This window comes from Terrimonas rubra (assembly GCF_042686025.1).
Classification (GTDB): domain Bacteria; phylum Bacteroidota; class Bacteroidia; order Chitinophagales; family Chitinophagaceae; genus Terrimonas; species Terrimonas rubra.
This window is the reverse complement of sequence record NZ_JBHUOZ010000001.1, coordinates 968,426-1,429,798: the sequence shown is the minus strand read 5'-3', so window position 1 is coordinate 1,429,798 and position 461,373 is coordinate 968,426. Positions and strand designations below refer to the sequence as shown.

376 protein-coding genes and 2 tRNA genes (2 of these 378 only partly in view) are annotated in these 461,373 nt (G+C 42.3%); 172 read left to right on the top strand and 206 right to left on the bottom strand.

Annotated features, from left to right (window positions below):
• A protein-coding gene (locus ACFS6H_RS06055) for a TetR/AcrR family transcriptional regulator (protein ID WP_386096290.1) crosses the window boundary here: on the bottom strand, nucleotides 1-493 show its 5' portion. Its footprint begins 125 nt before the window's first position; 493 of the gene's 618 nt are visible here — the first part of the coding sequence; it begins with the start codon at nucleotides 491-493; its stop codon lies off the left edge, out of view.
• A 47-nt stretch (nucleotides 494-540) separates the two neighbouring features.
• Nucleotides 541-1,143, bottom strand: coding sequence for a TetR/AcrR family transcriptional regulator (locus ACFS6H_RS06050; RefSeq protein ID WP_386096288.1), 603 nt, complete (start codon nucleotides 1,141-1,143; stop codon nucleotides 541-543).
• Nucleotides 1,144-1,490: 347 nt separating this feature from the next.
• On the opposite strand from ACFS6H_RS06050, the gene ACFS6H_RS06045 reads away from it, so the two are divergent.
• Nucleotides 1,491-2,066, top strand: coding sequence for a Crp/Fnr family transcriptional regulator (locus tag ACFS6H_RS06045; protein ID WP_386096286.1), 576 nt, complete (start codon nucleotides 1,491-1,493; stop codon nucleotides 2,064-2,066).
• 123 nt (nucleotides 2,067-2,189) lie between these two features.
• On the opposite strand, the gene ACFS6H_RS06040 is transcribed toward ACFS6H_RS06045, so the two are convergent.
• The 6 genes from ACFS6H_RS06040 to dnaA all read right to left on the bottom strand — a co-directional run bounded on the left by ACFS6H_RS06040 (nucleotide 2,190) and on the right by dnaA (nucleotide 9,918).
• Nucleotides 2,190-5,000, bottom strand: a complete 2,811-nt coding sequence (locus tag ACFS6H_RS06040; RefSeq protein WP_386096284.1) for a TonB-dependent receptor domain-containing protein — start codon at nucleotides 4,998-5,000, stop codon at nucleotides 2,190-2,192.
• A 36-nt stretch (nucleotides 5,001-5,036) separates the two neighbouring features.
• On the bottom strand, nucleotides 5,037-6,443 hold the full coding sequence (locus tag ACFS6H_RS06035; RefSeq protein ID WP_386096282.1) for a hypothetical protein: 1,407 nt from the start codon (nucleotides 6,441-6,443) through the stop codon (nucleotides 5,037-5,039).
• 29 nt (nucleotides 6,444-6,472) lie between these two features.
• Nucleotides 6,473-7,189, bottom strand: a complete 717-nt coding sequence (locus ACFS6H_RS06030; protein WP_386096280.1) for a hypothetical protein — start codon at nucleotides 7,187-7,189, stop codon at nucleotides 6,473-6,475.
• Nucleotides 7,182-7,736: an RNA polymerase sigma factor gene (locus ACFS6H_RS06025; RefSeq protein WP_386096278.1), complete on the bottom strand. Its 555-nt coding sequence runs from the start codon at nucleotides 7,734-7,736 to the stop codon at nucleotides 7,182-7,184. Before ACFS6H_RS06025 ends, ACFS6H_RS06030 begins: the two co-directional genes overlap by 8 nt.
• Before the next feature lie 530 nt (nucleotides 7,737-8,266).
• Nucleotides 8,267-8,355, bottom strand: a tRNA-Ser gene (locus tag ACFS6H_RS06020).
• A 129-nt stretch (nucleotides 8,356-8,484) separates the two neighbouring features.
• On the bottom strand, nucleotides 8,485-9,918 hold the full coding sequence (gene dnaA / locus ACFS6H_RS06015) for a chromosomal replication initiator protein DnaA (protein WP_386096276.1): 1,434 nt from the start codon (nucleotides 9,916-9,918) through the stop codon (nucleotides 8,485-8,487).
• Nucleotides 9,919-10,456: 538 nt separating this feature from the next.
• Between dnaA and ACFS6H_RS06010 the strand changes: the two genes are divergently transcribed.
• The 4 genes from ACFS6H_RS06010 to ACFS6H_RS05995 all read left to right on the top strand — a co-directional run bounded on the left by ACFS6H_RS06010 (nucleotide 10,457) and on the right by ACFS6H_RS05995 (nucleotide 14,460).
• Entirely contained in the window at nucleotides 10,457-11,080 is a 624-nt protein-coding gene (locus ACFS6H_RS06010) for a porin family protein (protein WP_386096274.1), read from the top strand.
• A gap of 164 nt (nucleotides 11,081-11,244) precedes the next feature.
• On the top strand, nucleotides 11,245-13,746 hold the full coding sequence (locus ACFS6H_RS06005) for a DUF5686 family protein (RefSeq protein WP_386096272.1): 2,502 nt from the start codon (nucleotides 11,245-11,247) through the stop codon (nucleotides 13,744-13,746).
• A gap of 56 nt (nucleotides 13,747-13,802) precedes the next feature.
• Complete coding sequence (locus tag ACFS6H_RS06000) at nucleotides 13,803-14,381, top strand: MarC family protein (RefSeq protein WP_386096270.1); 579 nt, start codon at nucleotides 13,803-13,805, stop codon at nucleotides 14,379-14,381.
• Between the two features lie 7 nt (nucleotides 14,382-14,388).
• Nucleotides 14,389-14,460 (top strand) — tRNA-Arg (locus tag ACFS6H_RS05995).
• A gap of 166 nt (nucleotides 14,461-14,626) precedes the next feature.
• Here ACFS6H_RS05995 and ACFS6H_RS05990 read toward each other — a convergent pair.
• Complete coding sequence (locus ACFS6H_RS05990) at nucleotides 14,627-15,349, bottom strand: LytR/AlgR family response regulator transcription factor (protein ID WP_386096268.1); 723 nt, start codon at nucleotides 15,347-15,349, stop codon at nucleotides 14,627-14,629.
• Complete coding sequence (locus ACFS6H_RS05985; RefSeq protein ID WP_386096266.1) at nucleotides 15,346-16,317, bottom strand: sensor histidine kinase; 972 nt, start codon at nucleotides 16,315-16,317, stop codon at nucleotides 15,346-15,348. Before ACFS6H_RS05985 ends, ACFS6H_RS05990 begins: the two co-directional genes overlap by 4 nt.
• Before the next feature lie 204 nt (nucleotides 16,318-16,521).
• Between ACFS6H_RS05985 and ACFS6H_RS05980 the strand changes: the two genes are divergently transcribed.
• From ACFS6H_RS05980 to ACFS6H_RS05940, 9 genes are all read left to right on the top strand, one after another.
• Nucleotides 16,522-17,397, top strand: a complete 876-nt coding sequence (locus ACFS6H_RS05980; protein WP_386096264.1) for a DUF5694 domain-containing protein — start codon at nucleotides 16,522-16,524, stop codon at nucleotides 17,395-17,397.
• A gap of 371 nt (nucleotides 17,398-17,768) precedes the next feature.
• Complete coding sequence (locus ACFS6H_RS05975; RefSeq protein WP_386096262.1) at nucleotides 17,769-18,317, top strand: helix-turn-helix domain-containing protein; 549 nt, start codon at nucleotides 17,769-17,771, stop codon at nucleotides 18,315-18,317.
• A 98-nt stretch (nucleotides 18,318-18,415) separates the two neighbouring features.
• Entirely contained in the window at nucleotides 18,416-19,612 is a 1,197-nt protein-coding gene (locus tag ACFS6H_RS05970) for a retropepsin-like aspartic protease (RefSeq protein WP_386096260.1), read from the top strand.
• Between the two features lie 273 nt (nucleotides 19,613-19,885).
• Nucleotides 19,886-20,332, top strand: coding sequence for a DUF1572 family protein (locus ACFS6H_RS05965; RefSeq protein ID WP_386096258.1), 447 nt, complete (start codon nucleotides 19,886-19,888; stop codon nucleotides 20,330-20,332).
• A 438-nt stretch (nucleotides 20,333-20,770) separates the two neighbouring features.
• Nucleotides 20,771-21,448 (top strand): hypothetical protein, encoded by a 678-nt coding sequence (locus tag ACFS6H_RS05960; RefSeq protein WP_386096256.1) that lies wholly within the window; start codon nucleotides 20,771-20,773, stop codon nucleotides 21,446-21,448.
• 982 nt (nucleotides 21,449-22,430) lie between these two features.
• Nucleotides 22,431-23,012 carry an RNA polymerase sigma-70 factor gene (locus tag ACFS6H_RS05955; protein ID WP_386096254.1) on the top strand — a complete coding sequence of 194 codons (582 nt, stop codon included), beginning with the start codon at nucleotides 22,431-22,433 and terminating at the stop codon, nucleotides 23,010-23,012.
• A 12-nt stretch (nucleotides 23,013-23,024) separates the two neighbouring features.
• Nucleotides 23,025-24,134, top strand: a complete 1,110-nt coding sequence (locus tag ACFS6H_RS05950; RefSeq protein WP_386096252.1) for a FecR family protein — start codon at nucleotides 23,025-23,027, stop codon at nucleotides 24,132-24,134.
• A 302-nt stretch (nucleotides 24,135-24,436) separates the two neighbouring features.
• Nucleotides 24,437-27,574: a SusC/RagA family TonB-linked outer membrane protein gene (locus ACFS6H_RS05945; RefSeq protein WP_386096250.1), complete on the top strand. Its 3,138-nt coding sequence runs from the start codon at nucleotides 24,437-24,439 to the stop codon at nucleotides 27,572-27,574.
• A gap of 49 nt (nucleotides 27,575-27,623) precedes the next feature.
• Nucleotides 27,624-29,138, top strand: coding sequence for a RagB/SusD family nutrient uptake outer membrane protein (locus ACFS6H_RS05940; RefSeq protein WP_386096248.1), 1,515 nt, complete (start codon nucleotides 27,624-27,626; stop codon nucleotides 29,136-29,138).
• Between the two features lie 269 nt (nucleotides 29,139-29,407).
• Here ACFS6H_RS05940 and ACFS6H_RS05935 read toward each other — a convergent pair whose 3' ends face one another.
• Complete coding sequence (locus ACFS6H_RS05935) at nucleotides 29,408-29,971, bottom strand: winged helix-turn-helix domain-containing protein (RefSeq protein WP_386097227.1); 564 nt, start codon at nucleotides 29,969-29,971, stop codon at nucleotides 29,408-29,410.
• A gap of 169 nt (nucleotides 29,972-30,140) precedes the next feature.
• Between ACFS6H_RS05935 and ACFS6H_RS05930 the strand changes: the two genes are divergently transcribed.
• Complete coding sequence (locus ACFS6H_RS05930) at nucleotides 30,141-30,938, top strand: hypothetical protein (RefSeq protein WP_386096246.1); 798 nt, start codon at nucleotides 30,141-30,143, stop codon at nucleotides 30,936-30,938.
• Nucleotides 30,939-31,078: 140 nt separating this feature from the next.
• A complete protein-coding gene (locus ACFS6H_RS05925; protein ID WP_386096244.1) occupies nucleotides 31,079-32,485 on the top strand; it encodes a serine hydrolase domain-containing protein in 1,407 nt (468 codons plus the stop codon).
• 101 nt (nucleotides 32,486-32,586) lie between these two features.
• On the opposite strand, the gene ACFS6H_RS05920 is transcribed toward ACFS6H_RS05925, so the two are convergent.
• Entirely contained in the window at nucleotides 32,587-33,129 is a 543-nt protein-coding gene (locus ACFS6H_RS05920; protein ID WP_386096242.1) for a winged helix-turn-helix domain-containing protein, read from the bottom strand.
• A gap of 108 nt (nucleotides 33,130-33,237) precedes the next feature.
• Here ACFS6H_RS05920 and ACFS6H_RS05915 point away from each other — a divergent pair, with 108 nt between their 5' ends.
• A complete protein-coding gene (locus tag ACFS6H_RS05915; RefSeq protein ID WP_386096240.1) occupies nucleotides 33,238-34,752 on the top strand; it encodes a serine hydrolase in 1,515 nt (504 codons plus the stop codon).
• Nucleotides 34,753-34,859: 107 nt separating this feature from the next.
• On the opposite strand, the gene ACFS6H_RS05910 is transcribed toward ACFS6H_RS05915, so the two are convergent.
• Nucleotides 34,860-35,882: a peptidyl-alpha-hydroxyglycine alpha-amidating lyase family protein gene (locus ACFS6H_RS05910; RefSeq protein ID WP_386096238.1), complete on the bottom strand. Its 1,023-nt coding sequence runs from the start codon at nucleotides 35,880-35,882 to the stop codon at nucleotides 34,860-34,862.
• A 270-nt stretch (nucleotides 35,883-36,152) separates the two neighbouring features.
• Between ACFS6H_RS05910 and ACFS6H_RS05905 the strand changes: the two genes are divergently transcribed.
• From ACFS6H_RS05905 to ACFS6H_RS05870, 8 genes are all read left to right on the top strand, one after another.
• Complete coding sequence (locus ACFS6H_RS05905) at nucleotides 36,153-36,527, top strand: hypothetical protein (RefSeq protein ID WP_386096236.1); 375 nt, start codon at nucleotides 36,153-36,155, stop codon at nucleotides 36,525-36,527.
• Nucleotides 36,528-36,595: 68 nt separating this feature from the next.
• Nucleotides 36,596-36,745: a hypothetical protein gene (locus ACFS6H_RS05900; protein ID WP_386096234.1), complete on the top strand. Its 150-nt coding sequence runs from the start codon at nucleotides 36,596-36,598 to the stop codon at nucleotides 36,743-36,745.
• Between the two features lie 127 nt (nucleotides 36,746-36,872).
• On the top strand, nucleotides 36,873-37,673 hold the full coding sequence (locus tag ACFS6H_RS05895) for an MbnP family protein (RefSeq protein WP_386096232.1): 801 nt from the start codon (nucleotides 36,873-36,875) through the stop codon (nucleotides 37,671-37,673).
• Between the two features lie 5 nt (nucleotides 37,674-37,678).
• The gene (locus tag ACFS6H_RS05890; RefSeq protein ID WP_386096230.1) at nucleotides 37,679-38,701 is read left to right on the top strand and encodes a cytochrome-c peroxidase; all 1,023 of its coding nucleotides are present in this window, start codon (nucleotides 37,679-37,681) and stop codon (nucleotides 38,699-38,701) included.
• A 40-nt stretch (nucleotides 38,702-38,741) separates the two neighbouring features.
• A complete protein-coding gene (locus ACFS6H_RS05885; protein ID WP_386096228.1) occupies nucleotides 38,742-39,362 on the top strand; it encodes a DUF2911 domain-containing protein in 621 nt (206 codons plus the stop codon).
• 3 nt (nucleotides 39,363-39,365) lie between these two features.
• Complete coding sequence (locus ACFS6H_RS05880) at nucleotides 39,366-40,286, top strand: transporter (RefSeq protein ID WP_386096226.1); 921 nt, start codon at nucleotides 39,366-39,368, stop codon at nucleotides 40,284-40,286.
• Nucleotides 40,287-40,441: 155 nt separating this feature from the next.
• Nucleotides 40,442-41,707 (top strand): PepSY-associated TM helix domain-containing protein, encoded by a 1,266-nt coding sequence (locus ACFS6H_RS05875; protein WP_386096224.1) that lies wholly within the window; start codon nucleotides 40,442-40,444, stop codon nucleotides 41,705-41,707.
• Between the two features lie 177 nt (nucleotides 41,708-41,884).
• Complete coding sequence (locus tag ACFS6H_RS05870) at nucleotides 41,885-43,456, top strand: S10 family peptidase (protein WP_386096222.1); 1,572 nt, start codon at nucleotides 41,885-41,887, stop codon at nucleotides 43,454-43,456.
• Between the two features lie 65 nt (nucleotides 43,457-43,521).
• Here ACFS6H_RS05870 and ACFS6H_RS05865 read toward each other — a convergent pair whose 3' ends face one another.
• A complete protein-coding gene (locus ACFS6H_RS05865) occupies nucleotides 43,522-44,625 on the bottom strand; it encodes a pyridoxal phosphate-dependent aminotransferase (RefSeq protein ID WP_386096220.1) in 1,104 nt (367 codons plus the stop codon).
• A gap of 238 nt (nucleotides 44,626-44,863) precedes the next feature.
• On the opposite strand from ACFS6H_RS05865, the gene ACFS6H_RS05860 reads away from it, so the two are divergent.
• Nucleotides 44,864-45,682 carry a hypothetical protein gene (locus ACFS6H_RS05860; RefSeq protein WP_386096218.1) on the top strand — a complete coding sequence of 273 codons (819 nt, stop codon included), beginning with the start codon at nucleotides 44,864-44,866 and terminating at the stop codon, nucleotides 45,680-45,682.
• On the opposite strand, the gene ACFS6H_RS05855 is transcribed toward ACFS6H_RS05860, so the two are convergent.
• Nucleotides 45,683-47,002, bottom strand: a complete 1,320-nt coding sequence (locus tag ACFS6H_RS05855; RefSeq protein ID WP_386096216.1) for an amidohydrolase — start codon at nucleotides 47,000-47,002, stop codon at nucleotides 45,683-45,685.
• A gap of 202 nt (nucleotides 47,003-47,204) precedes the next feature.
• Here ACFS6H_RS05855 and ACFS6H_RS05850 point away from each other — a divergent pair, with 202 nt between their 5' ends.
• The 3 genes from ACFS6H_RS05850 to htpG all read left to right on the top strand — a co-directional run bounded on the left by ACFS6H_RS05850 (nucleotide 47,205) and on the right by htpG (nucleotide 50,607).
• Entirely contained in the window at nucleotides 47,205-47,849 is a 645-nt protein-coding gene (locus ACFS6H_RS05850) for a DUF1003 domain-containing protein (protein WP_386096214.1), read from the top strand.
• 98 nt (nucleotides 47,850-47,947) lie between these two features.
• Complete coding sequence (locus tag ACFS6H_RS05845; RefSeq protein WP_386096212.1) at nucleotides 47,948-48,436, top strand: hypothetical protein; 489 nt, start codon at nucleotides 47,948-47,950, stop codon at nucleotides 48,434-48,436.
• Nucleotides 48,437-48,717: 281 nt separating this feature from the next.
• Nucleotides 48,718-50,607 (top strand): molecular chaperone HtpG, encoded by a 1,890-nt coding sequence (gene htpG / locus ACFS6H_RS05840; protein ID WP_386096210.1) that lies wholly within the window; start codon nucleotides 48,718-48,720, stop codon nucleotides 50,605-50,607.
• A gap of 289 nt (nucleotides 50,608-50,896) precedes the next feature.
• On the opposite strand, the gene ACFS6H_RS05835 is transcribed toward htpG, so the two are convergent.
• Complete coding sequence (locus ACFS6H_RS05835) at nucleotides 50,897-52,297, bottom strand: hypothetical protein (protein ID WP_386096208.1); 1,401 nt, start codon at nucleotides 52,295-52,297, stop codon at nucleotides 50,897-50,899.
• Nucleotides 52,298-52,646: 349 nt separating this feature from the next.
• Between ACFS6H_RS05835 and ACFS6H_RS05830 the strand changes: the two genes are divergently transcribed.
• Nucleotides 52,647-54,578, top strand: a complete 1,932-nt coding sequence (locus ACFS6H_RS05830) for a heparinase II/III domain-containing protein (protein ID WP_386096206.1) — start codon at nucleotides 52,647-52,649, stop codon at nucleotides 54,576-54,578.
• Nucleotides 54,579-54,676: 98 nt separating this feature from the next.
• Here ACFS6H_RS05830 and ACFS6H_RS05825 read toward each other — a convergent pair whose 3' ends face one another.
• The 8 genes from ACFS6H_RS05825 to ACFS6H_RS05790 all read right to left on the bottom strand — a co-directional run bounded on the left by ACFS6H_RS05825 (nucleotide 54,677) and on the right by ACFS6H_RS05790 (nucleotide 66,456).
• Nucleotides 54,677-56,269 (bottom strand): MFS transporter, encoded by a 1,593-nt coding sequence (locus tag ACFS6H_RS05825; RefSeq protein WP_386096204.1) that lies wholly within the window; start codon nucleotides 56,267-56,269, stop codon nucleotides 54,677-54,679.
• Between the two features lie 6 nt (nucleotides 56,270-56,275).
• On the bottom strand, nucleotides 56,276-56,944 hold the full coding sequence (locus ACFS6H_RS05820) for a bifunctional 4-hydroxy-2-oxoglutarate aldolase/2-dehydro-3-deoxy-phosphogluconate aldolase (protein ID WP_386096202.1): 669 nt from the start codon (nucleotides 56,942-56,944) through the stop codon (nucleotides 56,276-56,278).
• On the bottom strand, nucleotides 56,941-57,933 hold the full coding sequence (locus ACFS6H_RS05815) for a PfkB family carbohydrate kinase (protein ID WP_386096200.1): 993 nt from the start codon (nucleotides 57,931-57,933) through the stop codon (nucleotides 56,941-56,943). The genes ACFS6H_RS05820 and ACFS6H_RS05815 overlap by 4 nt, the downstream gene beginning before the upstream one ends.
• A 48-nt stretch (nucleotides 57,934-57,981) precedes the next feature.
• Entirely contained in the window at nucleotides 57,982-59,430 is a 1,449-nt protein-coding gene (uxaC, locus tag ACFS6H_RS05810) for a glucuronate isomerase (RefSeq protein WP_386096198.1), read from the bottom strand.
• Nucleotides 59,431-59,699: 269 nt separating this feature from the next.
• Nucleotides 59,700-61,343, bottom strand: a complete 1,644-nt coding sequence (locus ACFS6H_RS05805) for a UxaA family hydrolase (protein ID WP_386096196.1) — start codon at nucleotides 61,341-61,343, stop codon at nucleotides 59,700-59,702.
• 18 nt (nucleotides 61,344-61,361) lie between these two features.
• The gene (locus ACFS6H_RS05800; RefSeq protein ID WP_386096194.1) at nucleotides 61,362-62,870 is read right to left on the bottom strand and encodes a tagaturonate reductase; all 1,509 of its coding nucleotides are present in this window, start codon (nucleotides 62,868-62,870) and stop codon (nucleotides 61,362-61,364) included.
• Between the two features lie 11 nt (nucleotides 62,871-62,881).
• Nucleotides 62,882-64,804: a DUF4350 domain-containing protein gene (locus ACFS6H_RS05795; RefSeq protein ID WP_386096192.1), complete on the bottom strand. Its 1,923-nt coding sequence runs from the start codon at nucleotides 64,802-64,804 to the stop codon at nucleotides 62,882-62,884.
• 38 nt (nucleotides 64,805-64,842) lie between these two features.
• Nucleotides 64,843-66,456 carry a glycoside hydrolase family 28 protein gene (locus ACFS6H_RS05790; RefSeq protein WP_386097225.1) on the bottom strand — a complete coding sequence of 538 codons (1,614 nt, stop codon included), beginning with the start codon at nucleotides 66,454-66,456 and terminating at the stop codon, nucleotides 64,843-64,845.
• Between the two features lie 303 nt (nucleotides 66,457-66,759).
• Between ACFS6H_RS05790 and ACFS6H_RS05785 the strand changes: the two genes are divergently transcribed.
• Nucleotides 66,760-66,936 (top strand): hypothetical protein, encoded by a 177-nt coding sequence (locus tag ACFS6H_RS05785; RefSeq protein ID WP_386096190.1) that lies wholly within the window; start codon nucleotides 66,760-66,762, stop codon nucleotides 66,934-66,936.
• Between the two features lie 83 nt (nucleotides 66,937-67,019).
• Here the strand turns inward: ACFS6H_RS05785 and ACFS6H_RS05780 are convergent, their stop codons facing one another.
• Nucleotides 67,020-67,316 carry a YciI family protein gene (locus ACFS6H_RS05780; RefSeq protein ID WP_386096188.1) on the bottom strand — a complete coding sequence of 99 codons (297 nt, stop codon included), beginning with the start codon at nucleotides 67,314-67,316 and terminating at the stop codon, nucleotides 67,020-67,022.
• 170 nt (nucleotides 67,317-67,486) lie between these two features.
• Here ACFS6H_RS05780 and ACFS6H_RS05775 point away from each other — a divergent pair, with 170 nt between their 5' ends.
• Nucleotides 67,487-68,368: an AraC family transcriptional regulator gene (locus tag ACFS6H_RS05775; RefSeq protein ID WP_386096186.1), complete on the top strand. Its 882-nt coding sequence runs from the start codon at nucleotides 67,487-67,489 to the stop codon at nucleotides 68,366-68,368.
• A 5-nt stretch (nucleotides 68,369-68,373) separates the two neighbouring features.
• On the top strand, nucleotides 68,374-68,850 hold the full coding sequence (locus ACFS6H_RS05770) for a DUF983 domain-containing protein (RefSeq protein ID WP_386096184.1): 477 nt from the start codon (nucleotides 68,374-68,376) through the stop codon (nucleotides 68,848-68,850).
• Nucleotides 68,851-68,914: 64 nt separating this feature from the next.
• Here ACFS6H_RS05770 and ACFS6H_RS05765 read toward each other — a convergent pair whose 3' ends face one another.
• The 3 genes from ACFS6H_RS05765 to ACFS6H_RS05755 form a co-directional block, all read right to left on the bottom strand.
• Nucleotides 68,915-69,538, bottom strand: coding sequence for a hypothetical protein (locus ACFS6H_RS05765; protein WP_386096182.1), 624 nt, complete (start codon nucleotides 69,536-69,538; stop codon nucleotides 68,915-68,917).
• The gene (locus ACFS6H_RS05760; protein ID WP_386096180.1) at nucleotides 69,528-70,028 is read right to left on the bottom strand and encodes an RNA polymerase sigma factor; all 501 of its coding nucleotides are present in this window, start codon (nucleotides 70,026-70,028) and stop codon (nucleotides 69,528-69,530) included. The genes ACFS6H_RS05765 and ACFS6H_RS05760 overlap by 11 nt, the downstream gene beginning before the upstream one ends.
• A gap of 168 nt (nucleotides 70,029-70,196) precedes the next feature.
• Nucleotides 70,197-71,048, bottom strand: a complete 852-nt coding sequence (locus ACFS6H_RS05755; protein ID WP_386096178.1) for a TraB/GumN family protein — start codon at nucleotides 71,046-71,048, stop codon at nucleotides 70,197-70,199.
• A gap of 176 nt (nucleotides 71,049-71,224) precedes the next feature.
• On the opposite strand from ACFS6H_RS05755, the gene ACFS6H_RS05750 reads away from it, so the two are divergent.
• The 3 genes from ACFS6H_RS05750 to ACFS6H_RS05740 all read left to right on the top strand — a co-directional run bounded on the left by ACFS6H_RS05750 (nucleotide 71,225) and on the right by ACFS6H_RS05740 (nucleotide 74,344).
• Entirely contained in the window at nucleotides 71,225-71,953 is a 729-nt protein-coding gene (locus ACFS6H_RS05750) for a DUF481 domain-containing protein (RefSeq protein WP_386096176.1), read from the top strand.
• Nucleotides 71,954-72,100: 147 nt separating this feature from the next.
• A complete protein-coding gene (locus ACFS6H_RS05745) occupies nucleotides 72,101-72,919 on the top strand; it encodes an alpha/beta hydrolase (protein WP_386096174.1) in 819 nt (272 codons plus the stop codon).
• A gap of 573 nt (nucleotides 72,920-73,492) precedes the next feature.
• Nucleotides 73,493-74,344, top strand: coding sequence for a UDP-2,3-diacylglucosamine diphosphatase (locus ACFS6H_RS05740; protein ID WP_386096172.1), 852 nt, complete (start codon nucleotides 73,493-73,495; stop codon nucleotides 74,342-74,344).
• 4 nt (nucleotides 74,345-74,348) lie between these two features.
• Here the strand turns inward: ACFS6H_RS05740 and ACFS6H_RS05735 are convergent, their stop codons facing one another.
• Both ACFS6H_RS05735 and ACFS6H_RS05730 read right to left on the bottom strand, forming a co-directional pair.
• Entirely contained in the window at nucleotides 74,349-74,645 is a 297-nt protein-coding gene (locus ACFS6H_RS05735; protein ID WP_386096170.1) for an RNA polymerase alpha subunit C-terminal domain-containing protein, read from the bottom strand.
• Between the two features lie 152 nt (nucleotides 74,646-74,797).
• The gene (locus tag ACFS6H_RS05730; RefSeq protein ID WP_386096168.1) at nucleotides 74,798-76,378 is read right to left on the bottom strand and encodes a calcineurin-like phosphoesterase C-terminal domain-containing protein; all 1,581 of its coding nucleotides are present in this window, start codon (nucleotides 76,376-76,378) and stop codon (nucleotides 74,798-74,800) included.
• 287 nt (nucleotides 76,379-76,665) lie between these two features.
• Between ACFS6H_RS05730 and ACFS6H_RS05725 the strand changes: the two genes are divergently transcribed.
• Nucleotides 76,666-77,727: a glycosyltransferase family protein gene (locus ACFS6H_RS05725; protein WP_386096166.1), complete on the top strand. Its 1,062-nt coding sequence runs from the start codon at nucleotides 76,666-76,668 to the stop codon at nucleotides 77,725-77,727.
• Nucleotides 77,728-78,019: 292 nt separating this feature from the next.
• On the opposite strand, the gene ACFS6H_RS05720 is transcribed toward ACFS6H_RS05725, so the two are convergent.
• A complete protein-coding gene (locus ACFS6H_RS05720; RefSeq protein ID WP_386096164.1) occupies nucleotides 78,020-79,837 on the bottom strand; it encodes an ABC transporter ATP-binding protein in 1,818 nt (605 codons plus the stop codon).
• 380 nt (nucleotides 79,838-80,217) lie between these two features.
• Here ACFS6H_RS05720 and rbfA point away from each other — a divergent pair, with 380 nt between their 5' ends.
• Entirely contained in the window at nucleotides 80,218-80,589 is a 372-nt protein-coding gene (gene rbfA / locus ACFS6H_RS05715) for a 30S ribosome-binding factor RbfA (RefSeq protein ID WP_386096162.1), read from the top strand.
• Nucleotides 80,590-80,660: 71 nt separating this feature from the next.
• Entirely contained in the window at nucleotides 80,661-81,884 is a 1,224-nt protein-coding gene (locus ACFS6H_RS05710; protein ID WP_386096160.1) for an FtsX-like permease family protein, read from the top strand.
• 214 nt (nucleotides 81,885-82,098) lie between these two features.
• On the opposite strand, the gene ACFS6H_RS05705 is transcribed toward ACFS6H_RS05710, so the two are convergent.
• Nucleotides 82,099-82,500, bottom strand: a complete 402-nt coding sequence (locus tag ACFS6H_RS05705) for a hypothetical protein (RefSeq protein WP_386096158.1) — start codon at nucleotides 82,498-82,500, stop codon at nucleotides 82,099-82,101.
• A 174-nt stretch (nucleotides 82,501-82,674) separates the two neighbouring features.
• Here ACFS6H_RS05705 and serC point away from each other — a divergent pair, with 174 nt between their 5' ends.
• The 5 genes from serC to ACFS6H_RS05680 all read left to right on the top strand — a co-directional run bounded on the left by serC (nucleotide 82,675) and on the right by ACFS6H_RS05680 (nucleotide 88,744).
• A complete protein-coding gene (gene serC, locus ACFS6H_RS05700) occupies nucleotides 82,675-83,754 on the top strand; it encodes a 3-phosphoserine/phosphohydroxythreonine transaminase (protein ID WP_386096156.1) in 1,080 nt (359 codons plus the stop codon).
• An 8-nt stretch (nucleotides 83,755-83,762) separates the two neighbouring features.
• A complete protein-coding gene (locus tag ACFS6H_RS05695) occupies nucleotides 83,763-84,983 on the top strand; it encodes a DUF1015 domain-containing protein (RefSeq protein WP_386096154.1) in 1,221 nt (406 codons plus the stop codon).
• 164 nt (nucleotides 84,984-85,147) lie between these two features.
• Nucleotides 85,148-85,465: a helix-turn-helix domain-containing protein gene (locus tag ACFS6H_RS05690; RefSeq protein ID WP_386096152.1), complete on the top strand. Its 318-nt coding sequence runs from the start codon at nucleotides 85,148-85,150 to the stop codon at nucleotides 85,463-85,465.
• Nucleotides 85,466-85,598: 133 nt separating this feature from the next.
• Complete coding sequence (locus tag ACFS6H_RS05685; protein ID WP_386096150.1) at nucleotides 85,599-86,615, top strand: tetratricopeptide repeat protein; 1,017 nt, start codon at nucleotides 85,599-85,601, stop codon at nucleotides 86,613-86,615.
• Between the two features lie 344 nt (nucleotides 86,616-86,959).
• Nucleotides 86,960-88,744 (top strand): AMP-dependent synthetase/ligase, encoded by a 1,785-nt coding sequence (locus ACFS6H_RS05680; protein ID WP_386096148.1) that lies wholly within the window; start codon nucleotides 86,960-86,962, stop codon nucleotides 88,742-88,744.
• A gap of 178 nt (nucleotides 88,745-88,922) precedes the next feature.
• Here the strand turns inward: ACFS6H_RS05680 and ACFS6H_RS05675 are convergent, their stop codons facing one another.
• Entirely contained in the window at nucleotides 88,923-94,739 is a 5,817-nt protein-coding gene (locus ACFS6H_RS05675; RefSeq protein WP_386096146.1) for an autotransporter-associated beta strand repeat-containing protein, read from the bottom strand.
• A gap of 651 nt (nucleotides 94,740-95,390) precedes the next feature.
• On the opposite strand from ACFS6H_RS05675, the gene ACFS6H_RS05670 reads away from it, so the two are divergent.
• The 7 genes from ACFS6H_RS05670 (at nucleotide 95,391) to ACFS6H_RS05640 (ending at nucleotide 107,532) form a co-directional block, all read left to right on the top strand.
• Nucleotides 95,391-96,344, top strand: coding sequence for an ATP-grasp domain-containing protein (locus ACFS6H_RS05670; protein WP_386096144.1), 954 nt, complete (start codon nucleotides 95,391-95,393; stop codon nucleotides 96,342-96,344).
• Nucleotides 96,345-96,474: 130 nt separating this feature from the next.
• Entirely contained in the window at nucleotides 96,475-97,584 is a 1,110-nt protein-coding gene (locus tag ACFS6H_RS05665; protein WP_386096142.1) for a carboxylate-amine ligase, read from the top strand.
• A 277-nt stretch (nucleotides 97,585-97,861) separates the two neighbouring features.
• Entirely contained in the window at nucleotides 97,862-100,828 is a 2,967-nt protein-coding gene (locus ACFS6H_RS05660) for a ligand-binding sensor domain-containing protein (RefSeq protein ID WP_386096140.1), read from the top strand.
• 29 nt (nucleotides 100,829-100,857) lie between these two features.
• Nucleotides 100,858-101,622, top strand: coding sequence for a hypothetical protein (locus tag ACFS6H_RS05655; protein ID WP_386096138.1), 765 nt, complete (start codon nucleotides 100,858-100,860; stop codon nucleotides 101,620-101,622).
• A gap of 20 nt (nucleotides 101,623-101,642) precedes the next feature.
• Nucleotides 101,643-102,278, top strand: coding sequence for a response regulator transcription factor (locus ACFS6H_RS05650; RefSeq protein WP_386096136.1), 636 nt, complete (start codon nucleotides 101,643-101,645; stop codon nucleotides 102,276-102,278).
• 240 nt (nucleotides 102,279-102,518) lie between these two features.
• Entirely contained in the window at nucleotides 102,519-104,951 is a 2,433-nt protein-coding gene (locus tag ACFS6H_RS05645) for a TonB-dependent receptor domain-containing protein (RefSeq protein ID WP_386096134.1), read from the top strand.
• Between the two features lie 115 nt (nucleotides 104,952-105,066).
• Nucleotides 105,067-107,532, top strand: coding sequence for a TonB-dependent receptor domain-containing protein (locus ACFS6H_RS05640; protein WP_386096132.1), 2,466 nt, complete (start codon nucleotides 105,067-105,069; stop codon nucleotides 107,530-107,532).
• Nucleotides 107,533-107,756: 224 nt separating this feature from the next.
• Here ACFS6H_RS05640 and ACFS6H_RS05635 read toward each other — a convergent pair whose 3' ends face one another.
• Nucleotides 107,757-108,341 carry a transposase gene (locus ACFS6H_RS05635; RefSeq protein WP_386096130.1) on the bottom strand — a complete coding sequence of 195 codons (585 nt, stop codon included), beginning with the start codon at nucleotides 108,339-108,341 and terminating at the stop codon, nucleotides 107,757-107,759.
• Nucleotides 108,342-108,437: 96 nt separating this feature from the next.
• On the opposite strand from ACFS6H_RS05635, the gene ACFS6H_RS05630 reads away from it, so the two are divergent.
• The 4 genes from ACFS6H_RS05630 to ACFS6H_RS05615 all read left to right on the top strand — a co-directional run bounded on the left by ACFS6H_RS05630 (nucleotide 108,438) and on the right by ACFS6H_RS05615 (nucleotide 111,427).
• Entirely contained in the window at nucleotides 108,438-108,839 is a 402-nt protein-coding gene (locus ACFS6H_RS05630) for a hypothetical protein (RefSeq protein ID WP_386096128.1), read from the top strand.
• Nucleotides 108,840-108,941: 102 nt separating this feature from the next.
• Complete coding sequence (locus tag ACFS6H_RS05625; protein ID WP_386096126.1) at nucleotides 108,942-109,397, top strand: SRPBCC family protein; 456 nt, start codon at nucleotides 108,942-108,944, stop codon at nucleotides 109,395-109,397.
• A 48-nt stretch (nucleotides 109,398-109,445) separates the two neighbouring features.
• Nucleotides 109,446-110,948: a TPM domain-containing protein gene (locus tag ACFS6H_RS05620; RefSeq protein WP_386096124.1), complete on the top strand. Its 1,503-nt coding sequence runs from the start codon at nucleotides 109,446-109,448 to the stop codon at nucleotides 110,946-110,948.
• A 53-nt stretch (nucleotides 110,949-111,001) separates the two neighbouring features.
• A complete protein-coding gene (locus tag ACFS6H_RS05615) occupies nucleotides 111,002-111,427 on the top strand; it encodes a hypothetical protein (RefSeq protein ID WP_386096122.1) in 426 nt (141 codons plus the stop codon).
• Between the two features lie 246 nt (nucleotides 111,428-111,673).
• On the opposite strand, the gene ACFS6H_RS05610 is transcribed toward ACFS6H_RS05615, so the two are convergent.
• Nucleotides 111,674-112,918: a hypothetical protein gene (locus ACFS6H_RS05610; protein WP_386096120.1), complete on the bottom strand. Its 1,245-nt coding sequence runs from the start codon at nucleotides 112,916-112,918 to the stop codon at nucleotides 111,674-111,676.
• Between the two features lie 382 nt (nucleotides 112,919-113,300).
• Here ACFS6H_RS05610 and ACFS6H_RS05605 point away from each other — a divergent pair, with 382 nt between their 5' ends.
• The 5 genes from ACFS6H_RS05605 (at nucleotide 113,301) to ACFS6H_RS05585 (ending at nucleotide 119,004) form a co-directional block, all read left to right on the top strand.
• Complete coding sequence (locus tag ACFS6H_RS05605; protein WP_386096118.1) at nucleotides 113,301-114,203, top strand: hypothetical protein; 903 nt, start codon at nucleotides 113,301-113,303, stop codon at nucleotides 114,201-114,203.
• Between the two features lie 77 nt (nucleotides 114,204-114,280).
• Entirely contained in the window at nucleotides 114,281-115,606 is a 1,326-nt protein-coding gene (gene dctA, locus ACFS6H_RS05600; RefSeq protein ID WP_386096116.1) for a C4-dicarboxylate transporter DctA, read from the top strand.
• The gene (locus tag ACFS6H_RS05595) at nucleotides 115,584-116,945 is read left to right on the top strand and encodes a hypothetical protein (protein ID WP_386096114.1); all 1,362 of its coding nucleotides are present in this window, start codon (nucleotides 115,584-115,586) and stop codon (nucleotides 116,943-116,945) included. Before dctA ends, ACFS6H_RS05595 begins: the two co-directional genes overlap by 23 nt.
• 17 nt (nucleotides 116,946-116,962) lie before the next feature.
• The gene (locus ACFS6H_RS05590; protein WP_386096112.1) at nucleotides 116,963-118,225 is read left to right on the top strand and encodes a hypothetical protein; all 1,263 of its coding nucleotides are present in this window, start codon (nucleotides 116,963-116,965) and stop codon (nucleotides 118,223-118,225) included.
• 11 nt (nucleotides 118,226-118,236) lie between these two features.
• Entirely contained in the window at nucleotides 118,237-119,004 is a 768-nt protein-coding gene (locus ACFS6H_RS05585) for a lamin tail domain-containing protein (RefSeq protein WP_386096110.1), read from the top strand.
• A 96-nt stretch (nucleotides 119,005-119,100) separates the two neighbouring features.
• Here ACFS6H_RS05585 and ACFS6H_RS05580 read toward each other — a convergent pair whose 3' ends face one another.
• The 5 genes from ACFS6H_RS05580 to ACFS6H_RS05560 form a co-directional block, all read right to left on the bottom strand.
• Nucleotides 119,101-119,535 carry a nuclear transport factor 2 family protein gene (locus ACFS6H_RS05580; protein ID WP_386096108.1) on the bottom strand — a complete coding sequence of 145 codons (435 nt, stop codon included), beginning with the start codon at nucleotides 119,533-119,535 and terminating at the stop codon, nucleotides 119,101-119,103.
• 4 nt (nucleotides 119,536-119,539) lie between these two features.
• Complete coding sequence (locus ACFS6H_RS05575; RefSeq protein WP_386096106.1) at nucleotides 119,540-121,180, bottom strand: glycoside hydrolase family 43 protein; 1,641 nt, start codon at nucleotides 121,178-121,180, stop codon at nucleotides 119,540-119,542.
• A 324-nt stretch (nucleotides 121,181-121,504) separates the two neighbouring features.
• A complete protein-coding gene (locus ACFS6H_RS05570; protein WP_386096104.1) occupies nucleotides 121,505-122,716 on the bottom strand; it encodes an endo-1,4-beta-xylanase in 1,212 nt (403 codons plus the stop codon).
• A gap of 173 nt (nucleotides 122,717-122,889) precedes the next feature.
• Nucleotides 122,890-123,972, bottom strand: coding sequence for a glycoside hydrolase family 43 protein (locus ACFS6H_RS05565; protein WP_386096102.1), 1,083 nt, complete (start codon nucleotides 123,970-123,972; stop codon nucleotides 122,890-122,892).
• 224 nt (nucleotides 123,973-124,196) lie between these two features.
• Nucleotides 124,197-125,867 (bottom strand): sodium/sugar symporter, encoded by a 1,671-nt coding sequence (locus tag ACFS6H_RS05560; protein WP_386096100.1) that lies wholly within the window; start codon nucleotides 125,865-125,867, stop codon nucleotides 124,197-124,199.
• A gap of 540 nt (nucleotides 125,868-126,407) precedes the next feature.
• Between ACFS6H_RS05560 and ACFS6H_RS05555 the strand changes: the two genes are divergently transcribed.
• The 6 genes from ACFS6H_RS05555 to ACFS6H_RS05530 all read left to right on the top strand — a co-directional run bounded on the left by ACFS6H_RS05555 (nucleotide 126,408) and on the right by ACFS6H_RS05530 (nucleotide 134,113).
• The gene (locus ACFS6H_RS05555; RefSeq protein ID WP_386096098.1) at nucleotides 126,408-127,445 is read left to right on the top strand and encodes a LacI family DNA-binding transcriptional regulator; all 1,038 of its coding nucleotides are present in this window, start codon (nucleotides 126,408-126,410) and stop codon (nucleotides 127,443-127,445) included.
• A 22-nt stretch (nucleotides 127,446-127,467) separates the two neighbouring features.
• Nucleotides 127,468-128,217 carry an SDR family NAD(P)-dependent oxidoreductase gene (locus ACFS6H_RS05550; RefSeq protein ID WP_386096096.1) on the top strand — a complete coding sequence of 250 codons (750 nt, stop codon included), beginning with the start codon at nucleotides 127,468-127,470 and terminating at the stop codon, nucleotides 128,215-128,217.
• A 22-nt stretch (nucleotides 128,218-128,239) separates the two neighbouring features.
• Nucleotides 128,240-129,412, top strand: a complete 1,173-nt coding sequence (gene uxuA / locus ACFS6H_RS05545) for a mannonate dehydratase (RefSeq protein ID WP_449343072.1) — start codon at nucleotides 128,240-128,242, stop codon at nucleotides 129,410-129,412.
• 100 nt (nucleotides 129,413-129,512) lie between these two features.
• Nucleotides 129,513-130,982 carry a xylulokinase gene (locus tag ACFS6H_RS05540; protein ID WP_386096094.1) on the top strand — a complete coding sequence of 490 codons (1,470 nt, stop codon included), beginning with the start codon at nucleotides 129,513-129,515 and terminating at the stop codon, nucleotides 130,980-130,982.
• A gap of 59 nt (nucleotides 130,983-131,041) precedes the next feature.
• Nucleotides 131,042-132,370, top strand: a complete 1,329-nt coding sequence (gene xylA, locus ACFS6H_RS05535) for a xylose isomerase (RefSeq protein WP_386096092.1) — start codon at nucleotides 131,042-131,044, stop codon at nucleotides 132,368-132,370.
• Between the two features lie 75 nt (nucleotides 132,371-132,445).
• The gene (locus ACFS6H_RS05530; RefSeq protein ID WP_386096090.1) at nucleotides 132,446-134,113 is read left to right on the top strand and encodes a glycoside hydrolase family 43 protein; all 1,668 of its coding nucleotides are present in this window, start codon (nucleotides 132,446-132,448) and stop codon (nucleotides 134,111-134,113) included.
• Between the two features lie 441 nt (nucleotides 134,114-134,554).
• On the opposite strand, the gene ACFS6H_RS05525 is transcribed toward ACFS6H_RS05530, so the two are convergent.
• The 19 genes from ACFS6H_RS05525 to ACFS6H_RS05435 form a co-directional block, all read right to left on the bottom strand.
• The gene (locus ACFS6H_RS05525) at nucleotides 134,555-135,217 is read right to left on the bottom strand and encodes an SGNH/GDSL hydrolase family protein (RefSeq protein WP_386096088.1); all 663 of its coding nucleotides are present in this window, start codon (nucleotides 135,215-135,217) and stop codon (nucleotides 134,555-134,557) included.
• 24 nt (nucleotides 135,218-135,241) lie between these two features.
• On the bottom strand, nucleotides 135,242-136,030 hold the full coding sequence (locus tag ACFS6H_RS05520; protein ID WP_386096086.1) for an SDR family oxidoreductase: 789 nt from the start codon (nucleotides 136,028-136,030) through the stop codon (nucleotides 135,242-135,244).
• Between the two features lie 9 nt (nucleotides 136,031-136,039).
• Complete coding sequence (locus ACFS6H_RS05515; protein ID WP_386096084.1) at nucleotides 136,040-136,897, bottom strand: amidohydrolase family protein; 858 nt, start codon at nucleotides 136,895-136,897, stop codon at nucleotides 136,040-136,042.
• 25 nt (nucleotides 136,898-136,922) lie between these two features.
• The gene (locus ACFS6H_RS05510) at nucleotides 136,923-137,777 is read right to left on the bottom strand and encodes a fumarylacetoacetate hydrolase family protein (RefSeq protein WP_386096082.1); all 855 of its coding nucleotides are present in this window, start codon (nucleotides 137,775-137,777) and stop codon (nucleotides 136,923-136,925) included.
• A gap of 115 nt (nucleotides 137,778-137,892) precedes the next feature.
• The gene (locus ACFS6H_RS05505) at nucleotides 137,893-138,666 is read right to left on the bottom strand and encodes an SDR family NAD(P)-dependent oxidoreductase (RefSeq protein WP_386096080.1); all 774 of its coding nucleotides are present in this window, start codon (nucleotides 138,664-138,666) and stop codon (nucleotides 137,893-137,895) included.
• 22 nt (nucleotides 138,667-138,688) lie between these two features.
• Nucleotides 138,689-139,021: an L-rhamnose mutarotase gene (locus tag ACFS6H_RS05500; protein WP_386096078.1), complete on the bottom strand. Its 333-nt coding sequence runs from the start codon at nucleotides 139,019-139,021 to the stop codon at nucleotides 138,689-138,691.
• A gap of 24 nt (nucleotides 139,022-139,045) precedes the next feature.
• The gene (gene fucP / locus ACFS6H_RS05495) at nucleotides 139,046-140,305 is read right to left on the bottom strand and encodes an L-fucose:H+ symporter permease (RefSeq protein ID WP_386096076.1); all 1,260 of its coding nucleotides are present in this window, start codon (nucleotides 140,303-140,305) and stop codon (nucleotides 139,046-139,048) included.
• Nucleotides 140,306-140,431: 126 nt separating this feature from the next.
• Complete coding sequence (locus ACFS6H_RS05490) at nucleotides 140,432-141,388, bottom strand: alpha/beta hydrolase fold domain-containing protein (RefSeq protein ID WP_386096074.1); 957 nt, start codon at nucleotides 141,386-141,388, stop codon at nucleotides 140,432-140,434.
• Between the two features lie 128 nt (nucleotides 141,389-141,516).
• Nucleotides 141,517-143,148 (bottom strand): glycoside hydrolase family 28 protein, encoded by a 1,632-nt coding sequence (locus tag ACFS6H_RS05485; protein WP_386096072.1) that lies wholly within the window; start codon nucleotides 143,146-143,148, stop codon nucleotides 141,517-141,519.
• Between the two features lie 57 nt (nucleotides 143,149-143,205).
• Nucleotides 143,206-144,195 carry a pectinesterase family protein gene (locus ACFS6H_RS05480; RefSeq protein WP_386096070.1) on the bottom strand — a complete coding sequence of 330 codons (990 nt, stop codon included), beginning with the start codon at nucleotides 144,193-144,195 and terminating at the stop codon, nucleotides 143,206-143,208.
• A 5-nt stretch (nucleotides 144,196-144,200) separates the two neighbouring features.
• The gene (locus ACFS6H_RS05475) at nucleotides 144,201-144,950 is read right to left on the bottom strand and encodes a rhamnogalacturonan acetylesterase (RefSeq protein ID WP_386096068.1); all 750 of its coding nucleotides are present in this window, start codon (nucleotides 144,948-144,950) and stop codon (nucleotides 144,201-144,203) included.
• A 740-nt stretch (nucleotides 144,951-145,690) separates the two neighbouring features.
• On the bottom strand, nucleotides 145,691-150,355 hold the full coding sequence (locus ACFS6H_RS05470) for a choice-of-anchor J domain-containing protein (protein ID WP_386096066.1): 4,665 nt from the start codon (nucleotides 150,353-150,355) through the stop codon (nucleotides 145,691-145,693).
• A 266-nt stretch (nucleotides 150,356-150,621) separates the two neighbouring features.
• The gene (locus ACFS6H_RS05465; RefSeq protein ID WP_386096064.1) at nucleotides 150,622-152,457 is read right to left on the bottom strand and encodes a hypothetical protein; all 1,836 of its coding nucleotides are present in this window, start codon (nucleotides 152,455-152,457) and stop codon (nucleotides 150,622-150,624) included.
• A gap of 27 nt (nucleotides 152,458-152,484) precedes the next feature.
• Complete coding sequence (locus ACFS6H_RS05460) at nucleotides 152,485-152,916, bottom strand: GPW/gp25 family protein (protein ID WP_386096062.1); 432 nt, start codon at nucleotides 152,914-152,916, stop codon at nucleotides 152,485-152,487.
• A 50-nt stretch (nucleotides 152,917-152,966) separates the two neighbouring features.
• Entirely contained in the window at nucleotides 152,967-154,070 is a 1,104-nt protein-coding gene (locus ACFS6H_RS05455) for a PKD domain-containing protein (protein ID WP_386096060.1), read from the bottom strand.
• A gap of 15 nt (nucleotides 154,071-154,085) precedes the next feature.
• A complete protein-coding gene (gene tssO / locus ACFS6H_RS05450; protein ID WP_386096058.1) occupies nucleotides 154,086-154,616 on the bottom strand; it encodes a type VI secretion system TssO in 531 nt (176 codons plus the stop codon).
• 157 nt (nucleotides 154,617-154,773) lie between these two features.
• Entirely contained in the window at nucleotides 154,774-155,922 is a 1,149-nt protein-coding gene (tssK, locus tag ACFS6H_RS05445; RefSeq protein ID WP_386096056.1) for a type VI secretion system baseplate subunit TssK, read from the bottom strand.
• A 39-nt stretch (nucleotides 155,923-155,961) separates the two neighbouring features.
• Nucleotides 155,962-156,819, bottom strand: coding sequence for a TssN family type VI secretion system protein (locus ACFS6H_RS05440; protein ID WP_386096054.1), 858 nt, complete (start codon nucleotides 156,817-156,819; stop codon nucleotides 155,962-155,964).
• Nucleotides 156,820-156,835: 16 nt separating this feature from the next.
• Nucleotides 156,836-157,762 carry a hypothetical protein gene (locus ACFS6H_RS05435; protein ID WP_386096052.1) on the bottom strand — a complete coding sequence of 309 codons (927 nt, stop codon included), beginning with the start codon at nucleotides 157,760-157,762 and terminating at the stop codon, nucleotides 156,836-156,838.
• A 217-nt stretch (nucleotides 157,763-157,979) separates the two neighbouring features.
• Between ACFS6H_RS05435 and tssD (ACFS6H_RS05430) the strand changes: the two genes are divergently transcribed.
• From tssD (ACFS6H_RS05430) to ACFS6H_RS05365, 14 genes are all read left to right on the top strand, one after another.
• Nucleotides 157,980-158,375 (top strand): type VI secretion system tube protein TssD, encoded by a 396-nt coding sequence (gene tssD / locus ACFS6H_RS05430; protein ID WP_386096050.1) that lies wholly within the window; start codon nucleotides 157,980-157,982, stop codon nucleotides 158,373-158,375.
• Nucleotides 158,376-158,818: 443 nt separating this feature from the next.
• Nucleotides 158,819-160,672 carry a type VI secretion system Vgr family protein gene (locus ACFS6H_RS05425; protein ID WP_386096048.1) on the top strand — a complete coding sequence of 618 codons (1,854 nt, stop codon included), beginning with the start codon at nucleotides 158,819-158,821 and terminating at the stop codon, nucleotides 160,670-160,672.
• Between the two features lie 6 nt (nucleotides 160,673-160,678).
• On the top strand, nucleotides 160,679-161,272 hold the full coding sequence (locus tag ACFS6H_RS05420; RefSeq protein WP_386096046.1) for a DUF4123 domain-containing protein: 594 nt from the start codon (nucleotides 160,679-160,681) through the stop codon (nucleotides 161,270-161,272).
• A gap of 37 nt (nucleotides 161,273-161,309) precedes the next feature.
• Nucleotides 161,310-161,939 carry a PAAR domain-containing protein gene (locus tag ACFS6H_RS05415; protein ID WP_386096044.1) on the top strand — a complete coding sequence of 210 codons (630 nt, stop codon included), beginning with the start codon at nucleotides 161,310-161,312 and terminating at the stop codon, nucleotides 161,937-161,939.
• Nucleotides 161,940-161,952: 13 nt separating this feature from the next.
• Nucleotides 161,953-163,887, top strand: coding sequence for a hypothetical protein (locus tag ACFS6H_RS05410; RefSeq protein WP_386096042.1), 1,935 nt, complete (start codon nucleotides 161,953-161,955; stop codon nucleotides 163,885-163,887).
• Nucleotides 163,888-163,912: 25 nt separating this feature from the next.
• Entirely contained in the window at nucleotides 163,913-164,566 is a 654-nt protein-coding gene (locus ACFS6H_RS05405; protein WP_386096040.1) for a hypothetical protein, read from the top strand.
• A 23-nt stretch (nucleotides 164,567-164,589) separates the two neighbouring features.
• The gene (locus ACFS6H_RS05400) at nucleotides 164,590-167,082 is read left to right on the top strand and encodes an ATP-dependent Clp protease ATP-binding subunit (RefSeq protein ID WP_386096038.1); all 2,493 of its coding nucleotides are present in this window, start codon (nucleotides 164,590-164,592) and stop codon (nucleotides 167,080-167,082) included.
• 164 nt (nucleotides 167,083-167,246) lie between these two features.
• Complete coding sequence (locus tag ACFS6H_RS05395; protein WP_386096036.1) at nucleotides 167,247-167,699, top strand: hypothetical protein; 453 nt, start codon at nucleotides 167,247-167,249, stop codon at nucleotides 167,697-167,699.
• Nucleotides 167,700-167,719: 20 nt separating this feature from the next.
• A complete protein-coding gene (tssD, locus tag ACFS6H_RS05390; RefSeq protein ID WP_386096034.1) occupies nucleotides 167,720-168,277 on the top strand; it encodes a type VI secretion system tube protein TssD in 558 nt (185 codons plus the stop codon).
• A 55-nt stretch (nucleotides 168,278-168,332) separates the two neighbouring features.
• A complete protein-coding gene (locus ACFS6H_RS05385) occupies nucleotides 168,333-169,712 on the top strand; it encodes a DUF5458 family protein (RefSeq protein WP_386096032.1) in 1,380 nt (459 codons plus the stop codon).
• Nucleotides 169,713-169,917: 205 nt separating this feature from the next.
• Nucleotides 169,918-170,874 carry a transketolase family protein gene (locus ACFS6H_RS05380; RefSeq protein WP_386096030.1) on the top strand — a complete coding sequence of 319 codons (957 nt, stop codon included), beginning with the start codon at nucleotides 169,918-169,920 and terminating at the stop codon, nucleotides 170,872-170,874.
• Between the two features lie 129 nt (nucleotides 170,875-171,003).
• A complete protein-coding gene (locus ACFS6H_RS05375) occupies nucleotides 171,004-171,558 on the top strand; it encodes an RNA polymerase sigma factor (RefSeq protein WP_386096028.1) in 555 nt (184 codons plus the stop codon).
• A 106-nt stretch (nucleotides 171,559-171,664) separates the two neighbouring features.
• Nucleotides 171,665-172,357, top strand: a complete 693-nt coding sequence (locus ACFS6H_RS05370; protein WP_386096026.1) for a hypothetical protein — start codon at nucleotides 171,665-171,667, stop codon at nucleotides 172,355-172,357.
• A gap of 5 nt (nucleotides 172,358-172,362) precedes the next feature.
• Entirely contained in the window at nucleotides 172,363-172,773 is a 411-nt protein-coding gene (locus ACFS6H_RS05365; protein WP_386096024.1) for a hypothetical protein, read from the top strand.
• Nucleotides 172,774-172,877: 104 nt separating this feature from the next.
• On the opposite strand, the gene ACFS6H_RS05360 is transcribed toward ACFS6H_RS05365, so the two are convergent.
• From ACFS6H_RS05360 to ACFS6H_RS05325, 8 genes are all read right to left on the bottom strand, one after another.
• Complete coding sequence (locus ACFS6H_RS05360) at nucleotides 172,878-173,621, bottom strand: MBL fold metallo-hydrolase (protein ID WP_386096022.1); 744 nt, start codon at nucleotides 173,619-173,621, stop codon at nucleotides 172,878-172,880.
• 197 nt (nucleotides 173,622-173,818) lie between these two features.
• Entirely contained in the window at nucleotides 173,819-174,193 is a 375-nt protein-coding gene (locus tag ACFS6H_RS05355) for a hypothetical protein (protein WP_386096020.1), read from the bottom strand.
• A 385-nt stretch (nucleotides 174,194-174,578) separates the two neighbouring features.
• The gene (gene tsf / locus ACFS6H_RS05350) at nucleotides 174,579-175,418 is read right to left on the bottom strand and encodes a translation elongation factor Ts (protein ID WP_386096018.1); all 840 of its coding nucleotides are present in this window, start codon (nucleotides 175,416-175,418) and stop codon (nucleotides 174,579-174,581) included.
• Nucleotides 175,419-175,605: 187 nt separating this feature from the next.
• Nucleotides 175,606-176,508 (bottom strand): 30S ribosomal protein S2, encoded by a 903-nt coding sequence (rpsB, locus tag ACFS6H_RS05345; RefSeq protein WP_386096016.1) that lies wholly within the window; start codon nucleotides 176,506-176,508, stop codon nucleotides 175,606-175,608.
• Between the two features lie 75 nt (nucleotides 176,509-176,583).
• Nucleotides 176,584-176,973, bottom strand: a complete 390-nt coding sequence (gene rpsI, locus ACFS6H_RS05340) for a 30S ribosomal protein S9 (RefSeq protein ID WP_386096014.1) — start codon at nucleotides 176,971-176,973, stop codon at nucleotides 176,584-176,586.
• Nucleotides 176,974-177,016: 43 nt separating this feature from the next.
• Complete coding sequence (gene rplM, locus ACFS6H_RS05335; protein WP_386096012.1) at nucleotides 177,017-177,460, bottom strand: 50S ribosomal protein L13; 444 nt, start codon at nucleotides 177,458-177,460, stop codon at nucleotides 177,017-177,019.
• A 282-nt stretch (nucleotides 177,461-177,742) separates the two neighbouring features.
• Nucleotides 177,743-178,378 carry a response regulator gene (locus ACFS6H_RS05330; RefSeq protein ID WP_386096010.1) on the bottom strand — a complete coding sequence of 212 codons (636 nt, stop codon included), beginning with the start codon at nucleotides 178,376-178,378 and terminating at the stop codon, nucleotides 177,743-177,745.
• A complete protein-coding gene (locus ACFS6H_RS05325; RefSeq protein WP_386096008.1) occupies nucleotides 178,378-180,300 on the bottom strand; it encodes a tetratricopeptide repeat-containing sensor histidine kinase in 1,923 nt (640 codons plus the stop codon). Before ACFS6H_RS05325 ends, ACFS6H_RS05330 begins: the two co-directional genes overlap by 1 nt.
• A gap of 556 nt (nucleotides 180,301-180,856) precedes the next feature.
• Here ACFS6H_RS05325 and ACFS6H_RS05320 point away from each other — a divergent pair.
• The 5 genes from ACFS6H_RS05320 to ACFS6H_RS05300 all read left to right on the top strand — a co-directional run bounded on the left by ACFS6H_RS05320 (nucleotide 180,857) and on the right by ACFS6H_RS05300 (nucleotide 185,615).
• The gene (locus ACFS6H_RS05320) at nucleotides 180,857-181,270 is read left to right on the top strand and encodes a hypothetical protein (protein WP_386096006.1); all 414 of its coding nucleotides are present in this window, start codon (nucleotides 180,857-180,859) and stop codon (nucleotides 181,268-181,270) included.
• A gap of 53 nt (nucleotides 181,271-181,323) precedes the next feature.
• Nucleotides 181,324-181,734 carry a hypothetical protein gene (locus ACFS6H_RS05315; protein WP_386096004.1) on the top strand — a complete coding sequence of 137 codons (411 nt, stop codon included), beginning with the start codon at nucleotides 181,324-181,326 and terminating at the stop codon, nucleotides 181,732-181,734.
• A gap of 283 nt (nucleotides 181,735-182,017) precedes the next feature.
• A complete protein-coding gene (locus ACFS6H_RS05310) occupies nucleotides 182,018-182,617 on the top strand; it encodes a DUF3109 family protein (RefSeq protein ID WP_386096002.1) in 600 nt (199 codons plus the stop codon).
• A gap of 24 nt (nucleotides 182,618-182,641) precedes the next feature.
• Nucleotides 182,642-184,024, top strand: coding sequence for a LutB/LldF family L-lactate oxidation iron-sulfur protein (locus tag ACFS6H_RS05305; protein WP_386096000.1), 1,383 nt, complete (start codon nucleotides 182,642-182,644; stop codon nucleotides 184,022-184,024).
• A 277-nt stretch (nucleotides 184,025-184,301) separates the two neighbouring features.
• On the top strand, nucleotides 184,302-185,615 hold the full coding sequence (locus ACFS6H_RS05300; protein WP_386095998.1) for a polysaccharide deacetylase family protein: 1,314 nt from the start codon (nucleotides 184,302-184,304) through the stop codon (nucleotides 185,613-185,615).
• On the opposite strand, the gene ACFS6H_RS05295 is transcribed toward ACFS6H_RS05300, so the two are convergent.
• The 9 genes from ACFS6H_RS05295 to ACFS6H_RS05255 form a co-directional block, all read right to left on the bottom strand.
• Entirely contained in the window at nucleotides 185,612-186,094 is a 483-nt protein-coding gene (locus tag ACFS6H_RS05295) for a YcxB family protein (protein WP_386095996.1), read from the bottom strand. The two genes, ACFS6H_RS05300 and ACFS6H_RS05295, sit on opposite strands and share 4 nt — an antisense overlap.
• 21 nt (nucleotides 186,095-186,115) lie before the next feature.
• Nucleotides 186,116-186,793 carry a MerR family transcriptional regulator gene (locus ACFS6H_RS05290; protein ID WP_386095994.1) on the bottom strand — a complete coding sequence of 226 codons (678 nt, stop codon included), beginning with the start codon at nucleotides 186,791-186,793 and terminating at the stop codon, nucleotides 186,116-186,118.
• 164 nt (nucleotides 186,794-186,957) lie between these two features.
• Complete coding sequence (locus ACFS6H_RS05285; RefSeq protein WP_386095992.1) at nucleotides 186,958-188,922, bottom strand: M1 family metallopeptidase; 1,965 nt, start codon at nucleotides 188,920-188,922, stop codon at nucleotides 186,958-186,960.
• Nucleotides 188,923-189,104: 182 nt separating this feature from the next.
• Nucleotides 189,105-190,610: a RagB/SusD family nutrient uptake outer membrane protein gene (locus ACFS6H_RS05280; protein ID WP_386095990.1), complete on the bottom strand. Its 1,506-nt coding sequence runs from the start codon at nucleotides 190,608-190,610 to the stop codon at nucleotides 189,105-189,107.
• 42 nt (nucleotides 190,611-190,652) lie between these two features.
• On the bottom strand, nucleotides 190,653-193,796 hold the full coding sequence (locus ACFS6H_RS05275; protein WP_386095988.1) for a SusC/RagA family TonB-linked outer membrane protein: 3,144 nt from the start codon (nucleotides 193,794-193,796) through the stop codon (nucleotides 190,653-190,655).
• A 213-nt stretch (nucleotides 193,797-194,009) separates the two neighbouring features.
• Nucleotides 194,010-195,473, bottom strand: coding sequence for a RagB/SusD family nutrient uptake outer membrane protein (locus ACFS6H_RS05270; RefSeq protein WP_386095986.1), 1,464 nt, complete (start codon nucleotides 195,471-195,473; stop codon nucleotides 194,010-194,012).
• A gap of 20 nt (nucleotides 195,474-195,493) precedes the next feature.
• Nucleotides 195,494-198,634: a SusC/RagA family TonB-linked outer membrane protein gene (locus ACFS6H_RS05265; RefSeq protein ID WP_386095984.1), complete on the bottom strand. Its 3,141-nt coding sequence runs from the start codon at nucleotides 198,632-198,634 to the stop codon at nucleotides 195,494-195,496.
• 284 nt (nucleotides 198,635-198,918) lie between these two features.
• Entirely contained in the window at nucleotides 198,919-200,385 is a 1,467-nt protein-coding gene (locus ACFS6H_RS05260) for a RagB/SusD family nutrient uptake outer membrane protein (RefSeq protein WP_386095982.1), read from the bottom strand.
• A 24-nt stretch (nucleotides 200,386-200,409) separates the two neighbouring features.
• Nucleotides 200,410-203,409, bottom strand: a complete 3,000-nt coding sequence (locus tag ACFS6H_RS05255) for a SusC/RagA family TonB-linked outer membrane protein (RefSeq protein ID WP_386095979.1) — start codon at nucleotides 203,407-203,409, stop codon at nucleotides 200,410-200,412.
• A 272-nt stretch (nucleotides 203,410-203,681) separates the two neighbouring features.
• Here ACFS6H_RS05255 and ACFS6H_RS05250 point away from each other — a divergent pair, with 272 nt between their 5' ends.
• Nucleotides 203,682-204,197, top strand: coding sequence for a ferritin (locus ACFS6H_RS05250; RefSeq protein WP_386095977.1), 516 nt, complete (start codon nucleotides 203,682-203,684; stop codon nucleotides 204,195-204,197).
• Between the two features lie 253 nt (nucleotides 204,198-204,450).
• On the opposite strand, the gene ACFS6H_RS05245 is transcribed toward ACFS6H_RS05250, so the two are convergent.
• A complete protein-coding gene (locus ACFS6H_RS05245) occupies nucleotides 204,451-204,978 on the bottom strand; it encodes a MarR family winged helix-turn-helix transcriptional regulator (protein ID WP_386095975.1) in 528 nt (175 codons plus the stop codon).
• A gap of 287 nt (nucleotides 204,979-205,265) precedes the next feature.
• Between ACFS6H_RS05245 and dut the strand changes: the two genes are divergently transcribed.
• From dut to ACFS6H_RS05210, 7 genes are all read left to right on the top strand, one after another.
• Nucleotides 205,266-205,709, top strand: a complete 444-nt coding sequence (gene dut / locus ACFS6H_RS05240) for a dUTP diphosphatase (RefSeq protein WP_386095972.1) — start codon at nucleotides 205,266-205,268, stop codon at nucleotides 205,707-205,709.
• A 6-nt stretch (nucleotides 205,710-205,715) separates the two neighbouring features.
• Nucleotides 205,716-206,543 (top strand): DUF4292 domain-containing protein, encoded by an 828-nt coding sequence (locus tag ACFS6H_RS05235; RefSeq protein WP_386095970.1) that lies wholly within the window; start codon nucleotides 205,716-205,718, stop codon nucleotides 206,541-206,543.
• 79 nt (nucleotides 206,544-206,622) lie between these two features.
• Nucleotides 206,623-208,029 carry a peptidoglycan DD-metalloendopeptidase family protein gene (locus ACFS6H_RS05230; RefSeq protein ID WP_386095968.1) on the top strand — a complete coding sequence of 469 codons (1,407 nt, stop codon included), beginning with the start codon at nucleotides 206,623-206,625 and terminating at the stop codon, nucleotides 208,027-208,029.
• Nucleotides 208,030-208,136: 107 nt separating this feature from the next.
• Nucleotides 208,137-209,519 (top strand): APC family permease, encoded by a 1,383-nt coding sequence (locus ACFS6H_RS05225; RefSeq protein ID WP_386095966.1) that lies wholly within the window; start codon nucleotides 208,137-208,139, stop codon nucleotides 209,517-209,519.
• A gap of 72 nt (nucleotides 209,520-209,591) precedes the next feature.
• Nucleotides 209,592-210,755, top strand: a complete 1,164-nt coding sequence (locus ACFS6H_RS05220) for a trans-sulfuration enzyme family protein (RefSeq protein WP_386095964.1) — start codon at nucleotides 209,592-209,594, stop codon at nucleotides 210,753-210,755.
• A 60-nt stretch (nucleotides 210,756-210,815) separates the two neighbouring features.
• Complete coding sequence (locus ACFS6H_RS05215; RefSeq protein WP_386095962.1) at nucleotides 210,816-212,267, top strand: TolC family protein; 1,452 nt, start codon at nucleotides 210,816-210,818, stop codon at nucleotides 212,265-212,267.
• A 112-nt stretch (nucleotides 212,268-212,379) separates the two neighbouring features.
• The gene (locus tag ACFS6H_RS05210) at nucleotides 212,380-213,738 is read left to right on the top strand and encodes an efflux RND transporter periplasmic adaptor subunit (protein ID WP_386095960.1); all 1,359 of its coding nucleotides are present in this window, start codon (nucleotides 212,380-212,382) and stop codon (nucleotides 213,736-213,738) included.
• A 115-nt stretch (nucleotides 213,739-213,853) separates the two neighbouring features.
• Here the strand turns inward: ACFS6H_RS05210 and ACFS6H_RS05205 are convergent, their stop codons facing one another.
• Nucleotides 213,854-214,552 (bottom strand): DUF4290 domain-containing protein, encoded by a 699-nt coding sequence (locus tag ACFS6H_RS05205; RefSeq protein ID WP_386095958.1) that lies wholly within the window; start codon nucleotides 214,550-214,552, stop codon nucleotides 213,854-213,856.
• A gap of 192 nt (nucleotides 214,553-214,744) precedes the next feature.
• The gene (locus tag ACFS6H_RS05200) at nucleotides 214,745-215,929 is read right to left on the bottom strand and encodes a choice-of-anchor E domain-containing protein (protein ID WP_386095956.1); all 1,185 of its coding nucleotides are present in this window, start codon (nucleotides 215,927-215,929) and stop codon (nucleotides 214,745-214,747) included.
• Between the two features lie 248 nt (nucleotides 215,930-216,177).
• Here ACFS6H_RS05200 and ACFS6H_RS05195 point away from each other — a divergent pair, with 248 nt between their 5' ends.
• From ACFS6H_RS05195 to porG, 9 genes are all read left to right on the top strand, one after another.
• Nucleotides 216,178-217,284, top strand: coding sequence for a glycosyltransferase family 4 protein (locus ACFS6H_RS05195; RefSeq protein ID WP_386095954.1), 1,107 nt, complete (start codon nucleotides 216,178-216,180; stop codon nucleotides 217,282-217,284).
• 46 nt (nucleotides 217,285-217,330) lie between these two features.
• On the top strand, nucleotides 217,331-217,681 hold the full coding sequence (gene gldC, locus ACFS6H_RS05190; RefSeq protein WP_386095952.1) for a gliding motility protein GldC: 351 nt from the start codon (nucleotides 217,331-217,333) through the stop codon (nucleotides 217,679-217,681).
• A 58-nt stretch (nucleotides 217,682-217,739) separates the two neighbouring features.
• Complete coding sequence (locus tag ACFS6H_RS05185; RefSeq protein ID WP_386095950.1) at nucleotides 217,740-218,192, top strand: GatB/YqeY domain-containing protein; 453 nt, start codon at nucleotides 217,740-217,742, stop codon at nucleotides 218,190-218,192.
• 64 nt (nucleotides 218,193-218,256) lie between these two features.
• Complete coding sequence (locus ACFS6H_RS05180; RefSeq protein ID WP_386095948.1) at nucleotides 218,257-218,811, top strand: CvpA family protein; 555 nt, start codon at nucleotides 218,257-218,259, stop codon at nucleotides 218,809-218,811.
• Nucleotides 218,812-219,307: 496 nt separating this feature from the next.
• Complete coding sequence (locus ACFS6H_RS05175) at nucleotides 219,308-220,087, top strand: alpha/beta fold hydrolase (RefSeq protein ID WP_386095946.1); 780 nt, start codon at nucleotides 219,308-219,310, stop codon at nucleotides 220,085-220,087.
• Nucleotides 220,088-220,120: 33 nt separating this feature from the next.
• Nucleotides 220,121-220,786 carry a CBS domain-containing protein gene (locus ACFS6H_RS05170; protein ID WP_386095944.1) on the top strand — a complete coding sequence of 222 codons (666 nt, stop codon included), beginning with the start codon at nucleotides 220,121-220,123 and terminating at the stop codon, nucleotides 220,784-220,786.
• A gap of 63 nt (nucleotides 220,787-220,849) precedes the next feature.
• A complete protein-coding gene (locus tag ACFS6H_RS05165; RefSeq protein ID WP_386095942.1) occupies nucleotides 220,850-222,298 on the top strand; it encodes a POTRA domain-containing protein in 1,449 nt (482 codons plus the stop codon).
• Nucleotides 222,299-222,304: 6 nt separating this feature from the next.
• Nucleotides 222,305-223,183 carry an NAD kinase gene (locus ACFS6H_RS05160; RefSeq protein WP_386095940.1) on the top strand — a complete coding sequence of 293 codons (879 nt, stop codon included), beginning with the start codon at nucleotides 222,305-222,307 and terminating at the stop codon, nucleotides 223,181-223,183.
• Between the two features lie 104 nt (nucleotides 223,184-223,287).
• On the top strand, nucleotides 223,288-224,139 hold the full coding sequence (gene porG, locus ACFS6H_RS05155) for a type IX secretion system protein PorG (protein ID WP_386095938.1): 852 nt from the start codon (nucleotides 223,288-223,290) through the stop codon (nucleotides 224,137-224,139).
• A 203-nt stretch (nucleotides 224,140-224,342) separates the two neighbouring features.
• On the opposite strand, the gene ACFS6H_RS05150 is transcribed toward porG, so the two are convergent.
• Together ACFS6H_RS05150 and lpxA are read right to left on the bottom strand one after the other, a co-directional pair.
• Nucleotides 224,343-224,966 carry an ABC transporter ATP-binding protein gene (locus ACFS6H_RS05150; protein WP_386095936.1) on the bottom strand — a complete coding sequence of 208 codons (624 nt, stop codon included), beginning with the start codon at nucleotides 224,964-224,966 and terminating at the stop codon, nucleotides 224,343-224,345.
• Nucleotides 224,947-225,753, bottom strand: coding sequence for an acyl-ACP--UDP-N-acetylglucosamine O-acyltransferase (gene lpxA / locus ACFS6H_RS05145; RefSeq protein ID WP_386095934.1), 807 nt, complete (start codon nucleotides 225,751-225,753; stop codon nucleotides 224,947-224,949). Before lpxA ends, ACFS6H_RS05150 begins: the two co-directional genes overlap by 20 nt.
• 156 nt (nucleotides 225,754-225,909) lie before the next feature.
• Here lpxA and ACFS6H_RS05140 point away from each other — a divergent pair, with 156 nt between their 5' ends.
• Nucleotides 225,910-226,857 carry a helix-turn-helix domain-containing protein gene (locus ACFS6H_RS05140; RefSeq protein ID WP_386095932.1) on the top strand — a complete coding sequence of 316 codons (948 nt, stop codon included), beginning with the start codon at nucleotides 225,910-225,912 and terminating at the stop codon, nucleotides 226,855-226,857.
• Nucleotides 226,858-227,162: 305 nt separating this feature from the next.
• Entirely contained in the window at nucleotides 227,163-227,921 is a 759-nt protein-coding gene (locus ACFS6H_RS05135) for a hypothetical protein (protein ID WP_386095930.1), read from the top strand.
• A 79-nt stretch (nucleotides 227,922-228,000) separates the two neighbouring features.
• On the opposite strand, the gene ACFS6H_RS05130 is transcribed toward ACFS6H_RS05135, so the two are convergent.
• Nucleotides 228,001-229,254, bottom strand: a complete 1,254-nt coding sequence (locus ACFS6H_RS05130; protein ID WP_386095928.1) for a hypothetical protein — start codon at nucleotides 229,252-229,254, stop codon at nucleotides 228,001-228,003.
• A gap of 245 nt (nucleotides 229,255-229,499) precedes the next feature.
• Here ACFS6H_RS05130 and gatB point away from each other — a divergent pair, with 245 nt between their 5' ends.
• Both gatB and ACFS6H_RS05120 read left to right on the top strand, forming a co-directional pair.
• A complete protein-coding gene (gatB, locus tag ACFS6H_RS05125; protein WP_386095926.1) occupies nucleotides 229,500-230,945 on the top strand; it encodes an Asp-tRNA(Asn)/Glu-tRNA(Gln) amidotransferase subunit GatB in 1,446 nt (481 codons plus the stop codon).
• A gap of 31 nt (nucleotides 230,946-230,976) precedes the next feature.
• Entirely contained in the window at nucleotides 230,977-232,155 is a 1,179-nt protein-coding gene (locus ACFS6H_RS05120; protein ID WP_386095924.1) for a redoxin domain-containing protein, read from the top strand.
• A gap of 171 nt (nucleotides 232,156-232,326) precedes the next feature.
• On the opposite strand, the gene ACFS6H_RS05115 is transcribed toward ACFS6H_RS05120, so the two are convergent.
• The 25 genes from ACFS6H_RS05115 to kdsB all read right to left on the bottom strand — a co-directional run bounded on the left by ACFS6H_RS05115 (nucleotide 232,327) and on the right by kdsB (nucleotide 269,069).
• Nucleotides 232,327-232,842, bottom strand: coding sequence for a hypothetical protein (locus tag ACFS6H_RS05115; protein ID WP_386095922.1), 516 nt, complete (start codon nucleotides 232,840-232,842; stop codon nucleotides 232,327-232,329).
• A 9-nt stretch (nucleotides 232,843-232,851) separates the two neighbouring features.
• On the bottom strand, nucleotides 232,852-234,042 hold the full coding sequence (hflX, locus tag ACFS6H_RS05110; RefSeq protein ID WP_386095920.1) for a GTPase HflX: 1,191 nt from the start codon (nucleotides 234,040-234,042) through the stop codon (nucleotides 232,852-232,854).
• Nucleotides 234,043-234,114: 72 nt separating this feature from the next.
• Nucleotides 234,115-236,355: a beta-glucosidase BglX gene (bglX, locus tag ACFS6H_RS05105; RefSeq protein ID WP_386095918.1), complete on the bottom strand. Its 2,241-nt coding sequence runs from the start codon at nucleotides 236,353-236,355 to the stop codon at nucleotides 234,115-234,117.
• Nucleotides 236,356-236,375: 20 nt separating this feature from the next.
• Entirely contained in the window at nucleotides 236,376-237,860 is a 1,485-nt protein-coding gene (locus ACFS6H_RS05100) for a glycoside hydrolase family 30 protein (protein WP_386095916.1), read from the bottom strand.
• 282 nt (nucleotides 237,861-238,142) lie between these two features.
• Nucleotides 238,143-238,763, bottom strand: coding sequence for an HAD family hydrolase (locus ACFS6H_RS05095; RefSeq protein ID WP_386095914.1), 621 nt, complete (start codon nucleotides 238,761-238,763; stop codon nucleotides 238,143-238,145).
• A 22-nt stretch (nucleotides 238,764-238,785) separates the two neighbouring features.
• Nucleotides 238,786-241,071, bottom strand: a complete 2,286-nt coding sequence (gene bglX, locus ACFS6H_RS05090) for a beta-glucosidase BglX (RefSeq protein ID WP_386095912.1) — start codon at nucleotides 241,069-241,071, stop codon at nucleotides 238,786-238,788.
• 217 nt (nucleotides 241,072-241,288) lie between these two features.
• The gene (locus tag ACFS6H_RS05085) at nucleotides 241,289-241,954 is read right to left on the bottom strand and encodes a GDSL-type esterase/lipase family protein (protein ID WP_386095910.1); all 666 of its coding nucleotides are present in this window, start codon (nucleotides 241,952-241,954) and stop codon (nucleotides 241,289-241,291) included.
• Between the two features lie 53 nt (nucleotides 241,955-242,007).
• Nucleotides 242,008-243,786, bottom strand: a complete 1,779-nt coding sequence (locus ACFS6H_RS05080; RefSeq protein ID WP_386095908.1) for a discoidin domain-containing protein — start codon at nucleotides 243,784-243,786, stop codon at nucleotides 242,008-242,010.
• A gap of 10 nt (nucleotides 243,787-243,796) precedes the next feature.
• On the bottom strand, nucleotides 243,797-244,240 hold the full coding sequence (locus tag ACFS6H_RS05075) for a hypothetical protein (protein WP_386095906.1): 444 nt from the start codon (nucleotides 244,238-244,240) through the stop codon (nucleotides 243,797-243,799).
• Between the two features lie 100 nt (nucleotides 244,241-244,340).
• On the bottom strand, nucleotides 244,341-245,165 hold the full coding sequence (locus ACFS6H_RS05070; protein WP_386095904.1) for a carboxylesterase family protein: 825 nt from the start codon (nucleotides 245,163-245,165) through the stop codon (nucleotides 244,341-244,343).
• A gap of 153 nt (nucleotides 245,166-245,318) precedes the next feature.
• Complete coding sequence (locus ACFS6H_RS05065; RefSeq protein WP_386095902.1) at nucleotides 245,319-246,683, bottom strand: glucoamylase family protein; 1,365 nt, start codon at nucleotides 246,681-246,683, stop codon at nucleotides 245,319-245,321.
• A gap of 40 nt (nucleotides 246,684-246,723) precedes the next feature.
• On the bottom strand, nucleotides 246,724-248,385 hold the full coding sequence (locus ACFS6H_RS05060; protein ID WP_386095900.1) for a glucoamylase family protein: 1,662 nt from the start codon (nucleotides 248,383-248,385) through the stop codon (nucleotides 246,724-246,726).
• A gap of 118 nt (nucleotides 248,386-248,503) precedes the next feature.
• Complete coding sequence (locus ACFS6H_RS05055; protein WP_386095898.1) at nucleotides 248,504-249,931, bottom strand: RagB/SusD family nutrient uptake outer membrane protein; 1,428 nt, start codon at nucleotides 249,929-249,931, stop codon at nucleotides 248,504-248,506.
• A gap of 18 nt (nucleotides 249,932-249,949) precedes the next feature.
• Entirely contained in the window at nucleotides 249,950-253,378 is a 3,429-nt protein-coding gene (locus ACFS6H_RS05050; protein WP_386095896.1) for a TonB-dependent receptor, read from the bottom strand.
• A 145-nt stretch (nucleotides 253,379-253,523) separates the two neighbouring features.
• Nucleotides 253,524-254,666 (bottom strand): FecR family protein, encoded by a 1,143-nt coding sequence (locus ACFS6H_RS05045; RefSeq protein WP_386095894.1) that lies wholly within the window; start codon nucleotides 254,664-254,666, stop codon nucleotides 253,524-253,526.
• A 69-nt stretch (nucleotides 254,667-254,735) separates the two neighbouring features.
• Nucleotides 254,736-255,317: an RNA polymerase sigma-70 factor gene (locus ACFS6H_RS05040; RefSeq protein ID WP_386095892.1), complete on the bottom strand. Its 582-nt coding sequence runs from the start codon at nucleotides 255,315-255,317 to the stop codon at nucleotides 254,736-254,738.
• 125 nt (nucleotides 255,318-255,442) lie between these two features.
• A complete protein-coding gene (locus ACFS6H_RS05035; RefSeq protein WP_386095890.1) occupies nucleotides 255,443-257,098 on the bottom strand; it encodes a glucoamylase family protein in 1,656 nt (551 codons plus the stop codon).
• Nucleotides 257,099-257,209: 111 nt separating this feature from the next.
• Nucleotides 257,210-258,685, bottom strand: coding sequence for a glycoside hydrolase family 30 protein (locus ACFS6H_RS05030; RefSeq protein WP_386095888.1), 1,476 nt, complete (start codon nucleotides 258,683-258,685; stop codon nucleotides 257,210-257,212).
• Between the two features lie 21 nt (nucleotides 258,686-258,706).
• On the bottom strand, nucleotides 258,707-260,158 hold the full coding sequence (locus ACFS6H_RS05025) for a glycoside hydrolase family 30 protein (protein WP_386095886.1): 1,452 nt from the start codon (nucleotides 260,156-260,158) through the stop codon (nucleotides 258,707-258,709).
• Nucleotides 260,159-260,368: 210 nt separating this feature from the next.
• Complete coding sequence (locus ACFS6H_RS05020; RefSeq protein ID WP_386095883.1) at nucleotides 260,369-261,229, bottom strand: LamG domain-containing protein; 861 nt, start codon at nucleotides 261,227-261,229, stop codon at nucleotides 260,369-260,371.
• Between the two features lie 53 nt (nucleotides 261,230-261,282).
• The gene (locus tag ACFS6H_RS05015) at nucleotides 261,283-262,818 is read right to left on the bottom strand and encodes a RagB/SusD family nutrient uptake outer membrane protein (RefSeq protein ID WP_386095881.1); all 1,536 of its coding nucleotides are present in this window, start codon (nucleotides 262,816-262,818) and stop codon (nucleotides 261,283-261,285) included.
• Between the two features lie 19 nt (nucleotides 262,819-262,837).
• Entirely contained in the window at nucleotides 262,838-266,197 is a 3,360-nt protein-coding gene (locus tag ACFS6H_RS05010; protein WP_386095879.1) for a TonB-dependent receptor, read from the bottom strand.
• Nucleotides 266,198-266,327: 130 nt separating this feature from the next.
• Complete coding sequence (locus ACFS6H_RS05005; protein ID WP_386095877.1) at nucleotides 266,328-267,410, bottom strand: FecR family protein; 1,083 nt, start codon at nucleotides 267,408-267,410, stop codon at nucleotides 266,328-266,330.
• Between the two features lie 87 nt (nucleotides 267,411-267,497).
• Nucleotides 267,498-268,076, bottom strand: a complete 579-nt coding sequence (locus ACFS6H_RS05000) for an RNA polymerase sigma-70 factor (protein ID WP_386095875.1) — start codon at nucleotides 268,074-268,076, stop codon at nucleotides 267,498-267,500.
• Between the two features lie 249 nt (nucleotides 268,077-268,325).
• On the bottom strand, nucleotides 268,326-269,069 hold the full coding sequence (gene kdsB, locus ACFS6H_RS04995) for a 3-deoxy-manno-octulosonate cytidylyltransferase (protein ID WP_386095873.1): 744 nt from the start codon (nucleotides 269,067-269,069) through the stop codon (nucleotides 268,326-268,328).
• Nucleotides 269,070-269,558: 489 nt separating this feature from the next.
• Here kdsB and ACFS6H_RS04990 point away from each other — a divergent pair, with 489 nt between their 5' ends.
• A complete protein-coding gene (locus ACFS6H_RS04990) occupies nucleotides 269,559-270,140 on the top strand; it encodes an HNH endonuclease (RefSeq protein WP_386095871.1) in 582 nt (193 codons plus the stop codon).
• Here ACFS6H_RS04990 and ACFS6H_RS04985 read toward each other — a convergent pair.
• The 7 genes from ACFS6H_RS04985 to ACFS6H_RS04955 form a co-directional block, all read right to left on the bottom strand.
• A complete protein-coding gene (locus ACFS6H_RS04985; RefSeq protein WP_386095868.1) occupies nucleotides 270,137-270,505 on the bottom strand; it encodes a 3-hydroxyacyl-ACP dehydratase in 369 nt (122 codons plus the stop codon). The two genes, ACFS6H_RS04990 and ACFS6H_RS04985, sit on opposite strands and share 4 nt — an antisense overlap.
• The gene (locus tag ACFS6H_RS04980) at nucleotides 270,495-271,121 is read right to left on the bottom strand and encodes a hypothetical protein (protein ID WP_386095866.1); all 627 of its coding nucleotides are present in this window, start codon (nucleotides 271,119-271,121) and stop codon (nucleotides 270,495-270,497) included. The genes ACFS6H_RS04985 and ACFS6H_RS04980 overlap by 11 nt, the downstream gene beginning before the upstream one ends.
• Nucleotides 271,099-271,734, bottom strand: a complete 636-nt coding sequence (locus tag ACFS6H_RS04975; protein ID WP_386095864.1) for a LolA family protein — start codon at nucleotides 271,732-271,734, stop codon at nucleotides 271,099-271,101. Before ACFS6H_RS04975 ends, ACFS6H_RS04980 begins: the two co-directional genes overlap by 23 nt.
• Nucleotides 271,727-272,506 (bottom strand): polysaccharide deacetylase family protein, encoded by a 780-nt coding sequence (locus ACFS6H_RS04970; protein WP_386095862.1) that lies wholly within the window; start codon nucleotides 272,504-272,506, stop codon nucleotides 271,727-271,729. Before ACFS6H_RS04970 ends, ACFS6H_RS04975 begins: the two co-directional genes overlap by 8 nt.
• Complete coding sequence (locus tag ACFS6H_RS04965) at nucleotides 272,500-273,540, bottom strand: beta-ketoacyl synthase chain length factor (protein WP_386095860.1); 1,041 nt, start codon at nucleotides 273,538-273,540, stop codon at nucleotides 272,500-272,502. The genes ACFS6H_RS04970 and ACFS6H_RS04965 overlap by 7 nt, the downstream gene beginning before the upstream one ends.
• A gap of 22 nt (nucleotides 273,541-273,562) precedes the next feature.
• Nucleotides 273,563-274,225 carry a peptide deformylase gene (gene def / locus ACFS6H_RS04960; RefSeq protein WP_386095858.1) on the bottom strand — a complete coding sequence of 221 codons (663 nt, stop codon included), beginning with the start codon at nucleotides 274,223-274,225 and terminating at the stop codon, nucleotides 273,563-273,565.
• A gap of 109 nt (nucleotides 274,226-274,334) precedes the next feature.
• Entirely contained in the window at nucleotides 274,335-275,819 is a 1,485-nt protein-coding gene (locus ACFS6H_RS04955; RefSeq protein ID WP_386095856.1) for an aldehyde dehydrogenase (NADP(+)), read from the bottom strand.
• A 240-nt stretch (nucleotides 275,820-276,059) separates the two neighbouring features.
• Between ACFS6H_RS04955 and ACFS6H_RS04950 the strand changes: the two genes are divergently transcribed.
• Nucleotides 276,060-276,755, top strand: a complete 696-nt coding sequence (locus tag ACFS6H_RS04950) for a DUF4397 domain-containing protein (RefSeq protein WP_386095854.1) — start codon at nucleotides 276,060-276,062, stop codon at nucleotides 276,753-276,755.
• 66 nt (nucleotides 276,756-276,821) lie between these two features.
• Here the strand turns inward: ACFS6H_RS04950 and rodA are convergent, their stop codons facing one another.
• Nucleotides 276,822-278,162 (bottom strand): rod shape-determining protein RodA, encoded by a 1,341-nt coding sequence (gene rodA, locus ACFS6H_RS04945; protein ID WP_386095852.1) that lies wholly within the window; start codon nucleotides 278,160-278,162, stop codon nucleotides 276,822-276,824.
• A complete protein-coding gene (gene mrdA, locus ACFS6H_RS04940; protein ID WP_386095850.1) occupies nucleotides 278,159-280,264 on the bottom strand; it encodes a penicillin-binding protein 2 in 2,106 nt (701 codons plus the stop codon). The genes rodA and mrdA overlap by 4 nt, the downstream gene beginning before the upstream one ends.
• 445 nt (nucleotides 280,265-280,709) lie before the next feature.
• On the opposite strand from mrdA, the gene ACFS6H_RS04935 reads away from it, so the two are divergent.
• From ACFS6H_RS04935 to galE, 5 genes are all read left to right on the top strand, one after another.
• Nucleotides 280,710-281,834 carry a mandelate racemase/muconate lactonizing enzyme family protein gene (locus ACFS6H_RS04935; RefSeq protein WP_386095848.1) on the top strand — a complete coding sequence of 375 codons (1,125 nt, stop codon included), beginning with the start codon at nucleotides 280,710-280,712 and terminating at the stop codon, nucleotides 281,832-281,834.
• Between the two features lie 190 nt (nucleotides 281,835-282,024).
• A complete protein-coding gene (locus ACFS6H_RS04930; protein ID WP_386095846.1) occupies nucleotides 282,025-282,612 on the top strand; it encodes a transposase in 588 nt (195 codons plus the stop codon).
• Nucleotides 282,613-282,908: 296 nt separating this feature from the next.
• Nucleotides 282,909-283,556, top strand: coding sequence for a DUF47 domain-containing protein (locus ACFS6H_RS04925; protein WP_386095844.1), 648 nt, complete (start codon nucleotides 282,909-282,911; stop codon nucleotides 283,554-283,556).
• An 8-nt stretch (nucleotides 283,557-283,564) separates the two neighbouring features.
• Nucleotides 283,565-284,770 (top strand): inorganic phosphate transporter, encoded by a 1,206-nt coding sequence (locus ACFS6H_RS04920; RefSeq protein ID WP_386095842.1) that lies wholly within the window; start codon nucleotides 283,565-283,567, stop codon nucleotides 284,768-284,770.
• A gap of 357 nt (nucleotides 284,771-285,127) precedes the next feature.
• Complete coding sequence (gene galE / locus ACFS6H_RS04915; RefSeq protein ID WP_386095840.1) at nucleotides 285,128-286,186, top strand: UDP-glucose 4-epimerase GalE; 1,059 nt, start codon at nucleotides 285,128-285,130, stop codon at nucleotides 286,184-286,186.
• A gap of 62 nt (nucleotides 286,187-286,248) precedes the next feature.
• Here the strand turns inward: galE and ACFS6H_RS04910 are convergent, their stop codons facing one another.
• A complete protein-coding gene (locus ACFS6H_RS04910) occupies nucleotides 286,249-287,100 on the bottom strand; it encodes a hypothetical protein (RefSeq protein WP_386095838.1) in 852 nt (283 codons plus the stop codon).
• A gap of 172 nt (nucleotides 287,101-287,272) precedes the next feature.
• On the opposite strand from ACFS6H_RS04910, the gene ACFS6H_RS04905 reads away from it, so the two are divergent.
• Nucleotides 287,273-289,234: an ATP-binding protein gene (locus ACFS6H_RS04905; protein WP_386095836.1), complete on the top strand. Its 1,962-nt coding sequence runs from the start codon at nucleotides 287,273-287,275 to the stop codon at nucleotides 289,232-289,234.
• A gap of 60 nt (nucleotides 289,235-289,294) precedes the next feature.
• Here the strand turns inward: ACFS6H_RS04905 and ACFS6H_RS04900 are convergent, their stop codons facing one another.
• The 20 genes from ACFS6H_RS04900 to ACFS6H_RS04805 all read right to left on the bottom strand — a co-directional run bounded on the left by ACFS6H_RS04900 (nucleotide 289,295) and on the right by ACFS6H_RS04805 (nucleotide 319,158).
• Nucleotides 289,295-290,131, bottom strand: a complete 837-nt coding sequence (locus tag ACFS6H_RS04900; RefSeq protein WP_386095834.1) for a mechanosensitive ion channel family protein — start codon at nucleotides 290,129-290,131, stop codon at nucleotides 289,295-289,297.
• Nucleotides 290,132-290,399: 268 nt separating this feature from the next.
• A complete protein-coding gene (locus ACFS6H_RS04895) occupies nucleotides 290,400-290,924 on the bottom strand; it encodes a hypothetical protein (protein WP_386095832.1) in 525 nt (174 codons plus the stop codon).
• Nucleotides 290,925-295,259, bottom strand: coding sequence for a DUF6443 domain-containing protein (locus ACFS6H_RS04890; protein WP_386095830.1), 4,335 nt, complete (start codon nucleotides 295,257-295,259; stop codon nucleotides 290,925-290,927). It lies immediately after the preceding gene.
• 101 nt (nucleotides 295,260-295,360) lie between these two features.
• Nucleotides 295,361-298,924 (bottom strand): DUF5977 domain-containing protein, encoded by a 3,564-nt coding sequence (locus ACFS6H_RS04885; protein WP_386095828.1) that lies wholly within the window; start codon nucleotides 298,922-298,924, stop codon nucleotides 295,361-295,363.
• A 68-nt stretch (nucleotides 298,925-298,992) separates the two neighbouring features.
• On the bottom strand, nucleotides 298,993-300,393 hold the full coding sequence (locus tag ACFS6H_RS04880; protein ID WP_386095826.1) for a hypothetical protein: 1,401 nt from the start codon (nucleotides 300,391-300,393) through the stop codon (nucleotides 298,993-298,995).
• Nucleotides 300,394-300,880: 487 nt separating this feature from the next.
• Entirely contained in the window at nucleotides 300,881-302,191 is a 1,311-nt protein-coding gene (gene murA / locus ACFS6H_RS04875; protein ID WP_386095824.1) for a UDP-N-acetylglucosamine 1-carboxyvinyltransferase, read from the bottom strand.
• 408 nt (nucleotides 302,192-302,599) lie between these two features.
• Nucleotides 302,600-303,154, bottom strand: a complete 555-nt coding sequence (locus ACFS6H_RS04870; RefSeq protein ID WP_386095822.1) for a DUF420 domain-containing protein — start codon at nucleotides 303,152-303,154, stop codon at nucleotides 302,600-302,602.
• Nucleotides 303,126-303,959, bottom strand: a complete 834-nt coding sequence (locus ACFS6H_RS04865; RefSeq protein ID WP_386095820.1) for an SCO family protein — start codon at nucleotides 303,957-303,959, stop codon at nucleotides 303,126-303,128. The genes ACFS6H_RS04870 and ACFS6H_RS04865 overlap by 29 nt, the downstream gene beginning before the upstream one ends.
• A 97-nt stretch (nucleotides 303,960-304,056) precedes the next feature.
• Nucleotides 304,057-304,539, bottom strand: coding sequence for a cytochrome C oxidase subunit IV family protein (locus tag ACFS6H_RS04860; RefSeq protein ID WP_386095818.1), 483 nt, complete (start codon nucleotides 304,537-304,539; stop codon nucleotides 304,057-304,059).
• A 27-nt stretch (nucleotides 304,540-304,566) separates the two neighbouring features.
• Complete coding sequence (locus ACFS6H_RS04855; protein ID WP_386095816.1) at nucleotides 304,567-305,439, bottom strand: cytochrome c oxidase subunit 3; 873 nt, start codon at nucleotides 305,437-305,439, stop codon at nucleotides 304,567-304,569.
• Between the two features lie 128 nt (nucleotides 305,440-305,567).
• On the bottom strand, nucleotides 305,568-306,164 hold the full coding sequence (locus ACFS6H_RS04850) for a cytochrome c oxidase subunit 3 (RefSeq protein WP_386095814.1): 597 nt from the start codon (nucleotides 306,162-306,164) through the stop codon (nucleotides 305,568-305,570).
• Nucleotides 306,165-306,221: 57 nt separating this feature from the next.
• Nucleotides 306,222-307,106, bottom strand: coding sequence for a heme o synthase (gene cyoE / locus ACFS6H_RS04845; protein ID WP_386095812.1), 885 nt, complete (start codon nucleotides 307,104-307,106; stop codon nucleotides 306,222-306,224).
• A gap of 106 nt (nucleotides 307,107-307,212) precedes the next feature.
• On the bottom strand, nucleotides 307,213-309,024 hold the full coding sequence (locus tag ACFS6H_RS04840) for a cytochrome c oxidase subunit I (protein WP_386095810.1): 1,812 nt from the start codon (nucleotides 309,022-309,024) through the stop codon (nucleotides 307,213-307,215).
• Between the two features lie 42 nt (nucleotides 309,025-309,066).
• Nucleotides 309,067-310,152: a cytochrome c oxidase subunit II gene (locus ACFS6H_RS04835; RefSeq protein WP_386095808.1), complete on the bottom strand. Its 1,086-nt coding sequence runs from the start codon at nucleotides 310,150-310,152 to the stop codon at nucleotides 309,067-309,069.
• Nucleotides 310,153-310,325: 173 nt separating this feature from the next.
• On the bottom strand, nucleotides 310,326-311,573 hold the full coding sequence (locus ACFS6H_RS04830; RefSeq protein ID WP_386095806.1) for a quinol:cytochrome C oxidoreductase: 1,248 nt from the start codon (nucleotides 311,571-311,573) through the stop codon (nucleotides 310,326-310,328).
• Nucleotides 311,574-311,621: 48 nt separating this feature from the next.
• Nucleotides 311,622-312,257, bottom strand: a complete 636-nt coding sequence (locus tag ACFS6H_RS04825) for a c-type cytochrome (protein WP_386095804.1) — start codon at nucleotides 312,255-312,257, stop codon at nucleotides 311,622-311,624.
• Between the two features lie 53 nt (nucleotides 312,258-312,310).
• Nucleotides 312,311-312,898, bottom strand: coding sequence for a DUF3341 domain-containing protein (locus ACFS6H_RS04820; RefSeq protein WP_386095802.1), 588 nt, complete (start codon nucleotides 312,896-312,898; stop codon nucleotides 312,311-312,313).
• A 76-nt stretch (nucleotides 312,899-312,974) separates the two neighbouring features.
• Nucleotides 312,975-314,423: an NrfD/PsrC family molybdoenzyme membrane anchor subunit gene (nrfD, locus tag ACFS6H_RS04815; protein ID WP_386095800.1), complete on the bottom strand. Its 1,449-nt coding sequence runs from the start codon at nucleotides 314,421-314,423 to the stop codon at nucleotides 312,975-312,977.
• 281 nt (nucleotides 314,424-314,704) lie between these two features.
• A complete protein-coding gene (locus ACFS6H_RS04810; RefSeq protein WP_386095798.1) occupies nucleotides 314,705-317,947 on the bottom strand; it encodes a TAT-variant-translocated molybdopterin oxidoreductase in 3,243 nt (1,080 codons plus the stop codon).
• A 77-nt stretch (nucleotides 317,948-318,024) separates the two neighbouring features.
• Nucleotides 318,025-319,158, bottom strand: a complete 1,134-nt coding sequence (locus ACFS6H_RS04805) for a cytochrome C (protein ID WP_386095796.1) — start codon at nucleotides 319,156-319,158, stop codon at nucleotides 318,025-318,027.
• A gap of 562 nt (nucleotides 319,159-319,720) precedes the next feature.
• On the opposite strand from ACFS6H_RS04805, the gene ACFS6H_RS04800 reads away from it, so the two are divergent.
• Entirely contained in the window at nucleotides 319,721-320,578 is an 858-nt protein-coding gene (locus ACFS6H_RS04800; RefSeq protein ID WP_386095793.1) for a phosphoribosylglycinamide formyltransferase, read from the top strand.
• Nucleotides 320,579-320,684: 106 nt separating this feature from the next.
• Complete coding sequence (locus tag ACFS6H_RS04795; RefSeq protein WP_386095790.1) at nucleotides 320,685-321,833, top strand: hypothetical protein; 1,149 nt, start codon at nucleotides 320,685-320,687, stop codon at nucleotides 321,831-321,833.
• 147 nt (nucleotides 321,834-321,980) lie between these two features.
• Here ACFS6H_RS04795 and ACFS6H_RS04790 read toward each other — a convergent pair whose 3' ends face one another.
• The 3 genes from ACFS6H_RS04790 to ACFS6H_RS04780 form a co-directional block, all read right to left on the bottom strand.
• Nucleotides 321,981-322,835: a hypothetical protein gene (locus ACFS6H_RS04790; RefSeq protein WP_386095787.1), complete on the bottom strand. Its 855-nt coding sequence runs from the start codon at nucleotides 322,833-322,835 to the stop codon at nucleotides 321,981-321,983.
• A 119-nt stretch (nucleotides 322,836-322,954) separates the two neighbouring features.
• Complete coding sequence (locus tag ACFS6H_RS04785) at nucleotides 322,955-324,466, bottom strand: phytoene desaturase family protein (RefSeq protein ID WP_386095784.1); 1,512 nt, start codon at nucleotides 324,464-324,466, stop codon at nucleotides 322,955-322,957.
• Nucleotides 324,456-328,322 carry a 1-acyl-sn-glycerol-3-phosphate acyltransferase gene (locus tag ACFS6H_RS04780; RefSeq protein WP_386095781.1) on the bottom strand — a complete coding sequence of 1,289 codons (3,867 nt, stop codon included), beginning with the start codon at nucleotides 328,320-328,322 and terminating at the stop codon, nucleotides 324,456-324,458. Before ACFS6H_RS04780 ends, ACFS6H_RS04785 begins: the two co-directional genes overlap by 11 nt.
• Before the next feature lie 221 nt (nucleotides 328,323-328,543).
• Between ACFS6H_RS04780 and ACFS6H_RS04775 the strand changes: the two genes are divergently transcribed.
• Nucleotides 328,544-329,152: a transposase gene (locus ACFS6H_RS04775; RefSeq protein ID WP_386095778.1), complete on the top strand. Its 609-nt coding sequence runs from the start codon at nucleotides 328,544-328,546 to the stop codon at nucleotides 329,150-329,152.
• 39 nt (nucleotides 329,153-329,191) lie between these two features.
• On the opposite strand, the gene ACFS6H_RS04770 is transcribed toward ACFS6H_RS04775, so the two are convergent.
• Nucleotides 329,192-330,379 carry a DUF2062 domain-containing protein gene (locus ACFS6H_RS04770; protein ID WP_386095775.1) on the bottom strand — a complete coding sequence of 396 codons (1,188 nt, stop codon included), beginning with the start codon at nucleotides 330,377-330,379 and terminating at the stop codon, nucleotides 329,192-329,194.
• Nucleotides 330,380-330,664: 285 nt separating this feature from the next.
• Here ACFS6H_RS04770 and ACFS6H_RS04765 point away from each other — a divergent pair, with 285 nt between their 5' ends.
• Genes ACFS6H_RS04765 through ACFS6H_RS04755 form a run of 3 tightly spaced genes read left to right on the top strand, consistent with a single transcriptional unit; the run spans nucleotide 330,665 to nucleotide 332,716 of the window.
• Nucleotides 330,665-331,441, top strand: a complete 777-nt coding sequence (locus tag ACFS6H_RS04765) for an SDR family oxidoreductase (protein ID WP_386095772.1) — start codon at nucleotides 330,665-330,667, stop codon at nucleotides 331,439-331,441.
• Nucleotides 331,442-331,465: 24 nt separating this feature from the next.
• Nucleotides 331,466-331,810 carry a hypothetical protein gene (locus ACFS6H_RS04760; protein WP_386095769.1) on the top strand — a complete coding sequence of 115 codons (345 nt, stop codon included), beginning with the start codon at nucleotides 331,466-331,468 and terminating at the stop codon, nucleotides 331,808-331,810.
• A 3-nt stretch (nucleotides 331,811-331,813) separates the two neighbouring features.
• Nucleotides 331,814-332,716 carry a helix-turn-helix domain-containing protein gene (locus tag ACFS6H_RS04755; protein ID WP_386095766.1) on the top strand — a complete coding sequence of 301 codons (903 nt, stop codon included), beginning with the start codon at nucleotides 331,814-331,816 and terminating at the stop codon, nucleotides 332,714-332,716.
• 5 nt (nucleotides 332,717-332,721) lie between these two features.
• On the opposite strand, the gene ACFS6H_RS04750 is transcribed toward ACFS6H_RS04755, so the two are convergent.
• Nucleotides 332,722-333,285 (bottom strand): hypothetical protein, encoded by a 564-nt coding sequence (locus ACFS6H_RS04750; RefSeq protein WP_386095763.1) that lies wholly within the window; start codon nucleotides 333,283-333,285, stop codon nucleotides 332,722-332,724.
• 284 nt (nucleotides 333,286-333,569) lie between these two features.
• On the opposite strand from ACFS6H_RS04750, the gene ACFS6H_RS04745 reads away from it, so the two are divergent.
• The 9 genes from ACFS6H_RS04745 to ACFS6H_RS04705 all read left to right on the top strand — a co-directional run bounded on the left by ACFS6H_RS04745 (nucleotide 333,570) and on the right by ACFS6H_RS04705 (nucleotide 341,688).
• Nucleotides 333,570-334,466, top strand: a complete 897-nt coding sequence (locus ACFS6H_RS04745; RefSeq protein WP_386095760.1) for a caspase family protein — start codon at nucleotides 333,570-333,572, stop codon at nucleotides 334,464-334,466.
• A 6-nt stretch (nucleotides 334,467-334,472) separates the two neighbouring features.
• The gene (locus ACFS6H_RS04740) at nucleotides 334,473-335,792 is read left to right on the top strand and encodes a DUF4831 family protein (RefSeq protein WP_386095758.1); all 1,320 of its coding nucleotides are present in this window, start codon (nucleotides 334,473-334,475) and stop codon (nucleotides 335,790-335,792) included.
• Nucleotides 335,793-335,964: 172 nt separating this feature from the next.
• On the top strand, nucleotides 335,965-336,699 hold the full coding sequence (locus tag ACFS6H_RS04735) for a hypothetical protein (RefSeq protein WP_386095755.1): 735 nt from the start codon (nucleotides 335,965-335,967) through the stop codon (nucleotides 336,697-336,699).
• Between the two features lie 316 nt (nucleotides 336,700-337,015).
• Nucleotides 337,016-338,317 carry a hypothetical protein gene (locus tag ACFS6H_RS04730; RefSeq protein WP_386095752.1) on the top strand — a complete coding sequence of 434 codons (1,302 nt, stop codon included), beginning with the start codon at nucleotides 337,016-337,018 and terminating at the stop codon, nucleotides 338,315-338,317.
• A 220-nt stretch (nucleotides 338,318-338,537) separates the two neighbouring features.
• Nucleotides 338,538-339,146, top strand: coding sequence for an HNH endonuclease (locus ACFS6H_RS04725; RefSeq protein ID WP_386095749.1), 609 nt, complete (start codon nucleotides 338,538-338,540; stop codon nucleotides 339,144-339,146).
• A gap of 23 nt (nucleotides 339,147-339,169) precedes the next feature.
• Nucleotides 339,170-339,775 carry a hypothetical protein gene (locus tag ACFS6H_RS04720; protein ID WP_386095746.1) on the top strand — a complete coding sequence of 202 codons (606 nt, stop codon included), beginning with the start codon at nucleotides 339,170-339,172 and terminating at the stop codon, nucleotides 339,773-339,775.
• Between the two features lie 189 nt (nucleotides 339,776-339,964).
• Nucleotides 339,965-340,648 (top strand): hypothetical protein, encoded by a 684-nt coding sequence (locus ACFS6H_RS04715; protein ID WP_386095743.1) that lies wholly within the window; start codon nucleotides 339,965-339,967, stop codon nucleotides 340,646-340,648.
• A 36-nt stretch (nucleotides 340,649-340,684) separates the two neighbouring features.
• Entirely contained in the window at nucleotides 340,685-340,945 is a 261-nt protein-coding gene (locus ACFS6H_RS04710; RefSeq protein WP_386095740.1) for a hypothetical protein, read from the top strand.
• An 89-nt stretch (nucleotides 340,946-341,034) separates the two neighbouring features.
• On the top strand, nucleotides 341,035-341,688 hold the full coding sequence (locus ACFS6H_RS04705; RefSeq protein WP_386095737.1) for a hypothetical protein: 654 nt from the start codon (nucleotides 341,035-341,037) through the stop codon (nucleotides 341,686-341,688).
• 92 nt (nucleotides 341,689-341,780) lie between these two features.
• Here ACFS6H_RS04705 and ACFS6H_RS04700 read toward each other — a convergent pair whose 3' ends face one another.
• The 5 genes from ACFS6H_RS04700 to ACFS6H_RS04680 all read right to left on the bottom strand — a co-directional run bounded on the left by ACFS6H_RS04700 (nucleotide 341,781) and on the right by ACFS6H_RS04680 (nucleotide 345,909).
• Nucleotides 341,781-342,536 (bottom strand): SDR family oxidoreductase, encoded by a 756-nt coding sequence (locus ACFS6H_RS04700; RefSeq protein WP_386095734.1) that lies wholly within the window; start codon nucleotides 342,534-342,536, stop codon nucleotides 341,781-341,783.
• Between the two features lie 73 nt (nucleotides 342,537-342,609).
• Complete coding sequence (locus tag ACFS6H_RS04695; RefSeq protein WP_386095731.1) at nucleotides 342,610-342,990, bottom strand: helix-turn-helix domain-containing protein; 381 nt, start codon at nucleotides 342,988-342,990, stop codon at nucleotides 342,610-342,612.
• 553 nt (nucleotides 342,991-343,543) lie between these two features.
• Nucleotides 343,544-344,413, bottom strand: coding sequence for a DMT family transporter (locus tag ACFS6H_RS04690; RefSeq protein ID WP_386095728.1), 870 nt, complete (start codon nucleotides 344,411-344,413; stop codon nucleotides 343,544-343,546).
• Between the two features lie 243 nt (nucleotides 344,414-344,656).
• The gene (locus ACFS6H_RS04685) at nucleotides 344,657-344,995 is read right to left on the bottom strand and encodes a hypothetical protein (RefSeq protein WP_386095725.1); all 339 of its coding nucleotides are present in this window, start codon (nucleotides 344,993-344,995) and stop codon (nucleotides 344,657-344,659) included.
• A gap of 377 nt (nucleotides 344,996-345,372) precedes the next feature.
• Nucleotides 345,373-345,909 (bottom strand): hypothetical protein, encoded by a 537-nt coding sequence (locus ACFS6H_RS04680; RefSeq protein ID WP_386095722.1) that lies wholly within the window; start codon nucleotides 345,907-345,909, stop codon nucleotides 345,373-345,375.
• Nucleotides 345,910-346,149: 240 nt separating this feature from the next.
• Here ACFS6H_RS04680 and ACFS6H_RS04675 point away from each other — a divergent pair, with 240 nt between their 5' ends.
• From ACFS6H_RS04675 to ACFS6H_RS04665, 3 genes are read left to right on the top strand one after another with little or no spacing between them, the layout of a single operon-like run.
• Nucleotides 346,150-346,659, top strand: a complete 510-nt coding sequence (locus tag ACFS6H_RS04675) for a hypothetical protein (protein WP_386095719.1) — start codon at nucleotides 346,150-346,152, stop codon at nucleotides 346,657-346,659.
• Between the two features lie 25 nt (nucleotides 346,660-346,684).
• On the top strand, nucleotides 346,685-347,596 hold the full coding sequence (locus ACFS6H_RS04670; protein WP_386095717.1) for a hypothetical protein: 912 nt from the start codon (nucleotides 346,685-346,687) through the stop codon (nucleotides 347,594-347,596).
• Nucleotides 347,597-347,600: 4 nt separating this feature from the next.
• Nucleotides 347,601-348,749 carry a beta-ketoacyl-ACP synthase III gene (locus ACFS6H_RS04665; protein ID WP_386095714.1) on the top strand — a complete coding sequence of 383 codons (1,149 nt, stop codon included), beginning with the start codon at nucleotides 347,601-347,603 and terminating at the stop codon, nucleotides 348,747-348,749.
• A gap of 136 nt (nucleotides 348,750-348,885) precedes the next feature.
• Here the strand turns inward: ACFS6H_RS04665 and ACFS6H_RS04660 are convergent, their stop codons facing one another.
• Nucleotides 348,886-350,118, bottom strand: coding sequence for a redoxin domain-containing protein (locus tag ACFS6H_RS04660; protein ID WP_386095711.1), 1,233 nt, complete (start codon nucleotides 350,116-350,118; stop codon nucleotides 348,886-348,888).
• Between the two features lie 119 nt (nucleotides 350,119-350,237).
• On the opposite strand from ACFS6H_RS04660, the gene ACFS6H_RS04655 reads away from it, so the two are divergent.
• Nucleotides 350,238-351,728 carry a sensor histidine kinase gene (locus ACFS6H_RS04655; RefSeq protein WP_386095708.1) on the top strand — a complete coding sequence of 497 codons (1,491 nt, stop codon included), beginning with the start codon at nucleotides 350,238-350,240 and terminating at the stop codon, nucleotides 351,726-351,728.
• Nucleotides 351,725-352,414 (top strand): response regulator transcription factor, encoded by a 690-nt coding sequence (locus tag ACFS6H_RS04650; protein ID WP_386095705.1) that lies wholly within the window; start codon nucleotides 351,725-351,727, stop codon nucleotides 352,412-352,414. The genes ACFS6H_RS04655 and ACFS6H_RS04650 overlap by 4 nt, the downstream gene beginning before the upstream one ends.
• A gap of 222 nt (nucleotides 352,415-352,636) precedes the next feature.
• On the opposite strand, the gene ACFS6H_RS04645 is transcribed toward ACFS6H_RS04650, so the two are convergent.
• The 3 genes from ACFS6H_RS04645 to ACFS6H_RS04635 all read right to left on the bottom strand — a co-directional run bounded on the left by ACFS6H_RS04645 (nucleotide 352,637) and on the right by ACFS6H_RS04635 (nucleotide 356,914).
• Nucleotides 352,637-353,260 carry a LysE family translocator gene (locus ACFS6H_RS04645; protein WP_386095703.1) on the bottom strand — a complete coding sequence of 208 codons (624 nt, stop codon included), beginning with the start codon at nucleotides 353,258-353,260 and terminating at the stop codon, nucleotides 352,637-352,639.
• Nucleotides 353,261-353,298: 38 nt separating this feature from the next.
• A complete protein-coding gene (locus ACFS6H_RS04640) occupies nucleotides 353,299-354,831 on the bottom strand; it encodes a GH3 family domain-containing protein (RefSeq protein ID WP_386095701.1) in 1,533 nt (510 codons plus the stop codon).
• A 139-nt stretch (nucleotides 354,832-354,970) separates the two neighbouring features.
• On the bottom strand, nucleotides 354,971-356,914 hold the full coding sequence (locus ACFS6H_RS04635; protein WP_386095699.1) for a glycosyltransferase family 2 protein: 1,944 nt from the start codon (nucleotides 356,912-356,914) through the stop codon (nucleotides 354,971-354,973).
• Nucleotides 356,915-356,997: 83 nt separating this feature from the next.
• Here ACFS6H_RS04635 and ACFS6H_RS04630 point away from each other — a divergent pair, with 83 nt between their 5' ends.
• The 6 genes from ACFS6H_RS04630 (at nucleotide 356,998) to ACFS6H_RS04605 (ending at nucleotide 362,132) form a co-directional block, all read left to right on the top strand.
• A complete protein-coding gene (locus ACFS6H_RS04630; RefSeq protein WP_386095697.1) occupies nucleotides 356,998-357,783 on the top strand; it encodes an inositol monophosphatase family protein in 786 nt (261 codons plus the stop codon).
• A 71-nt stretch (nucleotides 357,784-357,854) separates the two neighbouring features.
• The gene (rpiB, locus tag ACFS6H_RS04625) at nucleotides 357,855-358,310 is read left to right on the top strand and encodes a ribose 5-phosphate isomerase B (protein ID WP_386095695.1); all 456 of its coding nucleotides are present in this window, start codon (nucleotides 357,855-357,857) and stop codon (nucleotides 358,308-358,310) included.
• Between the two features lie 85 nt (nucleotides 358,311-358,395).
• Nucleotides 358,396-359,934, top strand: coding sequence for a M28 family peptidase (locus ACFS6H_RS04620; RefSeq protein WP_386095693.1), 1,539 nt, complete (start codon nucleotides 358,396-358,398; stop codon nucleotides 359,932-359,934).
• A 176-nt stretch (nucleotides 359,935-360,110) separates the two neighbouring features.
• Nucleotides 360,111-360,836: a ribonuclease III gene (gene rnc, locus ACFS6H_RS04615; RefSeq protein ID WP_386095691.1), complete on the top strand. Its 726-nt coding sequence runs from the start codon at nucleotides 360,111-360,113 to the stop codon at nucleotides 360,834-360,836.
• A gap of 81 nt (nucleotides 360,837-360,917) precedes the next feature.
• Nucleotides 360,918-361,472 (top strand): LIC11966 family surface protein, encoded by a 555-nt coding sequence (locus ACFS6H_RS04610; protein WP_386095689.1) that lies wholly within the window; start codon nucleotides 360,918-360,920, stop codon nucleotides 361,470-361,472.
• 114 nt (nucleotides 361,473-361,586) lie between these two features.
• A complete protein-coding gene (locus tag ACFS6H_RS04605; protein ID WP_386095687.1) occupies nucleotides 361,587-362,132 on the top strand; it encodes an LIC11966 family surface protein in 546 nt (181 codons plus the stop codon).
• Between the two features lie 65 nt (nucleotides 362,133-362,197).
• Here ACFS6H_RS04605 and ACFS6H_RS04600 read toward each other — a convergent pair whose 3' ends face one another.
• The 12 genes from ACFS6H_RS04600 to ACFS6H_RS04545 all read right to left on the bottom strand — a co-directional run bounded on the left by ACFS6H_RS04600 (nucleotide 362,198) and on the right by ACFS6H_RS04545 (nucleotide 374,901).
• Nucleotides 362,198-363,172: a deoxyhypusine synthase family protein gene (locus ACFS6H_RS04600; protein WP_386095685.1), complete on the bottom strand. Its 975-nt coding sequence runs from the start codon at nucleotides 363,170-363,172 to the stop codon at nucleotides 362,198-362,200.
• 349 nt (nucleotides 363,173-363,521) lie between these two features.
• Nucleotides 363,522-364,265, bottom strand: coding sequence for a murein L,D-transpeptidase catalytic domain family protein (locus ACFS6H_RS04595; protein WP_386095683.1), 744 nt, complete (start codon nucleotides 364,263-364,265; stop codon nucleotides 363,522-363,524).
• A 459-nt stretch (nucleotides 364,266-364,724) separates the two neighbouring features.
• Nucleotides 364,725-365,309: a nitroreductase family protein gene (locus ACFS6H_RS04590; RefSeq protein WP_386095682.1), complete on the bottom strand. Its 585-nt coding sequence runs from the start codon at nucleotides 365,307-365,309 to the stop codon at nucleotides 364,725-364,727.
• A gap of 216 nt (nucleotides 365,310-365,525) precedes the next feature.
• Nucleotides 365,526-367,370, bottom strand: a complete 1,845-nt coding sequence (locus ACFS6H_RS04585; protein WP_386095680.1) for a T9SS type A sorting domain-containing protein — start codon at nucleotides 367,368-367,370, stop codon at nucleotides 365,526-365,528.
• A 574-nt stretch (nucleotides 367,371-367,944) separates the two neighbouring features.
• The gene (locus tag ACFS6H_RS04580; RefSeq protein WP_386095678.1) at nucleotides 367,945-368,280 is read right to left on the bottom strand and encodes a DUF6686 family protein; all 336 of its coding nucleotides are present in this window, start codon (nucleotides 368,278-368,280) and stop codon (nucleotides 367,945-367,947) included.
• Between the two features lie 182 nt (nucleotides 368,281-368,462).
• On the bottom strand, nucleotides 368,463-370,193 hold the full coding sequence (locus ACFS6H_RS04575; RefSeq protein ID WP_386095676.1) for a BatD family protein: 1,731 nt from the start codon (nucleotides 370,191-370,193) through the stop codon (nucleotides 368,463-368,465).
• Nucleotides 370,194-370,269: 76 nt separating this feature from the next.
• Nucleotides 370,270-370,980: an SDR family oxidoreductase gene (locus tag ACFS6H_RS04570; protein ID WP_386095674.1), complete on the bottom strand. Its 711-nt coding sequence runs from the start codon at nucleotides 370,978-370,980 to the stop codon at nucleotides 370,270-370,272.
• 32 nt (nucleotides 370,981-371,012) lie between these two features.
• Entirely contained in the window at nucleotides 371,013-371,771 is a 759-nt protein-coding gene (gene recO, locus ACFS6H_RS04565; protein ID WP_386095672.1) for a DNA repair protein RecO, read from the bottom strand.
• A gap of 149 nt (nucleotides 371,772-371,920) precedes the next feature.
• Nucleotides 371,921-372,364 (bottom strand): NUDIX hydrolase, encoded by a 444-nt coding sequence (locus tag ACFS6H_RS04560; protein ID WP_386095670.1) that lies wholly within the window; start codon nucleotides 372,362-372,364, stop codon nucleotides 371,921-371,923.
• Nucleotides 372,364-372,630: a 4a-hydroxytetrahydrobiopterin dehydratase gene (locus tag ACFS6H_RS04555; RefSeq protein WP_386095668.1), complete on the bottom strand. Its 267-nt coding sequence runs from the start codon at nucleotides 372,628-372,630 to the stop codon at nucleotides 372,364-372,366. Before ACFS6H_RS04555 ends, ACFS6H_RS04560 begins: the two co-directional genes overlap by 1 nt.
• A 29-nt stretch (nucleotides 372,631-372,659) precedes the next feature.
• Nucleotides 372,660-373,109, bottom strand: a complete 450-nt coding sequence (locus ACFS6H_RS04550) for an IPExxxVDY family protein (protein WP_386095666.1) — start codon at nucleotides 373,107-373,109, stop codon at nucleotides 372,660-372,662.
• Nucleotides 373,110-373,254: 145 nt separating this feature from the next.
• Nucleotides 373,255-374,901, bottom strand: a complete 1,647-nt coding sequence (locus ACFS6H_RS04545) for a M28 family peptidase (RefSeq protein ID WP_386095664.1) — start codon at nucleotides 374,899-374,901, stop codon at nucleotides 373,255-373,257.
• A 185-nt stretch (nucleotides 374,902-375,086) separates the two neighbouring features.
• On the opposite strand from ACFS6H_RS04545, the gene feoB reads away from it, so the two are divergent.
• Nucleotides 375,087-377,201: a ferrous iron transport protein B gene (gene feoB / locus ACFS6H_RS04540; protein WP_386095662.1), complete on the top strand. Its 2,115-nt coding sequence runs from the start codon at nucleotides 375,087-375,089 to the stop codon at nucleotides 377,199-377,201.
• Between the two features lie 141 nt (nucleotides 377,202-377,342).
• On the opposite strand, the gene ACFS6H_RS04535 is transcribed toward feoB, so the two are convergent.
• Together ACFS6H_RS04535 and ACFS6H_RS04530 are read right to left on the bottom strand one after the other, a co-directional pair.
• On the bottom strand, nucleotides 377,343-377,549 hold the full coding sequence (locus ACFS6H_RS04535) for a helix-turn-helix domain-containing protein (protein WP_386095660.1): 207 nt from the start codon (nucleotides 377,547-377,549) through the stop codon (nucleotides 377,343-377,345).
• Between the two features lie 2 nt (nucleotides 377,550-377,551).
• Nucleotides 377,552-378,250 (bottom strand): DUF2975 domain-containing protein, encoded by a 699-nt coding sequence (locus ACFS6H_RS04530; RefSeq protein ID WP_386095658.1) that lies wholly within the window; start codon nucleotides 378,248-378,250, stop codon nucleotides 377,552-377,554.
• Nucleotides 378,251-378,428: 178 nt separating this feature from the next.
• Between ACFS6H_RS04530 and ACFS6H_RS04525 the strand changes: the two genes are divergently transcribed.
• The 4 genes from ACFS6H_RS04525 to ACFS6H_RS04510 all read left to right on the top strand — a co-directional run bounded on the left by ACFS6H_RS04525 (nucleotide 378,429) and on the right by ACFS6H_RS04510 (nucleotide 383,767).
• On the top strand, nucleotides 378,429-378,974 hold the full coding sequence (locus ACFS6H_RS04525; protein ID WP_386095656.1) for a thioredoxin family protein: 546 nt from the start codon (nucleotides 378,429-378,431) through the stop codon (nucleotides 378,972-378,974).
• A 206-nt stretch (nucleotides 378,975-379,180) separates the two neighbouring features.
• Nucleotides 379,181-381,436 carry a glycosyl hydrolase family 95 catalytic domain-containing protein gene (locus ACFS6H_RS04520; protein WP_386095654.1) on the top strand — a complete coding sequence of 752 codons (2,256 nt, stop codon included), beginning with the start codon at nucleotides 379,181-379,183 and terminating at the stop codon, nucleotides 381,434-381,436.
• On the top strand, nucleotides 381,433-382,197 hold the full coding sequence (locus ACFS6H_RS04515) for a TIGR02757 family protein (protein ID WP_386095653.1): 765 nt from the start codon (nucleotides 381,433-381,435) through the stop codon (nucleotides 382,195-382,197). Before ACFS6H_RS04520 ends, ACFS6H_RS04515 begins: the two co-directional genes overlap by 4 nt.
• A gap of 130 nt (nucleotides 382,198-382,327) precedes the next feature.
• Nucleotides 382,328-383,767: an alpha-L-fucosidase gene (locus tag ACFS6H_RS04510; protein WP_386095651.1), complete on the top strand. Its 1,440-nt coding sequence runs from the start codon at nucleotides 382,328-382,330 to the stop codon at nucleotides 383,765-383,767.
• Between the two features lie 74 nt (nucleotides 383,768-383,841).
• Here ACFS6H_RS04510 and ACFS6H_RS04505 read toward each other — a convergent pair whose 3' ends face one another.
• The 6 genes from ACFS6H_RS04505 to ACFS6H_RS04480 form a co-directional block, all read right to left on the bottom strand.
• The gene (locus tag ACFS6H_RS04505) at nucleotides 383,842-384,951 is read right to left on the bottom strand and encodes a calcium:proton antiporter (RefSeq protein WP_386095649.1); all 1,110 of its coding nucleotides are present in this window, start codon (nucleotides 384,949-384,951) and stop codon (nucleotides 383,842-383,844) included.
• A gap of 58 nt (nucleotides 384,952-385,009) precedes the next feature.
• Nucleotides 385,010-385,483 carry a regulatory protein RecX gene (locus tag ACFS6H_RS04500; RefSeq protein ID WP_386095647.1) on the bottom strand — a complete coding sequence of 158 codons (474 nt, stop codon included), beginning with the start codon at nucleotides 385,481-385,483 and terminating at the stop codon, nucleotides 385,010-385,012.
• Between the two features lie 63 nt (nucleotides 385,484-385,546).
• On the bottom strand, nucleotides 385,547-386,647 hold the full coding sequence (locus tag ACFS6H_RS04495) for a trypsin-like peptidase domain-containing protein (protein WP_386095645.1): 1,101 nt from the start codon (nucleotides 386,645-386,647) through the stop codon (nucleotides 385,547-385,549).
• A gap of 40 nt (nucleotides 386,648-386,687) precedes the next feature.
• Nucleotides 386,688-388,016, bottom strand: a complete 1,329-nt coding sequence (locus ACFS6H_RS04490; RefSeq protein WP_386095643.1) for a hypothetical protein — start codon at nucleotides 388,014-388,016, stop codon at nucleotides 386,688-386,690.
• A 92-nt stretch (nucleotides 388,017-388,108) separates the two neighbouring features.
• Entirely contained in the window at nucleotides 388,109-388,588 is a 480-nt protein-coding gene (locus ACFS6H_RS04485; protein ID WP_386095641.1) for a YcxB family protein, read from the bottom strand.
• A gap of 90 nt (nucleotides 388,589-388,678) precedes the next feature.
• Entirely contained in the window at nucleotides 388,679-389,344 is a 666-nt protein-coding gene (locus tag ACFS6H_RS04480; RefSeq protein ID WP_386095639.1) for a collagen-like triple helix repeat-containing protein, read from the bottom strand.
• Between the two features lie 195 nt (nucleotides 389,345-389,539).
• On the opposite strand from ACFS6H_RS04480, the gene ACFS6H_RS04475 reads away from it, so the two are divergent.
• Nucleotides 389,540-390,298 carry a hypothetical protein gene (locus tag ACFS6H_RS04475; RefSeq protein ID WP_386095637.1) on the top strand — a complete coding sequence of 253 codons (759 nt, stop codon included), beginning with the start codon at nucleotides 389,540-389,542 and terminating at the stop codon, nucleotides 390,296-390,298.
• A gap of 58 nt (nucleotides 390,299-390,356) precedes the next feature.
• Nucleotides 390,357-391,229 carry a hypothetical protein gene (locus ACFS6H_RS04470; protein ID WP_386095635.1) on the top strand — a complete coding sequence of 291 codons (873 nt, stop codon included), beginning with the start codon at nucleotides 390,357-390,359 and terminating at the stop codon, nucleotides 391,227-391,229.
• Nucleotides 391,230-391,270: 41 nt separating this feature from the next.
• Here ACFS6H_RS04470 and ACFS6H_RS04465 read toward each other — a convergent pair whose 3' ends face one another.
• Nucleotides 391,271-393,439: a S46 family peptidase gene (locus ACFS6H_RS04465; RefSeq protein ID WP_386095633.1), complete on the bottom strand. Its 2,169-nt coding sequence runs from the start codon at nucleotides 393,437-393,439 to the stop codon at nucleotides 391,271-391,273.
• Nucleotides 393,440-394,266: 827 nt separating this feature from the next.
• Here ACFS6H_RS04465 and nadA point away from each other — a divergent pair.
• On the top strand, nucleotides 394,267-395,280 hold the full coding sequence (gene nadA, locus ACFS6H_RS04460; RefSeq protein WP_386095631.1) for a quinolinate synthase NadA: 1,014 nt from the start codon (nucleotides 394,267-394,269) through the stop codon (nucleotides 395,278-395,280).
• Here nadA and ACFS6H_RS04455 read toward each other — a convergent pair whose 3' ends face one another.
• From ACFS6H_RS04455 to ybeY, 5 genes are all read right to left on the bottom strand, one after another.
• Nucleotides 395,281-395,961 (bottom strand): hypothetical protein, encoded by a 681-nt coding sequence (locus ACFS6H_RS04455; protein ID WP_386095629.1) that lies wholly within the window; start codon nucleotides 395,959-395,961, stop codon nucleotides 395,281-395,283. It lies immediately after the preceding gene.
• Nucleotides 395,962-395,995: 34 nt separating this feature from the next.
• Nucleotides 395,996-397,129: a methionine aminotransferase gene (locus tag ACFS6H_RS04450; RefSeq protein ID WP_386095627.1), complete on the bottom strand. Its 1,134-nt coding sequence runs from the start codon at nucleotides 397,127-397,129 to the stop codon at nucleotides 395,996-395,998.
• A gap of 29 nt (nucleotides 397,130-397,158) precedes the next feature.
• Nucleotides 397,159-399,018, bottom strand: a complete 1,860-nt coding sequence (mnmG, locus tag ACFS6H_RS04445; RefSeq protein WP_386095626.1) for a tRNA uridine-5-carboxymethylaminomethyl(34) synthesis enzyme MnmG — start codon at nucleotides 399,016-399,018, stop codon at nucleotides 397,159-397,161.
• Nucleotides 399,019-399,093: 75 nt separating this feature from the next.
• Nucleotides 399,094-399,711: a hypothetical protein gene (locus ACFS6H_RS04440; RefSeq protein WP_386095624.1), complete on the bottom strand. Its 618-nt coding sequence runs from the start codon at nucleotides 399,709-399,711 to the stop codon at nucleotides 399,094-399,096.
• A gap of 427 nt (nucleotides 399,712-400,138) precedes the next feature.
• Complete coding sequence (gene ybeY / locus ACFS6H_RS04435) at nucleotides 400,139-400,564, bottom strand: rRNA maturation RNase YbeY (RefSeq protein ID WP_386095622.1); 426 nt, start codon at nucleotides 400,562-400,564, stop codon at nucleotides 400,139-400,141.
• A gap of 79 nt (nucleotides 400,565-400,643) precedes the next feature.
• On the opposite strand from ybeY, the gene ACFS6H_RS04430 reads away from it, so the two are divergent.
• From ACFS6H_RS04430 to dnaN, 4 genes are all read left to right on the top strand, one after another.
• A complete protein-coding gene (locus tag ACFS6H_RS04430) occupies nucleotides 400,644-400,886 on the top strand; it encodes a FeoA family protein (RefSeq protein ID WP_386095620.1) in 243 nt (80 codons plus the stop codon).
• A 40-nt stretch (nucleotides 400,887-400,926) separates the two neighbouring features.
• Complete coding sequence (nadD, locus tag ACFS6H_RS04425; RefSeq protein WP_386095619.1) at nucleotides 400,927-401,499, top strand: nicotinate (nicotinamide) nucleotide adenylyltransferase; 573 nt, start codon at nucleotides 400,927-400,929, stop codon at nucleotides 401,497-401,499.
• A gap of 173 nt (nucleotides 401,500-401,672) precedes the next feature.
• Nucleotides 401,673-403,118, top strand: coding sequence for an asparagine--tRNA ligase (asnS, locus tag ACFS6H_RS04420; RefSeq protein WP_386095618.1), 1,446 nt, complete (start codon nucleotides 401,673-401,675; stop codon nucleotides 403,116-403,118).
• Nucleotides 403,119-403,258: 140 nt separating this feature from the next.
• Nucleotides 403,259-404,371: a DNA polymerase III subunit beta gene (gene dnaN / locus ACFS6H_RS04415; RefSeq protein ID WP_386095616.1), complete on the top strand. Its 1,113-nt coding sequence runs from the start codon at nucleotides 403,259-403,261 to the stop codon at nucleotides 404,369-404,371.
• A gap of 125 nt (nucleotides 404,372-404,496) precedes the next feature.
• Here the strand turns inward: dnaN and ACFS6H_RS04410 are convergent, their stop codons facing one another.
• Both ACFS6H_RS04410 and ACFS6H_RS04405 read right to left on the bottom strand, forming a co-directional pair.
• Nucleotides 404,497-404,730: a hypothetical protein gene (locus ACFS6H_RS04410; protein WP_386095614.1), complete on the bottom strand. Its 234-nt coding sequence runs from the start codon at nucleotides 404,728-404,730 to the stop codon at nucleotides 404,497-404,499.
• Between the two features lie 231 nt (nucleotides 404,731-404,961).
• Entirely contained in the window at nucleotides 404,962-407,310 is a 2,349-nt protein-coding gene (locus ACFS6H_RS04405) for an ATP-dependent helicase (RefSeq protein WP_386095612.1), read from the bottom strand.
• A 258-nt stretch (nucleotides 407,311-407,568) separates the two neighbouring features.
• Between ACFS6H_RS04405 and ACFS6H_RS04400 the strand changes: the two genes are divergently transcribed.
• A complete protein-coding gene (locus tag ACFS6H_RS04400; RefSeq protein WP_386095610.1) occupies nucleotides 407,569-408,267 on the top strand; it encodes a hypothetical protein in 699 nt (232 codons plus the stop codon).
• Between the two features lie 33 nt (nucleotides 408,268-408,300).
• Here ACFS6H_RS04400 and ACFS6H_RS04395 read toward each other — a convergent pair whose 3' ends face one another.
• Both ACFS6H_RS04395 and ACFS6H_RS04390 read right to left on the bottom strand, forming a co-directional pair.
• On the bottom strand, nucleotides 408,301-408,957 hold the full coding sequence (locus ACFS6H_RS04395) for a hypothetical protein (RefSeq protein ID WP_386095608.1): 657 nt from the start codon (nucleotides 408,955-408,957) through the stop codon (nucleotides 408,301-408,303).
• Nucleotides 408,958-408,971: 14 nt separating this feature from the next.
• Entirely contained in the window at nucleotides 408,972-409,811 is an 840-nt protein-coding gene (locus tag ACFS6H_RS04390; RefSeq protein WP_386095606.1) for a hypothetical protein, read from the bottom strand.
• A gap of 166 nt (nucleotides 409,812-409,977) precedes the next feature.
• Between ACFS6H_RS04390 and ACFS6H_RS04385 the strand changes: the two genes are divergently transcribed.
• The 6 genes from ACFS6H_RS04385 to ACFS6H_RS04360 all read left to right on the top strand — a co-directional run bounded on the left by ACFS6H_RS04385 (nucleotide 409,978) and on the right by ACFS6H_RS04360 (nucleotide 415,672).
• Nucleotides 409,978-410,718 (top strand): DUF2927 domain-containing protein, encoded by a 741-nt coding sequence (locus ACFS6H_RS04385; RefSeq protein WP_386095604.1) that lies wholly within the window; start codon nucleotides 409,978-409,980, stop codon nucleotides 410,716-410,718.
• Between the two features lie 347 nt (nucleotides 410,719-411,065).
• Nucleotides 411,066-411,584: a GNAT family N-acetyltransferase gene (locus tag ACFS6H_RS04380; RefSeq protein WP_386095602.1), complete on the top strand. Its 519-nt coding sequence runs from the start codon at nucleotides 411,066-411,068 to the stop codon at nucleotides 411,582-411,584.
• 45 nt (nucleotides 411,585-411,629) lie between these two features.
• On the top strand, nucleotides 411,630-412,247 hold the full coding sequence (locus ACFS6H_RS04375; protein WP_386095600.1) for a hypothetical protein: 618 nt from the start codon (nucleotides 411,630-411,632) through the stop codon (nucleotides 412,245-412,247).
• Between the two features lie 89 nt (nucleotides 412,248-412,336).
• Entirely contained in the window at nucleotides 412,337-412,894 is a 558-nt protein-coding gene (locus ACFS6H_RS04370; protein WP_386095598.1) for an NADPH-dependent FMN reductase, read from the top strand.
• A 121-nt stretch (nucleotides 412,895-413,015) separates the two neighbouring features.
• Nucleotides 413,016-413,420 carry a contact-dependent growth inhibition system immunity protein gene (locus ACFS6H_RS04365; RefSeq protein WP_386095596.1) on the top strand — a complete coding sequence of 135 codons (405 nt, stop codon included), beginning with the start codon at nucleotides 413,016-413,018 and terminating at the stop codon, nucleotides 413,418-413,420.
• A gap of 206 nt (nucleotides 413,421-413,626) precedes the next feature.
• Nucleotides 413,627-415,672 carry a family 10 glycosylhydrolase gene (locus tag ACFS6H_RS04360; RefSeq protein ID WP_386095594.1) on the top strand — a complete coding sequence of 682 codons (2,046 nt, stop codon included), beginning with the start codon at nucleotides 413,627-413,629 and terminating at the stop codon, nucleotides 415,670-415,672.
• Nucleotides 415,673-415,745: 73 nt separating this feature from the next.
• Here the strand turns inward: ACFS6H_RS04360 and namA are convergent, their stop codons facing one another.
• The 3 genes from namA to ACFS6H_RS04345 form a co-directional block, all read right to left on the bottom strand.
• Entirely contained in the window at nucleotides 415,746-416,810 is a 1,065-nt protein-coding gene (gene namA / locus ACFS6H_RS04355) for an NADPH dehydrogenase NamA (protein WP_386095592.1), read from the bottom strand.
• Nucleotides 416,811-416,917: 107 nt separating this feature from the next.
• Nucleotides 416,918-417,430 (bottom strand): hypothetical protein, encoded by a 513-nt coding sequence (locus ACFS6H_RS04350; RefSeq protein WP_386095590.1) that lies wholly within the window; start codon nucleotides 417,428-417,430, stop codon nucleotides 416,918-416,920.
• A 92-nt stretch (nucleotides 417,431-417,522) separates the two neighbouring features.
• The gene (locus ACFS6H_RS04345) at nucleotides 417,523-419,067 is read right to left on the bottom strand and encodes a helicase HerA-like domain-containing protein (protein WP_386095588.1); all 1,545 of its coding nucleotides are present in this window, start codon (nucleotides 419,065-419,067) and stop codon (nucleotides 417,523-417,525) included.
• Nucleotides 419,068-419,321: 254 nt separating this feature from the next.
• Between ACFS6H_RS04345 and ACFS6H_RS04340 the strand changes: the two genes are divergently transcribed.
• Nucleotides 419,322-419,732, top strand: coding sequence for a hypothetical protein (locus ACFS6H_RS04340; RefSeq protein ID WP_386095586.1), 411 nt, complete (start codon nucleotides 419,322-419,324; stop codon nucleotides 419,730-419,732).
• Nucleotides 419,733-419,783: 51 nt separating this feature from the next.
• Here the strand turns inward: ACFS6H_RS04340 and ACFS6H_RS04335 are convergent, their stop codons facing one another.
• Entirely contained in the window at nucleotides 419,784-420,155 is a 372-nt protein-coding gene (locus tag ACFS6H_RS04335) for a co-chaperone GroES (RefSeq protein ID WP_386095584.1), read from the bottom strand.
• A gap of 260 nt (nucleotides 420,156-420,415) precedes the next feature.
• Here ACFS6H_RS04335 and ACFS6H_RS04330 point away from each other — a divergent pair, with 260 nt between their 5' ends.
• From ACFS6H_RS04330 to ACFS6H_RS04315, 4 genes are all read left to right on the top strand, one after another.
• Nucleotides 420,416-421,114 (top strand): response regulator transcription factor, encoded by a 699-nt coding sequence (locus ACFS6H_RS04330; RefSeq protein WP_386095582.1) that lies wholly within the window; start codon nucleotides 420,416-420,418, stop codon nucleotides 421,112-421,114.
• A 237-nt stretch (nucleotides 421,115-421,351) separates the two neighbouring features.
• Nucleotides 421,352-423,520, top strand: a complete 2,169-nt coding sequence (locus ACFS6H_RS04325; protein ID WP_386095580.1) for a T9SS type A sorting domain-containing protein — start codon at nucleotides 421,352-421,354, stop codon at nucleotides 423,518-423,520.
• Between the two features lie 172 nt (nucleotides 423,521-423,692).
• A complete protein-coding gene (locus ACFS6H_RS04320; protein WP_386095578.1) occupies nucleotides 423,693-425,180 on the top strand; it encodes a T9SS type A sorting domain-containing protein in 1,488 nt (495 codons plus the stop codon).
• A 532-nt stretch (nucleotides 425,181-425,712) separates the two neighbouring features.
• Nucleotides 425,713-427,011, top strand: coding sequence for a T9SS type A sorting domain-containing protein (locus ACFS6H_RS04315; RefSeq protein WP_386095576.1), 1,299 nt, complete (start codon nucleotides 425,713-425,715; stop codon nucleotides 427,009-427,011).
• A gap of 82 nt (nucleotides 427,012-427,093) precedes the next feature.
• Here the strand turns inward: ACFS6H_RS04315 and ACFS6H_RS04310 are convergent, their stop codons facing one another.
• On the bottom strand, nucleotides 427,094-428,680 hold the full coding sequence (locus tag ACFS6H_RS04310; protein ID WP_386095574.1) for a BspA family leucine-rich repeat surface protein: 1,587 nt from the start codon (nucleotides 428,678-428,680) through the stop codon (nucleotides 427,094-427,096).
• 787 nt (nucleotides 428,681-429,467) lie between these two features.
• A complete protein-coding gene (locus ACFS6H_RS04305) occupies nucleotides 429,468-429,779 on the bottom strand; it encodes a HopJ type III effector protein (RefSeq protein ID WP_386095572.1) in 312 nt (103 codons plus the stop codon).
• A 274-nt stretch (nucleotides 429,780-430,053) separates the two neighbouring features.
• On the opposite strand from ACFS6H_RS04305, the gene ACFS6H_RS04300 reads away from it, so the two are divergent.
• Nucleotides 430,054-431,184, top strand: a complete 1,131-nt coding sequence (locus ACFS6H_RS04300; protein ID WP_386095570.1) for an RtcB family protein — start codon at nucleotides 430,054-430,056, stop codon at nucleotides 431,182-431,184.
• A gap of 584 nt (nucleotides 431,185-431,768) precedes the next feature.
• Here ACFS6H_RS04300 and ACFS6H_RS04295 read toward each other — a convergent pair.
• Complete coding sequence (locus ACFS6H_RS04295; protein WP_386095568.1) at nucleotides 431,769-433,805, bottom strand: heavy metal translocating P-type ATPase; 2,037 nt, start codon at nucleotides 433,803-433,805, stop codon at nucleotides 431,769-431,771.
• Nucleotides 433,806-434,069: 264 nt separating this feature from the next.
• Between ACFS6H_RS04295 and ACFS6H_RS04290 the strand changes: the two genes are divergently transcribed.
• The 3 genes from ACFS6H_RS04290 (at nucleotide 434,070) to ACFS6H_RS04280 (ending at nucleotide 435,815) form a co-directional block, all read left to right on the top strand.
• Entirely contained in the window at nucleotides 434,070-434,561 is a 492-nt protein-coding gene (locus tag ACFS6H_RS04290; RefSeq protein ID WP_386095566.1) for an RNA polymerase sigma factor, read from the top strand.
• A gap of 78 nt (nucleotides 434,562-434,639) precedes the next feature.
• Nucleotides 434,640-435,164 carry a hypothetical protein gene (locus ACFS6H_RS04285; protein WP_386095564.1) on the top strand — a complete coding sequence of 175 codons (525 nt, stop codon included), beginning with the start codon at nucleotides 434,640-434,642 and terminating at the stop codon, nucleotides 435,162-435,164.
• Nucleotides 435,165-435,296: 132 nt separating this feature from the next.
• On the top strand, nucleotides 435,297-435,815 hold the full coding sequence (locus ACFS6H_RS04280; RefSeq protein WP_386095562.1) for a hypothetical protein: 519 nt from the start codon (nucleotides 435,297-435,299) through the stop codon (nucleotides 435,813-435,815).
• Nucleotides 435,816-435,905: 90 nt separating this feature from the next.
• Here ACFS6H_RS04280 and ACFS6H_RS04275 read toward each other — a convergent pair whose 3' ends face one another.
• Complete coding sequence (locus ACFS6H_RS04275; RefSeq protein ID WP_386095560.1) at nucleotides 435,906-438,080, bottom strand: T9SS type A sorting domain-containing protein; 2,175 nt, start codon at nucleotides 438,078-438,080, stop codon at nucleotides 435,906-435,908.
• 248 nt (nucleotides 438,081-438,328) lie between these two features.
• Nucleotides 438,329-438,535, bottom strand: coding sequence for a hypothetical protein (locus tag ACFS6H_RS04270; RefSeq protein ID WP_386095558.1), 207 nt, complete (start codon nucleotides 438,533-438,535; stop codon nucleotides 438,329-438,331).
• A gap of 762 nt (nucleotides 438,536-439,297) precedes the next feature.
• On the opposite strand from ACFS6H_RS04270, the gene ACFS6H_RS04265 reads away from it, so the two are divergent.
• Together ACFS6H_RS04265 and ACFS6H_RS04260 are read left to right on the top strand one after the other, a co-directional pair.
• Nucleotides 439,298-439,762, top strand: a complete 465-nt coding sequence (locus ACFS6H_RS04265) for an META domain-containing protein (protein WP_386095557.1) — start codon at nucleotides 439,298-439,300, stop codon at nucleotides 439,760-439,762.
• A gap of 303 nt (nucleotides 439,763-440,065) precedes the next feature.
• On the top strand, nucleotides 440,066-440,665 hold the full coding sequence (locus tag ACFS6H_RS04260) for a DNA alkylation repair protein (protein WP_386095555.1): 600 nt from the start codon (nucleotides 440,066-440,068) through the stop codon (nucleotides 440,663-440,665).
• Between the two features lie 697 nt (nucleotides 440,666-441,362).
• On the opposite strand, the gene ACFS6H_RS04255 is transcribed toward ACFS6H_RS04260, so the two are convergent.
• The 14 genes from ACFS6H_RS04255 to ACFS6H_RS04190 form a co-directional block, all read right to left on the bottom strand.
• On the bottom strand, nucleotides 441,363-442,772 hold the full coding sequence (locus tag ACFS6H_RS04255) for an MATE family efflux transporter (protein ID WP_386095553.1): 1,410 nt from the start codon (nucleotides 442,770-442,772) through the stop codon (nucleotides 441,363-441,365).
• 19 nt (nucleotides 442,773-442,791) lie between these two features.
• On the bottom strand, nucleotides 442,792-444,969 hold the full coding sequence (locus ACFS6H_RS04250; protein ID WP_386095551.1) for an outer membrane beta-barrel protein: 2,178 nt from the start codon (nucleotides 444,967-444,969) through the stop codon (nucleotides 442,792-442,794).
• Nucleotides 444,966-446,414: a DUF3526 domain-containing protein gene (locus tag ACFS6H_RS04245; protein WP_386095549.1), complete on the bottom strand. Its 1,449-nt coding sequence runs from the start codon at nucleotides 446,412-446,414 to the stop codon at nucleotides 444,966-444,968. Before ACFS6H_RS04245 ends, ACFS6H_RS04250 begins: the two co-directional genes overlap by 4 nt.
• 9 nt (nucleotides 446,415-446,423) lie before the next feature.
• Nucleotides 446,424-447,839, bottom strand: a complete 1,416-nt coding sequence (locus ACFS6H_RS04240) for a DUF3526 domain-containing protein (protein ID WP_386095547.1) — start codon at nucleotides 447,837-447,839, stop codon at nucleotides 446,424-446,426.
• Between the two features lie 33 nt (nucleotides 447,840-447,872).
• Nucleotides 447,873-449,051, bottom strand: coding sequence for a DUF4374 domain-containing protein (locus ACFS6H_RS04235; RefSeq protein WP_386095545.1), 1,179 nt, complete (start codon nucleotides 449,049-449,051; stop codon nucleotides 447,873-447,875).
• A gap of 2 nt (nucleotides 449,052-449,053) precedes the next feature.
• Nucleotides 449,054-451,204 carry a TonB-dependent receptor gene (locus ACFS6H_RS04230; protein WP_386095543.1) on the bottom strand — a complete coding sequence of 717 codons (2,151 nt, stop codon included), beginning with the start codon at nucleotides 451,202-451,204 and terminating at the stop codon, nucleotides 449,054-449,056.
• Nucleotides 451,205-451,217: 13 nt separating this feature from the next.
• Nucleotides 451,218-451,934 (bottom strand): ABC transporter ATP-binding protein, encoded by a 717-nt coding sequence (locus ACFS6H_RS04225; RefSeq protein WP_386095541.1) that lies wholly within the window; start codon nucleotides 451,932-451,934, stop codon nucleotides 451,218-451,220.
• The gene (locus tag ACFS6H_RS04220) at nucleotides 451,931-452,824 is read right to left on the bottom strand and encodes a hypothetical protein (RefSeq protein ID WP_386095539.1); all 894 of its coding nucleotides are present in this window, start codon (nucleotides 452,822-452,824) and stop codon (nucleotides 451,931-451,933) included. Before ACFS6H_RS04220 ends, ACFS6H_RS04225 begins: the two co-directional genes overlap by 4 nt.
• The gene (locus tag ACFS6H_RS04215) at nucleotides 452,821-453,312 is read right to left on the bottom strand and encodes a hypothetical protein (protein ID WP_386095537.1); all 492 of its coding nucleotides are present in this window, start codon (nucleotides 453,310-453,312) and stop codon (nucleotides 452,821-452,823) included. Before ACFS6H_RS04215 ends, ACFS6H_RS04220 begins: the two co-directional genes overlap by 4 nt.
• Nucleotides 453,313-454,246: 934 nt before the next feature.
• Entirely contained in the window at nucleotides 454,247-455,413 is a 1,167-nt protein-coding gene (locus ACFS6H_RS04210; protein ID WP_386095535.1) for a chromate transporter, read from the bottom strand.
• Between the two features lie 11 nt (nucleotides 455,414-455,424).
• On the bottom strand, nucleotides 455,425-455,823 hold the full coding sequence (locus ACFS6H_RS04205; protein WP_386095533.1) for a hypothetical protein: 399 nt from the start codon (nucleotides 455,821-455,823) through the stop codon (nucleotides 455,425-455,427).
• 162 nt (nucleotides 455,824-455,985) lie between these two features.
• Nucleotides 455,986-456,849, bottom strand: a complete 864-nt coding sequence (locus tag ACFS6H_RS04200) for a chromate resistance protein ChrB domain-containing protein (protein ID WP_386095531.1) — start codon at nucleotides 456,847-456,849, stop codon at nucleotides 455,986-455,988.
• A 207-nt stretch (nucleotides 456,850-457,056) separates the two neighbouring features.
• The gene (locus ACFS6H_RS04195; protein WP_386095529.1) at nucleotides 457,057-457,995 is read right to left on the bottom strand and encodes an NADP-dependent oxidoreductase; all 939 of its coding nucleotides are present in this window, start codon (nucleotides 457,993-457,995) and stop codon (nucleotides 457,057-457,059) included.
• A gap of 78 nt (nucleotides 457,996-458,073) precedes the next feature.
• Nucleotides 458,074-458,877 (bottom strand): enoyl-CoA hydratase/isomerase family protein, encoded by an 804-nt coding sequence (locus ACFS6H_RS04190; protein ID WP_386095527.1) that lies wholly within the window; start codon nucleotides 458,875-458,877, stop codon nucleotides 458,074-458,076.
• A 114-nt stretch (nucleotides 458,878-458,991) separates the two neighbouring features.
• Here ACFS6H_RS04190 and ACFS6H_RS04185 point away from each other — a divergent pair, with 114 nt between their 5' ends.
• Nucleotides 458,992-459,405 (top strand): winged helix-turn-helix transcriptional regulator, encoded by a 414-nt coding sequence (locus ACFS6H_RS04185; RefSeq protein WP_386095525.1) that lies wholly within the window; start codon nucleotides 458,992-458,994, stop codon nucleotides 459,403-459,405.
• Between the two features lie 134 nt (nucleotides 459,406-459,539).
• Here the strand turns inward: ACFS6H_RS04185 and ACFS6H_RS04180 are convergent, their stop codons facing one another.
• Both ACFS6H_RS04180 and ACFS6H_RS04175 read right to left on the bottom strand, forming a co-directional pair.
• Nucleotides 459,540-460,169, bottom strand: a complete 630-nt coding sequence (locus ACFS6H_RS04180) for a histidine phosphatase family protein (RefSeq protein WP_386095523.1) — start codon at nucleotides 460,167-460,169, stop codon at nucleotides 459,540-459,542.
• Nucleotides 460,150-460,551, bottom strand: a complete 402-nt coding sequence (locus ACFS6H_RS04175) for a winged helix-turn-helix transcriptional regulator (RefSeq protein ID WP_386095521.1) — start codon at nucleotides 460,549-460,551, stop codon at nucleotides 460,150-460,152. The genes ACFS6H_RS04180 and ACFS6H_RS04175 overlap by 20 nt, the downstream gene beginning before the upstream one ends.
• 94 nt (nucleotides 460,552-460,645) lie before the next feature.
• On the opposite strand from ACFS6H_RS04175, the gene ACFS6H_RS04170 reads away from it, so the two are divergent.
• Nucleotides 460,646-461,373 carry the 5' portion of a serine hydrolase domain-containing protein gene (locus ACFS6H_RS04170; RefSeq protein ID WP_386095519.1) on the top strand. 520 nt of this gene lie beyond the right edge of the window, so 728 of the gene's 1,248 nt are visible here — the first part of the coding sequence; it begins with the start codon at nucleotides 460,646-460,648; its stop codon lies off the right edge, out of view.

Genomic DNA, 461,373 nt, shown 5'->3' with positions numbered 1-461,373 from the left:
GCAACAGCGACGCCGGCATTTTATTAATATATTCCAGCTGGTACACGGTATGTGCCGCAAACAGGTCGCTGTTGATCGTATCGTTGTATACATTTTCGCGTATGCCTCTTTCAATATTATAGGAAAGCAGGGTAGGTAAAAACAGGTTGCGGAAAACTTTATATTCACGATACGTGCTGTAATAAAAACGTCTCAGCTCGCTGATCACCGTGGGATTAAAATGTTTATTTAAAGCAATAATGGTTTTACAAATGTTTTTGTACTCGGTAACCGCATTATCGCCTTTATCGGTAATATCCAGTAAACGCTTTTCCGTATGGTTGATGATATGTTTATACACGGCATCCACAAAAGCCGTTTTATCGGTGTAGGACTTATAAATTGTTTTTTTGGAGATGCCGCTGCGTTGTGCTATTTCGTCTAAAGTAATACTATGCGGACCTTTCTGCATGAACAATATCATCGCATTCATCAGGATGTTATTATTTTCCATATAAACATTTATGTTTAACATTTTTGTCAATTTTGGTACAAAAAAAATTACTTTCTGAACAATGTCTTTAAAATTGCCTCCTTACGTTCGGCTATTAACTTGCTATATGATTTTTTACTTACTGCCAGGCCTTTCTCCAGCAGGGGACGCATGGTCAGCGGATAAGATACCAGGGAGATGATATTCAGTAAAAACTGGTAAGGATCCATTTGCGGAATGGTTCCCTTGTCCATCTCTACCTGCATTTCAGCAAAAAAACTTTCCACCAGCTTACTGTCCGGCCGGCCCTTCGCATGTATATTATCCACCATCTCGCTGTTATGGATCTGGGAAGCCAGGTAAGCATCCAGGTAAGGGTACTTTTTGGCATGCTCCATCCATATATCAATGATCTCGCCTACTTTTTCTTTGAAACTGATATTCGGATCGATCTTTTCCGATAACTTCAGCTTAAATTCCTGCTGCCCCTCTATAATTACTTTCTCCAGCAAAATATCCCTGGAACGGAAATAATAATGCAAGAGGGTACGGTTAACCCCGGCGGCATCGGCAATTTCCTGGGTGGTGGCATGAAACTTTCCCTCAGCAAAGAAGATCCGCTTGGCGGTCTCTTTGATCAGCTCTTCCGTTCCTTTATCTTTTGCACTCATACCGGGTTAACATTAATGTTTGACAAAATTGTTAAACAAAAGTAGTATTAATTCCCACATTGTCAAATTAATTTTCCGGCGTTTGGATTTTTTTAACAGGAATTCGAACACTAACAATCGTTTAGCAAAATAAAAAGCCCTGTCCGACGGGGTTTTATAGGTTGTTACCGGCTGCTGTACAAATGGCATCGCCTGTTGCCACGCTCGCTTGTACGTCCCGTTCATTGACCGGCTTTTTCCAGTTTTTCGGCCTTGTAAACAGGCCAGTAGCCATCCATCATAATCTAAGCGGGTAGCCAGCGCCCCGCTTACCGTTTCAATATATTTGTATACTAATACCCAACCCGATGGCAAAGGAGCTGATAGCGTTTTTATCAAAAATCAATGCATTTACACCGGAAGAGATTACCGAGCTGGCCAGCCAGATCATTGTAAAGGAGGTAAAAAAAGATACCATACTGGTACACCAGGGAAAGGTTTGCCGTCTTTGTTACTTTGTATTAAAAGGATGCCTGAGACAATATACACTGGAAGACGGTATAGAGAAAACCATCGCTTTTTATACCGAGGACCAGGCCATTAATTTTTTTACCAGCAAAACCAGCCAGACACCTTCCCGCAGTTCCCTGGTTACTTTAGAAGATGCGCTCATCCTGGCAGGCAACCCGGAAGAAGAGCGGGCCATGTATGCAAAATACCCCAAACTGGAACGTATAGCTCAGGCCATGGTGGAGCAGGATTTTGGTAAAACCCAGGATGCTTTTGCGGGCTTTATCACTTCTTCACCCGAACAACGTTACCTGAACCTGCTGAACGAAAGACCTGATCTCATACAAAGAGTGCCGCAGCGTTTACTCGCCAGTTATCTGGGTATGACCCCCGAATCGCTGAGCCGGATCCGGAAACGGATCATTACCAAATAATTTGTTCATGAGTAGCAGGTTTGCTTTTGTACTATAGTTATATATGGCCAGAGGTGAAAGAATACGATTACCAAACTACCAGTTTCGAATAGCCGGAGCACCACTATTCCTTCTGTTCACCTATTAATACCCAAATATTCCGCTGCCCCCTACTTTCTTTTTAGCTGCACCTATCTGGCGAATATTATAGGTAAAGGTTGCCATAAAATATCGTCCCAGTACATTTGTTTGCGTTGCAGAAATAATATTGCGGTTAGTAACTAAACCAATGCTGTTGTTTTGATTTAATAGATCCCATACACTTAGTTTTAATACGCCTTTCTCATCCTTTAACATGGTAAAATTTACAGCCATACTTAAACGGGTAACATTTTTAGGAATCCCGGCCGGCACATTGCCATTGTTTTCGTACTGCAACACCGATTCCCAAATTACATGTTTAGGCATCCGGATAATTAACTCAGTTGAAACTGATTTTTGATTGGTCTTTAGTGTTGAAAAATTACTGCTGGTAAATGTAGATTGGTAATTGGTCAAAGACATATCGTTATTCCATTCAACCTTGTCGTTAAAATTCAAGTTAACGCCTGCCCAATGTTCCAGGTTAAAATTATTTTGCCAACTTGTTTCGCCGTTATACGAAAGTTTATTTTTATTTAAACCATACCAGCCGCCTGCATTCCAGCCAAAGGTAAATTTAGCATTGTACTTATATTGCTTGTTAATATTGTAGTTAACCGTTGCATTTTTACTACCATTTGCATTTACCGGTGTACTGGTTTGAATACCGGATTTATCTACCACAATATCCTGCACAACATCGTTCCGGGTAAGTGTTGCGGTAGCATATAAGCTGATGTTTAAATTTTTCTTGCTGTTGTTATGGTAATAGTTAATCCTGAAATTGTCTCTTTCCGCTGGCTTTAAATCAGGATTACCATTGGTTAAGTAATACGGATTGGTATTGTTTAATGCAGGAATTAAATTGGTGTAGGCCGGTAAGGAAACATCCTTATTATAGTTAAAATTAAACTCCTTAAACACAATACCTAAAGCCGGTAAAAAGTTAAACTGACTTTTTGTAATAGCATTGTTCAACGATAATAACCGGTTATCATATTGTTGCCACAATGCTGTAACACCAGGCGTAATGGTCAATTTTTTATACATGTATTGTAACCCTACGTAGTTACTGGAGCGATGAAACTCCCGGTTAAATGTATTACTTAATAAAGGATTTAATTGATCGTATTTTTTATCACCATCCGCATCAAAAGTGTTTACTTTATTGTTCAGCTTATTGTAATCGTATCTTGCTGATGCAGTTACAGCAAAGCTATTATTTAACGGCAACCGATAAACCAGGGCACCGTAAATATTGGTACGGGGAACACGTTCTGCACGTAATTGTTGTAAGGTACTGTCAAATAAGATAGGATACAAAATATTGGTAAGCGAGTTGGTGGTAAAATCGGCCCGGGTGTTCGATATATCCAAACCATGCGTAGCTGTAAAGCGGGCTCCCTTTTTTCGTTTTGATAACCTGGTAACGGTAAAGTAATGACTGTAATTGTATGTATTATTTACGTTATCCTGTCCAATATTACCATTACTTAAATTGCCCAACTTATTATTGCTGCTACTGATATTTGTATTTCTTATTTCATCTTGTAAGCCTAAAGTATAGGTAGCATTTGCAATAATAGTTGTAACAGAATCAGGCTTTAGTTTAGTGCCCAGTCCAAAGTTATGGGCGTTGGAAATAATATCTGCCGTAGTTAAATTATCCTGCACAATAATGGTGTCTTCATTAAATTGTTTGGTATTTACTTTACGCCATTGATCCACTCTTATATTGCCAAAAAAATATTGCCCAAAAATGGATTGTTTGTTGTTAGGATAATGATTAATGTTTATACCTGCGCCTTTACTGTTGGAAATACCTCCTCCCCTATGCGCACCTCCAAAATTCACCCCGTTTACCACAATATTGCTTCCGCCTGAACTATACCGGGATGTAGTGGTACTGGTACTGTTCAGGTTACCCATACTCCGGCTAAGCCCTCCTGCCTGCATTAGTTCGCCGTAGGTAAACCCTGTTTTATTCAGGTTATTGGCATACCCTAACAAACTTATTTGTAATGTATCCCTGAACATGTTTACAATACCTCCTCCTTCAAAACGGTCATCCGTGCCGCCACCCGCATAAAGCTTTCCAAACAATCCTTTTTTAACCCCTTTTTTCAAGGTAATATTTACTACTTTACCAACATTGGACAGGTTGTTATCGGCATTCCTTTCCAGTTCTTCTTTATCATCCGTTACCTGTACTTTATCAATGATGTTTGCCGGTAAATTTCTGCTTGCCATTTTAGGGTCGGTTCCAAAGAAGTTTTTTCCATCTACCATTATCCTGTTCACCGGCTTCCCATTTACCATTATGTTGCCTTCTTTATCAACAAATACACCCGGCAGTTTTTTTAAAAGATCTTCTACTAAAGCATTGGGTAATGTTTTAAAGGAATTTGCATTAAATTCAATGGTATCATTCTTAATAGTAACCGGTGGACGTTCTGACATAATGATCACTTCATCTAACTCCCGTGTTGTAGGTATCATCCATATATTTTCAATGGTAATATCCTGTTGACCGGCGCTTAATGTAAATTCTTTTCTAAATGCTTCGTACCCGGAATAAGTAATTACACAACGCAATGTTTCGTTCAATGGTAAACCTGGTACTTTAAATTTACCTTCCTCATCGCTTAACCTGTATGTTACTATGCTGGTGTCTTTTGCTTTAAATACTGAAATAGTCGCCAGCGGAATATTTTTGTTCAGGCTACTATCTTTTATTATACCGGTAATGCTTCCTTTTTGGGCATATGTAGCCGAGGCAATGCATAGCAATGCCAGTAAGAATAATCTTCTCATTTATGGGTTTGTTATTGTAAGTGTTGAAAGCCGATTTTATCTAAAATCTGTCGTGCAGTGCGGGCAAGTTATCCTTATATTCAGGTTACCGGAACCAGTTGTTTTTTTATAAATTTTCTCATTATTAACACGCTCTTCTATAATGTCTGCCATTCCAATGAGGCTGGAGTAAGTTCCGCTGGTTTCCAGTTTATAGTTATTCATGTTTTGCAGCGGTATGTTGATTGTCGCAAATTTGTTGGTAATATCTATATTTTTTATCGTTGATGCCAGGTTGAATATTTTAACCTCCGTATTTGCGGCTTTGAGTGTTAGGTCATTCTTCAAATTTGTAATACGCAGGGTACCAAACGATTGCTCCAATTCCGTTAGTCCGGCTGTTATAATATCAAAATTACTTGAATTACCACGACCCGTAATTTTATCTACTGATTTAATATTTATATTGGCAAAGTCGGCTTTAAGCCCAAGTGTTCCGGCGTCTCTGATAGTAAGAGAGCCACTTTTAACTTCCAGGTCGCCACTTTTAATATTACTGGCCGAAATATTAGAAAACTCACTTTTTATTTTCACTGTTTCTACATCTGGTAATTCCAATGAAGAGCTTATTAAATCAAAGTCGAAGTTGTTTTTATTTCCGTTCACGATGATATTACCATATTTACTTTTAATGACAATACTTTTATTTGCCGGCAACTCTAATTCAATATCATTAACCTGTAATCTATTAATAAACTCATCGTCATCTTCAGTTGTTGTAGCCGCATCTACAATTTGCATCACGGTACGTTTACTACTATCCACTTTCATAATAGTACGACTACTTCCGGCTGATGCGACTATATCCATATTCGAATTTTTAGTATCAGAAGTTACCGTACTGGTAGTAGTTGTAGTTGTAGTTTGTGTATTACTATAACCAGAAGATGTAATGCTGGATGCCCTGGCAGTAGTACTATAGTGCTCGCCTTTATTGTTTATGATTGCTTCGTTCCCGATAATCATATTTTTCCAGGGAAAGTTTTTATCCCTAAACTGTGCCGTACTTCCAATTTGTAATTGCAGTACATTTTTATTTTTAACCTGTACAATATTCGCCTGTTTAATATACACATCATCAGCCAGTATTGGTTTGCTTTCGTCATAGTACACCGTAGTAGCAATTCTTACTTTATTATCTTTTGAGGGCTTAATGGTAAGCCTTCTCATAAAGTTTACTATTTGTATAGTATCAACTCCATTGGCCGATGCTTCGCCAACAACATTTTTTGCTTTCAAATTGGTTTTTACAACATCATTAATTTTAATCACCGTATCAAGTATTTCCTTACCATTTACAGTAGATGACTGAATAGTGATTTCCATTTTCCGTTTGTTCTGTGCGGTAACCGTACCTGCTGCTATCAAAAGCAAGAAGACTGTTATAATATTTTTGTATATCATGATTGCATTTTTTATTTAAAAACATGTACTTACATTTTTAAGTACTGTTGTTTATTTTTTTGCTGTGGAGGTATATTGTTATTTACTTTATTAATTTCAACTTGCAAGCTCTTTAATAAGTTTAGCTTTTGTTGATTGATAAATATTAGTTGTTGTAATAATTGCTCTTCCATTCCAAAGTTTACTATATCGGCTTTCAATTGTTTTTCTGCTATTTCCAATTGGCGGTACTGGTTTTTAAATCCGCCAAACATATCTTTACTTTCTGCGTATATTGGTGTTTGGTTAATATTCCTTAGTTGTGCATTCAATAGTTTATTAAAATTCTTGTCAATACTTTGAACAACCGTTTGCACTTCTCTGTCAATTGGATTGCCGGTGTTTTGTTTTGATCTATTTGCCTTTTTTAACGTTTGTTCCGCAGTGGTCCTTGCCAATGAAAGGTCCGTTGTTGTATCCGGCATAAGCACAGCCTGTTCATTTGTTAAAAGATCAGGCGATTGTATTGTAGCCTTACCTGCCATAGCCATTTCACCAGGCCCTGGCTCTTTTTGCTCCTGCATAACATACAACAATCCTGCTATCAATAAAACACAGGCTGCAGTTGCTGCATACAGGATTTTTCTTATGCTGATAACCGGTGCTTTTTTCAATGGTTTATTCAGCTTTTGCCAAACTTCAGGTGATGGGCTTTCAAAATCCATTTCATCCTTATGGTCTTCCAAAAAGTTTTTTAAATTATCCATTGGCCACTTTTAAAAAGTTCATAATATTTTCTTTCAGGAGTGATCTGGCCCTGTGGTACTGACTTTTACTGGTACCTTCACTTACCCCCATGGCGTCTGCTATATTTTTATGGGTAAGCCCCTCCATGGTATACAAGACAAATACCTGTCTGCAGCCATCCGGTAATTCTTTTATGGCTTCATGTATTTGTGCCAGGCTAATATTTTTATAAAAATCGTCCTCCACATTCTCCTCTATATCTATTATTTCGCTATTCCACTCCTCAATCTTTATTTTTTTACTGGTTTGCCTGATACATTCATTCACCACAATTCTTCGCATCCACCCGGCCACAGCTTCCGGCTGTTTTAACTGTGGCAAATGCTTAAAAATGGTGATGAAGGCATCGTGCAAAATATCTTCCGCCAATGCCCTTTCCCCGGCCATACGCATACAAATGCTAAACATCCCTTTGCTAAAGTGATGGTACAATTGTCCACGCGCTGCCGGATCCCCACTTTGGGCCTGGTTAATAATTGTTACTGATATTTCTGTTTGTGGCTTCAACTATGCTGTTCCTATATAAGAGTGTATGATGCAAAGATGGTTGGAAAATATTTACTTTTTTTTTGTTGAAGGCGGGCCACACGCTATGATATGATGAATTTGGTAAAGTGTCAAATACCAAATTAATGCGCCTGGCCCTTCATTATCAGGCCGTAAGCTTAAATAAATAGCTATAAAAGATGAAGAATTATGCTGTAAAACGCTTACTATGATAATGATACTGCAAGCCGGTACAACATAAAAAGGCAAAGCAGTGTTGTTAAATGATTTGCTGTTTTCAATATTATTTTAACTGATGGCTGTACAAAAGACGCAAGGCTGCCCGATGTCGAGGGTTTAGTGTGTAATGCAATGGAACACCGGAGCGATAGCGGAGCCCGTAACAGCGGGGACTGCTGCCGACCGGAGTTACTGCTGCTGACAGCCCCGGAGAAATAGTATACTTAGTATAGTGCATTTAGGTAAGACCGATGAAAAACTACCGGAGTGCCTGAAATACAAAAAGCCCCGATCTGCATCGGGGCTTTTCGCGGTGAGGGCGGGATTCGAACCCGCGGTACAGTTTAACCCGTACGGCAGTTTAGCAAACTACTGATTTCAGCCACTCATCCACCTCACCGACTGGCTGCCCTTTTTTGAAGGGGTGGCAAAAATAAAGATATCGCGGGATATAACCCAAAAAACAAATCCCAAAATCAGAAATAATTTCCGGATTTCGGGATTTGCCGTATAGGGAACCAAAGCCGCCTTACATAGAGGCCAATTGCACTTTTTGCTGCAATTCCAGTACGTTTTCACGGAAAACGCTGTCGGTATCCATTAAGTCTTTTACTGTCTGGCAGGAATGTATAACCGTGGTATGGTCGCGGCCACCAAAATGTTCCCCGATGGTTTTAAGGGAGTTCTTGGTAAAGGCCTTGGCCAGGTACATGGTTATCTGCCGGGCCTGTACAATTTCACGTTTGCGGGTTTTTTGCAAAAGTTTGTCGTAGGCCACGTCGAAATAGTCGCACACCATTTTTTGAATGGTATCGATGGTTATTTCCTTGCTTGCTGATTTGATAAAATTTCTTAACACTTTTTTTGCCAGGTCTAGGTCTATTTCCCTTCTATTTAGCGAAGATTGTGCCAATAGTGAAATAAGTGCCCCTTCCAGCTCACGTACATTACTGTTGATATTATAGGCAATATACTTTACCACTTCCTTTGGCATGTCCAAACCGTCAGCCTTCATCTTACGTTCCAGTATCTCGATACGGGTTTCGTAATCAGGTATCTGCAGGTCGGTACTAAGCCCCCAGCGGAAACGGCTTAACAAACGTTCCTGTACACCCTCCATATCCTTGGGCGATTTATCGGAGGTAAGTATCAGTTGTTTGCCGGACTGGTGTAAGTGATTAAAAATAGCAAAGAAAGCATCCTGCGAACGCTCGGCTTTGCTGAAGAACTGTACATCATCAATGATCAGTACATCTATTAACTGGTAAAAATGTATAAAGTCGTTGATAGCATTATTACGGCTATGGTCCATAAACTGGTTAATGAACTTCTCCGAGCTCACATATAATACCACTTTATTAGGGTTCAGTTTTTTAACCTCGTTACCAATAGCCTGTACCAGGTGGGTTTTACCTAAACCTACGCCGCCATATACCACTAAAGGATTAAAGGAGTTGGCGCCGGGTTTTTCGGCAACGGTTTTACCGGCACGGCGGGCCACACGGTTACTGTCGCCTTCCACAAATGAGTCGAAGGTGTAAGTTGTGTTAAGCTGCGGGTCGATCTGCATTTTTTTCAGACCCGGAATAACAAAAGGATTTTTTACGGGATTATTGATCACCAAAGGAAAATCCATTTCATTGTTAGAATAGGTTTTGTAACCGTTCCCGGTTACATCCATTGTAAGCGGTTTGTTGCGACTGTTACCACTATCCACCATTATCCGATACTCCAGTCTTGCGTCTTTTCCTAACTCTCTCTTTAAGGTCTTAGCTAAAAGGTTTACATAATGCTCTTCAAGATACTCGAAAAAGAATTGGCTTGGAACCTGAATGATAAGAACATTGTCCTTAACAGAAATAGCTTGAATAGGCTCGAACCAGGTTTTGTAATGCTGCCATTCTACAATATCTTTTATGATCTTTAAACAATTAGCCCAAATTTTTTCAGCGTTCATATCCATCTGTCAGGGGGCAGTTTATTAGTCGAAATGATAAAGTTGGTTAATTAGTCTATCCACATTTTTTCTCACACATTGTCAATAAAAAAATTTGGACGGGAAGCGAATATCTACATTTCTCTGATAATAAAAAACTTTATTCCTTTGTTTTTTTTCTAAAAAAATAGTCTGTCATTTTCCCGCTTTTTTTGATGAAAAATTTGGAAGTTGACATAAAAACACCATAGCGATAATACCCTGATTGCTGAGTGTTATATTACAATTGTTTAGACGAAAAACAAGGCTGCCGGGTTGCTTTTATCATCCTCGTTCAATTACTTTACCAGGGCCGCTGACTTTAATACTCACCAGGGCCCGTCCGGCAATAACCGGCAAGCGCTCCTGTAATGTTCCACGCTCTTTCGATAGGTATCTGTGTAGCTGTATACCAGCTATAATATTGTCCTTAGAAATTTGTTTACAGGTATATATACTATTAAACAAAAAATAATGTATTTTGTAGGGAATTGCTACATTTGTTGACAACTAAAACTAACTACTAATGATGAGAAAATACGCTGCCACCCTGGTAGTTCTTTTTCTATGTGCCATTACTACGTTTGCACAAACAACGAAAAAGAAAGTTACGCTTGGTGTTAAATCGGGCATTAACTTAAGCACATTCAGAACCCCCGTTCATTATAGTAACTATGATCCCAATTGGGAAAAGCTTGGCTTTGTATTTGGCGGCTCACTGGAAGCTACCCTTAATAAGTCTTTTGATTTTGAGGTGGATGCTTTGTATTCGGCCATGGGTTCAAAATTATTAGGCGCTATGGGCGACGAAACGCATCGTTTTAATTACTTCTCTGTTCCTTTATTATTTAAATATAAGTTTGCCAAAAACTGGCGGGTAATGGCCGGTCTGCAGGGCGATATTTTATTCAATGCCAAACGTATTGAAGAGCAACAGGACAGAACAAGCGTGGTAACCGACAGGATAGGTCATTTTGATTTTGCCTATACCGGCGGTATAGAAGCCTTATTAGGCACCATGTTCACCGCCCAGCTGAGGTATATTCATGGCCAGCATGATGTATCCTTATGGAAAGATGAAACAACCGGTAAAAACCAGGCTGTTCAGTTTACCCTGGGGTATAAATTTAACTGTAAGTCTAAGAAGTAATGACCAGTAACAGATAACAGACGGGCCGGTATACAAATGTATACCGGCTTTTTTGTACCGTTTATTGACCCTTTTTGCCAACCAAACGACGGATTGCTTGTTTTAACATTTGTTGCCGCAGGAAAAATAGCAACGTATCATAAACTAAATTAGTTTTGTGGCGAATGACAGGCACTAAAAAAAACATCCGCATCCTGTTAGCAGTAACCCTGCTACTGTGGGTACAAGGATTGTATGCACAAAAATACTTATCAGGCACCGTTAGGGATGTACAAAGCGACGAAAGGATCCCCTTTGCCTCCATCACCTTTAAAGGCACTGCCTACGGTGGTTTAACCGACTCGGCAGGCGGCTTTAGTTTTGCTTACCCCGAATGGCCTTCCGATACTGTCATCGTTTCCTGCGTGGGCTACCAACCCTATACTTTTTATTTACCGGCCGACAGCACCCGTATTACCGTAGAAATACAAATGGAAAGAGGTACTTTTAATGAAGGAGTACAGGTGAAAGTGCGTATCAACCGGGGCTTATGGGTATGGCGCAAGATTGTACAACATAAGGATAAGAACAACCGGTATAAGTTTGATAACTTTTCTTACGAGCTGTATAATAAACTGGAGCTGGATATCAAGAACCTTAACTTCAGGCGTTTTACCAAATTAAAGCCACTGAAAAGTTTAGATGATATTATCAGCAGTCATATGGTCGACTCCTCGGGACAGGACCAGAAATACCTGCCTGCTTACCTCACCGAAGCCGTATCTGATTATTATTATCAAAAGAAACCACAAAAAAGAAGGGAAGTTATTAAGGGCGTTAATACCAATGGGGTGAAGAATGAAAGCATCCTGAAATTCCTGGGCGGCATGGACCAGAATATTAACGTGTACAATAATTTCATTCCCGTATTTGATAAACAATTTGTAAGCCCGGCCAGTGATAACGGCGATATGTACTATAACTATAACGTAATTGACACGCAGATGATCGGTGGTCAGCGTTATTTTCACCTTACGTTTGTACCCCGCCGTAAGGGCAGTTCTACTTTCGAAGGCGATTGCTGGGTACATGTGGGCAGTTATGCCATTCAGCGCATGAACCTTCGTTTGGGTAAGGATGCCAATATCAACTTCGTGGAAAGCCTTAGCCTGATACAGGAGTTCTCCCTGATCAATGACAGCACCTGGTTTTTAACCAAGGATAAATTTGTAGCCGATGTATCGCCTGCCGGGAAAAAAGTGCCCGGGGTAATTGGCCGTAAAACCACCACCTACCGTAATATTATTGTAAACGACAGCACCGTTACAGCGGAGCTGGTGAAGAATAAAAAACTGGAGGAAGTGGTAGTGGTGGACGAAGCCAATAATAAGGACAGCAGCTATTGGTCCTCTTCCCGCTCCAGGCACGAAGAATTATCCCGTATTGAAAAAGGTATTATCAATATGCTGGATACGCTGAATAACAGCCCTTCCTTTCAGCGCCTGACCAAGCAATTAAAATTCCTGGCCACCGGTTATTTTGATGTGGGTAATGTGGAGCTGGGCTCCGCCTTTAACTGGTTTACCGCTAATGGCTGGGAAGGCTTCCGTATGCGCTTTGATGTGGCCAGTAATAAATATTTCGATAAACGTTTCTGGTACCATGGTTACCTGGCTTATGGTTTTGGCGATAAGAAGTTTAAAGGCAAGGGGGAGTTATTTTATTTACCCAAGAAGGATCCTCGCCAGTACTTCCTCTTATCCTATACCAACGATCTTGACTTTGGCCAGAATTATTATGGCGAAGTAACCCAGGATAATATTTTTGCCCTGGCGATCCGCAAGCGTAATGTTACCCGTAAATACTTAAGAGTAGAGGAAAAGAAATTCGAGTTCTTTAATGAGACCCGCAGCGGCTTCTCTACCCTGCTAACCTTAAACCATAAGAACTATTACCCTTTATTAAACCTGCCGCCCAAGGACTCTTTTGACCTGCCCCGCAGCCAGGCCATGACCACGGCGGAGGTATCCCTGCGTTTACGGTTTGCTTACCTGGAAAAGTTTTTGGAATCTACATTCTTCCGTACCAGCCTGGGCAGTCCCTATCCTATTATCGAGGCCAATATTACCAAGGGCTTTAAAAATGTACTGAGCAGCGGTTATAATTATACCAAGATATCGGCCAGTGTTTCGGATTATATCAATGTGCCGCCCCTGGGTAATATCAGTTTCAACGTATTTGGTGGTAAAACCTTTGGCAAACTACCTTATGTATTCCTGGATATGGCTCCCGGTAATGACCTGTTTTATTATAACCGGCACGCCTATAATATGATGAACCGTTTCGAGTTTTTACATGACCAGTATGCCGGTGTAAATTTTGAACACAATATCGGCAGCGGTATTTTCAGGATCATGCCCAAACTTAAATTCCGCCAGTTCTGGACAGCCAAAGCTTTATGGGGCAGCCTTTCCGATGCAAACCGGCAAATGAACTTCAAGGAGGGTAATTTATTCCAGAGCCTGGATGGAAAGACTTACCTGGAATTGGGTACCGGTATTGATAATATCCTGCGTTTTATACGTATTGACTGTGTATGGCGGGTATTACCTACGTCGGAATTGCGTTCTGCCGGTTATGTTACCAAACGTTTTGGCGTGTTCGGCAGTTTCCGTTTAGCCTTTTAACGGTATGCGGGTTTTATACTCGCTTTAATTCCTATACATTTGTAAAAAATTGATTTATGCAACTCAATTTCAGCGAGCTGCTAACCATTACATTCACCCTTTTCGCGGTAATAGATATTATCGGGTCTACCCCCATCCTCATTTCTTTAAAACAAAAAATGGGCGGGCTGCGGGAATTAAGGGCCACCCTTATTTCAGGTGGTTTAATGATCCTTTTTTTATACCTGGGCAAGGCCTTCCTGGATATCCTGGGCCTTTCGGTAGAAGCTTTTGCCGTGGGCGGCTCTATCGTGATCTTTATCCTGGGCCTGGAGCTGGTATTGGGTATCGAATTTTTTAAAGGCGACGGTGATGTGAAAACGGCTACGGTAGTCCCCATTGCCTTTCCTTTAATTGCCGGTTCGGGTACGCTGACCACCATCATGTCATTAAAGGCCAATTACCACGATACCACTATCCTGGTAGCCATTTTAATTAACCTCGTTATTATATATATCGTGTTAAAATCACTGACCCCGATAGCAAAATTATTAGGTTCCGGAGGTTTAGCGGCTGTAAGAAAATTTTTTGGCGTAATATTGCTCGCCATTGCGGTAAAAATATTTGCCGCCAATGCACCCGGCTTGATTAATTAGCCGTTTTGGCCTCGTAGTACAATGGATAGTATAAGAGTTTCCGAAGCTCCAGATACAGGTTCGATTCCTGTCGAGGCTACCCAACCGGAAAGGTGCGAAATTTTTGCACTTTTCCGGTTTTTTATTTCCCCCCAACCCGCTCCCAGCGTGTATATCAGCCGAACAGCCTCATTCAAACGGGTGGTTCGATATTAGTGTATTATATTTCTTTTTCGTGCTTAACATTGCTTTTCAATGCATTCCTCCTACTTCCGCGACAACTTCGACAAGCCAGATTGATATTTATCTCCTACAGGAATGATATTCTTTTCAATGCCGATTTTATTACCTTCAATAAAACTCACTTTGTCGGCATTGACAATATAGGAACGATGAATGCGTACAAATCGCTCGGGCAACTGCTCTGCAAAGCTCGACAAGCTTTGCAGTGTCATCACTTTTTCATTGGGTAAATGAATACTGATATAGTCGCGCATCGCCTCTAGGTACAATACATCATCGTAAAAAATCTTCCTCAGGCGTGACCCCGTTTTTACAAAAAAATATCCGGGCTCTTGCAAATCGTTGATCTGTGCCGGTTGGTTTTTCATATGGGCGGCAATTCGCTTGCGGCATTTATTGATGGCGCCCAAAAAGCGCTCAAAACTGAATGGCTTCAGCAGATAGTCAACCACATCATATTCGTATCCTTTAAGTGCGTATTGCGGAAACGCAGTGGTTAATATGATTTCACATTTTCCCCGCAATAAATTTGCCACCTGAAACCCATCCAGTTCAGGCATCTGTATGTCGAGAAACACTATGTCCACCGGCTGTCGCTCCAGCAAGGCAATCAGCTCCACCGGATTTCGGGAAGCCATGACCAGGTTTAGCCCAGGTGTGCGGCCGATATAGTCTCGCAACAATTCGATTGGCAACGGCTCGTCGTCTGCAATGGCGCAGTTTAATATGTGTGCTGTAGTATTCAAAGTACGATTGTCAAAGTAACGGAAAATTGCTGGTCGGATTCGCTTATCTGGCACGTGTGCTTGTTTTCATACAGTAGCGCCAGCCGTCTTTTTATATTCTGAAGACCGATACCGCCATGCATCACCGGTTTATTTGCCTTTTTATTTTTTATATGGAAAACCAATGTGTTGTCATTGGTACTTGCCTTTATTGTCAGCGGCGTACCCGGATCAGAAAAATCACCGTGCTTGAACGCATTCTCGGCCAGACTGATCAGCAAATGCGGGCAGATCAGCAGCGTATCGTCTATGTTTTCCACGTCCATGTTGATCGCCACTGCATCGTCGAACCGCAACCGCTGTAATTCGATATAGTCTTTGAGGTGATCGATCTCCGTTTCCAACACTACTTCAGTTTTTTCTTCATACAATGCATAACGCAGCAACGAGGAAAGCTTTTCCGTAGCGAAAAGTGCATTATCATCCTTTTTATAGATAAGTGTGTAAATGCTGTTCAATGTGTTGAATAAAAAATGCGGATTGATCTGTGATTTCAGAAAAGCCAGTTCTGATTCTTTCGCCGCAATAGCAAGTGAGGCCTGCCTGCGCTCTGAGACCCTGGTATAATGCACAAAAAAATACACCAGCCCGAAGCAGGAAAACAGTACAGCAAAATACAAGTTGTCCTGAAAATAATATTTAATAGAAACTGAGTTGAAGTAATTACCAAAGCCAAACAATTGCTGAGAAATTATTTCCTGTAACAGATAGCGAAAGAAAATAATGAAGGGCAAACAGAGTATGCACAATAACAGAGCGCGAACGACCTTGCCGGGAAGAAATTTTCCAAACCAGATACAGATTGATAATGGGTACAGGAAAAAAGAAAAAAAACTGGTTACCGTGAGTACAATTATTTTAAATGAAAAACTGTCTTCCGTAAAAAACGGTCGGTTGCCAAAATAATCAATGGCAGCATCCCAGAACATGTAAAAGATAAAATAGTAAAATAGCAGATGCCAGAAACGAAGACGCATTTCCAAAAATATAAAACCATGGCTGATAAATTTACTGTCAATCTGCAAAACACTCCTTTCAATCTGCAAACGGCGGTTCACAACTTTATGAAGAGCCATTTTGAGCGTTTGCAGATCGGGTCCATCGCGGAAATAAATGACCCATAGTTTTGACTCATGAAAAAATTTAAATACCTCCTACTCCACGCCATTACCTTGTTTGGCTGCATAACCCTTACAGCACAGAAACCCGTCGATCCGGACAATATTCTCGTCGGCAACAGAAAGCAGCCTACCGTTTTTCTGGTCGGCTCTTTTCATTTCGCCTATTATAATTTAGACGCTCATAAGACAGACAAAGACAAGCAGGTGGATATCAAAAGCAAAAAGAAGCAAAAAGAGTTGGCCGTATTGCTGGACTACATCGCAAGGTTTAAGCCTACCAAAATTGCGGTGGAAGGCGGTCGCAACAGCGGTTACCTGATGAATCGGTACCGGCAATACCGCGCCGGCACAAGAGAGCTCCGTGCGGAGGAAACAGAACAGATCGGTTTTCGGTTGATGGAGCGGTTCAACCTCGATACTATTTACGGTACAGATGATATTCCGTTTGTGTCCAGTCTCTCAAACTCAAAAGATTCAATGTTGTATCGCCCGTTGATCGATAGTATTTATCAGGATTGGGATTTCCGGAGTGATGATTCGCTTTCGCGGTTATATAAAAAATTCTACGAATATAAAGACGAACTCGCCGTGAAAATGCCGCTGCTCGACTATTTTAAATACATCAACTCCGAAAAAGTATTAAACCGCGGATACGGTGCTTATCTGGTTGGAGATTTTACGCTGGGCAATACCCGCGGGGCCGACGCATTGGCCATGCATTGGTACAATCGCAACCTGCGCATTTACCGGCATATTCAACAAATCACCACATCACCTGACGACCGCATACTGGTCTTGTATGGTGCAGGACATATCCAGTTGTTGAATCAGTTGTTTGAATGCTCACCGGAGTATAATTATATCAAGTTTAATGAGCTGAATAAGTAGGCAAAAGCGTTAAGTTGTAGGTAAACAGTCCGGAATGGTAAAATTCATTGTTGGCTATACTGGTTTAATAAAAAAATTTCGGCGTTTCTTGAACAGATAATTCGCGTATTAAACCTCCTAAACCATATTAAAAGCCATTAAAGCCTCTGCCTTGCTAATAATTATCCTTCACCAAAAACTAGCATTACAACAAAATCAAAAACATTGACACTCCCCGATAACATTAGGGTGCACTGAAGTGACTGGAAATAATAAAGTTACCATCATATTCAGTCCTAATAACAATAAAAACAGTATTAGAAAATGACTTTAGCCTGTCCAGTGAAAAAATCTCCGGTTTTATTACCTTAGTATAATTTAAGGAAGGAAATATGATGTCGAAATTAACAGCACAGCGGGAAAAGCTTCACCTAACACAGGAAGAATTAGCTGAGAAATCGGGTATTTCCGTACGAACCATACAGCGGATCGAAGCCGGACAGGCACCGAAAGGATTTACACTCAAGGCCCTTGCAAAAGTTTTGGAAGTGCACGAGTCCTACTTTGAAGTAGCCGAAATTCCAGAAAAAGAAAATCAGACAACGCTAATGTGGCACAAGATCCTCAACCTTTCGTCATTGCCCTTTATTTTTTTGCCACCACTGAACATACTCATTCCCCTTGCTCTCTTTTTTTGGAAAAGGCAAATGAACCCTGTCAATAGAAAACTACTGTCCATCCAAATCGTTTGGACATTAATTGGCATTGTACTGATCATTTTTGTTTTGATACTTACCGACTGGTTTGCGGTAGAAAGCAATGTAAAAAAGCTCATTCCTATTCTTTGGATATGCCTGAATGGCTTTATTATCATTAGAAATGCACTCGTTTTAAGCAAAGAGCATCCAAACCGTATCTTACCTAATATCAATGTGTTATAACTTTTGCTGCAATTTGGCGGGTAACTGTCGGGGCATTGGCGGGCCTAATTTTAGTACGCTAACAAACCAGTTGTATTTCTTTGCTAAAAATGTACACTATGAAAAGAACAGGTATCAAACGGCAGTTTTTAACAATCTCGCTGATGCTTATTTCAGGAATAAACATCGGCTATGCACAACAGAAACTAAAAACAATTACCGCTACCTCAGAGAAAGTTCACATCAGAGATGGCAATCACGTGAAAATGGATTGGCGTTTGGAACCAGGGGCTAATCCTGATATTTATTATGTGAATCAACCCTCGCAAAAGAGTGTTATAATATTTAAAACAGACCAAGATGAGTTAAGCATTCAAACCAAGCCGGGAAAAAAATATGATTTTGTGGTATTGCTCAACGGCAAAGATAGTTGCCGCATACAGATTGCGTCCATTTTACCCCCTGATGTTGCTCACTTCAAGACCAAAGCATCCTACCCGATTCGTGTGCCATTCCAAATAATTAGTTCCAAGATTTTTTTTGATGGTAAAGTGAATGATAAAAGCGTACAAATACAGTTTGACCTGGGAGCAGGAACAAGCGTAGTCAATAAGAAATCTTCCGGGAAAATTGGCTTAGCGTTTTCTTCGCACAAAATGGTCAGCAATACGCAAGGACTCAATAAAGAGAGAACGAGCCTGGGTAATAAAATGAATATTTCCGGTTTGCAGTGGAGTGACATTCCCCTTACCGAGGTTGGGAATATGGATGATTTTGAAGACATCATCATTGGAAACAGCTTTTTCAGGGATAAAATCATCGGGATTAATTACGACAAGAGGGAGTTTACCGTGTATGAAAATCTTCCCAAAGAAGTCAAAGGATACACAAAAATGCCCGTTTATTATGTACAACACCGACCTTTTTTCAACGTAGACATCGTGCATCAAAGCAAAAAATACAATGCCTGGTTTCTTTTTGATACCGGAAGAGATGGCTCTATGCTGATCGGGAATGACTTTACGGGAATGGAAAATAATTGGGAAGAATTACAGCCGCTCACTACCGTCAACGGACGAAAAATTGTTCGCCTGGACGCTTTGATCGCCGGGGTGGAATTTAAAGATATTGTAACCAATGCTTCCGATCCAGCAATATCAAATGCGAAGGCCAGTTTGTTTGGAAATCAGATTCTGAAACATTTCAATGTGATTTTGGACAATAAAACAGGACTATTGTACTTAAAACCAAACTCGCTTAGCAACGAACCTTATTTCAACTATGACAGCTATCTGAAACAAATATCAAGTAAGTAAAGCAATAGGGAGTATCTCAGTGCCTTCAACATAATTTTTAGGGTAAAAAATTTCCCAGGGAATACAGTGCATTTTACTCCGGTTGAATTATCCCGTTCTTTGGAAAAGGGGCTTATTTTAATAAAAATCTTTCAGTTATATTATACAGACCAATTCGGAATAAAGTTTAGGTTCTAAGCATAAAATTTAAACCTCCACCTGGCCGGCTCAACCTTATAAAGAATGTCTTTGCAAGAAATAATGAACAATCGCTATCTTGTGTTTTAAATGAATATGCTTACAGATACCCTGCGTTCCCTCTTCAGTCGCGATTTGAATAAGCTCAAAGAAGAACTGGAACTTTACAAGGATGAAGCCAATATCTGGCGTATTGATGGTAACATACTAAACGCTGCAGGCAACCTGTGCCTTCACCTGGTTGGAAACCTCAATACCTATATTGGCGGGGTGTTGGGCCAATCCGGTTACATTCGTAACCGGCCGGAAGAATTTTCATTGAAAGACATACCAAGAAGTGAGCTCATCAGTAAAATAGAAAAAACGATTGAAGTTTTAAATGCTACTCTACCGCTTATCACGGAAGAGCAAATGCAAGAAGAATACCCCCAGCATATAGATGGCAATAAATTAACTACCGGTTATTTTCTTGTTCACCTTGCCACGCACCTGGGCTATCATCTCGGGCAGGTTAATTACCACCGACGTTTGCTAGACCGATAAGGGACTAAACGAAAGAAGGGTTTATATAAATAAGTTTCCGATCTCAGATGATCTATCATTTATTTTTGGCTTTACCTGCATTGATATCGCTTCCAGATTTTCCTGCTTTTGTCAGCGCTTCCCATTCGCTTAACATGTAGGTATTTTTAAATGCCTCATAAAAAAAACTGTCTTTTGTCAGTTCATAAAATTTTCTTGCCCATTCTCTCAAGTCTAACACTTCATTAAAGCACCTGTCAAACCATTTTACAGACTACTTTATCCATTCATACCAATTACGAAAGCCGCAAAAAAAGCTATTCAAAACTGTTCGCCTATGATTATAACTATCGTTAAAAATTATGCTATACTACAAAAAACCTTTTTTTAATTACGGTTATCCGGTTGCAGGTAAGAAAAAAAATTTTTACATTAGACGCTAAACAAACCATCATTGTCATGCTAACCGAAAAAAAGAAACTTCCAAAATGGTACAAACCCACCCTGATCTGCCTGGTAGTAATTATTGTTTTCATCATAGTGCTGCCGGAACCGGATAAACCAGCGTTACCTGAGTATAATATTTTTGAAACCAATAAAGGAGATAGCCATTCTTCTTACAGAATAAATGTGGGAGATAGTTTGCCCAACCAGGAACAGGCTGTCGGGATATTAGATAAAATAGCAGAAGACGATCCGGCTTTAAAAGTAGACGTATTCATCTACCGGAAAGGATTTCAAAAGAACAGTGGTGCTGATGCCAGGGTCTCGAAATCGGAATCTGAAAAAACCTATACCATACTATCAACTGACAATTCTACTTTACAAAAAGCCGCCGGATATACTTTTGATTCTATTCCTGGTAAAAAAGAGTTGTTTGCGGGATTGTCCAATATGGGGTCGAAAATTCTATTTTACGAACTGGAAAACGGTAAATTTATTAAAGTATTTATTTCTTCACCTGGTTCATACTTCGTAGATGAAATAATAAAAGACCCTGCCAGCGGCGGAGACATAGATAGATTTATTTTCAAAGACGGGGCAGAAAGTTTTATATACGATGTCGATAAAACTAACAAGATCATCAAAATAACCAACCAGGATGGAGACGCAGTTGATGTCCACAAGTTGTTATAATAACGCACCAGGGAATATTGATTGTCAGAACATTCCCCAAAGTGGGAGTTCACCAGATTATTACATTTCAGTAAGTACAACCGACTTTTAAAACTTTGCTTCACTGTAGCCCCAGAAACAAACCAGGTATTCCTATACCTGGTTTTTTTATATAGCTGTCAGCACAATGCAGCTTGCGATTTTTTATACCAGTATAACGGTAAATAAAATACCATGTGATCAGTATTTGTAACAGTACAACAGATGATAAAAGAAAAGGATAGTATATAAATAGTGTAAGTATATTTCCGTGCGCCCGCATCATCGGCAAATCGATAACATTAAATATAATGATCACCAGTAGCGATGCCTTATTCTCTTTAAAAAACCACCAGCAAAATATTCCATATATAAGCTCATTAATAAAATGGAGGATAGGATGATCCCAAATCCCAAAACTGGTTTGGCAGAGAAGGGTGACAACAGAATATCTCTTTCATGAAAGATCATATCAATGATAATATGCGACAAAAAGCCAATACCAAAAGCCACATAGTAATTTTAATTATTGAACAAATATTGCGACAAACTGCACAACTATGTATTCAAGTCTTATGTACCTTGGTCCTTGGTTTTATACAAAAGCTTAATGATTAATAACAACCTGTGTTTTTACCATCCTTGTATAACAGGTATAAACGATCTGTTCCTACAACAATAAATTATATAGCGAAGCAACTGAATGAACGTATCAGCACGGAACAGAGCAAAAGTCAATAATTAACGTTCTCTTAGAAACCGGTAAGAAAAATCAGCGATACAACTGCTTAATGATAATTGAACCAGAGAACCTATGCCTCAATAAAACCTCCATAACCTTAACAGCCCAGGATTACATTATGATGACTCATATTTTTTTTAAACCCTTTAGGTGATTTTTTGATTTCAGGACTCCTAATTATTAGGGTCCTATTTATTTTAATGCTTTAAGTGATATACTTAATTGAGTATAGAGAATAGTTTAGAAATTCAAAGCTTGCTGGAAAGAATAGCCGTTTTAGACGATAAACTTGCCTTCGAGCAATTGTTTAGTCTATATAATAATAAGCTAAAACGCTTTGTTATGCCCATTATAAAAAGCAAAGAAGCTGCAGAAGACATTGCGTCTGATGTATTTGTGAAAATCTGGCAAAACAGAAGCCTTCTTATTAATATAGATAATATAAACAACTATTTATATGTAAGCGCCAAAAACATCGCAATAAGACATTTAGCTAAATTAAGAAACTGCGAAACAGCTACCCGGTTAGAGGATATTGAAAATGAAAAACTGGCAATGGATATTAATCCTGAAGAAATAGTATTAAACAATGAGCTTATAAATAAACTGGAAGAAGCGGTAAACCAGCTACCTGCCAGGTGTCAGCAAATATACAGGTTAGCGAAACAGGATGGATTGAAGTATAAAGAAATAGCTACTATTCTAAATATTTCGGTAAAAACAATTGATGCACAAATGGCCATTGCTGTATGTAAAATAACGGAATCAATAAAGCTTGCCTTTAAAGAAAAAGAAGAACGCTAAAGAATTTGAATAATGGAAATCACTGATAAAATACCTCACCGGCTTTGGCATCTTGTTGCAAGAAAAATGACCAACGACATAACGACGGAGGAATTAAAAGAGTTAGAGGATATTTTGTTAAAAAATGCCGGCTTAGCATCGGCCATAGATATTCATTACTCATTTTTCAACACCCCATATAAAGATACAATAAGCCAAAAAGATTTAGAAAATCTCAGAAGGAAAATGGAAAAAGAATTTCCGAAAGAATTCCTGGCCGAACACCTGGAAGATAAGTTTACAATCATCCCGGGGAGAAGAAAAAAAATCATATGGGCTATTTCCTGCTGTTTTATGCTGGTTGTAATAATATCGCTGGCTTCCATTAATAGTAAAACTACAGATAAGCAAGTTGCCAACTACAGGGTAGAGAGCAATATGAAGATTGCTACTGCCCCTAAAATAACTGAAACCGTTTTACCAGATGGCAGCAAAGTAATTTTAAATGAGAAAAGTAATATAGTACTGGATAAAGAATTTGGTAAGGCCAATCGCAATATCTATTTAGATGGTGAGGCCTTTTTCGATGTAACGCATAACCCTCAATTGCCCATGATTGTACATGTAGGCCAAATAAAAGTAAAAGTAATAGGCGCTGTATTTAACCTGCGATCATATAAAGCTGAAAAAAAAGTAGAGGCTTCTTTAATAAAAGGTGCCATTGAAATTACCAGTGTAAATGACAAAAAATTAAAATTACAGGTTGAGCCGAACGAAAAAGTAATTATCCATACAGGTAGTATCAGTATGTTAAATCAAGCTCAAAAAGACAGGCCAGTCAGCAATGTATTTGCCATTAAAATAATGCAATTAAAGCAGGAATCGCAAAGCGGGTTAATACCTGAAATTTCATGGGTAGAGAATAAACTTGTATTTGATGAAGAAAGTTTTGAAGATTTAGCAGATAGGTTAGAACAATGGTATCAGGTACAGATAGAAATAAATGATGAAAATATAAAAAATAAAAAGTTTACAGGTGTTTTTGATAACGAATCAATATCTGAAGCCCTTTATGCTTTGCAAATTTCATTCCCTTTTGATTTTAAAATAAAAAACAATTTTATCACCATTTCAAAAAAATAAAAATATGTTATCATGAAATAATCACCAGTTAAACTAACCCGGAAAAGCTTCCAAGGTGCAGGCTCCGACAAATCACCAAAAATTTAATTAATAACTAACTGTACAGAATGAAAAAAGTCAAAACTCGTTTTGTGTCGGGAATAATTTTCCCGGCCAAAAAGCTGCAATTAATCATGAAACTAAGTATTTTTTTCTTAACAGTATGCTGCCTCAATGTTACTGCGAAAGGTTTTTCGCAAAAAAAAATCAGTGTTGCTGTTACAAAAGCTGAATTACCAAAAATTTTCGCTGCCATTCAAAATATGAGCGACTATAAGTTTTTGTACCAGGGCGAAGATGATTTGAAAAAAATAAAGAAAAGCATCCACGTTACTGACGCTACAGTAGAAAATGTAATGGGTACTTTGTTGCAAAATACAGGCTATGAATACAAATTATTGGAAAATAACCTTATAGTACTTTATCGTACTGAAGTTGCAGATATTATCATTCAGGGAAAAATCACCAACGAAAAAGGTGAATCGCTATCGGGGGCTACTGTTACCGTTAAAGGAACCAAAACCACAACCACTGCTGATAGCGAAGGGAACTTCAGTATCAAATTGCAGGAAAATGAAGCCCGCATAATTATTTCGTATATCGGTTACGAAAATTATGAATCCCATGTATCCGGTAACACAACATTAAACATAGTCTTAAAGGAAAGTATTAAAGAAGGTGATGATGTAGTAGTAGTGGGCTATGGTACACAAAAAAAGGCAAAGCTTACGGGCGCAATAGCTTCTGTGTCCGGAGAAACTATTACCCAACGGCCTGCACCCACATTGCAGAATTTATTGCAGGGGCGTATTGTAGGTTTAGATATAGTACAACCCACCGGCGAACCAGGCAGGGATGCCGGTAGTTTCAGGATAAGGGGTATAGGCTCCTATGGCGCATCTACAAGCCCTTTGGTTTTGGTAGATGGTGTAATAGGATCACTTAGTAATTTATCACCCCAGGATATAGAAGATGTTACTGTATTAAAAGACGCAGCTTCCGCAGCAATATACGGCGCCCGGAGTGCCAACGGGGTAATTCTTGTTACCACCAAGAAAGGCAGGACAGGAAAAAATACTATTGAATATACGGCAAGTTTGAGTTCAAGCGAAGCCACCAGGCGCCCAGAGCTTATTACCGATGCTCCTACCTATATGCAAATGTATAATACGGCAAATGCCAGACTGGGCAGAGCGCCCCAATATACCCAGGCGCAAATTGACCTTTATAAAAATAATCCCAATTCTGACCAGTACCCCAGTTTTGATTGGATAGGTTATGCCCTGGGAAAAGCTTCCATGCAAAATCATGGTCTTCGTTTTTCCGGAGGGGTGGCAAAAACAACGTATAATATTTCTCTCAACTACCTGAACCAGGATGGTATTATGAAAAATTATTCCCACAAGCGTTATAACGCCCTGCTCGATTTTGCAACACAAGCTCATGAACGGGTAAGAGTAGGTGTCAATATTAATTTCTCCTACCAGGATATAAAAGCTCCCTGGCAAACGAATGATGGCCTGTTGCTACTGGCTTATGCTGCAGCGCCAACATTTAAACCCTTTTTGCCTGATGGAAGAATTGCACACAGCGATTTTTCTACAAATAATTCGGGTAACAGAACAATTGAGGAAGTGTACAATACCGGAGGCCAGTTTACTAAAAATTATAACGTAAATGCACAAGGTTTTGTAGAAGTAGATATTATCAAAGGTTTAAAATGGTACACTAAAGCGGCGGTTACTTTTTTTAACCAGGATTATAAAAACCGGCAGTACCGGATCAGTTCTTATGCCTACCAGCCGGAAACAAACGGTACAAATACAATAACCGGCAACGGTAACTCCGATTTTGTAGGTCTTCAGCAAAGTTCGGCAAGAAACATCACTAAAACCTTATATAGCACGCTTAGCTACACAAAAACCTTCAATACAGTTCACAACATTAGTGCACTTGCGGGTTACGAGCAACAGGATAACGTGAGCAATAATTTAGGCGGACAACGCTTTAACTTCCCCAACAATACCATTATGGAATTAAATGGTAGTACCTCAGTTAATCAAAACACCAGTGGTTCTTCATCCGCATGGGCTCTTCAATCCTTATTTGGAAGAGTAGGTTATGATTATAAGGGAAAATATATTTTGGAAGGCAATATACGTTATGATGGTACTTCACGTGTAGATCCCAGGTTTCGCTGGGGTACATTTGGCGGCGGGGCAGCGGCCTGGAGAGTTTCAGAAGAAGGCTTTATAAAAAATAATTTAAGCTGGATCAGTAATCTTAAACTAAGAGCATCCTATGGTGTGTTAGGTAACCAGGAAATAGGCAATTATCCGTTCCAGGATGTGCTTGCATTGACTACTTATCCATTTACTACTATCAGCCCCGGCGCTGTATTAACTGCTTTAAGAGTAAAAGATCTGAAATGGGAAAAAACAGCCATTACGGATTATGGTGTAGATATAGATTTGTTTAAAGGCTTATTTGGAGCCACAATTGACTGGTACAAGAAGAATACCACTGATATATTGGCACAACGTACCGATTTGCCGGCAAGTGTTGGACTGAGTGCCCCTATAGTAAACGCCGGAGCCGTTCAAAATACAGGTATTGAGATAGAACTCAGGCACCAAAATAATATTGGCGAGTTAACTTATGGCGCTAATATTATGTACCACGCATACAAAAATAAAATAACCAAAGTGTTGGCTCAAACAGTCGGCACTTTTGAAGTAGGCCAGCCTATGAACAATTTCTTTATGTATGAATGGGTGGGGATTTTTCAAAATCAGGAAGAAATAAACAAATGGGCCAAACAACCAGGTTCGGGTACATTAAGGCCCGGCGATTTAAAAATCAGAGACCTCGATGGCAATGGCACAGTTGGTCCCGAAGACAGGATCCGTTATAACGGTAACCCTAAATTCAACTATTCATTTGGCCTTAATGCAGGCTGGAAAGGTCTGACTGTTTCTGCTTTCTTCCAGGGTGTGGAAGGACAAAATGTACGGGTGGCCGATTGGGGCTATGAACCATTTGCACAAGGCTCTGCCCCGCCCAAAAAATTTCTGGATGCATGGTCTCCTGCAAACCCCAGCAATACAGTACCTGCATTATATATCTGGAATAGTTATGCCGGTGTAAACGGGTATAACTCCACTTACTTCCTGCAGGATGCGTCTTATTTGCGGTTAAAAAATCTATACCTGTCTTACTCGGTTCCGCAGGGTATTGTAAGGAAAATTAAATCACAGGGCATCACAGTATTTGCATCGGCTGATAATCTTGCTACCTGGACTAAGTATGAAGGAAATGACCCGGAAAGAGCAGGTTCCGGCAGATTTGCCCAGTTCCCGCAGCTTAAAACTATTTCCGGAGGAATTAATATCAAATTTTAACATTAGCTGGTAATATATAATTGGATCAAAACAATAAATAATGTACAAAATGAAAAACACAAAATATATACTCATTCCTATGCTGGCTATCATGCTTACAGGTTTGATGCCTTCGTGCAAAAAAGGGTTTTTGGATAAAAACCCTACAGATGCCATTTCAAGCCAAACATTCTGGCAAAGTGATGTGGATGTACAAATGGGATTGACAGGTGTTTACAGGAGGTTACAATCAGGTTTTTTTAGTAACCGAAAACTATGGCTTGAAACTTATTCAGATAATGCATATGACCGGCACAGCTTTTTTTATGGTTTTCAAACGCTTACACTGGGGTCGGTAAATCCTACAAACGTAACAACTACATTTTACACTACTCCCTATACGGGTATTTCCTCCTGCAATTTTTTCCTGGATAATGTAGATAAAGCGCCCATTTCAGATGCCAGCAAAAACACATATAAAGCAGAAGTCCGGTTTTTAAGAGCCCTTTTTTATTTTGACCTGGTGCAATCTTATGGTGGTGTAGTTATTTACAAAACATCACCGCAAACGGTTGAAGCATCTAAAATTAAACAAAGTACTAAGGCAGAGGTATTGGCATTTATACACGATGATCTTGACTTTGCCATTGCCAACCTGGCTGATGTTCCTTATAACGGCCATGCTGTAAAAGGTAGTGCGCAGGCATTGAAAGTAAAAGCGTATCTCTTTGATCAAAAATGGCCGGAAGCAGCTATAGTGGCTAATCAAATTATTAACGGGGGTAAATTCAGCCTTTACCAGGGTGGCTACGATAAGTTATTTTTTACCGCTACGCAACAGAACAACCCGGAAATAATGTTTTCTACCAAATTTCTTGCACCCGATAATCCACAGATAGGTGAAGGCGCTTTAGTAGAAGTATCCTGGTATGGATCCATAGCGCCTTACAAAAACCTGGTAGATGATTACGAAATGACTAACGGCAAAAGAATTAATGAACCTGGGTCCGGGTATGATGCTGCAAATCCTTATGTTAACCGGGACCCACGGTTAAGAACTACTATTGAGCTTCCTATTGATCAAATTGTTCACACAGATCCACTACCTACCGGCTTTGTACAGAGAAAATATATTGATTTCAGCTTATTACCTCCCAACAAAAGTTTTGATAGAACATTTATCGTTAAAACTGATGCAAACATCATTCACTTACGTTATGCAGATGTATTATTAATGTATGCTGAAGCAAAAAACGAGGCAACAGGCCCCGATGCCACTATCTATAATGCAATCAATGCGATAAGAAGCAGAACAGGAGTTGGTATGCCCGCAGTAGATCAAACAGTGTATGACACTAAAGAAAAGTTAAGGGAATTTATTCAGCATGAAAGAAGAATAGAACTGGCCCTGGAAGGACACCGGTATTTTGATCTGAAACGATGGGGCCTGATGGCTGCCAAATTAGCCGCTATTACTTCACCCGGCGGGCAGCCGCTATTGTTTGGAGAAAAAAACAATGTACTCCCATTCCCTCAATCAGAACTGGATAGAAACCCGAATTTGGATCAAAATCCGGGTTATTAACCTCCCAGGAACAGATTTTAATACTGCATTAAAAAGTCAGTAGACATACTTTAATCAGGCAAGTTTCTTATTACCGGGCTGTCTTCTAATATTGAGGCAGCCCGGTTTTATCAGGTAAATAGATGGTGGGATAAAAGGTTTTAAACAGTATACTAAAAGTAACCGTGATGTAAAGAGAGGACAAGGTCATTTTTGGGCTTTGTCCTTTTTTTTATTTTTGTTAAGTCCTTAACTATATGAAGATCAGAACAGGCGCCTCATAAGTGTTATTAACTCCTGTTAAGTGTATCATCGTTAATACTCCCCTTTTTTTGTTGCTCAAGTGCTTCCTTCATCTCCTGGTATTGATATAATGTATCCTTGTCGGCACCGGGCGGCTCAACAACACCCTTAGAATCAGGAGTGTGCCCAGGCGCTGTAAGAAAGTAAACAACTGCCGCGACTGCTATTATGACTGAAATAGCACTTATAACAATATATGGTCTGCGGAGTTTTGGAGGATTAACAGGCGCCGCCGCCGGCTGATCTTCAGGTAGGGAGGACACCGGTACAGCAAGCATATAACCTTTCTTCGGGATCGTCCTGATCAGTTCCTTATTTATATCACCCAATATTTTTCTCAGAAAAGAAATAGCCTGGCTAAGACCTTCATCCGCATTCCCATAATCGTCCCATACATCTGTAATTATTTGTTGCCGGGTTACAACTTTGCCTTGATGCTGCACCAGCAGTAAAAGCAGTTTCATGATTCGGGGTTCCAGCCTGGTAACAACCCCGGTATTTGTATCGGTTACCGTATTTACCGCCTCCTCTACTTTAAATCTGTTATTCATAAAAAATGGGGCATCCATATAAAAGGCTTTGTCTCAAAAATAATAAATCCGGGTATTTATAGTGCTTATAACCAATTTCTTCAGCTTTTCTTCAGTTTTTCAAAACCTTTTCTAAAAGCCGGTAAGCATGCTTAGTCGCTACATTCGGTTTTTAAAATAATGATTTAATATGAAACGATTCCTGTTGTTCATCTGTATGGGTATTCAATTTCTTACGGTTAGCGGGCAGCCAAAGCCCGGCAACTATTTCCGGCTGAACGTACAATATTTTGAAGAAGAAGGCGGAGAAAAATATTTAGGTGTTTCACCTGAACTCAAAAAATCCTTACCCGGTAAACTTGGAGAAGCGATACAAAAGTACCCAAGACGGTTCAGGTATATTTTGCTCAATAAAAATCGTTTTCAAAACACTTACGAAGCCCTGTACCCGGATACAGTCAAAATCAATCAATTATACTCCGAAGCACTTGCAAGCGACAGCTTATTTATGTCCTACTTCAGCAGTCTGGCCGATCCGTTTATTACCGCTGATTTAAAAAAAGCAACCTATAGCACCGATGAGCTGATGGTGGTAGCAGCCCGTTTTTTCTACTGCAGCGGTGTAAGAGCAGATTCAACGATAATTTCATCTATCTGTATCAGCCTGAATGGGTTGACAGATGTTTCTTTCCTTAAGGATTATACCTTGCTGGAAGCATTTTGTTTTGAAGCAATCTTCGAAAACCTCAAACCAGTGGGTGGTAAGCCTGGCCAGTTTGTCGAAAATTTCAAAGCCTATATCAAAGCGGGTGAGAAAAAAGAAAAACCGGCCATTAGTCATCTTGATGATTACCTGGCCCGCGTGCGACAATATTGTTTTGATCGCATGGAAAACGATATATCATTAAGACAAGTCCTGCTTAGTTATTATGCCCGGCATCGGGAAAGCCTTCCTTTCAGCATTGTTCCGGGAAAAGAAAAACAGTAATTGTACTGATCCTTTTCAATAGCTAACTTTGGGAAACGGATGCTACATCTTTAAAGCACCAATAACACAGATTGGACGTGTTTGCCTGTAACCAGGTAATTAGCAACGGCGTCTAACCTTTACACAAAAACTTACCGCCGATGTTAAACTCTTTTTCATTGATCTTCCGTCTTTGCCTGCTGATAGTGGTACCTGTAGTTTCCACGGCACAGCAACTACCCGACTCTACCATTGCACAATTAAAGTCAGGTATTGCCGGATTTAAAGATCGCTACCCCACCCCCAGCATTGTAGTGGCCATTGTGCACGGTAAAGAAATAGTGTTTAGTGAATCACTGGGGTATGTGGACGTAGAAAATAAAGTGGCCGCAACAATTGATAGCCGTTATCCCATTTTGTCGGTAACCAAAACATTTACAGCTACTATGTTCATGCAACTGGTACAGCGAAATAAAATCCTACTGGAGGAAGACATCAGGAAATACCTGCCTGAGTATAAAGGAGATAAAAATCGGGTTACAGAAACTGGTATTAGTTTTCTCCAACTGGCTACACATACTTCCGGTATGCCACGTAATACACCCGCCGATGTGAACTTTGCCAAACAAGTCGACCGCTGGCTGTTGAACCGTACCTATTACGCGAGCCTGGAACCTTCCAGCAAAAAGGAATTACTGCAATCATTGCAATACATTAAAAAAGTACACCCGGAATATCAATTGCTCAGCTACGGAGACCGGCAATATTCCAATCTGGGCTACTCCATGCTTGGCATTGCACTAGAAAGAGCAGCCAAACAGGATTATAGTGAGTATATAGTAAATAATATCTGTAAGCCTTTACAGATGACCAGTAGCGGCATAGGTACCGAAAGTTTCGGCTCTACCGTTGTAGCGAAAGGATATTATTTTGATGAGCATCTGCAACAGTTCGTAAAAACGCCCGTTTTTCATTCTAACTCTGCTTTATATGCAGGGGGAATGTATTCGACAGCCAAAGACCTGGCGAAGTATATTAGTTTTCAATTCGATACAAGCTCAGCCGCTAATAAAATTCTTTCGCTGAAAAACAGGCGCATGATGCAATCTCTGCGAATAGGCTGGAAACCCTCCTACCCCATTGTATTACACGAAGGAGGTATGTTGGGGTATCGTTGCCTGGTCGCTTTCTATCCTGACCTGGAAATTGGATGGGTAATACTCACCAATACTACCGATTTCGAATTTGACAAAATGAATGAGTACATCGGTAAACTGGTATCACCCATTTACAAAAAACCTGCTCCGGAAATGACAAAGTTTGTGGGAACTTATCGCCTGCAAGGCGGCTTTGACAGCCTGAATATTTATGTAAAAGATGGCCGGCTTTATTCTACTTACCTTGAAAAAGAACTTCCCCAACAGCCCTTAATAGCCAACGGTAACAATCGGTTTAAAGCACAAACTCATGGCAGTTACAGCATTGGTTACAATTTTTTAACCAATGATATGAATGGAATAAAAGCAGTGGTAATGGGGCAGCTGACCTGGGTAAAAGATAAAGATTAATACATCAGAGGACAGGTTAACTTAAAGCCGGGATATGACATAGGGAAACCTGGTAGCGGTTCTCCAGGCTTACAGGTTAGCCCGTTAAGGAGCCGGTAAGTTCACTTATTTTGCGATTGAAGCGTTTTAGCCTGATGGATAGAATCCCATCTTGCCTGATCTTTATCCATTTTGACCTGTTCACCGGTCAACGGATTCCCATTAGTTGCTTTACCGGTTGCAAAATACCAGGTAATAAAAACCATGACAAGAGCAATAGCACTGATAGATAACCATTTTGAAATATCCCTTTTGTTAGAAGTGGCCGACACAGGCGATTCAGCCACCCCGCTGATTAATCCATTAAACTGGTAACCGGCCTTCGGGAGCGTTTTAATGATTTCCTTATTATTATCTGCCAGCTCCTTGCGAAGAAAAGAAACTGCCTGGTTCAGTCCATCACCGGCCCCGGGATAATCGTTCCAGATATCGCGGATAATCAGTTCGCGGGCAACAACTTTGCCGCGCTGTTCCACAAGCAGGCAGAGTAATTTCATCAGCCTCGGCTCAAGATGGTTGCGCTGGTTGGTTACAGTATCCAACACTTCACCTTTACCGGAGTTAACCTCGAAGCGATTATTGATGATAAAAACACTGTCGGGCATGGTTTAACCAGGTTTAAACACAAATCTAAAGCTTTATTCAGGTTTTCTAAACCTTTATTTCGCTGTAAATCAATTGTACCGGGATAGCTTAGCCGCTAAATGAATGCCATGAAAAAAATAGTTCCAATCAGTTTATTGAGTCTCTTTTCCCTGACACTTACCGGTCAGAGCTCCGCGGTGAGGCTAGATAGCCTGTTTCAATCCCTTGAAAAATACGGTCAGTTCAATGGCAATGTACTTGTTTCCGGGAAGGGATCAGTCATTTATGAAAAGTCGTTTGGTTATGCAGCTTTTAGTGATAAAAAACCAATTACACCAGCCTCCAGGTTTTCCATAGGATCAGTAGCAAAAGTATTTACCAGCGTTGCCATCCTGCAACTCAAAGAAAAAAGAAAATTGGACCTGAATGATCCGGTAGTGAAATATATAACCGCCTTCCCTTATTCCGGTATTACTATTCGCCACCTGCTGACACATACATCGGGACTGCCCGATTATGAGCTTTACGGGAAACTCGTGGATGAAAACCCACAGCAGATTTTCACCAACAATGACATCCTCCCGGCACTGGAAAAATGGACTAAGCCCTTGTATTTCCTGCCGGGGGAAAAATGGCAATATGCTAATACCAACTACTCTTTGCTGGCAATGATCGTAGAAAAAGTTAGCCGTACCCGGTTTTCATCGTATGTCAGTAAATTCATTTTCCAGCCGGCGAAAATGTCTTCTTCTTATTTTTTAACGGACAAACCGATCGGGAGTGCTGACCCGGATCTCGTCGTAAATCACCAGTATCCTGCTTTATTTGACAGCTTACCTGTTGATGTAACTGCTATTGCCAAATTAAGGTGGAGGACCTATAACCTGAATGGGTTCACCGGACAGGGAAACGTAGTGACAACAGCAAGAGATTTACAAAATTTTGACCAGGCATTACATACAGGGAAGCTGTTAAAAAATGTAACACTTGCTGAAGCCTTCCTGCCTGCAACATTAAACAATGGTGAAGTGGTCAATGCTGATATCGGGATCGGCAAAATGTCGTATGGGCTTGGCTGGTTTATATTTGCCGATACCACAGCAGGGAAAATAGTAGGACATGGCGGCGGTGTACCGGGAGCCGTATCAATATTTCTCCGCAACATTTCTAAAAATCAGCTGGTGGTAGTATTAGATAATAGATTCAGCGACGGCATTTACCGCACCGGTGTAAATGCCATGAAAGTGTTGAACGACAAAGTACTTACCATTCGAAAAAAATCTCTTGCCCCTGAATATGGCATAGCCCTGATAAACAAAGGGCCTGCGGTCGCGTTTGCCAGACTGGTTCAATTAAAATCAGATTCCCTGCATTACTACGTGGATGAGGAGCAACTTAACCTGCTTGGCTACCAGTTGCTTTACGAGAGTAAACTTAAAAATGCTCAGCAACTTTCCCTGGAAGTATTCAAAGTTAACATGTTACTGTTTCCCTACAGCTATAACGTGTACGACAGCTACGGGGAGGCACTGCTTAAAAGCGGCCACAAAGAAGAAGCCATCCTCATGTATAGAAAGGCCCTGGAGATCAATCCGGGCAATAAGGAGAGCAAAGAAGCGTTGGAGAAAATTTTGGCTAATTAATTGTACTACTTTAAAGAGCAAGCCCGATCGAATATCCCCAATTTTTTCCCTTTTGGGACAATGGGTTACCGGTTATTATCGTTCAGGTTTGCCTTTTTACTTCTTTATTAATTTACCGGAACCTTTTTAAATTTTTGAATGGTATTGTTCAGGATATCACCAACATAAATGTTTTCATCCTTGTCAACTACCAGGTCATGATACCATGAAGTTGCGCCATCGTAATGCCCGCTTCTGCCAAATCTTGTTTGCACCCGACCCATTGTATCAAATATGAAAACATCAGCGCCACGATGCTTAAGTTTTAAAAAACTAACATCATCAACTGCAAATAATTTCTTTTTTGATTTATCAAGTCCTACAGCACCAATGGCCCCAAAACTTTCATTTGAAATTTGTTTGATATAGTTCCCGTTTGGATCAAATATTTGAATTCTGTTATTTTCCCTGTCCGCAACATAAATATTCCCCGTACTGTCAACAGTAATACCGTGAGGAATATTAAACTCGCCTGGCTTATCCCCTTTTCTTCCCCATTCAGTTAAGTATGCTCCAGATGCTGAAAATTTTATAATTCTGCTATTTCCATAACCATCACTTACATAAAATGAACCATCATCTGCTATGGCAATATCGGTTGGTTTGTCAAAATGCAAACTGTCGCTACCTGCAACTTTTGCTTCACCAAGCTTCATTAATAACTTTCCGTTATGATCAAATTTAAAAACCTGATGTAACCCGACATCTGTGACCCAAATATTATTTTCATGGTCAACCTTTAAACCGTGTGGCATGATCAATAAATTGTCACCCCAGCTTTCTACAATTTTTCCGTTGTCTTTATCAATAATTAAAATGGTATTATGCTGAATCGGTTTGTCTGGCATTGAACCAAATAAAGGCCAATCCCTGTTTGCCCGGTGAAAAACCACAATATTTTGGCTTGTATCAATGCCAATGCCTGTAGGGTTACCCAATATCAATTCTTCCGGCAGGTTCGGCCAGTCCTTTACCAATTCATATTTCACTGAGCTGTCAAGTCCCTTTCCTTTTTTGATGGGTTGTAAAAAATATGCTGCACAGAAAAGTCCGGTTAAAATGAGTAGACAATAAATTATTTTCTTCACCATTTATCAAATTAGTAAGATTGTCCGGTACACTTTACAGATGCTCACGAATTGTCGCTTGCTCTGATATTTAAATCGCGCCAGACCAAATGTAGTATAAAGTTTTAATAGCAATATCACTCAACGACCGGACTATCAAACCACCGAGCGATATGAATTAACCGCTGCTCAATGTTTACTTTACATTTCTCATTTCAACTTGTTTATAAATATTCCTTTCTTACTATTAAGGGCCAACTCCAATATCAGTTAATTCACTAACTTTGCGCCACTGTGCATAAAATAGCATCCTTTATATTACTCCTTGCCTTTGTGGGTCAAACCTTTAGCCAGGGAGTGTATTACCTGGACTATTTAGTAGACAAGGCAGAATACCTGGCCAAATGCGAAAATAAAAACCGCCCCAAACTGCAATGTAACGGTAAGTGTCTTTTAATGAAAAGGATACAGGAGCAGGAAAAGAAAGAACAGGAACAGGCTCCACAGATGAAACTCGCTAACAAGGCAGAAGTCATCTCCTCTAAATCCTTTTTTCCCGATTATAAAGAAGTGGCTTTAATGCATAACAAACCGGTTTATTATATTGCCAACTCCGGCACACCGGTAGATCGCCCCGACTTCTTCTTCCATCCCCCCGATCTTGTTTAGTTGTGCTGACTACATTTTCCATTGCCCATACAGGCAATGAGGATTATTATGTTCAAAAATTGAAACAGATGGTAAAACCATACCATGGGTATGATATCATACTGATCAGGAGACTGCGTATAACCCTTACTATTCTTATCTGGATAGTGTGGGCCATTATATTATTCCTGCAGCATGAAACGATCATACATATCCTGCAATCATTTTTCGGAAAATAACCTGTTAAGTCAATAAAAAAAATTGATCAGGCATAGCGGCCTTAGCTACTGCTTTGCCCGGCCGGAAAGGTCATAATGCCATACCGGCTTCATCCAAACAAATCTTTACACCCTTCAATCAATAATCATGATAAAAATATTTTTATATACTGCAATGACCCTCGGACTATTCTCCTGCAAGAAAGAGAAACAACCGCAAAACGATGAAACGATGACAGAGATGACCGTTGAGTTTGATAATATCATGGGTGGTCAAAACCTTTTTCTTAATACCGTTACGTATACCAATGCGGCCGGTGAACCTTTTACGGTTTCTATGGCGCAATATTATATCAGCAATATTAAACTGCGGAAAGCTGATGGCACGGAGTATGTAGTAAACCAGGACAGCAGTTATTTCCTCATTAAAGAAAGTGACCCGCTTACACGCTTTGCCCGATTTAAAGTACCCGCAGGAAATTATCACCAGATCTCTTTTGTAGTAGGTGTGGATAGTTTACGCAGTACCATGGATATTACCCAACGTACAGGTGTTTTAGACCCTGCAGGTGGGATGGACGATGGCATGTACTGGGGCTGGAACAGCGGGTATATATTTTTAAGACTGGAGGGCACTTCACCGCTTGCTCCTGTTGATCCGAGTGGCCAACGCAAATACCGTTTTCATATTGGTGGATTTGGCGGCTATTCGGCGCCTACCATTAATAATATTAAAACCGTTACTACCGATCTTACCGCTTCCGGTATTGCCCAGGCCCGTGCCGGCAGAACCGCCAATATTCATTACCTGGTGGATTTAATGAAAGTTTTTAATGGCACTACCAATATAAGTATTGCGGCTAACCCGAGTATTATGTTCAGCAATTACAGCTTGAATGTAGCCAACAACTATGCAACCATGTTTTATCATGATCATACTGAAAACTAATCACCATGCATATAAAAATAGTCGGTGTTATTATTTTATCTTTCGGACTGCTTGCCTGTACAAAGGAAGCAATTGACCGGTTCACCGGTTTTCGCAAGCCGGATCATTTTCCCCAACCTGTTTATAATGTAACAGGTAACCCTGTAACCAAAGCTGGTTTTGAACTGGGCCGGAAATTGTTTTACGAACCCCGCTTATCCAGGGATAACAGTATTTCCTGCGGCAGTTGTCATATACAATCCGCTGCCTTTACCCAACACGGTCACGATGTAAGTCATGGTATTGATGATCGTTTGGGCAGGCGTAATTCCCCTCCTATCATGAACCTGGCATGGATGCCTGCTTTTATGTGGGACGGAGGCGTATTTGATCTTGACCTGCAACCCATTGTACCCATTACGGCACACGAGGAAATGGACGAGACCATACCCAATATTTTGAATAAACTGCGGGCACACCCAGGTTACCCGGACTTATACCAGCAGGCCTTTGGTACAAAAGAGATCACCACTGCCAATACCATGAAGGCACTGTCACAGTTCATGATCATGTGTATCAGCAGCGAATCAAAGTATGACAGCGTAATGAGAGGGCAGGCCAAATTCAGTGTAGAGGAAGAACAGGGTTATGTATTGTTCAGGCAGCATTGTAATAGTTGTCATACCGAACCCTTGTTTACTGATCATTCCTTCCGGAATAACGGTATTGCCATTGGCTCAAATGATGATGCGGGCCGTTCGGAAATAACATTGAACCCGCTGGACCGTTATAAATTCAAGGTGCCCAGTTTGCGTAATTTACAATTCACGGCACCCTATATGCACGACGGCAGGTTTTATACTCTGCCGGCAGTGCTGGACCATTATAGTGAACAGGTTCAAAATACACCTAACTTAGACCCTTTGTTACAACAGTCCGGCCGCTTGGGCATTAGTTTAACAAAAGATGATAAAACAAAACTGCTTTCATTTTTAAGAACATTAAATGACAGGGAGTTTATTACCAACCGGCTGCTGGCAGAACAATAACTCAGAATATTTAACTAAACGCATCATAAAAATATAAACGATGATAAAAACAATATGTATCAGCCTGCTTATACTGGTTATAATGGGTTGTAATAATGAGCAAACAACTGCACCGAAAGCAGGTACCGATCACTCGCTGCACCAGATGATCGGGAGCAGCAATAGTTATATTGATAGTTTGAATAACGGTTTTATAAAAGAAGATACGCTGAAAGGAAGCCCGCACCGTACTGCCATGAACACCATTAACGGCACCCATGTACATATAGAATACAGCTCTCCCGGGGTTAAGGGCAGGGTTATCTGGGGCGGGCTGGTAGCATATGACAAAGTATGGGTAACAGGTGCACATGCCGCTACCACCATCCGGTTCTATAAACCGGTAGAGATCGCGGGCAAAGAAATTCCGGCCGGTACCTATGCCTTGTTCACTATTCCGCAAAAAGAAAGCTGGCAGGTGATATTTAATACCCATTACGATCAGCACCTGGCCGATGAGTACAATGAAAAGGATGATATTGTCCGGTTAACAGTTACCCCTGAAAAAGATACGATGACCCAACGCCTTACCTACTCGGTAATGGCAACCGGTGAACATACCGGCGCGGTGATCATGCGCTGGGAAAACATAAAAATCACCATCCCTTTCAAAACAATCTAGTACATGAAGAAGCTTATTTTGTTATTACTCGTTTTAACAACGGGTCAGCTGTTGCATGCCTGTGATATATGCGGTGCAGGTACAGGCAGCGCCTACATGGGCATATTACCCGATTTTAAAAAACGTTTCATCGGCTTAAGGTACCAGCATAATGGAGTAAGGTATCATTTAGGCCCCGGAGGTTCCTCCACCTATCTTACCACCACAGAACGGTTTAATATTACCGAGCTATGGGGCGCTGCCAATATTGGTAAACGGTTCCGGCTGGCCGCTTTTATTCCTTATAATTTTATTGAACGTACCAATCAGCAGGAAAACAGGCATACGCAGGGCCTGGGCGATATGACGGTGATCGGTTATTACCAGTTATTCAATAGTCAAAAAATATATAGAATCAAAACACTGTCGCAATCATTATGGATCGGTGGCGGGTTAAAGGCTCCCACAGGAAAATACAACCCCGAAGAAAAGAATATCGGCCAGTCTTCACTGAATACTTTTCAACTGGGTACAGGCAGCTTTGGCTTTTCATTGCATACCATGTATGATATCCGGTTACAGAACCTGGGGATCAATGTTAATGCCGGGTACAAAATAAATACGTCCAATAAATACGATTACCGGTACGGCAATAAATTAACCCTGAATATGCTGGGTTATTACCGTTTTGCCATAAATGATAAGATCACCATTTCTCCCAACAGCGGTATTTTATATGAAACGGCTTCAAAAGACCTGAAAACAAAGGATATACAGGTTTGGGAAACAGGGGGGCATTCTTTAATGGGAACTATCGGTACTGAAGTTAACATCGGGAATGTTAGCCTGGGGGCTAATTTTCAAACGCCGGTAAAGCAAGCCCTGGGAGAAAATAAGGTAAAGGCAAAAAACAGGGGTATGCTCCATGTAAGCTTTACATTCTGATATTTTACGGGTAGAACTGGTTGTACGCTTATTTTGTATAACCAGTTCTTTATCTGCCAACAGCCTAAAACGCCCTGTTTTAGCAGCTTTTCCCAAATCCGTAAATGCCGGACATGACAATACCATTACATTCGCGGCTCAACTGTTAACACGATATGTCAACCGTTAAAAAACGTAGTACCTGGCAGGTGATCAGGAAACTGGCAAATGATATTCATTTATGGCTGGGCCTCGCGAGCGGCTTAATCGTAATAGCCGTTTGTTTTAGCGGCACCGTGTATGTGTTTAATACCGAACTCACAGAAAGAGCCGCCCCGCATTTGTATACCGTTAAAGCCGAACCAGGCAGCACACTAATACCCGTAGATAGCTTATTACAAATTGTTCAGCAGGCTAACCCCGAAGCCAGTATTACCGCTATTACCGTTCCGGCAGCAAAAGATAAGAGCTATCGTTTTGCAGTAAAAAAAACGAATGATAAAAACAGCCGGAATGTAACACAGTTTGTCAATCCTTATACCGGCACTATTTTAGGCAACAGCAATGAAAAAAACGGGACCAAGGAGTTCATGGGCACCATGTTCAGCCTGCACCGCTGGTTATTGCTGGACAAGATAGAACAACCCATTTTTAAGAACATGACCAACCGCGAGCTGGGCAGCATGATCACCGGCTGGGCCACCATTATTTTTACATTGGGTTGCATTACCGGTCTTATTATCTGGTTTCCGCAAAAAGTAAAATACTGGCGCCAGGGATTAAAAATAAAATGGAAGGCCAACTGGAAAAGAGTGAACCATGACCTGCATAATACCCTGGCATTTTATGCGCTGTTGTTTTTACTGTTGATGGGATTGACCGGGCCACAGTGGTCATTTGACTGGTACCGTACCGGCCTGCAAAAAACATTGGGTACTTACCAGCCCAAAGCAAAAGAGCAGGATAAAAAACCTGCAAAGGACAAAGTAACAGACAGCAGTTTTACCACCCTACACATTAACGAATATATAGCAGCTGCTGGCAAAGCCCTTCCTTACAAAGGTGATTATAGTATCAGCCTGCCGGAACAACCGGTTAAACAGGTGAACATCAGTAAATACAAGACCGGATTTTTTGCACCCGCGGCAGCCGATAAACTCACTATTGATGCGGTGAATAACAGCGTAACCAAAAAAGACATCTTTAAAGACAAGCCTTTTAATGAACGGGTAGCAGGATCTATCAAAGCCATTCACGTAGGAAATGTATATGGCATGTTTACCAAGATCATTTATTTTATTGCCTGTTTAATAGCCACTACCCTGCCTATTACCGGTACACTGATCTGGTTAAACAAGTTAAAAACAAAACGCAGGCAGCAGCGCAACCGGGTGATAACCCCGTTACCCTTAGCTCCCGAGAACCTGGAAGGAGACCGTTGAGCTATATTTTGCAGCACAAGTGTGCGACGCAAGGAACGATGACCGGAGTTATGCTGACCGTAACCAAAAAATGGCAGTGAAACCGGCTTAATACTAACCATTCATAACAAATATTTAGCACCGGTAGGCATTCAGCAATTATTTTCATAAGTTTGGCAATACTCAACTTTTTAACTCATGAGAAAAATTGCCCTTTTACTCCCGGTTGCCGCATTGGTATGCAGTAGTTTATTTGCTCAACCCCGTTCGCAGGGTGGCGGTGCTCCCGGAGGCGCTGCACCTGCAGCCGCAACGCCACAGGCAGCTCCCCGCGAAGAGAAGAAACAATCTTCGGATATTCCTTTTAACCCGGATGCGACCAGTTCCTCCAATCACGAAGTAACCATTAAAGGTCAGCGTGTGCCTTACAAAGCAACCGTAGGTACCATGCCTGTTTGGGACGAGGATGGCAAAACCATTGCCGGTTTGTTTTTTACTTATTATGAACGTACCGATGTACGTGATAAAGGCACCCGCCCTTTGGTTATTTCCTTTAACGGCGGACCGGGCACTGCCTCTGTATGGATGCATATTGCCTATACCGGACCTGTGCTGATAAAGATTGATGACGAAGGGTATCCTGTACAACCTTATGGTTTTAAGGAGAACCCGCATTCTATATTAGATGTGGCCGATATTGTATTTATAGACCCTGTAAACACAGGCTTCTCCCGCATTGTGGGCAAGGACGTTCCCAAAACAAAATTCTTTGGTATCAACGCCGATGTAAAATACCTGGCCGAGTGGATCAACAGCTTTGTAAGCCGTTACAACCGCTGGTCATCGCCCAAATACCTGATCGGTGAAAGTTATGGCACTACCCGTGTATCTGGTTTGGCACTGGAATTACAGGAATCACACTGGATGTACCTGAATGGTGTGATACTGGTATCGCCTACCGACCTTGGCATACAACGCAGCCCGGCACAGGCCGCTGCCCTGCGTTTACCCTACTATGCGGCCACTGCCTGGTACCATAAAAAACTACCTGCCGATCTGCAGCAAAAAGACCTCACCGCTGTACTGCCCGAAGTAGAAGCTTTTACCATGAACGAACTGGTGAGTGCTATTAATAAAGGCAGCCTGTTAAGCGATGCGGAAAGAAAAGTTATTGCCGCTAAAATGGCCCGTTATTCCGGCATTGCCGAAAGCATTTACCTGCAAAACAACCTGGACGTATCTACCAATTTATTCTGGAAAGAGTTATTACGCAAGGAAGGATTTACTGTAGGCCGCCTGGATTCGCGTTACCGTGGTATTGATAAAAAAGATGCCGGTGAGCGCCCTGATTATAATGCGGAACTTACTTCCTGGTTACATGCTTTTACACCACCTATCAATATGTACCTGCGTGAGGAACTGAAATACAAAACCGATGCCCGTTATTATATGTTTGGGCCGGTTAATCCCTGGGACAGGACCAATGACCGCACCGGTGAAAATTTAGGCCGTGCCATGAGCACCAACCCTTACCTGCATGTGCTGGTACAATCAGGTTACTATGATGGCGCCTGCGATTATTTCAATGCCAAATACAATATGTGGCAAATTGATCCTGCCGGTAAATTATCCAGCCGCATCAGCTGGGAAGGATACCGCAGTGGTCACATGATGTATTTAAGAAAAGAAGACCTGGCCAGCAGTAACGAGCATTTACGCCAGTTCATTAAAAAATCAACTCCAAAGCCGGGTGAACCCGCTAAATATTAATCAGGCAGATTGTTTAATAAAGAAGCCCCATCTTAAGATGGGGCTTCTTTATACGATCCATTATTTTATCCCTCATTCAATGCTTTGGCTACGGCGCGCATTTCTTCCACTGTACCCATACTTAAACGCAGCCACTTGGTGCCTTCTTCAAAAGTACGGGCGCCAAAGATGTTACTTTTTTCCAATACGGTTTTTAAATCCTTATGATAACGGGTAGCATCAAAGTACACAAAGCTGGTATACGAGGGTATATAACGCAACCCATGTTCGCTTAATAAATAGTAGAATATTTTTTTAGCCTTTTCATTTTCGGCTTTACAGTAAGGTATAAAACTTTTGTCCTCCATGGTAGCCAGCGCACCTGCCAGCGATACGGCGCTGGCGCCTGCATTGGCCCAGGGTTGCAGATCGGCCAGTTGTTTTGCTGTATCCGCATGTGCCAGTACATACCCAACCCTTGCCCCTGCAAGTCCGTATACTTTTGAAAATGTTTTGGCGATCACCAGGTTAGGATGTGTATTTACCAGGTGTGCCATGGAGGGTTCGTCACTGAACTCCGTATACGCTTCATCCAGCAATATAATAATATGTGCCGGTGTGTTTTTTATAAACGCTTCCAGCTCCTTTGCAGGAATGATCGAGCCAGTAGGATTATTAGGGTTGCAGATATAGATCAATCTTGTAGTAGCATCCACGGCAGCCTGCATCTTAGGCAGGTCTGTTACTTTATTTTCTGTTAAGGGAATTAAATTAACAGGAAGTCCAACCCGTTTAGCAGCCGGTATCCATAACCTGAAAGTAGGATCAGGTGCAATGGCGGTTCCTTTTTGTAAAGCTGCCCAGGTGGCCGTTACGCCCAATAGTTCAGATGAGCCGGCGCCTATTACTACATTATCCTTATTAAGCTTAAACAACTCACCTATCCTCTCCCGCAGTTTGGTGGTAACATCCCAGGGGTAACGGTTACTCGAAGCCACGGCATCTATCATGGCTTTTTTAGCCAAAGCGCTGGGACCATGCGGGTTTTCGTTGGAGCCGATACGGATAATTTTTTCGTTAAGGGGCAACTGCTTTATTTTATCATCAAACAGGCCGGCAAATGCGTCGCGGCTTATTGCAAAAGCAGTAGCGGCCATTGCCGTTCTTTTCAATAGTTCCCTCCGTTGCATAACAATTGATTTGCCTCTAAGTTACATTTTTTAAGGTGTAGTTGCCGATACTGCTTAACGGTAAATAGTAAAGTTTTTATAAGTAAACACCACCGTTGCAGGAATATTATTGCCATAAAACGCCTGATCCTCCCGGTAATCGCAGGGTAAAGGTTATACCACTTTTTATGCACTACCGTTTTGAGGGTATTGACAGGCATTTTTCCGGGTTGTACATTTACCGTAAAATCACTAAACAATGAAACGCAAGCACCTGTTACTCTGTCTTTTTGCTTCCCTGTTTTTTGTAACGGCCATTGATGCACAAAAGCAGTTAAGCAAACAATTAAGTTTATATATTCCCGGCGAAAACGGCAGCAACTCCGGCGCCGTGGCCTGGCACCCAAAGTTTAAACGCTATTACACATCCATGATCGGGAACGCCACTTACCCGATGGCCATATTCAGCGACAAAGGACATTTAATTGATGGTAATTTTGAAGCCGGTGCCGACCTCCGGGGTTTATGGTATAATGCCACTACCAAACAGATCGAATACAACTGTTATGCAGAAGGTGGTGTAGGCCATTATATTTTAAATACAACAGGAGAGATCATTAACCGGGAAACCGATAAAGAAGGCAGCTACCAACCCACAGACCAATCGGTGGGCACTTATAACGATAAGGACAAACGCTACCTTTTTCCCGACAATAAGTTTATAGTGTATAGCTATAAAACCATTGGCGGTGAACTGGAAGGCCGCACAACCCTGTACCTGAACTGCAGCAGCAAAAAACAGGCAGATGAGTTAAGTGACCAGGATATGGAAGACCGCCAGGCTGAACGTAATACCACCGTATTATATACCGGTATTAAGGATAGCGAGTATGCCGTATTAAATGCCGATATGAAAGTAATTGAACTCTACAGTGCCAAAACCGGTTTAATGACCGATAAAAAAAGATTACCCGAGAGCTTTAGTACGCCCCTGTATTATTCTTTTAATTTCAGTTACGCCAATGGCTACTGGTGGTTTTTTAATAAAGATAACCGTACCTGGGAAGGCTATAAATAATTAACGTTTAGCTGGTTTTAAAGCAGGTTGTTGTAAGTAATCCAGGGTAAGCGAGGTTAAGGACCTTACACCTAATACAAAACTGCTTTCATCAATAAAAAAATCGGGAGTATGGTGTGGCGCTGCCTGTGCCGCACTTACTTCTTTTGGCATAGCGCCTAAAAAGAAAAACAGGCCCGGCACTTTTTGCTGGTAAAAACTAAAATCCTCCGCGCCGGTCTGCAGCTCCACCAGCGATACAAACTGGTTACCGGCCACACGTTGTAAAGTAGGCAACATCTTTTGCGTCAGTGCACTATCGTTATTTGTTACCGGGTATAAAATATCAATATCCACATCGGCGCTGGCACCGGCACTTACCGCAATATTTTTTGCTACCTCGTTAATACGTTTATGGATCAGTTGCTGGTGATCCTTATTATAGGTCCTGATAGTGCCGATCATCTCTACTTTTTCGGGAATAATATTCTGGCGTATACCACCATGTATGGCGCCAATACTCACCACAGCGGGGTTCTTGGTAATATCTATATTGCGGCTGATAATAGTTTGCAGGCCGTTGATGATCTGTGCCGAGGTTACAACAGGATCAATACTGGTCCAGGGCCGGGCACCATGACTTTGTTTTCCATGTACCGTTATTTTTAATTCATCTACCGCGGCCATAGTAGGTCCCGGACGGTAAGTAAGCGACCCCACCGGTGTAATAGAGCTGATATGCAGGCCGAATATAGCCGCCACATCCGGGTTTTTCAATACACCCTGCTCTACCATCTGTTTGGCTCCATAGGTATCCAGGCCGCTGATGCCCTCTTCGGCAGGTTGAAAAATAAACTTAATGGTACCCGCTATTTCATTACGCATTCCGGCCAGTATCTCGGCCACACCCATCAGGATGGCCACATGCGCATCATGACCACAGGCATGCATAACACCGGTTTCCTGGTTATTAAAACTGGCTTTTACGGTTGATTTAAAGGGAAGGTTGCCACGTTCCGTTACCGGCAAAGCATCCATATCGGCACGTAAGGCAACCACAGGGCCCGGCTTGCCTCCTTTTAAAACACCTACCACACCGGTAACCGCTACGCCTTCCTGCACATCTATACCCAGGCTTTTTAAATGGGCCGCTACAATACCGGCTGTACGTTTTTCCTGGTTACCCAGTTCAGGGTGTTCGTGGAAATCCCTGCGCCAGCTGATCACTTTTTGTTCCAGGGCAGCAGCAGCGGCATCCACTTTTGCCTGCCATTTGGGTTGTGCATACACCTGTGCGCCTGTAAATACCAATAAAGCGGCTAATATCGACTTCCGTATCATAAGCAAAGTTTTGTAACAGCAATTTACTTTAATACGGTTATACCTGTACACTTAATTTTATTATCATCCGGATCCTTACACCAGTGCAAGGTCTGAATACTATATACTGTATACTACATAATTAAGATTATCCATGATACATCTTTCTTCCTTATTTAGTCTCTTTGCACAAAATGGCGTAGCTTTTCTAAAAATTTCTGATATGAAATCCTCAATCGATATGGAAGTATGTTCCTTCTCTGATTTTTTACATCAACAGCATCCAAAGGTGAAAGACCTCACTGACCTTAGTGCCGAGCAAATAAGCGAGAGCCGGAAACAATATATTGACGAACTGCTGCATGCCGAATTAGGCGAGTTGAACGATGTGGAGAAAATGGTGGCCAAAAGTATCCGCCAGAAACAACTGACCATTTCCCATAAACACAAAAATAACAAACCGCCCAGCTTTGGGGATAAGCTGGCGGATAAGGTAGCAGCTTTCGGGGGTAGCTGGAATTTCATTATCCTCTTTATGGTGATCCTGGTGGTGTGGATGCTGATCAATGCCTTTCTGTTTCATAACAAAGGCTTTGACCCCTATCCTTTTATTTTACTTAATCTTATACTCTCCTGTGTGGCAGCGTTACAGGCCCCGGTTATTATGATGAGCCAGAACCGCCAGGAAGCCAAGGACCGTGAACGGGCCGAGCATGATTACAAAGTAAACCTAAAAGCCGAGGTGGAAATACGTATGTTACATGAAAAACTGGACCATATTTTACTGCACCAGAACAAGCGCTTATTACAGATACAGGAAGTGCAGATGGAAATGATGGAAAATATCGGGAAGAAATTGGGGAATTAGATAATTAGCTAATTTGAAAATTTGGTAATGAGGTTGCCGGACTATTGTTAGCCTTGGTTCGTGTCTCACGAACCTCCACATATAAGTTTTAAAATAGTATGAAAAACAAGCTGCCTTTATTTCTTACAATTGCTATCAGCCTGGTTTTATTAATGATAACTTACTCCTTTTGGGGACAGTTGCATACTTTATTATTACCAGTTAGTGGCAATGGATTTTATACAGCCCCCCCCTTAGAGAAAACATTTGTAAATCATGTACTGTTTAGTATCGCTACAGGCCTGATGCCTTTGATTGTATATTGGACTTGGAAATATGCCCCGGTTACCGGGAAACAAAAAAGAATAGGCACTGTTCTGGTCATACTACTCTCAATTACCCTTACAATTATTTTTCATCGTTACCAGGTAACCGGCATGATAAATCATACCCTTAACCCGGCTTTACAGGCGGGTATTCCCTTGTCCCAGGTCCATTTTGAAAAATATCTCCTTTCAGGCTTTGTTGCCGGCGTTATTATTTCCTGGTTTTTATTACGGGAAACAAAATACCAATCCGCGGTTCGGGAAACTGGAACCGCGACATAAAGTATAGTTCGCGGCACCATGAACCACAATCATAATATACAGGCCCTTCTCCAGTAGCGGGAGACTGCAATGGTCAGGCTCTCAAGTACCGGAAGTTATCTGTAAATCGGGTCACGGTTCGTGAGACACGAACCGAACTTAATATTAAATTGTACGCTGACCTCCCCTTTAGGGGCCGGGGGGTGTGTGCCGGCCCTGTCCTTCTGCCAGTTTGTCCCATTTACCTGCTTTGGAACAGCTATTGCTAAGATGGATTGTCATTTGTAAAAAATTGAACCATTATGCAAGAAAAAGGTACTATCTCCATACATACGGAGAATATTTTCCCCATTATTAAGAAGTTTTTATACTCCGATCACGAGATTTTCTTACGTGAACTGGTTTCCAATGCCGTAGATGCGACACAAAAGATCAAACGCCTTGCGTCATTAGGTCAGTATAACGGCGAATTAGGCCAGTTGCAGGTAGAAGTGAGTTTTGACGAAAAAGCGAAGATCATCACCATCAGCGACCGTGGTATTGGTATGACCGGTGATGAAATAAAAAAATACATCAACCAGATCGCCTTTTCGGGGGCTACTGAGTTTGTAGAAAAATTTAAGGATGCTAAAGATGCCAACGAGCTGATCGGCAAATTTGGTTTAGGTTTTTATTCTGCCTTCATGGTGGCCGATAAAGTAGAGATCGAAACCCTTTCTTACCAGGAAGGTGCCACACCGGCCCGCTGGGTATGCGATGGCAGTACCGAGTATGAGTTAACCGAAGGCACCCGCTTACAGCGTGGTACCGATATTATATTACATATCAACAGCGAATCGGAAGAGTTTTTGCAGCAGCAGAAATTACAGGAGATACTTACCAAGTATTGCCCCTTCCTGCCCATCCCTATTAAATTTGGTACCCGTACCAACTCGGTACCTGATGGTGAAGATGCAGAAGGTAAACCCAAATACAAACAGGTTGAGATCGATAATATCATCAACAATACCCACCCTATCTGGGTTAAACAGCCCGGTGAATTAAAGGATGAAGATTATTTAAACTTTTATAAAGAGTTATATCCCTTCTCCGATGACCCCCTGTTCTGGATACACCTGAACGTTGATTATCCTTTTAACCTCACTGGTGTATTATACTTCCCCAAGGTGAAAAAAGATGTGGAGCTGCGACCCAACAAGATCAAGCTGTTCAGCCGCCAGGTATTTATTACTGATGAGGTAAAAGATATTGTACCGGAATTTTTAATGTTATTACATGGTGTGATCGACTCACCGGATATCCCGCTGAACGTATCGCGTAGCTTTTTACAGGCCGATGGCAATGTAAAAAAGATCAACACCTATATCACTAAAAAAGTAGCCGATAAGCTGGCCGAACATTTTACAAAAGACCGTGCAGGTTATGAAGCCAAATGGGAAGACATTGGCCTGTTTGTAAAATACGGTATGATCACCGATGAAAAGTTTTATGAAAAAGCCCAGCAGTTTGCTTTATTACAAAACACCAATAAAGAAAACTTCACTTTAGAAGAATACCATAACAAGGTTAAAGAAAACCAGACCAATAAAGACGGCCAGCTCATTTACCTGTACACTAATGATACCGGTAAACAGGACGGTTTTATACAAACCGCTAACAGCAAGGGTTACGATGTATTGTTAATGGATGCACCGCTGGATAATCACTTTATCAGTCACCTGGAACAAAAGCTGGAAAAAACCCAGGTAAAACGGGTGGATGCCGATACTATTGATAACCTCATCAGCAAAACCGATGCACCGCCACTGGCTTTAAGCGAGGAGCAAAGTACAGCAGTAAAAACGGTATTTGAAACTGCCATTGCCAAACCCAATATGCAGGTAAGTGTAGAAGCATTACAGGCCGATGATATGCCGGTAACGGTAACCATGGACGAGTTCATGCGCCGTATGAAAGATATGGCAGCTATGGGCGGTGGCGGTATGATGGGCTTCTACGGCAATATGCCCGATACCTATAAAGTAACGGTGAATGGCAATCACCCCCTGGTGATACGTTTATCGCAACTGGAAAACGAGGAAGAAAAAACGGTACTGGCCAAACAAACATTCGACCTGGCCTTACTGTCGCAGGGTTTATTAACCGGCAGCGAGCTCACCAGTTTTATTAAACGCAGTGTAGCTAAATTATAAACGAAATATAAGAATAGAAAAAGCCGGTAGTGTTAAGTTACCGGCTTTTTTATATTCCCCTCTAGCTTTAACCTTACACCCTACAACTTCTTATGCCTTATACCTTTCCAGACTTAAAACTTATTACTTATAACCCTTATAGGGGCTTTCAACGGTAGCACAACCTTCAGCTTCAGTCCCTGCTGCTCCGGGCTCCGCTTCGCTCCGGTACTTCGCTTTGCTGCGTACTGCCCCTGCGCATCAGGCAGCCTGTCGGCTATAGCAACTCCTTTGATCATACTTATAGGTGTTATAAAATCTCGAGATAACAAAACTCGTTAACATCTGTATAATACCCCATCAAATTCACCTTGGATTTACCAACAGGGAACAGGAATACATTATCAGCCAATTTAGACCGGCCGCCCAGCATTACATTTCCTTTCATTTTTTTAGGACTATCAATTAACATTTTTCGTTCCAGCAATTTCCCATCTGAATCATACACATTGGCAACAGGTACCATTTCTACAACCCGTCGTACCAAACCTATTTGTTTGTCATTAAGTTCTTTTTGCTGAAACTTGGGAATATCCGCATAAACGCAAATAAACTTGTCTTTATATACATAGTTAAAAAACTCTGTAACAGCATCGTTAGCTTGTTTTTTAGGTATCAGTGTCATGTTTGCCTTCCCGTTTGGTGTTATAAAAACATGTATTACAGGACCAACATAATAAAAAGTAGTACCATTCGTTGTGCTGGCAGATGTATGCATATCACCCGATAAAACAATGGTGCCATTTTCCATTTCAGTGATCTTATAACCTATACCACGCCCTAAGAATACAATTTCTCCATTTTTCCTGGAAGCGAAATCAAGATCCAAGATTCGTTGTTTCAGCTCATCCGTATATGGATGGATAGCAGGGCTGGAAATGGATTGGCCAGCAATATTTATCTCACCCAACAAAACACCCCGGTTGCCTTCATCATGTTTTTTAGCAAAATATTCGGCGCTAAAGTACAACTTCGTGCTCGTCCTGGATTCCTGTACACTAAGATATCCCAATGAGAACCCATCCGGCAAATTAATAAGCTTTGATACCCACTTGGTGTTGGCCGTTTGAAAAAAAACGGTTCTGTCATAATCTTTATTTTTATCATCACTATAATACCGGCACACCAACACCTTATTGCCATCGTTCCCTATATAAGTACCTGTAACCTGTATGTTTACCAATTTACCTGGTATAGGTTCTGTTTTTTGAACCACGTTGAGTTCATCGTCTATCACCGTACTCAGTATTTGTGTAGGTGCCACATGAACAATCCACATCTTTTTATCATCTTTTGAAGCAGTATATAAAATATGTGCCTGTTCCATTCTTTTTATAGCGCCCCAGAAGTCCTGATTGTTTTGATCGTGTTCCATAATTTCCTTTGTAAGGGTTACGGACAGGTCATCGGGATTTACTTTGGCTACATACATTTTTATTTTGTTATCATCAGCAAACCGGGAATACAAAACATAAATAGCAGTTGCACCATAATGTACCACCGGGCTAAGCGGTCCTAAATCTTTTTCACCTTTATCAATTGATAGTTTCTTTAACTCTTTAAATGTCTCATCATATTGTGTAAGCTCCAGCTTGTATCGTACTTTTTTAAAGTTTGTTAAATAAGGGGCCTGTGATTTAGTATATTCCATTTCATGCGTGTATAGCTTTTTACCATACCGTTTGAAGGGCGATATACTATTTTTTATGCTTCCCGGGGATGTTAAATTAACATTGAATTGCTGAGCCTGCAGGGTCACGGCCCAACAGATAGTTAAGAACAATAGAAATCTTCTCATAGCTTGCTTGGTGGTTATTATATTTTCAGTTTAAAGTTTGTAAAATATAAAAAGAAATTCAAAAGTTCGTATCATGGAAGCTTTAAAATCCCTGGCTATTTAATTTATTATTCGTTGAGTAAATCGTTTGCACAAATAAACATCTTACAAAGCCCCGTATTTCATCAGTAAAATTTTACTTTTAAAAGAAATACAGGGCTCTATGTTTTCAACCATACGTTACCGTTTTATATATTCTCTTTGTTTGTTATTGCTTGCAACTGTCATTCATGCGCAAGCCAACAGGAACCTGCTGGTACAGGCCGCAACAGCATCACAACTGGCGGGTTACCTCCAACCCAATAGCAAATGGGTTAAATACCCGCTATATGCCGACAGGGCAGGCTGGGATAAATACACCGGTACAGTCAAAGACAGCTTGATCGCCAATGGTACCAAGTTCTTAACCTATCAATGGAAGACGGTACCGGCCACCGCTTATCTTGACTATGAACGTACCGGCACACGCACCACGATGGAAGCGCCGTTAAACAGTAATGTCAATGCGCTGTCATCATTATTAATAGCAGAGCTGGCCGAAGGGAAAGGCCGGTTTATGGATCAGGTAATTGATGGGGTGTGGGCCATCTGTGAGCACTCCTCCTGGACCTTATCCGCTCACCAGGTGGTACAAAAATCACGGCGTTCCCTTCCCGATTTTCGTGAAGAGATCATAGACCTTGTTTCCGGTGATATAGGCTCCTTATTATCCTGGGCCTTGTACCTGTTTAAAGATGAGTGGAATAAAGTTGACCCCGTCATTGCAGCCAAAGTAAAAAAACAAATTACCGACCGCATCATCGTTCCATATTTACAAAGAGATAATTACTGGTGGCAGGCTTTTAATGCCAAACCCGGTGCCACCATCAATAACTGGAATGTATGGTGTAATGCCAATGTATTGGTATGTATGCTGCTGGTGGCGGATGATAGTGTTCGGACCAAAGGTGTATACAAGACCATGCAAAGTGTAGATAAATTTTTAAACCATGTAAAAGAAGATGGCGCCTGCGAAGAAGGCCCTTCCTATTGGGGACATGCTGCCGGTAAGCTGTATGATTATTTACAGGTATTAAACGAAGCCTCAGGCGGTAAAATAAATATCTTCAGTTATCCCATGATTAAAGACATGGGCGAATACATCAGCCGCAGTTATGTAGGTAATGGCTGGGTAGTAAACTTTGCCGATGCTTCGGCCAAAGGCGGTGGAGAAGCCGGTTTGGTATACCGTTTCGGACAGGCGGTGAACAGTAATGAAATGAAAGCCTATGCTGCTCACCTGGCACAAAAAGAAACGGCCCGTGAGTTCATCTATGAAGGCCGGGATTTTTACCGTACTATAGAGAATATACAAACCTATACACAGGTAAAACAAACTACGCCTGCTTTATCAACGGCTCCTTACACCTGGTATCCGCAAACCGAATTCTGTTATATACGTAATAATAACTTCTTCTTTGCGGCGAAAGGTGGATTTAACAACGAAAGCCATAACCATAACGACGTCGGTACCTTTTCGCTTTATTATAAAAATATTCCTTTTATCATTGATGTAGGCGTGGGCACTTATACCAAAGAAACATTCAGCAGTAAACGGTACAGCATCTGGACCATGCAGAGTAATTACCACAATGTTCCCTTCATCAATGGAAAGGCACAGCCATTTAGCGCACAGTACAAAGCACAACAGTCGAGGTTTGATCCTAAGAAAAGTACATTCTCATTAGATCTTACCCAGGCCTATCCCAAAGATGCCGGCATTAAAAAATGGGACCGCCGGTTTAGCTTACAGGCTAATAGCCTGACTATTACCGATGATGCTGTATTAACCCAGGCCGACAGCACCACCGCTTTCCACCTGATGAGCTGGGCCAAACCCGTAATAGAAAATAATGGTAGTATTGTTTTGGAAAAACAAAGCGAAACAATCTCTATTAAATACGACTCCAATTTACTGGCGGCAACATACGAGACCATACCGGTTACCGATCCCCGCCTGTCCAATGTATGGGGCAAGGAAGTGTACCGGATAGTATTAACGGCAAAGAATAAAAAACTAAAACAGCAGTATAAAGTTGTTATCAGTGGTAAGTAACCTAATGCGTTTTTACGAGGTCATAACCTTTCATTTAAGCATAATTAATAAAAAAAGTCCACCTGAATGGGTGGACTTTTTATTTAGAGGACTGTAATTTATAATTTAACCGGTGCATATTTAGGTACCAGTGATTTCATGATCACCCAGCCAATTAAATACGCGACCGCACAAATAGAAAAGATGATCATATAACCGGAATCAATTCCATTCACCACTTCCACACCTGTTTTTTTAATGGCTTTCAGAAATTCTTCCAGGTTTCCTATCTTACTACCAAGAACGGCAGTTTGCTGTTCATAAAATGCTTTAGCAGTTTCAGCCTGTTGCAGTTCCGGGTATTTTTCCAATAATTTTACTCCGCCTACTTTACTCCAGTTCAACTGTGTAAAATCGAATAATACACCGGAACCTTTATTAATTAAATAAGATCCTAAACCACCTGCCATACCACCTATCCCGGTAATGGTTGCAATAGCCGATTTAGGAAACATATCCCCTACTGTAGAAAAGATATTTGCACTCCATGATTGGTGGGCAGCCCCGGCTATACCAATAATAATCACCGGTATCCAAACTGAATAACTACCCAGGGGTTGTGCTAATAAAGCTAATAACGGGAAAAACGCAAATATTAACATGGCACGCATACGTCCTGCATACGGGTTCATTCCTTTCTTATCAACAAAATAAGTAGGTAGCCAGCCTCCAATAATAGATAATAAAGTGATAAAATACAGTACAAAAATCTGGGGCCTGCTTTCCATTGAATTTAATCCGTAAACTGAACTTAAATACGCCGGTGTCCAGAACAGGAAAAACCACCACACACCATCTGTCATAAATTTACCGATAGCAAAAGCCCATGTTTGTTTAAACTTAAAGGCCTGTGAAAATGATATTTTGGGTTGTTTGACAGTTTCTGTCACCACCGGTACTGCTTCTGCCACATCGTCCTGGTTAATATAATCCAGTTCGGCCTTATTAACTTTAGGGTGAACATGTGGTTTTTTATACATAAATATCCAGAAGCCCATCCAAACAAAGCCTAAAGCTCCAATGATGATAAAAGCCATCTCCCAACCCCAGCGAAAAGCGATATAAGGAATTGTTATGGGAGCCAGTAATGCACCAATGGTAGCACCAGCATTAAAAATACTGGTTGCAAAACCTCTTGCCTTTTTAGGAAAATACTCTGCTGTAGCTTTAATAGCCGCCGGAAAGTTACCGGCCTCACCTACCGCCAGCACCACACGAGCCACAATAAATAAGGTTACACTGGTTGATATGATTAAAGAGGTATCCCCTACTTTCGATAATACTTCTTTAGCACCTTCAAAACCTACAAACCACTCACCAGCCACAATACCCGAAGTGGCAATACCACAAAAAGCATGTAAACAGGCGCCGATAGACCATATAAAGATGGCCCATAAAAATCCTTTCTTGGTATCCATCCAGTCAACAAAACGTCCTGCCAGCAGCATAGCACCTGCATATACCAGGGAGAATATAGCTGTAATATCACCATAGTTTTTATTACTCCAGTGAAATTCCGGTTCTATAAAGTCTTTCCAGGTAAGTGATAAAACCTGCCTGTCCAGGTAATTAATGGTGGTTGCAAAAAATAACAATGAGCAGATGGCCCACCTGTAATTGGTCATTTTTGCAGTTCCGTTTTGTTGCAGCATATCGTTTTATTTTTTTACAGCGGCAGCAATATCCATTGCCTGCCTGGTTAAATTGCCGATGGTCGTATAATCCTTTTTAGCTAACAGTTCCTTACTGATCAATTTACTGCCCAAACCCACGGCACATACCCCTGCCTTATACCAGGCGCCAATACTCGCTTCTGATACATCTACGCCGCCGGTAGGCATGAATAACATATTAGGGAATAACTCTTTAATGGCCGATAAAAATTCTACTCCCAGTACATTGCCCGGGAACAGCTTCACCAGTTTACAGCCTGCATTTTCAGCCACATGTATCTCGGTGGGTGTCATACAACCCGGTATCCATAATACTTTGTGTAAATAAGCCACATCACAAACCGTCGCATCAAAAACCGGACTGATCAAAAAATCAGCACCGGCATTGATAAACTTAGTAGCCTGTTCCGCTGTACGGATAGTACCCACCGCCAATACCAGGTCCGGTAAAGCGGATTGTTTTAATGCAACCAGGGCTTTAAAATTTTCAAAAGCCGCTTCTCCCCGGTTGGTAAACTCAATTACACGTATACCTGCACTGTATAAAGTTTGTGTAATTTGTATACACAGTTCCTTATCCTCGTTATAAAACAAAGGCAATACGCCCTGCGCCTTAACGGCATTTATTATTTCTTCCTGTGTCATGTTTATCATCTTTTATACCTTGCTCTTACCTGTTCAATAGTCTGCCGGCTGGCATCACCTATCTCCGATAGTTTGCCTACTGCGGCCGATGCAGCAAAATCAACTATTTCATTGGCAGTGTTATGATGGGTTATGCCATAGATCAATCCACCCATAAAACAATCTCCCGAACCCACTTTGTCCACTATCTTTTCAATATTGTACACCTGTGAGGTGGCAACCGCCTGCCCGTCGTTATAATAAGCCCAGTAATCTTTTTCCAAACGGAAAGTATAAGCAAACTGTTTTGCCCTGGGGTATTGTTGTTTAAATGCTGCTACACTGGTATTGGCCGCTTCTATAAATGTTTCGTTAGCTATGCCTATGCTATCATCCAGGGGCGATTGTATCCCCCCCAGTTTCTCCGCTGCCCATAAATTACCCATCACTACATCACAGTAAGCGATCAGTTCGGGCATCACTTCCGTTGGCTGTTTACCGTATTGCCATAATTTGGCGCGGTAGTTCAGGTCAACAGAAATGGTCAGTCCTTTTTTAGCAGCAGCCTCCAAAGCCTCTTTACAAACAGCCGCTACATTTTCATTTAAAGCCGGGCTGATGGCGCTGAAATGAAACCAGGTACAACCTTCAAGGGCTTTATCCCAGTCAATGGCACCGGGTTGCAATTCCCAGAAAGCGGAATAAGCCCGGTCATAGATCACGCCTGCATTCTTCAGATCAGCCCCTTGTGGTAAATAATAAGACCCGATACGGTTGCCGGAAAAATGAATAGCCCCCGTTTCAATATTTTTAGACCGGATATACTCAATGATCTCCTGCGACAGATAATTATCCGGCAAAGCCGTACCATAACGCACCGGCAACTGCCAGTTGGCCAAAGCCGTTGCCGCATTTAATTCTGCACCGCCCACATATACCGGGATGGTGTTGGTATCGATCCAGGTTCCGCCCAATACCGGGGACATGCGCAGCAATAATTCTCCAAAACAAAAAATCATCAGTATATAGATATATAGTATTCAGTATGCAGACAAACTACATTTAAATTAAGATAAAGCCGCTTCTTTTTTGGCAGGTACTTTCTCGTCCAGTTGCTGCCAGCCGAAATAGTTTTTGGCATTATTAAAGCATATATCCTGTATCACTTTACCTATCCAGTTTATATCGTTAGGCAATTCACCGTTCTCCACCTCTGCCCCAAACAGGTCACATAAAATTCTTCTGAAGTATTCGTGGCGGGGGAAGGATAAAAAGCTTCTTGAATCGGTCAACATCCCTACAAAACGGCTCAACAGGCCCATATTACTCAGGGCGTTGATCTGTTTGGTCATACCATCTTTCTGGTCAAGGAACCACCAGCCTGAACCCCATTGTATTTTACCTACGGCCGATCCGTCGTTAAAGTTACCGATCATGGTAGCCATTAACTCATTATCAGCCGGGTTTAAATTGTATAATATTGTTTTTGCCAAACGGTTATTGGTATCCAGCTTATCCATGAAAGTAGATAAGGAACGTGCCTGCGGGAAGTCACCGATCGAATCCCAGCCGGTATCTGCGCCTAAGGAACTTAATAAACGGTTATTATTATTACGCAAAGCACCCAGGTGAAATTGCTGTACCCAGCCCTTCTCCCAGTCCCACTCGGCAAAATGCAGTAACATGGCCGAACGGAATTTACGCTGTTCCAGCTCCCCTAATTCTTTACCGCCATGTATCTTGCTGAAAATAGTATCGATCTCCGATCCTGTGAAGTCTTCCGCATCAATATTCTCCAAACCATGGTCGGATACATTACAACCCATCGACGCAAAAAAGTCGTGACGGTTTTGCAAGGCATATAAAAAATCATCAAAGGATGAAATAGCGATATTGGTAACGCCTTCCAGCTTTTTTACATATGCATTGAACTTAGCTGCACTGCTTACATTCATGGCATTGTCCGGGCGGAAAGCCGGTAAAATCGGAATTTCAAAACCATCTTCTTTTATCTGTGTATGGTATTCCAGCGAATCAACAGGATCATCGGTAGTGCATACCAGCTTCACATTCATCTTACGTAACAAATTACGTACGCTGTACTCCGGTGTTTGCAGTTTAGCTGTACACTCGTCATATATTTTCCTGGCGGTATCTGCATTTAAAATATCATGCACATCAAAATAACGTTGCAACTCCAGGTGTGTCCAATGATATAAAGGATTACGTAAGGTATACGGAACGGTCTCTGCCCACTTTTCAAATTTTTCCCAGTCGCTCTTATTACCGGTAGCAAAACTTTCATCCACACCATTGGAGCGCATGGCACGCCATTTATAATGATCGCCGTATAACCACACCTGCGTCAGGTTTTTAAACTGCGTATCTTCTGCAATTTGTTGTGGCGGTAAATGACAATGATAATCAATTATAGGCATGTGTTTGGCAAACTCATGGTATAACCGTTCTGCTGTTTTGGTATTCAACAAAAAATTCTCATCTAAAAACTTTTTCATACGCTCCTTATTTTAATAATCTCTATAAGTTTCTTTTTACTTTTTTTGTTACCAGCTGTAGTAACACAGATGATCTTCTGTTGCCTCGCACTCTTCATCGTTCTGTTCGCTAATCAGCAGGCTTAACGCAAAATGCTGAATGCGCAATGCTGTAAACCTGCAATTACAAAATGACACTTGCACAATGCTCAATAGCATTACCGGACGTACAAGTGAGTGACACAACTAAAGCTGATAGTAGCAATGCAGTCGATTACCAAAATAAAAAACTACAACGATACGCCACGCTTCCATGGAATGAAATCATCCTGGTTCAACTGCACAGCCTTCGGTATTACCTCGCCGCTGGCAGCTTTGATACAATATTCTAATATTTCTTCACCCATCTGCTCTATGGTCAGGTCACCTTCAATAATGGGTCCGGTATTAATATCAATGATATCACCCATCCGTTTGGCAAGGGCATTATTGGTAGCCACTTTAATGGTAGGACAAACCGGGTTACCGGTAGGTGTTCCCAGGCCGGTCGTGAATAATATCAATGTAGCCCCGCTGGCGGCTTTACCGGTGGTTGCTTCCACATCATTACCCGGTGTACATACCAGGTTCAGGCCGGGCTTAACCGCCGGCTCTGTATAATCCAGCACATCTTCTACCGGTGAGGTACCGCCTTTACGGGCTGCACCGGTACTTTTAATGGCATCGGTTATCAATCCGTCTTTAATATTACCGGGTGACGGGTTCATATGAAAACCGGAGCCTACTTTATGCGCTGCATCATTATAGGCCGTCATCAAATGAATAAACTTCTTAGCCGCCGCTTCATCTTTGGTACGGTCAATTAAATTCTGTTCGGCACCACATAGTTCAGGAAACTCAGCCAATAATATTTTACCGCCCAAACCTACTACCAGGTCAGAGGTATAACCCACTGCCGGGTTGGCGGAGATACCGCTGAAACCATCACTGCCGCCGCATTTAACGCCGATTACCAGCTTATCCAGCGGGGCGGGCTTGCGTTCAATTTTATTAATCTCTATTAAACCTAAGAATGTTTTGCGGATGGCTTCAGTTACCAGCTGTTCTTCACTTTGCGATTGCTGCTGTTCAAAAATATAAAGCGGCTTATCAAAATCCGGGTTTCGCTGCTTGAGGTCTTTTAAGAAATCGGCCACCTGTAAATTCTGGCAACCCAGGCTTAAAACCGTTACACCGGCTACGTTCGGATGATCTGCATAAGCGGCCAATAACTTGCTTAATACACCGGCATCCTGGCGTGTACCACCACAACCACCCTGGTGATTCAGGAATTTAATGCCATCCACATTTTTAAAAACACGGCTGGTATTAACTGTCGATTCTTTTATATCCAGGTCGGCTGTTGCTATGTCGGCGCCGCTTTTATATAACTCTAATAACAGGTGGGCCTTTTGTTTGTACTTATCGGTTACTTCATAACCCAGCTCATTGTACAGGGCTTCACGTATAACATCCAGGTTCCTGTTCTCACAAAAAACCGTTGGAATAAATAACCAGTAATTGGCAGTTCCTACCCTGCCATCGGCACGGTGATAACCATTAAAAGTACGGCCGGCAAATTTTGATACATCCGGCGCCTGCCAGGTATATTCATAAGGTCTGTAATAAAACGGATCCGCCGCATGTTTGGTGTTATCGGTATTCATGATAGCCCCCCTGGGTATATGATACTGGGCCTTACCTACCAGTACGCCGTACATGGTAATAGGATCACCTTCATTCATGTCCTGCATAAAAAACTTATGCTTGGCCGGAATATCATCCACCAATGTATAATTCGCACCATTAAATACGATCTCTTCCCCACGGGTTAAATTTTGCAGTGCCACCAATACATTATCACTGGGATGTACCTGCAATACTCTTTGTTTCATATAGTTATTTTGCCTTGTTTATGTTAAAACCTGGCTACTAAAATACTGCTTTATAAGTGTTGTTACATTTTCTTTTACCGCCTGCTCAAAACCTTTTACCTCGAGCAGGTTATTACCTCCCCATATTGTAGTATCTGATAATATATCTGCCACCAAATCACTGATCTCGTCGTGTTTTTTCCATTTATCAGATAATGCCTGTGCATACTGGCAGGTGATCGTATACGTACGATCGTTTATTTGCCCTTCAAACTCACCTTGTTCATTTTTGTCAATATTCATTAACAGCAGATAAGCGGCAAAACCTACGGCCATCTTCTCAGGTACCTTACCTGTGTTCTTTGCGTAGCCCATGATCAGCGGCACATTCCGCATGAACATTTTAGAAGTGTATTGCACCGCAATGCTTAACCATTTATGTTCCAGGTAAGGGTTTTTATACCTATCCAGTACATTGTTGGCAAAAGTAATGGCCTCATCAGTAGGTACTACTTTATTATCCAGGGCCGGGATGATCTCTTCCTTCATTAACCCGTCAATGAACTGGTAAAACGCTTCGTTATTCATTGCCTCCTTTACCGTAGTAAAGCCCTGTATAATAGCATAGGCACAGGTGAAAGTATGCGAGCCGTTCAGTAAACGCAGTTTCAGTTCTTTAAACTTTGTAATATCCGGCGTAAGCACCACACCCGCATCAGCCTGGCTAAAGGATAGTATTTCTTTTACCTTTTCATTATCGGTTTCAATAGCCCACAGGCGGTATACTTCCGACATGATCATGAGTTCATCCGTATAACCCAGTGCGGCCTCTGTCTGCTCTTGTTCTGCTGCAGGCAATTTGCCCGGTACGATCCTGTCCACCAGGGTATTGCAGAAATAGTTTGACTCCTGTAACCATTGCACAAACGCCTCTTCCAGTTTATTCCAGGCAGCCAACTGTAAAACGATCTGCTGTAGTTTAATACCATTATCGGTGATCAGTTCGGTGGGTAACACTACCAAACCTTTTGTTGCATCGCCGTTAAAAGCCTTGTAACGATGGTATAAAACCGCCAGCAGTTTTGCCGGGAAAGATGAAGGCGGTTCCTGCTCAATACTTTCTTCCACCAGGCTGATACCCACTTCTGTTGTATTGGAAATAATAACCTGCAGCGCTTCGCTTGCGGCTATCTCCAGGATAGCACTCCATTCTGTTTTGGCAGCCAGTACGCGGCTGATAGAGGAGTTAATGATCGTTTCTTCTACCTGTTGACCGTTCTGCAGTCCACGCACACATAAGGTATATAAACCTTCCTGCTGATCAAACGCATCAGCCCCGCCGGTAGCGGTTGATTTAACCACAGCTACACGCCCGTTAAAAATTCCGGCACGGTTTGCCTTATCAATAAAATAATCGGGTAACCCTCTCAGTAATACCCCGGTTCCGAACTGTAATACTTTTTCGGGCAGGGTAAATAAGTTTTCACCGGGAATGATCAATCCATCCTGCGGTTTAATCTGTGCGATATTCTTTGTTGTTAACTGCATCTGGTGTTTATTTATTTTTTCGCTTTACCTAATATCCATTTCACAAAATCGTTAGCCCCCTTAAAATTCTCATACTCCAAAGGCAGTTTTTTCCCATCCACATATTCGTTATAGATCCAGGGATCGCCCAAAACCAGTACGCTGCCTTTTCCATATTGTGCGGTGGCATATACCACATAACCATCATGGGTAAGTGCTGCTTTTGCCGGCTTAGTAATGGTTAAAGAACTGATCTCTTTCAGGAAAAGATTTTTAGCGGTTTTAAAGATCTCGTTACCGGCCGGGATCTTTACCTCTCCTTCTGAATAGTTATTGTTCTTCACCATTAACTTATTGTCCTCGTTCTGGGTAATACCAAAAGCTTTTGACAAGGTGTTAAAGTGCGTAAACTCGGCATTGCCCTGGTTATTGCCCAGTAATACCAGTACGCCACCATTTTTTACCCAGGTGGTCAGGGCTGCCACATCCTGTGGCTGAACGTAGTTTGGTTTTTCAGTTTCTTTATCTGTATCGGGGTCAACAATAACATATACCCCTGCATTTTTTAAATTGGCTGCTGTAGGCGCTTTATCCAGCGAGCTGATACCCGCCCCATGCTGGTTAAATATATTGCCCAGTAAATAGTAACCGCCATTGGTCCTGTCATCCCAGGTATAATGCCAGCGCACCGGTGTACCGGTAATATCTTTTTTCCATTCGTTATTATAGTAAGTGTCCAGTACCACTGTTTTGGAAGCACCGCTCTTTGTTTTACCGTATTTGAATAAAGGCTGCATCTCAATTTCAGTAGCGGCCAGAATAAACGCCCCCACACCTTTGGCATCATTCACCACCACTTTCTCGCTCATATAATAATCAAAGCTGCCGTCACGGTAAGGATTACCACCCAGTCCCGAAACACTCACCGTACCTTTCAGGTTGGTCAGTCCTTTATCGTCTACTTCAATAAACGTTTTGATAATGCCGTCAAATCCCTTCTTCGCTACAGCCGCATAACTGTAAGGAATATATCCTTTACGGGCCGCTTTGGCAATGGTGTACACTAACATGGAAGAAGCTGAGGCCTCAAAATAATTACGGGGCTCATTGGGCATATCAACAATATCATACCACAGCCCTGTTTTTTTGTCCTGTACAGCGGTAACCGCTTTCACAAAACGGTTTAGTATGGCAATAATAGCATCTTTACCGGCATGTTGTTCGGGGAAATAATCCAGCGCATCTACTATGGCCATGCCATACCAGCCCAGTGCCCGTCCCCATACATGTGGTGAACGGCCGGTTGTTTTATCCGCCCATTTCTGCTGGCGGCTTTCATCATAACCATGATACAATAAGCCTGTTTTAGGATCGCGGCTGTTTTTTTCCATCAATACAAACTGGCGGGCAATATCATTAAAAGTGGTATCCTCATGAAACAACATGGCGTATTCCGCATAAAAAGGCTGGCCCATATATAATCCATCCAGCCACATCTGCCAGGGGTATACCTGTTTGTGCCAGAAGCCCCCTTCTTTTGTACGGGGATGCTCACGCAACTGCTGGCGTAAGGTATCAGCAGCCTGTTTGTATTTTTTATTACCGGTTACGCGGAACAAGGTAAGAAACAGTTTACCGTTGTTCACGTAATCAATATTATAGGTGCTCTTTTTATAGTCTTTTATCTGGGCAGGATTTTCGATAAAGAAATCCATGCTTTTCTGGATATAGTTATACCATTTAGGATCGCCGGTGGCATTCCAGACATTCTCAATGCCTTTCAGTATCACCCCAAAATCATAGCTCCAGCGGGCCGGCTTACCAGGAAAAGCAAAAGAATCTTTCCAGTGGTATAACACGGTATTGGACATACGCTGCGAATAAGGTATATCCTGCGCCTGTATAGCAGTAACAGAAAAGACCAACAGTAAGAGAACAACTATTTTTTTCATCATACAAATACTTTATTCAGATTAATTAACCCCGGTACGGCTTAAGGCTGTACCGCTCCCAGCTCGTAACTATATGCTTTTTTAACTTTTTTATCATCCGTATTGATCACTTTAACCGGCTTGCTTCTTTCCCCGTTTATCCTGAATAAGAGCTCGGCCTGGTTACTGTATTGCAGTTTATCAAAACTGATGTTGTCACTATTAACAATGTCTACTACCGGGTTCAGCTCCGTAGTATATAACTGAACATTTTTGAAACTGATATTCGATGCTTCCTGGATATCCATTCCTTTTTTTGATTGCAGTACCAGGTTACTGAACTGCAGGTTGTTGATATGCATTTCGGGCAGGCCGCGGATAAAGACCGCTTTTTCTGCACCATTCACATATACATTATTGATACGGATGTTCTTAAACTGCGGGGTGGTCTCATCCACCGGTTTAAACTCTACTGCAGGCAATGCCCTTTCTTCACCGGCCAAAGGAATAGGGTCACGGGCTGCATAGTACATATCAAACAAGATCGCATCGCCCGGGATATCTTTCATGTAAATATTATTAATGAAGATATCTTCCACCACACCACCACGGCCGCGGGTTGTTTTAAAACGCAGGCCGATATCGGAACCAATAAAGGTACAATCACTTACATGAATATTTTTAGCCCCTCCGCTCATCTCGCTGCCCACTACAAAACCACCATGTGCGGCATAAACCGTACAACCGCGAACGATTACATTTTCAGTAGGCATGCCTCTTTTACGTCCTTCCGCATCACGGCCGCTTTTGATACAAATGCCGTCATCGCCTACATCAAAAAAACTATTTTCTATCAATACATTTTTGCAGCTCTCTACATCCAGGCCGTCACCATTCTGTGCATACCAGGGGTTACGTACCGTAATATTGCGCACCGTTAAATGTTCGCTCATTAAGGGATGTAAACACCAGGCCGGTGAGTTTTGAAAAGTAACGCCTTCCAGTAAAATATACTTACACTTTGTCAGCACCATCAGGTTGGGACGCAGAAAGTCTTTTACATCATCATAATTTTTCCCTGCCACATAAGCACCGGGGTTATCCATGGTACTGGCTTTTTTAAAAGCTTCCGAAGGATACCATATTTTTTTATTATCGCTCAGGACACCACCCGATGCTACCAGTTTTTTCCAATCGCTTTCTGTGAGCTTTTCTTTTTTTACATAACGCCAGGCATCACCGTTACCATCAATAATGCCTTTACCGGTAATGCCGATATTGATGGCATTTTCTGCTGAGATAGGTGACTGGTTACGCATCTGGTCAAGACCTTCCCAGTTAGTACGCACCAGGGGGTATTCATTTTTATCTTTGGTAAACAACAAAGTAGCGCCGCTGGCCAGGTTAAGGTTCACATTGCTTTTTAAAACGATCGGGCCGGTAAGCCATAAACCGGGAGGAACCTGTACGGTACCACCGCCGTTTTTATTACAGGCATCAATAGCTGCCTGTATGCTTTTTGTATTTAAAGTATAACCATCGGGTAAGGCGCCGTACCTGGTAATAGTGTAGGTAATATTTTTAAACTGCGGCGCTTTCACCACAGGTAGTTTGGCCGTTGTTTGTGCAAAAGTTAACGCGGGTAACAATAATAATATAGACAGGATTCTTAACATCACAATCATAACAAGCATTTCGTTTCTGTACAAAAACCTTTTGCACCACACAAGTTTACCCCCAAATACATTGATGATGAAGCAAATACGAGGTTTTTTTTACGCAAACGTTGCCGGAAACGATAGCGTTAGTCTTCTGTTATATTCTTTCTAAGTATTTGAGAGTCAATTGCTATTTTGTTCAAAGTATGATCATGCTATTGCTTTAACATACCTGTACCAAAAAACGGTGTACCTTTGTGTAGATATAACACATTATATAGTTGCCGTCCACTTTTATTCACCACTGTATAATTAAGTAATATGGAAAAGCAAATTTTTGAAGAGATAGCACTTGATGAGGTCACGAAAGAATCGATCAAACAACTTCCAAGACAGGATAAAGAAATACTTTACTCCTATCTTTTTGAAGGCAAAATAACCCCCGAAGAGTTTTTATTCCTGTGCAAAAAGAAAATTGAAGGACATATAGGTGGCTAAACAGCTGATGCTTTTTTATTGCCGGTAAGCAGGATAAATTATTACAGTTCTCCTGTTGGCAAACGGAATAAAAGATCGCTGCGCTATTTTTCTTTTTTAATAAACTTATCCCCGATCACGATATTCCATTCCCGGATATACCAGGCTTTCACCAGCCCGTTCTGTACATAAGGATCCTGGCGCATGAAGCTTTTAACCACGTCCTCGTTCTCGCAATGAAAAATGAGCAGCGATTCAATAGCCGGTTGCATAGAACCTCCTGCCAGCAGTATTTGGTTATCATGGTATTGCTGTGCCAGGAGCAGGTGTTGCTCCCTGTAAGGCATTCTTCTTTCTACAAAGTTCTCAGCGGTTATATAGGTTAAAGCGTAATAAGGCATGTATATATTTTCTGCCTCAAATCTCGGATTTTATTTGGCTTAAACCATAGAACAGGCAAAACTCATTTTTTCAGCACATTACAAATAAGTAAAAAGTACCATAAACAGGTATTTTAACACCGCCCCGTGTACTGCAGCCATATTACCTTTGTATGGTAAAACCATACAGCATGGCAAAGGATAAAATACCGGTCTACAATATTCACCACCTGCAGTTACAACCCGTAGCGCAGGGTGATTTTTTGGCGGAACATTTTTCCGATTACCTGCATAAACATTATGAGCACCTCCACTTTCCCCACCGGCATAATTTTTACCACCTGGTACTTTTTATCAACGGAAAGGGATCGCATACTGTAGATTTTAATAAATACACCGTTAAACCTTACCAGGTGTATTGCATGATACCGGGACAAGTGCATAGCTGGCATTTTACCTCGTCCATCAATGGATATGTGATCAACTTTTCAGCAGGCTTTTATAAGAACTTTTTACTGAATGAACGGTATTTGGATAATCTCTCTTTTTTTTCAGGTAACAGTAAAGATGGTGTTTTTCAATTGCCGGTGACATTACATGAGGAAGTGACCGTTTTGTTTGAAAAGTTGATTGACCTGCAAAAGCAGCCGCAACCGGCCTATGACCTGATCAGGGTGATACTGTTGCAGTTATTGCTGTTAATGGACGGACAGGCAGAACAAAAACGTATTCCCGCTATTCCCAACCAGAAATTAACCCTTCTGAATAATTTTAAAAGGCTGATCGATGCGCATTACAAGAGTATCCGTTTGCCCAAGGAATATGCTGATCTCCTGTACGTGACACCCAATCATTTAAACGCCTTATGCCAGGACCTGCTGGGCAAAACAGCCGGTGAGCTGATCAGGGAACGTATTTTATTGGAAGCAAAAAGGTTGCTCACCAATGTAAACATGACCGTAACCGAGATAGCCTACGAGTTAAACTTCCAGGATAATTCTTATTTTAACCGGTTCTTTAAAAAATATGAGCAGGTAACCCCCGACGATTTCAGAAAACAATTTTCAAAATAAAAGATATGGAAAGCATTAATAAGGTATCAATACCTGAAAAAAAAGCAGTACCGGCTATCATCAGCAGTTTACAATGTAAATGTCCCCGTTGCCGGGAGGGTAATATGTTTGTATCCCGCAACCCTTACAATTTGAAACAAACCCTGAATATGCACAAGGAATGTTCGGTGTGCAAACAGCCTTTTGAACTGGAAGTGGGCTTTTATTATGGCTCCAGTTATGTTAGTTATGCCATGTCGGTAGCGCTGAGTGTGGCCTCGTTAATTGCCTGGTGGGTATTTATAGGCCTGAGTATTTACGATAACCGTTTTATTTACTGGCTGGTGTTCAACGCAGTTCTCCTGCTGGTACTGCAACCGGTGCTGATGCGTTTGGCCCGTAGTATCTGGCTGGCGTTTTTTGTAAGGTATAATAAGAACTGGCGTACCCAGCCACCCGAACGTACCGAAAGAACCAATAAGGACCAGATGAATAACTGGTAACAGCACAGCAAATACATTACATACAAAGGCCGCAAAATTGCGGCCTTTGTATGTAATAAAGTGGTCATTCCTGTTCGTCCAGTTGATCCAGTACGGATTTTATTTTCTTTAAATGTTTACCATAATAATATTGCGGCCAATACTCAGCGCCTGCAAAAGAAAGGGCCATAATAATAATGATCGCGATAATAACATAGACCTTTTTCTCAAACAGCATCAGGAAATCGGCATCTTTGACAGTGATACCATTATTTTTCAGGATGGTATAAGCCAGTACACCGAAAGCAAAACCAATGAAAAACAGGATATAGGTAAGCGCCTTGTATAACTCTATATTAAGTTTCAATTCGTAGTAAAACCATAAGAGGTTTTTACGGCTGTCGAAACTCAGGTCGTACGAGTGTTTATAAAATTTAAAGAACTTATAAAAATAGTAGAGCGTAAATGCCACTGCCATACCATAGGTACATATAAATACCGTGGTTAGCTGCGAAGGAAAGTTAAAAATCACGGGGGCAAAACCCATTAACACCAGGCAAAAAAACTGGATATAACATTCCCGGCGCATATTTTTTCTTACCTCGTCAATAGGCGTATGGGCTTCCTGCATTTTTTTTACGTCCGGGGGCACAGCGATCTTACTATCGTTGCTGTTATTCCATTCTTCCTGTAGTTTATCAAAATTCATAACCCTTGTCTTTAATAATTTGTTGTAATTTTTCTTTGGTGCGGTTCAGTTTAACCCGGGCATTACCTTCGGTGAGGCCCAGGTTAGCTGCAATTTCTTTATGGCTTTGTCCCTGCAGGAAGAAGAAGATAAGTGCTTTTTCAACAGCATTCAATTCCTGTACTGCCCGGTAAAAATAATCGAGTTGTGACTCTTTTACCGGGTTGTACTCCTCCGCTGCAAGCTCCGGCTCTTTGTTATCGCTGTAATGCTGTTTCCTTGATCTTTCTTTTTTAAAGAATACCATAGCGGTATTAATGGCCACCCTGTACATCCAGGTACTGAACTGGCTGTCGCCCCTGAAATTATCGTAGGATTTCCACAACTGTAAAACGATTTCCTGGAACAGATCCTCCTGGTCATCGGGCTGATCCATATACATACGGGACACCTTGTAGATAACACCCTTGTGTTGTTCTATTTTTGCTAAAAATTCCTGTTCCCGGTTCAAAACAATGATTTTGGTTTAATTCCTGGTTTTACAATCCTGTCTAAAAAATAACTGCCTACGCTTAACCGGCGGCAAACTTACTGCTCTTATACAGTAAAAAATAATTTGTGTAAGAGGACGTTTAATAAGCAACCGGCAAGTAAGCCTTACCGGTTGCCGGAGTGCAGATCAGTTAAAAACAGGCGTTACTTTATACCCTTTATCCTGCAATAGTTTGATCATACCGGTGTGCCCTGATAAGTGCGCACTTCCTATAGCAATAAATGTTGGCTGCTCCTTCATAATTTTGGGTAACCTGTCTACCCATAAGTTATTACGCACTGTAAGGAGGTAATGATATGCTTCGGCATTAGCGGTCCCCAAGCCTTCCATCATTTTATTAATAGCTGTTATGTCTTCTATTTTATAATTTGCATATAAGCCGGCTAACATATCGCTGATATTGAACTTATTGAGCTCACGTATTACCAAGGCAAATTCTTTGGCCGGTACAATTTTATTCATGAACGAGAATTGCTCTTCCACACTGGATAGACCATGTGTTTCCTTTTTATTTTTCGCGGAATGTTTGATCACTTCCTGCTCAAAGCTGATCATCTGACACGTGAAATCTTTTTGCATCAGGGCACTCATCAAAGCCATGGGCTTAATACTATCCAACTGTGCGAGGCCGGCTCCCACTTTAACTTTTAACACACTGTCAATATAAGCTGCATCTTTGGCTGATACCTGTTCCGAAATAGGTTTATCGCTTTTTACATGTTTGGCCGATTCTACGGCAAAGTCAGGGCTGTCAAGGTCTATCTCCAGGAAACTTTGCGTGGTTTGGTCCATGGCCTTTACTACTTTTTCGGGCATCACAAAATTATCTGCACATATCATGTGTACCGTTCCAAATAAGTAAGAAGGTTTCTTTAAACCGTTCCCTTCTATTTTCCATAATAATGAGTTCTCGTGTTTTTGAGCAAAAGCGGTACAGGCAAAACATACAAAAGCTACCAGGGCAATAATTCTTTTCATCTTTATCTTCTTTTAAGTTATTTTAATAGTAAGTATGGGCCGGTATTGTTTCGTTACAAAAAATTTGAACTTTTTTAAAAATATTTTTTACTGCTGCCGCACGCATATCATTTATGGATGTTGAAGCCATCCCCTGCACCGGCCCATTGCCTGCAGAATAGTATCTTTGCAGGGCTATGAAATATTGTTTTTTTATCCTTGTATTACTATTATCCGTTCCCGTTTTCAGCCAGTTCAATGACAGCACCCATTATTATGCAAAATTTGGTACCACGGGCATTATTAACCAGACCAATGACCGCAAGTCCTTTGTGCTGACCAATGCCCTGTCCCTGAGCATGAATAAAAAGATCATGACTTTTAACAGCAGCAGCAGCTGGATCTACGGCCGCCAGAATAAGGCCTTATCCAATAATGATTTTACTTCCAGTTTTAATGCGGATGTATTAAAGAACCAGCGTAAGATCTACTACTGGGCGCTGGCCTCCTTCTTAAGCAGCTATTCTTTAAAGATCAATCACCAGTTCCAGCTGGGTGGTGGTGTAGGATGGAATATTGTGAACCGGAAAACACTAGAAGTAGTGGCAAGTAACGGTATTATGTATGAGACCAGTAAACTCATCAACACCCTGGATGAAACGGAAAAATACCAGACCGTAAGAAATTCCTTCCGCCTGAAACATAAATGGCTTATTAATAATATTGTTACCATTGAAGGCATGCATTTCTGGCAACCTTCTTTTGAACGCTTTGATGATTATATTATCCGCTCCAATGCGGCCATATCGGTAAAACTGAGAAAATGGCTGAACCTGACATCGGCGCTTACCTATAATTACATCAGCAGAACAGAAAGGGAAAACCTGCTGATCAATTTTGGACTGGTAGCGGAGTCGTTTTTTTAGGCTTTACCTGCCTTGCCGTATAACCCTGATATTACCTTACTGCAGTAACGTTTATTGAACCGGGGTTTAACAACGGCATAAATCCCGGTATTACTCAGATCATAAGAAATTTGTATCCATCCCCCCGAATTCCTTATTTTTGGCGCCATGCAACCTGAATTAGTAACCGGCACCCTGGTGGAACGTGTGGAAATGGAATCGGCGTTTTTAAAACGTACGGTGGTCGTTGATTTTTTCCTGCCCAAAAATGTAGCCGACCCTTCCGATATAAGTTTACTGCTGATCAACGATGGCCAGGATATGAAAAAACTGGGCCTGGAAGAAATGCTGAACGGCCTGTACGAAAGTAAAACGATCAAACCCTTATTATGTGTGGCCATACATACCTGTGAGGACAGGAAGATGGAGTATGGCGTAGCCAGCCAGCCTGATTATTTAGGCCGTGGCGCCAAAGCCGGTTTATATACCCGCTATGTTTTAGAGGAATTACTCCCCTATATACAAACAACCTATGTTTTACCCACCGTGCATGAACGGGGTTATGCCGGCTTTTCCTTAGGGGCTGTGAGTGCCCTGGATATTGCCTGGAACCATCCCGGCCTGTTTACCAAAGTGGGTATTTTTTCCGGCTCCCTATGGTGGCGCAGTATTGACCAGACCGACCCCGCTTACGATGATCATCAACACCGGATCGTACACCAGCTGATCAAAAACAGCCCCAAAGTTCCCGGTATGCAATTTTTTTTCCAGTGTGGTAACCTGGATGAAACCATGGACCGTAACAATAACGGCATCATCGACTCCATTGATGATACCCTTGACCTGATGGACGCCTTATACAAAAAGGGTTATACCGACCAGGACGTGGTGTATATGGAACTGCCCGATGGCCGTCATGACGTGGCCAGCTGGGCCAGGGCCATGCCGGAGTTTTTAAAATGGGGCTGGGGAGTAAAGAGTATGTAGATGCTAGTATGCAGATATTAGATTCTAGTATGTAGATGTTAGTATAAAGATTTTTAAGCCGTTCGTAGGTTTCGAACCTTTATCTGGTATAGCTATGGGATACGTCATGCCGACGATAGGAGGTAAATCCATCTGTCGCAACCATCTGTCGCAAGTCTTCCGAAGGATGACTTGTGACTATAAAGACCTTCCCTGATTGCATCAGGGTGAAATAAAGAAATTTTGCTAACGTTAACGCAACTTACACAATGCCCAATAGAATCCATCTGTCACAAGCCTTCCGAAGGATGACTTGTGACTATAAAGACCTTCCCTGATTGCATCAGGGTGAAATAAAGAAATTATGCAAACGTTAATGCAACTTACATAATGCCCAATAGAATTAATTCGATATTAGTTATTGGATTAGCCTCATTGATGCATAGCGTTACTGCAGTACAAGTGAGTGACACAACAAAAGCCCCATCAGGGCCGGGACGATGACAACAAAAAAACTTCAGCACTTCATATATTGATAACACCACGGTAAACTTAAGTTCATATTAAAGATGAAACTTTATAGTAAACCCATTTATGACCAAACGCTCGGTTGAAGTTGTTGTACTATCTGATGTTCACCTGGGAACCTATGCCTGTCGTGCCAAAGAGTTATTACAATACCTGCAAAGCATATCGCCCCGCATTTTAATTCTTAACGGGGATATTATCGACGGCTGGCAATTCAGCAAACATTATTTCCCCGCCCCGCATATCGCGGTGATACAGGAGATATTACACCTGTTATCAACCGGCACCCGGGTTATTTATATTACCGGCAACCACGACGAAGCCCTGCGCCGCTACAGCGATATGCAGATGGGTGGCTTTCAGCTGGCCGATAAAGTGGTGATTGAAATTAACGGAAAACGAACCTGGGTTTTTCACGGTGATGTGTTTGACCATACTACCAGCAACCAGGCAAAGTTCTGGACCAAACTGGGCAGTAACGGTTATGCCATACTGCTGGGCTTTAACCGTTTTACCAATAAAATGATGAAATTTTTTGGTGGGGAGCCGCTTTCCTTTTCAAAAAACATCATGCACCAGTTTCATAAACGGGTGGTGAAAGTAGATGCATTTGAAAACCTCGTGGCCGGTATTGCCGCCGAAAAGAAGTATGATTGTGTGATATGCGGCCATATACACCAGCCGCAAAAAAGAGTGATAGAAACGGAAGGACAGGCTGTATTATACCTTAACTCCGGCGACTGGGTAGAGCATATGACCACGCTGGAGTATTATGATTATGAATGGCATTTGTATAACCATACGGAAGCCCCTGTTACCAAACCTGCCGTTAATACCGAGAAGCCGGTGCCGCAGGTAATAACCAATGAAATAGCCTTACATATACACTCCATGAATATGCCCGGCAAAGCTATCTAGCCCGTTATACTTTTTTAAAAGACAGCCCCGCTTCCTTCAGCGCTTTTTGTAAAGCCGGCAGGCTGGCCGGCCCGATGCCGTGCAGTTTTAGTATTTCAGCCTCTGTGTAATCAGCCAGTTTCTTTACCGTATCAATATTATAATGTAGTAACGCACGACGTGCCGGCGATGAAAGTGTGGCCAGGAAACCCGCTTCAGGCTTTTTATTTTTTTCACATTCCGGGCAGGTAGGACAATCGCTGGTTTTATAATAGCTATGTCCTTGTTTACAGGTACGTAAAGTTGCTTTAGAAGTTGGCATTGAATCGTTATTTAGTGAACAGGCTTTACTGCAATTTAGTTTTTCCTGTTCATACCTGTATACTGAAAAGGTTTTACAAAAAAAGAGCCCCGCTTAAAAAAGCGGGGCGTATTCAAAACTAACTGCATATGAGAAATAGGTTACTATTCAATTTATTTCAATTCAATAGGGTCTTGTACTTTAAAGGTTTTCTTCTGGGTAAACGTACGGCCATACATATCAACAGCCCTTATCTCCAGCGTATGCTCTCCTGCTTTTAATTTACCGGGAAAGCCCGCCCACCATAAATGGGTACTTTCTTCGGGGTTGCTGGGTCTGCGGCCCGGTATTAAGTTACTGATAAAATCCCATTTCATGGCAAGGTTTAAATAACTTGGGTCGGCATTTTTTAAATAATCCATCGCCTTCCACTTGCTGCCATCGATACTGAACTCCACTTTATCGCCTTTTTTACCCATAAAGAAGTTGGCGTAGAATTTATAGGAGCTGTATCTTTTTGAGGACATTACTTCAGGAGCATATACATTAATTTGATAATCAGCAGGTTTACCGGCCACTTTATAATCAATCACGTATTTATTCCCATCAAACCTGATAAAAGCGTAACCCTTAGGCGTACCATCACGCATAGTGCTGGCGGGTACCCCCTGTTCGTTCAGCTCACCCGAATACCAGTCGCCCGATGTTGTACCGGCATTGTATTCGTGGTGAGGTTTATCCTGCATCCAGCCATCGGCACGGGTATAAAAGTCATTACGCTGTAAGTGGGTATGCGCTGATAAGGACAGTGTGTTAGGGAAGTCTTTTAACAGGGCAAATAACCGGTCCCGGTCTTCTTTACGGAAAGCATCATTATACATTTGTAAAGGAATATGGAAAGCCAGCACCACCAGGTTTTCTTTCGGCACCAGTTTCAGGTCGTTCTCAATAAAATCCAGCTGATCCTTACGGAAACCGCCCCAGTAGCCTTTTCCATCGCGTGGATCGGGGTAAATAATATCGTCAAGGATAATAAAGTGTACCTTACCATGGTTGAACGAATAATTGGCCGGGCCAAAGTTCGCTTCATAGGTTTCATCGGCTAAGGAATCTACCGTAGCTTCATAGTTCATATCATGGTTACCCATGAGGTTATACCAGGGAATACCTACATTTTTAACAGCACTGATATAAGGGTTATGTAAATTAAGATCGTCGCCTACCAGATCGCCTAAACTTAAACCAAAAGCAACATCCTTAATGCCTGCTACTTCCGATACAATACCTTTTGCAAAAAAGTCAACCTCCTGCTGGGTATAAGGTTGCGGATCGCCAAATATCAAACTGGTAAATTTATCTGACTCCTGTGCCGGTAATAAAGCAAAATCAACCGACTTTGGCAATTTACCGGTAGGTTCAACACCCTTGTATTTAAAGTTGGAAGGAGAGCCGTTAGGCTTGTGTATATAGTAATACTGCGGCTGGTTACTGGCGTTTAGTGCCACGCTGTAGCCGGCAGGTTTGATCACAAAAATAATATTATCATCGCCTACGGGTAACTCATAAGCACCGTCGTTATTGGTATTTACCACCTGCACACCGTTTGATACACCTACACCGGCAATACCTTTTTCCGTTTTGTCCTTTTTGCCATTCCTGTTATTATCGGCATATACATAACCTTTCACTGTTTGCGCATACGCACTCATTGACAGGGCGACCACTAACACCAGTAATCCGTACTTTTTTTTCATATTGTTCTTTTATTTGAGAGGGTTTTATTCTTTACCGTGGTTGATGGTTAGTTTTTGCAGCGCAAATGTCAGCACTTAAGGTTAAGCCAGTTTTACCACAATATGAAGCTAATATTAAGTAATAGCATCATATATGAATTTCACCCTCTTATGCAACAAGATCATGTTATACCCGTAACTATATTATGCATTCATATTGTCGTAACATTTAGTTATCATTTTCATAATTCGTTTTCTTAGCCGGGCTGCGCAGTTAGTAGGTACTTTGGGTAACCATTTTATAAGCCATGAAAATATTATACGCAGTTCAGGCAACGGGCAATGGCCATATCAGCAGGGCCATGCAGTTACTACCATACCTGGAACAGCAGGGCACCGTTGATATTTTTTTAAGCGGCAGCAACAGTTCACTCGCATTGGCAGCACCGGTTACCTATCGCAGCAAAGGGGTTAGCCTGTTTTATAACAGTAATGGCGGTTTAAACTATGCACGTATCCTGCAGGGTTGTAACCCTCTGCGCATCTGGCGCGATATTCAGCAGTTGCCGGTACAACAGTACGATCTTGTACTGAACGATTTTGATTTTATCACCGCTATGGCCTGTAAGTTACGCAAAGTTCCTTCGGTACAGTTTGGACACCAGGCCAGTTTTCAGTCCATCGACTGTCCCAAACCGCTGCAACAGGATAAGGCCGGGGAATGGGTGCTGAAGAACTTTGCCACTTCACCCTTTAACCTGGGTTATCATTTCAGTGCTTATGACGATTTTATTTTTACTCCGGTGATCAAAAAAGATATTCTGGAGGCCAACACCATCAATAACCGGCATGTTGCCGTTTACCTGCCGGCATACAGTAACCAAAAACTTTTTACCATGTTTAATTCCATTCATCACACCCGCTTTGAAATTTTCAGCAAACAGGTTTTACAGCAACAGGAAGAAGGGAATATTACCTGGAAACCTATTATACCAGACAGCTTTTCTGACAGCATGATCGCATCGGAAGGCGTGATCACCGGTGGTGGTTTTGAAACCCCGGCGGAAGCCCTGCACCTGGGTAAGAAGATCATGAGTATTCCTATTAAAAACCATTATGAGCAACAGTGTAACGCCGCCGCACTGGAGTTAATGGGCGTTACCGTAGTACAGGATACCCTTACCGATTTCCAGAAGAAAGTGGAAGACTGGTTACAATACGGCCGTGTAATTAAACGCGATTACAGCCGCAGCATACAGCAAAGCCTGCATTATCTGTTTGAAAAAGTACAACCCCGTTTATACGAATCCACCGAAGAGGAAGTAGAGAACCGCTGGTTACCGGGTGAGATTTTTTTGCCGCAAGGGTAGTACAATTAGACAATTTGGCAATTAGATAATTAGTTAATTAGAAATTTGTTCAAGAGGGTTGTTCGTATTTTTTTAATTGTAAAAGGCTATAAGGATAATGTGCTGATTTGAAAGTACGTTAATAGGTCATAGATCATGGTTCATAGTGGCTGCCGCCAAAAAAATGATCAGGCCTATTATTGAAACCCAAAACTTACTACTTATAACTTATCACTTACAACTTTTAACCATACAGCTTATCCCCTACACCGTCTACCTTAAACCTTCTACCTCACACCTTCTCCCCTTCTCCTTACTTCACTTCCTGCATCTCCACCAGCCTTTTATAAAAACCATTCTGGGCAATGAGTTGCTCGTGGGTTCCACGCTCGGCTATCTTACCTTTTTGCAGTACAATGATCTCATCGGCATGGCGGATGGTGCTTAAGCGGTGCGCAATAACAATACTGGTACGGTTCTGCATCATATTATTAATGGCATCCTGCACCAGGCGTTCGCTTTCAGTATCTAAGGAGGAAGTTGCTTCATCCAGTATCAGTATAGGAGGATTTTTTAAAACGGCACGGGCAATGGTCAGGCGTTGTCTTTCACCGCCACTTAATTTACTGCCCCTGTCGCCGATATTGGTATCGTACTGTTCTTCCTTCTGCATGATGAAGTTGTGGGCATTGGCAATTTTTGCGGCCTGCACAATCTCGGCTTCCGGAACATTTTCCTGCCCCAATGCAATATTATGGGCAATGGTATCATTGAACAATATAGGCTCCTGGGTTACAATGCTCATTTGTTCACGAACCGAACTCAGGGAATAGTCTTTAATATTCACCCCGTCAATCAACACTTCACCGCCGGTTACATCGTGAAAACGGGGGATCATATCGGCCAGGGTTGATTTACCGGCGCCGGAGGAACCCACCAGGGCAATGGTCTTGCCCTTTTCAATCACCAGGTTCACATTATCCAGGATAACCGCATCCTCGTAGGCAAAGGATACATTGCGGAATTCGATCTGGTGATCAAACGATGTCAGCCTTTTACCGTTGGGGTTTTCGTCCACCACAATCGGCGCACTTAAAATTTCCTCCACACGTTTTAAAGCTGCACTACCCTTTTGTATATTAAAGAAGGAAGAAGAGATGTTTTTAGCCGGGTTAATAAGCATCGCAAAGGAAGCAATATAGCCCATCAGTTCTTGGCCGGATAAACCATTGCCACCAATTACCAAACGTCCGCCAAAGTATAAAATAGTACACAACACCATTACACCCAATACTTCGGTTAATGGCGAGGCAAGGTCACGACGGGCACCCATTTTTTTACGCACTTCAAACAGATCGTCGTTTACGGAATGAAAACGGGTACTTAATATTTTTTCGGCCAGGAAGGCTTTGATCACACGCAGGCCACCCAGGGTTTCGTCCAGAATAGAAAGGCCCTCGCCCAGTTTATCAGCAGCTTCCTGTGATTGTTTTTTTAGCTTACGACTGATACGGCCGATAAGAATACCGGTAACAGGTAATAATACCAAGAGGAACAGGGACAGTTGTGGGGATATGATCACCAGGAATGCCAGGTAACCAATTACGGTCAAGGGATCTTTGATCATACCATCCAATACACCTACCACAGAGCCTTCTATCTCGGCTATATCATTGGTCATACGGGAAATAATATCCCCTTTACGTTTTTCGGTAAAGTACCCGATAGGTAAGGCCAGGATCTTATTATACATATCGGATCGTAAACGGGTAATGATGGCCGCCCGGATAGGCACCGATAAACGGTTGGATAAATAAATAAACAGATTTTTTAACACCGTGGCGGTAATAATAAATAAACAGATAGCCGTTAAGCCGCCTACTTTACCATACGCAGGATTATTAATAATAGCATTTAACTGTTCCGTTATAAAAGCACCCACACCGCTTTTACTAGCCATATCTGCCGTTCCACCAAAGTCCCCCGTATCGAAGATCAACCCGAAAAAAGGTATTAACATACCAATTGATACCACACCAAAAATGGTGGCCAGCAGTACGCAAACAAAGTATAAAACCAGTTTGCTTTTATGTTCTTTTAAATAACCGAATAAACGGGAGTATTTTTTCATCTAACTTATATTATAATCATGCAGCTGTTACTATTGCGTGAGGGATTGCAGCGGTTACCCCGGTGAGGCCAGGTGAAAGGCGTAAGGGATAGGGCGAAAGCAGGATATCTACCCTTAATGAACCTTTTACCTTAAAGCCTATGCCCTATACCTTACAATGTGCCGGAGTAAAAGCGTAAAGCCCGACCCCGGGTTAACAAACAAGGCGAGGTACGAGCCGTAGTTTGTGTTACGCGGGGGCACGCCCAATTCCAAAGCATTAATAATAGCTTAAACCACGCAAAGTAAGTAAATTTGCAACCTGTAGCAAAAGTTAACTGTATGCATGGCTTGCTATTACAATGAACGGCAAGTTTTTGTTTACTATAAAATGGTAAATTATGGAAGAAGGAAAAAGGCAAAAGCAGATAGCCGGTTTATTGAATGAAGAGATCAACGCTATTTTCCAGCGTTTGAACCTGAGCATGCTGGAAGGCGGCATGGTATCAGTATCGGGGGTTAAAGTAACGCCCGACCTGCTGGAAGCCCGGTTTTACCTGAGTTTTTTCCAGGTAAACGATGTGGAAGCCGCCATGAAAAAGATTGAGGACAGGCATTTTGAGATAAAAAAGGAATTATCGGCCCGGGTACGCCACCAGTTGCGCAATATACCGGTATTAAAGTTTTTTAAAGACGATACCCTGGACCATGTGTTTAAGATGGAAGAGCTGTTTAAAAAGATCAACGAAGAGAAAGGTAAGTCGGATAATTAGCCAATGTAATCATTTGCTAATGCGCTGATGACCTTACTTATAACTTATTACTTAAAACCTATTACTTACCCTTGCATTTCCTCTTTGCCTGGCGCTATTTTAAAGCAAAAAAATCGACCAACGCTATTAATATAATAGCCTGGACCAGCGTTGTGGCCATTACCATTGGTACGGCGGCGCTTATTTTAGTGCTCAGCGTGTTCAATGGTTTTGAGGGTTTGGTAAAATCGTTATACTCCAATTTTTACCCCGATATTAAAGTGCAGCCCGCCAGCGGCAAAGTGCTGCAGTTAACGGCGGAACAGTTATCAAAACTGAAAGCCGTAAAGGGCGTTAAAATTATATCGCTGGTAACCGAGGAAAAAGCCTTTGTACAAAACGGCGATTACCAGTCGGTTGTGTACCTTAAAGGTGTTGATGAGAATTACCGTTTTATTTCGGGTGTAGAGCAGCATTTAATGAATGGGAATTATAAACTGGGTAACGAGGCCAGTCCCCTGCTTATTTTAGGCGCGGGTGTAGAGTCGGCATTGGGCGTACAGGCCGACCGGAATATTTATCCCCTGCGCATTCACCTGCCGCGTAAGAGTGAAGGCACTTCTTTTGATCAGCTGAATGATATCAGTAACGATACCATCAACACCGCAGGCACTTTCCTCATTCAGCAGGATTTTGATAACAAGTATGCCATCACCAATATTTACTTTACCAAAAAAGCCATGAAGCTGGCGGCCGATGAATATTCGGCAGTGGAAATAGCAGTGAACGATCCCAAGAAAGCGGATGATATGATACAGCCCATACAACAGTTGTTGGGTAAGGAGTATAAAGTATTGAACCGTTACCAGCAAAACCGCAGCCTGTATGCGGTGATGAATATGGAACGCTGGGCCATTTACGGCGTATTAAGTTTAATACTGGTAGTAGCCGCATTTAATATGATCGGCGCGCTTACCATGCTGGTGCTGGAAAAACAAAAGGATATCAGCATTCTTAACGCCCTGGGCGCCCATAAAGGGTTTATACAAAAAGTATTTTTAAGCGAAGGCTTTTTGCTGGCCATTGTAGGTGGTATTACCGGCATGATACTGGCGCTCATCATTGCTTTTTTACAGATACAGTTTCACCTTATTCCCCTGGAAGGCGGCTCCTTCCTCATTAACTACTTCCCCGTTAAACTGCGCTGGCAGGATTTTGTACTGGTAAGCGCCACCGTTTTTGTTATTGCCCTGCTGGCATCCTGGGTGCCCTCACGTAAAGCAGCCAGCCAGGCTTTCTCACTCAGGGGGGAATAGCCGTTCAAAAGTTTAAGGTTTAAAGTTTAAGGTTGTCGTGTGTATGATACGATTCCTTCTTTATACTCAATACTATATATTTAATACTTTTATAGGTTACCGGCTGCAGTACTACTATCAGCTGTTGTTGTGTCACTCACTTGTACGTCCGGTTCGCTAATGAGCAGCGTTTAATGCGGAAAGCTGAAAGCTAGATTCCAACATAACGAATTTATTATCCGCAATAGTCGTGATCTTCAATCCTGATAAAATTAGTCTCTAATTCATCAAATACGAAGCCTATAGCTTTTCCTTCAACATTAATTTCTGGACAATCATCTTTATATATATAATAGATAAATTGTACATAATTTTTATTAATAGGATAACCTACTGAATACCTCTGAATTATATTAGGTTTACCCAACGTATTGAAAAGGTAATTTTTTGATATACTATCAGGACGGGCATTTTGAAAAAGTTGAACAAGTTTTAGGCGATCGCCTTTGCAAGAAGTAGAACCCAATTTCCACTGTAACGATACCTCTTTACAAACACTGGAAACAGTGTGTGAAGATTGTGCTTTGCATACTACGGGAGTTACAAAAATCAATACACTAATAATGGTAATCCGCATCCTATTTTCTCCAATTAAGAATTGAACTGTACAAATTCTGCACTCTTTGCAATATACTAAACATTTGAACCTTTTGAACTACTTGAACCTTTGAGCCTCTCTAAAACCTTAAACTTTAGACCTTAAACCTTAAACTTAAAACCTACCTTTGCGGCCACAATCACAGGAAAAATCATGGCAACAATAATGCATAATTTTAACTCAGGTCCTTCTATTTTACCTAAAACTGTATTTGAGCAGGCCAGCCAGGCTGTATTGAATTTTAATAACTCCGGTCTTTCTATCCTGGAGATCGGTCACCGTACGCCGGAGTTCCAGGCCGTACTGGACGAAGCCATCGGGCTGGTAAAAGAGCTGATGCAGCTTAATGAAGACCAGGAAGTGCTGTTCCTGCATGGTGGTGCTACCACGCAGTTTATGCAGGTGCCTATGAACCTGTTAAACGATACGGATATTGCGGCTTACACCGAAACAGGTACCTGGGCCGGTAAAGCCATTAAGGAGGCCAAGTTGTTTGGACATGTAGAGATTGCCGGTAGCACCAAGGCAGAGAATTATACAGCCATTCCCAAAAAACTGCAGGTATCGCCTACCGCCAGTTATTTACATATTACCACCAATGAAACCATTGCCGGTACACAGTGGCATAATATACCCTACGACTGCGGCGTACCCCTGGTAGCCGATATGAGCAGCGATATATTAAGCCGCCAGCTGGACTTTAATAAATTTGGTATCATATACGCCGGGGCCCAGAAAAATATGGGCGCTGCCGGGGTTAACCTGGTAGTGGTAAACAAAAACCTGTTAGGTAAAGTAGATCGTACTATACCCTCTATACTGGATTACCGTAACCATATTGCCGAAGGCAGTATGTTAAATACTCCGCCGGTATTTGCCATTTATGTAGCCATGCTTACCTTACGCTGGTTAAAGCAGGAAGGTGGTTTACCCGTGATAGAGAAGAGGAACCAGGAAAAAGCCAGCCTGTTTTATAATACCCTTGACAGCCTGCCGGTGTTTAAAGGGCCGGTGGCCAAAGAAGACAGGAGCATGATGAACGCGGTATTTGTAATGGAAGATGCCGCTTTGGAAAAAGAATTTGCCACCCAGGCCGCACAGCAGGGTTTTTATGGTATTAAAGGGCACCGCAGTGTAGGTGGCTTCAGGGCATCTATGTACAATGCTTTGCCCCTTGAGAGTGTACAGGCATTAACGCAGTTTATGACAGATTTTGCAACCAAAAAAGGATAAATTATTTTATGGCAATTATTAAACCCTTTGCAGCTTTACGCCCCGCGCAGAATATTGCACACCAGGTAGCATCGCCCCCCTATGATGTATTGAACAGTAAAGAAGCAAGAGAGCAGGTAAAAGATAACCCGCTTTCTTTTTTACATATTACCAAGGCCGAGGTCGATCTGCCCGCCGATATTGATACACATAGCCAGCAGGTATACGATAAAGCAGCAGCCAACCTGCAGGATTTTATTGCCGTTGGCACTTTGTTACACGAAAGCAAACCCTGTTATTATATTTACCGGCTGGTGATGGACGGCCGTGAGCAGACCGGGCTGGTGTGTGCTTCATCGGTGGAGGATTATTTTAACGACGTGATCAAAAAACACGAGTTTACCCGCCCCGAGAAAGAGAAGGACCGTATTGACCATATGCGCACCATTAAAGCGCAGACCGGCAATGTGTTTTTAGCTTATAATAATGTGGCCGAGCTGGATGAACTGATCAACAACTGGAAAAAAACACATACGCCTTTATACGATTTTACCGCAACCGATACTATACAACATACTATCTGGGCAGTGGATGATGATGCCACAGTGGAGCAGATAACCAACCTGTTTGCCACCAAAGTGCCTGCTACCTATATTGCCGATGGTCACCACCGGGCTGCCTCGGCTGCAAAAGTGAGCCAGGCCCTGCCCGACAGCACAGAAGCAAAATATTTTTTAACCACCATATTCCCTGCCAGCGAACTGGCTATTATGGATTACAACCGGGTGGTAAAAGACCTTAATAACCTGAGTACAGGTGCGTTTATCAGTGCCTTACAGGAAGAGTTTACCATTACCGAAAGTGCCGACCCGGTTAAACCGGCTTCCCTGCACGAGTTTGGTATGTACCTCGATAAACAGTGGTATATACTCACCGCCCGTGAAGGCAGTTATACTACCGATCCTATTGGTGTATTGGATGTAACCATTTTATCGAACAACGTACTGGACAAAATACTGGATATTAAAGACCAGCGCACCGATACCCGTATTGATTTTGTGGGTGGTATCCGCGGCCTGGGCGAACTGGAAAAAAGAGTGAACAGCGGCGAGATGAAAGTAGCCTTCAGCCTGTACCCCGTTACCATCCAGCAATTGTTTGATATTGCGGACAGCGGTAATGTAATGCCTCCTAAAAGTACCTGGTTTGAGCCTAAACTGCGTGATGGCCTGTTGACGCATGTATTGTAACCAATTTATATTATTTTAACCGGCTATATTGTCAATTATACTCGTATCCTCCATTGAGCTTAACGCTTGATGGAGGATTTTTATTTGTTTCCAAATATGGAAACAATAATTATCTTTACCTACACAAAAAAATCCATACTACTCAATGTAAATAAATGGGCAAAATGCGACTCAAGTCTTACTCATTAACCGAGATGAAGGACAAATACATAGGAAACAAGGGTACTGCAGAAAGAGAAGCCTATGAATATGAGCTGAGTATGGATGTATTAGGCAGGATGATAAAGGCGGCAAGACAGCAACGTAACCTTACCCAGGAGAAACTGGGCAAACTGGTAGGCGTGCAGAAAGCCCAGATATCTAAATTAGAAAGCAGTACCAACAGTGCCACCATTGATACCATTTTAAAAGTATTTAAAGCCCTGAAAGCCGATATACACTTTAATGTAACCATTGAAAATCAGCAGTTACAACTCATATAACATTGTTCGGATTATTCTTATGATTCACCGGTAAAACCGAGCATTTTGTTAATCTTCCCCTCCTAAACCAATTATCAGCACAATATTTGCTTATTTTGTGGCGCCCTATTTTGATAAATTTAAATATGTATAGATGAAAAGATTTTCATCCTTTTTACTGGCCAGCCTGCTTTCCTTTGCTGCATTTGCGCAGGAAGATGTGAAGACCATGCAGGCCAATGCCAAAAAATTTACTTATTCCGGTGATTATAATAATGCCATTATTATTTTAAACCGTGCTTTGGAGCAGGATAAAGGCAACCTGGAGCTGATCAAGGACCTGACCATGAATTATTATTTGAAACGTGATTATACAAAAGCACTGGAGCAGGTAAAACAGATGGTTAACCGCGAGGACGCCGATGTGATCAGTTACCAGATAGCAGGCAACGTGTACAAAGCTTTAGAGGAAGTGAAGGATTGTGAGAAGATGTATAAAAAAGCCATTAAAAAATTCCCGGAAAGTGGCCCGCTATACAGTGAATACGGTGAATTGTTATACTCCGCTAAAAATATAACCGATGCCATTGCCCTGTGGGAAAAAGGCATACAGGTAGACCCTGCCTACAGCGGCAATTATTATAACGCTGCCCGTCACTACTTTTTTACACGCGATAAAGTATGGAGCCTTATTTACGGGGAGATATTTGTAAATATGGAAAGCCTGTCCGAACGCGGCGCTGCCATGAAACAGTTATTACTGGACGGTTATAAAGAAAAATTATTTGCCGATGCCGATATCACCAAGGGTATGGCAAAAAACAAGAACGAATTCAGCAATGCTTTTTTACAAACCATGGGTAAACAAACTTCGGTGATCAGCCGGGGTGTTACCGCAGAAACGCTGACCATGGTGCGTACCCGTTTTATACTGGACTGGTACCAGACCTACGCTGCTAAATTCCCTTATAAATTATTCGATTTCCAGCAACAACTGTTACAGGACGGATTGTTTGATGCTTATAACCAATGGTTATTTGGTGCTGTACAGGACCTGGCCTCTTACGATAACTGGACCAAAACACATGCGGACGCATACGAGAAGTTCACCAACTTTCAGAAGACCCGTATTTTTAAAATGCCAAAGGGACAGAATTACCAGACGAATTAGATTTCAGATTTGAGAATTAAGATTTAAGATTTGTGTACCTTTTATAGAAATATTTGATGAAAGCGGGAGTATTACTTCCGCTTTTATTTTTCTTTTAATGCTGATCAGCGATTGGAACGATGCAGTGTGCGACGCAACAGGCGATGCCATTTGTATTACTGCGGGGCTCCTGAAATTTAAAAGCCCAGAACCTGTATAGTTACCGCTAAGGGAGTAAAACTACCTAAGTAGCTCCATCTGAAATCTCATAGCTGAATTCCTCTTGCTGTTGTCCTTCTAACCATTTTTTAATTCGCCAATCGCCACATTTTTGCTATATTTAAAACTTTAACGACGTTGTCAATATGGAATATCCTTCGTACAGACTTTTTGATGCAGTTGCCCACCAGTTAGAGAAATATCCGAAGCCGGATATGCTGAATGCCAAGGTAGATGGCCAATGGAAAAGTTATACCACCCAGGATGTGGAAATAGCTGCCAATAAACTGTCTGCCGGTTTATTAAAACTGGGCGTGAGCGGCAATGATTTTACGGCTGAAGGAAGTGACAAGATCGGCATCATCAGTAACAACCGTCCTGAATGGGTGATCACGGACCTGGCCACACAGCAAATAGGCGCCATTCTTATACCTATTTATCCCACGACCAACCCGCTTGAAATTGAGTTTATTTTAAATGACTCGGGGGTTAAGTATATGTTTGTAAGCGATGAAGCATTGTTTAACAAAATAAACGATCTTAAAGATAAAATACCAAGCCTAAAGGGTATTTATTCTTTTGCCCATATTAATGGCACACCGCATTTTTCTACTTTATTGGAAATGGCCGACAATGAAAGCCTGGAACAGGTGGAAAAAATAAAAAACAGTATCAGCAATCACCATACGGCTACCATTATTTATACTTCGGGTACAACGGGTACGCCTAAAGGTGTTATGTTAAGTCACAGCAATATCATCAGCTGTGTGTTTTTTTCCAGGGCCAGTTTTCCTTTCCCTGATGCGCCGCACCAAAAAACACTGAGCTTTTTACCGCTCAATCATATTTTTGAAAAGTTAATTACCTATATCTATTTATACAGCGGCATCAGTATTTATTATGCTGAAAGCCTGGATACCATTGGCGATAACCTGAAAGAGGTGCAGCCGGATGGTTTTACCACAGTTCCGCGTTTGCTGGAAAAAGTGTATGAAAAAATAATGACCAAGGGCAACGAGCTCAAAGGCATTAAACGTGCACTGTTTTTCTGGAGTGTTGCATTAGGGGCGAAGTACGATAATAATGTAAGCCCGGGTTTTTTCTATAATATAAAATTAGCCATTGCCCGTAAACTGGTATTCAGTAAATGGCGCGAGGCGCTGGGTGGAAATATTAAGTTTATTATTACCGGCGGCGCCGCTGCATCGGAAAGATTGTTACGCATTTTTAATGCAGCCGGGATACCGGTTTTTGAAGGTTACGGCCCTACAGAAAACAGCCCTGTTATTTGTGTGAACCGTGCACAGGATGCTATGTACGGCACGGTAGGCCCGCCTATTGAAGGTATTGAAGTAAAGCTGGCAGAAGATGGTGAAGTGCTGACAAAAGGCCCATGTGTGATGCAGGGGTATTATAAACGTCCTGACCTTACTGCTGAAACGGTGAAAGACGGCTGGTTATATACCGGTGATATTGGTGTATGGGTAAAGAACAGGTATTTAAAAATTACCGACCGTAAAAAGGAACTGTTTAAAACCAGTGGCGGTAAGTATGTAGCCCCGCAGCCGATTGAAAACAAGATGAAGGAAAGCCGGTTTATTGAACAGATACTGGTGGTTGGCGAGAACCAGAAATTTGTAGGCGCTTTGATCGTACCCTCCATACAGGCCATTAAAGACTGGATGCGGGATAACGGCATTGCTTTTACCAATAAAGAAGAAGCCTTACAGAACGAACAGGTTAAAAAAGTAATGAAAGAAACGGTGGAACGTTATAACCAGAACTTTAACCAGGTAGAACAGATTAAAAAGTTTGAACTGATCCCTACCGAGTGGAGTGTTGACAGCGGCGAGTTAACACCCAAACTGTCCATGAAACGGAAGGTGATTATGGAAAAACATAAGGATGCCGTTGAACGTATCTATAGTTAACAATAAAAAAGCCATTCTATACAAGGCCCTGCACATGCAGGGCTTTTTTATGGGGTTAAATTTCCTGTAAAAGGGTTTCTGTTAGAACAGGCTTCCTACTTTTTTATATTAAAGGGGCGGTAATAAAAAAGCCATTGCAGTTTACCTGCAATGGCTTAACAAATAGCAATTTCAGCTGTTAGTTTTTCACGAATTTGATTGTTTGCTGTGTGCCGTCATTCCATACCAGGGTATAAATACCGGGGATCAGCCTGTTTACATCAATAGTGGTTTGGGTATTACCCGCAGCCACTTTCTCTGTATGTACCAGCTTACCGGTTATACTCATGATGGTGATGGTGGCTTTATCATTGGCCGTACTATGTTTAACCGTTATTTGTTTGTAGGCAGGATTAGGTGCCAGAGAAACAATTTTCACCGCAGTACCTACCCTTATCATAATGATCTTGCTGTAACGGTGGCTGCCGTCATGATCATTAATTTTTAAACGGTAGTAGGCCATATCTATAGCAGGATCAACATCGGTAAAGCTATAGTTATTTAATGCGGCAGGCATGGTTACAGCGGCTACACTGCCTACAGGCGCAAAGCTGTTGCCATCGGTACTACGTTCAATAGTATACTCTTTCACGTTCACCTCTTCGGCAGTTACCCATTGTAACAGTACATCCTTATCTTTTTTAGTCCCTTCAAATGACAGTAATCTGGCCGGTAAGGCTGATTGCTGGTTGGCCACAATAAACGGAGAGAAACCGGTTATGCCTGTAGCTGTTGCATAATAAGGGCTGGCGATAGTACCTGTGCCGCTTGCGGCAGCAGCCCTGGTATCCCAGGCTGAGCCGTTATAATGATCGATACGTAAAGCGGCAGCCGGGTTAAATAAAGTACCCTGGCTGGCAGTGATCCAACCCAGGGAAATATCCAGGTTGGCGCCGGCAGTTACCGGAGAAATATTGTACTGGTTCTTCACCACTGCTTCCGGGCTGGTAATCGGCGGCGTGATATGATCCTGCACACCCACTTCTACTGCGCCTGCTGCTCCGTTGTTTTTAATGCGTACCGGGCTATACAAACCACTGGCAGCAGTATGATAGGTTACGGTAGCATTGGCCGCTACCTGCTGGCGTAAAACACCATTACCGGTTATATTCCAGGGAATAGTGGTATGTGTATTGGATTGTACCAGGTTGGTGCTCCTTACAGAAGCATCCACCAGGCCATTGCCTTTAATATTCAATTCCAATAAACCAGCGGCAGGTGTGCTTGCAGATGTCACCAAACGCATGGCTGTACCCGTTAGCCAGCTACCTTCTACATTGATGGTTATTTTACTATTGGCCTTTGTTGCATGACCTATTACGGATGAGTTGGTACCGGTAGCGCCGCTCATATTCAGTGTGCCCAATATATTGTAGGTATACTTACCAAAATAAGCCGCGGTATTGGTGGTACTTGAAGTTGATACATGGAAAACCGCGTTGGAGCCGAAGGTTACTGTTTTACCCGGGTTAATGGTCACTGTAACATTATCATCCTCCTGGGTCAATGTCTCCGTATTATCGGTACTGGCCGGATCCCAGTAGGCACGGAAATAGTTGTTTAAATTAATATTGGCATCAATGATCACATCAAGATTTTGGGCCAGGGTGCCTACGCCAAAATTACCCAGGTATAAAGTGCCGGTGCCGCCGATAGTTACCGTACCATTGGCCAGCCAGGGATGCAGGTTCACTCTTTCGGTAGAAGTGGAACCACTGTTGCCGAATGTGCCGTAGTTCAGCACCATATCACTTACCCTTAGGTTACGTACACTGCCGGTTGACCTGAATGTACCGCCATTCTCTATCACCAGGGTTTTAACCGTTTTGGTACCACCGATGGTAACATTATGACCACTGCCAATAACAATGGTAATATTACTGCCGGGTACCGCATCTGCATTTACCCAGGCTTCAGCAGGGCCGTCATATCGCTGCCAGGTATTGATATCTTCCCAGGTTCCGGATTGCCGTGAACGGTAATCACCGTTTTGCACCCCGGGTATAGCTGATGTTTTAAATTGCCACTCGATACCGGTGGTTGTACCGTTTACATTGGTCGCATCCACACGCCAGTAGTAAACCGTGTTTGGCTCTAGTACGCTTGTTTCCAGTGAAGCATCCGCACTGTAAGCCACATCACCCAGTTTGGTTAAGGCACCCGGCGTTGTTCCCAGGTAAACAGTATAAGTAATGGTATTGGTGCTTCCTGTCCAATCCAGGGTTACTTTGCCATTGGTTAATATTATATTTTCTGACAGGTTTGCGGGTGCAGGCGCGCTTGCCTGGTCAGGTGTAGCGGTTAAGGATGGCGTGGTTATCTCTACAACAGAGGAGTAGATGGATTCTTTAATATCGCCTACCGCCTTAATGCGATAATAATATTTTGTATCATCTTCCACATCATTATCCGTATAGGTAGTAGCATTAGCTGCTACCTGCCCGATGGCAGTAAAGTTTGTACCATCCGTAGAACGTTCAATAACAAAATGTAATTCGTTCTCAGCATTATCCTGCCAGCTTAATGTTACATAAGGAGATACGGATGGCGTTGTATACAGCCCGGTAACAGCATTCAAGTTGGAGGGCGCTTTTACAAAGCCCGGCTCCACCACTTCTAACACACCGGTTTCCGGTGTAAAGCGCCATTGTAATCCTGCTCCCGGCTCTGCGGGCTGAATAGCCGTAAAGTTACCGGTATAGTCACCCGAAGTAAATATTTTAAATTCATCGCCTGATGCCAGGGTACCGGTTATCTGCAGGTTAAGTATGCCATTGTAGTTAATGGCATTGGTAACATTTATTTTATCCCAGGTACCATTGGTCTTATTAATATCGATATTCACTTTTGCACCTGTTTCCAGTATAAGGTTATTTCTTAAAGTAAGTGTGCCTACAGCGCTGTCGCCCGGCTCTATTGCACCTGTTACCACGGTTACATTGCCGCTCAGTGAGCCGGTTCCGGCCAGGGCACCCTCGTTCACCGTTACAGCACCACTGCCACTTTTATTACCATTCACTACCAGTACACCGGTTTCAACAGTAGTAGTACCATTGTATGGATTGGTATTGGTTAAACGCCATATACCCTCCCCTTCTTTCACAATATGCGTAGTACCCTGTGCACTGGAACTTCCGTAAGCTTCATTATTAATTACACCGGCAAATGTTTCGTTGGTATTGGCGCCACCAACTACCCAGGTTACTGTACCTCCGGCGTTTTTATCGCCTGATGCCAGCGTGGTACCACTGGTGCCGGAAAGTCCGCCCAGGTATAAGGTCCGGTTATTTGAGTAGGTAGTGATCTTGGTATTGCCTGTTGCATTCACCAGGGTATTCGGGAAACCAACGCCGTTGTCGATCATAAGCATAGGACGTTCGCCATTGGTCAGGGTGCCGATGCCGTTTGCATTTAACTTACCGGTAAAGCCGCTCCAGTCGCCCTGTATCAGTTCACGGGAGTAACTGATATCGTAATTCAATGTACCGCTGCCCGATACATCCATTTTTAAATTGGCTGTACGCTGGGGAGCAAACGTATTTTCGGTACCTTCCTTAATATGAAAGCTCATCGGGTAGGTTTCGTAAAATGCGTCCGATCCGCCACGGCTGGTTAAAGTACCGCCTTCAAATTTCACTATATTGGATGTACCCAGTGCCATACCATTATGAATAATATTTTCCGTTTCCGTGCCGGTACTTAAAGGGTATACTTCCAGCACGCCGCCTTTGATCACTGTTTCTCCTTCATAAGGATTTACAGCACGCAGCGATAAACGGCCGGGGCCTTCTTTGATCAACCCGCCCACACCGGATAACTCTCCGTTAAAGGTTACCGTAGTACCTGCCTGTTCTACTGAGAAGACAGTGGATTTATCAATGATCGCCTGCCGGTCGGTAGTGGCATTGCCACCGGTATAATTCCAGGTGCCACCTTTCCATACCCAGTTAAAGCCATAGTTTAAGGATGAACCTATTGAACTGGGCTGACCACCATGGGCCAGTTGTCCGAACGCTATCACACCATTGTGTAATACAGTAGCACCCGAATAAGTATTGCCTGAAGCAAGTACTAAACTACCGGCACCGGTTTTATTTACCGAGCTGGTACCGGCCAATATGCCAGGTCCCGCCAATGTATAATTGCCATCGGATTTAAACAATATATCGCCGGGAGTAACCGTAGCCGGCACCTGTATGGTTTGCCCGCCTGCTCCTGCTTCACCAAATAATAATTTACTGTCATTGGTAAACAGGGAAGCCGTATTGGTGCTGTTCACCCAGTTTTGTGTGCTAATATCCCATTGTTGGTTAGTAGCTCCTGTCCAGGTAAGATCTGGGACAAAAGTATCCGGGTCAACAACCGGTACTTCAACGGGTCTTGTTTTAGCCGTTAACTCATTTGAATTAGCCGATTCGGTACTGCCGTTGAAAGCCCGTACCCGGTAAGTACCGGATTCTTCCGGTTGCAAGCCACTTACCTCATAGGTATTCACATTGGGGGCTGTACGGCCTATTTCTACAAATACACCATTTACCTTGCGTTCAATGATATAGCCTGTTTCTTTTTCTGTATAGTCTAACCAGGACAAGTACAGACTGCTCTGTGTAGCCGAGTCACGTTTTAAACTCAGCGGCGCTCTTAAAAACTCCTGCGAGTCAGCAGCCACAATACCGTTAATATAATTTTCAATATTGGTATAACCGTTGGAGGCGATCTGCATAGCATCTGCCGGGGAAGCAGGGTTCAGGCCATTGGCAGTTTCCCAGCTATCTGGTATGCCGTCACCGTCTGTGTCCACACGGGCATTCCCTGCCCAAAGGTTCCAGGAGGAGGGAGCGCCAAAAGGCAGTACATCTTCTTTGGCAATAAACTCACCTCTTAATCCCAATGACCTTACTTCGTTCACTACATAATAATCGGCCAGGTCACGGTAAGGTAAGCTGGCGCCTACAGTGGGTAACAGATCGGCCAGTAAAGTATTGGCCGCAACAGTAGGCAGGGTTGGATAATTATATGGTGTAGCCTGGAAATCCGGGCCACCGCCAAACTCATTTTGCGGAATCACATAAGGATCAAACACACCGTTACGGTTATTATCGTGCAGGTTATCGTTTTCGTAAATATGGTATAGGGAATTACCAACACTGAAAGGCCTGGTACCATTACCCGGTCCTTGTATAAATACATTACCCACCGCATTCGCAAATGATTCGCCCTGTGAATCACCGCCCATGATATAGGCACCGCTGGTCCAGTTATACACCAGGTTGTTTACATACTGGTTAATGCCTTTTATTTTATTATTACGGGTTTGATTGTCGACATATAAATTACGGTACAGGGTAATACCACCGGGGGCCTGCATCAGTCCGCCTGCAGAGTGGGTCATCAGCCCCTGCGACATAATAGTATTTTGAATGGTAATATTTTCTGAGGTGGATGAGTTGATAGAAAAAGTTTCATCACGTCCCCATGAAATGGAACAATGATCGAATATCATATTTTTTCCATCTGCAATACCTACAGCATCTTTACCGCTGTCGCCGGTAGCACCCATACGTATGCGTATGTAACGGCAAATGGTATTGTGGGCATTACTGAATGACCAGCCGTTACCATATACCGTAATACCTTCACCCGGCGCGGTTTGCCCGGCAATATAAATATTGTTGGATACCACAATGCGGCTGGTAATACGTATCACACCGGCTACATCAAATACCACAATCCGGTTGGGCTGGCTAACGGCATCCCGCAGTGAGCCTGCACCTGAATTATTTAAATTGGTTACCCGGTATACCGAGCCTGTACGGCCACCGGTAGCAAACTTACCAAAACCTTCCGCACCCGGGAAAGCCGGTAACTGCGCCATTGCACTGTAATTCAGCAACAGTACAAGCATTACAAACAACACCTTCGTAAAAACGGGTAGTTGTACAATTTTTTTCATCATACTAACAGTTTAATTGATTGGTGAACAGGAATACATTACTGGTGGTAAATGGTAATCAGGTGTGCAGGAACATCGTTCCGGATAAACCGATCTTTAATGATTGTCGTATGCTGAACGAAAGAATGACGCAGGGGAACACAGTCGTGTAAAGGGGCATGAGACCCCGGATTAAGAGTAAACATATGGCAATAAAAAAATCGTTATAGTATGACTATAAAACTATAAGTGTTTTATAGACTAACTTTCCTGCACTGTCTGCTTTTTATTTTTAACCCTATGTATATTTATTAAGTCGCTGCAATTTTACAGGTATGGTTATGTATAATGCAACACAAAGTTTTTTCATTGCTCCCCTGATCACACCCAGGCTCCGTTATACTTTTTTGAATGTATTTTAATGATGCATGGCCTGGCTACTTTTTTGACAATTATCATTATATGTCCCACCCAATGGTTTTATTACTTAATAGCCCGGTATTATGGTTCCCATGCTTGTTTTAATCCCCAAATACCCGGCAAAGAGGCCTTTTTACCTGTATAATTTATTATTTGTTTATGTGCAGCCGAAAAAATATATTTGGAAAGCCGCCTTTAATGGATGCGTTCAGGATGCTAACGGCTTTTTAAAAAAATCAAAACAGCTTAACAACTATGAAGAAAATTGGAGTATTACATGGTAAGGAACGTTCTTTTCCCGAAGCATTTGTTGCCCGGGTAAATAGCAAAAATATTGATGGCATTATTGCCGAACCGGTGAGTATTAATAAAGCCATGCAGGGCGTTAGCAGTGGTTATGCTGTTATTATTGACCGTATTTCCCAGGATGTGCCGTTTTACCGTACCTGGTTAAAGAATGCTGCCGTTACAGGCACCGCCGTTATCAACAATCCTTTCTGGTGGAGCGCTGACGATAAATACTTTAATAACTGTTTAATGACCCAGGTAGGTGTACCGGTTCCTAAAACAGCGATCATCCCTTCACGCGATCTGCCGGACGATACGTCTAATGAATCATTCAGTAACCTGGCCTACCCCATGGACTGGGAAAGCATTTTTAATTATGTTGGTTTCCCGGCATATATGAAACCCTTTGCGGGGGGCGGCTGGAAACACGTTTACCGGTTGGACAGCGCCGATGATTTTTTCCGCAAACACAGCGAAACCGGGCAACTGGTTATGTTGTTACAGGAGGAAATTGTGTTTGAAGAATACTACCGTTGTTACTGCATCGGCGGCAAATACGTACGCATCATGCCCTATGAGCCACGCAACCCGCATCACCTGCGTTATGTGGCTGATTTTGCGCCTACGCCGGAGAAGTTACAAGAGATGACGGATATTGTTTTAAAAATAAACCGCTACCTGGGCTACGATTTTAATACCGTAGAACTGGCCGTACGTAATGGTGTGCCTTATGCCATTGATTTTTGTAACCCTGCGCCGGATGCAGAAAGAACCAGTGTAGGTGAAGAGAATTTTGAATGGGTGGTAGAGACCTCAGCCAATTATGCCATTGAAAAAGCGCTGGCACAGGTAGATGGCGTTGACAACCTCACCTGGGGCGATTATGTAAAACGTTCCAGCGCCAAAGCCCCATTACAGTAATTAGTTTATTGTTCATAGATCATGGTGCATGTGAATCATCTATGATCCATTAACCATGATCTATGAACCAACCATACATTGAACCGTAAACAAGCAGCTACCTGATATTTTAATAACACCATCAACTGTTATGACATTAAACTATAAAACTTTTACCGTAGGTGTAGAAGAGGAATACATGGTTTTAGATCCCGTGACGAAGGAATTGAAAAGTCATGAACAAAAAATTGTCCAGGAAGGACAAAAAGTGATCAAGGATAAAGTGAAAGCCGAGATGCACCAGGCTGTTGTGGAAGTGGGTACCGATATCTGCCAGGATGTGGATGAAGCATTCCGTGATGTATCGACCCTGCGTACCACCATTGCCGGCATTGCCGATAGCCTGGGACTGGCCATGGGCGCATCGGGTACACACCCGTTCAGCCATTGGGAAAGCCAGCTGATAACCGACCACGTGCGTTACAGCGAAATTGTAAACGAATTACAGGAGGCGGCACGCAGTAACTTAATTTTTGGTCTGCACGTACACGTAGGTATGGAAACCCGTGAAATGGCCAACCATATTGCCAACAGCACCCGTTATTTTTTACCACATATTTATGCCTTAAGTACTAACTCTCCTTTCTGGGAGGGACGGAGCACAGGCTATAAATCTTTCCGCACCAAAGTATTTGATAAATTTCCGCGTACCGGCATACCCGATGCATTTGAAAGCATAGAGGCTTATGACAACTATGTCAAGCTGCTGATCAAAACCAATTGTATTGATAATGCCAAAAAGATATGGTGGGACCTGAGGGTGCATCCTTTCTTTAATACGGTTGAGTTCCGCATCTGCGATATACCCATGACCGTGGATGAGACCATTGCGATGGCAGCATTATTTCAGGCCGTATGTGCACGCATCTATATGCTGCGCAGTAAAAACCTGAACTTTATGCAATACTCCCGCCCTTTACTGAACGAAAATAAATGGCGTGCCAGCCGCTATGGTATTGACGGTTATTTAATTGACTTTGGTAAAGAAGAAGAAGTAAATACCCGTGCGCTTATTTATGAATTATTAGATTTTATTGATCCCGTATTGGACCATCTTGGCAGCCGCCACCGGGTACAATACGTTCATAAGATATTGGAACATGGTACCGGCGCCGACAGGCAATTAGCCGTTTACGAACAAAGCCGCAACCTGAGCTCGGTTGTGGATTATGTAAGCAGCAACTTTTTAGCCGGGCTATAACGCTTTTGTTGATTGTTTGCTATGATTAAGGTAACCGGTGGTATGTTTATACTCCGGTTTTTTTATGTCTTATTATGTAACCGGCCACATTACTACTATCAGCTGTCGTTGCGTCGCACTCTTCAGCTGCAGGAATACTATTCAGCTTCTCAGCCGGGTCTTCCGCTCTAGACCCAGCCAGGAATAATTTAGCTTGTCCTTTTTTATAAATGGTAAATAACAATTTCCGGATAGTTTTACCTTAGTTATTCAATCAGCAAAGTCTTAGTCTTTTCTTATGCGTACAAGCATATACAATGGTACTGTATCGTTGTTGCTCCTGTGTATGTTTACACTGGCTGGAAAGCTGTATGCACAACAATATAATTTCTTTAACCTTTCTGTCAACGAAGGGTTAATACAATCACAGGCAGGCGGCATTACCCAGGATAAACAGGGCCATTTATGGATAAGTACCCAGGGGGGCGTTTCCCGTTACGACGGAAAACGATTTGTACATTTTACTACCAAGGAAGGACTGCCATCCAATATTGTCATTTCATTGGCCTGCGATAACAAAGGCAATATGTGGTTTGGTACTGACAAAGGGCTCTCTTTTTACAATGGAAAAAAATTTGTTACGGCTACTTTAAACCTGGAAGCCAGGGATAATATTGTAGGCCAGTTGGTTGCCGATTCAACAGGCAGCCTATACGCATTGGCAAGAGGTAAACTCTTTAAGCTGAACAATCATAAAGCGGAAAGAGTATTGCCAGCTGCGGACTCCTCCATTGTCATCACGGCCATAGGGGTACATCCTTCAGGAATATTATGGTGCGGCACATTGAACAAAGGTATTTTTATACTGGATAAAAAAGGATGGACTAATATTACCTTCACGGGTACAGACAAAAACAACTTAAGGGTAAGGCGCCTGCTGGTTAACCATGCAGGAGCAGTTATTCTTACCAACAAAGGCATCTATCGCAGCAACGGACAAAGCATTATCCCGGATACCTTATTGCAATCACAGGGCTGGGACGAAACAACCATTACGGCATTAGCCAATGATAAGCAGGGCAATCTATGGCTGGGCAGTGCCAGCGGCACATACCTGGTAAAACCTGACCGGACACTTATTTACTTTCAGAAAAAAAATGGTTTTACGGATGCACGCACACAGTTTATTTTTTGCGACAGGGAAAATAATACCTGGATCGCATCAGACGGGCAAGGCATTTTCCGGTATTCGGGTGACAGGTTTACTTTTTATAACGAAGCCAGCGGTTTACCCGATCCGGTTGCCATGTCACTGGTAAAAGACGGGCAAAGGATATGGATAGCCACATACGGAGGAGTGGTTAGTTTGGAGAAGGGTCGTATTACTCCTTATCCACAGATACCGGCAAATGGATTACAGGTTATGTCGGCCGCCATGGACGGGAACGGACGGTACTGGATAGGTACGTACCGGGGCGGTGCTTTGTATTATAATGGGAAACAATTTATTCCCTGTTATAATAACGAAGCGCTGGTAAATAAGGCTGCTATTGGTGAGCTGTTTACCGATGTTCATAAAAGATTATGGGTAGCGGCGTCAACCGGCTTTGGATATATAGAAAATTACAGGTACCAGCCTGTAAAAACCACAGGCATTACCTGGGGATTTGCGCCAGCTGGCGATGAGGTATTGGTAGCTACCGGCGAGGGTTTGTTTCTGATAAACAAAACAGACAGTATATACCCCGCCTCAAAACTTCCCCTTTTCAAAGAAAAACAGGTAACGGGTATGATGCAGGATAAGGATAAAAACTACTGGTTACAGACCAATGGTGATGGCATTCTTATCTGGAACAAAGAAAAAGATACCATCCTTACCACCATCACCAAAGAAGACGGCCTGCCCTCTAACGTTGTGTACAGTCTTTTCCGTGACAGTAAAGACAGGTATTGGGTGGGTACAGGTTATGGCCTGGCCGCTATTACCATAACAAAGGACCATCATATCCGGTCTGTTGAACGCTTTGGTAAATCGCAGGGAATGTTTGGTATGGAAGCCAATAAGAATGCTTTCCTGGAAACAGCCGATAGCGCTATCTATTATGGTACCACCAGTGGTGTTTTTGTATACCGTGAAAACAGTACAGTACCACCCGCCGGTGTACAGGAAGTGCTTTTGCAATCTGTCAACCTTTTTGGTAAACCCCTGCGGGACACAGGTTCAGTTAATAGCAACGACCAATGGTATACCATACCTGCTTCGCTTAACCTGACACATGATCAGCACAATCTTAGTTTTGATTTCATAGCCATCAATTTCGGAGCGGCAGATGATATCAGTTACCAGTATTACCTGCAAGGCAGCGATACAGGCTGGTCAGCCCCTTCCATGTATAACAGCGTTAGTTTCTCATCCTTGTCACCAGGTAAATATACTTTACTGCTAAGGGCCAGGGCCGGTAATGGCGAATGGTGTACTCCCCTCCACTATACATTTACCATCCACCCTCCTTTTTACGAGTCCGCCTGGTTCCGGGTATTGGCCATAGTAAGCCTGGTATTACTGGGTATCAGCATTCAATATTTCCGTATGCAATGGAAAAGAAAAAGAGCGGCTGACCTGGAAAAAGTAAAACAAGAAGAACAGCAACGGATGCGTATGAAAACAGCTGAAGACTTTCATGATGAAGTGGGGAATAAACTCACCCGGATAGGATTACTGGCCGGTGTATTGGAGAAAAAACTGGATAACAAAGAAGAAGAAACGATGGCATTAGCGATAGCCATTAAAGAAAATGCAGCGGCCTTATACACCGATGCCCGGGACATTATCTGGTCATTAAAACCCGACAGTGATAATTTACTGGAAGTGTTGGAACGTATAGAATACCTGTGTCACGACCTGTTTCAATATACAGGCATAAAGTTTTCCATGGATGGCCTTTTGCCTGAAATGAATACCGTTGAGCTTCCACCGGACTATAACCGCAATCTTATCATGATCGTAAAAGAAGCCATGAATAATATTATTAAACATGCGTCTGCCAAAGAAGTGCATATAAAAGCCATATACGATAAACCCATGCTTACCTTGCTGATGCAGGATGATGGTAAGGGCCTTGATGATAATGTTCCCGGCAGAGGAAGCGGCCTGGTAAATATGAAAAACCGGGCAGAAAGATTAAACGGGAGTTTTACGGTTGACAGCAAAATCAATCAAGGCACACAATTAACCGTTCGGATACCTTTAATAAATAAATATTAAAAACTATTAGCCTGTAAGGCGCTATTATTATGAAACAAATTTTTCTCTTGTTTTTATCAGGTTTACTCTTTACACAATGTGTGAGCAGGCATACACAAATGACAAAGGAAACTCAATCCGTTATACAACCGGATACCCTGCGGTATGTAGATGAAAACAGGAAAAGGGAAATACCGGTGGCCATTTATCAGCCCGTTGATAAACAGCAGGCTAACAATATCCCGGTTATCTTTAACCATGGGTATGGCGCCAACCAGGGTGGAGACTACCTTCTTTATTCTTACCTGACAGAATTTTTAGCCGCGAAAGGTTATTTTGTTATCAGTATCCAGCATGAATTACCTACCGATGAGTTGCTGCCCACAACCGGCAATATCCGTGAAACAAGGATGCCGAACTGGCAAAGAGGAGCTGAAAACATCTATTATGTACTGGATAAGATCAAGGCAACTTATCCTGCCCTCCATTATGATCAACTGGCAGTAATTGGCCATTCCAACGGTGGTGACATGGCAGCATTGTTCACACACCGGCATCCCGGGCTGGTGCATAAACTGATCACACTGGATAACCGGCGAATGCAATTACCCAGGACAAAAAAGCCACAGGTTTTCAGTTTACGATCCAATGACTATCCTGCCGATGAGCAGGTGTTACCCGGTGAAGCAGAAATCAAACAATATAATATGACGATCCAATTCACCAATATCAATCATAGTCATATGGATAATGATGCCAGTGAGGAAGAACGTAAGTATATAACAGGTAATATACTGTCATACCTGAAAAAATAAACCCGCTCAACAGCCTATACATGGATCAAAAAAATACAACCATATTACTGGTACTGATAGAGGATGATGCCACCATCCGGAAAAGTTATGAGTACCTTTTTGATGGCCAGGAGGAAATACAGGTTGTAAACACTTATTCTTCTATTGAAGCGGCAGCTCCAAACCTGGCCCAAGATGCACCGGATGTTATTTTGCTGGATATAACCCTGCCTGGTATATCAGGTGTGGATGCCATACCAGCCATTAAAAAATTATTACCCGGAGTACATATTGTAATGCTGACCGTTCATGAGCAGGAGGAGATTATTTTTAAAGCCCTGAATAACGGTGCGGCCGGTTATCTCACGAAGAATACACCCGCTGAAAGGATATTATTAGCTATTAAAGATGTGATCGCCTCCGGCGGGGCTATGAGCGCCAATGTAGCCAGGCTGGTAATGAACTCCTTTCGAAAGAATATAGATTCCCCTTTATCTAAAAGAGAAACCGAAGTACTCAAACATATAGCCGAAGGCAAAAGCAGGAAGTCCATTGCCGATGAACTGCATGTAGATGCCGAGACCATCAAAACACATATCAAAAATATCTACCACAAACTGGATGTACATTCAAAAGAAGAAGCCATCAGGGCTGCCAGGGAAAACAAGTTTATCTGACCAACCGCACTACCACCTTTCCACCGAAAACACGGTATGACCATTCATCCAAATCCCCCATAAAGGGGGATGTTTACTGCTACGCCTGATAATAGTTTTACATAAGGGACGATAGCTTGTTGCTATCTGTTCCTGCAGCCGAAATGTGCGACGCAAGGAACGATGCCAGTGGTACTACAGCTGGTAAACCTTTCATTCACATACCGGCAATAAAACGCTTTACCGTAAAACCTTATCATTATGTTGAAATATATTACCCTCCTTTGTTTTTTATTGTTAAGCAATTTCTTTACGTATGCTCAAAGCACCGGAAAGCTATCCGGACGTGTGGTAGACAATATGGGCAACGCCATTGACGGCGCTACCGTTTCCCTGTTAAGCGCTAAAGATTCTATATTGGTAAAAGCTGATTTTTCGAATAAGGAAGGCGGAATAGAGATGGAAGGGATCAAACAGGGAAAATATCTATTGCGTATTACCAATACGGGTTATGGCAAATACTTTTCGTCCCCCTTTAGTATTGATGATAAAAACAATGATATCCGGCTTAATAATATCACGTTGACAATTAGTACTGCCGCAATGGGCGAAGTTACTGTAGTATCACAAAAGCCTTTTATAGAACGTAAGCTGGACCGCATGGTGGTAAATGTAGAAAACAGTATTGTGGCGGCAGGTAATTCGGTGCTGGAAGTGTTGGAGCGTTCACCGGGTGTGGTGGTTAACCAGGAAAGCTCCATTAATATTAAAGGAAAGTCCGGGGTAATTGTGATGATAGATGGTAAACCTTCACCACTTTCCGGGGCCGACCTGATCACTTACCTGCGTGGCATTCCGGCATCTACCATTCAATCCATTGAAATCATTACCAGCCCCTCGGCCCGATACGATGCAGCCGGGAATGCCGGTATTATTAATATAAAATTTAAGAAAGACCAGCGACAGGGATTGAATGGCAGCCTGGCATTGAGTTACGGGCAGGGCCGTTATGCCAAACCCAATGCCAGTATTAACCTTAATTTCAGGAAAAAGAACTGGAATATTTTCGGATCACATTCTTATTCGCAGCCACAATTGTTTACTCGGTTTTATATTAACCGTAAATTTTTTGATGCCGACAGAAAGCCGGTATCCATATTTGACCAGACCTCCTTTATCAAACAACCCATCATGAGTAATAACAGCCGCGTGGGCGTAGATTATTACATGGGTAAGCAAACAATCATTGGAGCGATGTTCAATTTTAACTGGAATAAGAATGAAAGGGATGGCAGCACCAATTCGGTGATCACTTACCCTGATGGTGAAATTGATTACCTGACCAAAACGGCCATTCAGTTAAATGAAAAACGGTTTAACGGCTTTGGCAATTTTAATATTAAGCACAGTTTTGACAGTTCCGGCCGTGAACTGACTGCAGATATTGATTTCGGACGTTTCAGGGCCACTACCCGGCAGGATGTTTTTAACCAGAACGTTAATAAGGATGATGTATTACTAAACGATAACCGCCTGAATACGGATCAACGTGGTTTGATCACCGTAAAATCATTGAAAGCAGATTACATACATCCCTTTTCCAAAACCCTTAAACTGGAAGCCGGTATAAAATCAAGCCTGGTAGAGACGGATGCGGAAGTGAATTTTTATGATGTGGTTAACGGTAATGCGGAGTTTGACCCGGAGCGTTCCAATCATTTTTTGTATAAAGAGAATGTAAATGCTGCATATGCCATGCTCGCAAAAGAGTTTACTAAAACAGATATACAGGCTGGCTTGCGCATGGAACATACCAGCACTAGGGGCGACCAGATCACTACCGGTGAGCATTTTTCCCGTTCATATGTAAACTGGTTTCCCAGCCTTACCGTTAACCAGAAACTATCGGATCAACACCAGCTCTCCGTTTCCTATACCAGGCGCATTGACCGCCCGAGCTACCGGCAATTAAACCCCTTCCGCATATTTGTAGACCCTTATACTTATGTAGTAGGCGATCCGGCACTGAAACCCGTGTTCACCAATGCCTATGAGTTAAGCCATACGTTTAAAGGAAAATACATAACCACGCTTAACTTTTCGCGCAGTAAAGATGTGATCACCGATGTATTTGTACAGGACGATAATACCCGGATTTCTTACCAGGCACCGGCCAACCTGCAGGATTTTTATATTGTAAGCCTGGGTACTTTTATTCCGGTTACTATTAAAAAATGGATGAATGCCTCGCTAAGCGTCAATATGTTCTGGAACAAATATGAAAGTCCTTTCCAGGGCGGCAACCTTACCAATGACTTTTTCTCCTGGGATGCAAGATTAAATTCCTCTTTCCGCATGGGTGATAAAGGCTGGAGCGCAGAGCTGAACGGTTTTTACCAGGCAAAAAATGCATGGGGCCTGTTTGTTATCCGCAATATTGCACAGGCATCTGTCGGCATTCAAAAATTATCAAAGAACAGGAACTCCACTTTTAAACTGGCCCTTACTGATGTTTTTTATACCAACCGGGTAGCCGTGGTAGTGAATTACCAGAACATGGATTTCTTTACCGACCGTACCTGGGATTCAAGGGTACTAACACTTTCCTTTACACACCGTTTTGGTAAGAACACTGTAACCAAAGCAAGGCAACGTACTACGGGTGTAGAAGATGAAAAAAGAAGGGCCGGTTAAGTTAATGCGCTTCCGCATTCACATACAATTATAACCGTTTATCCATATCCCCCATAAGGGGGGATAAGTACTGAAATGCATTGCTCTACCTTGCTCCTGAATAAAAGTATAGAACATGAAAGTCGTTTATAGCATCATAAAGGTTACATTCATTGTAATAGTTTTCTTTGTAAGTAATCATAATCTTATCGCCCAGCAGAATGAGCGTGGTTCTGTCAGGTTGAAATTGGTGAATGAAAAACTGGAACCGGTATCGTCCGCCACCGTATCCTTATTACAGGCAAAAGATTCCCTGTTGAAAAAAACGGCCATCGCCAATGAATCGGGCATCGCAGAGATGGAAGGCCTGAAAACGGGCGAATATTTTGTCAGTGTTACTGCTGCGGGACTGAACATGTACTACTCTGCTTCCTTCCGGCTAACTGCCGAACACTTACACCACGATCTGTCCACCATTGTATTAACGGCTAAAACAACCCAGATGAATGAAGTGGTAGTGGCCGCTAAGAAACCTTTTATAGAAAGGCAACTGGATAAACTGGTAATAAATGTACAGAGCAGCATTACCGCTGCTGGTAGTTCGGCTTTCGAGGTTTTGGAAAAAGCCCCGGGTGTGGTGATTGACAATAACGATAATATCAGCATGAAAGGCCGACCGGGTGTTATGGTCATGATCAATGGTAAGCCTTCTGTCATCTCCGGCGCAGACCTGGGTAATTACCTGAGAGGGTTGCCGGCGAATGCCATTGAAAAAATAGAACTGATCAGTAACCCTTCTTCCCGTTATGATGCAGCCGGCAATTCGGGCATTATTAATATAGTAATGAAGAAAGACCAGCGGCTGGGTACTAACGGAACCCTTACCGCCAGTTATGGCCAGGGGCGTTATCCTAAAACAGGACAGGGTATCACTTTCAACCACCGTAATAAAAAGCTGAACCTCTTCGGCAATTATAATTTTGCCTATCGTAAAGCTTTTAGTCACCTGACCTTGTACCGGGAGTTTTTTAAAGATGGCCAACCCGACGGTGTATTTGACCAGGATAATTTCATCACTTTTCCTTTTAAAAATCATACTGCCCGTATAGGTGCCGACTATTCTTTATCGGATAAAACAATAGTAGGTATAGTATTAAACGGGGTGAGCAACCAGTTTCATTCCCGAGGAAATACCAATTCCAATGTATTGAATAACAATTATAACCTGGTGGGGGTAGACAAAAACTTCAGTTCCAATAAAGACCACTGGTTTAATTATGGCATCAACGCCAACCTGAAACATAAGTTCGACTCCCTGGGCAGTGAACTGAATGTGGATATAGATTATGCCCGTTTTGGCAATAATACCAACCAGGATTTCAGGACAGCGTTTTACGATAATAACCAGAACAAGATACAGGATGATTATATTTTACTGGGCGATATAGACGGTCATCTGAATATTCAATCAGTGAAAGCCGATTACATAAAAATGTTCCCTAAAAAAGCCAAGCTGGAATTGGGTGTAAAAAGCAGCCTGGTACGTGCCGATAATGACCTGGCCTATTATGATGCCAGTAGTGGCAGTCCTGTTTTTGACCCTAACCAAAGCAATCATTTTATTTACGATGAAAATATTAATGCAGCCTATCTTTCTTTCAGTAAGGAATTAAATCGTTTTAATTTCCAGGGAGGTTTAAGGGTGGAGCATACTGGTATTAAAGGTAACCAGCTGGCCACCAATCAAAAATTTGACAGCAGTTATGTCAACCTCTTTCCCAGTCTTTTTGTTAATTACAAACTGGCGCCTAAACATGAATTAGGGCTTTCGGTAAGCCGCCGGTTAAACCGCCCCAACTACCGGCAGTTAAACCCTTTTAAATTCTTTATCAATAATACCACCTATAGCGAAGGCAATCCTTATCTGCGTCCGCAATATACTTATTCCTTTGAGCTGTCGCATACCTATAACCAACGTATCACCACCACCCTTTTGTATTCCATTACCAAAGAAAATATAACGCAGGTTATTTTCCCTTCCGAAGAAGAAGATAAGATCACGATCCAGACCGATCGGAACCTGGCACAGTTTGAGTTTTACGGCATTAATATATCGGCGCCGATACAGGTTACTCCCTGGTGGAACAGTGTGAACAATGTGAATGTATATTACGGTTTGTATAAGGGTAATCTGGCCAACACGAACCTGCGCAACGGCAATGTAAACTTTAACATCAACACCAATAACAGTTTTACCATTGGTAAAAAAGGATATTCGGCCGAGTTGACCGGTGTTTATCGTGCAGCCGAAGTATATGGCTTTATGAAGGTGCGCCCGGTTGGTCAGCTGGCCATTGGTGCGCAAAAAACAATCTTAAAAGGTAAAGGCACGGTACGTTTCAATATCTCCGATATTTTTTATACCCAGGTTTCCCGTGCTACCACCAGTTTCAGGGATTATAGCGAAACTTTTAAAGTGGAAAGAGAATCCAGGGTGGCCACACTTTCTTTTACCTGGCGATTTGGCAATAACAAAGTTGCCGCTTCCAGGCGGAGAACCAGCGGCGCCGAAGAAGAAAGGCAGAGAGCAGCGAGTAATTAACCGGATCATGTTAATAAAGAAGTTCTCAGCTGAGTTTCCCGCGCAGGGGACTCAGTTTATATACATCATGGCCTAGCCAGATCAATATCCCCTAATTCAAAATAATTGAGTACCGGGTAAGTAGTATGCTGCCCGGTAATATAAAAGCCGCCAGAATTATGTTGTTACCCATATGGTGCATTTGTTCTCAGCTGAGTCTCCCGCAGGGGACTCAGCGTATAACATCATAATTTAGTCAAATCAATATCTCCTAATTCAAAATAATTGAGTACCGCATAAGTGGTATGATGCCCGGTAATATAAAAGCCGGCAGAACTATGTTGATATTCATACGGAGCATTAACCAGGCTCCACTTCCCTTTACACGGATTATCATGTATATAATTCAGCTTTTGTAATATAAAAACATTATTCCTGCACTCCTTCCAATCAAAAGAAGGCTCCCATATTTCATGTTTTTTATTGCGCTCCTTTTCTTTTCCGGAAACCGCCCCAGACAATTCAGATAAGAGTATGTCCTGCTTCATCTCCTGTAATCTGCTTACAATAGCATAGGCCATAAATCTTTTACCATTTCCAACTATCGTATTAAGCGACTTATTACAATTTTTGAAGGCAATCAGTACATGTACATGATTCGGCATAATCACATAGCCCAATATATAATGTCCCTGGTCTTTTAAATAATCAAACCAGTTATACACTATATCATATCCATTACAAATGGCGATCAGGGGCCTCCATTGATAGTTGGTAAAAGTTATAAAAAAGACACCTTCACTTTCAGGTATTTCTCTTTTGGTTGGCATAATTAAATTTACATCTTTCCGCGGTTATCAACGCCGGGTCCCCTGCGGGAGACCCAACTGAGAAACAAGGATGCAAATATTAAACAATGTATATATTTGATTAATAAAACAATCATACGAGTTCCTATCCAGATGAGCATTCACAATACTATACATGTTATTAACAGTTTTAATCTAAGTTCGGCAGGTATAATTGCTGATTTACAGCATACGATGAATGGCCTTGGCGAAGGCAGTATTATAAAATCTCTAACATCAGGTAAAGAATGGAAAGTAATAAAGAGAGTGATATTCAACCATACTACAGATATACAAAAAGTATTCGCAAGCGAATCGACAATAGTTTTTTATTTAAGTTTTGGCAATATGGAAAGCAAGCAAAAATCCAGGGAAGAGATTTTAGAACGAGAGCTGCAAAATATTTTTCAGTATCAACTTCATGCTATTGGAGAATATTCTAAACCTGAGCTAAATGATCTTCTGACTATAAATACTTAGGCGCTAAAAGCCTCCTGTGGAAGACTAGACTGAGAATATTTTTATACTTTCATTCATGTAATTATTATTTGATCAAAGCCATTTATTAAAACATTTAAGCATATGAAAAATATTCCAACCGTAGAATGCCAGATGATGATCCGTAAACCGGCCAGCGAGGTTTTCCAGGCATTTATTGACCCGGCCATTACGACTAAATTCTGGTTCACCAAATCAAGCGGTAAACTGGAAACAGGTAAAACCGTAAAATGGGAATGGGAGATGTATCATGTTTCTGATAATATAGAAGTGAAAACCATCGTACCTGATCAACAAATAACTATTGAATGGGGCAAGCCTGCGACAACTGTAGATTTTATTTTTACGGCGTTAAGTAATGATACTACTTATGTAGTTATTAAAAACTATGGGTTTCATGAAACCGGGGATGAATTACTGGCAGCGATCGGTAACAATACCGGCGGCTTTACAACGGTATTAGATGGGTTAAAAGCCTACCTGGAACATGGTATTGAATTGAACCTGGTGAGAGATAAGTTCCTTAAACTAAAAAGCTAGATGGTGACCATCCACCGTTTTCCTATCTTTATTCCCGAATTGTAAAGTATGAATAAACACTGCCGCATAACCGGTACAACAGTTTTCCTGTTATTGTTATTTTGCTGCAATACACTGATAGCACAACGAAAATGGAAGTACACAGACATCCCCGATCCAAAAGCTTCACCCAGCTGGAATTATGTCAGCAATCCCGACGGTATTCTCCATGATTCTATTGTAACAACCATCAATAATTCGTTGAAAGACCTGGAAAACAGTACCACCGACCAGGTAGCTGTAGTGGTAGTGAAAGATATTCAAAATGATAAAACACCAAAGGATTTTGCAACTTCCCTGTTCCGGCATTGGGGCATTGGTAAAAAAGATAAGAATAACGGTCTTCTCATATTATTGGTGGTAAATCAACGCCGCATGGAATTTGAAGTGGGCTATGGTCTAGAATCTACCTTAACCGATATTCTTACCAAACAGATCCAGGAACGCTATATGGTTCCTTATGCAAAAAGCGGGGATTATGATAATTGTGTTATTGCCGGGGTACAACAGGTAATTGCTGTTTTAAAACAGGAGGAACCCGTAAATGGTGATGCGGGATACGAAGCCCCATCCGCTCCCGATAACCATGTTATTCCTTATGCCGATACCTATAATAACAGTAGTACCCAAAAGATCAATACCGTACCGGTTTTACTGATCATCATTACCGTTTTATTCATTTATTTTATTGTTAAAAAACTTATCCTGGCAAAAGCCAGCCTCAATGAGAGTAACAGTTTCAGAACGCTTAGGTACCAGTTCACACAGTTTCTCATTAATGTAGTTTTTATTGTTGCAATTCTTCTGGGGTCCATATATGACAGGTTCTGGCAACTGGCCATTGCTGTCTACCTGATGTTCATGATCAAGCAACTGGTTAAAGTGCAGGCTATACTAAAACATAGCCGTTCGGCCCACCTGCTGTTTACTGACCGGGTAGAAACCTATAAAAATATACGCTTACATAAATTAACGGTACCAACCTTTTTACAATATATTTTCCCATTCCCCACTTTGTTGTTTCATAAACAAATTGCCGGTATCATTGAGCAGGTACGCAACCAGCCTGTTTATAGCAGCGATGGTAAACCTATGTCAAAACTGAACGAAGAAGCTGACGATGTTTACCTTAAGCCAAACCAGGTGTATGAAGAAGGAATGAACTCAGTTGACTATGACGTATGGAAAGCAGAACACGCTGATGAACAACAAATTTTTCGCTACGAATTATTCTCAAAATATGAAGCTTGCCCTAAATGTGATACGGTGGCTTATGACATGATATCGGACCGTACTATTTATGCCGCTACATATGATAGCAGCGGTGAAGGAGAAAAGACCTACCATTGTGGATACTGCCAATACGAAAATAAAGTACGTTATACCATACCTCGCAAACAGCGGTCCAGTTCCTCATCCGGCTCATCGGGCTCATCGGGTTCATCCGGTTCCGGGGGCAGCAGTTGGGGCGGCGGTAGTTCCGGAGGTGGCGGTAGCGGTAGTAGCTGGTAATCAATTTGCCCTATTGTTTATGAAAAGATACTACTCCAAATAAAAAATAGAAATTGACAAACAACCATACAGCACACTTCATTCAACAATTTAATGAAGAAGAACTCAAGGAAAAAGCAACTTTTGCCATCCTGCCATTAGATACCCGGATGGAAGACTGTTATATAAAGGCAAATAGAGAAGGGCTTGAATTATTTGCCATTCAATTATTAAAAGCATCCAGAAAAATTGACGATTCCATACAAGATGGCCCCGAAAGCATTATAATACTCAACCACGATGAACCGTGGATTGAAGACAATTCTCAAATATCTCTACAATATATACAGCCTGTTTTTGAAAAAGAGAAATTACCTGTAACGGAAAATAAGAAACCGAACATTGTAGATAAAATAATGCCAGTTGGTTGTATTGTTCTCTTTATTTTTTTGGTCATTGCAACTATCACGGGTATAGTTACCATATTCAGATGGCTTTAGAAAAAACCAGCTGCAAATAAAAGAACCACTTGCTTATTATACCTGTATCCCACAGGGGACTCAGCGCATATACCTCATGGCTCAGTCAAATCAATATCTTACCCCTCAAAGTAATTAGTACAAGGGCTGCCGGATTGCAGTGGCATACCGACCAGCGGGAGGTATATAACGGAAAGCCGGAACTACAGCTGATGAAGGGACCGGAAGATGACAGCCCCTGCTATTAAAACAACTTATACTTGCCGGTTACTTATCCTTATTTTTTGGCTGGCTTAAAATAACCGTACTGTCAGGCTGGTTCAGGAGAATACTTTTTTCATCGATCAACGCCTGGATCTCGGCTGGCATCACTGTTTCCAGCGGGTGGTTTTTCAGGTGAAAGACCTGCAGCGTGTTATCGGGCTTTTCCCAATTGATGATCTTACATTGACAACTGGCATTTTCCACCTGGTTAAGAATTTCATGAACCTGCCCTCCTTTCCCTATTTTCTGGTACACTTCGCGAATGCCTACAATTTTATTTTTATCACCTATATCAAAATTCCAGGAAGCTGAAATGGCCGGTATATAATGTGTACCACTATAAATATTCATTAAGGAATGCCGGGGAGATTCGATGGCGCCTGTTTTATTTTTTATACGGGAATAAATAGATACAATACCCGGTGACTCGAATTGCATATAACCGGTATGATCGAAACTGGCGCCATACCGGTTATAGATAAAGTAGCCATTTTTATAGGTAATTTCAATGAGGTTGGAAACCACTTTATGAAAACGATCGCTGTAAGAAATACGGGCCTGCGGCGAGCCGGTATAACATAACCAGATACCTTCCAGGCTATCTATTTCGGCCTGGCTGGGCTGGTATGGTAACAGGCTCATATCCTGTTTTAGTACCGCCAGCTCTTTTTCGCTTTTGTTTTTTTGAACATAGAGGAAACAGGAGGCCGCTATTAACAGTAATACCAATCCGGCCAGCATCATTATTTTCTGTTTTTTCTGCTGGTTGCCGGATTCCAGCTTTTTGATCTGGCTTTCTAAATCCTGGTCCTTAGAACCGGGAGCCAATGCTGCGGCAGGCGCTGCTTCCCCCTGCCCTTCTACCAGGAATGGATCGACCGGATTTTTTTCAAACCCTTTACGCCCAACACCATATAAATACACATAACAGGCATCAATTAAGTAAGGCCGCGGGTTATTGACAATACCATTTAACGCATCTTTTATTTGCCCCCCGGTGATATCAAATTTCCGGTAAGGATAGTCCAGTTGGTCATCGCCTTTTCGGGCAGTATATTCCTCCGTTTCCCAGTTCGTATGATTTTCAGGCAGTTTATTACTGATATCACTTAAAAAAACAGCTATCCCTTCATAGTTCTTCCGGTTTGTATTTTGCACAACTTCGCTACCGGTTTCGTGTTGAAACTTTTCTATCACTTTTGTCAGCAAATAAACAATCTCTTCTTTCCCATTCTTGATAAGAACCATAATAAACTGATAACTAGTTTTTTATAAAAATTCCGAAACAAAATTTTTATTTCCGAAACTAAGATAGGACATTCTGAAATAATTCAGAAGAGCTGTTTTGATTGCATTGTGGCAACGGCACTGTAGTTTTAAGACCTGTTGAAAAAGTTCTGCCCGGTTAGTTTGCCATTAAAAAATAACCGCCAGGATCATTAACGCTAGATTTAACGATAATTGCTTGTTCCATTTTACCTGCCGCCTCCTGACAGCTACCGGCTCTGTTTACACACAATGACGCCAGCTGTCATTGGTACGGAGTGCCCCCATGTAGCACAGGCATATACCAAGTACTTTATCGTTACCTGTTGTGTAAAAGAATGAAATAACCTGTAACAAAAAAGATATGTACGTACGCATTGTTATTACCTGGCTGGTTTTTATTGCAGGCATTTTACCTGCCCATACACAGATAAACAGTCAAACCACCGGTAAGACCAGTTTTTACTTTACCAATAACGGAAAAATAAACCCGATGCGGGTGTTTTATTACAGCCCCAAGGCAAATGTCGACAGCATGCCCGTAGTTATGTTGCTGCATGGTGCGCACCGCGATGCATCGGCTTACCTGGATGGCGTAATTGCCTCGGCCAATTTATTCGGCTGTAAGGTTATTGCCCCCGAGTTTGACCAGGAGGATTTTGAAGGAGCAGATATGTATAACCTTGGCAATGTGTATAACAGGCGTAAAAGAGTATTTAATAAACCTGAAGACTGGACCTTTTCATTAATAGAACCGCTGTTTGATTCGGTGGTAAAAATGACAGGTAGTAAAGTAACCGACTATTATATGTATGGACACTCCGGTGGGGCCCAGTTTGTACACCGCTTTTTAATGTATGCAACCCAAAACAGGGTCATCTCCGCTGCTATTGCCAATGCCGGCTGGTACACCGCATTGAACAATGTGGCTTTCCCGTATGGTTTAAAAAAATCATCGGTGAGCAATGAACAACTGATCAGTTTTCTGGGCAAAAAAGTATACCTGTTATTAGGGGATAAGGATATAGAACGGGAATCCCGCGATTTTAATGCTTCTGCCGATGCCGACGCCCAGGGCAAAAACAGGTTTGAACGTGGAAAGTTTTATTACCAGACCGTTGAGCAGAAAGCAAAAGAACTCAATACCCTTTTAAACTGGACCCTGACCATTGTACCCAATGTAGGCCACTCCAACGAGGGTATGAGTAAGTATGCATTTGCCGCATTTTTTAAAACCCCGGTTAAACAAACAACGGGTAAGCCCTAAAGGGACTAATCTATATATTTTTTCACCAAACTTTCGTTTAACCGGCCACAACAGCCGGGTTTATTAAAAACTTGTCAATGAAAATATTAAAAAAACTATACGTCCAGGTTTTGATTGGTGTGGTTGCGGGTATTACCGTAGGTTATTTTTTCCCATCGCTGAGCAATGCCGGCAAAGTGATCGGGCATGGTTATATCAGCCTGATCAAAATGTTGATCGCTCCCCTGATCTTTTTTACCATTACCATTGGCATTGCCAATACCGGCAGTTTAAAGAAAGCCGGGCGCATTGGTGGTAAAGCCATTATTTATTTTGAAATTGTTTCTACCATTGCCCTTTTGTTAGGCGTTATCATTGCCAATATTTTTCAACCGGGGTCCGGTTTATCGACCAATAATCTGCAGGCGGAAGATGTAAGTAAATATGTAGCGGCAAGCAGTGAGATCAGCTGGAGTGAATTTTTTCTTCACCTGATACCTTCTAATATTGTTGATTCATTTGCCAAAGGCGATATATTACAGGTACTGGTCTTCTCCATTTTATTTGGTATAGGTTTAAGCAAGCTTGACACGGAGGGAAAACCCGTTACCCGCAGCTTTGAAAGAATAAATAAAGTATTGTTCACCATTTTAAATATGATCACACGGTTAAGCCCCATTGGTGCATTTGGAGGCATGTTGTATACCATTGGTGAATTTGGCTTTGAAACCATTATTGTACTGGGTAAACTGATGCTCACCTTTTATATTACCGCCATATTTTTCATTTTTGTGCTGCTGGGTTTATTAATGCGCTATTATAAGATGAGTATTATAAAGCTATTGAAGTATATTAAGGAAGAGTTGCTGATCGTATTGGGATCGAGCAGCAGTGAATCGGTGTTACCCAATATAATGATGAAGATGGAGAATGCCGGTTGTTCGCGAACCGTGGTAGGTTTGGTAGTACCTACAGGGTATAGTTTTAATCTTGACGGCACTTCTATTTACCTGAGCATGGCCATACTTTTTTTGGCGCAGGTGTTCAAAGTTCCCCTTGATCTATGGCAGCAGCTGACAATAGTGGGTATATTGCTGATCACCAGCAAAGGAGCCGGAGGCATTACCGGCAGTGGCTTTATTGTACTGGCCAGCAGTCTTGCTGCCATAAAAGTGATACCGGTAGAAGGATTGGCACTCTTAATAGGTATCGACCGTTTTATGAGCGAAGCCCGGTCTATTACCAATGTTATAGGAAATACTGTAGCCACTGTTATTATTGCTAAACATGAAAAACAGATAGATACAGCGTTGTATTATTCGGTAGTAGAAGGAAAACCTATGCCGGAGAGAGCGATAACTACAGACAGTTATAACGATAACCCGCAAAATGTAATATACAATGTGCAAACAAAGGAAATATAGCTTTCTACTATTACTATTTTGTATATGTGCCCTGGGTATACATGCCAGTGCACAGGACGAAATGGAGTATGAATATGACAGCGAAACAGAAGTCAGCGATACTAAATCGGCTGTACAACTGGTGGTGCTGAAAAAAAGCTATAAACTTGGCGATGGCCTTACATTAAGATCGGGTAATACTTTTTTAAATATCAGGCCAACCTTGCAAACATTGCTGCATGTAAATTCGGACCTGGATAATCTTTCAAAATTCAATTCCGGTTTTAGTATTCCGCGTTCCAGGATAACACTGGTATCTAATCTCCTGGATAAAAAAATCAACCTGGTGGCAAGGATCAACCTGCCATCCAATAACCAAAGCACCACCACCGAACACCGTTCGTTTAACACCACTTTACAAGAAGCTTATATAGAATACCGGAGAAGTTTAGCCCATGTATTTAATATTGGTTTAAGGGCCGATTATATTGATTCAAGAGAGACCAGGTTCCAGGGCGAAAACCTGGGTTTTGTAACCAGGAGCGCTATATCTTCTTCCTTCGATGCCATATTTGATTATGGTATCAGGTATAAAGGAAACTACAGGCTAAAGGGCAAACATTTGCTGAGACCTTATATTTCTCTAACTACCGGTGACAGTCGTTCTGCGTTACAAAAAAACTTCGGAGGGTTTAAGTATGGCATACGCCTGGATTACCTGCCTTTTGACCGGTTTGCAGAAGGGGGCGAGTTTTATATGGATGACCTGGCAAGGGAAAGCAAACCCAAGCTGGTTGTGGGTGTAGTATACAGCTATAACGATGGTACTACCTCGGCCATGGGTACCAATGGCGGGCGGTGGTTATATGGAAACAGTAAACAAAAGGTAATACTACCCGACTACGAAAAATGGGGTGCAGATTATATGTTTAAGTATAACGGGTTTTACTCCCTGGGAAGTTATGTCATCACCAGGGCAAATATACCCAGCGGAATTACCGGGGAGTTCCGGCTCAACGGTACATTTAATGCTTACAGTTCAGGCCAGACACCTGCTGAAACCAAAAACCTGGTGCGTTCACGGTTAAACCTGGGTTCGGGACTTAATGTACAGGCAGGTTATATATTTCCTTCTGATATTGCTGTGGGTGCACGGTTTACCTCACTGAAAAGCGATGAGTATTCTGCTGCATTTGCAGATTATAATAAATTTTATAACCTGGTTATTACAAAGTACCTGCAAAAGCACGATCTAAAGTTACAAATGCAATTAGGCTTTGACCAGCTAAGACAAACTTTAAAAACAGCTGAGTCAAAAGGGAATTATAATATACAGGTGATGACAACGATTCAATTATAAATAAACTGTTTACCAAGATGAAAAGATATTTATTAACCGTACTGATGAACATCTGCATGTTGACGATGTCAGATGCACAGTATACTGCTCCACCCGCCGATTCCTCCATTACCTATGTGGCCGGGGAAGGGTTATATATCAGGCTGGGAAAATTAAATGCCCATACTTTTAATATATTAACTACCGTACAGGCAGGAGGACAATATAACCGTATTGATTCTGTAAACAGCAACAGACTCTCACTGAACCTGGTACGACTGGCATTTACCGGGAGCGTATTAAGAGATAAAGTATCTATGGCCCTGGTGACCGATTTTGCAGGTGTAACACCTATACTGGAAGGCTGGATCGGTTTCTCTGTTTTAAACAAAAAGGGGAAATTATACATTGGCCAGCGTCAAACCCATACTAATAACAGGCTGGCTATGGCCGATGAGCGATTTGCACATAATTTAGGCCAGACTCTGGCCGGTAAATCCAATGATGGTATTGTGTATGGCGGGTTGATGCAAAATTTTGTCGGAGCTACCAGGGAAGGAGGTCTCTTCCTGGAAACGAATATACCGCTTGGCAGCTGGAAGTTATACCCTTCTGTGTCCGTTACCACCGGCGAAGGGCAAAATTTCTTTGATATGCAAAATAATACCGGTTTTAAATACGGCGGTCGTCTGGACATATTACCCCTGGGCGATTTTATTAAGAACAATGCCTTCATTGCGGAAGATATATACAGAGAGCCTACACCCAAATTAGCTGTAGGTATTGCCGGGAGTTATAATATTAAAGCCGGCAGTCCTATGGGGTCAGAAAGTACAACCATCAACAGTATTTATAATAAAAAAGGAGAGGCAGATTTTGCTGACTACGGAAAACTGGTAGCTGATATCATGTTTAAACTGAATGGTTTTTCTTTAATTGGAGAATACACCAACAGTATTGTGCGGGGTAAAGAATTATACCTTAACCAGAGTGCCAGTAACCGGTTAACACCCGAAATGGCAGCAGCCTATTATCATACAGGCAGCGCCATTAATGTTCAAACAGCCTATGTAACCCGGAGTGGCTGGTCTGCAGGAGGCAGGTATACCCATATTGAACCTGAATTCAATACAGCTGAGTCATTGGTTAAAAAACAAAACTGGCACACGTTTACTGTCAACAAATATTTAAAAAACAATGCGCTGAGAGCAGGTATAAATGTATCGTACCTGACCAGCGAACAAAACGGTATAAAAAGTAAAAGCTGGTTAGGCAATCTGGCTGTCCAGATTTCACTATAAAAATCATACATATGAAATATCATATTATATCATTGTCAGTACTATTACTCTTCATCAGTTCCTGCGCTTCAAAAATTGCTTTTGAGCTGGTGCCGCCTGCTGGAGAGGATTATAATACAGAATTATTATTATCGGAAATAGCTACCGCCATTAATACGGATCCGAATGCGGGCACATCCAGGAATCATTATGTGGAACTGTATAACGGAACAGGAGAAACGGTCAACCTGGGTGAGTATGCCATCGGCTACCAGGCCAGTACCGATTTAACAACCCTTGCCGACTGGACTTTTCCCGGTGGTAATTTTATCACACTCTCGGGTAATTTAAAACATGATACCTGTTATGTAATTGCTTCGCCACAGGCCAACACTACTGCAGTACCCAGGAATATAGAGTGGGGCACTACCAGTACCACTGCGGCTAATGCCAGCACTCCCTTACAATTAAGTGGTAACAGTGCCATTGCATTGCTTAAAAAAGATGCAACCGGCAGTATTACTTTAAACGGCAATGCCTATAAAATTATCGATGTATTTGGCAGCCCCCTAACAGGCAGGCTTACCGCCACCGGCAGCTCCAGTACAAGAAATAACCTGATATGGACAGTTGCAGGAGAAACGGATACCCGTAACAGGACCTTCTGGAGAAAGAAAAGCATCAGAAAGCCTACTACTGACTGGCAGCTGGCTAAGGGAACAACCCCAATAGATGGGGAATGGGAATTATCTGCCGACAGGGATTGGAAATATAATAATGTAGGACTTCCTACCAATTAAGAACAGGCCTACTATTCAATATACCATTTAACACAGGGTATATTACCAGATAAATGCTTATAAAAAAACACGCTGCTGAGCGTGTTTTTTTATTTATCAATTCAATACTTTCACCGCCTGCCTCGCCAATAGCTGCCAGTTATGCTTTACTTTAACCCATACCAGGACAATATCCAGCTTTACGGTGCCGGGCTTTCCGCCATCATTGGTGGCGGCATCTAAACGATGGCGTACAATAGCAGTAGAACCTACCACCTGTATGGTTTGATTGGTGAAACTGATGGAAACAAAATCAGATTTACCTGTCACCAGGGTTTGCACAAAAGCATTTTTATCTTCCACCTTACCGCTGGAATGACCATAGGTCAGTTTATCTGATGCCAGTTTGTTCAATACCGATTCATCCGGATCGATCATGGTCAGGCGCAATTTTTCTACAACTGTTTCTACCTGTCTCACTGATTTATCCTGTGCCATAATAACTGTTGCGAACAGGCAAAACAGGATAGTTAATAATGTGATCTTTTTCATTTGTTTAGTTTTTATCAATAACAAACCAGTCAATATCCGCATAACCGGCATCATTGGTTTTGGTTTCCGATGTACAAAACATGCCTACTTTGGCACCGATCCATTGTCCGGGTGTAGCTGTAAATGTACGGGGTATAATGGTAAATTTCTTATTATCGAAACTATAACTGAAAGTACAGATACCTTTTTCTTTCACCTCCACCCGTAAATAAATATCATCGCTTTTTACAGCATCCATCAACAGCTCTTCTTCCCTGCCCTTTTTATTAGCGGCTTTATTATTTACATAACTGATAAAATTGCCGTCTTTCGTTTTACGAATACCGATATAAGCATAACTCTGGCCCATTACCAGTAAACCCACTTTATCGTTTTCGAATTTGGGGTTGAATTTCAGCTTAATGGTAGCTTTAAAATTATCGGCCGGGAATTTTTGCGTGAGCCTGTTAGGCCTGTTCCATAAAGAACGGGTAGTATCATCGTTTTTAAAAGCATATAACCTTAAATAACCCAGGCGGCCTGTAACAAAGCCCCAGCGCTGATCGTAGTTCGCTGCCCATTGCCACTGCAAACCCAGTTGGGGTTCGTTGAACTGGTCCGATTCAACCGGTGTAACTACCGGGTAAGGCCCCTTGCCTACATTCGGCTTTTTATATACCATCACCGGGTTACCTTTCCCATCCCCATCTTTGTCTTCACCAATCACCGGCCAGTCGTTCACCCATTTCATGGGCTGTAAATGCACCACACGTCCGTAAGCATCCTTATCCTGGAAATGTACAAACCAGTCTTCGCCGGTCTGTGTATTTACCCAGGCGCCCTGGTGCGGACCATTTACCGATGTTGTTCCCTGGTCCATTACAATTTTATGTTCGTAAGGTCCGTATATATTTTTACTACGCAATACCAACTGCCAGCCGGTAGCCACACCGCCTGCCGGCGCAAACACATAATAATAACCATTGCGTTTATGGATCTTAGGACCTTCCACCGTTTTATGATCCGGGTTGCCGTCAAAGATCAATACCGGGTCGCCAATTACTTTGGTTCCTTCGGCATTCATTTCCTTAATGGCTAAAATACTTTTAAAGCCGGCACGACTGCCCGCATAAGCCATGGCTAAATATACTTTGCCATCCTCATCCCAGAACGGACATGGATCGATAAGACCTTTACCTGCTTCCACCAATACGGGCTCTGACCAGGGCCCGGTAGCATTTTTTGCTTTGGTAACATAAATACCAAACTCCGGATCGGGAAAATATATCCAAAACTCACCTTTATGATAGCGGATGGCTGGTGCCCATACACCATTACCATGCTGCACGGTATTGTATACATCATAAGGCGGTTGTTTAGCCAGCGCATGTCCAATGAGTTTCCAGTTCACGAGATCTTTTGAATGCAGGATGGGCAAACCCGGTACCTGGTCAAAGCTGGAGGCGATCATATAATAATCATCACCTACCCGTATAGCATCCGGGTCACTGTAGTCAGCATTCAGGATGGGATTTTTATAAGTGCCGTTTTTATTATCGGCCACCCACACATTGGAAACATAATTATCGGATTGTGCCTTTACCTGCGACACAAATAATGGTGATGCAGCAAGCAGACAGGCAAACGTGTTGCGTAGTAATGACATAAGCTTTCGTTATTCTACTTTTACAAAGTAATAATATGATGCTCAATATCTTAAAAAAAGACCAAGGGTATTGAAAAACTTACGCAATCGTTATCAGCATACAGAATAGGATTTAAGATTGTTGATTTAACGATTTATGATTTGGAATCTAAGAAGTCAGATCCGAGAAGTGAGATCTAAGAGCGGTATCCCGGGTATTTAGTTAATGGTTATTCGTTAATAGTAATACATGAGCATAATACGAATCTCAAGCTTTAAACCTCTTGAACATTTGAACTTCTTGAACCTCCTAACTTTAAACCATTTCAACATTTGAACTTTGAACTATTGAAACTTCACAACCTCCCAATAAGCTTGCTTTGGCTGCAGGTTTTTATCAAACAATAAAGGATAATCCTTTCGTTTGTTTACGGGGAAATAATCCAGCCAGCTGTGGCGGTCGCTGATATTCCAGAAAGTAACACTACTGATATATTTTCGGTATTTCCTGAATAAGCGGAAAAACATTTTGTACGCAACGGTTTGAGCTGTTTCTTTCTCTGTTGTATACAGTGTATCACTATCCGTTGGCAAACGTTGCCTGGCATTATGTTCTTTTTTGTGTACCGATACATCTAATTCGGTAATATGCATTTTTAATCCCAGTTTACTGAAGTCTTCCAGTGTTGCATCCAGCTGTTCCTCTACAGGCTCGGTAACAGACCAGTGTGCCTGTAAGCCCACACCATGTATGGGTACCCCTTTTTGCTGTAAGTTTTTTATCATGGTAATGATCTTAGCACGTTTTGTTGCGCTGATCTCGTTATAGTCATTATAAAATAAAAGCGCTCTTTCATCTGCCGCATGAGCGTATTCAAATGCCTTACTGATAAAATCCTCCCCGGCTATCTGGTACCATAAACTATTACGGTAAACTTCAGCAGGGTTATCCGATATCACTTCATTTACCACATCCCAGGCATATACTACATCTTTATACCTGGTTACAACTGTCGTAATATGTTCCTGTAACCGGCGTAACAATTCTTCTTTGTTCACCAGGTTATTGTTGGCATCATAAAAAAACCAGGCCGGCACCTGCTGGTGCCAGCAGAGCGTATGCCCTCTCAGTTTCAACCCATTTCGCCTGGCAAAAGCTGCAATGCTATCGGCCTCACGCCAGTTATATACGCCTTGTTTGGGTTGTAATACGCCGGGTTTCATGGCGTTTTCTGCCGTAAGGCTGTTAAACTGTTGCAATATAAAAGCACCTTCATCTGTTTTCAGTGCCCGGCCGCTTACGGCAACACCTATATCAAAATAACCGCGGTACGCTTCTTTTAAAGTTAATACCTGGGAGGTTGATACACCTGCATGATTCAATAAGGCCGGTGATGGATAGGTTAGCAGGTCTGGCTCTCCCGTTTTCTCGGGCATATCTATTAAAGTGGAACTATGTTGCGATAGTAAGTTTTTGTTTACCGGGCTATGCAGCAAAGCAACTGTTATGATAAAAGCTGTGATAACCGGTGACAAAATTGTAAATAAGCACTTCATTTATTCAGATCAGTTTTAATATCCGGGGTTATTACCTGGTTTACCGCCATTTTAAAAAAGGGGTACCGGTGGTCAATATAATTGTTTACACTTTATATCCTGCTTATTATACAGCCTGCTGTGAAGACAGGTTAATACACCCCTAGCATACATCATAAAGCATCAATACATCGCTATTTCATTGCTTTAATGGGAACAATAGTACCATCGGCATTATATGTCAGTTCGGTTACTTTTATATTCCGCAAATGGGTATGACCGCTTAACTGTACATCGTGGTAAAACAGGTACCATTTATTTTTAAATTGTACAATAGAATGGTGATTGGTCCAGCCTTCTACCGGGTGTAAAATAATACCCTGGTAGGTAAATGGTCCATAGGGATTATCGCCAATGGCATAACAGATATTATGGGTGTCGCCGGTAGAATAGGAGAAATAGTACCGGCCTTTGTATTTATGTACCCAGGCTGCCTCAAAAAATCGTTTATCGTTGTCCTTTGCTTTAAAAAGATTTCCGTTCTTATCTACGATTTTTATTTCTTTTACCGGTTCTGCAAAACTTAACATATCCTTGCCCAGCCGGGCCATTCGTGGTAAAACAGCCAGCTCCTCCCCGTATTTATTAGTAGCGTCTGCATGATACACGTTATTATCCCAACGCTGCAATTGTCCGCCGCTGATACCCCCAAAATACATATAATGGCTGCCATCATCATCCGCAAAAACTGCCGGATCCATGCTGAAACTATTTTTAATCGGTTCGGCTGCTGCCTTAAACGGCCCTTCCGGTTTGTCACTCACAGCCACACCAATCTGGAAAATATCCTGTTTGTTTTTTGCAGGAAAATATAAATAATACTTTCCGTTGGCATAGGCCGCATCAGGCGCCCAAAGCTGGCGGCCTGCCCAGGGAATATCTTTTAAACTTAATGCTACACCATGGTCAGTTACTTTGCTCCCGACACCATCCATAGAAAATACATGATAATCCATCATATCAAAATGATCGCCCTGTTCATTACCGGGTGCACCGGTGGCCGTATCATGCGAAGGATAAATATAGATACGGTTGTTAAATACATGGGCCGAAGGATCAGCCGTATAGATATGGCTAACCAGTGGCTGGTTGATATATTTACTTTGCACTGTATCCGCTTTATTAGCTGCAGTATGATTATTTGTTTGATACCTGTTGCTGCAGGCTGCAGCAGTAACGACTAAAAAAAAGGTCAGGTTAAATTGTATCTTTTTCATGATCTGTAATTATTGAAATCGTTAAATAAAACATACCGGGAAACACTCTATATTTTAAACAAAGTGCTCCCCGGTATTACTATATTATAAACCCGGATACAGGCGTTCCTGGTCATTTGCCGGAACAGGCCCGGTGAATGATGCCAGCAGTACTACAGCCGGTAACATAATTTTAATTAACCTGAACTACAACCTTAAAAAACAATTGTAATATCATTTAACCATTACCAGAAGATAGTGTACAGGGCCAGTAAGATACCTATCACAATAAGTGATCCAATTGTAAAGGCCGGAGTGGTTTTAAACATCCTGCTATCTACTTCCATTGGGGTAGTCACTACACCTCGTTTATTATCGTACAGGCTTATCAGCACCATACCTATAACTGCAATAATAAATACAAAGCCCATGCGGTCGAGAAACGGAATTTCAAATACGCCTTCCTTATTTGCAACTGCAAAACCGAACTGGTGTAAAAACTCCAGGTCAACCATAGTGGGTAAGAACTTAAATAAAATGGAGAATGCAAAACCACCTATTGTTGCAAACATGGCTGCATTACTGGTTGTTTTTTTCCAGAAGAAGCCCAGCAGGAACATAGCGAAAATACCCGGTGATACAAACCCTGTATACTCTTGTATAAATTCAAATCCTCCCTTTTTATCAATACCCAGGAATGGTGCAATACCAACCGCTATCAACATAGATACCACTACGGCAATACGGCCAACTTTTACCTGCTCCTGTTCTGTAGCTTCAGGTTTTATTTTCTTTTTGTACAGGTCTAATGTAAAGATGGTGGCAATACTGTTAGCTTTACCTGCCAGTGATGCTACAATAGCTGCCGTTAAGGCTGCAAAGGCAAGTCCTTTTAAACCCGGGCCTAACAGGTTCAATAAGGTAGGATAAGCTTTGTCCTGTAATAATTCTCCGTTCACTACCATCTCCTGCTGAAAATGACCATTCTGGTACAATACATAAGCCGCAATACCCGGTAACACCACGATGATCGGCATTAATAATTTTAAATAGGCTGCAAATAAAATACCGCTGCGGGCAGTTTTTAAATCGGCGCCCAAAGCACGCTGTGTGATGTATTGATTACAACCCCAGTAATTCAGGTTCACGATCCACATACCACCGATCAATACCGTTAAACCGGGCAGACTGCTAAAGAATGGATTATCTTTTGAGAAGACCATATGGAAATGATCATCAGCTTTTTCCGTTAAAACTTTTAAACCTGCAAGTGCCCCGCTGCTGCCAAACTCCTCGCCTACCAAATCCAGGGCGAGATAAGTAGTAGCCAAACCACCCAGTATTAAAAAGAATACCTGTATTACATCCGTATAGCCAATTACTTTCATACCACCCAGTGTGATCAGTATGGAAAATACCGCCAGGAATATCATACAGGCCGTAATACTGATACCCGAGATACTACTGATAGCCAATGCACCCAGGAACAGAATAGACGTAAGATTTACTACCACATATAATAATAACCAGAATACCGCCATGATCATTGCAACGGTACTGTTATACCGTTGGTGTAAGAATTGCGGCATAGTGTATATCTTATTTTTTAAGAACACGGGTATAAAAAATACTGCCACAATAATCAGCGTTGCCGCGGCCATCCATTCATATGTAGAAATAGCCAACCCCATTGTAAAGCCATTCCCGCTCATGCCTATAAATTGCTCTGCGGAAATATTAGAGGCGATGAGTGATGCACCAATTGCCCACCATGTTAAAGAACCTTCGGCCAGGAAAAAATCCTTGGTATCAGTAACCGCCTTTTTCTTGCGATGATAGATCCAGTAACCATAACCAGCAATGAATACAAAGTAAATCAGGAAGACAATGATGTCTGGGGTGGATAAATTATTCATACAACAATTAATGTTTTAAAAAATTGACAGTACCGTTTTGGTTTGCCTGATGATAATCTTCCAAATATATTTAAAATCAGTGCTGATTGCTGAAAATGTTAAATTTTAATTATTCCTGGTTAAACAACTGTTAGTTTATTTGTGCATCGTTATTATACAAACTCATTTACCAACACCCTTGAAGGACTTTATAATATAGATATACTATATATGATCTGCCCCTCCTTATCAATTACCACTGCTACACTTAACCAGCATAGTACAGGATGCCACCGGTAATCATACCCTACCTTTTCACTATCCGTTACTCTGAGGTGTTACGATTTAATTGCATACAAACTTTAACCTGACCGGCAATGTACAGGAAAAGCATTCGTATAGTAACTGTCTGGTATGCCAGCATATTATACCCAATCGTTCTTTGACGCGGATGCTAAAGTAGGAAAAAGAAATTAAAAATGTAACCGATTGCATAAAAAATTGAAAATAATCTTTTACTTTGTACTTGTACAAATGTGCAAGCGATTGTAACAATATATTATGACGCAACCAGATATTACCATATACGATATTGCAAAAAAACTAAGTCTTTCGGCCGCAACAGTGAGCCGGGCGCTTAATAATAACCCGGCCATCAATGCAAAAACACGGAAGCGTGTTAACGATATGGCAATGGAAATGGGCTACCGCTCTAACAACTTTGCCAGTAATCTACGGAAAGGGAATACACATACCATTGGTGTACTGGTACACGAACTGAAAAGTAATTTCATCACCTCAGTATTGGCAGGTATTGAAAAAGTAACTACCGAAGCCGGTTATGATATCATCATTGCCCACTCATCGGAAAGAAAGGAAAAAGAAATTGCCAATGCGCATAACCTTTTTCATAAACGGGTAGACGGCCTGATCGCATCCCTGGCTTTTGATACGGAGAACCTGGACCATTTTGATCCTTTTTTTAAAAAAGGTATCCCCGTTATTTTCTTCGACCGGGTTTTTGAGCATACAGATTTTGCCCAGGTAATTATTAATAATTACAGGGCGGCTTATGATATTACCAGTCACCTGGCCAAACAGGGATGCAAACGTATCATGCATGTAACCGCCAGCCTGGAACGTAACGTATATTCGGAAAGGTTTAAAGGTTACCAGCAGGCACTAAAGGATAATAAATTAAACTACGATAAAGACCTCCTCATTACCAACCAGCTTTCCGAGGAGGCCGGTATACAGGCTGCCATGCAGATACTGGCCATGCGTAAAAGACCCGATGCTGTTTTTGTGAGTAACGATTTTTGTGCCGCCGTGCTCATGCGTACCCTGCAGGATAATGGGGTACATATTCCCAAAGACATAGCAGTGGCCGGCTTTAATAATGATGCCGTAGGAAAAATTGTTTCGCCAAAACTAACCACCATCGATTACCCCGGTATAGAGATGGGCGAAATAACGGCCCGCAATCTCGTGAATCATTTACAGGGTGTATCAAACCTGGCGCTGACCAATAAAATAATCATCAAATCGGAGCTCATCATCCGTGAGTCTACTTTAAAAAAGAAACCGTCACAAAAATAAACAGGTACCTATACCAAATAATATGAATCAAACAAATCAAAAAGTTGCCATTGTTACAGGCGGAGGCTCAGGTCTGGGTTTAGCCATAGCAGGGGCTTTTGTCAGGCAGCACATATTTACCATCATCATAGGCCGTAATGCGGAGAAGTTGCAAAAAGCAAAAGAAGAACTGGGCGAACTGGCAGCCGCCATACCCTGCGACCTGGATAACCTGGCTGCTATACCCCCGTTAATACAAAATATATACGATACCTACGGCCGCATTGATATACTGGTAAATAATGCGGGGGTTAATTATAAAAAAGAATTTACCGAAGTAACCGATGCGGAATTTGCCCAGGTAATACAAACCAACCTGCTGGCGGTTTTTGCTGTTTCCCGTGAAGTGGTGAAAAAGATGTTGCCCAAACAAAGCGGCAGCATTATTAATATCAGTTCCATGGCGGCACAGTACGGGTTACCCAAAGTAATTGCCTATAGTGCATCCAAAACCGCTATCGAAGGTATGACACGTGCCATGGCTGTAGAATTATCACCGAAAGGAATAAGAGTGAACTGTATTGCACCTGGATTTATTTATTCCGATATGACCGCCGCCGCATTGAACAGTGATCCCGAGCGCAAACAAAGGGTATTTGCCCGTACCCCCATGGGTATTATGGGTGAGCCTGCCGATATTGGTGAAGCCGCTTTGTTTTTAGCAACCAAACAGGCAAAATTTATTACAGGTGTAGTACTGCCCGTTGACGGTGGTAATAGTATAGGATTTTAAAAAAAAGAAGGAAGTAGTAAGTATGACAACAATGATTCACACCATGCGCTGGTACGGGCCTAATGATCCCGTTAGTCTTTGGGATATCCGCCAGTCCGGCTGCACCGGTGTTGTAACCGCCCTGCACCATGTGCCGGTAGGCGAAGTATGGACCGTTGATGAGATCAACAAACGTAAACAGGAAGTAGAAGCTGCAGGCCTTAACTGGGAGGTAATTGAAAGCCTGCCTGTGCACGAGGATATTAAAAGACAGTCCGGTAATTTTTTACAACAGATAGAAAATTATAAAACCAGTTTAGAAAATGTAGCGGCCTGCGGCTTAAAAGTAGTGACCTACAATTTTATGCCCATACTGGATTGGATGCGCACCGATGTAAACTATACCTTGCCGAACAGGGCAAAGGCCCTGTATTTCAATAAAGCAGCCTTTGCCGCTTTTGATATGTTCCTGTTACAACGCCCCAATGCGCAACAGGATTATGATGCAGCCACCATACAAAAAGCCACCGATTATATTCAGCAGGCCGATGAAGAAGAAAAAAAACGCCTGTACAGCAATACCCTGCTGGGTTTGCCCGGTAGCGAAGTACAGTTTACCCGGGAGCAGATATTAGAGGCTTTACAGGGTTATGCCAACATTAATGCAGAACGTTTACAACAACATTTGTTTTATTTTTTACAACAGGTAGTACCCGTTGCCGAAAAGCTGGGGTTAAAGATGGCTATTCACCCCGATGACCCGCCTTATCCTATTTTAGGCCTGCCGCGTATTGTGAGTACCGAAGCGGATGCATTAGCAATTATCAATGCCTGCCCCTCACCTGCCAATGGCCTGTGTTTTTGTACCGGCTCTTACGGCGTACGTGCCGATAACGACCTGGCAGGCATGATACAACGCCTGGGACAGCATATTCATTTTTTACACCTGCGCAGTACCCGCCGTGATGAAGAAGGTAATTTTTTTGAAGCGGATCACCTGGATGGTGATGTGGATATGTATGCGGTGGTGAAAGAAATTGTACTGGCTATGAAGAAGTATAATAAAGCTATTCATATGCGTCCCGATCATGGTCACCAGATGCTGGATGACCTGGTGAAGAAAACTTACCCGGGGTATTCTGCTATTGGCCGTTTAAAAGGACTGGCCGAGTTACGTGGACTGGAATTAGGTATCCAACGATCATTGAACAATTGACAATTGACGATGGACAAGTGACAATGTCAGGGAACAGGGAGCAATTAGAGTTTGCCACTGCCTGCAGCAAGACAGAACAGTTCAAAATATTATTATAAACATGTTGTTATTAGGACTAGATATAGGAACATCGTCGGTAAAAGTTTCAGTATTTGATGCGCATACGGGCCAAACAGTGACCAATGTACAATACCCTGAAACAGAAACCGGTGTTATATCGCCACAACCCGGCTTTGCCGAACAATCGCCCTTACAATGGTGGAGCGATGCGCAGCAGGCCATTTTAAAAGCCAATGCTACCGGCAAGTATAACCCGAAAGAGATTGCTGCTATTGGTATTGCCTACCAGATGCATGGCCTTGTAGCAGTGGACGATCAGCAGCATGTGTTGCGTAACAGTATTATCTGGAGCGATAGCCGTGCCGTTGAAATAGGCAACAAAGCCTTTGACACCATCGGGCATGAAAAAAGCTTATCGCATTTATTAAACTCACCAGGCAATTTTACCGCCAGCAAGCTTGCCTGGGTAAAGGCGCATGAACCGCAGGTTTACGAACGCATTGCCAAGATCATGTTGCCCGGTGATTATATCAACATGAAACTTACCGGGGAGATCAACACCAGCGTATCAGCCTTAAGCGAAGGCGTGTTCTGGGATTTTAAAAACCAAAGCCTGTCTGCCGATGTATTAAATTATTTTGGTTTTGACAGTACATTGATACCCGAGATACAGGAAGTATTTACCACGCACGGACAATTACAAAAAACGGTAGCAGAAGAATTAGGATTAAGTACCGGCATACCGGTTACCTACAAAGCGGGCGACCAGCCCAATAATGCTTTAGCTTTAAATGTACTACACCCCGGTGAGGTAGCGGCAACAGCCGGCACTTCCGGGGTAGTGTATGCTGTAAGCGACCAGCTTGTATATGATCAGCAATCGCGTATTAATTCCTTTGCCCACGTAAATCATACGACGCAACAGCAACGTATTGGCGTGTTATTAAACATTAATGGCTGTGGTATTATGAACAGCTGGATAAAAAAATTAACCGGCGGTCAGCATATTACTTACCGGCAAATGAATGATGCAGCAGCCACGGTAGAAGCAGGCAGCAACGGATTATCAGTATATCCTTTTGGTAATGGCGCGGAAAGAATTTTTAACAACCGCATTATTGGCGCTCATTTTAAAAACCTGGATCTGAATATTCATGGCACAGCACATATTTACCGTGCTATACAGGAAAGCATTGTGTTTGCCTTGCGGTATGGTATTGATATTATGCGGGAAAATGGTATCGCTCCCAAAATCATCCGGGCCGGTTCGTCCAATATGTTTTTAAGCGAGGTGTTTAACCGTGTATTTGTGAATACCACACAGGTACCGGTTGAACTGCATAAAAATGATGGCAGCACAGGGGCCGCCATTGGTGCAGGTATCGGCCTGGGCATATTAAATGAAGTCAATGCTTTTAAAAATACAAAGCCCATTGCCGTGATTGAACCGGAGCAAGACAACCGTTACGAAGACCTGTATGCGTTTTGGAAAGCCGGCTTGCCGGTGTAAAAACAGGTTAATTGTTATTTGTAAAAAGTTATTCGATTAAAATATAAAAACAAGATATCATGAGCGTTTTAGTAGGACAACAGGAGTATTTTAAAGGGATACCCGCCATAAAATATGAGGGATTGGAAAGTGATAACCCACTGGCATACCGCTGGTACGATGAAACAAGAGTAGTAGCCGGAAAATCCATGAAAGAGTGGTTACGTTTTGCCGTAGCCTACTGGCATAGTTTCTGCGGCAGTGGCGCCGATCCCTTTGGAGGCCGTACTCATTTTTTTGCCTGGGATAAAAAGGAAGATGCTGTAGAAAGGGCCAAAGACAAAGCTGATGCCGCATTTGAATTTATTACGAAACTTGGTTTACCCTACTACTGTTTTCATGATGTGGATGTAGTGGACTATACCAACAATATAGCTGACAATGAAAAAAGACTGGAAGCTGTTACGGCTTATTTAAAACAGAAACAAGCAGACAGTGGTGTTAAATTATTATGGGGTACTGCTAATTTATTCAGTCATGAACGTTATATGAACGGCGCTTCTACCAATCCGGATTTTCATGTGCTGGCACACGGTGCTGCACAGGTACAGGCTGCCTTAAATGCAACCATTGCTTTAGGTGGTGAGAATTATGTTTTCTGGGGTGGTCGTGAAGGTTACATGAGTTTGCTGAACACCAATATGAAAAGAGAGAAAGAACATTTTGCCCGTTTTTTACATACAGCAAAAGATTATGCCCGTAAAAACGGTTTTACCGGCACATTCTTTATTGAACCTAAACCATGTGAGCCCAGTAAACACCAGTATGATTATGATGCGGAGACCGTGATCGGTTTCCTGCGCCAGTACGATCTGTTAAATGACTTTAAACTGAACCTGGAAGTAAACCATGCTACCCTGGCAGGCCATACCTTCCAGCATGAATTACAGGTTGCCGTTGATACCAATACCTTAGGTAGCATTGATGCTAACCGCGGTGATTATCAAAACGGCTGGGATACTGACCAGTTCCCCAATAACCTGAACGAACTGGTTGAATCGATGCTGGTGATTGTAGAAGGCGGTGGCTTTGCAGGCGGTGGTATTAATTTTGACGCCAAGATCCGTCGTAACTCTACCGACCCGGCTGACCTGTTCCACGCTCATATCGGCGGCATTGATAATTTTGCCCGTGCCCTGGTAGTGGCCGATAATATTTTACAAAACTCGGATTATAAAAAAATCAGGTCCGATCGTTATGCCAGCTTTGACAGCGGTGCCGGTAAAGATTTTGAAGCCGGTAAATTAAGCCTGGAAGACCTGAGAAATTTTGCCCTGAGCAATGGCGAACCTGCCATGATCAGCGGCAGGCAGGAATACCTGGAAAATATCATCAACCGTTTTATTTAATTGTATCTATACCAGCCATGTTCAGCTACAACCGTAACTGAACATGGCTTTTTTATTGCTTTCAAACGAACTCTTATGCCCCTTAAATTTTTGTTTGCCCTCTTATTAAGTATTGGCACCGGTTATAATGTGCTGGCACAACACTTTAAAAATCCCATACTGGCGGGCTTTTATCCCGATCCCAGTATATGCGCGGCCAATGGTAAGTATTACCTGGTTAATTCCACCTTCTCCTATTTCCCGGGCCTGCCGATATTTGAAAGCACGGATTTAATTAACTGGACACAGATAGGCAATGCCATTGACAGAAAAGAACAACTGCCTGACCTGAAAAACGGTGGTGTGTCCCGTGGTTTATTTGCCCCGGCCATCCGTTATCACAAAGGGCTTTTTTATATTACCTGTACTTTAATAGATAAGGGCGGCAATTTTGTTATTACGGCAACCAATCCTGCAGGCCCCTGGAGCAAACCCGTATGGACGCCAAAGGTCCATGGCATTGATCCTTCCTTGTTTTTTGATGAAGACAAAGCCTATATCATTTATAACAGCGATGCGCCGGATCAAAAACCGGAGTATGACGGGCATCGTACCATTAAAATAATCAGCTATGATATACAACAACAACAAACAACCGGCGATCCGGTAATATTAGTGAATAAAGGCAGCGCCAACAGTATCAACCCCATCTGGATAGAAGGTCCGCATATTTATAAAAAAGATGGCTGGTATTATTTAACCGCAGCGGAAGGCGGTACCGGGTATAATCACTCGCAGGTGGTTTTCAGAAGCAAAGAAGTAACCGGGCCTTACGAGTCCTATGATAAAAATCCTATTCTCACACAACGTCACCTGGATAAAAACAGGCCTGCCCCTATTACCACTGTTGGTCACGCCGATCTTGTACAGGCGCCTAACGGCGATTGGTACGCGGTGTTTTTAGGTTGCCGTCCTTATGACGATGATCATTACAATACCGGCAGGGAAACATTCATGGCTCCCGTTAAATGGGTAGATGGCTGGCCGGTTATTAACCCGGATATGGCGGAGGTACAGTACCGTTACCCCATCACACATGCCGCCACTTATAAAACACCAAGCTATACAGGCAGGTATATTTTTAAAGACAATTTTAAAAATAAAACTTTGGATAAGCGTTACCTGCAGTTACGCATAGGTGAAGAAAACTGGTACCAGCTACTGCCCGGAAAAGGTTTATCGCTTGCTACAAGACCTGTTACTGTAGAACAGAATAATCACCCCTCTTTTATAGGTTTCAGGCAGGGATACCTGGATGGTGTTACAGAAATCAAACTGGATTTTACACCGGCAAATGAAAATGAACAGGCGGGATTAGTCGTTTTTCAAAATGAAAAGCATTATTACTTTTTTGCAAAAACCATTATCAATGGCAAGCCGGCTATTGCTTTATATAAAGGTGCCGGTAATAACAATAATGCCGGCAGGCCGGAGTTAATAGCATCACGGTTGCTTTCATCCAATCAACCCATTTTATTAAGGGTAACGGCGGAAAAAGATAAGTATCATTTTTCCTATAGTGTAGGGAGCAACAAAAAGTTCATTCTCCTTATAAAAGATGTGGATGCCCGTTTTGTGAGTACCCGCACCGCCGGTGGTTTTGTGGGAGTGATACATGGTATGTATACAAGCAGTAATGGACAGGCATCCGTTAATAAGGCCGTGTTTCGATCATTTATGTCCGCCAGTAATGATATAAAGTAATAAGTTTTTCCAATGAATGGATAGGTATGGGAGCGAGGTTAAGCCCGGTTGGGTAATAAGAACATGCGACCCCTACGGGGTCGGAAATGTTTTCGTTTGCATAAATCTATAAACATATGATGCCGCTGGCATCTAAACATGGTATTCTCATTATAGGTGGAGTTTCGCCACCCCGACGAAGGGGAGGCCTGCTCAATTCAAGGAATAATTACATAGCAGGAGATGCCTCCTGCGTCGGCATCACGTATCCTTCTTTCATGGGCAGCCTTATCCCGAAGGGATAAAAATATTTATAGAAAAGACCAAAGCGTTTCAGCACGACCCCAGCGGGGTCGAATATTTATTTTGATATGGTTCGTGAGACAAGAACCATGAAAATACAAGAGCCCCGGCAGTTTAGTGATGCCGGGGCTCTTGATTAAATATGATTGCGATTCAATTTTATTGCTTTATCACTTTCCACATTTCCTGCGCTACCAATAAATTACCTGCATTGTTGAGGTGCACCCTATCGGTGGTTAAAATTCCTTTTTCTTCATTTTTAGGATTATTTTTTTGCAGGTAACCGGCAAAAGCATTTCTCAGATCCACCAGCGGTAGTTTAAACTCATCCGCAAGTGAACGGATCACTTTACTGTACTGGTTCAGGTCACCGTCCTGCTGGTTGCTGTTATCATTCCGCTCACCGATCACCGTTGGTGTGCATACGATAACTTTAATATTTTTATCGGTGAATTTTTTGATCAGCGCTTTATAAAACTGGATATACTTTGGCAGGTCGGTGCCGGTACCCGAGCTGGCTTTATGCCATACATCATTGATACCGATATAGATCACCACTACGTCCGGGTTTTTGCTTAACACATCATTCTCTACCCGCAGGTACAGGTCATATATTTTATTACCACTGATGCCAGCGCCCACTAATTCATAATTGGCAGACTGACCTTCGGCTTTGATCAGGCTATCCATTTTTGTAATATAACCATCAGGATTTACACCCGCCTGGGTAATGGAGTCGCCAAAGAAAACTACTTTCTTTTTCTTTTGTGGTGAGGTAAAAGCCATGAGCAAAATGCCTGCAAAGAGTATTGCGTATTTCATGTTTTATTGTTTATAGTATTACAGTTATGCATTGGCCAAAGCCCTGTCCAGGTGCACATAACCCCCGTCTACATATACCAGCTGGCCGGTTGTATGACTGCTGGCTTCTGATAACAGAAATGCCACGGTGTTGGCAATTTCAGTAGCGGTTGTCATCCTGTTGCCCAACGGGATTTTTGACGTGATCTCATCCAGTTTTTCCTGTGGGTTAGGCAGGGATTCTATCCAGCGGGCATATAAAGGTGTATAACATTCTGCTACCACCAGTGCATTTACACGAATGCCGTATTTTAATAACTCTACTGCCCATTCGCGGGTAAGCGCATTACGGGCGCCGTTAGAAGCTGCATAAGCAGAAGTACCACCCTGGCCGGTATCGGCTACTTTGGAAGTAATATTTACGATTGACCCCTGAGATAGTTTTAAATAAGGCAGGGCTTTTTGTACAATTAAGTAGTAATGGATAACATTTTTATGCAGGCTGGCCACAAAGCCTTCATAAGTGCCGTTTTCCAAACCTACCCCATCATTTACACCGGCATTGTTTACTACACCATCAATACGCCCATGCACCGCGGCTACCGCATCTACCGCATTGGTAGCAGCAACAGGATCTGCCAGTTCAGCTACCACCTGGAAAGCTTTACCACCGGCTGCTTCAATAGCTGCCACCGCAATATTATTATCTGCTTCGCTACGGCCAATAATGGCCACAATAGCCCCTTCTGCTCCCAACACTTTAGCTATACCTTCACCAATACCTTTGGCGCCACCGGTAACAATGATCACTTTATCTTTTAATCCTAAATCCATAACAGTGTTTTACGCTTCGGTTTCCAGAGAGAAACCTTGCAGGTTATAAAATTTAATTGCATTTAAACCAAAGACATTGGCTTTATCTTTCTCACTATATGCTTCCATGTATTTTTCCAGTAAACTTTTCCATTGAACATAGATACCGGATAATAACATCACCGGCCAGTCGCTGCCGAACATCAGCCTGTCCGTACCAAATGCATCAAACAGCACATCAAGGTAGGGATAAAAATCGGCGGCACTCCATTCCTTCCACCTGGCTTCGGTGAACAGGCCGGACAGTTTACAATGCAGGCCCGGCTGTTGTGCCAGCAGGCGGATATTTTTTTCCCATTCTTTTAATTCCTTTTTAGCGATATCCGGCTTGGCGGCATGGTCTATTACAAAGGCCTGACCGGGAAAAGCCTGAACAAAATCAATGGCCTGTGGTAACTGGTGATGGTATATCAATACATCGTAAGTATAGTTATATGCTGCCAGTTGTGCAATACCTTTCCGGAATGATGCATTGGCCAGGAAACCATCAGCCTCCGATTGTACCACATGCCGGAAACCTTTCACCATATCAAATTGCTGAAAATATTGTAACCGCTCTTCTATGTTATCCGCCTTCAGATCTACCCAGCCTACTACGCCTTTTATAAAAGGATAGGTAATAGCCAGTTCTTTTAAAAAAAGTGTTTCCACTTCCGACTGATCGGCCTGTACAGCTACACAGCCTGTTACCCCGTTACGTGATAAAGTTCCCTGTAAAGTGGGTGGCAGGTAATCCTGTTGTAACACTTTCATGTTATCATCGATCCAGGCATCGCGTACAGGATCGTATTTCCAGAAATGAACATGCGTATCAATTACCGGTAACATAGACTCCGTGTTTTTAGTATAAAAATTATTTACTCCAGGCTACACAGGTTTGTTTAGATGTGCCTAAACCATCAATACCCAGTTCTACCACATCACCCGGTTTTAAGTATATCTGCGGACTGAATCCTAATCCTACACCGGCTGGTGTGCCGGTTGAAATGATATCGCCGGGTAATAATGTCATAAACTTACTTACATAAGCAATAACAAACGGTATATTAAATATAAAGTTGGAGGTATTACCATCCTGCATTTTTTGCCCGTTCACGTTTAACCATAAACGCAGGTTGTTTACATCGGCAATTTCATCTTTAGTAGCCATAAAGGGGCCAACAGGTGCAAAAGTATCACAGCCTTTTCCTTTATCCCAGGTACCGCCACGCTCCAGCTGGAATTCCCTTTCACTCACATCATTATGTAAAGCATAACCCGCTACATAGTTCATGGCATCAGCCTCTTCCACATAACTTGCTTTTTTGCCAATGATCACGGCCAGTTCTACTTCCCAATCGGTTTTTACGGAATCGCGGGGGATCACGATATTATCATCGGGACCAACCAGTGCGGTAGATGATTTTACAAAAAGTACCGGCTCCGTTGGTGGCGTAACACCGGTTTCACGGGCATGATCGGCATAGTTTAAACCAATACATAAAATTTTTGAAGGCCGGGCAACGGGTGCTCCTAATCTTGTACCGGCAGCAACCTGCGGCAGTTTACCATCCTGTTCTTTTATTACTGCGGACAAAGCCATAAGTCCGTCGTTCTCAAAAAATGCTTCGTTATAGTCCTGTACAAATGCTGAAACATCATATTGTATTTCATTAATAATAACACCTGGTTTCTCTTTTCCCGGCTCACCAAAACGGATCAGTTTCATACGTATATTTTATTTGTAGTTAATTGTTAATAGTAAAAATGGATATTCGGTGTTACTGCAGCTGAAGTGTGCGACGCAAGGGACGATGCCCAGGGCTATGCAGCCGGTAACAAAATTAATTATTCAAATTTATAAAGCCACCGTCAATCGGGTAATCGCAACCGGTTATGAAAGAGGCTTCGTCACTACACAGGTATAAAACCAGGTGTGCAATTTCATCGGGCTTGGCCATGCGTCCAATGGGCTGGGTTTTGGAAAGTTTTTCAAACATCTCCGTTTCCTTACCCGGGTAATTTTTACTGATAAAGCCATCGACAAAAGGCGTATGTACCCTGGCAGGCGATATACAGTTACAACGTATACCATCGTTTAAAAAATCCTTAGCTACCGATAAAGTAATGCCCACTACCGCGCCCTTGGTCATGGAATAGGCAAACCTGTCGGGAATGCCTACCGAGGAAGCAATAGACGCCATGTTTACAATAGCGCCGCCGGTTGCTTTCATAAAAGGTATGGCCCCCTGTAAGCAGTTATATACACCTTTCACGTTAATATTGAACAGGCGGTTAAAATCATCCTCACTGGTGGTTTCCACCGTACCCACATGTGCCACACCGGCATTATTGATAAGCAACTGTATACTGCCGCTTATTTCCGCAATAGCTTTAATAATATCAGTTACCTGCTGCTGGTTACTAACATCGCACTGGTGTGCGGTAGCATTGCCACCACTTGCTTTAATTTCTTCCACTACCTTATTGGCGCCGTTGCTGTCAAAGTCAAGAATATGTACAGCGGACCCCTGTTTGGCAAATAATATACTGATGGCCCGGCCAATACCACTACCGCCACCGGTTACAATTGCTGTTTTGTTTTCTAATGTAAACATGTTTATATCGCTTCTTAAAAAATTATACTAATGAAAATATCTTATCCATCAACACCCATTTTTCGCCCGGTTTTGTACCGGGTATTGCCTGCTGGTAATGCCACATCAGGGTTTCCCATTCTTCGTTCTTTGAATTTGCTTTATCTACAAGGGCCTTGGCTTCAAAGCTAAAGTTATCCGTGGTTTCCATGATCATGAATAAACGGTTGCTAAAACGGTAAATTTCCATATTGGTAATACCACTGTCGAGGATACCCTTTTTTATTTCGGGCCATACTTCGCGGTGATAGGCCTCATATTCGGCGATGAGCTTTTCATCGTTTTTCAGGTCAAGGGCCAGGCAATATTTTTTCATACTAATATTATTTTAGGCATGCTGTTAGGCTGTTGTCTTTATAACAGCAGATTTTTCTTTATTATTCAGTGCAAACAATAATATGATTACAAAGCAGGCAAGAATTACAAAATACGAATACTGCATATGTTTTGTAAGGTCAGTAATTTTACTGGCTATTAATGGAATAATAGCCCCGCCTACAATAGACATGATAATGAGACTTGATGCCGGCTTCCTGTCTGCATGTGTATCCTGAATTCCCATTGCAAAAATAGTTGGAAACATGATTGACATGAAAAAAGTAGTGGCTACCAGCAGGTATAAAGTAGCTACACCGGACCCAAAGATGACGATCAATATCAGGATGCTTGCCATAAGGCTATAAAAAGCAAGGAGCTTACTGGGTGCAATATATTTCATTAAGAAAGATCCCACAAAACGACCGATCATAAACAGCAACCCTGCCACACCGGCATATATCTTACTTTCCTGGCCTGTCATACCTAACACCTCTTTGGCAAATACCAATAAAAAACTAAAAATATACACCTGGGCACCTACGTAAAAGAACTGTGCTATAACTCCTCCCCGTACATTTTTTCTTCGTAAAGCACTTAAAAAGCCGGACGGTTGTCCTGCATGGTCATCTTCTTTTATCTCAGGCAATTTGACAAAAAAGAAAATGACCGCTACCAATAATATCACGAGACCTAAAACCAGGTAAGGGCCTTTTACCAGCGAGGTTTCGGCCTGGATATAGGCTATACGGGCCTGGTCACTTAACGCCAGTATTTCTTCCTGAGATTTGGGCTCTTCCGCTAAAATAAAATAACCGCCCACAATAGGGGCAAGTGTAGCAGCAAGACCGTTAAATGATTGCGCAAAATTCAGCCGTTGTGTAGCTTTTGCCGGATCGCCCAATACAGTTATATATGGATTTGCGGCCGTTTCAAGTATGGTTAACCCACAAGATAAAATAAACAGTGATCCTAAGAAGAACGTATAGCTTATGGTATTGGCAGCTGGTATAAATAAAAAACATCCTATTGCGAATAAAGCCAGGCCCACCAATATACCCGTTTTATACCCATAACGCTGCATAATGATACCGGCAGGAATAGCCATTATGAAATAGGCAACAAACACAGCCGAATCGACCAGTGAAGCCTGTACATGCGTTAAACTGAACGCACTTTGCAGGTGTTTAATAAGAATTGGATCCAGGTTATGAATAAAGCCCCAGAAAAAGAAAAGACTGGTGACCATTATAAACGGGAAGAGATATTTGTTTTGTTGATTCATATAAAAGCAATTAGGCTTGTAAGATATAGGTTTTAATAACATACAGGTGTATGCAATAGGTATAAACCGGCCATTTTATACAATAATTATTTCCTGCTTCACCCGGATAAGTCAAACACATTTTATTTATTTTTTTAATTTAAAAACTTTATCCAGGTAGGAAACAATGGTATCCATCATTTCATTGAACCAGGGATTAAAAAACCAAAAAGTATGTGGTGTATCGGGGAATGTTTTTGTTTCATGATAGATGCCCCACATATCCATCTTTTTAATCATGTCATCACGACCGGCATGGAAACGTGGTATAGAGCTGTTCACAAACAGGAAGGGCGGTGATTGAGGATGGATATGCGTTAAGGGGGCCGCATTCGTCCAGGTTGCCGGGCTCTGCTCCCAGGTACCGCCCAGCCACTGTGCTGCCACTGCACCTTCTGCGGATTCAGGGTGTTTAAAAGCAAGTGTACCATCAATATTTACCACGGCATGCACATCGCTGGTATACCGTTGTTTGACCGTACTGTCCTCAAAAAAAGGGTTACCATTGGTATTACCGATCAATGATGCCAGTTGTCCGCCTGCAGAACAACCCAGTGTGGCTATTTTATGAATGTCGATATTATATTGCCTGGCATGTTGCTTTAACCATTGCACCGCGGCTTTAAGATCGTGCACGGCGGCAGGAAAAGCGGCTTCCGGGGATAAACGGTAATCTGCTGACACAGCTACATAACCCTGTCCGGCCAGTTTAATGGCCATGGCCCGGTTATGGGTTTTATCGCCCGAACGCCAGCCGCCGCCAAATATCATTAACACTGCAGGTGATTTCTTTTTTGCTTTTGCCGGCCGGTAAATATCCAGTAACAACTGCCTGTTACCTACACTGCGGTACACAATATCCTGTTCCACTTTAATAGCCGGCGTTAGGGCCGGTTCTGCAATGGTGATGTGAGGGAATTTCTTTTTTTCCTTTACCCAACTTCCATATATACTAAAGCTGGTATCTACCGGGTAATCTTTTTTGCCCTGCGACCACAGACAAACAGTAGTGAATAAAAAACAGATCGTTATTATACTTTTCATACAGAACAGCCTGGTGGCCAGATTAGAGATGGGCAGAAACCTTAGCAATATACAATCAAACAACACTAACAACTGTTAACAGATTTTAAACAAAGAGGCGAATGTGCTGACACATTCGCCCCGGTATATTATTTAATCTGTAACACAGCAGCACTCACTGCCGGGTCGATCACAATTTCAGGCGCGCCTTTTTTATAGGCAGAGCCGCTTAAAGTAATGTTTTTTGTTGCAGGTCCACCTCCGATCTTTAAAGCTGTTTTCAACCTGGCCGGGAAGCCGATCTTCACCAGTTGAATATTAGCCGCATCTTTTATATCAATAACAGGATCCGTTTTTTGGGGTGTGAATTGTATATTTTCGAGCAGTATATTATCCGCCAGGGATAACTCCGCACCAATAGTGGTAATGAACTGCGAGTTTTTAATCCTTATGTTCTGAATAGGCGCTTCTGGTAATCCTCTTATAAAAACACCTTTGTTGGCGCCTTCACAAACAATATTCTCAAATTGCATATCGCGGAACACAGGGGTGCCTTCCCCAAAAGTGGTATCCACTTTTCTTTCACCATCGGTAGCAAATTTCACGGCATAGTGCATATCAAAAAATATGGCTTCCTGTTCTATATCACGCATCTGAATATTACGGGCATATATTTTTTCTACCAGCCCGCCACGTCCTCTTGTTGATTTAAAACGAAGGCCTTTATCGGTGCCGATAAAAATACAGTTCTCAATAAAAATATTATTGGTGCCGCCGCTCATCTCGCTGCCAACAACCACGCCACCATGACCTTTGTAAACCAGGTTATTTCTTATAACGCCGTTTTGTGTAGGCATACCACGCTTACGGCCTTCCTCATCCTTACCCGATTTTATACAAATAGCATCATCGCCCACATCAAACACACAATCCTCCACTATAAAATTCTTACAGGACTCTATATCCAGGCCATCCCCATTATGTGAGTATTCAGGATTTTTAACGGTCACATTCCTGATGATGATATCTTCACTCATCAACGGATGTAAATTCCAGGCACCCGAGTTTTGAAAAGTAACCCCCTCCAGCAAAATGCGTTTGCAGCGGGTAAGCACTAATAAATTAGGTCTTAAAAAATCCTTCATATCCGCAAAATCACTCAGCTTTTTGCCTGGCTCCAGCAACATGCTGCGTTTACTTTCACTGGCTGTTTTAAATTGCTCCGAAGGGTACCATTTTTTTCCGTCGGCACTCAGTACACCGCCGGATTTAATTTTGTTTTTCCAGTACCCTTCTCTTACCTGGTCTTTATTTAAGGCACGCCAGATATCCCCGTTACCATCAATCACACCGCCACCGGTAATGGCAATATTTTCCGCACCCTTTGCCCATATAGGCGATTGATTTCTTGCGGAACTACGGCCTTCGTAACTGCCTTCTACTAATTCATACTGTGTTTTATCTGCCGTAAACAGCAGCATTGCACCTTTTTGTATATACAGGTTCACATTACTCTTTAACTGCAAAGGCCCTGTAAGCCATATACCAAAGGGCACTACCACTACACCGCCACCATTGGCATTACAGGCATCAATGGCTTTGGTAATGCTGGCTGTGTTAAGCGCTATACCATTTGATACCGCGCCATACTTTACAATATTGAAACTATCTTTTTTAAAAGAGGTTTGTTTCACCGTGGGCAGGTTACTCCAGCTGTACTGGGCCTGCGTTATTATCATACACAGTAAAAAACCAATCGTTGTTACACTTTTTTTTATCATATCGGCTAATTATTCGTTATTAAACAACACCATTAAATTTTCAAATTGCCAAACTACCTAATTGATTTTGGGCTTCCAGCCGTTAAAAATATTTTTTACTGTATAAGCCTTTGCTTCCTTTTTAGTTAACTGTTTAGCCCAGCTTACTCTTTTACTCAGATCACTGCCCTCACCTGTATTATTATACTCCGCATAAAATACTGTTGCCTCATTTTCCGTTTTACTCCAGTTATGCCAGCCTTCGGGGCGGATATGTTTGCCATACTCACAACCATAAAAAACGGTGCGGGCATAGGCACGCCATGGGCGGCCCAGGTAAACCTTTTTAGCCTCTTCATTGGCCGTGAGTTTGCAGTTTAGAAACACATAGCCAAACTGTTTCCACTGAGGGGTGGAAGCTGCGGTGATATAGGAGTTGCTTAAACTTTTAATGGTACAGTTTTCAAATACCGCCGTAGCAGGGCCAAAAATAAAATCCGTAGTGCCTTCAATATTACAGTTATAGTAGTATTGACGGGTACTGTCGCCGGCAGTGAGTAAAGTATCCTGGTTGCCCAGCAGGTCACAATCCTGTATAACAAACCTGTCCCCATCAACATGCAGGGCTACTGCCTGCCCTACCCTGCCTGCCGTATTCTGTATGGTGAGGTTGCGGATAGTAATATCATTGCCCTGTACCCACATAGTATAGGAATTGAAAGTGCTGAATTTTGTTTTATTGGTAAGCGTATCTGCTCCCTGTGCCATCAACTTACCCGAATAGTCGTTATTGGTAATAATTGTTTTGTACCGGTCTTCGCCAATAAAGGTTACGTTGGTTATCCAGGACGGAACAATGATCTTTTCATTATACACACCGTTTTTAATGGTTACGGTAATATGTTCGGGAGAATAGGCCCTGATCGCATTGATCGCTTCCTGTATGGTGGCATAATCGCCACTGCCGTCTTTGGCCACTACCAGTTTGGAAGGATAGTTTTGCTGTGCTGCTGCAACCAGCGTAATACAACAAAGTAAAACAGAGAGAAAGGATTTCATCTTGTACATGATGCTTACTTTTTATAGAGCAGCTTTTTAGCTAATTCGGGTAATTGTTGTTTAATATCATTGATGACGATCTCAGCCATACGCCTGGCACCGTATTCATTAAAATGCGTATCATCTTCCTTACCTGCCGGGTGGTTGGGGTTTTGCCCAGGTGCAAGGTGTAATAACAGGTGTTTGGAATTTTCCGGTCCAAGTTGTTTATACAAAGCCTGGCTTTTTGCATCCAGGTCAATCAGTATCACTTTATTGGCTGCCGCCACCTCTCTTACCAGTTGCGAATATTGTTCATGCGTGTTCTGTAATACACCGGTAGAATCAAACTTACGCCTGGCCACCGGGGTAATTAATACGGGGGTAGCGCCTTTTTCTTTTGCCGCTTTTACAAATACGGTCAGGTTGGCGGTGAACTCTGCCGGGGAGGTATAACTTTTTTTAGTAGGTACTTCATCATTATGCCCGAACTGGATGAACAGGTAGTCGCCCTTCTTCATGCCGGTTTCGATGGGTTTCCACCGGCTTTCGGCAATAAATGATTTGGTACTTCGCCCGTTTTGTGCTGTATTCTTCACTTCAATGGTCGAATCCCAGTAGTTGGCAAAAGGCATGCCCCAGCCGGCTTCGGGATAGGCTTCTTTTTTCTTAATCGACATCGTGGAATCTCCCATCATCCAGATAGTGATGGTATCGGGTTTGAAAGTAAAGCCACAGATAATAAATAGTATGGCAATTAACAAAAGCGTTCTTTGTTTAAGCATGACAAGCATTTAGAATAACAATAATGTTCGGCTTATTGTGTACGACGCCAATATACCTTAATTAGTTGGCATAGCTTTCCTGCTCCCGGGCCGGGAACGATTGCGGACAATAATATTTGTAAATTTTTAATGATTGAGTGGGTTCGGACTGTTTATTTGAACGAAAAATATGAATGGCCGGTTTAAGATTCATACAAGCTAAAGTGAAATAATTCCCGCAGATTTCGCAGATGAATACAACGCTGATTTGCGCTAAGATATGTTCCGCGAAAATTTGCATATCAAATCAGTACTAATCTGTGGGTAAAAAATTAAGACCTTATATAAAACTGTGAAATATCCCCGCAGATTTCACAGATGAATACAACGCTGATCTGCGCTGAGATATGTGCGAAAATCTGCGTAACCAATCAGCGCTATCTGCGGGTAAAAAAGTTGAACAATAATAGAAAATATCCCCGCAGATTCCGCAGACGAATACAACGCTGATCTGCGCTGAGATATGTTCCGCGAAAATCTGCGTAACCAATCAGCGCTATCTGCGGGTAAAAAATTAAGACCGTATATAAAACTGTGAAATACCCCCGCAGATTTCACAGATGAATACAACGCTGATCTGCGCTGAGATATGTGCGAAAATCTGCGTAATCCATCAGCGCTATCTGCGGGTAAAAAAGCAACGCAATACCATAAAAAAAAGGCACTCATTACTGAGTGCCTTTTAACGTAAGTATCATTCATTATTTATGACCAATGATAACACGGAAGGTTTTATCAGAAGCCCTTACGCCGTTATCGTAGTAGAATTGTACAAAGTATAATCCTCCTGCCAGGCCACGGATATCAATAGGTATCACACTGCCATAGCGCAGGTTACTTAAATCCTGGGTTTTCATCAGTAACCCTGAGCCCGAGTAAACACGCATCTGCAGTTTTTCGTACAGTACACTGTTTATACGGATATTGAACTGACCGTTACTTGGGTTAGGATATACATATAAAGCAGAGTCGCGCAATAACACATAACGCTCAGGACAGTCTTTAACATTGATAACCCTGGTAGCTGTGGTAGCACAACCACCTGCATTGGTATAGGTATAACTAAGGGTGTATTTACCTACCGCTGTGGCAGCCGGTATAAAGGTATTGCCCGATACACCTATGCCCGACCATACACCACCCGCAGGATCTGCCGTTAATGTATAGGCAGGATCACTGATACATAAAGTGTCAGGTATGCTGGCAGCAATAGTAACCGGAGTGTAAGCACTTACGGTTATGGTTGTTGAGGCCGTACGGGTACAACCACCTGCACCTGTAGCAGTAGCGGTATAGGTAGCTGTGGAAGCTGGTTTGGCAAACACTGTATAGGCACTGCTTCCGGCAACATAGGCCTGTGTACCTGCCGCATCAGTGAACAGGTTGGTAGCAGGTGTCCATACCAGCGATGGCGTATAGCTATAGTTGAAGCTGATGCTCCAGTTTAGTAAAACACCCAGGTCACCATTAGCCAGATCACGTAAAGCCAGTTTCCATTCACCTCCCGCTACAGTGAACAGGTCGGCAAATGCTGCGGCATTAGATGATGCCGTGGTAGGGCCAACACCCTGTGCCGCATCGGGACGGAAAGTACCGGTGAACGGTGCAGCCGAGGATGTTAACGCAGTAGTACTGGTATTATTAAAGACCGTATTGGTCAGGTTATCGCCACTGCCCCCACGTCCATTAAACAGGTTCAGTATCCTGCCATTAGGAGCCACCAGGTTAATAACAAAGTCGCTCACATAGGTATGTGTTGCATTGATGGTAACGGTTATGCCTGTAACGGTTGCACCCGCCGGTACACCTGTAGCGTTAATGGTGCTGGTAATACCCGCAGGACTGTTATCCGGCACTGCCAGGGCAATATTACCGCTGGTACCGTTAAAGGTTGCCGTGCTTGCTGTACCCGCCGGTACCGATAATTGTGTTATACCACCTGTACAGAGAGCAGGATTGGCTGTTGTTATTACCGGAGCGGTTGGCAACGGATTTACCACTACCGTTCTGTAAAGGGTATCGTTACCATTAATGGGATCAAGCGGGGATGAGGTATATAACTTGATAGTATAGGTGCCGCCTGCACTAAAGTTATAGTTAGGACTTAAATAGATATTTGTAGTAGCACCTGCGGCCACGGTACCCGAGGTAAGTTTGGTACGTACCGTATCATTGGTATTACCTGGGGTTCTGATAGCTGCGATCACCTCTACATTATTTACCGCAAAGTCAAGTGGTTTAACATTGTAGTTTTTGATCTGTGCCTGGAAGGTAACATTGCTGGTAGGACAGTTCAGTGCCGGTAATGTCAATGAAGTAGCGCCAGCATCCACTTTAGGAGCAATGCCAACACTTACATCATCCAGTACCAGGAAGGCCTGGTCGGCATCGGATAATGCATGGAAGCCGATATAGTAAGTACCGTTGGCCGGTGGTGTAAAGTCAACAATCACCGAATCAAAAGCACTGGCAAATGCAGTTATCACATTCATGTTAGAGTATAACAGGTTGGTTTGATTGGCTGAATATGCTTTGGTACCATATTTCACTTCAAACTTCTCAATATAAGTAGGGCCAAAAGCTCCTTTGTAGTAGAACTTCAGCCTGTACTCTGTACCGCCGGTCAGGTTCAATCCCTGTAAATAGAACCAGTCATCTGCAGCCCTGGTAGGCTCCAGCAGGTCATAGTGATACAACAGTGATTTGGTAGGTGATACATATTGCAGCGGGTTAGTACTGCTGAAAGTGATCCACCTGCCACCTTCGGCATCCACAGTTGAACCGCTGTTACCATTTACATCCTCCATGCTGGTGCAGGTTGGGAAGTTAGGCACTACCGAAGTTTCAAAATTCTGGAAGTATGGAATGGTAGTACCGGCACACAAGGTAGCGGCAGTAACTTTTTTATTGGTACTGATATCACCGCCACCGCAATCTCTGCGTACATAAATATCATAAGTAGTACCGGCGGATAAACCGGTGATGGTAACCGGCGAACCGGTGATAGGCCCTGTAACCAATGTACCACCACCTGCAGCAGCTCCGGTACCCGGTGTAAAGCCAACCGTACCATATTCAATAATAAAGTTATTACCCGGAGATACAAAGGAGGTAACGATCTCGGTAGTTGAAATACCGAATGCTTTTACATCGGCCGGAGGAATACAGGATGGCGTAGCGGTAATACTTACATCATCCACTACTACACCAAAGCCCCAGTTTGATGCCGCTTCAAATGCTATCTGGTATACTGTTGAATTAACAGAAGCCGGTAACTGTATCTCTACCTGACGCCATGCACCGATATTGGCAGTATATTCAGCTCCGGGTATCAGGGTCCAGCTGCCACCGATCGATGTTCTGTAGTAAACTCTTAATTCATCCACATCACCCCAGTCAGGATCCATTTGTTTGGCATACCAGAAATTAAGGGTAGCGCCGTAGTTCAGGCTGGCAAAGCTGAATAGAGGTGATACCAGTTTAGTAGTATTGCCATCGTAGTTGTCGGAATTAAAGCTGGCATTCAGGGTGCCGCCATGTGCTGTTGTCACGGCTCCATAAGGCGCACCTGTTCTGTATATCCAGTTTACATTACCACTAACATATTCATTACGCCAGCAACTGCGTGTGGCGCTTGCATTTTCAAACGTTTCATTAAAAGGGATCGTCGTTATTACATCACAAAGTGTGGTGAAGGCATAAGGTCCAACCCATGGTCCCAGGGCGCCTGCACCGCAGTCTGTACGAACCCATGCATAATAAGTGGTATTATTATTTAAACCGCCAATAGCAGCAGAGGTTACCGTATTAACAGTAGTACCTTGTTGTACAACATTTGTTGTTGCCGATGCATTGGTACTGGTTACCACCCACTGATATCCTACTGTAGGTATTGGTGTGGTAGCCGTCCAGTTAAGGGTAGCAGCGCCTGGTATAACAGTAGCTGCAGTGATAGATGCCGGAAGCGGGCAAAGCGGTGCACCTACATTTACCATATAATCTTCCGCCTGGCCATAATCAGTAGCTGTGGCAATACAGGATATATTATCAACCGGCATGGTTGAACCAAAAATTTTAACCACCCGCATACGTGTAAGTCCTACTAACGCGGTTGCCGGAACATTAATATTACCGCTTACCTGCGTAGCATCTAAACCTGTTGAACCGGTTATAAAACCAATCGGGTATTCTTCTCCCGCATCAGTAAAGTCACCATCCTGGTTCCAGTCAAAATACACTTTGAATAAATTAGTCCAGGCACCGGCAGTATTACCCTTCAGTGTAATAGTATGCGTAGCGGCCTGGTATACATTACCAGGGGTTATGGCTGTAAAGTTTTCGTAAGCCGGCGAAGTAGTAAGATTGGAGGAGGAATTGTTAATGCCTCCTATATTAACCAATGTAATAGGCTCTACCCGTGTAGAGAGGAAAGAAGGAGTACAGTAACACTGTGTAGGTGTATTTAACGTTACCTGGTGTGCGGTTGAATATGCGTCTGTACCGCCGCAGGTCATTTTTCTTCTAAACCATGTAGTGCCTGTTACTGTTGCTGCATAAGCTGATGTAGTTGCCGTTGCAATAGGCGTCCATGGCCCGGTAGCAGCAGAAGCTGATTCCCATTGGTAAGTAATACCATCACCTGTACTGGCGCCTGTTACTGTTAAACTAAGCGGAATACCCGGACAAGCCGTTGCCGAACCTGCCGTTGTACCACCGGTCAAAGATCCCGGAACACAGGGCGGTTCCTGTATGGTTAAACGTATATTAGGTCTGCTGGCCGATCTTGCGCCAACGCCCGCAGGCGGATTGGTATCTGTGTTCCATGTCTGGAACCACTCGGTATTTGGCTGTGTTGTAAAACGGAACTGCTTGGCAGTACTGCCTTCACCGCTTCCACCACCTGTGGCATTTGTTTCAACAATCACTTCCAGGTTATCGGTTCCGGCGTAGGGGAATGCTGTAGTAAGCGGTAAGGTGATCCATTGTCCTGCAACAAATGTTGATGCCGGTAAAGTAGTAGGCCCATATACTAATGTAGCCCCGGTTGTTTCCGTGGCATAAGTACTGGTAACCGTAAAGGTTGTATTCCTTGTTTTTAAATACACCCGCACATTTGTAGCCGCTCCGGGACTGGTAGCCCCATTCAAATAAAATGAAACAGCCTGGATATTCCCTATCACACCTATCTCAGCGGGGGTATAAATCATTGCCGACCGCTCGTAGCCCCAGAATGTCGCAAGCGGAAACCTGATGGAGCCGGAATTAGTATTTGCAGCAGGGATAATTACATTGGTTTGTGCATTCAATACCCCGGCACATACGAATAGCAGAAATAAGGAAAGAAAATTTGTGTAAATCTTTCTCATAAGCAGTGTTTAAGTAAATTTTGGTTGCAAACCTATCAGCAAAACATGGTTTGATATTGGAAGATATCTATTTTTTCCTTTCCGTGCTTTTTTAAGCCATACTTTATTTAACTTTTTTTTATTATATGAGATCTGGAAATGAAAGGACTTATGGTAATGATTAAAGACCCTGAACAGGCTTACCACAGCCGCTTCCGGTTGCGGTTTTTTGCAATCGGGGAGACGACCTTATTATTTGTAAAATAATCCTTGTAAACAGTTAAGTATTATGCTATTACTACTTTAAAAGGGTAGATAGGGGAAGCCTGCTGTGCGAGGGTATATTCTAACTGACGGCGCAGGAGCTCTGTTTCGTCAAAAGTGCTGTTTTGCTTTACTGTAAGCCTTACTTCAATAAAGGTCTGGAATCCACTGGACCGTTCTGACCCGGGCTGCACGGCTTTTTTTGTTTCTACTTTTTGCAACAGGTCGCCAAACAGCTGGAAACACAGCAGTTTTACATCCTCGCTGCTCACTATCTTTTCGTCAGCGGTAATCTTACGTTGCAACAAGTATTGCTTCTCTTTTGGTGTAAGTCCCTGCCTGGCCCCTGCCACATTGGTAAGCGTAATGATAGTATTGGTTTTTATGGCAGCATTGTTATGCACTGAAAATTTTGTGTCCGGTTTTATTTGCTGCGAATGCTCGGGCTTGTTAACGGTCCAGTATTCCACCGTTACATTATCACCTGCCTTTTTGGGTCTTAGCATCAGGTAATGCAGGGTATCTTTATTATCCCTTGCCAGCTCCATTTTATCTTCCAGCCTGATCAGTGTTTTATTTATTTCCTTCAGCCTGCTGGTCACAAAATCATTACTCATTTTGCTGAAGTAAGCGCTTTCATCCCTTACGGCATCTATAACACCGGCTATCATTGCACGTAACTGTGCAGAGCTGCTCTTACCCACACCACTGCTCCTGATGATGGCCTCACCTTCATTCAGTTCATCTACATGAGCCGCGCTTCTGAACTTGTACTCCTGCCCTCCCGGGCCATATACATTATGAATATCCAGGAAATCACCCTCCACAGGCAGGGGAATAATATTCATACGCCCATCCGTTTTTTCAGCCAGGTTTTTCAGGTTGCGGTTAATAACCGGAAAAGCATTGATGGCACATACCAGGCGGTCCAGCACCTGTAAAGGCACAGGCCTTGACAGTTGTATATGCAGGAAGGCCAGGTTTTCTGCACCCAGCTTTTGTGTTACGGGTTGGGGCAATTCGTTCAACCAGCTTTCCGGCAGTTTATGGCTGTCAAATGGTAAAGCCTGTGCTACCTGTAAAAAATGGCGCTCATACATCCAGGCTGTTTGCCGGCATATTTTTTTAGTATAACTGGAACCGTCATCCGTTAAAACATCATCAATACCCAGCTCATAATCTTTATTTACAAAATAGCCGTTATTAATAACAACAGGTGTATTGTTCAGCGTGGCCGTAGCGCCTTTTAAAGCATCATAAAAAAAACCGGCCTGCGAATGGTTACGCACATCAAAGAAAAGTTGCAGGCCTTTAATATCCGTTAAAGGTTTTTCCACCTGTAAGGCCAGTGTAAGCTCATGTATCAAAGTATTACCGGGAGCTTTGGCATCATGTACCACCGAACGCTGGGTACCCCCGCTGCAGGCCAGTAACCGGCCGCCAAAATATAAATAGGCCAGCGAAGTCTGGTGCAGGTGAAAAGTACCGATGGGCGTAAAACTTAAATCGGCCTGGTATGGTTTAAACCCTGCCTGGTGTAAAGTATTAACAAAAGAAAAACGCTGGGTATTATTGATCAGGGCTTTGGTATCCGTTACGCCGGCCTGTATCACACAGGAAGCGGGTCGTACGTTCATAATAGCATCGGGCAATAATACTTCCGACATATTATCCAGCAGCCTGTTTTGCGTAGCCTGTATGCTGCGGTTGGTTTTCTCCAGCTCTGCCGCACAGGCATCAAATAATAAAATCAGCAGGGGATCAAAATTGGTTTCAATATCACTTTCAGGTATATCCCATAAACGTGATGCAGTTTTGACCATCCGGTCTTTTATCTGGTCTTTTGTTTCAAACAACATAATGAGCTGTTACTGGTCTTTAATTAATTAATCAAATGCAAGCGGTCCGATAAAAAAACCGGTCTGGAAATTATAGGGTTCATTACTCCTGGCCACCAGGCCTGATACAATGATCTCTATCCGTCGTTTTAACTGCACATTACCATTATCATTAAACGGCGATTGTTTCACATTTACCTGCACGGTTACTTTTGTCAGTCTTTTCTCATACCGGCCGATCTGTTGTAATATCCCTTCCATGACGAGTTCCTTGCGCTGACTGTTGGAAAGATGAATATCGTAATCATTATCCCAGAACGATGAGCCGTAAAACTCATCAAAGCGGTTTTCATCCGTACCTGTTGTAATAAGCAGGTGTATATTACGTGATATGGATTCCTGTATCGTACATACCGGCATCTTTTGTTTATCAAAAAAATGCTGGAAACGCAGCGGTAGTTTTAAATAATTTATAGCCATTATTGTAATACAAGCATAATTGGTTTACAGGCAGCAGTATAACAGGCCTGTTAATAATCAACCGTTACTTCCATAAAAATGAGGCACTTGTTATCCATATCCGGATTAGGCGTTTGCCTTACCAGCTTCACCTTTGCCTTCTTGGATCCCAACAGACCTTTTTTCTTTTTTTGTGCTTTGGCTACCAGTTCTTTAAAGGTAGACCATTCCCCGTCTATCTTCACCTGGGTATCGCCTCCTTTACACAGGTAATTATCAAAATCGGCAATCCCTATTTTTTTCTCCACCAGTTCATTTAACAGCCGCTGCATCTCCTGGTCAGGCACACGTACAAATTTTTTGACCGGCGGGGTTACAACCGGTGGTTTTGCCGGCCCTGAAGGGTCAACGGGTTTGGTATCCTCGGGTTTGGTACCAGGGTCTCTTGGTGGTGGTGTATAAATAGGTGGCAATGGCTCCAGCTTGGGTACCGTAGTTTTTTCAGGTACTGTTGTTGCAGAGCCCGGCAGGTTTATAGTAATGGGTTTACGCCAGGTTTTGGTACTATCCTTATCCAATACCAGCACCAGGGTAACAGTGCCTGTGTTTGATGGTGTATAACTGATGGTATTGGTTGTTTTTTTACCAAAAGCGGCATCTTCCTGTATATACCATTCATAACTGCCGGCCTGTTGTGCCGTAGTAAAGCTGGTGGGCAGGCCCGCGCTGATAACATCAGGACCAATGATGGCAGATGCTTCCGGTTCGGCATTACTGATCTCGGCCGACTTCAGGTCTTTCACCAATACCATAAAGGTTTCCTTACATTTTTTATTAATAACCACGGTTACAAAATACTTGCCGGCAACCACGTAACGGTGTTGTATTTTGGCACCTGTAACCTTTTTACTGCCATCGCCAAAATCCCATTCCACCTGTTGTGCATGCGACATGTTTGCCTGGAACTGTATTTTTTCGTTTATATTAAAGCTGTTGTTCTGCGCTGTTTTGATTTCACCGGTAGTGGTAATGGTAACAGGCGAACAGGTTACATGTGTGGCCAGTTTAAAGCCAAAAAGTACCAGTGCAATAAAAAGGGTGATAATAAAACTGATTATTACTTTATAATCTAAACCCAGCCATTGCCGGCTATATATGGAATAAGGATTCTTCATTTGATGCTTATCTTTTTATCGTTGTTGCAACTGTGTATTTAAAATAAGTATCTGCTGACGCATTTCCGAGTTTTGTTTTTCATACTCCCCTTTCAGTTTTTCGAGGCTTATTTTTTCCTGTTCGCAAACCGTCAGTAACTGGTTTTTATCTTCGGAACGGATCGTTTTTTTATCGTTCTTAATATCGGTAAGTGTTTGCAGTATTTGCTGGTACAGGGCTTTATTGGCCGTACTGTCTTTTGCCAGCATGGCATCCATCTCCTGTATCTTTTGGGCTATCTGGCCTTCTACCAGGTCAATCCGGGCACCGGAGCTGTTCACCGTATCCAGTAATGATTTTGTTTGTGCCAGCAGGGAGGAGAATCTTTGACTGAAATCCTTTTCGCCCTGCAATACTTCTATCTGGGCCTGTAACTGTTTATTCTGTTTAAAAGGTACCTGCAAACCAAAATAAACCGCCAGTATAATTAATACCGTGGTCAGTACATAAAATATAATGAAACGTCCGAAAGCCTTATTACGTTCCTGCGAATTTTGCGGTTTCATGTTGTATTAATCGTTATTAGTGATGATAGTATTTAATGGTATTCTTGAGTAGTGGGTTTTGTTTAGCCAACAATTTGTGCTGTCCTCATAGTTCAATAGCATTACTGCAGTTGAACGGAGCGTCGCAAGTTCAGTTCCATCAGGGCACCACAGCCGGTTAACCAAAAAATCTTCTTTTTGTTTTTGCCTGCTGTGCATCCTGCTGGGTTGGTGTAAACTCTTCTTTTACAAATATGCCCGACTCTTTACGTTTGCCAATGAACTCCAGCCCACTGAGCGTTTCAAACAAACGGGATATAACTTTTGCAAACCTGATAACCGGGCCAATGCCTTCGTTAATATTATTATGCTGATAAGGCAGGTTGGCGATACCCGATAATAAACTTTCCAGTTCACCCTGGTTCAGTTCGCACCATTCGCTCAGGTAATTCATTAACTCATCCTTACCGGAACCTATCCGCAGGTCAATGGTATTTTTCATTAACCTGGCCAGCGATGATATCTGCATGAACAGTACTACCGGCGCTTCATATACTACGGTACGCCGCATTTGCGTAAGCGACTGGCTTAAGAAAATAATGATGCGGTCGCAAAGGAATAAAGCCAGTTCTGACAGGTCGTTCTGCTGGCTTTTTTTGAATATTTTTTGAACAATAACAGAACAGCGTGATTCCAGTGTGGCTAAAAACTGTTCCAGTTCGGCATGTAGCTGTACAAGATCGGGGTGTGCCGCTATATTCAGGCAAGGGGGTATATACTCTTCATCTACCTGCAGCAGGCCGGCATCGGCCATTATCCTGCCGATAGTAAGTACATAAGGATTGTTTACATATTGGCGATAACTATTCTCCTCCACACATTCAATAGTATAGGCGGCTTCGGTAAAGGGATATCTTGGCGGGGCTTCATTTACATCAGGATCGCCGACCGGGTTACGGTTAAAGGGATTAACCACCAATACAATGTATAAGGTTGTTTTACCGGTGGTAGCGGCAATCGGCAAAGTAGCCTGCACCACACCACCATTTGCCTGGTTATATAAAGACGGTATATTGATGACCACACCACCCTGCGTAACCGCATTACAGGCCATTACCTTTACGGTAACGGCATTTTGGTTATCGGCGGCAATGGTTACATTGTAAGCGGAGCCGGTGGTAACACCATACCTCACGACCGACAGTTCACTTGCCAGTGTGGTTTGTATAGCATACTGTGTTGCATGTTGCTGGGCAATAAAATGGTCTTTATTGATCTTCATGCCGTCCACCCAGTTTACCGGGAGGTATTGATGCCGTTCGTTCATATTGAGGAAATAAGGTTAAGGTTATAGGTTTATAATTTTTTACACTGCGCCACGTTCACAAATGATCACGGTATTTTCTTTAATGTTATTCTCCCTGACCGTTTTTTCGGGATTAAGCACACTGGAGAAAGTATACCATTTTGGCTTGGCTCTGAAAAACCAGTTATAGGCCAGCCTGTCTTTATTTAAATAATCGATCGGCGTTTCACTTTGTACTTCGTTATAATCGTTGATAAAATGATAAAACAGGTCACCCAGTATCATATCGGCAGGCGCTTTGGCCCGGAAATAAGTGCGGTTCATATCACCGCCTTTTTTTGCAATTTCAAAGCCTATCACCAGCAGTTCTTCATTTTCTTTTTCATCCGGTAACTCAATAGGCGAAAGGGGGTACTCCCAGGTTACATACACCGGCCGGGGAATGGTATAAGCCGCAATAAAAGTATGGTAGACTAAAATGGGTACAAAGAAAAAAACGGTGCTCAGTAAAACCGGGTAAAACAAAAATCCCTTGTCCTTAAAAAAATATTGCAGGGCGGCAAAAGCAACAATACTGAAACAAACAACCGAAAGACCAAACAACAGTTCGGCTGTCAGTAATTTATTCCGTGGTTCCCGCGGATGCCTGAAATATTTTTTATGGGTAATAGCCAGGTGAATAATACCGAATAACAGATACAGCCCGGCCATCAGCCAGAAAACAACAAACAGGTTATTGGTAGCATAGGTAACACCAAAAGCTACTAAAGATGACAGCGAAGATGCCAGCGTACCATACCAGAAAGGCGCTTTGCCTTTATTGGCAAAGGTTACGGCATACTGTTTTACCACTGCAAATAAAGCAATAGAGCCAGCCAGGAAGGGCGCAAAATATAATATGAAGGTTTTAATGGCCATTGTAAGTAAACAATAATTAAATGGTAAATCCGTAGCCCATTACATACTCGTTATGCAGGGTTTCGGTTTGCTGATCCTGTTTTGTTTCAAAATTGAATGATACATCGGTTATCAATGGTATAAACAGTTCCGTAAAACGGTGTAACAGTTGGCCCATTGGTTTTTCCGGCACATAACTTTCCAGCTCTTCCGTACTTACCCCGCTGATGGTAAACTGCCAGCACAGCGAAGGTTCATGCACCGTATGCCCGGTAATGGTATTAATACCCAGTAACGCATTTTTACCGCACTCAAAAAAGTTTTCCTGTGCGGCGGTATACTGCTGCTGTTTAATTATTTCAGCCACAGCCACCGGTTTATTTAATACCAGCGCCAGTGTTTTTGCGGTCAGTTCCTTATTACCTTTTATATGCCTTGCAAAAGGCAGCACTCTTATTAACATGGTAGCGGGTGCTGCAGGTAAATGTTTATCAATATTCCAGAATGAAAAAAAGGAAGGTGGTACATCCCCCACCAGCGAAGCAAACAACAGCCTTCTCTCCTCCAGTTCCTGTGCTACCCCGGCCCTGAACAACTCCTGCTGTAAGGGTTTAAAAAACCGGCGGGCCATCTTCTCTTCGTCCTTATACTGCCGGTGTTCGGTGATCATATCCCTGGTACTGGAGGTACGTGATGAGCCTTTAGCCTGGTGAAATAAACCCTCCGGTAAATTATCGTAAATACCGTTGCGATTCAAATTTATTTTAATGGCAGCGTCAGGGTCGCCTTCATATTCATGCCTTACTTCTTCAATATCATTCCGGTAATTCTGGCGGAAACCGCCTTCGTAAAAAATATCCAGGGAGTCAAAATCCACCCCGTTCTCCATAATGGCTGCGCAAAACACCTCGGCATTCAGCAGGGGCAATACATGATGGTTATATGGGCTGAGTGAGGGTTTCATACACCATTTACAAATTCATAGTTTTAGGTAAGTAAACAAATTTATACAATAATATTACTTAATCGGCGACAGTGCCACCTTATTTACCGGTTTGTGGTAGGCAGGCAGAAAAACAGTGTTGATAATAATTCAAATTTATCGTAAAAATACTGATAGGCACGAATGGTAAGTTCATTACCTTTAGCTGACCATTTTATATAACCTCAAAACTTTAACTATGAGTTTCAAAATCAAAATCGACGTAGGCGGAAAAGTTTACGAAAAAGTAATTTCCTGCGAATACACCCTCACCCGCCAAACCGATGTTACAGGCAGACCATCTACTGATGTACGTGGTGGTAAAATCACAGCCACTGTAAGCGTTGACAAAGGAGAAACAGAATTATTTGAATGGATTTCCGACCCGCACGCCACCAAAGAAGGCAGCATTATTTTTATTAAACGCGACAGCGATGCCACACTGAAAGAACTGAAGTTCAAAGATGCACATATGGTAGGCTACCAGGAGTCTTTCAACGCCAACGACGACAATCCCCTGCGTATTACTTTTGAGCTTTCGGCCAACGAAATATCATTAGGAAACGGTGAACATAAAAACAACTGGCATAAATAATTCACAAGGCCGGCTGAACGATTGTATTAACCAATAATAACATAGGTATTTTATTTTATTACTATCCTTAACCCTGCCCGGCAGTATCTGAGCATACTGTTGGTATGAATAACACCGGTTACAAGCCGGTACTTTCTTTTAATATTTACAGGGGTATAATGGTGTAGTTTATTTGCAGGTACGGGCCGGGCATACCGGCCGCTGAATTGGTGACCTGCCTTACCGGTCGTATTTATTGGTTAATATAATCCATAAACAGTGGTATAACCTGGCGTACCCCGGTACCCGGGATTGGTTTTATTAATAAATCCAATTTATCAATAAAATTATAACTATAACCCTATCAATATATAAGGCATTGTTCACCGCCTTACCTGCAATAGTTTTTAACGGCACTCCTTGCAAAAACTGTTGCAGGTAATTCAATTTATAATGGGCAGCTCATGGCAACTAATAATGAAATAACAACTATTAAAATACAGGTCAGCGGTACTGACGGTGATATCAGTTTTGCGCACCTGGCTATTCAGCAGCGCCTGGCCGATCTCAATACCTTTTCCTTTACCTGGCGTTTGCCGGCCGAAGAAGCTTCTCTTTCCGATAAAGTAAATTTTTATAAGAATAACCTGGGAAAAGAAGTTACCATTAACATTAATGATAGTTTTACTTTCAAAGGTATTATTGAACATATTAACTGTACCAACCAGTTCCTGCATAATACCGAATATGCCATTACCGGCCGGGGCCTCCTGTTAAAACTCGATGCCATTAAACAATGCAAATCCTTCATTAAAAAAACGCTAAAAGACATTTTTGAGGCTTTGGGCAACGGCAGTCCCTTAAAGCTGGAGCCAGCCTATACCGAACAGCTTTTTTATACGGTACAATACAACCAGACCAGTTTTGAATTTTACACCATGCTGGCGGCCCGTTATGGAGAATGGCTCTATTATAATGGCGAGGAACTGGTATTAGGGAAACCCGATACCAATGCCGTAGAGCTAAAACTGGCCGAAGGAGCCGTTACTGACCTTAGCTTATCGGCACGCATACAACAAGCACCTACAAAAGTTACCGGCTTTGATAATTACAAAGGCGAATACATTACCAGCGAAGTAGAAGCCGCTAAACCCGGCGGCTCAGGCATGGTAGATGCCGCCCTGGAAGCGTCAGAAGCTTTCTACGGCAAAAGCCAGGAACCCGCATTCTACGGGCACTCCATGAAAGTGGAGGTACTGGATAAAATAACCGAACTGCACCAGCAGGCCAGCGCCGCCTCGGCAGTTTACATTACCGGCAACACCCGCAATAATATGATCCGGATCGGTGGCACCATTAAAGTGGTGGATGAAAATGATAATGCCACCGAATTTGTTGTGATAGAGCTGGAAATACGAAGCAATGGTTACGAGGATTACAGTAACCGCTTTATGGCCATCCCGGCCGAATCAGCCGTTCCGCCTTATACCAACCCGCACCTCTTTCCTAAAAGTTATGCGCAGCTCGCTACCGTGGTGGATAATGAAGATGCAGATGGCTTAGCCAGGATAAAAGTACGTATGGCCTGGCAACCCGACGGCGAAACCACGCCCTGGATCAGTGTTATGGTTCCCCATGCAGGCACTGATACCGGCTTCCGGTTTTTACCCGAAGTGGATGATGAAGTAATGATAGACTTTATTGCCCAGAACGCTGAACGTCCCTTTGTGGTGGGGGCCGTGTACAGTGAACGTAACCAGTCAAATATTGCGCACGCCAGTAACAACCTTAAAATCATCGGTACACGGAGTGGTAACCGCATTACTTTCGACGATGATGCCGGAAGTATCAAGATCGTTGACAAGGCCGGCTCCTTTATCTTACTCGCCGGTGACGGCAATATACAAATAGAGGCGGCTAAGGATTTGCAAATTACCGTTGCCGAAAAAACACAGATTACTATTGGTTCAGATATGAAATGTGATGTGGGTGCTAATAACGAACTAACAATAGGGAGTAATAACACCCTTACTGTGGCAAGAAGCAATACCACAACTTTTGGCGAAACCAATACCGTTAGTATTGGCTCCAGTCAAAGCATTACCATTGGCAGCAACTCCACTGAAACAATCGGCGGTGGTTTAACCATTGTTAGTGCTGCCGGCACCAAATTAACCGATGGAGCCAGTGTGGAAATAAGCGCTCCATCTACAAAAGTAGAAGGTGCTGCGGCTGTAGAAATATCAGGCGGAGCTACGGCTACCCTCCAGGGTGGCGCTACCACCACCGTGAAAGGTGGCATTGTAATGATAAACTAAATAAACATGAAGTACCTCTGCCTGGATATGGCCATTAACACCGCTTACCCGGTAATACCGCTACAGCAGGCATTTCCTGTTAACCAGTGTTTATTTAAAAATACCGATGATGAATTTATCTGGGATGCTGCGCCCTGGTTATTTGCCCTGGGTTCACAGGATTTTTATGCAGTTATCAACGATCCGCTGATCACATTTCATCATCACCTCATTATTGAATCGAACGAAGGAATTGATTTTTTACGGGAACACCTGCAGCAGTTCCTGTACCAGGAAAAAGAGAACAAAACACACTATTACCGTTTTTGGGATGCGAGGGTTTTGTTACGCGAACTACCACAATACAGTGAAGAAAGACTGAACCTTTTTTTTAAAGATTATATACCTGCCATTTATTTGGAAGAGGGTAATAAGGACCAGTTAGTAAAACTCTCACTGAACAACAGGCAATTATTACAAATAGAAAAATGTTCCCGCTCACAGGTCTTTATGCCTGTTACGGATACAGTGGATACAAGTGACGCAACAAGAACACAGAAAATAAATTATCCTGATATGCCTGCTACTCCGGCCAAAAAACGAAGGTTCTGGACCGGTTAAGCATAGTAACAGGATATTAATCATAAAATGTATATAAATGGGTAAACCCGCTGCACGAACAATTGATATGCATGTATGCCCCATGGTAACCGGTGTAGTACCGCATGTTGGCGGCCCCATACTGCCCCTGGGCGCCGTGCCCACCGTGCTCATCGGTGGCTCATTTGCCGCTGTAATGGGTACTGCCTGTACCTGTGCCGGCCCGCCCGATAGTATTATGATGGGTAGCGGTACGGTACTTATCGGCGGACAGATGGCGGCCCGTATGGGTGATATGACGGCACATGGCGGCAGTATAATAATGGGCTGTGCCACCGTACTCATTGGCGAAAGTGGTAGCGGCAGTGCCGGCAGCGATGGTAAAAGCGCCAGGAAAAAGGCCTTCTCCAAAGTGGGCGCTAAAAAAGCAGCCGACATGGAAAACAGCGACGCCCTGAAAAAAGCAGCTGAAGATGGCGATGCCAATGCGGAGAAAACCAAGAAGGACGATTTCTCAGCAAAATATTCATTAAAAGATGTGGCCGGTAAGCCACAGGCCAATGTTGGCTATACCATTACCAAACCCGATGGTGAAAAAGTAACCGGTAATACCAACAGCAATGGCGAAACAGAACAATTACAGGGCTATACCGTAGCAGACTGTAAAGTAGTTTTTAACAATAAATAATGCATGACCCCTCATGGCATCGGAAAAAGATACAGAAACCGCTTTTGAAACAAACGAACTCCGCCAGGTACTGGTACTGGTTCGTTATAAACCCGGCAACCTGGAGGGGCTGGGCAAAGCCGATAGCCTGATGGGAGGTATTGCCGAGAAAGCAGGCGCCGTTACTTCTGCCATTGATACCATTGCCTCCTATATTCCCGGTACCATTAAAGAAGATCCAGCCAAACCGGTAAAATCAGAAAAAGAATATAACTATTTTGAAACCTATGATAAGAACTGGGACAAAACCTTCAGCAAGATAGAAACCTTGTTACAGGATAAAATGAACCCGGAGAACTTTACCCTCATCTACGATTTTGAAGACCAGGCAACTGCCGATGACAGGAAACAGGAAGGCAAAAAATTATTTGATAAACTAAAAAGCGAGTTAAGCGACTGGAACGATTATCCTTCGGCCATACACTTTGTAGGCCTGGGCCAGGGCGGCAATATTGCCAACGAAGCCGCCAACCTGTTTAAAAACGAAGAAGCATTCAAAACAAACTGGCATATTGGCTCGCTCATTTATGTAGGTACCCCTTTATACAAAGACTTACACGTATTAGATAAAACCGTTTTAAAAGGTAAGGGCAAAGCCATCAGCTTAGGTAACCGTTACGATCTTACCCAAAAAGTAATAGAGTACTTTGAGCCTGCCGATAAATTACGCCAGTATGTTGCCGAATGCAACAGCAATTTATTTTCTTACGTAGCTGCTAAAATTATACTGCGCATCACTGCGGCACTCTCTTATGTATTAGGCGATCACTCCCTGGGCGTGGGCGAGGATAATAAAAAAGTAGTAGACGCTTTTGAAAAAGCCAAGGATGAACTGGTAGGCGCTATTGAAGATATGATCGGCCTGGTTAAAAAACTGATCAGTGAAGCCCCCGGGATGATAGACTTCAGTGGCTTACCCGAATTTGGCGATATGTTTAAAGGATATGACAGTATACCCGGTAAATGCGCCTCACGTATGGAAAGGTTTATCAGCGACGATTTAAAAAAATCGGTAAGTGGTTTTGGTGTGGATACTGCCAACCTCCCCATTCAAAACTTCTTTAACTGTTTATCACCCATATTTTTAACCCTGGCCGATTCACTGGCCGTATTCAAATTTGAATCACCCGCATCTGATGCGCTGGTTGATAAAATTATAGAGAACGCCGGCATTACCCATATACACGCCCCTGCCCCTGCTGCCGTTACACCGGTAGAAGTGGATGAAGCATACAACCAGTTGGTACTGGATAAATTACAACAGAAAAAGCCCGAAGAAGGAGCCCAGCTGGTAAACCAGGCATTTACGCATTTACAATCAGCCATAAAAGCCAGTAAAGCAAAAGGCGACTTAACACCCCAGGAAAAAACGGCCGTTGCTGCAGCTATCGCCTGTATAACATTACCCATGTTGCCTACCAAAAAAGCGCTGTATGCTTTTATTATCAGTAAAATTCCTTTAGGTGGCGCCACTTCTTTTTTAGACAGCTTAACTGCAAATGCAGCAGCCGCACCGCTGAAATCACTGATGAAAAATGTACGGAGCAGTTTTGAATTTGATGCTACGGAGAGCAACGACCCGGATAAAGTAGGTTTACAGGCGGCCATTAACCGCTTCGATAAAGAACTAAAACGTATCATCGGCTTCCTGGACAGCAAAAACTTTAGTGTGGATGAAGAACTCAACAGCCTGTACTTTATATACAATAGTCATAACCTTATGTTGAAGGAATTGAATGCTTCCATACGCCAGGTGATAGATACACAAACAGGCTTAAAAACAAGGATGGAACAAACCGGTTACCAGTTTGATATGCTGAAGAACGACTATGTGGAAACAGGCGGCAGCAAAGAAGAAAAAAATGTACTGGTCACAAAAGAACTGGAGGAAGAAGCTGTTGAAGGCTAATATCATTCATCTAAAAATTTAAAGCGTGGGCGATACCATTAGCGGGATAATTGCAGGGTTTGTAAGAAGCAGGCATAGTTTAATGCCCCTGGCAAGTGACAACTACACACATGTGGATGTAACCATGCTGGGCATTGAGAACCGAGGCGGTTATATACATACCAGGGGCCTGCTGGGTAGTGGCAGTACCGGGGCGGAGGTTAATTTTTCACTGGCCGGCATTCATAACAGCGGCGGTGTTGAAGGCACCATGCCATCCTCCCGCACCTCTTTTAATGGTGGCTTTTGTATTTCGTACGAATTTGAAGCAACCAGGGCCGCTGTTGATTTTGAACTGGCAACTACTGTTCGTATCCGGGCTTTCAGGGAAACGGCTCAGATAGCTTTTGATGAAGACGCTTTTTTCAGGCGAAGCCGGATCACAAGCTGGCGTGCAGGTGAAATAAGTACCCTGGTAGTTCCGGCGGTAATGATACCCAAGCCGGATAATATCGAGGATATGATCAGCACCATAACCGGGCAAAGCGGCTTGCTGGATGCTTTATCAGAAGGAGTGGAAAACGCGATAACAGCAGATACAGTGGTAGATACTATTTCCAGCTATACTGATTTAATGGATACGGTGATTAACCCTAACAGCAGACATATTTTTTTAAGCATTGTAATTATCAATTTATAGACAACACTTAACCCTTTACCTGTATGCCCGCACTTACCCAATATAGTTTTTCTGAAAAAGCCAAACAGGCTTTACATATTGCTTCGCAGATAGCGAAAGAAAACCTGCATGAACATTTCTCTGCCGCACATTTATTGAAAGCGCTCCTGCATAAAGACCTGCCTTTGTTAAAATTCCTCGAAGCCAAAGGTGTGGATGTTTACTATGTGGAAGAATGGGCAGAAATAAGAATTGAACAATACCCGCGTTCGGCCAAAGTAAGCAGTGAGCCCCAGGCCGACCCTGACACCGAACCTTTGTTTAAAGAAGCCGAGCATTTGCAAACCAAACTGCATTATCATGATATGGAACCGGAATGCCTGTTCATAGCCATTGCTACACCGGGTGTAGCTTTTGCTTACGAACAATTAAAAACATTCCCGGTTAGTTCGGCCCAGGTATTACAATGGTATGAAGCAGGAGCAGCGTCAACCGGTGCTGTTTCGGGTAATGGGATTGGTAAGACCGGCAGTAACGGCTCCCTCCCTCCTTCTGCCCTGGCTTCATTTGAAGCCCTTGGCAAGTACTGTATTGATAAATTACAACAGGCCCGCAACAATGAACTGCATGAAGTAATAGGCCGTGATAAAGAGATCAGGCAGATATGTGAGATCATCAGCCGTAAAAGCAAGAGCAATGTTATTATTACCGGTGAAGCTGGTGTAGGTAAAACCGCCCTGTTAGATGGCTTTGCCCTTGCCGTGGCCAACAAACATGTGCCACAACACCTGCAGCATGTTTCTATTTACCAAATAGATAACGGCGCCATGCTGGCAGGCGCTTCCTATAAAGGCGAGATTGAAGACCGCCTCATCAAGATCATCCGTGAGTTGAACAATGTAGAAAAGCCTGTGCTGTTTATTGATGAGATACATACCCTCATTGATAAAAACAATCCCAACGGTGGTGTTACCAGCATACTCAAAGCCGAACTGGCCAAGGGTTACTTAACCGTAGTGGGTACTACCACCCTGGATGAATACCGTAAAAGCATTGAAAAAGATGAGACCTTCAGCCGCCGTTTTGAAATGGTAAAAGTAAATGAGCCCGATATTACCATTGCTGAAAAAATGTTGCGCAACCAGGCTGCTTATTACGAAACGCACCATAGCCTGACCATATCGGATGGTGTTTTTGCAGAAACCATCCGGCTGTCAAAACGTTTTATTAAAGAACGCAAACTACCCGATTCGGCACTGGACCTCTTAGACCGTACCCTGGCTGTAACCCGTATGATGACCGATACCAGCAAAGATGATGTAGCCAAACTACAGGCCAAGCTGGATGCATTGACCAATGAAACCGAAGACGACCTCCGCTGGTTATACCATGAAACACAAACCGGCTTAAGCCCTGTACTACTGGCCCGCTATAATGAAGAGAAAGAATTTAAAAAAATACTGGAGCTGGCCGAAATGCGCAGTTATCTCACCGACCTGCTGAACAGCCTGGCAGCCGTAGCCGCACTGGAGAAAAAAGAAATTGACCCCACCGATATCAGCGCCGTAGTAGCTAATGTAACAGGCATCCCGATTGGTAAAATACAAACCAAGGAACAACAGCGTTTGGTGAATATGGAAAACCATTTACGCCATCGTGTTATTGGTCAGGACCATGCTTTAAAAACGGTGTCGGATGCCATACTGGAATCACGCTCGGGTTTAAACAAAGCCGGGCAGCCCATTGCCTCCTTCTTCTTCTTAGGCCCCACCGGTACAGGTAAAACCGAGCTGGCAAAATCACTGGCCGAGTTTTTATTCCAGGATGAAAACTCTATCATACGTTTTGACATGAGTGAGTTTAAGGAAGAACATTCGGCTGCACTCTTATATGGTGCACCTCCAGGTTATGTGGGTTATGAGGAAGGTGGTATGCTGGTCAACAAGATCCGTCAGCAACCTTATGCCATTGTACTGTTTGATGAAATTGAAAAAGCGCACCCATCGGTATTTGATATATTCCTGCAGATACTGGACGAAGGTAAAATGCATGACCGCCTGGGTAAGGAAGGCGATTTCTCCAATGCCGTTATCCTGTTCACCTCCAATATCGGTGCAGAGCATATCATCAACAGTTTTGGTGAGGGAAAAATTCCCAAGTCAGATGAGATGATGGAAATAATGAGCAAATACTTCAGGCCGGAATTTTTGGCAAGGGTTACCGAGATCATCCCGTTTGCACCGGTTAGTAAAGAGAACGTACTGAAGATATTTAATATACATTTAAAACCTTTGGTAAAACAACTGGAGATACAGGGCATGAGCCTGGAAGTATTACCCGATGCGGCCGAACACCTGGCCCACCTGGGCTTCACCCCCAAATATGGCGTACGTCCGTTGAAAGGCGCTATCCGTACCTGGCTGCGTAAACCGCTGAGCCGCATGATCATTAACGAGGAAATAAAAAAAGGAAATACCGTCGTGGTGGGGGTAAAAGAACAGGATGGTATAAAAGAACTTACATGGGAAGTGAAGTAGGAGCAGATTTAAGATGTCAGATTTTAGATTTTAGATTGAGATAACGGGTAGTGTCGCGAACAAATAACACAAAGCGGTAAAAGTGAAGAGTAATAACCCGTAAAACTTAAATTTTTAAAAGAATTATCGTAATTTTTCAACAATAAACCTTAAAACCAGATAATATGATGGATAGTAACTATGGAATTGGTGGTACCGAAGTGAAAACAGATGCCAGTGAAGCATTTGCCGATATACCACAGAACAGAACCCTCATGGCCGAGCTCTTAACCAAAGACGCCCCTGTTAAGCCCGAAGTGGTACATGGCCTGCAAACTATTGAACAGGTATTTGAACATTATAAACCCGATGTTGAAATTGATTTTGAAGATGCAGAAGGTCAAAGCCGTTCAGAGAAACTAAGCTTTAACAACCTGGGCGACTTTGGTTCAAAAGGTATTACGGCGCAAAGCGCTTTCTTAAAAGATAATGCCGCACAGAAAGAAGAGTACTACAAAATTATCAAGCAACTGAAGAGTAATAAAATACTGAAAGCTGCACTGGCCAATGCCGATGCCAAACATGCTTTGCTGGATGCTTTACATAGTATGCTGGCCGAGCTGGAAAACAGTAAATAATAACATTAAACTTTATTACTATGGTTTACGATGGTGTTTTTAGTCTTGATACGGAAGACGAATCAAGAACTTATACATTGCTCGACTTTCGCCTGGACCTCGTACAATCCACTGATAACTTTGGTGTACCCAGGGGCCTGCCCCGTTGTACAATGTTTAAAGTAGTGTTACGGGGCGACGGATCGTCCAGTACTTCAGAAGCAAAACTCATTGAATGGATGCTTAACCCTACCATGAAAAAAAATGGCCGGGTTGCCTTTTTATCATCAGAACGTAGTGGCGGAACTGAACTTGTTGGACAAATGATTAAATTTTATGACAGCTATTGTATTGGTTACTCTATAAATTATAATACAGAGGAAACAAATGAGTTTCGCACTGCATCCTATAACTATTCAAGAGATACTTATACTATAACACTAACCCTCACCACCTTATCACTGGAGTTTTCGGAAGATGCGATCTTAAATTCTGTGATTTTTGAAAGATCAGGCGAGTCCGGCGGTTCTTCAGGGTCTTCGGAAAGTAGCAGCAGTAGTGCTTCTTCGGGGTCAGTTAGTTCATACCGGGCAGATTGATCAAAATAAACTTTTAAAATTTACTTTAAACTTACAAACCTTATAAACTATCCATATGAGCGAAGAATTACAGCAACAGGCAGCCGGCCAACCCGAAAGAGTGCAGGAACGCCCCAAGATAGATAACCCCCTGGAGTTACTAAAATCTGGTTCCGAAAAACTGGCCAAATTCGGTGGCTTTGATCTTATTGAATCTTCCATTGAAGGCTCAGCCAACTTAAACCCCGAGCGCAAAGCACGCAGAAATATATTTTTAACCGAGTCGCAGAAAAAAGATGAAAGAGAGGCTTTGAAAAAAGCTTTATCGCTTTGGGCCGAAGTACTGGAAAGCAGTAACGAAATATCGGACATGGTGAATACCGCTGAACAAAAAGCCGAGCAATGCCAGAGCGTATTGGAAAAAAACCTGGCCAAGGCTGTGGAAGAAACCAGGAACCTGGAAAGATCTTACCGTAACGTGGCCCTGTTCTTTAAAAATACCGAAAGCGATAAACTAAAGAACGTATCCTTCATTAACTGCGAACCCGACCAGTTGAAGGACCTGGACAATACCCGCTTTATCGATCATATCGGTGCCGAGTTAAAACAAAACTATGACCGTCTTGACCTGCGTAATAACTATAGCTTACTGGTGGTTCCCGGTTACCTGGGCAGCAATAAAGTTGTAGAAAAATGGGCTAAGATGGCGCATGAGAACAAGGTAATGCTGGTAACCGATTTTGAACATTTAGATGCGCCCGACGATGTAATGGAGATGTTTGAAATAGCCAACCTCACCGGCGGCGATAAATACCGCAGTAATGTAATGATGAGCTGTAACTGGCTGGTAGGCCGCGGCAAATTTGCCGAACTGGGCGAAGAAGAAGACCTGTATGTACCGCCTTCCGGGGCATTGGCCGGCAGTATTTATAAGACCTTAATGAGCCAGGTGGCGGCCGGTAAAAAACATGGTAGCATTAATGAAGTGGATGGTGTAAAATTTGACCTGAAGAAAAGTGAAATAGCCAACCTGGAAAAAATGGGACTGGTACCCATGGTAAAAGAATATGGTAAGGTAATGGCCTTCTCAGCCAAAACCCTTTTCAACGGCGATAACCTGGGTTTACAAACCTACTCGGTAGTACGTGTGTTTGACTATGTAACCAAGGTTTTAATGGACTTCTTAAACCGTCGCGCTTTTGAAAACTTTAACGCCAGCACCCGTAAGGACCTGCAAGGCCAGATCGTTAAATTCCTGGATAGTATTACCGGCCCCGGTAAACTGATCGAGGACTTTACCATCCGCCGCTTTGAGCAGGATCCTAACCAGAAAGACCGTATTCACCTGGATATACATATGAAGCCTTATTTCCCGGCTAAAAACTTTATGATCAAAATGGATGGTCAGAAAGGGGATGACGGCACCAACTGGGACAGCAGTTATGACCAGCAATAATAAAAAACAAAGACATATGAAAAGCCCCTTTTCCTGAGGGGCTTTTTTATTGCTTTTCCGGTAATTATTATATGTTGATACGCTGCGTTTAACCTTATATTATTTTAACATGACGTATATAAAAACTAACACCTGTTATATCTGCTAAAATATCTGACGCTATAGTCCATTTTACCTTACTTTTGTTGCCTTAATAATAAAAGCAATGGCGTTAAAAGATATTCAACCAACCGGAAATAAAGACACCCGCAGTGGCTTTGGCGATGGCATTGTAGAAGCTGCACGTAAAAACGAAAATGTAGTAGCCCTTACGGCAGACCTTGCCGGCTCCATGAAGCTGCAACAATTCATGAAAGAGTTTCCTGAGCGTTATATACAGTGTGGTATAGCCGAGGCCAATATGATAGGTATGGGCGCCGGTTTAACCATTGGTGGTAAAATACCCTTTACAACAACCTTTGCCAACTTCTCTACCGGCCGTGTGTATGACCAGATCAGGCAGTCGGTTGCTTACAGTAATAAAAATGTAAAGATCTGTGCCTCCCACGCCGGTTTAACCCTGGGTGAAGATGGCGCCACACACCAGATATTAGAGGACATCGGGTTAATGAAAATGTTACCCGGTATGACCGTTATTGTACCCTGCGATTATGCCCAGACAAAGGCAGCAACTATGGCCATTGCTGAATATGAAGGACCGGTTTACTTACGTTTCGGCCGCCCGGTATGGCCTATTTTTACCAAAGAAGAAGATTTTGTAATTGGTAAAGCCCAGCAATTTTCCGAAGGCAGCGATGTAAGCATTTTTGCCTGCGGACATATGGTATGGTACGCCATCCAGGCTGGTATTATTTTACAGGAAAAAGGCATCAGTGTTGACCTGTATAATATTCATACCATTAAGCCATTGGACGAAGAAGCGATCATAAAATCGATCAGCAAAACAAAATGTGCCGTTACCGCCGAAGAGCATAATATTATTGGCGGTTTAGGTGATGCCGTAGCTCAGGTAGCGGCAAAAAATAACCCTGTACCTATTGAATATGTAGGCACCAAAGATACTTTTGGTGAAAGTGGTAAACCTGTAGAACTGTTAAAAAAATATGGCCTGGATGTAGCAGATATTGTAGCTGCAGCCGAGAAAGCCATTGCAAGAAAATAATAAAAACTGTTTTAGTAAAAAGCGATACCAGGTGGTGTCGCTTTTTTTGTTTATATTAAACTTATCAAATTTTATACAGTCTTATATGATTAAACGTTAACAGACTATTTACGTACCCTCCATTAATTTATGCAGCTGAGCGGCCTTAACGATAACGAACTATTAACACAATTCCGGGAACCCGAAACCAGGGAAAAAGCCTTTACGGCTATTATAAAAAAATACCAGGAAAAATTATACTGGCATATCAGGCGCATGGTGGTTACCCACGAGGATACGGATGATGTATTACAGAATGTTTTTATAAAAGTATGGCGCAACCTGGAGAACTTCAGGGAAGACAGCCAGCTGTACACCTGGTTATACCGTATTGCCACTAACGAAAGCCTTACTTTTTTAGAAAGTAAAAAAAGAAAAGCCACCCTGAGTTTAGGAGAAGATACAGGTGGTTTGGAAAACCTGGTACGTGCCGATGAACATTTTGACGCCGGCAAACTGGAATGGAAGTTACAGCTTGCCATACAACAACTGCCGGAGAAACAACGTCTGGTTTTTAACCTCCGGTATTATGATGAAATGCCTTACGAAGAGATGAGCAAAGTATTGGAAACGAGCGAAGGGGCCTTAAAAGCCAGTTATCATCATGCAGCCCGAAAGGTTGAGGATTATATTAAAAACAGTTAAACCCTTGCCAGCTAAAGCTGTCTATTTATAAGTAATGTTGCCCGATAATAATATACAAAACGAATTAAAAACACTAGGCTGTACGTATTTAACAGCCGGGCTGGGCATGCCATTTAGTGTGCCTGAGGGTTATTTTACGGGACTGCCCGGCACTATTGTTAACCAGGTAAAAGCTACGGATCATGCCCCGGATGAGCCCCTGCCCGCGTTCTTAAACAGTACGGAATTAAAACAGGTTCCTTATACAATGCCTGTTGATTATTTTGACCAGTTATCACGTCAGGTACTTATAAAACTGGAGAAGGAGCCGGGTATTGATCAGCCCTTACAAACTACTCAGCAGGAAGTGCCTGCAGGCTATTTTGATTCCCTGGCCGGCAATATAATGACAAGGATAAAGGCAACAGAAAAGCCTGTGATCAGCTTGCCGGCACGTAAAAAAAGCTGGTTTAAATATGCTGTGGCAGCGGCTGTAACAGGCCTGGTAGCCCTGGGCAGTATTGCATATTTTACATCATCCGGCCCGTTAAATAACACAGAGCAAGGTACCGCTTCCATTGATGCCCAGGTATCCAGGTCACTGCAATCAGTGCCCGAACAAAACCTGGAACAGATGGTAACCACCCTGGCCAATGAAACAGTGCATGAAAAAACAACCCTGCCCCCTGCTGCCACGGGAGCAAAAACAGAAGCCCTGGTAGCCGGTTTGCTGAACGAAGTGCCCACGGCCGAACTGGCCAGTTTTTTAACCGATTTTGATGAAGATGCTGACGAAGAACTGAACAGCACCCTTAACTAAAACGCATGAAGTATTTTTTTTATATTATGACAGGCTGGTTATGTTGTATGAGCATTACCTGTTTTTCCCAAACCCCGGTTGCCGACTCATTACAAAACGACCGGGTAGGCAAGGGTATGTTCCTGTTTATAAAAAATAACCTCCAGATGACAGAGGAAGAGGCAAAAAAAAGTGAACCAATTGTTAGTCAATATATTATAGACATGCGGAAGGTGCAGATAGAGTATTCCGACCCGCTGGAAAGGCAACAGCAAAAAGCTACCGTAAGGGTAAACTGCCGCAACCAACTGATCCCGGTACTGGGTCAGGTACGGGCAAACAGGGTTTTTGTGGAAGAAGCCCGTTTCCGGAACGAAGTAAGAAAGCTACTCCAACAACGCAAGAACCAGCAAAAAAAACGAAGAAAATCTATATAATCTTGCATTTTCTTTACGGTTGTAATAAAAAAATTCTCTACCTTTGGAACTGGTGTTTTTCATAGGTTAGCAACGGCCGGCCCTTTTTAGGGCAGGCCTTTTTTTTAATGTTTAAACACTATTGTCGGATATTTTACATCATGATAAAAAAGAAAGTGCCAGTCAGCAGCTTCTCCTTCTTCTTTCCAGGTCTTTCTTAGTTCCATGGCCTTCTTACCATCGTAATCATACTTAGCTACAAATTTGTGTTTCATCTGGTGGAGCTGGGGAGCGTCATCTGCGCCAAAGAATATGGTTTGGTCGTTCTCTGTTATCCAAAACACCTGGTGGAAAGGTGAATGTGCCCCTGTTACTTCGTAGCGAATATAGTTATCAATGGTACCGCTGTCAAATTTTAGCCAGACTATGTTTTTGACATTAGTCAAAAGTTTAAAATCCTCGCTGATATAGGATTTGCCGTCATTTTCCAATGCATATTCCATCTCTCTTTCCTGCACATAATAAGTGGCATTGGGAAAACTAAGCTGTCCATGGTCATTGGGTAAACTAATACCGCTGGCATGGTCCTTATGTAAATGACTCATCAATACTTTGGTAACATCATCCGGTGAAATACCATTTGCTTCCAGGTTAGCATGCAGCTGCATTTTGCCATCGCTGTTTAAAAAACCAAGCCCGGTATCCAGTAGTATAATATCCTTACTGGTTTTAACAACAAAGGGTTGTACTTCTACCAGCAAACTGCCGGTGGCCCTTTCCTGCAGGTTATCGGCATCTGCATCAAAGGGTATGAATTTTTTGGTGGCATCTATAGTAAAGCTGCCTTCTGATAAAGGAATGATTTGCATAATGCAAAGATAACTATTGCCCGACGCACACCCTGTTATCCTAACAGAATTGATGATAATAATCTATTTTAATGCTACTTAACGGGGGTATAGCATTGCCCTATAAAAATACAAAAGCCCCTTAGACAAGGGGCCTTTGCTCTTAAGTGTATGAGTGATTAATGAACCGTCCAGGGTTCATGCGTTTAATTCGGTTATTACTTACCGGCATTCGTATTGGCATACAATACGGTACCGTCCTTACAGGTTAGTTTTAAGCGATAATAGTTACTTTTATTATTGATAGTAAGACCATAATTTTCGGTCGCACTTTCCTCACTGCACCAAACCAGTCCGGCCTGGGTAAACGTTTTTCCATCTGCACTGTACTCTACTTCAATAGAAGATGCATTGCTATTATTTAAAACTGACCAATGAAGTTTTGTTTTGTTCCCTGTAACCTGGGCAGTAAAATCTTTGATGGTAACAGCCGCACTCAAACGAATATTGGCAGCAGGCAGGCTAACAGCATGGCTGTTGGCAGACAAGACATTGCTTGCGATTAAAAAAGCAGTAATAATTAAAAATTTCATTTCCTGGGTATTGATAGTTCAAAATGCCCATAGAAATATTGGATAGGTTTAGAGGCACAAAACATCGTAGTTTTACTTATATCTATGTGGTTTTATGCAATGCAAACCTACTAGCAGATTTTGATTTTTGCAAGTAATTTACCGGATATTTTTAAAATATTTTACGTAGAAACCTTTACTGTACAGGCTTTCAGCCGGCTCAGGCTATCGTATATTTACGATACCAATTTGCTATTACCTGTTTATTAGGCAGTTGTATTTTCACGGCTTCCGGTAAGCCATGAAATATCCCTTCTGCCATAGCAATACCTGTTTTCCTGTCACAGGCCTGTAAACAAAGAAGCCCGCAAATGCGGGCTTCTTTGTAATATATTCAGCTATTGTATTAGCCGATAGCAACTCTTTTAAACTCGGTAACTTTCAGGCCACCGGATTGTTTCAGGTATTCACCTACAGAAATGCCGGCATCTTTAACAAAAGCCTGGTCTAATAAAGTTTGTTCTTTAAAGAACGCGCCTAATTTACCTTCAGCAATTTTAGATAACATTTCCTCTGGTTTACCAGCCATTTTAGGATCTTCTTTCATCACGTCAACGATGATGGCTTTTTCACGTGCTACTACATCAGCAGGAACACTATCAGCATCAACTGCTACAGGATTCAGGGCAGCAATTTGCATGGCTACGTCTTTACCTGCGTCAGCAGCAGCTTTGTCCAGGCCAACCAATACACCAATACGGTAAGCGCCATGAATGTAAGAAGCTACATAAGGAGCATTTACTCTTTCAAATTTAGTGATACCGATTTTTTCACCGATAGAAGTTAATTTATCGTTTACCAGGTCGGCAACTTTAGCACCATTGATCTCAGCAGCATTCAGCTCATCAACAGTATTTACGTTGTTGGCAATAGCGGCATCGGCAATGCTTTGTACAAAAGCAACGAAGTCGGTATTTTTTGATACGAAGTCAGTTTCGCAGCTTACACATACTACGATACCGCTAGTGTTATCGGCAGTTGTTTGTGCAATTACTACACCTTCTTTTGCTTCACGGTCACTGCGTTTTGCAGCCACTTTCTGACCTTGTTTACGTAACCAGTCAATAGCAGCTTCAAAGTCGCCATTGGTTTCGGTTAAGGCTTTGCGGCAATCCATCATACCGGCGCCGGTAGCCTGACGTAATTTATTTATATCCTGTGCGCTAATTGTTACAGTAGAGCTCATTTTTATAAAGTTTTAAGTTATAGGTACTAAGTTATAAGTTAACAGCTATTGTCATTTACAACCACGCACACATAACAATTAATTAATTGTTTAGTTCAGCTGATCAGCGACCGGGACGATGAACGGAGCGTCGCAACAGCGGCTCCATCAGGGTACCAAAGCTGGTCAACCAGGAACGGCGCAGTAATTATCTTCTGCCGCCTCTTTGTCCGCCACCGGCACCACCGGCAGGTCTGCGTCTTTGACCGGCACCGCCTGCACCACCAGCGTTGTTACCGCTTGCGCTGCGACCACGACCACGTCCGCCACCTTCAGCTTCTGCTTCAGCTAATAATTTAGCTGCTTTCTTTTCGTTGTCGTCGTTACCTGCATCTTCTACATCCTCGTCTTTTGCAGCTTGTCTTTCAGACAAACCTTCAGCAATAGCAGCGGTTAAGTAGTTGGTGATGATAGCGATTGATTTGGTAGCATCGTCATTTGCAGGAACCGCAAAGTCAACTTTATTAGGATCACAGTTGGTATCTACAACACCAAATGTAGTGATGCCTAAACGTTTAGCTTCGGCTAATGCAATATGTTCGTGCCCGATATCGATAATTAATAAAGCAGCAGGTACACGGCCTAACTGGGCAATACCACCTAATACTTTTTCCATTTTTTCTTTATCACGGCTCAGTGTTAAACGTTCTTTTTTGGTAATGCTGTCAAAAGAACCGTCAGCTAACATTTTTTCAATGCTCTGCATTTTTTTAACACTCTTACGTACTGTGTTAAAGTTGGTAAGCATACCACCTAACCAGCGCTCGGTAACAAAAGGCATGTTAACGCGTTGTGCACACTCGCTAACAATATCTTTAGCTTGTTTTTTAGTACCTACAAACAGGATCTTTTTACCGCTGCGTGCAATTTGTTTCAAAGCTGCTGCAGTTTCCTGTAAGGCCTCAACGGTTTTGTTAAGGTCAATGATGTGGATACCTTTTTTCTCGGCAAAGATGTAAGGTAACATCTTGGGGTTCCACTTCTTTTTCAGGTGACCAAAGTGTACACCTGCTTCCAGAAGCTGCTGTTGTAAGGATGTATTATTTTCCATTTTATTTCTTATCTGTTATAAGTTAATTTATATGTTAATGGTATGGTTAACCAGTAAAGGAATAACCACCAACGATTAACGTTTAGAGAACTGGTAGCTACGACGAGCTTTTTTGTGACCGAATTTCTTACGCTCTACAGAACGTGGGTCACGTTTCAGTAAACCGGCAGCTTTTAAAGCAGGGCGGAACTCAGGGTTGATTTCTACCAATACACGGGAAATACCTAACATAGCAGCTTCTGCCTGTCCTTTTACACCACCACCAGTAGCATTGATCTTCACATCAAATTTATCAGCGGCTTCAATTGTTTTTAAGGGACGCTCAACCTGGTTTTGTAAGTAAACCAGTTGAAAATATTGTTTGTAGTCTTTATCGTTAACAGTAATGTTACCGCTTCCTTTAGAAATAAAAACGCGGGTAACCGACTCTTTACGACGACCAACTCCGTTTGTTTGCTTTTCCATTTATTATTAATTGTTTGGAATTAAAAGTTTTTGTTTTGTACAATTAGAACTTCAGTTCTTTAGGTTGTTGTGCAGTGTGAGGGTGTTGGTCACCGGCATACACAAATAATTTTTTGTACATTTTACGACCTAAACGGTTTTTAGGTAACATACCTTTTACTGCTCTTTCAATTAAAACCTCGGGACGACGTTTTTGTAAGTTTTTAGCAGTTTCTTCTTTACGGCCGCCTGGGTAACCGGTAAAGTGGTCGTAAATTTTTTCTTCTAATTTGTTACCTGTTAATACAACCTTTTCGGCATTGATAACGATGATGTAGTCACCGGTATCAACGTGTGGTGTATAACTGGCTTTGTTTTTACCACGCAGTACGGCTGCGATCCTGGCGCACATACGACCTACGGTTTGATTAGTACCGTCAACAACATACCAATTACGTTGCACGGTAGCCTCATTCGCATGTTTTGTTGTGAAATGTAATTTGCTCATGAAATAATTTTTTGCGGTTTTACCGCTGTTATTAAATAAACCCCGGGCTATCCCCCGGATGTTTCCCAAAAATGATTGTTTAATTTTGGGGTTGCAAAGATAGAATAGTTTTAGCCATATTCCGGCTTTTTTGAGTCTTAATTTTTCAAGACACCTTTACAACAAATTGATAATCAATAAATATTTTATCTTATTTTTTTAGTAGGTTCATATCCAAAGGCAAAAAACAGGCGCTTTCGGCCTTTTTGTGAAACCAATGCCGGCCAAATAAGTAGCATATCATTAAGAAATTAAACCCATAGCGCTGGCCTTTTCAAGCATATTGATGGTTTTTCCCACATTGAATTTAGCCAGGAGGTTTTTCCGGTGCGTTTCCACCGTTAGCGGAGAGATGAATAATTTATCCGCGATCTGCTGGGAGTTTAATCCCTCTTTAAGACAAACCAGTATTTCCTTTTCGCGGCGGGTTACCGGAGGATGCTCATTTTGCAAAATATCACTTAATACCGAAGTGACTAACTTCTGCATCTCCGCGCTGTAATAAGTGCCTCCCTGGTATACCAGGTTGATGGCATTTTCAATTTCCCCGGCAGAAGCACTTTTCAGCAAATAACCCGAGGCACCGTTACGTATCATTTTAACCAGTGATCCCCTGTCGCCGTGTGAACTGATGACCAGTATTTTCACCCGGGGAAACTGTTTTTTTATAGTAAGGCATACGTCTGCCCCGTTGCCATCCGGTAAATTAATATCCAGCAAAATAATATCAGGCTGTTTTTGCGTTAACAGGTCCATTAACGGTACTATCGCCGGCGCTGTGCCGATTATAGTCATATTGTTAATATTGGCTATCATTTTTTCCAGGCCTTCACTGATCAGCGGATGGTCATCACAGATCAGGATTTTTATTGTTTCCATTATAATGCGATTTCAATATTAATAACAGTGCCTTTATCTTTTTCCGAATCAATATGCATAGTACCGTTCAACATGTTGATACGGCTTTTTATATTCTGCAGTCCCATACCCTTTTTTTCAATTACGGGGTCAAAACCAATGCCATCATCTTCTACCGTTAATAGTAAAAGCCTGTTCTCCAGTATACAATTCAATAAAATATGTTGCGCTTTTGAATGTTTTACGGCATTGGTGACCAGCTCCTGTATGATCCTGAAGATAATCAGTTCCTTCTCATCACTGTGCAATAGGTTCAGCCCTTTGAAATAAAAACGGAATTCTATACCGGAAGCCCGGAAGGAGTCACAAAAATCCTTTACATTATTTTCAAGGCCTTTATTCCGCAAATGTTCGGGCACTAAACGGTGTGTAGTGTGGCGAAATTCATTAATCGCGTTATCGAGTAAGCCCACACAGGTACTGATATCGTGAATATCCATTTTCTTTACTGCTATCTCCAGCTTGAGTTTTATGCCGGCAAAAGTACCGCCCAGTCCATCATGCAGCTCCCGGGCCAATCGTTTACGTTCCTGCTCTTCACCATAGATCAATGCATTTTTTACTTCTATCTCTTTTTCAGAAGCTAAAAGTTTTAACTGTTGCAAGTTTCTTTTTTTGCGATGCCGGAGAAAAATATAAAATATAATCCCGGACAGGTAAAGGAACAGGCCGATAAGCATCATAAAAAAATGATTCCTCCGGTTAACATTCTCTAATTTTAAAATCTTGTTCTCCTGTTCCGAATCATTATATTTTAGTTTGATTTCAGTGATTTTTGCTTTCTCCTGTAGCTTATGAAGGCTGTCCGACATCTCGCCTCCTAATTTTAGCGACTGGTAAGCTGCAGCATAATTACCCATGCCTGCTTCAATCTCTGCCCGTAACTGCAACGTCTTTGCCCGGTTATCAAGCGTAAAATCGCTCGCATTTTTTGCTAATAAATGATCTAAAATAGCCCTGGCCTCGTTATACTGTTTTAACTGCATTAAAACATTGGCCTTTTCATAGGTAAGCATCACTTTAAAAATAACAGTTGTAGGACTTTTTTCAGCGTAGTCCAACCCTTTATCAAACTGGCTCAGCGCCTGTTCATACTTAGCCTGTGCCTCATAATATCTGCCCAGGTTCACATAATAATCGGCATAATAAACCGGGTCACCCACCTGTTCAAGATATGGCCTGGACCGCTCCAGGTATGTATACATTTCAGGCAGGTCTTTATTTAAATAAAACACACACCGGGCGCTGGAAATATTGGCATCGGCCAATACCATCGATCTTTTTATCGATGCTTCGTTTCCCTGTACATACTCTATGGCCTGTTTAAAATACGTCAATGCTGTTTGATAATCTTCTTTATTGCTATAAACCGTCCCAACAGCGTTATAAGCAGAGGCCACACTAACCCTGTCATCAATTTGTTTGAAAGCCGGGATCACTTTGTTAAGCAGTATATTGGTAAATTCATCCTGACGGCCGCTTACCTGCAAAAAGATACCATAGTTATGCCAGGCCCTGGCAGTAATTTGTAAAGCTTTGGGCGTCTTATAATCTTTCAATAATTCAATAGCTTGCTGGTACAGTTGTTTTGTTTTCGCACTATCGCTCATCCAGATGATCTGCGCTTCATAAAAAGGGTCAAAAGCCTGTAAATACCGGGTATCCTTAGCCATTGTTCTTGCGGCTCTTAAAGTATGATAGGCTATGCCTGTATCCTGCTCCGATTGAAGATTAACAATTTCATATAAAAGGAAGACTTTTTTCTCAGGATTATTTTCCCGGGAAACAAGTTGTTGTAAACTATCAATAGCAGGTGTTTGTGCTATAGCTTTTTGTGTAAATAAACCTATGTAAACAATGAACAACAGGCTTTTAATTTCCATGGAATTGTTTTTGCAAAATTTATCAATATCTGTGTAGCAAATATCCGTTCACCTAAAAATACCCCTTTCCGGGTAGGAAAAATGCTGTTTTAACTGTATTGATGTTGAAGCAGGAGTAAAATAGTTTTGTGCTATAAATTTTAATGCCATGGTTACGGTCACCAAAGTTGGTGGCAATCAGTTAAAAGTTACACCTAAAACAGGGAAGCCTATTCTGATGCCACATCTGCAACATTTACAGATGTAAGGTACCAAAACGGGGTTGTATAAAGTAATACGGTAACCGGTAGGCTGGTTTACACTAAAAGCAAGAAGGAACTGTGAGTGGCTGCTGAAAAGCAAGCCGCAACAGACCGTTCATTCATTTTTACCGGAACGAAACAATAATTTATTAAAATAACAAAATATGAAAAACTCCATCGGATCGGGTATACTTAAAATAATAATGGCCATTATGGCTATTGTGGCTATATATTATTTAACGAAATATAAGTAAACCCATATTACTGATAACAACGATAGGCCAGTTAAGTAAGACATTTATAAGTTTCAAATTATGAAAACAAGAAACATTTTCAGAAAAACCATACTATTATTACTTTTATCCATACCTGTTATACTGATAACAAGTTGTGCCAAAGATGACAAAACAACTAACCCGAATACTTTTACCGCAGCTGATTTTACGTTAACGATCATTTCTCATGTACATAGACCCAGTAGTTCTGACTATCGTGTAGAATATACAGTAAAAAACATAAGTACTAAAAATTACGATAATAACAGCAACGACAATTTTATCCTGAAGTTCATCGTGAAAGATAATAATGGTAACACATTTACCGAAACCGATTATTTATTACCACTTATAGAAGCCGGTACTACCAAAAGTGGTACATCGGTAATCGCTTTACCATCAGGCGTAATAGCTAACCCTTCAACATTTACAGCGGCTGTTGAAATGTACTAACAACTTTTTGTAATGCCGCTTGCTGCAAGCTGATAGTATTAAAAAATAAAATTATGAAAACAAGAAACCTTTTTAAGAAAACAATGCTGTTAACAGTATTAGCTATACCTTTTATATTAATGGCTGGTTGTAACAAAAACGACAATACAACAGATAACCCGGGTTTTACAGCAGCCGATTTTCAATTAACAGTAATTACTCACGGACAGGGAACAGGCAATGCATACTATAGTGTAGAGTATACAGTAAAAAATATAAGTAATAAACAGTACGATATTAACAGTACCGACGATCTCGTGGTAAAACTAAGGGTAAAAGATAATAATGGTAATACCTATACCGGCGCTCCTTTAATACCTACATTAGAGCCCGGCGCTATCCAATCAAACAGGACAACCATTTCTCTGCCCTCAGGTGTGACGGTTAATTCTTCAACATTTACAGCGGCAGTAGAAAAGGAATAACAACTATCCGCAGACACCAACAGCCCGATGAAAAATGAAAATCCAAAAACTTACTTCCCGGCCCTTCCTGCTAATAACCTGTTGAGGACCCCAATAATATTAAAACATAATAATATCATTATCTGATAATTACACATAAACTCCACTCCCATTTTGCTAACCATCTGCAAGCCTTCCTGTATGGTTAATAATACAAAACTTTGCCTATTGTTATTCGAAACCCCTTACATCAAATCGCCCCTCAGCCAATCAGAGATCCTTAATTAGTTCTTACCTTTGTTGTATGATAGTGATTGAGAATATACTGATCAGTGATGATGTGGTGGAATCGCAGTTTGTATGCGACCTGGCCAAATGTAAAGGCGGCTGCTGCGAGGAAGGGGATGCAGGAGCTCCGTTAAGTGAGGAAGAGCTGCGTAAAGTGAAGGACAGCTTCCCTAAAATAAAACATTACCTTACCGAAGCTTCCATCCAATCGGCCGAGGACCAGCAATATTACACTTACGATAACGAGTTTGGCTGGGTAACCCCTACCATGCATAATGACAATGGCATTTGTAGTTACGCTATCAGGGAAAAAGACGGCCAGATCAATTGTGCCTTTGAAAAAGGTTATAATGAAGGACTGATCAGCTGGAAAAAACCCATCAGTTGCCACCTCTACCCTATTATTGTATATAAAGGTAAACATGGCGATTACGACCGCATGAACTATGAACCACGCAAAACCCTGTGTAAATGCGGCTGGAAGCTGGGCGAAAAATTAAAAGTACCCACCTACCAGTTTTTAAAAGAACCATTGGTACGCAAATACGGGGAAGAGTTTTACGAAACCCTTGATGCTATTGCCCAGGCACATTATATCAATAAAGAGAACGATTAACTTACCTTTATACGAAACAGAAGCGTGAAAGAAACTGCAGCCGATTTTATTGCCAAAAGCACTCTTAAAGCAAGCGATAAACAACATCGCAAAACCATCAATTTTAATATTGGTAAATACAATGCAGCCGTGCCATTGGGTAAGCAGCAGTTTGAAGCGCTGGATACGGCCCGTGAAAGAGCCAAGAACATCAAGTGGCGGGCCATTGAAAACCTGGATAGCTATTTAGAACAGTTTGAAAAAACCATCACTGCCCGTGGGGCTAAAGTGATCTGGGCCGAAACCACCCAGCAGGCACTGGATGAAATAGGGAAAATATGCGCCGCCAAACAATGCAAAACCCTCGTGAAAAGCAAGAGCATGGTGACGGAGGAGATTCACCTGAACAAATACTTACAGGAACAGGGAATAGAAAGCATTGAGACCGATCTGGGTGAATATATCCAGCAACTGGATGATGAACCGCCTTACCATATTGTAACGCCGGCCATGCATAAAAGCAAAGAGGATATTGCTGCTTTATTTGCTGAAAAACTGGGTACGGACCCTGCTTTGACCCCGCAGCAGCTAACACTGGTAGCCCGCGATATTTTACGTAATAAATATGCCGAAGCCGAAGTAGGTGTAACCGGTGCTAATTTCATTATTGCCGATATCGGAGGTATAGCGGTAACAGAAAATGAAGGCAATGGCAGGTTAAGCTGCTCCATGCCTAAAACGCATATTGCCATTGTTGGTATTGAAAAAGTGATCCCCTCCATGACGGACCTGGCCCTGTTCTGGCCCCTCTTATCTACCTTTGGTACCGGGCAACGGATCACTTCCTACAACACCATTGTAACCGGCCCCAGGCAAGCCGGCGAAACCGATGGCCCGGAAGAAATGTATGTGATATTACTGGACAATGGCCGTACCAATCTTTTAAAGAACCCGGCCACCCGCGAAAGCCTGTATTGTATCCGTTGCGGAGCCTGTTTAAATGCCTGCCCGGTATATAAAAACATTGGTGGCCATACTTATGCCGCTACTTACAGCGGGCCGATAGGTTCGGTCATTACACCGCATTTAAAGGACCTGCAGGAATGGAAACACCTGAGTCATGCCTCTTCTTTATGTGGCAACTGTACCGAGGTATGTGCCGTAAAAATTAACCTGCACGAGTTGTTACTCGAAAACCGGCATGAAGCCCGTGTAGAAGGATATGCCCCCTTTACCGAAAAAATAGCCTGGAAACTCTGGAAAACCGCTATGTTGCGACGTAGTATGATGAATATGGCCAACGGTACTATTAAAAGTAAACTGATCAATACCATTGGCAAAGCATGGACACAACATCGCAGTAAGCTGGAGTTCCCTAAAAAATCGTTCAACGAACAGTGGGTGGAGAAGAATAAGTTTAAAGTTTAAAGTAGTAAGTTTTAAGTTGTCGTGCAAAAGCAGCGGTTCCCTCTTTATACTACAAACTAATTACTTAATCCTTTTTTTGTTACCGGCTGCATTGCTGCCAGCATCGCCTTTTGTAACCCGATAAAGTTGGTATAAAATTTATTTCCAGTGGAAATGACTTTTATACGCTCGCTTGTACGTTCGGTAATTCTATTGGGCATTATGCAAAAGCAAACACGTTTATTTACACTATTAACAGTTAACTTCAATATTATTAATACTAATTATTAATTGCTAATTGTACCTGTACACCCACCATATCACCCCCCGTTTACAATACGTTGTCAACTTTATACAGCAATTGTTTACACAACCTGTACAAATAGTTACTGCTATCCATGATGTAAAGGATAATGAAATCATCATCAACTACAGCAAAGAAGTACTGGCTGTAAAATGTTTTACCATACATCCCCATGCCTTATTAACGGAGTCCGGTATACAGGCACAGGCTATTGATTGTTTTGAGACCAATGGCATGAAAGCTTTTTTTGCTACCGGCGGTGATATACCTTTTGATATTTTTGCAGCCTCCTTTTATCTGTTAAGCCGTTACGAAGAGTATTTACCTTATACTCCTGACCAGTTTGGACGCTACCCACACCAAAACGCACTGGCTTTTAAGGAAAACTTTTTACACCAACCGCTGATCAATACCTGGTGGACCTATTTTACCCAACAAGTGCAGGAAAAATTAACCGTACAAATTGCGGGTAAAAATCAATTCACCTTTTTACCCACCTACGATATTGATATTGCCTGGAGTTATAAGAACAAAGGTTTCCGGCGTAATCTGGGGGGCTGGTGTAAGGATCTCCTACAGGGCAAATTTTCATTATTAAGCAAGAGAATTGCCGTATTACGGGGTAAACAAAAAGACCCCTTTGATGCTTATGGCTGGTTACACCAGTTACATGAGCAACACCGGCTTAAGCCCTATTACTTCTTTTTGCTGGCGCACCATCGCACGCAATATGAAAAGAATATTTCACCGGATAATAAACAATTGATCGCCTTGATCAGTGATCACCTGATCCGTTACCCCGTTGGTATACACCCATCCTGGAACAGCAGCCTGGATGAGGGCGTAATGAATCGGGAAATACAAACATTAACGCAAATAGCCGGCAAGCCGGTCCTGGCATCAAGGCAGCATTATATCAAATTCACAGTACCCCATACTTACCGGATGTTGCTACAGCAAGGCATCAGATTCGATTTTTCCATGGGTTATGGCAGCATCAACGGCTTCAGGGCTTCGGTTGCCCTGCCCTTTTACTGGTACGACCTGGAACAGGAACAACAAACGGAATTACTATTATTCCCTTTTTGTTTTATGGATGCCAATGCCTATTACGAACAAAATAACACCCCGCAGGATGCCCTGGCGGAGATGAAAAGCCTGTATCAGGCTGTTAAAGACGTAAACGGCTTGTTCAGCATGATATGGCATAATAATTTTGTTGGGACCGACCCTGCTTTTACAGGCTGGAAAGAAGTATATGAGCAATTTATGCAATGGCAGGTAATGCAGCACCCACCTGCGTTTTAGAGATTATTCTTCACCCCGTTTTTATTAAGTATCCCGGCTATCTTAGGCAGATCCAGGTCACGTACATTCCTGCGCGGGATAGGACTAGCCTGCTGGCTGTTCTGCCATATGAGCAACCAGTTCCTGGTTTTGGTAACCTTATGTACTTTAGTCCAGGCCAGTTGCCCGGTAAATGATTCACCATGTATATTTATGGCATCTTCATCCAGTTCGTAATTGATACTTTCACCGAGTGTGGTACTCTTTTTAAATATTTTTTTTGCACTGAAATAAGTGGCCAGGGGTAATGCCGAAATAGCCAGTACAGGTAAAATAGCAGAACGTACAGACACCGAAGGAAGAAAAAAGGAGCAAACAAAAAACAGTACGCAGCTGGCAAGCACCAGGCCAGTTGCAAACCGTAAAAAAGGTTTGTTGTATAACATTACCAGGTTGGCGTTTATAAAATCACGCTCTGAGAGTTTGGTCTTGATAAGCATAATGTGGAAATGACCGGAGTGTTACAAATTTGCTTTTATCTCCTGGAAAAAGCTTTTTATTTGTTGTAATGATTGTACCAGGGCAAATTTTTCTTCCGCCTTTTTATTATTCTTTAAATAATCTTTGGCCCCTTGTATCGTAAACTTCCTGCGGCGTAACAGGTCATATATCAGGGCTATATTTTTTACATCAACGGGGCGGAACAAACGGTCCCCTTTCCCGTTTTTACGGGGTTTTAAAATATCAAACTCTGTTTCCCAATACCTGATGAGTGACTGATTTTCGTGAAACATTTCGGCCACTTCACCAATAGGATAATAATGCCGCTGAAATAAAATCTCGTCATTGGGTATCTCAATCAGGTTAACATCCAGGCTTTTTTCTTTTAAAGAACGGCGGCCACGGGTTTCACCATTTTTTTTGGCCTTGCTTTCAACAATAATAATATTACTGTCCCCGGCCTCTTCCGTTATTGCCTCTTCTGCTGTTACCGGTCCGGGAGCTGCAAAAGCTTCCTGTTCCAGGTCAATCACCTTTTCTTCTGTTACCGCTTCTTCGGTCGCCGGCTCTTCAATTTCGATGATGGCCGGTTTTTGCAACAAGGGCTTCAGTTCCGCCGGAGGTGGTGGAACTGGCTTTTTTTCCTCTTCGGGAGGTGCAAAAAAGTCAAATGCAATTTGTGTAAGCCCTTTAGCCATTGAGCAACAAAGGTAAAACAGCTTACCGGGCAGGTAAGTTTAAGTTATGTTATAATTATCCACAATTTACCGGCCTGTTACCAGGTATCACAGGCTGATGGCCGGGATCTTACAGCATGAAAAAGCCCCTTACAATGAAGGGGCTTCGTAAAAATTATAACTTATTATTGAACCGGCCAGACATTGTTCTTAGGGTTCATGTCGGGGAATACTTTATCCGGGTCTAATACCACTTTGGTTACAGCAGTTGTAGCAGGCAATAATACTTTCCATTCAGTATTATTCTGCCATATTTCCACCGGTAATTTCTGACGGGCAACAGTGCCGTCGGCTGTAGTATATTCAATCACTACCGGCATTGCCATCTGGTCAAGGTTGGCAATGGTCAGGATGGTACCGTTCTTGGCATCATTCTGTACAGGCTCAACATTGACGATGGCCTGGTCTAACTGGTAGTTCTCCAGTATCATACTTTTCCAGAACCAGGCAAGGTCTTCACCTGCCGAATTTTCTATGCTGCGGAAGAAATCCCATGGTGTAGGATGTTTATAAGCCCAGTCGCGGGTGTATTTTCTAAACGCATAATCAAAACGTTTTTCACCCAGTATCTGCTCACGTAATAAAGTGAGGGCAAAACCAGGCTTGGAGTATAATAAAGCGCCGATACTTCTTTCTTTCATGGCATCAGGTGTATTATACACCACTTCCATGCCTGGCCTGAATAAGCCACTGTTATGAGCGCTTCCGGCAGGACGTGCATATTCGCCATTATTAAAATCTTTTGCAGCAATACCGTTAATAAAAGTATTAAAGCCCTCATCCATCCAGCCATAGCGGCGTTCGTTACTGCCCACGATCATAGGGAACCAGATATGACCGAATTCATGATCGGTTACACCCCATAATCCTGCTGTTTTTGCACGGTAACCACAGAATACAATACCAGGATATTCCATACCACCTACATTACTGGCTACGTTCACTGCTGAATAATAAGGGTAAGGCAGCCATCTTTTTGAGTAATTTTCAATAGAGGCTTTGGTATATTCTGTAGAACGTCCCCATGCATTTTGTCCGTCAGACTCTTCAGGGTATAAGGACATAGCCAGTCCTTTTTTACCATCAGGTAAATTCATCTTTGCAGCATCCCAGATAAATGATTTGGAAGCGGCCCATGCAAAGTCACGGGAGTTCTGGATTTTAAACTTCCAGGTCAGGCTGGGTTTATTAGGCTGTGTACCCGGTGTAGTTACATCGGCAGCTGAGCGGATGATCACCGTTTTATCGCTGTTTTTCGCCTGGTTATAACTTTGCAGTTGTTTAGCCGTCATTACTTCCTGAGGGTTTTGCAACTCACCCGAGCCACCAACAATAAAGGAAGAAGGAGCAGTAATACTTACATCAAAATTGCCGTATTCCAGGTAAAACTCACTGGCACCCAGGTAAGGGTCGGTGTTCCATCCGCGGATATCATCATACACACACATACGGGGAAACCATTGTGCAATGGCGTAAATATCACCATTCTTGGTAGGTTGGATACCCGTACGGTCCGCGCCATAATCCGGAACGGTATAACTATATTCCATTTTTAATTTAATGATACCACCTTTTACCAGGGGTTTGGCCAGACGCACCTGCATGCGGGTATCGGAGATCAGCGTATCGGCAGCCGCTTCGGCAGTTCCGTTCAATAGTTTTACAGAAGAAAACTTATATCCGCCATCAAAACCGCTTTTGGCATCACCATAACGGCTGCGGCCGGTTGCCGGCATTTTTGCCTGGCCACGTGAGTTTTTATTGAAAAGGTTCTGATCTAATTGTAACCATAAATAGCTCAATGCCTGCGGGCTGTTGTTCTGGTAAGTGATCACAACAGTAGCCGATACCTGTTTTTTGGTATCATCTAGTTTGGCGTTGATCTGGTAATCGACTTTGTTTTGCCAGTAAGCCGGCCCTGGTTCCCCGGCAGCATTACGGTATTCATTACCATTGTAGGTATAAAACAACGGTGAGAATAGTTTGTACGAATCGTACTTGGATTCGGTGGCTGCGGGTGCCTGCTGGGCTTTAACGGCAGATCCGGTTATGAATAACGCTGCCGCCATCCATAGACTTGCTTTTTTCATTTTTCCTGTGTTGATTTTTTGCAGATTACGTTTAAAAATTGCTCAATGGTTAATGAAGCTATGAATATAGGAAAAAAGCGGGAAGTGCGGGCGGGGAATTTGATGGGTGGAAATGATAAAAGCTATCTCCCGGTTGGAGATAGCTTTTATATATACAGTTTAACAGCTTTTCAGGAAAATTGTTAATCGTCTTGTTTGGAATTGGGGTTTGCCTGTATTTCTGATAAAGGAATAACGAACTGCCATAAAGGGCTACCGGCTGGTATTTGTAATGTACCGCCACCGGAGGCCGCAACGTAATTTGGTACTGCTGTACGGTCTAATGGAAGATTTTGTCTTTTTAAATCAAAGAAACGAAATCCCTCGCCCCAAAGTTCAACCCTTCTTTGTACAAGAATTTCATTAATTAAGGCCGCGCCTGTATTAGTACTTAATGTATAACTAGGATCCCTGTTTACAGCCAAGGTGAACAAGGCCTGTTTTGCTTCTGTTTCTTTTGCAGGAGACATTTTAGCATATGCTTCTGCCATGATCAGGTACATTTCTGCTAAACGTATATAAGGAACATCACCTATGGTAGGCAGGGTTCTTATTTTAAACTTTCTGCTCATATAGGGCGTTCTTGCATAAGTTGCCAGTGGTAAAGGAAAATTTGTTGCATTGGGATTTGGTTCCCACATTTTCTTTCTTACATCTGTTGCAGTAATCAGGTTATAAAGTGCCGAATTAATTCTTTTAGGGGTACCTCGCACATACGTAGTGTTACCGTCGTAGGAAATTTGGCCGAAAAAAGATCCGAATGTATCTCCCTGGTCGTCCTGAACAAAAGCCCCCCAGATCCATTCCGGATTATTAATATCATTGAACCCTGCCTGATATTGTGTATTCGTCATTAAAGAAAAAGCACCTAAATCCACAACCTTTTTCGCAAATTCAGCAGCCTTTACATAATCCTGCATGGTAAGCGCTACCCTTGCCCTGATAGCTAATGCAGCAGCTAAGGATAAGTGTGACTTTTTATTTGTACCGGGCACTGCTGAAGCGGTTGCATAGAGAACAATAGCATCGTCTAAATCTTTTACAATTTGTGTATAGACATCCGCTACTGTTGACCTGGCCAGCTTGGTTTCGGACGCCGATAAAGGCATGGAAACGCCAAGTTGTGCATTAGCCGTTGAAGCATCATACCTTTTCGCGTAAATCTGGATTAAGTTAAAATAACTCCAGGCTCTCATGGTAAGCCCTTCGGCTTTAAGCCTTTTTTTATCACCGTCAGCACCTGTGGCGTTATCAATATTTTCTATTAACGCATTGGCATTACCCAAACAACGGTAATATAACCGGAAGGGATAGGCAACATATCCGTAGTTATCATTTCTATGATTTACCCAACCGCCTGTGCCATTACCGGGAGAATACCAGGTAGCATTTGCCTGATGCAGGTCTTCGCCCATAAACTCAAGCATTAACATTACCCCTCCGTGTCCGGGTTGATTTTGCTCGCTGTATCTTGAATACAAATACCTGTATATACCATTAATAACATTTGACGCATTTGTAGTGGTAGTAAAAATAGCGCCATCGTCTACTGATCCTGTGGGACCAACATCTAAAAAATCCTTTTTACAGCCGGCCACCAGGCTCACGATAGCAATTGAAAGGGTTATTTTGCTTAATATTTTTTTCATGTTATTATTTTAATTTTTTCAGAATAATCTTAGTGTTTAAAGTTAGAAAGTCAGGTTAACACCAAAGTTGACCAACCTGTTGGGAACATAAATAGCACTATTTGTACCATTAAAACTTTCGGCAGGGTTCATGCCTTTTCTTTTGGCAATTACCGCCAGGTTTTCTCCTCCAACATAAATTTTTATTCTGTCAATATTTGCTTTACTGATGAATGATCTTGGCAAATCATAACTTAAGGTCAGGTTCCTGATATTCAAATAAGAAGCATTGATTAAAAACCGATCCGATTGTGAATTAAATCTGGAAGTATTATTAATATCCAGCCGGGGCACGTCTGTAACATCACCGGCTTGTTTCCAGGCTCTCAGATTATCCACATGTAAAGCCCTTCCATAACTGGTGGCCATTAAACCGGCATAGTTGCCATCATAGAATTTTCCACCTAATTGATAGTTTAATAAGAACGATAAGGTAAACGCTTTGTACGAAACGGTATTAGTTATGGCGCCAAATATTTTAGGTATTGCCGAACCGGCATAATGGAAGACAGCATTATTCTGATTAAATGTTAAAGTATCTCCTTTAGCATTAACTCTGTAATCTGTAGTAGTTCCGGGAGCTGCATACCACAAACCAGATCCGTCAGCAGGATCTACTCCATACCATTTTCTCAGATAAAACGCGTAAATATCTTTACCCTCCTCTAAACGTTTTGTGCCGCTGGTTATAGGATTACCACCTGGTAATTTTGTTATTTTGTTTTTCAAACTGGTTGCATTCAGTTGTAATGTCCAGTTTACATCTTTGGTTTTTACTACTTCAAGGTTTAATTGAACTTCAATACCTTTATTAGACATAGCGCCAATATTTTCAGTTCGGGTAGTTACAACTGAAGTAAGTCCCTGAGGAACATCAAATAATAAATCTGAGGAGCCTCTGTCAAATAATTCAACAGTACCGGAAATGCGGTTTTTAAATAATCCAAAATCAATGCCTAAGCTAATTGTTTCATTTACCTCCCATGTCAGATTGGGATTTGTAATTTTAGTAGCAAGTACTCCGGGCTCAGCTGCATTGTTAAAGCCTAAACCATACAAGCCCTGAAATTCATAATAAGTATCTAAAGCATCATTACCTACTGTACCGTAAGAAGCCCGTATTTTAAGGTCACTTAACCAACCTTTGGTTCCGTCAAGAAACCCTTCTTTGAATGCATTCCAGGAAAAACCAACCGAATAAAAATCTCCCCACCTGCTTTGTTTTGCAAATCTGGATGAAGCGTCACGGCGATAAGATAAATCAATATAATATTTGCTGTCAAATCCATAATTCAACCGGCTAAAATAACCTTCCCTTCTTAAACGATCAAGCTGTCCTGTTACACTTGCAAGTGTAACAAAGTTTACTAATTCTTCATTTCCGTCAAAGTTCATTCCTCGTCTGGAACCGCTGAAGGTTTCTTCATTCGTATTTTGTGTTTCATGACCTAATAATACATTTACGCTATGCAAACCAAGCTGTTTGTCATATTTTAATAACTGATTAAAAGAAACGGTTCTGTATTCATTAGCAGACCTGGAAGCGGTTCCGCCTGCAGTTACACCATCGCCCACAATTTTATTCTGAAATGTATTGCTTCTTGTATTATTAAGATCGACACCAACATTCGTCGTAAAAGTAAAGTCTTTTAAAAACTTCATCTCCAGGTATGTTCTGCCAAGAAGGCTATTTCTTTTAGACAACCTGTTATTAAGCATTGTTTCATACAATACATGTCTGCCAGGTGATGCGCCGCTTGGCCTGTTTACGGCCCCGGGATGCATACCATAATCGTACCACTGGGTTCCAAATTCATCTAACACTGGTTGACCTGTAGCAGTAAAAGCATGCACGGGATATATAGGCCCCATTCCCCTGGCAAAAACAAATGGATTAACAAAACTGCCGGTATTATCATCGCCGGCAGCAGCCTGGTTTGAGTTAACAATAATTCCTGTAAAATTCACACCTGCTTTTAACCACTCCTTAATTTGAGAATTAAGTGCAAGTCTCGCATTTACCCGCTCAAAATCTGATTTAAGTACAAACCCTTTGTCTTTAAGATAGTTTAAAGAAAAAAAGTAGTCTGATTTATTGATTTTAGAAGAAACACTCAGGGAAGCTTCATTTCTTGGTCCATTTCTTTCAATACCATTATACCAGTCAAAATCATTATATTGTAATACCGCATTGTTATTCAGTTTTCCGTCTGTACCTACCAATTGATTATCGGGTACGCCAAAAGGATTGTATATTAACTGTGATACTATATTATTGGTAGCATACTGAGCTGCTGCGGCTTCGGTCATACCTGTTCCTGTAGAGGGATACATCTGGCCGTGTTTCATTGCCTGCCACATCAACGGATAATACTCATAGGCCCCTACCCTGTCATATTCTGCGATGCCTCTTTGCGAAAAACCTGTGTTCACGGCAAGATTTACCTTTGGGGCACCACTTTTCCCTTTTTTAGTTGTAATCATTACCACACCATTTGCGGCCCGGGCACCATATAATGCTGTAGAGGATGCATCCTTTAATAAAGTAATACTTTCAATATCATTGGTATTTATATCACCAATAAAACCATTATAGGGAAAGCCGTCAACTACATATAAAGGGCTTGAACTTGCATTAATAGACCCAAATCCCCTGATCCTGATGCCAGCACTACTACCAGGTTGGCCATTACCCGATGTAGCACCAATACCTGGTGCAGCTCCGGCGAGTGCCTGGCTGATATTGGTAGTCAATCTTGTTTCCAACTGTGCAGCTCCTATTTTTGCCACGGAACCTGTTATAGATTCCCGCTTTTGGGTACCGTATGCAACAACAACGATCTCTTCTTCAGTACCCTCGCTTGTAGCCAGCGTAATAGTAAAAGAAGTGCTGTTACCAATTGTTATTTCCTTTTCTTTACTGCCAATAGCAGTAATCAATAGACTTTTTGCATTTGCAGGAAGAAGCAATAAAAATGTGCCATCGTCTTTTGTTGTTGTACCGGCAGACGTTCCTTTTACTACTATCGAGGCGTTGGCAACCGCTTCGCCTTTTTCATCGGTAACCTTACCTGTAATAGTTTTTTGAGCTAACAATACCCCTGATGTACACAGAAGTATTGTTAGTAACACTAACAATTTTCTCATTTGCATTTAGTTTTAGTTAAAGTATTGTAAAAATTTACACTAAAACCTACACTAAAAAAAACATTTTTTCTTAAACGTAATTCTTACATGATAAATACTTATCAATCAATAATGTAAGAATTACAAGTACTTTTAATAATAAAATTTAGGTTATTAAAAAACGGCATTGAGTAAACTCAATGCCGTTAAATATAAGTTTGTTATTTACACTATTTATTCTACAATAGGGTTTGTCAGCTTTTCACTTGTTGGAATTGGGAAAACATAACGGGAGTCTGTCACCGGTATGCTTGCTCCGGCGCCAATGGAAGGAAAGGGTAACAGTCTTCTCTGTAAATCCTGGGCCCTGAATCCTTCACCAAGTAACTCTATCCTTCTTTCTAAAAATATATTATTCAGGGCAACTGTTTTATCAGTAAAAACCGGAACTACATACGCAGCATCTGACCGGCGCCTTACTGCGTTTACCAGATCGTGCGCTCTCGTTAAGCTGCCGGCTTCTGCTTCACCCTCTGCCAGGTTCAACAATACTTCCGAATACCTGATTACCGGAACCCAGTCAATATAGGGCGCTGCGGCACTCCATTTTGTTAACAAATGCCAGGCGGCAGAATAAGCACTGGTAAAAGTAGTCCTTCGTGCATCTGTTGCCGGCCAGGCTGTAGTATTAGCATAGATACCAGCGCCGGATTGATTTAAATAGAACTCAATATTACCGGCATTATAATAATAACCCAGTTGGTTTTGGGTACCCGGAGGATTAGTTGTTGCCATTGGTACCGAGAAAACATTTTCAACGGTAGACGGTTCTGTGCCAAATACATTTCGGATTTCTGGTATCAAGGCATGTGCTACTCTGTTAGGAGAGGTAAATGGAGCTGTTGGTGATACAATTTTATTACCTTCCACGATAACTTTTCCAAAGTCACCCATTGCCAGGTATACCCTTGTTTTTAAAGCAATGGCGGTGTTCTTATGTGCCCTGGTGGTTCTGGTAGCAGCAGAAGAATAAGTATCCGGCAGATCAACTTCGGCGTCATTCAGATCTTTCAGTATCTGTGTATAAATATCGGCTACTTTACTGGATGCAAGTTTATTATCGCCAAAGCCTATTTGCGGTGTTAAGCGTAACGGCAATCCTCTTGACTGACCATTATCCAGGGTATAGGGCTTGGCAAAAAGCTGAACAAGTGCATAGTAAGTCCAGCCTCTTATAAACTTAGCCTCCGCTATATATTGTTTCTTCACTGCATCAGTTACGATACCCTGATTTTGAGATAACTCAAAATCTGCTAAAAATTTATTAATCCTGTTTATAGTAAGATAACCCTGACTCCAGAATCCTTCAATGTAGGTATCTGAAGGATCATTCGTAAACTGGTAGGCGCTATAGCCCGTAACCACATTAGATGTCCTGTTTCTAAATTCTTCGCCCCTTACATCATTATAAATATAATAACGTCCTCCAAACAATGACCCTGATTTTGCGGAGAGGTACAAACCATTTACCTGAGCCAAAATCCTTGCGGGTGTTGCAAAAGATTGGTCCTCGGGTATATTTAATTCAGGACGGTTATCTAAGAAACTTTTTTTACAGGATGTAATGAATAGCGTTGTTGCGAGTATTGTACCCGTGAGTAACTTATTTATATAATTATATTTGGAAATTGCTTTCATAATTTTCTGGTTTTAAGATTTTAAAAGCCAACATTTACACCAAAAGTGAATCCTCTGCCTTGTGGTATACTGTTACGTTCAATACCTGATGTGGTGTTAGAATTACCATTTGTTGATATTTCGGGATCCACACCACTATAGCTTGTTAAAAGCATTAAGTTATTTCCCTGAACATACACCCGAACAGAACTTATACCGCTATTACCCAATACCCTGGCAGGTAATGTATAGCCTAGTGTCAGCAGGTTCAAGCGGAGGAAATCAGCTTTCTCAACATTTTCGCTTATCAAAAATGCTGACCCGTTGGAAATATTATCACCATATATAGGACGTGGGATTTTTGCATCTGTTTTGGTAGTTGACCATGCATCCAGTATATCCACAGAATTATTCCAAACACGCTGATCCAGTAAGCCGGCTCTTGTACCATTATAAATATAGTTACCGCCCGAAAAAGTAAAGTTTATACCCGCATCAAATTGTTTGTAGGTAAGCGTATTATTAAAACCACCATACCATGTAGGCTGGGTATTACCAAGCGGAACGGCGGCACTGGTAACTACACCACTCGAAACAGGTGTGCCATCTAATAAGGTCCACGCATTTGCGCCACCTAAATGTTGGTATTGTACCTGGCGACCCTGGTTATCAATAAATATCCGCCGGCCATTTGCAGAATTTACACCAGCTGTTCTTACTCCATAAATATTAGCAGCAGCGTACCCAACTTTGGTAATGCTGGTTAACTCTAAGGAGCTGGTATAACCTAATATCTGTGAGTTATTATCCACTAATGAGGTTACTTTATTTTTAACAGTGGCAAAGTTTATATTGGCATTCCATCTGAAATCGCCTTTGTCTATCACACGTCCATTCACAGAAAACTCCCAGCCTTTATTGTACATAGAACCTACATTCCGTAATACAGAGTTACCCGGAACACCTCTGGATGGAGCCTGTGGAACTGCCAGGATCAGGTTGTCTATATCTTTATTAAACCAGTTAACCTCCAGGTTTAACCGGTTATTGAGAATACCCAGGTCCAAACCTATATTAGTTTGTTTACTGGTTTCCCATTGCAGATCTTTATTACCTGATTGACTATAGAAAACTGATGGAGCAGTACCATACACGCTTGCACTGTACAGGTCATAAGCGCCATAATAGTTACCCAGGCCTCCATTACCAACCTTACCCCAGCTGGCTTTTAATCTTAAATTTTGAATAGATCTTCCCAGACCGCTATTCTTAAAAAAATTCTCATTGGAGATGGCCCATCCGGCTGAAACACCACCAAATGTTCCCCATTTTTTTCCTTCTGCCAAAGCGGAGTTTCCATCACGCCTGATATTGGCGGCGAAATAATATTTTTCGGAAAAATTATAGCTTAAAGAAGCCAGGTAAGCCTGTAAAGATTGTTCCGAAATACCATTGCCTGCCGCATCATTTACCAGGAACACACCCTGGAATTGTGTAAAGAATGGATCAGCCAGTGTGGTTCTGTTACCACCCCAATCTGTTACATAAGTATTTTGAGCATCTGTTCCTACTAATACATTAATGTTATGTTGATTAAGTATAGATGTCTTGTACTGTAAGGTATTTGTCCATACCCAGTTATCGGATCTGTTGGTATTATTATAAGCATTACCGGAGGACGCATAGCCATCACCCTGGCGCGGATTCCAATAACGTTGGTTATCAGTTAATCGCAGATCCCAGGTATAGGAACTTTTAAATGACAGGCCTTTAAATAAGGCGATTTCTGCACCAATGTTCGCAAATATCCTATTTGTTTCCGAACGGTTTTTATCCAGGTCAATCAGGGTTTGAGGATTTGACCATTGCATACTGATCAGGTTAGCACCGCGGCCGATTGCATTGGCTTCCGTACTATAATCGCCGCTAGCCGTATATACCGGTACGTTAGGTGCCTGAGACATAGCTATTCGGCCTAATCCGGAAGTAGCAAAAGCACCACCAACATAAGAACCGCTGTTAGGGGCATTATTAATAGTATTGGAGTAACTGATATTTGAAAATAACTTTAACCACTTGGTTGTTTGGTTAGAAATATTAAACCGACCAGAGCGGCGGGAGAAATTATTGGCTTCTAAAAAGCCATCCTGATCTGTATAGGAAGCAGAAAAATAATACGTGGTTTTGTCATTGCCACCCGACACGGACAGGTTATGACTGTGAGAAAGCGCATTTCTGTATACCAGGTCAAAAAAGTCTACATCCACCACATTGCCGTTAGGATCATTCATCAGCACAAATGCATTTCTGGGTGCACCAGTAAAAGCAGGGTTTACTTCAAATGCATTATCAATTGCCTTGTTTTTATGCGCAACAAACTGCGATGCATTTAATACGTCCGGTAAACGTGCCGCACGGTTATTCCCCACCCAGCCGTCATAGTTTACTTTTACCTTACCAGATTTTCCCCTCTTGGTTGTTATCAATAATACACCTGCAGCACCTCTCGATCCATAAATGGAGGTGGAAGCTGCATCTTTTAATATATCAATCGATTCAATATCCGCAGGATTAATATCAGCCAGCGGATTATTTGCCGATGCATTGGCAGAAACATCATTGGTAGAAATAGGTATTCCATCAACCACTACAAGAGGAAAGGAGCTTAAAGAAATAGAGCTTAATCCTCTTACCCTTATTACCGGCGGGTTATTTAATAAACCATTTGACTGAATAATATTTACACCAGAGGCCTGTCCTGTCAGTCCCTGACCAAAACTTTGAATAGGTCTGTTTGCCACTACATCCCCTTTTACAGTAGCTGCTGAGCCGGTAAACTCGGTTCTTTTCTGGGTAGAATAACCTACCACGACTACCTCTTCCAGGTTCTGATCAGCAATTGCAAGCACTACATCAAAATTTGACTTGTTATCTATCGCTACTTCTTTCTGTACATACCCTACAGCAGAAAATACCAATAACCTGGCAGTGCCGGGTATTTCAATTCTAAATGAGCCTTCTTCATTGGTGGAACCTCCATTGGAACTTCCCTTAACTACTACGGAAGCATTGGAGATGGGTGAACCTTTTTCATCTGTGACTTTACCAGATATGGTTTTTTGGGCTAACAACATGCCTGAGGTCAACAGGAATATTGTTAGTAGGACTAACAGTTTTCTCATATGCATTATTTTAGTTAAAATATTGTAAAATTTACAATAAAAATGGCATTCAACAAAATTATTCTTTGCAAAACCGGTTTTTATTCGTAAAGATTTATTATTCAATGGTATAAACATTATTATCGTTTTATAAATAACAGGGCGCTGTAAGGAATTTTTCGTTTAATTATTTGTAATAAAAAAACGGCATTGAACAGATCAATGCCGTTGAAATAAAAAAGGGACCGGTTTTAAACCGGTCCCTTTTTTATGATTTTCATGCCTGGTAAGGCAATTAAATTATATTAATACCCTGCATTTTGCTGAATGGTTGGGTTAGCAAACCTTTCCTGCTGAGGTATTGGTAACAAATATTTTGTATTTGTTGGTTGTAAAGTTTGAGATGCAGGCAAACCACCGGCGTCAGCTAAAGTCCTTTCAATCGGTAAAGATCTTCTGCGCAGGTCATAATACCTGTGACCTTCATAGCAAAGCTCTTTATATCTTTCCAAATAAATAGCTTCCACTAAACCAGCAGCAGGAACATCAGTATGAGTGTATCCTGTAATACGGCTTTCACGTAATTTTTTCAGATCTGCATTTGCTAATGCCGGTTGAGTAGACTCGGCGTATGCTTCAGCCCTGGCTAATAACAATTCTGAAGTGCGGATAACTTTTAAATCAAAAGAAAAGTTCTCACCATTAGTACCTGTATTAACACCATGTTTGGCAATTAATACCCTGCTGGTCGGAGATGCCTGGTAAAAATAGGTAGCATAACGCACGTCATTTACTTTGTCAAACGTATTCTGCAGTTTTTCTGCAGGTGTAGCCTGAACAGCAGCGCCGGCACCCACATCCTGCCATAAAGAACCTAAAGCACTTCCCAGGTTTGCACCACTCACCACATTGTATTTAAACACAACTTCAGAAGACTGATTTTGTGCCAGGATACGTGTTTGGAAAATAGCAGGGAATGTAGCTATAGTACTTACAGGCTGGGCGTTAATCACCTCAGTTGAATAAGTAATTACATTAGGCCAGTCCCTGATATGTAATGCCAGTTTAGCCTGGAGAGCTGAAACCGCATTTTTAGTTAACCTTGAAATATTAGTAAATGAAGCCGGAATCAGTGGTTTGGCATCGATCAAATCAGTATTGATTTGTGCTACGGCTGCTGATTGATTAGTCCTTACGGGTTTATAAGAACCAGGAGCTTTTACATATTCAGTTTGTACTACTATTCCTAACTTATCAGCAGTGTATACTGCAGTTTCGGAATATAACTTCAATAATTCCAGGTGAGCATACGCTCTCATTGCTAACATTTCACCTTTGTATTGAGCTTTTAACGCTACATCAGCCGCAGTAGGGGTTGGTACCGGCTCCATAAGTTCCAGCACACGGTTAGCCCTGTCAATTACAGTGTATAAGTTAGTCCAAACACCGCCGGTTTCGCCATCACGCCAGTCCTGAGAGTCAGAAACATGGTTCCAGTTAAACAGGATATTACCAACGTTCCTGTATTCTGTGCCTGTACCCAGCCTGATCTCATCAGAAATTGTTGCATTGATATAAACGGAACGTCTGGGAGATAAGGTTCCATACACACCGTTAACCGCCCTGGTAACATCGGCCATCTCTTTAATTGCCGTTTCCGCAGGTATCTGGTCGATAGGTGTAACATCATCTACCGTTTTTTTCTGGCAGGCAAATAGTACAGTAGATACTACTACTACTAAAGCCGTACTCTTGATATATTTAAATTTCATAAATCTCTTTTTAAGTCCTAATTATTAAAAATTAACATCTAACCCAATAGTGAATGTTCTTGGATTGGGGAATTCGTATGTTGCGATATTGTTACTTTCTTCCGGATCAAAACCATTCCATTTGGTCCAGGTGTACAGGTTCTGAGCCTGACCCCAAACTCTCACACTGGAGAAGTATTTATCCGATTTTGGAGCGAAAGTATAGGCAACTGTTAAATTTCTAAATCTCACAAACGATGCGTCCTGGATATCTTTACTGCTGAATTCTCTGGCAGTTCCGATTCTTTGGTAGTTAGTGATCTGACCAGGAGTTCTCCAGGTTTGCGTTAACATTTCCACACGTTTGTTATAAGCAGTATTGCTGTTGGTTGTTTCGTAGAAGAAAGATTCGTTGTTAAACCTTTTTACACCCTGGATAGATACAAAAAGAGCAGAAACTGAGAACCCTTTCCAGGAAGCTTCTAAAGTAGCACCGCCGGTGAATTTAGGCAGGTAAGTACCGAATGTAGCTAAAGAGTTAGAAGCTGAGTAAACGCTTGTTGGTTTTCCTTCAGCATCCGCATAAATAGGATTACCTGTTTGAGGATCAACACCCAGGAAGCCAACCGCATAGTGCGTACCAAAAGGTAAACCAACCCTGCTGATACCTGTACCGGCAGCTAATTCAGTGATCTGACCCATATCCTCGATCCTGTTTCTCAGGAACGCACCATTAGTACCAAGGGTAATTACAAAGTCGTTTTGTTTAACCACATCAACTTTTACATCATACTCAATACCTTTATTAGACATTCTACCAATATTAGTTGACAGAGATGTGAAACCAGTAGTCCTGGAAATCTGTTGTGCTAAGAAAAGGTTTCTTGATTGTTTGTCATACAACTCAACAGTTGAACGGATTCTTCTTTTCCATACTGCAAACTCTAATCCTAAGTTTGTTACCACCTGAGACTCTAATTTGTAATCGGCATTACCCGGAGAAGAAGGAACGATACCAGGCTGATCAGCATAGTTACCGGCGCCATAAGTAGAGATATATCCAAAGTTAGAGGTCAGACCATTAACGTTACCAGTTTCACCATAGCTAAACCTAACCCTTGCATCCTGGAAGATGTTTTGGTTTTTCATGAAGTTTTCACCGCTAAGGTTCCAGCTTACACCTCCAGACAGGAATACGTTGTTCCTGTTTTTCTTAGGCACCTGAGAAGGAGCATCTCTCCTAACAATACCGAAGAAAGAGTAACGATTATCATAAGTATAATCAACTGTACCAAAAGTAGAATATAAGCCATTTAAGCTTTTACCACCAGAAGTAGAAGGCATAGCAGTAGTATTACCGTTAGTAATACCGGCAGGAGAGTTTAAGATACGTGGGTTGATAATGTATCCAACAAAGCTGTTGCTCCTGCTCCTGTTCCTGATCGCTTCCATCATGGCAGAAGCACTTACTTCATGTTTATCGAATTTACCACGGTATACAAAACCTGTAGTAGAAATTAAATTCAGGTTTTCAGAGTTGCCTTCTGAATAAGAACCCTGTGCACCTAAGCTGATACTTCTACCGGCAAAGCTGTTAGGATTAATAAACCTGCTTGAGTTAGTATTTCTCCAGTCAACACCATTGGTTGTTCTGAAAGCAATGCCATTCCAGATATCAAACTGAGCCGTAATAGCAAAAGTTCCTTTGAACTGGTTAGACCTTGAAGTGGTTGTCCTTAACCTGTCGTAAGCATTAGCGGCAGTTTTACCGGCACCAACGGCAGTAGTACCATCATTGTTAAATGCTCTAACATATGGTAATTCAAGATAAGCGGCAGCAATTGGATTAGCTAACGCTACACCCGCTTCAGATTCAGTATTATCTAACTGGCTGAAACCAGCAGAAGAACGGATATTAACCGTTAAACGATCACGTTTAATATCCAGGTTACCCCTGTAAGTATATCTTTCTAAACCGGATCTGAATAAAATACCTTGTTGTTTGTAATAAGACAATGAACTAAAATAGTTCACACCATTTGCACCACCAGATACGTTTACCTCATGCTGGGAGAATTTAGCTTTTCTGAACATTAAATCAGCCCAATCAGTATTAATGTTGCTGATAGAGTCTAATAAATGATCATAAATAGCTTTAGTTGCTGCAGACTGAGCCTGATACCTTGGGTTATTGGGGTTATAATCCCAGCCTGGTAAGCCGGTTAAGGCTGAAGGGTTTGGAGCCAGACCCGGGCCTAAAATTTCTCCTTCATAAGCCAAACGCTCAGCAGTGTTCATCATCTGCAGATTTTTTTGGGTTGGAGCCTCAGAATAACCAGCCATACCACGGTATGACAACCGGGGCCTGCCGGCTTGTCCCATTTTTGTTTTAATAACAATAACACCATTTGCACCTCTTGAACCATAGATACCTGCACCAGCTGCATCTTTTAAGATATCAACTGATTCAAAATCGTTGGGGTTTAAAGATCTGAAAACACCTTCCTCAATGGGCACTCCATCTAAAATATATAATGGAGACAGGTTACCGGAAAAAGATCCTACACCACGGATATTTACCCTTGCAGAAGCACCTGGTTGTCCAGAGCCTGAGGCAACGTATAAACCGGGAGCCTGACCTTGTAAAATGTTTTCAAAAGAACCAAACGGAACCTGCTCGATAGTTTTTGCAGTAACTTTTGAAGAAGCTCCTACAAACTCTAATCTCTTTTTAGTTCCGTAACCGGTAATGATCACCTCTTCTTCTTCACTTGCAGAAGAAGTCAAAGAAACGCTAAAGGTGGTTGTAGTACCAATTGCTACTTCTTTCGCAACCGAGCCTATAGCAGAAATAATCAGTGTTTTGGCGTTTGCTGGTAAACTTAGTGTAAAGTTACCGGCATCATTAGTTGTAGTACCTACTGTACTACCTTTCACTACAACAGACGCATTGGCAATGGGATCGCCTTTTTCATCTGTCACTTTTCCCGAAACTGTTTTTTGGGCTAATAACACTCCTGATGTAAAGAGGAGGAGTGTTAGCATGACTAACATTTTTCTCATGTGCGTTTTTAAAATTTAGTTTGAATTCAAGAGCCTATACGTTCGTATAGAGTTTGCAATTTTAAGAAATGATTACCACAATTAAGCAAAATGTGTTAATAATTTTCAAAAATGCGAGATTTCCTACAAGTAGACAATCAAGAAAAGTATTTGCTGCATCATATTAAAAAAATATTTATTCTCCTGATTATATCCCGCCCCACTCAAAATATTAAATCATCCAATTGTCATAACTTCGGTCAAAATTTTACACTATGATTTCACAAGCGATACAAGAAGCACTGAACAAACAGGTTTTGATGGAAGCCGAGTCATCTCAGGCTTACCTGGCCATGGCTTCATGGGCCGAAATTCAACCCGGTTTGGAAGGTGTTACCGAATTTTTCTACCAGCAATCTGACGAAGAGAGGATGCATATGTTAAAGCTGATCCGCTTTATCAACGAACGCGGCGGTTTTGCAGCGGTGCCGCCCTTGCCACAGCCCATGGTTACTTTTCCCTCGCTAAAAAAACTGTTTGAGGAGTTTTTAAAACATGAGTTACAGGTGAGCGACAGCATTAACGACCTGGTACATCTTTCATTGACCGAAAAAGATTATGCCACCCATAATTTTTTACAATGGTATGTAAATGAACAGATTGAAGAGGAAAGAACCGCCCGTACCCTGAATGATAAACTGGAACTTATCGGTGACGATAAAAGCGGTTTATACCTGTTTGACCGCGATATTTTAAATTTCCGCGGCGGGGATACCAGCAAGAAAAGATAATTATTTACCATATGAATGTAAAAGCCGTTTGTTGTAATAACAAACGGCTTTTTTAATGAAGCCAGGCATGATCCTGACGATCATTATTAAGACAGGCCACTATACTATTTCATTATTAAAAATAATAACTATAGTTTATGCAAAGCTTTACCTGAATTGAACTTAACCTGATATATACTTATTAAATTTAAAAAGAAAAGGCCAGCTTTATTGCTGACCTTGGTTCCATTCATTATTTATTACTGTTGCCGGATCAATGACCCTCACCCTTACACAAGGGCATTACATCCTGGTTTTTTTTGCAGCATAGCCCTTCCGCATTAAAAGCGATGATCTCCAGCAATACTTCCTTTACATTTTCAAATTTTTCTTTACCTAAGAGGTTCTTATATATTGTTTCAATATTTAATACACTTTGACGACAGGACAAGGCGAACATTTTACCCTTTTCTGTAAGAAAGATATTGCTGCATCTTTTATCATCATCACAGGTACAGGTTTCAATATAACCCAGCTGCAGGAGCTCCTTTACAATTTTGCTCATGGCCTGCTTGGTCATATGCGACTTTTTGGCCAATTCATTGTTGGTAATGCCGTCCGGACCAATATTCATGATCAGCGGCAGGTACCATAATTTCATTTCCTCATGCCCTTTACAGATAAGGTTTTCAGTAGCCCAGACATCAAACTGACGTTTTAATGTGGATATGATCTTGGCCCAACCCCGCTCTTTTAGCTGCTGGGTAGCCATCAATTGTTCATCTAATGCTGTTTTGTGCATAATGCGAAGTTAGTAAAAAAAATATATAGTCAATTTGGTTGACCAAATTATAGCCCCCGTGAGCCCTGTTTTAACATTTTAACGGCCACAGGGTAGGAACGCATATAAACAGCCTTCAGATTATACATGTAAAAAGTTAATAATCAATAGTATTGCTGCAGTTGAAAGGAGCGTCGCAAGGAACGATAATCAGGGAACTGCAGCCTGTACCATAAAAAAATAAGGTATTATAATTGTATGATTATTATACCGATGTAAAGCGGTATCAACCCATTATCTTTGCCACTATGGCACAGGTAACAATAAAAATTATCAATCAATCCAGTAATCCACTACCGGAATATGCAACAGAGGGCTCATCTGGTATGGATGTGCGGGCTAATCTGGAAGCCCCTATTAGTTTACAACCCATGGAACGAACCCTGGTACCAACGGGCATTTTTACCGAAATACCCCTGGGCTACGAAATACAGGTTCGCCCCCGCAGCGGATTGGCCATTAAACAGGGATTAACCTGTTTAAATACACCGGGTACCATTGATGCCGATTACAGAGGTGAAATTAAAGTGATACTGATTAATCTTTCCGGCGAAGTACAGGTCATACAACATGGCGACCGCATTGCCCAGCTTGTTTTACAACAGGTAGAACAGATACAATGGCAACCCACTCACCAACTGGAAGAGACCACGAGGAGCAGTGGCGGATTTGGACATACCGGCAAACAATAATTATTTATGCGTTTTATTATACTGATAGCATCGATAGGCATATTATTTTCTTCCTGCAGGGGTACAAGAAAAATACAAACGGCTATATCAAAGTCTGATTCCACACTGACCACCCCCATGCCAAAAGATACACTGGCCCCGGCCGTTAAGGAGGATTCTGCAGCCGTAATTAAAGAAGTGCTGGGTAAGCTCAATGCCCAGTATATTGATTTCACTACCTTCTCCGCCAAACTGGATGTGGATTATGTAGGCAGTGATGGCAAAAAAGAGAATGTGAATGCAAAATTGCAGATGTATAAGGACAGTATTATCTGGGTATCCATCACCGGGCTTTTAAATATTGAAGGCGTGAGGGCCATTGTTACCCGTGACTCCGTTAAAATTTTAAATAAACTGGATAAAAAGTATACTGCCCGCAGTGTTGCCTACCTGCAGGAAGTGAGCGGCCTGCCGCTTGACCTGCCGGCCTTACAGGACCTGTTATTAGGCAACCCCGTGTTTGTAGATACCACGGCCCTCTCTTATACCAAAGACAATAACAGGTTGTTATTGCTTAGCCGTGGAGAATTGTTTAAACACCTGTTAACCCTTACAGATAACGAGAATGTTTTAATTTTTAGCAAACTGGATGACCTGGATGCCAGGCGCAACCGCACCAGTGACCTGAGTTACGATAATTACGAAAATAAAAAAGGCGTTAACTTCTCCACCAAGCGGAGGATCGCTATTTCGGACAAAACCAAGCTGGACATTAAACTTGATTTTAAAAACTATAGTTTTAATGAAACGTTAAGTTTTCCTTTTTCCGTACCCAAAAACTATAAGAGAAACTAGGCTTTGATAATTTTTTTAAAAAAAGGGCGTTGTACATATTCATTTGTACTACCCATTTATTGATTTGCAAATAGAAAATATGAGAAAAACATACTTTTTATTACTGGCTTTATTGTTTGGCACTTTAACCGCGTTGCAGGCACAACCCCTTACGGATAAATCGGAGCTGGAGAAAGAACGCCAGGCCTTACAAAAAGAGCTGAAAGAAATTCAGAATGCCTATAATACCGTAAAAGGTCAGACCACACAAAATTTAAAGCAGCTGAATTTATTGCAACGTAAAATATCGCTGCAGGAAAAATATATCACCAGCCTTAGCAAAGAGCTAAAAACCATTGATGATGATATTTACCTGAGCAACCTGGAGATATACCGTTTACAAAAACAACTGGACACTTTAAAGGACCAATATGCCAAATCGGTAGTATACGCTTATAAGAACCGGAGTAATTATGATTACCTGAATTTTATTTTTTCTGCCGAAAATTTTAATGATGCCGTTAAACGTATTACCTATTTAAAAAGCTATAAGGATTACCGTGAAAAACAGGCCAGCAATATATTAGAGCACCAGGCCCTTATTACCAAAAGACAACAGCAACAGATCAGCAGGAAAGACCAGAAGAAGAATGTACTGGAAACCCAGAACAGTGAACGCAATGTATTAGCCGATCAGAAGAATGAACAGAATGCAGTAGTACAAAAATTAAGAGGCCAGGAGAATGATTTGAAAAAACAAATTGCCGCTAAACAAAAAAGAGATAAACAGCTGAAATCAAATATCGATGCCATTGTACGCCGTGAGATTGAGATAGCCCGTAAAAAAGCGGCTGATGAAATTGCCCGTCAAAAAGCTATTGAAGAAGACAGGCGTAAAGCATTGGAAGCAGAAAAAAAACTGGCTGATGCAAAAGCAAAAGAAAATGCACCTAAGACTAACCCCACAACCGTAACGCCTACCAAACCGGCTGAAACAAAAACCGAACAGAATGTGGCGGTAGCAAAGCCAAAAGTAGAAGCTGAGCCTAAGAAGGTAACCAACTACTTAGACTTTAATGCGGCTGACGTTAACTTGAATAAAGATATCAACTTAAATAAAGGCAGACTTCCCTGGCCGGTTGATAACGGTGTAGTGACCATTGAGTTTGGATCGTATAAGATTGAAGGTATTGCAGGGGGGACTGTTGGAGATAATCCGGGTATTACCATTGCTGCACCACTGGGAGCACCGGTAAAAGCCGTATTTGAAGGTGAGGTAGCTGGTATGTTTACCGTTGATAATAGTACCACTGTTATTTTAAGACACGGTAAATATTTTAGTACATATTCTAATCTATCAGGAGTAACTGTTGGCCGTGGCGCTAAAATTAACAGGGGGCAGGTACTGGGTCGCGTTGCCGCTGATGATGAAGGAGGCGGTAAGCTTGATTTTATATTTATGATCGATAATAAAAATGTAAATCCAAGAACCTGGTTAAGCAGGTAACAGGACTTGATGATTTTTTTAAAAGAGGCGTTATAAAATTATAACGCCTCTTTTATTTTGTAATACCTGGTATAGAATTATTGCCATTATTCTGCTATCTTCAACGCATGAGCGTCAACAAAACAACTGCACCGGTTTTACCTGCTATTGCACCTGGTAATAAACTGAACCAATTTGATGTTACCATACTCGTTATCAGCTTTGTCGTAGGCATGGGCATATTCGGTACGCCGGCCCGGGTAGCGGCAGCTTCAGGCTCCCCGGCTTTATTCTTCTCAGTGTGGCTGGTGGGTGGCTTTGTAGCTTTATGCGGTGCACTTACTTATGCCGAGATCGGTTTGCGTTTACCGGCCATGGGCGGTTACTATAAAATTTTTTCCTTTTGTTATCACCCTTCCGTCGGGTTTACCATTAACGCTTTAATACTGATCAGTAATGCGGCATCGCTGGCGGTGGTAGCCCTGATTGGCGCCGATTATATCAGTGACCTTTTATATGGCAGGCCTTCCGGTACTTTGTTCAATACACTCGTCGCCGTTTTTTGTGTAGGTATTTTCTTTGTGGTTAACCTGCTGGGCTTACGTACCAGCAGCCGTACACAGAATGTATTGATGATCCTGAAGATCGGCCTGATGCTGATCATGATCGCCAGTATCATTAAAGGTGTTACGGTGGAACCTCACGGGCACGACAGCAATATCCAGGTGTATGATTTTAAAGACAACCACTGGTTTAAGTTATTTTTAATTGCCTGTATACCCGTTTTCTTTTCCTATGGCGGTTACCAGCAAACCATCAATTTTGGTACGGAGGTAAAACGCACCAATATCCTTTCAAAAGGTATTGTAAGTGGTATGATCATCGTAGTGGCTTTATACATGGCTATCAATTATGCCTATACAGAAGTGATCGGCTTTGAGGAGATGAAAGGCACTTCCGCAATAGGGGCCTTATTGTTAGAAGCCTGGTTCGGCACTACCGGCGCCAAGATCTTTGATGCACTCATGTTCTTATCCGTACTGGCCTATGTAAATGTGGTGCTGTTAAGTAACCCCAGGGTTATGCGGGCCATGAGCCTGGATAAGGTTTTTCCGAAAATGTTTGCCTACCAGCATCCCAAAACCCAGGCAATGATCAACGGCCTGGCAGCCTTTTCCATCATGACCATCATCATTACTTTTTTTGGCAAACAGGTAGATAATATTTTAGGCTTCACCATGTTTTTAGATAGTTTTGGTATGGGTGCTTCGGCCGCCACCTTATTTTATTTACGACGGAAAAAACAAAATGAAGCGGCCATCAACAAAGGATTCATCAAAACCATTACCCCCTTGCTAGCCGCTATATTTGTACTGGCTTATGCTGGTATTGCCACGGCGGTAATTATTGATAAACCAACAGCCGCCATCATTGGTCTTTGCTTATTAGGGGCTTTGGCTATTATTTACTTTTTAGTATATCACAAAAAAGGCGTTATTAATACTTTGTAATATAGTATCGCAGTATAGTGCCGATATCAGTCATTACCAAATTTTCAAATTACCTAATTATCAAATTGCACCATGGATCTCTCATATATCATTAATGAATTAGGCGAAGACAGGGAACAATATCACCGGGCCGTATCGCCTCCCATAGCCCAGGCCAGCAATTTTGCGTTTGACACCATTGCCGATATCAGTAATGTATTTGCAGATGAAATGTCGGGGTATATATATAGTCGCGGATTAAACCCCACGGTTGATATATTGAGAAAAAAACTGGCCGCCCTGGACGGAGCCGAAGAGTCGCTGGTTTTTAATAACGGAGCGGCAGCTACCTATGCCGGTGTAATGGCCAATGTAAAAGCGGGTGACCATATTGTGAGTGTACGTGACCCGTATAGCTGGACCAAAAAATTATTTGACACCATCCTGCCACGTTATGGCGTACATACCAGTTATGTGGATGGTGGTACTATTGAAGAGTGGATGGCTACCACACAACCCAATACAACTTTCTATTACCTGGAGTCGCCCAACAGCTGGACCTTTGCCATACAACCTATACAGGCTATTACCGCTTATGCCAAACAAAAAGGCATCGTTACCATGATCGATAACAGTTATGCCACTCCCTTATACCAGCCCGTGATCAGTATGGGAATTGACCTGGCCATGCAAACAGCCACCAAATATATCGGGGGCCACAGTGATACCCTGGGTGGCGTGTTAAGCGGCAGCAAGGCCATGATCAAAAAGATATTTGATATGGACTACCTGGCCATTGGCAGCGGTATGCAACCCTTTAATGCCTGGCTCATGTTACGCAGCCTGCGTACCATGCCGGTACGGCTGGAAAGAATAACCCGGACGACCCGCACCATAGCAGCTTTTTTAAAACAACAGCCACAGATAGAAAGTATTGTATACCCCTTTGATGAAAGTTTTGACCAGTATGAACTGGCCGCCAGCCAGATGAAACCCGTAGGAGGACTGGTAACCATTATTTTACAAACCAGGCAACGGGAGCAGATTGTACAGTTTTGCGAACGACTGCAACATTTTTTAATTGCCGTTAGCTGGGGCGGTCACGAAAGCCTGGTTTTACCCAAATGTGCCGGCATACCGGCTGAGCAGTTTAACCCGGAAGATAAATGGCACCGCAGTGTACGTTTATACTTTGGACTGGAAGAACCCGATTACCTGATAAGGGACCTGGAACAGGCCCTGCGACAATTAACATAAGTTTTTACCGTTTATCCGTATCAAATTTTAAATCCATACGGTTTATACTATTTTTGGTCTATGAGAAAGTTATTGCCGGGTATCGCCATCATAGCGGCTTCCCTTTTTTCAATTCCGGGCCAGGTACAGGCCCAGGAAAAATGGGATTTACAAAAATGTGTGAACTACGCACTGCAGAACAATATTTCAGTAAAACAGGCTGATCTGCAGGCAAGGTTTGCCGCATTGGATTATAAACAGGCCCGTTTAAATATTTATCCCAATATTGGTTTTAGCACCAACCTGGGTGTTAACTCAGGCCGTAACCAGAACCCGGCCAACTTTGACCTGGTTACAGAAACCTTTTTATCACATGGATACAGTTTACAGGCAGGCGTTGACCTGTTTAACTGGTTCTCCAAAAGAAATACGGTAAAAGCCCGCGACCTGAGTTTACAGGCCACTATTGCCGGAATTGAAAAGGCCCAAAATGATGTTGCCTTAAATGTGGCCACTGCTTACCTGCAAATATTATTATCGATGGAGCAGGTAAATATAGCCCGGGTACAGTTAGCGCAAACGACACAACAGCTGGAGAACACCCGCCTGCAGGTTGATGCCGGTAAACTGCCGGAATTAAATGCTACACAGCTTGAAGCGCAACTGGCTACTGATAGCTCGGCAGTAATTACCGCCAGGGCCAGTGTTACACAAACCATCCTGCAGATGAAAGCCCTGCTGAACTTAGATGCGGCAGCTGCGTTTGATGTACTGGCTCCTCCTGTAGAGACCATACCGGTAGAGAGCCTGGCCGATTTACAGCCGGAGAATGTTTTTTCCTCGGCTTTAATACACTTACCGCAGCAGAAAGTAAACAAATTAAACCTCCAGGCTGCACAAAAAAATGTACTGGCGGCTAAAGGAGCCATGTACCCTACCCTTTCCATGTTTGGCAGCTTAGGCAGCCGGTTTATTAATACGGGGCAGGAACTTTTGTCCACCACACAAACGCCGGTAACCAGCATTGGTAAAGTAACGGTAAACGGTACTGAATACAGTGTTGCACCCAATGCCCCCTTATTTAATACCAGCTTTAACTATGCCAAACAACCCTACTTCAGCCAGATCAACCAGAACTTTCAACAATCGGTAGGCTTAAGCCTGAGCGTACCTATTTTCAACAATGGTACACTACGTAATAACTGGCAGCGCAGTAAGCTCAATGTTAAACAGGTAGAGCTGCAAATGGAACAGGACGCACAAACCATCAAGCAGGATATTTATACAGCACATAATGATGCGGTTGCCGCATTGGAAAAATACAATGCCAATCAAAAAAGTGTAGCCGCTTCAGAAAAAGCCTACGATTTTGCGAAGAAAAGATACGATATGGGATTATTATCTACCTATGATCTGTTGAACACACAAAATGCACTGGCTACCGCAAAATACAATTTGCTGTATGCACAGTACGATTACGTTTTTAAAATAAAATTATTAGAGTTCTATAAAGGACAGGGCTTAAAATTATAAACCAATTATTTTGTTCACCGGCTGTGGTACCCTGATCGATCGTCCCTTGCGACGCTCCTTTCAACTGCAGTAACGCTCCTGGACAAACTAACGGAGTACAAAAATAGAAGGCATGAAAAAATCTGTTAAGTGGTTATTGATTATTATAGCAGTAATTGTAATTGCTGGCTTTGCGTATAATGCTTATAACAAAGGCAAAAATACCGGTGAAAAAGTAACCACCGAATCGGTAACTAAACGCACCATCATTGAAACAGTTACGGCCAGTGGTAATGTTTACCCTGAAGTGGAAGTTAAGATCAGTCCTGATATTTCAGGACAGGTAACCAACCTGATGGTACAGGAAGGCGACAGTGTAAAAAAAGGACAGGTACTGGCACGTATCTATGCCGATATTTACGCTTTGCAAAAAGACCAGGCGGCAGCCACTGTAGCACAATCGAGGGCCACTGTTGCCAACAGTGAAGCAGCCTTACTGGCTTTACAGGCCACCCTTAAAAATGCCGAGGATAATTATAAACGTAATAAAACCTTATACGATCAAAAGGTAATTTCAAAAGCCGAACTGGAGCAAATTGAAACTACCTATCAATCGGCGCAGGCCAATTACAATGCGGCCAAACAAAATATCCGCAGCCTGGAGGCCGGCACACAGGTGTCGCAAAGTGGCTTATCCAGGGCCAATAAGGACCTGAGTCGTACCACCATTGTTGCACCTATGGACGGTGTGGTCTCGTCACTGAGTATTAAAGAAGGTGAAAGTGTAGCCGGTAACAGCTTTAATGTGGGTACAGAAATGATGCGGGTGGCCGATATGAATATTATTGAAGTAAGGGTGGATGTGGGTGAAAATGATATTGTAAAAGTAAACCTGGGAGATAGTGCCGATGTGGAAGTGGATGCTTATAACAACCGCAAGTTTAAAGGAGTGGTTACCCAGATCGCCAGCAGCACGAAAAACAGTTCCTTAACCGCTACCACTACCGATGTTACCAACTATGAAGTAAGAATAAGGCTGGATAAAGCTTCCTACAGCGACCTGATAGATCCTTCCAAACCCAGGAAGTTCCCTTTCAGACCCGGGATGAATGCCAGCGCCGATATAAAAACAAAACGCAAGGACAATGTTTTATCAGTGCCTATTGCCGCTGTTAATGCCCGGTTAAAAGGCAGCGATAAAAGCCTCGCCGACTCTAAAAAAGAAAAAGCCTCCAGTACCGGCGCCGATGAAGACCAGGATACCAATACCGGTGCCGAAATGGAAGAGGTAGTGTATGTATTGCAACCGGATAATACGGTGAAAAAGGTTCTGGTAAAATCCGGGATACAGGATATGAACAATATTGAAATTGTGAGCGGGCTTACCGGCAATGAAAAAGTGGTAAGCGGACCTTATTCGGCTATCAGCCAGACATTGAAAGACGGAACAAAAGTAAAAGTAGTGACCAAGGAAGAGTTATTTAAAAAATAAGCCCTGGTAATAATTATTACAGACTTAAGCACATACGTTCCTGTTATAAGAAAAAAGCGTTGAGATTATTGATCTCAACGCTTTTCGTTTTATCAGACAAGCGGAACCGGTCTGATTAATATCTCTTCTTCTTAAAATTTGATCCGCCGCTGCCGCCGTTACGGTTATCGTTGCGGCGATTATTATTGTTGTTGTTACTATTGCTCCTTTGCTGGAACTTACCCCGTTGTTTGCCGTAACCACCGCCACTATTCCTGTCACGGTTCTCCTGCTGACGGAACGATTTTACATATGGTGTATTGGTGAAGGTAAGCTGGCCATTGGTAATATTGCTTAACTCACTCTGAATAGCATCATCGTGAACAATTTCCTTATGCCAGTTATTGTAAGCCAGCTTCATATAATAAGCTACGGCATTGGCAAAGCCTAATTTTTTCTCCGGATCGTCCGTTTGTAATCCTTTATTAATGATATCCTCTACATTTTTACCCAGGTGCGAGTAACGCGGATGGCGTTTAGGATAAGGTAAAGGATTGGGCTTTGCTTTTAATGTTTCGCGGGTGGGAATGGGATAAGGCGATTTAACTTCCAGCTCAAAATCACTGATAAGGAAAAGGTGGTCCCACAATTTGTGCCTGAAATCTTCTACATTCTTCAAATGGGGGTTTAAAAAACCCATCAGTTCAATAACGGCCTGCGCATTTCTTTGACGGCGCTCCGGGTCTTCAATTTTCAGGATATGTTCTATCATCTTTTGCACATGACGGCCATACTCACGCATAATAAGGTGATTCCTTGTAGTATTATACTCCATGCTATTGTGTAAATAAGTAAAATTTAAATGAAAGCAAGTATTGGTAATGAATGCAGAGGCTGCATTTTATTGTTGCTTTTAAACCATAAAATTAAGGGAAAAACTAATTATCCGGCTACAGTAGTAAAAAAAAGAAAGGGGCCCCGAACCAAGGCCCCTTTTACAAGCCACCATCCTCTTCCACCTAAGAGGTCATTTAATTATAAGTTGCTGGACACCAAATTCACCAGTCTGCTCATCAATCACTTTAACCCAATACACACCCGGCTGACTCAAACTTCCCACCTGTAAGTACGATAAATCGTTAACTTTCAGTTTCTTATTTATTAGTGTCTGCCCCTGTACATTATAAACTATAATTTGTAGAGGAGCTGTCATTATTGTAGCAAATTTGATACCAATATTGCCAGAGGAAGGATTGGGAAGGAAAGAAAATTTTGTAAATGTTGATTTTTCCAGGTCAACCTGCCTTATCTGGCTGAATCTTACATACCCGTTCGCATAAACCTGTTTAAGCCTGAAATAATATGTTCCCCCCTGTGCTGCGGTAAAGGGTACCTGGTAATTGGCGTTACTCTGGTTTTTGGGTACTTTTTCCAGCGTGGTAAAATCTCTTCCATTGGTACTTACCTCGGCTTCATAATAATAATCACTGTTATCGTCAAACCCTGTCCAGCTTAACTGTGCCTTGGCCGCAGCAGTTTTTTTAGCATTAAAGTATTTAGCGTTGAAAGGCAAGGAGGCACTGGGACAGGTACAATATTGAAAAGCAATACGTACAAACCCGGAAGTAAGCATGGTCATGTTCACATTCGGGGAGCTGGAAAAAGTAATACCTCCATTGATCATATAGTTATAAGAAACACTGTCATTAGGTAAACCGCTGTAAAACTGGTTCAGGTCCGATTCTGTACTGATCATGGTACAGGACAGGGTTCCAAAAATGGTATCCTTGGTTACCTGGGCAAAGTCGGGGCCCGATTTGGGAACACCGTCATCAGGAGCCAGGTTAAAACTGTAATCCCGGTTAAAATTACTCAATAATACCCCCGTAATACCAGGACCCATCAATAAATCGTTGCGGGCAAAGGATACATTAAAATTCTGCGCTGAACTGATATCCCTGTTTTCAAATGCCAGGGTATCAATAATACCCCCAATGGTAATACACATACGCATACAGGTTAACATACCATTTTCCGGGTTAAACTTGGGGAATTTAACCTGCATATTGGTTACACCACTGGGAAAGGAAATGGTTGTATCATACGCCACGTTATTGGTGGTGGAGCCGTCGGCACATTGTGCGTTTGAGGTGGAATTACCGAGCAAGCAAATAACAAGACAGGTAAACCATAGGTTAAAAAATCTTTTCATGAGGGATTGGATTTGGATTTTTCACAATACATACATACACGCGGTAAAGGTAAACCAGTTTCAAAGCGGATACAAGGGTGTTTTTGCCCTTTTAATTTAGTAGTAAATATGATGGCACAGGGGAAGTTTTACCATGTCCGCCATGGATATTTACGTTTTTTACAGAGCCTGGAAATAGTATTTTACCCATCCAATAACAATATCACCGGAAACACTTCGCACAGGTATGCGTATTTTTGCAAAACATCATGGTTATAGCAATCAATGCCCGGTTCTTGACGAAGCCGGCGCAAAACGCAACAAATACTTTTTTATTACAGGTATTGCAGCAGGTAATGGCTGTTAACACGCAACACCGCTTTTTATTTATCAGCGATCAGCCACTTGCCATACCAGTTCGTTTACCCGCAAATGCTGTCACAGTTATAGCCGGCCCCGTTTGTAAAAACAGGATCACCCATCTCTGGTGGCAGCGGTTTACACTACCCCGTTTATTAAAAAAACATAAGGCCGGTGTATATTTTAGCCAGGCTGAAACAGCCGGTTTGTATACACCTGTTCCACAATATTTACTGGTAACAGATATTAACGCTTTGGCAGCACCGGAACACCACCCGGGTACAGGCAGCCGTATTGTTAAACAACTTTCACTCCTCCTGCAAAAAGGAGCAAAATTTATTACGCTCTCCGAAAACGAAAAAAAGATATTCCTGGAACAGGATAAGCTCAGCGCGGCTAAGGTAACGGTGATCAAACCCTTTGTCAGTGAGCAGTTCACCCCCCTTCCTTATGATCAGAAAAAACAGGTAAAGGAAACTTATACCGGCGGTTGCGAGTACTTTTTCTTTAGCGGATCATTAGATGCCCGTAATAACCTGCTGGGACTGTTAAAAGCTTTTTCAAAATTCAAAAAAAGACAGCAGAGTAACTGGAAACTTGTCATTGCAGCCGATAGTGAGGACAAAGCGTTTATGAGCCGGTTACAAACCTACAAACATAAAGATGATGTTGTGCTGCTGACCAATATACCTGAACCGGTATTGGCAGGATTAACTGCTGCTGCCTATGCGTTTACAGGGCCGGTTCACTATGAGGGTATAAGTATTCATCCCTTACAGGCCATGCAATGTAAAGTGCCCGTTATCAGCAGTATAGGCTGCAACTTGTATACCCTGGCACCCGATGCGGCTTTATATGCCGACCCCGATAATATTGACGATATCGCCCAGCAAATGATGTTACTGTATAAGGATGAAAACCTTTGCCGGAAGCTTTCGGAAAAAGCGGGCTTATTTGCCGGCAGTTATAATAATCCCCTGGCTGCTGAGCAGCTTTGGCAAACTATTACGGAATAAAAGGCTTATTTGCGTAACTTTGCCCGCTTAAAACTTTAGATTTTACATGAAGCAATCATCTATCACCATTGATGTATTAACAGACGAGAATAAGATACCTGACGCCATTATGTGGAACGCCAGTGATACCACTATACAACAGGCGCAAAAAGCCAAGGCCATGATGCTTGCTTTTTGGGATGGTGCTGAGAAAGCGGCGCTGCGTATTGACCTGTGGACCAAGGAAATGATGGTTGATGAAATGGCTGACTTTTTTTACCAGACCATGATGACCATGGCAGATACTTATGGCCGCGCTACCAATTACCGTGACCAGGTAGAAGATATGAAAACCTTTGCCAGGGATTTTTATAAAAAATTCCAGGAAAAGCAGCAAAAAACGAATAACGCCGGTTAATAGCAATGAATACCCTGTTGCCGGTATAAAATGTTTTACCCTTTAATTATTTACAACTATGAGTCTGGAACAAAATATAATGACCGAATTAAAAGCAGCCATGCTGGCTAAAAATGAAGTGGCCTTACGTAGCTTAAGAGCTATAAAAGCTGCTATTTTACTGGCAAAAACTGCGGAAGGCAGTAAAGGTGATTTAACCGGGGACGAAGAAATAAAGCTGTTACAAAAACTGGTAAAACAACGCAAAGATTCACTGGATATTTTTACCACACAAAACCGGCCCGACTTAGCCGCCAAAGAAGCGGAAGAAATTGCGGTTATTGAAAAGTTTTTACCGGCCCAGTTATCGGCTGAAGAATTAAAGACCATCATCGCCTCTATTATTGCCGATACCGGTGCCAGCAGCCCTGCCGACATGGGTAAAGTAATGGGAGCGGCCTCCAAACAGCTGGCCGGAAAAGCAGATGGTAAAGCCATTTCGGCCATTGTAAAGGAGTTGTTAAGCAAATAACAAAGTATACCGGCCGCACAATCTGCGAAGGGTATACATCGTTTGCCATAAATAAAATACCACTGTGTTTATTGATGTAATTGTCATTATTTTATTGGTACTGGCGGCTTTCAAAGGTTTTAAACAAGGCTTGTTGCTGGGCGTTTTTTCTTTTGTAGCTATTATTATTGGTTTAGCGGCAGCCGTAAAACTATCGGCAGTAGTGGCAACCCATTTAAACCAGTCGGTGAATGTATCCTCGGAATGGTTGCCTGTTTTATCTTTTGCACTGGTATTTATTGTGGTGGTTTTGCTGGTACGCTGGGGAGCCAGGTTAATTGAAGCGGCCTTTGAAGTAGCTTTATTAGGCTGGGTAAACCGTTTGGGAGGAATTGTGTTTTTTGCAGCCATTTATCTTATCGTATTCAGCGTGCTGCTGTTTTATGCAACCCAGGTTAACCTGATACAACCGCATGTTGCCGAAAAATCGGTTACTTATCCTTATGTATCCTGGCTGGGCCCAAAATCCATTGATGTATTCGGAAAACTGATCCCCTGGTTTAAGAATATGTTTATCCAGTTACAGGATTTTTTTGATGGTGTTTCGGGCCATATAGAAGAAACCCCAACAACAATTTAAGCTTATAATTCCACGCATAACCGTACTGCCAGCTATTTTCAATGCAACCCCGTTACTTACAAAGCCGGTAAAATTCCATTCCCGATGCCCCGGCGCCATTATTATTTTTGTAATAAATAATGAATTTTATTAGTCTACTAAATTAGTAGAATATTAGAAAAAAAGCGTACCTTAGCGGGCATTACTTTCCAGGCTTATCAATTAAAATTTTTTGGGTATTGATATTTGCTGTAATTGTAATATATTTATAACCAGCAGATTGTAATGCCGTATTATAGTAGAGGGAACGCCGGGGCCATTTTGTTATACCTGCACGGGTAAAGTTGGCTTTAGTTTTTTTATCTTTAATACAAAAGATATAACCTGTATACAGTATTAACAGCAAAAAATATATTTGCTTTATGGATTGCCGTTTTGGCTATCATGTATGTTTTGAGGATATATTTGCTTGAAATCGTTTATTTTAGCAAAAAATAATATTGCTTATCAATATATAATGACTTACGAAATTAAACATCAGGATAAGTTTAGCTTTATTGAAGAGGGTGAGGGCGAACCACTGGTGCTGTTGCATGGGCTATTTGGTGCGTTAAGCAATTTTGAACCACTGATCGGCTATTTTAAACAGTACTACAAGGTTATTGTGCCCATGTTGCCTTTACTGGAAATGGACCTGTTAAGCACCAGCGTAGGCGGCCTGGCCAAATACGTTCATAAATTTATTGAAACCCGCAATTACGAAAATATTCACCTGTTAGGCAATTCCCTGGGCGGACATGTTGGCTTGGTTTATTATTTAAAAAACCAGTCACCCCGCATCAAATCCATCATCCTTACCGGCAGTTCAGGGCTTTTTGAGAACGGCATGGGCGATTCCTACCCTAAACGTGGTGATTACGAATATATCAGGAAGAAAACAGAATATACTTTTTACAACCCGGCCATGGCAACAAAGGAGCTGGTTGATGAAGTATTTGAAATAACCAATAACCGCTTAAAGGTTATTAAGATCATTGCCCTGGCTAAAAGCGCTATCCGTAATAACCTGGGCGAAGAGTTAAGCCAGATAAAGTTACCCACATTACTCATTTGGGGTAACAACGATAATATTACACCGCCCTTTGTGGCAAAGGAGTTTAATAAACTGATTCCCAACAGTGAATTACATTTTATTGACAAATGTGGTCACGCCCCCATGATGGAGGTACCGGATGAGTTTAACGCAATTCTGCATAAATTTTTAAAAAAACTGAGTGAGCCTGCAACAGTTGCCTAGTCGTTTTGGTCTTACTTGTAAAAGACGCACTGCATGCTTACAGGCGATTTAACATATCAGGCTATACCTTCCCTTAAACTTACTGATAAGGTTTACCAGGCTTTGCAGTTAATGGCCGATAACCAGACCTTACACCTGGCGGTTATTGATGCTGATGATAAATACCTGGGGCTTGTAAGTGAGGAAATGTTATTGTCTGTTGAGAACGACGATAACGATCTGCAAAGTCTTCAACACACCTTATTGCCGGCATCCGTTAAAGCAGATGAATTCTTTTTCAAAGCACTGCAGCTGGTGGTAGATCATGATTTAAGCATTGCCCCGGTAATTGACCAGGAAAATTTCCTGTTAGGCGTTGTTACGCATATTGACCTTTTGCGGCAACTGGCCGATTTTAACGGCATTCACCAGCCCGGAGGCATCATTGTACTGGAAATTGAAAGTTTACAATACTCTTTCAGTGAAATCAGTAAGATTGTGGAGCAGAATGATGCCCAGATAACCCAGTTAAACAGCAGTACCCATCCTGATACCGGCTTAACCCTCATTACTGTACGGTTAAACAAAATGGAGATATCTGACATCATAGCCAGCTTTCAGCGATACGAATACACCATCAAGTATTATTTTGGCGAGGAGATCTATGAAAACGAACTTAAAAGTAACTATGACAATCTGATGAATTATCTAAGCATCTAACCGGATTTTAATATTACTTTTAAAGTTTCCTGCGTATTTTAGAGACCCGTGATTATGATTTAAATGTTGAAAGAAAAAAAATACATTGTATGGCTCGCCATTTTTATCCTCATTTGCTCCTGTAGTTTCGGGCAACATGTTACTGCTACTCCTGCTGATACCGGTTCTGCTCACTCCATTGCTCCGACATATGACAGTCTTTTCACCGTAAGAAATATTGTTTTGGTGGGTAATAAGCGTACCCGTAATAATGTAATTCTCCGTGAGCTTCCATTTAAATCGGGTGACCACTTACCACTTAACAGCCTGGTAGGTGGCTTTGAAAAAGCCAGGACCCAGTTAATGAACACCACCCTGTTCCACGATGTAACCGTGGCCTTAAAAAGCTTTGAAGGTTATCAGATAGATGTACTGGTACAGGTGAAAGAACGCTGGTATATTTTTCCCTTCCCCTATTTTAAGCCGGTAGACCGGAATCTGAACCAATGGCTGGTAGAAGAAAAAGCCAGTTTAAGCCGTGTGAACTATGGTATTAAGCTAATGCATAATAATACCACAGGGTATAATGACAAATTAAGATTCTGGCTTATTACCGGTTATACCCGACAGTTATCCTATAACTACGACCGCCTGTACATTGATAAAAAAATGAAATGGGGCATGCGGGTAGGTATGGAACTGGGCAGTAACCGGGAGATCAATTACGGCACTGAGGATGATAAACAGGTTTTTTATAAAGACGCCAGTAAGTATGTTCGTAATTTTCATGGCGGCTCTGTGGAGCTGACCTACCGCCCCGCCATTTATACCCGCCATCGTTTCGGTTTTTCGTATAAACAGGAGAGTGTACTGGATACGGTGTTAAAACTTAACCCAAACTATTTTCCCGGAGGAAGAACAAAGATCGCTTACCCCGAGATCTATTACGGGATGAGCTATTACAATATGGATTATATACCCTATCCTACCACTGGTTATGGTTTAGAATTTACGGTGGCCAAAAGAGGATATACCAAAGCCATGAATGTATGGCATGCATCGGTTAAGGGTATTGCCAGCTGGCCACTTGACAAAAAAACATTCGTGAACCTGAATGTGATCGGTTCCATATCGGCCCCGTTCAGACAGTCTTTTTATAATAAAAGGCTATTTGGCTATGGCGATTTCTTTATGCAGGGTTACGAGTATAATGTAATTGACGGTGTGGCCGGGGGTATCGTGCGGGCATCTATTAACCGCAAACTGTTTGCCTTCAATATCCGTTTCCCAAGTATAAAAACCCTGATACCAAAACAAATACCTATTACTTTTTACGGCAAAAGTTTTGTGAACATGGGTTATGTATATAACCCTCAAAGTTCGCCCCTGAACAGGCTGGATAACCGCGTACTCATGACAGGTGGATTTGGCATTGACGTACTGACCCTTTATGACTTTGTACTGAAGCTGGAGTACTCATTTAACCAGATAGGTCAAAACGGGTTATATTTACATAAAAAGTCACCTTATTAAGTTTACATGAAAGCAGCTATATACAGCAGAGGAGTAGATGTAAGGCAAGAGGCTGATGTGACCTTGTTTTTTGAAGAGTTATTGAAACAGCAGATCGAACCCATCATATATCAACCTTTTTTAGACCAGATACGTTCCTTTGTTCCCCTGCCGGAACAGGTACAATCATTTGAGTTATCGGAACATCTTAACCATGAAATAGAGTTCATGATAAGCCTGGGTGGTGATGGTACTTTACTGGATACCGTGGCCCTCGTAAAAAATAAACCCATCAGTATTATGGGTATTAATTTTGGCCGCCTGGGATTTTTAGCCGGTATTGGCCGCGATAATATGAAGGAGGCGCTGAAGTCCTTATCCCGCCGGAGTTTTATTACGGACAAAAGGTCGCTGATCCACCTGGATGCGGATATGCCTTTATTTGGCAGTGTGCCCTTTGCCCTGAACGAGTTTGCCATACATAAGCGGGATACCGCTTCCATGATCAAGATACATACCTACCTTAACGGTGAGTTTTTAAACACTTATTGGGCGGATGGCTTAATAGTAGCTACCCCTACAGGCTCAACCGGCTATTCGTTAAGCTGTGGCGGCCCTATTGTTTTCCCGGATTCCGGCAGTTTTGTGATCACCCCTGTTGCCCCGCACCATTTAAATGTAAGACCATTGATCGTACCTGATGACCAGATCATTTCGTTTGAAGTGGAGAGCCGCTATGAAGATATCATCTGCTCCCTGGATTCGCGCCGGGAAATAGTGGGCAAGAACATTTCGCTGGCGGTACGCAAGGAAGTATTTGATATAAGTCTTATACGTTTGGGCGAAAACAGCTTCCTGCAAACCTTACACAATAAATTAACCTGGGGTTTTGATAAAAGAAATTAAGGTGTTTTGAAAAGAAAATGCCATTATCTTCGTTCTATACTGGACGTAAGAACATTTATTCGCTTATGAAACAACGAAATCGTATCTTTTTTAAGATGAGCTGTATGCTTTTTTTAGCTGCAACCATCTATACATCAAACAGTTATGCACAGGTTTTTTATGGCCCTTACCGTCAGGAAGGGGAGATAGGTGTAAGTATTGGCGCCGCCAATTATTTTGGAGATATTAATACACGGGCCAAGTTTAACCGTGTAAAACCGGCCGCCTCCTTATTTTACCGCAAAAATTTTGGTAACTATATTGCCGCCCGTTTAGGTTTCTCTTTTGCCCAGGTGGGTTATTCCGACATATACAATACCCATAATGAGTATATGCAACGCCGTAACCTGAGCTTTAACAGTAATATCTGGGAACTTGCTTTACAGGGCGATTTTAATTTCTTCCGGTTTTTACCCGGCGAACCCGGCCTGAATTTTACTCCTTATGTTACACTGGGTGTGGGCGCTTTCAGCTATGACCCGTATGCTTATTTACAGGGACAGAAGTATTTTTTACGTCCGCTGGGTACAGAAGGACAATATCCGCCACCTAATTCAACAGAGCCAAAGGTTAAAACATACAGCCCCATTGCTTTAAGTGTGCCGGTTGGTGTAGGTGTAAAGTATGCCCTGAACAGCCGTTTTAATATTGGCGCCGAAATTTTATACCGCTTTACCACTACCGATTACCTGGATGATGTAAGCGGCGTTTATCCTGACAGGTCAGTATTTCCTGATAATGCAGATGGCACCCCCTCTATCGCTGCCCAGTTAAGCGATCGTTCTTATGAAATAGGTACTCCCATTGGTATTAAAGGCCGCCAGCGTGGTAACAGCCAGCAAAAGGACCATTTTATGACCGGCAGTATTTTTATCACCTTTAACCTGCAAAGCTACCGTTGCCCGACAGCGAATTAGGCTTTAGTATTGTAATTACAGATTGTAGTATATAGATTTTAGTATATAGAATCTTGCGGTTGATGGGGCATACTGGTTACCGCTGCAAAGTGGCCGTATTGTTCATTGGGATATTTCCTGATCAGTTGCATCGTGTTGCTGCAGTACAAGTGTGCGACGCAAGGGACGATGAGCAGGGTACTACAGCTGACTAACAAAAAACATTACTTATAGTCTAATATACTCACCGTATTCCGGCAAAAATCATATTCCACTTTATCATTGCTGCTTACTACCACCAGGCGGTTGGTGCAATAGTTTTGTATGAGGCTATGGTATAAAGCTATACCATCTGCATCGAGGTTGGTGCAGGGCTCATCGAGTAATACGGTGCTGGTATCGGAGAAGATACACTGGGCCAGCTTTACACGTTGTTTCATACCCGAGGAGTAATAGCGGATCTGTTTGTTAACCGCTTTTTGTAAACCAATAATTTCAGCTATTTGCGGTATGGTTAAGCCGGGTAAAAGGGGCTTGAATGCTATATGGAATTGCATGAACTCGCTAAAGGTCATTTCCTCAATTACCTCCAGGTAGGGCGCTGCGAGCGCTATTTGTTTGAATACTTTTTCGTCGTTGATGGTATCGGAAGATGCTGCATTTTTAAATGTTATCTTTCCTTCACTGATAGCGAGGCTGCTGCTCAATACCTGTAACAGGGTGCTTTTGCCCGAGCCATTGGGGCCGGTGATGGCATAGGATTGCCCGTGATCGAAGTTGTATGTAAAGTGCCTGAAGATCCAGTCGCGGTTAAAGCGTTTGCCGGTATCAGACAGGGATATCGTCATCGCCGTTACCTTTGGTGAAACGTTTAATAATACCACGTCCGCTTTCCCTGATAAAAGTAACAATTTCATCTCTTTCATCAGTTGCCGGGAATTCTTCCTCCAGCAGTTCTACCGCCTGCGAGGTATTTAACCCTTTGTTGTAGATGATGCGGTAAATATCCAGGATATGGTTAATTTTTTCGATGGTAAAACCGCGGCGTTTAAGGCCTACCGAGTTTACACCGGCATAACTTAAAGGCTGGCGACCTGCTTTGATGTAAGGAGGAACATCCTTACTAACCAATGCACCACCTGATATAAAAGCATGAGAGCCAATATGTACAAATTGATGAACGGCGCATACACCGCCTAGTCCTACCCAATCGCCCATTACCACATGCCCGGCCAACTGGCTGCTGTTACTTAATGTACAGTTATTACCAATGATACAATCGTGGCCGATATGGCTGTAAGCCAGGATCCAGCAATTGTTACCTACAACCGTTTTCCAGCGATCGCTGGTTCCGCGGTGTATGGTTACAAACTCGCGGATGGTACAGTTGTCGCCTATTTCCACAAAGGTTTTTTCTTCCACATATTTACGATCCTGCGGAATAGCGCCGATAACCGCTCCCGGGAAAATGCGGCAGTTTTTACCAATGCGGGTGCCATCCATTATGGTTACATTGGAACCAATCCAGGTACCTTCACCTATTTCCACATCGGGATGTATAACGGTAAAGGGATCTACCTTTACATTAGTAGCCAACTTGGCATGCGGATGTATGTATGTATGCGGGTGTATCATGAATTTAATACAAAAAAGTCACGCTTTATAACGTGACGTTGCAAAGGTAATTGTTACACGGTAAAATGAAACTTTTTTTACTTAAATGGCAAATAATCAACTTTTTGACAATTTGATGTGTTACTATCAGTATTTGGACTGTAAATTTGCAGCGCAATGACAAGTGCAAGCGATATCATAACCCTGGCCTACAAGCAACCTCCTTTACAGGAACATATGGCCCTTTTGTTTGAAAAAGAGCAAACGGTGCCTGAGTCTGTACAATATTCCATTAAAAGGTATATACGCCGAAAGCAGTGGAATATGGAGGATACCGGTATGCTGGTGTACCATTATGATAAAGCGGAACCCAATAAAAGCACCCTGGAGCTGAAGTTTTGTATCAGCGGGAATGTGTATTGCAACCAGCAAAATACTGAAGCCTGCAGCAAATGTGCTGTAAATCAACAGAATGGATGTGCTAAACGGGAAGAAAGTATGGATCTGCTGCATTTTCAGTTTACCCCTACCCAACTGTCGCAATTTGTAAAACCCCGCCAGACCAGTGATACCCTGCTGATAGATGATATGGTATCATTTAAACGCAATACTTCCTTTACCAAAATGCTGCCCCTATGCGGTAAATCGCGTATGGTGCTGGAAGCCATGCTGAACAACAGCTATGCAGGCGCTTTGCAGAATATTTTTGTGAATGCCCAGATACAGATGCTGCTTTTACACAGCCTGGATTGTATGGTGGGTGAAAAAGAGTTTGATGTTATTAACTGTAAGTTTTTGGCAAACGAAGCCGACAGGAATAAGATCAATAAAGCCCGTGACCTCCTGATTCAGCATATAGGTGAACCCATTACCATTAAGGAACTGAGCCGTAAAGTGGCCATGAACGAGTGTTACCTGAAAAAAGGGTTTAAAGAGATGTTCGGCACTACCATTTTTGACTTTTACCAGAGCCAGCGGATGGAACATGCCAAATATTTACTGTACGAAAAATCGCTGAGTGTTACCGATGTATCAATGATGCTGGGGTATTCTTCCATTTCTCACTTCAGTACCGCTTTTAAAAAACATACGGGCTTAAAACCCTGTGAATTGCTGTTGCGTTAATTATTCCCTGTTTTATTTTTTTTGTTGCCCGGCAGTGATACTTCCCGCATCGCTTGTTGCACTTGTTCCAACAGTATTGTTGTGGGTTGTACACTTCAATGGCAGTAATGCTATCAGGCTAATGGTCCATACATAAATAAGCCTACCTCACACCGTTATTTCCCGTTTACGCATTATCATGCTATTTTCCGCCTGCCTGTAAATTTAAACATTTGCAACTCCATCATTACTAAACAAACCGATGGGGCTGCTGCTGACTTTTAGATACCTACCCATAACTAAACCATACCACTAAACCTTGAACTATGAACAGGATTTTTTTGACGGTGCTGCTTGCAGGCATCTTTTTTTTAGAGGGCTGTATCAAAACTCCGGTATCCTCACCGCAGGTTTTATTAACCAAATGGACCTATGTAGGCACAGGCACCCGCAAGTACGATTATGACAGCGAAAGGCGGCTGACCTTTTCAACCTATATACCTGTAAAAGGGGCCGGTTCTACCTTTCACTATTCGGATTTTAATACATCGGGGGCACCTATGTATTACTATTTCAGCCATGCAAGCGATCCGGCCAATATTATACATTACCGTCCTGAATATGATGAATCAGGCAGGCTTAGTATTGTAAACATTTATGATGCTGCGAATAATTTAACGGAATATAAAAAGTACAATTATCTGCCCGGACAGGTTGTACAGCACACTTATGCAGCAACGGGTATTTTAACAACTGAGATCAGGCATTATGTAAACGCAGCCGGTAATATTACCACCAGCGATTTTTATAATGGTAGCGGCACACTGCAACAAAGGAGAACATACAGTCTGTTTGATGATAAGAAGTCTGTTAAATCACTATTACCTGCTGTAGAAGGAAGAGACAGTTATTCGGAGAACAATTACCAGGCATATACCATTTTTGACGGATTTACCGGCATTACCCATAGTTATACCTGTGCATACGCATATAATGCCCGGGATTTTGTTACACGCCAGACAATTACCAACAGTACAACAGGTTCAGTATCGGTTCAAACTTTTGACTATGTGATAACACCCTGATATGGACCTGTACTTTAATTATAGTTACAGGATGAAGGGGCTTCTTACAAAGCCCCTTTTATATTGAAATGGGTAAGGTTTACTGGTTAATGGGTAATAAACCCGCCTCCCGGTAGAATTTAACGGATAAAAGCCGGTAGTTTATTTCAAGAAATTTGTTATAAGCATTATCAGCAGTTACGGCAAATACCGTTTCCGCTTCGCTGCCCCTGAACTTACCGGCATCTTTTTTATAGTTGTTGTAACCGCTTAACAGGGCCCATATAAAATTGTCGTAAGTGGATTTACCCAATGAAGTAAGCCGGTAATAGGTATCGGAGCCGGTGAGTTTTGTATCCTGTATCAATTTACGGCTTTCGGCATCGAGGTCTTTTATATCGGAACCTAATAAAGTGGTTTCAATAAAACTCAGGTTGGCATCGGAGCCATCCAATGAAAAAGCCAGGTAACAGTGACTGGGTGTAGTAACCAGGTAAGCACCAATACCCATACGGGTGAGGATGGATGCCATTAGTATCGTACCATCCACACAATTGGCCTGCTTGGTTTTATATACTTCGGAAAAAGTGCGTACAAACTGGGCCTGCACCATTGGTATATCTGATACCGTGCCTTTGTAATAACTACTCAGGCTATTATAATTGAAGTTGTTTTTATTGAAGTAGTGCCATACCGCGTACACCTGTTTATACACCGCATCGTAATTGTCTTTAGTTACACCCTGGTAACCATCTATTTGTTTAATAATGCCATCCTTCATAATACCGGGAATAATGGTTTCGGTAATAATGGGATGATTTTCGTTCACGTAACTGAGGTACACATAGTTTAAATCGACCATGATACCCTGTTTGGTGGTTACCACATAAGGACATTCATTCACCCCTCTTACTATAATGCGTTTTTGTTCGGCACGGTCAAGCTGGTTATTAACGTAAACTTTGACTTTTATATTTACCGGCTTAGGTTGTTTCCAGGTTTCGAGGGTATTCCATTTGTATAATATCTGCGGGTAAGCAAAAAAGTCCGTGGCGTCTTCCAGCATATTGAATGCCAGTACCGAGCTTTCCATGATCTCGTTAGCATCGATCTCTACTTTTACCTGTTGTCCTTTTTTTAAAGCGGCAATATGTACCCCCAGCTGGCCATTCTGATCGCCATAGAAGTTACCGGCTTCATTGGTCACCTCCTCGCTACCCAGGTAAGAAACCGCCCAACTGTAAGTAGGGAATACCTGGTTATTAAAGAAACTGCTGATCTCCCAGGATAGTTTCTGGGCAGTAATAATGTTTACCAGCAGCAAGGTAAGACCGAGCAGTATTGTTTTTTTCATTTTTGAGGGGTTATGTCTTATTCCGGTTTAAAAGGGAATTACCCGGTTCAAATGTAAAAGCTTGCTTTGGGGTTATTTATACCTTGCAGCGGGTATATTGAAGTTTTACAACAGTCCCGTCCCTTTAGGAAGGGTTATGCCCCATGATTTTGTTAAATCAGGCCCGATCACCGCTTTAGCCTTATAATAGATCGTATAAAACAGGGCTATTAGACCGGCAAATGTTAATTTTGCGCTGTTTAATTATGGCAACACACCCGGAATATGAAATAGTAGTTGGCCTGGAAGTTCATGCCCAGCTGCTTACCCACAGTAAATTATTTTGCGGCGACAGTATTGCGTTTGGTGCTGAGCCCAATACGCAGGTGAGTCCCATTACCCTGGCGCATCCGGGTACTTTACCGCTGATGAATAAAAGTGCGATTGAGCTGGCCATTAAAATTGGCCTGGCCTGTAATTGCCGGATAGAACAGCAGAATTATTTTGCCCGTAAAAATTATTTCTATCCTGACCTGCCAAAAGGTTACCAGATATCACAGCACACCACCCCTATTTGTGTGGGAGGTTTTGTGCCAGTGCAAACGGAAGCCGGTAAAAAGAACGTGCGCCTGAACCGTATTCATATGGAAGAGGATGCGGGTAAGAGTTTACACGATATTGATGATGCCAATACGGCCGTTGATTATAACCGTGCGGGTACACCATTAGTAGAGATTGTTACCGAACCCGATATCAGCAGCAGCGATGAAGCCTTTGCCTATTTAACAGAACTGCGTAAAATGGTACGTTACCTGGATGTTTGTGATGGTAATATGGAAGAAGGTAGCATGCGCTGTGATGCGAATGTTTCGGTACGTAAAAAAGGAGATACGGCATTAGGCACAAAAGTGGAAGTAAAAAACCTGAACTCCATACGAAATGTAAAACGTGCTATTGATTTTGAAGCTGAACGTTTGATTAACCTGCTGGAAAAAGGCGAACCAATTAAACAGCAAACCCGCAGTTTTGATGCCGGCAACGGCACCACATTTGCCATAAGGGACAAAGAGGACGCAGATGATTATCGTTATTTTGCCGACCCGGACCTTACTCCCTTTAACCTGGATGCCGGTTATATCAACGGCATCAGGGCCTCCCTACCTGCTTTGCATACTGAGCGGATAGCCCGTTATATGAGTGAATGGCAATTACCGGAATACGATGCTACAGTAATTACCGAGGAGAAAGATTTTGCAGATTATTTTGAACAAATATGTACCTATACCGGTAATTATAAAGCGGCGGCAAACTGGATGTTAGGGCCGGTAAAATCCTGGCTGAACGAACAGAACGGTAACATTATTAATTTCCCGGTAACACCGGCCACTTTAGCCGCCATTATTAAATGTGTGGATGATGGTTTATTGAATTTTTCATCGGCATCATCCAGACTGTTTAACCTGGTATTACAGCAGCCGAACACAGCGCCGGAACAACTGGCCAGGGAGCATAACCTGGTACAACAATCAGATGCAGGCGAACTGGAGCCCATTATTGATGCGGTTTTGCAAAAGTTTGCTGCCAAGGTAGAGGAATATAAAAAAGGAAAGAAAGGTTTATTAGGGTTGTTTGTGGGCGAAGTAGTGAAACAAAGCAAAGGGAAAGCTGATCCTAAAAAAACGAACGAAATACTTTTAGAAAAATTAAAATAATTGCCGCAACAATACGGCAGCATTTACACACATGAAACAGATATTATTTGCCCTGGTTATAGCCTGTACCCTGGTTGCCTGTAAGGACAGCGGTACCAAGAATAAAGTAACGATTGAGGGGATCATTAAAAATGGCAGCGCTAAAAAAATATTTTTAGAGGAAGTACCTGTAGGTTCTATGCAGCCGGTTGTGGTGGATTCTTCCGAAGTAGATAAGGACGGTAAATTCAGCTTAAACAGTTTTGCAGAAGAAGCGGTTGTTTTAAACCTGCATACCGATAAGGGTACCTACCCTATTGCTTCGGTAATTAATGATGCTGCCACCATTAAGTTAACCCTTAACATGAGTAAGGAGGATAATAATTATGTAGATACTTATGAAGTGAGCGGTTCAGCGGGGTCTCAAAAAATGAAAGAGTTTATTACTACTGCCACCAAAGACCTGCATGCGATTTATGTGAGTCATACTACTGCAGACTCTTTAGCCAAAGCCGGGGCAAAGGATAGTGCAATTATACTGCAACAGCAAGCTAAAATACAAACCGGTGCTAAACTGCACGATTATACGGTACAGCAGATTGAAAAGGCAGATAACCCTGCTTTAACCTTATTCCTGTTGAGTTATTTCCAGTCCATCGCTTCTAATCCCGCATACGAAGTAACGCCGTTATCGGATGAGGAAGTGATCAGCATCATCAAAAAAACAGCCGGCCGTTATCCTGAGCATAAAGGCGTGGCCAGCGTAGTAAAATCGCTGGATGAAGCTGAAAAGAATAAACCGGCATCCATGGTGGGCAAACCGGCTCCTGATTTTACCCTGCCCGACGAGAATGGTAAGAGTGTAAAACTGAGCGATTATAAAGGTAAATATGTACTGGTTGATTTCTGGGCCAGCTGGTGTACACCTTGCCGCCAGGAGAATCCTAATGTAGTATTGGCCTATAATAATTTTAAAAATAAAAACTTCACGGTGTTAGGCGTATCGCTGGATGAAGATAAAGGCATGTGGCAGAAAGCCATTAAAGATGATAAATTGGCCTGGCAGCACGTGAGTGATTTATTGCGCTGGGAAACACCTGTAGTGGAAATGTATAAGTTTGGTAATATTGGTATTCCTTATAACGTATTAGTAAACCCCGAAGGAATAGTAGTAGCCGAAAGTTTAAGAGGAAAGAACCTGGAAGCAAAACTGGCAGAGCTGTTAAACTAGTTTTACTTCTCCATATAGTTAAAAACTCCATCATTGCTGATGGAGTTTTTTAGTTTATTATTTTATCAGTATGGTTTTAATCTTCTTCGTTTTTAACCCGCAGATGGGCGCTGATTGATACGCAGATTTTCGCAGATGAACAGCAAGTGGTCTATGTGTTGGGCAATAACATCAATACCGGGCATTAATCTGATACAAGGTACCATCGGGAATGATCAGCCATACCACATTACAGTCTTGTTTGCTGAACATAGGGAATTGTAACAGCACCTTTTTAATATCTACTTTTACATTGTAGTTACGCTTGATATATTTTAGCGGGCCGCTACCGGGTTGCCTTATTTGCAATACGGTAATATGCGGGTTGTAAGCAGCATAGGTCTCCAGCCATTTATTCAATCGCATTACACTACCCAATACATCCGGTGCAACCCGGTACCTGTATGTTGACCAGCAGTCGTCGTGGCTATGATAATGTTTAATTAAAATAGTATCGTTGACCGGTGCGTTTGTAATAGCTGCCAGTAATTGCCTGAGTTTATCATTATCTTCCGCCGTCAGTTTTGCAGGAATAACCGGAGACTGGCCCCCTTCACGGCTGGTGTTACACCCGGGTATAACAGAAAAAATGAACAATAAAATAATTGTCCATTTTCCTGTTATATGTATAAACAAGTTTTTTTGCACTCCTGGTAATTAATAAAAGAAATCAGTTTTATACGGGTACCGTATTTTGTAGCTGGCCCTTACTTTTTCCAGGATGGTATTACGCAGTGCTTCAATATTCTGTTTTTCCGTAGCAGATATAAATACGGCATTATTGCCGGTTTCGTTGTTCCAGCGATCACGCAGGTCCTGCAGTATTTCAGCCTTTACGGAATCTTCCAGCCATTCATCAAAGGTGTTCTTCTCGTACAGGTCCATTTTATTGAAGATGGTGATCACCGGCTTATCATGTGCACCCAGTTCCTGTAAGGTTTTGTTCACTACTGCCAGCTGATCTTCGTATTGGGGATGTGAAATATCAACCACGTGCAAAAGTATGTCTGCTTCCCTTACCTCATCCAGTGTGCTTTTAAAGCTTTCTACCAAATGGTGGGGCAGTTTACGAATAAACCCAACCGTATCGCTTAATAAAAAGGGAGTGGTTTCAAATACAATTTTACTGGTGGTTGTATCCAGCGTGGCAAACAGTTTATTTTCAGCAAACACATCACGTTTGCTCAGCAGGTTCATGATGGTTGATTTACCTACGTTGGTATACCCTACCAGTGCTACACGGATAAATTCGCCACGGTCTTTACGCTGGGTAAATGCCTGTTTATCGATCTCCGCCAGTTTTTTACGTAATAAGGTGATCTTATCCCTAACGATACGACGGTCCGTTTCAATTTCGGTTTCACCGGGCCCCCTGGTACCAATACCACCACCCAACCTTTCCAGGTGTTTCCACATACCACGTAAGCGGGGTAATAAATATTGGTATTGTGCCAGTTCTACCTGGGCTTTGGCCTGGGCGGTTTTTGCACGGCTGGCAAAAATATCGAGGATCAGGTCACTCCTGTCAATGGTCTTAACCCCTAATTCCTTTTCAATGTTTTTTAACTGTGCGCCGGTTAACTCATCGTCAAAAATAACAATACCAATATCATGGCCTGCCACATATTGTTTGATCTGTTCCAGCTTACCCTTGCCTACAAAGGTCCGGCTATCAGGGTGTTGTAATTTTTGTGTGAATCGTTTGGCCGTAACCGCACCTGCAGTTTCTGCTAAAAAAGCCAGCTCGTCCAGGTATTCGTTCACCTGCGTTTCTGTCTGCTCTTTTTGTACTACACCCACTAATACTGCTCTCTCCTGGTTACTGATTATCTTTTGCTTATCCAGCATACTTGCGTTCCTCTTATTGTTTTGTTTCCTGCAAAATTAAACAATATCAGCGTGCAAGCCACATGCAGTTTATCAGCGTACTAATTGCAGGTTTTGAGCTGCTTTGATATCGGCGGAGGAGGCCCCGATCATCACTTCAAACTCCCCGGGCTCGGCCACCCACTGAAGTTGTGCATTGTAAAAGGAGAGTTTATCCCTGTTAATAATAAATGTTACCGTTTTTGTCTCACCAGGCTGCAGCATGATCTTTTTAAAATCTTTCAACTCTTTCACCGGCCTCACCACGGAGCCCACTTTATCCCTCAGGTACAATTGCACTATTTCCTCACCGGCATATTTGCCACTGTTTTTTATATCAATGCTTACCGTTATTGTTTCGTTTGGCTTCATGCTGCTTTTACTTAATTTAAAGTTGCTATAAGCAAAGCCGGTATAACTCAAACCATAACCGAAAGCATACTTGGGATATAAAGACAGATCGATATAAGCAGAACGATAGTTTTTATCATTATCATCCCTTGCCGGGCGACCGGTATTGAAATAGTTATAGTAAATAGGTATTTGCCCTTCCGTCCTGGGGAAGGTCATGGGCAGTTTGCCTGATGGATTATAATCGCCAAACAACACATCGGCAATAGCATTACCGGCCTGGCTTCCCAGCCACCAGGTGTACATAATAGCCGGTACATGATCACTGATCCAGTCAAATACCAGCGGCCGGCCGGCATTGATCATTACCACCAAAGGTTTACCGGTAGCCTGTATCGCTTTTACCAACTCCTCCTGTACCCCGGGGATGCGCAGGTAGGCACGGCTTTTTGCTTCCCCGCTCATATCCCGTCTTTCGCCAATGCTCATGATCACCACATCGGCCTGCATCGCCGCATCAATCGCTTCTCTGAAGCCCGCACGGCTTGTATCCTCTATTCCACAGCCTTTGGCATAGATCAGTTGTGCGTCACTGCCCAGTTTATTTACCAGGCCCTGCCATTGCGAAACAATATAACTGCTATCGCCCGGCATCTCTATACTCCAGAAACCCAGGTTTTGTTTCACTTCCTTTACCAGCGGGCCAATCACCGCAATTTTTTTAGTGCTTTTGGCAATCGGCAATACCTGGTTTTCATTTTTCAATAACACAATGCTTTTAGCGGCTATTTCCCGCGCCGCTTTTTCGTGAGCCGGGTTGTTCAGGGCAGCTTTTTCTCTTTGTTCATTGCTGAATTTATAAGGATCATCAAATAAACCAAGTTCAAATTTTTTACGCAGTATTCTTCTTACCGCATCATCGATCAAAGCAATATTTACTTTTTTATCCTTTACCAATTGCGCCAGGTGTTGGGTATAGGCACGGCTTTCCATATCCATATCGCTGCCGCCTTTAATTGCAGCCAGTGCCGCTTCATAATTATTGGCCGCATAACCATGTGGCACCATCTCGCCTACCGAGCCCCAATCGCTTACGACAAAGCCGGTAAACTTCCATTTGTTTTTCAATATGTCCCTCTGCAAATAAGTACTGGCTGTTGCCGGTATACCATTGAGGTCGTTAAATGAGTTCATAAAGGTAGCGGCACCTGCATCCAGCGCAGCTTTAAAGGGAGGCAGATAGGTTTCCCATAACATCCTGTCACTCATATCAACGCTGTTATAATCCCGGCCACCTGTTGCGGCGCCATAGGCAGCAAAATGTTTTACACAAGCCATTACCGCATCAATATCTCCCAGCTTTTTACCCTGGAAGCCTTTCACCCTTGCATAGGCTATCTGCGATCCCAGGTAAGTATCTTCACCGGCTCCTTCCATTACCCGGCCCCAACGCGGATCGCGGCTGATGTCTACCATCGGCGCAAAGGTCCAGTGAATACCACTGGCGGCCGCTTCAACAGCTGCTATACGTGCTGCATTTTCTATAGCGGGCAGGTCCCAGCTGGCTGCTTCGGCCAATGGCAGGGGGAAAGTTGTTTTATAACCATGTACCACATCTAAACCAAACAGTAAGGGGATTTTCAATCGCGACTGCATGGCTATTTCCTGTACCCGCCTGGTGGTAGCAGCGCCCTTTACATTTAACAAAGAACCAAGTTTTCCATCCCTGATCTGCTGGTCCTTCGCATTGTCCTGTGTAGCGATGCCCGTTACCAAACCGTCATCACTGTACTGGTTCATCTGCCCCACTTTTTCTTCCAGTGTCATCAGTTTTAGTACCGAATCTACTTTTCTATCAATAGCCGATCTTGTTTGTGCTGCTCCTATTAGTGGCAATAAGAATAGTGATGCTGCTATAATTTGTTTATACTTTATCGATAACATGACAACAACAGAATTTTATTTTAAAATATTAAGGTAGCAATGGACCTGGGTTTGGCTACTACTTCCACCGCCTGGCCATTCACCCATAAAAAGTAAGGCGTTTCATTATTACTTTGGTTCATTACAATCGTTACCACCGTGCCATCAGGGTTTAAAAATGCCGTACTTAATAACTGGCTGCGTGTAGGTGATGCAATAATTCTTTTAGCCCCCGGCTGAATGTATTTAGAAAAGTGGCCGATATAATAATAGGCATTGGTATAAATAAGTTTGCCCGTTTTTGTATCACCATGCACCGGTGCAAAACAAAAATTCTGTACGTGATTAGGACCGCCGGTTTCATCCAGTAAAATATTCCAGTCGGTAAAACCTACCATGCCATTATTAAAATCATTGATCATGCTGCGGCCATATTCTTCGCCCAATACCCAGGCATTGTAGCGTGATGCATTAAAACTTTCGGCACAGCCTTCAGTAAAGAAAATATTTTTATCGGGATACGCTTCATGCACCCGGCGCAGGTTATCGTACATGGGCTGCCCGCCGCTCCAGTCTTCATACCAGTGAAAACCTATACCCCATATATATTTGGCCGCTTCCGGATCATCCAGGTAGGTTTGCGCTCTTTGATAGATCAGGTCACGGTTATGATCCCACACAATAATTTTCTTGTCTTTCATACCTGCTTTATGCATTACAGGCCCCAGGTGGTTTTTTAAGAAATCTCTTTCCTCCTCAGCCGTATAAATACAACTCTCCCATCTTTGTTTGGCCATGGGTTCATTTTGTATGGTAATACCCCAAACCGGTATCCCTTCCTTTTCATAAGCATTAATAAATTTAGGATAGTAGTTGGCCCAGCTATCATAAAACTCCGGTAACAGTTTACCGCCCTGCAGCATATTCTTATTATCCTTCATCCAGGCAGGCGGGCTCCATGGACTGGCAAATAAAGGGAGTTTACCGCCTGCGGCGCCAATGGCCTCTTTAATAAAAGGTATTTTGGCTTTTTTATCCGGTGTAATATCAAATGTTTTTAACTCCTTATCATTATCCTGTACATAGGTATAGGAACTGCTGCTGAAATCGCAGCTGTTAATATTGGTCCGTGCTATATTATACCCCAGTCCTTTTTCTTTATCAAAGTGGGCCTGCAAAAACTCCTGTTGTGCCGTTTTGGGAAGTTTATAAAATGTTTCTGCCGATGCATCGGTTAATGCGGCACCAATACCTACATAGGTCTGAAAGGTTTTTGAGGGATCTACAAACACGCATATCTGTGTTTCAAAAGGCTGGCCCATTTCCTTAAACGTTAATGATGCACCAGGGGTTAACCGGGCCGTGGCACTATCAGTGGTAACCAGTTTTACTGTTTTACCGGCCACTGGAAATGCTTTACCATCAGTTTTGTTTCCGGCATCCGCTTTACCGTCATCTGTGGAACTTTTATTTGCACACGCGGCCAATACTAACAAAACTGCCAAAGGCATTAGTTGCTTTATCATGCTACAATTATTTATGACTTGTGGTAATGATGATACATGGCAAAACATGACCGTACGCTTGTAACAGTTTTATAAGCTATACAGTACGATGGCATATCCGTTTGCCGTGTATGATCTGTTTTGTTAAGTAGGCCTGTACCGGGTGGTAGTGATACAGTAAAGTTTCGTTAAGCTTGCAAGTAGCAGAGAGATGATGAACCGAAAGTAAAAACTAAATCTTACATAATAAAATTTTATTTCAAAAAAAAGAGGCTTGCTTCTCCGGCAAACCTCTTTAAAAAATTATAATCCCAATGACAGCATATTCTTTTCTTTTGATATCAATATATGGTCAATGCCAGCCTCGTCGGACCCTGTAAAATTGGTATATGTATCATCGAGGAACAGGGTTTCTTCCGGCTTTAAATTGTTTTCCTGTAGTACCAGTTCATAAATCTCTTTCTCTGGTTTACGCAGGTGTACCTGGTGCGACATATACACTTTATGAAAAACATCTTCCAGGTACAGACCGGTCTGCTGTTTTAATTGTTCCTGGAATTGTAAAGCGTGTAAAGCATTGGTATTGCTTAACAGGTAAATATTATATCGCTTCTTCAGGTCCAGCAGCAGGTCTATTCTCTCCTGCGGAAAATCCAGCAGCAGGGCGTTCCAGGCTTTAGTGATCTGTTCATCTGTCAGGCGAAGGCCGGTCTGATTCCTGATCTCATCAAAAAAAACAGATTCATCAATTTTTCCTACTTCATAAGCCAGGAATAAAGGTGATATTTTAAACTGCCCGAAATGTTCAGAAAAATCTTTCACGCCTAAATCCCCGAAAGCTTTGGCCGTTAATCCAAAATCAATATTTAAGATAACACCACCCAGGTCAAAGATCAGGTTCTTGTACGTTTTTGTTACGCTCACGTTTATTTTTTTATAACAACAATTATTTGGTCCAGTTAACCGTAGCTTTTTTCACATCCCTGGAGTTACCTCCTATCATGATATCAAAGTCACCGGCCTCCCAAATATATTTCAATTCATTGTTATAGAACATTAAGTCTTTGGTACTGATCTTAAACTGGATGGTTTTGGTTTCACCCGCTTTGATCAATACTTTTTCAAAACCTTTCAACTCTTTCACCGGGCGGGTATTGGAACCTACTATATCCCTTATATATAACTGCACTACTTCCTTACCATCTACATTACTGTTATTGGTTACCGTTACACTGGCGGTTAAAGTTTCATTCCCTTTCAGGCTGGTTTTGCTTAGTTTAATATCACTGTATACAAAGTTGCTGTAGCTTAAGCCGTATCCAAAAGGATATAAAGGTTCGTTATCTACATCCAGGTAATTGCTTCTGAATTTGGTAAACCATTTACCGTCAGGTAAAGGACGTCCGGTATTTTTATGATTGTAAAACAAAGGTATCTGGCCTACATTTTTGGGGAAGGTAGCCGATAGTTTGCCCGAAGGGTTTACATCGCCGAATAATACATCGGCTATGGCATCACCGGCTTCGCTGCCACCAAACCATACATTTAATATGGCCGGTACATGCTGCTGTTCCCAGGTAAGGGTTAACGGGCGGCCGGCAAAAAGTACCAGCACCACCGGCTTACCGGTTTTTAATAATGCTTTTAATAATTCCTGCTGTACATCGGGAATATCCAGGTTGGTACGGCTGGATGATTCGCCACTGAACTCAGATGATTCACCCAATGCCGCCACAATTACATCGGCCTTATTTGCAGCAGCTAATGCCTCATTTAATAATTCCTCCTTTGTCCTCTTATCACGACCTAAAGATTTGCCAAACATGGTAGCATGACCTTCCAGGATACTATCGCCCACCAGGTTTGATCCTTTTGCATAAATAATATTGGCTTTGTCACCCACTGCCTTTTGTAAGCCATCCAACACCGAAACACCGGTAGCAAAATCAGCCGCCACACTCCAGGTACCATGCATATTTGTACGGGCATGAGCCAGAGGTCCTACTAAAGCGATAGTACCTGCTTTTTTAATGGGTAAGGTTTTGTTGGCATTTTTAAACAACACAAAACTCTCCGCAGCAATTTTCCTTGCCTCGCGGCGATGTGCATCCGTATATATTTCTGTTTTAGCACGTTCTTCGTTGCAATACTTATAAGGGTCTGCAAACAGGCCCAGCTTATATTTTGCTTCCAGTATGCTTCTGCAGGCCGCATCAATCTGCGCCTGTGTTACCTTGCCTTCTTTCAATGATTTTTCCAATGTAAGTAAAAAGCCTTCGCCCACCATATCCATGGCCACACCGGCACGCAGTGCCAGGGCCGAAGCGGCCTGCAAATCACCTACACCGTGATCTACCATTTCGTTAATGCCTGTATAATCGGTAACAACAAAACCTTTAAAGCCCCATTGTTTTCTTAATACATCCGTTAGCAACCAGCGGTTACCCGTTGCCGGTATACCATCAATTTCGTTGAAAGAGGCCATCACACTTCCTGCTCCGGCATCTACAGCCGCTTTGTAGGGAGGAAAATATTCATTATACATACGCACATGGCTCATGTCCACCGTATTGTAATCACGACCGGCTTCGGAAGCACCATATAAAGCAAAGTGTTTTACACAGGCCATGATCTCGTTATTCTTTGTCAATGATCCCTGGTAACCTTTCACCATAGCAATAGCGATCTGGCTGGCCAGGTATGGATCTTCACCATTACCTTCTGAAACACGGCCCCAGCGCGGATCACGGCTTATATCAACCATCGGGCTGAATGTCCAGTTAATACCATCGGCACTGGCTTCAATGGCGGCAATACGGGCACTGCGCTCAATAGCCTGCATATCCCAGTTACTGGATAAGCCTAAGGGAATAGGGAACACAGTACGGTAGCCATGTATCACATCCATACCAAATATCAACGGAATTTTTAAACGGCTTTGTTCTACGGCTACTTTTTGTACATCCCTTATCTTCTCCACCGATTTTATGTTGAACAGGCCGCCTACTTTACCTTGTTTAATTTTGCCGGCAATATCTGAACTGCTGGCCTGGCCCGTAGTAATATCACCCGCACCCGGCAGGTTTAACTGGCCCAGTTTTTCCGTAAGCGTCATTTTCTTCATCAGGGCATCAATGAATGTTTTCATTTTTGCCTGTTCAGTTGTCTGCGCTATGTTTATTTGCGTAATTCCTAACGCCACTAATAAGCACAATCGTTTTATCACTTTCATAATTGTTCTGTTTATAACGTATTTTAAAATTATGTTACCGGCAGTACCGCCCTGATGCCCCCGGCCCCAGAGGGGCGGTTGGTTGCGTCGCACACTTGTACTGCAGTAACCCTGTTCAGCTATTATACTACATCAAAGAATAATTCTTACTATGGTTCGCGAGACACGAACCACGGCATGAGACACAAACCTGAACACTGCTTCATTATCTAATTACCTAATTAACCAGCGCTTTTTTAATCAACGGTATCCAGATCGCGTAGCCGGCTTTGTTCATGTGTAACCTGTCCTGTAAAAAAATATCATCCATTACAGTGCCGTCTTCTTTCAGCATTTTGTTATACACGTTTACATAACCACGGTATTTCTCCTTCTTTAAGAAATAACTGATCAGCCTGTTGCCGGTTTCCATCTTCTCCATCAGGTGTACCCGGCTGGGACTGGGCTTCATAGATACATACACGATAGGAACATTCTTCACTTTTTTTCTTAACAAGTGAAATAACTGTTCAAAACGCTGCGCTACTATTTCCCCTGTTACCGTACTATCGGCAGCCAGGTCATTCTCACCACAGTATATTACAATCTGTTTGGTGTTTTTAACCGGTATAATATCATCTATATAACGGATAACATCCAGCAGGGTGGATCCGCCAAAGGCATTGTTAATGATCTTGTACTCCGGCAGGTCGGCCTGCATGGAATGCCACAGTGTAAAAGAAGAACTGCCTATAAAGAGGATGTTTTTGCCACCGTCTGCTTTAACAATGCTGTCCGTATGCTGTTTTAGCTTTTGAACCTCATTGTAAAACGGTGGTTGCTGTGCCTGAACAAACAGTACCAGTAACAGGAATAAACCGCTGATAAAAAATTTTCTTTTCAAATTTTAGTTTTTAAATCCATAACAATCCCGGCTATGCCAGCCGGTATAATTCATTATTCGGCCTTTATGATTTGTGAACGTGTACTGATGCCATTTTCGTTGATCGCCTCAATGGTAAAGTAATACGCTTTCTGACTATCCATGGCTTTGAACCAGTACTCATTAAAATCGTGCACCATTACACAGTTGTATAATTTACCAGGATCAGTGCCGTAATAAATATTATAGGCATAGGCATTATTCACCGGGCTCCATTTAATATAGGCACTGCGTTTATCTTTTTCTGTGCGCAATACGATGAATTGTTTTACTGCATCGGGTTTATTTCCATTGCCATTACCAAATACCCGCAGGCCGCTTACAGCAAATTTACCGGTAGGCATATGAATATTTTCCAGCCTGATATACCTTGCCTGAACGGCCTGGTCCAGCTCCACATACTCATGCGGTATATCTGTTTTATTGTTGCTTTTATTTACCAGTACTTTCCATTTTTTACCATCAGCAGAATAGTACAGTTTATACTGGTGGTACTGATCGGTACGTTTACCTAAACGGTCATCCGCCACATCCTGGTCAGCATAGTTGATCTGTACCGCATTTACGGTAGATAGCTTACCCAAATCAGTTTGTATCCACTCGCCTTTATTGCCGGTGGCCGCACTCCAGTAGGTTTTTATATTTTCATCTACGGCATAGTTGGCATTGTAAGCGCCCAGTGTAGAGGATACCTGTACAGGGGTTTTATAGTTTAATAACATCCAGCCCGTAAAATAAGGGGAACTGCCATTTTTTTCATAAGCGGCCCCGGTAAAATTTGCGCCGGGTATTTTATGGGGGTAGTCACCAAAAGCCGTATTACACCACATGGTACCATCGGCATCAAAACCCGTAGGCCAGATACCTAAACGGCGTTCAAAAGTATTTTTTACACAAACGATCATCGTACTTATATGCCAGTAGTTATTATATACATCCTGGAAAGTAGCCCCATGTCCGGCGCCGCGGGCAAAGCCACCCAGTTTCATACTTAAAGGATCTGACTGGGCAGTAAAAGGTCCCAAAGGCCCAGTGCCTACCAGCAATCCATCGGCATAACCACTGAACTCTGTTCCCGGTGCCCCGTATTGTAAATAGTACTTACCATTGTGTTTGGTCATATGCGACCCCTCAATAAACGGATCGAGGAAGGTATTATCCATGTGTTCACCAAAACGCTGCCAGCCATAACGCCAGGGCTCCAGCAAGTACATTTCTTTACGGGTACCATAAGGCTGCATGGTTTTACGGTTCAGCTCAATACCATACATGGGGAATTTATTGCTGCTGCCGTTGTACATATAAAAGCGGCCATCATCATCGGTAAAGAAAGAAGGATCCCAGCCTCCCAATGCAAAGGAGTCAACCAGTGGTTTCCAGTCATTGCCTTTGGGATTGGTACTCATCCAGATGGTAAAGTTGCTGGTGTAAGTACTGCCAAATACCAGCATGGTATCGCCGATGATGCCCACAGCAGGGGCGCATAGTTCATCATATACACCACCGTTCCAGGGACGCAGGAATTTTTTGGGAATATAATTCCAGTTCAGCATATCACTACTCCACCAATAACCCCATTGGTTGGTACTGAAAAGGTAGTAATCGCCTTTATAAGTTACCATCACCGGGTCGGCAGTTGCACGATGCCGGCCCCATTCGCTGAAGTTTGGAATGGGCGTATAACCATAATCTAAATTAACAGGATTACAATATGTTTTTTGTTGCGCATGCAGTGCTGTTATTGTACACAACAATAACAGCCATATCATCGATATTTTGCCAACAATTTTCATATTGAGTAATTTATGCTTGTTGTGATTTTACTTTTTTAATTTTTTCATATGCTTCCAGCGTAGCGGAGCTGTCATTGGCAAAACCACCCATTTTATAGGAAGTGAAATATTCTTTGTCGCCTACAACCGATGCCACCGACAACCAGTTCAGTTTACGCCACTTTGGTTCCAGCACAACATCGCTTTGCTGTATATCAAACTCCATGGGCATGGAACTGCTGTTGCTTTGATAATAGAGCTTGTTACCTTTAATGTACAATGCGCCGTAAGAGTCATAGATCTTCAACGATTTTTTAAACCGGGATGCCGCAGCATGATAAGCAGGAACGATATAATCGATTTTTTCGTTTGCCAAAGCATTTTTAATTTTCTTAAATGCTGACTGTCGCTGACCATTCATGATAAATACAACGATCAGGCCTATTAAAGCGCCTAAAATAGCTCCTCCTAACATACAATTAAGGTTTTAGTGTTTTTAATATCATTACCCTGCAAAGGTGCGTGATATAATATTGTTAACCGGTGATTTTAGCCCGCAATTTGTCACCATTCTGTTAATTACCGCCTCCGCGTTCATTGTATACCGGCTCTGCTTTTTTCTTTTGCTTAAACAGCCATTTCAACAATTCCGGTTCCGCAAAAGCCGGGTCCCAACTATTGTGATTGGCCTCTGGATATAATGTAAATTTCACCGGTACCCGGTAACGTTTCATGGCTTTTACCATATCCTCCGAGTATTTGGGCAATACCACATCATCTTTACCCCCATGAAATACCCACCAGCTGGTTTTTGTTAAACTACCGGCCGTTGCGGGGTTTGCACCGCCACATATAGGAATGGCTGCTGCAAACGTGTTAGGCATACGGCGCACCACTTCAAAAGTACCCATTCCGCCCATTGATAAGCCCATTACATAAACCTGGTTTTCCTGTATTTTAAACCGTGCAAACAGGTTACCCATTAAGGCCATTACCATTTTCATAGCACCGGTAGCTTCGCCCTCTTTGGTAAAATAAAAACTGCGTGAGGCCGATTTACTGCCCTCCGCTACCATTTGTACATTACTCCAGTAACTGTTAACCGGGCATTGCGGAAATACCACAATTGCCGGGAAGTTGTTCCGGTTACTATCGGCTAAAAATAATTTGGCACCATGTACCAGTTGTTTTTCGTTATCGGTACCGCTTTCTCCGCGGCCATGTAAAAAAAGTACCAGGGGGTATTTTTTATTGGCATCAAAGTTTTGAGGCAGTAGTATACGGTAAGGCAAGGTGTCACCCGATTGAAACAGCCATTCCTTTTTAAACAAGGAAAGGTCCTGGGCTTTTGTAAATAAACCTGTACTTAACAGCACAATCAATAATAACCCGTTTTTCATATTACACATACGTTGTTTAAACATGTTGTTTGCGCTTATATTGTGGTGAATAGTATTACAGAACGATGAAGTGAGTAACCCCGGGTTCCGCTTCACTCGTCGGGGCGGGCACAACGGCAGTTGATAGTAGCACTACCGCTGACCACACCACAATTATTTATAATGCGGACTGCTGAAACCCAGTTTGGTTAATCCTGTTTTTATTTCCGGACAACTCATAAATAAGTTCCATAACAGGCCGCTGCGATAGTTCTCCATCATTACCACAATGGGCCCCTGGTCAATGGCCAGGTAACGTTTGGGATACCAGTTATCGGTAACACTAAACGCATCATAAAAGCCATAAGGACCAAATAAGTTATCCTTCATATTATTATACCAGTATTTCATGGCAGCCATGGATTGATGCGGTGTATAAGGGAATGATGCCAATGCAGCAGTGGGAGATATAACACCGAGATCTTCCTGCAAACCGGGTGCATGTGCTGAGTAGCCTCTTACAGAATAGCTGGCCGTTAAGCCCCAGCTGCTGTCGCTATAACCTTTGTATTGTTTAGGATTATCTACACACCACTGGTAGTTAATTTTTGCCTGGCTGGTTACCTCTTTACCATAATCAGCATATTTATCCTTTAACCCGCGTGGGTCCAAACCCAGGTAGGAGTAATGTGCCCAGAACAAAGGACCACCATAAGGCGGGTTACCCTGGTACATCAATTGTAAAGTATCGTTTTTGTAATGGGTTTGTTTGATAATACCCCCGTTTTGTGCCCAGCCCTGGTGGTATACCTCGGCCGGCACCCCGTGTGTTGGTGAAGATGCGGCCAGGATGTACATGATCAAACATTCATTATATCCTTTTACGGCAAAGTTCATATCCCATCCAAAATTGGGGCTCCAATGCCAGTACAGTACGTTCTGGTTACCATTCCGGTACCAGTCAAACTCTACTTCCCGCCATAGTTTATCAATACGGGCGGCCAGTGTTTTTTCCCTTTCACTTCCTTCCTTAAAGTATTGACGTACGCATAATAATCCCTGTATTAAAAAAGAGGTTTCAACCAGGTCGCCGCCATTATCTTTTTTACTGAAGGGCCTTGTTTTTCCTGTTTCACCCCACCACCAATGCGGGAAAGCGCCGTGAAAACGGTCAGCGGTCTCTAAAAACTTAACGGCTGTTTCCAAACGTTCTAACCCTTGTTCACGGGTAATAAAACCCCGTTCAATACCAACGAGTATGGCCATTACACCGAAGCCCGCACCACCACTGGTCACGGTACTTTTATCGTTCTGGGGATATATATTGTCCACATGAAAACGTTCCCTGGCCAGGCCGCTGGTTGGTTCAGCGCCTTCCCAGAAGTATTGAAAGGTCTGTTGTTGCACTGCATCAAATATAGCCGAATCGCCTGGCTGCTTTACCAATTGATTTGCAGGTTGTTTGCCGGTATTATTACTGCAAGCAGCTAAAAAAAAGACAACTGCAATCGTCGCTATTTTTATATTTATTTTATTCATCGCTTATTATTATCGGTGTGAAATAATCTCCATCTCGTTACTACAAATACGGTGCTGTAAAACCCAGCATACGCATAGCCGTTTTTATTTCGGGGCTGCTGGTGAATAAATTCCATAATAAACCTGTACGGTAATTCTCTATCATGATAATGATCGGTCCCTGGTCAATAGCTAAATGCGAGGTAGCAAACCATTGCTGGTGCAAAGAAAATGCATCTGTAAATCCATATTCTTTCCATAATTTGTCGCCAAGCACATAGTAAAAAAAGTGCAGGGCGGCCATTGACTTTTCAGGGGCATAGGGGAAGGCAGATAAAGCTGCGGTTGGGGCGATCATGCCCACATCATTGGTAGGCGAGCTGGCTGCATAACTATTGGGAATATCACTTGCCGTTAACCCCCAAACAGAATCGCTGTACCCGTAATAATTTTTAGGGTTGGCCTTACTGTATTCGTAATTGATAAGCGTATGATTCCTGGCATAGACCTCATAATCTGCATAGGCATCAGATAAGCCGATAGGTTTGATACCTAAGAAGCTGTACTGGCTTAAAAATAAAGGTCCGCCCATATTGGGACCTACAGGCAGGTTATAACCGTAATAGGTAGCGCCATTGCGGATATTGCCATTGCGGGCCCAGCCATTATCATATACAATTTTGGGAATGCTGTGCGTAGGAGAGGCAGCTGCCAGTACATACGTGATCAGTGCTTCATTCCAGCCGCTGATGGGCAGATTCATGGCCCATAATTTATCAGGGCTGTAGTGCCAGTATAATACATTTTGCCCATCGCGACGGAACCAGTCCCATTCTACATTATGGTATAATGTATTAATATCATTGCGTAAAGTGGCTTCAGCTCCTGTACCATCAAAATACTGGCGGGCCGTTAATAAGCCCATCATTAAAAAAGAGGTTTCAACAATATCCGCCCCGTTATCATTAGCACTAAAGGGTACAATAGCCCCCGTTGTACCATTGATCCAATGCGAAAAAGCACCTTTTACTTTTACCACATTATTGGTTAAAAAACCAACAATCTTCTGTAAACGCGCCAGTCCTTCGGCACGGGTAATAAAACCTCTTTCTATACCTACGGGAATGGCCATAATACCGAAACCCGATCCACCGGAAGTAACAGTTTCGCCGGAAGTATTTCTTTCACGGGTTAAGCCGCTTACCGGGTGAGCAAAGTCCCAGAAGTATTTAAAGGTTTGTTGTTGCACTTTGGTTAACAAGGCATCGTTAGTGATAACGGGAAATTTACGGGAGGAGTCAATGCCGGTAACAAAAGAACGTTCTACAGCAGCGGCTAAATTACCACCCGATGTAGATTGCAGCGCAATAGATACACGGAGGTCGAATTTCTCCAGGTATTTTAAATTAGTACCAGGGGTAACCGTTAGCAGTACATTATTATCTGATAAGCCCACAGTTAAAGGAATTGAATTCCTGGCAGCATCGGTAATGGAAACAGCGTTTAAAGTAGATTCCTTTATTGGCTGTGAAAAACGTATCTTAATAACAGGACGGTTATTTACACCATACATTTCCTGGGTAAATGGCAGGTTATTAAGCTCTATTTGTTGCAGCGAGGGGGCTACAGCATTGTCACCGCCATTTCCATTGTCGCTTTTTTTACATCCTTCACTGATCAAAAAGATACATAGACATAACAAATAAACTAACTTACTCTTCATTGGCTGTTATTATTCACTAAAAAATATACTAAACACTATCTTATAAGCTGCATGTATAGCGTTCAAAAACAGGCTTTTATGTTGAAATAAAGGGGGAGTTGAAGCTCCCCCTTTTATTTTACCAGCCGGTATTTTGCGGCATTGTTGGTGTTTGTATTCTCTGGTTTTCAGGAATAGGGAAAAGCATGTGTTTTGGTAAAAATGTTTTACCATTAGCCGCCATTGCTGTTTGTCCCTGTTTAGTACGTATCAGGTCAAACCAGCGGTCATGTTCAAATGCTAATTCCAATCTTCTCTCTTTCCAAATGGCTGTTCTTAACTGGGCCTTATCTCTTACTGTTACGTCGGCCAGGCTCACACGACGCCTTACTGCGTTCAGCGCATCCAATGCATCATCAGTTAAATTCAACTCATTTGCCGCTTCGGCCAGGATTAAATACACTTCACTTAATCTTAAATATCTCAGATTTTTATCTGTTTCACTGGCACCTGCATTAGCAGAAGAATATGCTTTTTCATTATACATGGGGTTTTCAACACCTACACTTACAATTCTTCCATCATACATCACTTCTCCTCTGAAAATAATGGTAGCATCCCTGCGGATAGCATCGCCTTCTGCATTAAAGGCATCCAACAAATTTTGAGTAGGTGTATTGAAGCCCCAGCCCCAGCCGCTGGTACCCCTGGCACCCTGAGTTTGAGAGTATTGCTGAATACCATGAGCAATAGCTGTACCACGAGCCTGGAACTCAAATAAAGATTCAACGCCGTTTTCACCTACCAGTCTCCAGGTATTTGCATAATTAGGTTCGAGACTATATTGATTGGAAGCAAAAACTGCTTTTGCCATATCATAAGCCAGCTGCCATTTTTCCTGGTACAGGTACACTTTAGATAATAAACCCTGAGCAGCGCCTTTTGTAGCACGGCCTAAGTCTTTAGCCGCATAGGCTGATTTCAACGGTAAGTTATCGATAGCAAATTTCAGATCATCTTCAATATATTTATAAACATCGGCAACCGGCACCCTGTTTACTAAGTTAATTTCCTGAATGGGAATATCACCCCAACCTCTTACAAGGTAGAAATAATTCAAGGCGCGTAAAAACCTTGCTTCAGCAATAAGCCTGTTCTTATACGTTGCATCAGTTAATCCGAAAGTTTCGGTGTATTGGATAGATTGTGTTGCCCTACCGATTGATTTATACCATCTTGCCCACATAGCCTGAAAAGATCCGGCAGTAGAAGTATAAGTAAGGTTATCCAAGATATCTTTATCAGTACCGGTATCGGTGGGAGAACTTCCTTTATCTGCATTATCAGAAAGCATTTCAGTAATACCCAGGAAAGAAAAAGCATAATCCCACTCGGTAAACATACCATATATACCATTTACAAATTGCTCTGGCGTGTAGGTAACATTCTTGTCAATTGCTTCTACGGTTTCCTGTGAAGGAACATCCAGGAAATCTGAGTTTTTACATGCGCTCATTGACATGGCAACCGCTATGAAAATGGCAATATTTTTTTTATTGTGTCTCATGATTGTAATCTTAAGATTTTAAAATTGAACATTTAAACCGATTAAGAAATTCCTGGTTGTAGGGTAGGCAGACAACTCTATACCCGTTGTTCCAGAAGGAGATCCATCACTTGCAATTTCAGGAGAGAACCCACTATATTTTGTAAATATTACAGGGTTCTGTGCTGTTATATATAATCTAAGATTTGACGAACTGGAATACAATCTTTTAAACGTATAGCCTAATGTAATATTATTTATCCTGAAATAATCACCACGCTCAAGATAATAACTGGAAGCATAAGAGTCCCTGGCAGCACCCGGATGTTTGTTAGTTGAGCCATCTCCTGTCCAGCGGTCATTGAATACATCGGCTGATATATTTTCACCACCGTCAATACGTGTACCTTTTAATCCATTATATACTTTGTTACCTCCTACTCCATATCCATAGATTGATAAATCAAAGTCCTTGTAGTTTACTCCTACGTTGATACCATAAGTTGAAGATGGAATATAAGAGCCAAAGAATACTTTGTCCCTGTTGTCAATTACACCGTCCTTATTCTGGTCTTTATACCTTAAATGGCCGGGAATAGGTGAGCCTATTTTAGGGTTAGCAGCAATTTCAGCCGCATTTTGCCAAACGCCCTCTGCTTCATACATCCACCACCCATAAATAGGTTGGCCCTCACGTAATTGTTTTGTAATCTGACCATTACCCAGACTGCCGCCTATGGCTCCGTCATAAGCAGGTGTAACATCTTTTACCTCGTTTTTATTGTATGAGTAATTAACCCCAACATTAAAACTTAAATCTTTATTGATAGCCCTGTTATAATTAAGTACTGCTTCGATACCAGCATTCAGCACTTTTGCACCATGAGCATAAAAATTTTGCTCATAGGGTGAGGTATAACCAGGTGTTACATTTAAGATGGTATTCTTGTTTAATTTATGATAGTAATCAATTGAACCGGTAAGACTGTTGTTCAATACAGCAAAATCAACACCTACGCCGGTTTCTTCTGTTGTTTCCCAGGTTACGCCTACTGCCGGAGTACCGTAAGCTGCTCCAAAAACTAAATCCTGTGAAGGCCCAAAGACATAGTTATAGCTACTGCTACCTGCATTGGTTAATATCTGAGATACATTTAAAGGAATATCCTGGTTTCCTAAACGCCCCCAGTTAGCACGTACCTTTAAGAAATCTAACCATTTAACATTACCCAGAAATGACTCATTACTAACAGTCCAGCCCAAACCTATAGCAGGGAATGTGCCCCAATATTCTTCCGTTGCTCTAAATACACTGGATCCATCTCTTCTTAAAGTGGCAGTTAAATAATAACGGTTGTCGTAATTATATTGTACACGGCCAAAATATGATGCTAATGCCCTTGGTGTAAAATAAGTCTGGTTAAGTGTTTTCTGGTACGCAGAAGATCCTAAATTGATATTCCAGTATTGTTCTTTTGCCGGAACATCATAACCGGTGCCGCCAATTGTATTTCCAATACCCACTTTTTCACGTGACATACCGGCAATAGCTTCTACATTGTGATTACCAAATTTTTTCTGGAATGTGAGGAAGTTTTCCCAAACCCATCTGAAAGTTTCCTGCTGAGAAGTACTAAGGCTATTATTTGCATAGGTAGTCACTGCAGGGTTTGCTGTTTTTAATGCAATGAATTCTGCTTCTGTACGGGTAGGGTCTGCATTTAACCAGCCATCTTTTATGTCGGTAAACCCACGGCTTCTAAAATAATATTTAGTAGCACCTAGCCTGGAAGTTACTTTTAAAAATTTAGCAATTTTATATTCACCCTCCAAGCCTCCTTGCAGCATAGTAGATTTTGTTAACTCATTATTGGCCGCAATTGCATACACCGGGTTTCCTATTGAGTTTAAACTGCCCACTGTTTGTCCTGCGGTTCGTTCGTAAGTCACTACACCTGTTGTCCTATTTACAAAAGGACGGCCAGAACGGCCATTTGCATACATTACAGGAACCAGTGGTGATTGACGATAAGCATCGCTGAATGCCCCGTATGGTTTAGGAGTTGCTTCGGAAAATGTCAGGTTTAAGGTCTGGTTAAACCTTAATTTGTTATTAAAGAATTTATATGTATTGTTATTCCTGATGGTATTTCTTGTAAAAGATGACCCATCAAGAATACCATTTTCCTTAAAGTTATTAACGCTCAGGAAGTAGTCAACATTTTCTGAACCACCTGAAAGACTTATTGCATTATTAAATACAGATCCGTTTTTAATGATTTCATCGTACCAATCTGTATTATTAGCCTGCTGACTTACATCAGCTAAACGCCAGGTTTGGTTAATAGACGCCAGGTTCTGATTGATGTAAGCTATATACTGACTGGCATCGGCCATTTTTACCCGATTCAATATATTCTTTACACCTGCATAACTTTCATAACCTATAACCGCTCTTCCTATTCTGCCCTTTTTGGTCGTTACCATAATAACACCATTTGCAGCACGCAAACCATAAATAGAAGCAGATGAGGCATCTTTCAATACATCTATTGACTCAATATCAGTAGGGTTGATATTATTAATATTATCAACAGCCATACCATCTACAATATATAATGGGTTACGGCCACCTAAAGCTGTACCTAACCCGCGGATGATTACATTGGGAGTTGAGCCTGGGGCTTCCGAGGCGATGATATTTAAGCCTGCAACTTTACCTTGTACAGACTGCATGGCTGACATTGCCGGTTGTTTGGTAATTTCAGCGCTTTTTACACTGGCTATAGAGCCTGTCAGATCTTTTCTGGTAGAAGTGCCATAACCTACCACTACTATGTCCTCCATAGTCTTTTCAGCCGATTGCAGGACAACATTAATCGTTGTACGCCCGTTTACTCTTTCTTCCATAGTTGCATAGCCAACGGAAGAGAATACAATTGTGGCATCGTCCGGAACGGTTAATGAAAAGTTTCCTTCCTCATTGGTAGTTGTGCCAACAGTTGTTCCTTTAATGGAGACGGATATGCCGGATAAAGGCTCGCCGGTAGCCGAAGTAACTTTACCGGATACTCTTAATTCCCTGACATTTATTTCCACACTGGCCGGATCATCTTTTAAAACAACCAGGTTGGTATTTAAAATTTTGTATTTAATGCCGGTATTGGAAAAAACACTGTTTAAAATATCGCTAACCGGTGTTTCTTCGGCTTGTACACTTACCCGGGGTTTACCTTTTAAAATCTGTTCATCGAATAGAAAGCGGTAACCGCTCTTTTTTTCGATAGCAAATAATACTTTTTTTATTTCAACCGTATTCATACGCAGGGAGATCTTATCCTGCGAATAAGTGTTGGCTGAAACCTGTAAGCAAGCTACTGTCAGTAAAAAGATCGTTAGTTTCATAAAACGTAAAAGCGTTGACGATAGCAGTTTATTAAAAATAAGTTCTGCTTCATTTTTTTTCATAATTTACATTTGAGAGGTTAAGTACTGATAAATTATCCTGTGGAGGTGTTTTGTATGGTATTTAACTTTGACAGGGGCCGCTGCAACGGCTCCTTTTTAGTTATACCATACCACCTATGGTCCGTAGTTTTGTTTCATTTAACAATTAGTGGTTTGGTTTATAAATTATAATTTTCCGACCGTTACGTTTAAAAGCAAAAGCATCGGTAGAGGTATAGCTAAGCGCTTCCAATGCCTGTTCAATATTTTCGTTTTCAAACTTCCCGGTTAATCTTTTTTTATTCAATACGGCTTCTTTTATCTCTATTTCCACATCAAACCATCTTTCCATTTTCAGTGCTACATCCTCCATTTTTTCATCGTCAAATGCGAGGATATTATCTTTCCACTGAACTTCGGTTACTGAACTATCCACGGGGCTGTATTTCAGTTTACTGATCGCTACTATCGGCTCTTGTGTAAGGATATTATCCTGGCTGGTTACGGATGCAGAACCGGGCCGGGTATTATTTTCAACAACCAGTTTTTCTTGGGGTTCAAGAATTATTTTATCATTAGGCCGGCTTTTGATTGAAACCTCGATCTTTCCTTCCAGCAGGCTGGTTTCCGATGTTTCATCATCGGGGTAGGCCTTTACATTAAAAACAGTTCCCAGTACTTTAATATCAAAACTCCTGGTTTTAATAATAAAAGGCATGGAGGCGTTTTTAGCCACATCAAAAAAACCTTCTCCTGTTATCTCCACTTCCCTTTTTTCAATACCGAAATCTTTGTTATAGATAAGTGAACTGCCGGCATTTAACCATACCGTAGAGCCATCCGGTAATTGTATTTTTGATTTTGAACCAAACCGGGTTGTTATTTCATTTATATTACTCATGGCCTGCACCGGAGAAGCATTGCCGGGTTTGGCCTGCGTATATTGCAGGTAAACAAAGGCCCCGTATAACATAGAAGCAGCTATGGCCGCTCCTGCCATCAATTTAATGACCCGCCTTTTATTTTTTTTATTCGCGGAAGCAGGTAACCCAATAGAGGGCAGGCCCAGTTCCGAAGAGCCGTTCTTTTCCTGCATCCGGTGCAAATGCAGCATATACGCATCTTCTGCATCGGCCATATCTTTATCGGAAAAAGGGGCAGATGTATTCCAGATGTCCTCTACGGACTGGATGGAATATTGCCACTCAGGATGTTGTTTAACCAGATTTTCCAATTCGGTTAATTCGCCGGGAGTGGCTTCCCCTGCTAGTTTTTTAGCAAAAAGTATCCAAAAGTATTCCTGGCTCATGCAATCGTTGAATATATAGCTTTGGTATAAGACAACGCTGCCGGTAAGAAACCCCTAAAAGCGGGACAATTATTTTTTTACAGATTTCGTGGTTTGGGTGGTCAGGTTGAAAGGCATACATTTTACCAGCCGGCGCATGGCAATGGCCATTTGCGCTTCCACCGTTTTCACCGATATATTCAATAAATCGGCTACTTCCCTGTATTTTAAGCCGTCATCCTTGGTGAGCTTGAATATCAGCCGGCAACGCGAAGGGAGGTTTTGAATGGTTAAACGGATTTGCTGGATAATCTCTTCCGTCATCATTAAATTCTCCGGGTTGAAATAAACACTGTTTTGGGGAACTAACCATTCGGAATTATCCAATTCCTTTTGCCGCTTTTGCTGTTTTAAAATGTTGAGCGACCTGTTTTTTACGGCTGTATAACAATAAGCCAAAGGGGAACTTACATCAGTTAACTGGTTACGTTTTTCCCAAATAGTAATAAACACATCCGAAACCACATCCTGCGCATCCTGTTGCGACTTCAGTATGCCATAGGCAAACTGGCACAAGGGCTTATGAAGCTTTATAAACAGTGTTTTATACGCAGCTTCATCGTCCTGCATGACCAGGTAGAACAGGTCTTTTATTTGAGCAGTATTGTTCATGTAGCAATCGGGAATGTAAAATTACTTATTTAAACCATACTATGCCTCAAATATATGTATGCCTTGAAAGGCTGAACCCGGTAGCACATTTATACCCGCATTTACCGGAACAACAAGTTTTTTTATTATAAATACGGTGCGGTAAAGCCCAGTGTACGCATGGCCGTTTTAATTTCGGGACTACTGGTGAATAAATTCCATAAAAGACCGGTCCGGTAATTTTCGATCATTAATATTATCGGGCCCTGGTCTATTGCCAGGTAGGAGGAGGCAAACCAGGATTGCTGTAATGAGAAAGCATCGATAAAGCCATATTCCTTCCATAATTTATCACCCAGCACATAATAGTAGAAATGTAAAGCCGCCATTGATTTTTCGGGCGTATATGGAAAAGCCGATAAAGCTGCTGTCGGTGCAATAACGCCCACATCATTGGTAGGAGAACTCGCCGTATAACCATTGGGAATATCGCTGGCGGTCAGCCCCCAAATTGAATCGCTGTAACCCAGGAAGTTTTTGGGATTGGCCCTGGAATATTCATAATTGATCAGGGTGTGGTTTTTTACATAGGTTTCGTAGTTGGCATAAGCATCGGTTAACCCGATAGGCTTAATACCTAAAAAACTATAATGACTCAAAAATAACGGGCCGCCTAAGTTGGGACCAACAGGCAAAATATAGTTGTAGTAGGTATTCCCGTTTCTCATATTCCCGTTACGTGCCCAGCCATTGTCGTACACAATTTTAGGAATACCATGCGTTGGTGATGCCGCTGCCAATACATAGGTAATTAAACATTCGTTCCACCCGTTGATGGGCAGGTTCATTACCCATTGCTTGTCGGGACTGTAATGCCAGTATAATACATTTTGTCCATCACGACGGAACCAGTCCCATTCAACATTTTGGTATAACTCATTAATATCATTACGTAAGGTAGCTTCAGCACCTCCGCCATCAAAGTACTGGCGGGCCGTCAGCAGTCCCATCATTAATAAAGAGGTTTCTACCAGGTCGGCCCCATTGTCATTAGCACTAAAGGGAACAATGGCACCCGTAGTGCCGTTTATCCAATGTGAGAAAGCTCCCTTCACTTTAACGGCTGTATTTTTTAAGAATCCTGTGATCTTCTGCATACGAGCCAATCCATCGGCGCGGCTTATAAAACCACGTTCAATACCCACAGGAATAGCCATAATGCCAAAACCCGAACCACCCGATGTTACTGTTTCCCCGGAAGTATTCCGTTCACGCGCCAGGCCGCTTACCGGATGTGCAAAATCCCAAAAATATTTAAAGGTTTGTTCCTGCACCTTTGTCAGCAGCGCATCATTGGATATAGCCGGAAATTTACGTGAGGAATCGAGTCCGGTCCTAAAGCTCAGCGTTTGCTGATTGCGCAGGGTAGCATCCGTTTTTGAACGAAGAGTATTGGTTATAGATAATGTAAAACTGCCCAGGGAAGGGAGTTTATTAACAGGCTGCAGTAAGATGGTTTTATCGCTGTTCTCCAAAGAAAAGTTGTAGGAAAGTGTTGCCGTTCCATGCATCAATGATAGGGCATTGTTTACGGTGGAAGCATTAATCGCTTCATCAAAAGTAATTCTTATTGCAGGCGTCAAGGGCATGTTTTGCGCCAGGTTGTTAAACGGCTGGTTATTGATAGTGGTACTTTGATAATCAAACCATTTGGGTACAACAGGTGGCGGGTTATCACTTTTTTTACAGGATGCCAGTAAAAGAGATATAACCGCAGTTACAATAAAAATAAACTGTTTCACTTTTTACTTTTTATTACAGGTAACACAACGCCTACCCGAAAATTACTAAATGATATATATTTCCACTACACAAACCCTTCCCCGGCCAGTAGTTTTTGTTTTATCTACCTGTTAAAAAACCAGTGTTTGTATAGAATGCGGAAGTGCATTCACCGCAACAGCCTTACCATTTATCCATAAATAATAAGGTGTCCTGATATTGCTTTGATTCATTACCACCACAACAACAGTGCCATCGGGATTTTTAAAGGCGGTTGTCAATAGCTGGCTGCGGCTGGCAGAACTGATTATTCTTTTTGCACCAGGTTGAATGAATTTTGAAAAATGACCTATGTAGTAATAAGCATTGGTATAAATGAGCTTGCCGGTTTTGGTATCCGCATGTACAGGCGCAAAACAAAAGTTTTGAACATGATTAGGGCCTCCCGTTTCATCTAATAAAATATTCCAGTCAGTAAAGCCTACCATCCCGTTATTAAAGTCATTGATCATGGAACGGCCATATTCCTCACCCAGTTCCCATGCTTTATAACGAGCCGGGTTAAAACTTTCCGCACATCCTTCGGTAAAGAAAATATGTTTATCGGGATAGGCTTCCTGCACACGTTTGAGGTTTTCGTACATCGGCGTGCCGCCGCTCCAGTCTTCATACCAGTGAAAGCCAATACCCCATATATACTTCGCCGCTTCCTTATCTTTGAAATAAGTTTGCGCCCGCTGATAAATCAAATCCCTGTTATGATCCCAAACGATAATTTTTTTATCCTGCAAACCTTCTTTATGCATAACAGGTCCTAAATGATTTTTTAAGAAATCTCTTTCTTCCTCGGCAGTATAAAGACAGCTTTCCCATTTTTGGGTAGCCATAGGTTCATTTTGTATACTGATACCCCAAACAGGGATACCTTCTTTTTCATACTCCTTAATAAACCTGGTGTAATACATGGCCCAGCTATTATAAAACTCAGGCTTTAGTTTACCACCCCGGAGCATATCATTATTGGTTTTCATAAAAGCAGGCGGGCTCCACGGACTGGCAAATAAATTAAAAGAGCCGCCGGCAGCCTGCTGCGCTTCTTTAATAAACGGGATCTTATATTTCCGGTCATGTGTAATATCAAATGTTTTTAATGCACTATCACCTTCCTGTATATACGTATAGCTATCACTGCTAAAATCGCAACTGTTAATATTGGTACGGGCAATAGTATAAGCCAGGCCTTCCTTTTTATCAAAATGCGCCTTTAAAAACTCCTGCTGGGTTGCTTTGGGCAGTTTATAAAATGTTTCGGCAGAGGCATCGGTCAAAGCGGCGCCCATACCGACATAGGTTTGAAAGGTTTTATCAGGATCAACAAATACCACGATCTGGTTTTCAAAAGGCTGACCCATTTCTTCAAAGGCCAGGCCAGTTGCAGTATTCGCTAACCGCCAGTCAGCTGTATCGGCCGTAGTATATACGTTCACTTTTTTATCTGTTGCCGTATAAGACAGGGAATCTTTTACTGTGTTATGCTGATTACCATCACTGGCACTGTTACAAGCCATCCAAAAACCTGCACTCAACACGATCAATATTTTTTTCATTTTTTTATCAGATTTATTGAACTACCAAATATATGTACCTACACTTCCCCCGGGTAAAGAGGTAAGCGCCAGTTTATTATTATACCGGATATTAAAATTGGAAGTGTTTTCATTATCATTTAATACGATCAGTACTTTTTTACCGTCTGCTCTTTTAAATGCCACACTTAAAATATTGCCTGAATGAGTGCTGCTGATCCGGGTAGAGCCGGTTGGCACAAATTTGGACGCATGTGCAATAATATAATAAGCAACATTCCTGGTTACAGTAGAGCCACTAATGGTTAACGCTCCCTTACATTGTGTACAACCGCCTGCGGTATGTGGTCCAAAGGATGGATCATTTGCCAAATTCCACTCCAAAGCCGTTTTACTCCAGTTACGCATTGATCCGATAATTACATTACGCAGGTGCCATTTTAAATCACCGCCAAAGTCGCCTGTAGAACTTGTCCATTGTTCGGTGAAATACAGGTTTTTATCCGGGTGGGCTGCCTTCACCGTACTTAATGCGTTTATATCACCTGCATACAAATGAAAAGCTGAACCATCAATATATTTTTTTGCATCCGGGTCATTTAAAATAGTTACGGGATAGTTAGGGTTATCACAGTTATGATCCCAGATAATGATTTTAGTATTAATAGCTGCTGCCTGGAAAGCCGGGCCTAAATGATTTTTTATAAAATCACGCTGTTCGGTTGCTTCCATACGCATGCTGGGGTTATTACCATCATGCTGCGGTTCGTTCTGGATGGTCACGGCATCAATGGTGATACCTTCGGCCTTCATTGCCTGGATATATTTTACAAAGTAATTGGCGTATACACTGTAATACTCTGGTTTTAACTTTCCTCCAATGGAGCTGCCATTATCCTTCATCCATGTTGGCGGACTCCAGGGCGTGCCCATGAGTTTTATATTCGGATTAATCGCCAGTATCTGTTTCAATAAGGGAATAAGGTGTGTTTTATCCTCAGCCAGGTCAAACTGGCTAAGCGTAAGGTCAGTTTGACCGGCCGGCAGATCATTGTAACTAAAAACTGCAGGGCTGAGATCTGATGCGCCCATTCCCAAACGCAGGTAGTTAATACCAATACCATTGCCGGTAGTATCAAAAAGTTCTTTTATCAGGTTGACCTTTGCGGTTGCAGTCATTTGGTTAATGAGCATGGCACTTCCGCCAGTAAGCGTGTATCCAAACCCATCCACCTGCTGGTAGGCAGTTGCAGAGTCAATATAAATATTAGGATAACTGTTTTCAGTTGTGGTAAATCCAATGGTTGTACTTTGCTTTTGTAATAGAACCGATTGATTGCCTCTTGTTAGCCAAAAATCTACCTGGTTAACCACCGGATCTGTAGGCCCGGGCGTTACAGGCGGCTGTGCACCTCCTCCACTGCTTTTCGAGCACCTGCAAGCTGTACCGATAACACTTATTAATACTACGAAAACAAGAATTTTATTTTTCATGCGCTTTATTTTTACAGGGAACGTCAAAATTTATTCAACATACATACCATTCAACCACACAGTACGAAGAAAGGTCATACTGCCGGCAGTGCCTCCATTAACCTTTAGACAGTTATTAAAATACAGGCCCCTGTTCTTTTTATTATATAGAAAAAAGGGCCGGACTAAACTTAGTCCAGCCCCTTATTTACCGGTTTATTTTTAACTCAATTATTTTTTATTAACAAACAGGCTTTGTACTTCTGCTGCCGTTAAGGCTGTACTATATAACCTTACCTGGTCAATCTCGCCTTTAAAAGAGCTTTGTAACCAGCCGGCGGCGCCATCAGCTTCGCTATCATTTCTCGGGCCACGGCCTATTCTTACTTCTGCTATTTTTTCATCATCCAGGTTCAGGTCACCATGGGTACCCCATACTTTTGTATTTGGATTTGCCACTCCATCTATATAAAGTGTCATGGTACTGGTGGGTGCATTGTAAACAGCAGCTATATGATGCCATTTATTATCCAGTAAACCGGCAATCATTTGCCCGCCTTCCCAGGTAAGCCAACCATCGCCATTTTTTGACTGAATATAAAGTTTAACTCCGCAGGCTGCATTATTACCTTCCAGGAAAAACAGGAAGTTCCCGTTTGACCAGTTGTAATCATTCGCGGCTCTGAAGCTCAGTATATATTCAGGGCCGTTTCCATTCTCATTATTCTTGGTCTGGCCATCTCTCTTAAACCATGAAGAAACAGTAAAGCTTTTTGCAGTAATGGCCCAATCGTTAGGCTTTATGTATTTTACATATTTGGCCGTTTCTCCTTTGATGGCTTTACCGCTAATACCATCTACACTGGTCAACGGATTATCACTGGGATAATTAGCCCTGATGCTATCTACCGCGTTTTTAAGGTTATTATCAGTAGTTCCGTCAAAAGCAACATAAAAGCTTAAAGGGCCACCGGGAGGGTTGGCGTCTTCAGGATATTCGCCCAGGTCGGGTTTGCTCATTTTCTGGCATCCCGCAAGCAATAAAGCTGATACGGTGATAGCCGGGAAAAATTTGTTTAATATATTTTTCATTTTTTTTTAAGTTTAAATCATGAAATTGATCGTGACGGTGCTTTCATTATCTATTACGGATATTCAGGATTTTGTAACAATGCACCCTGTGACTGGTCAATTATCTGTTGTGGCAGTGGCATATACCTGTTACGGTTTTGATAGCCTGCAGCTCCCAGTACTGAAACGGCATCACCCCAGCGAACCAGGTCAAAGAACCTTTCTCCCTCACCAGCCAGCTCAATACGTCTTTCATGTTTAATAGCAGTTCTCATCTGTGCCTTATTTACAAAAACCACTTTGGGTAATACACCTGCCTGACCTTCCCTGGCCCTGGCTCTTATCATCTCCAGTAAGGTTTCGGCCCTTGGCCCGTTATCCGCTTCATTGGCCGCTTCAGCAGCCATTAACAATACATCCGCATAACGAATAATACGCTGATTGTATGCGCCATTACCATTAGGGTCATTGGTACGGGCCTGTTCGGCCGGATCAGCATACACTTTTTTATTCCAGTAAGGACGTGGAAGTACGGCAGGGTAAGCAGGTAAAGTACGGCCATAGCCACCATACTGCGGATCATCTGATTGACCGGAAAACAGGATCGTTCTTTTTAACCTCGGGTCATTGGCTTCATAGGCATTAACTAAGTTAACTGTAGGCGTGTTCCATCCCCAGCCCATGTTCCATCCGGATGCATCAGAACCTCTTACGCCCTGTGCTGTTGCAAAGAAGCCATAAAAATCGGGTCTGCCTCCATCGCCTTTGTAAGCCTGGATCTCAAAAATAGACTCAGGGCCGTTTTCGCCGGCTGTCTGGAACACCCTGGAATAGTTAGACTCCAGGGAATACTGGCCTGATGTAATTACCTGTTCCAGTAACGTTAAGGCATCACCCCATCTTTGACGATACAGCAAAGTTTTTGCATGTAAAGATTTTGCCGCACCCATGGTTAATCTTCCTGGGTAAAGACTTGTACCGGTAGCGCTATTCCAGTTAATGGGCAAATGCTGCTCGGCATAGGTAAGGTCTTCATCAATTAAGGTATAAATATCCTGTACAGTAGATTTAGGCATCCTGTTCACCTGGTCTGCATTACGGATGGGCACAGTAACTTTTCGTACCTCGCCGTAAGTTCTTACAAGGTCAAAATAAGTAAGCGCCCTTACAAATCTTGCTTCTGCAATATTTACCCTTGAAGCGGGATCATCAAGTTTTAAGGAGTCCGCTGTATATAAAACGGTATTAGCCAGGTTCACCATTACATATTTACGTTCGTAATAAGTATTGGTGCTCCAGTGATCTTTTGAGTACTGAAACTGATCATAAATAACCGCCCAGTCAGCACCATCCGACTCACTGCTACCTTTAATATAATCGTCATCGCGGAAGCTGTGAATAGCCAGCCAGGGAATATGTCCCCAGGCAGCACCACCAACATCGGGGTTACGTAAGCCGCCATAAAGACCAAATACCAAACCTTCCAAACCACCCTGTTTTATATCATCCAAAGTTGCTTCCAGGGGTTTTTTATCAAGAAACTTTTTACAGCTCTGCAGGCTTACCATTAACATGGCAAGTGCAAGAACTCCAAATATTATTCTTTTCATATAAAATACTTTTACTGAATTAAAAATTAATGTTTATACCACCAGTATATATAACGGGTATTGGTCCGTTACCCCAATCCACACCAAAAGAAGTAGGTGATCCGCCAAACTCAGGAGCATACCCCGAGTTACGTTTGAAAGTTTTCAGGTTTTGTACATTGGCAAAAACACGGAAGCTTTTTATACGGGCTTTAGTTAAAACGTTGGTCGGGATATTATATCCGATCTGGATATTCCTGATACGCAGATAGCTGCCATCTTCAATACCAAATGTGGAAGGCAAACGGTTGATAGCAAACTTGTCGCCCAGTCGTGGTACCCAGTTTGAAGTACCTTCTCCATGCCACCTGTCTAATTTAAAAGAAGGATAGTTATATCTTGAATAAGGCAACTCTGAAGAGCCCCATACACGATATACCTCGCCGCCATAGGAACCTTGTAAGTCTACACCAAAATCAAGTGCTTTGTATTTAACCGATAAAGACATGCCATAAATAAAATCGGGAGTAGGGTTACCAATAATGGTGCGGTCATCCGTATTGATATAACCATCACCATTGATATCCCTGTATTTCAGGTCGCCGGGACCATACTCATAACCTACAACAATGGGAGATCCAATTTTATCGGCATAGCTTTGGTAAAGGCCATCTACGATATAACCATAAAAATAACCAATAGGATAGCCTACCTGTGTTTGATTAGGTGTGCTTTCACCGGCCGGCAGGAAGGTGCCGAATTTTTTCACTTTATTTTTAAAGCTGGTAAGGTTACCGCTTACGGTATAGGTAAGGTCTTTAGAAAGTGTACCATTATAGTTTAATGATAACTCGATACCCTGGTTAGAAATAGAGCCAAAATTACCTAAAGTACGGCTAGGCCCGTTTTGTAAGAAGGACAGCATGTCCTTGGTTAACTTATTGTAATAGTTTATTTCACCTGTTACTCTGTTATTTAACAAGCCAAATTCCAGGCCTATCTCTCTTCCATGCACTGTTTCCCAGCGCAGGTTTGGATCAGGCTCATAGTCATTTACATAAGCAGGGTATACACTACTGCCAAATACAGCAGTATTACCGGAAGAGAAAGTAGGGAAATAAGGATAACTAACACCATAAGTATTCTGGCTACCTAATACCCCGATCGAACCTTTTAATTTAAGGTAGTTGATAACGGAAATATCCTGCATAAACCCTTCTTTGCTTATTTCCCATCCGGCACCTACTGCCCAGAAGTTTTGCCAGCGCTGGTCAGGATTATAGATCAGTGAGGAGCCATCCCTTCTGAAGGTAGCGTTCAGGTAATATTTATTGGCAAAGTTGTAAATACCACGTAACAGGAAAGAAAGGGTATTTGCTTCTGTTTGTGCAGAGTTTCCTGTAGCATTGGCTATATCAGTAAACTTGTTATTCAGGTACCAAAAACGTTTGTCATCCGGAATAGCGGGTTGTCCGTCTTTTTGTTCAACACGTCCGCTGGTACTTCTGTAAGCACGTGAGTATGTTGTCCAGCCGGCAGTAGCCTGGAGATTATGATCACCCAGTCTTTTCTTATAGTTTAACAGGAAGTCTGACTGGTACTTGGTCCAGCGTTGTTCAGACTGGGATACCGACGTATACCGGTTTACTAAAAAGCCGGCGCCTGCATCCGGATCGTATGCACCGTATAACGGGTTATACGTTCTGCTTTCCAGGTAACTTTGGTCACCATAAAGCGCCATACGGAAGTTAAAATCTTTTAAAAAGTTAACCTCACCATAAATGCTTCCTACAAAACGTTGTTCACGACCAATGAATTTATCCCAGGTGTTTTCTCTGGTAACCAACGGATTTTGTAAAGTGTTTTGAATAGAAGGAAGTGCAGAATACAGGTTATATACCTGCTCTGTTCCATAAAGATTCATGGTATAGGGTGTAGTACCGGCACTTACATTCGGTGCAATTCTCCTGGCATTTTCCAGTGTATTGGTACCGTCATTTGGCGCCTGGGTGTAAGCAGTGTTAAAAGTAAAGCCGATCTTAATATCTTTAGTCAGCTTATATTCATTGCTTAAGTTAATCAGGTATTTTTTTAGTTTTTCGTGAATAACAATACCCTCTTCATTTATATAACCCAGGCCCATGTAAAACCTGTTCTTTTCGTTGCTGGCATTAATACTCAGGTTATTGTTATTAAAAACACCATTTTGTGTTACGGCCTTGATCCAGTCTGTATTTGAAGTCCAGTTAGTAAAATCAAAACCCGGAGTAGTTACGCCGATATTGTTATTCTCTTCCTGGTATAACATTTTAAAATCTTCGCCATTGGTCAGTACATCAATTTTATCAACCAGTCTTTTAACACCAATGCTGGAATTTAAGTTTACAATTACCTGTCCCGCTTTGGCCTTTTTAGTGGTGATAGCAATGGCACCTGCAGCACCCCGTACACCAAAAATGGCCAAAGAAGAAGGGTCTTTCAGTATTTCCATTGACTCAATATCATTAGGATTGATAAAGTCAATATTATCATTTAAAATACCATCCACAATATATACCGGGCGTACGGCTTCATCACCAATACTGTTTGTACCACGGATACGGATATCGGGTGCTTTACCAATGCCGGCAGAAGGCGTTACACTTAACCCTGCTACCTTACCCTGTAAAGAAGCGATGGGGTTTACGTTGGGTTTATCAGCCACTTCTTCACCGCCAACCTTCACAATGGAACCGGTAAGGTCTCTTTTCTGGGCGGTACCATAACCTATTACCACCACCTGGTCCATCTCTTTGGTGGATGAAACCAATGTTACGGTAACTTCATTTTTACCGCCTAAAGCAACCTCCTGTTCAGCATAGCCAACAGAACTAACAATAAGCGTTACATTATTATTGGGTACCGAAAGCGAGAAATTACCATTGCCGTCTGTGGTAGTTCCGAGGGTAGTTCCTTTTACCTGCACAGAAGCGCCGGATAAAGGCAGGGCGCCTTCGCCTAAAACCTTACCCTTTACAATAACGTCGGGCGGACGAACATCGCCCATTTCTTTAATTACAATCAGGTTGTTACCCATTACCTGGTATTGTAAATTGGTACGGAAAAACATGATGCTCAGTACATCTTTTAAAGAAGCCTGGTTAACATCAATGTTCACTTTACGTAAACGGAGTTCCTGTAACTGACTATTGTACAGAAAGCGGTATTGTGTCTGTTTTTCGATATTCTGCAAAACAGTCGTCATTTCGGCCCGTTTTGCCTTGAGCGTGATCTTTGATTGCCCAAAGCCATTGGCCGACACATGCACCGTAAAAAGTAAGAAAAAAGCAGCAGTCAGTTTCATAGCAAGCAGCACATTTGATTGAAACGGTTTTATTTTAACCGTTAAGAAACTTTTCATACATTTAAAAAATTAAGGGTTAAGCAATCCAACTGGTCAGGTTGTTCTTTTTGTTTAGCCGTCTTAGTACGCTTATAACGGGGAATGCGCCAACATTCTCCGTTTTTTTGTATACTAACCGGGGGCTGTTTTAAGGTAGTCCGATATATATCTCATTGTTATCAATTTTATAGGTAATGCCGAAGCCCGCCTTCAATCCGGCCAGCGCTTCTTCAACAGTTTCTTTTTCGAAAGAGCCTGTTGCTTTCATACTTTTTACCTCGTTATTGGTAAAAAATATCTTTACGTTATACCATCTTTCCAGTTTACGGGCCAGCTGTTCAAAATCTTCATCTTTAAACTCTAAACGGCTGTATACCCAGGCGGTTTCTATTCTTTCGGTTTCTTTTTTTGCGCTATCGATGGAGACAATAATGGTACCCTTATGGGGAGTGGCAATAGTAGACTTGTCTATTGTAGACAGTAAATTGCTTTCATTTGCTGCGTTTTTAGCTACTATCAGTTTTTGATTGGGCACCATGGCAATAGGCATCCGGTCTTTAAAGTTATTATTGGTTACCTCTACCCTTCCCTGGAACAGGGTGGTTTCCACGTTTTTATCCTCGGGGTATGATTTTACATTAAATACCGTACCTAATACTCTGATCAGAACATTATCTGTATGTACAATAAAGGGCTGTGTTTTTTTATGGGCCACATCAAAATAGCCTTCGCCCACCAGTTTTACCTCCCGTGTTGTACCTGAAAAATCATTCATATACTCCAAGTAAGAGCCAACATTCAGCCAAACGGAAGTACCATCTCGCAAAATAAAGCGGGACCGGTTACCATTTTTGGTGAATAACCTTTCTCCCTCCACCTCCTGTTTGTGGGATATACCCAGGTTAGGATCATTGATTTTTTTATCCGGTACCAGGCTCCAGACCGCAGCTACTACCAGTAGGAGTATGGCAGCCGCAGCTAACCACCTGTATCTTTTTGGCTTACGCACTGGTGGTAAAGGAATAACGGAAGACGATTTTTTTCCACCTGCCTTATGTATGATCTGTTTTACCGATTGACGTGCCTCAATATCATCTATGGCATCTTCTTTCTGGTGCCACATTCTCACCAACACATCATATTCCTGTTGTAACGCGGGGTTTTGTTGTAGTATATCATGTAATTGCTTCTCTTCCTGAGAAGTTGCTTCGCCGCTTAAACTGCGGGACATAAGCACCCATATAGTATCAGATATATTCAAAATGGCAAGTCTTAATACTATAGGACAGCAATTTGAATTCTATCTACTAAAAGAAATTTAACTTTTTTTAACTTTTTTTTGGAGATCGGTTTCCAGGCCCGGAAAGCCGGCAGTTTTACCTGGTTTAATAACATCCAGCGCCTGGCAGATACGTTTTACCGCTATGGCCATCTGGGCATCAATGGTATTAATGGAGATATTCAGTATCTCGCTTACTTCTTTATATTTAAGCCCGTCCTCCCTTACCAGTTTGAAAATTAATTTGCACCGGGGTGGCAGGTTTTCAATCACACGGTTCATTTTGGCCATCATTTCGCCGGTTATCATCAGGTCGTAAGGATCGGTGGTGATGACAGGTGAGGCTGTTTCCAGGAAATCAAAGGGGGCGTTCACCAGTTCATTTGCTTTTTGGGAAATAGCATTTAAAGAGGCGTTTTTAACGGCTACATATAAATAAACCACCAGGTTATCAATTTGTGAAGCCGTTTCCCGTTTTGCCCATAGTTTCACAAATACATCTTCTACGGTTTCTTCGGCCAATTCTTTACTACGAACAAGGGAAAATGAGAATTGTACCAGTTTTTTATACAAATACTGGTAAATGAGTGTGAAAGCGGCTTCATCGTGATGTTGCAAGCGTAACTGAAGTGCTTTTAACTCCTGAAGGTTATGTAAGTTCTCTCTGTGCAATCGTTACATTGTTATGCTAAAGTAGGGAAAACAATTTAATACATATCATCAAAAAACACAATAAATATGCTTTTTTCAGGATGAAAAACATTTTATGACGATTGTGCTAGCCACCGGAGCATTGCAATCAGTTACATTTTACAGCTATCCCCGGCCCTTGTATTTTTTATGGCACTAATACCCGCGACCGGCAGTTTATTTTTCCGCCAGCATTTGTTTTGCCTGTTCCAGGTCTTCGGGGGTATCAATGGCCACACTAATAAAATCTACTTTGGCCATGCGTATTTTTATACCATTTTCCAGGTACCGGAGTTGTTCCAGTTTTTCTACCCGCTCCAGTAATGCCGGGGGCCAGGTGGTAAAGTCAAGCAGTATTTGTTTGCGATAACCGTATACTCCAATATGTAAATAATGATCAACGGGAATACCAGGATTGGCCACATAGGGAATAACATTGCGGCTGAAGTAGAGCGCATCGTTATGTTTGTTCACCACTACCTTTACCGCACTGGTTGCCTGCAATTCTTCGGAACTTTTTATTACCCGCATTAGGGAGCCCACCTGTACCATTGGGTCGGTAAACAGTTGTACAAGTTTTTGCAAAGGCTCTTTTTGTATAAAGGGTTCATCGCCCTGTACATTAATAATCACCTCTACATCCAAACCAGCCACAGCCTCGGCTATACGGTCGCTGCCACTTTCGTGCGGTTTCAGGCTCATGATGGCTTTACCACCATTATCGACAATTTCATTATAAATAATATCGCTGTCCGTTACTACAATTACTTCATTAAAAAGCCCGGTAGCCACAGTAGCATCGTAAGTATGCCTGATAACCGTTTTGTTACCCAGGGGTTGCATAAGCTTGGCCGGGAAACGGGTGGCGGCATAACGGGCCGGAATAAAGGCGGCTACAGGAATGGTTGCTGAACTGGTCATAGTTATTTATTACTGACTGCAAATATAACGGTAGGGTGCGTTTTTTTGCTGATAAGCGAACAAATGCTGAGAGGCTGCCCGATGGAAGCGGCACCGGACGCCTGTGCAACGGCGGCTGGTACAGCGGACAGCGGGAGCTAATGCTGAGCATGGTTACTGTTGCCCAAAGCCCCTGCAAATGCTGCAAAACCATGCACGGGCTTTACAGACAAGGAAGCCACACGCTGTATATTTGCGGATTTTAGCAGACTTAAAGCGCCCGTAGTAATACGATTCGCAGGGTTAGCAGCAACTGCCGGGGAGCAAGCGGTGCAACCGATTTAAAGTATCATTATTGAATTTTAATATAAGTTTTAATTACATTTATAATATAATGACTTAAAACATTGAACCGGGGATTGGCTCAATTGTTGTTTAGCTCATGAAATAATTGACAAGCAATTGTCATTATTATTTATTACCTCTATCGTTAAACACAATTTTAGTTGTATGGCAAAAGATGTGATCAAACTTTTTCGCAACGAAGTATGGAAGGATGTTAAAGGCCACGAAGCCAAAGGTGCAGTATGGTACAAGTACGCCATATCAAATTATGGCAGGCTTGTTAAATACAATAAAAATATACCGGATGGCTTTTTGCTTAATTGCAGCAGGCAGGGCGGCTACCCTATATGGCGAAAAAAAATGAATGATGAATATGTAGCCATTTTAATACACCGTTTAGTAGCTGAGTATTTTTTACCAAAACCAAGAGGGAAACAAAAGTTTATCATTCACCTGGACCATAATAAGGAGAATAATAAAGTGAACAATCTTGCATGGGCAACCCGTGATGAAGTAACGGCGCATAATAAAAAGAATCCCCTGGTAATTGCAGCCATTAAACGCACGAAGGAAATTGGCGGCGGCGGCGGCAAAAGAAAACTGAAAGAGAAAGATGTAATCCGTATTAAAAAGATGTTAGCGGCCGGCAAAACGCTGAAAGAAATAGCCACAAAATTCAGCGTAAGTGATATGCAGATATACCGTATAAAAATTGGTGAGAACTGGGGCCGGGTAAAAATTGCTTAAACTACTCCGAATAATAATTTTGCTTTACAATAGGTAGTGGTATTGGCTGTAATAGTTGCCGTAACTGAAAATAGCTGTTCACCGGCAGGTTGAAAGGCAATAACAATTTCAGCTACAGGTACCGTTGCGGGTGTTATTATATTGAGGTATTTTACCTGTGCAGCTTCGCGTAATATGATCTGTTTTTGTACATGGCCGGCCAGTTGCTCTTTTATGATATGCAGCATACATACGCCGGGTACAACAGGTTGCCCCGGAAAATGACCTTCAAATATTTTGTGTGCCGCATTGAACTCAACAGTTAAGGTAATACTGCCATCCGTTTCCTGCTTATTTATCACCTGGTAAAAACTGTTATTCAGCATAGTTGTTTATTTGCTTTAGCGTTATGTTAAACGCAAAGTTATTGTGTTTTATAAATACGGAGTCAGGCAGGCTTTTGTTCATCCCCGTAAATTGTATATCCACTACTTTTTTCCTTTTACTTCCCCTTTCCATGGCCAGCAGGCTATCGCAGCCGGCAGGGGTTTTATAATAGTAATGGTCTTTACCCTGCTTGTAAATATGGTAGGCGTAAGTACCATCTGTTTTAGAAAGGTAGCGGGCATTCCCCAACCTGTTCATTAGTAACAGTTGAAAATCTTTACGCAGGGTTTTGATCACTGCCTTACGGTTCATTTTATCCGTAATATGATGAACGATCATATTACCTGTGGGCGGAAAACCAAAATCAAAAAACTTAAAGCCGGCTTCGTTGGTAAATAACAGGCGCACACTGCTATCGGGTAATTGTTTAATAATGAGCAGGCCGCTCAAATAATGGCCGGTAACATCAATTTGTGCACGGTATAAAGTGGTATTGTATTCCGGCACCAGGGATGGTATACAGTCAGGAGAACCATTGCTTTTTTGCAGGTGTTTATACGCCGATCCGCAGGCCGATAAAAGTACAAGTATACTAATGGGTATTAAAAAGCGCATCGGATAAGGTTGTGTTCAGTTCCGGGTTTATATAAGATAACACTGTTTTATCGCCCGACGGCTCATGCATTTCTACTTTTTTTACCAGGTTATCTTTTTTACCCGAGATCATGTTTATTTTACTGAACATTTTTTTCAGGTCCTTACCCAGCGGCGTTAACTCGGCCAGGTAAGCATCATTAGACTCATATAGTTTTACGGAAAAATCTTTGTTATCGAACACCGTTCCTTTCACACAATCCATCATAATGCGGTTAATGGATTGAAAGAGCTTATTGGAGCTGGCCGACATTTTGTTTTCCTTCTGGTTATCTTTTATATATACATTATTACCGTTAATCACCATCAGGTACTGGAAAGGTGATGTATACTCCATACGTATGGCATTTTCTTTTTTGAAGTAGAATTTGCCTTTTGATACAATTTTTTCTGACAGCATGCTCAGGGTTTTCTCCTGCACAAAATCGCTTTTTAGCGTATTGGTCTTTTGTGCGGACTGGGCAAAGCTTTTTTTGAAGGCATCGGTATTGGCCACAGCTTTATAACCCGGGTATTGCGCCTGCGCTGCTATAAACAAAAAATAACTGAAGATGGTAAGGATAAACCTATGCATAAGGTTGCAAATTTAGCATTTTGTGCAATGGTACAATAGCATACCCCTGCGCTTTTAACGTATCAATAAATACGGGTAACATAGTCACGGTAACGGCACAGGTATCGTGAAACAATACCACAGCACCGGGTTTTACCTGTTTTAGTACCCGTTGTAATAATTTATCGGCATCGCCGGTAATGGTATCCAGCGAACGGATATTCCACCCCACGGTAACAAACCCCGATCTTTTAATGGCTTTTGCCAGGTTTGGATTGGTAACGCCATAGGGCGGCCTGAACAGTAAGGGTGTAACACCTATTGCCTGACGCGTTACGGCATTCATCTGTTGCAGGTCGTGGTACATTTTTTCTGTACCGAGCAGATCGAACAGTTTACCATGACTATAACTATGGTTACCAATGATATGTCCCTGCTCATGCACCTGTTGCAAGATCCGGGGATACAGTTCAACCTGCCGGCCGATACAAAAGAAGGCGGCGGGCACATTTTTTTCCTGCAGTATGGCCAGTACTCGGGGGGTGAAATCAGGTGAAGGGCCATCGTCAAAACTAATGGCTATCTGTTTTTTATCAGTTTCGGCACTGCTTACCACTTTTACATAAAAGCCGGAATTAATATAGTAACTGCCATAAAACAATACCGTGCTTCCAATGACCAGGATTGCCGCCAGTAAAGGCCAGAAATACAGCCAGTTGTTCAGCACGCCATACATAACAGCGGCGAGTAAACATACTGATAGTATGATAATGGTAAGCCGGAACTTTAACATGCGGTAAGCAAAAATAGTGCGTGGTGAATATGTTGCTGGTGATTGTAAATTAAAATACGTTTGGGTGCTGCTGCCGTTACCCCAACTGTTGCCGGAACTTTACCGGTATGTAAAATATTAGCCGCTAACCAAACCGCAAATGCGGTTGCCGTGGGGTATTCGCCACACAGGTGTTTAAAACCGCTTAAAGGCCTGTTCTGTAGTACACCTGCCTGCAGTGTGGTATAAACTTCATCATTTGCAGCATCACCATTCAGGCCGGTCAGGATAATATCCACATCATCCAGGGTTATACTTTGTTTAGCCAAAAACTTTTCAATTTCTGCTTCAATTTCCTGGTCGGACATGGGTTTATAAAAAGTATGCACATCATTGAGTTTAGCCATGCTGTTGTCTTCTTTTTTACCATTGATCAAAAAGAACACGGCACCCTCCCCGTTCATGGTACCCTGTGCGGGTTGTGTTAACAGGTCCACGCTTTGTTCCCTGTTTTTGTACAGGCCAAACCGTTGCAGGATATTGTGGCTGGCTTCCACAATTTCATCTACCGCTCCTACCAGTACATTGCCGGCCTCCTCTTCTGCCAGCAGTAAAGAGGCATCCAGCAAAGCATTTTCAAAGGAGAAACCGCGGTGTACAAAAGTATTGTTATAGTTATGACACTGTAACATTAAAGCAATTTGCGCTCCTACCGTATTGTGTGTGGATTGTATAAAAGAAGTGGGTGATAACAGTTCCTCGTTAAAGCTGACCATGCGTGACAGAAAAGCTTCCGTGTCGGCCAGGCAACCATAGGCCGTACCGGTTACAAAAGCATCGGGCTGCTGTACCCCGGCGGCTTTCAGGCAATCCATAGCGGCGGCCACACCCATCTTTATTACACGACTCATGCGCCGGATCTGTTTGCTGTCAATATAAGTAGTATAATCAGGTTCAACACAGGCCAACTTATCACCTGAATAAGTATCCGGGTTAACCAGTATTTTTTCGAAAGATGCCTGCGGCGTAACAGCGGCCGTAGATTGTATGTACATGTATTTGACCTCTTTAAAATTGTTATCGTTTAGATGGCTGTTCCAGGTACAGCTCCACCCCTGTTGCCAGCGGGTAGTATTGTTTTGTATCCTGTTCCTGCAAACGTTGTGTAAATAAAATACCGTTTAAATGATCGATCTCGTGTTGAAAGATCACCGCTGTAAATCCCTCTATTATTTCATTTTTATAAGTACCATCCTTTTGCTGATAACTTAACCCGATGGTATAATGTCTTAACACATTACCGCTGATATCAGGTATAGACAAACAACCTTCTTTCCCTTTACGGTAGAGAACAGATTGCCAGGTTATCTGTGGATTCAGGTATAGTTCAAAAGGAGTACCGGCTTTGTCGAACCGTTGTACCCAAATGATTTTTTTATTAATGCCTAACTGGGGCGCCGCAATACCAACACCCGGGCGGGTACTGTCTCGCATGGATAATAACATACGTTTTGCCAAAAGATCCAAACCCGGTGCGTTATGTTGAATGTTTGCAGAGGGCGTCAACAATATCTTATGTTCCTCCGGTTGGGTGATCTGTATAACCCTTAACATGTTACTGGTATCACCGCCGTAGATGATTTTTGTTTCCTTATCCGTAAACAGCTGCGCCTGTAACAGGTTTGTACAAACTGTTAACAATACCAATAGTAAACCGGGATGCCGTACCGTTTTTTTCATTGTCATAAAAAGTACACAAAAATATAATTAAACCGGTGCAGTGCCTGATAAAATTGGCCAGCTGCCTTATTTTATGGGTAACTGATGGAATTGCATTGAAATACAGGGTTTATAACACTATATGCTCTTTGGTCAATTCATTATTTACCGTCCGCCATATCTGCAGGCTGTTTTCGTTTTTCAGTTCTGCGGGCAATAAACTATCCGGCCAGTTCTGGAAACTTACCGGCCTGGCAAAACGCTGTATGGCATCGGGCCCAACTGATGTAAAACGGCTGTCGGTAGCGGCCGGAAAAGGGCCGCCATGCTGCATGGCATAACATACTTCCACTCCCGTAGGAAAGCCATTAAAAATAATGCGGCCACATTTTTCACTGATCAGGTTAATCAACTCGCGGTTATCACCGGCTTCCTCAGTTTCCGCCCATACGGTGGCGGTTAACTGTCCCTCTAATGATTGGGCAATGGCTATAGCGTCCTCCGTTGAATGATATTTAACTACCAGGCCGAACGGACCAAACACTTCGTGGGCCACCGTTTTGTTATGCACAAAATTATCTTTACCCGTAATGGCCACCGTTGCATTGCCAGCCAGTTCATTGGTATTAGCGGCTTCGGCCAATACACTTACGCCGGGTTGGGTAATAGTGGCTTGTTTATTTTTATGGTAACTCCCGGCTATGCCTTTATGTAACATCATCGCAGGGCTTGTTTCAGTAACAGTTGTAGCCAGTGTATCCAGGAACAAATCAAACTCCGGTATATCGGGTACTATTATTATTCCCGGGTTAGTACAAAACTGCCCCACCCCCAGTGTTAAGGATGCCGCATATTGTTCCGCCAGCTTTTTAGGATCTGCTTTTAGTTTTTTTGGTAATACAAATACAGGGTTCACACTTCCCATTTCTGCAAAAACCGGAATTGGCTCTGCTCTTTTTTGAGCCAGGTCGTAAAGGGTTTTACCTCCCATATAGGAACCCGTAAAACCTACCGCTTTTACCAGGGGATGCTGTACCAGGTATTGACCGTTTTCAAAGCCCTCGCTGATAACGTGAGAAAAAACTGAAGCCGGAAAACCTGCTTTCTCTATACCTGCTGCAATAGCCCCCGCCATGATAACAGAGGTTTGCACATGTGCACTATGGGCATTCACTACTACCGGGCAACCCGCTGCTATCGCAGATGCCGTATCTCCTCCACCGGTTGAATAGGCGAATGGGAAGTTGCTGGCACAAAAAACAGTAACAATACCCACCGGTAAATAAGTCTTGCGCAAATCAGGTTTAGGCGCAGGCATCCGGTTGGGCAAAGCGGTATCTATGCGCACCGCCAATACATTACCGGTAGCCACTGCATCGGCATAACTGCGCCATTGAAAAACGGTTCTTGCTTTTTCTGTTGCCAGCCTTGCTACCGGCAGGTTGGTTTCCTGCTGTGCTGTTAGCAATAGTTCTTCACCCAATGCTTCAATGGCATCGGCAATATGATGCATAAGTCTTGCCCGTTCTGTTACGGTTGTTTTTTTTAAAAACATCAATACTTCCTGTGCTTTTTGCAACAGCTTATCTATTTCGGGCATAGTTGTATACTGCATAATAACAATTTTAAATACGGCCAGTAAAGTTAACTTTTCATTAGGTCTGTTCCATAAACAAATAGTACTCCTGATTGTTTACTTTTTCCCGTATACCGGCCTGCGCAAACCCCTGATTTTATTGTGTTTCAGCGAAAATTTAACAGTCTTGTTTTTAAGATTTCTCTAACGTGCACTTATACACATTTATCCCGTTCTGGCACCATTTTTCCAGCAATTCCCTGCTTAAAACAATACAATATGAAAAAAATAAACTGGTTGCTGGGTTTAGCAATCGTACTCGTCGCCATGCAATCCTGTATGAAGAATAAGAATGACAGTCCTTCTACACCTGTTGCAGGTTTAATGGCTTTTAACTTAGCATCTGATAAAAACCAGGTGGGTTTTGATATAGGTGGGAATGTGTTTACACCCCAGCCACTTAATTTCCTGAATTATACAGGTGTTTATAACGGAATATTTGTCGGCACCCGTACATTAACGGCTTTTGATGCCATGACAAACAGCAGTATTGCTTCTGCCAATACTACCTACGAAGAAGGGAATTATTATTCTGCTTTCTTAATAGGCACCAGCAATAATTACCGCACACTGGTGGTAGCCGACAGCCTCGATAGCCTGGATGCAGTGGCAGGTAAAGCCTATATCCGTTACATTAATGCCATACCCGATTCAACAGCGCCAACTGTAACCGTTACGGCCAATGACGCGCCGGTGAACAGTGGTGTGTTATCCTATGGTCATATCAGCCGGTTCATGCCGGTAAATGTGGGTAATGTAACGATTACCACTTCCAACGGAGGTAATATCAGCACCAACAGGACCTTCCCGGTAACAGAAAAGAAAATCTATACCATTTTGCTGGCTGGTAATCCTGCCTCTAACAATATGGACAGTGTACAAACAAGGTATATTGAGAACGGGACTTTACAATAATATAGCATCGCAAGATTTAAAAATCTTGTTAGCTGACTAGTTAAACAAAAACGGATGGTGTTGGGGTTATCTCAGCACCATTTGTCTGTCAGCATCTAACCTCAGTAAAATTGCTATCAGCAAAGAGAAAGTCAGCAGGGAGGCGCCGCCATAACTGATCAGTGGTAACGGAATACCAATTACAGGGGCCAGCCCAATGGTCATGGAAATATTAATAGCCACGTGAAAAAATATAACCGAGGCCACACCATAGGCATAACACCGGCTGAATACACTTCTTTGCCTTTCGGCAATGGTAACAATGCGGAATAATAAAAGCAGGTATAAGCCCAGCAGGACAAAGCTGCCCACAAAGCCAAAGCCTTCACCAATGGTATCAAAAATAAAATCGGTTCTTTGCTCCGGCACAAAACCGTACCGCGTCTGGGTACCTTTTAATAAACCCTTACCGGTAAAACCACCACTGCCTATGGCAATTTTTGATTGTTTTACATTATAATCCGCAGTATTCTCCTGTTTCCCGCTTTTTTCATTAATCACCACTTCACCCTGTATATATTCTTCGGGTATTTCTTTACCAATGGTACTGTAAATACGTTCTACCTGGTGTTTACCTAATACTTTTTGAAATAAAAATGGTACGGCCAAAAACTGTATGCCCACGCAGACCAATGTAATAAGAACAATTTTAACCAATAAGCCGCGATCCCGTTTTACTTGCCTGCGCAGGAGAAAAATAACCATAAGCGCAATGCCTATTAATATTAAGGCCAGTATATCCTTATCCAGCAACAGGGTCATTACCACCAGTGCTGCCAGACTAAAACCAATTACCAGTATACTGGCAGGCAACCCCTCCCTGAACATCACCAGGAAAAAAGCAAAGAACACCAGGGCCAGGCCTGTTTCTTTTTGTAAGATGGACAAAATTGCCGGGAACAAGGTAATACCGGCAGCTATTAACTGCGAGCGGGTTTGTGTAAAATCCGTTTCCGGCCTTGATAAATATTTTGCCAGTGCCAGCGCCACGGTTATTTTACAAAACTCCGCAGGCTGAAAGTTTAAAGGCCCCAGTTTAATAATTGATTCGGTACCCTTAATATTGGAGTGGAAAGGAAATACCAGCAACATCATAAAAATACCTACCGCATAAAATATATTGGCCGTGGCCGGGAAAAACTTACTGTCGGTTAACAGTACAAACAAGCCCAGTAACAGCGATACACCAAAAAAGATGAACTGTTTGCTGTAATCGGTATTAAAGTTTAAAAAGCTCTGTATAACCGGGTCCCCCTCTTTATAGGTAGCCCCGAATATGGCCATTAACCCAATGGTTACTATCAGTATATAAATACCCACTACTGACCAATCTATGCCTTTTGATATGCCGGGGTTACGCTGACTCATACAGTTACTGGTGCTGGTGTTGACGGGTTACGGTAAAATTGGTGTTTTGGCTCTAACATAAAAGTAATAGCCGTTTTTATTGTTGATTTTGGCTGTTTTTCTTCTTTCTTTTCAGCCGGGGCCGCTTCACCACGGCGCAAATATTTCCTGATATAGGTACTATCCTTTGTTTTATCAAAGAACCAGCGGGCCCTGATGGAATCCTCACGGTATTGCAGGCGGGCAAAATGTTTAGGCATACGGTTTACCTTAATAAAGTTCTCGTACTCTGCCTTGGTAGCTTTTGATAAAGTATCGTTCAGGTATTTTTCCGTCAGTACTTTGGCAATGGGTCCACTCCATGTACCACCATAACCGGCATTTTGCATCACTACCGCAATAGCGATTTTCGGATTATCGGCAGGGGCAAAACACACGAACATTGCATTATTCTCCAGTTTAATTCTACGGCCATCTAAAAAAGTATAGTTCTCCGCAGTACCTGTTTTTGCACTCACCCTTATACCCGGTATACGGTTACGGGTTGCCGTACCATAAATGGTCACATCTTCCATACCATTAATAATGGCCTGGTACATGGTATCGGGAATATGGGTCAGTACTTCATGTTTGGTGCGGTACTTAGCCAGGTATATAGAGTCGGCAGGCGTTTCATCGTCAATACTTTTTACAAAATGCGGGGTATAATAATAGCCTTTGTTCGCAATAATGCACATGGCGTTGGCCAGTTGTAAGGGTGTGGCGCCCATCTTATCCTGTCCTATACCCAGGGTAAGGTTGGTACAGGAGGTCCAGTAACCCCTGTTCTCCTTGTTATACACCGATGTATCGGGAATAAACCCGGAGTTTTCGGAAGGCACATCCACCCCCAGCCTTACTCCCAGGCCAAATGCGTTCATATACTCCTTCCATTTCATGTAACCGTTTTTTACATTCCCATATCTTTTCTGGTCCACCACCATCCGGTAAATATGGGTAAAATAGGAGTTACAGGAATTTGCCGTGGCTAACCGTAAGTTGGCAGCATGGCCTCCGCCGGCATGTGTACAGCCAGGTTTACCCGTGCCGCAGGCCAGGTAACGTCCTCCGCAGGGATAACCAAATGAAGGTGTTATCACGCCTTCCTCCAATGCCACCAGCCCACCCAGGGGTTTAAACGTACTACCCGGTTCATACCGGCCCTGCACCGCACGGTTCAATAAAGGCTGGGCAACATCCAGGGCCAGGCGGGCATAGTTTTTTTGCATATCATAACCCGTTAAATCGTTGGGGTTAAAGGTTGGGCCCGATGCCATGGCCAGGATACCCCCGGTTTTAGGCTCTATAGCCACTACAGCGCCTACTTTGCCGCTCAGCATTTTTTCGGCCATTTCCTGCAGTTCTACATCTAGGTAAGTACGTAACCCGCGGCCGGCAACGGCCGCCGTATCAAACTCCCCGTTCTCATATTTACCCACCAGGCGGTTACGGTTATCCTTTATCATATACTGCACACCACGCTGGCCCATCAATACCTTTTCGTAAGAGGATTCCAACCCGTTCTTACCAATATAATCCCCCATGCGGTAAAACCTTTCCGACCGCTCAATATCCTTGGCCGATACCTCACTTACATAACCCAGTAAATGCGCTCCTACATTATAAGGGTATACCCGCACCGGTCTTTCAATCATGGCAAAGCCGGGAAAACGCCAGCTGTTCTCTTCAAAGCGGGCCTGCATCTGTGGCGTTAATAGTGATTGAAAGGTGGAAGGTCTTACCCTTGTATTTTTAATGATCGCGTCCACGATCCTTTTTTTAAACTCCGCAGTATCAATCTCCATCAGGTTACAAAATGCCGTGGTATCCATACCTTTAATTTCGGCAGGGGTTACCATTAAATCGTACATAATGGCATTGTTTAAAACCGCTTTCCCTTTACGGTCATAAATAATGCCCCGTTCGGGGTAAATTATTTTGGGGTAAACGGCATTATCCATGGCCATAGGACCATATTTCCCCGATAACAATTGCAGGTTTACCAATTGCCCGATAATGATCACAAACACCAATAAAAAAATAAGCTTTATTATACGACTGCGTGATTGGTTAAATACGGACATAAATTATACAGCGGGAAAAAATAATACCAGTGAAGTAATTAATTAGTTATACAAAGTACGAATTACCAAAGGGGCTTTCCAAATGTTTATTACCAATTTTTTTATAATTTTTTACCCTAACAATTCCGGGGCTGTCAACTGCAGTAATACTACCCGGCTTCTGTTCCCGCTGTCCGCTGTACTCCGCCACCAACCCGCGCACAAACCTTCAGCGTGGTGCCGCTTCCATCGGGCAGCCCGTCAACAGCAGCGTTTCAAACCAGCTTTTTAAATACACGTATCATACTGCCTGTTTTCAATACAATCACGCTATCCTTATCACCCGCTTTCTGCACTACTGCTGATTGCCACTTGTCAATTGCCAATTCTTCTTATCCATTATCAACTGTAAATAGAAACAGTTTTTATTTTAACTTTATACTTTTACTTACCATAAACTCATTGCATGTCGTTTGCTCACATCACTATCAGTTCCGTTTCCCTATACAAATTATTCATTCCTTTAAAAGAACCCTTTATTATTTCCCTGGGTCCTATTCCCAACGCCGAAAATGTAATTGTAGTTATTAAAACAGCGGAAGGCATTACTGGCTTTGGCGAGTGCAGCCCTTTTATGAGCATTAATGGCGAAAGTGCCGGCACCTGTATGGAAGTGGGCCGTTACCTGGGTAAACTGCTGGTGGGCAAAAATGCACTGGATATTGAAGATAATATTGTGGCCATGGACCGCCTTATTTATGGTAATACCAGCATTAAAAGTGCCTTTGACATGGCACTGTATGATATTGCCGCCCAAAATGCCGGGGTTCCTTTATACCGGTTCTTAGGCGGCGACAATAAAAAAATAGTGTATACCGATTATACAGTGAGCATCAGCACCCCTGAAAAAATGGCGGCCGATGCCCTTAAGATCAAGGAACAGGGCTATCCCGCCATTAAAATAAAACTGGGCAGCAATGGCGCTTTGGATGTAATGCGCATAAAAGCCATCCGCGAAGCGGTAGGCAACGAAATTCCCCTGCGTATTGATGCCAACCAGGGCTGGGGTGTGGAGGAAGCCATTAAAACGCTAAATGCACTGGCCCCTTACGGTATACAACATTGCGAGGAACCTATTGCCCGCTGGGCCTTTATGCAATTGCCGCAGGTACGCAAACAAAGTCCCATTAAAATAATGAGCGATGAAAGTTGTGGCGATGAGCACGATGCCGAACGCCTCATCAACCTGCAGGCCTGTGATTACCTGAATATTAAACTGGGTAAATCGGGTGGCATTTTTAAAGCCCTCAAAATTGTTGATATGGCCACTGCCGCCGATCTGCACCTGCAGGTAGGTGCCTTTATGGAATCGCGCCTGGCCATGACGGCCTTTGTTCATTTTGCCCTGAGCAGCCCGCAAATTGTACATTTTGATTTTGATACGGCCCTCATGTTTAAACAGGATCCCGTAACCGACGGCATACAATATGCCCCCAACGGGTTGATCACCATTACCGAAACACCCGGCCTGGGCGCCACCATTGGCGAGGAATGGTTACAAAAAATGGAAAATATTGTTATTATCTCGTAGAGACGCCATGCTGGCGTCTCGGTAATAAAAAGGCCGGGGCCTTTTTATTACCGGTTATTGTAAATCAAACAGGGATACCTATGGTATCCCTGTTTTTATGGAGACGCCAGCATGGCGTCTCTACGTATTCTCCCTCGGGTTATATCCACCAATTTGGTTAATTTTATTATAACACCAACCTTCCCCACCTATGGATAAATATCAAAACCGGTACCGGATATCCTCCGTACGGTTAAAAAACTGGAATTATGCCAATCCCGGCATGTATTTTATAACCATCTGTTGTCAAAACCGGGTATCCTATTTTGGACGTATCATTACCCCTCCTCCTGAACCGGACAGATCAAAAGAAACTACGACCAACAATAATATTTCTATCGCGAAAGCCTGTTTACAACCAACACCTATAGGACAGGTGGCCACCGAAGAATGGCTAAAAACGCCACAAATCCGGCCCGATATGCATATAGAACTGGGTGCTTTTATCGTTATGCCCAATCATTTTCATGCAATTTTAATTATTGGCAATAATATCTATAACCATGAAACACCTCCGGCCGCAGGCAATAGTTTCGGCCCGCAAAAAAAGAACCTGGCTTCCGTCATCAGGGGATATAAATCGGCGGTAACCTGTTATGCCCGAAAAAACAATATCATTTTCGGGTGGCAGGCCAATTATCATGAACATATTATCCGCAGTTACCAGGAATTTGTCAATATAACCGAATATATTCATAACAACCCCGCAAAATGGGCCAATGATGTTTTTTTCGGGTAGGGTTCAGGTAGAGACGTCATGCATGACGTCTCTACCTGAACCCCTTGCATTACGCCCCTACCCGAACCATGCCCTTATTTTTCAATCTTAATTTTTATTTTTTGCCCTTTAAACCGTAAGTTTAATAACAATTTAACGATTGACCGTGGCAGTTGATAACGCATAAAATACTAATAATCAAAACTGTACAATACAAACAACTGTCTTTTTCAATATTAAGGAATTATTAATTCTGTTAACATTAACCTGCCGCCAATAGCAACCAACTAATTTCGCACACAATTAAAACCAGTAGCATGTCGCTTAATTCGTTTTTAAAAATTTTTATGCCCAAAAACAGGGTGTTTTTCGAGCTATTTGAACAGGTAGCAGAAAACTGCGCTAAAATGGGTACTGTTTTAAAAGATGTAGTTGCCGAAATTGATTTTGACAAACGTGCCTATTACATCAAACAAATTGAGGACCTGGAACATGCGAACGACGAGCTCACCCACAGCATTTTTACCGAGTTAGGCCGCAATTTTATTACACCTTTTGACCGGGAAGATATTCACTACCTGGCCACTTCACTGGATGATATTGCCGACTATATTTATGCCTCGGCCAAAAAAATAAACTTTTACCGCGTTAACCCCAACGATATGGGCATGCAAAAGTTTGCCGAGCTGATTGAGCAAGGCGCTTTCCATATCCGCACAGCGGTGAAAGAACTGCGCGACATGAAAAACATGCGCAATATTACCGAAGCCCTGGTTAAGATAAACAGTATTGAGAACCAGGCCGATGATGTATTTGACATGAGCATTGAGCGACTGTTTGCTACCGAACCTGATGCCAAAGAGGTAATTAAGAAAAGAGAGATTTACCAGGTAATGGAAATGGTTACCGATAAATGTGAGGATGCCAGTAACGTGATTGAAAGTATAATTATTAAGTACGCTTAACTCATTATATGGATTATAATTTTCTGATTGCCATTATTGCGCTGGCATTAATATTTGACTATATCAATGGCTTTCACGATGCGGCTAACTCTATTGCCACAGTAGTATCTACCAAGGTTTTAACACCATTCCAGGCAGTACTTTGGGCAGCTATGTTCAACTTTGTGGCATTCTTTATTTTTAAAGATCATGGTGTAGCCAACACCATTGCCAAGACGGTAAAAACTGATTTTATTACCCTGGAAGTGATCTTTTCCGGGCTGGTTGCCGCCATTATCTGGAACCTGTTCACCTGGTGGCGTGGTATCCCTTCCTCCTCATCCCATACATTAATTGGCGGCCTGGTAGGTGCAGCCGTTGCCCATACCGGCAGCTTTGATGCTATTAACTCAGCCCCGGTTATACAAATTGCCCTGTTTATTTTCCTGGCGCCGCTGGTGGGTATGATCATGGCTTTTATCATCTCCGTTTGGTTTATTTACTCCTTCCGCAAAGGCTGGGGACCAAAAATATTTTCTTCCTTAATCATCATTGGCACCCTGGTATTTTTAGCTATGGCAATGGAAACCGATCCCGCCAAACTAAAATCACATTATGATGGATATGTAGCTAAAGTGATTTTCCATGGTGAGAATTTTAAATGGATATTATTATCGCTGATCATGCTGATCATGGCCAGTTTCTCCCTATTCCTGAGCAGTTTAAATGCACACAGGGCTACAGTATGGTTTAAAAAATTACAACTGGTTTCTTCTGCTATATTCAGTATCGGCCACGGTGGTAACGATGCCCAGAAAGTAATGGGTGTTATTATGGCGGCCCTGATCGTTTACGATCCGCAAACCTATCACCTGGATCATATGTTAGGATGGATCCCGCTGGCCTGTTACAGTGCCATTGCCCTGGGTACCATGAGCGGCGGATGGAAGATTGTAAAAACCATGGGTACCCGTATTACCAAGGTAACACCGTTTGAAGGTGTTGCTGCCGAAACAGCCGGTGCATTGACCCTGTTTATTACCGAGGCCTTAAAAATACCGGTAAGCACCACGCATACCATCACCGGTTCTATCATGGGTGTGGGCGCTACCAAACGTTTATCGGCAGTACGCTGGGGTGTAACCATCAACCTGGTTTGGGCCTGGATACTGACCATTCCTGTAAGTGCTTTAATTGCACTGGCCGTATATAACCTGGTGCACCTGTTCCGTTAATGTCGTAATTAAGCAATTATTTTATAGTGAGTGGTGAATAGTGAATTTAATGTACTATTCACCATTTTTATTACAGGTATAAGCTCCTTATTATTGTTATTTATGGTCACTGGGGCATTGTCTGTTATTAAATGCATATTGCCCAATAGCCTTACCGGACGCTGAAGTGAGTGACACAACCGCAGCTGATAGTTGTAATGCAGCTGGTAACAAAAAACTTATCTGCACCTGTGTCGGCCAGGTGTATCGTTTGTGTATACCAGCCAGGTAAAAAAACGGTAAATACAGCGCCTTTCGTCCCATTAAGCAGCAAGTATTTGCCAAAAAAAGCGCACTTTTGTTCCTACTTTTAAAACTATGGCTAAAATACTTGTAACAGGCGGTTGCGGTTATATTGGTTCGCATACCGTAGTGGACTTAATACAGAACGGGTACGAAGTAATTTCGGTAGATAATAATTCCCGTTCCAATCCCGGGATTATGCTTGGTGTTGAAAAAATTTTAGGGAAACCGGTTAAAAATTACAAAGTTGACCTTTGCGATTTTGATGATACCTATGCCATTTTCCAGGAGAATACTGATATTGAAGGCATTATTCATTTTGCTGCCTATAAAGCCGTGGGTGAGTCGGTAGAGAAGCCGTTGATGTATTTTGAAAACAACCTTACCTCCTTAATTAACCTGCTGAAATGTGTGCAGGATTTTAATATCCCTTATTTTGTTTTTTCCTCATCCTGTACCGTATACGGTTCGCCGGATGTAATACCGGTTACGGAGCAAACGCCGCCCAAGCCGGCGGAGTCGCCTTATGGTTATACCAAACAGATGGGCGAGCAGATCATCAGCGAGTTTGCCAAAAGCAAGAACAATACACAATGCATCCTGCTGCGTTATTTTAACCCCGTAGGGGCGCATCCTTCCATACAGATAGGTGAGCTGCCTATTGGCCGCCCGCAAAACCTGGTACCTGCCATTACCCAAACTGCCATTGGTAAAATACCCAAGCTTACGGTACATGGTGCAGACTATGATACGCGTGACGGCTCCTGTATCCGCGATTTTATTCATGTATGTGATATTGCCCATGCGCATACATTAGCGATAAACTATGTACGTGAAGGTAAAAACCTGCGTAAATGTGATGTGTTTAACCTGGGTACCGGTAATGGAGTAAGCGTGCTGGAAGCCATTAAAGCTTTTGAAAAAGTTAGTGGTGTGGCACTGAATTATGAAATTGGTCCCCGCCGTGCCGGTGATGTGGTAGCTATTTATGCCAATAATAACCTGGCCACCACCGAGCTGGAATGGACATTACAGTATGACCTGGATGCCATGATGGACAGCGCCTGGAAATGGGAACAACGTCTGAAGGCCGAGGAGAATATTTTTGGCGCCCAGCTGAAGGAGTTAAATTAAAAATACACTATACCCTTTTGTAAAGCAGGCTCTATGGCCTGCTTTATTATGTAGCTTATTCATTACTCTTTATACAGATCGGCCATTTTTTGTTTATCACCCTTCATTATACCTTCTTTCAGCCATTGGTTAATAAAAGCGGTTACCACTGTATTCACCTCTTTGCCGGCACGGTAAACAGCTTTCCATTGCAGGCTCTTTTTTTCATACGCGGGGTTCACAAATACTTTGTTTTTTCCGGAGCCGGTGGTAACGGCAGTAAAATCAACCGTGGCGGCTATGGCAAGGTATTCCTGTAACCTGGCTTTTACAGCATCGGCCGGGTTTTGGGGGTACATTTTATTCCATTTGGTTTTATTGGGTGTAGGGTCATTCTGAGCGGCGATCATCTTCTTTTGTGCAGCAATACCATCTTCCATTTGCTGTACAGCGCCGGCTGGCATTTTTGCCGCTTTCATTTTTGCAAGCCCGTCTTCCATCTCTTTCAGGCTTTTTTTAAGCCCTGCTATGCCTGCGGCATCCATGCGGTAGGGTTCATTGGTTGGTTTAGCCGACTCCCTGGCTTTGGTATAAGCCGAGATGAACTCTTCGCTGTTCACATATTGTTTTACATAGTTGCACAACTCTTTTGCTGCCCCTGCTTTATCGTTTTGTATAATTGCTGCCAGCTGGTTTATCCTGGGCACCCGGAAGGCCTTTAACTGTTCACCCAATGAAGCCGGGCCGCTGCCATCTTCTGCAATGCTTATATCTACCGGTTCGTGCCGGAAATCGCCGATAATATTATTGAGTATATGTTGCTGAGCGGACTGGTGCGAGATACCCAGTTGTTTGATGATACTATCGGTCAGTGTAAAAGCACTGATAACTAAAACCATGATGATGCTGAACAGCATTCCTGTTTTCTTTTTCATATTGTATCGTTTATAATAAAGTACCATTACTTCCCGTAAAAGGTGCTGATATAAAATTGCCGGTAAAACAGGCGCCGGCCAATCCTGTAAAAAGGGGATTTTGTTTGTAGCTTTAGAAAAATCCCGCAAAAAGGGGATTTTGTTTGTACATTAAACCTTACATATTTGTTTTATGACTCCTTTATCTTCCCGGTACGGCAAATTCCTGCTACTATTGATAATAGCCAGCTGCATCTCTTTTATGGCTTATGCCCAGGCAGGTAAGAATATTGACAGCCTCCGGCTCGCTATTGCCAACGGTAAAGACGATACGGCAACAGCCAAAGCCCATTATTTCCTGGCCATGTTTTATGAGATGGGTAACCAGGATTCGGCACTCTATCATTTAAACACTTTAAAAAAAATTTCGGAGAGGCTGCACTACCTGCGTGGTGAGTACCTGTATTACGAAAGAAAAACCGTTGTTTCCTATACCATGAGCGATTATGCCAAAGCAACGGAGGAGTGTTTAAAAGGCCTGTCATTGGCCAGGCAATTAGGCGACAGCAGTTATGTTATTGCCATGTTGAATAACATGAGCATCATTAAAGGTTTTGAGCGGGATTTTAATGCCCAGCTCCATTATGCCCTGATGGTAAGAGACAGGATAATAGCCGCTAAAGACTCGGCCAAGCTTTCGGGTTTATATCATAACCTGTCCAATGTATATTCCTACCTAGGTCAGGAGCAGAAATCGAAAGAAGCAATACTCTACTCCATTTATTTGTATGAGAAATTAAAGCTTCGTAACGATTATATCAACCGGGCATATGCATCGCTTGCCCAGAATTACCAGAATGAAGGGAATGGCGACAGCGCTATCTTCTTTTATAAAAGAGCTATTGAAACATCGGCCCGTATTAACGATAAATATGCTGAAGCGGCTATTTATTCCTATCTGGCCAACCTCTATGCCCAACTGGGACGGTTTAAAGAAATGCTGCCTATTGCCGAAAAATCGCTGCAACTGGTACCTACCCTGCAAAGCAGCCAGTCAACCGCCACGGCTTTGTACAATGTAAGCGAAGCCAATTTTTACAACGGTAATAACCGGCAGGCCAGGCTGTATATTGACAGCAGTTTGGCCCTTGGCAAAAAGGATAGCCTGCGTGCCCTCTTACAGGATGGTTATCAATTGTTGTCCTTTATAGAAGCCCGTGATGGTAACTTTCTGGCCGCGATAAATGCTAAAAACAAATCTGACTCTATCCGCACAGCGGCCTTAAATGAAGAGATAGCTAAAAACGGCCTGGAGCTGGAACAAAAATATGAAGCGGAAAAAAAGGATAGCCAGATCAAGGCACAACAAGCTGATATTAAACAAAAAAACATACTGAATTATTTATTTGGTGGTGCTGCCGTTGCTGTACTGATCATAGGCCTGTTAGGTTATTTAAACTATACCAACCGGCAAAAACTGCAGCAGCAGCGTATAGCCGAATTGGAAACCCAGCAACAATTAATGGCCACGGAAGCCGTGTTAAAAGGCGAAGAGCAGGAACGCACCCGTTTGGCAAAAGATCTGCATGATGGGCTGGGCGGCATGCTTAGCGGCATTAAGTTTTCCTTAAGCACGGTAAAGGGTAACCTGGTAATGACACCCGATAATGCCCAGGCTTTTGAGCGTAGTATTGATATGCTGGACAGCTCTATTAAAGAGATGCGGCGTGTGGCGCATAATATGATGCCGGAGGCCCTGGTGAAGTTTGGACTGGATACGGCCCTGAAAGATTTTTGTCTGCATATTACCCAAACCGGTGTGTTAAAGGTCAACTATCAATCTATTGATGTTGAGTCCCTGCATATTAACCAAACAACGGCTATTACCGTTTACCGTATTGTACAGGAACTGCTGAACAATACCATTAAACACGCCACGGCTCAAACGGCTATTGTGCAATTAAGTAAGGTGGAAAATGTATTAAACATTACTGTAGAAGATGATGGCAAAGGTTTTAATGCCGTAAGCTTACAGCAATCTCCCGGTATTGGCTGGAGCAATATACAAAACCGGGTCACTTTTTTAAATGGTAAGCTGGATATACAGTCTGAGCCTGGTAAAGGGACTTCGGTGTTTATTGAAGTGCCGGTATAGTTTTATAAAAAAAGCAGTACTATCCGTACTGCTTTTTTACTTTCTGATCCGAAGAACTTATTATTTCTGAATAATTACCCTATGTGGTGTAGGCCCTTCAATACCATTGGCATCCCAGGCATTTTTAACCAGCTCCTGTACACCAAAGTATACATCCCAGTAATCAGGTTGTGTAGTAAAGGGGCGAACAGCCAGGGTTACCATACCATCGGCTACTTTCAGTACACTTACTTCGGGTGTAGGCGCATTTAAAACTTTGGGGTGTTGTTTCATGGCTTCAATGGCTACCTGCCTGGCTTTTTCAATTTCCATATTGGGGGCAATGGCCATGGTAAGATCAACCCGCAGGCTGCCATGGGTAGTGTAGTTTACAATAGTACCGGTTGACAAAGGTCCATTCGGTAATATCACCGTTTTATTATCGGCCGTTAAAACCGTGGTATTAAAAATACCCTGCTGGGTAACTACTCCTATTTGTCCCTGTGCTTCAATCATATCGCCCACTTTAAAGGGCTTGAAGATCAGCATCATTACCCCTCCAGCAAAATTGCCCAGGGAACCATTTAAGGCTGCTCCTATAGCTAAACCTGCACCCGCTAATAAAGCCGCAAAAGCGGTGATTTTTACGCCGATCATTTCAAACACAGAAAGCAGGAGCATGATATTCAAAGCAATGCTCACCAGCGAAGCCAGGAAACTGCGTAGGGAAGGATCATAATTCTTTTTAATGAACATCTTGTTCAAAAGCTGCGTCAGCTTTTTAATGGCCCAGGAGCCTATCAGGTAAACTAATATAGCACCCACTACCTTAGGCGCATATTGTATGGCCATTTCCTTTACCTGTGTAGCAAAGTAGGATGCCTGGTTAGTTACCGTATCAATCTGCAGAAAGAACATAAGACTTGTTTTTGGTGGTATTAAAAGTAAAACAAGGTTTTATGTGGTGTGTAGCTATTCGCCGGATGAGGAATATTTGGACGTTAAGGGGGTAATTTGGTCGGTAAAGCAGGCTGTATTAACCTGGTTAATCGTTGAAAGAAAGGCCAGAGACAGAGAATCGTTTATCGCCAAAGGCGATGGAATAATATTACGAAGCTTTAAGCTTTTAATACCAGAGATAGCCGGAATTAACAGGTACTTTATCTTACCTATCTAATCTTTCCATTTAATTAGCTTTACTTACTAACAACCCCTTTATAACAGATTTACTAATCACTATTCTCTCCTTAACTTCACTTTTACTATTGGACATACAGACCATTGCTTGCACAATCAGAGAATCGTCATTGATTGACTCTAAGAACATTTCTTTTATGAATATTTTTTCCTTTACTTCATTGGTTACACTTTCCAAGTATTGGTCTGCTAAAACACCGTGATCAACATGAAGTTTCCAATGTTCGATAAACTCTACGGATTTATTATTAACATTTAAACTAACACTGTCTTTTTTAGAAAGCAATCTTCTTATACCTAATGTTTTTATTTCCCCACTCAAAGTATCATTATTAGATGCTTTGAAGTCTATTCTGATTTCTTTGCCAATAAATGAAGCATTTAATGCCTTTATAGATATATAATTAATATCCCAAGTACCTTGAGAATACGCACTAATACTATATATTAAAAATACTATGCTAAAAACAGTTTTTTTTATATCAAGGTTTATTATATAAATTAATTTTCTCATTTAGTTTTTTTTCTTATTTTTTTTATGCATCTCTTCATAAACTTTTTGTTCTTGTTCATGTATATTATCATGAGGGTCTATTCCTTTATTCGGCTTACCTTCTCTTTTATCTTTTAAGTCTTTAATAAACTCTTTATCCGTATCGTGGTTCGCTTCATGTTGGAATGTATTAGCCATCTCCTGACTTAGTGTGATATCCCATCCGTAAACGGCTCCATTTCCCCCAGACTCTTCTATATTACCTTTGAATATAGTTATTGTAGCTTCCTTATATACCCCTTCTTCGCCTTGGACATATGCAGGTTTGCCGTCAAAATCACCTTTGTTACTATCCCATTTTAACGCCTTACCTTTCTCGTCATGAGCTTGATGTAGACCAAGTAAACCATCTCCCAATTGTCCAGGTTTATCATGAACTTCAGTTTCTATTTTAACATGAATCTTAGTACTATTCTTACCTGCCTTCATAATTTGTGTAATAGCAGTTTTACTACCAGATGTGTTTACACTGTTTACTAATTCCTTCAAATCTGCCGAGGCATTTTTTCCTAAAATAATTTGACCTGATTTATTTTGAGATACACTTACTCTATTTCCTTTACTATCTACAAAATAGCGTCCATCTACTTCCTTGTATCTTATAGGATTATTCGCAGCAAAGTGATAGGCAGAAAACGAAACGTACTTTTCAGCAAGAATATCAACAGTGTGCCACCTACTAATTTGATTGTCGTACATACGATTTCCAAAATCCGTCCAGTCTAAGCCGTTTCCATCGCTGAACTCCTTTGATTGCAATTCCTTACCATTGAACTTGTATTTATTCTCCGCATTGCCGGTTAGAGCCTTGCTACTAATTCCTTGTTGCACTAACCCAAACGGATAATAATGTGTTTCCTCCAAGATTGGACCTCTTGTATGCGTCACCTGCAGGTTGTCAAAGAACACATCGATATTCGTAGCCTCATTGCTCGTATAAATATACAAATATCCGTTCTTCGGTATTGTTAAACCCGTTTTAGTGTGGATGGTGGTGGTACCGCTCGCTCCTACCTGCTCCGAACCGCTGGCCGCACTTACTATCTTAAACTGCTCATCAAACACTATCCAGTTTAAATAAGCCTTGGGGTCGGTGCCATTTGCTGGCTGACCACTTAAAAAACTGGTCAGGCCGCTGTTTAGGCCACTGCTGCTATTAGCCAGTTGGGTACTCGTGGCCTTGCCGCCACTTACTCCCGCCAGTCCTGTCGTTAACGCATTAAACAGGTCCGTCAGTACATTAGGAGTACTGTTGGTCGCTGCCGAGGCGCTGTTCCAGCCACTGGCGGCTCTTATATTGTAACTGTCACCAGCCATTACCTTCAGCAGAATACTCGGGCCTATCTTCTGGATGCCTGCCGTGTTTTTTACCTGGGCTACCTTGGTATTGGTACTATACAGGGGGTCTGAGAACCATCCCGGTTTATTGTATTGGCTACTGGTCAGGTTGTTATAGTATTTCTCTTCCTCTGTGATCGTCGCCGGTTCTAAAGTAGCTGCTATATAAGTGTAGGTTTTCAGTTCATCCGTCAGTACCATTCTTACATTACCCAAGTGATCCTTCAGCATATAGTCATACTGGAACGTGTTGTCCGTTTCCCTTATCCGGATCCTTCCTTCCTCCATACCAATGAACTGCAACTTGTCCGGCTGGTTCTTGGCACTTAAGGAAGCATGGCTATAGGCTTTGCTTTCGTATACTGTGCCACCGATATAGGTCGTCGTCGTAGTGATATTGGTTGTAAAGCCGTCTATAGTTGCACCTGCCTCTGTTGTGGTTTTTTGTAGTTTGTTGCCCGCTGCATCATAAGTATAGGTGATCGTACCCTTACCCGTTACCGTGATCGTTTGGGGCAGGTTTAAGTGGTTGTAAACGATGCTGCTGATGGCTTTGTTATTGTCCGTGGTCAGGTTGCCGTTCAGGTCATAACTGTAGTCATCGCCCGTGCCATTACTGCCATCTTTGAAGTCGCCCAGCTTGTTGTCCGTGGTAACACCATCTATTACTTTTAAGAGTTTGTTAGTATTAGCGGAGTAGGTATAGGCGAGGTCGTCTATCTGTTCACTGCCGCCAATCTTCAGACCCCATTGCTGCATTCTTTTGATATTGCCGTTGTAATCATAGGCATCGTTTACGTTAGCCTGGCTGCCATCGCCCATCTTTATATTGTAGTTCACCAGGGTATTGTCCCAGGTAGAACCGCCGGGGTTTTGCTGTTTGAAGTCTCCTTTCAGTAAACGGTTCGCTGCATCATAGTCAAAGTCATACATCCTTCTTATCCCATCACCCATGCTTTTCCAGGTCATGCCGGTAATATTACCATTGAACTGGCTCCTGGCATAGTTCTCCCCGGCTTCGTTGCCCTGTTTGTCATAACCCAGTTCAAAACCAAAACGCCTCTCTGTTGTGGGTATGGCTTTCAGGTAATCACGGTTCACACCCAGTAACCAGCCACGGATATTGTAGTCATAGGCCAAAGTCTCTAAACCGTCACCGCCATCGTAGTCCGGAGACAGGATCTTAGTCTTTAATTTTCCTAGAGCATCATATTCCAGCTTGGCGATCGTTTTGTAAGCGCTCATCGCATTACTGTTCACCAGGGTGTTTTGTAATTTCTTGTCCGTTGCTACTAATCTGCCCAGGTCATCGTAGCTCATTTTGGTAACCGATACCGTTGTTTGTGCCGGGCTGTTCGCCTTTTCCTGTTTATGGATCGTGAGCAGGGGAAGGCCTGCCCAGCTGTACTGGGTGGTGATCACATCTATGCCACCTGTGATATTCTGGGTCTGTGTCTGAATCACTCTTCCTTTATCATCATAGAGCATCACCGTGCCCAGGTATTGGCTCGCGGTACCCAGTACCTTGGTCCGGCTCCAGGTAACCATGCCCTTGGTCGCATTACTTTGCTGGGGTGTTTGGGTATAAGGATAACTGCTACTGGCAGCCAGTAAGTGGCTGTTCCAGGTAGTGAGGAAGGTGGAGGATAGTCCTGATGGAATACCGGTGTAAGTATCATAACCCGTTTCGCTCAGTAGTTCATAACCACTAGTGGTAGCAGGGTAAGTGCCGGGGGTAGCTGCGGCTGCGGCAGTTATATGGCTGGTGAAGGCGGTGCTGCTGTTTAATATGCCCGTTTCTATCGGACGGTTCAGCGCGTCGTATTTGGTGACCAGCCATCTTACCGTTCCCGTGCGCATATTGGCATCCTGGGTCATGATCAGCCGGTCTCTTTGATCATACACCATATACACTTCACCGGCGCCGGGTACCTTCTTCATGATCAGCCTGCTGCGGTGGTCGTATTCATATCGGAAGGCCTGTTCATCCAGTAAGGTGGTCGTCAGTGCCCAGCTTGCGTCACTGAGCATTTTTACACCCTCCGGTTGGATAACCGCTCTTAACCGGTTCAGGTCATCATAGATATAGTAGGTGCTTAGCCAACCATCGTGGTTTTTACCGGTTGTTCCATCGTCCTTGAGCGCTGTAAGTTGTACCTTCTTTAAAATAACCAGCCCGCTTTTGTCCTTAAATTCAATCACCTGTTTACCGTGTTCGTCCTCGGTAGCGGTTTTGTATAGTTCCCCGGCTGGGTAGGTTGTGATGGTGGCATAAGTGCCAAAACTGCCTGTGCTACCATCGGTTACCGTCCAGATCCTTACCCCGTCTGTAGCCGTATTGATCCAGTAGTTGGTTTTTACCGATTTTTTTGTCGTGCTCTCCGAGCCTACCCAGCTTACACCAGGGACATAGCCTTCCAAGGGCCTGTTTAAGGGTGAAGCTTCGAAGTTGGTTTTACTGTAAGCCCAGTTTTTACCACTGCTTACTTCTCCAGGCTGGCCTCCCAGATAGGCTGTATAAAAGTTTTGCTGTTGCTGAAAAGGATTTAGTTTAAATAAGCCACTACTAATATCGAGGTTACCGCCCGCGCTGTTAGCTGGTGAAGGTAAATACTTGTTCACCTCGCGGCCAAACTCATCGTATACCGTCATGTCGATCATATCCACAGGGCTGCCGCCGGTAATCAAAGACCCTTGTTTTACTACAGTCTGGATAGGTCTGCCCAAGCCATCCAGGTATTGCGTGGTCATCTTAGCCGCAGTAACAGGGGTAGCTGTCGTCAGGTCCGCCGCATTCGTCGTAGGTTTTACCGCGTCCCAGGTACGGACATAGTTGATCGGGGCTGTATTACTATAATTAGCCGGTAAAGAACGGGGCGATTGACCTATTAAGGTTTGCTGACAAAAAACTAGCACCAAACATAGAAATAATAATTGTACGCCAATTTTGAAACGCATAAGCAACGGTTGCATTTTTAAAAATTAAATTTGTCTTTTGTCTAAATAATTCAGACGTTATTTTGTATAACCAATTTTATAAACTAAAAAGACATTCAGGATTATTTATCCTCACAGGTCCCCATAAGATTTGCATAATTCTGACCATTCGCCAACAAATCATTTTGAGCCTGCAAATCTGCATCAGCCTGGCTAATAGTAGACATGTATTTATTTGCAGGAACGATATACCATACCCTTGTACCTTCATAACCCGAACCACAATTATTTTTAGTAAATCGTTGAGATTTTTCAGCACTCAAATAGTAGCCTCCGGAAGACGCCGGGCCACAATCAGTAGCCTGCCCCCAATAATTATAGCAAACCTTTCTGATAATATGCCCTTCGTCATCTCTTACAATGCTAAGTCTTTTAAAGGAGTCATAATCATAATAAGTTGTCCGACCTCTTAAATCTGTGCTACTTGTAATCCCAACCAAAGGCTCGTATTTATAATAAACGATATCAGCATTAGCTGGTAGTGCAGATAACAACGGTGTCAAAAACACTTTTACATCAGGATTGTTCGCCTCCCGGAAAACATCCAAATTTGTTTGGCCCAATATGGTGACTATACTTTCATAACTCATATTTTTTATTTCAGCCACTGGATAACTGCCATTATAACTCCATATATATGAAACTAAAAGGCCCTTTTCATTTATACCAGACAAAAGATTACCTGATTTATCATATTTGTTATACCATATTCGTGTATCCATACCAGATGTGATATTATTAAAAACAGAAACCTGCTCTGGTAAGTACAGGTTCGATGGAAACCCTGCATATGTTGTCCGCACTTTTTCTGTGGTTAATTCATTAATATTTCTATATTGCTCAATAACCGGATCTACCATATTTTTATTAACCATGTTAGCATAAATACCATTAGGATCCAGACTGGCACTTATCATATCAGCAGGGTAACGAATAAAGTTTTTTATCGTTTTCCCATTAGAGCTTCTTCTTTCTGTTTCTGTTTGAAGAAAGTTTGTTAAATTATTATATTTATATTTCACTGTTTCACTTAAAGAGTCAACTCCTGCATAGTTTACAACTCTGACGCTGTCTAACAATGTTAAAAAATGGTTGATCATATAACGATTTACATCATAAATAGCCCAATAGGGTTGATCGAAGAGTGTTAGAGGATGCTGTTGTCTGGCAACATAAAATGTATCAACTGAAAAGGTTCTGCTATCAACACTGTAGTAATTAAACTTTTTTTGTATATACTTTTTTACCCCGTTCTCTATTTTGAAAACGCCCGTATAAGAGTTTTTTCCATTGAGATAATCAGTATTACTACTGGGCACTCCTGGTATTAAAATAGGAGTATGCCACCACTCAAAAAACAAAGGAAAGTCATTGCCATTATTAAGTGCAATGGCTGGTTGTTTTAATTGTACAATGAACTTATGTTCTGTACCGCCCAAAGTTCCTGCGCTATCAAAAAGCTCTGTTACATCTGAATATACTACTCCTCTGAACTCACTTTGATATAAGTCAAACAAGCTACTACTTAATAATTTAGGAGTAACGTATCTACCACCCGAAATATCAGCCCTGAATATATCTACATAGTATGTTTGGGGGTTCATCATTAAAATATCACTACTAGACAGGAGGGGATTCTCAAGCCGTTGATACCTATATCTCTTCGTGCCGACTTTCTTACCAACCTCACTAAAGTTTTCTACTGATGCTATCCTTACTCCCGCAGTCTGTCGGTCTTTTCCTTCTAAGGGACCTAAAGAAACGCCTTTTAAGTCAATAGTAAATGAAACGCCCGTTGTGTTTGACTTAACTTTTATTATATACTCTTCACTGGGGTAAATACGAGGTGAAATGTCTTCATAATAAAGAGGTAGTTGATAAATCTTATCGTTGTTGACTTCTATAAAATTATAATTAATTATTTTCTCATTCGTTGAAAGTCTAATCAAATCAATATACACACCTTCGTCATCTTTGCCTCCAGGTAAAGTGTTAGGATCATGGAATCTACATAATATTGAAATGTCTAGTGCGCTTAAACCTCTTAAAGTGTCAGAAATCCATATATCATTACGAAAAGTATTGTTAACTGTATACTTTCTTTCCATTTGTATAGTATCCTGCTGGTATTGTTTAACAATATTTGATTCGTAATTCAATACAGTAAAGCCCCCGGTAGGATAGGAAATTTTTTTCAAAACTCCTTTTTTGGAAAATGCAAAATCCGACCGTCTATCTCCTCCATAACGTCTGGAACCACCATACCAATCATCTAGGTAGGTATCATTAGGAAAAAACATTCTGTTTTGTTTTCCATTGAAGTATCCAAATAAATCCTGAGAAAAACTTAATCGTGGTGGCAAATCATTTATTGTTTCATATTCAAAAAGTGTTGGCTCTACAATCCCTGCGGTGTCAATTTGTTTAACTCCGGTAAGAAATAACCTTTTATTTAAATATGAATATTGAGTTTGAATATTTGTTGTCGAATTATATTGGGTAGGAGACCCTAATGCTGGATTATTGCTTACAGAATAGATATGCTCAAGCGCATACTTTTTTATTTCTACATTGTTTTTATTAAAAACTTTTACGGTGTCTAGCTTCTTTCCACCAGGTAAGTCTTCCCTTGCTGAGTAACTAAATTGAATTGTACCCGTTTTAAATTCAATTGTGGATAGCACAGGTTCTTCTATAGCATTTAAATAATAATTAATAATATGTTGATTAAATGTTGGCGCTGATGGTGAAGTGCTGTATATTCTCCCAATTGGAATAGTATAATCATCATCTAATATTTGATATGAAAATACATCTCGATTTGAGTAGTAAAAGGGAAAAAAAGAGTGTGATACGCCTGAATAATACTGTATATCATTACCATTTACATAATTAAACTTTATAGTATCATTTACATTTGTAATTATTCTACTGAGAAACCAGCCTGTTAACGCTTTATTATACGGTCCGTTTTTATCTTCATCTTGTTCCCATCCATTGGACCAACTTTTTGCTTGGTTATCGCCGAATAAATATTCATTGCCTTTTGTATCTATGATGGTAAAACTTGAAAAATTTGTTCCAACAATAATCTTGTTTCCAGAAAGTTTAAGCTCCTTAACCTGTCCGTTCTCGTAAATAAAACTGCCGCTTATACCGCCTGCGTTATAAGTAAAAATATCAGGTTGAGCATCAGCAGGAGCAGCAGTATTTCTTAAAAAACTCCAAAAAGATGCACTTAGCCAATTATGTGTAGTTGCTCTAATCTGTGTATAAAAGTTATCTGCCAGTCCCCTTATTGTTCTTGAGACAGCGCCTCCACTACTGATTGACCAATCCACACCTATTGCACTTGCCACGTCATCTACCTTCACTCCATTTGTTACATAATTCAAGCTGATGTTATGAGAAAAAGAACCAACACCAATTGTATATAGTGGGTAACTGTATTGAGCCGAGCCTGTAAAAAGGCCCACAGGAATATCCCCATATTTACTTATTGAGTTTACATCCGGAGACTTGGGTAATATTTGGGTAAAACTATGAGGCAGCGTTTGTGCTATAGAAACCATGCCGGTAATTAGTGTAATTCCTAATAAAGAAAACTTAAAAAGCTGTTTTTTCATTCTAAATAACAATTATGTTTCTATTAAATAAGTATATATGTTATGCGCGTTTACAATATTTTCTTTGGTTATAATCCATACCCCACCCTGAACAATATGGGTTGTGTCCTGGGTACCTGCTGGTAACTCAGAAAATCCCATAATAATTTCACGGAGGTCTTTTTGAATATTTTTGATTTAAGGTTGATTTGTTTGCTTAGGCCGATCAGGCCGCTCTGTTGCCAGGCGCTGAGGTCTTTTAGTGCGGCGATATTGTTGAACTCATTGCGGTAGTTCTGTTCATAACCACCCGTTAACCAAAAGCCACCCTTGATCTTCCAATCCACAAAACTTCTCAGGCCAATACCCTGGTGGGTGATTCTGATGTTTTGGATGTTCTGGCCCCAGCCTATCTTATAACTGGCTCCTATACCAATCACACTCTTGTCATTGATCTTGTAACCGGCTGATAAGCCGATATCGCTTGTTGTTGGGAAATAACCATTGCTTCGCTGGCTCTGGAAGTCCGTATTGTACTCTATCCTGTCCTTAAAGGTTTTTGTTTTTTGACTGTTGGGTTTAAAGCCTTCCGGCATGTCAATGTCCGAGCCACCGGTATTGCCCACCTGGTTGCCGATACGGTTTCTCAGGCTGTTTATCTGCGACTGGGCATCCTGCATATTACTGCGGAACTGGTCCATCGCTCCGGGAGCCGATAGTTGTTGTTGTAATAAGTTGTTTACCTGGGCTCTTGTCTGCAGTCCGGCCAGGGAGGCATTGAGTGCAGCAGGGTCGGTGGGGTTATTGCCCGGTAGCCTGAACAGGGACGCCAGTTGGCTGTTCTTCTGCATAAAGTCTTTGAACAGTTTGGTCTGGCTTAATAGTTCGATAGCTTTTCTTTCTATCTTTTTGTGATCCTTCAGTATCTCTTTATACTCGTTTACCTGGGCCTGGTAATAGTATACCTGTTTATTCAGTTGTTTGAGTTCTTTCAGTAACCCTAAGTTCTGTAACTGGTTGCCAAGGGTCTGTTTTTTTTCCTTTAAAAATTTCTTGACCAGTTCGGCTTTATTGAATTGTTGCTGCAGGCCCTGCACTTTATCCAAAGCACCGGTCAGTTGTCCTGCATTGTCCTTTAGTTTGAGGAGTTCAGGATTGTCCTGTAAAAATTTTAAGCTGCTGGTCAGTGTATCTAAAGAAGGGATATAGGTATTGCCTTTTTTTGTTAGTTTCTGAATACCCTGTTCCAGTTTTTTGTACTGGGCCTGGTTTTGTTCTAAAAACTGTTTGGCTTTCAGGCTATCCGTCTTTTGTAGTTTTTTGTAAATACGGTTTTCCTGTTGTTGCAGCTTACGCAATAACTTATCTGTTTTCTTATCCAGGCTAGATTCTAATTTGCCCGCTGTTTTATTGATCGAGGAAAGGTATTTACCAGAAACCAAGGCTGTACTGCTATCCGGGGAGGATACACCCTGCGCATGCAGTTGCATAAAACAACATAGGCATGAACATACATATATAAGCAGGTATTTAATAGTTCGGTTCAAGTGGTGGTTGTGTTAATATTGGTCTATAATACACAGTTCTGGTGGCTTCGCTGTGAAGATAGCAATAGTTCATTAATAAAAATTGTGAAAGAATTGTTACATAAAATATTTTAGTCAATTACGAAGACATTCTTAGCGATAATACTATAACGTTATATAATAAATACTAAAACAGCAGAAATAAATTTGACATTTATCAAATTCAATATCCTGCAATGCTTATGTAATAACCCGGTGTAAGTTGCAACACTACTCCAAATAAAAAATGAGAAAAACAACAGAATCATCTGTTGCTTTTCTCATTGAAAGATTGATATTATTATAACCAGGGATAAAACCGTTATATAAAAACTCTTTACTTTACTCTTATATAAATAGTGAGGCGGGTTTTTATATGCCTTGTTACAAGATACCTGGCACGCAAAGTTTTTTATCCATTTACCCGTTTAATATTTGCTCCCAGGTTCATCAGCCGCTGATCAATATATTGGTACCCACGGTCGATCTGTTCAATGTTCTGTATAATACTCGTACCCTCAGCACTCAACGCAGCAATTAACAAAGCCACACCCGCACGTATATCCGGACTGCTCATAGTAATACCTCTTAGTTTTTGCTGGTTACCCAACCCGATCACTACAGCACGGTGGGGATCGCAGAGAATAACCTGGGCGCCCATATCAATCAGTTTGTCCACAAAGAACAAACGGCTTTCAAACATTTTCTGGTGAATGAGCACACTGCCTTTGGCACCGATAGCCGTTACTAAAACAATACTTAATAAGTCAGGCGTAAAACCCGGCCAGGGATGATCGTACATGGTGAGTACCCCACCATCCAGGTAACGTTGTATGGTATAAGTATCCTGTGCGGGAATATGAATGTCATCACCCACAAAGTTCATTTGTATACCCAGTTGCTGAAATTTTTCCGGAATAATACCCAGGTGTTCAATGCCGGCACCCCTGATAGTAATATCGCTGTGCGTCATAGCAGCCAAGCCAATGAAAGAACCGACTTCAATCATGTCGGGTAACATACTGTGTGTAGTACCGCCTAAATAATTAACCCCTTCAATGGTTAACAGGTTGCTCCCAATGCCACTGATCTTTGCACCCATGCGATTGAGCATTTTACAAAGTTGTTGTATATAGGGTTCGCAAGCTGCATTGTAAATAGTGGTTGTGCCTTTAGCCATAGATGCAGCCATCACTATATTGGCCGTACCGGTAACAGAAGGCTCATCCAGCAACAGGTTGGTGCCTTTCAGTTGCGAAGCATCTAAATGAAAGAAGCCATCCTCTGCATCATAGTTAAAGGTTGTACCCAGTTTTTCAAAACCAATGATATGGGTATCCAAACGGCGGCGACCTATTTTATCACCCCCGGGCTTGGGAATAAAGGCTTTTTTAAAACGGGCCAGCATAGGACCGGCCAGCATAACGGAACCTCTTAAGCGGCCACTCTTTTTCTTGAATGCATCACTGTGCAGGTAGTCTACATTTACATCGTCGGCCTGAAATATACAGGTATCCCGCTGCGGCCTCTCTATTTTTACATTCATTTCACCCAGCAGCTCAATCAGCAGGTTAACATCCAGTATATCGGGTATATTGGTGATGGTTATTTTTTCCGGGCTTAATAATACAGCACTGATGATCTGCAATGCCTCGTTTTTTGCCCCCTGCGGAACAATGGTTCCGGATAATGTTTTGCCACCTTTAACTTCAAATGCGTTCACGGGTTGTATAATTATAAAGTAAAAATTAAAAAATAAAAACGATAGACAGTTATGACCGTTTGCTTATTACCGGCACATTTCGTTTTTATGCAGCCACAAAGCTAAAGAAAGCTGTTTATTAAACATGCAGCCGCAGAAAACCGTATTTGAATTAATTAAGAATTAAAAATTAGTAATTAATAATACACTTTAGTTAAAACAGCTTTGATTGATAAAATGTACTTCCGCGATAAAAAATGGCTGAACTGTCCTAGCAGTCTCCCAGGTCTGCCCAATACTACTGTATGTATTAAGCAGAACGAAACATCATTGCCGAATAAAGAACAGAACGATGCAGTGTGCGACGCAAGGGACGATGCACAGTATTACTGCAGCTGATAACCTGAATAAATAAAAAAACTGACAGGCTTATGCCGGGTAGTAAGGGCTGATCATTATATAAATAATAACACCTGTAATTGCCACATAAAACCAGAGAGGCCAGGTAATGCGTGCCAGCTTGCGGTGCTTTACCCATTCGCCGGTGAGGCCGCGATAGGCGGTATATAAGATAAACGGTAATATTAAACCAGCCAGGGGAATATGGGTAAATAATAAGATGTAATAAATGACCCGGGCTGTAGCTAATTCGGCTGCTTTAGGAAATTCTGTAGGGGATGTTAACAAGTGATGTAATATGTAACTTAATAAAAACAGGATGGATAATACCATGGCAATAAGCATGGAGTTACGGTGCAGGATGTATTTTTTTTGTTTAACGGCTATTAAAGCAAGAATAAGGAATACAGCCACCGCACTGTTGATATACGCATTGATCTTTGCAAAAATATGCGGACTAAAACCGAGGTCAACAGCTAACGATACACGCCCGAGGGCAGTCACCAATAAAAAAACAATAACAGAAAAAGTAAGGATCAGCCAGTTTGCTTTTTTATCATTCTTTCTCCACACGGGTGCTAACATGTTGTTTTGATTTATTTTTTGTAAAGAATATTAAGAATAATCCAACGCCGGCCGCTGCCAGTAAAAATACAATAGCCAGCAGTTGCAGTTTGCCTGCCAGAAAACTTTTTTTAGTGCGGTCTTTTTCCATGGTGAGGAACAAGAGGTCACGGGCCAGTTTTACCTGGTCATTCTCCCGTATGCCACTGTAATAACCACGTACATACCGGTTGCTGTCAATTAACACAAAACGGTCGGAATGAAAGTAGTTGGAGTCAACCATAGCACCGTCTTCCACACCCAGGCGCATATGGTTACGGGCAAGGTCATAAATAACCTGTTTGTCGCCGGTTAATAACCACCATTGCTCAGGGTTGATCTGGAAACGGTCGGCCCATTTTTTTAACTGTGCTACCGAATCCCTTTCCGGATCAATACTGAAAGAAAGGAAGAAAATGCTTTTGTTGGTTTTATCACCCACCCGTTTGGCATTAGTGATAGAAGATTGCAGCTTATGCATATTGGCTGTCATACCCGGGCAAATGGTAGGGCAGTGCGTGAAGAAAAAATCGGCAATGATGATCTTGTTGTGCAGGCTGTCAAGCGTAACCGTATCGCCCAGTTGGTTTACCAGGCTAAAGTTGGGTATTTTATGCCAAACCGTATCGGTGAGCTGCTTGCCATTCACTTCCCTGGTCAATACGGTATCCACCACGTAATGGCCCGGCATGGCCACTGCATCCTCACTGTATTGTTTTACAATTAAATAACAACTCAGCGGTAAGGCTATGGCTAAAATGAGGGCATATAATGCTTTCTTGTTCACGTATAGTTTGCTTCGGGGTATCTGTTAAAAAACTATCGCCCGGTTACAGCTATTTAAGCATAACCGGGCGGCAGTAAATAGTATCTTTTATAACAAATTATTGCTTGCCCGGTTCAGGAGCCGTTGGTTCTTTTTTTGCCTCATGTTTTACCGGTGTAGTGGTTTGTTTAAAATGAGGATCGTAGGTATTTCTTAAGTTTTTATAAGAATTACCATCAATTAAGAAAGCCGCAATAAACCATATAAACAGCAATAAAGGCACAATAATGGTCATGATAAAGTTCCTGATCTCATCACCCAGGTGCATAAAGATGGAAACGATATAATAAGCCTTAGCTAAGGTGAGGATACAAACGGCACCTTTGAACATTAATATCAGCAGGTGGTTAGCCTCGTGGCCCATAGCATACAGCAATAAACCAATACCCAGCTCTATTATCGTAATAACAGATAATAAAATGGTTGTTTTTCTTACACGCTTTTTGAATTCAGCATCATCCGCGTGATGATGTGGCTCCACCACTTCGGGATAAGCTGCCGAAGAAGAAATAGCTTTCGTTGGATCGTAATGACTAGACATATCTTTAATAAGTTCTGATTTTTGTTGTTAAATAAGGTAGAAAGCCAGGAACACGAATACCCAAACCAGGTCTACAAAGTGCCAGTACAAACCTGCTTTTTCAATCATCAGGTAATGGCCCCTGTTTTCAAACACATTCTTTTGGGTCATGATCAGCATCACGATATTAATTACCACACCCGAGAATACGTGGAAGCCGTGGAAGCCGGTGATACCATAGAAGAAACCACCAAATGCAACCGGGCCAGGCGTGCCCACTTTCAGCTCATGCTGAGAAATTGTAGCAATTAAACTTTCTTTAGACTGTGTAGCTAATTGCGATACGGGTACAGAATGGTCTACCTGGTAAGCCAGCTTGGCTAAGATACCGGTATCTGTATTTTTAAGCGCTTCACCAATTAAAGCAGGATCGGCCGCAGCACCCCAGGGGTTTACCTTGGTAGTCTGACCTAATAACTGAATCTGGCCATTCACTAAAGTAGCATGCTCGGCAGTGATCATATGCCACCACTCCCAGGCCTGGCAGCTCAGGAACATTAAGCCACCCAGGATGGTCCATAATAACCATTTTGTTACACCCGCTTTATCACCTTTATGACCGGCATGTACTGCCAGTACCATGGTTACCGAACTGATGATGAGGATAAAGGTCATTACACTCACAAACGCCAAAGGTAAATTGGCATGACCTGCAAACGGGAATGCATTAAATACATGGTTCGGGTCGGGCCAAAAGTTTTGGCTGAAACGGATGGTACCATAAGAAATAAGGAATGCCCCGAATGTGAAAGCATCACTCATTAAAAAATACCACATCATCACTTTTCCGTACTCGATGTTGAACGGGCTTTTACCGCCGCTCCACCATTTAGTCTTATGCGCTGTAGCTGTTGTTGCCATATAAACCTACCCTCTCCGGGACTTTTTTTAAGTACCGGCTTTCGCCAATACTTAATCGTTATTAAAAACTATAATTTTATTTTCCTTCATTAGCCAATCAGCACATCAGCAAATTAGCTAATAATCAATTATCCGATCAGTAAAAAGAACACTAACAGGTATATCCACAGTATATCTACAAAATGCCAGTAACTGCTCATTACCTCTACCGGTACACTGCTATACGATTTTACCTTGCCCCATAAAGAGCGGCAAACCATAATGATCAGCGCTACCATGCCGCCCATTACGTGCAGGCCATGTAAACCAAAGATCACATATAAGAACTGGCCGGCTCCTGATGAACCTTTAAACCTTACCTGCTGCTCGTTCCATAATTCAATAAATCCGAATGTTTGCAACGCAATAAAGGCAATGCCTAAAATAAGTGTTACTACCATCAGGCTGCGATAACGTTGCATGCTTCTTTGTTTAAAAGCACGTAAAGCCATCTGTATGGTAATGCTGCTGGTAACAATCACTGCCGTAGATACCCAAAAGATCTTTGGAAAATCTATCGTACGCCAGCCTTCCAGGTTACTTTTAATGATAAACGCACTGGTGAGCCCCGCAAACATCATTAACATACTGGCAATGGCCACCCACAAGGTAAACTTGTGCGGATGCATTTTACGGCCTTCACCCAACCTGTTATTCGTTTTATCAATATTCAACTGTCCTACCATTTCAATTTGTTTTACCTCACATTTTCAAATTACCTCATTATCTAATTCGCTAATTTGTTATACTTTACTTAACAGCAACGCCAGCAATACCACCGGTAAATAAATATAACTGCCAAACATTACGCCTCTTGCCGATTTTATATCCATTTTCTGGTATAAGCTAACACTACGGAACACCATAAATATATTAGCCAATATAACCAGCACCAATCCTATCATTCCCTTTATCGTTTCAAACTCACAGATATCCAGAAAATAGGGCGCCACAGTAGCCGGCAACAGCAACAAAGAGTACACAATGGTTTGTAAAGCGGTAAACTTTGTTGGTCCTTTATCACTGGGCAATAACTTAAAGCCTGCCGTTGAGTAATCATTGTGCGCTATCCAGGCAATGGCCCAAAAATGGGGGAACTGCCAGAAAAACTGCACCAGGAATAACACAATACCACCGGTCCAAAGAATTTCCTCACCCGGGGCAAAGCCAGCAACCCAGCCAATTAAACAGGGTAGGCCTCCGGGAACCGCACCCACCAGCACTGCAATAGAGTTTACTTTTTTTAACGGCGTGTAAATGAACGCGTATAAAAACAAGCTGAACAATGCTACAAATGCGGCGGTCCAGTTAAACCAGTAACCCAGGATAAAAACACCTAATGCGCCGCACAAAATAGCAAATCCCCAACCCTCCTGCGGGCTCATTCGCCCCGAAGCAATGGGTCTTACCGCTGTACGTTTCATTAAAGCGTCGGTATCCTTTTCTACCACCTGGTTAATGGTGTTGGCACTGCCTGTAACCAATAACCCACCTATAAAGAGCAATAGTATCCGAACTACATCAAAATCAATCCCAGGCACCAGCAGGTAACTGATCACACTGCTGAATACCACCATTATGCTTAACGAAAGTTTTACCAACAATAAATAGTCCTTCAATTTCTTCATCTTCCAAAGACTTTCGTTTTATATAAATGACCGTTTTACCGATCACTCATGTTCCTTTCCTTTCTCTGTTGAATGACGTCCCTTGTCATTCATCTCCGCAACCCAATTAGTGGCTGCTTTCTTTATCACTTACAGGCTCGGTTTGGGGAATAAAGTCCCTTCCGTCCTTGCTGTAATCATAAGCCCAGCGGTGTACCTCAGGAATTTCACCATCCCAGTTACCGTGTCCGGGGTTGATAGGTGTGGTCCATTCCAGGGTTGTCGCTTTCCATGGGTTTAAGGTAGTTACTTTACGACCCTTGAAAATAGAGTAGAAGAAGTTAAACACAAACATCAGCTGTACCGCAAATACAATGATCGTTACAATAGTGATCATGGCATCCAGGTCGTGGAACTGGCTGAAGTTCACCCACTGGCTTTTATCAAGATAACGACGTGGCATACCTGCCAGACCCTGGTAGTGAATTGGCCAGAAAATAAGGTAAGCACCTACGATAGTTACCCAGAAGTGTACATACGCTAAAGTGTTATTCATATAACGCCCGTACATTTTCGGGAACCAGTGATAGATACCGGCAAACATACCGAACATAGAGGCCACACCCATTACAATGTGGAAGTGGGCTACCACGAACATGGTATCGTGCAGGTGAATATCGATAGTAGAGTTTCCTAAGAAAATACCTGTTAAACCACCAGAGATGAATAAGCTTACAAAACCAATGGCAAATAACATAGCAGGAGTGAACCTGATGCTGCCTCGCCATAAAGTGGTTAACCAGTTAAATACCTTGATGGCCGACGGCACCGCAATTAACAGGGTTAACAGTACGAATACCGAGCCCAGGAACGGGTTTAAGCCGGTTACAAACATATGGTGCGCCCAAACCAGGAAGGCCAGTATACAGATGGCGAACATGGAACCCAGCATGGCCATATAACCGAAGATAGGCTTACGCGAGTTGATGGATAATATTTCCGACACCATACCCATGGCCGGTAACAGAATGATATATACTTCGGGGTGACCCAGGAACCAGAATAAGTGCTGGTAAAGAATGGCACTACCACCTTCGTTTGGTAAAGCCTCACCCGCAATGAAGATATCGCTTAAGTAGAAGCTGGTACCTAAAGTACGGTCAAAAATAAGCAGTACCGCACCCGATAATAATACAGGGAAGGATAATACACCTAATACCGCGGTAAAGAATAACGCCCAAACGGTTAATGGCAAACGGGTCATGGCCATACCTTTTGTACGCATATTTAAAATGGTAGAAATATAGTTCAGACCGGCCAGTAACTGCGATACAATGAACAGGGCCATACCAATGATCCACATATCCATACCGGCTTTAGAACCGATAGATGCCTGACCCAGGGCGCTTAACGGAGGATAGGATGTCCACCCGCCCGATGCCGGACCTGTTTGTATAAAGAGTGAGGCCAACATCACAATACTGGCAGCAAAGAAGAACCAGTAAGATAACATATTCATTAAAGGAGAGGCCATATCACGGGCACCTACCTGAAGCGGAATGAGTAAGTTGGCAAACGTACCACTAAGACCTGCAGTTAATACAAAGAACACCAGCACCGTACCGTGCATGGTTACCAGTGCATAGTAAAAGTCGGGTTTAATTTTACCACCCTCGGCCCAGTGACCGAAGAATGTTTCTAAAATAGGGAAACTCTGATCAGGAAAACCTAACTGTAAACGGAATAATACCGAAAACAGGCCACCGATGAATGCCCAAACGATACCAGTAATTAAAAACTGTTTGGCAATCATTTTATGGTCCTGACTGAATACATACTTGGTCAGGAAAGTTTCCTTGTGGTGGTGATGCCCATGGTCGCCGTCATGGTGCGTATCAAAACCAACTGCCGAATGTTCAATATGTGCTGCGTGACTCATAGTAATATTTTTGTGGCACTGCCTGTGCCTTGCTCATACAAATTAGTGTTTCAACTGTGCAATTACGGTGTCTTTAGCAATCGGGGCTACAGGAACGGTGCTGGCCGCAGCTGTAGAATCGGCTACACGTTTAGCTTCCATAGCCAATTTGTATTGTGGCTTTTTAGAAGCGATCCACTGGTCAAACGCCTCCTGTGTTTCCACAACAATAGTGCCTCTCATGTTGGTATGACCCGATCCGCACATCTGGTCGCAGGATATTTCATACACAAAATCGGGGTTGCCGGTTTCTTTTTTCATTTCGGCAGTCGTTTTGGTAGGGGTAAACCACATGGTAGTTGGTGTGCCCGGTACAGCGTCCATTTTCATACGGAAATGTGCCAGACCTACGTCGTGTATCACGTCTTTTGCGTTAATAACTAATTTAACCGGTTTATTTACCACCAGGTGTAAAGGCTCATCCTGGCCGTTAATATAAATATCGTCCTGGCCCAGTTGGTCTTCCCAAACCTGTCCTAAAGGATTTAAGGCACTGGGGTCAATTTTTTTGTAGTATTTCTGACCTAATTCTTTATCCGGTCCGGGGTAACGGTATTCCCATTTAAACTGGCTGCCTACTACTTCCACCACCATGGCTTCTTTTGGAGCCGGGCCGGTGATACGGTACCAGTAAACAATACCAAAAGTAACCAGAACGGTAAGTATGATAGCGGGAACCGCTGTCCAGATAAGCTCTAATTTATTAGAGTGCGGGAAGAAGTAAGCTTTCCTGTTTTCTTTTTCCTGGTATTTAAAACAATACCAAAACAACAAGATCTGTGTCAGGAAAAATACAGCACCGGTAGCGATCAGGGTGTACTTCATCATCTGGTCTACCAACAGACCATGGTCAGAAGCGGCGCTGCCGAATTTCAGTATTTTCCCTTCCAGTTTCACATTGCAATAGTACACACCAAACATGCCCACGATAAGGAATACCAATAGCAAAAATGCATTGATCTTGTTGGTTTGCTTACGAGACTTCTCTTCACCTCGGATTACTGCAACATATTCACTCGCCTTGGCTATCTGAAACGTTATCAGGAAGCCAAGCACTAAAATTGCAATGATAAAAAACGTTGTCGTCATAATAGTATTAAAATTCCAAAAAGAAAAAATCAGTTATTGTTATGCTGCCTGCCTGCCCATTAGCGAACGGAACCCTGAACGGAGCGTCGCAACCAGCCTCCCCTCCGGGGCCGGGGGCATAGCATTACTGCAGCCGACTTCAAAAAGATCTACATAAGTATTACCACCAACGGTTAAGTATGGTGAATAACACTTTCTTTGATGAACGGGTGGTTCTTCGGTATTAAAGCGTGTTTGCTTAATACCCTGCCGGTAACAAACATGATGATACCAACAAAACCAAGGGCAACACCAAAATCATATAAGATCATAGGTACCTTGTCCGGCGATATGGCCGGGAATACCATCTGGTAAAAATCCAACCAGTGACCAAATATGATAAGCACCGCTACTACCGCAATAATGGTATAGTTACGTTTAGAATCGCGACTCATTAATATTAACAGCGGTGCAATAAAGTTGATGATGAACATGAACCAGAAGATACCACTGTACAATCCTGTAGCACGGGGCTTGAAGTAAATGGTTTCCTCAGGAATATTCGCATACCAGATCAGCATGAACTGGGAATACCATAAATAAGTCCAGAAGATAGAGAAGGCGAACATGAATTTACCCAGGTCATGTAAGTGCTCTGTATTCGTCAGTTCTAAATAACCTTTGTTTTTCAGGTAAATAACAAACAAAGCGATCAGGGCCATACCGGCAACAAATGTACTGGCGAAAGTGTACCAGCTGTACATGGTACTGTACCAGTGTGCATCTATACTCATTAACCATAACCAGGGAATTGATGACATGATGGTTAAAGAGAATACGATGATGTAGATCGCAGCCCAAACCGTGTTTTTCCACATGTATTTTTTACCCGCTTCAACAGAAGGTAAAGGGTTGTTATCCAGCTGACGGGACATGGCTCTCAGTTTGTAACCCAATACTGACCACAGCACCACTGTTAAAATAGTAACTGTAGCAAAAAAGCCTTTATTTAAAAATCCTTTTTTATGATTTAAAACAGGATCGTCATGCACATGATGAGTATCGGTCCAGTGATAAATAGTATGGTTATCGCCAAAAGCAATTGCTAATAAGATAATAGCAGCCAATACACCAATAATAGGCACACAGGCAGAGATAGCTTCAGTAACCCTGCGGAAAGAGATCTGCCATCCGCCCCATGCCAGTGTAGTGGCACAGATAAAGAACATGCTGGCATTTACTACCAATAAAAAGTAAACGCTGTTTTGCAGTAAGCTTGCCCAAAACCTGGCATCCTGCTTTGGCTTATCAGCCTCGGCAATACCACTGCCATGGGTTGAAAAGTATAAAGCAACGATAGCAATAAGTCCCACAACCATTAGCGCAAGAGCAATGGTATTGAATCTTTTTGTGGGCGTAAATTGTTCCTTAAATGATGACATCACTGTTCTTTTATAATTTCTTCAAATAAATTTCGATCGTCTCTGTTCTTATGGTTTTGCAGCGGTAGTATCTGCAGCCGCTGTTGCTCCTGCAGCAGGTGCCGCTGCCTTTTTAGCCTGCTTCGATTTAATATACGCTACAACTTCCCAGCGTTGTTTGGTGTTCAGTTGTGAAGCATAGCTACCCATTTGTCCTTTACCATAGGTAATGGAATGGAACATGGTGCCCTCTGTCATGGCCTCATATTTTGCATCGTTCACCAGGGTAGCAGGTTTAGCCGTATAAGGGCCTTCGCCACCATTGAATAAAGGACCATTACCATCTAACTTAGCGCCATGGCAAATACCACAGTTCACCAGGTATAAACGCTCTGCTTCCTTTAAATCGATACTGTCAATGTTCAGCGGGTTTTTTACAAAAGCCGACTGTGCATAACCGGCAGAATCGTGTTTTAACAGGTAAGGGAATGCATCGCCACGGGCAATAGCGCCGTTAACAGGGCGGTGATTATAGGAAGCGCCCGATGCTTTTAATCTCTCATCGCTGGGTGCATAAGTTTCGTAAGCAACACTGTACGACATGTCGGGCATATAAGCACGACCTGGTTTGTCGCTGCTACCACAACTTACAACGGTTACCGCTACCGCAACAGTGCAAAAAGTTATGACGAATAGTTTTTTCATTCTCTTATATATATTCTTCAAAAAAATCAGTTCTTGTTTCTGAATGGCAGTAATTAAACTGCTTCCACTTTTTTACCAAACCTGGTTGTATCCTGGTCATAACGACCGATCCACCAGCCGGTTTCCCTGTTCTCTACCGTTACTTCTGATGAACCGATGCTTTTCAGGAATGCCACCGCTTCCTCTTCATTGGTTTTGCTGGTGCACTCAATGGCCATTACAAATGTATCATCGGTGCTGCGCGGGTTAAAGTGATCCTTCTTTACAAAAGGAGCCAGCTGACATAACCAGCAAAAAGTAAGTACCATGCCCACCGCGGCAAATAATACCGTTAACTCAAACGTAATAGGTATCCAAGCCGGTAAAGAAAAAAATGGTTTACCACCAAAATTGATCTGCCAGTCTACCGTTAAAGCCCAGGTAATAAAGCTAACTGCAGTAGTAGTACCGGTAATACCGTAAATAAAACCGGCAACGTGTAAGCTGGTATCTTTTAAGCCCATTTCCTTATCCAGTCCGTGGATGGGAAAAGGAGTGTACACATCGTGCAGCTTATACCCGGCTTTACGTACTTTTTTAACGGCGGGAAATAAAACCTGCTCGTCGTAAAAAGTGCCTACTATAAATTTTTTAACGCCCATAATTTTTATTTATGAAGTGCCGGCCGTTCAGGCCTTCACCAATTCTTCAATAATTTGTTATCAAACAGCTTTTTGCTTAGTGATGATGTAACTCATCATGTGCAAATTTCTCCAACGGTTTCTCTTCCACCTTAACCATCTCTTCCTTATAGTTATCACCATTTTTCTTCAGGATATGTTTGATCTCTGCAATGGCAATTACCGGGAAGTATTTAGAGAACAGGAAGTAACAGGTAAAGAATAAACCAAAGGTTCCCATGTAAAATCCTATCTCCCAGATGGTCGGTGTATAATAAGTACTCCAGGAGCTTGGCAGGTAATCACGGTAAATAGAGGTTACGATAATTACAAAACGTTCGAACCACATACCAATATTAACCAGGATACTCATAAAGAAGGTAAGCAATAAGTTGCGGCGTAATTTTTTGCTCCAGAATACCTGTGGCGATAATACGTTACAACCCATCATTAACCAGTAGCTCCATCCGTAAGGGCTGCTCAGGCTTAAACGGTTTTCTTTAAAAGCAAACCATTCATAATCCACCGCACTGTACCAGGCCATGAACAGCTCGGTCAGGTAGGCAATACCTACAATGGAGCCGGTCAGTACAATTACCTTGTTCATTACCTCAATGTGCTCAATGGTAATATAATCCTGTAAGCCTAATACTTTACGGGTAATTAATAACAGTGTCTGTACCATTGCGAAACCAGAGAATACCGCACCCGCTACGAAGTAGGGAGGGAAGATGGTAGTATGCCATCCGGGTACAACCGAGGTAGCAAAGTCAAATGATACGATAGTGTGTACCGAAAGTACCAGTGGTGTACTTAAACCTGCCAGTACCAGTGATAAGGCTTCATGACGCTGCCAGTGTTTGGTACTACCTGTCCAGCCAAATGCTGCCAGGCCATAAAACATCTTGCGCCATTTTACTTTAGCACGGTCACGCAGGGTAGCCAGGTCAGGTAATAAACCCGAGTACCAGAACAATAACGATACAGTGAAATACGTAGAGATCGCGAATACGTCCCACAGTAACGGTGAGTTAAAGTTAACCCATAAAGGACCGCGGGTATTGGGGTAAGGCAATACGAAAAACGCATTCCACACACGACCCATGTGCCAGATAGGGAACTGGCCCGCACACATTACCGCAAATATGGTCATCGCCTCAGCCGCACGGTTTACACCGGTACGCCAGCCCTGGCGGAAAAGTAATAAGATAGCCGAGATAAGTGTACCGGCGTGACCGATACCTACCCACCATACGAAGTTGGTAATATCCCAACCCCATCCAATGGTCTTATTCAGGTTCCACTGGCCGGTACCATACACTACGTCCATGTAAATGGATACCACACCAAAACCCAATAAGCCCAAAGAAATAATAAATCCTATCCACCAAAGTTTTGACGGCTTTGTTTCCACCGGGCGACAAATATCCTCTGTCACCTGATGATAATCCTTATTGCCATCCACAATCGGTGGTCTTACCTGCGATTCGTATCTGAGTAAAGACATAATTATTTATAAAAAAATCTAATAATCAAATTTCTATAAGCAAACCAGCACTGGTTTAAACTTTTTTTATTTTTTGTTGTTCTTCATTTTTATACGGGCTGCATTACTACTATCACCGCCTGTTGTGTCACTCACTGCACCGTCCGGTAATTCTTATCGGCATCCTGTAAGTTCCCTCTATCATCCAGGGGCAACTATAGCCACGCTTTTATAAAAACAATCAACAAAAACAAAGAACTATTTATTTACCACTAATAGTGGCAGCATTACTGCTGCAACTATTAATGATGTTCTGCCGCTGCAGGTTGTGTAGCTGGTAACGTTTCTTTTCCGTGTTCGTTACCATGACCATCACCATGTCCCTCGCCGCCTTTGGCCGGGCCATGTCCTTTGCGGGGTATAATTTCATCCGTATTCCTGATCTTAGCCAGGTAGCTAACATTAGGCATTACGTGAATTTGCTCTAATACATAGAAAGTACGCAGCGGGTTGTTCTTACGCTCAATGCTGATAGCACTTTCGGGGTCGTGTACATTACCAAATACCATGGCATCGGCCGCACAGGCGCTGGTACAAGCCAGTTTCAGGTGTTTGTCTTTCAATGGTGTACCTTCTTTTTTAGCATCTAATTTAGCTGCCTGTAAACGTTGTACACAGAAAGAACATTTTTCGATCACACCTCTTGAACGTACGGTAACATCAGGGTTTAACACCATGCGGGTTAAATCGTCGTTCATGTGGAACACAGCTGGGTCTAATTTACCTACCACGGTCTGGTCCTGGTTATTGGCAAAGCTGTCGGCACCAGTGTAGTCAGACCAGTTAAAGCGACGCACTTTGTAAGGACAGTTGTTAGCGCAATAACGTGTACCGATACAACGGTTATAAGTCATTTGGTTCAGGCCTTCGGCGCTATGGTTGGTTGCAGCCACCGGACATACGTTCTCACATGGAGCGTTATCGCAATGCTGACACATCATAGGCTGGAAAACCACCCCTTTTAATTCGTTCGGATCTTTCTCGTCAGAAACATAATAACGGTCAATACGTAACCAGTGCATATCGTGGTAACGCAGTACCTCGCTTTTACCTACAACCGGTACGTTGTTCTCGGCATGACAGGCAATTACACAGGCGCCGCAACCAAAGCAGGCGTTCATGTCAATGCTCATACCCCATTTAATACCGGGCTGGTCATGTTTGCCATAAGGAGAGCCTTCTTTGGCATAATCCTCACGGGTGGCACCTTCCTTACCGCTGTACGTATCGTATAAATGCTGCTGGTAATCTTTGATCTCTGTTTTATCGTTGATAAAGCTGGCTAAAGATGTTTCACGCACTACATCCACACGGTCTTCGTAGGTGTTGTGTATCTGTGTCTGGGCCAGTTTAAATTTGCTGCCGGTATTCTCTACATCCGCATCAGCAGCGTACAGGTCAACGCTGGTACCGTTAAAAGAGGTCAGGTGATAAACGTCCACACCTACTTTCTTGGTCTTATTCGCGTTATCCACGTAAGTGCTTCCCAGGGTTTCTGTACGGCCATAACCTAATGCAACCGCAATGGTATTGGCATCCATACCCGGTACTACTATACTGGGCAACTCCACTTCTTTACCGGCCACTTTTACCTTAATAACAGGCTTTTGCGGGTAATATTCGTAATCGTTGCTCTTATAGTTGATCTTTAATTCATCGGCAGTAGAAACCGATATCATGGCATAGTTGTCCCAGGTGATCTTCGTGATCGGGTCAGGTAACTCCTGTAACCATGGGTTGGCAGGGTGCGAACCCGAGCCCATTGCATTGCTCTGGTAAACTACTACCTCTTTTTTAGCAGAGATAGGTTTGGCGCTGATAGCGCTTACCGCAGTACCAACACTGCCACCGCTGTACGACCCTGCACTGGCAGCCGTAGCGCCGCTGGTCCATACACCGTTTTGTAAGGCGGTGTTGTAAGTATCTAAGCCGCCTAATTTATTGATCCAGAAATTGCGGAAATACTCTTCAAATAATTCTGTTTTACCAGCCCAGCGTAACAGGCTTTCTGTCCATTGGCGGGTTTTAAACAGCGGGTAAATAGTAGGCTGTACAAAACCGATGCTGCCGGCAGTAGCTTCACCATCGCCCCAGCTTTCCAGGTAGTGATGGGTAGGTACTAAATAATTGCACAATACCGAAGTCTCATCCAGTTTCTCGTTAAAGGAGATACGTACTTTGGCTTTTTCAAAAGCAGCTTTTACTTTCTCCCTGTCATGCCAGGTATAATATGGGTTAACGCCCTGTACTAATAAAGTACCTACGCTTCCGCTTTGTAATTCATTCAGTAAATCGGCAAAGTCTTTATCAATACCCTGGCGGTAATTTACCGGGGCCGACCAGTCAATGGTAGTACCATAAGCACCGATCGCGTTGTTGATGGCATTTACGATCAATTGTACATTTACATCGTTGCTGCCGGCAACTACTAAACTTTGTCCTTTATTCGCCAACAGGTCTTTTGCTACTTTAGCAACACCTGCTTTTAATTTTTCACTCTTCAGTGCGGGAGCACTAATACCTTCCACACCTACAGCCGCTGCCAGGGCTAATACAACTGCACCGGTTTCAGACGGGCGGTGGTTAAACCTTTCGTCAGCATTAGCGCCGGTCATGCTCAGGAAGCTTTCAAACTGGTAGTGTTTGCTCATTTCAGGCTTGGCCTCGTTGATCTTCCTGTTCAGGGCATAACCATGCTGGTATTCAACAGGGCTTAACCAGGTACCTAAAAAGTCAGCGCCGATGCTTACTACCACTTTTTTTGCATTCTCAAAACGGTAAGCCGGGATGGCTCTGCGTCCGAAGCTTGCTTCATTGGCCAGTAACATACCGGTATAAGATACGGCATCGTACTGTACATGTTTAAAATTGGGGTAGGCTGCTTTAAAATCAGCAATGGCCTGTAAGGCAGAAGGAGAGTTAACCGTGCTGGTTAATAATACTACCGAACCGCCTGCAGCTTTAATAGCCGCTATTACTTCCTGGTCTAACGCTTCAAAAGTGGGGATCTCTTTCAGTTCGTTACCCGCTCTTTGTTTAGGGTGGGTGATCCTGTTTTTATCATACAGGTCCAGGATAGAAGCCTGGATACGTGCCGTTGTGCAGCCTTTTACAAAAGACAGGTCATTGCCTTCAATTAAAATAGGGCGGCCGTCACGTACACGAGCCAATACAGGCACCACATCACCATCCTGGATATAGGTGGTAGCGTAGTACTTTGCTTCGCCGGGAACAATATTTTCAGGCTTGCTGGCAAAAGGCACTGCTTTACGTACCGGGATCTTACAACTGGCTGCCAATGTAGCGGCGGCAGTACTAAAACCCAGGTATTTTAAAAAGTCACGACGGGGCGCTTTGGCATCTAAAATACCTTTGCCCTCATCTTCAAACGGAAGCTCTTCACGGAACTCATCAGCGTTTCGTGTTTTAAAGTTTTCCGGATCGTTAACCTCTGCAAAACTTTGCCAGTATTTGTTTTGGCTCATTTATTCTTAATTTGAAAAATTAATCAATTTGAAAATTTCACCTCTTTTCACGTAGCAACACCCGTTGGGTCACTCTATTAATAGTGACATTTCTGACATTCCAGGCCACCGATATCTTTTACAGTTACGCTATCCATTTTACCGGATTTAATATCGTTGTGGAATTTCTCGTAAATGCTATAGAACTGGTTACCGGTACTGTCAGAGTAGTTAAAGTTAACCTTGGTTTGACGGTGACAGTTCACACACCAGCCCATGCTTAACTCTGATACCTGTTTTACCACATCCATCTCGTTTATCTCACCATGACAGGTCTGGCACTGTACATTACCTACACGTACGTGCTGGCTATGGTTAAAGTAAACGTGGTCAGGCATATTGTGGATCTTCACCCATTCAATCGGTTTTGCTTTGGAAGGATCCCATGCATCAGGATTTTTAGGATCAAAGCCGGCATACTCGTACAGTTTGGCGATCTCGGCCGTACCGTTTACTTTATTGCCGTTTTTGTCAAACAGCTCAGGTCCTTTTTCGTAAGACTGGATTGTTTTATGACAGTTCATACACACGTTAACCGAAGGAATAGCGGCTGTTTTACTTTCCCAGGCATTGCCATGGCAATACAGACAGCTGATCTGGTTGATACCGGCGTGTACTTTATGTGAGTAGAAAATAGGTTGTTCGGGTTCATAGCCGTGCTGGCGGTTCAGGCCAATCATTCCTTTGGTTACAAAGAAGCCGCCTAAAATAAACATGAATACCGCAAAAATGGCGATGTAAACTTTATTACGATAGAAAGGTGAAGGCTCAGGACGTTCAATGCCTTCGGTATCGTCAGATAATTTTTTCAGGTTGCTGTTAACATACATTAATATAAAGGCAATTAAAGCCAGTATTAATGAGATGACACCAAAGATCACAGCGTTCTGGTTACCATTACCAGATCCACCGCCGGTTTCACCGTTTTGAGCAACTTTTGGTACTTCTTTAAACTTTTCATCTACATAGGTCAGAATAGCATCAATATCCGCATCCGTTAAAGTAGGAAACAGGTCCATGGCTGTAGTAGAGATTTTTGAAACCTCTACGGCCTTAGGATAACCGGATTTAATTAAAGCTGCATTGTCCCTGATCCACTCGTGTAGTTTCCCCTGGTCTTCCCAGCGATCCTGCACACCACCCAGGGCAGGGCCGGTGCTGTTACTTTTCATATCAGGTGCGTGACAGGTAGCACACTTGGACATAAATAATGCCTTACCATCCTGGGCATTAACATTCGCTATGGAAAACACTAAAAAAGTGAAAAAAACCAGCGCTATTCGTTGAATTATTGGCTTACTCGGAGTCATATTCGCATTTGATCAAAAAATGTGGATAAAAAGCTCTAATTGGGTGCAAAAATAAGCCTAGAAGTTAACAAAAGAACAACATTTTTAAATTTTTTTAAACCCGCTACTGTATTGCTTTTCAGCGTATTTAGCAGTAAAAAATACCATGCCCTAAAATAGTTTGTCATAAAAAAGTCACTCGTTTTTCAAGTGGGAACAACTCCGCACAGCCGACAATCCGGTGACAATTACAGTCCGCAAAAAGCAATCGATATATATTCTGTAATGATGATCCAATGACCGAAACCTTTGCCGCCTGACAAATGTTTTGTCATTTAAATAAGTAAACAAGGAAATTTGGTTTGCCTCCGCACCACTTCGTATAGTATATATATGATAGTTTTGCGCAACCTTCTTTTAAGACCCTTAATATAAATTCTTCAGCATGTTGGACCGCCTGCAGCAAAAATGGAAAGTTACCGGATGGCAAGTACTACTCATTCTGTGCACTTTTGCCATTGGCGGCAGCCTGAGCGGCCTGATTGGTAAAACGGTGATGGGCTGGATGAATATTGAACATCGGTTTTTCTGGGTAATTGTCTATGTTTTGGTGGTAACCCTGGTCTGGCCTTTCTGCGTACTGGCCGTAAGTATTCTTTTTGGCCAATTTGGCTTTTTTACTAAATATTTGAAGAAAATGGGGCAAAGAATGGCCGGAAAAGGTAAAAAACAGGTAAAAATCGCAGTTTTTGCCAGCGGGGCCGGTAGCAATGCGGATAAAATTATGGCTCATTTTGCCCACCATCCGCAAATAAAAGTGGTTTTGCTGGGTTGTAATAAACCCGGAGCCGGTGCTTTTGCTGTAGCAGAGAAACATGGTGTGGAAAGTTTCACTATTGAAAAGGAACAATTCTTCCGCGGCGACAGTTTTTTACCTTTTTTACGCGAAAAAGGGGTAGAATTCGTGGTTTTAGCCGGTTTTTTATGGAAAATACCCGAAAACCTGATTAAAGCCTATCCCAACCGTATCATCAATATACACCCGGCTTTACTACCAAAATACGGCGGTAAGGGTATGTATGGAAATTTTGTGCATACCGCAGTTATTGCGGCCGGCGAAGCCGAAAGTGGTATTACCATTCATTATGTGGATGAGCAGTATGATCATGGCGCTCATATTTTCCAGGCCATCTGCCCGGTGTTACCCGGTGATAGCCCCGAAAGCCTGGCAAAACGTATTCACAGGCTGGAACATGAACATTTTGCAAAAGTGATTGAGGCGGAGGTGAAAAAGCTGTTGTAGTTTTTGCAGATTTTGATATCTCCCTGTTTATGGATCGCCAAAGGCGATAGCATAAGTATTTCGAAACTACAAGTTTCGAATAGCCGGTTTAATTAAATACAGAAGCATGACCCCTATTGAATCTATACAGGCGGCCAAAGAAAAGATCATCCGTCAACTCTATGCCGACCTGGAAGCAACGCCTGAATCCGAACGCTTTTTTAATGCCGGTAATATCCGGGATTGTGAAAAGGACCTGGACCATTATATCCACCTGCTCTCAAAAGCACATGAAAGTAAAAACTTACAAAAGGAGATCAGTAAACATATAAAATGGATATTTCAATCCCTGGCTACTTTTAAATCGGGGGATGAGTCGCCTGAATTTCTCTGGGGTTTTATTTATAACGGTTATACAAAAGAACTGACCGATTTTATCCTGCAGGCAGCTTTCACCTTTGGTCTGGAAAAAGGAAAATTAAAGACAATCAAATCCAACATCTTTCACCTCACCCATCACCCGCATTCTTTTGATACTTTCAGCATCTATATCGGCTCTACACCCAACAGCGGTGTTGTATTGCAGCTTAACCGCCGGACCGGTTGTTTTGAGTACAATGAAAATCCCCATGGGGATAGTTACGGGCTGCCGGTGTTTAACCTGAAAAGTCATGATGATTGTGAAGCGCTTTCTTTTGAGGTTTTGACAGCAGGGGCTTATAAAACGTTTTTACTGAAAGCACAGCGGCCGGTGGACCGGGTTTTATTTAAAGCTATCCTGCAGTTACATCAAAGTGAAGTCCTTAAACCACAACCCAGGCCCGACTATTGCAAAATAGAGCTGGAGTTAGAAAAAGGTGTTCTCACCAACCTGAGCACCTTGCATTACGACAGCGATAACCATATCATTAATATGTTCACTGAAGGCACGGGCATCAAAGCTTTTGTAAAAGAGCTGGACGCTACCGGCGCTTTCCAGAACAGCAATAATGCTGCACCACACCCTGCCATTGTTAGCGAAAAGTTTGTGCTTGTATATGCAGTGCCTAAGTGGAAGTATTATGAAATTGATAGTTTAACTATACACGAAGATATTGTTACCATTACTACCAAAACCAAACAGTTTGAGTATGAAGCCGAAGGTGTTTTTAATGTGGTTTCTTCGGATATTACCAGCAAAACGCTGGTGTATGAGTTAAAGAGCTATCCGTTTATGATAACATTGCTGAATGAATTGCTGCCTTCAAGGGAGATGTTTAAGTCGAGGTTTGAGTAATTTTATTACCCTCTTTGTGCACTCGGGATAAGTATAAGCTGGCACGCGTCTCCCTGCGGGAGACGCGTGCCAGCCAGACTACAAATTTCGAATAGAGGAATGCCCACCTGCGTCAAAACAACTTGTCATTGAAAACATCTTATAAAATTATCGCTCTACTTTTATATTATCTATTACCCATTTTTCAAAAAGCTTATAAAAATGCGTTGTTAGATCTAATATGATAGCAATATATTTATTATAACGCTCAATGTTCTCCCAACTATTAGTTATTAAAAACCCTCCGTTCTCGTCTTCATATATTACGGGCTCATCTGTTTTTTGCGCAATCAAGTTTTCTGACTTTTCTTTTGAATAATCAGAAAGGTCTTTATTAAAAAAAAGAAAGCTATCCTGAGCCGTTAATATAAGCCTGAATATATCGACACGCATATTTGTATCATAGTCGTTTATTCCGTTGTTTAATATAATACGTGGAAACTTATAGAAACAAAGTTCGCGATGTGCTTTAGGCATTTCTGTAAAGGTTGACAGTTTTATTATTACACCTCCTTCCAGTGTCTTTTCGTAAAGAAATGCTTTTTTCTTATTCTTTTTATACCCTCCCAGTCTATCTATTATCAAGGAGTCAAAAACATCCCAGCAATCAACTTTTGTCCAATGGTATGTAGGGGGAAAAGCTTCTACAGCTTGTTGATAAGTGTTAAACTCCTTCTGTTTAAAAAACTCATATCGGGGAAAAGGACCCGTTTGTAATAACGGCAACGAATCCAAGTCTTCCCTGTTACCAAATGGTCTTCCAAAACTACGTAATTTTTCAAAATCACTTAAGCGAACCCCTGTATCTGGTTCAAAATGTGTACAATTTAAAAAATCAAGAATACTTTTTCCGTTGGCAAACAAGAGCGTGTTAATCACAGTGGTAGTCTCCTGGTCTTTCTGAAGCTCTCCAATTATGTATTTTTTATATTCATTTCTATTAAAAAAACTCACTCTTTGCATAAAATACGTTTAAGTAATTATCGGCTTCTTAACATCCCGGTTAGGAATTAATACGGTAATGAGATCTTTTAAAAATTATATTAGTTGGCTCCTGTTAACCAATAACAATTAACTACTCTTCACTTCGCCTCACGAATATCCCCGATAATTGCATCATTGCCCGAAACCGTGATAGCCGTTAGCACACCACTTAATGTAGCGCCCAGTATGCCATGCATATTCAGGTACTGACCGGTGAGGAATAAGTTGGGAACACCTGTTTTACTGCTCAATGTTGTTTTTAAAGGATTTTCATAGTCTTTGGCAAAGCCATACATATTGCCATCGGTGCTGCCGATATAGTCGCGGTAAGTAAGCGGGGTGATGGTATAGTAATGTTTAATGGCCGATTGTAATTGTGGCAGCTTTTTATATACCTGTTGCAGTAGCTGTTGTGCCTTCTGTTCCTTAAAAGCCAGGTATTCCGCTCCACGTTCCGCCTCGTGTAAGGTGGTATTAAAAGTATCCGCCCAGGGTTGTACTTCTTCATAACGCATATTGGTGAGTATGGTCACCGATTCTGCATAACCCGGATATTGGCTACTGGCGGTGAAAAAAATGCCATATAACAAAGGCCAGTTTTCGGGTGTGTATGCATTGGCTGTCCACAAATGTCCTTCGTGATGGTAGTAGAGGTTATTGCTTTGATAAGGCAGTGTTTGAGGTTGTAATACGATGTTGATTGAAAAAGAGGACACCGTATTTGACAAACTGTTGATGCGGTTGCGGTATATTTTTTTCAGTAAGGGGTTGTCCGTCATCTGCAGGGTATGTACTGGGCTGATATTGGAAATAAATTGTGCGGCGTAAAACTTTTCGCCGGTATTGGCTACCGCACAGGCAATCGTATCGCCTTCACTCACCAGTTGCTTTACCTCCTGGTGTCTTAATATTTCCCCGCCATAAAACCTTAATTGTTTTACCAGGGCTTTGGCAATCTGTGAGCCGCCGTGTATAAATTTCCAGGAGCTTTCTATATAACTGTTAATGATCAGCGCATGTACATGAAAAGGTGTGGCCTCACCATCACCGGCATATAATATATTATTACCGGCCAGTACGGCCTGTAGTTTTTTGTTGCCGGTAAGCGACTCTATCGTTTGTTTGGCACTTAAGGAGCTGGCCATGGTCTTTTGTTCCAGGGTGCCATCCAGCTGAAGATTATATAAAGGGAAAGCTCGGCATATCTCCTTTATTTTATCGCAGTATTCACGCAATGCTTTTTCTTCATCAGGAAAATAGGGTAACAGTTGCTGTATAAAGTTTTCATGTCCCTGTGCCTGCGGATATATTGTATTATCCTCGCCGGCTATTATACCGTCAAAACAGTTCAGGTCCATACGTTCCAGGTGTAACTGGTCCATAATGCCCAGGTAACTGAATACCTTGTACAGGTTCTGGTCCTTATCCAATCCGCCTACATAATGTACCCCGGAATCGAAAATAACTTTATCCCTTACAAAGGTTTGCAGGTTTCCCCCAAACTGTTTGTTTTTTTCCAGCACACAAACCCGCATACCCTGCCGGGCCAGTATGTTGGCACATACCAGCCCGCCGATGCCCGATCCTATAATCACTACATCAAAGTTCATGCGGTTTGTTAATTACAAAAATAATATTAGAGGTAAGCTTCGTCTTGTCAATCTTTGTTACCTGTAGTCCGTGTTTAGCGGCAATAGCCTCAATGGTCTGACCCGATAAATAATGCAGCCCGTGACCACTTGTTTTATTAAAACCAAATAGCCTGGTGGAGAACAATTCTGTTAATTTGGTGGTTTGATGCCTGCGGGCAATATCCGCATCCCCATCACGGATAATGAGTTTGCCGCCGGGCTGTAAATGAGCTATACAGTTATCAATTACCTGCTCCTGCTGCTCCGGGGTAGTATAGTGCAGCACATCGCTGATGATGATGGCATCGTAGTTTGTTGTAAAATCAAAGGTCACAATATCGGCCTGTAAAAAATGCAGGTTTTCGCCCTTGCAAAAGCCATGGGCTGCTACTGCAATCTTTTCTTCATCATAATCTATGCCCAGTATCTCTCTTTCCGGCCCGGCAAAATGTAACATATAACTCATAAAGCCATAACCACAGCCCATATCCAATATCTTACCCTGTAAGGGAACAATGGCATGGAATTGTTTGTAGTTACCTTCCAGCCTGGTTTTAATACGTAAGTACCATTCCAGCACCGGGCCTTTGTATACATAGTTGTAAAAAAGCTTTTCGTGGTAATAATCCACCGTCTCCAGCTCCTGTGACAGCTTGCGGTGTTCCTCCTTAAAATACCTGGATATTTTTTTTGTTCGCTCTGTGTAACCCACTCCCCAGCTTTCATCAGTTGCACTGATACGTGGCAGGTATTGTACTGTAAGCGTCCCGTTCTTTAATAAATAATCACCCTTGGTCATGGTATATCCCGTACCATGTAACAAAATCGGGACTACATCCAGGTTCAGTTCATGTGCCAGGTAAAACGCTCCCTTGTGAAAACGCTTCATCGGCGGGTAAGAAGTACGGGTGCCTTCCGGGAAAACAATAATGGAGTAACCATGTTTTACCCTATCGCGCATGAGTTCAATACTATTCTCCGCACCTTCTATCACGGGATAAAAATCAGCCATCCGCACCACGGCTCCAAACACCGGGGAGTTCCACACCCATTTATTGGTGAGCAATACAGCTTTGGGGTGTAACATGGTCATGGCCAGTATATCTAAAAAAGACTGGTGATTGGCAATGATTACGGCGGGCTTTTTAAAGTTCTCCTTCAAAGGGTTGTTCACCACTTTTTTAAAGTTGCCCATGATGTACAATACCGAGCCGCATAGTTTGGATAAAAGAACATGGTATATATATTTACCTTTTTCTTTGTTAAACGGGTTTAGCTTGATCAGTATCACACCCAGCACAGTTAATACCACGGCACCCAGGGCAAAATAGGTGAAAGAAAAAACCGAACGCGACCAGCTCCATAAGGTCCAGGGAAAAAAGTTTTTAGCAATCCTGTTCTTAATGATCAGGTTAAAGAAAAAGGGTATCAACACCTGCGACATGATCACCACGCACACAATACCCGTAACCGATATAAAAGCAATAGATCGCAATGCCGGGTGTTGCGCAAAAGCCAGTACACCCAGGCCGGCTACCGTAGTAATGGCCGATAAAAAGATGGAAGATTTATAGGAAGCCAGGTTTTTCTTACCGGTCTTGTATTCATTTAAGAGACCATCCATCACAAAGAGGCTGTAATCATCGCCCAATCCGAATATCAGGGCCGATACAATGATGTTGACAATATTAAAGGTAATGCCAAACATACCCATAATACCCAGTATCCATATCCAGCTGATGAGCATGGGAATAAAAGTAACCAGCGCCAGTTCAATACGGCCAAAGGTGAGCAGCAATACAAAAAACACCAGGCAGGAAGTGAATAAAGCAATTTTATTAAAATCCTTATTCACCAGCTCCGTTAAACGGGTGGTTAAATATTGCCGGTCCAATACCGTTACCTGTTGCAGTTTATCCAGCTCCGTTACCACCGCCGCCTTATTATCGTTTGACACTTTTAATAAAGTAACAACAGATACATTGCCGGGTTTTTCGGTAATATAATCATCTAAAAACCGTTGTTGAAAGGCTGCCAGCTCCGTTTTATCAACTGTTTTAAAATCGTTGTTGAGCAGGCTTTCAAAATTATCAAATGCCGTGGCCGAAAATTTTAAGGAGGCTCCTTGTTGTTTAATATTATTTACAACACCGGCTTTTCTATCCGCCGTCCAGTACTTATTCCATTGTTGTATGCGTTGTTGTTGTAAAGAATCACTGATCAGCAAACCGGATACACCGGCATAACTGGTAATCCAGCCTGCCTGTTTTAATTTTTCAATTTGTTGGACCGTTTTTTCATTCTGCTGCAAGCCCTTTTCCCTGTCAGCCCCTTCGCTTACCAGGTATAATGATCTTACCGATTGCCCGCTGATCCTGTTCAACTGCGCTTCAGCCTTTGCCAGCGCCGGTGTCATATAATTCAGGCTGGTCATATCGGGCTCAAACCTTACCTTATTATAATAAAACAAAAACAACACAGTCAAACCCACAATAGCCAGCACCATCCATTTATTATGCTCGGGTTTTAAAGCCGCCAGTTTATCCAACCAGGAATGTTTTTCTTTTACTAGAGTAGCAGCAGTTTCTTTTTTGTTACCAATAAAATGTGGCAAAAACACCAGGGAACATACAGCTGCGCCTGCCAGGCTACAGGCGGCAAACAGGCCCAGGTCCTGCAACATGGCCGATTTGGCAAACAACAAACATAAAAAGCCGCCGATGGTGGTAATACTGCCAATGGTCAGGGGAAAAGCCAGGTCTTCAATGGTGCTGCGTAAACCGCGGGTATGCCGGTAATGGTTAAAAACATGCAGCGAATAATTAATGGCAATGCCCAGTACAATCGACCCGGTTCCCAGCGCAATCACCGATATGGAGCCTTTCAACAGCCATACAACCGCCAGTGAAAAAGCAGCCCCATACACCACCGGCACCAGCACTAAAAACGGCGCTCTTTTTTTACGGAAATAAAGACCGATAAATAATATTAAAAACAATACGGTAATCCCCTGTGTCAGCAGGCTATCGGTACGCAGCTGTTTGGCATTACCGGCCGATACCGCAGCCGCACCAAAATAACTAACCTCTATATCTTTTGCCAGCTCCTGCCCGGCAAGGCTATCAATACTGTTATCCAGTTGCTGTAAAAATTCATGATTGGCACCGGTATTGGCAGCAGGGAAGCGGGGGGTAATAAATAAAAGCAGGTTTTGCTGGTCCTTCGATACAAAATGATTGTCATACAATTCAAACTGGTCATCGTACTGCAGTTGCTGCAGTTTTTTTAAAGCCAGGAAAGAAATACCCGAAGGGTCTTTACTGATCACCTCCTTCAGCGCATAACCGGCGGGGGAGGTCAGCAGGCGGATATCCTGTTCCAGGGTAGCCTGTAAGGCAGCAGGCTGTACCAGGCTGTCAATTTTTTTATAATCCGCTTCGTCTAAAAAAACCGGCAGGTGGTTTTGTATAGTGGCAAAGAGTTCAAAGGTCAGGTCGTCCTCAACCTTATAATTTACCTGTTTTATATAGCCGGTATCTTTTGCTAAGGTTGCTGCCAGTTCATCGGCACAGGCCACCAGTTTATCGGGATCGGTTTGGGTACTGTCTTTCAGCCGCACCATCACCACCAGTTTATCAGCAAATTTGGAATTCTGGAAAACCGAGGTAAGTTTGGCGGTCTTTTTATCCTGGGGAATAACCGCCGATATATCTTCCACAAATTTTACCTGCAGGGCCAATACCACAAACAAAGCCAGGGTGCCTGCAAACAACAGGTACAGCAAGGGCTTGCGTGTAGTAAAAAAGTCAAATATGCCTGTAAATAATTTGCGCATCTGAATAGCACTATACTTTATACGTGGTTGGCAACAATATTACTATTTATCAATTGTTTTGGCTACTTGTAACTCTACTTTAGTTATGCAAGATAGCATATCAAACATAATCAGCATTTATAACTGTCTTTTATTTAACGGTCTTGCGGCCCTATAAGATTTTGAAAAAAGTATAGCCCCTTTTTATTTAAATTTAAGTTGCTAACCAAAGTCTCTTCCTTATGAGCAAATACCATATTCCCTTAATGCCTGGTACCATTTATCATGTTTTTAACAGGGCTGTTGGCAGCGAAAAGTTATTCCTAAACCAGGAAAACTACCGGTATTTTTTGGTACTCTTGAACCGGTATATACTTCCGGTTGCAGATCTTTTGGCCTATGCTTTACTGCCCAATCATTTTCATTTATTAGTGAGGCTTAACAGCCGCGAACAAATCCTGTCACACTACCATAAATTAAAAATGTCTGACGCCCCCATTACAAACCAGGTGCTTCTTGCATTTATCATGAAACAGTTCAGCAACTGGTTAAACGCCTATGCAAAAGCCTTTAACAAAATGTATCATCGCAAAGGTTCGTTGTTTATAGACTATTTAAAACGTTGTGAAGCAAAAACGGACAGCGATATAACGGCCTTCATCTTTTATATCCACAAAAATGCCGTACATCATGGTCTCACTTCACATATTGGCCAGTGGTCGTTTGACAGTTACCAGGCTATTATCAGCGATAAACCAACCTGTATCAACCGCAGTTTTTGTATAAACTGGTTCGGCGGCCTTGAGGCTTTCATCTCGTTTCATCAGCAACCTGTTCAAATAAAAAAATAGCCGCGCTCAGACGTATAAGGTTTTTAAAACCTTATACATCTACCTTTTTCGCTTTAAACTCAGCAGCCCCCAGGTAAGCAAACCAAATAACAAGCCGGCCACAACAGCCAGGGTGATGCTGCCATAAATATACTGGGTCAGGTTCAGCCGGATGGTTTGTAAACTGATGCCTTCCGAAAAGCCCAGGTTCACGGCCTTATCACCCATCCAGTAGGCGCCGGCCTTATAACTTAAAAATATGATCAGCGGGATCATGGGGGGTATGCTGATATTGGCGGCTATCACGAACAACACTTTATTCAGCCGCATCAGCACCGCCAGGGCTATACCCACCAGCAATTGGAAACCCCAGATAGGCACTATGCCCATAAACACGCCAAAGCCTACCGATGCCGCTTTGCGGGCATTGGTCTCGTTGGGCTCCGATAACTGGTCGTTCAGGTTCTTCCACCAGTTACCATTGCGGAAAATCCTGCGGAAAAAATTCCGGGGTTTTATCCATAAAAAAGTGATCAGCACCAGCACGGTATTCAATACACTGATGCGGGAAAAATCCTTAAAAGGCCGGAAATGCGATACCCTTTCTTCCTTAGGCGCATAATACACTTTAATGGGTATCCAGTTTATTTTTATGCCCTTCCAGGCGCTACGTACCAGTACTTCAATTTCAAACTCGTACTTGCGGGTAAAAAAACGCATTTTTTCCAGCAGCGCAATAGGGTACAGGCGGTAGCCCGTTTGTGTATCGGGACAGTTAATGCCCGTTTCCACCCTGAACCAAAAGTTGGAAAATTTATTGCCAAAACTGCTTTTACCCGGTACCGACTCCTGCTGCATATTTCTGGCGCCCATGATAATGGCGGGGCCTTCGGCTTCCAGTTTTTCAATAAACAGGGGCAGGTCGCTGGCAAAATGCTGCCCGTCCGAATCAATGGTAATGGCATAATCATAACCCAGTTTACGGGCCGCTTTAAATGCCTGGCGCAGGGCCCAGCCTTTGCCCGCATTTTTGGTGTAGCTTACCAAATGTATATCTGACAGCCCTTGTAACAATTGCGGGGTGCTATCGGTAGAGCCGTCATTTACCACCACTATATTGCGGGTGTACTGCTGCACATCGGCAATAACACCGGCCACCGTCGCCTCGTTATTATAGGTAGGTATTACCACGCATATTTTATGGTGGTCAAACTTTGCTTGATATGTAGCCGCTACAGGTATACTCATTATTTTGCCAAAACCTCGCAAAAGTAAGCTTTGCCGCTTATACTAAGCCGCCCAACATATAAAGCTTTATTTTATTATGATTTCTTTGGTAACCGGCTGCAGTAACCCGGCTCATCACCTGTTGTGTCACTCACTGCACCGTTCCGTTCGTTGTTGGGCAGGGGAACAATAAAACAAACGCAGGTTTTATTACCTCAACCGGCATTCCGGCTACAATATTGCGTCTTTTGGCTACACCGTCTTGCCAACCGCTGCTGAACTTTGTGTTAACAAAACAACAGTAAAATGAAACTACAAAATAACACCATCCTTATTACCGGCGGCACCGGCGGCTTTGGCTTCGAGTTTGCCTCCAGGCTTTTAGCCCTGGGTAATACCGTTATTATTACCGGCAGAAATTGGGAAAAACTGCAGGAAGTGAAAAAACAATTGCCCGCGGTGCATATTATACAAAGCGATGTAAGCCGGGCCGAAGACATCAGCCACTTATATGAAACCGTTACCCGTGAGTTTCCGGCACTAAACATACTCATTAACAATGCCGGTGAAATGCGCAAGATCAGTCTGCATCACCAGCATGAGTTAACCGATATTACCCGTGAAATTGAGATCAACCTCATGGGACCCATCCGCATGGTACAACAGTTTTTACCCCACCTTAAAAAGCAGGCGCAGGCTGTTATTGTAAATGTAAGTTCGGGTATTGCACTGATGCCCTTTCCCATTTCCCCTATTTACAGTGCCAGTAAAGCGGGACTGCGTTCCTATACACAGGCTTTAAGAGTGCAGTTGAAAAAAACCAATATCAGCGTAATGGAATTGGTAGCGCCCGGCAGCACCACGGCGCTGAACGATAAATTTATAAACGAGGATGGCTTTAACCCCAAAGCCCTGATGGCGCCTGATAAAATTGTGGCGGCCGCTATAAAAGGTATGCAGCAGGATAAAGAAGAGGTTTATCCCGGCCTGGCCAAAATTATGCGCATTATAAGCCGGGTGGCACCCAAACTGGCACTGGCACAGGCCGGGAAAATGGGCGCCTCCTATATGTATGGTAACTAATTTTTAACTTAGTAAAACGATTATATGAAAATCATCAGCATTATACTACTCGCCGCTTCTGTTTTCCTGAGCCTGAAACATGGCTGGGATGCTTTTCAGCCGGCCAATGCCGAACAAAGCAAAATGATGGCCGACCTGGGTATTACCAAAACCCTGATGCCTTATTTTGGTGTGTTCTCAATTATTATAGGCCTCCTATTGCTTTTCCCGCAAACCTTTTTCCTGGGCAATGTTTTAAACGCGGTTACCATTGTGTTGATCATGGCCTTGTCCTTAAACGCTGGCAACTATAAAATGGCCTTGCTGGAAATACCCTTCCTGGCCCTGCCCCTCGTACTTATCTGGCTTAAATACCCTTTTAAATTTTAACCCATGGCCAAACCATTCAGGATAAAAACCATTAAGGAGTTGCACCAGCTTGGCGGGTATGCCGCCCCGCAGCACCCGCTTATCAGTCTTATCGATCTCAAGGGTCTGCAAAACCCCGATGGCGTCGAAGCCGTGATATTCGACTTCTACGTTGTATCCTTAAAAAGGGGTTGCGATAAACTGATGTACGGCCAGCAGCAATACGATTTTGATGAGGGACTGATGGCCTTCCTGGCTCCCGGGCAGATCCTGCGCGGGGAAGATGGCGGCGTACCGCATAACCTGGATGGCTGGATGTTGTTTATTCATCCCGATTTTTTATGGAATACCGGCCTTGCCCAAAAAATAAAACAATATGCTTATTTCGGGTATGCGGTAAACGAAGCTTTATTTCTTTCGCCCCGTGAGGAGGAGCTGATCAATGGCATTGTGGCCAATATCCGGCAGGAGTATCATTCCAATATCGATAAATTCAGCCAGGATGTAATGATAGCCCAGCTGGAGCTGTTGTTTACCTATGCCCAGCGTTTTTACGAGCGCCAGTTTATTACCCGTAAAATAAGCAGTAACAAAATACTCACCCGGCTGGAGGAATTGTTGCAGCATTATTTCAGCCACCCCGAACTAAGCTCCAAAGGCCTGCCCAGTGTGCAGTTTATTGCCAACAGCCTCAATATTTCAACCAAGTATTTAAGCAGTTTATTAAAACAGCTTACAGGCCAGAGTACCCAGCAGCATATCCACGAAAAACTGATTGAAAAAGCAAAAGAAAAACTGGCCACTACCGATCTTACGGTCAGCGAAATTGCTTACGAGCTGGGCTTTGAGCACTCCCAGTCCTTTAGTAAATTGTTTAAAACAAAAGCTAAACAAAGCCCGCTGGAGTTCAGGCAATCCTTTAACTGATCTTTTTAAAAAGCGCCTGTTGATATGGCCAACCTGTGTTTCCAGCCTTCTTTTTCCAACCGGTAAACAAATAAAAAAGTGTAGCCTGCGGAATAATTGATCATATCATATACATAAAACATCAGCAGGGTATTATTACGGGTATAAATGGGCTGGCTGAAATAATAATAATGAACAGGCTTTTCTTTTTCCCCATCCCGCCACCTGTTTTGATAGGCAATACTGTTTATTGTATCCCTGGTTACCCGTCTGCTATCGGGCATCATATCCTCCGGCCATAACACTGGTGCCGCCTGTTTAGCTTGTTGATCCAGGCTTTTTAATTCCTTTTTGGTTAGCGCCAGGCTGTTTTTTTTATTCACTCTAATGGTTTCAACACCATGTAGTGTTTTCTTTTTGGCTAATTCCGAAGGTTTATGCCAAAACGCTATGGCCGTATCAATATAAAATACGGTGCCGGTATTACCCGTACTATTAATGGCATCGCGAAAGGCGGTATAAAATGTGGTGTCCTGTGCCGTTCCGACACCTAAAATAATTACGCAAATGATAAGTAAGAACAGCTTCATAATATAACAACGTCTTTAGCATCTTTAAATTATAAATAGTTTACAATTATTAAGCATTGTAAAGCGGCGGCTTAGCATCTCTATAAAGCCAGTCCGAAAAACAGGAAAAACCCTGTATGTAATAACGTTTTATTGAAATAGATTAGCTGATCCCTCCCCTCGAATACTCCCTCCCGGTCATACCCCTTTCAAAACTATTTCACGTTAAGCTTAGCAAGGTTTATTGTTACTACAAAAAGGGTTTAAGTGATTAGTAGGAATTTTTCACATTCAACTTTAAAACAATGCAAAAGATAAAACTGCTTGTATTTTGTTCCTTCTTCATTATAGCTTCTGTTAACTTGTTTGGGCAACAAAACAACATATATACACTACTTGTCGGGCTTAAAAGTATTGACGACTCAGCTTATGCAAAAATTTCAAAAAAATACAGCCGTGAAGCTACTTCGGGTGTAGAGCTCGATTTATATAAAATGAATAGAATTGGTACCCGTTTCCAACATAAAATAATTACGCTTACCGATAAAGATGCTACGAAAAAAAAGGTGCTTGATACCATCATATCCATCGGGAAAAAAATTAAGCCCGGCGATACTTTTTTATTCTATTTCTCAGGGCACGGAGATATTGTAGCTGACCAGAACGGGGATGAGCTTTCCGGGTTTGACCAGGTATTGGTTGCCTATGACCAGTTTATTGTAGATGATGAAATATACCTTCTTCTCAAAAAACACTTTACCAAAACAAACAACCTCATGATCGTTGACGCCTGTCATTCATCCTCCTCCTGGAAATGGAAGACCGTTATGATGGACCTGAAACTGGGCCTGACAAAAGAAACCAAATATTTAAGCGAACAGGTCATCGAAAACCAGGAGTTACTGGTAAATAACTGTAACTGGGATTCTCTTAAACTGGTTGACGAACCTTTTAACCTGGTGTACATGGGGGCTACTGAAGATTTTAATGGTGCGTCCGGCGATGCCAGTGGAGGCCTTTTAACCTACTGGCTGGACAGAATTTTTACAAGCGCCATACAAAATAATACCTGGAACCAATATTCCTTCAGGCGATTGGCTTGTGAACTAGGCAAAATATTGTACCATAACCGGCAATACCTGCAGTACCACGAAATCGGCAGAACAGTATCTACATATAGTATTCAGACACCATTTAAATAATAAAATATGAAAATTAAACTACTCCTTATCGGTCTTATCACATTACTTTCCAAAAGTTCGCTTTTTGCACAATCGTATGAACAGCTTCCGCCGGGTGGGAAAGTTAATGGCCAGCAGGCTTATATTTTGCCTAAAACCGCCTTTGTGGTTGAAATACCTGTGGCAACAACAACGCTTTCCCGTAAGTCAGCTTATGTAAATTATTCTGATCCACAATTAAAAAACCTGCAGAAACGGTATGGCCTTGACCCTGATAAGTATAAAAAACTAAAAACGGATGCTTCTGTTGTATCAACTGCCATCATTGATGACTCTATCAAGTTTAATATTGCGGCCGTGCCCGATTATGAAAAAATCTTTTACATATCGTCCGGCAGCCGCTGGAACAAGAACCAGGCCGTTACCTTCACCTATGGTACCGATGGTATACTAACCGATGCTGAATCAAGTCGGGAGGATAAAACTTTTGATATAGTGGTGAAAGGTATTTCCGGACTGGTGAGTATTGTTGGTTCATTTTTTAAAGGGGCTGATGGAAAAGACCTGGATAGCATGGAAGATCCGAAGTTTAAAGAACTGGATGATGCATTAAAGAACTTTAGTAAATTAGAAATGGTCAATAATTATGATGTTTACAAAGACATGAAGGCAACTTATGAAAAGCAATACCAGGCCGCTTTTGCCGAAATTTTTTATACCGAAAAAAAGAAAATCGTTACTCACAAAGTAACCTATACCCCAAAAAAAGATGCAGCGCTTACTACTGAGAAAAACACAACCAGTATTCCTTTTTTTATGTTAAACAGCTCCGCCGAATTGGTTTTTTCCTCGGCGCTTAACGGCAGCATATGGGGGAAAGATATTAAAACTGAGAACCTGGCTGGTAAAAAACCTTACAACATGGTAATGACCCTCATGCCCGAACAGCAAACTGCTTATTTTCAGGCAAGGGCCAATACCGAAAAGGGAATTGCTTTTAATATTCCGCAAAAAATTGATCTTAAAATCAGCAATACTGATAACAAAACCGTTTTGCATGAAATATGCAAGGTGGCACAGTTTGGCACCATTGGTTATATAAACAGTAAAAAGAAAGCAAAAACAACTTTTTCACTTGATCCGGTAACCGGTGAGTTAAAAAAACTTTCTTTAGAGGGCAAGGCCATTCTTGTAGACCAGGTTGGCAGTGCCGCTACTTTAGCAACAGATGCTATTAATACCATGAAAGGCGAAGGCTACGATACAAAACTGGAAAAAGAAGTAAAACGCCTGGAAAATGAAAAAAAGAAACGCGACCTGTTAAAAGAGCTCGGCGTGGCTGAATAAAGCAGTACTATAAATTATCCCATTCAAATCCGCTTATATTAAACAATAAAGTTGCCAATAGTAAAAACTGTTGGCAACTTTTCATTTTATTAAAGCCGTTGTTACATCAATATTTAGAGAATAGTTGAAGGTTTTATCCATTCTGTTTACGGATTACCGTAAAAATAAAATTATGGCTTCCTATAAATTTGAAAAACGAATCAACATCATGCTCAAAACCGTTATAGTTATGCGTTACAAAAATATCTTGCTATTCATTTTCACCTTTTTTATAACTGGGCAAATATTTGCACAAAAAAGAACAACGAGTGTAAAAGGCTACTATAGAAAAGACGGCACCTATGTGAGACCGCATACAAGAACATATAATGCAGGCAGCAGTTCTTATTCTTCCGGTTCATACAGTCCTACATATGTAAATAAGGACACGGCTCAAAACATTCCGTTGACAGGGCTACAAATGGAGCCTCTTACAAAAAAAGAATATCAAACAACAACAGCTAACTCCAAGTATCAAAAAGGTGTAAAAATCTCCCCCTCAACTTTGCAAATAGACTGCGAGCCCGAATATCAAGATGCAACTATTATAAGCGACACAATTAAAGCCAAACAGGAAATACGCAATAACAGCCTTGTTATTTATATTTCTGTGCTTAGGTATAATGATAAGGCTATTGACATTTGCCCAATAACAAGAAACTATTCCGGAGACTGGGACTTTAATAAAGTACAGCACAGATTTATTAAAACAGCAATAACTGCTGAGCAAGCATTACAATTAGTTGCTGATTATGAGTGGATAATTAGCGGAGAAGAATTAAAAAAAGATTTTTCTTACGATTATTTTTCAAGCAAAGGTTTTCCTAAATACCTGACAAAAACTATAGAAGTTATGAAGCTAAAATAAGCACCATTAGTAATAAGTGGTTTTGCTATAAGGAATATTCTATACCCACCAATGCCATGCCGTTGGTAGTTACAGTTTTATAAAAACAGGAAAAACCCTGTTTGCAAATTTCAATTTATTCATTTAAATTAGCTACGTATAGCCACCACCTATACGTTAACCACTTTAACGAATCATTAAACTTGTATACGCTACTCTGCTAAGCAATTAATTAATATACTTATACTATCCGTAACTATTAAATAGTTATTCAATAGTTACACTAATCTACATGTTGCCTGCAAGTTAGCGTGACACATACCAAAAAACTTAAAATATGGAAGGGAATATTTTATTAACCACTCAGGTTTACGGAGTCTCTAATGAACAAGTTGAAACATATATCGAAAGAGAAGAAGTAGATCAACGGTTTGTTGATGCTATTAGCAGAAATAAGCACATAATTATATATGGAGCATCTAAACAAGGTAAAACAGCACTTACAAACAAACATCTTTTTCCGTTCAACTACATTAAGGTAAACTGTTCTCATAACACAACCCCTGTCGATATATATAAATCGATTATTCGGCAATTAAACATTGAATTTGAAGAATCCAAAGAAGTTTCTAATACATATGGAGGTGAAGCAAAAGTCGGAGCAAAGGCGACATTGAAAATTCCATTTTTTGGAAAAGGTGAAGCTTCAGGAGAAGTATCAGGAAAGGTTGAAAAAGAAGTAACAAAAAGTTATAAAACAATTGAATTCAACCTTGAACTAGCACAAGACATTTCCGAAATATTAAAACAAGTAAATTTTACAAAACGAATCATCTTAGAAAACTTTCACTACTTAACTGAAGAAACTCAGCAGCAACTTTCATATGACCTAAGGATATTTGAAGATTCAAATATCCTCTTTATTGTTTTAGGAATATGGAAGGAAAAAAATAGATTGGGTCAATTTAATGGTGACCTATTAGATAGACTATTTGAAATACCTGTAGAGCCTTGGAATAAGGAAGATTTAAAAAAGATTGCTAAGGAAGGTGAGCCACTTCTAAGTGTGGACTTTTCCGAAATTATTGATGAATTAATTGAAAAGTGTTTTGATAGCGTTGGGGTGTTTCAAGAACTATGTAAAGAATGCTGTCATGCAGCTCAAGTATTTAAAACAGGTTCTGACATTGTTGAAATAACTAAAGACCATCTTTTACTTGCAATTAATAAAAAACTTGAAGACTATTCAACAAGACACATTAGAAGTCTTGAAGTCTTTGCTGAGCAAAAAGCTAGAAATGCAGAAGAAACGCCATTATACATACCTTACTATTTTTTAAAAGTTTTATTTGATTGCGAGTATGATGAGATTACGGAAGGCTTTCGAAAATCAGTATTGTTGTCAAAAATAAAAAAAATACATCATAAGCCCGATAATGTTCGACCTTCCGATATTGGCTATTTTCTACAGACTTTAATATCAAACCAAGTTAAAAAAAGAATATCTCCTCCAATTTTTGATTTTGACCAAGGGACATCCTCAGTCAAAGTAATAGACTCTACCTTTCATTTTTTCATTCGTAATTGCAACAAAAAGGAGGTGTTTGATTTCATTCCAATTCCACCTGGTCTAAACTAAATGCCCAGCAGGCAACAGGCGGTTTGGCAATGTCGGATATATTCTCAGCCTTTTGTTCGTTAATTAGCTTCTGTTTCAGCTAATAAAATACTCATGAGCAATAGAATTAACAATGAACTTTTTAGCTTTATTTAGCAGAGGTTACGGGCTGACGATTTTCAAATACCACCACATCGCCAAGCCGTAACCAGTTATCCAATAACCGTACTTCTGAAAAGATATGAAAACCATATTCTGCATAATAATTTTCTTTTATTCGTATCCAGCCATCGGACAAGACAGCTTATCAATCGATACTTCCTTTAAACCGACTCCAGGCATAGCGCAACAAACTGTAATTGCAGACTCACCTAAATCTCCGGCAAAAGGCTCGTTTATCAAAAAAAAGATGAAAAAGCAAACGACAAAAAGAAAAGCTGAAGAACTAGTCAGTAAATCCGAACCCATCCAGCCTGCTGATACGCACAACCGGGATATGCCCATTATAATGACTGTAGTATTTGTTGCGGCCGCATTAATGGCTTTATCCTATATAGGTGTTACTAAAACAAATAACGATATTGATTCGAAAGAGGGTGATTTTATCTCGGATCAAATAAACAGGATATTGTTACCCAGGCGTGAGTATTATAGGAATTTTTACCTCAAATCAGCCGCGTGGAAACGAAAACGATACCTTGTACTTAAACGTGACAACTGGCGCTGTGCTCATTGTGGAGAAAAAGCTACCCAAGTTCATCATAAAAAATATGCAAAAAACAATATTGGCAAAGAACCAATAGAATGGCTGGAGGCCATTTGTAAATCCTGCCACGATGCTATACATTAGCAGGTTATTGTAATTTTATCCTCATGAACAATGTATTAAAATGGGGGTTCCGCTTACTGGGTGCAGGTTTTTTAGTATTTGTTGGTTATATGTTATTTACGGCATTAACCTTTTCATTTGATTTTGATAGCGACAAACATTACACAACACAGGATTTAATTGACAATTACCAGGCTAAAACAAAAGAGCTTAACGAACTGAAGGCTTATGTAAATAGCATTGTGCCAGCCAATACTATTGTGGATATCGAATTTGAAGACAATAAAAATCTTCGCTTTTTTCATGTAGCGAACAACCATACATCCGGCGATAACTGGAATATTAAAATAAATAACAAAAAGGTAGATTCACTGCTAAGTATGTTAGGCTGGACCCGGCAAACATTCAAGTTGCTGAAACAAAAACTGGATGCAGCCAATTGCATTTCGGTAAAAAGTGGTGAGCCCTTTACTATTGGCTTTCAACGCAGCGGTATGGGCAAGTATTATTACAATCTTTTTACAAAACCTATCTCTAAAGAAAATAGAAACAATTATAACGATAGCTGTACCTATATTACTTATAACGATACATTGGTATTAGAGTATGGAGGAGGTGCTGTTGGACCGCAATGTTTTCCAACTAAATAATCAACTGTTATTTCACCTCCTGCGGATACCGTTTTTCGGGAAACCCTGGTAATTGAGCTTTCCTAAAAACAAATACCCGCTATTTGAAAAACATACCGACCATATGAGTGCCGCCGTATATGTTATTCGTCAGTAAACAGTATCTACTTCATCTGAATATTTATCATACACTGTACTTATCTTTAAACCATGTTCTCTTTTTTTAAAAACCCTCCAACCCTGGTAAATACCGCCACACTCCAGCAAATGCTGGAGGAAATTCTTACGCCCCAACTGGCCCAACTGGGCTTAACCAAAACCGGTAAATATACCTGGCACGAGCATACGGTAAAAGAGATCAGGCGGGGGTTCTCCTACAGTTTATTAAAAGGCGGCTCGGCCACTTTAACCTGGGGCGTATGCCTTGATTTTTTACCCGTTATAGCCGGCAATAAGCTGGTGTATTATAAACCGGCCAGGCAATATTGCCACCACCTGTTTGAGTGGCCGGAAGCCTACTCCAACAATTTCTTAAAGGCCCAAACCGTTGTTGGTGGCACTGCTTCGCACTGGGGTGATAAAGAAGCGCGCAAGTCCATTACCGGTTTGTTTAACAGCCAGCTTCCTGTTATGAAAGCCTGGTTTAACAACGCCAACAGCATAGAAGCCCTGCTGGCCATAGCCCAAAAACAGGTCACAATTGGCACACCTTATACCCTGCACCATCCATCGCCGGATTATGTACTTGCCTTTTTATATGCCCGCTGCCAACAGCCGGAAAAAGCTATTGCTCTTTTTGACAGCTTACATCCTTCTGCGTTTGGTAACAACGATATACTGAAAGAAAAAATAAGAAAACAGTTGTTTTCTTTAGCCGGGGAAGCAAATAAGTAAACCGCCCATATTTTTATTTAAATTTCATTTGAAAAGATGATGAGAAGCATAACCCATACCTACCAGGCTAATCATGAACAATTGAATACTATTATAAACGGCTGGGATTTAATAGCGGATAACGGTGATATTGATTCACTGGCTGAAAAAATTTTAACCCGTCTTTATAAAGCAGCAAACCTTGAACCTATTAAAGGGATAATAGAAAGTGAACTGACCATTACTCAGGGTTTATTTAATGCGGAATTTAATACGGAAAACCTGGCGGCGGAGATTGTTTCATGGTGGCATACATAATTTCATCCCGCTGAAATACCGCCGGTAACAACATTGTTTAAATACAATGCTTTTCAATTATCTTACAGTTCTAATAACTACAAATAATCATGAAACAAGTATTGCTATCCTTTTTATTATTGGTTACCATAAAAGCGGCTACAGCGCAGGCTACCGGCCAGATAAGCTATAAAATTGATTTTTCGAGCGATAACCCCGATATGGCCATGGCCACCAGTATGATGGAGGGATCGACCATGGAACTGTTTTTTATGGCCGGCAAGGCCAGGGCCGATGTTAAGATGGGCGCTTTTATGGATATGAGCACGATTACCGACAGCAAAAGCGATAAATCCTTAATGCTGATGTCTGTAATGGGCCAAAAAATGGCGGTGGAAAATAAATTGTCCGAAGCCGATAAAGAAGCTGCAAAAAATGCCCCCAAAGCTGCCATTACCAAAGAAACCAAGGAGATCATCGGCTTTAAATGTACCAAGGCCACTATAAAAACTGAAGATGGCAAAGAGCTGGTTATTTGGTTTACTACCGAGTTAAATGCCAGCCTGGCCGGGCTGGAACAGTTTGCCAATATTGGGGTAAACGGGGTGCCTCTGGAGTTTGCCACCGAGCAAAATGGTATGAATGTTAAGTTTGTTGCCACTAAGTTTGATAAAAAAGTTGAGGAAAAAGTATTCAGCCTTACCGTTCCCGAAGGTTATACCGTAGTTACACCGGAAGAGCTGGAAAAAATGGGCACCCTGTAAACAATTATATTTTATAAAAACAAAACCCCGCAGTTTAAACTGCGGGGTTTTGTTTGGGCTTTCATTTAAGTCAGCAACAGACCATCATTATTTTATCGCGTAGTGTAACCACCGTTGGCAAAAATGGTTTGCCCGGTGATCCACCAGCCATCACTTACTAAAAACTGCACCAGCGGGGCAATATCCTTAATATCGGTAAGGCCACCCAGGGCTGCTGCCGATTTATGATAAGCTACCGCATCATCACTTTCCTGCCCGTAGAAGAACGGTGTATCCATTGGGCCGGGAGCTACCGCTGTTACCGAAATACCGCGACCACCAAACTCTTTGGAAGCTGCACGGGTAAAATGTTCCACCGGTGCTTTTAAACCTTCGTAGGTAGAGTATAAGCCGGTGTAAGCCGCCAGCAACGAGGTAACGATGGTACAGATCTTACCATTATCGTTTAGCTTTTTACCCGCTTCCTGGATAAAGAAGTAAGCCACTTTTGCGTTAATATCGCTCATGCTGTCGTACTCGGCCTCGGTAGTATCAACAAAAGGTTTTTTTAATACCTTACCCACGGTGTTAATGGCTATATCAATACCGCCGAATTTGGCTATCGCCGCATCAAACAGTTTGGTGATATTGTCTACCTGGGTCAGGTCGGATTGTACCAGGATGGCTTCCGCACCTGCTGCCTGCACATCGGCCAGGGTTTGTTCCGCATCGGCCTTAGTGCTTTCGCTGTTATAATGAATTACCAGTTTTGCGCCCTGGGCCGCAAAATTACGGCTCAATAAACCACCTAAGTTTTTGCCGCCGCCGGCCAGCAGGATCACTTTACCCTTTACATCATTTCTTGCCATAATATTTATTTTTTAATGTTTAACAAAGCTCGGTTAGCGTGAGGGCTGCATTGTGGTGAACTTTTCGGAAGTTTCAGGAGGTGGTCTTTATTTTATTGGCTTTACGAAAACCACCCGGGGTTTGGCCTGTCCATTTTTTAAAGAATTTGGAAAAGTTGGCAGGGTCGTAAGTAAGAATCATGGCCACCTGCGCCGCCGAAGTATTGGTATGTATGAGCAGGTGTTTGGCCTTGTCAATGATGCGGGCATCGTAGAAGTGGCAGGGGTGGTTGCCTTTTTCTTTTTGTATGGTATCGGTAAGGTGGGTATGTGATACGGCCAGCTCGCGGGCTATCTGGTTCAGTTCCATAAAGGCCGGGCTTTGGCCATTTACCACATCTTCAATGTGCTGGTCTAAAAAATCAAAATACTGCCGGGTTATTTCAATACCCCGCTTTTCTTTCCTGTTCTCCATATCAACCGGTTTAGCACTTACAAATTAAGCAACTATTAAAGTTCTGCCAAACAAAACATGTACAGGTGGTGAACTTTTCAGTTTTTTGATAGTGTTTCTTATAACAGCCAAAGCCTGCTGCTTAAAAGCAGCAGGCTTTGTTATTGAAGCTGGTATTGTTTGCTATGCAAAGCCTGCAACTTCGTAAACTTATGCTGTCGCCTTTGGCAATAAACCCTTGTCCTTTCCTTTTTAAGGATAGTAGAGTTTGCAGTAGCCCGGGCTGGTAACAAATGGCTATATGAAGCTTGCAGCTTTATTCCTATTCTATCGCCTTTCTTGATAACCCTTTATCCTTTCTTTTTTAAAGACAGTATAGTTGCAGCACCCAAGGCTGGTAACAAATGGCTATATGAAGCTTGCAGCTTTGTTCTTATTCTATCGCCTTTCTTGATAACCCTTTATCCTTTCTTTTTTAAAGACAGTATAGTTGCAGCACCCAAGGCTGGTAACAAATGGCTATACGAAGCTTGCAGCTTCGTATTCCTATTCTATCGCCTTTGGCGATAAACCTTTATCCTTTCTTTTTTAAAGACAGTATAGTTTGCAGCACCACGGAACTGGTAACAAAACCAAGCCCCACATAAAAGGACATGTTTACCTGCTGCCCCTCGTTAAAGAACAGGAAGGCCAGTATAATAGCATAAATAGGCTCCAGGTTAAAGGTAAGGTTCACCGTAAAGGCCGATATTTTTTTGAGTATTTCCGCAAACATTACATAGAGGCCCACGGTACATAAAAGCGCCAGTAAAAACAGGTAGATCATATCAGTGCCCGTGGGTATATACTGTTGCTGCGGGAAACAGTAATAGTATAAAGGAATTAATAGTGTTACACCAATGGCGCTGGCCGTCATTTGGTAAAAGATGATCTGTTTACTATCGTAATGCCGGACCAGTTTTTCGTTATAAATAGTATACAGCGCCGCAAAAGCCGATGATATAACGCCTAATAAAATACCCAGTTGATAGGACGCATCGAAATGAAAGATGAGGCTGATACCGATAAGCGTAAGCAGGCTTAAGGCCAGTTGTATAATATTGAATTTTTTGCGGTTGATAAGCGGCTCAAAGATGGCCGTAAAAAAACTGGTTAAACAGTAACATACTACCCCTATAGATATATTGGCGTATTTGATACTGCCGTAAAAGAATATCCAGTGTATGGCCAGCAACAGGCCCGTTTTACCGATACGCATTTTTTGAGCCCGGGTAGCCTGGCTGTTTACCTTAAACAGCTTAACCACAAAAAATAAGATAATAGCTGAAAGAAGTACCCGGTACCAGGTAAGCATTAGTTCGTTAACAGTGATCAGTTTTCCGAAAACACCGGTAAAGCCGGCCAGTATTACTGCAAGGTGCAGCATTAAATATGTTTTTTTCATATAAAAGTTATACTCCCGTTGCGCAAGAGCAGTTAAGTGAAAGCATTAAATAATTAAGTTGAAGGAGGGCATAGTGTTTACAGCCCGGCATAACCGGCCATAAGCAGGGCCCTGTGTAACATTCATTAAGGCGCTGGAGGGGAAAAACTTTTAATATGCTTATTTAACCTTGATTGGCTACAAATATAGACAATTGCATGATGCGGCCGTTCGTACCACGATACCCGTTTTTTAATAAATGCGTTACCGGCGGGTAATAGTGGTAATAATGAGGGCGGCATCGCCGGCAGGCCGGGTGCCACTATAGGGAAGACTTTTAACCTGGCCGCTCACCAATACGGCTATATTATTTTGCCTGAACTCCGCCGGCAGGTTACAGGGAAATAACCGGCTGTCAATGGTGTTTTGTTCGGCAATATAGTATTCGCCGTTTACCTGGTGAACAGTAGCCGCCTGGTTATTTATTTCGTACCGCACCGCGTTATCCCTGTAACAATCTGCTTTGGTATCTTTATTTTTTTTACAGGCCATGATGCCGCAAAGCAGCGCCAGGCAAAGTATGGCAGTTAGTGTATGTTTCATACCCGTTTTTTTAACTGACCATATACACCCCCATTTCGTTGCATAGATGCTTAAAAGCTCAAAGGCTGCCGGATTGCAGCGGCACTACGCCGAAGGGCCGGGCTCAGGGGTGGGTGGCGGAGTAGAGCGGAAAGCCGGGACTACAGCTGAGGAAAGAACGGGACGATGAGAGCCCCTGAATAGTATATAGACTTTAGTATAGAGGTTTTTAGTATAGAGATTTTAGTATGTAGTACAGAGATGGGAAGATTGATATGACCGTTTAAATAATACTGCGTTTTTTGGCATTTTTGATGCAGCGTTTTTTGACCCTGTTTTCGGGCATAAAAAAAGAGCTGCCGGGGCAACTCTTTCAAGATTTTTTTAGCAGTTCAGTATTACCTGCTGCCGATAGTGTAACGGGCAGAAACACCTACGTTAGCATCAAAACTGTTCCAGTAAGTAGGACCATCGATGATGAAAGTAGGACGGATGTCGGCCGATAAGTTCAAAGGAATTTTAGCGAATTTGTAGTCCACACCACCGGTTGGGAATAAACCTACACCAAAGCCTTTGTAATCTCTTTTGTTAGGACCATCGTAGCTGGAAAAAGCGTTATAACCCAATGCACCGCCACCTACGTACCAGCGTAAACCATCAACAGGGATGTTAAAGTGGTACTGGTAAGCTGCAGAGAAGGTTAAATACGTGGTATTGTAGCTGCTGGCCAGGTAACCAAAATCCTGGTTAGGACGTACACCCAGGTTTAACTCAATACCATGTGGCTCGCCTACAAAGAACTTATACGTAGCACCTACTCTTTCAAAATAGGAGGAGCTGAATTTAATACCAATGGCGCTTTTATAATCGCTTTGAGAAAATCCTGCCGCTGTTAATGCCAATACAAATGCTGATAAAAAAAACACTTTTTTCATATCCGTTAATTTTAAATGAACGATTAATTTTTGCAAAGTTAGCTCTATACTTCACTATAATAGAACCACTTATCAAAAACTGTTCCATTTATAACAAATTGTTAGCAGAAGAGTTTAAACCGGGCTTTTAGGTATTAATATTGTATTATATATGTTGCAACGCGGGCTGTTGAATATTTGTCTTGTAATGGCTGATAAGCAGCGGCTTGCCTATTAATTAACTATATTTGCATGTTTTTTATGAAATTAAGTAGCATACCTCAACGTTTTATGCTGTTTTTTGCCGTAGCGGCCCTGTTTGTAACAGTGGGCCAGGCATTTACCGTGTTACCGGCACTGGACAAAAAATCGGTATACGATGCCCTGCGGCTGGCAAAACTGGAGCCCATTGAGGCCCAGCTGGCGTTGGTACAAAACAGCAGCGATAACGAGAAACAGGCTTTTGAAGGTGCATTGCTGATGCGCAAATCGGGCCTTATTTCGGGACCGGCTAAAAAACTGAGTACATTTAAAGAAGGGAAAGAAAAACTGGAAGCGGCCATTGGCAGGGATAATGATAATACTGAGTTCCGGTTTTTGCGTTTACTGATACAGGAAAACGCACCCAATATTGTTAAGTATAAAAAGAACCTGGACGAGGATAAAGCGATGATCATTAAAGGTTATAAGAGCCTGCCGGCTGTGGTACAATCGGCTATTGTTACTTATAGCAAAACATCGAAGATCATTAGTCCGGATGATTTTAAATAAACCACCACAGGCAGCCACCAAGGTTATGACAAATAAAAAGGTATTAGCAATTTATTACACGCAAACAGGGCAGTTGTCGGAAATAATGGACAGCTTTACCCGCCCGCTTATACAGGCCGGGGTAAGTGTGGAAAAGTTGCTGGTACAGCCGGAGCAGCCCTTTGCTTTTCCCTGGAAAGCATCGGTTTTTTTTCATAAAATGCCGGATTGTGTGTTTTTACAGCCCGTACCCTTACAACCTTTTACACCTAAAGAGACAAAGTACGACCTGATATTGTTTGGCTACCAGCCCTGGTTTTTATCGCCCAGCCTGCCGGCCAACTCCATATTACAACACCCGGCTTTTAAAGCGGTTGCCGCCGGCACACCGGTAGTAACCATTAGCGGATGCCGCAATATGTGGCTGATAGCGCAGGAAAAAGTGAAGCTGCTGTTACAGCAGGCCAATGCCACACTGGTGGGTAATATTGCTATTGTGGACCGCCATAATAATTATGTAAGCCTGGTGACCATTATACACTGGTTATTATATGGCCGTACAGACAGGAAATGGGGCATTTTTCCAAAGCCCGGTGTTACACCCGCAGATATTGAGCATGCATCGGTTTTTGGCAGTACTGTATTACAACACCTGGACCAGGAGAACTGGGGCGGGCTTCAGCCCGCACTGGTGGCGCAGAAAGCGGTAAAAGTGCATTATCACCTGATGTTTTTTGAACATAAAGGCGCCCACCTTTTCCCGATATGGGCCAAACAGATCAATAAAAGAAAAAAAAACAGGGCCGCTTGGGTAACCGCATTTAAGTATTACCTTTTGTTTGCTTTATGCGTGGTGGCGCCCACCCTGTATGTAGTGGACTTTTTTTTGTTCCGCATATTTAAATTAAAACGTATTAAAAAACAGCAACAATATTATTCCGGAGTAGCATTAAAATAAGATCATGTCGTTGAAAGAAGTTTATATTACCAACACCTCGCATTTTTTACCAAATGAGCCTGTATCAAATGATGATATTGAGGAGTACCTGGGTTACATTAATAACAAACCGTCCAAATCGAAAAGATTAATATTACGTAATAACGGTATTACGAAAAGGTATTACGCTATTGATAAAAACGGGGTGAGTACCCATACCAATGCGCAGATGGTGGCGCAGGCGGTACGCAAATTGTTTCCTAACCCTGCCGAGGGGCTAAAGACCATTGATCTTATTTCATGCGGCACATCCTCACCCGACCAGCTGATGCCTTCGCACGGCGTGATGGTGCATGGTGAATTGCCGGAAACCGGTGTAATTGAAGTAGTATCGCCATCCGGTGTTTGCTGTGCCGGTATGCATGCGCTGAAGTATGCCTATATGAGCGTACGCACAGGCGAAGCTACCCAGGCTGTAGCCAGCGGATCGGAAAGATTATCCCGCACCATGCGTGCCGAGATGTTTGACGATGAAGCCGCCAAACTGGAAGCCCTGGAAGAGAACCCCTATATTGGTTTTGAAAAAGAGTTCCTGCGCTGGATGTTATCGGACGGCGCCGGGGTGGTATTAATGAGCGATAAGCCGAATACCGATGGGCTTAGCCTGCGTATTGACTGGCTGGACGGTGTATCCTTTGCCAAAGAGCTGGACCCCTGTATGTATATGGGCAGCGATAAGGATGAGAACGGCACCCTGATCAGCTATAAGGATTATTCGCCCGAAGACCTGATAGGCAAATCGATCATGAGCATTAAACAGGATGTAAAACAACTGGGCGAATTTGTAGTGCCGCTGGGCATTACCAAAATGCGGGAAGCCATGGAGAAACATGGTTTACAGAGCAGTGAAATTGATTGGTTTTTACCACATATGAGCAGCAACTTTTTCCGCAGCAAAATATTTGACGAGATCAATAAACAAAATATTCCTATCCCTTACGAAAAATGGTTTGTTAACCTGCCTAACGTAGGGAATGTTGGCGCAGCATCCATTTATTTAATGATGGACGAACTTTTCCATAGCGGCCAGCTGAAAAAAGGCGAGAAGATATTTTTACTGGTGCCGGAAAGCTCCCGTTTTTCCTATATGTACGGTTTGCTCACGGTAGTTTAACCGGCAATTATAAATGTTTACAACATAAAAAAAAAGCATATCAAAACGATATGCTTTTTTGTTTAACCAGCTGCAGTACCCTGATGAAACCTGTGTTGCGACGCTCCGTTTAACAGCAGTGCTACCAGCGGCTTTTTTATTTATTTAATTTATAATACACGATAACAGGCATTTCTCTTTCTGCCTTTTCCACCACCAGGCCCAGCGCTTCTATTGATTTTATAATGCCGGCAAAGTCCCGCTGCTCCACATCTGTTTTAATATCGTAGTATCCTGCCAGCCCTGTTTCATCAACAACCGGTAAACCGAGTTCGTTGGACAGGTAATTATCGGCAAAATCCTTTAACGTCACTTTGGTGCCGGTATAACCCCGGCCGCTGAAACCCATAGAGCTGGTTGCAGCAACAGATGGCATAATAGTAAGGGTTGCACCCGGCTTTTGTTTGAGCACATATACCGGTATTACTTTTTTTTCCGGCCTGGCCTGCACCGGTAAATGATTGTTGAGGTATTGCCGGAGTATACTATGCAGGCTGTCTTCTTTCCCCGGCGGTACCAGTATGTCCACACAGTATAAAGCGCTTTTATCATTGTTATCGTGGCCGTTTACGTCAGCTTCGGTTACACCGCCTTCGTACAACTCCTGCTTTCCGTAAGATTTAATGCCATAGACCGCCCGGTACAGTAAACCGATCGTTACATTAAACCAGGAAGCACGCCGATTACCATATACCGGATGGTCCCAGTAAAGTTTGCCCATGCTGCGTTGCCCTTTTTTATAACCCCTGATGGTAAAACTATGGGGCATTAAAGAGTCCACCCCAAACTCATCTTTACCCGAAGCAATAAGTGTTTCTTTAATACCTGCGCTCATTTTCACCGTATCGCCTTTTAGTACGGCCTGTAACAACTGCGCATTGATAGAGTCGGTCCTTACCATGGCCACAATTCTTTTAGCCGGGTTTACAATAATACTCTGGCCCACGTAAGCCAGGCCCAGCATATTATACAGGGTATAACTGGTGTCGGTAGCCAGCCATATAGCCGAGGGTTTGTTTTGCAAATACTTTTTCTTTCTTGCCTCATTATCATCGGAAACAGCAATTACCTGTATTTTACCGGCAAATTGTTGTTGCAGTTTTGCCAGCGAATCCATCTCGGGAATGCAGGGACTGCACCAGGTGCCCCAGAAGTTAAGAATGTAAAACTTATTGTCCTTTGCTTTACCCAGGTAAAACTCCTTTACCGGCGCATTACTGATATTATTAATGACCATATCGGGAAAAGCGCTGCCGGTGGTTAACAGCGGCTCCTGTGCTGTTGCCTGCAGTACATAAAACAGGAGGGCGATGGTGATAAACTTTTTCATGTCTTTATTTTTACCAAATGTCCACCCCCTTTTGCTGCCGCAGCGTTAAGCGCCTGTTACCGAATGTTATTGTTTGTTAACGGTCCGGGGAAGCTTTTTACAAGTTTTATATTTGTAGTATGGTAAAAAATATCCGGTTATTATTAACGATCTGCCTGCTGGCCATAGGCGGGGTGATTGTTTTACAGTTTTACTGGATAAAGAATTATTACCGCAGCGCCCTGTTTAATTTTGAGAGGCAGGTGAACCTGGTGTTTGAAGATGCGATACGGGAGGAGTTCCGGCTTCGTTGTGATACTGTTGAGCAGTTGTTGACGGAACAACTGATGGATACCACCGCCTTTGTAATCAGCAGCAAAACCTTCGCTACTTTAAAGGGCATGGTTCATCATATTTATAGCGCTAAAGATAAAAAAGATCATACCTCTTTCAGCTCCCTCAATTTACCCGACTCCCTAAGAGCCGGTGATACCGCTTATAAACGGAAAATAGCCCGGCAGTATGCCCGTAACCTGCGTACTGAAGACCTGGAGAATCATGTGGTGTATTTCCGTATTCAAAGCCTGGGACATTTTGTACAGGATAAGGTTAAAGCCTATAGTTTTGATACGGCCCGCTTACGCTCCGTATTGCTGCGGCACCTGGCGCAGCAAAATATTCATACCCGTTTTCATTTTTACACGGCCGCAAACGATAGCCTGTCGCATTATATTAAAACACCGGCTACATGGTTAAAAGCCGGATCTGTTGTTACCAAAGCCCTGCCCACCTATAAGTGGTGGGCACCTAAAGAGCAGTATGTACGGGCCGTGTTTGACAACCCGGTGGGTTATGTTTTTGTACAGATGAAATGGGTTTTAGCCGGCTCGGTATTGCTGGTTATTTTAGTGGCGCTGGTGACCTGGTTATTATTGAAGGCCTTGTTTTATGAAAAAAAACTGGCTGTTATCAAGAACGATTTTGTAAACAATATTACCCACGAGTTAAAAACACCCGTAGCTACCATTGCCGCGGCCATTGAAGCATTACAGGATGATGATACCAGTAAGCAACAACAGCAACGTTACCTGGAGCATGCCGCTAATGAAACAAAACGCTTGGGAGGACTTATCGATCATATACTGGATATTTCGGTATATGATAAAACATTAACGGTACAGCGACAAAATATTCCGGTAGCCGGCAGCCTGCAGGCAATTATAGAGCGGCTACAAATAGCTTCCGGTAAAAAGGTTAATTACCGTTTTAACAATGAAACCAATGTAGCGGTTATACCTGCTGACCCCGAACTTTTTAACCAGGCACTTACCAATGTGCTGGACAATGCCGTGAAGTATTCTGGAGAAGCTGTGCATATAGCTATTACCTGTACTGCTGACGATAAGTATTTTTATATGTATTGCAGGGATAGTGGGGAAGGCATTGCTGCCGATTCGCTGCCGCATGTATTTGATAAGTTTTACCGGGAGCCTAAACCTAACCATGCGGTTAAGGGGTATGGACTGGGATTGAATTTTGTGCTGCAGATCATGAAAGCACACCAGGGAAAAATTGAGATCAAAAGCACCAAAGGGAAAGGCACCACCGTTATTTTATCATGGCCATTATGAGTGCAGAAAAAGTTTTATTTATTGAGGACGAACCTGCCCTGGCAGAAATAGTGAAAGAAAGCCTGGAAGCAAAAGGCTTTGAGGTATGCCATGCGCCTACTGTTTCCAGGGCCATGCTTTTATACCGTCAGCATAACCCCGATATTATTATAGCCGATGTCATGTTGCCGGACGGCAGTGGCTTTGATTTTATACAGGAACTGAGAAAGGCCGATGCCTATACACCCGTTATTTTTCTTACCTCCCGCTCACAAACCGATGATGTAGTAAAAGGTTTTGAATTAGGCGGCAACGATTACCTGAAAAAGCCGTTCAGTATTGCCGAACTGGTGGTGCGGATGAAATCGTTGTTACGTAAAGAAAACAGTGCGGTTATCAGATCTGCCGAAGCCCGGGTATGGGTATTCGGCGCCTTCCGCTTTCATTATCCGGCAGGTGAATTATTATACGGCAAACAAAAAAAGCAGCTCACCTCCCGCGAAGCCGACCTGTTACAGTTGTTATTGTTGAACCGCAACGAAGCCCTGCAACGTAATTACCTGTTGCAAACCTTATGGGGCAATACCGATTATTTTTCGGGCAGAAGCCTGGACGTGTTCATAAGCAAGATCAGGAAATATCTTAGTACCGATAGTAGTGTAAAGATTATTAATGTAAGAGGGATCGGTTATAAGATGATTTATTAAAAATATTCGCCACAGAGTTGCACAGCGGTTTTCACGGAGTTACACGGAGAAAGATGCAGAGACCCTTTTATTAATTGGCTTTTATTAAATGTGCATTAATTACAGAGGGAAACTCAGCGGTACGCTGTGAACCAACTCTGGGGTACGCTGTGGTTCAAAAAACAACTATCAGGTTCTGGCCTTTGTACTTTGAACCATGACCTATCAACTATGAACTAACCCTTACTTATAAAAAAATACCCCCCAAAGCAACACTGCCCCAAAGCCCAGCAAAATAGCGCCATTGAGCCGGTTAATGATATGAATGTTTTTGGGTGTAAGCCGGTTGCGGATCTTATCGGCCAGGAAAACCTTTAACAGGTCTGTGCTCAATACCCATAATAAACAGGTGACAAAAACTATAATCCGGTGATTAGTGGTTTGGGAAACCACCACCGAGGAAGCATAGATCCAGAAAACAAATACCCCGGGGTTCAGCAGGTTCATAAAAAAACCGGAGAGCGAAATTCGTGCATAATCTCTTTTGCGGAATTTGACCATTACGCCGGCATTATCATTGATCACCGTTTTTTTGAAGAATAAAAAGTAAATGCCCAGTGTAATTAAAAAAACGGAGCCAACAAAAGCTATCTCTTTCTGCAGGCCGCTTACCCGGTTAAAGAATTCTGAAAAAATATTACTCACCAGCACGAGTAACACATCACTGGCAAAAACACCCAGTACAAAAGCTATACCGCCCCTGTATCCATTATTCAGACTTTGTTTGATGATAGAGAACAATACGGGTCCTACCGCTAAACTTAGCCATAAACCAAACGTCAGACCTTTTAGTAATGCTTCTGTCATAGTACTTGGACCTGTAATAACTGCTTATCGTCTTTTAATTAAATTGAGCCTGTTTGTAGATAGCGGTTCCATTCTTCCAGCATCTTTCCTTTCATTACCCGGGGAAATTTATGCTGGCTGCCTAACTTCCCTTTCAATTCCATAAATTTTAAAAACTTATCCTCTGTCAGTACTTCCAAAAAAACTTCTTTTAATGCACTGTCCCGCTCGGTAGCGTAGTCATCGTTTAACTCCCGCAGTTTTTTATCAATATATTGCCTGAGGTCATCTGCATGTACAGTATCATTGGTTGCCACATACCAGGTATGGGCAAAAAAGTTTTCATACGGGTGCCCTACCACCGTAAACTCGGGAATGCTGATATTAAAGTGTTCGCTGGCCAGTTGTATGGCCATGTTCATATTGTCCACACTTAAATGCTCACCCACCAGGCTGAGGAAGTGTTTGGTCCTGCCGGTGATGGCCACTTCATGGCGCTCCAGGTCAACAAACTTAATAGTATCGCCGATCAGGTAACGCCAGGTACCGGCATTGGTGCTCATTAACAAAGCATATTCTTTGCCCTCCTCTACTTCGTGTATCATTAAGGCCTCCGGGTTTTTTACGATCACCCCGTCCGCATCAAAGTTCTTATCATCAAAGGGAACAAATTCGAAGAATATATTATTGTTCAGCACGAGTTGCATACCCTTGGCATGTTCCCGCATTTTATAACCGATAAAGCCTTCGCTGGATAAGTAGTTCTCTACATACACAATGGGCTTGCCCAGCAGTTTTTCAAAACCTTTTTTATACGGACCAAAGGATACACCACCGTGTACAAACACGCCAAAGTTGGGCCATATTTCATGTATGTTCTTTACTTTGTAATGTTCAATGATCATCTCCATACACATCTGGCACCAGGCCGGCACACCCACTATATAACCGATATCCCAGTCCCTGGCATGTTCTACAATCTCGTTCAGTTTCTGGTTCCAATCTTTCATCGCCGCAATACGGCCCCCGGGCTTATAAAAGGTTTGAAACCAGAAGGGGCGTTTTTTTGCCAGGATGCCGCTCAGGTCGCCGGCATACCAACCGGCTTCGCCTTTTTGCAGATCGGTAGCACCGCCCAGCATTAAAAAACCTTTGGTAAATGCTTTTTTGTTTGCCTCCTCATAGCCAAACACGCTGAATAACTGTCTTACGTAGTTAATGGTATTACTGCGTAAGAGTTCTTTTGTAATGGGAATATATTTACTGGCTGCCTCGGATGTGCCCGAGCTTAAAGCATAGTATTTTATTTTACCGGGCCAGGTTACATCGGGTACGCCATCGAGGGTTTTTTTCCACCACTCCTCGTAAATTTTATTGTAATCATGCACCGGCACCAGCTGCTGGAATTTTTTGCCGATGTTCTTGTCCATTAAGGCTTCATCAAAATGATATTTCTGGCCAAACTCGGTAAACCTGGCTTTTTTAAGCAGTTTTTTTAACACACGCTGCTGTTGCCTTTTGGCTGTATTAGGCGGAATGCGTAATGCATTAGCGATCGCCTTGGGCAGTTTAATGTCAATGATTGAAGCCATATATTTTACTGTGGGTCGTTAATTTTAATAGCGCAAACAATTGATGCAAAGATATGAACAAACGCCAGTAGGGCGTTCATTCAAAAAGCTAATTGTGTTGCACGGTAAAAGTTCTTTTGTGTATGGTGTTTAGTTGTTTTTAATCGCCCAGGTTCCTGTAAGCGTTTCTTAATATTTGAATATCGTTTAATGCTACAAAATCTCTTGCATACCAGAAGTCCAGTAAATACAGGCTATCAAAAGAAATAACTTTTTGTTTTTTTACCGGCACACCATTACTGGCTACAATACCGGGCCTCAATACCGGCAACCCGGCTCCGGAAGCAGCATAACCGATCCAGGTTTTATTACCCAATAATACGGCAAAACTATTATATAATAAACCGAATGGTTTTTTTACCAGGAATAAGTGAACAGGAAAACTAAGCAGCAATAACAAGGCCACACAAACATCGGTCAGTCGTTTTAAACGCTGTGTATGCGGGTTGCTTAAGTTAAAAGCCTGCTCATGTGTAACCGCTTCGCCGGTTATGTTTTTGGAATGGCTGCCCACCAGGCTCTGGCTGCCGGCTGCGTGTATTTTAACCTTAATGCCTTTGGGCAGGTCCTGTATCTGGTTAATTATATCGCTATAACGAACACTGTTACCACAATAAATAATTTCATGATATGGTATGGATGTTCTTAATTCATGTATATCCGGCCACTGCGCCAGGGCCGGCTCCTCCATACCCGGCGGGTTGATACGCCCTAATATTCTTTCCGGCAAATGGGTGCGTTTCATCAGGTCAATCAGCTGGTTATAGGCCTGTGGATCGGCCACTACAATGGTTTTATAGTGTTCCTCCTCACGCCGCTGACTGTTAATTACACCCAGGTTGATAAGAACGTAACGGAACAGCCCGATAAAAACAAAGCCCAGCAAACCGCCGAACAAAATAATACCCCGCGAAAAACGGAGGTGTTCGGGCAAGAGTGCATACACGGCCAGTAATACCACCGTAGCGATGAGCGTTGTACTTAATAATTCCGAGGCTTTATACTTACCATCATACAAGCCCGCATAATAAGCCGTTATCAGGTAAACAATGGCAAAGGCGGGAATAGCCGACCAGAAAAGCTCGGTACTGTAAATGGTATCCGGTTTTATCCAGCCTGCCCATACAAATTTTACGGCAAGAAAGGAAAGTATAATAAGTCCTATATCGAACAAGGGTATGCCATACTTACGCATAAAGCCCCCGATTGCGCTGAATACCGCCCTGAACCAGATAGCTATATGAATAAGTGATGAAAAAACGCCGGCCTTACCCTGGCCATAGTGTTTGCGCACAAAAATGCTCATGGCATTATAAAAAAGGTGCACATAGTTCATGCTGCCTTTCTTGGTACTCTCCCCTTTAAAATGAATAATGGTACTGCCGGCAAAATAGTAGTTCCTGTAGCCCGCCTCTTCTATCCGGTAGCTGAGGTCAATATCCTCACCATACATAAAAAAGGTTTCATCAAAACCACCTATTGTATCGAGTATGGATTTCCGGATCATCATAAAAGCGCCTGCCAGAACCGACACCGCATGATTTTTATCATTATCCAGGTGGCCCAGGTGATACCTGCCAAACAGTTTTGATTTTGGGAACAGTGCCGACAGGCCTGATAGTTTAAACAGGGAGGTGAGGGGTGAGGGAAAAGAGCGTTTGGATTCTTTTAAAAATGTGCCGCTGCCATCGATCATCTTTATTCCCAGTGCTCCGGCATCCGGGGTATCATTAAAAAAAGCGATGCATTTTTCAAAACAATCTTCCGGTACAATGGTGTCGGGGTTTAAAAACAGGATATATTTTCCCTTTGCTATAGCCAGGCCCTGGTTGCAGGCCTTTGCAAAACCTGTATTTTCTTTATTGGCTATAATTTGTACTCCGGCAAATCTGGGTTGCAGGTAAGTAATGCTGTCATCTGTTGAGTTATTGTCCACAACAATGATCTCCCCCTGTACCTTGCTTAGGGCAGCCTGTACCGAATAAAGACATTGCTCTAAAAAGTACTTAACGTTATAATTAACTATAATTACAGATATATCCAATGATCTCCGGCTTATTTCTGCGAAATACGAAGTTTTACAGCAGTATTCAAAATTTTTACCGTTTAGTAGTTTTACCTTTGGGTATGCTTAAACAAACCCTTATTGAAGCCGTTGAAGCCGGAGCAAAAGAAATAGTCCGTTTTTTTCAGAAAGATTTTGTTGTTACCAATAAAGAAGGATTGAACAATCCCGTTACCGAGGCCGATCATGCATCAGAAAAGGCCATTTTTGCCGTTATCAAAAAAAACTTTCCCGATCATTTCCTGTTAAGCGAGGAAGCGGGGGCAGTAGCGCAGCAATCGGAGTATAAATGGATCATTGATCCCATTGACGGCACCATTAACTTTGCACAGGGTATTCCTATTAATTGTGTTTCTATAGGTATAGAAAAGGCCGGTACGGTGATCATGGGCGCCGTGTATAACCCGCACATGAATGAACTGTTTTTTGCCGAGAAAGGCGCAGGCGCTTTTTTAAATGACAAACCCATACAGGTAAGCAGGCAAACACAATTAACGAGGTCATGCCTGGTAACCGGCTTTCCTTATACTTACCTGGATATGGAAAACGGACCCTTACAGGTTTTTGAAAAACTGGTGCGTAAAGGTATACCGGTGCGTCGTTTGGGTGCCGCTGCTATTGATCTTTGCTGGGTGGCCTGCGGCCGCTTTGATGGTTTTTACGAACACAAATTACAGGCCTGGGATAGCGCTGCAGGATATTTGATAGTGGAAGAAGCAGGCGGAAAAGTAACTGATTTTACCGGCGCCGCCTACTCACCTTACCAACACCGTATACTGGCCACCAACGGCCTTATTCATGATGATCTTTTAGAGGTAATACAGGGTGGGGAGGTGAAGGTAATTTGATGATGGGGTGATTTGAAAATGGAGCCTGCATTCTTTTTTTGACTTTTTAATTTTTACTTAAAATATCTTTTATGTCACAAATTTTTGATTTCAGTAAACCCATTGCCATTGGCAGCGACCATGCCGGGTTTGAATATAAAACCGCACTGATCTCTTTTTTAGAAGGCAAGGGCATTGCGTTTAAAGATTTCGGCACCCATAGTACCGACTCGGTAGACTATCCCGATTTTGCACACCCGGTAGCGCTGGCTGTAGAAAGCGGGGAAGCTGCTTTCGGTATTTTGTTATGCGGAACGGCAAACGGAGTGGCCATCACTGCCAATAAACACCAGCATATCCGTGCTGCCATTTGCTGGGGCGAAGAGATTGCCCAGCTGGTGCGTCAGCATAATGATGCCAATATCCTGTGTATCCCGGCACGTTTTGTAAGTGAGGCTACGGCTGAAAAAATGTTACAGGTATTCATGGACACCCCTTTTGAAGGCGGACGCCATGCCAACCGGGTGAACAAAATTCCCTGCAGTTAATTTTTTGCCGTTTATAAAAATAGGATGGAAGCTCAAACTTTTTACATTAAGTTTGAGCTTTATATTTTTTTAACAATCATCAGATATGAGAAAAATTTTCCTCGGTCTTTCTTTGCTTACTGTACTTGTTGCCGGTGCGCAAAAGAAAACCAACCCCACCACGTTTGGCAAAAGCATTACTGCCGACGATTTAAAGAGACATTTGTATATCGTTGCCGGCCCCGAAATGGAAGGGCGTAACACCCCGTCTCCGGGCCTGGAGCGTGCTGCTACCTATATTGAGAACCAGTTCAAATCCTTTGGTTTATTACCGGGAAACAATGGCACTTACCGCCAGTTTTATCCTTTATATAAGGATTCAATTACCGGCAGTACTTTAAAAGTAAACGGTACAACTTTTACTGCCGATAATGATTACCAGGTAAACGCCATGACCAGCTATAATGCCAGCCTGCGTTTGGGCGAAGCGGTATTTGTTGGCTATGGTATTGTGGATGGTGATGTTTGGAACGACTATAAAGATGTGAATGTTACCGGTAAAGTAGTAATACTGGCCAACGGTTCTCCCGCTAATTATAAAACAACGGCTACCGGTTTTTCATCACCGGCCAACCTGAGTGTAAAGATCAGGAATGCACAGACCAAAGGCGCTATCGCGGTTTTTGTTGTAGCTGATAATTTCCCGCGCAAACCCATTGTATCGGGTGGTAACTACCAGTTAAACGGTTATGCCGCTTCGGTATACCCGCAGGTAGTAAACATTTCTGAAAAAGTGGCGGCCCAGATCATCGGTGCTGACGGCGAAGGCATACTGGCTAAATTAAAAGCCGGTAATGCCCCTTCTAAAGCATACAAGGCAAAAATTGACCTTTCTGTAAATAAAGTAACCAAAGAAGAGCTGGTTTCTAACGTGATCGGCATTGTAGAAGGTTCGGATAAAAAAGATGAGTATGTAGTAGTAACAGCACACTACGACCACGAAGGCATCCGTGCCGATGGTACTATTTATTATGGTGCCGACGATGACGGAAGCGGTACGGTGTCGGTAATTGAAATGGCCGAAGCATTTGCCAAAGCCAAAGCGGCCGGTAAAGGACCCAGGAGAACCATGGTGTTCATGACCGTTAGTGGTGAGGAAAAAGGTTTATGGGGCTCTGAGTACTACGGTAACAACCCGGTATTTCCCCTGGAAAAAACCTCGGTTAACCTGAATATTGATATGATCGGCCGTATCGGCAGCGATTATACAGGTAAAGACAAAGACTCTTTAAATTATGTATATGTTATTGGTGATGATAAATTAAGTACAGACCTGACCCCTGTAACCGACATTGCCAATAAATATGTAAAATTAAAGCTGGATAAAAGGTATAATGATATTAACGACAAAAACCGTTTTTACTATCGTAGCGACCACTACAACTTCGCCAAGAACGGCGTTCCTGCCATCTTCTATTTTAATGGTGTGCATGCTGACTATCACAAGCCAACAGATACCCCTGATAAAATTAACTACCCCTTAATGGCCAAACGTGCGCAGCTGGTATTTTATACTGCCTGGGAAATTGCCAACAGGGATGATATGATGAAGCGTGACTTAAAACTGGAAATTCCCGGTCGTTAATTCATCTCCATATTAATAATAGTAGCCCCGGCTGGTTTAATACCAGCCGGGGTTTTATTTTTATACTTCACAGTTCATCATCCGTTACCGGAAAAAATACGGTTTTTGCCCTATTATTTTTTCAATGGCCCGTCAATTTTGTATTGTTTTGCAATTTTTTACGTAGCTTGAACTTTGTGGATTTCTTCTCAAATATTTTTTCCAGTCATGAAGGTTCTTCCTTTAAAAAGGAACTCAAGAACATATTGGGTTTTAAGCCCAACAATATTTCGTTGTATAAAACGGCCTTAACGCACCGGTCGGTCCGCGAAGGCGCTGATGAAAACAATGAACGCCTGGAGTACCTGGGCGATGCCGTATTAAGCGCCCTGGTGGCGGACTATTTATTTAAACGTTACCCATACCGTGAAGAAGGTTTTTTAACCGAAATGCGCAGCAAGATGGTGAACCGCCAGCAACTGAACGATATTGCTGTGCGCATGGGTTTGAAAAAAGTTACCCTGTTCAATAAAATGGACAGCTCCTTAAAAGTAAGCCAGATATTTGGCAACACACTGGAAGCCCTGGTAGGCGCTATATACCTGGATGTAGGGTATAAAAAAACCGCCAAATGGACCCTGGACCATATTATTTTACCCCATATGTTCGTGGATGACCTGGAGATACTGGAAATAAACCATAAGAACAAGTTGTACGGCTGGGCCAATAAAAACGGTAAGGTGCTGGAATTTGAAACCCTGAGCGAAAAGTTTGAGAACGGACGCCGCTTGTTTACTATTGCTGCCGTGGTGGACGGACAGTCCATTGCCGAAGGTAAAGCCTTCAATAAAAAAGATGCTTCACAAATAGCTGCCCAGGTTGCCGTTGAAAAACTGGGCATCATCAATGCGGACCCGCTGTAAAAATCTTTTCTATAAAACCAAATGATCTACCGGTATTAACTACTTGGTACTCTTTTTGTAATTGTTAAAAAAAAATTACAAATGAAAAAGACACTTCTGCTTCTCACCATGGGGTTTGCCTTAATTTTCAGTTCCTGCGGATCAGGCACTGAAAAAGGCGCTAACGGGGTATCATACAAAAGCCCTGAAGACTACAACAACTATATTATTAACAAACAAACCGAAACTGCCCGCAACCTGCTGCAGTTTGGTAACAGCGTAAATACCGATGCAAAAGGAACCCTTGCATCACTGGACAATTATGCTGCAGAGATCCAAAAAGACATCGAAGATGTAAAAGGCATGCCCGCTTATAAAGGCAATACCGAGTTACGCGACGCAGCAGTAGCGCTGTTTGGCTTTTATGAAAGATTGTTTAAAGAGGATTATAAAAAAATTGCCGAGATAAGAGCTGCGGCCCCGGACAATAACCTCACCGAAGCACAGGCCCAGGAACTTAACCAGGTAGCCGAAAAGCTAAGTGCCGATGAAAAAGAATTTGATAACCGGTTCCAGAAGGCCCAGCGTGCTTTTGCCAAAGAGCATAATATGCGCATCCTGGAAAATGAACTCCAGAAAGAAATTGATAAGCAATAAAAAAATGCCTGTACAAAGAGAAAAGGTGCCAAATGGCACCTTTTTTCAATTAAGTAGCGTACATTCATTCCCGATCATAAATATAAAACTGGTGAAAAAACAAGTTCTTTTTTTGTGTGCCATTTTACTGCTTGCCTTTACAGCCTGTTCCAGCAAGAAAGTAAAAGGCCCAATGGCATTACCTACAACAATGCCATTGAGTATAACCAATACATTGTGGATAAACAAACGGAAGTAATGCATATGATTCTCTCATATGTTGAAACCGTACAAAAAGACCCGCAAAGCGCCCTGGAAAATTTATCTGTACAGGCCAAAGAAGTGGATGTCATGATTAAAGATCTAAAAGGAATGCCCGCTTTTAAAGGCAATACCGAAATGCGGGATGTTGCTGTTGAGACCTTTAGTTTTTATGCGGATGTGTTCCGGAATGAATATAAACAGATGACAGATTTGATACTCAGCATAGATAGTACCGGGGGAACGGCTGAACAAATGGCCTTAAATGAAAAGATTACGGCAGATGTAACCCGGAGAGAAGAAGTTATGGTAAATAAATTTCTTAAAGCACAAAGAACTTTTGCCAAAGAAAACAGGTTAAAACTGGAAGAGAATAAAGCAGAAAAAGAGTTTGAAGAAAAGATCAATAGTTATGAATAAAACGGACAACTCATGATATAATAAAAAAGGAAAACAAATGTTTTCCTTTTTTATTATATAGGTTATTACCAACCCAGTATCCATGCAAAGATCAATGGCGCCACAATGGTCGCATCACTCTCTACAATATATTTAGGCGTATTAATATCTAATTTACCCCAGGTAATTTTTTCATTGGGTACAGCGCCTGAGTAAGAGCCGTACGAAGTTGTACTGTCGCTGATCTGGCAGAAATAGCTCCAGAACGGAACATCATGCCACTCCAGGTCCTGGTACATCATCGGCACTACGCAAATAGGAAAGTCACCCGCAATACCACCACCGATCTGGAAAAAGCCCACGCCTTTACCACCGGAGTTTGCGCGGTACCATTCGGTTAGCCATACCATGTATTCAATACCGCTTTTAACGGTACTGGCCTGTAATTCGCCTTTGATCACATAGCTGGCAAAAATATTACCGGTAGTGCTGTCTTCCCAGCCCGGTACTACGATCGGGATATTTTTCTTGGCTGCCGCAACGATCCAGCTGTCCTTCGGATCAATTTCATAATACTGCTCCAGCTCGCCGCTTAAAACGGTTTTGTATAAAAACTCATGAGGGAAATAACGTTCGCCTTTTGCTTCAGCATCCTTCCACTGTTTTACCAGGTGTTTCTGTAAACGGCGGAAAGCCTCTTCTTCAGGAATACAGGTATCTGTTACACGGTTATAATGATTCTCTAACAGATCCCACTCGTCTTGCGGAGTAAGATCGCGGTAATTGGGTACACGTTTATAATGTGAGTGTGCCACCAGGTTCATCACATCTTCTTCCAGGTTAGCTCCGGTACAGCTGATGATGGCTATTTTATCCTGGCGGATCATTTCGGCCAGCGATATACCTAACTCGGCAGTACTCATAGCACCAGCCAGTGACACTAACATTTTACCACCTTCCAGCAAATGTGTTTCGTAACCTTTAGCAGCATCTACCAATGCGGCTGCATTAAAGTGGCGGTAATGGTGTTGAATAAAATTTGAAACAGGACCTTTGTTCATTTTACAAACAGTTTTGTAAAACCGCCTTCCGATCACAATAGGGTGAGACAATGCGGCAAGGCACAAAAATAATAAATAACCGTTGGGTATTGATTATTGAATAATTAAGATTTTTTAAATTGTTTTACCGGCTACAGGTACATAACTGAGCTTACTCTTCCCTATAACATGGTAGCAGGTTCCGCTCTTTACGCAGTAGTTCAATTAATGGTTATTGGTTAAATGTTAACCGTGCTGTCATATACAAACGATTAACTTATAACATTTAACGTTTAACAAACTCCTTAAAAAGAAAAACCCCGCCTATAAAGGCAGGGAATTTTCTCATCCAATCCTAATATGAGTCCAATCAAACGTTTAATAATTTCGATCTTTTCGGGTAGTTTGAGGCCGTAGGATGATATATGAAAAGACAGGATCCTTCTTTTATGGTGTTAATAATGGAGGCACTTTCTCTTGCCGGTAATGCCGGGCAACCAAAACTGCGACCCATGTATTTATTAAACTGTAACCAGTTATTGCCAATATAATCAGCGCCATGTACCACTATATTACGTTCCATGGCTTTATCATTTATGCCCTGCTCCATGCCATCGAGCCTCAACGATAAACCATGTGCCCCGTTATAGGTATTACGTGTTACAAAAAAACCCAGGCTGCTCTGCAGGGATTCCGGTTTATTGGAAAACTTCACAGCATATTCATCCCCTGAATTCCTGCCATGCGCCACATAGGTATTTTTAACCAGCACACTATCTTCCATATCTATCAGGTACAGCCTTTTCTGGTTCGATGATTGGCTGAAATCGCATACCACCAGGTAAGCGCCCTCTTCCAGCTGGCCTTTTTCTACCAGACGTTCATATCCTTTACAGGCCAGTTCAAAAGCCTGCTGCGATAATCCCTTTGCATCTAACTTAAGGTGTTGATAAAAGCCTTTTGTATTGTTAATTCGGGTTCCTGCGCTTTTTCCCGTGTTTACGGTTACAGCTGGTTCCGCCTTTGGCGTGAGCATGGTGCGATGAGGTAGCCAGGCAACAGATGTAATGGCTACAAGAGCAACAAACAGGATAATTGGATTCTTTGTTTTCAAAAAAAAGTACGATTATATGCCCCTTTAACGAATAACAGCGTAAAAATAGTATGCAACTACCGGTACTTGCAAGCAATGGGCATTTGTTTATGTAAAACTTGCGAACAAATACTTGATAGCCTTGTAGTTTCACCATGTTTAAATACAATACTGTGCATAACTTATCTTTCGTATTAACACAGTGCTAACATTTTAACCGCCGGGTGTTCCTACGTGGTAACAACCTGTATAATTACACTTAATCATCCTGATTGTTGCGGTAAAAGCCAATACCAGCAAGGGTTTAACATAATGTTTGGATTGCGGGACCGCGATGACGGATAGAAAATGATAACTGCTTGACCTGTAAACAATAGCGTATTTTCACGTGCTTTGTTGATATATGGGCAAACAAAAGCCGCCGGGTTGACCGGCGGCTTTTTCTATTATATTATAGAGTAATTTGATGTGAGGACCTGTTTATTTTACCCAGGTTGTTTTTTGTTCCAGCGGAGCCCTGCTGCCCCCGGTAGTGGGCAATGCTACATGGCCAATATAAAAAAAGCCCAGGAGCTTATCCTCCTCGTTTAAACCAAAAAAAGCTTTGGCGGTAGGTTTATACGTTACGCCGCCGCTGGTCCAGTAACCGCCCAAACCATAGGCCGCTACAGACAGGTATATATTCTGCACCGCACAGGCCACCGCTTCGATATCTTCAATTTCCGGAATATTGGGGTTGGCAGAGCGTTTCATTCCCAGGGCAATTACATGCGAGGCTTTTAAAGGATTGGCCAGTAATTTGTCGTAAGTGATCTGTTTAAAATTAGGGCCTGACTCCTGTTTATACAGGTCGGCCTGGAAATTGGCCAGCTTTTGCAACCCTGCACCACTGAATACGGTAAAATGCCATGGCTCTGTTTTACCATGGTTGGGTGCCCAGGTGGCATTGGTTAAAACTTCACGTATAACAGCATCATCAACGGGTTGTCCTGCCGCTAACTGGTCGGGAAAAACGGATCTTCTGCTGCGTATTAACTCGTTAATAATGGCGATCTTCTCACTCATGGGGGTAATTTTTAAACTAAGATAACAGGATGCGGATAATATTGTTGCCTTTGTTGAAATTTTTATAGTGAATCAACTACGGTAAACAAAAAACCTCAATAGTATTGATGGCGTTGAAGCGTGCGACGCAAGGAACGATGAGCAGTATTACTAAAGCCGGTAACATAAAAAAAGGCCAGCTTTGCAGCCGGCCCATGGTTTATTAGGGGGATGTTTTTATTTCTTCAATATTTTTTCTACTACCCTGGTTTCGTCCGATACAAACTCAACTACATATAAACCTTTTTGCAGTCTATTCAGCTCTGGCAACACCACAATGTTCTGACCACGCTGTATCATTACCTGTTTGTTAACCAGTACCTGGCCGGCAATATTTGTTAAGCGTATATTGGCAAGTTGCTCCCTGCTGCTGTTAACGGTAACTTTAATATCACCAACAAAAGGATTAGGGTATACAGCAATGGCGGTAGCATTGTTCTCACCACGCAGCGAAATAATTTTGCTGAATGTACCGTTACCGTCAAAGTCAATATCTTTTAAACGATAATAAATAATACCGCTTAAGCCGTTAATATCATCGCTGTACTGGTAGTTATTGGTCAATCCTGTTGTACCACTACCCGCTACCGTACCCACACGCTCAAAGTCAACACCATTCAGGCTTCTGTATATTTCAAAATAAGCATTCTCTTTTTCGTTCAGGGTGGTCCATTTTAATAAAGCGCTGTTATTTTGTTTGCTTACGGTAAACGCTCCTAAAGTAATAGGTAAGGTAGCTTCGTCCGGGCCTTTCAGGTAAACTTCGTTTGAAATTACACGGCAGTTGCTGTTATCAATATTACCGGTGTTAGCCATCACAATACGGTACCAGCCGGTATCTGTTCTGTTAAAGCCTGTAACCGCATATTGCAGGGTTGTTCTGCCTGATACGTTTTCCCAAACGCCTGTAGTGCTGTTCTTACGCTGCCACTGGTAAGTTGGTGTAGCATAAGTATAATCAGTACCATCATCTAAGCGGGCAGCCTGTGCCGAAGCCTGTAATGAAAAGCTGGAAGTATAAGGACGTTCAAATACAGTACCGCCGGGAACCGGTGTTCCTCCCTGTATATTAATTGAAATAGAAGGACCATAAGATGTTAACTGGATATCATCTAAACCAAAGTCAACACCACATCCGCCAATATTGCTGGTCATTACCACACGTAACTGGCTAACACCATTTGGTACTTTAACTGTTGCGGCATAACGTTTCCATGGGTCGCTTTCAGTGGTGGCCACCAAAGGAACTGATCCGGTAGATTTTGACGTTACCAGGGTATTGCCGTCATAAAAAGAGAAAGTAATATTGGGCAGTGCAAAACCGGCGCTACCACAGGTTGTGTTACCAATACGGTTTAAATTGGCAATCCATACTGAAAACTCGTAAGCGTTACCGGAGCAAAGATTGGTGATATTTTGTTCGTAGTAAGTACCTGCGGTCTGGTTGTTGGCATTTACGATCAGGTAACGGCCATTGGTATTACCGGTATGATCGCTTACATCGATCCACGAGGAGCTGAAGCAGGTACCGTTACTACGTGGTAATATAGAGTAGAAACCATCATTAGGGCACTGGGTACCGTTATGCTGGTAGTTTAAACCGGTTGTACCGGCGTTACCTACCGAAGCCAGGTAGCTGCTTAAGGTTTGTGAGGTGGTGCCGGTACCAAAATCTATATTGATCAGGGGTGCACCGCGGCTACCGGTAACATACAGGTAAACCTCTTTATAGTTATTGGCACCATTACCTGCAAAACGCAGTTTGTAAGTACCGTTCACCAGGTTGCTGATGGTTGGGTTTAAGCTGGTGGTTGAAGAAAAACTTGCAGCGGGAGCGCCTGCCGGGCTGGTTTGAACGGACCAGGTATAGTTATTACCGTTACCGCTGATGGTGCCTAACAGGGAGGCGGAGTTGCTGGTAACCAGCTGGTTTTTACCCGCACTGGTAATGGTTTGGGCGTTTAACTGTACACCCAATAAGGTACACAAAATGGCAATGCAAAAAAGTACATTTGTTTTCATACAAACTGTTTTAAGTAAAGTAAGGAATAGGCAAAACGCCTGGTTAATTGCAGCTTAACAGAAGGAATGAAGATTTATCATGTAGCTTTTTACAGGAATACGGGTGCGGGTTTGCTTTAATAACAAACCATATTTTGCCTTATCTATTTCAAAAAATGAAATAGTAACGGCCTTGATATGTTTGGATAAGTTGGAGTTTGATGCCTGATAAAAAAAACGTCAGGCTTTTGATGGGCAGATCCAAGATAGTTAATTAGTAAAACCACTAATCATACTGGCAAAAATCTGCGGATTCTTAAGAGGGTGTAAAAGTAATTTTCCTTAGTTAATATTCAAAGGTTTTTAAAATATTTTTTTTTCAACATTCATATAATATTGAAGGTCAAACATTAATATGTTTTTTAGCGTTTCTTTTTCGCGGCCTTTTTGCGGTTAAATTACCTGCAACCGATAAGCGGGAATTGAAAAAATACGTATAAAAAAAGGCTACTAGTAGCAGCCCCGGAGTTGTTTTTAGTGTCGTCTTACGACTAAGACCACACCATGATCCACATTTTATGCTTGAAAAAGTTTATTATTTTTCGTTGGTAAAAAGACGTATCAGCTCTAAAGATTGTAATTCGGTATCCGCCTGTTCCAGCATATTGTAAAAGTCGCTCAGCTCTTGCATGCTCAATAACAACTTCATTCCGTCACAGGGAGTGGGTATCACTATGCAACGTAAGGTGGGGTTCTGGGCCGGGTGCTGTTCTTCTTTAATTTTTTTCAGCCACCAGCGAAACGAATCAAAATCTTCCTGGCTGTAAGTGACCATTAAATTACCATACCCTATCTGCAGTTTTTCACACTCTGTACAACGTACCACATATCCAATGCTATCGTCGTGAAATAAAGTCTGGTAATGACACATACGCTTCGTTTGATATAGTAAAAGTGCATCACAAAAACCATAAATGTTTTCGATATCGGAAAAGCCGTTTTCATAATCCGAAAACTGACAAAAACCTGACAGAAGGAAGGAGAGGAACAGGCGTAAACGCGTAGCATCTTCAACCTGCTCAGGTCTTATGACTCTTTAGTAAAAGCGGGCGTTTAAAATTGTTTCAGTAATGCGAGGGTTTCCTGTAAAAGCGCTTCTTTATTATGTTGCAGGGATGCCAGGGTAAAAGCGCCGTGTTCACATTGCTCAATAATAGCAAACAGTTTTGTTGCCTGTTCGGGTGTAACCTGCCGGGTATATAATAACGCCTGCAGGTTTTGTTTATTGGTGCTGCTAACGGGCTGTTGTAAAAACTGGGCCAGGTAATCATAAATACCTTTGCGTAACAGGGTATAAAACTGGTTGTCGTTCCCTTCTTCCTGTAAAGCAGCTGTTGCAGGTGCTAAAAAGGCTTCGGCTGTTTTTATATGTGCCGTTGCCTGTTGCCGGGCAGTTACTTTCTTTTCTTTTTTACTGCTCAGCCACATGGCGGCAATTCCAATACCCAATACCAGCAGCACACCAATAAACAACCAGGTACTTCGGGATGCCGCTTTTGTCTGGCCTCCCTGTTGCAGGTTTTCCTGTTGCGCCACATACTCACGGTCCTCTACAACAACTTTTACAGGCCGGGTATGTATTGTTTTGTAACGGTTACTGTCGGTATCAAAATAGGTAAAGGCAATAGCGGGTATAGTATACTCGCCGGACCGGGGCGATAAAAAGTTATACAAAAAAGTACGGGTTCCGGTGAGGGGTACCTGCTCCCTGTTAATGGTATCCTGTATACGTGGTTCAAAATTCTCCATTACCGAGGGCCATTCAATGGCTGGTGATGCTATCTGTATGATATTGCCCTTACCGGTTAAAGCTACACTTAACAAACAGGTTTCATTTTTTGCCAGCACGGTTTTATTCACTGTAGCCGTTAAGGAAAATTTCCCCGTAGCCATTCCAAAACTATCCGGCCGGTTGGCTTCGGGCAGGGGTAATACATTAATGACAACAGGCTGCGATGACATCCTGCTTTCGTATACAATCCCTTTTCCGTTTGTGTCTTTGTTATGTATAACCCCCTCTGTAACCGTGGGGTGTGGGGTTTGGCCCTGTGCAAAAGTTACCCGGTGCAGCACTTCCATGGCATCAATGGTAAACTTGCCCGCCTGCGAGGGATATAGCTGTACTTTTCGTACCGTATGTACTGAATACTTTTTCCCGCGAAAGGTTTCGTCAGTGGTTACCGGCTTCTCCAGGTTAATAATATCCACCGCGGCAAAACCATAAAAAGCAGGGTTCTTTATAATATCCGATTCGGAGCTGAGGTTGGAGTAAATTTTGTAAGTGGCAACAACAGGCTCACCAACCATGCATTGCTTCCGGTTTACCTCTACCTGTATAACAATATTGTCTTTTATTTTTTTATACGGATCTTCTCCCGGTAAAAGCGTGGACAACTCTTCGGTAGCAGGGACGGCTCCTTTTGGTGAAATTCCTTCGACCGGTAAAATATCAATAGTAGCCGGTTTTGTGTAATAGGTTTTTCCTTTGATCGTGACCGAAGCCTCCGGCAATACATTTTTTCCCTCTATCCTCCCCACCAGGGTATACACTTTATTGATAAGGTTGTTACCGGTTATATATTCGTCGGGGCCATTTACAAAAGAAAAAGCCGAAGCTTCCGGTAAAGTAAAGGATGCGGCTCCTGAAGCATCCATAATGTACTGCACGGTAAACGGCTGTCCAATCCCTACAGGTGCTTGAGGGGTAATTACCTTAAAAACCGGTTGTGCATAGATAACTGCACCCGTTAACAGCAGGCATATTATTGTCAGCAGTTTACGCATAGAACAACAAAATAACAAAGCCCTGTGAAAAATAATGGTAAAATGTATAAATGGGTGCTAACCTGTACTAAAGGTTTTATAGGTCGCCCAGTTGCGGCCGTATCAATATTTCCTCCACACAGGCCTGCGGCGATAAAGCCGCGGCACTCACCACCAGTCGGGCAATATCGGCGGCTTCCATAATGCGGCGGTCACTGTTATCAAAGCCCTGCCAGCTGTCTGTAAACACGGCGCCCGGTAACACGGCCGTTACTTTTATGCCGTAAGGTTTCATCTCCTCCCGCAGGTTTTTATTAAAGCCGTATAAAGCAAATTTGCTGATACTGTAGGCACCACCATTATCATAGGCTTTTACCGAGGCAATGGAACACATGTTAAAAATATGGCCGCTTTTTCTTTCCATCATAACAGGCAGCAGGCAGCGGGTGGTATGATAGGCGCTGTAAAGGTTAATGGCAATCTGGTCTTCCAGGTTATTGTCGGGCTCGTTATGCACCGAGCCTGGCTTGAACAAGCCCGCATTGTTCACCAGTACATCCGGCGCAGCACCTTGCTGCAATACCCAGGCCCCAAAAGCCTGTGCCTGCTCTTTGCCGGATAAATCAAACGCTTTTGCCTTCACCACAGATCCGGGGTTATGCGTCAATATTTCTTCAGTAGCCTGGTATAAGGCATAATCATTACGCGATGTAATGACCAGTTCGTAACCTGCCGCCGCAAACTGCAGGGCTATTGCCTTGCCTATGCCTCTTGATGCACCTGTAATAACTGCCGTTTTTGTTGCCATAATTGCTGTAAAGTTACAATAGATTTTTGCCGTCAGCGTAATATCTCCCTTAAAATAGGTACCGTGCGTAAAGTACCAAAGTCCGTTATATGCAGCTGGTAATATTCTTCCATGGCCACCATCAGCTTGCGTTTATTTTCACCGGTTAACGGTACTTCAGGTAACTCTTTGGGTTGCCTTACCTGTAATAAACTTATCAGTGCCGAGGTATGGGGCTGCTGTATATAGTGATGATGGTCCGGTATCTCTGTTGTAAAAAAGCCTTCTTTCAAATCAAAAAACAATTGGGCCTCCTGCGCCTGTGCTCCTGTGGCGACCTGTGGCGGAATGCCTAAAAAGTAGGTAAGCTGTATTAAAAAAAACAAGGGATAACCGGCTACGGTTTTATCATCTGCCTCATCCAGGTGTAATAAAGCGTCCTCCATAAAATAAAACAGGTCTGGGTTTTCCTCGGGTTGTTTCAAACATTTGGATAACAGCTCTACCATAAACAACACCACGGTGTTTTTTATTACATCCTGTAGTATATGTTTATATAAAAAGCCCCAGCGGAACTCTTTCAGCCTTTGCAGTTGTTTTAATTCATTATGGTATACTACCAGGTCAAGGATAACACCCGGCTGGAACAGGTTGGCTTTGGCGCTGCCTTTTTTTCCCGAAGTTCTTACCCCGTTCACCAGGTAGGACTGCTGGCCAAATATTTCGGTATAAATAGAAACAATTACACTGCTTTCCCCGTACTTAACCGTACGCAGTACAATGCCTTTTGTTTTATGTGTTTTATCGGACAACTTATCGTATTATTTTCAACCACAAAGGTAAACGGGAAGCCCGCCTTTTGTATATAAAAATGATCACTGCTTTTTGCAATACTACGGCTATGGTTGCATACAGTCGCTACCCGTATCACCAAAGTGATACAATACTTTATGATTGTAATTTATTGAATAACCGGATGCCTTGTTAATATAACTTCTGTACTCAACTGTTCAAATAGTTGTATAACTCCCGGCACTTGTGCCGGTTCAAGGGCATATTGCTCCGGTGAAAAGAATTGAATACCGCCTATTTCGTTGCCGGCCTGTATTTTTTCGGTTAATGTATAACCATAACAGTCCTGTTCCATTATAATGTTTTCCTTTTCTCCAAAAGCCGGGGCCGTAATATGTGTATAATAGTGCAGGTCCGTTATTCTTAGTTGTATGCCAAGCTCTTCGTTTATCTCTCTCAGTAGTGCGTCCACCGGTGTTTCACCGGCATCAACTTTTCCTCCCGGTAAATACCAGGCTTTTTTATGATTGCTGAAAGCCAGTAATAATTTGTTTTCCTGTATTACTACTAATCCAACGGTATATAAACGCCGGGGGTGTTCCTTTCTATCCATCAGTCAATGCTGTTGATCTTTTGTGCCAGCTGGTAATCCTTTTCCGTTACGGTATTATCAGCTCTATGTGTTTGCAGCCATATTTCCACCTTGTTCCAGGTATTGGTCCAGGTAGGGTGGTGGTCCATTTTTTCGGCGGCAAGTGCCACCCTTGTCATAAAGCCAAAAGCCTGGTTAAAATCTTTGAAGGTAAAGGTCTTGTACAGTTTATTATCGGCAAGCTCCCATCCGGGAGCTTCGTTTTCCTGTCGGGCTACGGTACTCATATTCTTTGTTTTTTGCGATTGTATCGCTTTTAAAAAATAAGATGTTCCTTGTTCTTTATTTTTTCATTGGTTAGCTCTGTAACCAGTTGTACGCCGTTGATACTGCGCAAAGCCTGTATGGTCTCTTTTAAATAATCATCCGCCACAATATCATTTTTCATCAGCCATAAAAAATCCAGGTGTTTAAATTCGGGCAACAGGTATTCACCGTCAAATAAATTCCGGTACAGGTAGTGGCATAAAGTGCCGGTCGGATCCTGGTATTCGTATACCGAAAAATAATAGTTCCGGTTTTTCCGGCGTAGCTGTATCTCTATATCAATATTAATTCTAAAGTCAATATCCATCAGGTTATTCAGCTGCCAGCAAAACTGGTAGTCCTTTATCGGGGCCATAATGCCCAGCAGGCGGGTATCTTCAAAAAACTCTTCCGCCAGTTCGTAGGTATTGATGGATAGTTTAAAGTTTTTATCAGCCATCGTTCGGGGTTTATGGTGAAAGCTTACACTTATAAGAACAGGTTATGAATGGTTAACCCGTCTTATATAAAGGTAGTTAAATTGTCAATGAATCTTTTCGTTTATCAAAGCCATACTACCCCACGCCTTATAACTTACTTATTTATTAAAACGTCAGGCTTGCCTCCTGCGTTTTATCGCCTCTCTTAAAGGTTATTTTTACTGTTTGTCCCTTTTCAAATGCCTGCAGCGCCTGCATATATGCATCCATATTATTAATGGCCAGGTGACCGATGCTCAATACAATATCGCCGGCTTTCAGGCCTGCTGCTGCTGCCGGTCTGCCCTCGGTAACACCATCAATTTTTAAACCGGTGCCGGTATATGCATAATCGGGCATTACGCCTAAAGTAACTTTAAACGAGCCGCTGCTGCGCATGGTCTTCTCGCGGGTTGGCAAAAAACTTAGTTTAGGCTGTTTGTTCAGTTGTGTTATCACGTTCAGGATATGATTAACAATATACACCTGGCCGGTATAATTTATTTTATTGGCATCGTCATCGGGCTTGTGATAATCGGCATGTGTTCCGGTAAAATAAAACAATACCGGTATTTGCTTCTGGTAAAACGAAGTATGGTCACTGGGGCCCGTGCCGCTGGAATCGGTAACAATAGTGAAATAGTTTTTCTTATTGTTGGTAATTACCTGCGCCCATTGCGGTGATGTGCCAAAGCCTCCTATTGAAATGGATTTTTTGGTCTCGTCCAGGCGGCCTACCATGTCCATATTGATCATGTAGTTGGCGCCGGATAAATTAATGGTTGGGTTATTGGTGTAATATTTTGAACCCAGCAGACCCAGCTCTTCACCGGAAAAAGCGATCAGCAAATAGTTATTACCGGTAAGCTTGGATGTTTTTAATAAGCGTCCCAGTTCTATCAATGCGGCTGTACCGCTGGCATTATCATCGGCGCCGTTATGAATTTGTTTTTCGCCGGTGCGTAACATGGAGTTACCGTCTTCACCATAACCCAGGTGATCAAAATGAGCGCCCAGTATCACTGTATTGGCAGCACTGTTATCAATATATCCCACTACATTATGCCCCGTCCTAGTTTTCTCAACAATTGATGTTTTTAAATGAATATCGAGCGGGGCCGTTTTATCGGCAAAAAATTTATCCGCCACCGGCTTTGTTACATATACCACGGGAATGGCCAGTTTTTCTGAGCGGTCTTTCCCTTTAAATTTTAACTGGTCATCGCGGTCACTGCTATTGTACACAATAATGGCCGTGGCTAATTTTTCAGTCGCTTTTTTTGCATTGTTATAAATATAGGCTTCCAGGTCAAAATGCGGGTTATCCTTATTATCGGCAAAAACATCTTTCAGATCTACAAACCAGGGCATATCATGTTCCTGTAATACCACAGCGGGCATAGCCTCAATATTTTTATCGGGCGAATAAGGAAAAGGAAAATAGTCTTTCTCCGGTTGCAGTTTATTATCATTAATGCTGAAATAAGTATCCGGTCCAATGGCTTTACCATCGTTTACGGTAAAAGCCTGGAAATAGCCTGCTGTTCCTTTAGGGCTGATACCGTATTTTTCAAACTGTGTTTTGATATAGTCCATTGCCAGCTGTTCACCTTTACTGCCTGTACGGCGTCCTTCCAGTTTATCATCGGCCAGGTAGGTGACGTGTGCCTGTAAATTGGCCATGGTTTCTTTATCGGCTTTTTTAAGTTTCTGTGCCTGTACGGTTACGGTAGCCATAATAATGACAGCTACCAGTAAACTTTTCTTTTTCATGCTGTATGCTTCTGTTATTTGGCTGCAAAGTTATTGTATTGCGGCCTGGTATACTGATAATACCATTTTATTCAATAATTATTTCCACCGGCTTTTCTCATGGATTTGTCATTTAGCCGTCATTATACTGTAAATCGGGTAATTGACTGTATTTTTGCGGGCCTTTCTACCGAATACGTTTCATCTTGCAACAGAATACATTACATATCGCTTTAGTGGGTAATCCGAACAGTGGTAAAACATCTTTGTTCAATGGGCTTACCGGTTTAAATCAAAAAGTGGGCAATTTCCCCGGTGTAACGGTTGATAAAAAAACCGGCGCCACCACCTTGTCATCAGGTGAAGCCCAGGTGATTGACCTGCCGGGCTCTTATAGCCTATACCCGCGCCGTTTGGATGAGTGGGTAAGTTATAAGGTATTGCTGAACCAGGACCATGGTATTAAAGCCGATGTAGTGGTGGTGGTGGCCGATGCGAGTAACCTGAAAAGGAACCTCCTGTTCTGTTCGCAGTTGATTGACCTGAAACAACCCGTGGTAATGGCATTGACCATGCTGGACCTTGCAGAAAAAAAAGGTATCCGGGTAGATGTGGCGGCACTGGAAAGAGAATTAGGCATCCCGGTGGTAGCGGTTAACCCGCGTAAGAATAAAGGCCTGCCGCAGCTGAAAAAAGCCATTGAACAAACAGCGCAGGGTCTTTACCAACCCCCTGCATATGATTTTGTAGATGTAAAAGCACTGGCCGGTGATGCCATTACCGATGTACAAAAGCTTTTTCCGCAAATAAGCAATTATACTGCTGTTCATTATCTTATTAACCATGAATCATTCCTGTTAAATGATGGCACACAGCAACAGATAGAGGATATTGAAACAAAACATAAGTTTAACCATACCCGTATACAGGCCGAGGAGATATTGCAGCGATACCAGCGTATCAACCATATCATGACCAGGACGGTTTCCGAACCCGATCCTTTACGTCAAAGCCTGATCACCGAAAAAATTGATAATGTACTCTTGCACCGGGTTTGGGGATATGTGATCTTACTGGCAGTATTATACCTTACTTTTCAAAGTTTATTCTGGCTGGCTTCTTATCCCATGGACTGGATCGATGCAGGCACGGCTAATTTCAGTGGCTGGCTGGAACAACAGTTGCCGGATAATAACTGGACCGATCTTTTAATTAACGGGCTCATCGCAGGCCTTGGCGGTATCATCATCTTTGTGCCGCAAATAGCCATCATGTTCGGACTGATCGCCATCCTGGAAGATACCGGTTATATGGCCCGTATCAGCTTTTTAACGGACAGGATCATGCGCAAAGTGGGACTGAACGGCAAAAGCGTGATGCCCATGATCAGCGGCTTTGCCTGTGCCATCCCGGCGGTAATGAGCGCCCGTAATATTGAGAACCGCAAGGAAAGATTGCTGACCATTTTAATTACACCGCTGATGAGCTGTACGGCCCGTCTGCCGGTATATGTTATCCTTATTTCCCTGGTCATCCCCGACCAGAAGGTACTGGGCTTTATGAACCTGCAGGGCCTGGTCATGCTGGGGCTTTACCTCCTGGGTTTTGTTATGGCCCTTGTTGTTTCCTATGTAGCCAAATGGTTCATTAAAATAAAAGAAAAAAGCTTTTTCGTACTGGAGTTACCCACCTATCATGCGCCACGCTGGGGTAATGTATTACAATCCATGTGGGAAAAATCAAAAATATTTGTGTTGCAGGCCGGACGGGTTATCCTGGTCATCAGCCTGGTGTTGTGGTTACTGAGCTCCTTTGGCCCGGGTGGGCGGATGGAAAAAGTAGAAGCCCAGTATGAACAGGCCCTAGCACAACCCGGTGCCGATACCGCTACCCTGGATATAGAATATGCCAATCAAAAACTTGCCAACTCCTATATTGGTATTGTAGGCCATGCTATTGAACCGGCCATTCGTCCGTTGGGTTATGACTGGAAAATTGGTATCGCCCTCATCACTTCTTTTGCAGCCCGTGAAGTATTTGTGGGCACTATGGCTACTTTATACAGTGTAGAAGATGATGGGGAAGAAAACCTGCCCTTACAGGAAAAAATGCATGCCGCCACCCGTGCCGACGGCAGCCCGGTGTATACTATTGGTACCGGCGTTTCCTTAATGTTATTCTATGTATTTGCCATGCAATGTATGAGCACCCTGGCCATTGTACGCCGCGAAACAAAAAGCTGGAAATGGCCAGTGATACAGGTGATATATATGACGGCCCTTGCATACCTGTTTGGCTTGCTGGCTTATTCTGTTTTATAAAATTTGGAGGTCGGCAGCAGTACTACCCTCGTCAATAGTTGCGTCGCACACTTGTGCCGTTGTAATCCTGTTCAGCATTATCAGGGTATCACCTGGTAGTAGCGCGTTAATATAATTGATCAAAACTCATACAAAGGTGGTTTAGTCCGGTTCAATATCAATAATATCCCCGGGCTTACAATCCAATGCATTACAGATTGCCTTAAGCGTATCAAAACGTACGCCTTTGGCCTTACCGGTTTTAAGTTTGGAGAGGTTAACAATGGTCAGGTCCACTTTCTCCGCCAGTTCAGTAAGGCTCATCTTTCGCTTTGCCAGCATCACGTCCAGGTTAATTACTATTGGCATTATTATACAAAATCCTCATTTTCATTTTTAATACTTACACCTACTTTAAATATGATGGAAAATATGATCATCATAATACCAAACACAGTAAGCGATGAAAATATAGAAATCCCATCATTACTGAGTATATAACCGGAATCATTTGACTGTAAAGTATTTATTGTGTCTATTAACAGATATCCCTGTATTTTTTCAATAACCGGAATACAAATAAAAAATAAACCGGTTAAAAATAATCTTTTGACACTATCTAAAGAAAAAATCTGGTCTCTGCAAATATTACCCAAAAACATTTTTAACTGGAAGGTGGCCAAAACAAATAAAATATAAAAACTATAAAAAGCCAGTTGAAATAGAATAGCGGCGGGCCGGAATAGCTGTTCTGATTTTTTAAACGATAGGCTTACGGTCGCTGTTCTATCCGGCTTAACCATTACCTCTTGTTGTTGTTCCTTTTGTCTTTTTTGATAGTAATCTTGACCGTCATTTGTTTTAATCGGGGTCGGTTTCGAAATACTGATATTATTTATCCCATACACTCTGAAAGGTTTTACGGCGATAGTGGGTCCGGGAAAAAATATTTTTATTATTAATGTCAGCAATGCCAGTAAAAATGCCGCACCGGCAATTCTGTCTAAAAATTTTATTACCGGGGATTTAGAAAACATCATTTTATCTATTTTGAGGTTAAAAATAGGCATATTTTAAACTAAAACAAATAAATTTTATCGTTTTAGTTTAAATTTTTAAAACAACGCGATATTCTTTGTGAGCTTATCGGTCTTTTAGGAATTGCCTGTTTTTGTTATCCCTTTTATTTACCGGTCCAAATCTTCTGTTCATTTAATAACTTTAATCCACATAATAAAAACGGAACTTATGATAAAAAACCTCTTATGTGTATTACTACTCAGCAGCATCTCTGTTATTTCATTTGCCCAGCAAACGCCTCCCTCGGCCGATGAAGTACTGAAAAAAGCATTTGCCATAGCCAAAAAGGAAAAAAAGAATGTATTCCTGATGTTTCACGCATCATGGTGCGGCTGGTGCCGTAAAATGGATACGGCCATGAACGATGCGGTATGCAAACAGTTTTTCCAGGACAATTATGTAATTGAACACCTCACCATCCTGGAGTCCGACGGTAAAAAGAACCTGGAGAACCCCGGTGCAGAAGAGTTATATAAAAAACATGCAAATACGCCCAGGAGTTCGGGCATCCCGTTCTGGATCGTATTTGATGCAGATGGTAAAGTGATCGCAGATGCTAAAATGCCCGATGGCAGCAATACCGGTTGCCCTGCCGCTGTGGAAGAAGTAGAACATTTTATCAGTGTGCTGAAAAAGTCATCAAAAATTGATGAAAAGACCAGTAAAATAATCTTTGACCGCTTTCGTAAGAATGAACCAGTTCGTCAACAATAAATAATTATTTTCTTTTCCATGCCTGTCATAATACAATGACAGGCTTTTTTATGTTTTCACTATTGCATAAACATCTGTCTTTGCTAATATATGATATTCCTGCGTTATGTGTTATTCCTACCTTATCATCGCTTCAGCTAAGTATATAAAAACATTCTATCCGTATAAGCTTTTGAAACTATCTTAGATACCTATTTTGTCATCTTATGAAACAATCCCATATTAAGATTCTTTCGCTACTGGTTCTGTTACCGCTTCTCTTTACCAGCCTTTCTAAAGCACAAACCCATAAGCCTGTTAACTGGCAGGAGTTTTTAAGTCGTAATGATGCCGTATACGATACACTCACTACTAAATGGGAAGAGGGTGTTTTTACCGGCAATGGTTTACTGGGCGCAATGATAAATATGAAAAGCCCCAATGAATTAAAGATAGAAATCGGTAATATGACCGTGGTTGATCATCGCGGCGATAAAGAATCTGCGCTATATGCCAAAGCCCGTTTACCTATCGGCCACTTCACCCTGCAGGTTGCCGGTAATATAAAAAGCAATACAGCCCGCCTTCAGCTGTGGAACGCCGAGGCAACCGGTTTAATACAAACTGATAAAGGAACCATAAACTGGCGCAGTATAACCTTATCGCAATCCAATATCATTATATTTCAATACCATGCCACTGGTGCGGAACAAAATCCTGTCTGGCGTTTCTTCCCCGAAACATCAATCAGTAGCCGTACAAAGTTTTCTTATATAACCGATATTCCTGCCGGTTATCAGGCCAACCCTCCATACGAAATAAAGAAGAGCGCTAATATTGAATATTGCAGGCAGCCAATGCTTGCCGGCGGCGACTACACTACTGCATGGACAAAAAAAGCAGATAAAAAATGGCATACCTATATTATTACGATAGCCTATAACAGATCCATCTCATCAACAGGCGAAGCCATTAAAACAATAACCGATGCAACGGCCACAGATATAAACAAGGCAATTGCCAAACATCGCAGCTGGTGGCACAACTATTACCCCTTAAGCTTTGTTTCTTTACCTGACCCGCGCATGGAAAGTTTTTACTGGCTGCAGATGTATAAAGTTGCTTCTGCTACCCGTAACAACACGCTTCCGCTGGACCTTATGGGGCCCTGGTATAAATACACGCGCTGGCCGGCTTACTGGTTTAATTTAAATATTCAACTCACCTATTCGCCTTTGTATACGGCCAACAGGTTGCAACTTGCCGAAGGCCTGTTAAATATGATTGATAAAGGCAAAAAAAACCTGAGCCTGAATGTTCCGCAGCAATACCGGCATAATGCTTTGGCCATTGGCCGTGCCGGCGGTGCTGATCTGTACCGGCCTGTTAAAGTGTTTACACAATTAGACACTACTGCCACGCTTTCCGAACTGGAATTGGGTAATCTTACCTGGATACTTTATTATTATTGGCAACACTATCGTTATACGTTGGACGATGCAATAAAACAAAAACTAATACCCCTCTTAAAAGGTAGTATTAATTATTACCTGGATATTATGTATAAAGAAGATGATGGTAAGTGGCACCTGCCTTTTACACATTCTCCGGAATATCCTGATGGAAAAACCAGGGATTGTAATTACGACCTGGCGCTTTTCCGCTGGGGTTGCCAAACATTGCTGCAGCTGGCGCCAACAGATGCGCTTGCCGCTAAATGGCAGGATGTTTTAACTAACTTAACCGATTATCCCCGGGACGATAACGGATTAAAAATAGGACAGGATGTTGCTTTTAAACAGGCACACCGGCATTATTCGCACCTGCTAATGATTTATCCATTATATACCATGAACTGGGACCAGGTGGAAAACCGTACTCTTATAAAAAAATCACTGGAGCACTGGCATAGCTTTACAACAGCCATGCAGGGCTATTCCTTTACCGGTGGCGCAGCTATCTATACCATGATGGGCGATGGTGATATGGCCGTAAAATACCTGGACCAGCTTTTTTCAAAATATATAAAGCCTAATACGCTTTACCTGGAGTCCGGCCCTGTTATAGAAACACCACTGGCTGCAGCTGAAACCATTCACACCTTATTATTACAGAGTTGGGGAAATATTATCCGTGTGTTTCCCGCTGTTCCCGGCGAATGGAAGAATGTGGCTTTTAAAAAATTCAGAACAGATGGCGCCTTTTTGATAAGTGCTGTAAAAGCAAAGGGCGAAACCAGGTGGGTAGAAGTTGAGAGTTTGAAAGGAGGTGACTGTATCATCAAACCCGGTCTTAACGGTACCGTAAAAACAAAAGGCAATAAAATGGCCGTTGATAAAATGGCTGATGGAAACTACCGCTTAAAAATGCAAAAAGGGGAGAGGGTGATTTTATATATCAATGAAGCCGACTTAACCATTCCCGTTAACGCGGTTATACAAAACGGGCAACAAAATTATTGGGGTAAAAAAACTAAACATTGAACCAGCAAAAATTAAAAATATTTTTAGATAACAAAGTAAAAGAATATAACCAACCTTCTTTTATTAAAGACGATCCTGTTTCCATTCCTCATTCATTTACACAACAGCAGGACATAGAGATTGCCGGTTTTTTTGCCGCCACTCTGGCCTGGGGTAACCGTACCACCATTATAAAAAAATGTAAGGAGCTATTAGAACGGATGGACAATCAGCCTCATGCTTTTTGTGTGCACCACAGCGATGAGGACCTGAAAAGATTACTGGGTTTTAAACACCGCACTTTTAATGATACCGATCTTTTATACTTTGTCGCTTTTTTTAAACATCATTATACACAGCACCATTCACTCGAAACAGCCTTTACCAGTTTTGGTAACACGGTAGAAGCTATGCTGACCGGTTTTCATCAATACTTCTTTTCCCTGGAAGATGCGCCACCCCGTACCCGTAAACATATTTCCACACCTTACAAAGGCTCGGCCTGCAAAAGGCTGAATATGTTTTTACGCTGGATGGTGCGCCGCGATAAAAAAGGGGTTGATTTTGGTATCTGGAAAAACATTTCACCCGCACAACTCATCTGCCCGCTGGATGTTCATGTGGCCCGGGTGGCCAGGCGGTTTAACTTACTGGACAGGAAACAGGATGACTGGCTGGCCGCGGAAAACCTGACACAACATTTAAGAAGTTTTGATCCGAAAGACCCTGCCAAATATGACTTTGCGCTGTTTGCCTTAGGTGTGGTAGAAAAGTTTCAATAGTAACAATGCCGGAAAGCCGCTTGAGCAGTGGTTTTTGGCTTCCCCTTATTTATATTTGTAACCGCGGTTTAACGGAGGGATGAATACCCACCGATCATAATTTTATTCACGCTTATTCAATATTTGTTGTATGAAAGGTATTATGCTGATGGCTGGTTTGTTGCTGAGCACCCTAGTATGGTCGCAACACGAAACAGAAACACATCATAAATATGTGGCCCCCACCGATCCGATGGTGATAAAAAAAATAAGTGAATGGCAGGACCTGAAGTTTGGCTTGTTTATGCACTGGGGTACCTACAGCCAATGGGGTATTGTAGAAAGCTGGAGTCTTTGCCCGGAAGATGAAGGCTGGACCCAACGCAAAGGACCTCATGCAAAAAATTATTATGAGTATGTAAAAGCCTATGAACAATTACAAACCACCTTTAACCCCGTAAATTTTAACCCGGAAAAGTGGGTAACTGCGGCTAATAAAGCCGGTATGAAATATATGATATTTACCACCAAGCATCATGACGGGTTTAACATGTTCGACACCAAAGAAAGCGATTATAAAATTACCAGTAAAAAAACACCGTTCTCCGCTAACCCGCGCAGCAATGTAACGAAAGAGATCTTCAATGCTTTCCGAAAAGATGGCTTTATGATCGGGGCTTATTTCTCCAAACCCGACTGGAACCACGAAAACTACTGGTGGCCTTATTTTCCGCCGAAGGACAGGAATGTGAATTACGACGTTACTAAATACCCCGAAAGATGGAACGCTTACAAACAATTCACCTATAACCAGATCAAAGAGTTAATGAGCGGTTATGGCAAGGTGGATATTTTGTGGCTGGATGGCGGCTGGGTTCGCCCTTTATCCACCATTGATACCTCGGTATCCTGGCAAAAGACCATCACTATTAACCAGGATATTGATATGCCAAAAATTGCAGCCATGGCCCGCAGTTATAACCCGGGTATGTTAGTGGTTGACCGTACCGTTACCGGTGAGTTTGAAAACTACACCACCCCTGAACAGGAGTTACCCAATAAACCCCTGCCATACCCCTGGGAAACCTGTATGACCATGGGCAACTCATGGAGTTATGTACCCAACGATGAATACAAATCGGCCACCAGACTGGTACATACCTTAATTAAAATTGTTTCCCGTGGTGGTAACCTTTTATTAAATATCGGACCTGGTCCCGATGGCGACTGGGACCCGGTTGCCTATGAAAGATTAAAAGATATCGGCAACTGGATGAGTGTTAACCAGGAAGCCATCCATACTACCAAGCCCATCGCTCCTTACTCGGAAGGAAATATTTTTTATACGCAATCAAAAGACGGAAAAGTAATTTATGCACACTATTTACTGGACAATGCCAACAGTATATTACCGGCTACCATAACGTTGAATAACCTGCCCATCAGCAAAAAACCCGTTGTTAGCTTGCTCGGCACTAAGCTTAAACCTTCGGTTAGCGTAAAAGGTAATACCCTGGTTATTAAAACCGGTTCGGGTATGCAGAAATCCTTTGGTGGTACCCCGGCGGCTGTATTTAAAATTGTTTTGTGATAACCTTATTACAACTTAAAACGATAAAGGGCTTACAGTAATTTGTAAGCCCTTTTACATTTTATCTATTTAATTTATGGTATGATCGTGGTAAACAAGTAAGTAGCCAGTATCACCAGCAATACAATACCCTGTAATATATTGGTTCTGCCGGCGCCAAATGAAATACTGATAGTGAAAAGTGAAAGCATGACCAGTAATATAGATTTGGTATCAATACCCAGGGTTACGGTAAAACCGGTGAAATAAGCTACAATCGCCACAGCCGGTATCGTAAGACCAATACTCGCCAGCGCCGAGCCCAGGGCTAAATTCAAACTGGTTTGTAAACGGTTTTTCCTGGCGGCACGTATGGCGGCCAATCCTTCGGGAAACAATATTACTGCCGCAATGATGATACCTACCAGGCTTTGCGGGGCACCAATACCATCTACCATGGCTTCAATATTCGGCGACAGTTTTTTTGATAACAATACAACCGCGGCCAGGGCTATTAATAAAAAAATTAGACTGGTTATAGCCGTTAATTTTGACGGCGGCTCGGCATGCATTTCTCCCGAAGCCTCATCATCTTTTTCCGGCAAAAAATAATCGCGGTGACGAACGGTTTGCACAGCAATAAAACCGGCGTATAATACCAGTGATATAATGGCTACAAATATTAACTGACTGGTATTATAAACCGGGCCCGGTTCACTGGTGGTATAATTAGGTAACACCAGTGTTAATATAACAATGGCGGTAAGCGCTACAAGAGACGCACTTACTCCTTGTTTTACGAATTGCTGTTCTTTAAACCGGTAACCACCTACTAATAAACAGAGGCCTATTATCCCGGTAAGGATTAACATAATAGCCGCAAAAACGGTGTCCCTTGCCAATGCAGATGCTTTTTCGCCTTCCGTTAACATGATAGATACGATCAGCGATACTTCCAGCACCGTAATGGCCAGGGCTAAAATAATGGTACCAAATGGTTCGCCCACTTTATGCGCCACCACTTCGGCATGGTGTACGGCCGATACAACAATGGTCATTAATATTATGCCCAGTAAAGCGGCATATAAATTACTGTCTGTACCAACCGGCAATAATAACAGAACAATACCAACGATCGGGAAAAACACAGTCCATAATGGTAAGGCAATCTTTAAGCGGTTGTTTAAAAAATTGTTATACTTCATTCAGGCTTTTTAAGGGGTTCTGATTAAAGATAAAGGTATAATATTAAAAAAACGCTCCTTATTTTTTTATGATATCATTCACGGCAGCTGTTATCAGGTCTGTTTCATAACCCCGCTGTATTAAATAATCCATTGTCTTTTTTTTGCGTACAAGGTATTGTTCACCTTTGAGTAATGCATATTTATCATTCGCCAGTTTTTGCAATGTCTGACGGTACTCTTCTTCATCAAACTGTTTCAGTGCTTTGTTAATACTATAATTACTGACCTGCTTTTGTTTAAGCTCGTATTTTATTTTTACGCGGCCCCATTGTTTCATCCGGTATTTACCGCCGGCGTAAGCAAGGGCAAAACGCTCTTCGTTCAAATAATTCTCTTCAATTAAAGTAGCAATAATCGCATCATGTTCTTTTTTCCATACGCCCAGCTGGTATAGTTTATCTACCACTTCTGCATGACACCGCTCCTGGTAAGCACAATACTGTTTCAGCCTTTGTAAAGCCTGCTCCGGTGTTAATTGCTTTTTAAACATGGTACAAAAATAAAAAAGTCCTGTTGTTTCTAACAGGACCTGTTTTATACAATCCAATAAAATCTATTCTTCCAGCCTGTCAAGGCAGCCGAATTCATGTTTTAATACATCATCATATTTATCGGCATTGGTAAATAAATTTTTAAACTCATTCACCCCCGTTTCTTTATTCATATCCAGGTCATAGATAATACGCGATAAAACAATATTATTCTTTACACAACTCAATACCAGTCCATCCAGTTTATAGTTTTCCTGTAATAAATACTGGTACAGCGGTTTTATCTTTGTTACATCAGCCGGCATCTGGCACAGGTAGGCATCGCCGGCAATAAAATAATTATCGGCGTTGTAAGCGATCTTTATTTTAGCCGACCCTTCTTTTACCGACCAGTTATTAACCCCTTCTCTTGCCAGTCTTACATCCTTACCCAATTCCCTTAAAATATCTTCTATCGTTTTAGCGGCCCCTACCGGCTCGGTTTCTTTTTCCGGTATTTCCGGCAACTTCACTTCGGTACCGCAACTGGGACAATATTTTTTACTTTCAATATTGGAAGCAGTAACCAGGTAGCTGCAGCTGTAACAGCGGGTACTTGCCTGGCCGCGGTTGGGCAGGTACATTTGCAATGCCTCACGCAGGTAAGATACCGGTAAAGCAAAACCCAGGTTATCGCCACCTTTAATAATAAAAGAGTTTACACCAATTACTTCCCCTGATTTATTTACCAGCGGACCACCGCTGTTTCCGGGGTTGATGGCAGCGTCAATTTGTATAAACTTCAATCCGTCCCTGATACGGTCTACTTTGGAAACCACGCCCTGCGTAGCAGTATAGTTCAACCCAAACGGGTGACCAATAGCCAGTACCGCATCACCGTCCTTCATACTTTCATAAACGCCCAGGCGCACATCCGGCAGTTCTATATTTTTAGGGGCTTCCAAAAAAGCAAGGTCATGTTTACGGTCGGTATACCATACGCGGGAAAAAACTTTTTCAAATAATTTTCCGGCTATGGTTACTTCGGCGTTATCCGCCACCACATGATCATTGGTTACAATAATATCAAACTCTTTTAAATAAAATCCTGTACCTGTACCATTATTGGTAGCTATCTGTATAATGGCCTGCTGGTATTTTTCAATGATTTGTTGCGAATCCATTTGGTGATGCATTTAATAATAACAACTATTGGGGTCCGGTTTATTTGGAATCCATATTTAAAAATTCGATCTCTGTTGAAAAACTATGATTAAAATTCAACAGGGTATCAAAGCGCAGGTTATTTACTTTAAAATCCATTTTAGGATAACGGGTGCGCCATTGTTCCTGTATGGTCTTTATTTTTTCAATTACCAGGTTGGCATTAAATACCTTGCGGTCCGCATCATAATACACTGTTGTAAAGCCCAGTGCTTTGAAATAAGCGGGGTAATTGATGCGCATGAACAGTAAAAACAATTCACTGATGACCTTTGGCATGCTATACGAATACTGCGCAAAGGAAATACCGTATTCTATGATCTGGTTGGCAAAATAAGGGTAATTATTATCCCTGTACCAATACATGTTCTGGTTACTGCCGTTAATAGAGTCGGCAATGGTTTTATGCGGCTGCGGTGCAACAATAGCAAAAGTATATTTTGACCTGAACAGGTTTTTAAATACTTCCTCTTTGGGTTTAACCTGTATCTTTTTCAGCTCTTCTATCATATCCCTGTTTTTTTCCACAGGCTGTCGGTCATCTTTTTTAAAGAAGATGCCGGAAATTTTTTCCAGGTCGTTGAGCAAACTTCCTTCGGGAGATATCAAAAAATCGATGCGGTATACGAGGGTCAATAACAAATAGGCAATCCCTCCTGAAAACTTGTCGGCATCCACCGTTGCTATGGTATCCAGGGTTTCCTGAATCCATTTTTGCAACTGCTCATATTTGATCTCCTTTTCTGCCACACTGATCTCATCCACATGCTCGGTATCGGTAACTTCCAATACCGAAAAATCCTGTGTCAGCAGGTCATCCTGTTTATCGGCACGGGTGGCCAGTTCTTTTAAACCATAATATAATTTACTGGGACTGGCTGTTTCAATGGTACTGTCAAACCGCATACAAAGGCGGTCGTTATCCAAAGAAAAACGGCTGTAGTATAAATTAAAATTCATTTCCAGCAGGCGGCGCATTACGGGTACCGAAGGCTGTGGCATACGGGCCAGGGTAACTTCCGCTTCCAGTTTTTTATCGTTAAAATAACCTTTTACTTTTTTGGATCCCTGAAATAATTCAAAGCGGCCTTCATTAGCATTTCGTTCGTATATAACGTTGTCAATACTGGCATCACGCAGGTAAGAAAAAAAAGCATCAATGCTTTCGTATAGTTTTTTTTCTTTAAAATTATTCTCGGCATCCGTCCAGCGGTCTACCTGTAAAATAGTTTTATTATTATCGGAGTATCTGCCAAAACTATAGGCAGGTTCTGTGCTTTCTGCTGCAGTATCTTTTTTCTTTCCCCACCCAAATAATTTGCTTAACATGTTTTCATTTTTTTTGACAGCTTGAAAGGTACAAAACTGTTTGGAAATGAAAACAGGTTTACAAAATGGTTAAACGCCTGTTTTTTTGCAGGTTATTTTCCCTTGGTATTAATATTTAAAATTGTCCTCAGTTCTTTTTCCTGCTCGGCAGTTTCGCAGGCACTTTTTGGAACCAGTAAAAAAGAACGGGTATCAAAATACAGGTGAAAAAAATGCGGGCTTTCCTTATAAGTATCCAGGGATCTCCACTCCCAGAAACGGGAACCCTTATCGTGCGACAGACGGAAGCCGTCGCTTAAAAAATCCATGGTGAACTCATGTTTAAAGGTCTCTGCCCGGCGATATACCAGGTTGGGCATAATAAACCAGAAGCTGGACATGAGAATGGCCCATAATAGCGAGCTGACCAAAAAAGCCATGGCCGACACCATATTGGTCATATATAAAATAAAAGAGGCTATTGAAAAAATATTCACCACGATCAGCATGATCCTTATTTCGGGCCGGGTGATAAAATGATAACGCAATGCCTGTATTACCTGTTTTTTATTATAGCCAAAATGTATTGTCATAGTCGGTCAAAGATACTGTCCCGATTTGTTTTTATAAATAAAAAGCGGCGTTATTGAATAACGCCGCTGGCAAAATATTTTTTTCTTTACCTATTGAATATTCGTGCCCTGGGCAGGTATTTTTAATAATTTAACAACCTCCTCATAACTCATTTTTTTCAGATCCTCCGGTGAATAGGTTGTTCCTTCGATGGTTGCACCACGCATATAACGGCCACCGGAAACACCACCGGGAATAATAATATAACGGTAAGCAATGCCCGCAATCTGGCTGGTTGGCCTGATGATATCGATAGGATCGTAGGTAAATGTAATTTTACCCAGGCTTGTCACATAACCATAAAACTGGCCGTTGAAGGCTTCCTGGTAAGGTAACGGTGAAACATGGGTGGTAAGGGTTGATTGACCAATTGTAAAGTTTTTACCATAGGCCAGTACCACGCCATTATCTAAAACGGCCTGGGTAACACCCGGTGCGGTACGGTTGTATACCAGTTCCACATTGTAATTATTAGGCGCCTGGTAACCGGCCACCCAATCGGCGGTAACGGTTGTATACCAGGATGAATAGATAACATTTGCTGTTCCGGCCGGGCCCGTAGCGCCTGTTGCACCATTGGCGCCGTTTGAACCAGGAGGACCTTGCGGGCCTTGTGCACCCACCGGACCTTCAGGACCTTCTTTGGTACAACCTATGGAAAATAATGTAATTGCTGAAAATAATAGTGCTAATAAAGAAGTGCAGTTCTTTCTCATAATACAGTTTTTTTGCAAAAGTTAATTTTGGTTTACCTGTACATTGTGGTACCGGCTTCCTAAAGATAGTGTAAAAAACCTTTTTTACATCAAAGCATATAAAATATTTATATTATATGGTTACACTATATATCAGCTTGATTTTTATAGTATTTCCTCCATTTTATCATTAAGTTTGGTTTATAAATTAACTGCATGAATAAGATATTTAAACCCGTTTTCCTGCTTTTGGCCTGCTGTTTTACCCTTATGCTGAACGGCCAGTTTAAAAAAGGTACCAAACTGGTGAATGCCGGTATTGGCAGTGCTTTGTTCCATTCAAGCACCATCGATTATGGGCAGCCCGTGGATGTCGGCGGCATACTTAATACGCAGGCCAGCATCAAAAATTTTGATATTAAACTGGCTCCGGGGTTCGGCTGGTTTGTTACTCCGCAGGTAGCTGTAGGCGGGCGTATCGGTTTAAATTACCTGTCCGCAAAAAGGAATGATAAGGATCAAAACAGTGGTAATATATATAGTAAGGATAATAGCAGCAGTTTTTTTGCTGACCTGAACGCTTTTTCCCGTTATTATTTTACTACAGAAAAAACCTGGTTACCTTTTGCCGAGGCTACCGCGGGATTAGGCTTTGGCTCCTCCAAAGGCGATGGCTTTTTTTACAAGGGGTCAGAATATAAAGATGTAACGGACACAAAATCCTCCGGCGATTTTGCCATCAATGCGGGTTTACTGGTCGGCATTACTAAAATGCTGGGGAAACAGGTGGGCCTTGATATAGCGGCGGGTTATAAATACACCCGTTATAAAAATGAAGTGAGAAAAACTACCGAGCGTGATGTAAATATGGATGGCAGTATTGATGAAACCTTACGAAATCTTACTACGCAAAAAAGCAACCGCCACGGTTTACAGATCAGTGTGGGATTGCAAATATTCCTGCATAAAAATTAATCTTTTTGTTTTCGGTTGTTGTGTTTTGTGCTGACTGGTCATCTTAAACAGGTTTACCATGAAACATTTTATGTTGTTATTATTTTTTTTCACGGGTGTTGGTTTATTCAACTTATATTCTCAACCCTTTGCCAAAACAAAAAATAAAATAACCATTTATAACAACACCATTTATGACGATGAAGCGAGTAGGAGTACTAAAACAATGGATACGTTTTTATCCGCTCTATCCGCTACAATTGACAGGAAAGGAAACAACATACCTATTAAAATTTATTGGGATGAAATTCCAATTGCACCATTTGATTTTTATTCCTGCGAAACAAATGTTGTTCTCTCTTATGATAGGATGAAAACAATTGATGACAGGTTTATTGATGATTATTTCATGTTCAATACGAGCGAGAAATCGAAAGATTTTTTTCTTGATTTTCATGTCCGGTATTTGAGCCGATATCGGCTCAAAAAATTGAAAAGATTACAGGAAGGTCCTCTTGATATAAAATCCAGCTATTATAATAATAAGACAAGTCCGGCTATTTTCATTTTCTTTAATACCGGTTATTGTGAAAAAAATAGACAAGAAGTTGAAACGGTTTTACAACAATCCTTTGAAAGAATATATAGCGTAGCACAATATGCCATTGATAGTTTTAATTATATAAAAAACAATCAGAAAAAAATCAGTATTCAGTGGAATATGGAAGCTTATACTTATTTAAAAGATTTTGATACCAGAGTTTCTGTTTATTCAATTGATACGAATATTGTAAAAAATATTCCCTTAAAAAAATTTACTGTCCCTTATACAAGCCTAGTCGTTGATGAAAAAAAAGATTATACTGTTGTTTCCTTACGTATTATTGGTATCAGCATTTTAATCATCAGTTTATTCTATTTTATTCTCCATAAAATACTAATTCACCGTTAATAAAAAAGCGTTTCAATATTGAAACGCTTTTTATTTTGCTTTTATTTTTTCTTCTTCGGATGTATCAGTTTCATCTCTTTCACCAGGTGGCCCGCATCGGCAAATTTGTCTATTATAAATAATACATACCGGATATCCACCATAATATTCCGGCAAATAGAAGGATCGTAATTAATATCACTCATGGTACCTTCCCATACACGGTCGAAGTTTAACCCAATTAAATTACCATGTGCATCTATGGCAGGGCTGCCGCTATTACCACCCGTAGTATGATTACTGGCAATAAAACAAACCGGCATTTTTCCTTTTACGCCGTACTGGCCAAAATCTTTATTGGCATACAGCGTGCGTAATTTCTCCGGTACATCAAACTCATAATCGCCGGGTACATATTTTTCCATCACCCCATCCAGGTAGGTTTGTATATTATATTGTACACCGTCCTTTGGTATATAACTATCTACTTTACCATAAGTAACCCTCAAGGTACTGTTGGCATCTGGGTAAAATTTTTTTTCTGTAAATACATCCATCTGGGCCTGCATATAGCTGCGTTGCAATGCATCCAGTTTTGCCTGCAGTGGTGCAATGGGTGTATTTACTTTTTCATTGTAGGCAATGATCATATCATTATAAAGTAATACCAGCGGGTCTTTCATCAGTTCCGATAAAAAAGCTTTGGGATTACTGTTTAATTTGGCATTTACTTTTTCTTTGTCGTGTAAAATGCTGGCATCATATAACTGGTTAGCCAGGTTTACAAAATTATTTTTGGCTGCTTTTGCCTGCTGTATGGCAATAGGGGATATATACTGCGCCGGTTGTTTGGTTACATATAATTCCATCAGTGCAGCAAACAATCCCTTATCCACATTTACGTCATAATCTTTATAAATTTTTACCAGCTCGGTTTTTGCCGATTCTACTGCTTTTACAAAAGTGGCTTCGTCTTTATCCGCAATATTGGATAGTTTATTGAACTGTCCCACAATACTGAAGATCTCTATCCTCGGTGTTATTTCATTATAATAATCCCTGGCCAGGGATAAAGGTTCTATCAGGCGGTAAGTTGCCTGCAGATCGCCTAACAGGGTTCCATAATTATTTTTGAGCACACTATTATTATTCACCCTTTTTTCAAACTCCGCTTCCTGTTTTTGTTTTTTAGCAACGCCGCCGGTGCGGGTTAAGCCGAGTACCTCACCACGCCATTTTTTCCAGGCATTACTTACACTGGCGTATTTGGCGGCATATTTAATTTTAATAGCTTCATCGGCACGCATAAATTTATTCAGTACTTCCAGTGCTTTATCGCGGATCTGGATTTTTGCCGGGTCACTCACCTCCACAATCTGTTGTACAGCTGCCGAAGGCAGGTATTGCGTGGTTTTCCCGGGAAAACCAAAAACCATTGTAAAATCATTCTGTTCTACACCGTCCAGGGAAATAGATAATGCTTTTTTGGGAACATAGGGAACATTGTCGGGCGAGTAATCAGCCGGTTTATTATCCTTACCCGCGTAAATGCGGAACAAAGCAAAATCCCCGGTATGACGTGGCCACATCCAGTTATCAGTGTCCTGGCCAAAATTGCCTATTGATTGGGGTGGGGCGCCTACCAGGCGAACATCATTATAGGTTTCTGTTACAAACATGTAATACTGGTTACCTTCAAAAAAAGACCGGATCATCGTTTTCTGGAATTTGTCCTTCGGTGCAGCAGTATTTATTTTTTCCATGTTTGCATTAATGGCAGCACGGCGCTGATCCTCGGTCGCATTTTTTGAAATGCCGGCCAATACCTGTTTGGTTACATCTTCAATACGTACAATAAAGGTTACATATAACCCCTGGTTGGGTAATTCGCTGTTATTGTCCTTTGCCCAAAAACCATCGCGGATATAGTTATTATCGAGGGTGGAATGACTTTGTACCGACCTGAAACCACAGTGGTGATTGGTTAATACCAGGCCTTTTGAAGAGATAACTTCGCCGGTACAGAAACCACCAAAACTCACGATGGCATCTTTCAGGCTTCCCTTATTAATACTATAAATATCACTGGCATTGATTTTCATACCCAGGCTCTTCATCTGGCTTTCATTCATTTTTTCCAGGAGCAGGGGCAGCCACATGCCTTCATCGGCCCGGGCAATAAAAGTGACAAATAAAAAGACAGAAAATAATTTAAGCTTTAACCACTTCATACTATTCAGTTTTAAAATGCTGGTTTACCAAAAAACTAACAATCGTTCAAATATTGCAAATGTAAGTTTCCCTGCTTTAACTTATATACATATATAATATGTTCTATTGTAAGCCGGTTTCAGGTTAAAAAAATAGCAGTTTATGCATTGTGAAACCGGGATTTGTTCTAATTGCGGATCTTCTACCCGGTATAAACATAGAAAGTATACTATATTATTTATCATATACACTCTATAAAAAAGCGTTGAGCAGGATTGTGGAAATATGAACGAATGATGAACAAACTGCTATTTACCTATCATGAAACGTTCATTGTGAAACAGTTTTAGCATTGGAAACTGACTTTTTTTTCACAGGGGTATGTGGATTATGTGTAATTAACGTGAATAACCCTGTGTGAAACGTTAGTATGAAACCGAATGAATAGGTTACAACTTTGGGATAACCATTCTTTTTTGTCCGGACTGTTGGTCATCACCATTTTGTTCATATACTATTAACACCAAAACAGGGTCGGGGTCCAAAAAAACTTATCCTTTTGCTTAATTCACATGTATGTTAATAATAGGCTGTAAACTAAACCAATCAACTATCTTAAATGTTAATAACAGTGAAATAAATGTGAATTACGAGAAAAACAAATTTTTACCGGGGTCTAAAAAATAAGTTTTCCACTAATCCACAGCCATAATAATAATAGGTTTTATTTATATAAAAATTATAATAATATTATTATTGTATTAGGGGGACTTGAAAATTTTTTTTTGTTTTTGCATCGAGTTAGGGTGTAACATTGCAAAACATTTAAACGGCTAAAGCAAAAGAGATGGAAACACAAAATATTGCGGCAATATCGGACGAACAAGTGGAAAGCAAAGGCTTTTTAGATGTGCAGATAGATCCGACCCTGGATCTGTTTGCGGAAATTGAAAAACTGAAAAAAGAAAAAAATGCCGTTATCCTGGCACACTACTACCAGGATGCCGATATCCAGGATATTGCAGATTATATCGGGGATAGTTTAGGCCTTGCCCAGCAGGCTGAAAAAACAACAGCTGATATGATTGTTTTCGCCGGTGTGCATTTCATGGCAGAGACGGCAAAAATTTTAAATCCCAGCAAAAAAGTGGTTATCCCCGATTTCCAGGCCGGGTGTTCCTTAAGCGATAGTTGTCCTCCGCCATTGTTCAAACAATTCAAAGAACAGCATCCCGATCATATTGTGATCAGTTATATCAACTGCAGTGCCGGCATTAAGGCATTGAGTGATGTAATTGTAACCAGCAGCAATGCCAAGGTAATTGTTGATAGTTTTCCACAGGACCAGAAGATCATTTTTGCGCCGGATAAAAACCTGGGTGCCTATATTAACAAAGTTACCGGAAGGGATATGCTGTTGTGGAATGGTGCCTGTATGGTACACGAAATTTTCAGCCTGGAGCATATTACGAAATTGAAGATGCAGTATCCCAATGCCAAATTACTGGCTCACCCGGAATGTGAGGAACCCATTTTAAAAATAGCTGACTATGTAGGGTCCACTACCGGTATACTTAAGTTTTCTGAAACGGATGATGCCCAGGAATATATTGTGGCTACTGAGACGGGCATTTTACACCAGATGATGAAAAATAGTCCGCACAAGACTTTTATTCCCGCACCTCCGGACAATGGCTGTGCCTGTAATGATTGCCCGCACATGAAATTAAATACACTGGAAAAAATTTACCTGTGTATGAAATATGAGCGGCCTGCCATTCATATGGAGGAGACATTACGACTGGCTGCTAAAAAGCCGATCGATAAAATGTTAGCTATTAGTGCGGCTGCAGGATTATAATTAATTAATATTTTTTTTCTTAAATATTTCTCCGTTCATCGGGTAAAGTAATAATAAGAAAAATATAAGCGCCGCTCCCGATTCTAATAATTCTGCCCGTTTTCCATCCCTGATAATTTCTGTTAGTAAAAAAGTAACTAAAATGGCTGCGGCATGATATACACGTGGAACCGGTATACCACTGTAGTTTACAAATTGTTTAAACTTATTCCATTTTACATATAACAATGGGAATATAAGAAAGTAGATGCCTAAGCAAATACTTAGAATGGTAGAAAAGATTATTTTATTTATTTTTTTTCCGCCTACAACCAGGTTATGCAAATTAGTTTCCTGTTGCGCATTATTCTGTTTAAAAAATTCAGAACTTTCTATACCAAATATTCGCTGGCCCCAGGAAATTTCTTCACCGGCAGCAAAGAAAAAAAGTATTGCTATCATGGCAGTTACGAAAAGGAAAAAACCACTTTTCTCTTTACGCAGGGTAAATAACCTGTTGATGGAAACAAATACAACACCTAATAAGCCAAGTACAGTTATCCATTCTACAAAGCCATCTTCTTCAATATATACCTGGAATGCAGGCAGATTGATATTGTATAAAACAATACCGGTAATTAATAATAAGAGATTGAATACAAGAACTGCTTTTTCAAGTAAGGACATTTTATGATGTTGCATGCGTATGATTTGTTAGTAAAAATAAATGTTTGTTTTATATACTTAATATTTTTTCGGCTGCCTGTTGCAGCGTTGATTCTTTTTTTGCAAAACAAACACGGATGATCCTGTTGTCGGTCTTGTTCTCATAAAAAACAGAAAGAGGAATGGTCGCAATTTTATATTGTTCGGTGAGGCGTATGGCAAATTGGGTATCCGGTTCTGTTGATATCCCGCTATAATCTGCACAAATAAAAAAGCTGCCTTTGCTTGGCAATAGGTTGAACTTTGATGTTTTGATCAGCTCGCTAAAATAATCTCTTTTTTGTTGTTGAATAGTGGATAGTTGCCGGTAACTATCCGGTTGCTGCAGATAGTGATGAATGGCTACCTGCATAGGAGAATTACAGGAGAAGGCATTATACTGGTGTACTTTTTTAAACTCGTTCATTAAATGCTGTGGCGCTACTGCATATCCCAGTTTCCAACCGGTGGCATTAAAAACCTTACCAAATGAAAAACACGCAAAACTGCGGTTAGCCAGCTCCGGGTATTTTAAAACCGATTCATGTTTTTCATTATCAAAAACAATATGTTCATATACTTCGTCACTGATAATAATAATATTGGTATCCAGGATAATCTGTTGTAATGCCAGCAGGTCATTTTCATATAAAATGGTACCTGTAGGGTTATGAGGGGAGTTGATAATAATTGCCCTGGTTTTATGGGTGATTTTTGATTTTACTTTTTCCCAGTCAATGGTAAAGCCAGGAAATTCCAGATCAACTAAAACAGGTATAGCTCCGTTAATAATAATGTTGGGAATATAACTATCGTAACAAGGTTGAAAAACAATTACCTCATCGCCGGGGTGGAGTATGCTGATCAGCGCTGTATAAATGGCATAGGTACCACCGGGTGTAATGGTGATATCTGTTGCCGGGTTTATTTGATGATGGTATAGTGTTTCAATTTTATTGGCGAGGGTTTGCAACAAAGGGGTGTAACCGGACATGGGAACATACTGGTTAAACCCTTCCTGCATAGCGGTATGTACCAGGTTTACTAATGTAGCATCCATCTGGTAATCGGGAAATCCCTGGCCCAGGTTAATTGCCTGGTGTGTGGTGGCCAGGGCACTCATAATAGTAAATATATTGGTACCGGTTGCCGGAAGTTTGGACATTGATGTTTATTTATTATTTGCCTGAAATATTACCGGCCCATGAATACCATGAGTATTTGTATATCACTTGGATTAATACCCGATATCCTGCTGGCCTGGCCCAGGGTTCTCGGTCTTACCCTTGTTAATTTTTCCCTGGCTTCATTACCCAGGGAAGTGATTTTTTTATAGTCGAAAATATCAGGTATCTCAAGATCTTCCAGCTGGCTCATCCGGGTTACCAGTTCTCTTTCTTTTTGTAAATAAGTTTCGTATTTAATTTGGATAGCGGCCTGCTCCATATTTTCATCCGGGTATTTTTTAAGATCCTGCAAATTATCTACAGCTGCTACATAACTATGAATATCTACAGATGGGCGTAATAATATTTTATCCGCTTTTTGTTTTTCAGGAATAGGGGCCGAGTCCAGTGATTGCAGGTAGGGATTTACCTGGCCTGGTTCCAGAGCAATATCATGTAATTGTTTTTTAATGGCCTCAATATCATTTTGCTTTTGTATCACTTTATCCATCCGGTCCTCTTTGGCCAGGCCAAGTTTATAGCTTAATTCAGTCAATCGTAAATCGGCATTATCCTGTCTTAATAAAGTACGGTATTCTGCCCGGGAGGTAAACATGCGGTAGGGCTCTTCGGTTCCTTTTGTAATAAGGTCATCAATGAGCACGCCGATATAGGCCTCACTTCTTTTAAGTATTACTTCATCCAGTTCATGCACACGCTGGTGGGCATTGATACCTGCCATTAAACCCTGGCAGGCAGCTTCTTCATAACCTGTTGTACCATTTATCTGTCCGGCAAAGAATAAGTTATATATTAATTTTGTTTCTAATGTGTTTTTTAATTGAGTAGGTGGAAAATAATCATACTCAATGGCGTAGCCGGGGCGGAATATTCTTACATTCTCAAATCCGGGAATGATCTGTAAGGCTTTGTATTGTACTTCCTCGGGTAATGAAGTGGAGAAACCATTTACATATATTTCAACTGTATTCCATCCTTCAGGTTCTATGAATAACTGGTGGCGTTCCCTTTCGGCAAAGCGGTTTATTTTATCTTCAATGCTGGGGCAGTACCTTGGACCAACACCATCAATTTTGCCGGTGAACATGGGGCTGCGGTCGAAGCCGGTTTTCAGAATATCGTGTACGTTCTGGTTGGTATAACTGATCCAGCAGCTGATTTGTTTTTCAGGTTTTGGAATGTCCAAAAAGGAAAAGCCGGTTATTTCTTCATCACCGGGTTGTTCTTCCATTTTACTGTAGTCCAGGCTGCGGCCATCAATACGGGGAGGAGTGCCGGTTTTTAAACGGTCACTTTCAAAGCCCAGGGAAACCAGTTGTTCTGTAATGCCGGTAGCCGCTTTTTCTGCAGCACGTCCACCACCAAAGTTTTTATCGCCAATATGAATGATACCATTTAAAAAGGTACCATTCGTTAATACTACTGCTTTGGATTTTATTTCATGTCCCAGGCCAGTGATCACACCACAGGCACGGCCATCTTTTATTACCAGTCCTTTTACCATATCCTGGTAAAAATCTACATTGGGTGTTTGTTCCAGCATCTCCCGCCAGGTAGCGGCAAATAACATGCGGTCGTTTTGGGTACGGGGGCTCCACATGGCCGGTCCTTTGGAACGGTTCAGCATCCTGAACTGGATCATACTTTTATCAGTAACAATGCCGGAATAACCACCCATGGCATCGATCTCTCGCACAATTTGTCCTTTGGCAATACCACCCATAGCCGGGTTGCAGCTCATTTGGGCAATGGTCTGCATATTCATGGTTACCAATAAAACTTTTGAACCCATATTGGCAGCGGCAGCGGCGGCTTCACAGCCTGCATGTCCTGCTCCAACAACAATTATATCATATTCTGGAAACATAGTTGCAAAGGTAGTAATACCTGTTATATTATAGGTATGGGGTTAATTGACACTTAGGTTATGTAAAACAATCTATCAGGGTTTAAAGTTTTTAAGAAAGTTTACTTCCTGGTTTACCTGTTCCACTGTTCTACCGCTGTTTAATAGTTCAAATTCAAAGGTGGAATAGTCCTGTATCATTTCCAGGTAATCCTTATGGGTATTAATAAACTCCTGTTGTGCCTGGGTACTAACAAACTCGGATAATTGGATAGTATCAATTTTTGCCAATAATTCCCGACACATAAAGTAACCGGTGGTATCATATAGCTTTTGAAAGTAGGATTTAGCGGCTAATACATCCAGGCGATGCCCCCTGTTCTTATTCAATAATATCGATTCTACACGGAGGTTGGTAAAATTCCAGCAAAGCTTCATATCTTTTTCATTGTGGTAGTCGAAATAAGCCACGGGGATCAGGTGGTCGAATTGCCAGGCTTGTCCAAAATTGTCCCAGTTTTGCTCAGGAGAAAACTGGTATTGAAACCAGGAGCGCATATTATTACTGTCTAAACCGAAGTAGGGGGCATATTCAATACAAGGATTCTGCTCTAATACATATCGACGAAGGTTAATCTGCCATTTCCTCTTTTCCCGTACATGCAATTGTTCAGGCGTATCTTCCTGTTTCTGGTATTTCTTTCTTGGTTTCATAACAATGTTTGTGTAAAGATACGTGTTTCACATGACACTGTTTCAACTTGAAACAGTGTCATGTGAAACAATGACCCTGTTAACGCCACTTTATTTTAATATTATACCGATAATATGCTTTTAGTTAATACCCTTAAAATAATACCTTAAAAGAAACTTATAAGTCTTTGTGTAGCAGAAAGGCTGCCCGATTGCAGTGGAAAGCCCGGTGAAGGTTGGTGGTTTGGGTTTGTGCCGGACTTGTAACGGAAAGCGGGGACTGAAGCTGAGGGTGGAGGTGAAGTTGAGAGCCCCGGGTGAGGGGAAGAGTATATAGTATTAAGTATACAGTATATAGATGAAAGAGAATATAAAAAGGTATTATTATGTTGGAAGGATAAAAGAGAGCAAAAAATAAGGGTATAATAGTATTGTATACCCCTGGATCTTATTTGGTAAAGTACAGGTCAAGGTATTTATTCTCCATTTCCCGCATTTTCTTTTCTTCTTTGGCTGTTTTATCGCCATAACCACAAAGGTGTAAAGCACCATGAAATATTACCCGGTGCAGTTCCTTGTAGAAAGAGATGCCTAATTGCCGGGCGTTGTCCTTTACTCTTTCCACGCTGATATATACATCGCCCTGTGTGGGTTGCCCTTTTGCTGCCAGGTCGAAAGTGATAATGTCGGTATAATAGTCGTGTTTAAGGTACTGCTGGTTAATGGTCAGTAATTCCTCATCGTTGGTAAACACAAAGTTTAAGGATTCAAGGGGTTGTTTTTCTACCTCAAATAAATGGGCTATGCAGGCTTTTAAGTTACCACGGTTGCGCAGGGTGGTGGGGTGTTGAAAGAAGAAGTATATCTTTTGCATATTGTATTGATAATGTTCCTGAAATAGTAACTGAAAGCTGTACCGAAGCCTTAGTTTTGTGTAAAGATATACATAAGCAATGGAGCAAGTACTTACCACTTTAAAACCCGGGCAGCAGGCAGTAATTACCAGGCTGGTGACAGATAACGATACCATGTATTTAAAGCTGATGGAAATGGGATGCACCCCGGGGGAAGCTATTGCTATGGAAAGGATTGCACCTTTGGGTGACCCTATTGTGGTATCTGTATCGGGCTATACCCTGAGTTTACGTAAAGAAGAAGCCATGCATATAATGGTGGGTAATATTAAGCTGAACTAAAAGATTTCATTAAAGCATATAATTGTTATAAAATAGCGGAATGAATATAGGTTTGTTTTTCGGTTCTTTTAATCCCATACATATAGGTCACCTGATCATTGCCAATCATATATTAAATACCACCAACCTGCAAAAAATATGGTTTGTGGTATCGCCACAAAACCCCTTTAAAGAAAGCAAGACTTTATTAAACGAGTATGACCGGCTGCACCTGCTGCGGGTGGCCATACAACAGGACGACCGCATGAAGGTATCGGATGTGGAGTTTGGTTTACCCAAACCCTCCTATACTTCGGTAACCCTGGCCCACTTAACGGAGAAACACCCCGGTTATACTTTTCATGTAATCATGGGCGGGGATAGTTTTCAAAACCTGCACAAGTGGCATAACTACGAATATATTATTAAACACTTCCCTGTTATGGTATATAACCGCCCGGGTTTTACCATTGATAATGCTATAGGCGCTGACTTACAGATTGCTGATGCGCCTTTGCTGGAGATATCGGCAACTGCCATCCGCACATTAATAAAAGAGAATAAATCGGTGAAATACCTTTTGCCAGATGCCGTACGGGAAGAGATAGAACGTACAGGATATTATAAAAGGTAAAAGGGATAAGGTTAAAGGTATAAGGAAGGAGGTTTTGAATATTATTAATACGAAATATTTCGTATTAATAAGTGTTTTAAATACTCCGGTTTTAGGTTCATCTTAAACTCCCAGAGAACCATTGAACGGCTTGAACTTTAATATTATCTTTGCCCTCCTTAAAAAACGGTTATATGTTTAACAAAAGAACGAAGATCAAAGATTTGCTGCAGCTGGAACCAGCCAGCCAGGAAGTAGTAGTAATGGGATGGGTACGCAGTTTCAGAAATAACCAGTTTATAGCATTGAATGACGGCAGTACAAATGATACCGTGCAGGTGGTGGCTACTTTAGGTAGTTTTAATGATGACCTGTTGAAAAGGATCACCACATCGGCTTCGTTAAAAGTTACCGGTAAAATTATTCCTTCTTTAGGCAAGGGCCAGAAAATGGACCTGGTGGCCGATACTATTGAAATATTAGGGCATAGTGATGCGGAGAAGTATCCTATCCAGTTACGTAATAAACCAACGCTGGAGTATTTGCGTGAGGTAGCACATTTCCGCTTTCGTACCAATACTTTTGGTGCAGTGTTCCGGGTACGCCATGCCTTGGCCTTTGCAGTGCATAAGTTTTTTAATGATAAAGGCTTTGTGTACCTGCATACACCCATTATTACTGCCAGCGATGCAGAGGGTGCGGGTGAAATGTTCCGTGTAACCACTTTACCGGTGGATGGTACTGCGCCAAAAGATGTGGATGGACAGATTGATTTTAAAGAAGATTTTTTTGGCCGCAGTACCAACCTTACCGTAAGCGGGCAGCTGGAAGGGGAGTTGGGCGCTACTGCCCTGGGTGAGATCTACACTTTTGGGCCCACCTTCCGGGCGGAGAATTCCAACACGGCCCGTCACCTGGCCGAGTTCTGGATGATAGAGCCGGAAGTTGCATTTAACGACCTGGAGGATAATGCCAACCTGGCCGAGGAGTTTATTCATTACCTGATACAATATGTAATGGATAATAACCGTAACGACCTGGAGTTTTTGGCGCAACGCCTGGCCGACGAGGAGAAACAATTACCCCAGGATAAACGCAGCGAGCTGGGCCTGATTGAGAAACTGGAATTTGTGCTGAACAATAAATTTGAACGCCTGACTTATACAGAAGCCATAGATATTCTGGCCAACAGCAACCATAATAAGAAAAAGAAATTCCAGTTCCCCATTACGGGCTGGGGTATGGACCTGCAAAGTGAGCACGAGCGTTACCTGGTGGAAAAACATTTTAAAAAACCGGTGATACTGACCGATTATCCCAAGGAGATAAAATCGTTTTACATGCGCTTGAATGATGACGGTAAAACAGTTGCAGCCATGGATATACTGGCCCCGGGTATTGGTGAAATTGTGGGTGGCTCACAAAGGGAAGAACGCCTGGACGTATTAACGGAACGTATGCAGCAAATGGGTGTGCCGGTAGATGAGTTATGGTGGTACCTGGATACCCGCCGCTTTGGTACCGTACCACATGCCGGCTTTGGTTTGGGTTTTGAACGGATGGTACAGTTTGTAACCGGCATGACCAATATACGCGACGTGATACCTTTCCCAAGAACACCGAAAAGTGCAGAATTTTAATAATACCAAACCCCTCCGCAAGAGGGGTTTTATATGGTATGCAGGCTTTGCGGGAATACAGTTTTTTCGCTTTCAGCTTTCTGTGAAGCTTGTTATAAAATCAACAATTTTTATGTAGTTTCGCCACAATCTATTAACGTATGAAGTTTATCGCCTCATCCTCAGCTTTATTAAAGCAATTACAACATATTTCGGGTGTAATTAACACCAATACTGTATTGCCCATATTGGAAGATTTTTTGTTTGAAATTGAGAACAATACTTTAACGGTTGTTGCTACCGACCTGGAAACAGTGATGCGTGTACAACTGGAAGTGGAAGCCAAAGACAGTGGCAGGGTTTGTATACCGGCAAAGATCTTAATAGACTCTTTAAAGAATTTACCTGACCAGCCGCTTACCTTTAATATTGATAAAAACTATGCCGTAGAAATTACCAGCGATAATGGTAAGTACAAGGTAATGGGTGAAGATCCCAATAACTTCCCCAAAGAACCAACGGCTGACGATACCGCCTCTTTTACTATGCCCGCAACGGCCCTTGTAACAGCTATCAGCAAAACATTATTTGCTACCAGCAGCGATGACCTGCGCCCGGCTATGACGGGTGTGTTTTTTGAACTGACAACAAAAAGCTTACAGTTTGTTGCTACCGATGCACACCGCCTGGTACGTTATAAACGTAAAGATGTAAAAGGTGCAAAGGACGATTCGTTTATTGTACCCCGCAAACCGCTTAACTTATTAAAAGCGGCTATACCTGATAATAACGACGAACTGACGATTAACTACAACAGCAATCACCTGTTTGTACAACATGGTACAACCCGTATGAGCTGCCGTTTAATTGATGCCCGTTTTCCTGATTATAAAGTGGTAATACCTGCTGACAATCCTTACCGTTTAACAGTGAACAAAAGTGATTTCCAGAGTGCATTACGCCGTATCAGCATTTTTAGTAACAAAAGCACGAACCAGGTGGCTTTAAGCATTAGTGGTAGTGAGTTACAGTTAACTGCACAGGATATTGACTTTAGCTTTGAAGGTAATGAAAGAATGAAATGTACCTACAATGGCGAAGACCTGGTGATTGCCTTTAATGCAAAATTCCTGATAGAAATGTTGAACGCTTCGGAAGGGGAAGATGTAAACATGGAATTAAGCACGCCAACCAAGGCAGGTTTAATTAAACCTACCGAGCAGGATGAAAATGAAGAATTGTTAATGCTGGTAATGCCTTTGATGCTGAACTAAGCAATATAACTTTTAAAATATAAAATCCCGGTGTTACCTGACACCGGGATTTTTTTATGCAAAGAAAAATCCCCACTGATGCTTACACAATAGGGATCGATCAACTAAACACTGCATGAGAAATATTACTGGTTAACAGCGGTAGTATTTTTTTCAAGTACCAGCTGTTTCAATTCTTTATCTTTTGAAATTTCAGGATTAGCCACTAATTGTGTATTGGTCTTTTTAACGGTAATAGCAGTAGTAACCGGTAAGCTGTCCTGGTCTTTATGAATGAAATTTAAATAAAGGGCAAAAAATAAAAGGTTGAAGGCGACAAAATTAAAAATCTTGCGCATACGACGCGGATTTGGTTTCATACAATATTGGCTTTAAGAATGTTTAATCTTTGGATTTACCATATAAAACTACAGCCGATAGATATTAATTACAAAAAAGCGCCCCTAAAATTGTGCATAATTGAGCACAAATACCTGGAATATTGTCGTATTTGTACGATTTTCTGTTATTTATAGTGGATAAAACGGGGAAAACCATGTAAAACTGCTGTAATAAAAAACCCCTCCGTACCGGAGGGGTTGAGGATGTCTTTATTCTACTATCCGTAGCTTGGCGTAGTTTACCAGTATCTTTTTTTCACCGTTTTGTTCAAACTTAATAGTAGCCATGGGGTTGTGCGCGCTGCCGTCAATTTTTAAAATTTCGCCAAAGCCAAATTTTAAATGCTCTACTCTTTGTCCCGCTTTTAAGTCGGCGGTATCACTGGCGGCAAAGTCCTCACTGGCTTTATGTTCTACTACTTTATTGGCGGGTGGTGTTGCGCCAATATACGATGGGTTGGTTTTTTCCTTACCAGGCGGCGGACCGTATTTTTTTTCTGCCTGCCCGGCGCTGCTCCAGGCATTGCCCTTGTTCATACGTTCAAAAGCCGGTTTATTACCAAAGCCCGATGTTTGTTTTAATACACCTCCACCGGCAAAGCTCCTGTCCACCAGCTCGGCGGGCATTTCTTCAATAAAACGGCTGGGCTCATTTTGTACCAGTGAACCGAATTTATACCGGCTGGTGGCGTAGGAAACCCATAATCTTTTTTTAGCCCGGGTAACCACTACATAAAACAGGCGGCGTTCTTCTTCCAGTTCTTCACGCGTATTAATGGCCATGGCATTGGGAAAAAGCGATTCTTCCAAGCCGGCTGCAAATACACATTCAAACTCCAGTCCTTTGGCGGCGTGAATGGTCATCAGTTTCACGGTATCCGCATTGGGGTCTTTATTATCTGCATCGGTCAGCAGGGTGATCTGCTGCAGGTAAGCGCCCAGGCTTTTATCTACCAGTTCTCCTTCGTCATTGTCCGGGCTTTCGGTCCATTCTTTAATACTGTTCAGTAACTCCTGAATATTCTCGTAACGGGCCACACCCTCGGTGCTTTTATCATTGAACAGTTCTTTAATAATAGTGGTTTGTTTACCCACATGGGCCGCTACATCATAAGCATTGTTTTTTTGTAACATGCTCATGAAACTTTTCATCATGGTCACAAAATCTTCCAGCGCTGTTAAAGTGCCGGCCCTGAAACCTGCTTCCCTGGCCCGTTCCAGCACCTGCCATAAAGAAAGGTTGCTTTCGTTGGCCACTAAAATAAGTTTATCAATGGTTGTTTTACCAATACCACGGGCGGGGTAATTGATAACACGTTTCAATGCTTCATCATCATTGGTATTAACCAGCAGACGCAGGTAAGCCACCATATCCTTTATCTCTTTACGCGAGTAAAAGCTGGTGCCACCATACATGGTATAAGCAATGCCCATACGGCGCAGGTTTTCCTCAAAGGCCCGGCTCTGGGCATTGGTGCGGTACAGGATAGCAAAATCACGGTTATTAAAGTGGTTGCGTAATTTTTGTTCCTGTATGGTATCGGCTACAAAACGTCCTTCATCGTTATCCGAGGCCGTACGGATCAGTTTTATCTTTTCACCGGTACTGTTATCAGTAAACAGTTTCTTTTCAATCTGCCCTTTGTTAAAACCAATTACCTGGTTGGCTACATTTAATATGGTTTGTGTACTGCGGTAGTTCTGTTCCAGCATCACCACTTTTACATTATCATAATCTTTCTGGAACTGTAAAATATTTTGAATAGTAGCACCGCGGAAGGAGTAAATACTTTGTGCATCATCGCCCACCACGCAAACATTTTCGTGCATGGCGCCCAGCAGTTTTATTACTTCGTACTGGGCGGGGTTGGTATCCTGGTACTCATCAATTAATATATACTTAAACTTATGCTGGTACTTGTGTAAAGCCTCGGGCACATTTTTCAGCAGCTCATAAAACTTAATCAGCAGGTCATCAAAATCCATGGCGCCATTTTTAAAACAGCGCTGGGCATAGGCCGCATAAATTTGCCCCATGGCCGGGCGGTTGGCTCGCATATCCTCCTGCTGCAAGGCATAATCGTTCATGTATTCGTGCGGACCCACCAGGGCATTCTTGGCCGCGGATATACGGTTATACACCTGGTTGGGTTTATACTGCTTATCATCCAGGTTCATTTCGTTCAATACAGTTTTGATCACACTCTTGGCATCATCCGTATCGTAAATAGTAAAGTTGTTGGGGTAACCAATTTTATCGGCTTCAAAACGGAGTATACGGGCAAACACCGAGTGGAAAGTACCAATGTATAAATTACGGGCTTCGTTATTGCCCAATATTTTTTCAATACGCTCCTTCATTTCCTTAGCCGCCTTATTGGTAAAGGTCAGCGCCAGTATATTGAAAGAGTCTATCCCCTGAGCCATCAGGTGCGCAATACGGGTGGTTAATACTTTTGTTTTACCGCTGCCGGCGCCGGCAACAATCATAATGGGGCCGTTAATATGTGTTACCGCTTCACGTTGTCTGTCATTCAATCCTTGTAAATAATCCTGCATGGGTGCAATTTACACCATCATTACCGTGTGCTGAAAAATGATATGCTTTTGTGAAAAAATAGGGGCTCCCGGCTTTGGTAACACGGATCAGCTGCAGTTCCCGCTTTTGGCAGTAGTGCAACGGCCTTTCACACCCCCACCACCGTTGCAGCTACTGCTGCCAATCGGGCAGCCCTTTGGCTTCAACCCCATAAACTTTTGATCCGGCACCGGATGATGATGTTTTGATAGTGGTTACGATGTATTTAAAAAAATAATATGAAAAGGCATTTCCTGTACCCGCTACTGTTTATAGTCCTTGTTCTCTTTTCCTGCAAAAAAAATAAAGAGGAAAATAAAGGGCCGGAATTGGGCACCTGTAAGCCGGTGCCTGCAAAAGGGTCATTAAGCCAGGCTTCGGCTGCCGCTCCCTTTGTATATAAAACAGCCGATGGCTGGACCATTACCATCAACTTAAAAAACACTATTAAAATTCAGCATGATACCTATCCGCATTATAACCTGGAATTATGGGGCATTGTTTCCTCGGGAGACCTGAGTGGTAATCATGAAAACCTTAACGGCAAACACATAAAAGACCGGTTGACGAACAAACGCAGTTTTATTTTACCGGGCGGCACGAAAATAACCATGCATGTAAAGGATCTTAGTTATGCTGTGTTAACATCAGTTAGTATTTATGACGGCGCAGAAAGTCACCATATTAATGCCACCTGCCATACCATTGAATATAGCGGAACCGATGCTACCATCGCGCAACAACTGGACAGCCGGCAGGCTGATGGTGAAACAGCGGCCATTGAAATAAGTGATAACGGGCTGTTATTTGTAAATATTTATAACGAGGACAGCCCGGGAAATAAAATAACAGAAAGAGTTTTACTGGGAGAGTTGTTCAAGAATAACCCCACCAAGGTGAATGATTATTTTGATGATCCCAGATTAAGTCATACCTGATCACCATTAAGCTTTAGTTTACATTAAGGGCGGTCAGCAATGATTGCCCTGTTTTTTAGCGAACATATGACGGTAGTACTGTACTTTAAAATCATACACCGGCCTGGCCGATTTTGAAAACTTGTCTTTACTTTCCTGGTACAACTTTGTTTGGGATAGCCCTACATTGGATGCGCCGGAAGGCGAGTATAAAATAATGAGCTTTACAGGCCGGCCGAATATACTTTTGTCCAGTACCAGTTCCCTCTCTTGTTTAATTTGTGCCGTTATTTTAAGCCCCAGTATTTTTTCATAAAACAAACGGAAGGCCCCGTTTTTTCCAAAACCGCTGGTAAAAAATATTTCATTGATATTGGACCGCCGTACCTGTTCCACAATATTTGTATTTAACTCTAGGGGGATAAGATCTTCGTCCAGGGCGGTTGGTTTTTTGCGGTCACACACCAGTATGGTATCGCTCATGGAAATACGATGGTTTTGCAGGAATTGTAAAACACCTTCGAGGGTAACCGGCTTTTTTAATTCATCCGGAAACGCATCGCTGAATATGGACCAAAGGCTGCTGACATTACCATAAAAAAAAGGAAGCACAAACTTTTCATGCGCATGCGGGTGAATGGTCCCTACAATGAGTTTTTCGCTGCGGGGATCAATGGGGTATTTGTCAAGATACTGGTGTATGGTGCGCATGTACAGGGAATATTTTAATGAAGAGAATAAATATCATACTTATCAACTTCATAATGGTCTTTATCTATTAACAATACAGACATTAAACTGTTCAATATTGCATCCTCTTCACTTATACCAATATCTACATGCCAGCCGCAGGATTCTTCGAAATAATTAGGATAGATGCTATTGGTAAAAACATCCAGTTCAGCAATAATATCAACGATTGCTTGTTTTGACGTTTTGTCTACCCGGCAAACTTTCTCTTCAAAATACTGTGCCATGCTTTTTGTTGGAATATCCATTTGATCGCGAAAAGAAGAATAATCGGGCAAATAAAAATGGAGGGAATGGCTTAACAGCGAAACTTTTAACTGGTTAGGCATGAGTTGCCGGTAATTCCGGAAATGATGTACCAGCATGTCCTTCCGGGTATATTGTACAAATTTTTTATACTCGGATTGTAAATAGTTATACTTAGAGCGTTCGGAAAATATCAGGCCGAAAAAAGGAAAAAACCGGAGATCAGTAAGAGCCGGCAACAAGGTGGTTTTATAATAATCCAGTACTTCCTTGTAATAAGCTATTTCTTTTTGTTTGTCGTTATCCTGTACTGCCAATCCATGTTCGTGATGTAGTATTTTATCTTTTAATTGTTGCTCATATTGCCGGAACTGTTCCTCTTTTAAAACAGATCTGAAAAAATGCAGGTCATGATCGGCTTCTTCCCAATAACTAAAATGGAGATTATTTTGAAAAATTGATTTTTCTTTTTCATGATAATAAATCCGCAGGGCCTGTTCTTCGGAGAGGTTAAATTGCTGAAAAACTTGTTGTATTTGGTCTATCTCAATGGAAAGGGTTGTGTTCATTGGGTTAATTCTTTGCGGGGAGTTAGCATAAAGATACAGAAGTGATGAGCTTCATATAACAGTTTTTAGTAAATTTGACAATTGCCATTTAAAGGGAATAAACGTAAAAACCGGCTCTGTTCCAGTTAGTTAGCAAGGCGATTATTTTACAGATAGCACAAATAAAATGATACAAAGAGCGTTTATTGGAAGTTTAATTATATTAAGTAGCTGTTTTCTTTTTTCCTGCTCAAAAGATAAGCCGGCTGCTTCCACACCTCCGGTTACCGGGGGACCGGGAGAAGTTGTTGGCGGAACTTATTCCAGCGATGATCTGCTTGTTTTCAAACAAATGGCCATATATGGCTCGGCCCTGAGAATTATAAACAAGTGGCCTAAAAAAGTAGCGTATTATATTGTAGATACGCAGTATGATTATCTTACGCAGGAAGTAGATGCGGTACTGAAAGAAATAAACTCGTTGCTGGATACGAACCTCGTGTTAACCCGTACCAACGTGCGGAGCGAATCAAACGTACAGATTTTTTTCACAGACCGTAATACCTATCTGATGGCGGAACCAGATGCTGCGCCAACCTTATATAACTCAACTTATGGGGGATTATCTTACCTCCGGCAGCAAGAAGGAACACTTACAAGCGGTTCTGTGTTTGTTGATATGGAGAGGGCAAAAGATAATATTCCTGTTCAGCGCTATCTTGTTCATCACGAAATAATGCACTCTTTGGGCTTTCGCGGTCATGCTACCCTGACAGGCATCTATACGGTTTTGTTTTATTATACTCTTATGCCCTATATACTTAATTATACGCCCTTTGATAAAAGAATGATCCAATTACTGTATAACCCGCTGATAAAAGAGGGTATGGGCGAGGAACAGGTTGATAAAATAGTGAAAGCTTTATAAGCTCAACACTATCTGATGAGTAAAGGGGAGCTGTTTAGCATAATTATTTACTGTATTTAATATCGGCACTATATAGCAAACTTCCAGGATTTTCATATTCGCAGAAACCGCTGTTGCAATATATATCACCGGCTTGTTTTCTATGGTTCTTATTCCCTCGTGTTTTTGTATCGCTTTACCGGTTTATTTTTGGATAACCGGGTAGCCGAGGCTATCTACTAAAAATAGACAGGAAGACTACATGAATAAACTTTTGTAAGAGCAGGTTTATCAACAGGCTCTTAAATAAAGAAATAATTCAGGATGGATAAAACATTTAGAAGAACAACCTGTAATTTATCCCGAACATGGAACATATTGAAATAAAAAAAATAGGCCTGCAGGATATTGATCAGTTACAAACAATCAGTACACAAACCTTTCACGAAACTTTTGCCGCGGTTAACACGGAAGAGAACATGGCCCGTTACCTGGCAGAAAGTTTTTCCATAGAAAAGTTAACCACCGAGTTAAACAACCCCGATGCCGCGTTTTACTTTGCGGTACAGGATGAAGAGGTGATAGGGTATTTAAAATTAAATACCGGCGCTTCACAAACTGAGTTAAAGGATAGCCGGGCGCTGGAGATAGAACGCATTTATGTGGCGAAGGCCTTTCACGGAAAAAAAGTAGGCCAGTTATTATATGAAAAAGCCATACAGGTTGCGCGGAAAGCCGGTTTAGAGTATGTGTGGCTCGGTGTTTGGGAAGAAAATGCCAGGGCTATCCGGTTTTATGAAAAAAACGGCTTTGTGCCGTTTGATAAACATCTTTTTAAACTGGGCAATGATATACAAACGGATATCATGATGAAACTGAAGCTATGATCAATAAACCTGTTGCCCTATATTGTAATATCAAAATTATCTAAGATGGAAAAAATAATTCCTTTTAAAAACGAAGCAGAAGCCATTGCCAGCCTGGATAATGGCGGAAGGTTTTATAATGTTTTTACCAAAGCCAGCGATGATATTATTACTCCCCAGGAGGTAGGCAAAGTGGCCGGTGTTTTCTTTCAACCGCAGCAAACCATCTTATTTTTAGAACTGGCTATATCCTTACTGAGCGAAACGGAAAAAGCAAACCTGCGATCAAAGTTTGATCCGGCCCTGAAAGAGGCCTATGATAAATTCAAACCATCGGAAATTAAAGTGCCTTCTACCCACCTGCAAGAACTGGTAGGCACCAATGTTGTGATCAGTGGTGTACCGGCACTGAGCGAATCAACGACCAAGCTTAACGGGTTTATTCTTGTACCCGCCGGAAAAGCGTTCACCATGATACCCATTATTGAAAGCTATGATTTATACGAGATCCGTAACCAGCAGGCGGATGAACTTTTTATTATTGCACATAAAAAGGGAAAGGAAAAACTACCGCAACAGTATATCCGTATAGGAGGCGTAATAAAAGAGGTGAAAGCAAAAAAAGATGAGGAGACGGCCACCAACCGTTTTTTAGAAATAAATTACTATGTGGTAGAAAACTGATTTTATAGCCTGCATTTAATAATGGACTAATATTTGTATTCAATACAACCGGCTACCCATTGTATTGATTAACTATAAAATATGATACCATGAGTAAAACAATCGGATTAATAGCAGGCAGTTTACGTAAAGCATCTTTCTCCAAAAAAATAGCGGATGCCTTATTGTTGATGGCCCCTGAAGGCTATACCTTCACTACCATTTCGTTAGAAGATCTACCGGTATATAACCAGGATTTTGATGACGATAATAAAGTTCCTGAATCGTATATAATATTTCGTAATACCATAAAAGACATAAACGGGTTTATATTTATTACGCCTGAGCACAATCGCTCCATACCTGCCGTATTAAAAAATGCCATTGATATCGGTTCCCGACCTTATGGTAAAAGTGTGTGGGAAGGTAAACCCGCAGCCATCTTCAGTAATTCACCGGGCAGTATTTCAGGCTTTGGCGCCAATCATCACTTAAGGCAATGTTTTGTTTTTTTGAACATGCCTACCATGCAACAGCCTGAGGTATATATACCGGAGGTAAATAAGTTGTTTGATGAAGAGGGAAATATAAAAAACAAGGATACAAAAGCATTGCTTGAAAAAGCGGTAGGGGCGTATATAAAATGGTTTGAGCGGAATGCAGGATAACCCCTCCCGGCATATTTTTTAGCCCGGTATTTAGCCAAACCATGTTAAATAAAGGGAAAAGAAAAACAGGCTTTAAATAATTTTTATTACCTGCGGTTTAAAAATATTTACTTTACAGGTAATGAAACCTGAAAAAAACTGGCAGCAAAAGACATTGGAGGTCCTTGAAAAAAACGTCTGGCCGGACCCGGTCGATACAACTATGCTGATAAAACGGTGTCATGCACTTAGAAAACTCCCGTTAGATCAATTTTCAACAGAAGATATAAGAATGATGATCGGCCAACAAATTGGCTTAACATATTTAATTCCATTAGCCCTTGATATCTTAACAAAAGACCTGTTTGCTGCAGGTGATTTTTTTGAGGGAGATCTTTTAAAAAATGTACTGGAAATTGATACAGTATTTTGGAACGATAACAGGGAATACTGGCAACGACTATATAATCTAATTGATCATAGAAGAGAGGAAATTCATTCACATAAATTTGATACAACAAAGTTTTACCGAAGCGTCCATCGTTAAAGAACACAGGTAACAATGAACGCCCGATCCTATCATGAGCGGTTATCTGCGGTAAAAAAAAATTAATAAGAAGAATTTTTGTTTCTGTCCGAAAGAACAGGCATTGTGTTTAAAATAAATCAAAAATATGCCGCTCATTAGCCTATACCTATAAGCGCCCCACATAATTTATAGTAAATTTATCGCTCATATTTTAATCCACGTATATGATCCGATTCTTGCTCTTTACTATCAGCGCTGTTTATGTATTCAGTTTTATATCCTGCTCCGGGAGTAAAAAAGCCACTGCCACTTCTGTACAAGAACCGTCAACAAATATTACCGGTATACCTAAGGTAAACCGTGAGTTCCGTGCCGCCTGGGTAGCAACGGTAGCCAATATCAACTGGCCCAGTAAACCGGGGTTGTCCACAGAGCAGCAACAAAAGGAAGCTATCACCTTACTGGACTTTTTGCAGGCACACAATTTTAATGCAGTGATATTTCAGGTAAGGCCACAAGCGGATGCTTTATATAAAAGTGAATTGGAACCATGGTCCTACTACCTGAGCGGTACACAAGGTAAAGCACCTGAACCTTTTTATGATCCCCTGCAGTTCTGGATTGATGCTGCCCATGCAAGAGGGCTGGAACTGCATGTATGGTTAAACCCTTACCGGGCACATCATGTATCCGGCGGGCCGGTAACCGAAACCTCGGTAGTAAAAAGAAAACCGGAGATGGTAGTGCATTTAAAAGAAGGATACTGGTGGTTTGATCCGTCGTTGAAAGCTACACAGGACCATGGTGTGAATGTAGTAATGGATATTGTAAAACGTTATGATATTGACGGGGTACATTTTGACGATTATTTTTATCCCTATGCGTCATATAATAAAAATGAAGACTTTCCTGATAGTGTGAGCTGGAAACAATACCGGCAACAGGGCGGTAAGCTATCCCGCGGCGACTGGAGAAGACAAAGCGTAAATACTTTTATTGAACGGTTATACGATGAAATAAAGAAGGAGAAAAAACAGGTGAAGTTTGGTCTGAGTCCTTTTGGTATCTGGCGGCCCGGATATCCTGAGTCGGTACAGGGTTTTGACCAATACGAAGAATTATATGCCGACGCAAAATTATGGCTGAATAAAGGCTGGATCGATTATTTTTCGCCCCAACTGTACTGGCCAACCAACCGTTATGCACAAAGCTTCCCGGTATTATTGGGCTGGTGGAACAGCGAAAACACAATGAAGCGTCACCTGTGGCCGGGCATTAGTGTGGGACGTGATACTTCTGCGGCCAATACCACCGAAATAATGAATGAAATTATGATCACCCGGGGCATGATGCCGCAAAGCAGCGGGGTGGTGCACTGGAGTATTTCTTCCGTTACTAAAAACCCGGCACTATCCAAAGCCCTGATCGAGGGGCCTTACAAACAACCCGCCCTGGTGCCCGCCAGCAGCTGGTTAGATGCGGTGGCTCCGGCTGCCCCTTCCGTTAACCTTACACCCGCAACCGAAACGGTAACCCTAGAGTGGTCACACACTGATGAAAAGGATGTATTTAAGTGGGTAGTTTATTATAAATACGGCAATAACTGGCGCTATAAAATTTTAAACCAGCAGGATAAAATTCTGGTGTTAAAAATGCAGGAAGGAAAACTACGGTTAAATGCCGTTGCCGTATCGGCTGTGGACAGAAGCGGTAATGAGAGCATAAAAGCAGAACCGTCCTTAAACCATGTATTGATCCAACCCCGCAGCAGCTGGCAGGCCGCTACAGCCAAACCGTATAAACAACATACGCCGGTGAGGATTACTGTGCACCATGAAGGTGGTAAAGTGCTGGCCGATACTGCCAACGCCGCCACAAGGTTAAAAAATGTACAAACCTGGAGCATGGGCCCGGATCGTAAATGGGCCGATATCCCTTATCATTATTTAATTGCACCCGATGGAACAGTATACGAGGGGCGTGACCCGCTAACGGTTGGAGAGACCAATACGGAGTATGACCCAACGGGACACCTGCTGATCAGTTTTTTAGGTAATTATGAGGAACAGCCATTTACACCACAACTGCAGGAAGTATTGACCAAACTGATCGCCCATTTTTGTATCAAATACAAGATCTCACCTGAAACCATCTCTACCCACCGCGATCATAGTACAAAAACTACCTGTCCGGGCAAGAACATTTATCCTTATTTCCAGAATGGCTTTATAAAAGGAGAAGTAAAAAAAGTATTGAAGAATAATAAATAGTGCCATGGTTTGTGCGTCGTGGTTCGTGTCTCACGAACCATGGCCAACAATATATTATATCGTGACAGGGATACTATCGTTTGGCTCTTACATATTGGTCTGGCCAGGTAATATCATCGCCCAATACTTTAGCCGCGTGTAAAGGGAAATGCGGGTCCCGCAGGGATTCACGGGCAATAAAAATCAGGTCTGCTTCCCCGGCCTCTAATATCGCTTCGGCCTGTTCGGCATTGGTGATAATGCCTACTGCACCCGTGGGTATGGCTGCCTGTTGTTTTACTGCGGCTGCAAAGGGTACCTGGTAACCCGGCCCTGCTGGTATTTTTGCGGCCGGTGCATTTCCGCCGGAGGAACAATCGATCAGGTCAATTGATTTTTCTTTTAAAACGCGGGCCAGTTGTACCGAATCTTCAATGGACCAGCCATCCTCTACCCATTCGCTGGCACTGATGCGTACAAAAACGGGAAGTTCAGCCGGCCAAACGGATTGTATTGCGTCCACTATTTCTACTAAAAAACGGATCCGGTTATCGAAGCTGCCCCCATACTCATCATTGCGTTGGTTGCTTAATGGTGATAAGAACTGGTTGATTAAATACCCATGCGCGGCATGTATTTCCACTACTTTGTAACCGGCCTGTAAAGCCCGTTGTGCTGCTGTTTTAAAGGCTTCAACGGTTGCTTTAATTTCGTCAATTGTTAATGCATGTGGTACATGATCGGTTGGCTGGAAGGGTATGGCCGAAGCTGCCACGGTTTGCCAGTGGTGCGGCCCTTCCTTTATTTGTCCGCCACCTAACCATGGCACTTCACAGCTGGCTTTGCGGCCTGCATGTGCTAATTGAATACCGGGTATGGCGCCGTTATCTGTTATAAACTTTGTAATCCGCTGCAGTGGCGCAATATGTTCGTCCTTCCAAATGCCCAGGTCACCATAACTGATACGGCCTTCCGGGGTTACAGCGGTGGCCTCCTGTATAATGAGTGCGGCGCCACCTAAAGCCCGGCTGCCCAGGTGAACCAGGTGCCAGTCGTTGGCAAAGCCATCGGTGCCGGAGTATTGACACATGGGTGAAATTACAATGCGGTTTTTAAGCGTAATACTTTTAAAGCTAAGCGGGGTAAAAAGTAAACTCATCGGTAATAAATAGTTTATAAAAGGCAACGTACTTAATAAGTACGACTATTAATACATACAGAGGCATAAAAAAGTTTGGTTGGCACTATAACGCCATCCGTTGACGATTACCGTTGCAGGTTATATTGCCGGCTGGGCTGGATGGTATTGAAAGATTGTATAGGATAAAAAGGGTGAACACCCTGTTGTACACCAAAGCTGCCGGAAACAGAGAATGTTTTTTGCTCATTCACATACATCAAACCCAGTTCGGCGCGGGTAAAAGTGGCAAATTGGTTATACCGGCTTAATGACTGCTGCATTACCTTAACATTGTTGTTTAAAAACGAGCCGTTAAAGTTAATATAAGCAGGTGCCGCCGATAAACCGGCAAAAGCATAAAGGTTGTTATTAAGCTGGCGGTTAAGCTGCAAGCCAACCGGCACGGAAAACACCGAAGCATTACCACCATTAAAAAAGCCAAAGCTGGTAGATGCACCTATGTATTTACTGAATGACCATTTTTTGTTCAGCTTCTGTATGGATTGTTGTAAAGAATTGCCGGGCATACCGGTTAACGGTGTTTGTGCCGTAACCGCTGTAACAACCAGTAATAAAAAAGAAAGTACAGTTATCCGCATAGCGATCCTTTAGGGTATAAAATTAATATATCTTGGTAAGGATAACAATACCCGTAGGGCAGAGGTTGAGTATTTATAATAATAAAGTCCTGTTAAAACCATTTCTTCTTCCTGCCACCCAAACCTAAAGCGCCCAATAAAGAGCGGACAATAGTGTTACCGGCGGTGCGGGTCATACTTTTTACTACGGGGTCATCAAAAAAACCTTTTTCTTTTGGCGCGGCTTTTTTACTTTCTTTAGCCTCCGTCTCTTTTTGTTTTTGTTCCGCGGCGGCTTCTGCAGCCTGTTCCAGCTTTTGCGTCAGTATTTCGTAGGCGCTCACATTATCAACTACTTCGTTGTATTTAGCCGCAATACGTGATTTGGCAACCAAAGCATCAATCTCGCTATCGCTTAAAATGTCCATACGGCTGCGGGGCGAGCCTAACATACAATGTACCAGTGGTGTGGGAATACCTTTTTCGTTTAACACGGTTACCAGGGCTTCGCCTATGCCCACCTGGGTTAAGAGTTCATCTGTTTTATAAAACTGGGTTTCCGGGTAGTTTTCGGCTGTTTGTTTAATTACTTTCCTGTCGGCAGCAGTAAAGGCCCGTAAAGCATGTTGAATTTTTAAACCCAGCTGTGCCAGTACGCTGGCCGGAACATCCATGGGGTTTTGTGTACAGAAGTAAATGCCGATGCCTTTGGAACGGATAAGTTTTACCACAGTTTCAATTTGCTGTAACAAAGCAGCACTGGCTTCCTGGAAAATTAAATGTGCTTCATCAATAAACAGGATCAGCTTGGGTTTATCCAGGTCGCCTTCTTCGGGACAGGTAGCATATAACTCTGCAAGCAACTGTAACATGAAAGTAGAAAATAGTTTGGGCCTGTCCTGCAGATCGGTAACACGCACAATGGAAACCATACCACGACCATCGTTGTTAATACGCATCAGGTCGTCCACATCAAAACTACGTTCACCAAAAAACAGGTCGGCTCCCTGCTGCTGCAGTTCAATAACCTTACGTAAAATAGTACCGGTTGAAGTGGTGGATATTTTGCCATAAGCTTTTTCCAGCTCGGCCTTGCCTTCATCGCTTACAAACTGCAATACTTTTATAAAGTCTTTTAAGTCCAGCAGGGGCAGTTTATTATCATCGCAGTATTTAAATATCATGGCTACCAGGCCTCCCTGGGTATCGTTAAGTCCTAATATTTTTGATAACAATACCGGGCCAAACTCGGTAACCGTGGCCCGCAGCCGGGCACCTTTTTCATGACTCAGGGTAAGCAGTTCTGTAGGGAAGGCGCTGGGCTTGTATTCCAGCTCCAGTTTCTGGTAACGTTCGGTTATTTTTTCGTTAACAGCACCTTCGGCAGCAATGCCGCTAAGGTCGCCTTTAATATCCATCATTAATACGGGAATGCTGGCATCGCTTAATGCTTCGGCCAACACCTGCAGGGTTTTTGTTTTGCCCGTTCCGGTAGCGCCGGCAATTAATCCATGGCGGTTCAATGTTTTAAAGGGTACGCTTACCTTGGCTTCGGTTATCACCTGACCGTCTAACATAGCCGTGCCCAAACGAAGACTATCGCCTTTAAAAGTATAACCTGCCGTTACCGTATCGATAAACTGTTGTGTATTGCTCATGGATTAGTTATAAGTATTTAAAACAGGCAATATGGAATTGCCCCTGTATAAGCATAAAAGTAAATAAAATAATGTTTTGAGATAAACAGGAATCCCCAACACTATAAAAACCGGCCTTGTTATACTACAAAAGTGGTATAACAGGATATAGTTGTATGGGTATTTGCCTGCAAAAACACTACTAAGATGGTATTTTAACCATGGTAAGCGGAGTTTATTTTTGTGGTATAATTTATCAAAAAATAAACCTTATTATGAAAACGAAAAATTTTCCCGGCTTACTGGTGTTTACACTTTGCGCCAGCTTTTTTATCACATCCTGTAAAAAAGACAAAGACGATAAACCCTCACTCCAGGGTTATTGGGCAGGTAAATACGGAAACACTACTGCCTACCCTACACAGCCGTTTGCCATACTTTTACGCAATAATGGAACGGCAAGAATTTTGGCCAATAATGCAGATACTACGGCAGGGGCTAAGGCAGAAGGTACGTATACTATTTCCGGTTCTACCCTTACCTGTACTTATACCTATATACCACCGGGGTCAGGTACTTATTCCCTGCAGGCAGAGGTAAATAATATTTTTACCTTTATGGAAGGCGGCTGGGGTAACGGCACCTCTACCACGAACGGAGGTAAATTTTATTTTGTAAAAAAATAATGAGCAATAACTAAAAAGAGCAACCGGTCTAAACCGGTTGCTCTTTTTACATTAAAAATCCTCTTCCCTTTCCAGCATTAAAATAGCGTTTTGGGGAACAATGAAATATTTTTCTTCCTCGTACATTACTTCGGTTGCGCCGCTTACTAAAAAAATGGCCAGGTCACCTTCTTTGGCCTGCAGGGGTACATATTTCACCTGCTCCTCTTCGGCTTTCCAGCTTTCGCTTTCCACCGGTACAGGAATCGCATATCCCGGGCCGGTTTTAATAACATAGCCCTGCTGCACTTTTTCTTTTTCCTGCACGCCGGGGGGCAGGTATAAACCACTGGCGGTACGGTCGTGCCCCTGTGTAGGTTTTATTAAGATCCGGTCGCCAATGATCACCAGTTTTTTCCATTTATTATCGGGTGTAATTCTCATGAGGCAAAATTACGGTTCCGTCAGTTCAAAAGTTCCGGTGTTGGGAGGGGGCGATGAATTGTGGGTGATGAATGACGGAAAGTCCGTTAAATAGAAAATCTTAAATCTTCCATCATACATTGTAAAAGCCCGGCCCAGGAAAAAATTAAGTATCTTGTAACAGGAATAAAGGGGTGTTTTAACAAAAAATTGCAATCCTATTCTTCCCTGCACAAAAACCTTTAACTTTATTTGTCGTCATACAATTAAAACAATACAAGATGGAAGCAAAGAAGCCCAAGATATTATTATGCGAAGATGATCCGAATTTAGGAAGTGTGTTAAAGAATTACCTGGAATTAAATGATTATGATGTAACCCTGGAGCGTGATGGCCGTTTGGGCCTGGCTGCTTTTCAGCGTGAAAAATTTGACCTTTGCCTGCTGGACGTAATGATGCCAAATATGGATGGCTTTACACTGGCCGAAGAGATAAGAGATATAGACCTGGATGTGCCTTTGTTTTTCCTGAGTGCCAAAACCATGAAGGAAGATATTATTCAGGGCTATAAACTGGGTGCTGACGATTATATTACCAAACCTTTTGACAGCGAAGTATTATTGCTGAAAATAAAAGCAATATTAAAACGCAACGAAGAAATAAATAAAGAAACGGAGAATAAAGAGTTTAACCTGGCCAGCTATCATTTTAACCCCAAGCTGCGCCAACTGATACATGGTGAGAATACACAAACTTTATCGCCCAAAGAAAATGAATTGCTGAAGATGCTGGCCGAGCACCTGAACGACCTGTTACCCCGCGACCAGGCATTGAAAAAAATATGGGGCAGCGATACTTATTTTAACGGCCGCAGTATGGATGTATACATTGCCAAGTTACGTAAGTACTTAAAGGATGATGATAAAATTGAGATCGTAAATATCCATGGCAACGGCTTCAGGCTGGTGGTGCAGGATTAATATTAAATTAAAAGGTTGTAAGGCCCTGTGTTATAAACACGGGGCCTTTTTGTTTATAACTGGGTTTCAATGTATAACAACCTGAAAACCGCTTCTGTAAAGGACTACGGGGATAACTTCTTAACGGAGTACAAATAGCATAGAAGTAAAATATGTTATATTAGTAATGTGTTTTGGCTCTCTGCAACACCAACTAAGGCTCCCTGATTTAATCTATTATAAACCCCCTTGACTTTTATGAGACAACACTTTTACCTTCTATCTCTCTTTTCAACCTTTTTTATTACCCATGCGATCCGCGCACAAACCAATGTGGCGCTGGGCAAAACAGTAACCGCCACATCGGGTACCAACCTGTCCAACCTGGTAAATGGTAATTTTAACGATGGGGCCAACAGCGCTACTACAGGCAATGCGCAGGCCCCGCCCAATGCAGAATGGTTCCAGATTGATTTAGGCGCGGATTATTTTATTGACAGCATTGTGCTGGTGGCTAATACAACAAGTACGGCAACTGAAAACCGGGGCCGGCGGTTTATGATCACCACACAATCTACAGATCTTAGTTTCCCCTCCGCGCAACCTTCGGCTTATATTGGCGAAAACCGCATTAACCGTTTAATTTATACAGCACCCATAGCCAGCGGTAGCCTGCCTTTTGGTACCTCGTCTACAGTTCCGCAGGCTGTGGATGTTAATCTTGGCCCGCAGTTTCCGTTGGAAGGAACGAACCGGGTATTGCGTCTGAATATTGGTATTCACAAAGCCCGTTATGTGCGCATACTCACATTACAGGATGAAGCGCTGACTTTTGGGGAAGTGCAGGTGTTTACCACAACAACAGAACCGGTACGGTATTTTACAAACGGGAATTTTGAAATAGGAAGCAATATAACAACCGGTGTACAATTTGTAGCCGAAGGGCTGGTGGCCGGTTGGAGTACAACAGAGCCTGTAGGCATGTGGGATGCTTCTGTCAGTGCACCCATACATGGAACACCGGTTGAGTTTTGGCGTGGTGGCAGTAATCCTGCAGGAAATGTACCGGCACACGGTGGTAATTATTTTGTAGAACTCAACGCTCACTCAAGTGGTATGCTGGTGCAGGAACCAATTTGTTTATTACCCGGCGAAACCTTTACCTGGTCTTTTGCCCACAGGGGGCGTAGTGGGGTGGACAGGATGGCCCTTACGATTAACTATATTGATGTGGCCATGTTTGATGATAATAACGCGGTAACCGGTACCCACGATATTGTCGCCGGTAGTGTTTTGGCCGGCACCACGGCAACAAAAGTGAGTACTGATGCCAATGGCTGGACCTTATACAGTGGAACCTGGACTAATCCCTCTTCCTCTGCCAGTAATGTGGTAACGTTTGGTTTCAGGGCGGTGAGTACTTCGGGAGGTAGCTTATCGGTAGGCAATTTCCTGGATAATATACAGATACAAACGGCCAGCTCTGTGGCTACTTTTGAAGGCGCTTCCAAAAGCGGGTTGGAAACAGTACCCACCGCAGCGCTTCCCAAACTGCAGTTAAGCGGTAATGTAAGTACGCCCAGTTCGGTACAATTACATTTTGTAGGTGGTACTGCAACACGCGGCGTAGATTATATTACCACCCCGGCTACCGGTTTTATTACGATACCTGTTCCGGTGGGTAATTATGATGGTACAGATGCCACAGGCATCAGCCTTGCTCCCTACATACAAATAGTGGCAGATAATGTAACAGAAAGCAACGAAACTATTATTATGGAGGTGTTAAACCCAACGGGTAATATTATAGCACCCAATACTGCAGGCTCTTTTTGTCAAACACTGCACGGGCAGATCACCTATACTATTATTGACCATATTGCGCTACCGGTAACACTAGGTGACCTTGAGGCCGTAAAAACCGGAGTAAATACCATTGACCTGAAATGGAAAACTTTTTCAGAACAAAACAATACCGGTTTCGGGATTGAAAGAAGTGCCGATGGTATTAGCTGGACCCAGATTGGTTTTGTGCCAACTGCTGCACCACAGGGCAATAGCCAGGTAAGCCTGCAATATGCTTTTACAGATAATAATATCCTTAACGGCACCAGTTATTACCGTTTAAAACAAATTGATATAGACGGTCAGTACAGTTATTCTGATATAGCCAAAACAGGTGCTACAGGAGGGGTTAAACTATTGTCTGCATATCCTAACCCGGTTACCAATAAGCTGATACTGAAGTCGGGTCGCCGCCAGGATATTGCCGGAATTAGTCTGATGGATTTTTCCGGGAAAACCGTTTTACAGTTACAGGGTTTTAGGCCGGAGATTGATATGAGCGGTTTTTTAACCGGTATATATATAATAAAAGTAACGGCTAAAAACGGGGAAACACAAACATTCAAAATTAAAAAACAATAAAACGCAACAGGTTATAAGAGAAAACCCCGGACTTTATCCGGGGTTTTCTCTTATAAAAAAGCACATGTTTAAAAAAATTAATAATATTAAAAATATAATGTGTTAACCTATCATTATCAAAGAAGTATAAATCATACAGACCGTTATCTTTGAAGGATAATCAAAAAGCTGTATGAAAAAATTTTTACATTTCTCCCTCTACTCTTGTTTGTTACTGGCTCCTGTTTTTTTAAAAGCCCAGGTTTGGGCGCCGGTAAGTCCTCAACCCTCCCAACAGGTGATGTGGGATGTTTTTGCTTTAAATGCCACCAATGCCTGGGCAGTGGGTAATTCCGGCAAAATGGTGAGATGGAATGGCAGTACATGGACGGAAAGCGAACCGCTGGGTATAAACAGCCAGCGCTTTGCCGTATGGGCGGCCGACGTTAATACCATATATGTAGGCGGTGTAACTACCGGCAACCAACTGCACCGGTTTAACGGAACAAGCTGGGAAAACCTGTTATCGCCTACCAACTGGTTTGGATCGGGTAGTATTCGTTCTATCTGGGGAACCGCCGCCAACAATGTGTGGGTAGCCGGCTCATCGGGCCGTATATTTCACTGGAACGGCAGTACCTGGACAGCAAGAAATGCAGGCATAAACCCCGCGTTTAGTCCCAGCCGCATATGGGGTACCAATGCAGCCAATATGTGGGCGGTAGGTGCAACGGGCGGCGCCAATACCGGGGTTATTTATAAATGGAACGGGGTGGATACCTGGGTGGAGCAATTATCCGGTGTGCCAACGGTTAAGGGCATATGGGGCAGCAGCGCCACCAATATGTGGGCCGTAGGTGGAACCGGCGGCAGCAACCCGGGCCAGATATACCGTTTAAGCGGCGGTACCTGGACATTACAGACCACCACCACCTATACACTAAACCATATTTACGGCTCCAACAGCTCCAATATATGGGCGGCCGGCAACTCCGGCGCTTTACATTATTACAATGGCACCAGTTGGGTAATACAGGCATCGGGGCGTACCGATCATATTTACGCAGTGGCGGTTGGTAAAACAGGGAGTAATAACCGGCTTATACTGGCCGGGGAAGGCAGCGCATCTGTAAATCCTTTGGTTACCGCAACAATGACCATCAGCACTTTGCCGGTAACATGGAAAGATTTTACTTACCAGTATAACAGGAAAGATGTGTTGCTGAACTGGACCACTTTAGCTGAAATAAATACTGACCGCTTTGAGCTGGAGCATAAATACGAAGCGGGTGAATGGACACTGTTATCGGTGGTTGCCGCCGCCGGAAATACGGTAAGAGAAACAGCCTATACTTATAAGCACGAAAGCCCGGCAGCCGGTAAACACTATTACAGGATCAGGCAGGTAGACCTGGACGGAAAGAGCACTTACAGCAAAACCCTGTATGCACTTACCGGCAATGACAAACAAGCCCTGCGGATAGGAGCAAATCCCGTAAAAAATAACCAGCTGCAATTGGATAGTGAAGCAAATGAACAGATCAGCATTTTTGACCTGCAGGGACGGGAACTGATCAAACGTAATATACCAGCCGGAAGGACATTCATTGATGTTTCACAACTGAAAGCCGGGACCTATGTTCTGGTGAGCAGTACCGGAACGGTGAAGTTTGTATTGTAATAAGCAAAAACAGGAAAAAGCAAAGCGGCCGCCATTGGTGGCCGCTTTGCTTTTTGGACCTTTTACAGCTAAAAACGGGACTTATTTAATGGTGTAAATGGTTGATTTTTATCAAAAAATTTGAGAAAAGTAAAGCATTTATAGTAACGCCGGCTACCCTAAAATACCTGCGCATATACAGCCAGTTTAACCCCGCATTTTTTCATGTAACCGGAACAATAAACAGGTATGGATGTATGGTGAAAAGCAAAACACCTATTTTTTATTTGTAAAGTGTAAAATTTTGAGAACAAAATTATTATACTCCATTTTGGATGTGTAACCCTTGGTATAAATACCCGCGACCATTCATAAAATTATAAGCAATAAGCTGGATAAACTACTTAGTAGAAAACCTTAATTTTTGGGCAAAAAAAGGCCTGTTTTGGTATTATTGTTGTTTAACGGAGGGGGGCCACCCTATTATTATCAACTTGTAATATGAGTACCTTCACCCCCGGTAAAGGCTTGTAACAACATTAAACTCAATGCAATGAAATATGTGAAAACATCTACTTTTTTATTACTTCTTACTTTTTTAGGCTCTTCCCTTTTTGCACAAATTACTACTGTATACAACAGTTCAACTACCTGGACGGTTCCGGCCAATGTAAACTCTATTGGTGTAAGGATCTGGGGCGCCAGTGGCGGTTTGGGTGGCCAGGATTGTGGCGCCGGTTGTACCAATGCGGCGGCCAGTAACGTGGGCTTTGTATCGGCCACATTCAGTGTAACACCCGGAAATGTGATAGGCATTTACCCCGGGCGGGTAGGCACAACAGGAACAAGTGCGGCAACCAACACGGGTGGTGGCGCCGGGGGCATATCAACTTATACAACTGCTTATAATGGAGGCAGGGGCGGCAACGCAGGCCCAACAGGTTCGTCGGGTGGTGGCGGCGGTGGTGGTTCGGCATCAGTATTAACGATTGCCGGCACCGTAAGGGTGGTGGCTGCGGGTGCCGGTGGCGGCGGTGGTATGGCCAACCAGGCTGGTTCAGGCCTCCCAGGTTCTAATACATATGTTGCGAACGGTACTTCCAATACCGGGGGCAATGGAACCAGCTCAACCGCTGATGGCGGCGGCGGCGGTGGCGGTGGTGGTGGCCACTATGGTGGTGCAGGGGGTACTATTTACAATGTAACGGGAGAAACGGCCGGTAATGGCGGACGCATTGGAGCCAACCTTGTTGTTACACCTACTTCAACTACAACAAATGGCAATACGGCCTGGGTGGCTACCGGTGGTCGTATAGAGATTACCTATACCATAACAGTACCTGTAACCTGGTTAAGTTTTACTGCCGCTAAACAACAAAACGGAACGGTATTATTAAAATGGAGTACTGCTACCGAATCGGGGGCAAAAGATTATGTTGTACAAAGAAGTACCAATGGTACCGATTGGGAAAACCTGGGAACCGTTAATGCTGCAGGCAATACACAAAACGAAAGCCATTACAGTTTCGAGGACCAGGCTGTCAATAATGTGAACTATCATTACCGCCTGGAGCAAAGAGACCTTGATGGTGTAACCAGTTACAGTAAAATTGTAACAGTAAGAGGCAGTGGCAACAGGCTGGCAGGTATAAACCCTAACCCGGTTATAAACGGCTCGGCCACACTTGTATTAAACCACGCCGCCGAAGTAACCATTTACAACAGTACAGGTGCGGTTTTACTACGCAAAAAATATGCAGCCGGAGAGCATAACCTTAACCTGAACAACTTTAGGCCCGGTGCTTATTTTTTAAGAGCAGGCGAGGAAAAGTTATCTTTTATAGTAAAGTAACAGATCAGCATATCAGCAATACATTAAAAGGCCACGGTTACTATACCGTGGCCTTTCTTATACAAAAAAGTATTGCCCGTATTTATTGGTAACCGGCCTTTACCACATTGGAATAAATAAAGTGGCGGTCCTTATCAACCTGTTTAATACGTACATATATTTTGTCTGCAGGTAAAACCATGTCTGCATTATTTTTCGAGCAACTATACATGGTCCGGGTACCGGCAAACAGCAGCAGGAACAAGGCCATACGCCGTATTTTCCTGCTGCCTATACTTAATGGCATTAACAGTAACAACATAAGGCCCAGGCCTATTTTTTGCGGAACGGTCAAGTTGTGAGAATATGATAAAGGTGTACTGCTGTTACCCTCTTTTGCCAGTGTTTGTACGGTGGCATAAGGAAAGAAATCTTTTCCGTTTGCTGACAACTCAATTTCAAAATGATCATTATTATTTTCGGTAAGGGTGGTCCAGTTTACCAGTAGTCTGTTATCCCTTATAATGGCTGAAATATGACCGAAGCTAACCGGTAAGGTTGCACTACAACCAGCATTGTAACTATCGCCGGTAATCTGCCAGCCTTTATTGGTAAGCAGGTTGTTGCGGGCGGTAACCCCGGTAGCAGCGGAATATATTATACCAGCGCTTCCCAGGTTAAGGTTATTGGGTGTTGTAGCCATAGCTGCCCACCCGGCCAGCGTGGCATCGTAGTTTATACAGTTGAGCCCCGAGCCATCAAACATGGTTTCAAGCGAACCGTTGCCGGCACTGATCTTTTGCAGGTTCCAGCTACCCAGCGGCTGGTTAAATGTAAAAGCCAGTTCAAACATACTCCTCATACTGGTAACATTGCCGGTGTTCCATTGCGACAATGGCTGATTAAAGGCAAAAGCATATTCAAACATATTAGCCATGGTACTTACCTGGGCCGTGGTCCAGTTGTTAAGTGGCTGGTTAAACTCAAATGCCTGCTCAAACATACTGTTCATATGGGTAACTTTTGTGGTGTTCCAGCCGCCAATAGGCTGGTTGAATGTTGCTGCATTCAGGAACATGCTATCCATAAAAACGGCATTACCGGTACTCCAGTTACCAATAACCTGGTTAAAGGCCACGGCATTATGAAACATATTACCAAAATCGGTTACGGCTGCTGTGTTCCAGTTATTCATAGTAGTGTTGGCGGTAAGTGCCACACATTCAAAAAACATACGGTTCATACTGGTAACCCCGCTAAAACCAGGGATATCGGTGGCGGTAATATTCATATTAGCACAAAACCCGAAAGCATTACTCATATCTGCTGCCCATGGAGTTGAGCCCCACTGTTCAATACTTAACAATTTTTGGGCATCGCCGGTATTGAAAACAAGGGGCATATTAAAATCCATTAGCGTAGTAGGTGCAACCGGTAAAACTTTAATGCGGTAAATACCAGGGGCCGGAAAATTAATCGTAGTATTAAATGCGCCTGCTGCAGTGCCGGCAATAGCAGGGTTTGATAACAGCTCCCAGTTAATACTGTAAACAGCAGGGCCGGGAAAAACTACCTGGTTATTGGCCGACACGCCATCTTTTGTGGTATTCCAGGTGGTAATAAAGGGTGTTTGCGAAAAAGATAACAGGGAGGCCAGTAAGAACAGCAGGCCAAAACTCGTTTTTTTCATTACATGTTAGGTTTATCCGCCGGGTATGGATATAATACCTGCGGGGTTAAAAAAATATGATCTGGCTTATCGGGAGGGCTGGAATAAAAATGATTACAGGGTCACCTGGTAAAACGCCGGTGTTTTATAAAACAAAGCCTGGTAAAAAATGAAAACAAAGATTTCAGTCCTGTACATAAAGGCCATTGTTTACAATGGTTAATACAGGTATGATACAAGCTTTATTCGGAATGAAGCCGGCAGTAAAAACAATAAGAAAGAAAAAATGCCGGCCGGTAATTGTATAACAAGTGCGGATAATGCCAGGGCCAGTTTAGTAAACATAGGTGAACAATTTGGTGTTTAAAAAAGGATGATGAACTTGTCTAACAAAGGTGATTAAAATTTATGATAAAGCAATGTGGCTGGCTTGCCGGCAAGTGCAGAAAGCGAAGCAACCACCACCGGTTTTATTATAAGGCGGCAACTGTTTTTTATTAAACACCTTGATAATCATGGGCATGAACACGCCCCGATTTATTAACAACAAGGGCCTGCTCACAAAAAAAATTTTACATAAAAAAATGAGCACAGCCGATAGCAAGAAAAAATATTGTGCAATATGTAATATACTTTGTACAGAATAAGGGGTACTTGTATTATAAATATTTAAACTGTTTCATCCGATAATATATATACGTTAGGTTTATAAAAATATACAGGATATGTTACAATGCTTGATACCATAAAAAACAAGGCTGCTTACATAGGTAAGCAGCCCCGGCGAATAAAATTTGCATTTTTAAAACTATTCAAACGCAATACCCTCCCAGCCGTGCAGCATAAACTGTCGGATGTTCTGGTGATCGGTTCCCTGCGGATTATCGAGCACAGCTTTATAATGCTCGGCAAATAACAATAACGTATCTTCCTTACCAAGGTTTTGTTGTTTGGCAAAAGCAAACACACGGGCGCTGCCCTGGTTTTCGTTGGCGGTATTGTACTGATCGCCGTTTTTAAAAGCAAAGGGGCGGTGGGTATAACTATCTTCAATAAAAGCCAGTACTTCTTTAAAGCTCAGCTCACCATTTTTTAATTGTGCTACTATATCTGCTACCATGTTATTGTTTTTTGTAGCGAAAATAAACAAAGCGGGTTGTAATAGTTTATTTTTTGTTGCCAGCTGTAACGCCCTGATGGGGCTGCGGTTGCGACGCTCCGTTCAGCTGTAGTAACTCTGCTCAACCAATTGAAATGGTTAAATTTTTATAAATCCTTTTTCTTTCTGTAGTTTTGCATTTCCGAATACTCTTCGGCTGCTGACATCTCTGTATGGGGAAGATGTTCCTACCAATCCCCAGGAACTAATCTTTTTTTTCGTAAAAAATAAGAACATGCAATCTATTGGATTTTATTGCGATGCCAATAGCATTGAAGAGAATGCTATGCATCAGCTGCAGCAGTATGCACAAAAACCTTTTGTAAATGCCGTTTGTGCTTTTACCGATATTCATTACTGCGCTGAAAAAGCCCTGCCGGTTGGGGTGGTTTTTGAAACATCGGATTATTGTTACCCCTTAATAACCGGTAAGGATATTGGCTGTGGGGTTATGTACCTTAAAGTGAATAAACAATACTGGTTAAAACCATTTGACAAACGGGCGCATTACAAAGCCTTACAATTTGCGCATCAGCAAATGACCGATGACGGGCTGGGTGGCGGCAACCATTTTTTAGCCATTGAGGAAGATGAAGAGGCTGTTTATATTATTTGTCATACAGGTACCAGGGATCGTGGTATTGGCCTGTACCAGCAATGTATACAGCTAACCAGGGACTTTTCAAAGGTATATGGCAAAACGGTGGATTTTGTACACAAAGAGTTTTTGAAAGAGCAGTTTTTACAGTACTACCAGACAACATTGGAGTTTGGTTATGAAAGACGAAAAAACTTTTGTATAAAAACCTTTATTTTTTTGCAGCAGGCCAATTATATACAATGTAATAAAGTGGGTATTGCAAAAAACTACCTGAAGTTAAACTACAGCCAGGTGGATGATACCGGTGTATTACACGGCACGCCGTATGTACTGGAAGATGCTGTACACAACCATTTACAGTTTACCAACGGTAAGGTAATACACCGCAAGGGAAGTACGGCACTGGCCACGGGTAAAACGGTGGTAATACCATTATCTATGTCAAGAGGTAGTTTGTTGGTACAACCCGCTTCCTTAACCGCTGCGGCAAATGCTTTACACTCCTGTGCACACGGCGCTGGCCGTAAGCTATCGCGGTTTGATGCCATGAAATACTGGAAAACAGTATTAAAGCAAAAACAGCGGAAACAATACCAGGAGCAGTTTAGCGAACTGTTAGACCGTAGCGGCAACTTTCCACATGGGTATATACAGGAGTTTGACTTTGCATATAAAAATGCGGAGGATATTTTTAAATACCAGCCGTATTTAAAAAAAATAACACAAACAACACCGGTAGTAACCATTAAGTATACCGAAATTTAAACCGTAAAAGCGGCCCTGTGTTGGGGCCGTTTGTTATATAGTTTACGCCCCGGTTTTTCAAACTATTTTTTAAACCAGTAACGGGTATGTTTGGTATGCCGGGCGGCAGAGGAGAAGCAATGGTTGAAGTAGTAATAATGATACAGGTGTATTGGCATTTTTGGTGGTTAATGTTAGTGAATGCTTTATACGGCGAGTTGAGATTGCAAAATAAATAACCCTTCCGGGCAGAGGATTTTAAAACGATACACAAAATCTCATCCTTAAGTCGGGTGCTGTTTTATAAGAAATGGCAATTCCTTTTTAATTAGGCAACGGTTTTACCCGCTAATGTCGCAGAAAAAGGGCAGCGCAGATTTTCGCCAATAATGTTATAATCTGCTAAAATCTGCGGAAACAATCGGCGCTATCTGCGGGTAAAATTATACACAGGTAAAGCCAACCCGAATGAGTGCCATAAAATTGCTTACCTATCATACCAATGACATATTTATTGCTGCCGTTGAGTTTCTTAGGCTTGTTTTTAGATTTAGGGGCCTCTGACTATAAATCAGAGGGTCGCTGGTATATTGTAAAATGGCTTTTTAAAATTGCATGCGCTGTATGCGTACGGCATTCAATATCGCCAGTAAGGCAACACCCACATCGGCAAATACGGCTTCCCACATGGTGGCCAGGCCGCCCGCACCTAAAACCAGTACAATGGCTTTTACCACGAAGGCAAGGGTGATGTTTTGCCACACAATTTTTTTGGTTTGTTTACCAATCATGATGGCCATGGGTATTTTAGAGGGCTTATCGTCCTGTATCACTACATCGGCCGTTTCAATGGTAGCATCGCTGCCCAGGCCGCCCATGGCAATGCCCACATCGCTTAAAGCTACCACCGGCGCATCGTTTACACCATCGCCTGCAAAAGCCACGGTTTCGTTTTGGGCCTTAATGGCTTTTACTTTATTTACTTTGTCCTCCGGTAATAAATCGCCAAACGCATGATCAATACCCAGTTCCTGCGCTACATGTTTAACCACGGTGTTTTTATCGCCGCTGAGCATGGTGGCTTTTACGGTAAGCTGGTGTAGTTTGTTAATGGTTTCTTTTGCATCGGCTTTAATACTATCGGCAATGGTAATATACCCGGCAAACTTTCCATCGTAAGCTATGGCAATGGTGGTGTACACAATACCAGCAGCATCGATATTGTAGGGGATATTGAACTTCTCCATCAGCTTAAAATTACCTGCCAGCAGTTGTTTACCATTTACGGTTGCTGTAAGTCCATGGCCGGCAATCTCCTCGCTGTTCTCCAGTTTTATGGAAGGGTTAATAGGCCCCACATAATTATGAATGGCAGTTGCTACGGGGTGGGTACTCTGGCTTTCCAGCGCATTTACCAGGGGCATGATCTGTTTTTCATCAAAACCTTCCTGCATTTTTACTTCCTGTACATTAAACACGCCTTCGGTCATGGTGCCGGTTTTATCCATTACCACATTTTTAATACCGGCCAGTACATCTAAAAAATTGCTTCCCTTAAAAAGTATGCCATTACGACTGGCAGCACCAATACCCCCAAAATAACCCAACGGAATACTGATGACCAAGGCACAGGGACAGGAAATAACCAGGAACACCAGGGCCCGGTACAGCCACTGATCAAATATATAAGGGCTGGTAAAAAAATAAGGAACAACAGTAATGAGCACCGCCAGCAATACCACGATGGGCGTGTACACTTTTGCAAACTTGCGGATGAACAGCTCGGTAGGCGCTTTTTGTGAAGTGGCATTTTGTACCAGCTCGAGAATTTTGCTCAGCTTGCTGTCATTATAGGCCGTGGTAACTTTTACCTGGGCAACAGTGTTAAGGTTGATCATGCCGGCTAAAACCACTTCGCCTTTGGTTTTAGTATCGGGCTTACTTTCGCCGGTAAGCGCTGCCGTGTTAAAGGCTGCCGTTTCTGATAGCAGTTCACCATCCAGCCCCAGTTTTTCACCGGGTTTTAACTGGATAATATCGCCAATGTTTACGTCGGCCGCTTTTACGGTAACCGGTTGGTTGTTTTTTAAAAGGGTGGCTTCATCGGGCCGTTGATCCAGCAGGGCTTTAATGCTGGATTTGGCCCTGGTTACGGCCAGTGTCTGGAATACTTCGCCTACGGCATAAAAAAGCATCACGGCCACACCCTCGGGGTATTCGCCAATACTAAAGGCTCCGATGGTGGCAATGCTCATTAACAGGAATTCGGAAAATATATTGCTTTTGCGGATGCTGTCAAGCGCTTCTTTAATTACCGGCAACCCCACCGGCGCATAGGCCATAATATACCAAACCAGCCTTACCCAGCCGGTAAACCATGTTTGCGGCAACCAGTTATCAAAAGCAATAGCCAGCATTAATAACACAAAGCTGATAACGGAGGGCAGGAATAACCGGAAGGTCGTTTTGTTGGTGCTGCCATGGTCATGGCCATCATCATCACTGTGTTCATGGTCGTGGTCTTCTCTATGAGGCTTTTCTTCCAGTAAGGTCCGAGCATTGGCGTCGGTATATATTTTTTCTTCCTGTGGTGTACAGCAAAGCTGGCGGCCCTGTGCATCGTATATGTGTTTGTGCTTCATAGATAGCAAACTTTTGGTTTAGGTATCAGCAATAAGGAGGAAACAATACCCGCAGCAACTGATGAGTATTGCGTGTTAAAGAAAGCGGCCCTAACAAAGGTAAAATATAGCGGCTGTTTAAAAGCCATGATTATGGCAAAACTGTTTGTTTCCGCAAAATTAACAGGAGGGCGGGATCATCCGTGTCTAAAAAAGTTTGAAAAAATATTTTCTTTCCGTAACATTTTTCCTTTCTTGACTACATATACATAAAATGAATAAGAATTGACAAGCCAACAACAACAGGATGCTTTTACGGAACGAATTGCCGGGAACGAGGCCCTGATCTGGAAGGTATGCCGGCTGTATGGAGAAACCGAACAGGACCGGCAGGATCTATTCCAGGAGATCATGGTACAAACCTGGAAGTCTTTTGACCAGTTCAGGGGTGAGGCCAAATTCAGCACCTGGTTGTACCAGGTATCTATCAATACGGCGCTTTCCGGTATCCGTAAAAAGAAAAGAATGATACCGGTTGTGCAGAGAGATGTTATGCCTGAAATAACAGACTTTTCTTCACCCCCGGAAGATGAACAACTGCAGCAACTCTATCATGCTATTGCAAAGCTGAACGGGGTTGAGAAGGCACTGACCTTGTTATACCTGGAAGACAGGTCTTATAAAGAAATGGAGGTGATCTTAGGCGTAAGCGAAAGTACTTTGCGTGTAAAGATGACCCGGGTAAAAGAAAAATTAAGACAACTAATAAATATATAAATTATGGAACTCGATGATCTTAAACATAAGTGGCAAAACAATCATTTAACCAATACTTCAACCTCAAAAAACAAAATCATGGAACTTAGTCAACAAAAAAGTTATGGCCCTGCGGCCTCGTTAAAAACGGCCCTTGGAAGGCAGGTGGTTATTATCCCATTCCTGTTCATCATTCTCATTGTTAAAGCAATACAAAACCCTTCGCTGCAATCCGATCCCTTTTTCGGTCTTTTTGCGGGGCTTATCGTATTAGGGTCTGTATTTTTTGGCATAGCCTATTTTATTTTGAACAGGACAGGCCGGACAGATGCCCCGGTGGCAGACCAGCTAAAGCGCGATATACGCTCTATGGAATACATGTTATGGGGCTACCGGCTTACTTACCTGGCAGGTGTTGTTTTACTGGCCGTATTCCTGGAGGTTTTTAAAAATGCCGGCACGGCACAATTAATACAACCCTGGTATGATATTGCCACCGGGCTACGTATATGTGCCTATACAGCACTTATCGCAGTCTCGTTTTTTGTGTCGCGCTTCCACTTTAATAAAGAGTTTGGAAAACATGTGGAAGAAGTAAAGAAAAACCTTTCTGATATGGCCTGATCGTGCTGGTAAATGTCACGGGTAATAAAGGGTATATGAAAATTTTAAGGGGTTCAATGGCTGAGCCCCTTTTTCTATGGCAGCCTCCCCGATGACATTTTTAATTTCTTCCGATGTATAAAAAACAACTATATGCAACGGAAAATATGGTTCATAACCAGCCTCCTGTTTCTGGTATTGCTTTCCTGTAAAAAGAAAAAGGAGGATACAGAAATTAACGGGGATATCAACAAATTCGATGGCCGGTATAGTATAACGGGCACGATAACGGATAAAACAGAGCCGCGCATCAGTGCGCCTGCAGCTAAGGAATACCATCTTAAAACCATCAGTAACACCGAAATTGAAATGTTTGCACCGGAGCTGGGCATAAGCGGTCACCTGATCCTGCATGGCGGCAGCCTTTCCTATTACAGTAAATTTTCGGTTATTGTAAAATTCGATCCCGCAACCAATAAAGCGGTGAGTGTAAGAAACGGTTACGGGCAGCCATCTGAGAATGGCCGCTCGGCGGTATTGGACCCCTCCGGTATAAATACCTGGGACCCGGCAACAAAAACCATCCGTATCAAATACTGGATGGACGAAGCCGGTGTAACAGGCCACAAGACCGCTTTTGATGAAACATGGATCTATATCGGGGCAAGATAACAGGAACGCGTTAAACTTATCCTTATTGGTACTAAATAAAAAGGGATGTCTCAAAGACATCCCTTTTAGCGTTCAAAACAATTTTATCAATTATCGTTTGATCATTTTAATAGCTGTTGCTTCTCCATCCTGGTATGCCTTAACGATATAGGTACCTGATGCAAGGCGGGATAATTCTATACGCTGACCATTTAAAGGTTTATCGACAGTTTTTAGCAGTTGACCACTGAAATTATACCATTCCAGGCGATCAACCGGTTTGTTTGTACGAAATATGGCCACCGTTGATACGGGGTTAGGGGTTAAGCTCCAATTTGAACTTGTTTCAAAACGGGAAACTAGTGTATGACTGTACTCAATGGTACCGTCGATGCTGGTCATCTTCAGGCGATAGTAAATAGTTTTTTCTCCGTATTTGTTTTTGTCCAGGTATTCATAACTAATTGTTCCGTTTTGTAGCGGTACATTCAGCGAATACAGGTCCGAAAAAGAAGTTCCGTCAAATGAGGATTGAAGGGTATAATTTTTACCGTCATTATGCTCCTCTACCTTCCAGGTTAACAAAGTGCCATTTGATTGCGTTACGCTTCTAAAGCTCAGTAACCGTACCGGTAAGGTTATAGCACATCCGGATGTTAGAAAAATAGTATCAGGGGCAACCGGCTGTACACAGTTATTATTTGACGCCGTACGGGAACCGGTTGAATCTCCCAACCCGGTGGTCAATCCCTCATAAAACAGTTTACCCTGAAGTATTAAAGGCAAAGGTGTTGTACCAATATCTGAACAGTCTTTGCTAATGGTAACTTTATACGTCATGGTATAGGTTGCAGCATTGTTTCCCGGGATGTCGCCCCCTGTAACAGAAGAACTACCGGTTCCAATATTTGCTTTGACAGTTCTGGTACCCGCGTCATAGTCCGCTTCATCATCACCCGAAGCGTCGGATTTAGGCGTGCCGTTTAAAATAATAGAATTAGGCACATATTTTAAATAGGCTGGCAGCGAATAGGTCGCCTGCACTTGTTTAGCCAGATCAGTGCCGGTATTGCGAATATTTGCATTTACAATAAGGGTGTCACCTTTACTTGCAGTGGCTCCATTCAGGTTTGTAATGCCATTTTCCATCAGCATTTCCGGTTCGTAAGTGTCAATCTCAGAAGTAACAACACCTAAAACATAGCCTTCCGATGAAGTTCTTAAACGAAAAACGGCTGTATTATCATTGTTCCGGAAATACTCTTTATTGGTATTGTTCAACTTATATAAATGGGCGTCATATCCATATGTATTCTGGTGGGCAGGAATACGGGATGTTACGGCAGTTGTAGTATCTGTAATTGAACTGTTCCATGCATCACCCGCATTCGACACTGCGTCTGCTCCCTGTCCTGCATCTGTTTGAGAGACAAAAACACCATCGCTATTTCTTCTTACTTCAAAACCATCTGTTTCGCCACGATCACCATCATATACCACCATACCCATTTTGGCCGATACATCACCCGTAGGAGGGGTGCTAAACCCGGTTACTGTAATGGTCTGGACGTTATGCGGAGCAGTATTTCTTACAAGTGCAAGGCCGTCGAAAATGGTCATGTTACGTAAAGGCATTGTTGAATCGCGATAAATAACGACCATTGTCCAACCGCCGAAGGCATTTACAATAGGCTGCGCAGCGGTGTTTACCGTGTCACATTTTACATTTGCCACAGTATAAAACCCGCTACCACCGGCTCTCACTAAATGGGTAACATCAGCAAAGGACTGATAGCTGTGAAATACCTCTGTGAGGGTATCCACTCTTTGTGCTGTCACATTTTGGTAATTGCCATTCGGGATTTTGAATTTAACCTGGTTCCAACCGCCTGCACTCATTGGCAGCGGACCATTTGTACCCTGGTTGACTGCTATTCCTGCTCCCCAATATAGCCCGGCAAAAGCAACATTACTGCAATCGGGAAGTGTAATACTGGCACTAGAGCTGTTAAATGTGCCGGGATCATTATCAATATCAATATTGGTATTATGTTCCCCGTCGTTTTTACAAAGTTGACCGGCTACAGGGCAACCCGGCGGCAATGTATTATAATTTACAGGACTGCCACCACTTCGTTGTTTGGTGGTAATAATGTTGTTAGAGACAAAGACCATTTTTCCTTTGGTGTCGACTGAGAAGCGGGGAGTAAAGTTGCGGACAACCTGGGCATTAGTTGCCACCCCGGTAATTAAGAAAATTACCGCACATAAGTACAGATGTTTCAAAACTGAAAAATTTTAAAATAAAAAAAAATAGGTTCAGGCTTAGAGGCGGGCGAAAAGAAATTTCATAAATCAGGTTCGAAGAGGTGCAAATTTAATTACCTGGTGATTACAATATTTGATGAACGTGTTTCTTCATAAAATGAACTGAACATTTTCTACTTCTGTTCATAGCGGACGTTAGTGTAATTGACAACCAAATGGTGAAATAAAAGCCGGTATCAGGCTATATCCTATTATAACTTCAATCGCTACCAGGAAGCCTCATCTTCCAGCATAAAATGACGGAAGATCTCTTTTGTCAATAATGCACAGTTTTGGGTATACTCCTTTAACCTGCAGGCAATAGTTTTCAGGCATACAGGCAAGGCTCCCGGAGACTCGTATACCAGGTCCAGTCGGATACACAAACTGTCTTCCCGGTTATCATTACCCTGTAAGGATGCGAAGGTTTCCATTGCAAAAGATTCGTCACGGCCAAGCAAATACCTTCCAATTTCAATAGTGCCTTCCCGCGTTTTTATATGGACAAGAATAAAGTACATCTCCCTAACCTTTCATGAATGATTTATTTCCGGTATAAAAAAGCCAGTTGATCTCTGTGCTTTACCTGGCAAAAGTTGGTAACACCTAGATGATGACATAGGGGTTATTGCCATAAGGATCATTGTCGTCCCGGTTAAAAAATTGCCGGATCATTTTGCGGCATTGTTCCCAAGTTGTAACGATTGGTTTCACAAGTTCTTTCCACATAACTAACAAGTTTTACATTAAAAAATAAATACGCTTTTTTACCTTGAACAATAGGTAAAGACACGCTCTATGAATTAAATTACCTGATAGTGTAGCTATCATTTTCACTGCCACAAGAGCTGTGCCAGTCCAGGAGGCAATAAAACCGGGAAAGATATTTTGTCAGTTTTATGAAAAAAAATCAGGACCGGGCTTTCATTTTAACATGTTTTTTAGCCGGTTACATTTGAGTATACCCATATTGGTTCAAACTGATCTTGTGACTTTCAGGAAACAAAAGAACGGGTATGTGTTTTTTACGAACGGCGATCAGGGTGGAATATTTGACTATGTCTTTTTCTTCATCAATAAGAAGTATAGGGCGCAACAGCAATATAGCCGTCCGTATTCACTATGCCGCCTGAAATGTACGGGTTTGTCAATTGATATAATATTTGTATATTAACATTGATTTAAACACTAATGATATGCTTAAAAGTATGCTATTCTTTGCGGTGGCTTTTGGTTTTGCGGCCTGTAATAACCAGCAAACAAAAGAACCCTCCGAAACTGCACAACCTGCGAATGCTGTTGAAAGTACTGCTACGGCTGAAGAGCTTTTAAATAAAGAATGGAAGCTGGTGAAGCTGAATGGCTCAGGCATTGCGTTAGATACTTCTTTTCCAAACTATCCGCATCTTAAATTTACCAACCTGGTCAGCACGGGTGGTAACCTGGGATGTAACGGGTTTGGCGCAAATGTTCATATCAGCGCAGCAGACAGTATTAAGATATCTGAAATCATTTCTACACAAATGGCTTGTCCTAACCTTGACATAGAAACGCAGTTTATGAAAGCCCTGGGTAATGCAAGAACCTACAAAATAACGGGTGATACGCTGGCATTAAATGATGATAAAAGAGAAACGATCGCCCTGTTTAAGAAACAATAGGTACCAGGACCACCATTGTTCATTAGTGTAAGAGAACTACTTTGTAACCCGCTTAATTACTGCAAAGAGTTTTTGCCTGACTGCAACATATCAGGTTGGGCGGTTGCATGCAAATACTTGTGAAGCCCCATGTCTCTGTTATTTTGTGCCACACTTTATGCCGGGAAAATTGTCTTTTACCTTTTTAATTTGTACAAATAAATAGGCTGCTGTTTTTTAAATACAAGAAAAACGGGCTGATTTTTACGTATTTTCCTGCCGTTCTGTATAGGCGGGTTTTACATCTAATTAATATGTCAGTAAATGAAGGCGTTACTTGATAAAATATCGAAGATTGAACATGGGTTCAACCATATAATTGAAGCAGGGCAGGTTATTCTACAGGATGATCGTATTGATCATTTTGAACTTGCACAGCGTTTTATTGAAAGCACCCAACCTTACCAGGTGAGGATGCTGGGAACTTATTTATTGGGTGAGCTGGCGGTGATAAATAAAAAGGCCTTGGAACTGCTTGAAAAAACGGTTTCACAAGATGAAAACTGGAGGGTTCAGGAAATGCTGGCAAAAGCGTTTGATGCTTATTGTAAAAACAAGGGGTATGAAAAGTCGCTGGTAAAAATCAAGTTCTGGATAAAGCATAAGAACAGCAATATTGCCAGGGCAGTAACGGAAGGGCTGCGGATATGGACGAGCCGAGATTTTTTCAGAGAAAACCCTAAAACAGCTATTGAATTGATCAGTTCCAATAAACGGACAGAAAGCTTATACTTAAGGAAGTCCATTGGCAATGCGTTAAGGGATATTAAAAAAAAGTTTCCCGAAGAGATCAGGGAAGAAATTTCCACATGGGACAAGCAGGATAAGAAGATTGAATTTATCTTGAAATTGATCAACAAATAGTCATCATGACTCCCGCTCAAAAAAGAGCAGAACATTATCCTGTACGAAATTTCTTTTCGATCTTGTGATGCTTTACGGTATAATTATGATGTAAATGAACAGTGGTGTTAAGGAGTCAAAATAAAGGAGTTAGTGCTCCGGACATAACAGATAATTCTTTAATTTTATTACACAAGTTTTTGGAACTAACCCCAAATATTTTATGGAACAGCCCACCTGGAGCCTTCACTACAACACCCTTTCAAAGCAAACACTCACTCCTGCCGCCACTCTTGCCTTTGCGCTTGAACAGTTTGGTAAAGAACAAATTGCTCCCGGGCAAAAAAGAGCGATTGATCTTGGTTTTGGAAACGGAATTGATAGTATTGCCCTGCTGGCCAATGGCTGGCAACTAACAGCTATTGATAAAGAGCATGCCGCTGGGGAAAAGCTGAAACAGTTGGTTGCTCCTGGTGATGCCATCAATTTAAATATTATCCATCAACCATTTGAAGAAGTTGAGCTCGAACCTGCGATGTTGATCAATGCCTCATTTTCTCTTCCATTTTGTTCTCCTGCGCATTTTGGAAGGCTTTGGAAAAAAATACTCGACGCATTACAACCCGGATCACGTTTTGCAGGCCATTTTTTCGGAACAGAAGATTCCTGGGCTATAAGAAAAGATATGACTTTTCACACGCAGGCAGAGCTGCAAGAATTATTTGCCCGCTTTTCTATTGAACAAATGGAAGAAACGAAAAGAGAGGGTAAAACTATTGGAGGAGCCATCAAGCACTGGCATGTTTTTCATGTAGTAGCGAAGTACCATGAGTACGATCAGCATGTATAAAAAATTCTCAATCACTAATGTATAGTATACGCCTGCATGACCATAGAGTTGGGGTAAAAGCAGCACAAGCGGCAGGAATAAAACAAGCTCACGCCCACCTGCCAGCCAGGCAGACCATGTTGCATTACCTGTTGCCTGCAGGTAAACAATACTTACCGAAGATACCGGGGCCATCAACAGTATGATCAATACCATCCTGAAATAAAACAGCCCTCCTGCGTTGAGTGTAATACCAGGTACCAGTAAGCTGAGTACTTCCCTGGGAAAAATAAAGGAAGGCAGTGCTATGACCAGCATTAGTACGATACAGCCAGTGAGGAAAACCGCTACTGCAGCCCTGCTCCGTTTTTGTTGTCCTGCCCCGTAATTAATGCCTACTACAGGTTGCAGGGATTGAAGGATGCCAAAAACGGGAATGACCGAGAAAGTAAATAAACGATAGACAGCAGAAAATAAAGCAACCTGGGTATCTGTACCATATCGTGTAACCGCCTTAAATAAAAACAGTTGCCTGATAAAACTACTTAACTGCATTAACATAGCCGAAACTCCAACGGCTAAAATATCCCTGAATATCTGTTTTTTCCAAATTTGTAAACCGAGCCGGATCTTGACTACACTTTTCCCGGACTGGAAATACCGGGTAGTTAGCAGGCAATAGAAAAACATAGACAATACCGTTGCCCATGCGGAACCCTGTACACCCATTTTAAGCCAGACAATAAATACAGGGTTCAGCAGCACATTGATCAAAACGCCGCTAATGCTGATAAACATGGCTCTTTTTATTTGACCTTCTGCACGAATAAGGCCGGAGCTAACCAATCCGAAAATGCTAAAAAAACACCCCGCTTGCGAGATGGTATAATACTCAACGCCGTGGTGTAGCACCCGCCCCGTCGCTCCTGTTATGCCAATAACTTCTTCAGCAAAAAAAATACCGGGTACCATCAGCAGAACTGACACTGCAATACAAAGCAGCAATATATGTGCAAACACGCTATCCTGCGTAGCGGTATCTTCACTTCCAATGCTCCGGCTTAAGAGCGAATTGGCCCCGGCAGCAACAAGGTTGAGTAAAGCCGTATTTAATACCGTAAGCGGGATGGTCATGGAAACCCCTGCCAGTGCTTCAGCGCCAACAAAACGGCCAACGTATAATGCATCCACAAAGGAGTTCACTGCAATGACCAGCATGCCCACAATACCGGGCAATGACAGGCGGACCATTAAACGCCAAAGATCATCCTGTAATATCATTTGTCTTTTACCGGACATAAAAAGAGGTTAACTGCTTTTATAAACGTTCCTGTTCCTCAATAGTGCTTGCTTTTTTATTCAACAGTTTACCGCCTATATGATAACGGATAGAAAACGCTACCCTTCTGGAGTCTGAACGATCGTTGTATCGATAATCCGAAATATCTGTCTGCGATGTGGCTTTATACCGGTTGGTCCGCAGTAAATCACTGCCGGTTAACTGAAGTACCAGCTTGTTTTTTAAAAACGATCTTTTCAGGCCGATATCCATATAAAAAAAATCAGCTGATTTATAGATGCCCATAAGTTCGCCGGAATATAAAGAGGACGATACTTGTAGCTGCAGGTCATAAGGTAATCGCACCTGTTGCTGCAACTGAATGTTTCCGGCCCATAAAGAAAGCTGTTTGAACCCTGCAATGATGGATATAGGGTAGGTAGTATAGTTTACGCCTGAGCTCAGCTGTAAGTCCCAGAACGATGTAACAGAAAAGGGGAGTGAGATATCCAGGTCAAGGCGTTTAGCGTTTTTGAAGTTAGCGGTTTGACTTTTTATGGAACCACTGGAAGGGTCTACAACTAATTGCCTGCCCAGGTAATTATCACGTAATCCATAAGTGGCGGTGAGTATGTATTTATTTCGAAGTGTATAGGCGCTTGAAACCAGCCATGCCATTTCCGGTTGCAGTTCCGGGTTACCGGAGTAATAAAAATATTGGTCGTTGTACCAACGCACCGGGTTCAGGTCGCTATACGAAGGCCGGTTAATTCTCCTGCTCAGGGAGAGGTTGATCTTGTTTTTTTCATTTATAACATGATCGATAGACAGGCTGGGGAATAGCCTGGTATAATTCCAGGTATTGTTCAAATCCTGTTTTACCGTATATCCCCTGGCATAAGTGTTTTCAAGACGCAGGCCGGCTTCTACTGAGGTCTGGTTAAACTTCCGCGACACCGAAGCATAAGCTGCGAATATCTTTTCTTCATATTTGAAATGATTGGACATGGATTCAGCCTCTGTAAAATCACCGGCAAGTAAGGAATCAAACCGGTATTCATTATCATTAGCAGTGATCGCATATTTTACACCGGCTTTTACAGAGAAATTTGAGTAGGGTAGTTCGAGGTCGGTCTTTATAGATCTAATCGTGATAAAACCCGGCTGGTGCTGCCTCAGCACATGGGTAGTACCGTTTGCACCGGACCCGCCATTTGATGTATTACTGGTCATTGTTCCGTCCGAAAGATTCCTGTAACTGATGTAGTGAGCTTCTGTGGTTAGTTTTTTGCCTGAAGTATCAATATCAAATTTATAACTGAAATTGGCCGCATCGTAATGATAAGGTTCTATGATGTTATTTTGTGTCTGAATATTTGAATGCAGTGTTCCATTAGGGTAAAACATTTGGAGGTTGGAAGATTTATAGGCCTTAAAATCATCAAAATACCCGTTGTAATGAAAGCTGAACAAATGACGCCTGCCTGCCTGCCAGTCTGCACCAGCACGGTAAGTATAGTATTTAATTTTGTAAATGTTTTCTGCATCCCTCTTTATTTCAAGCCTTTCACCATTTTGTACAACGGTATTGCCGCTTTTACCGGTCATTGACCGGTGCGGGGTATTATAGTCCAGGGAGCCGTATAAACTCCACTTTTTGGTGTTTAAACTGGCAGTAATATTTTCATTCACCATCCAGTACCGTCCTTTGGTAACACTCGAACGAAGATCTACTCCATACCCCAGTGTATTTCTTTTCTTCGTTACGATATTGATAATACCCGCATTTCCCGCTGCATCAAACTCTGCTGAAGGAGCGGCTAACAGCTCTATCTTACTCAGGTTTTCAGCACTCATGCCCTGTAACAGGTTCGTCAATTGCTTGCCGGAGAGGTAGGTCATTTTTCCATCAATCATTACATTAATGCCGGCAGATCCGCGGAGCAATATATTATCATCCTGGCCGATAGTAATACCGGGAAGTTTTTTCAGTGCGTCAAAAGCAGAGGCCCCGGAAGTTAAGGCGCTGTTCTGCAGGTTTAAAATCACCTTGCCTTTATTTATTTCGATGAGTTGCTTTTTTGCTTTAACGGTAACCTCTCCAAGGGTATCGGTTTTTACCCTGGTAAGTGTATCCTGTGCTGTCAGCATTGTTACCGGCACTATTACCGCTTGCAATAAAAGAATGCTGCGTAAGTATATAATTGTATTTTTCATGACCACTTTTTTTTGATTTTCCTGTTACTGATTAAAAAAATGAAGGCCGCCGATAGCAATAGTTCCAGGCCGGTGATAATACCGGTTGCAGCAACACCAACCGGCTGGTAAATAAAAAGGGGCAGCTTTTCATAATCACGCCTGGTTAATTGTCTCTCAAAAAATAGCGGTGGAAAATAGACATCGTGCAATGCCTGGTGCAGCGTTTTTGCCTGCCATATAAAATGGTGATTGGATTGTGCATCATTTGCCGCAAGGTGAGCGAACATACCGTCCACACCGGCAGCAGGGTTCAGCAATACGGAAGCGTTGGTTACCTGCTGACGCCGTTCGATACCTGCGAAATAATCCTGCACGGCATTTTTATTACTGTCGTCCATCAATTCGTGATAGGACATATAGGTGGCAAACCCAAAACCGGGGCTTTGAGGTTGCAGCGTTGTATTCCTGTATTGGGGGTGAAGTTCTCCCAGCCGGGCAATAGTTTGTTTTGCAAAGGCAGTATCATCAAACCGGGAACCCTGCGGTCGCCTGGACATCCGGCTTATAAGCGTGTTATCGACCGGGATCGCTTTTTCAGCAACAGTGGTCACGAGTGTAGGAACAATAAAACAAATTGATATCCACGAAATTCCTCCCAAAAGGGCTGCGCTGCTGGTGTTTTTAGCATACGCATTGATACCATAGACCACCGATAGCCAGAAAACAAGATAAATACCTGCCATTAGCAGGAAAAGGAAATCATTGAGCGTTGGAGCCTGTTTAAAACACCAGTAATTCAATGCCAGGCCAATAAAGAATAAGAAAACAACCATTGCTCCGGTGATGAGCCCGGTGAACAGGCATTTTGATAATACCCATTGCCTGGCGCTTATTCCCTGGCCGTTAATAAGCTTCCAGTTACCATTATCAGATTCGGCCGACAAGGTATTAAAACACAATACCACAATCAGTAGCGGAAGCAGGTAAATGATCCAGAAGCTGGTATCAAAATGTCCCGCCAGGGACCGCAATGGATTAGCTATTTCCCCTTGTTTAAAAAGCTGCATAAAGAAGCTTTCATTTTTTATGGTATAGTAATAGGGGAATATATCGGCCTGCCCGATATTGAAAATGGCCGTACTTACAGGAGGCTTATAAACCGGTAAAACAATGTTCCAGTTACTGGATATGATGCCGGTGGCTTTTTTATAAGCAGCAAGCCCTTCCGGTTTTGTGGTGTCGGTATCAAAGCCCGATTGTAAGGTTCGCAAGGCCTGGAGTTTTTCATTCCTGAAAGACTCAATTGTTCGGAGCTGTTTATATTTAAAAGCGGCCCCCTGGTAAAGCCCGTATAAACCCGCTAATAAAAAAATTATTAATAGCAGTATGTTGATCCTTTGCTTTTTAAAAAGCCAGCGCTGCAAATGGAGCGTAATTCCTGTATGGTGATCGTGCGGTTTCATTTTTTTTATTTAGCGGTAACTGAAGGCATTTCCTCTTTTGTACAGTAGTATTATTAAAACCAGTAACCAACATATTAATCCAACATTGTCAGGAACTATATGCGGGAAGGACCAGGCAAGCGGATGGTTTTTTATCTCCACATCCCCGATGGAGTGGTATTTATCTTTACTTACTTTATAGGAATTAAAGCTGCCATAAGCCGAGTTATCACGCATATCGTTATTCAGTTCCTGCACAAAATCGCGCCGGTACTGTTCTGCCTGCTCCTGAAAATCAATTTCAGTTTCCAGGCTCGCGTTTGATGTTGCCATAGATATATTACGCAGCGCTACAAACGGGCTCCCCAGGCCAAGCAATGACTGTAGTTGCTTTTGCTTTTTTAAACTGAGAAAAACCTCTCCCCAAAACTTATCATATACCTTACTGCTATATTCCTCTCCCTGCTGCATGATATACCCTTCAAAATTGAAAGGCAATTGTTCTACGCTGTCTACTTTATATTTTGACAATAGTTCCTGCTCGATCTGTTTAGCCCTTTCGCTTTGTGTATTGTGTCCATCAAGTCCTTTTTCGATCGCATCAGCAATCTGTCGCCTGAATTGGTAGTTGGTAGTAAGGGGAAATACATTTTCTGCAACATTTGCCACGATACGCGGCAGGAGAATATTGGTAAACATCCAGCACAGCAATAACACCGCAATAGCACCACCAGCGTGCTTAATCTTTGAAGAAACATATACACCCAGCAAACTCCAGATGAGGCAATAAGCACTGTACACCAACCATAGATAAAAGAGACTACCCGGGATAAGGTCTGTGCTCAGCAGCCATGCGGCAGCAATTGCTGTTATGAGTAAATAGACGGTTATAAAGATTTCAAAAACCAGGAATACGGCGAATGTTTTTGCAAACAGCAGCTGCCTGAATGATATACCCTGTGAAAGCAGCAAAGGCAAAGTCCCTTTTTCTTGTTCTCCGTTGATGCTACCGAACGACAAAACAATGATCAATAAGGAAACTAATAACTGGCATACCAGTGCCGGGCTTAACCAGCCGAAACGTAAGCCTGTGTCGCTTTCCTGTCCTTTGCTGAAGAGGAGATCGTTTTGGCGGTGAGGCTCCATGTAGACAGATGTGCCTGTATATATACTCAGCCCCGGATCAAAGCAATGTAACAGGGAAGGTTTTTTATAGGCATAATTGCCAAAATGGGCTGCAATATGCGGGTGCTTCAGTTCCTGCGACAACCATTCTTCACGTGATTTTTGTTGTGCTTCCTTCCTGGTAGTCTGCAACTGGCTTTGAAAATCCAACTGATGCCATAGGGCAATGGCACTGATAAGCAGCAAAAAACAGATCAGCCATTTTAAACGTTTATCCCTGCTGTATTGCAGCCATTCATTTTTAATTATTCGCTGTATCATTATTGAAGGTTTCTTTTTTGCAGGGATAAATGCTTAGTTAATTTTAGTAAAACCATTACACTGACCGGTCAGGTCAAATTCTTTAGTTACGGCTCCTCCGCTGATCTTATAGGAATAAACAGCATTGCTGCCTGCCGCCGACACATTGAAATAAATTTTCTCATTATCCCATTTGGTCATAAAGGTGGAGCCGCCAAAAAAGGCGGGTATGGCAGTAGAGATATTGCCCGAAGATGTTTTGGCCGACAGGTTAATTTTATAGAATGACCCTGCAGCGCTGCCGTCAAACGGGTAAGCCGAGGCATCCGAATACCTTACGGTAAATACATTATTATTATCAAAGTAGAACAGGCCCAGGCAATGCCCACCTGTAACGGCATCCAGGTCGAAGAAATAAGATGGGTCAAATTCGGTAGTACCCTTTTTGATTTTTAATATGCCGCTTGGTTTACCATTGTTTGCATAGCCATTAACATAAATGTCTCCGCTTGCGTCTTTAACCAGGCAGCTTGGACTAAAAGAAGCGGTAGTGCCACCATTCCACATCATATTAGTACGGCTGTCCTTAATTAATTTTTCTACGGTAGAAGTGCTTTTGTTGATTACTGCTACAAAAACAGCATCCTCCAGGTTTTTAAAAGATGCATTCTGGTAATTAACACCCATGAACAGGTAGCCGTCCCGTTCTACAAGACCCAGGTAATAAATTTCGGTCGCGCCTGTTAACTGCAGACTGCTCAGGTCAATATAACCCAGTATCTCCATGGTAGAGGGATTAAATTTGACCATTTTGGGGATCCCTCCAAAGCCGTTGGAGGCGGCATAAGCCTCTGTAGTACTCAAAAACTCGACAGCTCCAAAAGTCCTCAGGCCTGGTACGGAAATGCTTCCGGCTTGTTTGGGTTTACCGTTTTCATCGAAACCGTATTTACGTAAAGTTGCCGGTGCACCAAAAGTGGCAATATAGATCTCATTGCCGTATTTAAACATCTGGCCGGAACTGCTCAGTTCGAGTGCGCCTGTTGCAGAAACATTGCCCGAAGGAAACTGTTCCGTACCAAAAACATAAGTAGTTTGGTTTGGATAGGTACCCCCTGTAATGGAAAGAGCATAATTGGTTTTTTTAGCAGATGACCCGGATGGGCTATCTTTTTTACAGGAGTATATAAGAAGACAAATAGAAAACAGCGATAACAGTACTTTGCGTTTCATGTTCATTTTTTATTTTTTTGTGTTTGATAGAATCTTATTTTAAAACTGAATGATCTCCCGGGAAGCTGCACTTTAAAGTTGTCATAGGTACGGGTATCGGTTAAATTGGTAGTTTCAAACGCAAGGGACAGGCCTTCATACCAGGAATAGGAAATGCCGGCTCCGTGCAATAGTTGAGTCGGAAGTTTGTTCTTCAGGTTGCGGTCTCCGTCTTCGGCCCAGTACAGGAAATACTCATGTGTATAATTGCCATTGTACCACACCTGAAGGCTATTGCCATCCTTAAAAATATTCCGTGCCGTATAAATCAGGCTACCATTCGCGAACAGGTAGGGAACATTCGGCATCCGGCTGTTTTTATATCGCCCGTTATCTATAGGCCGGTTGCTGATATTGGATCGGTTACGCAGGTCCTGGTAAGTAAAATTCCCGTTCACCGTAATATTTTTCCATAAGCGATATTTTACACTTCCCTCCAGGCCAATGACACGTACATTCAGCAGGTTGTCATACCGGCTGAAAAACTGGGAAGGGGGTAAGTAGATCAGGTTTTTCACATCACGGTAAAAACCGGATAACTCTGTTTCCTGTCTGCCGGTATTATACATGGCCGTGAGGTTGATATTTTCACTTCTTTCCGCATCTATATTGGGATTAGGGGTTACATAAGTAAAATCACCGAAAGCTTCTTCCGGTTCAGGCAACCTCGCCGCATGTTCGTAAGAAAGTTTCAGTAAAAGCCTTTCATTATATTGATATCCCAACCCCGCATTCCAGGCTAACCGGGTAAGTGTTTTTTTAGTTGTTTTCCGGTTAAGGTCAACGAGCTCAAACCCTTTTACCGAGGTAAAATAGTTTTTAATGGATGCCAGGTACCGCCATCTTGTTTCTTTAAAACTTCCTTCCAATCCTATTCCCGATACGTTTTTCAACATCTGCGATGGTGTGCGGTAATAGTCAATGCCACCATAAAATTTTTGCGCAACAGGGTCTCTGCCGGTACGACGGTACCATTGGAAGGTATTGCTGAAAACAAGTTTGGCCTGGCCGTTTAGTTTATAAACTGCGGTGAGTTTACTATTGGCAACATCTGTATAAGTATATAACTCATGTCCGGAGCTGCTTAATTCTCCCCCGCTGAGTTTACGTTGTGGCTGACCATTCAGATCACGAGCTACTTCACCATTCCAAAGGAAAGAGTAGCGGGACGTATCCATCAGCAAACTTTTTACCCGGTTATAAGAAAACATCGCCGTTATACCGGTCTTAGGTAACAGGTTGTCCTTTTGATAGCGGAGGATGGCAGTTTGCAGTCTTTCATTACGATAAACGTGACCGTAAGGCTGCAACATCATCAAACTATGTTGTAACTGATCGTAGGTACCTGTCTGTAAAAGCGTAAGGGACAATTGGTCAGCAAAAGGTTTTCCGGTATAACCTACCTGCACCTGCACATTGTAATTTTTAAAAAGATCATGGAACAGGGGAACGTTCATGGTATCTGCCTGGCCATTTGGTTTTATAACCTCTGCCTGCACCCGGTATTCGTTAGCGGCGTAATTGAAGTTGGCCTGTAAGGAGGTAAATAAATGAGTGTTGATATATTTCTTTCCCAGTATATTCAGTTTGTGGGTATTAAAGGAAGCAATCGAGTAAGATGCGTTGATATAATCTTCCCGCTCTTTCCTGGTAACAATGTTAATAGCAGCGCCAAGCGCATCTGATCCCAGTTCCACGGGCAGTACACCTTTATAAACTTCCAGTCTTTCAATCTGCTCAACCGGATAAATATTCAGCGTTTGTGTTTCTCCCAGGTTGTCCTGGGGTAAGCCGTCAATAAAAAACTTAACCTGTTTACCGGAGCTGCCATTGATAAAAAAATCATTGCCTGAACCAAAGCCGCCGTTTTGTTTGATTTTGATCCCGGATGCCTGTCTCAGCAGATCAATACCGGAGATATTACTGTTATAATAGGGCGCCGCATTAATGAGGGCAATATTAAAAGGTTGTTGCCTGAGGGCCTTTACACTAATATTACCTTTAACTGTAACTGCATTTAATACACGGGTACTGTCAAGGCGGATACTGTCGGTTTGGGCGAAGCCTCCGTAAGCGGACACAAGAATAAGTAGTAAGAAAAGAAGCGACTTCATGTAGTAGACCAGGTTAAATAGTTTCCAGGTATAGCTTTTGTAATTCGTTTGCGGTTATATCGGCAGTTTTAAGCGTATGCATCAGCATCCCGTTTTTCATGATGCCAATATGTGTGCCCACGGCAACAGCATTAAAAATGTCATGTGTTGCCATGAGTATTGTTTTTCCTTTTGATCCCAACTGTTTTACAATTGTTGTGAACTCCTGGGTTGCCTTGGGATCCAGCCCGCTCGTAGGCTCATCCATAAAGATTACTGCCGCATCTTTTGCCAGTGCTATGGCAATTGCTACTTTCTGTCGCATGCCTTTGGAATAAGTCACTAATTTTTTGCGGTGCGCTTCCGGCTGCAATCCCGCATGCTGTAAGAATTGCGCTAAGGCTTCAGGGGAATAATCAAATCCGGCAAGCCTGCTGAAGAAATGAAGGTTTTCAACCCCTGTCAGGTTGCCGTATAATTGCACTACTTCGGGTATATAGGCAAGATGTTTTTTAAGGGTATTATCACCTGGCCTGACTTCTATATCATTGATAAAGGCTTTTCCCGCGCTTGCCTCAATAAAGCCAAGAAAAATATTGATGGTTGTGGTTTTGCCGGCCCCGTTCTGGCCCAGCAGGCAGAATATATCACCTGCTTTGAGCCGCAGATTTAACTGATTAAGCGCCGTATGGCTATTATACTGCTTAGTGAGGTCAATGGCTACCAGCCGGTCCGGTAAGGATGTAATCATTTTTCTGTTTTTATTTCTATAATTAATCGGTTATCGACCATTTCCTGGTAAACCGGTACGTTGCCTGCTGCAGATAACTCTTCCCGGGTAGCAAAACCATCGGCTCTTTCCCATATTGATTTTCCAGCCCCTTCAAGGGTATAAGCAGTTTCGTCAGGCAGTAATACATGAATGGTGTCATCTTTAGGCAGGCAAAGGCCTTGTTGGTTGCGAATACAGCGAACAGACAATGGATGTTGAAGAGGGAGCGTAATCCTTTCTTCATTGTAGAGTAAAAATGAATTATCCGGGAAAGCGGATACCGGGATCATTTCCTTTGGCTGCATTTCAAACACGGTTATATTTTCCGGCAGTAATTTTTCGCCAGGTTGATAGGAAACAATTTTAACCGGTGCAGGCTCCGGAGAGTGGTTGATGATTTTATGCTCATCAACCGTAATTTTTTCAACAAAAAAGAAATCGTCCGGTGCCGTGTTGGAGTATTTAATATTGCCGTTATTATGCACTTCGGAAATTAATTTATACTTACCCGGGGCCGCATATTCAGGAAGGGTGTACGTGAAATAATAATGCCGGCCGGCCTGGATATTCTGCAGTATTTGTACCAGCTGTTCTCTTTTATGATGGGTACTTAAATAATCGGCCAGTACTAACAGCGGGGTATTTTTATTCAGGTAAAAAAGTTTTTTAGCATCCGGAACCAGCTGTGGCCGGATGGCAGGGAAGCCCAGTACATGCTGCTCAAACAGGATGGTGGTTATTCCGTCCGGGGACTGTACACCGATCCGCACATAGGGAAGCACGTGAGCATCCGTAATGTGTACGGTATTGAAATTCCAGTGTATGGTTACAGTGGAACCGGGGATCGTTCTTTTAGGGAAGATGCTCATACTTTCCTTAACCGTTTGATGTTTTCTTTACTATATATTTCAGGATAGGTGGTAAACCATTTGATGACCGTCTCTTCCCCCAGCTGATCGTAGATGAGGCTGATTATCGGTTCTAATTTTTGCAAATAAGCCGTGCGGGCATTTTCAGGGTCTTGAAGGTTCCGGGCTTTTTGTTCCTCTTTTTCTTTTTTGGATGCAGGCAGGTGATGAAAGTACCTGTTAAAATACCTGTCGCAGAAGGCATGGTACTCTTTAGTAAAAAGAATGAAGTTGTGCCACATTTCATCCAGGATCAGCAGGTCGTCGGGAATAAAAACGCCATCCGCCTGGCATACAAAGAGGAACTTTTTGGTCTCCTGGAAAATGTCGGTGGCCTCAGCCTCGGTAACATCAAACAGGTCGGTAAACCGGGAAATGATATCTTCATTATGATAGGATAGCAGGTCCTTTAGCTGATCAGGATTCAGTGTTATCGTTTCGGTATTCATGTTATAAGTGTTACTTTTTTAAAAAAAGGGAGCGGCTGATAGCTGCTCCCCTAATGCTCGCTTACAGCGTAGCTTTGCAGTGACCGCAATTACTGCAATGTGTGCCGCCAACAGCTTTAGAAGCAAGAATGGCCGCAATCAGGGCTGCTTTGTTTGAATTTTGCATGGTTAAAATATTTAGAAATGAACGCCTACTCTTTCGGGGATTTTCGGCATACTCCCGTTATTGCAACAACATTGTTACGATCTGTAAACAGAAAGATCAGAAGTAGTGTGTAGTGTATGGGTAGCAGGAGTCTGAACGCTTATGCCGGGCACGATGAATCAAAACCTGCCTGACAGGTGATAACAGGTGCAGGACGTAACCTGTCCATTTCAGTCATTTAACGATAACCCCTGGTTTAAGAGGCGGATCATCTGACATGAAACTAACACCGGCATCCACCCTGAACTCCGGATGCGATAAGAAATGACAGGCTGCCGCTAAAGCATGCGTACATACAACAGATACCAATAAACTAACAGGAGAAAGGAGGACCCCGCAGTGAAATAGTGCTTAAAGGGGTAAAAGCGTAATTGAAAACCTTGCCGTTATTAAATGGCAAAAAGTTAAATGAGGGTAATATCGTAATGACCGCATGAACGTTATCGGCGTCATGGGTAAAATGGTATTCGCAGACAGCACAATGCTGCTTTTCTATTTTTACCTTAACCAGTACATCATTACAGGAATGATTTCCATGTGCGTGAAATACTTTAGCAATGAAAATAAAAGTCATCAGGCTGAGTAAGACCAGCGCTGTTATGCTTTTACTAATATTGTTGAAGTAGCGATTCAATTTTTGGTTGGTTATTAATCGAGCGCTAATCTACAGTATTTGCAACGATATTGCAAAAATTATTTTTTGTTTTTTATTAAAAAAGATGACCAGGGTCACACAAATAATTTTATGATAACCCCTAAAACTGCTGCAATCAGTATAATATAAGGCTCTTGTATTTTCTTAATGTAAATCAGGGTCAGGATGGTGGCGATCGTAATCAAAGCAGTAGGAAGATCTACAATGCTATTGGTTGCGATCACCCCTACAGCACCGGCCAGCGCGCCAATTACAGCAGCGGTAATTCCATCAACGAACATCTTCACCGGCCGGCTTTTTGCTATCTTACTAAAATAAGGGGCGGGAATAACTGTAAACAGATAACAGGGTAAAAACGTTGCCAATGCCGCCACACCGGCTCCGGGAAAACCCGCAGCCAGGTAACCGATAAATCCGACTGTAATAACAACCGGGCCAGGTGTGATCATTGCCACGGCTACGGCATCTAAGAATTGCTGTTCAGTAAGCCACTGATTTTCTTCTACAACACCTGCGTGCAGGAAGGGTACAATTGCCAGGCCGCTGCCAAAAACAAATGCTCCCGCTTTTGCAAAAAAGATCGCCATTTTCATAAGGATAGAATCCTCGCCCGCTACCAGGCCGATTTGTAACAGTAAAACACTATTTGTAGAGGACCGGCCAATTGTTTTCGGCGGCGCTTTTACGAACATATATAAAAGCCCCGCAGCCATAAATAATAATATGCTCTCCTGCCTGGTTATAAAAGTTATAATGGCGGCTACTGTAAAAAACAGCCATAATAACCAATTTTGTTTTACAGATTGATAATGGAACTTACCTATAGATTTTGTGGTGAGCTTATAGGAGCTTATGGTGATGATGCCGATAACCGCTGCTCCCACACCGTAGAAGACAGCCTGCATCCAGGGCAGGCCTCCATACATTTTATAGGCCATACCCAGTAATACAACCATAACAAAGGAAGGCATGACAAACGCAAGTCCCGCTAAAGTAGCGCCCGTAATACGATAATGTACAAAGCCCAGGTAAATACCTAATTGAGCAGCCAGCGGGCCCGGGGCTAACTGTGCTAATGCCAGCCCTTCTTTATATTCTTCTTCTGATATCCATTTACGTTTCTCCACCAGGTCCCGGTGCATATACCCCACCAGGGCCACTGGGCCGCCAAATCCTGTTGTACCTAACTTCAGGAAATATATTATTAACTCACGTATGGTATAGGGAGCTTTTTTGTCCATACACTAAAAGTTTAAAATGAAATACCGATTTGAAATCCTGCAGAGAAAGATGCGGGCTGATTGTTTCCGAACCTTACAGGCATGGGCATAGCAATGTAAAAAGCCGATCCCTTGTTTTTTTTAACCACCTTACTAAGAACCGGCGTAACACCATACCGCCCGGAGGTTTCAAAGGCTAACCGGCCTGCAAAACCAAAACCTTTTCCAAGCGCCACCAACACACCGGGATGAATGAGCAGGTTATTCATTTTGCTGGTTTCGCCTTCGGCCCTGATACCGGGAGCAAGCTCAATGGAAAAGCCAATTTTTTTTGATTTCCAGATATTGATACCAAAAGGGAAAACGACCTGGTAATAGCCGTCGAAATTGGTGGTGGTATGATTCTTATTAATGAGGATAATGGGATGCATGATGCTGGCGTATCCCGTAATGGCAGGAGGGGTTGCCGTAGTTTGAGAAAAAGCCTGATGGGACAAAAGTGCCAGCAGCGCGAAAATGATTGTGATCCCGGATGTATTTGAGTTTTGCATGATGAGCAAACCTAAACATCCGGCATGGCCCTGAATAGAAGCTTATTTACCTTTTGGAATGATATTTACTTTTTTCAAATTTTTTCTGAACTGGGAAGGGCTATCGCCTGTATATTTTTTAAATATCCGGCTGAAATGACTTTGATCGGAAAAGCCGGTGAGATATGCTATTTCGGTAAGCGGGATCTTTGGGTTTTTCATAAGATCCATGGCCTTTTCAATCCGCTTTTTCCTCACGTAGTCGCCAAAATTCAGATCATCAAAATACCGGGAAAACTCCCGCGACAAATAGGATGGGTTCAGCTCTAATTCAGAGGATAGTTTTTTAATGTCTATGCTCATTTGTGCATCAACCTGGTCTTGTATCATTTCCTTCAGCTCTCTTACCCATTGGGGTTGCCTGGCGGCAGTTTTAGATTTGAGGAATTTGAGATAAACCTCGTGCAAAAGATTTTCAAAAGGGCTGTTCTGTAAATGTTTCTGTTTATATAAATGCGTGGCCCAGCTATACAAAGCGTCATAAACTTTAAAACCCGTTTCCAGTAATTCATAATCATCGGTGATATTATACGCCAGCCCCGATGAAATGGCCAGGAGCCCGGCAGCTTCGTTGGCAATATCATGACGGTCTGTATCAGCCCCACGGACGATTTTAGCGATTATATCTATGGCAGCGTTTTGAATGTTGTGCTTATGTACAATATAATCAAAAGTACATTTATCGCCATAATGCGTGTATTCGACACCGGGTATATCAAATGGGGTAGCATCCGTTTCTTGTGCTATACGCAAAACATCTTTGAAAGGCACATATATAAATTGAGCATCAGGGTCGACAAATTTTTTTATCAGCCAGGGGCAGGCTAGCCGGTCAATTTTGGGGCGCTCTCTGGTTATCCATTTCATAGCTTAAAGGTAACTACTATGTTACTGCAAAGTATTGAAAAGAATCTATCAAATGCTTCTAAAATGGCAGTTTTAATGGTACCAGGGCCGAGGAACAAATGCTGAATGTAATGAATAGCTGTAACCCTTTTTGATTAGCTACCGGGAGGCTTGCAGAAACAAGCCCCCGTTGTATGTGCAACTAATAGCCGGTAGAATGGCGACAGTTTATAAACTTACTACCACCTTACCGACAGTCCTGCCGCTTTCTACCTGCAAGTGGGCTTTCCCCATTTCATTAAAATTAAATACTTCTGATACGTAAGGTTTAATAATGCCTTGCGACAGCCAGCTTGCTAATACTTCCATATCACTGCCACTGGACGCCACTAAAAAAAACAATGCATGTACATTTTTTGCTTTTGCCCTTTCTATCTGATGTTCACTCAATCCGGCGGGAATGCTGATAACTACCCCGCCATCCTTTACCACCTCCAATGAGTTGTCAATATTGTTGCCACCAACAGTATCCATTACAAAGTCGTATTTAACCTCACTGTTTTTCCAGTTGTAACCGTGATAGTCGATGTGTTCATCGGCACCAAGACCCATTACAAAATCTTTATTTTTAACTGAAGAAGTGCCTACCACATAGGCGCCCAGGTGTTTGGCTACTTGTACTGCGAAATGGCCTACACCGCCGGCTGCTGCATGTACCAATACCTTTTGCCCCGGTGTTATGTTCGCATGCCTGGTCATTGCCTGGTAAGCGGTTAGTGCTGCAAGGGTTGAGGCTGCGGCCTGCCCGTGCGTAATATTTGCCGGTTTGGCTGCAAGCTGATCTACGGGGGCTGCCACATACTCCGCATAGGCTTTGCCATGGCCCGGAAACCGGATCATTCCAAATACTTCATCACCCTGTTTAAAAGTAGCATTGGTTCCGGCCTCTTCCACAACGCCGCTGATATCCCATCCGGGTATAAGCGGGTGCTCGTTTTTCAGTAGCTGGTAAATACCCCCGCCGGCCCGTACCTTAACATCTACCGGGTTTATGCTCACAGCTTTTACCTGTACCAAAACTTCATCGCTTTTGATCTCCGGTTTTGCTGTTTCTATGTATACTAATTTTTCTACACCGCCCGGCTCGTTGATGATAACCGCTTTCATTATTATCCTATATTTTGTTGTTTAATTTACAAAGCGCAGATAGGAGAGATGTACTTACCCACGCTTTGTGGTTAATGTTTAAAGATATTTTGCAAGGTTTAACTCCACGTCACCGTAAGTCTGTAAGCCCTGTTCCAGCAATGCCTTGATCCTTGTTCTGGCTTCCGGCTCAGTAAGTGAAGCAAAGAAAGCAACCTGGGTTTCCATAATATGCTCATTTTTGGGCAAAACGGCCCTTGCATTCATTGTTGCTTTGATTTTTTGGATGATCTTCAGGTCAAAGGAAGCTATACGACGTGCTAAATTATCTACGAACGCATCCAGTTCTTTATCTGTAAAAGCCCTGTTGATCCATCCATAGGCTGCGGCAGTGTCGGCATCGTAATCATCACCACTTAAAATGATCTCCAGCGCCCGTGCCTTGCCGGTGAGCAAGTGAAGTCGTTCCAGTCCGCCGCCACCGGGAAACGAACCGATCCCGATCTCCGGCTGGGCAAATACCGCTTTTTCTTTGCTGGCAAAACGCATGTCAAAAGCCTGGATAAATTCGCTCCCCAAACCTCTTGCGCGGCCCCTGATGGATGCAATGCTGACAAACGGCGCCTGCTCCAGGCGTTTCGCTACATCGGGCCAGGATTTGGAAAGCCCTGTTTTTCCTTCGCCTTTGGGAAACTCAAAAATGTTCACCAACTCTGCATGAGCCACATAAAAATCAGGATTGGCACTTTCAAAAACAACAACTTTCAATTGTTCGTTAGCCTCCAGCTGGTCCATAAGGTCACGGAGCTGCACGGAGAATTCGGGGTCGAATACATTAACCGGAGGGTTGTCTATACTTACCTTCCAGTAACTTTCGCTGATCACCTGTTTTGTGAAGATCATAATTTACAGTTTTAGTTTGATCGAAAAATAAAAGCAGCTTTTGTAAATTTGCTTTCAAATTGCAAGTGCAAATATAGGAACAATCACTTGCAAAATGCAAGTAAATAAATTTTTATGGCAGAAATAAAGAAAAGGTCGGGATGCCCTGTAAGCAGTTCCCTGGATATATGGGGGGATAAATGGTCGTTGCTGATTGTGCGGGACCTGATGTACGCAAAGGCCTGCACCTATGGCGATTTTTTAAAATCGGAAGAAAAAATAGCCACTAATATCCTCGCATCCAGGTTGCAGACACTGGAGGCGGCCGGCATTATTTCCCGGTCGGAGCACCCTGACAGTAAATTGAAAGTTTTATACCGGCTTACTGAAAAAGGGATCGACCTGCTACCGGTGATGATGGAGATCTATCTCTGGGGAGACAAGTATTTCAAGCTTTCCGATACCCATAAGGCATTTTTGCAGGAAGTAAAAAAGGATAAGGAGGGGTTTACTAAAAATCTGAAGCAGAAGCTTAAAAAGGCGATCTGATGACCGGATCCGGTACCAATTGAGCAGACTTCAGGCCTTGTTGTAACCGCTATATAAGGGATGATCCATATTAATGGATTAACTTATGGCGTTCATCACATGTTGTGTGTTAACAGGGGTAAATAATATTTGTGTTAGGAAGACTTCATATAAGAAGTGTCACTTAATCGTTTTATTATTCTTTTTCCATCAGCTGTTTGGTGTAAAAAAGAAACGCCTCCGCTTACCCCGTACAAACTGATATCGTTAAGCATTGCTACATCTAATCCCAGCCACATCACATTAAATATACTCAGTGTATCTCCATGGGAAACGATGATCATATTTTCTTCGTTGTTGTATAAGATTTCGTTATAAAAAGGTAATAGCCTTTGCCACACATTAAACCTGGATTCTGCATCGCTAAAACATTTATCATAAATGGTGTTCTCTTCATTTTCAATATTCTCCTTTAGCCATTGTACGGACTTGCCAATTGCTTTTCCGAGACTTCGCTCCCGTAAAGAATCGGTTTGTGTGGTGGGTATATTTAGTCTTTTTCCTATAATTTCAGCAGTTTGTATTGCTCTTTTCAGGGAGGAAGAATAGATGGAGAATTCCCGGTTTTCGATTTCGGACTTTAAGTTATATGCAATGTTTGCTGCCTGTTGAACCCCGTTATCTGTCAGGTCCCAATCTGTCCAGGAACCAATCATTCCATTAGTATGGTGTACTGATTCAGGATGTTGGATCGTAATGATGTTCTTAATACTGGAATGTTTCATTCTGTTTTGGTCGATGGTGGTTGTTGGAAATGAAATCGCGGTGTTTGCCTCCCCATTTGCTCAGTTGTGCCCAGATTGGAACCAGCTCCTTCGCAATTTCTGTCATCTCATAATCCACGCGGGGCGGCACTTCTGCGTAAACCGTCCTTTTTACCAAACCCTCTTTCTCTAATTCGCGTAACTGGAGCGTTAGCATACGTTCGGTAATACCCGGGATCTGGTTACGAAGTTCGCCAAAGCGCAGCTTTCCTTCTTCAAGCTTACACAGTATCAAAAGTTTCCATCGTCCACCCACTTTGCAGATCGCATAAGTTAAATCACATTCAGTAAGAAGGTATTCGGCGTTGAGACTGTTGGTTGAATTTTCTTTTCTTTTTGCCATTACTTACAAATTTGTATGTACCATACATTGGGATGTGTACCTCACAAAGGTAGTAAAGCCACCCTAATTTTGGGTTTCAAAAAAAGATATTGACATGAATTACAGGGTATTATTAATGGGCTTTGTCCTTTTTATGACGGCAGCAAGCGCACAGACCAACAAGTTAAACGCAGCACTTGACGAATTAACCGCCCGTTTGATCGCTAACAAAGAAGTGGCCGGTATCAATGTTCTTGTGATCAAAGACAATAAGACCTTGTATAATAAAGCTACCGGGTATGCCGATGTTGAAAGACGTAAGCCGCTGGCGACCACCGACATTTTTCGCATTGCCTCCCAAACAAAGGCAATTACCAGTGTTGCCGTGATGATGCTTTGGGAAGAGGGAAGGTTCTTATTAGACGAACCGGTATCAAAATATATTCCGGCCTTCAAAGCACCACGGGTAATTGACACGTTTAACCCTTCCGACAGCAGTTACACCACTATAGCCGCCAACCGGGAGATCACGATCAGGGACCTGCTCAGGCATACCTCCGGTATTACCTATCCTTTCTTCTCCACCGACCCGCGTTTCAATGCGATCTATTCAAAAGCCGAGGTGCCAACCTGGATTGGCAGCGAGGGCGGCAGCTTGAAAGAAAAGATCGGATTGCTTGCACGCCAACCACTGGTGCATCAGCCCGGGAAGGCCTTTACGTATGGATTGAATACTGACGTGCTCGGCTATCTCGTAGAAGTTGTAAGCGGGATGCCCCTGGACGTATTTTTTCAAACGAGGATCTTCAAGCCCCTTGGAATGGACGATACTTATTTTAAGAT

Bases quoted from the DNA above. Each gene is read 5' to 3' on its own strand.
- ACFS6H_RS06050 (WP_386096288.1), bottom strand. From the start codon at position 1,143: ATGAGTGCAAAAGATAAAGGAACGGAAGAGCTGATCAAAGAGACCGCC.
- ACFS6H_RS06045 (WP_386096286.1), top strand. From the start codon at position 1,491: ATGGCAAAGGAGCTGATAGCGTTTTTATCAAAAATCAATGCATTTACA.
- ACFS6H_RS06040 (WP_386096284.1), bottom strand. From the start codon at position 5,000: ATGAGAAGATTATTCTTACTGGCATTGCTATGCATTGCCTCGGCTACA.
- ACFS6H_RS06035 (WP_386096282.1), bottom strand. From the start codon at position 6,443: ATGATATACAAAAATATTATAACAGTCTTCTTGCTTTTGATAGCAGCA.
- ACFS6H_RS06030 (WP_386096280.1), bottom strand. From the start codon at position 7,189: ATGGATAATTTAAAAAACTTTTTGGAAGACCATAAGGATGAAATGGAT.
- dnaA (WP_386096276.1), bottom strand. From the start codon at position 9,918: ATGGATATGAACGCTGAAAAAATTTGGGCTAATTGTTTAAAGATCATA.
- ACFS6H_RS06010 (WP_386096274.1), top strand. From the start codon at position 10,457: ATGATGAGAAAATACGCTGCCACCCTGGTAGTTCTTTTTCTATGTGCC.
- ACFS6H_RS06005 (WP_386096272.1), top strand. From the start codon at position 11,245: ATGACAGGCACTAAAAAAAACATCCGCATCCTGTTAGCAGTAACCCTG.
- ACFS6H_RS06000 (WP_386096270.1), top strand. From the start codon at position 13,803: ATGCAACTCAATTTCAGCGAGCTGCTAACCATTACATTCACCCTTTTC.
- ACFS6H_RS05985 (WP_386096266.1), bottom strand. From the start codon at position 16,317: ATGTTCTGGGATGCTGCCATTGATTATTTTGGCAACCGACCGTTTTTT.
- ACFS6H_RS05980 (WP_386096264.1), top strand. From the start codon at position 16,522: ATGAAAAAATTTAAATACCTCCTACTCCACGCCATTACCTTGTTTGGC.
- ACFS6H_RS05975 (WP_386096262.1), top strand. From the start codon at position 17,769: ATGATGTCGAAATTAACAGCACAGCGGGAAAAGCTTCACCTAACACAG.
- ACFS6H_RS05970 (WP_386096260.1), top strand. From the start codon at position 18,416: ATGAAAAGAACAGGTATCAAACGGCAGTTTTTAACAATCTCGCTGATG.
- ACFS6H_RS05965 (WP_386096258.1), top strand. From the start codon at position 19,886: ATGCTTACAGATACCCTGCGTTCCCTCTTCAGTCGCGATTTGAATAAG.
- ACFS6H_RS05960 (WP_386096256.1), top strand. From the start codon at position 20,771: ATGCTAACCGAAAAAAAGAAACTTCCAAAATGGTACAAACCCACCCTG.
- ACFS6H_RS05950 (WP_386096252.1), top strand. From the start codon at position 23,025: ATGGAAATCACTGATAAAATACCTCACCGGCTTTGGCATCTTGTTGCA.
- ACFS6H_RS05945 (WP_386096250.1), top strand. From the start codon at position 24,437: ATGAGCGACTATAAGTTTTTGTACCAGGGCGAAGATGATTTGAAAAAA.
- ACFS6H_RS05940 (WP_386096248.1), top strand. From the start codon at position 27,624: ATGAAAAACACAAAATATATACTCATTCCTATGCTGGCTATCATGCTT.
- ACFS6H_RS05935 (WP_386097227.1), bottom strand. From the start codon at position 29,971: ATGAATAACAGATTTAAAGTAGAGGAGGCGGTAAATACGGTAACCGAT.
- ACFS6H_RS05930 (WP_386096246.1), top strand. From the start codon at position 30,141: ATGAAACGATTCCTGTTGTTCATCTGTATGGGTATTCAATTTCTTACG.
- ACFS6H_RS05925 (WP_386096244.1), top strand. From the start codon at position 31,079: ATGTTAAACTCTTTTTCATTGATCTTCCGTCTTTGCCTGCTGATAGTG.
- ACFS6H_RS05920 (WP_386096242.1), bottom strand. From the start codon at position 33,129: ATGCCCGACAGTGTTTTTATCATCAATAATCGCTTCGAGGTTAACTCC.
- ACFS6H_RS05915 (WP_386096240.1), top strand. From the start codon at position 33,238: ATGAAAAAAATAGTTCCAATCAGTTTATTGAGTCTCTTTTCCCTGACA.
- ACFS6H_RS05910 (WP_386096238.1), bottom strand. From the start codon at position 35,882: ATGGTGAAGAAAATAATTTATTGTCTACTCATTTTAACCGGACTTTTC.
- ACFS6H_RS05900 (WP_386096234.1), top strand. From the start codon at position 36,596: ATGGTAAAACCATACCATGGGTATGATATCATACTGATCAGGAGACTG.
- ACFS6H_RS05895 (WP_386096232.1), top strand. From the start codon at position 36,873: ATGATAAAAATATTTTTATATACTGCAATGACCCTCGGACTATTCTCC.
- ACFS6H_RS05890 (WP_386096230.1), top strand. From the start codon at position 37,679: ATGCATATAAAAATAGTCGGTGTTATTATTTTATCTTTCGGACTGCTT.
- ACFS6H_RS05885 (WP_386096228.1), top strand. From the start codon at position 38,742: ATGATAAAAACAATATGTATCAGCCTGCTTATACTGGTTATAATGGGT.
- ACFS6H_RS05880 (WP_386096226.1), top strand. From the start codon at position 39,366: ATGAAGAAGCTTATTTTGTTATTACTCGTTTTAACAACGGGTCAGCTG.
- ACFS6H_RS05875 (WP_386096224.1), top strand. From the start codon at position 40,442: ATGTCAACCGTTAAAAAACGTAGTACCTGGCAGGTGATCAGGAAACTG.
- ACFS6H_RS05870 (WP_386096222.1), top strand. From the start codon at position 41,885: ATGAGAAAAATTGCCCTTTTACTCCCGGTTGCCGCATTGGTATGCAGT.
- ACFS6H_RS05865 (WP_386096220.1), bottom strand. From the start codon at position 44,625: ATGCAACGGAGGGAACTATTGAAAAGAACGGCAATGGCCGCTACTGCT.
- ACFS6H_RS05860 (WP_386096218.1), top strand. From the start codon at position 44,864: ATGAAACGCAAGCACCTGTTACTCTGTCTTTTTGCTTCCCTGTTTTTT.
- ACFS6H_RS05855 (WP_386096216.1), bottom strand. From the start codon at position 47,002: ATGATACGGAAGTCGATATTAGCCGCTTTATTGGTATTTACAGGCGCA.
- ACFS6H_RS05850 (WP_386096214.1), top strand. From the start codon at position 47,205: ATGAAATCCTCAATCGATATGGAAGTATGTTCCTTCTCTGATTTTTTA.
- ACFS6H_RS05845 (WP_386096212.1), top strand. From the start codon at position 47,948: ATGAAAAACAAGCTGCCTTTATTTCTTACAATTGCTATCAGCCTGGTT.
- htpG (WP_386096210.1), top strand. From the start codon at position 48,718: ATGCAAGAAAAAGGTACTATCTCCATACATACGGAGAATATTTTCCCC.
- ACFS6H_RS05835 (WP_386096208.1), bottom strand. From the start codon at position 52,297: ATGGAATATACTAAATCACAGGCCCCTTATTTAACAAACTTTAAAAAA.
- ACFS6H_RS05830 (WP_386096206.1), top strand. From the start codon at position 52,647: ATGTTTTCAACCATACGTTACCGTTTTATATATTCTCTTTGTTTGTTA.
- ACFS6H_RS05825 (WP_386096204.1), bottom strand. From the start codon at position 56,269: ATGCTGCAACAAAACGGAACTGCAAAAATGACCAATTACAGGTGGGCC.
- ACFS6H_RS05820 (WP_386096202.1), bottom strand. From the start codon at position 56,944: ATGATAAACATGACACAGGAAGAAATAATAAATGCCGTTAAGGCGCAG.
- ACFS6H_RS05815 (WP_386096200.1), bottom strand. From the start codon at position 57,933: ATGATTTTTTGTTTTGGAGAATTATTGCTGCGCATGTCCCCGGTATTG.
- uxaC (WP_386096198.1), bottom strand. From the start codon at position 59,430: ATGAAAAAGTTTTTAGATGAGAATTTTTTGTTGAATACCAAAACAGCA.
- ACFS6H_RS05805 (WP_386096196.1), bottom strand. From the start codon at position 61,343: ATGAAACAAAGAGTATTGCAGGTACATCCCAGTGATAATGTATTGGTG.
- ACFS6H_RS05800 (WP_386096194.1), bottom strand. From the start codon at position 62,870: ATGCAGTTAACAACAAAGAATATCGCACAGATTAAACCGCAGGATGGA.
- ACFS6H_RS05795 (WP_386096192.1), bottom strand. From the start codon at position 64,804: ATGATGAAAAAAATAGTTGTTCTCTTACTGTTGGTCTTTTCTGTTACT.
- ACFS6H_RS05790 (WP_386097225.1), bottom strand. From the start codon at position 66,456: ATGTTAAGAATCCTGTCTATATTATTATTGTTACCCGCGTTAACTTTT.
- ACFS6H_RS05785 (WP_386096190.1), top strand. From the start codon at position 66,760: ATGGAAAAGCAAATTTTTGAAGAGATAGCACTTGATGAGGTCACGAAA.
- ACFS6H_RS05780 (WP_386096188.1), bottom strand. From the start codon at position 67,316: ATGCCTTATTACGCTTTAACCTATATAACCGCTGAGAACTTTGTAGAA.
- ACFS6H_RS05775 (WP_386096186.1), top strand. From the start codon at position 67,487: ATGGCAAAGGATAAAATACCGGTCTACAATATTCACCACCTGCAGTTA.
- ACFS6H_RS05770 (WP_386096184.1), top strand. From the start codon at position 68,374: ATGGAAAGCATTAATAAGGTATCAATACCTGAAAAAAAAGCAGTACCG.
- ACFS6H_RS05765 (WP_386096182.1), bottom strand. From the start codon at position 69,538: ATGAATTTTGATAAACTACAGGAAGAATGGAATAACAGCAACGATAGT.
- ACFS6H_RS05755 (WP_386096178.1), bottom strand. From the start codon at position 71,048: ATGAAAAGAATTATTGCCCTGGTAGCTTTTGTATGTTTTGCCTGTACC.
- ACFS6H_RS05750 (WP_386096176.1), top strand. From the start codon at position 71,225: ATGAAATATTGTTTTTTTATCCTTGTATTACTATTATCCGTTCCCGTT.
- ACFS6H_RS05745 (WP_386096174.1), top strand. From the start codon at position 72,101: ATGCAACCTGAATTAGTAACCGGCACCCTGGTGGAACGTGTGGAAATG.
- ACFS6H_RS05740 (WP_386096172.1), top strand. From the start codon at position 73,493: ATGACCAAACGCTCGGTTGAAGTTGTTGTACTATCTGATGTTCACCTG.
- ACFS6H_RS05735 (WP_386096170.1), bottom strand. From the start codon at position 74,645: ATGCCAACTTCTAAAGCAACTTTACGTACCTGTAAACAAGGACATAGC.
- ACFS6H_RS05730 (WP_386096168.1), bottom strand. From the start codon at position 76,378: ATGAAAAAAAAGTACGGATTACTGGTGTTAGTGGTCGCCCTGTCAATG.
- ACFS6H_RS05725 (WP_386096166.1), top strand. From the start codon at position 76,666: ATGAAAATATTATACGCAGTTCAGGCAACGGGCAATGGCCATATCAGC.
- ACFS6H_RS05720 (WP_386096164.1), bottom strand. From the start codon at position 79,837: ATGAAAAAATACTCCCGTTTATTCGGTTATTTAAAAGAACATAAAAGC.
- rbfA (WP_386096162.1), top strand. From the start codon at position 80,218: ATGGAAGAAGGAAAAAGGCAAAAGCAGATAGCCGGTTTATTGAATGAA.
- ACFS6H_RS05705 (WP_386096158.1), bottom strand. From the start codon at position 82,500: ATGCGGATTACCATTATTAGTGTATTGATTTTTGTAACTCCCGTAGTA.
- serC (WP_386096156.1), top strand. From the start codon at position 82,675: ATGGCAACAATAATGCATAATTTTAACTCAGGTCCTTCTATTTTACCT.
- ACFS6H_RS05695 (WP_386096154.1), top strand. From the start codon at position 83,763: ATGGCAATTATTAAACCCTTTGCAGCTTTACGCCCCGCGCAGAATATT.
- ACFS6H_RS05690 (WP_386096152.1), top strand. From the start codon at position 85,148: ATGCGACTCAAGTCTTACTCATTAACCGAGATGAAGGACAAATACATA.
- ACFS6H_RS05685 (WP_386096150.1), top strand. From the start codon at position 85,599: ATGAAAAGATTTTCATCCTTTTTACTGGCCAGCCTGCTTTCCTTTGCT.
- ACFS6H_RS05680 (WP_386096148.1), top strand. From the start codon at position 86,960: ATGGAATATCCTTCGTACAGACTTTTTGATGCAGTTGCCCACCAGTTA.
- ACFS6H_RS05675 (WP_386096146.1), bottom strand. From the start codon at position 94,739: ATGATGAAAAAAATTGTACAACTACCCGTTTTTACGAAGGTGTTGTTT.
- ACFS6H_RS05670 (WP_386096144.1), top strand. From the start codon at position 95,391: ATGAAGAAAATTGGAGTATTACATGGTAAGGAACGTTCTTTTCCCGAA.
- ACFS6H_RS05665 (WP_386096142.1), top strand. From the start codon at position 96,475: ATGACATTAAACTATAAAACTTTTACCGTAGGTGTAGAAGAGGAATAC.
- ACFS6H_RS05660 (WP_386096140.1), top strand. From the start codon at position 97,862: ATGCGTACAAGCATATACAATGGTACTGTATCGTTGTTGCTCCTGTGT.
- ACFS6H_RS05655 (WP_386096138.1), top strand. From the start codon at position 100,858: ATGAAACAAATTTTTCTCTTGTTTTTATCAGGTTTACTCTTTACACAA.
- ACFS6H_RS05650 (WP_386096136.1), top strand. From the start codon at position 101,643: ATGGATCAAAAAAATACAACCATATTACTGGTACTGATAGAGGATGAT.
- ACFS6H_RS05645 (WP_386096134.1), top strand. From the start codon at position 102,519: ATGTTGAAATATATTACCCTCCTTTGTTTTTTATTGTTAAGCAATTTC.
- ACFS6H_RS05640 (WP_386096132.1), top strand. From the start codon at position 105,067: ATGAAAGTCGTTTATAGCATCATAAAGGTTACATTCATTGTAATAGTT.
- ACFS6H_RS05635 (WP_386096130.1), bottom strand. From the start codon at position 108,341: ATGCCAACCAAAAGAGAAATACCTGAAAGTGAAGGTGTCTTTTTTATA.
- ACFS6H_RS05625 (WP_386096126.1), top strand. From the start codon at position 108,942: ATGAAAAATATTCCAACCGTAGAATGCCAGATGATGATCCGTAAACCG.
- ACFS6H_RS05620 (WP_386096124.1), top strand. From the start codon at position 109,446: ATGAATAAACACTGCCGCATAACCGGTACAACAGTTTTCCTGTTATTG.
- ACFS6H_RS05610 (WP_386096120.1), bottom strand. From the start codon at position 112,918: ATGGTTCTTATCAAGAATGGGAAAGAAGAGATTGTTTATTTGCTGACA.
- ACFS6H_RS05605 (WP_386096118.1), top strand. From the start codon at position 113,301: ATGTACGTACGCATTGTTATTACCTGGCTGGTTTTTATTGCAGGCATT.
- dctA (WP_386096116.1), top strand. From the start codon at position 114,281: ATGAAAATATTAAAAAAACTATACGTCCAGGTTTTGATTGGTGTGGTT.
- ACFS6H_RS05595 (WP_386096114.1), top strand. From the start codon at position 115,584: ATGTGCAAACAAAGGAAATATAGCTTTCTACTATTACTATTTTGTATA.
- ACFS6H_RS05590 (WP_386096112.1), top strand. From the start codon at position 116,963: ATGAAAAGATATTTATTAACCGTACTGATGAACATCTGCATGTTGACG.
- ACFS6H_RS05585 (WP_386096110.1), top strand. From the start codon at position 118,237: ATGAAATATCATATTATATCATTGTCAGTACTATTACTCTTCATCAGT.
- ACFS6H_RS05580 (WP_386096108.1), bottom strand. From the start codon at position 119,535: ATGAAAAAGATCACATTATTAACTATCCTGTTTTGCCTGTTCGCAACA.
- ACFS6H_RS05575 (WP_386096106.1), bottom strand. From the start codon at position 121,180: ATGTCATTACTACGCAACACGTTTGCCTGTCTGCTTGCTGCATCACCA.
- ACFS6H_RS05570 (WP_386096104.1), bottom strand. From the start codon at position 122,716: ATGAAGTGCTTATTTACAATTTTGTCACCGGTTATCACAGCTTTTATC.
- ACFS6H_RS05565 (WP_386096102.1), bottom strand. From the start codon at position 123,972: ATGAAAAAGATACAATTTAACCTGACCTTTTTTTTAGTCGTTACTGCT.
- ACFS6H_RS05560 (WP_386096100.1), bottom strand. From the start codon at position 125,867: ATGAATAATTTATCCACCCCAGACATCATTGTCTTCCTGATTTACTTT.
- ACFS6H_RS05555 (WP_386096098.1), top strand. From the start codon at position 126,408: ATGACGCAACCAGATATTACCATATACGATATTGCAAAAAAACTAAGT.
- ACFS6H_RS05550 (WP_386096096.1), top strand. From the start codon at position 127,468: ATGAATCAAACAAATCAAAAAGTTGCCATTGTTACAGGCGGAGGCTCA.
- uxuA (WP_449343072.1), top strand. From the start codon at position 128,240: ATGACAACAATGATTCACACCATGCGCTGGTACGGGCCTAATGATCCC.
- ACFS6H_RS05540 (WP_386096094.1), top strand. From the start codon at position 129,513: ATGTTGTTATTAGGACTAGATATAGGAACATCGTCGGTAAAAGTTTCA.
- xylA (WP_386096092.1), top strand. From the start codon at position 131,042: ATGAGCGTTTTAGTAGGACAACAGGAGTATTTTAAAGGGATACCCGCC.
- ACFS6H_RS05530 (WP_386096090.1), top strand. From the start codon at position 132,446: ATGCCCCTTAAATTTTTGTTTGCCCTCTTATTAAGTATTGGCACCGGT.
- ACFS6H_RS05525 (WP_386096088.1), bottom strand. From the start codon at position 135,217: ATGAAATACGCAATACTCTTTGCAGGCATTTTGCTCATGGCTTTTACC.
- ACFS6H_RS05520 (WP_386096086.1), bottom strand. From the start codon at position 136,030: ATGGATTTAGGATTAAAAGATAAAGTGATCATTGTTACCGGTGGCGCC.
- ACFS6H_RS05515 (WP_386096084.1), bottom strand. From the start codon at position 136,897: ATGTTACCGGTAATTGATACGCATGTTCATTTCTGGAAATACGATCCT.
- ACFS6H_RS05510 (WP_386096082.1), bottom strand. From the start codon at position 137,777: ATGAAACTGATCCGTTTTGGTGAGCCGGGAAAAGAGAAACCAGGTGTT.
- ACFS6H_RS05505 (WP_386096080.1), bottom strand. From the start codon at position 138,666: ATGTTTACATTAGAAAACAAAACAGCAATTGTAACCGGTGGCGGTAGT.
- ACFS6H_RS05500 (WP_386096078.1), bottom strand. From the start codon at position 139,021: ATGAAAAAATATTGCCTGGCCCTTGACCTGAAAAACGATGAAAAGCTC.
- fucP (WP_386096076.1), bottom strand. From the start codon at position 140,305: ATGAATCAACAAAACAAATATCTCTTCCCGTTTATAATGGTCACCAGT.
- ACFS6H_RS05490 (WP_386096074.1), bottom strand. From the start codon at position 141,388: ATGAAAAGTATAATAACGATCTGTTTTTTATTCACTACTGTTTGTCTG.
- ACFS6H_RS05485 (WP_386096072.1), bottom strand. From the start codon at position 143,148: ATGATAAAAAAAAGTGTAACAACGATTGGTTTTTTACTGTGTATGATA.
- ACFS6H_RS05480 (WP_386096070.1), bottom strand. From the start codon at position 144,195: ATGTACAAGATGAAATCCTTTCTCTCTGTTTTACTTTGTTGTATTACG.
- ACFS6H_RS05475 (WP_386096068.1), bottom strand. From the start codon at position 144,950: ATGCTTAAACAAAGAACGCTTTTGTTAATTGCCATACTATTTATTATC.
- ACFS6H_RS05470 (WP_386096066.1), bottom strand. From the start codon at position 150,355: ATGAGAAAGATTTACACAAATTTTCTTTCCTTATTTCTGCTATTCGTA.
- ACFS6H_RS05465 (WP_386096064.1), bottom strand. From the start codon at position 152,457: ATGTTGTTTGAAACAAAAGACCAGATAAAAGACCGGATGGTCAAAACT.
- ACFS6H_RS05460 (WP_386096062.1), bottom strand. From the start codon at position 152,916: ATGGCTATAAATTATTTAAAACTACCGCTGCGTTTCCAGCATTTTTTT.
- ACFS6H_RS05455 (WP_386096060.1), bottom strand. From the start codon at position 154,070: ATGAAGAATCCTTATTCCATATATAGCCGGCAATGGCTGGGTTTAGAT.
- tssO (WP_386096058.1), bottom strand. From the start codon at position 154,616: ATGAAACCGCAAAATTCGCAGGAACGTAATAAGGCTTTCGGACGTTTC.
- tssK (WP_386096056.1), bottom strand. From the start codon at position 155,922: ATGAACGAACGGCATCAATACCTCCCGGTAAACTGGGTGGACGGCATG.
- ACFS6H_RS05440 (WP_386096054.1), bottom strand. From the start codon at position 156,819: ATGGCCATTAAAACCTTCATATTATATTTTGCGCCCTTCCTGGCTGGC.
- ACFS6H_RS05435 (WP_386096052.1), bottom strand. From the start codon at position 157,762: ATGAAACCCTCACTCAGCCCATATAACCATCATGTATTGCCCCTGCTG.
- tssD (WP_386096050.1), top strand. From the start codon at position 157,980: ATGAGTTTCAAAATCAAAATCGACGTAGGCGGAAAAGTTTACGAAAAA.
- ACFS6H_RS05425 (WP_386096048.1), top strand. From the start codon at position 158,819: ATGGCAACTAATAATGAAATAACAACTATTAAAATACAGGTCAGCGGT.
- ACFS6H_RS05420 (WP_386096046.1), top strand. From the start codon at position 160,679: ATGAAGTACCTCTGCCTGGATATGGCCATTAACACCGCTTACCCGGTA.
- ACFS6H_RS05415 (WP_386096044.1), top strand. From the start codon at position 161,310: ATGGGTAAACCCGCTGCACGAACAATTGATATGCATGTATGCCCCATG.
- ACFS6H_RS05410 (WP_386096042.1), top strand. From the start codon at position 161,953: ATGGCATCGGAAAAAGATACAGAAACCGCTTTTGAAACAAACGAACTC.
- ACFS6H_RS05400 (WP_386096038.1), top strand. From the start codon at position 164,590: ATGCCCGCACTTACCCAATATAGTTTTTCTGAAAAAGCCAAACAGGCT.
- ACFS6H_RS05395 (WP_386096036.1), top strand. From the start codon at position 167,247: ATGATGGATAGTAACTATGGAATTGGTGGTACCGAAGTGAAAACAGAT.
- tssD (WP_386096034.1), top strand. From the start codon at position 167,720: ATGGTTTACGATGGTGTTTTTAGTCTTGATACGGAAGACGAATCAAGA.
- ACFS6H_RS05385 (WP_386096032.1), top strand. From the start codon at position 168,333: ATGAGCGAAGAATTACAGCAACAGGCAGCCGGCCAACCCGAAAGAGTG.
- ACFS6H_RS05380 (WP_386096030.1), top strand. From the start codon at position 169,918: ATGGCGTTAAAAGATATTCAACCAACCGGAAATAAAGACACCCGCAGT.
- ACFS6H_RS05375 (WP_386096028.1), top strand. From the start codon at position 171,004: ATGCAGCTGAGCGGCCTTAACGATAACGAACTATTAACACAATTCCGG.
- ACFS6H_RS05370 (WP_386096026.1), top strand. From the start codon at position 171,665: ATGCCATTTAGTGTGCCTGAGGGTTATTTTACGGGACTGCCCGGCACT.
- ACFS6H_RS05365 (WP_386096024.1), top strand. From the start codon at position 172,363: ATGAAGTATTTTTTTTATATTATGACAGGCTGGTTATGTTGTATGAGC.
- ACFS6H_RS05360 (WP_386096022.1), bottom strand. From the start codon at position 173,621: ATGCAAATCATTCCTTTATCAGAAGGCAGCTTTACTATAGATGCCACC.
- ACFS6H_RS05355 (WP_386096020.1), bottom strand. From the start codon at position 174,193: ATGAAATTTTTAATTATTACTGCTTTTTTAATCGCAAGCAATGTCTTG.
- tsf (WP_386096018.1), bottom strand. From the start codon at position 175,418: ATGAGCTCTACTGTAACAATTAGCGCACAGGATATAAATAAATTACGT.
- rpsB (WP_386096016.1), bottom strand. From the start codon at position 176,508: ATGGAAAATAATACATCCTTACAACAGCAGCTTCTGGAAGCAGGTGTA.
- rpsI (WP_386096014.1), bottom strand. From the start codon at position 176,973: ATGGAAAAGCAAACAAACGGAGTTGGTCGTCGTAAAGAGTCGGTTACC.
- rplM (WP_386096012.1), bottom strand. From the start codon at position 177,460: ATGAGCAAATTACATTTCACAACAAAACATGCGAATGAGGCTACCGTG.
- ACFS6H_RS05330 (WP_386096010.1), bottom strand. From the start codon at position 178,378: ATGGAAACAATAAAAATCCTGATCTGTGATGACCATCCGCTGATCAGT.
- ACFS6H_RS05325 (WP_386096008.1), bottom strand. From the start codon at position 180,300: ATGGAAATTAAAAGCCTGTTGTTCATTGTTTACATAGGTTTATTTACA.
- ACFS6H_RS05320 (WP_386096006.1), top strand. From the start codon at position 180,857: ATGAAAACAAGAAACATTTTCAGAAAAACCATACTATTATTACTTTTA.
- ACFS6H_RS05315 (WP_386096004.1), top strand. From the start codon at position 181,324: ATGAAAACAAGAAACCTTTTTAAGAAAACAATGCTGTTAACAGTATTA.
- ACFS6H_RS05310 (WP_386096002.1), top strand. From the start codon at position 182,018: ATGATAGTGATTGAGAATATACTGATCAGTGATGATGTGGTGGAATCG.
- ACFS6H_RS05295 (WP_386095996.1), bottom strand. From the start codon at position 186,094: ATGCTTATCAAGACCAAACTCTCAGAGCGTGATTTTATAAACGCCAAC.
- ACFS6H_RS05290 (WP_386095994.1), bottom strand. From the start codon at position 186,793: ATGGCTAAAGGGCTTACACAAATTGCATTTGACTTTTTTGCACCTCCC.
- ACFS6H_RS05285 (WP_386095992.1), bottom strand. From the start codon at position 188,922: ATGAAAAAAGCAAGTCTATGGATGGCGGCAGCGTTATTCATAACCGGA.
- ACFS6H_RS05280 (WP_386095990.1), bottom strand. From the start codon at position 190,610: ATGAAAAAAATATTAAGCAAAATAACCCTTTCAATTGCTATCGTGAGC.
- ACFS6H_RS05275 (WP_386095988.1), bottom strand. From the start codon at position 193,796: ATGAGAAAATTGTTAGTGTTACTAACAATACTTCTGTGTACATCAGGG.
- ACFS6H_RS05270 (WP_386095986.1), bottom strand. From the start codon at position 195,473: ATGAAAGCAATTTCCAAATATAATTATATAAATAAGTTACTCACGGGT.
- ACFS6H_RS05265 (WP_386095984.1), bottom strand. From the start codon at position 198,634: ATGAGAAAACTGTTAGTCCTACTAACAATATTCCTGTTGACCTCAGGC.
- ACFS6H_RS05260 (WP_386095982.1), bottom strand. From the start codon at position 200,385: ATGAAATTTAAATATATCAAGAGTACGGCTTTAGTAGTAGTAGTATCT.
- ACFS6H_RS05255 (WP_386095979.1), bottom strand. From the start codon at position 203,409: ATGCTAACACTCCTCCTCTTTACATCAGGAGTGTTATTAGCCCAAAAA.
- ACFS6H_RS05250 (WP_386095977.1), top strand. From the start codon at position 203,682: ATGATTTCACAAGCGATACAAGAAGCACTGAACAAACAGGTTTTGATG.
- ACFS6H_RS05245 (WP_386095975.1), bottom strand. From the start codon at position 204,978: ATGCACAAAACAGCATTAGATGAACAATTGATGGCTACCCAGCAGCTA.
- dut (WP_386095972.1), top strand. From the start codon at position 205,266: ATGGCACAGGTAACAATAAAAATTATCAATCAATCCAGTAATCCACTA.
- ACFS6H_RS05235 (WP_386095970.1), top strand. From the start codon at position 205,716: ATGCGTTTTATTATACTGATAGCATCGATAGGCATATTATTTTCTTCC.
- ACFS6H_RS05230 (WP_386095968.1), top strand. From the start codon at position 206,623: ATGAGAAAAACATACTTTTTATTACTGGCTTTATTGTTTGGCACTTTA.
- ACFS6H_RS05225 (WP_386095966.1), top strand. From the start codon at position 208,137: ATGAGCGTCAACAAAACAACTGCACCGGTTTTACCTGCTATTGCACCT.
- ACFS6H_RS05220 (WP_386095964.1), top strand. From the start codon at position 209,592: ATGGATCTCTCATATATCATTAATGAATTAGGCGAAGACAGGGAACAA.
- ACFS6H_RS05215 (WP_386095962.1), top strand. From the start codon at position 210,816: ATGAGAAAGTTATTGCCGGGTATCGCCATCATAGCGGCTTCCCTTTTT.
- ACFS6H_RS05210 (WP_386095960.1), top strand. From the start codon at position 212,380: ATGAAAAAATCTGTTAAGTGGTTATTGATTATTATAGCAGTAATTGTA.
- ACFS6H_RS05205 (WP_386095958.1), bottom strand. From the start codon at position 214,552: ATGGAGTATAATACTACAAGGAATCACCTTATTATGCGTGAGTATGGC.
- ACFS6H_RS05200 (WP_386095956.1), bottom strand. From the start codon at position 215,929: ATGAAAAGATTTTTTAACCTATGGTTTACCTGTCTTGTTATTTGCTTG.
- ACFS6H_RS05195 (WP_386095954.1), top strand. From the start codon at position 216,178: ATGGTTATAGCAATCAATGCCCGGTTCTTGACGAAGCCGGCGCAAAAC.
- gldC (WP_386095952.1), top strand. From the start codon at position 217,331: ATGAAGCAATCATCTATCACCATTGATGTATTAACAGACGAGAATAAG.
- ACFS6H_RS05185 (WP_386095950.1), top strand. From the start codon at position 217,740: ATGAGTCTGGAACAAAATATAATGACCGAATTAAAAGCAGCCATGCTG.
- ACFS6H_RS05175 (WP_386095946.1), top strand. From the start codon at position 219,308: ATGACTTACGAAATTAAACATCAGGATAAGTTTAGCTTTATTGAAGAG.
- ACFS6H_RS05170 (WP_386095944.1), top strand. From the start codon at position 220,121: ATGCTTACAGGCGATTTAACATATCAGGCTATACCTTCCCTTAAACTT.
- ACFS6H_RS05165 (WP_386095942.1), top strand. From the start codon at position 220,850: ATGTTGAAAGAAAAAAAATACATTGTATGGCTCGCCATTTTTATCCTC.
- ACFS6H_RS05160 (WP_386095940.1), top strand. From the start codon at position 222,305: ATGAAAGCAGCTATATACAGCAGAGGAGTAGATGTAAGGCAAGAGGCT.
- porG (WP_386095938.1), top strand. From the start codon at position 223,288: ATGCTTTTTTTAGCTGCAACCATCTATACATCAAACAGTTATGCACAG.
- ACFS6H_RS05150 (WP_386095936.1), bottom strand. From the start codon at position 224,966: ATGACGATATCCCTGTCTGATACCGGCAAACGCTTTAACCGCGACTGG.
- lpxA (WP_386095934.1), bottom strand. From the start codon at position 225,753: ATGATACACCCGCATACATACATACATCCGCATGCCAAGTTGGCTACT.
- ACFS6H_RS05140 (WP_386095932.1), top strand. From the start codon at position 225,910: ATGACAAGTGCAAGCGATATCATAACCCTGGCCTACAAGCAACCTCCT.
- ACFS6H_RS05135 (WP_386095930.1), top strand. From the start codon at position 227,163: ATGAACAGGATTTTTTTGACGGTGCTGCTTGCAGGCATCTTTTTTTTA.
- ACFS6H_RS05130 (WP_386095928.1), bottom strand. From the start codon at position 229,254: ATGAAAAAAACAATACTGCTCGGTCTTACCTTGCTGCTGGTAAACATT.
- gatB (WP_386095926.1), top strand. From the start codon at position 229,500: ATGGCAACACACCCGGAATATGAAATAGTAGTTGGCCTGGAAGTTCAT.
- ACFS6H_RS05120 (WP_386095924.1), top strand. From the start codon at position 230,977: ATGAAACAGATATTATTTGCCCTGGTTATAGCCTGTACCCTGGTTGCC.
- hflX (WP_386095920.1), bottom strand. From the start codon at position 234,042: ATGCTGGATAAGCAAAAGATAATCAGTAACCAGGAGAGAGCAGTATTA.
- bglX (WP_386095918.1), bottom strand. From the start codon at position 236,355: ATGTTATCGATAAAGTATAAACAAATTATAGCAGCATCACTATTCTTA.
- ACFS6H_RS05100 (WP_386095916.1), bottom strand. From the start codon at position 237,860: ATGATAAAGCAACTAATGCCTTTGGCAGTTTTGTTAGTATTGGCCGCG.
- bglX (WP_386095912.1), bottom strand. From the start codon at position 241,071: ATGAAAGTGATAAAACGATTGTGCTTATTAGTGGCGTTAGGAATTACG.
- ACFS6H_RS05080 (WP_386095908.1), bottom strand. From the start codon at position 243,786: ATGAAAATTGTTGGCAAAATATCGATGATATGGCTGTTATTGTTGTGT.
- ACFS6H_RS05075 (WP_386095906.1), bottom strand. From the start codon at position 244,240: ATGTTAGGAGGAGCTATTTTAGGCGCTTTAATAGGCCTGATCGTTGTA.
- ACFS6H_RS05070 (WP_386095904.1), bottom strand. From the start codon at position 245,165: ATGAAAAACGGGTTATTATTGATTGTGCTGTTAAGTACAGGTTTATTT.
- ACFS6H_RS05065 (WP_386095902.1), bottom strand. From the start codon at position 246,683: ATGAATAAAATAAATATAAAAATAGCGACGATTGCAGTTGTCTTTTTT.
- ACFS6H_RS05060 (WP_386095900.1), bottom strand. From the start codon at position 248,385: ATGAAGAGTAAGTTAGTTTATTTGTTATGTCTATGTATCTTTTTGATC.
- ACFS6H_RS05055 (WP_386095898.1), bottom strand. From the start codon at position 249,931: ATGAGACACAATAAAAAAAATATTGCCATTTTCATAGCGGTTGCCATG.
- ACFS6H_RS05050 (WP_386095896.1), bottom strand. From the start codon at position 253,378: ATGAAAAAAAATGAAGCAGAACTTATTTTTAATAAACTGCTATCGTCA.
- ACFS6H_RS05045 (WP_386095894.1), bottom strand. From the start codon at position 254,666: ATGAGCCAGGAATACTTTTGGATACTTTTTGCTAAAAAACTAGCAGGG.
- ACFS6H_RS05040 (WP_386095892.1), bottom strand. From the start codon at position 255,317: ATGAACAATACTGCTCAAATAAAAGACCTGTTCTACCTGGTCATGCAG.
- ACFS6H_RS05030 (WP_386095888.1), bottom strand. From the start codon at position 258,685: ATGAAAAAAATATTGATCGTGTTGAGTGCAGGTTTTTGGATGGCTTGT.
- ACFS6H_RS05025 (WP_386095886.1), bottom strand. From the start codon at position 260,158: ATGAAAAATAAAATTCTTGTTTTCGTAGTATTAATAAGTGTTATCGGT.
- ACFS6H_RS05020 (WP_386095883.1), bottom strand. From the start codon at position 261,229: ATGAAAAATATATTAAACAAATTTTTCCCGGCTATCACCGTATCAGCT.
- ACFS6H_RS05015 (WP_386095881.1), bottom strand. From the start codon at position 262,818: ATGAAAAGAATAATATTTGGAGTTCTTGCACTTGCCATGTTAATGGTA.
- ACFS6H_RS05010 (WP_386095879.1), bottom strand. From the start codon at position 266,197: ATGAAAAGTTTCTTAACGGTTAAAATAAAACCGTTTCAATCAAATGTG.
- ACFS6H_RS05005 (WP_386095877.1), bottom strand. From the start codon at position 267,410: ATGTCCCGCAGTTTAAGCGGCGAAGCAACTTCTCAGGAAGAGAAGCAA.
- kdsB (WP_386095873.1), bottom strand. From the start codon at position 269,069: ATGACCAGTTCAGCAACCATTCCTGTAGCCGCCTTTATTCCGGCCCGT.
- ACFS6H_RS04990 (WP_386095871.1), top strand. From the start codon at position 269,559: ATGGCAAAAGATGTGATCAAACTTTTTCGCAACGAAGTATGGAAGGAT.
- ACFS6H_RS04985 (WP_386095868.1), bottom strand. From the start codon at position 270,505: ATGCTGAATAACAGTTTTTACCAGGTGATAAATAAGCAGGAAACGGAT.
- ACFS6H_RS04980 (WP_386095866.1), bottom strand. From the start codon at position 271,121: ATGCGCTTTTTAATACCCATTAGTATACTTGTACTTTTATCGGCCTGC.
- ACFS6H_RS04975 (WP_386095864.1), bottom strand. From the start codon at position 271,734: ATGCATAGGTTTATCCTTACCATCTTCAGTTATTTTTTGTTTATAGCA.
- ACFS6H_RS04970 (WP_386095862.1), bottom strand. From the start codon at position 272,506: ATGTTAAAGTTCCGGCTTACCATTATCATACTATCAGTATGTTTACTC.
- ACFS6H_RS04965 (WP_386095860.1), bottom strand. From the start codon at position 273,540: ATGTACATACAATCTACGGCCGCTGTTACGCCGCAGGCATCTTTCGAA.
- def (WP_386095858.1), bottom strand. From the start codon at position 274,225: ATGAAAAAAACGGTACGGCATCCCGGTTTACTATTGGTATTGTTAACA.
- ACFS6H_RS04955 (WP_386095856.1), bottom strand. From the start codon at position 275,819: ATGCAGTATACAACTATGCCCGAAATAGATAAGCTGTTGCAAAAAGCA.
- ACFS6H_RS04950 (WP_386095854.1), top strand. From the start codon at position 276,060: ATGAAAAAAATAAACTGGTTGCTGGGTTTAGCAATCGTACTCGTCGCC.
- rodA (WP_386095852.1), bottom strand. From the start codon at position 278,162: ATGAGTCAGCGTAACCCCGGCATATCAAAAGGCATAGATTGGTCAGTA.
- mrdA (WP_386095850.1), bottom strand. From the start codon at position 280,264: ATGTCCGTATTTAACCAATCACGCAGTCGTATAATAAAGCTTATTTTT.
- ACFS6H_RS04935 (WP_386095848.1), top strand. From the start codon at position 280,710: ATGTCGTTTGCTCACATCACTATCAGTTCCGTTTCCCTATACAAATTA.
- ACFS6H_RS04930 (WP_386095846.1), top strand. From the start codon at position 282,025: ATGGATAAATATCAAAACCGGTACCGGATATCCTCCGTACGGTTAAAA.
- ACFS6H_RS04925 (WP_386095844.1), top strand. From the start codon at position 282,909: ATGTCGCTTAATTCGTTTTTAAAAATTTTTATGCCCAAAAACAGGGTG.
- ACFS6H_RS04920 (WP_386095842.1), top strand. From the start codon at position 283,565: ATGGATTATAATTTTCTGATTGCCATTATTGCGCTGGCATTAATATTT.
- galE (WP_386095840.1), top strand. From the start codon at position 285,128: ATGGCTAAAATACTTGTAACAGGCGGTTGCGGTTATATTGGTTCGCAT.
- ACFS6H_RS04910 (WP_386095838.1), bottom strand. From the start codon at position 287,100: ATGAAAAAGAAAACAGGAATGCTGTTCAGCATCATCATGGTTTTAGTT.
- ACFS6H_RS04905 (WP_386095836.1), top strand. From the start codon at position 287,273: ATGACTCCTTTATCTTCCCGGTACGGCAAATTCCTGCTACTATTGATA.
- ACFS6H_RS04900 (WP_386095834.1), bottom strand. From the start codon at position 290,131: ATGTTCTTTCTGCAGATTGATACGGTAACTAACCAGGCATCCTACTTT.
- ACFS6H_RS04895 (WP_386095832.1), bottom strand. From the start codon at position 290,924: ATGAGAAAATTAATTTATATAATAAACCTTGATATAAAAAAAACTGTT.
- ACFS6H_RS04890 (WP_386095830.1), bottom strand. From the start codon at position 295,259: ATGCGTTTCAAAATTGGCGTACAATTATTATTTCTATGTTTGGTGCTA.
- ACFS6H_RS04885 (WP_386095828.1), bottom strand. From the start codon at position 298,924: ATGAAAAAACAGCTTTTTAAGTTTTCTTTATTAGGAATTACACTAATT.
- ACFS6H_RS04880 (WP_386095826.1), bottom strand. From the start codon at position 300,393: ATGCAACTGCATGCGCAGGGTGTATCCTCCCCGGATAGCAGTACAGCC.
- ACFS6H_RS04870 (WP_386095822.1), bottom strand. From the start codon at position 303,154: ATGTTAGCACCCGTGTGGAGAAAGAATGATAAAAAAGCAAACTGGCTG.
- ACFS6H_RS04860 (WP_386095818.1), bottom strand. From the start codon at position 304,539: ATGTCTAGTCATTACGATCCAACGAAAGCTATTTCTTCTTCGGCAGCT.
- ACFS6H_RS04855 (WP_386095816.1), bottom strand. From the start codon at position 305,439: ATGGCAACAACAGCTACAGCGCATAAGACTAAATGGTGGAGCGGCGGT.
- ACFS6H_RS04850 (WP_386095814.1), bottom strand. From the start codon at position 306,164: ATGGTAGGACAGTTGAATATTGATAAAACGAATAACAGGTTGGGTGAA.
- cyoE (WP_386095812.1), bottom strand. From the start codon at position 307,106: ATGAAGAAATTGAAGGACTATTTATTGTTGGTAAAACTTTCGTTAAGC.
- ACFS6H_RS04840 (WP_386095810.1), bottom strand. From the start codon at position 309,024: ATGAGTCACGCAGCACATATTGAACATTCGGCAGTTGGTTTTGATACG.
- ACFS6H_RS04835 (WP_386095808.1), bottom strand. From the start codon at position 310,152: ATGACGACAACGTTTTTTATCATTGCAATTTTAGTGCTTGGCTTCCTG.
- ACFS6H_RS04830 (WP_386095806.1), bottom strand. From the start codon at position 311,573: ATGTCATCATTTAAGGAACAATTTACGCCCACAAAAAGATTCAATACC.
- ACFS6H_RS04825 (WP_386095804.1), bottom strand. From the start codon at position 312,257: ATGAAAAAACTATTCGTCATAACTTTTTGCACTGTTGCGGTAGCGGTA.
- ACFS6H_RS04820 (WP_386095802.1), bottom strand. From the start codon at position 312,898: ATGGGCGTTAAAAAATTTATAGTAGGCACTTTTTACGACGAGCAGGTT.
- nrfD (WP_386095800.1), bottom strand. From the start codon at position 314,423: ATGTCTTTACTCAGATACGAATCGCAGGTAAGACCACCGATTGTGGAT.
- ACFS6H_RS04810 (WP_386095798.1), bottom strand. From the start codon at position 317,947: ATGAGCCAAAACAAATACTGGCAAAGTTTTGCAGAGGTTAACGATCCG.
- ACFS6H_RS04805 (WP_386095796.1), bottom strand. From the start codon at position 319,158: ATGAAAAGTAACAGCACCGGCCCTGCCCTGGGTGGTGTGCAGGATCGC.
- ACFS6H_RS04800 (WP_386095793.1), top strand. From the start codon at position 319,721: ATGTTGGACCGCCTGCAGCAAAAATGGAAAGTTACCGGATGGCAAGTA.
- ACFS6H_RS04795 (WP_386095790.1), top strand. From the start codon at position 320,685: ATGACCCCTATTGAATCTATACAGGCGGCCAAAGAAAAGATCATCCGT.
- ACFS6H_RS04790 (WP_386095787.1), bottom strand. From the start codon at position 322,835: ATGCAAAGAGTGAGTTTTTTTAATAGAAATGAATATAAAAAATACATA.
- ACFS6H_RS04785 (WP_386095784.1), bottom strand. From the start codon at position 324,466: ATGAACTTTGATGTAGTGATTATAGGATCGGGCATCGGCGGGCTGGTA.
- ACFS6H_RS04780 (WP_386095781.1), bottom strand. From the start codon at position 328,322: ATGCGCAAATTATTTACAGGCATATTTGACTTTTTTACTACACGCAAG.
- ACFS6H_RS04775 (WP_386095778.1), top strand. From the start codon at position 328,544: ATGAGCAAATACCATATTCCCTTAATGCCTGGTACCATTTATCATGTT.
- ACFS6H_RS04770 (WP_386095775.1), bottom strand. From the start codon at position 330,379: ATGAGTATACCTGTAGCGGCTACATATCAAGCAAAGTTTGACCACCAT.
- ACFS6H_RS04765 (WP_386095772.1), top strand. From the start codon at position 330,665: ATGAAACTACAAAATAACACCATCCTTATTACCGGCGGCACCGGCGGC.
- ACFS6H_RS04760 (WP_386095769.1), top strand. From the start codon at position 331,466: ATGAAAATCATCAGCATTATACTACTCGCCGCTTCTGTTTTCCTGAGC.
- ACFS6H_RS04755 (WP_386095766.1), top strand. From the start codon at position 331,814: ATGGCCAAACCATTCAGGATAAAAACCATTAAGGAGTTGCACCAGCTT.
- ACFS6H_RS04750 (WP_386095763.1), bottom strand. From the start codon at position 333,285: ATGAAGCTGTTCTTACTTATCATTTGCGTAATTATTTTAGGTGTCGGA.
- ACFS6H_RS04745 (WP_386095760.1), top strand. From the start codon at position 333,570: ATGCAAAAGATAAAACTGCTTGTATTTTGTTCCTTCTTCATTATAGCT.
- ACFS6H_RS04740 (WP_386095758.1), top strand. From the start codon at position 334,473: ATGAAAATTAAACTACTCCTTATCGGTCTTATCACATTACTTTCCAAA.
- ACFS6H_RS04735 (WP_386095755.1), top strand. From the start codon at position 335,965: ATGGCTTCCTATAAATTTGAAAAACGAATCAACATCATGCTCAAAACC.
- ACFS6H_RS04730 (WP_386095752.1), top strand. From the start codon at position 337,016: ATGGAAGGGAATATTTTATTAACCACTCAGGTTTACGGAGTCTCTAAT.
- ACFS6H_RS04725 (WP_386095749.1), top strand. From the start codon at position 338,538: ATGAAAACCATATTCTGCATAATAATTTTCTTTTATTCGTATCCAGCC.
- ACFS6H_RS04720 (WP_386095746.1), top strand. From the start codon at position 339,170: ATGAACAATGTATTAAAATGGGGGTTCCGCTTACTGGGTGCAGGTTTT.
- ACFS6H_RS04715 (WP_386095743.1), top strand. From the start codon at position 339,965: ATGTTCTCTTTTTTTAAAAACCCTCCAACCCTGGTAAATACCGCCACA.
- ACFS6H_RS04710 (WP_386095740.1), top strand. From the start codon at position 340,685: ATGATGAGAAGCATAACCCATACCTACCAGGCTAATCATGAACAATTG.
- ACFS6H_RS04705 (WP_386095737.1), top strand. From the start codon at position 341,035: ATGAAACAAGTATTGCTATCCTTTTTATTATTGGTTACCATAAAAGCG.
- ACFS6H_RS04700 (WP_386095734.1), bottom strand. From the start codon at position 342,536: ATGGCAAGAAATGATGTAAAGGGTAAAGTGATCCTGCTGGCCGGCGGC.
- ACFS6H_RS04695 (WP_386095731.1), bottom strand. From the start codon at position 342,990: ATGGAGAACAGGAAAGAAAAGCGGGGTATTGAAATAACCCGGCAGTAT.
- ACFS6H_RS04690 (WP_386095728.1), bottom strand. From the start codon at position 344,413: ATGAAAAAAACATATTTAATGCTGCACCTTGCAGTAATACTGGCCGGC.
- ACFS6H_RS04685 (WP_386095725.1), bottom strand. From the start codon at position 344,995: ATGAAACATACACTAACTGCCATACTTTGCCTGGCGCTGCTTTGCGGC.
- ACFS6H_RS04680 (WP_386095722.1), bottom strand. From the start codon at position 345,909: ATGAAAAAAGTGTTTTTTTTATCAGCATTTGTATTGGCATTAACAGCG.
- ACFS6H_RS04675 (WP_386095719.1), top strand. From the start codon at position 346,150: ATGAAATTAAGTAGCATACCTCAACGTTTTATGCTGTTTTTTGCCGTA.
- ACFS6H_RS04670 (WP_386095717.1), top strand. From the start codon at position 346,685: ATGACAAATAAAAAGGTATTAGCAATTTATTACACGCAAACAGGGCAG.
- ACFS6H_RS04665 (WP_386095714.1), top strand. From the start codon at position 347,601: ATGTCGTTGAAAGAAGTTTATATTACCAACACCTCGCATTTTTTACCA.
- ACFS6H_RS04660 (WP_386095711.1), bottom strand. From the start codon at position 350,118: ATGAAAAAGTTTATCACCATCGCCCTCCTGTTTTATGTACTGCAGGCA.
- ACFS6H_RS04655 (WP_386095708.1), top strand. From the start codon at position 350,238: ATGGTAAAAAATATCCGGTTATTATTAACGATCTGCCTGCTGGCCATA.
- ACFS6H_RS04650 (WP_386095705.1), top strand. From the start codon at position 351,725: ATGAGTGCAGAAAAAGTTTTATTTATTGAGGACGAACCTGCCCTGGCA.
- ACFS6H_RS04645 (WP_386095703.1), bottom strand. From the start codon at position 353,260: ATGACAGAAGCATTACTAAAAGGTCTGACGTTTGGTTTATGGCTAAGT.
- ACFS6H_RS04640 (WP_386095701.1), bottom strand. From the start codon at position 354,831: ATGGCTTCAATCATTGACATTAAACTGCCCAAGGCGATCGCTAATGCA.
- ACFS6H_RS04630 (WP_386095697.1), top strand. From the start codon at position 356,998: ATGCTTAAACAAACCCTTATTGAAGCCGTTGAAGCCGGAGCAAAAGAA.
- rpiB (WP_386095695.1), top strand. From the start codon at position 357,855: ATGTCACAAATTTTTGATTTCAGTAAACCCATTGCCATTGGCAGCGAC.
- ACFS6H_RS04620 (WP_386095693.1), top strand. From the start codon at position 358,396: ATGAGAAAAATTTTCCTCGGTCTTTCTTTGCTTACTGTACTTGTTGCC.
- ACFS6H_RS04610 (WP_386095689.1), top strand. From the start codon at position 360,918: ATGAAAAAGACACTTCTGCTTCTCACCATGGGGTTTGCCTTAATTTTC.
- ACFS6H_RS04600 (WP_386095685.1), bottom strand. From the start codon at position 363,172: ATGAACAAAGGTCCTGTTTCAAATTTTATTCAACACCATTACCGCCAC.
- ACFS6H_RS04590 (WP_386095682.1), bottom strand. From the start codon at position 365,309: ATGAGTGAGAAGATCGCCATTATTAACGAGTTAATACGCAGCAGAAGA.
- ACFS6H_RS04585 (WP_386095680.1), bottom strand. From the start codon at position 367,370: ATGAAAACAAATGTACTTTTTTGCATTGCCATTTTGTGTACCTTATTG.
- ACFS6H_RS04580 (WP_386095678.1), bottom strand. From the start codon at position 368,280: ATGTGTCATTACCAGACTTTATTTCACGACGATAGCATTGGATATGTG.
- ACFS6H_RS04575 (WP_386095676.1), bottom strand. From the start codon at position 370,193: ATGCGTAAACTGCTGACAATAATATGCCTGCTGTTAACGGGTGCAGTT.
- ACFS6H_RS04570 (WP_386095674.1), bottom strand. From the start codon at position 370,980: ATGGCAACAAAAACGGCAGTTATTACAGGTGCATCAAGAGGCATAGGC.
- ACFS6H_RS04560 (WP_386095670.1), bottom strand. From the start codon at position 372,364: ATGGATAGAAAGGAACACCCCCGGCGTTTATATACCGTTGGATTAGTA.
- ACFS6H_RS04555 (WP_386095668.1), bottom strand. From the start codon at position 372,630: ATGAGTACCGTAGCCCGACAGGAAAACGAAGCTCCCGGATGGGAGCTT.
- ACFS6H_RS04550 (WP_386095666.1), bottom strand. From the start codon at position 373,109: ATGGCTGATAAAAACTTTAAACTATCCATCAATACCTACGAACTGGCG.
- ACFS6H_RS04545 (WP_386095664.1), bottom strand. From the start codon at position 374,901: ATGAAAAAGAAAAGTTTACTGGTAGCTGTCATTATTATGGCTACCGTA.
- ACFS6H_RS04535 (WP_386095660.1), bottom strand. From the start codon at position 377,549: ATGCCAATAGTAATTAACCTGGACGTGATGCTGGCAAAGCGAAAGATG.
- ACFS6H_RS04530 (WP_386095658.1), bottom strand. From the start codon at position 378,250: ATGCCTATTTTTAACCTCAAAATAGATAAAATGATGTTTTCTAAATCC.
- ACFS6H_RS04525 (WP_386095656.1), top strand. From the start codon at position 378,429: ATGATAAAAAACCTCTTATGTGTATTACTACTCAGCAGCATCTCTGTT.
- ACFS6H_RS04520 (WP_386095654.1), top strand. From the start codon at position 379,181: ATGAAACAATCCCATATTAAGATTCTTTCGCTACTGGTTCTGTTACCG.
- ACFS6H_RS04510 (WP_386095651.1), top strand. From the start codon at position 382,328: ATGAAAGGTATTATGCTGATGGCTGGTTTGTTGCTGAGCACCCTAGTA.
- ACFS6H_RS04505 (WP_386095649.1), bottom strand. From the start codon at position 384,951: ATGAAGTATAACAATTTTTTAAACAACCGCTTAAAGATTGCCTTACCA.
- ACFS6H_RS04500 (WP_386095647.1), bottom strand. From the start codon at position 385,483: ATGTTTAAAAAGCAATTAACACCGGAGCAGGCTTTACAAAGGCTGAAA.
- ACFS6H_RS04495 (WP_386095645.1), bottom strand. From the start codon at position 386,647: ATGGATTCGCAACAAATCATTGAAAAATACCAGCAGGCCATTATACAG.
- ACFS6H_RS04490 (WP_386095643.1), bottom strand. From the start codon at position 388,016: ATGTTAAGCAAATTATTTGGGTGGGGAAAGAAAAAAGATACTGCAGCA.
- ACFS6H_RS04485 (WP_386095641.1), bottom strand. From the start codon at position 388,588: ATGACAATACATTTTGGCTATAATAAAAAACAGGTAATACAGGCATTG.
- ACFS6H_RS04480 (WP_386095639.1), bottom strand. From the start codon at position 389,344: ATGAGAAAGAACTGCACTTCTTTATTAGCACTATTATTTTCAGCAATT.
- ACFS6H_RS04475 (WP_386095637.1), top strand. From the start codon at position 389,540: ATGAATAAGATATTTAAACCCGTTTTCCTGCTTTTGGCCTGCTGTTTT.
- ACFS6H_RS04470 (WP_386095635.1), top strand. From the start codon at position 390,357: ATGAAACATTTTATGTTGTTATTATTTTTTTTCACGGGTGTTGGTTTA.
- ACFS6H_RS04465 (WP_386095633.1), bottom strand. From the start codon at position 393,439: ATGAAGTGGTTAAAGCTTAAATTATTTTCTGTCTTTTTATTTGTCACT.
- nadA (WP_386095631.1), top strand. From the start codon at position 394,267: ATGGAAACACAAAATATTGCGGCAATATCGGACGAACAAGTGGAAAGC.
- ACFS6H_RS04455 (WP_386095629.1), bottom strand. From the start codon at position 395,961: ATGCAACATCATAAAATGTCCTTACTTGAAAAAGCAGTTCTTGTATTC.
- ACFS6H_RS04450 (WP_386095627.1), bottom strand. From the start codon at position 397,129: ATGTCCAAACTTCCGGCAACCGGTACCAATATATTTACTATTATGAGT.
- mnmG (WP_386095626.1), bottom strand. From the start codon at position 399,018: ATGTTTCCAGAATATGATATAATTGTTGTTGGAGCAGGACATGCAGGC.
- ACFS6H_RS04440 (WP_386095624.1), bottom strand. From the start codon at position 399,711: ATGAAACCAAGAAAGAAATACCAGAAACAGGAAGATACGCCTGAACAA.
- ybeY (WP_386095622.1), bottom strand. From the start codon at position 400,564: ATGCAAAAGATATACTTCTTCTTTCAACACCCCACCACCCTGCGCAAC.
- ACFS6H_RS04430 (WP_386095620.1), top strand. From the start codon at position 400,644: ATGGAGCAAGTACTTACCACTTTAAAACCCGGGCAGCAGGCAGTAATT.
- nadD (WP_386095619.1), top strand. From the start codon at position 400,927: ATGAATATAGGTTTGTTTTTCGGTTCTTTTAATCCCATACATATAGGT.
- asnS (WP_386095618.1), top strand. From the start codon at position 401,673: ATGTTTAACAAAAGAACGAAGATCAAAGATTTGCTGCAGCTGGAACCA.
- dnaN (WP_386095616.1), top strand. From the start codon at position 403,259: ATGAAGTTTATCGCCTCATCCTCAGCTTTATTAAAGCAATTACAACAT.
- ACFS6H_RS04410 (WP_386095614.1), bottom strand. From the start codon at position 404,730: ATGAAACCAAATCCGCGTCGTATGCGCAAGATTTTTAATTTTGTCGCC.
- ACFS6H_RS04405 (WP_386095612.1), bottom strand. From the start codon at position 407,310: ATGCAGGATTATTTACAAGGATTGAATGACAGACAACGTGAAGCGGTA.
- ACFS6H_RS04400 (WP_386095610.1), top strand. From the start codon at position 407,569: ATGAAAAGGCATTTCCTGTACCCGCTACTGTTTATAGTCCTTGTTCTC.
- ACFS6H_RS04395 (WP_386095608.1), bottom strand. From the start codon at position 408,957: ATGCGCACCATACACCAGTATCTTGACAAATACCCCATTGATCCCCGC.
- ACFS6H_RS04390 (WP_386095606.1), bottom strand. From the start codon at position 409,811: ATGAACACAACCCTTTCCATTGAGATAGACCAAATACAACAAGTTTTT.
- ACFS6H_RS04385 (WP_386095604.1), top strand. From the start codon at position 409,978: ATGATACAAAGAGCGTTTATTGGAAGTTTAATTATATTAAGTAGCTGT.
- ACFS6H_RS04380 (WP_386095602.1), top strand. From the start codon at position 411,066: ATGGAACATATTGAAATAAAAAAAATAGGCCTGCAGGATATTGATCAG.
- ACFS6H_RS04375 (WP_386095600.1), top strand. From the start codon at position 411,630: ATGGAAAAAATAATTCCTTTTAAAAACGAAGCAGAAGCCATTGCCAGC.
- ACFS6H_RS04370 (WP_386095598.1), top strand. From the start codon at position 412,337: ATGAGTAAAACAATCGGATTAATAGCAGGCAGTTTACGTAAAGCATCT.
- ACFS6H_RS04365 (WP_386095596.1), top strand. From the start codon at position 413,016: ATGAAACCTGAAAAAAACTGGCAGCAAAAGACATTGGAGGTCCTTGAA.
- ACFS6H_RS04360 (WP_386095594.1), top strand. From the start codon at position 413,627: ATGATCCGATTCTTGCTCTTTACTATCAGCGCTGTTTATGTATTCAGT.
- namA (WP_386095592.1), bottom strand. From the start codon at position 416,810: ATGAGTTTACTTTTTACCCCGCTTAGCTTTAAAAGTATTACGCTTAAA.
- ACFS6H_RS04350 (WP_386095590.1), bottom strand. From the start codon at position 417,430: ATGCGGATAACTGTACTTTCTTTTTTATTACTGGTTGTTACAGCGGTT.
- ACFS6H_RS04345 (WP_386095588.1), bottom strand. From the start codon at position 419,067: ATGAGCAATACACAACAGTTTATCGATACGGTAACGGCAGGTTATACT.
- ACFS6H_RS04340 (WP_386095586.1), top strand. From the start codon at position 419,322: ATGAAAACGAAAAATTTTCCCGGCTTACTGGTGTTTACACTTTGCGCC.
- ACFS6H_RS04335 (WP_386095584.1), bottom strand. From the start codon at position 420,155: ATGAGAATTACACCCGATAATAAATGGAAAAAACTGGTGATCATTGGC.
- ACFS6H_RS04330 (WP_386095582.1), top strand. From the start codon at position 420,416: ATGGAAGCAAAGAAGCCCAAGATATTATTATGCGAAGATGATCCGAAT.
- ACFS6H_RS04325 (WP_386095580.1), top strand. From the start codon at position 421,352: ATGAGACAACACTTTTACCTTCTATCTCTCTTTTCAACCTTTTTTATT.
- ACFS6H_RS04320 (WP_386095578.1), top strand. From the start codon at position 423,693: ATGAAAAAATTTTTACATTTCTCCCTCTACTCTTGTTTGTTACTGGCT.
- ACFS6H_RS04315 (WP_386095576.1), top strand. From the start codon at position 425,713: ATGAAATATGTGAAAACATCTACTTTTTTATTACTTCTTACTTTTTTA.
- ACFS6H_RS04310 (WP_386095574.1), bottom strand. From the start codon at position 428,680: ATGAAAAAAACGAGTTTTGGCCTGCTGTTCTTACTGGCCTCCCTGTTA.
- ACFS6H_RS04305 (WP_386095572.1), bottom strand. From the start codon at position 429,779: ATGGTAGCAGATATAGTAGCACAATTAAAAAATGGTGAGCTGAGCTTT.
- ACFS6H_RS04300 (WP_386095570.1), top strand. From the start codon at position 430,054: ATGCAATCTATTGGATTTTATTGCGATGCCAATAGCATTGAAGAGAAT.
- ACFS6H_RS04295 (WP_386095568.1), bottom strand. From the start codon at position 433,805: ATGAAGCACAAACACATATACGATGCACAGGGCCGCCAGCTTTGCTGT.
- ACFS6H_RS04285 (WP_386095564.1), top strand. From the start codon at position 434,640: ATGGAACTTAGTCAACAAAAAAGTTATGGCCCTGCGGCCTCGTTAAAA.
- ACFS6H_RS04280 (WP_386095562.1), top strand. From the start codon at position 435,297: ATGCAACGGAAAATATGGTTCATAACCAGCCTCCTGTTTCTGGTATTG.
- ACFS6H_RS04270 (WP_386095558.1), bottom strand. From the start codon at position 438,535: ATGGAAACCTTCGCATCCTTACAGGGTAATGATAACCGGGAAGACAGT.
- ACFS6H_RS04265 (WP_386095557.1), top strand. From the start codon at position 439,298: ATGCTTAAAAGTATGCTATTCTTTGCGGTGGCTTTTGGTTTTGCGGCC.
- ACFS6H_RS04260 (WP_386095555.1), top strand. From the start codon at position 440,066: ATGAAGGCGTTACTTGATAAAATATCGAAGATTGAACATGGGTTCAAC.
- ACFS6H_RS04255 (WP_386095553.1), bottom strand. From the start codon at position 442,772: ATGTCCGGTAAAAGACAAATGATATTACAGGATGATCTTTGGCGTTTA.
- ACFS6H_RS04250 (WP_386095551.1), bottom strand. From the start codon at position 444,969: ATGAAAAATACAATTATATACTTACGCAGCATTCTTTTATTGCAAGCG.
- ACFS6H_RS04245 (WP_386095549.1), bottom strand. From the start codon at position 446,414: ATGAAACCGCACGATCACCATACAGGAATTACGCTCCATTTGCAGCGC.
- ACFS6H_RS04240 (WP_386095547.1), bottom strand. From the start codon at position 447,839: ATGATACAGCGAATAATTAAAAATGAATGGCTGCAATACAGCAGGGAT.
- ACFS6H_RS04235 (WP_386095545.1), bottom strand. From the start codon at position 449,051: ATGAAACGCAAAGTACTGTTATCGCTGTTTTCTATTTGTCTTCTTATA.
- ACFS6H_RS04230 (WP_386095543.1), bottom strand. From the start codon at position 451,204: ATGAAGTCGCTTCTTTTCTTACTACTTATTCTTGTGTCCGCTTACGGA.
- ACFS6H_RS04225 (WP_386095541.1), bottom strand. From the start codon at position 451,934: ATGATTACATCCTTACCGGACCGGCTGGTAGCCATTGACCTCACTAAG.
- ACFS6H_RS04220 (WP_386095539.1), bottom strand. From the start codon at position 452,824: ATGAGCATCTTCCCTAAAAGAACGATCCCCGGTTCCACTGTAACCATA.
- ACFS6H_RS04215 (WP_386095537.1), bottom strand. From the start codon at position 453,312: ATGAATACCGAAACGATAACACTGAATCCTGATCAGCTAAAGGACCTG.
- ACFS6H_RS04210 (WP_386095535.1), bottom strand. From the start codon at position 455,413: ATGGACAAAAAAGCTCCCTATACCATACGTGAGTTAATAATATATTTC.
- ACFS6H_RS04205 (WP_386095533.1), bottom strand. From the start codon at position 455,823: ATGCATCCCATTATCCTCATTAATAAGAATCATACCACCACCAATTTC.
- ACFS6H_RS04200 (WP_386095531.1), bottom strand. From the start codon at position 456,849: ATGAAATGGATAACCAGAGAGCGCCCCAAAATTGACCGGCTAGCCTGC.
- ACFS6H_RS04195 (WP_386095529.1), bottom strand. From the start codon at position 457,995: ATGAAAGCGGTTATCATCAACGAGCCGGGCGGTGTAGAAAAATTAGTA.
- ACFS6H_RS04190 (WP_386095527.1), bottom strand. From the start codon at position 458,877: ATGATCTTCACAAAACAGGTGATCAGCGAAAGTTACTGGAAGGTAAGT.
- ACFS6H_RS04185 (WP_386095525.1), top strand. From the start codon at position 458,992: ATGGCAGAAATAAAGAAAAGGTCGGGATGCCCTGTAAGCAGTTCCCTG.
- ACFS6H_RS04180 (WP_386095523.1), bottom strand. From the start codon at position 460,169: ATGAAACATTCCAGTATTAAGAACATCATTACGATCCAACATCCTGAA.
- ACFS6H_RS04175 (WP_386095521.1), bottom strand. From the start codon at position 460,551: ATGGCAAAAAGAAAAGAAAATTCAACCAACAGTCTCAACGCCGAATAC.